The organism is Bradyrhizobium sp. 170 (assembly GCF_023101085.1).
Taxonomy (GTDB): Bacteria; Pseudomonadota; Alphaproteobacteria; order Rhizobiales; family Xanthobacteraceae; genus Bradyrhizobium.
The window spans coordinates 5531545-5989763 of sequence record NZ_CP064703.1 but is presented as its reverse complement, the minus strand read 5'-3'; the positions used below and the strand labels follow the sequence as shown (position 1 = coordinate 5989763).

The following is a 458219-nucleotide window of genomic DNA, read 5'->3' as shown; positions in this document are numbered from 1 at the left end:
AGGCGCACGCTTGGGTCGTGTCGCATATGCCTTTCACACAGCCGGGCGCGGGGGGGGGGGCGCCGGAAATCGGTATTGCCGACGACAACGGTGCCATCGTCGAGATGGTACGGCACGGCATTCAAAAGGCTCGCGAAAAGCTCATTGACCTGAGTCTTCGAAATGGCATGTTGAACTACCGCCATTCGGAATCATCCAGCCGCCATGTTCGTGTTGTGCATCAATTGCCAAGTGCAGTCGTGGAATGCCTCGCCTCCGAGAAGAGCATCGATCTCGTGCCGTTACCGCCGGTCGAGACCATACCTCGCGACGAGGACACCGATGTCTTTCGAGTAGCGTTGAGGGAGGCAAAGGCCGTCGATCTCGAGTGGCTTGCGGCGGAGGACGCCAAACGTGCTGCGGGCAGTCGGCGTCGGAGCAAAGACAAAGCTGCCGAGCGTTCGCTGCGAGATCGCGTGCGATTACAACTCGGCATGCCGGAATGGCGAGCTGCGACGGATCCCAAGGTCCGCGCTCAGGAATTAGGCATCGATCCCTCCTATGATCTCAAGGACGGCGTAGTCGGCGGGGATGCCGCCTTGGGCCACCCGAAGCTTCAAACGCTGTTTTTTCCAGATCGCCTTGAACCAAAGCTCGCTGCGATCCATGCGGCCGCGCGCACGCTCCAGGAAGACGCAGGGGTCAGTGCGCTGTCATGCGCAGTCGGCTTTTTGGAATGGTACGAAACCGACGATGGGCCGACGGCGGCCTACGCACCCCTGTTATTGTTGCCCATCAACATGGAGAAGCGCGTCTCCGCAGGCGAGTACGTCTTCTCGATCGCAGGCCGGGATGACGACGAGACGACAAACGTAGCCCTGCGCGAGAAGCTTCGGCAGCACGGAATCGAGTTGCCCGAATATGATCCGGAACAAGGCGCGGAACACTACCTCGCAACCGTCGCCGCGGCGTTGCGCAACCGCCCGCGCTGGCGCGTACGGCGGTGGGTCACGATAGGGATTTTCTCGTTTTCACGGCAGGCGATGTGGACCGATCTCGATCCGGAGCGTTGGCCCGCTGCCGCACGTCCAGATCGACATGGGTTGCTTCAACAAATTTATGGCGACGCCCCGGTCGGTGAACTGAATACGCTGGCGGCCGTGCACGACATCGATCATCCCGATATCGAACCGCAAGCGCCGGTGCTCGTTACAGACGCCGACGCCTCCCAGGTTAGTTCCGTCATCGATGTCGCCGGCGGGACCAGCCTCGTGATTCAAGGTCCGCCCGGCACGGGAAAGTCGCAGACCATCACCAACATCATTGCCAACGCGATGTGGCAGGGAAAATCGATCCTGTTCGTATCCGAGAAAATGGCGGCTCTCGGGGTCGTGAAGGATAGGCTCGACCACATGGGGCTCGGCCTGTTCTGCCTCGAAGTTCATTCCGCCAAGGCGTCGAAGGCGCAGGTACTAAAGGCCCTAAAGGAGCGCATGGATGCAGGCCGCATCCGCTCAAACGCTGAAGAAAGCGAACGGGCACGAACCGCGCTACAGGAAGCCCGACAGCGGCTAACCGATTATGCCGGCGTAATGAACGCCCCCGCAGGCGGCACAGGTCTCACGACGCACGACATTCTCTGGGGCGATGCCAGCCGCACCAACCTACCAAACGGAGTGCCGCCGGCCGCACTCGAGTTTCGTTTTCCCGACTCCATTTCCATCGACCGATTCAGGCTGCGCGAACTCATGAGCGCAGGAAAGGCATTGGACGATCAGGCGGCTGCCATGGGCGCCTTCGCCGACCCTGCCCGGCAACCCTGGCGCGGCGTGGGCAACCTGAACATCACTCGTTTTGACCGCGCGAGTGCCATCAACGCGGTCAACGAGTGGTCGGCCGCGCTCGACAGGCTGTTGCAGGGAGTCCGGGTCCTTCGCGCCGCGACGCAATGGGAGGGTATCGAGGGCCTCGAGACCGCGAGCCGAGCCTGCCAGCTCGTTCGCTCGCTGCCGCCACTCGAGATGGCGATTGATTCCGCGTTGCTGCCGTTGACGCTCGAACCCGCCTGCGTGGACGCGCTTTCGCACTGGGCGGAATCTACGATGTCGGCGCTCCAGTTCGAAGCATCTGCCGACGAAATATGCGAACGCGGGAAATTGTTCTCCCAGTTGGGCACGGTTCGAGAGCTCGCGAAAAGGGCAGAAACCCTCGGGATCGAAGACTGCGCGTTGGCCGAGCTAGAAGCGCTTCATGCCGAATCCCAAGCCCAGGCAAAAAAGCTGGCCGGCGCGGCGGGTCTGATGCGGCAAGTCTTGAGCGTAACGGAGCGAGATGCGGGAGCCGACCTCGACCTGCGGGCCGAGGCACTGGCGGCGAGCTTCCTTCGCAACGTTCAAAGCTTTCCCCACGACAAGGCGCATCTTCGAACAGCGCGGCTCGCCGAGGATGGCGTCCTCGAAGAAATTCGAGTGGCACACGAGTATGCCTTAGAAGCTTCCAACGCTGCTTCCGAAGCAGATTTTGGCGAAACGCCGACGGCCGCCTTTGCTGCATCGCTACCAAGCCCCCGGGAAATGCGCGCCGCCGCCGCCGTGATCAAAAGCACCTCCCTTGTCGGAAAGCTCTTCAGCAGCGAGTGGCGCCGCGCCAAGGCCACCTGGCGGCTAGTTTTCCCCGGCGATGAAATATCCGCATCGAGCGCCGCAAGGCTTGTTTCGGCGGCCAAGTGGAAGGAAGGTCTGCAGTCGCTTGAGGAATGCCAGAACGCAAAGGATGCCATCGCGCGGAATTGGCGGGGGACCAGCACCCCCTTCGCGGATATCACCGCAGTAGCCGAATGGATGCGCGCCGTTCAGAAAGTAACCCCACTTCCCGTCGCCGGTGCGCGCGCCCTGCGGCGGCTGCTCTTCGAAGGCGCGTCAGAGGACATCCAAGCCTTGGCCGAAGCGGCGAGCAGCGCAGAGGCGATGGACCTGATCGGGATATTCGGAGCGTGTTACGCGAAACAAAGCTCGGTCAGCCAAGAGGCTCGACATGAATTCGAGCGCGTCAACGAGCTAGGCGCATTGCTCGAACAAGCGAATGCGAGCGGACTCAAGCCAGGCATCGCCCTCGGAAGGTTAAGCGAGGCGGCGGCAAGCCTCAACAGAGCACTGGAATGTCGCGCGGCGCTTCCAACGCATGGCGCCGCCGCGCAAGCGATCGGGCCCATCCCCACCGAGAACGAAGCCGCTCGGGCGCGCTCGATCCGTGCAACGCTCGATCGCGCGAATGAAATTGCCGACGCCGGGCTACCCGCCACCGTCGTGACTTGGCTGCTTCATCCGGACCACGCTTCGCGCGGCGAACAGCTCGGTCAAATGGCTTCGGTGATAGAGTGCGCTATTGAAGCGGAGGGTGCGGCTCGCGCGCAAGCCGACGGGCTGCTGCATATCGACCCTGCCTCCTGGTCTGGAGGGGCCTTCATCACTGTTCCCATTGAACGCCTGGTGGACAAAGCCCAGCGCGCGGTAGAGGCGCCGGACGACCTTGAAAAGCAAATCACGTTACTCGCAACGGAGGACGACGCGCGCCGACTTGGGCTGGATGGCCTCATCTCCGCCTGGAGCAAGGAAGCCCTGCGGTACCAAGGAGTCGGATGGACTGTGGAAGCCGCATTCTATCGATCGACGGCCGCGCAGCTGATGCGTGAGTTGCCGGCTCTCTCGCGGCATACGGGCAGCACACACGAGCAGGTTCGCAAGCGATTTCAGGAACTCGACAAAGAAATCCTCCAGTTGAACCGCCGTCTCGTTGCCGCGAAACTCTTCGCCCGACCAGTTCCGGCGGGACAGCGTGCGCAATCGACGCGCGACTATACCGACAGCCAGATGCTGGATCACCAGACGAGCCTGCAGAAGCCGCGCATCGCGCTCCGCCGGCTATTCGGCAACGCTGGCGCCGCCATTCGCGCCTATAAGCCCTGCATCATGATGAGTCCGATGTCCGTCGCGCAGTATCTCGAGCCAGGCAAGCACAAGTTTGACCTGCTTATCATCGACGAAGCGTCGCAAATGCGTCCGGAGGACGCACTCGGCGCGTTGATCCGCTGCGCTCAGGCGGTGGTGGTCGGCGACCCGGAACAGTTGCCGCCGAGCGACTTTTTCGTAGCGGCGGAAAGTCGGGACGACGAGGAGATCGAAGATTCGCCAGAAGAGTCCATTCTGGAACTCGGAAGGCGGTGCTGGCGGCCCATGCGAATGCTGGGGGTTCATTATCGTTCGCGTCATCAGTCGCTGATCGCCTATTCCAATCGCGAGTTTTATGACGATCGGCTTCTAGTCTATCCGAGCCCCGTTCTGGACGACCCCGACTTCGGTGTTACCTGCCAAAGGGTGGCCGACGGCGGCTACGAAGCAGGCCAAGGCCGCAATCCCGTGGAAGCGCGGGCAATCGTCGCTGAAGCCGCGAGGCTAATGAGGAGCCGGATTGATCGATCCATCGGTATCGTCGCTGTTAATAAGGCTCAAAGCGAGCTGATCGAAACTCTGATGGACGAAGTGGCCGCATCCGATCCTGAAATCCAGGCGTACCGCCAACATTGGGAAGGCACGCTGGAGTCCTTCTTCGTGAAGAATCTCGAAAACGTGCAGGGCGATGAGCGCGACATCATTCTTGTCTCTACGGTCTACGGCAAAACGGCCGAAGGTATTTTTCATCAGAATTTCGGCCCGATCAATAAGGCGTACGGACATCGCCGGCTGAACGTACTTTTCACGCGCGCCAAGCGAAAGCTCGCGTTGTTTACCTCCCTTGATCCGTCCCAAATCTTGCCTGACGGAAAGCAGCGGGGCGTGCGCGTGCTCAAAGAGTTTCTGGAATACGCGGGCAGCGGCACGATCCAACACGGACGGCAGACCGGGCAGGAGCCAGACAGTGACTTCGAACGATGGTTTCTCTCGCGGCTCAAGTCAGCCGGCTACATCGCCCATCCTCAGGTCGGGGTTGCGCAGTACCGAATCGACGTTGGTGTTGTCCATCCCGAGAAGCCGGGCAGCTACATCATTGGGCTAGAATGCGATGGCGCGACCTATCATTCTTCAAAGTTTGCGCGCGACCGCGACCGGCTGAGACAGTCTGTGCTCGAGGAATTGAACTGGCGTATCCACCGCGTGTGGTCAACGGATTGGTATCGCGATCCCGAACGAGAATTTAATCGGCTCGTTCAGAAAATCGAAAGCTTGCGGGGAAATGCGGACGCCGAAAGATCACGCGCGACCCGGTGATGGAGGCTTGATAAAGCCGCCCGCGGTCGTCGACCCCGCGTCGGGGAACGCGTTTCTTTTTTCCACCAGTTGCAAGATCGACACTCTGATGCGCGAGCCCATGTTCCGGCATATCCACGCCATCAGGAGTCGAAAAGCGCCGGAATGCGATATTGATCGCGGGTACGAGACGACAATTCGTCCGGCTTAGCTCCTTCCTGCTTTGTTCCCTCGGCCGTATCTCGAGGCGGTCCGGACCCCTGCCGCCGTTGGCACTATCGGCGTCGAGCACTGCGTTCGATATCTCATGAATTATCGATCAAGAACCGTGCGACGTTCGGTTAATCGAGCAAATCCATGTAGGAATCGTCCCCCTTCGACGCGAGAATGTTCACGATGTTCGTGACCAGTGAACGCGTCTTCGGGGCGACAGTCGCTTTGCCCGCGACGAGCATCTTCCGCATCGGCCCCGGCTGCACCATGAGCGTGAGCCGATTGACGTGGGGACTGCTCACCAGAGCCGAAAGCACCTCGACGACGCGGTCGATCTTCTCGACGTCCATCTTGGAGAGCTTGTCTACAACCGAATAGATATCGTTGGGCGCGTAGTCTGCGGCTAGGATCGCAAGCAGTTGCTCAAGCAACCAGTCAGGTTCGACGTTCCATAGCACCCAAAGACCGATCGAACCGATTTCAGCGCGAAATTCATCCGGGCCGTCCGAAGCCTTCGCCACCGCCAAGCGCCGCTCCCAATACGATTGCGCCTTGATGCCGGACGCCCCTGCAACGGTGCGCCGATCTGCTGTCCGATGAATTTTATCGCGTTTTGCCGCGCCGCGACCGGCGCCTTGTCCAGGAACTGCTGCAGCAGCGATTCCGGAAGCGCGTCGTTCACGAACAGCCGAGCCGACCGTGACGCCTTGGAGCCGCTGTTGTCCCAGGCCGACGTACGGCATGTCGGTAACGACCGCCTTCTTGCTGATCAGGCATTCAGAGAGGACGTCGCGCGGGCCGAAGGCAAAACCTCGACCAAAGGACAACGCTGAATCGCAACCGACCGATGTCTCAGGTAAGCGGATGCCGCCGTTCGGCGGGATACGAGCCGACATTGCCCCTTCGTAATTCACCAAAATGAATTTCCGTTAATGTGCTCAAGCATCTTCTCGGCTGCGTCATAGTGCGCAAGCCTCTGGAGATCCGATTCAAACGATCGATTTTCATGCGGGAGACGAGCCGCCCGATCGCGCGCGTCGTGCATCCCGGCTGGCGCGGCCGTCGTGGCGATCCTACGTCAAGGAGACAATCGGTGCGGCAACTCTCGAGGACCTGTCGGACCGGTCGTCCAATCGCCGTTCATCTCCAGCTTGGATTGATCGGCAAATTCTGGGGAGGGGGGTCGTCTTATGACTAGCATCTTCTCGAAGACGTTAGTCGCGGCATCGGCCTTCATGTTCGTGGCCGGAGCCGCCGAGGCGAAGAGTTTCATCAAGCAAGCCGGAATCGACCTCGGCAATGGCGCTCGGAGCATCTTGCCACGTCCGTCGCCGCAGCCCAAGGCGCCGCCGGCGCCCATGAGCCCGTGCACGGTCAAGCCCGGGGCGTGCGGTAAGCCCGGGAAGGGCTGATCGCGAACCGAGCGTCCATTCCAAGAGGGGGAATTGATATGAGCGAGTTTCTGACGAGCGTGATCGGGCGCCTTCCTGCGTTCCGGACCAGGCTTCAGTACGGCATCGGTGTGCTGGCGATTCTCGCCTTCATCTTCGTGCAGACGAGCGCCAGCAGCCCGGTCCTGCCGCAGATCTTCATCTTCGCCGTGGTGCCGCTTCTGATCGCGATGCAATTGGTGTCGCACCTGCCGCACGCGCTGCAATTCGTCATCGTCCTGCTGATCACCTTGATGAGCTTGGCATTCCTGGCGACGGGCGTGATCCTCACCGTGAAGGACAGGGCGCCGCAATTCCAGGCCACGTATGACGGCTCGGTGTATGGTCCGGAAAACAGCCTGAACACGCGGTATCTCGTGCAGCAGGAAGAGAGCATCAAGAAGGTCAACACCTACGGCGACTATCGCGCTCTCATCTTGAAGGTCGCGAAGGACGACCAGTCGATCGAGCTCTCTCGCGATCTGGAAGCCATCGCCGGCTTCTACGAGAACTATGTCGAGTGCCGCAACAAGTGGCAGTGCTCGGCGTCCTCTAAGTTGGACTCGAATCTCGTGGACTTCTGGTACACCTACCGTCCGATCATCGAGGAACGCCGGCTAAACTTCTGGGGTCCCAGTTTCGCCAAGCAGCTGCAGGCCTACGCGGAGTCTATCCGCAAGCCCGTTTATCTGTCGGCGGTCCGCTTCAATCCCGTCACCGGTACGAACGAGCTCGTCTCCACCAAACCGCAGCGTCCCCTCGTCAAGGCCGGCGTCTGACGTTCATCTTGCGAACGCCACGCCGCCGTGGCGGCCCTCTTTGGACGAGACCGGCTTCAGCGAGATGTCATCCAGACGCTCGTATACCCCTGAAAGTTAGCGGCTGCGCGACCAGCCAAGGCAAGCTGCTCTTCGGCCTGCTTGAGAACGTCACGGAATATCACGCTGGAAATTTTGGTGGTTCGCTTCACTCTTCCTCCAGAAGCGAGGCTTCGTCGGGCTCGACAAGCATTGCCAACCGCAATTTAAATCCGTTCGACAAGATGAACTTCTACCGGAAACCCCATGAGTTGAATACGATCGGCGATGGACCGAAGGCTGACCTTGCTGAAAAATGGGAGGCCAATCGTTCCTGATCTCTGGTATCGGTCACGCATAATTCCGAAGACGACAGTGTATTCGCTCGGAACTGGCTTCGAGCGCCCGTCCGGCAGAATGGCGTCAAAGCCAGTCTTCTTGGATTGTGTCTGCCGCTTCTTAACTTCTTTGCGCAGGTCGATCCGAAATTTCTCATCACGAACGAAGCTTTCGGCGGACACAACGCCCTGATTCCAGAGATGACTTATTGGCGCTGACCCGTGACCATCCTTAAGATGAATAAACTGTTTGGTCATCGAAAGAAAATCACATGGTTCAAGATTAGCGGCAGGTGCCCCTGCCGGCGATAGTTTCACTTGATCAAGATTGAGCAAGTTTTTGTGTGCATCGAGTTCAGCGATAAAGTCGCGCTCGCTCTTGCATTTGGTCGATGGCACAAAGGTCCTTTTTGCCAACAGCTTGAGGAAATCAGTTTCGACGGTAGCGTGAAACGCCTTGTCGACCACGAACCAGTCTCCAGCAAACAGAACATAGGTGTCACTCTTGGACGTCAGCTCGTAAACAAAGCAATCGTACAGTTTGCGCTTTTGCTTCCTGTCTCCCTCGCCATCGACTATAACGCGCACCTCATGGCTCGCGCGAAGTTTGGCCATATCTGCAATATCGGCTATCTGACCAGCTTTGAGTTCCTCGACATAGTCTTCAATCGCAATTTGCGTGTAACCCTGCTTTCGTCCCGACTTTAGCCCGACACCGAAATACCCAACTTCCACCCCCTCCTCAGGGCTCAGTATATCCGGCAATGCGATGTGAAGGTCCGATTGATTCCCCTTCACCAATTGCTGCAGTTCGCCGAAAGCTGCAGCATCCAGCTGCTCAAGAAGGCTTTGCTGCCGGACCGGCGTTACGAAGTCGATAAACCCGAAATCCCTTTTGTAATCTGTAGCATGATAGAGCTTGAGCGCCGTCTTGCACTTATCAATTACGTCGTCGGGCGACGTTTTTGTGTGCAATGTTAGAGCGTCCTTGCCAGCGAGGGATTTTGCGAAGGAATTATCTCTCGGCGATCCTGCGGCGAGTCTCAGTAGATCTCGGTCGACATCGATCCCAAATCCCTGCAAATCGGCATCCCGACTAGCCTGTATGCGCTTCTGGAAGGTGGTGGCATCGAGCGTGGCAATGTCCAAACTTCGCAAGTTCGAACGGGCGACCGAATTTAGGACAACCTTTAGACCGAAGCTTCGTTCAAATGCGTCCGGATCGAGGGAATGATGGCCGGTCCCAAAAGTTAGGGCCATGATCCGCTTCGCGAACCGCTTATCGTCAGGGACGACTTCCAAGAACAGCACGGCGGCACAACTTTGATTAACCAGCCGCCCAAGGCCACCTGTCGCAAAGCCGCTGACAAAGTCGAACCAAGTCGGCGGCAGCGCTGGTGCTTGACCTACAAAAAGCCTCCCTACCTCCGAAGGCCGCTCTTCGAGTTCATGGTCATCCCGCAAGGCATCATCGATCGTCCGGCCACTCCGAAGTAGCCTCACGGAAAGGCTCATCGATTTGCTGGCCTTTACTGCCCCACTTGCCATCACACCCAGCCAATGCTCGTAGCAAAAGAGCCCTCTAGACAGGGACCGCGTTTCCCGAGATTAATAGGTCATTTACAACCCGCGGTGGCAAGCCCCGATTGGCTGTTTCGCGTATTTGCCCTCTGAGGACGCCGCATACCGTCGCATGTTAGGGGAAGAAACTATATATTTTTCAATGTCTTACATTTGCCTTGGTATATAATGTCGGATAAAGTCTTTACATATCCGACTATTTATATCATATTCCTCGACATGCCTTCGCTTTCCAGAACTCAGCAAGAGCGCGCTCTCTCCCTGCTCAAGCAGCAGGGCATGGTCCGCCTTTCCGAATTTGTAGAAGCTGGCATCACCGCAACCACCGTTGCGCGGATGAAGGACAAAGGGCTTGTCCTCCAGCTCAGTCGAGGACTGTACCAACTTCCCGACGCCCCGATCGACACACATCATACGCTCGCCGAGGCAGCCAAACTTGTCCCGAAGGGGGTCGTTTGTCTTACGTCCGCACTGGCCTTTCACGGCCTGACCGACGCGATCCCATCGCGCGTTTGGATAGCCATTGGCGCAAAGGACCGGAGGCCTCGCATCGAAACACCGCCCCTTCAATTCGTGCGTTTCGGCGAAAAGGTTCTAACCTCCGGCATCAAAGAGCACGTCATCGAAGGCGTGCGCGTTCGTATTTATATTCCCGCAAAGACGGTGGTCGATCTATTTCGCTATCGGCGCCCCGCCGGCAACCGCTATCAAAAGAGCCCAGGTCTCAATCTCGCACTCGAAGGTCTGCGAGAAGCCCTGCGCCGGCGCAAGGCATCTCCCGCCGAAATCGCCCGCTACGCCAATGAAGCCGGAGTCTGGAAGGTCGTGCAGCCCTATCTGGAGGCTATGACTGCCAATGCCTAAGAAGCCGAAACCACCGATCAAGAATATGGGCGCGTCAGTTCGGGCGCGACTGCTCAACCTTTCAAAACAACGCCGCCAACCCTTCGATCTGCTGCTCAACAACTACGTTCTAGAGAGGCTTCTCTATCGCTTGAGCCAGACCCAGTATCGCGATCGCTTCATTCTGAAAGGGGCGATGCTCCTTACAAAGTGGTTTGAAGATCCGCTACGTCCCACTCGCGACCTCGACCTCCTCGGCATCGGTAACGACGATCAAGATGAGATGGTCCGCATCTTTCAGGAGGTCTGTGGCGCCTCCTACAACGACGGCGTCGTCTTTGATTCAAACAGCGTGAAAGTCGATCGCATTCGCGAAGAAACGGAATATGGCGGTTTGCGCATTACAGCGACGGCCAAGGTTGATACGGCCCAAGTACGCGTCGTTATTGATATCGCCTTTGGCGATTCAGTCGAACCCGGCCTTCAGGAAATAGACCTGCCCGTTCTGTTGGATTTTCCTGCGCCAAACTTGCGCGCCTACGCTCGCGAGACTGTTATCGCCGAAAAATTCCAAGCAATGGTGATGTTGGGTCGCGCCAACAGCCGAATGAAGGATTTGTACGATATTTGGGTGCTATCGCGTAATTTCGAATTCAAGGGCGACACGCTGCCGCGAGCCATCGCTGCGACCTTCGCCCGGCGCAAGACCGAAATTCCCAAAGAGATTCCGGACGCCTTGACGACAGCTTTCGCGGAAGACCCTACGAAAGTCGCGCAATGGAATTCGTTCATCGAAGACGTCGCGTTTCAGCCGGGGATTTTGGCCGATGTCATCAACGATCTAAATAAGTTTCTCATGCCCCAAGCGTCAGCGGCACACGCGATCAATAAGAAAAACTCGACGTGAACGCGAATCATCGGGCCTTGCAAGTCGGATCACCTTCGGCGCGAGATGTTCCCACCAGTCGCGACTAATAGTAATCATGAGGGCCTCCCTTCTTGAACTGCGTCTCCCTGTTCGGGGCTGGGAGCCAACAAAGAGGCGGGATTCTCGACCCCTGTTATCTCGCCCAGGCTCAGGAATGCGAGTATTCCGCGCCTGGCTCCTGTCGCCACCAGATAATCCTTGAGCTGTGCGGCGTAGCGATTTCGGACTGCCGAACTCGGGTTGACATCCGACTTCCAATCAACTGCAACCTCCACGCGGCCCTCTCTGATCGCGAGCGCATCCGCACGGCCTGCAACGAGAACACCTTCCCCTGAGGCCCAAATTGCCACTTCAGGCAAAAGGAAGGGGCGCAGCTCCGCGATTTCCGGAAGGGCTAGAGCCCGCAAGGCGCATCTCGCCATCTCTATCGGATCGGGACGGGTCTTTTTCTCGTCCGCGTCTGTGAGCAACTGGACGAGCAACTCTTCCGCGCGGGAGACCACAAGTCTCTCCTGGGCATCCAACTCGCCCGTCAGAAGTTCCTCCATCAACTTGTGGAGGATAATCCCTCGTTGCGCTCCGCCGCCAACCACTTCCATTTGTTCGGCGAGCGACTCGGTTACGACCACTGCGTCAATAGGATCACCGAGGCGGTCTCGATCGTGATCGCTCGGACGGCGCCAGACAACGGGTAGAGCACTCTCGTTCATCCTTTCTTGCTCTGTCGCGAAAGTGTCGGCAGACTGGGTGTTCTCGTTTGCTGCCGCTTGTCGGACGCCCGATGCATGGAAGCCCGAAACATCCAGTTCTGGAAGCTCCCCTTGCCGGAGAACGATTGAACTGAACCACGAGTCTTTCGCAGCCTGGGGGATATACGGAAGGATCAGAAGATCTCGCGCTCGAGTACACGCTACGTACCAAATTCTCTCGCGTTGGTTGGCGTCTTCCCGACTTTCTTCCGCGCGCGCCGCGGCTAAGTCCGGTGGCGCGACTCCTCCAACCATCCAGTGGAGGGTATTGTCGGACTGACGATGCACGAACTGATCCGGTCGATAGAGCTCAGTCGTTGAATTGATCGGTATCACGACCGGCCATTCGAGACCCTTCGCTTTGTGTATGGTGACGATTTCAATCGCGTGCTCGGCAGCATCGATCCGCCCTTCTGGCGCCCTCTCGTTGCCTTCCCAATCAGCCTGAAGATCTCGAACGAATGCGCGTAGCCCTGCGACCCCATAGCCGCGCGCGCGCTCGATGAGCGCGTCCAGGTTAGCGAGCGCGCGTGCATTACGATTGCGGTGGCGAGCCGCCATAATCACGCGTGCGTTTAGACGTTCAATCGCCTCAGCCAAAATCAAGCTTGGCGTCGAGATCGCTGCGCGCCCCCGCAGATCGCGCAGACAGACGAGGACTGCTTTCGCGACGGGATGATTGACCGCTGAGGGATCGGTCCGGACGCCAAAGAAGTTCGGCCGCCCTTCTATTTCCGGCAGCCCGGCAGTGATGTCCAGGAGTTCCTGGTCGCTCAGCCCGACCAATGGTCCGCGCATGAGCGCACCGAATGCCAGAGTGTCGGAGGAGTCGGCGAGCACACGTAGGAGTGCGAGGATATCCTGAGTCTCCTGCCGTCGCATAAGCGACTGGCCGGCTTGGGATGATACGGCGAGATTGCGCTGCTCCAACGCACGTTCGTAGCGCCAGAGGTCCCTGTGCCCTGGCGATAGAAGTGCAATGTCCCCGGGCTGAAGGGAAGAGAAAGAGCCATCCGCACGCCGGATCGTCACGTTCCCGATTAAGCGAGAGCAGATGTCCGCAACTTTTTCCGCTTCGGCCTCGCGGAACATCTCTGCGTAGATGCGTCCGTCGGTCACCACTTGGATCGTGAAGCGGGTCATACACGGAATCGGGTACGAGCCGTCAGGGATCGTCGGTGCAAGCGCGACGTATCTCGGCTGCCCGGTCTTGCCAAAGACCGTCTCAAAACACGAATTGACGTGTCGAATAATCGCCTTCTGAGATCTAAAATTCGCCGTTACTTCGATGACGGCGCCGCCCTCTTGCGCGCCAACAAGGCGGCGACAGAGTTCATAGATCTCGATGTCCGCACCCCGAAACCGATAGATAGCCTGCTTTGGATCCCCGACCAGAAAGAGAGAGCCAGGCCGCAAGCGCCGCTCTTCCCAGCGCTCCACACGTTCGTCGGTCGCGGCGATGGAGAAGAGGATTTCGCTTTGAACGCGGTCAGTGTCTTGAAACTCGTCGACTAGAATGTGCTTATAACGTCGTCCAATCGCACGACGGACTTCTTCATGCCCGCGAACCAAGGACCGTACGTGCAGGAGGAGGTCATCGAAGTCGAGCACCGCGGCCGCCCGCTTTCGTCCCTCGTAGCTTTTCAGCAGCAGATCGAGAGACGACGACAATATGCAAACGAGTGCGCTTGCGATATGCCCGATCAACTCGTTCCAGGCGTCGGTGACGATCTGATAGTGCTGGATCGCGGCGTCGCTCGCCGACTCGCCAGGATACGCACCAAAGCTCTCCGCTGCATCAACGTACGTCTTGAGCTGAAGTCCCTTTGCGAACAATCGACATGGACCAGCATCGCACAATTGCCAGAGTGTCGCGAAATCAGGTGGGCTGTCGAAAATGCGCTCATATCGCGCAGAGAGCCGACGCAGCTCATGAGCAATTCCCCGTACGCAATTGTCGTTATCGATGCTTGTTTGCCACCTATAAAAATCATCGACAGCCTGGGCAAATACGATGTCTGGCCGAGTGCTCTGTAACGGTTGTATTGGAGCTGCTTCCGGATGTTCCCGACGAAGCTTGGCAAGTTCATGAATGAGACCGACCACTTTCAGCGGAATCTTTTCCGCAAGCACGACAATGGGGTCGTCTTCAATCGCCGCCTCGGCGAGCCTCCGTGAAAACCAAGCAGAAAGTTCGCCGCGAAACATCGCTTCCGCCACTGTTTCATCGACTATGCGTGCGCCAGGATCAAGCCCAGCCTGGACACCATGGCTATGAATGACTGCCTGGCAAAAGCCGTGAATTGTCGTTGCGGTCAGCTCGTCAAGCCTCGGTGCGGCCGCAGCGAGCGCCGCCTGCTGTGAATCGGTGAGGCGGCCTGAAGGGAGGACGGGCCTGATGAAATCGGGTATGTCACCCGCTAGGAGTGCTTCCACCGTCTCCCTGGTACGGCGAGCGAGCTGGCTGGCAGCGAGGTCGGTAAAGGTGATAGCGGCAATGTCTCCGGGTGGGAAGCCAGCCGCCAACATCATGGCGACGCGGCCAGCCATGAGCGAGGTTTTCCCCGTTCCAGCGGCAGCCTCGACAAGGAGGACCGACGTGAAGTCGGTCATTGCTCGTACACGGTTGTCCTGATCGACCAGTGTCATTTGGACGAATTCCAAAGCTTGCCAAGCTTCTGGTTGGCGACTTGAAAGTCGGATCGTTTGCGTCGGAGGTAGCTTTCACGGTCCGCAGGCAGAGCAAGGCGCATATCATCGTAGTGCGCGTCCTGCTCTCACCGTGGCGCGATCCGTCCACTCCGTAAGATCTCCACGGCCGCGACCAAGAACGTGGTGGCTTCGACAATCGCATTATCGAGCTCGTCGTTTCTCAACTCAAATTTGGCAGGCTCATCAGCGAGATAGATCAACCTTGCGACAATCGTTCTGACTTCTGGAAGAAGTGTGCGGACCGTCATTGCGTAGAGCACGCGCTGAAGCTCGCGTCCTTGTCCGAGGACGATGCGCTGACTTTTCGGCGGGGGCTTGGTGCTCTTGTAATCGGTAATCTGCGCGCCGTCGCCCGAAGCGCGGATATCGAGACGATCAATCCGACCGCCGTAGACAAGTCCCGCCTGAGTAATCGGAATCTTGATCGTCTCATCCCATGGTAATTCGCTGCCTATTGACGCCTCTTGGCCGAATGGGACCTCGCTCCAGCTCCGGGTGTCGGCCCTCGTCGGATCGTCAGACGCAAGGCCCTTGGCCGTGCGCCGGGCTGCTTCCTTCACTGTATGCTGCCAAAGTATCGCTGGCGGTACGGAGCGCTGTAACGGCCAGGAAGCCATGATCCTGGACGAGGAAGCAGCGATAGCGGCATCGATCTCGGCCCCGTTTGCGCGAGCGAACCCTGGACTCGGTTCAAGCCAAGCGATCGCGCCACTGATGAGCTCGTGCACGAGTTCACCGAAAGTCATTGGATCAAGTTCAAGTGGTTCGGGCTCCAAACGTATGGAGTGCCAACCCAACGCATAGCGCCAGATGTAGCCGAGCGGATCGCGCAGAAGGCGCTGCAGCGATGTCGTTGATTGAGTACGGGCCAAGGCGGCCAAAACCGCGGGGTGGTCGGATGCGATCAAACCGTCGTGGCCCGTTAGTGTTGGTTCCTGCTGCCAATTTCGCCAGCAAAGCTGGCTTTGGCGGACGTGCTCAAGCTGCCCTGCTTCACGAGGTCGGGCCAATAGACGGTCAGCTTCACTGAATGCGTGCGCAGGAATTCGGTCCCGCTTATGAATGACCTCGTCCTGTGGCCATAGCGAACTCGGCGAAAGGATGCTACCCTTCGCGCTGCGCTCGGGCCGTGACAGAACCAAAACCTCGCGCGTCCCACTACGGATGACGTCGAAATGCAAGCGGTCACGGTCTGCCGTCGGGAGGCCATGCAGCACCCGCCTGCCGAGAAGATGATCGGGAAGTAGAGGGTCATCGTTCTCGGAGCGAGGCCACGATCGATTTGTCAGACCCAGCAAACGGACAAATGGTCGCGGGCTCGCAGCCAAATGCGACGCGGGACACCAAACAACGCTGTTCGCCGGATCTCGGCCATCGCGCACCCGCAATGCCTGCAGGGAGAGCGCGATTGCGTGGAGCGGTGCGCTCCGTGATGCTTCTTCCCACATGGCCAGGCTGGCACCGCTGAGAAGTAATCGGGCCGCCTCTCGGCCGATGTTGGGTCCACGTGCGAGGAGGTCGAGAACCGGGAGGAGAATGGTCTCGACAAGAGCGCCGGCCGCACGATGCGATCGGCCCACGATGAGTGCTTCCCGCCACTGATCCATCGTCTTTAGGCCGGCACTCCGCGGGATCGACGAGAACCAATCTTCTGGGAGAGTGCTCATGAAGGGACGCGCCGGCAGGCGGCGGAAAAGCCGCCAAACACGTTCCTGGCTCAGGCCGTTCGTCAAAATGTCCGCTAACGCAGCGCAGGCTTGGCCTTCAGGGGTGCTGAGCGCTGGAACGCCGTGCGAGAAGTGGAGCGGAAGTCCAGCGTTGTCTGCGTATGCGAGAAAGTGGTCGTCCCAGTCCGGCGTCGAGGTCGCCGCTATCCCGATCTCCCCAGCCTTTGCTTGGCCTGAAGACAGCAGCTGACGCACCCATCGAAGTGCTTCCACGACCTCGGACTTCGGATCGGCGCTCGCCTCCGCCAAAAACTTCGCCGGAGCAACCGCCGTCCGTCGGCGAAGCGTACCCTTGAACCATGCATTCTCGGTTTGGACAGGTGAAGCCCAGGACAGCTCAGTGAAGCCGGCGATTTCATTCAACAAGGGACGCCAGACCGCGTCGATCTCCACGATCCCGCCGAGTGTGACAGGCCCAAGCAAGAGCTTCGACAGCGATACCCGCGACATCGCGGCGTCACGAAGGTCGCGAGTCAGTTTCCTGGATGAGGGAAGAAGCTCCCGTATGCGAGTCTCGAGCAGATGTAGATCAGCGAAGCGACCAACGTGCTGGGGGAGGGATGATAGGTCGATATCTGCACGCCATACTGCATCGAGCGCCTGAAGCACGGCTCGAGGCATACCCGGCAGGCACGAAACGCTGTCGAGATCCTGGAAGCCGCCGGCGGCCAATGCCGCTTGAACAGCAGGATAGAGGACGTCGGTCGTGACTGGGGCGATAAAGCCGCCGGCAAGGCGGGCGGCGACAAGTGGAAGAGTAAGAATTTCCTGTCCAATGGTTCCACGGCGGGCAGCCGCCAGACGCTGCATCCGCACGGCCAACGGCCCGTGAACGACGAGGGTGAAGCGCTCAATCACCGAACCGGGTTCTGTAATCACAAGTTATACTATGCCGTCTTTTGCCATCGATAGTTGTGGACCCGCATGGCCGTATCAGCTTCAGGACCATTCAAACTGCGGAACAATGAGTGAACAAACTGCAAGTTTAGAACGTGGAGGTCAATGGAAGACAAGAAAACGAGTTGGATATCACCAATTTCCTGCATCGTGCCCGACCTTTCCATCGCCGTAGCAGGCCGTCGTCAAGGTGCGGGTGCGCATCGACACTCGGCAATATCTTGACCAGCTTTCATGGCACCTGACCGATAATGGCTGGCATCACGGCCAAATCTTTCCACGTCGAGCACGACTACGAGACGCTCTGATCGGGGCTATCTCAGCTACCTTGCTTATCTCATCAGGTCCGATGCGCTTCCCGCGCCGCGTCTACGGCCGGGATTCGAGGCGCCGATAACTCCCGTTCGCTCCGAGTGGCATGTCACCACAGCCGGGAAATCCGCCGCCGGATCTGCGATGTTTCCTCGAGATGCTCGGTCCATCGCCTGATCTTGAGGCCAACTCGTTCCATCAGGTCGCCTTCGAAGTTGGGTTGCGCCGTCAGGGACACGCTCACGAATCCCGGCTCGCCGGCGGGGGCGGGGGGAAGCTGCCACACCTCATATCCGGTGACGCCCGCCTTGCTCCCCTTGGGTGGTTTCGGCTCGGCGCTCCACCGTGCCGCGAGCTCCGGAGCAATCCGGGCCATCTCTTCGATATCGACCGTCCACACATGCGCAGAGACGGTGCCCAACTTGGCGACAATCCTGGGCAACAGGTAGTCCCTCACGATGTTGTCAAGGTCATGCTGCGTGCCGGCGGGCGTGGAGGCATTCGGCTGCACGATAACTTGTAATCCCACCGACACGACGAGCGGCTTGATCAGCCAACCCCAGCGCCGCTCGAAATCTTCCAGCGCAGCGTCAATCCGCGCTTTGAACAAACTGGAATCCCCTGTCCGGGCCGGGAGCTCGCCGAGCTGGATGCGAAGGCCCGTCTGCCTGATGATTGCGGGCCATGGATCGAGCAAGGGTTGCATGAACCGTCCCTTGGGACGTCCATAAAGCCAGGCGAGTACTGGAATCGAAATTGCCGATTGACCGAGAAAGGCGCGCTGCGCGTATCCGCGTTGCGTCCTAACTCTCACGCCATAGAGTTCGTCGCCGCTCCTTGCCCGAATCTCAGCTTCCCCTTCGATCAATCGCCTGAAACTTGCGATCCATTCTTGATCCCGCTCCTCATGATGCGGATTATCCAAATCCTTCTCATCAAGCGCGCGGGCAGCATGAGCGGCAAGTTCGATGTCGTCGACCATGCTTGAAAATCGGCGCGCGGCGATCATAATGGACGGCCGGGCTTCGCCGTGCACGCACGAGACCGAAAGCGCCTGGATTTGCGAGTCATCCTTGTAGAGGCGTTTCTTTTGCCAATCCTTGTCTTCGGTTCCCTGTCGGCCGAGGAGATCCAGCAGGTTCTTTACGATGGAATGCACTTGCGGCGGCGTCTTATGCGTGGTCGCAAGGCGAATGCGCAGCGCAATCGGACCGCGAAGCGCCTTCCGTTTCGTCTCCTCAAGCTGCTCCGCAACCTGGCCCTGGAACGCGGCCCTCTCGGCCTCGGGCATCTTCTTCGACCGAGGCTCCACGCCTTCGACGATGAGCAGGACCTCCTTGCGCCGCCGCAGGCGGTATCGCGCGAGGCTGCCAGCGGGCGTCTGCAAATAGGCCCTGATCTCACTTTCCAATTTCATGTCACGCGCTGGCAGAACGACCGTACAGCCGAACATAACTGATCCAGATCAGTCGTGAAGGGCTAAGGGCCCAAGGACACTCGGCGCTCCGCATCAGGAGCCGACCAATGCGGGCCGCGAAGCGGGCCTCACTTCTGGCTCAAGCGCCGGAGTACATCACATCCGAAACGGCAAAGTCCTGTTCGATGAAGCGACGCGCCAACATGCGCATGACACGCGCAGCCGTATGCAGGCGGACGATTTCGTGGGCATCATCGGGATCAGATTTCGAGTGCTTGCCTGCATGGGCCACCGCGATACGGCATGAATCGTGGATGTATTTGTGCGGCGGGTCGTTGCCGCACAGGGCCAGGAAACGATTGATGTCGTCGTCTTCCTTGGACTCGGCCTGTAACGCCTCAAAATGAGTGCGAAACCATGTCCGCGCGGCCTCCTTACCGGAATGCCGGATCTCGATGATCTTGTAATAGTTCAGCACGGCATAGCTGATAAATCCGTTCTGCTGTGCATTGCGCGCCTCGCGGTAGAGGGCAAGTGCGCGCCGGGCCTCCTCGGAATCCGGTATCTTCCGGTCAAAAGTGTAATCATGCGCCGTGGTGAACGCGAGGTCGCGCTTTGACACCGGGACCGGAACGGGATTTCCCGACCATCCATATTCCGCGATCGCAAAATTATCGTCGCACCATGCTATCACGCTAAGAAAGCGGTTGATGACCGTCATTGCGGCAGGCTCGTCAACGCGGTTCGCCATGAGATCGATGTGAATCGATTGCACGTGATCCTTGGTTTTTGGCATGAGGACCAACTGGTATTGACCGAAGGCGATGAGCTTTTCCTCCTTCGGCCATGTGACTTGGTTATCCACGCCGACATTGAGGAAGCGCGAGCCATTGCGTACGCCAAGTTTCCGGTAGCGTTCCTGCTCGGCTTCTTCGGCATCGTACTCCGAGCCCTCGCCTTCGGGTGGTGCCGGAAAGCGCTCGGCAAGTTCACATTCCCGCGCCAGCCGCCGAAAGAATTCCTGGGTAAAAGACGTCTCGCGCATCGCGGGCGCATTCATCCGGCTGCGGTCAGGATCGAAACCGATTTCGCTTCCCTTCGCCAGCAGCGAAACGGCTCCCTTCGGTACAAAGTAGGCTCGCCGCTTTTCTCCATCGCGGAGATAAACGACCTGTGCGCCGCCATGGCTGTTCATACCCGTTTCAGCGATGGTCAGCGTCATGCGAATGAAACTCGTCCGGGCATCCTTATCTGCCAGAAGGACGCTGACAACGTCGCTGATCGTCTCCGCCATGAAGAAAGACGCATCGGCGCCCCCAACTGGGCGCAACCCTTCAAGCACCGTCGCCACATGCCCGGCCCAGCCGGGATGCGTCGGGACGAGCCCGAAGATGGCAGCCGCTATATGATAGCTGGATAGCTTCTCGTCGCGCCGCTCCCTTCCGCGGGGAAGTCGGCCGTATCGACGGATGGACTCAAATCGCTGCTCCATTTCCTGCGGCGAGCTATACGATACGTCGCTATTCTGGTTCAGTAAGCCGAGGATACGAGTAAGGTTCTTTGCGTACATCGGGTCTCTCTCCGCCTGCCTCTAGTCGTAGGCTAGTCGATAATCCCGGAGCACGGGATTGGACCCAACCCGCGGAATCCCTTCTTCAGAGATAGGTAGCTCGAGGGCGGTCAAAAGGTAGCAAAGCGCCTCCATCGCCCGCGTCGATTTGGAGAAGGCGCGGAATTCGGCGTCGCTCTCCGGATTAAAGTGACCGTGGGCGCTCTTGCCGCGATAGCTGATCGCACGCTTGAGGTGGTCGACCGCCTCGTCGGGCAGAACGCCTTTGCCGAATCTTGCTTCGACCATGCCAACGAGTCGCTTGAATTGCTGCTCGGCAGTTTCCGCCCTGATCCACCGGATAGCGCCCGCGATTCGCTCTCCAATGGCAACGTCATGACCAAGCTCTTGCGCTTTCGCCGCCGCCACGGCGACGATTGCATCGATATCAGATCCGGAGAGCACGGGTTGAGCTTTCGCGATGGGGATGTCCTCAAGCCAACGGCAAGCGTTGAGCAGCCTCTCGGACGAAACCACGTTCTTCAAGCCAAAGCCCGTGATCATCAGCGCATTGGGCCGCCGCCATGCCGTAGCCCGGTTCATCCAGGCAACAAGGCATTCACGTAGAGAGGCGAGTTCTTGATCGTCCCAGGACCGTACCGGCGAACCGCCGACCCAAAGGTCGCGATTGTCGATCTCAACTTCGGGCCAAGTATAGTGCACTTCATGGTCGCCGGGATATTCGTGCCTTTTGACGGCTTCCATCATCTGCGCGAAGGAAAGGCGGTCGATCCGGATGGCCGACGGCTTAAGCTGCACGCCGAAGCAAAACGACAGGAAATTCACGTAGTCCGAAACGTGATCGATGTATTTCTGGATGTTTCGCGGCTCATCGAATTCGACTTCAAAGGTTGGCCAGAGCTCTTTCGGTCCGTCGAACTCCATGCCATAGGTCGCGCTATACCACGCTCGAAGCGTCATGCCCTGCGCGGTATCGTTGAAAATGGTGAGGTGCTCTTCTGTTGGGAACCGTCTCCGGCCGATCGCTTTAACTTTGCCGTCGTGGCGCATCAGTCCGTTCGTGTGCTTCACGTGGAAGGAGACCCTCTTGACCCTATCCTCGGTTCCCCACGGGTCATGGCCAACGACGGCAACGTTCGAGAGAATTTCTTGCCGGTGCGTCTCTCGTTGTGGCGCGATGTTGCGCGAACTCGTGCCTGCAATCGTCGTGACGTTGGAATGCAGGGAGACGATTTCATTCGTCTCGGTTTGCAAGAAGATCGGCTGCTCACCTTTAATATGAAAGAAATCCGCATAGCTGTATATCTGGGCGCGGATCTCTTCGTTTGAGACCAAGACCGTTCCCGTGAGGCTCTCGCCGGTAACAAGCTCGACGCAGTGCAGCGGCTTCCCGCTCTCGATCTTCGGCATGCAACACCTTTGGTGCTCTGCGTGCTCCGCATCATGTACGGGCTAGAACCGCCATGCCGCCAGAGCCGCAAAAAAGATCAATACAGCGGCACAGGCCGCCAGCGCGCCGACCTCATTTATCCTGAATCCCCACAGGCTGACTTCGAGCCTTGGCTCACGCATCGTGCAATTCTCCATTTAGAACTTCGAGAACTGCCTTGCGGGGGATTTCATTTTGTCGCCCGTTTTCTGCTGGTCGTCAACCACGCGCGGCTTTTCGATCGTGGATGCTTTTAAAGGAGCTTTGAAGGGCATTTAAAGGCCGTTTGAAAATCTGCAGGGCCCGGGAGTTCGGCTGCGCTGTCACCTTAGCACGCATGGCTCAGGTGATTCGCCTGTTCTGCCAGAAGCAGCCGCTACCAAAAGAGGGCCCGGGCGCGTGCGGCAAGCCGCACCGGGAGGCTCTCGTGAACCGAGCCCAAGTGGTTTTCGGCCTTTCGGCTTCGATCCTCGCTAATCTGCGGGCGTGATGCGTTCATGAATGCGACCGAGCGCCAGCGATTTGACTGGCGAAATGAAAACGTTGATCTTGGTTGTGCAAAAGCAACGTGTCTCACCTACGATGGTCTTTCCAATTCTTTCAAGCGACCATTGAGGCAATCAAGTCGTATCATCGGCACGCGTCGTCGTCAGCCGGTGCGGCTACCTCCTAATGAGTAGCGTGCGCCCGCAGCTCCATTCTTAGCTCGCGAACCAGAAGCAATCGCTTTTAGAGAACATGCGGTGCGTCTCCTCCCTCGGGGTGGCGCTGAAAAGCCGGCCGTGCCGGGCTTTCCCCTGCAGGGCTTTGATCGCCGACGCGGAGTCATAATCCACGCTGCGTCAGATTGGCAGATCCAGTTGTGGCTCAGCGCCATCTTCGGTTTGTAGCGATGAGAGTGAGATGCCTAAGAGTCGCACCGGTCTTGGCAGAGGCATTTCGTTCTCGAGCAGGCTGACTGCCAAGCGCTCCAGATCGCCTCTACTCGACACGACGGCGGGGGCAGACCTGCTGCGTGTCATAATCTCGAAGTCTGCAAATTTGACCTTCAGCGTTACTGTCCGGCCCCGCGTGCCCTTGTCTTCGCAGTGCTGCCAGACCTTGTCGATCAGTGGCTGCAGTTCGGCGGCCATTGCTTCGAACTCGGTCAGGTCGTTGGAGAAAGTATTCTCTGCGCTGACCGACTTCCGGATTCGGTCCGCGCGGACCTCGCGATTATCGACGCCCCGCGAGATCCAGTAGTAGTAGCTTCCGGCCTTGCCGAAATTGGTCTGCATAAATTCGAGTGATTGATTGCGCATATCGAGCCCTGTGTAGAGCCCCAGTGCATTCATCTTGGCGCTGGTCGCAGGCCCGATACCGTGGAATTTGCCGACCGGTAAGGTTTCTACGAATGCCGGGCCCATCTCGGGCGTGATGACGTACTGGCCGTTAGGCTTGCGGTGGTCGGAGGCGAGCTTGGCCAGAAACTTGTTGTAGGAGATGCCGGCCGAAGCGTTGAGGCCGGTTACCTCCTTGATCTTCGCGCGGATCGCGAACGCGACGTCCCGGGCTAACGGAATGCTCTGCAGATTTTCGGTCACGTCGAGGTAGGCCTCGTCCAGTGACAACGGCTCGATGATCGGCGTGTGCTCTGCGAAGATCTCCCGGATTTGCTGGGAGACCGCCTTGTAGACCTCGAAGCGAGGCTTGACGAAGATCAGGTCTGGGCACTGCCGCTTGGCTGTCACCGAAGGCATGGCCGACCGGACACCGAATTTGCGGGCTTCGTAGCTCGCGGCTGCCACGACGCCCCGCTCGCGGGATCCGCCAACGGCCACCGGCTTGCCGCGGAGATCCGGATTGTCACGTTGCTCGACCGATGCGTAGAACGCATCCATGTCGATGTGGATGATCTTGCGCTGACGGGGCGAGGGCCTCGCCTGGTCGTCGTCCTCGATCGTCACGTTGCTGGTCCGGCCGGATCTTCCTTGACGCCGCGGGCGACGATCCGAAGTGTCTCGTCCGGCAGCGGCCGCTGGAGTTTCAGGGCATCGTCCGGAGGGGCCGTCATCCAGGTCTCGACTTCGTCTGGCGTTGTCAGGATCACCGGCATTGCCTTCGGGTGGATAGCGCCAACCTCGGCATTCGCCTCCGTCGTGAGGAACGCGAAGATGTCGTTGGTCGTCTCACCTTCCTTGACCTTCCGGACGGACGTCCAGTTGGTCCAGATGCCGGCGAAGCAGGCGAGGGGACGGGTCTCATCGAGCGCGAACCAGATATCGCCGCCCTCGGCCTTGTTGAATTCGCTGAAGGAGTTGAACGGCACCACGCAGCGGTTTTCGGCTTCCAGCCATCGCGTCCAGTGCTTGCTCTTCACGTTGCGGATGTTGGTCGTGCCGCCGTCCGGTTCCATCCGCAGCAACTGCTTGAAATCGACGGGTCTACCTTTCGCTTCGAGCTTTGCGGCACGCTTCTTGGTGGCTTCCATCAGGGCGTGCTGCGATGACGGCATGCCCCACCGCGCCGTAGCGAGTTCGCGGCCCTCGGTCCCATTGCGCACGATCGGTGCCTTATAATCGGGAAAAACCCCCGGCATCGGTGCCAGGTTGCCAACGTATCGGTTCACGACGCGAAACAGCGCGATGATGGCGGCCTGGTTTGTCGTGATCGAATAGAGATTATGCCGACGTCGGCATAATCTCTACTATGCCGACCTCTGGATTATGCCGACCATTAGCTCAGAGCGGGCTCGGGCGGCGGCGATCGCTGCGATGGAGTCGGCATAATCCGATTGATGGCTACCGCGTATAGCCTCCCTCTTGCCAATCGAAGGGAGGCTTTGATGTTGATTGATCTGTCACGAGTTAGGATTTCGGGTCCGCTTTCGGCATTCGCGACCGGGTTTGCCGACCACCTGACACGACAAGGCTATAGCCCACAGCAGGCCCGCTTTCATTTGTTGCTGCTAAATCAGCTGAGCAATTGGCTTGTGAGCGAGGGGCTCGGTGTAGGGGAACTATGCGCAAAGGAAGTAGAGCGGTTTCAGCGCAGCCGTCATGAAGCTGGTTACAGTTTTCTTCGCTCTATCAGAGCGATGCAGCCGATCCTCGGTTACCTGCGCGGTCTTGGGACCGCACCTGCGGCTTTGTTGCCGCCGGCCAGCGGAGTGCTTGAAGCGGCCCTGGCGCGATACCGAGGTTACTTGATACTTGAACGTGGCATCAAGGATGCGTCAGCGTCCAGGTATGTTGAACTGATGCGTCCCTTCCTTCAAACCAGGGTCTTGCCGGACGGCCTTGCTCTGGACCTTCGAAGCCTGACAGCGGCTGATGTCATTTCTTTTGTAGTGACAAAGTGCTCCCGCCTCAGCCCTGGGACGGCCGGGCTGACGGTGACGGCCCTTCGATCACTACTCGGTTTTCTTTACGTCGACGGCGCTATCGATCGGTCGCTGGTGTCTGCGGTGCCGACCGTTCCCGGTCGGCGATTAACCGGATTGCCGAAGGGATTGGCCTCTGACCAGGTGCAGCGCCTTCTGGCGTCCTGCGACGCCAGCACCCGAAGTGGCTGTCGTGACTTCGCGGTCCTGACCATGCTTGTTCGCCTGGGCCTGCGGGCAGGCGAAGTCGCCAAACTGCAACTTGAGCACATCGATTGGCGAGCCGGCGAGATCGTGATTGCTCACAGCAAGGGCAATCGCACCGAACGATTGCCTTTGCCCGCGGATGTCGGCGAAGCAATTGCGGCTTACTTGCGTCACGGCCGTCCCGCAAGCACGCAAGGCCGCACAGTGTTTGCACGGATCACAGCTCCGCACCATGCTCTCACCACTGGCGCGGTAACGCAGATTGTTCGCCACGCTAGCGAACGGTGCGGCATTGAACCGATCCATGCTCACCGGCTGCGTCACACCGCGGCGACTCTGATGCTACGCGGCGGTGCATCGCTGCCCGAGATCGGACAACTCCTGCGCCACCGCAACGCTATTACGACATCGATTTACGCCAAGGTCGATCGCGATGCTCTGCGGTCGATCGCCCGCCCTTGGCCGGGAGACATCGCATGAACGCTCTCCGCAAAGCTCTCGCTGACTATTTTGCGGTTCGCCGCGCCCTCGGCTTTAAGCTCTATCGAGCCGAGAAACTACTCGGTCAGTTTCTCACCTTCGTCGAGGATCGTGGCGAAGACCATCTGACAACCGAGGCGGCGCTCGCTTGGGCGACACTCCCTAAGCGCGGTCGAACCTGGGCGTTTGCCCGGCTTTCCGTTGTTCGCCGCTTCGCTAAACACCTGCGCGGGATCGACCCCGCGACCGAGGTGCCCCCGACACACTTGCTGGTGCAGCAAAAAGGCCGGGCCACCCCCTACCTATATTCGGAGTCGGATATCGCGGCCCTCATCGCCGCAGCCGGGACGCTGCGGGCACCGCACCGAGTGGCGACATTTCGGACATTGATCGCTTTGCTTGCAGTGACCGGCATGCGGGTTGGGGAAGCGATCGGCCTCGACCGCGACGATTTTGACTCCGTCATTGGACTACTCACCATTCGGAACGCAAAGTTCGGCAAGTCTCGCCAATTGCCGCTGCATCCGAGCACCGTGGCTGCACTGGTTGATTATCTGCGTCGAGACGACCGTCCGAAAAACTCGTCGAATACGCCGGCACTGCTGGTCACTACGGTTGGCACCAGGTTCCGCTACATGGGCGTCCAGCCCGTCTTTCGTCAAATTGTGGATGTCGCCGGCCTCAAGCCGCGCTCTGCCTCATGCCGTCCGAGGCTGCATGACCTGCGGCACGGATTTGCCGTCAATACCATCCTTGACGGATATCGAGATGGCAGGGAGCCGGGGAACCGGATCGCGTTGCTGTCGACCTACCTCGGCCACGTCGATCCCGTCAGCACATACTGGTATATCTCAGCTGCGCCGGAGTTGCTGACGCTGGTTGGTGATCGTTTGGAGCGGCACCTCGGAGGTGCCGCATGACCGCACTTGCCCCAACCCTGCAAGCGTTCTTCACGGAACGCCTCATCTGCCAGCGCCAAGCTAGTCCCCATACACTTGCGGCCTACCGGGACACGCTGCGGCTGCTGCTGGTCTTCGCGTCCGCGAGGAAAGACGTCGAACCATCGAAGCTAGACATCGACGATCTTGATGCGCCGCTCATCGGCGCCTTCCTCGACCATCTTGAGAAGCAGCGGGAGAATAGTGCGCGCACTCGCAACGCTCGACTTGCCGCCGTCCGTTCGCTGTTCCGGTACGCAGCGTTTCGACATCCCGAGCATGCCGCCATAATCGAACGCGTGCTTGCCATTCCACGCAAGCGTTTCGACCGGAGGCTCGTCACTTTCCTGATCGAACCAGAACTCGATGCGCTGTTCCGCGCACCCAACCGCTCGACCTGGACCGGGCGGCGCGACCATACCCTGCTTACGCTCGCGGCCCAAACGGGCCTGCGTGCGTCAGAATTGATCGGCCTTCGCATCAGCGATGTTCATCTCGGCACTGGCGCGCATGTCAGTTGCATGGGGAAAGGACGGAAGTTGCGGATCACACCGATTACGTCGGGCATGGTCGCCCTCCTGCGTGTTTGGCTCGCTGAGCGCGCTGGTCAACCGGCGGAGCCACTTTTCGTCACCCAGTCGGGGACGTCACTCAGCCGTGACGCCGTCGAACATCGGCTCGCCAAATACGTTCAGATCGCCACCCGCGCCTGTCCGTCGTTGGGACAGAAAACCATCAGCATGCATGTGTTGCGTCACAGCGCCGCGATGCGACTGCTGCGGGCGGGAGTTGAGACTTCGGTGATAGCACTTTGGCTCGGCCATGAGCAGGTCGAAACCACCCACATCTACCTACACGCTGATATGGGAATCAAGGAACGCGCACTGGCCGCTACAGCTCCAGCGGTAGCTACTGCCGGTCGTTTTCGACCGAATGATAAGCTTCTCGCATTTCTGGAGGCACTGTGATTATGCCGACTCCAAAGCAGCGATCGCCGCCGCCTGAGGCCGTCCTGAGCCAACGGTCGGCATAATCGGCCCCCTCCCTGCCCCCTGCCGAAAATGAATTGGCTTCAAGCTTAGCAGTCGCCGGGCAGGCTCACTTCGCCGAGCGGCGAACAGACCTTGTTTGTCCATTTGCCTGTTCCAAATCGCAGCGATGCACCACCCCGTCGGAGACAGCGTGCTGGTGCTCGAATCACTGTGATGCGATTTCCTCTTGACTTAGAGCGCGCTCGAACCCCTAGCTTCCGTTGCGTCGTTGATCGAGAAGGGTGCTCATGAAGATTGGTGAACTGGCGAAACGCTCGGGACTGACAGCACATACGATTCGTTACTATGAGCGGATCGGGCTGCTGCCCTATGCTGACCGCAACCAATCGCGCCATCGGGATTACGACGCATCGATCCTGACCTGGATCGAGTTTCTCGGCCGTCTGAAGACGACCGGGATGCCGATCCGGGACATGCTGCGCTACGCAGCACTGCGGGAGCGCGGCGTCGGCACTGAGGCTGAGCGTCGCGAGCTTCTGGAGCGCCACCGTGCGGCCGTCCGTGCCCACGCTGCCGAACTGCAAGCGTGCCTTCTCGTTCTCGACACCAAGATTGCTGGCTACGCCGGCACGAGAACAAGGAGCAAAAATCATGACGCAGTCCACGAAAGCACAGGCTCAACCCGCATGCGCACCCCCCGCACCGGTCTTCTCGCCGCAAGAAAGCCGGCTCGAGCGCGGGCGGCGAGCACTAGATGAGATTGACGGCAAGGCTGGGCATAACGTCATCACGGCGCTGGCGGACATCGCGCCCGATTTCGCGCGCTATGTGATCGAGTTCCCCTTCGGCGATATCTATTCCCGCCCCGGCCTCGATCTGCGGGCCCGTGAGATCGCGACCATTGCCGCGTTAACCGCGCTCGGCAATGCCAGCCCTCAGCTCAAGGTTCACATCGAGGCTGGCCTGAACGTCGGCCTGAGCCGTGAAGAGATCACCGAGGTCATCATGCAGATGGCCGTCTATGCCGGCTTCCCGGCCGCGCTCAACGGCCTGTTCGCAGCCAAGGAAATATTCGCCCTCCGCGCCACGCCCAGCGGGGAGACAACCGGCTCTTGATCGCCAACCGGCGCACAAACAGATTCTTGCTGTGACGGGCGATGGCAAAGCCCGGCCACTCTCGCCCCGGCGACAAGCTGCTCGCATTCCTCGAGGCGCTCTGATTATGCCGACATGCCGCGCCGAGATTGCGCCCCTGTCCTCGGGAATGCGCATCGGCGCGGCATAATACGGAGATCGGCATAATATAGATTGCACATTCAGCGGTCGCTCTCGACGGGCAACGACATCGCCAGGCCGCGGCACTCGGCGTGACCGAACATCACTTGGTTTGCATGTCCAGCCGTCACGATGACTTCCTCACCCCGTTCTCTTCAAATGATCGCATCGTGATGCCGTTGAGAATCTTGCGGGCGGCGGCTCGAACCCTTCGCTCGGCATCCTCAGGCATCGGTGGCAGCTTATAGCTCGCCACGAGATCGGTAAGTTCCCTATGTATATCCGTACGGAGGCCACGCGGGTCATCCGCCATTTCCGACAGGAGCTGAAATAGCGTCATGAGCATGAACTGGATCGCCATGTCGGCTCCCATCTGCTCGGCTTGGTCAGCCGTGATGAAAGACCGCGTGTCCTGATGTTTCATCGCTATTTCACCACATCTAACTCTATCCTGTGTAGGTCCGAAAGCGTCCGCGCGTGTAGGCATGCGATACGGCCTTCCTCAACTCCGCTATCTCCAATTCCAGGAGATTGTTCGCAATGATTAGCGCGCGAACAGCCGCACGCGGATCGCCGTCGCAGACGGAGATCGCCTGGTCGACGGCGGCTTCAAGACCGCTGTCCTGTTCGTTCGGCTGGGAAACCGAGGACATGGACTGTTCCTGGTTGAGCGTCGATGACGCATGTTCTTATTTTGTTCTCATGGAGTCAAGTGCGCTGGACCTGCTCCCAACGAAGTGGACCGGTCGCCTCCGTCGGCCTGATTCGGATTTGCCCGCGGCTAGCATGGTTCTGTGGTAGAAGGAGCTTGTGCTGGGTTGTGCATCGATGCCCATCTATCGCCTGCTACAAAATTCTCCGCTGGGCCCGGAAGGAAATAGCGGTTTTGACCGATGCCTATGAGCGCACCTTGCGCAAGCTCAGCCTGATTGATCGCGGTGATCCCATCGCAGAATTGATCGCCAGAAAAGTTATTGAACTTGGTCAGCGCGGCGTTCGCGATCCGAAACAATTATCATCACTCGCCATTAAGGAGCTCGGGGTCGAATAGGCGGAGGCATCCGTGCTGTTGGCAGGAGTTATGTGTTTTGTCGGACTTGTGGTGGCGATCGGGATTGCCATCCTGATAAGCCATTTCAACGCCCGCGCGTGAACAGTCGCCATCAGAAAATTAAGACCGCCTCAGCCTGGCCCCTTCGCCGGACTATACGAAGCGCAGATATGATGGCGCTTGGCGCGACGCCAAACGCGGCGGCCGGGGAATCTATGGCTTTACCGCGGCTACATCCGCGCAAACAGAAAGCCCTCCGACTGTTCGGACGACGCAAATGCCCATCCTTGATGAACTCCAGTGCGGGGGATCAATCCACAACGACGGTGACCTATCCCCACAGTTCTACAGGTGGCTCTAGCGTGGTTTGGGCGACTCACGCTAACGCATCAATCTCAACCACCTCACTGCATAAAAGGAATGAAATGGTTGCAGTCATCCCTGAACCGCCGGCCTCTGGTTACGCGCTTGAAGTGGACGGACGACTCAAAGCCGAATTTGCTACCAAAGACGGGGCCAGGGCAGGTGGAGAAGAACTGAAGAAACGTTTTCCCATGCTTCATATCAGGATCTATGACGCGCAGACGAATGCGCGCGAGGAAATTTAGATCTTCTGACTCAAGTCTAAGCGGACTCCGCGGATGCGCATGCGGCTTCCGCCGCACCGGGCTCTCGTGAACCGAGCCGCTGACGCGTCTCGGCCGTCCGGCGTCGATCCCTTGCGCGCGATACGGCGTCGCTCGCCGGAGGCACTCGCGTTAGGGGCCGCCGGCATTGCCGGCGCCGCTATCACTGCCCCGAACGCGGGTGCCTTTTTCACCGGTCTCGCGACTGCAGTCGCCTCGGTGCCCGCGGTCATTTCATGTCCGCGTCGCTATCGCTGCCCCTTCTTCGGCTGCCTTCTCTTGGCCTCCGCTGCGCTTCGGCGTCGAAGGGACGGCGCAGACCAGTCGTAATCGCGTGTCCTAACGGTGTGCTCCGTCTTCGGTTCGAGGGTGGCGTGGTTAGCCAATTGTATTGGGGTCGTCGCTGGACGCCGGCCCGCCTTGGCGCATTTGCGGCAGCGCAGCCGGCTGGCGCGACCGTGCACGAAGGTGGTCGGCGGATGCTTCATCGCCGCGAGGTTGACATCGCTCGGCGTCTTGCAGCGCGCGCACCTCATCTGAAGCAGGGGTGGCCTCCATTTACGGCGAATGCGCAGTCCATGTCCCCGTCACCGCCGTGGAGAGTGAGAGTGCGGGCCGGGTCCGACGCGACGGGTTGAAGATCGGGGGAGAGGCCTCCGGCGCCCGTCGCGGAGAACCGCGATGTCTGGCCATACCGCCCGAGTTCGTGCCGGCAACGACCGAACGAGCCTTTACACCGAAATCACGGACAAGATCATAGCCGAGCTGGAGGCCGGCCGTATTCCGTGGGTTCAGCCCTGGGGAACGGCGGCGATCAAGGCACCGCTCGCGATGCCGCGCAATGCGTCGACGCAGCGCGGATATTCCGGGATTAACGTGCTGATGCTATGGGGTGCCGTTGTCCAGCACGGCTTTTCCGGCTGGCTTACCTTCCGCCAGGCTCTCGGGCTCGGCGGCCATGTCAGGAAGGGCGAGCGGGGAACGACCGTCGTCTATGTCGATCGCTTAATGTCTGTGCCGGTCCACCTCAAACGTGAACCTCACCTGCAATACTGGCCCGGCATCGTCGCGAACATCGATGGACATTTGGTGCTCCGCGCCGTTCGGGCTGCGCCGGATCGCGTCCCTTGCCATGTCGGCAAGCGCGCGGGCGGTTTCTTCTTGCACGGCTTGGATGGTGTGGAGCTCCATGCCCTCTTCGTCAGGGGCAATCTCGCCGCCCTCTCTCATATCAAAGTAGTAACGCGGCATCGGCAGCGCCTTCATCCAGGGTTGAAACCCGGCCGCCGCGAAATCGTTCTTAACGCAAATTAAGCCCCTGCAATTTTTCAACTCCGGAAGGGCCCCAGCGGCAGGCTGAGACCCTTCTTGGACTGGTGGGTCGCATCGGGGGAAAGATGCGACATCGTTTAAACGCGCCACCCTACAAGCAGTTCCTGACGTCCGAGAGCCCGCATTGGCTACGAACGATCTGGCCGGCATCGTTGAATTTTAGGGTCGCCTGCACGATTCCGCCCGGCACTTCGTATGATACCACCACCATATCGCCGGCCATCTGCAAGCCCTGAAGCTCGCCCGCGGGTTTCTCGTCAAACCGTTGCCGCCAGTATTCGGTAAGTGCGCTATGGCCGATTACCGGTCGCTTGCCCATTGCAGCCGCACTCCAGCGCAGCATCCGGGGCGTACAAATCCACGATCGAAAGGGTGGCAGCGCGGTAGGCATCCAGCCAGTCCACCGCTGCGGCCATCGGGTCAAAGGAACTCACGGTCCTACCTACCTGCCAAAAGGAAGGTGGATTAGAACGAGCCAGATGAACGTTGTCTGAAAGGGATGCTCAAAAGGGGCCGGATCATTTTACCGATTTTTCCCGAGATCAAGGATCGCAGTTTTTCGCAATTTTGTCGGCTACCGAACAGACAAAATGGAGCGAGCGATCTGTAATTTTGCGATGGGTAGGCTTAAGGGGGATCCCATGGCTAAGCAGCGTAACGGCGTCAATCACACGGCCACTTTTGAAGAACGGCTCGCGGAAGAGGCGATCAAGTTTAAAGAGGCCGCTGAAAAGCACCCTCTCGGTAGCGCCGCCCGGGAACAGCTTTTGCGACGTGCCCGGCAGGCCGAGACGGCCGCGCACATCAATGAATGGCTGAGATCGCCCGGACTGCAGCCCCCTACCTCATTAAAACCTGCTGTCCGATCAGGACAAGTAGGCCTAGGTGGCTAAGGCCCAGCGTCGCGAGGCAATAGGCGCACGGCGCTGGGCTCCCGGCAATGCTGGTGTCCATCGGAGGGGACCCGCCACCAGCCTCGCCGGAACACAATCTGCTAGTGCACTACACGAAGAAAATAGTAGCTGATGCCACCTAGCACGATGACCGTAGGGACGGCCCAAAGGATGAATACGGGCATAGTTTTCTCCTCCTCAACAAAATAAGAACGGAGGAAAATGAGTTGCGTTCCAGGAAACCTCTTCCGCAGCAGCAGCCGCGCCGAGCTGTCGCTGAACGCGAGAAGGGCCTCAGCGGCGGGGCTGAGACCCTTCTCGGACTGTGGTGTCGCAGGGGGAAAGATGCGACATCGTTTAAATGCGCCAGCCTACCAGCAGTTCCTTCAAAAAAGGGCAATTGCAGTTTTACCGATTTATCCCGAGATCAAGGGATCGCAAATAAGTGAGAAACGGCCCCAGCTGTATCTTCACAAGCTGAGGCCGTCCAAGCTCACGTTTCTGACTGAGTGTATCTCACCGATACGATCGACTAATCCTGCAACACGTTCAACGTTCCTAAATTCCTTTCCGGCGAGAGCATCAAGCATTGTTTGCCGGACCCGCTTCGTGATCGGCCCATGAAAAAGGCCCCACCGTGATGGGGCCTTGATCAGCCGAAATATCGGATGCTCAGTTGTAGTCTGAATACTTGAACTGCGGCATCGCCTTGAGCTGCTCCTTGGTGCCGCTCATCACGGCGTGGTCTGGCGTCCAGTCGTTCGCATCAGCGGTACGTGCAGTCGTGGTGGTGGTCGTGGCCGCGCCGGTCGTTGTTTCCTTGGTCGTCCTCTCGCGCGTCGCCGTTGCCGGCGCCGTCGAGCTGGTGCGGACCGCCTCTTCCATGAATTTGAGCTTGTCCATGGAAACAGCGATATCATGCTCGCCCATGCCCAGGAAGCCGCCGACACCGATGACCACGGCATTGACCTTGCCGTTCTTGTCCAGGATCAGTTCGTTGATGTCGCCAAGCTTTTCATTGGCTTCGTTATAGACGTCGAGGCCCATGAGCTTGGACGCGCGCCAGTTTCCCTTGAGCGCCATCTTTTCCTGCGAGCCGGCAGTCGTCGCGGCGGGAGCCGCGCGATCCGTGGGCTGAGCGGTTTGCGCATAAGCGGGAGCACTGAAGACGGCGGCGCTCAGGAGAGCCGCGGCTAGGAATTTCTTCACTGTATCCTCCTCCGAAGGTTGATCGGTGCTTCTAGAACGGTACGCGCGCACGAATGTTCCTAGCGGTTCGGAGTAGTTCGGAGTACGCCAGAGCCCGGCGCGGGCAGTCGGGCCCGTCGCCCAAATTCGGTAAGACCGCCGGTCCTCGCCATCTTAGGACCCCAAATCCTGCCCGTCGGCAACCGCGCCCGGTCCTGCTTGCGCCCGCGGCTTGATTTCTTCTTTGCCTTTGCCGTCATGCAATACCTCCCATTGCGAGTGGCAACGCGTCATGATGTGCAGGTTCCTGTTGTTCCCGCCGGAACGATTCAGGTCAGGCCGATTAATTCATATTGGCGTGGAGTTCATAATGCATAGGTCTAGTTGGACGCCGTCGATAGTCCCGAGCGACAACGATGAAACGGTTTACTTGGTGGCGGATGATTTCGGTCGATTAGGCCGCACCTGGCGCGAAGCCGATTACGAAGCAACCGACCTCGAAACGGTCATTCAAGACCTGCTGACCGGCCAATATAGCTACCCGTTCCGCATAGTCGCCTTCAATACCGCCGAACGCTGGTCGGAAGATGTTTCCGAAGACGTCGCACGCGAATTGCGCCGTCGCTGCGATCTGCAGATGCGGGCACTTCCCTCTACGATCTCTGATTTCGTCGAGCGGCACGAGGATCACGATCGGCGTCAGTTGACCCTTCGGCTGGTGTGATCTGATCAGACTCGCATTTCGTTCTGCGGTTGCCTATTTATCCCGCATGCGTCGACCCCTGCATTCCGACGCGTCATGATGCGGTGGGTTCCCATTTTCGCGGCTGAAACGATTTAGCCTATGCCAGTTTGAATTAGCTTTAGTAGCGTGGAGTGTTGTTGTGGCGTTTCAGCGCAAGAAGGCGGCGGCGATCGGCGTGAAGGCGTCCTTCCCGGGATTCGTCGAGCCCGCGCTGGCCACATCGATCGAGAAGGTGCCATCCGGCGATCGCTGGATCCATGAAATCAAGTTCGACGGCTACCGCGTCCAGCTCCACATCCACAACGACGCCATCAAGGTGCTCACCCGCCGCGGCAATGACTGGACCAGGCGCTTCAGCAAGATCGCGGCCGACGCCTACCTGATCAACGCCGGCAGCGCCATCATCGACGGCGAGGTGGTCGTGCCGGCGGCAGACGGCACCACCGACTTTTCCGTGCTGCAGAATGAATTGCGCGGCAAATCCAAGCGGCTCGTCGTGATCGCTTTCGATCTCCTTTACTTCAACGGGCAGGATCTGCGAAAACTGCCGCTGATCGAGCGCAAGGCGCATCTGAAAAAGCTGATCGAGAAGACGGCGATCCAGTTCAGCGAAAGCTTTGAGATCGACGGCAAGGAGATGTTCGCGCACGCTTGCAAGGTCGGCCTTGAAGGCGTCGTCTCAAAGGTCCGCGACAGCCGTTATCTCTCGGGACGCGGCCGGGACTGGGTCAAGAAGACCTGCGCGCAGCGCGAGACGCTGACTATCGCGGGCTTTGCGCTCGACGGCAACGACTGGGACGGCATCTATGTCGGCCGCCGCAAGGGTAATAATCTGATCTATGCTGGCAAGGTCGACCACGGCTTCGGCAAGAAATCATCCACCGAGCTGCGCAAGCGCCTCGCGCCCCTGATCCGGAAAACCCAGCCCTACGCCAAGCGGATCGCGCACAAGGGCATCTGGGTGGAGCCGGAGCTAAACGCAGAGATCGAGTACCGCGCCAAATCTGCCGAAGGAAAGGTCCGCCATCCCTTCTACAAGGGCCTGCGGGAGGATCTTTAAGATGGACGATTTCGATCGCTGGTGGCAATGGGCAAACAAACCGCTCGGCAGCGGGCTGACCTTACCGGCCGAGATTCACCACGCGATCACGTCGTTGCCGCCGGAAGCGCGGCATGACCGGGACGAGGTCAATGAGGCCGTGCGCAACCTGCGGGAGACCGGCGGCCTAAATACCGCGCTACGCCGGCCGTGAGATCACCTTTCAATGTCGCCTGTTGGCACGAAACGACCCGCCGGACTGACCTGACGATGTTCGTTGACGGGGTTAGAGCGGACTTCCCAGTTGTGCACTCAGACTTCTGAGTTTGGCAGATATGTTGCAAAAGTTCGAAATCGAACGACATCAAAAATCTCGCGAGAGCGGATTAGTAGATGTTCCTACCGCCGCAACGCGGTGTAGCGCCGATCCAGAGGTCTGTGGTTTGTTTTTGTGCGAAATGATGAGGACCCTCACATCGTCGCATACAAAACGCATCAGCAGCCCTTGGAGATTTCGTTCGTCACCCCAAAAAGACTTTTGCAACAATATCGGCACGAAACGGACCAACTCGGCGGATATCCTGATGTCCGTTCTTCGGGGAAGAGCCGACCTTCGGGTCGCCCATCCGAACTTCTCAGTTTGACCCTGAACGGACATTGCCGGACAGAAATGTTAGCCCCAACTGTCGGGCATCCGACTGTCAGCGCATAATTCACGGGCTATCGGTGATCTATCCCCGAAATCTCTCCTTAGGCATCGGTGACAGAGAGAGATGAAGCTCCCGCCTATCCTCCGCAGGAGCTTCTCGTGGCCGCTGAAAATCACCTCCTGAGTTTACTGGATGCACCGACGCAGGCGCTCTTGAAGCCGCACATGCGGACGATATCGGTCGACCATGGCGAATTGCTGCACAGCTCCGCATCGGAGGTCGAGTTCGCCTACTTCCCGCGCTCCTGCATCATTTCCGTTCTCGCCAGCACCGAGCAGGGCGCGACCGCCGAGACATCGATCGTCGGCCGTGAGGGCATGATTGGATCGTCCACCATCCACGGCATCACGACGGCATTCGCGGATTCGGTCGTGCAGGTCGCCGGCGAAGCCGTGAAAATCCCTGCCGCGGAAGTTCACCGCGTCGGGCGCGCGAGCGAAAGCTTTCGAAAGATCGTTGCGCTGTTTGATCTCTCCTTGCTGGCGCAGTCGCAGCAATCGACCGCGTGCCAGGCGCTGCACCCGGTGGAAAACCGCGCTGCACGCTGGCTTCTGCAGTGCAGGAGACGGCTGGGCAGCGACGATATCCGCCTGACCCAGGAATTCTTCGCGCAGATGCTCGGGGTCCAGCGCACCACCATCAATCTTGTCGAACGCACCTTGCAGAACGCCGGTCTCATTCAGATCGGGAGAGGTCGGATTTCCATCTTGGACTTGGAAGGTCTCCATGCCGTTGCGTGCGATTGCTACAACCGGATCGAGCGACGCTATGAGGAATTGCTAGGACGTTTAGACTAGAAATTATTCTTAATTTGTCTATTCGATTTGGATGGAGCGAACAGATTGCCAAATCCTTCGGCAAGTCTGTTGTTGTGAAGGTTTTCGGATGCCGGCCCCATGACGGTGGTGCCGCGGGCGCGGGGCCGGCGTCCGCAAACCTCCAAGGGAGGAAACCGCGGGAGGGGTACGGGGATGGCGCGGCCTACGCTATGGGGATTTGAGTGCCGCGGATGAGGTGTGTGAATGGAGTCGAGGCGCTCCAGCAGGCCGGTGGACGGTGAAACGGCTGCTGGATGAGGGGCGGGTCGCATCGACCGCAGTGAAGTGTCGGACGATTTGAGACGACGGCTGGATATCTGAGCGCGTTCTACCGTGGCCGGTCGAGAGGCAACTAGTGCGACGATCAGATTTGCGGGGGTGTGACGCGGTCATGAGGTGTCGATCTTGATTGCGGTAGGTGAAGCTGTCGGCCGATGCCGTGGCGTTGCACCGCGCGCGAAGACCTCGATGATGATCATGCGACCGCCGCAGCATGGACAAATCGGCTTGCCGGGATCGGCGGCGGCACCGGTGGGCTCGGCCTGGGAGTTTGAGACGGCGAGCAACTCACGCGCTCGGGCGATGTTGTCGGCGCGCGTGCCGCTGGCCAAAAGGCCGTAGTGGCGGATGCGGTGAAAGCCGTGCGGCAGAACGTGGATGAGGAAGCGGCGGATAAACTCGCCGGTTGGGAGTGTCATGAGCTTCTGGCGATCGCGACCATTGGCACGATAGTCTTTCCACCGGAAGGTGACACCGGTGCGGTCACAGGCGATCAGTCGGCTGTTGGCGATGGCGACGCGATGGGTATAGCGCGACAGATAGGCCAGCACGGCCTGTGGCCCGCCGAACGGGCGCTTGGCATAGACCACCCATTCGGCTCGGCGTAGCGGTGCCAGATACGCCGCGAACGCCCGCGGGTCGGCGAGAGCGGCATGATCGCCGAAGAACTTCAGATGGCCGGTGTTGTGGGCCGCGATCAGCTTCTCCAGGAACAGCCGCCGGAACAGGCGCGAGAGCACGCGGACGGGGAGGAAGAAGCCAGGTCGGCAGGACACCCAGCGCTGGCCGTCGGGCGAGACGCCGCCGCCCGGCACGATCATGTGGACGTGCGGGTGGTGGGTCATGGCTGAACCCCAGGTATGGAGAACCGAGGTGATGCCGACGCGGGCGCCGAGGTGCCTGGGGTCGGCGGCGATCGTGGCCAGGGTCTCGGCCGAGGCCTTGAACAAGAGATCGTAGACCACCGCCTTGTTCTGGTAGGCGATGTCGGCGATGGCTGCCGGCAGCGTGAACACCACATGATAGTACGGCACCGGCAGCAGATCGGCCTCGCGCGCGGCCAGCCAGTCCTTTGCCGCCGCGCCTTGGCACTTCGGGCAGTGCCGATTACGGCAAGAGTTGTACGAGATCTTGGTGTGCGCGCACTTCTCGCAGCGCGCGACATGGCCGCCGAGCGCCGCGGTGCGGCAGTTCTCGATCGCCGACATTACCTTCAACTGGCCAAGGCTCAGATGGCCGGCGTTGGCGCTGCGCCATGCCGGTCCATGATCGCGGAAGATATCCGCGACCTCCAGTGCCGGACGCGGCACGCGAGCCGCGCTTTAGGCCGGTGGCTCGACCCTCTCGATCTTGCGGGCGATATGCTCCAGCGGGCTCATGACTTGTTGGATCGTCTTGGTGGCGACGCGGGTATAGAGCGCCGTGGTGTCGAGCTTGGCGTGCCCGAGCAGCACCTGGATCACCCGGATATCGATGTTCTGCTCAAGCAGATGGGTGGCGAAGCTGTGCCGCAAGGTGTGGAGCGACACGCGCTTGTCGATCTCGGCCCTCTCGGCTGCGGTATGGCAGGCGCGATTGAGCTGGCGCGTAGTCATCGGCTGCACGCGGTCGCGGCCAGGAAACAACCAGCCCTGCGGTCGTGCTGTCTTCCACCAGGCACGCAGCAACTCGAGCAGATGCGGAGACAGCATCACGTAGCGGTCTTTGCGGCTTTTGCCTTGTTCGACGCGGATCACCATGCGCTTGCTGTCGATGTCGCCGATCTTGAGCGAGATCACCTCGGCGGCGCGCAAACCTGCGCCGTAAGCCACACTCAGCGCCGCCTTGTACTTGAGGCCCGGCGCGGCATCCAACAGCCGCGCCACCTCCTCTGGGCTGAGCACGACCGGCAGCTTGCGGGGCTCGTGGAGGAATGTGGTGTGCTCGATGATATCGGAGCGCCTGAGCGTGATCCTGAAGAAGAACCGCAACGCAGCTACGGTATGATTGAGAATCGGGATGTGCGCGCCGTTCGCCGCCAGATGCAGTTGAAAGCGCCGGACGTCCTCGAAGCTCGCCGTGTCGGGCGATCGGCCGAGGAATGCAGCAAAGTCCCTGATGGTGCGGATGTAGCCTTGTTGGGTCTTTGGCGCTAACTTGCGGATCGTCATGTCTTCGATCATGCGCCGCCGTAAAGGGCTCATGGCCTCGTCGGTCATGGGGATGCTCCTGTCTTGAGTGAGGTTGTCGAAACCCCTCGATCTCAAGACAGGACGTCCCGTTGCGCTATCGCCTTGGCTGTGCCTCCCGCCGCAGTGCCCTACCGCGCGAGCGGTTTAGTCCCATGGCACATTTGAGACATGCCGACCCACGGTAACGAGGTCTGTTTCTAGGGGTAGAGCGGAAGTCGTCGGTACGTGCCTAAACCGACGCGAATGACCCAAAGTGGAAGTCGTCCAAAGATCAGACGTCTTTTCAGGACGCACGAGATCGTGTACTCTTTGAATAGCTGTCGTCGCAGGCGGGAAATGCCGAATTCCCTCGCGGGACTGAACGGACAGCAGTCGTGCCATCGGCAAGCATTGCACTCGAATCACCGACTTCCTTTTTCGCCGGTCCTTCAGCATTAGCATTCCAACGCGGGTGCGCGTAAGCGCGCCCGGATGCCATTTGAATCCTGAAAGCGCGGGCCCCAGAGCGGTGCCTGCGAGGGAGGAGATCTCCATGGCTGACCACCCCACCATTTCGACTGAATCTGACCTGGCATCGTCGACCCTGCCGACCACCGCGGTCACTCGCCGCTCGCTGCTCGGCGGTGCCGGCATCGCAGTTGGCGCCGCCGTGCTTGCGTCTCCGCCGAGCATGTCCGGAATCGCCCCGGCCGCGGCGCAGCCTGTGAACGCGGACCCGCGACCGCTCGACGCGGCGTTCAAGCGCCGCGCCTTCGAAGTCCGGCAAGCCTGCGCGAGCAATAACGAGAAAATTCCCATCGCACCCCACCCGACGAATGGCGACGAGGCGCGCTACACCAACAAGATCGGTTCGGATTCACGGGGGCTGCCGCACGACAAACGCGGCGAAGTGGAACAAGCGGCATGGCAGGCGCTCTATACCGCTTGCCAGTCGGGCGACCCCGCTGATTTCGAGAAAGTCCCACTCGGCGGCATTCGCAAACTGGTCAATCCCGTAGGCACACAAGCCGTCAGTCTCAGCGGCATGAACCCTACTCAGATTGCGATACCGTCGGCACCGGCCCTTGCAAGTACTGAGCGCGGCGGCGAGGCGGTCGAGGTATATTGGCAATCCCTGCTTCGTGATGTTCCGCTTACCGAGTTGCGCGACGACACCTCCAATCGCGACGTGCTTGCAGCAACCGAGGAACTCAACAAGCTTGCCGATTTCCGGGGGCCGAAGTCTGGTGGGCGGGTCACACCCGGTACGCTGTTCCGTGCCAATGCGCTTTATTTCGACCCAACTGACCCGAAGGGCCGCTCCGTCACGCCTCCAGGCGTTTTGGACGGCCCGCTGATCTCGCAATTCCTGCTCCGGGACGTGCCCTATGCCGCACAGTGGATCAGTGCTCAAATTCGCACCACGTTGCCCGCCAACGAATTCCTGACCGAATACGAGGAGTGGCTGGCGATCCAGAACGGCGCCGTACCGAAACGCCGGTTGCAGTTCGACGCGACACCGCGCTACATCACGACGGGAAGAGATCTCGCGGAGTATATCCACGCTGGTCCTGCACTTGGGTGGGCTGCAGCACTGATCCTTGCAACCCCAGGCGGTGGAGCGGATCAACGGTACTCCGGGATGTATCCACCGGCAGAGCCCGTGTCCTACCCATCGAACCCGTATCGGAAATCGAAAACCCAAAGCCCTGCGGGTGCCACCTTCGGGTTGCCCTATGTGCAGGCACTACTCGCCACGGGGATCAGTAACTCCGTCCGCGCGGCCTACTGGCAGAAGTATATGGTGCACCGGGCTGTACGACCAGAAGCCTACGGCGCTCTGGCGCACCATCGCCTCGCCAATGGCGTGAGCGACTACCCGTTGCATGATAACTTCCTGAAATCGGAAGCCCTCGATCGCAGTAAAGCCAAATACGGCAGCTATCTTTTGTCACAAACCTATCCGGAGGCCGCGCCCCTTCACTCCACCTATCCCGGCGGTGCCACGAGCGTTGGTGCCGTCACGGCTACCATTTTGAAGGCGTTTTTCGACGAGAGCCGCGTCATCGCCAACCCGATACAGCCCGATCCGGCTGACCCGACGAGGCTAGTGCCCTATAGCGGCCCGCCGCTCACGGTCGGCGGAGAGTTGAACAAGCTCGCGGTGAATTTCGGTTTCGGACGAAATTGGGCGGGCATCCACTGGCGTTCCGACGCTTCGGCCTCAATGGCGATCGGCGAGGAAGTGGCTATTGGCATGCTGCGGGACGAGCGCACCACCCTCCGCGAACCCTTCGACGGCTTCTCCTTGACGCGCTTCGACGGCAGCCGCGTGACGATCTGACAGCAGTCGGGCGACGCCCCTGCCGTGGGGCGCCGGCCCGGTCCTGTGCAGAGTAGCGGAAGCGTTTATGCCCGACAGCCTATTGGTGGAAGCTGAGCGCGGCGCCTACTCAATCAACGAGGACCCAAGCCGGGGACGATCCTCGTTTGATCATCTTATGATGCGCGTTGGGTTGACCTGACCCGTCAACCGCAAACTTCCAATGACCGGAGCAGCCCACCAAATTCTTGCTTACCATCAATCTCAAAGACAGCGAAATTGCTCGGTATCGAGATTCCGGCATCCTTTCTCGCCCGTGCGGACGAGGTGATCGAGTAGGCACAGTCCACTTCCGGAATTGGCACCTTTGAGACATGCCGACGGACACTGAAAATGTCTGCTTATCGGGCTAAATCGGAAGTGGTCGCCGCACGGTCGAAATGACGCGTTTGACCCGGAGCAGACATCCTGCACACACGAACGAATGTCAGCCATTAGCAATGAGGCGTTCACAGTGGTACTCACTTCTGCTGGCCTCTCAAGGCTTCCAGAAGTGCTTCGGCCAAGAAGGGCTTGATCAGGAGAGAGACATCTTGCGCAGAAATCGAGAGTGTCGTTTGCGATCTGGTATCGCCGGTCATCACGACGGCCGGTACGTTCCGACCGAGTGCGGCACGCAGGTGCCTAATGGTCTCTACACCATCCGGCGAGCCACGAAGGTTGTAGTCACACAGCAGCACATCCGGGCGCAGGTCCTGCTCTTTGACCAGAGTCAAAGCTTCCGCCGCCGTTGCAACAATGGTGGCGTCAACCCCTCTCGTCTTAAACAATCTCCCGAGCGCCGAGCGCACGGACGCCTCGTCCTCGATCGCGAGAACGCTGCCTAGGAAGAAGGCATCATTATGCACCGGCGGGGCTGCTTCCGGCACCTTGATACCGGATCGACCGCGCGGAACTTCGATGAAAAACCGTGTACCCTTCCCAGAGATTGAGCGCACGCCGACGCTGTGATCCAGGATTTTTCCGAGCCGCTTCACGATCGCAAGGCCCAACCCAAAGCCGCCCCGCTCCGCGCCGCCGGTCCCCTGATAATACTCATGGAAGATGTGCGGGAGCTGGCCTTCGGCAATACCGATGCCACTGTCCCAGACTTCAATGCGAACATTGTCGCCGGCTCGCCGGCATCCAAGCAGAATTCGTCCCCTGTCAGTGTATCGGACCGCATTCGACAACAGGTTGCGGATCATCTCCGCGAGCATGCGCCTGTCGCTGCGGATGATGAGCTCGGAACGGACGATGCGCAGCCGGATCCCTCTTTCCTGCACAGGCGCGGCGAAGTCTCCAGCGAGCGGCCCAAAGATGTCGTTTAGCGAAAACTCGCTCACGGATGGACACAGGTCTCCGGATTCCAGCCTGTTCACGTCGAGCAGGCTCGATAGGATACTGGTCATGGTGTCGAGCGACTGCCCGATTCCGGCGACAAGTTTGCGTGCCTCGCCGCTTGGGTGGTGCGGCTCAAGCGCTGCCTGCAGGAGTTGCAGGGTCTGCAACGGCTGTCGCAAGTCATGGCTTGCGGCGGCAAGAAAGCTCGATTTGGCGCGATCGGCCAATTCTGCTGATTTCCACGCGAGCGAAAGCTCCTTCTCAAAACGTTTGCGCTCGGTAACATCCGTAGTGAGCCCATTGATGCGCGTAGGCTTTCCGGTTGAATCGAACTGGACGATCGCTATCTGATCCAGCCAGACTTCACCACCATCCGGCCGCTGGCAGCGGAACGCGATCGAATGCGAGGGCTGGTCCGGACGAGCACCGCCGAGGCAGGATGCCACCAGCGGGTGATCTTCAGGATAAATATGTTTCAGCCATTCAGTCCCGCGGAGAACCTGCGAGTTGAGACCGAGGATCTCAATTGCATTTTGGCTGAACCGTATTTCGTCGGCGGACAAATCCCAATCGAAAGCCATAACGCTGCCGGCCCGCAGCGCCTCCTGTAATCGGGACTCCCTCTGCAGAATGGCTGTTTCATGAAGCCTCCGCTCGCTAAACAGGGCCGCAAGAACCAGAGCACCTAGTGAGGTCGCCAGGATGGTAGCTTGGGCTCCCAGCACACGCTCTTCGATTGACAGGCGCAAGTCCCCGAAAATGCCGATTGCGAAGATTGTCGTCCAGACAATCGTAATCGCACAGATGAACGCGGCAATCGCGGTGAACGCTGGACGAAGGCGAGATGCGGTCCACAGCAGAAGTGGCCAGAGCGCGGCAATCGCAAGCTCCGCGGTCCAGGCCGCATTGGGCAAGAAAGCCAGCAACGCGCATACGAAGGACACCACAGCAAGCGCTAAAATGCCCTCCACGATCTCGCCCCGCGGCGGGAAGTTGCGCGCCAACGACGCCAGCCCAATCGCGAGGGGCGCCACCGCAATGATCCCGATCGCGTCAGATGAGAGCCAGTGAAGCCAGATCACCAGCGGGGACGCCGCTGACCCGTGAAACAGTACAAAGCCTACCGTACCCACAATGCCGGAGAGGCTCGTTCCAACAACGGTCGCGGCAAATAGTGCCAATACCCTTCGCAGTTCGCTCAACTCGAATGGGGAGCCACAAAAGCGGTGGATCAGGCCTGCGACGATGACGGCCTCACCCGCGTTCGCGCCAGCAGAGAACACCGAGCTCCCGAGGTTGCGATCGCCCAGCAAATTGGCTGCGATCGTTGCAGCTACCACCCCGACGACGACAGGCCACCGAGCAGCAGAACCAAAGGCGATCAAAATCCCCGAAGCTACTCCTGCGGCGGGCCAGAATACGGCAACACCATCGACCGGCTCCAGCAATGCAAGGCTCAGCCGCGCGGTACCAAAATAGGCCACTGCCACTACGACAGCCAAAACAAAGCCTGCCTCGCTTGCGAGCGGCTGGCGAGCCGAAATGACCGTCTGTTTTGCAACAGTGCCCAGTGGCCCCTCCACTCGTCAGGTCCGAAATCCCTGAAAAGCCTTGCGCCGTCGCCGCGGCATCGTCGATGCGGAGGCTCTAGCGACTATAAGCCCGCATTTCCGCTCAAGCCATCATGTTGCGGTGCATTAGTCTCCTTCTGGCACTTTGAGATCTGCCGACGGCCACTGGGAATGTCTGTTTATCGGGGTAGACCAGAAGTCATCCCCGAGTCATCAAAGCGTCGTTTTTGACCCCAACTCGGACATCCGAAGTCGCGATTGCAATCGCTCCGCGTCTCCCAGTTGTTCGGTCCGCTCTTGAAGCGATGAAGGCACGGCGAGTGCCGGTTGGAATCGCCGGGATCCCTACGGGGCTAGAGGGCGATCGGACACTGAACCTTGAGACAAGATGGTCTTGGTGCCGGCATGAACTTGGCCGGCATTCGGTTTACCCAAGACCTTGTAGTGCCGGAGATACTCCTGCGCCATCCGCCTGGTCGTAAACCTTTTCTCGAAATGCCTGCGCACCTGCCGTCGATCGAGTTCGGAAAGTCTTCCGATTGCTTCCACTGCTTCCGCTTCCCCCGGCACGACAAAGCCAGTTATGCCGTCATCGATTACCTCCGGTACTGAGCCGGACTTGAAGGCAATGACGGGCGTGCCGCAGGCCATGGCCTCGATCATGACGAGACCGAACGGTTCTGGCCAATCGATAGGAAACAGCAACGCCGCCGCGCTCGCCAGAAACTGCCGTTTCGTTTTATCATTGACCTCTCCGGTGAGCTGGACTTGCTCCCCGTCGATCTGCGGCTCGAGCTTTTCCTTGAAATAGCCTCGCTCGCCCCGCGGTACCTTTGCGGCGACGCGAAGCGGCATTTTGGCGGCGCGCGCGATCCGGATGGCGGCTTCCGGTCCTTTCTCCGCCGTCAACCGGCCCAGGAAGGCGAGGTAGGAGCCGGCCTCGAATGAAGGGCGGAACAGGTCGGGCGGCAGTCCATGATAAACCGTGCCCAGCCAGTTTGCCTCACTCAGGGGGAGGCGCTGATTATCCGATATCGAAACAAAAGGCGCATCGGGAAAGCGGCCGACCATCTCAGGAAAGCCCGGCATGTCCATGCGTTGATGGCAGGTTGTCAAAAAAGGTACGCCAAGCCGACTCAGGAGCGGCAGGTGCAGCCAATCGATATGCATGTGAATGACATCGAAGTCGATCGCGTGCCGGGCAACCGCTTCCAGCAGCGCTGCCTGGGCAACCATCGGGTCCGTCCGTGGGCGGCCGAGGCGGAGAGCCCGAGGCCAGACAGCATGGAGCTGGGCGGAGGTCTTCGAATCCCCGCTGGCGAACAGCGTCACCTCATGCCCCAAACTTACCAGTTCATCGACCAGCCACGCCACCACACGCTCGGTGCCGCCGTAAAGCTTGGGAGGAACGCTTTCGGCCAGAGGCGCTACCTGGGCAATTCGCATCGGCTTTCCACCATCGAGGTATCCGGGGCTCTCGAACCCAAACCGGTTAGACCACCGGCCGTTCGTATTTGGACAGCAGGTCGAGCCAATCCTCTAATAGCCGGCTCATCAGAAAGTTCTGCCGCACGCTTTCTTTGGCCCGCGAACCGATCTGCTCTCGGAGCCCGGGATCCTTCAAGAGCTGGACCATTCTCGCGGCCGCCTGATCGGGCGAATTCACAAGAAACCCGTTCCATTCGTCCTTGATCTGGTGCCGGATGCCTCCCACGTCGCCGCCGATGACGGCGGCGCCTTTCCACATCGCCTCGGTCACCGTGAGACCAAAACCTTCGCGGGTCGACTTCTGCAGGACGACCGCGGCCGCCCGCTGCAGCGCGTTCACGAGCGTTGGATCATCGGCTGCAAGAATAATCATGCCGTCGTCGGCAGCGCCCTTGATCTGCTCAAGTATTACCCCGCCCTCCGGATCGTCGGAGGCATTGTTGCCGAGGAGCACGAGCGTACAGTCGACCTGCTCTCTCGCTTTTCGGAAGGCCTCAATCACGCCCATCGGATCTTTCCATCGATCGAATCTGGAAATCTGCGTCACCAATGGACGATCGGTTGGAATTTTGTAGTTGCGCAGGAATTCACGTATCTCCCGGTCGGACAGTTCGCGGTTCTTCGCAGAGAACGGATCGATTGCCGGGGTGACGAAGTGTTGGCCAACCTGCAGATCCTGGCCGTATTCGGGGAGCGAGAAGATAGCTGCGCTATATTGCTCGATGAACTGGCGCAGATACGTCCATACCGGAGCGTATGGCGAAGAAAGATCAATATGGCATTGCCAGAGCCAAGGCATCTCCAGATCGGGAAAATGTGTGATCAGCGGCAGAGGCTGGGGATCGTGCACGATGATCGCGTCGCAATCGTCAAGATGAAGCCGCGTGGCGTTTTCGAATACGACCTGTTCGTAGATCGTCTTTTCAGCGTCGGAAAAATCCACGCTCTCGCCTTGCAGCGTGTTGTGAAACTTCTTCGTGCAGCCAAAGAATCCCGGCGTTCCCTGAATCAAATGCCAGTCGGTTTCGATTCCCGTCGCGTTCATCATTAGGGTCAGCGGCGTGAGTAGTTCGGTGACGCCTCCGCCATAGAACGTCGAACTGATATGGGCGACGCGCATCGTGCGAACCCGATCGGCTTTCAGCGCTATGCGTTCGAGTGTCGCAGCGCCAATCAGCGGCTCGTACTGTTCAAGCGTATGAAGCCCGAGGGTGGATCGTTGAACGGCGGAGCTAAGCATAGACATTGAAGGGGTGCCTCATGGTTGTCGCACTGCGGCAATGCGGCCAACGTCAGCCTTTACAAGTTCCGCAAACTTGCAACGGCACAGTCAAGTTGATCAGCGCCCCTCTCCCGGACGCTTCTTCCACTTTTTCCCATTGGCAATAAGTCCGAAAGCGCCAAGAAGTTGCTCCGGCTGGACGGCCGAGAATTTGAACAAGATGAACGCTTGTTCATCTTGATCGAAGCCGTGCCACCGCGATCCCGAATTCGACGGCGAGAATGAGCAGGCCGAGAGAGGATTTCCCGCGCCGCTCGACGGGCAAGTTCTCTACGTTCTGCGGGCTGCCCTGAACGTTTGTTTCAGTCGATCCCGAGTCGCCGAGCGACGCCCCGACATGTTCCAACGTGCGGTATCTATTGCCATTGAACCTCGGACGCTCGGGTAAAAACGGGAAACTTCCGAAGACAACGTGAGTTGCTGTCAAATCGGACGTGCCGACTTCCGGCATCCGGCTTTCCGACTGGATTCGCTGCACGGCACGTCAGTGGGCCAAGATGCACGCGGCGAAGCCGCAACACGCCGAGGGTTCCCGGTGGTCACACTTGTTGGAGTTGGAGGATGGTCGATGAAGTTCTTCGAAAGGCGGTCGACACGGCTTGGACCGTTTATTTGGCGACGCATCGCGACGTCGATGTTGCGGACGGTCGACGATGCCTACTGGAGCGCCATTTGCAAGGGAGGTTGGAAGCCAGCCAAAGCGAGACTGAAGAACTTACGTGTTCTGGACTCGCCTATCTTGACCGGCTTCCTGAGGACGAATGATAAAGCGGATAGAATTACTGCTCGGACAGATAGCAGCAGGAAGCGCGAGACCGGATTGGACGTTGCTCGCCCTTTCGTCGCTGCTTTCAGCGACACTGGTCTTGGCGATGCAATCCATTAGTAGGTGAGCCTTCGCTCGCGAGTTGCCGTATGAATTAGGCAGCTCACCGGGTTCATCGTCTCGCGCGATTGGACAGAAGAACATGCGCCAACGTTTCGAAGAGCTCTTCTCAGCGCAGCGGATGGCGCGAGCGTACCGGCCGGTCGTGCAAGCGTGTGAGTGAGGATCGTCCCCTGCGGGGAAATCCGCCCCCCCCCGGGCAGACCGTTTGAATGCATTGGCTAGTTATCTGCGCCCGACCAGAACACCGATCAAGAACGCTATAGTGACTGCGTGTAGGGGCGCTTCTTGAGTCCAACGCGCCAAGCGGTCGAAAGGCGCACCTGGGTGCCGGCCTGCTTCGACGGCGTCGGCGACGGACTGAGTGGTTTCCTTGACCGTCTGGGTGGCCGCCTGAACGGCCTCCTTGGCCTGGTCGAGCTTGTTTGGGCCATCGATATCTTCGCCGATCATCTGAGTTCTCCACGGCAACGCGGGAGATCGACGCCTGGAACCGAGAATCGTTCCCAGACGCCTGTTCGCACAGCACTGCAGGTGAGAAGATTTGAAAGGCCGTCGATATCTGCGCTTTGGCACTAAGCCACGGCCCAGCGCCTTGGCTTCGTGCCACGGACGTACATCACAGTCGGCTCCAGCGATAAGTCAGCGGTAGCCTGCCGCTTTCAGCAATCCTCTTAGTTGCCGAAGAAGCCGAAGCCACCGCTTCGCCGGGGCTCATCGCCACCAAATGCCATGATGGGCGCTTCCTGATGTTCACCTTGCTCTATCGGTTGCTGGCGTTTAATTCTTTCTGCCTGCCGCTTTGCTTTGCGTTCTGCGTACCGCTTGCGACGCTCCCGTTGTTCCGCTTCAGCCTTCCTGGTGTCGACCTTTTCGACTTGCCTTTCGACTGGCGCCTGGGCTCCTTTCACCGGCTGTGGCGGCGGCGGCAGTGGCGGTTCTGGCGCAGTGGCAATCTGTTGCGATGGCCGCGGCGGCTGCGCTGCGTCTGCCGTGGAGGGCAGGATGACTCGGGCTGGCGGTGGCGGTTCCGCGGAAGCGCGATTTGGATATTCGGTCGGCTCCTTCAAGGCTGATGTGGCCATCATGAGCCCGCCGACAAAGCCTCCGCCGAGGATGATGAAAGTGGTTCCCACTCCTGCGAGGAAAATGCCTGCGTTGGATGCCATGACAGTGTCTCCAGTAATGCAGACGAACGCTGGAATCTCGCCATATGTTCCGTGCGGGAAAACTTGGTAACGGCGTTTCTTCAGGTGTCCGCGTTTGCGCTGCTCGCCGGAATGACGGTCGGCATTCGACCTAACGACCGATTACCGAGTGATGCACTTCCGCGCATGGCACCTTTGAGACATGCCGACGGACACTGAAAATGTCTGCTTATCGGGCTAGATCGGAAGTGGTCGCCGCACGGAAATGACGCGAATGACCCACAGCAGACATTGCTTCCGCGACGCACGGGAATACTACCGTTCCGGTTTCGACTTCCACTCAACCGCCAGCTTCTGCGCTTCGGCGATCTGTGCCGGGGTCATCTGCTGCGCGACGCGATTTCGATTGCTGATCGCATCTTGGTCACTTCGCGCAGCCGCCAAACTGAGCCACATGTATGCTTGAATATTGTCTTGCGGCACGCCTAGTCCCGTAGCGTAACAGAGGCCAAGATATACCTGCGCTCCAATATGACCTTGGTCTGCAGCGCGGCGAAACCACTTCGCAGCCTCGATCCGGTTCTCGGACACGGCCACGCCCGCGAAATGCAGGACCCCGACGTTGAACTGCGCACCATCGTTACCGCGCTCGGCGGCAAGGTGATACCACTTCAATGCTTCAGCTTTGTTCTGAGGCACCCCATTGCCGTTGTCGTACAAGGTCCCCAGGTTGTACTGGGCGAAGGTATGGCCTTGATCGGCTGCGAGGCGCCACCACTTTGCAGCCCTAGCGTAATTTTTCGGCACACCTTGGCCGCCGTCGTACATGAACCCGAGTGCGTACTGCGCCTCGGCATTGCCTTGGTCGGCCAGCGGACGCCAGAGCCGTAGCGCGGTTGCGTAGTCGCGTCTGCTATGCGCCGCCTGCGCATCCTCAAACGGCCCCGCAACAGCGCCTCCCGCCATCGACAGCGGCGAAGCGAGCGCGAGAAGGACCAGGAGGATTCGGACGATCGGCATGGGAAACCTCAATTGGCCGCCGTCGCGACGATGGCGGCTTGTTTGTCGCGGGCCGCCCGCGAAAGGTTCACCGCCGACGGCCTCTTGCGGACACAAACGAACGACCATTGCGCATTAGCCCGGATCCGTGCCTTTGCAAGCATGTCGCCTATTGGCACCTTTGAGACATGGCGACCGGCCCTGACGATGTCCGTTTCCAGGAGAAGACCGGAAGTAGTGGCCGACGACGAAAATGACGCGATTGACCCATTTCGGACCTTGGGCGTAGCCGGACATCGACCCACAATCGTGCTATATAACCATTCGATTTCCCCAGTACGGGGGACCATCTTGAGCAGCGAGCACCTAGAGCGACGACTAGCAGCTATTCTGGCGGCGGATGTCGCAGGCTCTTGCCGCTTAATAGGGATAGACGAAGAAGGCACGCTGGCGCGACTGAAAGCGCTTAGAAGGACGCTTTTCGATCCCAAAATCGCTGAGCATCACGGTCGTGTCGTCAAGAATACCGGGGACGGCGCTATCGCTGAGTTCGCCAGCGTGGTCGACGCGGTCCGATGTGCCGACGAAATTCAACGCGGCATGGCCGAACAAAATATCGACGTGCCGCAGGACAAGCAGATCGAACTCCGCATCGGCATTCACGTCGGTGATATCATTATCGAAGAAAACGATATCTTTGGTGACGGGGTCAATATTGCAGTGCGTCTCGAAGGGATTGCAGAGCCGGGCGGCATCAGCATCTCGGACGACGCTCGTCGGCAAATTCGTGGCAAGGTAGATGTAACGTTTGAGGATTTGGGTTCGCAATCCTTGAAGAATATCGCCGAACCGATGCGGGTCTGGCGCGTCCCATACGGTCGCGCCGTGCCAGCCGTGCCGACCCGCCTGCGTGTTGATGACGCCCTTGCGCTGCCCGATAAACCCTCCATTGCTGTTCTGCCATTCACCAACCTGAGCTCCGATCCGGAGCAGGAATATTTCGCGGACGGAATGGTCGATGACATCATCACGGCGCTGTCTCATTTCAAGGCGCTGTTCGTCATCGCCCGCAACTCGAGCTTCACCTACAAGGGGCGCGCCGTCGACGTGAAGCAGGTCGGACGCGAGCTCGGGGTGCGCTACGTGTTGGAAGGTAGCGTTCGCAAAGCGGCAAATCGAGTCCGCATCACAGGACAGCTTGTCGATACATCTTTGGGCAGAACGGTTTGATGGTGGGCTCAGCGACGTCTTCGATCTGCAGGACCAGGTGACTGAGAGCGTTGTCGGGGCGATCGCGCCAGCGGTGGAAAAAGCCGAGATCGAGCGTGCCAAGCGTAAGCCGACCGAAAGTCTCGACGCCTATGCCCTCTATTTGCGCGGTTTGGCCAGGCTTTATCAGTTTGCTGGTCGGCAAGCGAACGACGAGGCATTGCGCCTGTTCTACCGCGCAATCGATCTCGACCCGGATTTTGCGTCCGCCTATGGTCATGCCACCCATTGCTACGTCGGGGCCAAGATCAATGGCTGGATTTCAGACGAAGCGAACGAGACTGCCGAAGTGAAGAGGCTCGTCCAACGGGCGGTTGAGTTGGGCAAGGATGACGCGATCGCGCTCGCCACCAGCGGGCATGCTTTTGTGTATGTTGTTCGCGATCTCGAGGCAGGCGCCGCCTTGATCGATCGCGCGCTTGTGCTCAATTCCAATTTGGCCGAGGCATGGGCTTGGGGCGGCTGGGTAAAAAACTGGCTCGGCGAGCCGGAAGCCGCGATCGAGCGCTTCGCGCGTGCCATGCGCCTGAGCCCACTCGATCCGTGGGTAACAAGAATGCGAGGCGGGACCGCGTATGCACATTTCTTCCTGGGCCGCTATGACGAAGCTGTGTCATGGGCGGCAATGGCATTGCAGGACAGTCCGGACTATCAACCTGGTTTACGCATCGCCGCCGTTAGCAATGCAATGGCCGGACGGCCGGAGCAAGCACACACGGCAATGGCTCGGCTGCGGCAACTCAATCCCGCGCTACGTATTTCCAATCTCAAAGACGTGCTCCCCCCTATTCGGCGTGCCGAAGACCTCTCGCGATACGAGGAAGGATTGCGGCAAGCCGGGCTGCCCGAATGACCATCGCAGAAAGATGCTCTCCCGTTGGGACGAGATGATCGCATAAGCGCGACTTCCGTTGTTGGCCCCTTTACGACATGCGAATAAGCTCCGAAATGGTACGCTTATAGCGCCAGCTCGGAAGTGATCGCCAGACCGCCAAAGCGACACTTTTGACCCAACTCAGACATCAGCCCTCAGGCACCCCGGCCAACCGCATGCTCTCAATGGCGTGGTCGCTCCAGGCAAGGAAGGTCGGATTGTCGCTCCGTGCATATGTGGCATCACTAAAGCGACGAATGGTGAAGCTTGGATCGAGCGCAAGTCCCGCTTGCACCGCGGCCCGCGCTTCGTCCAGCTCCCCGAGCCGCACCAGCACAGCCGCGAGAAGGAAATGCGCGGCGGAATAATTTCGAAGGCCCCGGCGCAGCCAGACGACTGCTTCGGCATCGGCACCGAGCTGCGCCTTGGCGAGGCCGACCCATGCCATCCATCGATCGGCAAGGGTGTCGCGAGGAGAAAGGCGGAATGCCTCGTTGATGTGAGATTCGGTCTCTGCGCCTCGACCAAGTAAAAACTTGGCGAAGCCGATGAGAGCGTGAGCGCCGGCCAAATTGCGATCCAGCGCCAGCGCCCGCTCGCATTGAGCGATGCCTTGAGCCACGCGTTTCGTAAATATTTGCACGAAGCCCAGATACACGTGTGCAAAAGCGTGGTTCGGCGCGAGCGATAGCGCTTTGGTTAAAGTCGCCTCGGCCGAGGTGAACCGCGCTGAATAATCGTCGGTCATAAGGGCACCTCCGAGTACGGCATCGACCCGCGCCAAACCGACCATGACCTCGACATTTCCTGGATCGAGCGCCATGGCCTGCTCGAAAAAGCCGCGCGCTTGTACCATGTAATCGGGGGTCAGCCCCTTGTTAAACCAAGCCCTACCTCGGAACACCAAGTCCATCGCGTTTGGATGCGGTGAACGCTCCGCTCGCCGTGCCTCGGCGGCAACGAGTTCGGCATCTAATGAGTTGGCGAGCCTCGATACGATTTCGTCCTGCATGTCAAAGAGGTCGGCAACGGGCTTGTCAAAACGCTCCGCCCAGAGGTGGTTGCCGGTTTCGGCATCGACCAGTTGCACGTTGACCCGAAGGAGGTTGCCACCACGTTGCACCGATCCTTCGAGCACGTAGCGGACGTTCAACTCACGTCCGAGCCTCACTACGTTGACCGCCTTACCTTTGAAGGTGAACGCGGTGTTGCGCGCAATCACGAACGCGCCATTGATCCGCGACAAGTCGGTGGTCAGGCTCTCGGTCACGCCATCGACGAAGTAGTCTTGCTCAGGATTGCCTCCGATGTTTGCGAACGGCAAAACAACGATGGACAACCGGGGAGTTGATGATGGCAGCGAAGCAGCTCGGTCGGCTTTCGCGTTCAGGTCAACGGCATAGGCCCGCACCGGGTCGTCGATGTTCTTGAGGTTCTGCTCACCCAGATCGGCGAACTCAACGCCGACCTTGCCTCGGACTTGATCGTAGGCAGCAGACGAGATGCAGATGCCACCCGGTTCTGCGATGCTTTCAAGCCGCGCAGCAATGTTAACTCCGTCGCCGAAGATGTCGTGGGGTTCAACGATTACGTCACCGATATTGACGCCCACGCGGAATACAATGCGTCTCTCTTCCACATCACCGGTTGTAAGCTCGCTAACACGCGCCTGGAACTGCACCGCAGCTCGGATGGCTTCGACCGCGCTCGGAAACTCCGCCAAGAACCCGTCGCCGGTGTTCTTCACGACACGGCCGCCGTGTTCGGCAATTGCCGGGGCGACGGCGTCGGTTAGGAGCGCGGCCAGTTTGGCATGGGTCGCCTCTTCGTCATTGTGCATCAACCGCGAGTAGCCAGCTACGTCTGCGGCCAATATCGCCGACAACCTCCGCTCGACCCGGACTGGCCGCTCCTGCACCATGGCCCACGATCCAACCTAGATGCGATTATACGACAGATCAGATGGGATGCCCACTAAGGCTGATGTCGCATATTGGCACCTTTGAGACATGCCGACGGGACACTGAAAATGTCTGCTTATCGGGCTAGATCGGAAGTGGTCGCCGCACGGTCGAAATGACGCGTTTGACCCAAACAAGACTTTCGGCGCCGCGTTCATCCTTCAGAGCAGCCCGTGTGTTCCGCGGAATGTCGAGCGCCGATGGTTGCCGCGCGGCTGGCGCCTCGTCGAGTGCGCCATCCGCACCTGCGAAGAAACGAGCCTTAAGCCTTCAGGTCCGTGATCCTCATAATTGCGACCACGTTCCCATCATTGAACGCCTGCTCTTTTGTGTCCTTGTTGCAGGTCCAGACAAAGTTCTTCTTGGCCGTAAAGGTCTTTCCCTCCTGCTCGAGCCGAAGCTCGCCCTCGGGGATATGGCAGATCATGGCATTCATCATCGGGGGACCCATAGTCTTCGATCCCGGCTGCATAATAACATCGCGCATTGAGACAGTCTTGAAACCGGGGATGATGGATGGTGTCTCGGCATCGTAAGCGCGCACCACGACACCTGGCCACGGCGTCGTATCCTTGTAGCCCGTGGTTTGAGCGGCGGCTGGCTTTATCATGGCCGCCGAAGCCGCTGCCAACCCGATTCCCAATGCTGACCTTCGATCGATCTTATTCATCGCTTTTCTCCTGAGGTTACAGCAACGAGCCGCCGCAGAAGCGGCGCGTGCATTTCAAGGAATGTGAATGGTCGTGCGAACCGCAAAAAAGCGTCGGTCTGTTAAGAGAGCGTGCCTGCCGATGGCATCAGTACTGCTCGTTCGCCCCGGACGGCGATTTCGGCTGTCCCGTTTCAAGGGCAACTAGATTATACACGACCTGACGCGCCTGAGAAACAGCATCCAAAATGCACTATGTCTCAACCTGGTTAGAGCCTGCGACTGAAGACCGGACTCGGCGTCGGCAGCTTCACTCCGGCCAACGGATATAGCAAGTCAGCGTGACTGACCCGCCCCGCGGCTCGGTCGGCGGTAGGTAAGCGGCCACGACCCGATCGACGACCCGTCCGGAGGCGACGACTGTAAGCTCCCAGGATGTCCGGAGTTGGCACCTTTGAGACATGCCCGCATATCCTGAGAATGTCCGTTCACCGGGGTAGACCGGAAGTCGCCATGGTCCGGCCAAACCGACGCGAATGACCCTGGCTGTGTAAAAACGCGAAAAGTCGAAACGCGACTAGAATGACATTCTTCAGTTCGTTTTCTAAGTTGAATGCGCTTGCGAATTGAAGGCCGAAAGCGGTCTTGGACGAATAACTTCTTCTATTGCGATTGAGCGTCTTCGCGTTTTCACACAGCCAAGATCCGGAGCGGACCTACCAGCCCAGCTATTCAGACAAGCTTCAAGGCCGCCCTTCAGCCTAAACCGTTGACTTAGTCCTGATTATTGATTTTTCCCGCAGGTTGAGTTTGGATGCCGGGCAGGCATCATCGGTTTAATGAGGTAGTGAGCTGTTTGCTTTACGCTATTTCTCTAATCTCAGCGGATTAAAGAAGTGCCACAATGAGTTTCTTGATCAGCGCAGGCGGAGTCTTCACGGGTTTTGCCGGGCTACTTTGGTTGCTGGCAACTAGGGTCGAGCCGCTGTTGAGAGAGGAAATTAAGATTGGGTATGTGAACTGGTTGAAGAAGACTAATTTTGATAAGCCTTTTCGAGATTGGTCCTTCAGCTTTACATACTTGTATGATGTTGCTTTTAGAATTGGGAGGCCACCGTACGGCTCTAGCTTTCCGAGCATGGCGAGAGTTGCCGTGTTCGGCACAGCTTGTTTGATCATAGCTTTTATCGTCTCCGGCAACGGCTACAATTTCTATCAAGTCATGGGAAAGCTGTTTGCCGATGACGCCCTCGCGCGATACCCAGCGTTTAAGCGTACGGTCGTCGTAGATCTTCTCATCATGTTTGCAATGGTGGCAACGCTTGCCTATGCAGGTATTTACGCATCCGTTCTTAAGACGCGAATTATCCTTGAAAGATTCAACGAAGGCGCTGGCATTTCAAAGCGAATTGGACTTTCGATTGTAGATGTCTTGTTGTCTTTTTTCATAGCCGCGGTGATCTTTCAGATCGTAAATATATTCGTTGAAACCGAAGCTTTATCTCTCAGCCAATTTGTGACGATGGAGTATATCAACGTTCCAGAAGTCCCTAAAGCCGCCTCGGTGGTGAGAAGGATTTCCGAGTTGCACGCCCTGTTTCTTGAACCGCTGTCGTTCGCGCTCGTTGTTCCGATCTCGTGGACGGCAATGTTCTTTTTTGGCGCAGTCAGCGCAAAAGTTCTGATACACCTCGAAACCTTTCGAAAAACTGCCGTCCGCCTTATCGACTTCGATAAGTATCCTCTCCAAGGAACGGCGGTTTGCCTTCTCACGATTTTCGCAGCCGCATTTTGGATACCCGCGGGAGCTTACGCTTTATTTGGCCAGTAATGTCCCAGTGCCGTCGGACTGAGTTGGAGCGTTTTTCGTGAAGATAGAAGTCCACCACGCTGCGTCAGACGGGGCTCCTGTGAAGCAGCTTCGGGAAGTGATGGGCTTCCGCTATTGGCCCCTTTGCGACGTGCCGGGGCGCTGATGATATTTGCTAATTGGGGTGGACCGGACTTCACCATCAGGTAGTCGAACCGACGCGATTGACCCGGAAGGGGGGCCAGCTTGTTCGGTCCGGCGAGCTGGTCCTAACCATTGATAGGCCGTTGCACGGCGTCGGTTGGCGACACGAGTTAGCTCGTTGGAGGTATATTAAACGCCGACCCAAGCATCGTATGCTCGAAATGAAGCTCTTGCGGAAAGTGGAGCGGCAATCCCCTAGTTTAAGATCGTTGGGCTGGCGGAAGTACCCAGCTTTGGCGATCCGAGCGGAGCCCCGGCGCGTCGCAGCGTCGGGGCTTTTTCCACTCAAGCCATGGTTTAAGGCATCCTCGCCTAGTCTGGAGCCCCCTAGAGCTGACCAAGGGAGCACGGCGCACCTGACAACCTTTGAGCAGCTGCCGGTTTGATGGACACCGAGTTTAGGTGTTTCATGAAGCCGGAGGTGGGTCATGCGGAGACGACGGTTCACTCGAGAGTTCAAGATCGAGGCAGTCAAGCTGGTCAGGGAACGCGGGGTATCGGTGGCGCAAGCCGGCCGGGACCTGGACGTTCATGAGAATGTGCTGCGCAAATGGGTCAAGGAGTTCGGCTCCGATCCCGTTCAGGCCTTCCCCGGCCAGGACAGCTGAAGCCTGAGCAGCAAGAGATCGAGCGTCTGCGGCGCGAGGTCAACAAGCTGAAGGCGGAGCGGGATATCCTAAAAAAGGCCGCGGCCTTCTTCGCGAAGGAAGCGACATGAAGTTCGTCTTCATCGCGAAGCACCGGACCATCTGGCCGGTGGCATGGCTATGCGATGCATTGGGCGTGTCCCGGTCGGGCTTCCATGCCTGGCTGAACCGATCGCCCAGTGCCAGATCCCGCAGTGACGAAGCGGTTGGCCAGCGGGTGAAGGCCAGCTTCGTTGCCAGCGATCGGACCTACGGGGCACGGAGTGTCTGGCGCGACCTGCTCGCCGAAGGTGTCAACTGCGGCCTGCATCGGATCGAACGGTTGATGCGCTTGCAGGCTTTGCGGGCACGGCCACGCCGCCGGTGTCTGCCGAAGGACGAAGGCGATCGGCAGATTGCGGTCATGGGTTTCTCGAAGGGCGCCCAACCCGCGCTTTAAGCTGCTCACCCCACGTTCAAAGGTGGATAAAGAAACGGCTCCAGTCGGTGGGACTAGAGCCGTTACCTTACAAAGAGCGCTTCCGACGAGGGGGGCTTTGGGGGCGGTCGGAAGCGTTGTCATTCTGCACAGCGCTTTTCGCTGTCGTCAATGTCACGCATTCTTCGAAGCGAAAAGTCAGATGATTGCGCTACCATAAATGGGCCCGTCAAACACCGGACTATCCCTCAGGTGCGACGCTTGCGGGCGATGGGTTCGCTGTGCCGTCAACAGGCCGCGTACACAGCATGGACAAATGGAAGCTCCTCGCGGAAGCAGAATACCGGGAACACCTAGCCGATCTTGAGCTGTCTTCCTATTTCCGGGAATGCAATGCCGTTAGCTCGAATGAGATAGCGCAGCCTAAAGCAATCACAAGCACGAATGACACTCGACGCCTGTGCTGAGCAAGGCGAGCATTCGAGCACTCGGGTAGTGGAGCGGTTCGTCCGCGCGCGCCGACGTTCTCACTGGCGATGTTTGATGCCAAGTCAACGTTGACGCCAAGTCAACGGCGGCGGCATGGATACTGAGACTTACGAGCGGCTCAAAAGGCGACTCGCCGCCGAGCATCAGACGAATCGCGAGGCCTTATACCGACGCTAAATCTGCCTACGTGGAAAGTGTGATGCGGAAGGCAAGCAATGTCGGTTGTTGGCACCTTTGAGACATGCCCGCCTATCCTGAGCATGTCCGTTCATCGGGCTAGACCGGAAATCGCCGTGGTCCGGCCAAACCGACGCGAATGACCCAACTGAGACATTGGCCGGGTAGCATCGGATTGACCGCCTAATAGAACGCGACGCCGATGCGTGCGCCAAACGACGACGCACGAATGGATGTTCTTTTCCGCGATAATAAACAGCGAGAACCGATCGGGGATGTTGGCCGATGATGCAACGCCGGCAATGAGCGTCATTTGATCCACGGCGGCTATGAACCCATGTTTGCGCGCAATCTGAAGCTTCAATAAATCAAGATCGGAGAAGTTGAGCGAATTTCAGCTCCGGCTGAACCGTCATGCGAACAGCCCAAATGTCGCTTCGGCCAAAAGCTTTGGTTATCCATACCGTGAAATTTGAGTGCGCCCGCCTCCAGACTGCACGTGCAAGCAAGACACAATAATTCATATTTTATCAAACAATATCCGCGACTTTGCAGAGATTGGCGTCAGCGTCCTGCCGCTGCTCGGGGGTCTGGAATGTGGACGTATCTGAGCTCCTATTTCTCAAAGCTGTTCGCCGGTGATCTGGCAGCCTTTGGTGGCCCGCCGAGGGAGGAGGTGGTCGCAGGCTTCATTCGTGCCGAGCAGATCGCTCTCGTGCTGCGCCATGCGCCCAGCATGATGGTGGCCAATGCCTGCAATGCGACAGTGCTTGCACTGGCCCTGTGGACAGGTGCCGCCGCCGGCTGCCTATTTCGAGCCGATCAACTGGCACCGAACCGCTTTCCATAAGCTCGGTCATTGGACCGGCCAGGCATCCCGCCTCAACCGCGAACACTCCGGTTCGTTCGGCTCAAAATCATACGCGCGCGAAGAACTGGTCGCCGAAATGGCGGGTGCCTTCGTTTGTGCCTCGCTCGGTATCGTGCCGACCGTGCGGCACGCTGACTACATCGGTTCCTGGCTGGAGGTGCTGCGCGAGAACAATCGCGCCGTCGTCCGTGCGGCGAGCGGCATCGAAGGCCGCCGATTTCCTGCTCGGATTTCTGCCGCCCGCGATCGATTCCGTCGTTGGGGGCAGGGAGGAAACTGCATGACGGATCTGCGCGCCGTGCCCGTATCAGTCCTCAGTTGGTGCTGCGCGTCAGAGAGTGAGAGAGGCGCGCCAGCTTGTCTGTGACGGGTAGGAGGTCGGGAGAGAGTCTTTCGGCCGCCCGTCGTGGAGAATCCGACATGGCAAGCGTTCAGAAAATCAAACTCAGTCCCTCCCGGGATATTCCCTTCAATAAGCTGGTGCTGAGCCAGTCCAACGTCCGCCGCGTGAAGGCCGGCGTCTCGATCGAGCAAATGGCAGAAAGCATCGCTCAGCGCACGCTGCTACAAAGCCTGAGCGTTCGTGCGGTGGTCGATGCCGACGGCCAGGAGACCGGTATGTTCGAGGTGCCCGCCGGCGGACGCCGCTACCGCGCGCTCGAACTGCTGGTCAAGCAGAAGCGTATGGCGAAGACGCAACCTGTCCCCTGCGTTATCCGGGATGGCGGCATCGCCGAGGACGATTCCCTCGCCGAAAATGACGAGCGGGTCGGACTGCATCCACTCGATCAGTTCCGCGCGTTCAAGCTGCTACATGACGGCGGTATGAGCGAAGAGGATATCGCCGCGCGGCACTTCGTCTCGCCAGCGATCGTCAAGCAGCGCCTTCGTCTGGCGTCAGTCTCGCCGAAGTTGCACGACGTCTATGCCGACGATGGTATGACACTCGAACAGTTGATGGCCTTCTCGGTCACGGCCGACCAGGCGCGTCAGGAGCAGGTCTGGGACAACGTCAACAGATCCGGCAACGACGAGCCATATCAGATCCGGAGGATGCTGACGGAGAACACCGTGCGCGTTTCCGACCGTCGCGCCCAGTTCATCGGACTACGTGCCTACGAGCAGGCCGGCGGCGCCGTGATGCGGGATCTGTTCGCGCACGACGATGGCGGATGGTTGCAGGATGTGCCGCTGCTTGATCGTCTCGTCACGGAAAAGCTCAAGGTCGAGGCCGAAACGATCGCCAAGGAAGGCTGGAAATGGATTTCGGTCGCCGTAGATTTTCCCTACGGTCACACCAGGGGCCTGCGAGCAATCGAGGGCAAACCTGTCGATCTCTCCCCTGAGGAGCAGGCCACCATCGATGCCCTCAACGCCGAGCAGGCCAAGCTTGAATCCGAGTACCAGGATGCCGACGAATTGCCCGACGAGGTCGATCAGCGTCTCGGCGAAATCGAGTCGGCACTGACTGCGTTCGAAGACCGACCGGTGCTTTACGATCCGGCCGAGATTGCCCGAGCTGGCGCCTTCATCTGCATCGATTCCGAGGGACGCCTTTCCATGGATCGGGGTTACGTCCGGCCAGAGGACGAGGTGCCGGCAACCGAGCCCGTCGGCGGGCAGGGTGCCGATCCGTTGTCGACCGACGGGCAGGAGCCTGTTGCCTCCGTCCAGCGCACGGTGATCGCGGTCGCAGGTAGCGCCGCTGATGCCGAAGAAGATGATGAAGACGCGGCCAAACCTCTGCCGGATCGGCTCATCACCGAGCTGACGGCGCATCGTACGCTGGCATTGCGGGATGCGCTGGCAGAAAATCCTGCGATCGCGTTCCAGGCAGTGTTGCACAACTTCGTGCTGACGGCCTTTTACCGGTTCGCGGCATCCGGCAGTTGTCTCGAGATCGGACTACACACGCCTACCTTTCCCGCGCAAGCCCCTGGGCTGAGGGAAAGCGCCTCCGCGAAGGCCGTCGAGGCGCGACACGAGTCATGGAAAGCGCGATTGCCGAAGTGCGAGAAAGATCTGTGGGATGCGCTCACAGCCCTCGATGGCGGTGCGCAGGCGTCCCTGTTCGCTCACTGTGCGTCATTTGCGGCCAACGCCCTCTTTGAGCCGGCCAACCGCTACAATCAGGGTCGCGTCTCTGCTGATGGCGTCCGCACGCGACTCGACCAGGCCGACGTGCTGGCCCGCGCCGTGGGCCTCGACATGGTCCAGGCTGGCTGGAGACCGACCGTCGACAACTATCTCGGCCGGGTCACCAAGCCCCGCATTCTGGAGGCAGTTCGGGAGGCAAGAGGCGAGTCTTCCGCGCAACTGATCGACCACCTGAAGAAGGCCGACATGGCCAAGGAAGCCGAGCGCCTTCTCGATGGTTCGGGCTGGTTGCCGGAGCCGATACGTCTGCTCGACTCCACCGCGTCGCCAGCGGAAGCGGCGGGCGAAGCGGGCACATTGCCCGATTTCCTTGCCGACGAGGAGGAAGGGGACAACGCCGGCGACGATGATCCGCAACAGCTCGACGCGGCCGAGTGACATCACAGAGCGGGATGGCTGCGGCTGTCCCGGAGTGTTGGGGATCGGTGCAGAGCGCCGGTCCCCTTTTTATTGGCGACGGCTGAGAGGTAGAGGCGGGCCGGGAAGGGTTTGAGTCGCCGCGGTCTGAAGGAGAGCGCCGGGGCGGTTCAGCCCATTCCTGCTCTCCCGAGAAATCCTGCCATGACCGAATCTCTCGCCGGCGGCGCCGCGGCCGCGCCGCTCTCGATGCGTGCCACCGCTGTTGTCGCTTCTGCTGTCGTTAGGGCTGCGCGGCAGCTTTTGACCGATCTCGAGCGCAGCCGTCGGATCGATGCCGCTGTCCTGCGCGGCGCCATGGAGGCTGCCTTCGGCGCCTCCGATGCAACCGGCGCCTGGAACTGGAAGACAGCCTACGACGCCTGCGAGGCGGCGACCGTCCTGTTCCTAAGGCGGTATGGCGCCGCCATGCGCGCCAAGGCGGCGTCGCCGACCGCCATGCTGCCGATGCTGAGGAGGATCACCAGTCTCCTTCCGACTCAGACACGTAGATCCCTGGAAAGTCAGTCCCTCCAACAGTTCTCCACTCCAATAGGGCTGGCGTTTGTCGCCAGCCGGGCGGCCGCGATCACGCCTGCAGACATCGTTCTGGAACCTTCGGCTGGCACCGGCCTTCTCGCCATCCTGGCTGAACTTGACGGTGCCTCCCTTGTCCTCAATGAGTTTGCCAAGAGCCGTGCTGGCATTCTCGCGGAGCTCTTTCCCGCCGTCTCCGCGACGCAGTATGACGCAGCTCACATCAACGACCACCTCGATGCCGGCATCGTGCCGAGTGTCGTGCTGATGAACCCACCGTTCTCGACCGCAGTCCACGTCGATCGTCACATGCGAGAGGCGGCACTACGGCACATCGGATCCGCCCTGGCTCGACTTCCCGAAGGGGGACGGCTGGTCACCATCACAGGCGCGAATGTCGCGCCCGACAATCCCGCGTGGACCAGTTCCTTCAAGCGGCTGAAAGAACAGGGCCGTGTCGTATTCTCGGCGGCAATTGACGGCGCCGTCTATGCCAAGCATGGCACCAACGTCGACACCCGTCTCACCGTTATCGATCGAGTCCCGGCTGACGAGATCGCGTCGTTCCCGGAATCCCCGGGCATTGCGCCCGACCTGCCGACTTTGCTCGGCTGGGTCCAACAGCACGTGCCGCCGCGTCGTCCAATGGCTGGCACAGCGGCTGGCGTGGTGCCGGCAATTGCCAGCCCTGCAACGCCTCGAACAGTCCGTGCCTGCGTCGCTCAGCGCCAGCCGGCTGCTGCAGTGCTGCCAACTGATCCCGTGGCGACCGAAGTTGCCTACGAGCCGGTGGATTGGACGCCTACGCATGGCAGCAGCATTACCGATACTCTTTATGAGACCTACACACTTCAGTCGATCCGCATTCCGGGTGCACAACCGCATCCCACCAAGCTCGTGCAGTCCGCCGCTATGGCTTCCGTGGCTCCGCCAAAACCTTCCTATCGGCCACATTTGCCAGCCAACGTTGTTGCGGATGGCTTTTTGTCTGACGCTCAGCTCGAGAGCATCATTTATGCGGGCGAGGCGCATTCCACCGTTCTCGCAGGCACCTGGACAGTCGACGCGACTTTTGACGTCGTGGCAGCCGCGAGCGATGACGCGGAAAACGCCGTTCGCTTTCGCCGGGGCTGGTTCCTGGGTGATGGCACGGGCGCGGGCAAGGGGCGGCAAGTCGGAGGTATCCTGCTCGACAACTGGCTTAAGGGCCGCCGCCGCGCGGTCTGGATCAGCAAGTCCGACAAACTGATCGAAGATGCACAGCGCGATTGGTCGGCGCTTGGGATGGAGCGGCTCCTTGTTACGCCGCTTTCACGTTTCCGGCAGGGCACGCCAATCCGGCTGGCGGAAGGCATCCTATTTACCACCTACGCTACGCTGCGCACCGACGAGCGCGGCGAGAAGCTTTCGCGCGTGCGGCAGATCGTCGAATGGTTGGGCTCCGATTTCGACGGAGTGATCGTCTTCGACGAGAGCCACGCCATGCAAAACGCGGTTGGCGGCAAGGGCGAGCGCGGTGACCAGGCGGCCTCTCAGCAGGGGCGCGCCGGCCTCAGACTCCAGCACGCCTTGCCGAACGCCCGCGTGGTCTATGTCTCCGCGACCGGCGCCACCACGGTCCAGAATCTCGCTTATGCCCAGCGGCTGGGATTATGGGGCGGTGAAGATTTTCCATTCGCGACCCGGGCCGAGTTCGTCGAGGCGATCGAGGCGGGCGGCGTCGCAGCGATGGAAGTGCTGGCGCGCGGCCTCAAGGCGCTCGGTCTATATGCCGCTCGCTCGCTGTCCTATGAGGGTGTCGAATACGACCTTGTCGAGCATCAGCTCACGCCCGAACAGGTCCGCATCTATGATGCCTATGCCGGTGCGTTCAGCATCATCCATAACAACCTCGAGGCGGCGATGCGGGCCGCCAACATCACGGGCGAGACCGGTACGCTGAATGGACAGGCAAAGTCCGCGGCCCGATCTGCTTTCGAAAGCGCCAAACAGCGTTTCTTCGGCCATCTCTTGACCTCGATGAAGACGCCATCGCTGATCCGCTCGATCGAGCACGATCTTGACGCTGGACACGCCGCCGTCATCCAGATCGTCTCGACAGGCGAAGCCCTCATGGAGCGCCGCCTCGCCGAGATCCCGACAGAGGAGTGGGCCGACGTCCAGGTCGACATTACCCCTCGCGAATATGTCCTCGACTATCTCGCCCATTCCTTCCCGGTTCAGCTCTACGAGCCCTTCACGGACTCGGAAAGCAACCTCTGCTCCCGGCCCGTCTATCGCGACGGCCAGCCGGTCGAAAGCCGGGAGGCCGTCGCCCACCGCGACCGGCTCATCGAGAAGCTTGCGTCATTGTCGCCGGTGCCAGGCGCCCTCGACCAGATCGTCCAGCGATTTGGAACGGACATGGTCGCAGAGGTCACGGGTCGCTCCCGCCGCGTGATCCGCAAGGGCACGCGCCTCATCGTTGAGAACCGTGCTGCATCGGCGAATCTCACTGAGACCGCGGCGTTCATGGATGATGCCAAGCGCATCCTCGTGTTCTCCGATGCCGGCGGCACGGGCAGGAGCTACCATGCCGAGCTATCGGCACGGAATCGCCGTTTGCGGGTTCACTACCTGCTCGAACCCGGCTGGAAGGCGGATGCCGCCATCCAGGGCCTCGGCCGCACGAACCGGACCAACCAGGCGCAACCGCCGCTGTTCCGACCGATCGCGACGGACGTAAAGGCAGAGAAGCGCTTCCTCTCCACGATCGCGCGCCGGCTCGACACGTTGGGCGCCATCACGCGAGGTCAACGCCAGACCGGAGGGCAGGGCCTGTTCCGGCCCGAGGACAACCTCGAAAGCCAGTATGGCCGCGATGCGTTGCGTCAGCTCTACATGCTGCTGGCGCGCGGCAAGGTTGAGGGATGCTCGCTCGAGAGGTTTGAGGACGCAACCGGTTTGAAGCTCACCGATACCAACGGGCTCAAGGACGAACTGCCCCCGATCACGACCTTCCTGAACAGGTTGCTGGCGCTTACCATCGACCTGCAGAATATCCTGTTCACCGCTTTCGAGCAGTTATTGTTCGCTCGCATCGAGGGCGCCGTCGCGTCAGGCACCTATGACGTCGGATTGGAAACCCTCCGCGCCGAGAGTTTTGTCGTCACCGATCGGCGGACAATCTATGTTCACCCGGCAACCGGTGCCGAGACCCGGCTCCTCACGATCACTCAGCGCCAGCGCAATCATCCTGTGAGCCTGGATGATGCTCTTGGTCGTCTTTCCGATCGACGTGCCGTCCTGTTGATCAATGAGCGCTCGGGACGAGCCGCCGTGCAGGTCCCAGCCCCGAGCTTCATGCTCGACGACGGCGAGATCGAGAGGCGCGTCCGTCTGATCCGACCGATGGAGCAGCACAGCGTCCCCTTGAAGCTGATGGCGGAAAGCCATTGGGTTGAAGCCGACCGTGATCGTTTCACCGCGCTTTGGCTGGCCGAGCTTGCCGAGGTCCCCGAGTTCACCGAAAGCACGATCCATATCGTGGCGGGCTTGTTGCTGCCGATCTGGAAGCGGCTGCCGAACGAGTCGACCCGGGTCTATCGGCTGCAAACGGATGCCGGCGAGCGCGTCATTGGGCGCAAGGTCTTGGCCGCCTGGGTCGCGAATGTCCTTGCGGCCGACGCGCCCAAGCTCGCGATCGACGCCGCCTTTGCCGCGCTGATGGAGGGCCGGGCCGTCCTCGACCTCGCCGAAGGCCTCCAGCTCCGCCGCGTTCGGGTCATGGGTGCATACCGCATCGAACTTTCCGGATTCAACGACGCAATGCGCGACCGGCTGCGCGCTTACGGCCTGTTCGGGGAGATCATCTCCTGGAAGCTGCGCATGTTCCTGCCAACCGACACTGATGGCATCGAAATCCTGGCGAAGGTGCTCGACCACTACCCAATCGATCGCATCGTCGAACGGGAGGCTGCGTGATGGTCCGCGACGCCTCCGACCTGGCACACCGCCTCGCGCGCGAGGCCGAAGCGGTGTGCCGTCACTACCTCTCGAATGGCAAGCGCCAGGGGCGGTACTGGCTAGTTGGCGACGTGCAAAATACGCCGGGCCGCTCGATGTTCGTGCGGCTCCAGGACTCGCCGAAGGGGCCTGCCGGCAAGTGGACCGACGCCGCGACCGGCGAGCATGGCGATCTCCTCGACATCGTCAGGGAAAGCCTTGGCCTTCGTGACTTCCGAGCCGTCGCCGAGGAGGCAAGACGCTTTCTCAAGCTGCCCCGTGCTGAACCGGATCGCGTCTTAAAGCCGGCTCGCCGTTCAGTAGCGGCCGGCTCACAACAGGCGGCAAGACGGCTGTTTGCGATCTCAGGTCCGATTGAGGGTACCGTCGTTGAGACTTATTTGCAGCGTCGCGGAATAGCCCACGTGTACCATGGTGGCAGCCTGCGCTTCCATCCGCGCTGCTACTACCGGCCTGACGAGCACTTGCCGACCGAGACCTGGCCAGCGATGATCGCCTGTGTCACCGACCTCGATGGCAGGATCACCGGTGTGCACCGTACGTGGCTCGATCCGGACGGCTTTGACCGCCTTCGACTCGGCAAAGCCCCGATCGACACACCGCGACGAGCCATGGGTGATCTGCTCGGCAATGCGGTTCGTTTTGGCGTGGCGGACGATGACGTACTTGTCGCCGGCGAAGGCATCGAGACCATGCTGTCGCTGCGTTGTGTCCTTCCGACCTTGCCGATGGCATCAGCGCTTTCAGCCAATCACCTCTCGGCCATGCTGCTGTCCTCGAGTTTGCGTCGGCTGTACATCGCGCGCGACGCCGATGCTGCCGGAGACGCGGTCCGGGCAATCCTGACTCAGCGCGCAGAAGCCGCCGGCATCGAAGCGATCACGTTGTCACCCCGCCTTGGTGACTTTAACGAAGATCTGCACATCTTCGGTCTCGATGTCCTCCGCACGGCGTTGCGGATGCAACTCGTACCAGAGGACGTCTCCCGCTTCCTTCTCTTGTCGACCGCTGTCGAATAGGCGCGTTTGGCTGCACGCCGACAGCTCGGTCGTGGCGGTCCAATTCCGGAGAGGCCGCGACCACGGCCTTCTAGAGGGCGATCGGCCGGCAAGCGGCCCGGGCCGTCAATGGCTGCGTCCGGCTATTTTCCGCCGGCCCTTCGGGCCTTTGCATCGCGAAGCAAAATAGCCGGCCTTCGCCATCCTCCGCTGACGCTTCGGCCCTCCGCGCTGCTCCGGGTTCTGGCCCCGCTCCGCCCGCCGCCTGAGTGATCGCCACGAAGGCCGCGATGGGCGCGGCCGATCCGGCAAAGGACCTCCTCCCATGACCGACCATGACGACATCGAACCGCCGCACGCCACCTCTCCGAGCGACCACGTTCTCAGCGAATTGCAGCTCTTCGGCTACCGTCCATTTGACGATGAGCCAGATCCGAGACCTCTTCCCGAGGGCAAGATGATCGCCGGCGCCGTCGCCGATATCTTCGACGCTTTGGTTGCCACCTTGAGCGACACCCAGCTCGAGCCGGACCTTAGCGATTTGCTCTGGTCGACCGTCAACCTGTTCCACCGTGCCGCGGACCGAATTAATCGCCAACTCGATGACAACGAACAAGCTCAACGCAAGAGCCAGCGCGAGCAGAATGGCTCGGAGGTGCGATCGGTCGAACTCGAGCGCCTGACGGCCGAAGGCATCACACTGATCGAGCGCCGCAACTGCCTGGAACTCTTCCGCGATCAGGCCATCGAGCAGTATGAAGTCCACACCGGTTCGTCCTGGCGCCCGCGATCCGGCTCACTTGTCGACCATCGTACGCTTACCGCGGCAATGATCGACTCCCGAGACTTTATCGCCGCCAAGCGCCGCGCCGAGACTGAGGTCCTGTTGCCACCGGGGCCGAAGATCGCACTCACCGGCGGCCTCGACTTCAACGACCATCACCTGATCTGGGATCGCCTCGACAAGGTTCACGCCAAGCATCCCGACATGGTCCTGATCCATGGCGGCTCGCCAAAGGGCGCCGAATTGATCGCGTCCAAATGGGCGATCACCCGGAAGGTCCCACAGATCGCCTTCAAGCCAGACTGGGCCAAGCACGCTAAGGCAGCGCCGTTCAAGCGCAACGATGCCATGCTCGAACTCGTACCGATCGGCGTCATGCATTTCCCGGGCACCGGAATCCAGGACAACCTTGCCGACAAGGCGAAGCGGCTGGGCATTCCCGTCTGGAAGTTCGGCGGCGCGTGAGCGCCGTCTTGCTCGCCTCCAGGACGGAGTTGCACGCCGCAACTCCGCCTCGTTTCGATACTACTTCCGAAGCCGCGCCGCGGTGGTGGTGGAAGGCGCGACCAGTACATCTATGCATTGGAGCCACCGCCATGCTTGCCCTTGGGCTTGTCCTCAACACACTTGGTATCGGTTTGTTCTGCTGGCTGATTTTTGCGCTGGCGGTCTCTGCGTTGCCGTTTTTCGTCGCACTCAGCGTCGGGATGTTGGCGTTTCATGGCTGCGCCGGCGTCGTCGGCGCGCTGCTGGTCGGATTGGCCTCCGGCGCACTGACGCTTGCTGTCGGTCAGGTCGCCGTCGCGGTCAGTCGCTCCCGGACCTTGCGCATCGTAATCGCAACCGCATTCGCCGTCCCTGCGGCTATCGCTGGCTATCATATGATGTTCGCCCTGTCGCAGATCGGGGTGCCTTCGCTCCTTGGCGTGAGGCCTTCGCTTGCCTAGGTGCGGTTTGCATTGGAGGCACAGCATGGACGCGCTTGACCGTTTTCGCGGAGACCCGCCCGTTGGAATCGGCCGGGGTGGCGGAGAACATGCCTCGACCGGTGCTCACAGCAGCCACGCATGAGCGATGACGCTTCGTCGCCATTATCGGTCGGGCAAGGTCGCACAGGGCGCCACGTTGACCGAGGAGTGATCGAGCTCGGGGGAGAGGTAACCCCGCTTTTCGTCGGAGCGCTTTGACCAAGCCCCAATCTCCGCCTGGTCCACATTGCTGCGATCGCGCGGCGCGCCGCGCTCGATCATTCCTTCCGGGACGATACCGCCCTTTGCGGCGGATTGTTTCTCTTTCTGCGCCGAACCATACCAACCTCTTGTGCAGCTCAACCGAGATTCGCCAAGTCTTCTTCCGAGATTGCGGTTCAGCACGCGGACCCACGTGGCCTCTTTGATGGCTTGATCTGGCCGAAGACCGGCTACGCCTCGATCGTCTGAGCCGCAACGCCGTTAATGTGACTTTCTTCCCCTGGGCTTACGCCCATTCCTCGCGAGGCAAGAAAGTCGCAACAACGGCGTCCTCCGCTGAGCTCCGGCCCGCGAGCGGGTGCGTCGCCGATCGTCCTCGGCCTCTAGATCGCCATCGAGGCCACGGTGGTCGCGGGCTCGAAACACAACAGGAGAAGTGACATGGCTAACATCGGTTCTTTCAAGAAGGTCGGCAACGATTTCCAAGGCGAGATCGTCACCCTGAGCCTGCAAGCCAAGGGCGTCCGTATCATCGCCGAGACTAACCGATCCAACGATAACGCTCCCAGCCACCGCATCTACGTCGGCCGCGCCGAGATCGGCGCAGCCTGGTCGAAGCGCTCCGAAGAGGGCCGCGATTACCTCTCGCTCAAGCTCGATGATCCATCGTTCAACGCGCCGATCTACGCGAACTTGTTCGACGACGAGGGCGGTGAAGGCTACACTCTGCTCTGGTCGCGGCCGCGGAAGAACGGGGAGTGAGTCGAGCCGAGTACCCGCGCCCCGCTCATCCAGCGGGGCGCTTCGCGGCTGGTTTGGGGCGGCTTAGGATCTGCTAAGCCGCGCCGCCCTCTTGAGCAGTTCTCCCGGTTCGGTTCCCAATGCTTCAGCAATTTGTCCGAGCACGGTGACGCTTGCTGATACATCGCCGCGCTCAATGGCGCCGACGTAACGCGCGCTTAAGCCTGCGCGCTCGGCCAACTCCTCTTGCGTCATTTGTAGATCGTGGCGTTTCCGACGCAGGTTTACAGCCATGATCTCTTTGAGATCCATGGCGGTATGGGAACCCGAACCGGAATGATCGTTCTAGGAACGATCGTTCCTATTCGTCTGCCGACATGCTATCAACTGCGGCAACGCAAATGAGCGCGGCCGATTTGGTCGCCGATTTAAAAACCAGCATCCCAAGTATGACGAAAGTCTGAATTGCGACAGAACCGTGGCGTAGCCCTTCTTGGCGTTCTATTGTGGGTATGATGCAGAGACCACCCCTCGATCCTGATGTCGCCGACACAGCTCCGGATGATCCGGTGCTCACGAGCTACGATGAACAGCATCTGGTGACGTATTGGCGTCTTCTCGATGCCGAGGCCGACGGCGCCGAGTGGAAAGAAGTTGCTCGGATCGTGTTGCATATCGACCCGGATCGTGAACCGTCGCGCGCCCGCAGTGCATTTGATAGTCACTTGGCGCGTGCAAAGTGGATGGCAGACCACGGCTATCGCGATCTGCTTCGCGGCGGAGCGATCAAATAGCAAGAGTTTGCCACCAGTAATTTGCAATCGAGAACAGATTTCTCCCGCTAACGCGTGATCGCCCGCATGCATCACGCAATGCACAATTGCTGGCTTCCCCAACAACTTCAGGATTCATAGAGATAGAGCCGTAATCGTTGTACGGCAGGGGATCAGAGCAGTGTCTGACATCGACTGGCGCTCACCGGAGACATATCAGAACGCCATTAAATCAGGGGAGATGGCAGATTTCGCTTGGGAGTCACTCCGCCGGAGTAAGAATTATCGAATGGCTTACCGGAACGCTCGACCGAAAGGCGGGCAGGTGACGTCCGAATTCCGGAGGAGATGGGGCGTCTGCTTTCGCTCATGACCCGCAGGGGTCCTTCTACGAACAAACGATCTTCTGGGCACCCGAGGCCTTGCCCACGGTGCTGCCGATCGTCCGGAACGTGTCTGCCTCGCAAGGCATCGGCGCGATGCTACCGCTTACCGAGCTTGCATCGGGCAGCATCAAACAGGCATCGGACGGCTGGCATGCCGTGTTGCGCATTCAGGGAGCGCAACATCATCTCTGGCTGAAGGAGGCGCCGCAGGCAGGTGTCTCTTACGCAGCCGAACTGCCGCTCGATCCAGACTTTGAGATCCGCGCGCATGCCTCACATCGGCTGTGGCGCGCCATCAACGGTCGTCCGCCGGGACCTGCCTTCCATCAGCTTTCGGCACAGCGGCGCGAAAGACTGGCCTTGGCCCTGCGAGCGCTCGACGGTCACATAGATGGTGCCTCTTATCGCGTCATCGCCGAGGTACTGTTCGGCCGAAAGCGCATCCCCGAACGCGCCTGGAAGACCCACGAATTGCGCAGCCGCACCATCCGCCTGGTTCAGGCTGGCTTAGCCTTGATGCGTGGCGGCTATCGCACCTTGCTTCGTCCACCATCTCGCAAGGAATAGGGCAGGGGTGCCGGAAATCGCCCCCACATCTTCGGCATCCCCCTAGGCCCTTCTACTCCGCCATCGTGACCGTCAATGCACGACCCCACGCGGTCGCGCTCGAAACGATCACGGAGCCTCGCAAATGCCCGATCCGAACGCCGGCTTGCCGCCGCGATATCTGCGGACGCCAGAAGCTGCTCGATTTCTCAGTCTGTCCGGCCGGACACTTGAAAAGCACCGAACCTACGGCACGGGTCCCGCCTATCGGAAGCTCGGCGGACGCGTCGTCTATGCGCTCGAGGACCTGAAAGCCTGGGCCGATCGCGGCGCCAAGACTTCGACCTCTGATCCCGGCGCAGGCACCGTGCTGCCGGCCAAGCGGCATGCGCCCATACCGTATGCCGGCCGGCCGCGTCGCTGAACGTCGCTAGGGGATTATCTCGATGCGCCGCAGACACATCGCTGAACGGGAACAGCTAAGTCTCTTCCGTGCGCTGTCTGGCGCTCTATCGCCACGCGATGCGCAGGATTTGATGGCCTATCCGTTCTTCTCCCTCGCCAAATCCAGGCGAGTCGTTCCCATCGACTTCCGCGCCGGCAAGGTTGCCATTCGCGTCGAAGCCGCGCCCGAGCATGGCATGGCTACGATCTGGGACGCTGACGTCTTGATCTGGGCGGCGTCGCAGATTGTCGGGGCCCGCGACGGCGGATTGAAGACCTCCCGCCTGATGGCGGCAACGCCGTATGAGATTCTGACCTTCGTTGGTCGCGGCACCAGCGTTCGGGACTACGATCGTCTGAAGGCCGCACTCGACCGGCTGCAATCGACCACTGTCATGACGTCGATCCGTCAATCGACCGATCGGCGGCGGCACCGATTCTCCTGGATCAATGAATGGAAAGAGACAGCCGACGTGCACGGCCGGCCCCGCGGATTGGAGCTGATCCTGCCCGACTGGTTCTATACTGGTGTGCTCGATGACGCGCTCGTGCTCACCATCGACCGAGCGTATTTCGACCTGACGGGTGGCCTCGAACGCTGGCTTTATCGCGTTGTTCGCAAGCACGGCGGTAGCCAGAAGGGTGGCTGGAGCTTCGACTTTGCTCACCTCCACGCCAAATCCGGCAGCCTCTCGCCGCTCAAACATTTTGCTTACGACCTGCGCGAGATCGTCCGCCGTCAGACATTGCCGGGCTACCAACTCGTCATTGAGCGCGGCTTGCGCGGCGACGAGCGTCTGGCCTTTACGCCGATTGCCGCCGATCCCATTGCGGCGCGTCTGCGCAAGCGCGGTCTGAATGCTAGCCCGGGGGAAAACCTGTGAATCAGTTCGTGCTATTGGGGACGACAACCGACGTGACAACGGGGACCCGATCCTCGTGTTATCGGGGACCAAAATCGGATGAAACGTCTTGGCACTCAACGACTTGCCGCGGCCGTAACTTTACTAACCTGGAATCCTTCGGATTCCTTCTAACGAGGTCGCGCGTTTTCCGGCCTGTTGGTAAGCGGGCGTTCGTGAACTCACACCAAAGGGCACGGACCGGCCATCGCTGCAGCAAAGACGGTTCGCGACCCCGGAATTGGACCGCTGCTGAGTTAGGCGCCGATCGTGCTTCGCAGTGGTTTAGCGCTCCAAGGGAATTGCGGCAGTCGGCGGAGCGGGGCGCAAGGCGCACCCTGTCTGTGTTTCGATTCGGCAGAGCAAATTCGTCATCGATTGCGTCCGGCCTGCGCGACCATTCCAAGTTCGCATCCTTGGGACGCGGAATATGCATTGCCATCGGGCATGGCGACTTGTTCACGATCGAAATCCTCCATGACGACGGAGGAGCTGCATGAGCGACCTCACGCATGTTGAACTGCTGTGGCTTGAGAAGCGGATCGAGAACTGGATTCGGTTCGGCCGGGTGGCGGCCGAACAGATACTGGACCGACGACGTCGTGTCGTCTCATTTGCACCGGGCAGCATCTTTGCCTTCGTGCGCTGGACGTCCAGCGACTACGGAACCGTCGTTTCAAAGATCGATATCTTGCGTGCCGTTACGCCGGGCCAGCGCTGCGCGACCGTGCCCTATGTACGCCCAGGCGGCGATATCTTGCTGCGGCTCTCCGGTTGGCCGAAAGTCGAGCGGGTGCTGCAATTGATTGACGCCGTCGAGGCGCTCGGCATCAATGCTGCCGACGCAGCGCCTGACTACTGGCATCACGCACACAACCGCCTGTCCGTCGGAGAGGCGCCGAGGTCCTACACGCGGTCGCGGCATCAGATCTGGCTTCAACGCCGGAAGATCGCGCCATGAAACACCGGATCACGACGCTCCTGACGATGTTCGGCTCGGTCGCCTTGCTGACCTCGGTGATCTGCGCGAAACCTGTTGCCCTGTACGTCTGGAATGCCTCAGAGAGTGCCCCGCTTGGGCTCTATCGCCTGCAGCCCGTCGACACGCTGTTTGTCACCGAACTGGTTGCAGTCCTGCCGCCGGAGCCGGTTGCCGCGTTCCTTGCTGAGGGCAGCTATCTTCCGCGCGGCGTGCCAATGCTGAAGCGCGTCCTCGCACTCCCCGGGCAAACGGTTTGCAGGAATGGCCTCACCCTTACCGTCGATGGAATTGGGCTTGGCGAGGCGCGTGATCGCGACAGGCGTGGCCGTCCACTCCCGATCTGGCAGGGCTGCCGCGTCGTCGCGCGAGATGACGTCTTCCTCATGAATTGGCAATCGGATTCGCTGGACGGCCGCTACTTCGGACCCATCCCGGCCTCTGCAATCATCGCCCGCGCGCTGCCGATCTGGACGGATGGAGAGAATTAACCGTGTGTTGCTCACGCTCTCAAATAGCCGCGCCTCTAACCCATCGGGTACAGCGGCATTCCTCCTTCCCGGCCAGAGCTGGCAGGGTCGCGGCATCGCGCGGTCGTCGAAGTCGACCACTTGACCAAGCCGCAAGCAAGTCGCCAAGAGTCGGCTGTCGGCAAATTGGTGGAGTCGTATTCAATCGCGTGCTGTCGGGACTTTTCGCACGGGGGACTGTGAGGAGAAGGGAGCACGACCATACGAGCCACGGACGGCAAGGGAAAAGCGCCGCCTTCGGCCGGGCGCATGCGGTTGGTGGAAATGAGGTTTTAAGAGGCAGCGAGAATGATCAAGCCGTCGCTCCATTCCAAATCGTCAAGGAAATCAGCGCAGCGAGAGCCGTCGGCCAAGGCAAGTTCGCGGTGAAACCATCATGAACCAGCGCGACAATGACCTTCGTGTTCGTCCTGGCCGCATCCGCGACAGCGGACGTAGCTCGTCGCGTCCGAGGAGCTTTGTCGGCCAGGTTATGCGGGCGGCCAAGAGGGCCGGGCATGTCGGCAACGGTTTCGGACGCGGTAAGGCCGGCGTTAGCCGGTCGCGCTTCGGGCGAGGCCGGCGCGCCGCCCTTTCCTTGTCGCTCCGCTCGACCTCGCGACGCGTGGTGATGAAGGCGCGCGTGGTTCGTCACCACGGCGGCCGGTTTCGCTCGGCGCCGCTGTCCAAGCACATCACCTATTTGAAGCGAGAGGGCGTGACGCGGGACGGAGCGGAAGCCCGGATGTTCGACACGACGTCGGATACGGTGGATGAACGCGCGTTCGCGGAGCGCTGCAGGGATGACCGGCATCATTTCCGCTTCATCATTTCGCCGGAGGATGCCGCCGAGCTCGGCGATCTCCGTACCTTCACGCGCGAGCTGATGACCGATGTCGCGCGGGATCTCGGAAGCAAACTGGACTGGATCGCTGTCGACCACTGGAATACCGACAACCCGCATATTCATGTCCTGATCCGTGGCCGCGCCGAGGACGGCCAGGATCTCGTGATCAGCCGGGACTACATCAGCCGCGGGTTTCGGGATCGGGCGGCTGAGCGTGTCACGCTCGAGCTCGGTCCGCGTAGCGAGCGGGACATCCAGTCCGCCCTTGAACGGGAGGTTGAGGCCGAGCGTTGGACGAGCCTCGACCGGGCGCTGCGTGTCGCCGCCGATGAGGGCGCAGGCGTGGCGGACCTTCGCCCAAACGCGTCAGGCGAAGACATAATCCTCCGCCGACTGATGATCGGCCGGGCAGCCAGGCTGGAACGTCTCGGTCTTGCGGACCAAGTTGCATCCGGCTGCTGGACGCTCAAGCCTGGTATCGAGGACAAGCTGCGTGACCTGTCAATTCGCGGCGATGTCATCAAGACAATGCATCGGGCGATGACCATTCGTGGCCGCGAGCCGGATGTCTCCGGCTTTGCCTTGCACGGCGAGGAACCGACAGATCCCGTGCCCGGCCGGCTGCTCGAGCGCGGATTGCATGACGAACTGAAAGGCTCGGCCTATGTGATCGTTGAGGGGATCGATGGACGAACGCATCACATCAGGTTCAGCGATATCGAAATGACCGGCGATGCCGCGCCCGGCGCGATCGTGGAGGCGCGATCTTACGATGATGCGCAGGGCCGCAAGCGGCTCTCGCTCGCCACCCGATCGGATCTCAGTATTGAGGCTCAGGTCACCGCGCCGGGAGCGACCTGGATTGACCGGCAGTTACTCGCGCGGGATTCGATCGTGGCAAGCAGCGGTTTCGGATCCGAAGTGCGCGAAGCCATGGACCGCCGGGTTGACTATCTCGCAAGCGAAGGTCTCGCGCGCCGTCAGGGGGCAAGGGTCACCTTTGCCCGCGATCTTCTCAATACGCTAAGGCAACGGGAGCTCAATGCGGCGGTCGCAAGAATCTCGGTCGAGACAGGCTTACCCCACAATCCTTCGTCGGAGGGCGAACGCATCGTGGGCATCTATCGTCAGCGTATAGCGCTGGCGTCAGGTCGGTTTGCCATGATTGACGACGGGCTTGGATTCCAACTCGTGCCTTGGCGGCCCGCCCTTGAGCAGCATCTCGGTCGACAGGTATCCGGCATCGCCGCAAGTGGCGGCGGTGTGACCTGGAGCTTTGGAAGGAAAATTAGCCTGGGAATCTGATTGGCGGACTGCCCGGCACTTCCGCGCCATGTCGCACCTCGCGCCGCCCGCCGGTGCCATGCAATCTCGATCGGCCTTCTTCTACGCCGATCTATCCGAACGCACGACGGTTGCGATTGAGCGGTTGCTCGGGGACCGTGAGTAGCCCTTTTGTTCAGCGCGCCGCTGCTTTAGACGCGCACTGCAGGAAATCAGGCTTTCAAAAGGTCCAACGATGAAGCCCAGAATTGGCGTCTACCTCTCGGAGCAGATGGCCGCGCGGCTAGCGGCAGCCGCCAAGCGTCCTGGCGCCAGCAAGTCGGCGCTCGTTGAGGCCGCCCTTGCTCAGTTCTTCGGTTCGGACGACGATAGCGATAATCTCCCGGTAGACCGCCGCCTTTCGCTTATGAGCCGCCAGCTCGAACAACTCGATCGCGATCTTCGAATCGTCAACGAGAGTGTCGCGCTCCAGGCTCGATACCAGCTTGCGGTGACGCCGCCGCTGCCGGCCGCCGCTCTGCGGGCCGCGTGTGCGCTCGGGGCGGAGCGGTTCGATGAATTTGCCACACAGGTTTGGCGGCGCGTTCAGTCGGGGACCTCGCTCGTGCATGAGACGGTGGATCGGCTCGGCCACAAGAGAGGTACTCTCGCTGACGGTTTTGAGAAGGGAATGGCAAAGACCTCTTCGCCAGTTCACGAGCCAGATCTCCGCACGTCAAACCCGGTTGGCATCGAAGTAGAGCACTCCACTGCCGTCCGGGAGGGCGGCAGCCTGTTCAACTTTCCAGGGAAGGCGGGACTGCCCCTGCACTAGACCTGTTCAGAGGCAGACAATTGTTGACCAAGCATCGGTCGAACAGCCACTACGGTCCCGACTGTCCAGCCATGCGACTCGACGCCGACGTGTCGGCGGCTCGACAGACTGGCACTTGATTCTGCGCGTCTTCCTGCCGTTCGTTGCCGCTTACTACCTCTCATTTCTGTTTCGGACCATCAATGCAACGGTCGCCGGCTCCTTGGCGTCGGAATTTGGCCTCGGCGCTGGCGACCTTGGTCTACTGACGTCTGTTTACTACCTGACTTTTGCGGCTGCCCAGATTCCGATCGGCATCTTGTTGGACCGATATGGTCCGGGGCGGATCCAAAGTGCGGTGATGGTTGCCGCAGCTCTGGGCGCGGCGCTATTTGCGGTATCGGATAATTTTTGGCTGCTCCTCGGCGGCCGGGCGCTGATCGGTCTTGGTGTCGCCGCGTCATTGACGGCCGGCTTGAAAGCCCTCGTGCTCTGGTTTCCCAGCGAACGTATCCCACTGCTCAACGGCCTGATGATCATGTTGGGGGCCTTGGGCGCACTGACGGCAACTGTGCCTGCGGAGGTCCTGCTGGTTTCCGCGGGTTGGCGAGCATTGTTTGCGCTGCTCGCGATTGTCTCGGCCGGATGCGCTCTTGTCATCTATCTTGCTGTCCCAGAGGTGCCAGCACCTATATCGGTGGCAGGCGGACCAAATAGTCTAAGGATGGTTTATGCCGACCCACGCTTCTGGCGCCTGGCTCCGCTTTCAGCCGCCTGTATCGGGACGGCATGGGCGTTGCAGGGACTGTGGGCGGCGCCATGGCTCAGCGATGTCGAGCGTCTCGACCGCTCCGGACTACTCTGGCATTTGCTCATTATGGCAATCGCATTGAGTTTGGGCGGGCTTCTGTGGGGCATTGCGGTCGATCGGGCGCGCCGACATGGGACCGGACCGCGGACACTGTTGGGCCTTGTCGCCACGATGTTCATCGCGGCTCAGTTGGCATTGATCCTGCGATGGCCGCTCCCGTCATATGTTCCGTGGATCGTCGTGGCGGCCGTCGGCGCAGGAACTGTTCTCAGTTACGCGATCCTGGCCGAGTATTTCCCGAAGGAGCTGGCGGGTAGGGCCAATGCAGCGCTGAACGTCTTCCACATCGGTAGCGCGTTTGTCGTGCAATATATGACGGGGCTAGTAGTTCAGCTCTGGGCGCCCATAGATGGGCACTACCCTGAAGTCGCTTACCAAGCAGCGTTTGCTTTCAACGTAGGGCTTCAGATCGTGGCTGGCCTCTGGTTTGCCGCACCAATCTGTTCGCCGGGGTATCCGAAAATACTCGCAGCCTGCAAGATAGCTTGTCTGCGGATTGCGGAGTCGCTCGATATTCTATGCCATGTCCGCAACCAGAATACTTTGGGGCCAGATCGCCTGCGTCTTGACCGTCGTGCTCATCACAATGTGGGCCGCGACGCAATGGACGGCGTGGCGTCTCGGCTATCAGCCGCAACTCGGACACCCCTGGTTTGAGCTCGCACCGGGCGTTCCCATCTATCTGCCTCCGGCCTTCTTCTGGTGGTGGTATGCCTACGATGCCTACGCACCTGAGGTGTTCGTTGAAGGGGCATGCGTCGCTGCGTCCGGCGGGATCATCTCGATTATAGTCGCTTTCGCGATGTCGGTGTGGCGGGCTCGGGAGGCGGAGACGGCGGCCACATATGGTTCTGCACGTTGGGCCAGCCAGCTTGAGATTCGAAGTGCCGGCCTTGCCGGGGCAGATGGCGTGATCCTCGGGCGGTTCGAGGGACTTTATCTGCGGCACGATGGACCTGAGCATGTGCTGTGCTTCGCCCCCACCAGATCCGGAAAGGGCATCGGACTTGTTATCCCGACCCTTCTAACCTGGCCGGGAAGCTGCATCGTTCATGACATCAAGGGTGAAAACTGGTCCCTGACGTCCAGCTTTCGGGCCCGGCACGGCCGGGTGCTGTTGTTTGATCCAACCAACTCAAAGAGTGCAGCTTACAACCCTCTCTTGGAAGTGAGGCGAGGGGAGTGGGAAGTTCGTGACGTGCAAAACGTGGCCGACGTGTTGGTCGATCCCGAAGGATCATTGGAGCGACGTAACCACTGGGAGAAGACCAGCCACGCGCTACTGGTCGGAGCCATCCTTCACGTCCTCTATGCGGAGCAGGACAAGACGCTCGCCGGTGTTGCGAGTTTGCTGTCCGATCCGAAACGGCCAATCGAAACGACGCTCCGCACGATGATGACCACGCGGCATCTCGGTGAAGCCGGGACCCATCCAGTGATCGCGTCCGCAGCGAGAGAGCTATTGAACAAGAGCGAGAACGAACGGTCCGGCGTGCTTTCGACCGCGATGTCTTTCCTCGGCCTTTACCGCGACCCTGTTGTTGCCGAGGTGACGCGCCGCTGTGATTGGTGCATCCGCGAGCTCGTTGAAGACGATCGGCCGACGACACTCTATCTCGTTGTACCTCCGTCCGACATCAGCCGCACCAAGCCGCTGGTGCGGTTGATCCTCAACCAGATCGGTCGTCGTCTCACCGAGGAACTCCAGGCCAAGGGCCGCCGGCATCGATTGCTGCTCATGCTCGACGAGTTTCCGGCGCTGGGAAGGCTTGATTTCTTCGAGTCGGCGCTCGCCTTCATGGCGGGCTATGGGCTCAAGAGCTTCCTTATTGCGCAGTCGCTCAATCAGATCGAAAGAGCATACGGGCCGAATAACGCGATCCTCGATAATTGTCATGTGCGCGTTTCCTTTGCGACCAATGACGAGCGTACGGCCAGGCGGGTTTCGGATGCGCTTGGGACTGCCACGGAATTAAGGGCGATGAAGAACTATGCCGGTCACAGGCTTAGCCCGTGGCTCGGCCATCTCATGGTTTCGCGACAGGAGACCGCGCGGCCATTGCTCACGCCCGGCGAGGTGATGCAGCTTCCGCCCGAGGACGAACTGGTGCTGGTTTCCGGCGTGCCACCGATCCGCGCCAAGAAGGCGAGATATTTTGAGGATCCACGTTTGACCGAGCGCGTGCTACCACCGCCAAACTCAAGCTCCCTCGACCGCGACGGTAGGGCAGCGACAGACGATTGGAGCCGGCTGCCAGCTCCGCCGAATTCAGATGTTGCCGAGCCGGTAAGCTTGTCGGGTGCTCGGCAATCTACCGCAAATTCCGGCATTCGCCGCGAGCCGGAGCTTCCCGAGCATGAGAATATCGCGCCAGAGGCCTTGAAGCCTCCACCGGAGTTCGACTTCACGGAAGATGAGGGCGACGGTGACGCCATACGAGCGCGTGTGCTGCGCATGAACGTCTCCAGCCTCGCACGCCAGGCCGCAATGGATCCAGACGATGGCCTCGAGCTCTAGGGTGAGATAATGCGGACTAAACATACGTTTCGCCTGCCTCCTGACCTGGCGGGCAAGCTCGCTGACCACGCCTGCCGCAAGCGGGTGCCGCAGGCGCTCATCGTCGAAACTGCGCTGGCCTCATTCCTGTCGCCGGATAATTCGGAGCGGATGGAGGCGGCGCTCGGCCGTCGCCTTGACCGGCTGACCCGGCACGTCGAGCGGCTGGAGCGTCATATCACCATCTCAAATGAAGCATTGGCCTTGTTCGTGCGGTTCTGGCTGACGGCAACGCCGCCGCTGCCCGACACGGCGCAGCCCGCGGCACAGACCAAGGGGCGGGAGCGGTATGAGGGCTTTGTCGAGGCGCTCGGGCGACGGCTGGCCAGGGGCCAGACCCTTGCGCAGGAAATATCGCTCGACATTGAGCCAGCCAAGGCTTCGCCAGTCGTTCCCGGAGAGTGATTCCGCCACCTCTTTCTTTTGCTACGCCACGGCACGCCGCCTGATTTGAGCTTGTTGCACGAGCGCGTAACCTGCCTTTTCTACTGATCCCTACCGCCGAGCTCATATCTCGGCGACGTTGGGGGCAAGCGTGGCAGTTCATTCCTTTCAGTCCGAGGCCGCCTCGCGTGGTGCACGCATGTTGCGCACCGCGCTCGGACCGACGATAGCGGCGTGGCTCGAAGACGCTGGGATCGTCGAGGTCATGCTCAATCCCGATGGCCGGCTCTGGGTCGATCGGTTGTCGGGGGGTATGACCGATACCGGCGAGCGCCTCGCCGCCGCCGACGGCGAGCGCATCGTGCGGCTCGTTGCCCATCACGTCGGCGCTGAGGTTCATCCGGCAAGTCCCCGCGTCTCGGCCGAGTTGCCCGAGACGGGGGAGCGTTTTGAGGGGTTGCTGCCGCCCGTGGTGACCGCTCCAGCCTTTGCCATTCGCAAGCCGGCGGTGGCCGTCTTCACGCTCGACGACTATGTCGCCGCCAGCATCCTGACAGTCGCTCAGGCTGACGGGCTGCGGAACGCTGTCCGGGACCGTCAAAACATCCTCGTGGCCGGCGGTACTTCGACCGGCAAGACCACGCTGACTAATGCGCTGCTGGCCGAGATTGCAAAAACTGCAGATCGCGTCGTGCTGATCGAGGATACGCGCGAACTCCAATGCAAGTCGGCTAACCTCGTGGCGCTGCGCACCAAGGATGGTGTCGCCTCGCTGTCCGACCTCGTGCGCTCCTCGCTCCGGCTACGCCCCGACCGAATCCCGATCGGTGAGGTGCGAGGAGCCGAGGCGCTCGACCTTCTCAAGGCCTGGGGCACCGGCCATCCCGGTGGCGTCGGCACCATTCACGCCGGCACGGCGCTTGGCGCCCTTCGCCGCCTCGAACAGCTTATCCAGGAAGCCGTCATCACTGTGCCGCGCGCGCTGATCGCGGGGACCATCGACGTGATTGCGGTTCTCTCCGGCCGCGGCGCAGATCGTCGGCTGACAGAACTCGCGCGTGTCGATGGCCTGACGACCGAGGGCGACTACCTCATTTCACCCGCAGGAGACCCATCATGAACGGCGTCACATTGAGAAGCGGGATGATAGCTGTTGCGGTAGCTCTCAGCTCCGTGGCGATCTCGCCCACTGCAGAGGCCGCTGGCTCCAACATGCCGTGGGAGCAGCCGCTTAACCAGATCCTGCAGTCGGTCGAGGGGCCCGTCGCCAAGATTCTGGCCGTGATCATCATCATCGTCACGGGCCTTACGCTCGCCTTCGGCGACACTTCGGGCGGTTTTCGGCGCCTGATCCAGATCGTTTTCGGTCTGTCGATCGCGTTCGCAGCCTCGAGCTTCTTCCTGGCATTTTTCTCATTCGGCGGCGGAGTGCTGATCTGATGGACGGGCCGGTTGAAGGTTTTGCAATTCCGGTGCACCGCGCGCTGACCGAACCGATCCTGCTCGGCGGCGCGCCGCGTGCGATCGCCATCGTCAACGGCACCGTTGCCGCTGCGCTCGGCCTCGGCCTGCGGCTGTGGATCGCGGGCCTCCTGATCTGGGCAATTGGTCATGCCGCTGCCGTCTGGGCCGCGAAGCGCGATCCGCTCTTTGTCGAGACTGCAAGACGCCATCTGCGCATCCCAACCCATCTGAATGTGTGAGCAACCAATGATGAACCTTGCCGAATACCGCCGCTCCGCTACACATCTTGCGGATTTCCTGCCATGGGCCGCACTGGTCGACGAAGGCATCGTCCTCAACAAGGACGGATCGTTTCAGAGGACCGCGCGCTTTCGCGGGCCCGATCTTGATTCCTCTGTTCCAGCAGAACTTGTTGCGGTTGCCGGCCGCCTCAATAACGCCTTGAGGCGCCTCGGATCCGGCTGGGCGGTGTTTGTTGAAGCGCAGAGGTATTCATCGAATGCCTATCCACCGAGCAGTTGTCCAGACGTGGCATCGGCCATGGTCGATGCCGAGCGCCGGGCGCAGTTCGAGGAAGAGGGAGCTCACTACGAGTCAGCCTATTTCCTCACCTTCCTGTATCTGCCGCCGGCCGAGGACGCGGCGCGCGCCGAGCGCCTCCTTTATGAGGGACCTGAGCGTGGGGAGGCTGCCGGCGCCCACCAGGTATTGCGCGGCTTTGTCGATCGGACCGACCGCGTGCTGCAACTGGTCGAAGGGTTTATGCCGGAGTGCCGATGGCTCGATGACGGCGAGACCCTGACGTACCTGCATGCTTGCGTCTCGACCAAGATACATCGCGTCCGCGTTCCCGAGATTCCCATGTATCTCGATGCGCTGTTGGCGGACGAGCCCCTGACGGGTGGGCTCGAGCCGATGCTGGGCGACCAACAACTGCGGGTGCTCACGATTGTTGGGTTCCCGACGGCAACCACGCCGGGGATTCTGGACGATCTCAATCGGCTTGCCTTCCCTTATCGTTGGTCGACCCGGGCGATCATGCTCGACAAGGCAGACGCAACGAAGCTCCTGACCAGGATCCGGCGGCAATGGTTCGCCAAACGGAAATCCGTTGCCGCAATCCTGAAGGAGGTGATGACCAACGAGACTTCGTCTCTCATCGATACCGACGCTAGCAACAAGGCTATCGACGCCGACGCTGCGTTGCAGGAGCTCGGCTCCGATCTGATCGGAGAGGGCTTTGTCACCGCCACGATCACAGTCTGGGACGAGAATCCGCGCATCGCGGACGAACGGTTGCGCTTGGTCGAGAAGGTCATTCAAGGACGCGACTTCACGTGCATGGTGGAGACCATCAATGCCGTCGATGCCTGGCTGGGCTCGTTGCCCGGCCACGTCTATGCCAACGTCCGCCAGCCGCCGGTCTCGACCCTTAACATCGCCCACATGATCCCGTTGTCCGCGGTTTGGGCAGGGCCGGCGAGAGACACTCATCTCGGCGCGCCGCCGCTGTTCTTCGCGCGGACGGAAGGATCCACACCGTTCCGCTTCTCCCTCCACGTCGGGGACGTTGGGCACACGCTGGTGGTCGGTCCGACCGGTGCCGGCAAGTCGGTGCTGCTGGCGCTGATGGCGCTGCAGTTCCGCCGGTATCCAAGCTCCCAGGTCTTTGCCTTCGACTTCGGCGGCTCGATCCGGGCCGCGGCGCTTGCCATGAAGGGCGATTGGCATGATCTCGGCGGCGCGCTGTCCGATAGCGCCTCCGAACCGGTCGCGCTGCAGCCGCTTGCCATGATCGACGATGCGGCCGAGCGCGGCTGGGCCGCGGGATGGATCGCAGCCATTCTCGCCCGCGAAAAGATCGACGTGACGCCTGAAGCCAAGGAGCATCTTTGGTCGGCGCTGTCTTCGCTGGCTTCTGCGCCCGCGGGCGAACGAACGCTGACCGGTTTGTCCGTGCTGCTGCAGTCCCAGGGCCTGAAAAGGGCTCTTCAACCCTACTGCCTCGGTGGCCCCTTTGGGTGGCTGCTCGATGCCGAAGCGGAGCAACTCGGTTCGGCTTCGGTCCAGGTGTTCGAGACTGAAGGCCTGATCGGCACCGGAGCCGCACCGGCCGTGCTCGCCTATCTCTTCCATCGGATCGAAGGCCATCTCGACGGAAGGCCGACGCTGCTCATCATCGATGAAGGTTGGCTTGCGCTCGATGACGCAGGGTTTGCGGGGCAGATCCGCGAATGGCTGAAGACATTGCGGAAGAAGAACGCTTCCGTCATCTTTGCCACCCAGTCGCTCTCGGATATCGACGGGTCCGCGATTGCGCCTGCGATTATCGAGAGCTGCCCGACTCGGCTGTTCCTGCCGAACGAGCGCGCGATCGAGCCGCAGATCTCGGCGATCTATCGGCGCTTCGGTCTCAACGACCGCCAGATCGAGATCCTCGCGCGCGCCACGCCCAAGCGCGACTACTACTGCCAGTCACGGCGCGGCAATCGCCTGTTCGAGCTGGGTCTAGAAGAATTCGCACTCGCCTTCACAGCAGCTTCATCAACGTCCGATCAGGCGATGATTGAGCGCGTGCTCGCCGAACACGGCCGTGATGATTTTGTCACCGGTTGGCTCGCCGCGCGCGGGTTAGGTTGGGCCGCCGATCTCATTCCTGGTCTCATCAAGCAGGAGGGCTTGTCATGAAGCGCCTCCCGTACCTCGCCGCCGCGAGCGCCATCACCATTGCCGTCGCATGCGCAGTTTCGCCCGCGTCGGCCCAACTGATCGTGTTCGATCCTAACAACTATGCGCAGAATGTGCTCACGGCTGCACGTGAGCTGCAGCAGATCAACAACCAGATCACCTCGCTGCAGAATCAGGCGCAGATGTTGATCAACCAGGCCAAACATCTCGCCAGCATGCCGTATTCCTCGTTGCAGCAGCTCGATCAATCGATTCAACGAACCCAGCTGCTTCTCGCCCAGGCCCAGCGCATTGCCTACGATATCAAGCAGATCGATCAAGCGTTCACGACGACCTATGCGCCGGCCTCGACGAACGAGTCAGATCAAGCCCTAATCTTGAATGCGCAAACGCGCTGGCAGAATTCTGTGGCGGGTTTGCAGGATGCCTTGCGCGTTCAGGCGACCGTGGTCGGTAATCTCGACACCCACCGCAAAGAGATGTCGGCTCTCGTCAGCTCAAGCCAGGGCGCGACCGGCGCGCTACAGGCCAGCCAGGCCGGCAATCAGCTCCTTGGTTTGCAGGCGCAACAGCTCGCCGACCTTACGGCAGCAGTTGCCGCGCAGGGGCGGGCGCAAAATCTCGAAACGGCCCAGCGTACCACCGCGCAGGATCAGGGCAGGGAGCAGCTTCGTCGCTTTCTCGCACCCGGTCGTGGCTATCAGCCTTCGAGAGTTCGGATGTTTCACCAATGAGCGGACGTGGTGGACTTAAGCGGGTGATGCTTGTGACGACAGCGGCTGCCGTCCCCATCCTTGTCGTAGCGTGCACAATCCAGCTCCGCGGCGACAGCGACGGTCCACCGGCTAGATCGTCGGCATCCCGGGCAGCCAGTCCGCTTGGCGGCGAACTCGAACGCTGCCGGAAGGTCACCTCCGAGCAGGTTGCAGAACTCCAGGAGTGCCGTCTGATTTGGGCGGAGAACCGCCGTCGCTTCCTTGGATCAAAGAAAACATCGGGCGTTACTTCCGCCGATGCTCAACCAGGCAGCCCGACACCCTCGTTGGCGCAGCCCAAGCATCCCGATCGTCTCCCCCAGGGCTGGCCGCCCGTTGCAACACCCGAACGCGAGTGATTCCATGGGTGGCACCGGCGTCATTGACCGATTTTTGGAAACTTTTACCCGCTATATCGACAGTGGCTTCGGGTTGCTTGGTAACGAAGTCGCGTTCCTCGCAACCACGCTTGCCGCGATCGATGTCACGCTGGCCGCTCTGTTCTGGGCCTGGGGCACCGACGAGGACATCATCGCTCGCCTCGTAAAGAAGACGATGTTTGTCGGCGTGTTCGCTTACCTGATAGGCAACTGGAACAATCTCGCCCGCATCGTTTTCGAGAGCTTTGCCGGTCTCGGCCTCAAGGCCTCTGGGACGGGACTAACCTCGGCTGAATTCCTGCGTCCGGGGCGGATCGCGCAGGTCGGTATCGATGCCGGGCGGCCCATTCTGGAATCGATCTCGGGCTTGATGGGCTATGTCAGCTTCTTTGAAAACTTCATTCAGATCGCCGTGCTGCTGTTCGCATGGGTGATCGTGCTGCTCGCCTTCTTCATCCTGGCGATCCAGCTCTTCGTCACCTTGATCGAGTTCAAGCTGACGACGCTTGCCGGCTTCATCCTGATTCCCTTCGGGCTATTCGGCAAGACGGCCTTCGCCGCCGAACGCGTGCTCGGCAACGTCATCTCGTCAGGCGTCAAAGTCATGGTTCTCGCTGTCATCGTCGGCATCGGCTCGACATTGTTCTCACAGTTCACCGCGGGCGCGAGCGGTGCGCAGATCGGCATTGAAGATGCCATGGCCCTCGTGCTCGCGGCATTAGCGCTGCTGGGTTTGGGAATCTTTGGGCCCGGTATCGCTAATGGCATCGTGTCCGGCGGTCCGCAGCTTGGCGCCGGAGCCGCCGCGGGCACGGGGTTAGCTGCCGGCGGGGTCGTGGTGGCCGGAGCGGGCGTCGCTGCCGGAAGCGCCGGTGCACTCGCCGGCGCGGCGCGCGGGACCGCGGCGCTAGCGGGTAGTGCGAGCGGGGCGTTCAGGACTGGTGGTTTGTCCGGCGTCGCGGATGCCGCCGCGTCCGCGATGACGAGCCCGCTTCGTCGCCCCGCGGCTGCAAGCGGCTCGGCTTCAACTGGTGGCACTGCAGCCGGTGAAGCCAGCTCAGCCCAGCCACCGGCAAGTTCCTCACCTCTGGACAGTCAGTCCAGTTGGGCCAGACGCATGAAGCGCATGCAGACCATGAGTCGTGGGGCGTCGGCCGCTACCAACGTCGTCCGCACTTCCGACCATGGTGGCGGGGGCGCCTCCGTCGATCTCTCCGAAGGAGGGAAGTGATGTTCAAACGACCATCCGTTCATTATGGCCGTACGCCCGCGCCCGTAACGCCCTATCAGAAAGCGGCGCAAGTATGGGACGAGCGCATCGGCTCGGCGCGGGTGCAGGCCAAAAACTGGCGACTTATAGCCTTCGGTTCTCTGATCCTATCGGCCGGACTCGCATCAGGTCTCGTCTGGCAATCCACACAGGGAAGCATTACGCCTTGGGTCATTGAGGTCGATCGTCTCGGCCAGACACAGGCGGTCGGCCCAGCCAATCCCTTCTATCAACCGACCGATCCGCAGATCGCCTATCATTTAGCTCGCTTCATTGAAAACGTCCGCGGGCTGTCGGCTGATGCCATCCTGCTGCGTCAGGACTGGCTGCGCGCCTACGACTTTACGACCGATCGCGGCGCTGTCGCCCTCAACGACCACGCCCGCGTCAACGATCCCTTTGCCAAGCTAGGCAAGCTGCAGATCGCAGTGGAAATATCTAGCGTCATCCGTGCCTCGCCGGAAAGCTTTCGGGTCGCCTGGATCGAGCGCCGCTACGACAGTGGGCAGCTTACCGCCACCGAGCGCTGGACCGCCATCCTCACCATCGTGATCGAAACTCCGCGCGATGCCGATCGTCTGCGCAAAAATCCTCTCGGGGTCTATGTCAACGCCATCAACTGGTCGAAGGAGCTTGGGCAGTGAATATGCAGATTCCTGGAGTCGCTAGCCCGAGTGTTCGCAAGGTCATGCACCCGCTTCTGTTTGCTTGCATGTTTGCACTCAGCGGCTGTGCCACCTCGAAACCGCCGCAGATCAGCTACGACGACGATATCCCGCCACTTCCCAGTCCGCCGTCGCTGGCGGAGGATCGTCCGCGGTTCCTTCACGTTCCGCCGTCCTGGACGCCTGCGAAGGGAGGCAAGAAGGGAAACGTTGAGGCAAAGGAGCCTATTGCGCGGATCGAGACCGCCAATGACGCTGCGCGCGTCGAGCCGCGTAGCGCCGGCTACTTCAATGCTGTGCAGGTCTTCCCTTTTAGTCCGGGCGCCCTCTATCAGATCTACGCGAGCCCCGGACAGATCACCGATATCGCACTCGAGCCCGGCGAGCAGCTCACGGGTTCGGGACCGGTATCGGCTGGCGACACCGTGCGCTGGGTCGTTGGCGACACCGAAAGCGGAAGCGGCGATACCAGACGTGTCCACATCATGGTCAAGCCGACGCGGCCTTCGATTGAGACCAACCTCGTGGTCAACACCGACCGGCGCACCTATCTCATCGAGCTGCGCTCGCGTGAAAAGCCTTACATGCCATCAGTCGCTTGGTATTATCCGGAGGACCGGCCCGGCCGTACCCGAGCTGTTTCCTCGACGCCAGTTCTTCCTGACTCTTCTCAGCGGCGCTATCGCTACACCGTCGAGGGCGACAATCCGCCTTGGCGGCCGGTCGGCGTCTATGACGATGGCCGCAAGGTCTATATCGAGTTCTCACCCGGCATCGTTCAGGGAGAAATGCCTCCGCTGTTTGTCATCGGTCCGGACGGCAATTCCGAGATCGTCAACTACCGAACCTATCGTAACGTGCTAATCGTCGATCGGCTGTTTGCCGCGGCCGAGCTGCGACTTGGTGGCGACTCTCAGCAAAAGGTCCGAATCATCAGAAGCGACGGGAGACCGTCGTGACCGATAACCAAACGACTGGCGCCGGTGGTCCTGGTTCTACCTCGCCGAAGAGTGCTGCGGAGATAGCCAGCTCACTGCGCCTGCGTCCAGAACCTCCGCCCGTGACTCGCCTGTCGCGTAAGGTATTGGCCGGGGGCACGGCACTCGCGCTCGTTCTCGTTTCCGGAGCCGTGCTGTGGGCCCTGCAGCAGAATCGCACGCGTGGTCCAGCTTCCGAAGAGCTGTACAGCACCGATCACCACAATGTGGCCGACGGCCTTGCCGGGCTGCCGCGCGACTATGCGGGCATTCCGCGCGACGTGCCGCGCCTCGGGCCGCCATTGCCGGGTGATCTCGGTCGCCCCATTGTTGCAGCCCAGGCCCAGTCCGGGCCGCTTGCGGTCGATCCCGAGCAACAGCGCATGAACCAGGAAAGCGAGGCCGCGCGCACCAGCAAAGTATTTGCGTCAACGAATGTTCAGCCACCGGCGGCAGCGACTCCTGCCGAGACGACCTCAAATGCCGCATCACCGTCCGATGAGGCGTTTGCCCAGAATGGTCAGGACCGCAAGCTCGCTTTTGTTAGCGCTGCCGTTGATCGGCGGACCACGAGCCCTGACCGTGTGGCGAAGCCAGCCTCGCGTTTTGTCGTCCAGGCAGGGTCTGTGATTTCGGCGGCCCTTATTACGGGCATCCGCTCCGATCTGCCCGGGCAGATCATGGCGCATGTGACTGAACCGCTATTTGATACGCTGTCCGGTCAAACTTTGTTGGTGCCCCAGGGTGCGCGGCTGATAGGGATCTACGATAGCCACGTTACACATGGACAGTCACGCGTGCTCCTGGTCTGGACACGCCTGATCATGCCGAACGGCCGATCGATCGTCCTTGAGCGCCAGCCGGGTGCCGATACCGCAGGCTATGCGGGGCTTCACGACGAGGTCGATCTTCACGGGGGCGAGATGTTCAAGGCTGCGTTGCTGTCGACTTTGCTTGGTGTAGGAGCCGAACTTGGTTCCGGCTTGGATGCTGGCAACGGAAACAGCGCCATTCTGCAGGCCCTTCGCCGTGGGGCAGGGGATTCCCTGAACCAGACCGGTCAGCAGATCGTTCGGCGCAATCTCAACATCCAGCCGACCCTGACAATTCGGCCGGGTTTTCCGGTCCGGGTAATCGTCAATCGCGACCTCGTGCTCGAACCATACAGAGGCTGAAAAAATGGCAAAGCTGAAGCTCGGCGCCATCGCCGATGACAAGCCGGTAAAGCTCAGCGTGGAACTGCCGGCCGATGTCCATCGCGACCTCGCGGCCTACACCGACATGCTTGCCCGCGAAACCGGGCAGTCGATCTCGGATCCCGCAAAGCTGGTCGCACCAATGCTGGCGCGATTCATGGTAACCGACCGAGCCTTTGCAAAGGCCCGCCGCAAGGGTCAGCCTGCGCAAGGCAAGGGATAGCGCTCGCTCAACAATTTGAGAAAGTTTGCCAGCGCCGGATTGTCATTGTCCTTGCGCCAGTGTGCTGAATAATGGACCTGACTCGGCCCCGTGCCGTCTCGTATCTCTCGATAAATCAGGCCCGCAAACGTGACGCCGATGTCGGACTCGGCCACCAAACTGACACCGAATCCTATGGATATGAGGGTCTTGATGATGCCTCTGCTAACGTCATGGCGTTCGATCTTGGGACGGTCTGCTGTCGAGATCAGCTTCGCCAACAAGAGATCCTCAAGTTCTCGTCCCGGGTCATAATGGCTGAGAAGGACCGTCTCATTCCGCAGGTCGGTCCAGTAGATCGCCTTCTTCCCAGCCAGTTGATGTCCCTCAGGCAAGGCCACTAGGACGCGCTCGCTCCACAGCGGCAAGGCGTTGCTGTCAAAGACGTGTCCTCCGTCGGTCGCGATGACAACGTCGATTGCACCATTGCGTAAGGCGGCGACGAGGCGCATCCGCGACCTTTCGACCATGCCAAGTGCGACCTGTGGGCACCGCTGCCTGAAATCCACCAACGTCGCCCGTAAATTGCCGGCCGACAGCGACGTATAGAATCCCACAGACAGCCGCCCAGCCTCGCCGCGTCCGTTAGACTTGGCTGACGTAACCAGCGCATCCATTTGTTCGAGTATCGACCGCGCCGTTCGGAGAAAATCCCGGCCAGCCGACGTGGCGCAGACGCCGCCGCTCGATCGCTCGAACACAATCACGCCTATTGATTCCTCGAGTTCCCGGATGCAGCGGCTCAGAGTTGACTGCTGCGTCAACAACGCTTCTGCAGCCCGCCGGAAGCTTCCATACTCCGCGGAAACAACCGCATATCGGAGGTGTTGAAGGGGGATCGTTGCAGATTGATTGCGGAGCGATAAATATCTGTGGTCTTGTTCGTCGGCCATTCGCGACCATGGTGCTCTGAAAATGCAGGAGCATCGATAAGATATTTGGAATCGGGTGATTTCATCGACAGGTTGTGTTTTTTATTGGGCCGATCCGTGCCCTGCCGTCGGCGTCCGGCAATGGCGTTGACCGCCCGCCTATCTGCTCGGCGTTCCTCTGATCCGTTCGCGGAAGTCGGCGTAACCCGTTGCTTCGCTTTCTGCGTCTTCGTCGTCCGGCTACGTCGCTCTCTCTGCCATGACGGAACGCTGCCGCACCTCCATCGGCTTGCTCCTTCGGGCCTGGACCGATGCCGCGGCAGGATGACGAAGTCCGTTTTGCGGCAGTCTCCATTGCGCCAGCCCGGCAACCGTTGACGGCGCCCTCCGAGACCTGCGGTGCGATCGAGATTGAGTTCGCGGCCGGGGCTCGGATGCGGGTCACGGGCGCGGTTGACACGGTGACGCTGACCGCAGTTGTGGCTGCGCTGATGGACGGCCACGATGATCCCGTTGCCGGCCGGCGTGCGGGTATGGCTCGCGACCGGCTATACCGACATGCGCAAGGGCTTTTGGTCGCTGGCATTGCAGGTTCAGGGGATCTTGCATCGCGACCCGCTGGGCCCCTGTTTTGCTTCCGCGGTCGTCGTGGCAATCTGCTGAAGGTGCGCTTCTTTCTTCTCCCGGTCTCGCGTTTCGGCGCTGCGAACTGGCTCGGGTTAATGGGGATCAGCTGGGTGTTCGTTTCCTCCAAAACCAGGCGTCAAAGGGAGGACGCCGCCGAGATTCGACAATTACGTAGCAAGCACCATTCTGTGCGTTTGAGACCGCGAGTTAGAAACATGTTCCTACAATGGCTGCGATTTGCTCCTAGCGTGAGTTGGATCGGACCTGGAGAATTACCCGGCGCTCCACGGATGGCTGAGCATACTGATGTCGCAACGCATATCGCTAACTCCTCAATTTTACCGGTTAGCAGCTCAGGAAATCGGCACCCCCGTATTTTTGCGGGGTGGTGATAGCCATCCGGCCTTCCGAGAAGATATTCTTGCGGCTCGAGGATACACGCTATGACAGCCAGCCTATTGTTCGTCGCATGCGGTGTGGAGCGACATGCCATCGCAATCGAGCCTGTAACCGCAAGATATGAAATTCGGTCTCACGAATGTCCTAAGTGCAAGACGGTGGTGAGATTAGTGAAAGCTCGTGGGACAACTACCGGAAAGCGTAAACCGGCAAAGACGCGAGGCACTAGAACGTTAAAGCCGAAGGATTGGTCAGAGGAAGAGATCAGTCAGTTCATCGAAATGATTGGTCAGAGGATCAAGCTAGGAGAAATAGCAAGAGCCCTGGGACGTCATGTTGGCTCAGCGCGAACGAAAGCACGCGCGTTAGGGCTGATTATCGACATTCGCGCTCAGCTTTATCGCACTGTCGGGCTTCGCCGCACTCGGCGCGGTGGTTCTCAACCTCAGCGCCGGTTTCTCCTTACAGGTGGTCGGAACACTGATGGCCGCGTTCTCCATCGGCGGCCTGGTAGGTTCGGGCTTGAGCGGTTTTCTGCTCGATAGCTTCGGCCCGCGGATCGGCCTCTGGTTCTGGTATGGAGCCTGTACGGCGAGCTGGCTGACCCTCGGTTTTACCGTTGGCACGGGCATGGGCATCGGCATGATTGCGACCATGGCGTTCGCCGGCGCGGCGATGACGGGTGCACAAAGCGCATTGAATTCCTATGTGCCGACCGTCTATCCGACGAAGGTCCGCGCCACCGGCGTCGGCTGGGCATTCGGTATCGGGCGAATGGTTTCAATCGCTTCGCCCCTGTTGTTTTCGGGCTTCGTCGCGGCTCCCGGCAAGCAGGGTTGTTTTTCCTGTCGCTGGCGGTCCCCACGCTACTGGTGATGATTTGCGTGCCGTTTTTAACAAGGCCGCCGTCGCAATCGGAGGGCTACAAAGTCTAGCACCGGTACGACTTGCTGCGCGGGCGACCACCTGCAGCGCATTAGGGCCGTGTGGTGGTCCGATCAAGCTCCGACATGACCCAATCGGCAAACGCCCGAACCGCGCGGCGCTGCCGGTTGGCGCGGGGAAACACGAGATGATGGCCGACATAGCGGACATCGACCGCGCGACCGGCGAGTGGAGCGACCAATATGCCGGACGCGATTTCGCGCTCGGCAAGTCGCGTTGATTCCAGCGTAACGCCGAGACCACTCGAGGCCATGGCAATCGCCAGGAAACTGCGATCAAAACGCATGCCGTGAATCGCCGGTGACTCCAACCCGTTCGCGGCGAACCACTGATGCCACTGGACCCGCTTGACCTCCGAGCGAATGAGCACCTGGCCGGCCAGGTCCTTCGGCTTACGGATTCGTTTTGCAATCGTCGGCGTACAAAGGGGTGTAACCGTTTCCTCGCCGAGCGGGATGATTTCGAGGGCCTCGCTCCTGGGCTCCCCATAGACGATATCGAGATCGAAATCGTCGTTACTGAACCGGGCATATTCGGTGCTGGCGGCCAACCGGACTTCCAGCTTGGGCTCGGCAGCGAGGAATTGGGCGAGACGCGGCGCCAGCCATTGCGCCGCGAAGCTGGGCGCGCAATGTACCCGAAGCAGTTGCGGCCCACGGCCGGCGACTTCCTCGATTCCGCGCCGCAGATTGTCGAATGCGGCGCCGGCGTGCCGCATCAGGTTCTGCCCGGCTGGCGTCAGCCGGATCGATCGGGCGCTGCGCTCGAACAGCGTGGTGCTCATCGTGCTTTCCAGCTTGCGGATCGCGTGACTGACGGCGCTCGGCGTCAAATGGAGTTCGCTCGCCGCATCGCGGAACGAGCCGGTGCGTGCGGCCGCCTCGAAGGCGCGGATCGCCGAAATCGGGATGCTGGAAAGCAACATTCCATAAGTGAACCAGATTCATCTATCGGCGACAACTGCGCGTTTGTCGGAATGTCGATCCGGACGTAGTCAGATCGTCAAGAAAACAGTGCCGATCGACGGTGCTTTGCGGGGTCGATTCAGGGAGGAAGGCATGCTGCTGAGCGGCAAGACGGCTGTCATTTCGGGTGCGGCATCACCGCGCGGGATTGGACTCGCGACTGCCAGGCGTTTTGCAGCGGAAGGGGCCCGGGTCGCGATCCTCGACATTGACGGCGCCGCGGCGGAAGCCGCCGCGAAAAGCCTGGACTCGGGTTCCGGCGGACCTCACCTCGGTCTCGCATGTGACGTTACCGACCAGAAGTCCTGTATGAAGGCCATCGAGTCCGCGGTCGTCGCCTTCGGCCAGATCGACATCCTGATCAACAATGCCGGCATCACCCAGCCGGTGAAACTCCTCGAAATCACGCCGGCGGACTGGGATCGCATTCAGGACGTCAATCTCAAGGGCGTGCTCTTTCTCTCCCAGGCGGTGATTCCGCACATGCGCAGGCGCAAGAGCGGTTCGATTGCCTGCATGTCGTCGGTCTCGGCGCAGCGGGGCGGCGGCATCTTCGGCGGCCCGCATTATTCCGCGGCCAAGGCCGGTGTGCTGGGCCTTGCCAAGGCGATGGCCCGCGAGTTCGGAGCCGACGGTATCCGCGTCAATTGCGTCACGCCCGGCCTGATCGGAACCGACATCACCGCCGGCAAGCTCACCGACGAGATGAGGGCGAAGATACTCGAGGGCATTCCGCTCGGCCGCCTCGGCGAAGCCAGCGATGTAGCGGGAATCTACACGTTCCTCGCGTCTGATCTGTCTGCCTACGTCACGGGGGCGGTGATCGACGTCAACGGCGGCATGCTCATTCACTGAACGGCTGAGAAGGGAGGTCGTCATGGGAACGGCTGGAACGATTGCCAACGCGCCGACGCTGGCGCAACGCGCCCATAATGTCCGTCGCAATGCACTGCGGATGGGCGAAGTACAGGGACAGGGCTACATTGCCCAGGCGCTGGACATCGCCGATGTTCTGACTGCCGCCTATTTCCATGCGATGCGTTACCGTCCGGAAGATCCATCCTGGGAGGGACGGGACCGGTTCCTGCTCTCGAACGGCCACTACGCCATCGCGCTCTACGCAGCGCTGCTCGAGGCCGGAATACTGCCGGAAGCAGAACTCGAGACTTACGGCTTCGACGAAAGCCGACTGCCCATGTCGGGTATGGCAGCCTATACGCCAGGCATGGAGATGTCGGGTGGATCCCTAGGCCTTGGACTTGGCATCGCTGTCGGAAGAGCTCTCGGTCTGAAACGTAAGGGCTCCGAGGCCAGAGTCTACACGCTGTTTTCCGATGGCGAGCTCGATGAGGGTTCCGTCTGGGAGGCGATCATGTCGGCCAGCCACTTCAAGTTGGACAACCTGATCGCCATCGTCGACGTCAACAACCAGCAGGCCGACGGCCCTTCGACGCAGATGATGGCTTTCGAGCCCCTGGTCGACAAGCTCCAGGCCTTCGGCTGGTTCGTTCAGCGGATCGACGGCAATGATCTCGAAGCCGTTGTGGCGGCATTCGATGCCGCCAAGGATCATACAGAACCTAGGCCCCGGATAATCATCGCCGACACGCTGATGGGCAAAGGCGTTCCGTTCCTGGAGCAGCGTGAGAAAAATCACTTCATCCGCGTTGAGCCGCACGAATGGCAGCTCGCGCTCAAAGCGCTCGATGATGGGAGGCCAGCATGAAGCCCGCGACCGAGACGCCTTCAGGCAAGCCCCGCCTCACGACTTCGGCAATGATCGCGTCGATCGCGGCCGAAGGACAAAGGACTAGGCCGGCGCCATTCGGGCGCGCGCTCGTCGAGCTCGCCCGCAACCGCGCCGACGTAGTCGGCATGACGGCCGATCTTGGCAAGTATACCGACCTTCACATCTTCGCCAAGGCGTTCCCCGACAGATACTATCAGATGGGAATGGCCGAGCAGCTTCTGTTCGGCGCCGCCTCGGGGCTGGCCGCCGAAGGCTTCACGCCGTTCGCCACCACCTACGCCGTGTTTGCGGCCCGCCGCGCTTACGATTTCATTCATCAAACGATCGCGGAGGAAGACCGCAACGTGAAGATCGTTTGCGCTCTGCCGGGCCTGACCTCCGGCTATGGCCCGAGCCATCAGGCGGCCGAGGATCTCGCGCTTTTCCGCGCCATGCCGAACATGACCGTGATCGACCCCTGCGACGCGCACGAGATCGAGCAACTGGTGCCGGCCATCGCCGCCCATCAAGGCCCGGTCTATGTGCGGCTGCTGCGCGGCCAGGTGCCGGTGGTGCTTGACGAGTACGGCTACAACTTCGAACTTGGCAAGGCATCGCTGATCCGGGACGGCAGGGATGTCCTTATCATCTCTACCGGCATCATGACCATGCGTGCGCTCGACGCCGCGAAGGAGCTCGCGGGCGACCGCGTGGACGCCGCCGTGCTGCACGTTCCGACCATCAAGCCGCTCGATGCCGAGACGATCCTGCGCGAAGCGGGACGCTCAGGGCGCCTGGTCGTCGTTGCCGAAAACCACACCGTGATCGGCGGCCTCGGCGAGGCAGTCGCCGGGTTACTGATGCGCTCCGGCGTTCATTCGACCTTTCGACAGATTGGCCTGCCCGACGAATTTCTAGCCGCGGGCGCACTGCCTACGCTGCACGACCGCTACGGAATTTCCACCGCGGAAGTCTCACGGCAGATCAAGCAATGGCTCGGGCGCTAGGGCTCTAGCCGCAGCCCCACAACAGACTTCGGCAATCATCGCTCCGCAGCGCCGCTGTGGGGAATGACGGCTGCCGCCCATTGCCGGCCTTCGAGCGCCGGCCAAGAAGAATTTGACGGACACAACCGTTGCCACCGCCCCGTCGGGCCCGAATCACAGGGAGGAATCGATGACCACGCGCAAGCCGATGACAATGAGCCGCCGGACCCTGATCACGAGCGCGGCCGCCGTGCCGTTCTGCGGTATCCTCAGCCGCCGCGCCTCCGCCGCGGAGTTCACCTACAAGCTCGCGACCGGGCAGGACCCGACGCACCCTGTCAACATGCGCGCCAAAGAGGCGACGGATCGCATCCGCGAGGCGAGCGGCGGACGGCTCGAGATCAACCTCTTCCCGGCAAACCAGCTTGGATCGGACACCGACCTGCTGACCCAGGTCAGGAACGGCGGGGTCGAGTTCTTCAACCTCTCTTCGCTGATCCTTGCAACGCTGGTCCCGGCCGCAGGAATTGTGAACCTGGGTTTCCTGTTCACCAGCTATGACGCCGTTTGGAAAGCGATGGACGGCGATCTCGGCGCCTACATCCGCGCGCAGATCGCGAAGACGCCGATCATGACCGTTTCGAAGGCGTGGGATAATGGCTTTCGTCATGTCACGTCATCGGGGCGCGAGATCAAAACCCCCGATGATCTGAAGGGATTCAAGCTTCGGGTGCCGGCGGCGCCGAATCTCACGTCGCTCTTCCAGGCCCTTGGAGCCGGCCCGGCGCCGATCAATTTCAACGAGGTCTATTCCGCGCTGCAGACCAAGGTCGTCGATGGACAGGAGAATCCGCTGCCGATCATCGCGACGGCGCGTCTCTATGAGGTGCAAAAGACGTGCAGTTTGACCGGCCACGTCTGGGACAACTACTGGATCCTCGGCAACAAGCGCGCCTTCGAGAAACTGCCGAAGGATCTGCAGGAAATCGTCACCCGCGAATTCGATCGCTCGGCAAATGACGAGCGTGCCGACATCGCCAGGCTGAGCGAATCGCTCCGTTCCGATCTGACGGCCAAAGGCATGCAGTTCCTGGAGGTCGATCGAGCCGCCTTCCGGCAGGCGCTCGGCAAGACCAGCTTCTATGCCGACTGGAAGGCCAAGTTCGGAAATGAGGCTTGGACGCAACTCGAGCAAGCCGCCGGAAAGCTGGTGTGAGCGCCATGGCACATGCATCTACTACGGAGCATGAGGCTGCGATGAAGCAGCCCCTGTCAGGATGGCGTGGTGGCACTGCACGTCTGACCCGCGCGCTCGAGCCGGCGATTGCCATTCCAGCCGCGCTGTTGGTCGTCGCGGAGATCGTCGTCCTCCTGCTCGGCATCGTCGCCCGTTACGTCTTTCACGCACCGATCGTGTGGACGGACGAACTTGCCGGCATCCTGTTCCTTTGGCTCGCGATGCTCGGTTCGGTCATCGCGTTCCAGCGTGGCGAGCACATGAGGATGACCGCGATCGTTGGCATGCTCGCTCCCGGCACACGGGCGTTTCTCGACGTCGTCGCGATCGCCGCCTCGCTGGCGTTCCTGCTTCTCGTCATCCATCCCGCCTACGACTTCGCCGTGGACGAGGTGTATATCAGGACGCCGGCGCTCGACATCGTCAATTCCTGGCGCGCGGCGGCGCTGCCGGTCGGAATTGGACTGATGCTGATCGTCGCGTTGCTGCGTCTGGCTGTCATCGCCGATATGCGTAAAGTGTTGACGGCCATCGCCCTCGTCGGCGCTCTCGTTGCCGTCCTTGCGTTTCTGGCGCCCGTGCTGAAGCCCTTGGGCAATTTAAACCTGCTCATATTCTTTGTATTCCTGGTCGGCGCCATGGTGTTTGTGGCGGTTCCCATTGCCTTTGCGTTCGGCCTCGCCACGGTCGGCTATCTCACCTTGACCACCAGCACGCCGAGCGTTGTCGTTATCGGGCGGATGGACGAAGGCATGAGCCATCTGATTCTGCTGGCGGTGCCTCTGTTCGTCTTCCTCGGGCTGCTTATTGAGATGACCGGTATGGCCCGGGCAATGGTGAGCTTCCTTGCAAGCCTGCTCGGGCACGTCCGCGGCGGCCTGCAATACGTGCTGGTGGGCGCCATGTATCTGGTCTCCGGCATCTCGGGCTCGAAGGCTGCCGACATGGCCGCCGTTGCTCCCGTGCTGTTTCCTGAAATGAAGGCGCGCGGCGCCAAACCCGGCGACCTCGTGGCGCTACTTTCCGCGACCGGCGCGCAGACTGAAACGATCCCGCCGTCGCTGGTGCTGATCACGATCGGCTCGGTCACGGGCGTGTCGATCGCCGCATTGTTCACGGGCGGCCTGCTGCCGGGCATTGTGCTCGCGGTCATGCTTTGTGCCGTCGTCTGGTGGCGCTACCGGCGCGAGGACCTGTCGCACGTCAAACGGGCGACCGGCCGCGAGATTGGGCGCGCTTTTGTCATCGCTATTCCCGCCGTTGCGCTGCCCTTCGTGATCCGTGCGGCTGTGGTCGAGGGGGTGGCGACCGCGACCGAAGTGTCTACCATCGGCATCGTCTATTCGATGCTGGCGGGACTGCTGATCTACCGGCAGTTTTCCTGGCGGCGCCTCTATCCAATGCTGGTTGAAACCGCGTCCCTTTCAGGCGCGATCCTTCTCATCATCGGCGCGGCCACCGGCATGGCCTGGGCGCTCACGCAGTCCGGCTTCTCGGCATCGCTCGCCAAGACAATGACGGCGCTTCCGGGCGGCGTACCGATGTTCCTTGCGGTGACCATCGTTGCCTTCGTCATCCTCGGCAGCGTGCTCGAGGGTATTCCAGCCATCGTGCTGTTCGGACCGCTGCTGTTTCCGATTGCCCGGCAGGTCGGCGTGCACGAGGTGCACTATGCCATGGTGGTCGTGCTTGCGATGGGTATCGGGCTGTTCGCGCCGCCCTTCGGGGTAGGCTACTACGCAGCATGCGCGATCAGCCGTATCAATCCTGATGAAGGCATGAAGCCGATTGCCGCCTACATGATCGCGCTGCTGATCGGCACGATCATCGTTGCCGTCGTGCCGTGGATTTCGATCGGCTTCCTTTAGTCTTGATCGTCGTTGTCTCGCAACGAGTAAAGCTTGCCGTTCCACGCTGGCATCTGCACAGCCAGCGTGGTGAGGGCGGCTCAACTGCATTGCTGTGCTTCCCACCGGGTCACTTTATGCCCCCGCCATGGGCATCAAGCCCAGCAAAAACCTCGGCGGCTGCTTCCAAGGCGCCGAAGCTTGCAGGGAGTCCCGCGCAAAGACCGACCTGGATCAAAACTTCCAGTATATCCATACGGGTGGCGCCGGCTTCAAGGGCGGCAGGAATGCGCATCCGCACGCTTGCGATCCCGGCCGTACCCAATGCGCCGCAAGAGGCGAGCAAGACCAGTTCGCGGGTCTTCAGGTCCAGCCCGGACCGGTTTGACGAATTGCCAAAATCCGTCTCGATGAGCCGGCGTGCGAAGCCGGGTACGATTGCATCCAGTGAATTGACGAACCAGATCGGAGGCTCTCCCATGATTGGGTCGGGTCCGTTGCCGATAGTGCGGGATCGATCGGTCGTTTGGTTGGACATCCTAATCCTGCTCGCTGGTATGAGCCCGTTGGCCGACTTGATAGTCGGGAGGCAGTCCGCTTGGCTCCAAGGTGCCGCTCACGTCTTGTACAGATTGTAGAGACTGGACTCGAAGGTAGCTTCGGCAACCCTGAACCAGGTCACGATATCTTCCCGAAACTTGAGCCATTCGCTGTAGATCTTGCGGAATTCAGGATTCTTCTCCGCTTCCTCGGCGTAGAGTGCGAATGCCGCACGATATCCACCTTCCATGATTTCGCGCGAGAACGGCCTGAGTTCAGTACCGCCTGCGATCAATCGGCGCAGCGGCGCCATGTTGCTGGCGTCATAGTGCGCGAGCATGTCCCAGGAGGCTTCTGCGGCTGCGACTTCAAACGCACGTTGGTAGTGCGGCGGCAGCGCGGACCATGCCTTGGCGCCCACATAAAAGGCGAGCTGACCCGTGCAATCCCACCAGCCCGGATAGTAGTAATATTTGGCGACCTTGTTGAATCCGAGCTTTTCATCGTCGTAGGGTCCAACCCATTCGACGGCGTCGATGGTACCCCTTTCGAGCGCGGGGTACGTGTCGCCACCGGCTATGTTCTGCGGAACCACTCCCAGTCTGGCGACCACATCGCCGGCAATTCCAGGGATGCGCATCTTGAGGCCCTTCAGATCGCCGAGCGTATTGACCTCGCGGCGAAACCAACCGCCCATCTGAACGCCGGTACTTCCGCCGGGAAAGTTCACGATGCCGTAAGCCTTGAAGAACTCCCTGAAGAGTTCGAGGCCGCCGCCGCGGTACATCCACGACAAATGTTGTCGCGGCGTCATTCCAAACGGCAGGCCGGTGTCGATGGCGAACGCCCGATTTTTGCCGCTGTAGTAGATTGAAGCCGTGTGTCCCATCTCGACAGTCTCGTTCTGCACGGCATCGAGAACCTGCAGGCCAGGTACGAGTTCGCCGGGACCGAAGACCTGGATTTGAAAGCCGCCTTCAGTGATCTCGGCGACTTGTTTCGCGAGACGAACGGCGATGCCATGGATGGTATCGAGATTCTTGGGATAGCTTGACGCAAGGCGCCAGCGGATCGTGGCCCTTTGCGCCCGAGCGACGGAAGGCGCGACGAGCGGCAAAAGGCCAAGCGCTGCGCCTCCAACGATAGTGCGACGAGTTTTCATGATTTCCACCCGGAGTTTTTGAGTTATGCAGTGCCTCTTGCGGGCAAGCCAGTACGGTCTTCTCCGCTATGCGCGTCTACTTGCGCTTCTAGAGTCTCCGCTCCATCACCGCATCGAAATTGGTTACGGGTGGAAAGGCCTCCTTGTCGATCACGACGTCGATGATGAAAGGATCGGAAGCTTTCATGGCCATGGTCAAAGCTGTCGCGAACTCTTCGCGATTGCTTACGCGCGCGCCCCGTGCGCCCAGCGCGACACCTGCCGCGGCAAAATCGACCCGTCCGAAATCGTTCGCTTCCGCAACCACATTTCCGTTCCAGCGATACTTCTGCTCATGGTATTCGAACGCCAGTGCGCTGTTATTCATGACGATGATAACGACCGGAAGCTTGTATCGGACTGCAGTCTCGATGTCGGACAAATGATAGCCGGCTCCGCCGTCGCCGGTGATGCAGATGACCTTTTCCTTGCGTGCCATCTGAACGCCGAGCGAGGCGGGCAGGGCCCAGCCCAGCGATCCGACTGCGCGGAAAAATGAATCATAGCGGGTGATCGGATACAGCACCCCGGTCCAGGCCGCCATGTACCCGGTGTCTGCAACGAGTGTGATTTCCTTGGAGTAGCGGGAGAGCTCGTCGAGGACCGAGAGCGGTGACAGGGCTGCGTTGCCTGAAACGGCAGCGAGTTGTTCGCGGTGACGTGCAGTCCATTCGCCGGCATCCGTGCGACAGCGCTTGAGCCAGTCGGGCGCGGCCTTCACGTTCTTCTGCTTCGCGAGGGCGACGAGATCGGTGAGGAAAACCTTGATGTCGGCGCAAATGCCGAGGCTGGGTGCGTAGGTATTGATGAGCGCTAACGGGTCGTGATCTATCTGGATCACCGTCGCGCGACGATTGGGGAGCGTGTAGCCGTTGGTTGCGAGGCCACCTAATCGCGTACCGAGCGCCAGGACGCAGTCGGCTTCCGCCACAAGGCCATTGGCTGTCACAGACGAGTAGCGGCCGACGATGCCGCTGAAATTCGGATGTGAAGCAAGAATGGCGGGTTTGCCGCCCGCGGTCGCCACGATTGGGATGCCCGCGAGATCCGACAGCAGTGCGAGTTCGGTCCACGCGCCCGCCAGCCTCACGCCTTCTCCCACGAACAGGACAGGACGCTCGGCATTGCTGAGGAACTCCAGCGCAGAAGCAAGATCGGTCTCCAGTGGGGTAGCCTTGCTGACCGCAGTCGGAGTACGTCGTCCAGACGCGTTCGATGTTTGCGCCGCGCCAGGCATTGCGAAGAAGTTCTTGGGAACGTCGAGGTGGGTCGGCCCGCACGTCGGCGTGGCAGCAATCTGGAGCGCCTGGGATACAAGACTACCGGCCGTTTCGGGGGTAGCAACTGCACCGTTCCATTTCGTCACTGGTCCAAAGATGATGTGCTGATTGAGATCCTGGTACTCGTTCATGTGCACCGCTTGTGTCGCGGTCGCGCCAGTCAAGGCGAAGACCGGCGACTGCGCCCAGACCGAGTCCGCCAGCGCAGCAGCGATGTTGGCTGCACCCGGCCCCGCTTGCCCATAGGCGGGGGCAACGCGGCCGCTCGCACGGGCGTAGCCGTCGGCCATGTAGACCGCGCTGGCTTCGCTGCGTGCGACGACCATTCGTAACCCTGCATCGCGAAGAGCGATCCACAAGGGCTGGTCGCCACCGGTCAGGAGAAAGAAATTTTCGACCGCCGCATCCTTCAATGCGGTCGCTATGTCGGTTGCCACGTTCTGCGTCATTCTGCTTTCCCCACGAAAATTTGGCGTCAATTCGCCCATAAATGCTGTATGATCATAATATTGTACAGCGTAATTTTTCGAGTATGACTGCAGGCGCCGCTTTTGCTGCAGCGCCCACAGAAACTGCTGCTTCGCCAAAATGAAGCGCTCCCCAAAAGAAGCGCTTGACGTCGCCAAAAAATAAATAATACCGTAATATGATAGATAATATTTTTGCAAGCCCGCGGGGATTCCATGAAAAAGTACCAAATGTACATTGGGGGGAAGTGGGAGGATCCTGCCTCGGGCGAGTGGTTCGAGACCATGAACCCTTACACCGCCGAGCCTTGGGCGCTGATCCCGCGGGGCAATGCCGAGGACGCCGCACGCGCCGTGCAGGCGGCGCATCGCGCGATGAATGTCGGTCCATGGCCCAAACTCAATGCCACGCAACGCGGCGCGTTGATGCGCAAGTTGGGCGATCTGATTGCGGCAAATGCAGAGCGGCTGGCCGAGATCGAGGTAAAGGACAACGGCAAGCTGATCAGCGAGATGCGCGGGCAGCTGAACTATATTCCCCAGTGGTACTATTATTTTGGCGGCCTTGCCGACAAGATCCAGGGCTCGGTCATTCCGATCGATAAGCCCAACATGTTCACCTACACGAAGCATGAGCCCGTTGGTGTGGTCGTCGGGATCATCCCGTGGAACTCGCCGCTGATGCTGGTTGCGTGGAAGCTCGCTCCGGCGTTGGCGGCGGGAAATACCGTGGTACTCAAGCCTTCGGAATTTACCTCGGCGTCGCTGCTCGAAATGATGTCATTGGTGGAGGAGGCCGGCTTTCCCCCTGGTGTCATCAACGTGGTTACAGGCTTTGGCAACGAGGTTGGGCCGACGCTCGTCGAGCATCCTCAGGTCGCCAAAGTGGCCTTCACGGGATCCGATGCGACGGGTCAGAAAATATACGAAGGTGCCGCGCGCGGCCTGAAGCGAGTAAGCCTTGAGTTGGGCGGCAAATCGCCGAACATCGTCTTCGACGACGCCAACCTCGACAACGCGGTCAACGGCGCAATCGCCGGGATATTCGCCGCCGTAGGGCAGGCGTGCATAGCCGGGTCGCGAATGCTGGTGCAGGAATCGGTCCACGACGCCTTCGTCGAAAAACTGTTGAAAGCGGCGGCCACGATCAAGATGGGCGACCCGATGCGTGACGAAACCCAGGTTGGGCCGGTCGCCAACGTGCCGCAGTTCGACAAGGTGCTCGCCTATATGGAGATCGCCAAGAAAGACGGGGCGCATCTGGCTCTGGGAGGCGATCGCGCGCACAGGCCTGAATGCGGAAAGGGTCTTTTCGTGGAGCCCACGGTCTTTACCGGCGTCAAGAACAGCATGCGGATCGCGCAGGAAGAGGTGTTCGGCCCAATCCTGTCCGTGATCCCGTTTCGCGACGAGGAAGAAGCCATCGAAATTGGCAACGACATCCTGTTTGGCCTCGCCGCGGGTGTCTGGACGCAGAACATGAAGCGCGCCCATGTCATGGCCGACCGGCTGAAGGCAGGCATGGTGTGGGTCAACACCTACCGCATGGTGAGCTATATGGCTCCCTTCGGCGGATACAAACGAAGCGGACTTGGGCGGGAAAACGGCATCGAAGCCATCAACGAATACATGCAGACCAAAACGGTTTGGATGAGCAGCGGTGACGAGCCCTATCCGTTCGTTCTCCGGTAGGCGGCGGCCGCAATCGACAAGGCGACGTCAGGGATCAATTGCCATGACGGCGTAATATCATATATCCAAAATTAATGACCCGGGATCAACCCGGCGGGCGTTAAACAAGGAGGGAGCTTCGCCATGAGAGCAGTATCGGCCATTGCCTTGGCCATATCGGGCCTGTTGCTATCGGACATCGCAGTACAGGCGCAAAACAAGGACGCTTCGAAACCCGTCGTCTTGAAAGGCGCCACGCTGATCGATGGATTGGGTGGAAAGCCAATCGCGGATTCGGTTCTCGTCATCAAGGACGGCCGCATTTCGGCTGCTGGGGATGCGAAATCGGTCAAGGCTCCGTCGGGGGCCGAGGTCGTGGACCTCAAGGGCAAGACCATCATGCCCGGCATGATTTCCAACCACTCCCACATTGGCATCGTAAGAGGGCTGAAGGCGAGCCCGGACAACTACAATCGCGAGTACATCATATCGCAACTTCGGCAGTGGGAAGCCTATGGCGTGACGACAATTACGTCATTGGGTCTGAACGCGGCTGAATTCTACGATCTGCGCGCCGATTTGCATTCGGGCAAGGCGCCCGGCGCGGATATCTTCGGCGCAGACCGTGGCATCGGTGTTGCTCTCGGAGCGCCGCCCGTGGCGATCGTCCCGGTCGGACCGAGCCAGGTCTATCGTCCCGATACCCCGGAAGCTGCGCGGCAAGCCATCAAGGAAATGGCCGGTCGCAAGACGGATCTGGTGAAGATCTGGCTTGACGACTTTGGAAAGCTGTTGCCTGTCAAGGTCAAGCCCGAGGTCTATGCGGCCGCCGTGGACGAGTCCCACAAGAACAAGCTTCGCGTCGCTTTCCACATCAATGATCTGGAAGATGCCCAGGCAGCCTTGAAAGCCGGTGCTGATATCATCGCCCACGGCATCCGGGACAAGGAAGTCGATGCGCCGACGATCGACCTCATGAAGAAGGGGGCGACGTGGTACGTTCCGACCCTGGCGCTTGACGATTCGAACTTCATTTTTGCCGACAAGGCGAAAGTTGCCGCCGACCCATTCGTGAACCGCGCGCTGGATCCGGCCGTCAAGACGCAGTTGGAAGATCCGGCCTGGCAGCAGAAGGTTCACGACGCTCCGGGATCAGAACGCGCGCGCAAGGCTCTGGCGATGAACCAGAAGAACCTGATGACGCTTTACAAGGCCGGCATCAACATCGGGTTTGGGTCGGATTCCGGCGTCGGCCTCCGCTTCCCCGGCGTAGCCGAGCATCGCGAGCTTGATCTCATGGTCGAGGCCGGTCTGACGCCACTGCAGGCGCTGACGATTGCGACCAGCGGCGCTGCGAAACTGCTGAAGCTCGATGATCGCGGGGTCCTGAAGGCAGGAAAGCTTGCCGATCTCGTTGTGCTCGATGCGGATCCTTCGGCCGATATCAGCAACGCCCACAAAATCTCGGCAGTCTGGCATCGCGGACGGCCGGTTGCCGGTTCAATCGCAACGTTCGCGCAACGATAATCGCGGAAAGCGATGACGGATTTGCAGCCGGTCGTCGCTTCCGGACTTAAAGAAGCGCCGTTTCCGATGTGAACATGGGGAGAACGTCATGGGAAAACTGACACGACGTGCCGTGATCGCCGGGGCACTTGCGGTGCCCTTCGCCGCCAGGGCCCAGGAGTGGCCTGCGGGGCAGATGAAGTTCATTGTCCCGTTCCCGGCGGGAGGCACGCTCGACGCGATCGCTCGCCTGGTTCAGCCAGGTCTGCAGCAGCGGCTCGGCACCACGATCATTATTGAAAACCGTGCCGGCGCCGCAGGCAGCATCGGCGCGGCCGCCGCCGCAAAGTCGCCTCCGGACGGGCGCACTTGGCTGTTCGTGTTCGATACACATGCCACTAATCCGGTGATGCAGCCAAGTCTGCCCTTCGATTCCGAGACGGATCTCGATCCGGTCATGCTGGTCGGCACGGCCCCGAACATCGTGGCGTGCCAGCCCTCGCGCCCGTATCAGACGTTGGCCGAGCTCATCGCCGCCTCCAAGGCCAAATCAGGCGGATTCACTTTCGCGTCGGCTGGAACTGGCAGCCTTGGTCATCTGACCATGCTGCAGCTTGGCAAGCGGACCGGCGCGCAATGGACACACGTAGCGTACAAGGGTGCCGCGCCCGCGGTGAACGACGCCATCGGCGGTCACGTGGACATGATCATTGCTGCGACCACCGTGCTCAATAGCCAGATCGAATCCAAGATGCTGCGTCCTCTGGCCCAGACCGGGGCTACGCGTCACCCGACCCTTCCCGACGTGCCGACGCTCGTCGAAAGCGGCTATCCCGATCTGGATGCGACGCCGTGGTGGGGACTCTACGCGCCGGGAAAAACCCCGAAGGCGATTATTGATCGCTTCAACGCGGACATGGCCGCTGCGCTCAAGGAAGAGAGCGTTTCGGAGAAGATTAAGGCCATGGGGCTTACGATTGTAGCGAGCGATCCTGCATACATGCGGAGTTTCTATACGAAACAGGCGCAGGTCTGGGGACAGGTGGTCCGGGAAAACGGCCTCAAAGCCGAGGGTGGATAACAAGCGATGCGCTATGCCTGCTTAGCGAGATGTCTAGACGGCTACCCTTCCTACAGGGTTATTTGGTTGCGCATCGCGCCTTGGCCGTCCCCGCGGACGTTTCGCGCGGAGCGCGGCCTCGGCATCCAGCGCCGCCTGCCGCGCCGAGGCAGCTTCGAGCTGCTCGAGAACCTTGAGCGTCGCCTTTGCGCCCATGTTGACGTGGTTCACAGCGGCGTGCCACGCGGCCTGTGGCTTCTTGGCGATAATGGCGTCGATGATCGCGTGGACCTCCACGGCGTTCTCTTTCAGGCGCTCCGGCTGTGACAAGACGATCGGGCGAAGATAGCTCAACCGGGCGCGAATGACGGTCACAAAGCCCCTCACGACGTTGTTGGAAGAAGCGCTCATAAGGAATTCATCGAGCTGGTTCTTGCACTCGAGAACCTTGGCCACGCTGCCTGTCTTGAAGGCCCGGTCGAGGTCCCGCTTGAGCTTGTGCAATTCCTTGATCTGAGATTCCGTGATCTCCTCGGCAACGATCCTCGCAGTCAGGCCCTCCAGCATTGCCCGCACTTCGTAGTGCTGCCGCGCCTCATCGGGCGATACCCGGGCCACGACGGGCCCCTGATTGGGAATGTTGTCGACGATTCCTTCGGCCTCAAGCTGCCGTAGCGCTTCGCGCACTGCGGTTCTGCTGACACCCGTCCATGAACACAGCTCGCCTTCCTTCAGCCGCTCCCCCGGTTGAAATCGGCCATCGATGATTGCTGTACGAAGGTTGCTCGCGACTTGTTGTCGAAGCGGCGCCGCCGTTACCGGCACTCGCTGAACTTTTGACTTTTTCACCCACAATTCCTTGTTTTGATCCAACAAATTCGATCATACTATACTATATGATTATACCGTCATCCAGCACCTCGATCAGCTGAGCAAAGTTCATATGGCGACTGCAGAGTACGCACTTGTCAATTTTAGACCAATATTACTGTACTACGTGAATAAAAACGGCTGATTGGATCGCGGGGGTGGATTCGCGACCGGAGAAAAGTGCCTTGGGGAGGACATTCGTCCCGGTGGCAAGCTGATGCAAGGCAGCCGCGAAGAGTTCTGGACCTGGCCGAGCGAGCGACGGCACTTGCGGACCGAGAATGCGTTTTCCTACGACGTTAACCTTCCTGAATCCCGCGGTGCAGTCCTGCGGGTCGCGCTTGAACACGGCAACATGGTCGACACGAGAGGGGATATGGGATTCGAGGCGTTTGCCGGACTCGGCCTCCTGGCGGATTTCTTCAGTCCGTCCAAAAACGGTGCAACCAATTGGATGCGCAGGATCAAAAACTCGCTGGATCGATACAGCGTGAACGACGCCCAGTTCTATGTCTCACGCGAACCACCGTGGATTGCGCGGTATTGGCCGATCTTGAGACGCATTTTGTTCCTTCGTCCGTTCAGGCCGATATTCAAGCGCATGATGACCCATTTTGCTGTGGTCGGACTTCAAGCCCTGGTGGGTAAGCGGAAAAGTTAGCTTCGCCGCTCAACCTTGCATCTGTCAGGTTAGAAACGAAAGGCGTCTTCAAGAACCTGATCCAATTTGGTTCAGTACAGATCCGCAAAGCGCTCCCGCAGCAGAGCCTTCTGCACTTTGCCCATGGCGTTGCGCGGCAACGCGTCCACGAAGATGATGCGCTTTGGCTGCTTGAACTTTGCCAGTCTCACTGACAGCGCATCGAGAATGGCTCGTTCATCCACCGAAGAGCCGGGCGAGCGGACAACGGCTGCCGTGACGCCTTCGCCAAAGTCGGCGTGCGGGACGCCGACAACGGCGCTTTCGGACACGCCAGGGATCGCGTCGATTTCGGTCTCGATCTCCTTCGGGTAGACGTTGAAGCCCCCGGTGATGATGAGGTCCTTGCCGCGGCCGACAATGTGCAGATAGCCGCGTGGATCCAGCTTGCCGAGGTCGCCGGTGATAAAGAAGGAGTCGTCGCGGAATTCGGCCGCGGTTTTTTCCGGCATGTTCCAGTAGCCGGCAAACACGTTCGGTCCCTTTACCTCGATCATGCCAACTTCATCGGTGGGCAGGTCAACGCCAGTCTCGGGATCCGTGATACGAACCTCAACGGCGGGTAAGGGGCGGCCTACGGAGCCCGGGATGCGCGGACCCTCGTACGGATTGGAGGCGATCATGCCGGTCTCGGTCATGCCGTAGCGTTCGAGGATCTCGTGACCGGTCCTCTCTTTCCAGTCCCGGTGGGTCTCCGCCAATAGCGGCGCCGAACCGGCAACGAACAGTCTCATGTGAGAGGTCGTTTGCTCATTCAAATTCGTGCTCTGAAGCAAGCGGACATAGAAAGTCGGCACGCCCATCAGTACGGTCGATCGCGCCATCGCAGCCAGAATTCGGTCCGCGTCGAATTTTGGCATGAACAGGATGCGCGCGCGCGCCGTGAACGTCACATTGCAGGCCACAAACAGCCCGTGGATGTGATAGATCGGCAGGGCGTGGATCAGGATGTCCCTGTGAGAGTAGCGCCACTGCTCGACCAGCGTCAGGGCGTTCGAAACCAGATTTCCGTGCGTCAGCATTGCTCCCTTGGAACGTCCCGTCGTGCCTGAGGTGTAGAGGATGGCTGCGAGATCATCCTTCGCCCGTGGCACGGTGTTGAAATCCGCAGGGAAGGTCGCTGCTGCATCGACGAGCGAGCCCTTGCCCTGATAATCGAGCGTCTCGACGTGCCCGCCTGCCTCGGCGGCAATGGCGCGCAGGTCGGTCTCCTCCCTCGGATCGCAGACGATCAAGCTCGGCTGTGCGTCGCGGATGAAATACTCGGTCTCTGCCGGCGTATAGGCGGTGTTGAGCGGCAGATAGACCGCGCCGGCGCGAAGGGTCGCGAGATAGAGCGCGATCGCCTCGACGGACTTTTCGATCTTTGCGGCAACGCGGTGGTTGGGACCGATGCCCTTCTCGGCAAGGAAGCCGGCGAATCTGCCGCTGAGTGCAGCGAGTTCGCCGTAGGTCAGCGTGGCGCCAGTCTCCTTCTCGATGCAGATGGTCTGATCAGAAGCTGAGGGAAGCAGACGATCGTACAAGTTCCAGGTCATGACGAGATCTTTCGTTGCATGTTTGTTTGGGGGCTCGGAACCAGCTCGCGGGACGACAGTTTGGCGCGCAGCGCCTTTTTCACTTTGTCCGAGGCGATGACGGTGCCGTGTTCCGCAAACGCTTCGTGGTTCGCCTCGATATGCTCCAGGGCGTAGAGATAGTTGACCATCAGGCCATAGGATTGCTTCATCCCCTTGCTGGAGGGGTCGCCGAGGAAATTCAACCGCTCGAGCCGGGCACCGTTGCCGAGATGGAAGCGGGCGACCGGATCGACCGGCTTGCCTGAGGGCAGCTTCGCCTTGAGGAAATAGTAAGCTCCAAGGGACGTGAGGGCCTCTCGCGCATGTGCGATGTCACCGCCGTCATCGAGTGCCGACAGCATGCGCCGCGTTTCCTCGTCGATCGCGACCGAGGCTTCCGCCTTCAGCTCACGCTTCAACCAACCGGCGAAGCCGGGAACAGGCGACAGCGTGACGAAGGTCTTGAGGTTGGGCAGCTCGCGGGCGAGGTCCTGCACCACCTGCTTGATCAGGAAGTTGCCGAACGTGACGCCTGCCAGGCCCTTTTGGGTGTTCGAGATCGAATAGAATACAGCGGTCGTGGCTTCATCGGCGATTATTGCCTGCCGCGATTTATCCAGGAGCGGACCGATCGCGCCGGGGATCCCCTTCGTGAGCGCGACCTCGACGAAGATCAGCGGCTCGTCGACGAGCTGGGGATGAAAAAACGCATAGCAGCGCCGATCGGAGGGCTCGAGACGGTTGCGCAAATCGTCCCAGTCCTGGATGGCGTGGACGGCTTCGTACTTGATGATCTTCTCGAGGATGTTGGCTGATGTGCTCCAGTCAATGGGGCGCAGCACGAGAAAACCTCGGTTGAACCAGGACGAAAACAGATGGACGAAATCGTCGTCGACCGGCCGCAGCTCGGGATGCTCACGCAGGAGCGAGAGCAGGACTTCCCGGACGCGCACCAGGGAAGCCGTTCCCCCCGGCGACAGATTGAGGCGCCGGACGAGTTCCTGACGACGCGGCTCCGCCGCCGCGTGCAGTGCCTCGAGCTTGCTGCCGTCGCCGCCTTCCTTGCGCTGATAGTCGGCAATGGCAAGTTCGATGGAACGACGGTCAGGTCCGAACCGGTCGGCAAGCGAGGCGAGGAATTTTAGCCGTTGCGGCTCGTCGGCCCTCTCGAAAGCTGCAAGCAGCGATTGCGCGATCGCTACGCCCGAGGCTTCGCCGCGTCGGGAGAGCAGCGCCTCGCCCATAACCTCGAGGTCGCTATCCTCGTCTGCCCCACGTTCCACCTTCATGCCAAGGACCGCGCGACCACGCTGTGTCAGCGTCTCGATCAGGCCCTGGAGGAATTCGGGCGCCATGATGCGTCCGGACCTTGTATCGTTCAGCATCGTTCATGTGCCTCCGTGGTTATCGGGAAGGGGGACCCATCACCAGGTTGGGCAACCCGGTGGAGATCGAGGGCATCAGGCAAAGCAGAACGACTGCGAATGCCATCAAGAGCACGAACGGCAGCGTTCCCCAGATCACGTCCCGCAGGGGAATGTCGGGCGCAATGTTCCGGATGACGAAGATGTTGAGGCCGACGGGTGGATGAATGAGACCCATCTCCATGACGATCGTCATCACCACGCCGAACCAGATCAGGTCGAAGCCTGCGTCCTTGAGCGGTGGCAGGATGATCGGCGCCGTCATCAGGATGATGGAGACCGGCGGAAGGAAGAATCCCAGTATAACGACCATGACCAGGATCGCGCCTAGCAGTACCCATCGCGAGAGCTGCATCGCGACGATCGCTTGAGCCGCCCCCTGGCTGATGTGGAGGTAGCTCATCACGTAGGAATAGAGCAGCGACATACCGATGATCAGCATCAGCATGGTCGATTCCTTCAGCGTCGATTCCAGGATCGGGCCAAGGTCCCTGGGCCGCCACACGCCGTAGATCGCAGCAATGAGGGCGAGCGCAAGGATGCCGCCAAGACCTGCCGTCTCCGACGGCGTTGCATAGCCGCCATAGAGCGCGATCATGACGCCGGTCAGGAGAATGATGAACGGCAGAACACGGGGCAGGGCGCCGAACCGTGCGGCCATGGTGAAGCGTTCGTTCGACAGGATGGGATGCTGCGACGGCTTCTCCTTGTAGAGTCGTTGCGCGGCTGCGTATTCCGCCCTGAATTTTACGACGGCGTAGGCCGCAAACAACGCAACGAGCAGGAGGCCGGGGCCGATGCCGGCGAGGAAGAGGCGTCCAAGCGATTGCTCCGCAGCGACCGCATAGAGGATCATGGTGATCGACGGCGGCAGCAGGATGCCGAGCGTTCCACCGGCCGCGATGATCCCGGCGGCAAAGCCGCCCGAATAGCCGCGCTTGCGCATTTCGGGAATGCCGGCCGAGCCGATCGCCGAGCAGGTCGCCGGCGACGAGCCGGCCATTGCGGCAAACAGCGCGCAGGCAAAAACGTTGGCGATGCCGAGTCCGCCGGGAATGCGGCCCATCCAGACATGAAGCGCGGTGTAGAGATCCTGGCCGGCTTTCGACTTGCCGATCGCCGCACCCTTCAGAATGAAGAGCGGGATCGCCAGCAGCGTGATCGAGGCCATTTCCTCGTACACGTTCTGCGTCACCGTATCGAGCGATGCGCCGGGCATAAAGAAGTACATGAAGACGACGGCCACCGTGCCGAGCGCGAGCGCAATCGGCATGCCCGAAGCCATGATGGCGAGCGTTGCGCCGCCATACATCAGTCCAACAGCCAGCGTGCTCATTTGCCCCCCCTTACAACCGCCGAAACAAGCTGCAGCGCGATCTGCAACGCCATCAGCGTCATGCCAAGCGCCATGGTGCTGTAGGGAATCCACAAGGGTGGCGCCCAGGTCGATCCGGAAACCTGTCCGTCGACCCATGCTTCGTGAAACAGCGTCCAGGACTTCCAGGCAAAGAAGCAGCAGAATGCGAGGCTGACTGCATCGACCACGAAGATGCGGATCGCGTCGCCCCGCGGCGAAAAATAGCCGTTGAGTGCCTCGATTCCGATATGGCCCCGTCCCGATTGGACGAAGGCGGTGGAAAGGAAGGTGCCGCTGACCAGAAGGAACACTGCCGCCTCGTCTTGCCAATACGTCGCGGCGTTGAAGAAGTAGCGCGCTACCACGCTGTAACTGAGAATCGTGCTCGCCACGATGAGAGCCACCGAGCAGAGCACGACGATGGTTTTGTTGAGCACGGCCATGGCGGAATTGATCCGTGCCATAAACGTGCCGGGCTCCGCTTCCGCGACGGTGACGGGGTTGCCGAGATCGATGCCGTGCGCGCTCATGCTCCTGTCTCCATCGCAAGCTTGAGCAGCCGGGCGCAGTTCTCGCTCTTGTTGGCGTAATCCTTCCACGCTGTTTCGCGCGCCAGTTCGCGCCACTTCTGGACGACCGCTTCGTCGAGATCGTGAACCTTGGCGCCGGCCGCCTCGTAGACCTTGGCGACGCGGACATCGTCCTCGACGGCGGCAGATCGGCCATATTCCTCGAGCTCGGCGCCGACCGACAAGATGATCTCGCGTTCCTCGTTCGACAGGCGATCGAACGCGGCCTTCGACATCAGGAGCGGCTCGAGCATGAACCAGTAACTCTTGGCCCGGCCGGTCGTCAGATGCTTGGCAAGCTCCTCGAGTCTGAACGACGTCAGGCTGGTGGAGGAGGTGAGGGCGGCATCGCAGGCGCCGGTCTGCATGGCGGCGTAAAGCTCGTTGGACGGCAGCGACAGCACGGCCGCACCGGCCGCCTGCAGCACCAGGTCCATCTCGCGCGAGCCGCCGCGGATCTTCATCCCCTTGGCGTCACCCACCTCAACGAGTGGACGCGCGCGACTGGCCGCGCCGCCGGCCTGCCAGATCCAGGTGATGATCACCACGCCCTTGCTGGCGAGGAATTTGGCGAGTTCTTGGCCGATCGGCTTGTTCTTCCAGCCCAGCCCTTCTGCGTAGCCGGTGACGAGGCCCGGCATCAGGCCGAGGTTGAGTTCAGGAAGATCGCCGCCGGCGTAGGAGATCGGAATGAGGCTCATGTCGAGCGCGCCTTTCCGCATTGCCGAGAACTGCGCGTTGGTCTTCATCAGCGAGGAGCCGGGATAGATATCCGCGGTCATCGTCCCCTTGCTGCGCTCCTGGATCACCGTCGCAAACCGGCGGCAGAGCCGGTCCCGAAAGTCGCCCTCAGTGGCCGTACCACCAGGGAATTGGTGCGAGATTTTCAGTGCGGTGCCGGCGCGGGCGCTTCCGAACCGTAGGAGCGCGGGCGCGGCGATTCCAAAGGCAAGAGCTTGTCGTCTCGAAATGCTCATTCCATACCTCCCGTTGCTATATTGCATTTTTTATTCGTATTTTTGTATACAATATGGATGAAACTGCATGCTGTATGTTTTGTCAAGTATGTGGTATGGAAATTTTTACCGGGTGTATGCAATGAGCCAAGCCTTTAGCCTCAAGCAGGCGATCGAAGATGCTGTGATTGCAGGGGAATTTGTCCCCGGCGACCGGCTGGACGAAGCTTCGTTGGCGGAGCGATTCGGGGTGTCGCGGACGCCGGTCCGGGAAGCACTGCTTCAGCTTGGTGCGGAAGGCTTCATTGATGTCCGGCCGCGCCGCGGCGCGATTGTCAGCGTGCCCACGCCGACGCGCCTGTTCGAAATGTTCGAGACCATGGCGGAGATCGAAAGCGCCTGCGGACGATTGGCCGCGCGCCGTCTCACCCCCGATCACGAGGCCGCCATTGAAGCCGCGCATCGCGGCTGCGAGATCCCGGCGAAAGAAGGCGACAGCGAGCGGTATTACGCAGTGAACCGCCAGTTTCACGAGGCGATCTACCGCGCCAGCCGCAACGAATTTCTGGCCGACCAGGCGCTGGCGCTGCACAAGCGGTTAAGCGCCTATCGCCGCATACAGCTGCGTGCTCGAAATCGCTTGTTGCAATCGCTGCAGGAACACGCCGGAATTCTCGAAGCGATCCGCGCCGGCGACGAGCAACTCGCGGCAACCCGGCTTCACGATCATGTCATGGTGCAGGGCGAGCGGTTTTCCGACATGGTGCTCGGTCTTGCCGGGAACGGCCGCCCCGCTGCTGCCGGAAGCAGGAGTGGGACGAAATAGAGATTTCCTCCGTCTGCGATTCAGTCATTCACAGTAGGCTTCCGCACAGCGATCGATGTCAAACGATCTTGCGGCTACGAGCTCGCCGCTGGGACCGCACGCGATCGTGGGTTCATGTGCCTGACATACAACGTTCGATATCGCCCGCCCAGGCATTGGCGATGAGATTGCGAATTGCGCTCCGATCGATAGGTCGCGGATTCCAGTATGGGCTCTGCACGGCGAGATCGGCCGCCCGCTCGATGTCGCGTTCCTCCATTCCAATCGATTTCAAGCTGTTCGGGCTGTCGAGTTTCTTTGCCAGATCGACCAGGGCCTGTGTCCCGCTACGGCCGCCGAGGGCGCGAGCGACCGCCTGGTCAGCCTCCGGTGCCGCCTTTGCGTTGTAGGCCATGGCGTAAGGCAGAAGGACCGTGTGGGTGTCCGCATGCGGCAGGTTAAAGGACCCGCCCACCACATGACAAAGCTTATGGTGCAACGCCATACCCACTGATCCAAGGCAGATACCGCACAGCCACGCGCCGTAGAGCGCTTCCGCACGCGCTTCCCGGTCTTGGGGATTGGCGACGATTGCAGGGAGCGCGCGCCCCATTGCGGCTATCGCTTGCTCAGCCATCATGGAGATGACCGGATTTCGGTCCTGCGCGTAGAGCGCTTCCACGGCGTGCGCGATGGCGTTGGTGCCCGATGTGACGGTCAATCGCGGCGGCAAAGTGAGACTGAAATCGACGTCATATATGACGATCTCCGGAAGCACCTTCAGGGTGCGCTGCGTGATTTTTCTGCCGCCTTCGGTCTCGCCGATGATTGGAGTCATTTCCGAACCGGCATAGGTGGTTGGAATAACGATCTGGATCAGATCCGTGCGGAGCGCGATGGCTTTGCCGAGTCCCGTGGAGGAGCCTCCTCCAAAGGCGATGGTGCAGTCGGCGGCACAATCTCTTGCTGCTCGTAGTGCCCGTTCGGTGACATCGGTAGGCGTGTGCATGGCGGTATCAGTGAAGGTGCCTGCCGCCAGCGCCCCGATGGAGGCGGCAATGTCCTTCAGCGCCGCAGCCTGTTCCGGTGTGCTCAACAGCAGCGCGCGCGTGCAGCCTGCGCGCTCCATCTCCGCTTCCAAAGCCGAGATCGTGCCTTGGCCGAAAATGACCCGACCAGGCAAGGCGTTATAGACAAATGACTGCATGACGATCAGATCTCCGTCTCAGGGCGCGTTCATGTCGCCGAATCCGGCAATCATGATCTTCTGCGCAGCACGAAATCATATGCCAATGTGAAGAAGGGAACATCCAGTATGCGTCCGTCTGGCGCTTTGCCGGCTTCATGGTGGACGAAATCTCCGATCAATGAGTCCTTGACCCCAAAGACAGCGTCGGAATCAAGATACTGGTCGCCATTGACGAAGACATGAGTTGTGAGCTTCTCATGATCGGGCACGTCGATCATGAAGTGCACATGTGCCGGCCGCCAGGGATGGCGCGCTTGAGCCGTGAGCATGTCGCCGACCGGGCCGTCGTAGGGGATCGGATAGGCTGCCGGCTTGATCGACCAAAAGCGGTAAACGCCGTCGGCGTCGGTGTGCAGGCGGGCTCGGCCGGCAAGACCTTCGGTCTGCTCGAGGTGCTGTACATCATAACAGCCCTCCTTGTCGGAGTGCCACACGTCGACGACGGCATTCGCGAGTGGAGCACCTTCGACGGACGTCACCCGGCCGTGGACATAGAGAGGATCACCTTCCAGCGTTCCCCTGATATCGGCGCCTGACGGGTATTCCGGCGGATTCTCGACATAGAATGGGCCGAGCACGGTGGTTTCGGTGGCGCCGGGAGCGGCGTGATTGATGGCATCGACCAGCATCGATACGCCGAGCGTGTCGGAGAGCAGGATGAATTCCTGACGATTGCCGTCACAGGTCTTGCCGGTGCGTGTCAGGAAATCAATCGCATAAACCCATTCTGCTTCGGTCAGGCGCACGTCGCGCACGAAATCATGGAGATGGCGGATCAGCGAGGCGCTGATCTCTTTGACCCGCGTATTAGGGGTGTCCTTGATACGCTCAACGACGGCGTCAGTGATGGTGGATTCGTTGAAATTCCTCATTGGCTCCCCGTATCCTTTCGTTGCGTGCTGACGGGCTGTTTTGCGCGCCAATCACGTTATTTGCATTCGGCAACTCAAGCGCCGATCATTCCCGACCGAGAACGCGCCGGAGGATCTCCGTCGCAGTTTCATCGCTGTTGCCGCGCCATGCGACAATCTGATCCGGCCTGATCAAGACGAGGTCGGCCTGGTAAAGATCTCGCGCCTCGTCCGATTGGAGATCGACGACTTTCATGTCGAGCCCCAAGGCACCAGCCGCCGCTGTAATCTGTCGTCCGTCGGCGCGGTTGGAAAGCCGCAGCAGGGTCCATTCAAAGCCGAAGCGGTCGTAAAGGGACTGCTCTGGGGACAGCCACAAATGAGGTGCGCGTCCGCCCGGACAGGCGGACGGAACATACAGGTTGGCCGCATCGGGCGGCGGTTCCGTTCCGTCCGAAACCGTAATCGGCGAGGCGTAGTATCGCGCGCCGAAGGTGATTCCGGGGATGTTGAACTCGGCCTTGCCGTGCGCCTCAAGATAGCTGCCGGCGAGGCGGCGTGCTTTAGCACCGTCGGATGTCTCGTCCTCGATCTCCGGGACGGGCACGAACATTCCCAGCGAGTCGGCAAACTGCCGCGCGTAGGCCGTGTTGCGTCTGGCGTTCGGCTGCCGCTCGGCCTCGTAGCTGGCGAGCAGATCAGGACCGCCGCTCCCGCGGATTGTGGCTGCGAGTTTCCAGCCTAGATTCACCGCGTCCTCGATGGCGGTGTTGTAGCCAAGTCCGCCGGCGGGGGTGAACAGATGCGCGGCATCGCCGGCGATGAAAGCGCGACCGCGCTGGAATCGGTCAGCCACCAACGCATAGCCGGCTATCCAGGTGCCTTGCGACAGGATTTCGGCCTGGATCGGCGCGCCAACGGCTTCCTGAAACATCGCGAGCGCGCGTTCCCGCGTGATCTCGCCTTCCACCTCGTGGGGACGCAATTGGGTATGGAAGGCAAACTCGCCCTTGCCGTCGACCGCCGCCATGAAGGCCCGACGTTCATGATTGAAGGTGACGTTCATCCAGGCGGGCGGATGCGGAACAGCCTGATAGAATTCCGGCGCACGCAGGTAGATCGCAAACATGCGCCCACCGAAGAAGTCGCGCACGGCGCCTTCCTCACCGGTGTACTGGAAACCGAGCGCCTGTCGCACCGTGCTGCGCGGACCATCAGCGCCAACGAGGAACGCAGAACGAATGCGATGCGCCTTGCCGCCGCTCACCCGCTCGATATCCGCCTCGATGCCCTCAGGCGTCTCGTTGAAACCGGTGAGCCGCCAGCCATAGTGAACCGAGACTCCGGGCAGAGATTCGGCATGCCGCCTCAGCACCTGTTCGACGAATTTCTGGGAGACGCGATGGGGGAGCTCGGCAGCGCTCCACGATCCCGCGAGCTGCTTCACGCGCTCGGCCGCCTCGCGTGACGACGGCAGCTTGAAGCGCGCGAGCTCGTACTTTGCATAACGCGTGAAATAGGCGATGTCGGTCGGAAAGTCCGGCGGCAGGCCCAGCGCGCGAATTTCGCCGGCGAAGCCCAACCGCCGGAAATGCTCCATGGTGCGGGCTTGCGTTGCGTTGGCTTGGGGATTGAAAGCCGTGGTCGGCTTCTGATCCACGAGAATGGCCGTGATGCCGCGCCGCCCCAACTCGTTGGCGAGCATGAGGCCACACGGGCCGCCGCCGACGATGAGCACCGAAGAGTCGCTTGGAGGTGTGGGCATTTGTCGCTCTCTTGAGGCTGCGCAATCTGCTTCTTGCCGCGGCGCTTCCGGAAAAGGACTGAAGGCCGCGGCTTGAATTGCCGGGCACTAGTTGTCGGCCCTGATTCCCCGTTCCCGGATGATTGCGCCGAACCGCTTGGAATCCTCGCGGGCTCTTTCCCCGAACTCGTCGGGGGACATCGCAGCCGGCACATTGCCGACTGTCATGATGCGTTCTTTCAACGCGGCCGTTGCGAGCGCTCGATTGATCTCCGTATTCAAGCGCATGATGACTTCACGTGGGGTTCCGGCAGGCGCGTAAACGCCAAAAATGGCGTCCGCGTCAAAGCCGGTGAGGCCGAGCTCCTGCAGCGTCGGTACGTCGGGAAGTTGAGGAGAACGCTGCGGGCTTCCGATTGCAATGGCCCGCAGCTTGCCGGCTTTCACGTGCTCGATGGCGATGCCGGGGTCGAACAGGAAGTCGATTTGCCCCGCAAGCAGATCGTTGAGCGCTGGTGCTGCGCCGCGATAGGGCACATGTACGGCGTCCGCACCGCTCATCTTCTTGAGCATTTCCGCCGCAAGATGCGGAGAGCTGCCGATCCCGGGCGATCCGAAATTGCGCTTTCCCGGGTTGGCCTTGAGGTCGGCGACGAACGCCTTGAAATCCTTCGCCGGATTTTCTGTCCGAACGACGAGATAGAACGGGACACGCGCCACGGAAGCGACGGGAACGAGGTCCTTCGCCGGGTCGAAAGACATGTTGGCATACAGATGCGGATTGATGGCGACCATTCCGCCTGACGACATGAGCAAGGTGTAGCCATCGGGCGCGGATCGGGCCACCATTTCGCCGCCGATGTTTCCGTTTGCGCCGCCCTTGTTTTCGACGACCACCGGCTGGCCGAAGGTCTCAGTGAGGGACTGGCCTATGAGGCGCGCAAGCAGGTCGGCCGCCCCTCCCGGAGGGAAGTTGACGACGAGTCGAATGGAATGGGTGGGCCACGTTTGTGCCAGCGATGTCGATATCAAGCTCACGACGAAAGCGAGCGCGATTGCAATGGCCCTCATGTTTGTCTCCCCGGGTTACATTATTTGAAAGTAAGGTGGTGGATTCTATTTGAAAGTAAGGTGGTGGATTCTCGGCCGGTCCGCAGGATCGCGTTCCCTATGTAAAGAGAGCGGCTCGCGCAACTTGCGCTCAACCCGCGAGAAAATCGCCAATCGTCGTGATACAGGTCGGGTCTTCCTGCGTGGCGAAGTGTCCGACACCGGGCACAATATGGATGCGTGCTCTTGGAATTTCTCTCGCCCAGAGTTCCGCCTGGCTGGCAAGTGATACCCTGTCCCTGTCGCCCCATAAGAGGAGAGTTTCGTTGGGTATCCGGCTTAGCCATCGGCGGAGATTCGGATGTCCCACGCCGTGGGATTTCCGAATATTGCTCAGCGCGTTGCTTTCCCGTTCCCTTGCCGCAATGAACTGTTCTGTCGGAGGAGCATGCGAACCTCCAGGAAAGTATTGGGCTGCGACTTCCGTTCGATGCGCCAGGTATTGCGGCAAATCTTGCGGAGCGATTTTGGTGAGGTCGGCGCCGCGATGATCAGGATCGTTGAGCCCGGCGGGCGCATTGAGCACCAGACGGGCAAAGCGTTCACCGGCGACCGCGGCAATTTCCGCCGCCATCCACCCGCCCATGGAATGCCCCACGAGGTGCGGCCGATCCAGACTTAGTGCTGCGATGAGTCGCAGGTTATGAACGATCAAGTCCTGCATCCCGCAGATATGCGGCGCGGGCCCACTTTCGCCGAAGCCGGGATGAAACGGCAGATAAATCCGAAACCTGTCGGCTAAACCCCGGGCCCATTCATGCCCCTCGATGGTTGCTGCGCCGTGAAGCGCAAGGACAGCCGGGCCCTTTCCGATGATCTTTATCACCGTGTCGACGCCGTCAATTTCGAGTCTTGCCGTTTCGAATGTCACGTCAAACTCCATGCTGAGTCCGTGCTTGTCTTGCGCGCCGGAACTATGGTTCGACCCTTGCGTCTATCGGGATGGATGGTGCTCTCTGTCTGCCGAGACGTTGCATGCGCACGAAGTCGATCACCTGGTGCCCCACCGTCTCGAGCTGACGTTGGGTTGCCATATCGATACAATTGCCTTCAGTGTCGAATAGGGCTGTGGATGTATTCAACATCGCACCAAGGGGCGTGGGCCAGCCCCTGAGCGAGTGAGCGATCGTCCGAAGTGCACCTAATGTCTGCCCAACCGCCTGCCACCCGCCGGCACATGCGATGCAGCCGACTGGAATTCCATCAAGGTAAGCGCGCGGGTCTGTCCTGAGTTCTTCTGCGTAGTCGAGCGCGTTCTTGATCAAGCCGGATATTGATCCGTGGTAAGCAGGGGACGAGATAATAATGCCGTGGCATTCACGAAGCGCGGCCAGGAGACGCGAAGCCTGGTCGGATTGCTGCTGTCCGGGCATATACATCGGCAGAAGCAGTTCTGCGCCGGAGAGAAGAATTGTCCTGGCGCCTTTATCCTCGGCCGCCCTGAGACTGACCGCGAGTGCGCGTTCGGATGACGACCCACGCCGCGGCGTGCCGCCAATTCCGACGATGAGAGGTCTATCCTGGATCATCCTCTTCTCCGCTGTTGTCCTGTGGCGACGGTTTCTTCGCGACTGGATATGCCAGTCGGAGATGCCGCAGTTGCTTCGCGCGTGCAGCCGTTTGATTCCTGCTCGACCGATCAGCCGATCAGCCGATCTGCGCGCGGCGCATTTGGGGAATTACCTCCTCGCCAAACAGGGCAAGCGATTCGCGGCGACGCGGCGAAATGCTCCTGCCCAGCATCGCGAGTAAATGGCCTGCACCGCATTTGCGACATTGATCAATGACTTGTTCGGCGACTTGCGTCGGCGTGCCTGCGATATAGTCGTCGTCATGCAAGGAAAATCCGGCTCCAGCTCTCGGCGCATCGAGCGTTGACGCCGCGTGCTTGACGACGCGGGGATCGCCAGCCACGACCTTCAGAGTCGCTTCCTTCGCGGCCTTTGCTTCTTCTCGCGCCTCAGCGGCATCACGTGAAATGGAGATATTGCGCCGGACCGCGAGCTGATCGGGGCCTGCCGGCAGTCCCAGTCGGGCACATTCACTTCGATAGACGTCGAAGATTTCCGATATGCGAGAGACGGATTCGAAGCCGGTGCAAATCTTGGATCGTCTTTGGGCTGATTTCTGCGCGGATCCGGTGCTTACGACGGTTGTCCATTTCGGCGGTGCGGGCTGCAGGAAAACGCCTGGCATCAGGCTGAGGTTCTCGAGCTTCCAGTACTTTCCACTGTGGTTGACGACGGGGTTGATCAGGGCAGCATCAAGTATTTCCAGAGCCTCGTTGAACCGCTCACGGGCCTCCTCAATTCCCAGGCCTATCCGCTGCAGTTCCTGGGGCACGCCGGCTGCAAAGCCGATTTCGAGGCGTCCATTTGTCAGGTGGTCCAGCATCGTCAGTTCTTCGATGATGCGCCACGGTTCATAGAGCGGCACGACGTTTCCCATCGTTCCCAGGCGCAGCCGGCTGGTGTGGCGAGAGACCGCTGCGATCAGGAGATTGGGCGAGGGGCTCAACGAATGACCGAAGTGGTGCTCGCTGAAGAATATTCCTTCGAAGCCCAGCCGTTCGGCTTCGAGCCAGAATGCGTAACCTTCGTTGAACACGGCGGTCACGGTGCCAGGCAGGGCTTTCCCATCGCTCGGCTCCGGGGCCTGCATGAACTCAAAAATCCATGGCTTGATCAAGGTCTGTTCCTCCCAGGCGTGACGGTCGCTTGATTGGCGGCTCCTTGAGCGGCGCATTCTCGATTACCCGGGTTTTGGAAATTTGAAAAATCGATTATAATGATCCGTGATATTTATAATGTGGATGTATTCAAATGCGGTTCGAAGGCCTGGATCTCAATCTCCTGGTCGCTCTTGATGCGATCCTTGAAGAACGCAGTGTCATGGGGGCCAGTCGGCGCCTACATCTCAGTCAGCCGGCGATGAGCGCCGCCATCGGACGATTGCGTCAGTATTTCAACGACGAGATTTTCACGATTTCAAAGCGAAAGCTCGTGCCAACGCCATTGGCACAATCGCTGGAAAAGCCAACGCGGGACATATTGCTGCGCATCCGGACCAATTTGATCTCGCCCCCGAAATTCGACCCGGCGAACTCAGAACGGCGTTTTCGGCTGGTCGTTTCCGATTATGCGAGCATCGTATTGATGCATGCCGTGATGAAGCGCGTCTATCGGGATGCGCCGGGCGTTTGTCTTGAGATTCTTCCTTTTAGTGACCGGGTCGATGAGCAGCTTCAGCGAGGAGAGGTCGATTTTGTCGTAGTTCCTGCGTCAAATCTCATTCATGGCCATCCCAGCCAACATTTGTTCGCCGACGAATTCTGCTGCATCGCCTGGCGAGGAAACCGCCAGATCGGCCGTTCGATCTCGCTTCGCCGTTATCTTCAAGCTGGGCACATAACCGCTCAACTCGGGCTAATGGGCGGGGCCTCCTTTGATGAACGGGCGCTCGTCCAGCTGGGTTATAGGCGCCGTATCGAGGTCATTGCCCCGAACTTTACCGCAATGGCTGCCATGGTTATCGGGACAAACCGTATCGCCACGATGCATCATCGGTTAGCTGCGATCTTTGCGCGAAACTTTCCGTTGAAAATCCTGCGCGCGCCGGTTCGCATCCCTGCCTTTCGGGAAGCTCTTCAATGGCCGGCATCGTTTCATATGGATCCCGCACTGGCGTGGTTGCGCGAGATAATAACCGACGTTGCTTCCGAAGTTGACCGGACTCCCGCTGCACAAATGAGGGTTGGGTAAAGGGAGGGCTCAAGATCGAAGAAGTCGCCGTCCGGTGTTCGCCACGGATCGGATGTCGTGCCCGCCGGTGAGGAGAGGCAGATTGGAGATCGGGCAACTGGATCAAGCTTCACCACTTTCCGGAGGTTCCGAGACCATGGCGGCCGAAAGGTGACGCTGTGGATGGCTCAGGAGTCCATTTCTCCCTTGGTGTTGAGCCTGGGACGTAATAAAGGCTTATAGTCATGTCAGATCTAACCCAACTCGCCCTGTATTGCGCTGCAGCTTTCGTGCTCGCCGTCACGCCCGGTCCGGGTATCTTCTACGTCGCTGCGCGCACGCTCGCTGGCGGTCGTGTGGAAGGCGTGGCCAGCAGTTTTGGCACCGGGTTGGGCGGCCTGGTCCATGTTTTTGCGGGCAGTCTGGGTGTTTCCGCCATCGTGCTCGCAAGCGCGGAACTGTTCACCGCGCTGAAGCTGATCGGCGCTGCTTATCTAGTTTGGCTCGGTCTTCGCACTTTCCTGTCCGCTCGGCGGGACGCGTCGACAAGTCTGAACGGAGGATCCCCGGCACCGTCTATCGGGCCGCGGCGGGCATTTCGTGAAGGAGTGCTGGTAGAGGCGCTGAACCCGAAGACAGCGGCGTTCTTCCTTGCCTTTATTCCGCAGTTCGTGGACCCGGCCGAAGGTCACATCGCACTGCAATTCGTGGTGCTTGGCTTCGTGTCGGTTACGCTGAACACTCTCGCCGACATCGTGGTCGCTTTTGCGGCGAGCGGCATCCGGGAAGGCGCAGCAGCGCGTCCCACGCTAATCCGCCGCCTACGAGAGGGGTCGGGGGCCGCGATGATCGCGTTAGGCATCGGTCTGGTTCTGGCGAAGCGCCCTGCTACCTGATCGGGGGCTAAGCTGCTCTCACGACTGTCAAGTCCGGGTCCGTTCAGGGTCGAAAGCGCTGCCGCTGTGAAGTTTATCGACTCCAGAGCCTCCTCCGGACCTTAACCGCTCCGGACCTTAACCGCCTAGAGCAGGCGCTAGGGGACCATCCTCATCAGCCTACTGAGTTTGGTTCGGCGACCTCGTGAGGCATCGTCCGGCGCCAATGATCGAACCGTGGGTCAGGACAACGATTTGCTTCGCAATCACGTCTGACGCATAGAGATTTCCCGAATTGAACGCGGAACAGCCGGCTGAAGTGAGAGGGGTCATTGAAGCCCTACGAGTAAGCTCGCGCAGCCGCCCGCGGTCCGAAGTGCATCGGGCATGTTGAAATAGAGCTTGGCGTGCAGGATTTGATCCTCGATAACTTTCTCGTCGGTGACCGACAAAGCGGTCATCCTCTACCCCGCATTTAGCCCAAAGCGAAGGCAGCTTGCGGCAGGAAGTAGCAATGCAGGGCGCAAATTTCACCGGCGCTTGCGGCTCAGCGCACGTCGTTCTGCAAAAATATGCACTGCCCACGCCCGAGGGGTCCACCTTACACTTCTCCCGACACAGAGGAGTGGAGTGGTCATGAAATTTAAATCCGGTTTGTTGCTGTTGTTGGCTCTCGCCGCGCCGTTCCCTTCCGCGGTGCTTGCCAAGGATACCGTGAAGCTCGCGTTCATCGGCCCGTTGTCGGGCGGCAATTCCGCACCAGGCCTCGGAGGCCGTAATTCCGCGCAGCTTGCGGTTCAGCTGCGCAATGCCGATCCGGCGGCGAAATACACCTATGAACTCATTACGTTTGACGATGAGTGCAAGCCGAATGTCGGCATTCAGGTCGCCACCAAGGCAGCTTCCGACAACTCCATCATCGCAGGCATCACGCATTACTGTTCCGCCGTCGGCATCGCCACGGTCGATACCTATTCGCGTTTCGGCCTACCTGTGGTGGTGTGGGGTGCGATCCTGCCGGAAATCACCTACGGCAACGACTACCGCGAGATCCATCGCGTCAACGGTACCATGATCAACGAGGGGAGGCTGGCCGCGGATTTCCTCACCAAGCAGGGCTACAAGAAATTTGTCGTCGTCCATGACACCACGGATTACGGCAAGGGCCAGAACAAGTATTTCACTGAATATCTCAAGCCCACTGGCGGCGAGATCGTTGCGACCTTCCCGGTCAGCCCTGACCAGCAGGACTTTACGGCGGAACTGACCAGGATCAAGGAGCTCAAGCCGGATCTCATTCTGATCGGCGGATTGACGCCGCTCGGCGTCCGCCTGCGCGCGCAGATGGATCGCGTCGGCGTCGTCGCCCAGCTTGCCGGCGTGTCCGGCATCATGACGGCCGGGTTCCTCGAAGGCGCAGGCGCTGCCGGCGAGGGCACGATCTCGTTCCACAACGGTGCGCCGATCAGCAAATATCCGCAAGGCCAGGCCTTTCTCGAAGCCTACACCAAGGCCGGCTTCCGCGAAGACCCCGACGCCTACGGCCCGTTCGCCTATTCCGCCACTAATCTCGTAATGGACGCGATCGAAAAGACCGGTCCCGATCGCAAGAAGATGAAGGAAGTGCTCAACGGCACCAAGGGTTACAAGGCGCTGGTTGGCGAGATCAACTTCGATGATCACCGCCAGAACATCGTCAGCGCCAACGTCTATGTGGCCCAGGACGGCAAATGGGTTTACTGGCCGGACAGCGAATACGCCGCCGGCAAGAAGAAGCTCGCCAAAAACTGACGATGTTGCGGCGGGCTTCGGCCCGCCGTTTCCCGCCTGGCGCTTTCGATATTCTCCTCAAGATCAGGACTCCGCGATGGACGTCGGCATTCTTGCCCAGCAGCTTTTCAACGGCCTGATGCTGGGCGTGATCTATGCGATGATCGCGGTGGGCTTCTCGCTGTTCTTCGGCGTGCTCGACGTCATCAAATTCTCACACGGCGATGTCGTGACCGTCGGCGCATTCTCCAGCCTCGGGGCGGCCGGGCTTGCGGGAGGTCTGGTGGCGCTACCGCCGGTGCTGGCGCTGGCCTCGGGAATAGCCGCGGCCGTGGCCATCGGCGCGCTGGCCGGCGTGATCATCGGCCGCGTTCTGGTGCTGCCGCTGCGCCATGCGCCCGGTGTCAACGTGCTGTTGGCCACCTTGATGGCGGGCACCGTGCTGCGCGAAGCGATCCGGCTTGGCGTGCCCAATGGCGGCAATCCAAAACCGTTTCCCGCACTGCTGCCGGGCGGTTCCATCAAAGCCGGCTCGTTCAGTGCCGGCATCGACAGCGTGATGATCCTTGCCGCCGGCCTGCTGCTGGTGCTGGGGACGCATCTTCTGATCACCCGCACGCGGTTCGGTCTGGCCATTCGCGCGGTGGCGCAGGATGGCGAGGTGGCGAGGCTCTCGGGGATCGATTTCCAGACGGTGGTACTGGGAACATTTGCGCTGGGCTCGGCGCTTGCGGCGTTCGCGGGCTGCATGCTCGGGCTCTATTACCGCGAGATCAACTTCAACATGGGCGTCCTGCTCGGCATTATCGGCTTCGCTTCGGCGGTCGTCGGCGGGCTCGGTAGCATGCTCGGGCCGATCATTGGCGGCTTCCTGTTTGCCGGCGTACAAACCCTGGTCGTGGTCGCGCTGCCGGTTTCGAGTGCGTACAAGGACGTCATTGCCTTTGCGGCAATCATCGTCCTGATCGCGATCTTCCCGACCGGCCTGATCGCCGAGCGCCGCAGCGAGCGGGTGTAATGAGCAGCATTCCTTCCCCGATCCCCGTATTATCGCCGCTTCGGATGCAGCGTCATCCGCGCGCCGTGGTCGTGCTCACGGTAGCCTTGCTGTTTGCAGGCGGTGGCCTGATGATGCATGCGGAATCACAGATTCAGGTGCTCGGCCTGCTCGCGGCCTTTCTGGCGATGTTCGCGATCGCCGATCGTACGCCGCTCGGTCAGGACGTCGTGGCGATCTGCGGCGACTACAGCGGATTCGCCAACGGCGTCGCTTTCGTCTGCGCGCTGGGCCTGATCGCCGTCTTTCGCGGCGAACATTACACGCTTCTGATGCTGGCGACCGTGGCGCTGTTTTCCACGGCTTGCATCGCCCTGAACCTTCAACTGGCGTTCGCAGGAATTGCCAACTTCGCCGGCGCGGCGTTCTTTGTGCTCGGTTCGTATACGGCGGCCGTATTGACGGCGTATGCCGGGATTCCGCATCTGATGATCCTCGCTGTCAGCGGCATCGTGACCGGCGCGATCGGGGTCGTTTTGTTGCTGCCGGTACTGCGGACGCGCGGGCACTATGCAGCACTTGTGACCATCGCATTCGGCCTGCTGCTGCGCAGCCTGCTGGAGGTGAACGACACGCTGGGTGGCCCGCAAGGCATGAAGATCAAGGGTTTTTCGATCTTCGGTCTCGACTTCAACCGGGTGTCGTCGGTCGGTCCGTGGGACGTGTCATTCTATCTGCCCTATGCAGTGCTTTCGATCTGCATTTTGGCGGTGGCCTTCACGCTGATCCGCCGCATCGAGCGGTCCTGGATCGGGATCGCGCTGGACACCGTGCGCAGCGATGAGACCGCGGCCTCGGTGTTCGGCCTGTCGATCGCCCGCTGGAAGGTCGTAGCCTTCCTGATCGGCAACGCAGTGATCGGTGTTGCCGGGGCGGTCTACGGCATGATGAACGGGTTCGTGACGCCGAACGGGTCCGGGCTCGGCGACTCCCTGTTGATGTTGTCGATCATCGTGCTCGGCGGGCTCGGCAATTTCTGGGGTGCCGTGGTCGCCGCCATGGTGATCCTCGTCATCCCCGAAAAACTGCAGGCTATTCAGGAATTCCGGCTGCTGATCTTTGCGTTGCTGGTGCTGGGTATCCTGCTGTTCCGCCCGTCGGGCATTTTGCCGCGTCCGATCCGCGATCTGTCGCGCTTCATCGGGCGGCCGGGAGCGGACGCATGAACGCTCCCTTGCTGGCCTGCGGCGGCCTCACGATGCGCTTCGACGGTCTGGTCGCGCTTGATGCTCTCGATATCGAGGTCGCAAGGGGCGAAACCGTCGGGCTGGTCGGTCCCAACGGATCGGGCAAGACCACGTTCTTCAACGTGGTGACTGGGCTCTACAAGCCGTCGGCCGGATCGGTGCGCCTTGATGCCCGCGATCTCTTTGCCAAGCCGCCGCAAATGATCGGCAGGGCAGGTGTCGCGCGAACCTTCCAGCGCTCGCGGTTGATGCTGGACCAGAGCGTGTTCGACAATATCGTGGTCGGCGCCTTGTGCCGGCTTGATCTCGGGCTGTTCACCAACCTGTTTCTTCGCCGGCGCTGGCGCGACGAACTCAGCGGGATGGTCGATCGCGCCCGCGCGCTGGCGCATCGTTTCAATCCCGTGATCGCCGACCGGCTGTTTCAGCCTGCCGGTGCGTTCACGATGATCGATCGCCGTCGGATCGAAATCTGCCGGGCGCTGATCGGCACGCCTCGGCTTCTGTTGCTGGATGAACCGTCGGCGGGCATGACGCATGACGAAACGCGCCAGCTGATGGACGACCTGCTGGCGTTTCGTCAGGAGATGCCCGATCTGGCAGTGATCCTGGTGGAGCACGAAATGGATGTGATCCGCCGCGTCTCCGACCGCTGCGTCGTGCTGAATTTCGGCCGCAAGATCTTCGAAGGCACCTTCGATGCGCTGATCGCCAATCCCGACGTCCAGACCGCCTATCTGGGAGTGAGCCAATGATCGCCGGCGGCACGGCAACGCGCAAACTCTCGGCTATCGGCATCACCGCCGGTTACGATCGCGCCGATGTGCTGAAGGGGGTTTCGGTCGAGGTCAAGCCGGGCACGGTGACCTGTATCCTAGGCGCCAATGGCGCCGGAAAGAGCACGCTGATCCGCACGATTCTCGGCCTCAACCGCGTGCGCAAGGGCGAGGTGTATTTCGGCAACGATGCGATCGCGAATATGCCGACCCACAAGATCGCAGCACTCGGTATCGCCACGGTGCCCGAAGGCAACCGCGTGCTGCCACGTATGACGGTCCTCGATAATCTGAAGGTCGGCGGTCTCCTGATGCGCGATTCCAGGCGTGTGGCTGCGCGCATGGAAGAACTTTTCGAGACATTTCCGCGGCTGCGGGAGCGGTGGGGTCAGTTGGCCGGCACGCTATCCGGCGGCGAGCGGTCGATGCTGTCGATTGCGCGGGGGCTGATGACTGATCCCGAGCTGATCGTGTTCGACGAGCCGTCACTCGGACTATCGCCGCTGTTCGTCTCCGAGGTATTCGGAATTGTGCGGCGCCTGAAGACGGCTGGGCTGTCGATCCTGCTGGTCGAACAGAATGTGCGCCAGACCCTCGACGTTGCCGACTACGGCTATGTGCTGGTGCAGGGCCAGGTCGTGGCCGAGGGTGACGCGGAGCAGCTGAAGCAGAATGCCGAACTCCACAAGGCCTATTTCGGCGTTCACTAACGAAGAAAATTAAGGGAGAGAACAAATGGGAATTCAGGTTTTCGATCGCGTCAATCCGCTGCGCAAGCCAAAGGGCTTTGAACCCGTGGTGCAGCGATGGTCCGCCGGCTTCGCCAACAAGTGCGAGACGCTGTGCGTGGCGTTCCACGGCATTCAGGGCCGTGATGCCGAGAGCGTCTATGCGTCGCCGTTCTTCCCCTGGATCGATGCGGCTGTCGGCCTTCCCAGCGGGCCGACGGTGCACGACCATGCCTGGTTTATCGACCAGAACGGTCTCTACACCCACATCGTTGCGGCCTACTGGCTTGATCAGGAGCGTCGCGATGACTGGCTCGCCTATCCGCATGTGGCGGGCTGGTGGACCGATGCCGCGCGCCTTGCCGAGCCGAATGGATATTTCCGTGAAAGCCTCACCGTGCCGGTGGAGCGGCAGGAGACGCTGTACTGGAAGGACTATCCGGCCGCGCTCAGCCGATCGCCTGAAGTGGCGGTCTATCCGACGCCCTATTGCGGCTATTACGGCGCCATGCGGGACCGGATTCCGCTGGCGGCCGTGGATGCACTTGCGCCCGCTGTGAAAGAATTGCCGCCGGCGGTCGCCCGCGACACCCGGTCGGCACGCTGGCGCATCGTCACGCCGCAAAATTTCACGGTGATCCGCTCGGCCGCGTTCTGGGGCCGCTGCGACCCGGCGCAGACCGAGGATTACATGCGCGATCTACGCGCTCCGCTGGAACGCGGCATGGCTTACCTGAAGGAGAGTCCCGAGGCCACCGGCTGCTGCTCGCTGCGCTTTCAGCAGACCTGCGATGCCGCAGGCACGCCGCAGCTCGAGACCCACGCCCTCGGCTACTTCCTGTCCCTGGAGCACATGGAGAACTGGGCCGAACGCCATGCGTCGCACGAGGCGATCTTCACCGCCGCGATCGCGCGCTATCGCAAGTTCGGCAAGGCCAACCAGCTCCGCACCTGGCACGAGGTGTTCGTGCTGCCGGAGCAAGGCCAGATCTTCGAATACGTCAATTGCGCACCCGGCACCGGCCTGTCGGGCTATTTCGCGGGCGAACGGCTGTGATCGCGCAATTGCAGATACATAAGAAGGATTCGTGAGAATGACGTCATCCGTGAAAATAGCCGCCGTCCATGCAGCGCCGGTGTTTCTCGATCGCGCAGCGACGACGGCGAAGGCGATCTCGATCATCCGGGAGGCGGCCCGCGGCGGAGCGCAACTGATCGCGTTCCCCGAGACCTATATTCCGGCGTTTCCGGTCTGGGCAGCGCTGTGGGCGCCGATCGAGAACCACGATCTGTTCGTGCTGATGGCAGAACAATCCGTCGCGATCGCAGGCCCCGAAATCGCGGCGCTGCGGCGTGAGGCCAGATCGCTCGGCGTCACGATCTCGATGGGCATAAGCGAAAGCTCGCCGACCAGCGTCGGGCTGATCTGGAACAGCAACGTCATGATCGGTTCTGATGGCGCCATTCTCAACCATCACCGAAAGCTGGTGCCCACTTTCTACGAGAAGCTGATCTGGGCCGCCGGCGACGGCGCCGGACTGCGCGTCGTCGATACGCCGGTCGGCCGCGTCGGAAACCTGATCTGCGGCGAGAACACCAATCCGCTGGCGCGCTATGCGCTGATGGCGCAGGCCGAGCAGATCCACATCTCGAGCTGGCCGCCGATGTGGCCGACGCGGCGGCCGAGCGCGGGTGGCAATTTCAACAATGTCGCCGCCAACCGCATCCGCGCCAGCGCGCATTCGTTCGAAGCCAAGGCGTTCGGCGTCATCACGGCAGGCTTCATGGACGCGGCAATGCGTGAATTCCTGATCGCGCGCGATCCTGATGTTACCGACGTGATCGATCGCACCCAGCGAGCAGCGAGCTTCTTCGTCGATCCCACCGGCGAAGTGTTCGGAGACATCCTGCAGGATCAGGAAGGCATCGCCTATGCGGAATGCGATCTGCAGCGCTGCGTCGAGCCCAAGCAGTTCCACGACGTGGTCGGCTATTACAACCGCTTCGATATCTTCGACCTCAAGGTCAATCGCAAGCGGCTGACCTCCGCGACGTTCAGCGATACCGTCTCTGCCGATATCACACCCGTGCTGGCCGAGCACGGCGCGGCGGCCGAGGCCGTTTCATTCCACAACGGCGGCGGCCTGGATTCGTGACTGGATAGGACGACAACTCGAACCGAGAGAAAGCGCACGCTATGACCGAAAGCTGCGACCGCAATCCACTGCACTTGTCTGCAACATGCTCATGCTGCCGGGAGGCAGCGCCGGTTGCCGCGGAAGCGCAGGTCTCCAGCGGAATCGAGACGGCGCTGTTGCACGGGCTGTTTCCCGCGCCGGTGCTACGCCGGAAATTGTTGAAATCCGTGGGCGCAGCGGCCTTGCTGGGTGCGCTGGGCGGATTACTGCCGATCGATACGCTGAAAGCCATCGCACAGGAGAAGAAGCCGCTCGAAAAGGCCAAGCTGAACGTCGGCTTCCTGGCGATCACCTGCGCGGCGCCGTTGATCTATGGCGAGCAAATGGGCGCCTATGCCAGGGAAGGCCTCGACGTTTCGCTGCAGAAGGTGCCTGGCATCGCCCTGATCCGCGACAAGATGGTCAGCGGTGAACTGGATGTATCGCAGCAGGTGATGCCGGTGCCGTTGACCATGAGCGCCGGGCTTGGCGGCAATCAGCAGTCGATCAAGGTCCTCACGATTCTCAACCAGAATGGAAACTCGCTGGTTCTGGCCAACAAGCACAAGGACAACCGCGATCCGAAAAACTGGAAGGGTTTTACCTTCGCGGTACCGTTCGACCAGAGCCATCAGGCCCTGCAGCTTCGCAACTATCTCGCCGCCCACGGCCTCGATCCGGACAAGGATGTGACCTACCGGGTCGTACCGCCGACGGAATACGTTTCAAACCTGCGGGTCGGCAGTATCGATGGCTTCTTCGGCGGCGAACCCGGTGGCCAGCGCGCGGTGTACGAGGGCGCGGGATTCATCCATCTGATCTCCCGGGAAATTTGGGACGGCCATCCCTGCTGTTCGGTCACCGCGGCGGAAAGCTGGATCACCCAGCATCCGAACACCTTCATGGCGTTCTACCGTGCGATCGTGGCCGCGAGCTTGTACGTCTCGGACAAGAACAACCGCGGCGGCATGGCGAAGGTGCTGGCACAGCCGCAATATCTCAATGCACCCGAGGTCGTGCTGGAGCAGGTCATCACCGGCCGCTACGCCGATGGCCTCGGAAACATCAAGGACGATCCGCGCCGCGTCGACTATCAGCCGTTTCCACACTACGCGGCAGCGGTGTGGCTGATGACGCAACTGCGGCGCTGGAACATGCTCAAGGACGACATCGACTACAAGAAGCTCGCCGAGCAGGTGATGCTGGCGACCGACGCATCCAGGATCATGCGCGAGAACGGCGCTTCGCCGCCGGCGGGAGGTTTTGGAAAGGAAACCATCCTCGGCAGCGAGTTCGATTCCAGCCAGCCGGACGAATACCTCAAGTCGGTCCGCAAGGGCTGACGCCGCATGACGTTGGTCTAGATCTGCACTTCGACCGCGACACTTGCATTGCGCGCGCCTGACATGGGCTGAACCTCGCCCCGGACGTCGGTCGCGCGGGAGATGATCCGCATCGGGCCGCTGCGATCGATGCGCAGTTGCGCCGAGAAACCCTGCCAGGACTTGTCGGTCCGGGGTGACAGGGTGGCCGGCAGCCAGCTCGCGCCGCCATCGATGCTGAGGTCGACGCGCGCGATATCATGTTCGCCCCAGCTCCAGCCGCGGACGGTCAACGTGCCGGCGTCGATCTTCTCGCCGGCGGCGGGCGTGACGATCGCCGAGTCCGGCGCGACCGCCCAGACCGGACGGCGAATGCCGGATGCATCCGTATCGTTGTACCAACGGGTGGTGAAAGGGCCGGCCGCGCGGCCGTCTGCGAGATGCAGCGTCCGCAGCCATTTGACGGAATTGGTCCCGTACCAGCCCGGCGCCACGAGCCGCACCGGCCCGCCCCGATGGGCGCTCAGCGGTGCGCCGTTGATCTCGAAGGCGAGCAGGACGTCGTCCTGCAGGGCTTTGGCGAGGGGAAGGTCCTTCTGATATTTGGCGACCGCCACGCCTTCGAACGAGCCACTATCGATGCCGTCGGCCCATAGATGGGTGGCGCGGGAATCGTAGCCGGCACGCGACAGTACGTCGCGCAACCGGATGCCGCGCCAGACGACGTTGGCAACGCGGTCCGGCGTCGGCTCGGCGGGCTTCATCGGATTGCCGGCACATTTGTGAAAGGCGGTGATCCGATGTGCCTGGAAGGTCACGAGATCATCAAACCTGAGAACCAGCGGTTTGGCTGTCATTCCCGTGACCGAAAGGCTCCAGTCGTCGCGGGCCAGATCCGGGATGCCAAGATGCGCCAGCACGAAAACATCAGGCTCGGGTGTCACGAAATCCGTCAGTTGCGAGATCTTACGCGGTATCGAGCGGTAGGTGCCGGTTTCGATCATGTCGGTCATGGCTGTTCTTTATCGCGTCCATGGCGTGGTACACAACCGATGTCATCGCCGGACTGGTTTTCGGAGCGCCAATCTCGCAAGATGGGCCACGCAAGTCCACTGGTTACCGTGGTTGCTCAGGCCTGTTAGGATTATTCGTGTTCGATTGGAACGATTTGGTATATTTTCTGGAATTGGCACGTCAAGGCCGCCTCATGCCGGCCGCTCGGCGGCTGAGGGTCGACCACACTACTGTCAGCCGGCGTATCGCCGAGTTGGAGAAGAGCCTCTCGGTCAAGCTGTTTGATCGCAAGCCGGACGGTTTCGTCCTTACCGAACACGGCCATCGCCTGTTCGCGATCGCCGAACGAATCGAACAGGAAGCTTCTTCCGTTCAACAGGCGTTGGGCTCAGACGCGAGCACCGCCACGGGGCGGGTGCGCGTCGCGACCATGGAGGGGATCGGTGCTTTTTTTCTGGCGGAACGCTTTACGGAACTGGCGGCGAGGAGTCCGGGAATAACGGTGGAGCTTGTGACCGAGAGGCATCTCATCAGCCTGACCAAGCGCGAGGCGGACATCTTTATCAGTTTCGTGCATCCTGACGGGCAGCGCCTCGTCGTCAAGAAAGTCGGATCGTTTCGTCTCGCCTTGTATGCGAGCGATGCCTATCTCGCCCTTCGCGGGATGCCGGCCAACCGGGCCGAACTCGCGTCTCATACCTTTGTTGACTATGTTGAGGATCTCATCGCTATCCAGCCGGTGCATTGGCTGCTGGATGTACTTGAGCCGACGAACGTCTCCTTCCGCTCATCCAGTATGCACGCGCAGCAGAACGCCGTGGCGGCGGGAGCAGGCATCGCACTGCTGCCCCTGTTCTCCGCTAAGGCGAACCCAACCCTCGTTCCCGTCCTCCCTGATGAGGTCAAGGTCTATCGCGACGTTTTCCTGTCGGTACACCAAGACATCGAATTCATGGCTCGGGTCCGTTCAGTGAGCCGTCATATCGCTCACGTCTTTGACCGCGACAAGGCTTACCTGAACGAATACTGAGGCGCAGCCGCATTGTCGAATCATTCACTGATTCGACAAAAGAACGATGCCACCGGGTCGCTCGCGCCAATCGCCGCTGCGCGGAGCTAGTTGTTCTGTTAGCTGTCTCCAATTTTGCAGGGCTCCGCAGAAGCTGCCAGTCCTCTCATGAGAAGATCGAAAGTTGCGTCCGCGAAGGCGACGACATCGATCGCTTTCCGGCTGCGGAATAATAGTGACCATAGGGCCGGCAGCAGCGCTGGACACATGACGATTTTTCCGTCAACTCGCTTGCAGGTGCCGACGATCCAAATTCGCCGGAGGCTATCCCCGCTTCGATGAGTTTCTGGAACTGGTCGATGACCGGCCGCACGAACTCTTCGTAGTGCCGTTGTGCTTGGCTTCGTGTCGGTTGCGCTTAACACCCTCGCCGATATCGTGGTTGCGTTTGCGGCGAGCGGCATCCGAGAAGGCGCAGCAGCGCGTCCCGCGCTAATCCGCCGCCTACGAGAGGGGTCGGGGGCGGCGATGATCGCGTTAGGCATCGGCTTCGTTCTGGCGAAGCGTCCTGCTAACTGATCGTTGGGTTACGCTGCTCTTACGACTGTCAAGGCCGGGGCCGTTCACGTCGAAGGAAACGAGCTGTCATGAGCTGATCGAGTCTGGTTGTTGGACCCTACCGCGTGGCCACGACATCAACGCTTGATCGTGCGCAACTTCAGAACTGTGACACCGATACTTCCGCAGTCACGGTTCAGGCAACGAGCGACAGAATGGGGTTTGAGCGCATTGTCCGGCGCATTGTCCCGCCGTCGTTCACGGTGGTTAGGGCTTAATTTTGGTTGAGGAGCCACCTATCAGCCGCGGCATTGGCTCGCGACGGTGGCGACCTCGCGCTGCCTTCGGCGGAGACTTCATGTGGGCTGCTTCCTGCAGCATGATGTCTCGCATCCAAATGCTTGCCTGATCATTATTGTGAAGGGCAGGCCATTGAACCGCCTCAGTAAAGGCGGGGAGTGGCAGCGGAAGGTCGACGATCCGCAGCGGCGTCGTCGCTGCAAGTTGTGCTGCGAGCCTTGAGTGCATCGTCGCAATTCGCTCCGTGCCCAACAGAAACGACGGGATCATACTGAAGCTGGGCACGGCAACCTCGATCCGCCTCTTGTGACCATGTTCGAGCAAGAGCCATTCCTCGATAGACGGTTTCCGTGTACGTCCGAACTGAGCCGCAACGTGCCCCATCGACATGTATCGCTCGAAAGTGAGCTTCCGTGAAAGCTTCGGGTTCGTTCTGCAGCCCACACACACGAGCGTTTCGTCGAAAAGTCTGGCTTTGGGATGTGCGCTCGACATGAACATTTCCAGAAAGATCAGAAAGTCAACTTCCCCGCGCCTAAGCGGTTCGTCCGGCTGATCGTCGAACTGCAGCAACTCGAACGTGATGCCGGGAGCTTCCCGGGCGACACGCTCGACAACCTTTCTGAAAAACACCAGTGCCATGAAATCCGACAGGATGATCCTGAAGCGGCGATCCGATTTGGTAGGGTTGAAAGTTTCCCGGGACGCGATGGAGAGCTGGATGTGCAGCAGGGCCTCGCGAGTCGGAGCGGCAAGGGATTCGGCGAGAGGTGTTGGAACGAGCTCGCGCCCCCTCATCGTAAATAGGTCATCGTGAAAATAGGTGCGCAGCCGTGCGACGGCAGCGCTCATTGCGGGTTGGCTCAGATTGATGCTGCGTGACGCCGCGGTGAGGCTGCGCTCGGTCATCAGCGCGTCGAGCGCGACGAGGAGATTTAGATCGAGCCCTTTGAAACGCATGTCTCGCATCCATGGTATGGATAGGATCCATAAAAACAATCGATTTTGCCAATGTCAAGGATTGTCACAAGCTCCAAAAAAAATCAGGGGAGGACATTTCGTGGCACCGACTGATTTCGATGTGGCAATCATCGGCTACGGCCCGACGGGTCTCACCGCGGCCTCGCTGCTGGGGCAGCTCGGGCACCGCGTGGTGGTCATCGAGCGTTGGCCAACGCTCTACGGCCTGCCGCGACTAACCCATATCGACGGCGAGACGGCGCGGCTGCTTAGCTTTGCCTGCGATATTGACGAGGCTCTGCGAGATTCCTCACCGATCGAGTCGTACATTTTTTACAACGCGAAGGGCAGGCCGCTCGTAGACGTGGGCAAAGTTCCGAGCCTGCCGATGGGTTTCCCGGCGCATATCTCGATCCACCAGCCTGACATCGAAGCAGCGATCGATCGCCGGGTGCGCACGCTGACAAATGTTGTCATCCACCAAGGTACGGAGCTCACAGGCTTGAAAAGCACTGCCGGCACGATCGAGCTCGCAATGAAGAGGGACGGCCGTGTCGAAACACTGCGGTCAAGCTACGTGTTCGGCGCTGACGGCGCCCGCAGCTTCGTCCGCTCGGCGCTCGGCATCGAGCGTGATGACAACGGTTTCAACGAGCGCTGGCTCAACATCGACGGCGAGCGAAAGCGCTCTATGGCGTCGAGTTTCGAGGAGACCAAACAATACTGCGATCCGGCCAGGGGACATATGTTCCTGCCGATCGGCAAGAACCGGCAGCGGTTTGAGTTCGCGCTTCTGAAGCATGAAGACACAGCGGAAATGGAGAAGGCGGAGAGTGCTTGGAAGATACTGAGGCACTATCATGGGGTCGGGCCCGACGACATCGAAATCATACGGCAGCTCGTCTACACGTTTGAATGCCGGATGGCGCAGAACTGGCGCAGGGGGCAGGCCTTCCTCGGCGGCGATGCCGCCCATACAATGCCGCCCTATATGGGGCAGGGCGCCTGCTCTGGAATTCGCGATGCCGCCAACATCGCCTGGAAGTTCGACCTTGTTCTGCGCGGCGCTGCATCTGCGGACATCCTCGACAGTTACGAGCTGGAACGCCGCCCGCACGTCGACAACATCATGCGTTCCGCGACAATGCTCGGCAAGGTGGCGAACACCCACAGCCGCGCTGTCGCCTTCATTCGTGACGTCGCCTTCCGCTTCAACCTGGTGCCGTCACCTCCGCCATTCCCCGCTTTCGCGGCAGGCGTGATCCAGGATGATCGCAGCGGCGAGGCCGGTAAAGCGGTAGGGTCGGTGCCCCCACAGGGGCAAGTCAGCATCGGCGGCCGGACGGGCCGGCTCGACGACCAAGTCGGCTACCGCTTCGCGCTGATCGCCGAGAACAATCCAGCCGCGGTGCTCGATCCAACACGCATCGGATTCCTGAGGGACCTCGGTTGCCGGCTATTCACGCTCGCCGACAACGCCGGCCCGGGTGTCGAGCGCATCGTCGACACAGGAGGAGTCTATTCTAATTACCTCGCCGAGAAGCACGTTGCCGCACTGCTCACACGTCCAGACACCAACCTGTTCGGCTTCGCCCCCGGTATGCCCGACCTGCCGCGTCTCGTGGACGAACTGCGGCAGAAGCTCGGCTGGCGCAAGTCGGCATTGGCCGCTTGATGCGCGAGGCATTGCACATGAATCTCAGCGAAGATCAGCTCAAGCAGATTGATGCACTGTGCCGCGCTATGCCGATCACACGCATGGTGGACTACGGCATGAGCCGCGAGGCGGCGGCGCTGACCCACCGAATTGTCCGTGAGGGCAGGGCCTGGGACATCGTCCTGGAGGAGTTGGCGCGACAGCAGGAAGCGACGGCGCATGACGAACAAGAATCTGCGGCCGCACGTGAACTCTGGCACGCGGCGGCCGCGAGCCTGATCTTCGCGCAGATGGCGTTCAACGCCGACGGCGAGCGGAAGCGCTACCTCTACCAGCAAATGACTCGATGCTTCACCCGCTTTGCTGCGCTCTCGGAGTTTCCTGTGTCGCGCATCGAAATGCCGTACCGGCGCGGTAGGCTGTTCGGTTGGCACTTCCATACGAACGCTGCCGCGGTCGCGGGAAGCGTGATCATATTCGGTGGCATGAGTGGGTGGTCAACCGCCTATCGTTCGATGGCGGAGGCGGTCTGCCGGCGCGGCCTCGACTGTCTGCTGGTGGACGGTCCCGGGCAAGGCGACAGCCGGCTGGAAGGCGGGATCCGAGCTGATGCCGACCTAACGTCCGGTTTCAGCCGTTTCGTAGATTGGATTCAGGAACGCACGCCTGGCCGGCGCATCGGGCTCTGGGGAAACAGCTATGGCGGCTTGCTCGCCGCGCTCACCGCTACGCGCGATCGTCGCATAGCGGCGTGCTGCATCAATGGCGGGCCGATGCTGACACAGCTGCCGCCATTCCGCACGGCCCAAGAGCAATTTGCCGCGATGTTCGGCGAATCGGATCCGGTGGCGCTCACCGCGATTCTGTCCGCGCTTGCGTTCGACAGCCAACACGCGCCGCTGGATTGCCCCACCCTCGTGCTTGAGGGCGGAGCGGACCCGCTGGTGCCGCCCGGCGCGCAACGTGGCTTTCTTGTCGGCAATAGCCACCCACTGTCGCGTGTCGAGACGTGGCTGGACGGGGAGCACACCATCTACAACCACTCCGCCGAACGCAACGCACTGACGACGGCGTGGTTTGCCGAGGCGCTCGCGACATCAGCACGATAATGCACAGGGGGAAACACAATGGTTAAGTCGCGCATCTTCAGCTACGAGAATACCGTGATGGTGCTATTGGCGCTGGCATTCGGTTTTGTCTTCTTTGATAGGCTGGCGCTCAACTTTCTCGCCCCGTTCATCGTTCCCGAGCTGCATCTCACCAACACCCAACTTGGCGCATTCGCGGCGGCCCTGGGATTGACATGGGCGGTCTCCGGCTATGTCGTCGGCGCGCTGTCTGACTATCTCGGTAACAGAAAAGTCCTGCTGGTCGCCGCGATCATCGTGTTTTCTGCCTGCTCAGTGATTTCCGGCTTGGCAAATTCTTTCCTGATGCTCCTGGGCGCGCGCATGATCATGGGGATCGCTGAAGGACCCGTTCTTCCGATCGCACAGTCAATCATGGTGGCCGAATCCTCCGAACATCGGCGGGGATTCAACATGGGAGTGATCCAAAATTTTGTGACCTCGATCCTGAATGGCTTTGTTGCTCCGCTTGCCCTTGTCGCTATCGCCACTGCTTACGGGTGGCGGAATGCGTTCTTTCTTGCCGGAGTTCCCGGATTCATCGTCGCTGTTCTCATCATATTTCTGATCAGAGAGCCAAAATCCGTAGCGCCTGTGCGGCAGGAAAGCGTTTCTGGAAAGTCCATCGGACTGAAAAAGATGCTGAGCTATCGCAACATTTGGATCTGCGCGATGATCAGCGGCCTGATGGTTGGGTGGGTGTTAATCCACATGACTTTCCTGCCAATCTATCTCGTACAAGCCCGTGGCTTGACGCCGGGCGAGATGAGCATCGTGATGGCCACGACCGGTGTTTCGTCTGCGATTTCCGCGATGTTGGTACCCGCGTTATCCGATTATTTCGGCAGGCGCCCCGTTCTAGCGCTCTTCTCGTTTGTGGGTGTGATTGCACCGGTTACAGCGGTGCTTTTCGGCGGCTCCCTGCCGGTAATGTGTTTGTTGTTGGGCGTCGGCTTTTTCGCGATTGGCAGCACGGCGCTGTTCATGGCGACCGTACCTTCGGAGACGATCCCGCCGGCCCATGTAGCGACAGCACTCGGTTTCATTATGGGGGTGGGTGAGATAGTTGGAGGGTTCGGGGGACCTGGTCTCGCCGGCATCGCAGCGGACATACTTGGCCCTTCGACCCCTTTCTGGATGGCGGCTGCAGCCTGCACAGTAGCGGGTGGGCTGGCCCTGCTCCTCGACGAGACCGCGCCGCGCGTCGTCGGACGGACGAAGCAATTGGAAGCTGCGTCTGCGACATGAGCAAGACGTTCAAAAAGGGCAAGGAGAGCCGATGTGAAGACGAACGATCCGATCGGGGGAATGGGAAACTCGGTCATCGTAAGCGGCGAAGAGCTCATCCAGATTGCCTTCTCCGTTCCTGATCTTGCCGCGGCTATGGATTGGTGGACCGATGCGATCGGCATTGGGCCATGGTTTGTCCTTGACCGGATCGGGCGCGATCGCTCGACATACCGCGGCCGGCCGGGCGATGCCGAGTTCACCATCGCAGTGGCCCTCTCGGGCACGATGATGATCGAGCTTATCCAAGCGCTCGATGACAAGCCTTCCGTATATAAAGAGGCGCGAGAACGGCGCGGACATGGCTTCCATCACGTGGGCAAGTTCCGGCCCGACGTGGAACAACTGGCCGAAGCTTATGAAGCGGAAGGCCAGTCGATCGTCTTTCAGGCGCCAGCGCCTGGTGGTGGAAACGTTTTCTTCATCGACCGTGGAGGAGGCGGACCAGGATTCATCGAGCTGATCGACGACAATGAATCGACGCGGAAGCTGTCTAATGCGATGCGTCGGGCATCGGTGGGCTGGAAAGGTGAACGGCCAACCCGCAGTTTCGCAGAGTTGTTGAGCTAGGCCACTTTCGCGCGGCAGCAACAAAAAGATGGTTGGGCGCCATTGGGAAGTGACCAGGGAGATAGACGATGAAGGTCCATGAGTTGTTCGACGTGACCGGACGATCGATCGTGGTGACCGGTGGCGCATCTGGCATTGGGCTTGGCATCGCAAGGGTGCTGGCCGAAAACGGTGCGCGCGTAACGATTGCCGACGTGAACTCCTGCGCGCTAGAGAAGGCACTTCTGCTTTTAGGAGTCAACGCAGCCGCCGAATACCTAGATGTCGTCGACCGCGCGGCAGTCGAGCGCGTTTTCGATACGATCGATCGCAATCGGAACGGTATTGATGTCGTATTCGTCAACGCAGGCATCGCGGGCGGCCCTGGCTTTGCGATCCCAATTGGCGAGCGCGGAATAAATCCCGAAGGGACCATCGACAGATCTCCTGATACCGAATGGAACGAGGTCATCGCGGTCAACCTTACCGGCGCGCGCAATACCTGCGCGGCCGCGGCACGGGTTATGAAAGCACGTGGGAGGAGGGGGCGGATCATAGCAACGTCGTCAGCCGCGGCCATCGTGAACGCACCATTCGTCTCAACGGCCTATCATGCCAGCAAGGCTGGGGTGGCCCATATGGTGCGGCAACTTGCGATCGAGCTTGCACCCCATAACATCCTGGTCAACGCCATAGCACCGGCGAATTTCGTCACCAACATTGGCGACGGTGCAATGCAGGATGCGGCCGTGAAGTCTGTGTTCGCGCGCAATTCGTTGCTGGGCCGCGTCGCCAAGACAGAAGAGATCTGCGGCGTAGCACTTTTTCTCGCGTCAGACGCTTCGAGTTACATTACCGGCACGCAGATCCGCGTCGATGGTGGAGCGTGCCTGATAGGACCCTCATGAACCGAGCATGCCGGCGTATGCTCGGGCGTTGTGCCCTGGACCGCTCTGATCATTCTCGGATCCGCGCGGTGGCCACCCCACTGGCTTGCGCCAATACCGTCCTTCTCAAAACCTCCGAACTCTATCCCGAAACGCGCCGGCTGATCGGAGAAAAACTCTGTCACCAAAAACAATCAAAGGCCCGGGGCCAGCCTTGACAAATAGCCCGTGAAAGTCATTTGTTGCCAACAAGACAACCGGTTGTCCAAATAGGGTCGTCTCTCGCCGGCCGAGCGGCCGGGAGTGATTATGCGCTCGGTGTAATCACCCTGTCAGAATCCTCGCGAAGAAGGACGGTGCGATAGGTGATGACTAAGAAGACCAGTCGACTGGCAACATCAACCCTTGATAAGCCCAATATGGGGAACGTAGGGCGCATAGGCGCTCGTTTGCGGGCGTGCCGCCGGCAAAAGAACATGACCCTCGATGATCTTGCCAAGGCGACAGGGCTCAATAAGGGATTTTTGTCCCGTATCGAGAAGGACGCCAAGGCGCCGTCGATTGCTACCGTCATCAAGTTGTCTCGCGCGCTGGATATTCCCGTTGGACGTCTATTCGGCGAGCAGATCGTCGATTCCGATATTCACCTTGTTCGCATGGCGAGCCACAAGCCCGAAGAAGGTCCTGTACACGGGTATTCTTTTATACCGCTATCGCCGGCAGGAAGCGACCGACGGAATGAAGCTTTCCTCATGCTTCCGCCTCGCCAGTTCAGCGAGGCGACGCACGCAGAGCATGCCGGCGAGGAGATGCTTTACGTGATTTCCGGGCGCATTGAAGTCAAGTTCGTGGACCGAAGCATAGCAATGTCGACGGGCGACTATCTCCAGTTTCCTGGGCACCTCGTTCACCACGTTCGGCGTATCAGCGCGAACGCCAATGTGCTTATTGTCATAAGTAGGGATTGAGCGCTGCTTGTCGCGCTTTGGCGGGCATTGCCCGTATCCTTTCGAGCCGATCTCGACGGTTCGGTGCCGACGCAGTGAATGAGTGCGTTTCTCGCCCATATGATAAGGGGCGACTCACGGGAAGGAGATGCTGCCTAGAGCCGGTCGAGCGATTGTTTCAAGTCGTGCAGGAGGTCAGCTTCGTCCTCAAGCCCCACAGAGAGACGGATGAGATCGTCTCCGACGCCGCTCTGCAGATGCGTCTCAGGCCGTACAGTTTTTCGTGCGCGAATGATGCTTGCAGGATGCATGATAAGCGTTTCGACGTCGCCAAGACTGACGGCGAGTGTGATGATCTTGAGATTATCCAGCATACGCCTGGCCGCCTCGAAACCTCCGCGCAAACCAAACGACATCATCCCGGATCCGTTCGACATCTGCCTTCTAGCGATCGCATGCCTTGGATGCGACGGAAGGAATGGATAGTTGACCCATGCGACGGCCGGATGCGTGTCGAGCATGCGCGCGATTGCAAGAGCGTTGGAGCCGTGGCGCTCCATTCGGAGCGGCAGTGTCTTGATCCCCCTCAACACAAGCGATGAAGCCATCGGAGATAGCGCGGCTCCGGTGATAAAGCGTAGGCCTTGGCTGTGTATCTTGGCGATCAGCTCGACGTTTCCCAAGAGAGCGCCGCCGAGGAGGTCGCCATGGCCGTTGATGTACTTGGTCAGCGAATGCAGCACGATGTCCGCGCCATGCAGCAGGGGGTGTTGCAAAGCCGGAGAGGCGAAGGTGCCGTCCACGAGCACGAGAAGACCCGCCGCGTGGGCACGTGCTGCGATGGCCGCGATATCGAGGACGTCCCCCGTCGGATTCACTGGTGTTTCGAAATAGACTGCCCGGCTGCGAGGCGTTACCACAGCATCTAGATTGGTTGGATCGTTGAGGTCGACCGGAACAACGTTGATGCCGAAACGCGGCAATCCCTGTTCGGTCATCGCGGTCGTGTTGGAATACAGCGTCCGGTGTACGATCAGCTCATCGCCCTGTGACAGTAGAGAGAGCATCAGCGCTCCGACAGCGGCCATTCCGGAGGCCAACACCAGCCCAGCCTCGGCTCCTTCCAGATTCGCTAGGCGGGCCTCCAACAACTCCGTCGTCGGATTATGTTCCCGGGCGTAAAGCTTGCCCCCGAGTGCCGCGGCCACATCGTTATCGGCAACGTTCGAGAAGGCGTACGTCGACGTGAAATAGACCGGTGGGGACACCGCGCCATGATGATCGGCTGGATCATATCCGTGGTGAATCGCCCGCGTTGCGAAACCGAGTTGCGATGATGTCGCGACCTTCTGCGTTCCTTCGGAAGCTGCCATTCAAAAGATCTCCTATAGCGGCGGCTCCTCCGCTTCACGGAAAGGAGCCAGGGCGCTTGCATCGTAGTTCGGCTTGATCTAGCTTTGCCTATCGGACAACAAGTTGTCCAACAGAAATAAGTTATGCCAGAGGATCGCCAATGCATAGGGGAGTCAGGCGACGGGTTACCGGAGTTTTGCGGCTCGGTGCGATTTTGGCGGTGTTTCTCGTGCCTGGGGAACGTCTCGCGGTTGCCCAAACGCCGGCCACAACATTGGAGAAAGTGAAGGCGAGGGGGCACCTTGAGTGCGGGGTTTCCCAGGGAGTTCCCGGCTTCTCCTCGCCCGACAGCGCGGGCCATTGGACTGGGCTCGACGTCGATTTCTGCCGGGCGATTGCGGCAGCCATCTTCGACCATCCAACGAAGGTGCGTATGTTGCCGCTTTCGCCAACCGATCGCTTCACCGCCCTGCAGTCGGGCCTCATCGATGTCTTGGCGCGCAATACGACTTGGACGTTGCAGCGCGACGCCTCGCTTGGCTTCAATTTCTCCGTGGTGACCTATTTCGATGGCCAGGGCTTCATGGTCAGGAAGTCGCTGAACGTAAAATCCCTCGCCGAGCTGTCGGATGCTTCGATATGTGTTGGTGCCGGGACCACGACCGAGATGAACCTTTCCGACTATTTCCGTGCCAACAAGATGAAGTACGAGCCGGTCGTATTCGGAACTGGCGACGAGGCCCTCAAGGCATATGATGCAGGGCGTTGTGACGTTTTGACGGCGGACGCCTCAGCACTCAACGCCTACCGGGGCAAATTGCAAAGGCCAGATGATCAGGTCGTTTTGCCAGAGATCATCTCCAAGGAGCCGCTCGGTCCAGTGGTTCGCCATGGGGATGACCAGTGGCTAGACATCGTCAAATGGACGCACTTCGCAATGCTCACCGCGGAAGAACTGAACATTACTAAGGCAAATGTGGATGAAATGGCGCGTTCCGATCGACCGGAAGTCCGGCGCGTGCTCGGCATCGATAACAATGGTGGCCAGTCCCTTGGTCTTACCGCCGATTGGGTGGCTCGGATTGTCCGTCAGGTCGGTAACTATGGCGAGGTATTCGATCGGAATCTGGGGCCGTCGACCCCGCTGAAAATTGCACGGGGCCTAAATGCGCAATGGAGCAAGGGCGGGTTACAGTACGCTCCGCCGATCCGGTGACTGCTCGTACGGCAGGGTCTGGAGCCTGCTTGCCGGTAGGAAGACTCGTTGGGAAAAGCGTTCCGCGTAGTGCGGCCTCGGGCCTCGTCCTGCGGTTGCGTGGTCGACGGGGTATTTGGCGAGACTGAATCAGGCATGGAAAATACCGATCGACAACTGCGGCAATTTGTGAAGATAGCGGAGCTCAAATCCTTGTCGCGCGCGGCGGATGCGCTCGATGTTACTCAATCAGGCATAAGCCGTCAGCTTGCTTCGCTTGAAACGTATCTTGGCAAGCCATTGTTTTCTCGCACGGGAAGGGGCGTCGAATTAACTCGAGTCGGAGAGAAGCTCTTCGAAGTAGCCAAGGCGGCCTACGCGAACATAGATGAGGCGCTCGAGTCGGTGCGCGATAGAGAATGTGTGACGCAAGGGCACATCAGAATCGCAGTGATTCATACGTTGAGCTACTACTTCATGTCGGACGTGGTGGCGGAGTTCACGATACAGAGGGAGAGCGTGAATCTTTCGCTCATAAGCCGAAGTTCTCCGGAGGTTGTTGGGCTAGTCGAAAGCGGAAAGGCCGATATCGGTTTCGTATACGATTCGGCCGTCGACTGCGGAGAGTTTCAGGCCACTCCGTTGTTCGAAGACGAGATGTGCGTGATCGCACGAGGGGACAGCCCTCTGCCCGACGACATCGATCTTGCGGCGTTGCGAAACAAACTTGTCGGATTCCCACCCCACTATGTCTTGCGGAAGATGCTGCAGAGCAACGGACTCGCCCTGGAGTTCGCCGCGGAGGCAGAGACAATCGATGCGATGCTCAAGCTGGTGTCTTCCGGCGTCGGCGCTTGCGTGCTTCCGACCCGAATTCCGGACAAATTGCTCGTCGACTATGGTCTGAAGAAGCTGAGGATCCTTCGACCGAGGTTGCGTCGTCGCGTCATCGCCATCGTACGCGACCAAAAGCATTCTCCCCCGTTAGTGCAGGAACTCCTAAAGATCGCGCTCGCCATGGTCCGATAAGGCGTGCCGACTGCCGCAGTGCGGCGAAACCCGGCTCATCTCAGATATGACCGGCAGTTCATGGCACGCGCACTTCCTCCTCGACATAGTTTCGGTTCGACGCGGGATCGTCAAGCCTCCCGCCCAATCATGCAGGAGAACACCGATGAACGTGGAGCTGCGGGCAAAGGAATACTTCGACGACCGCGCCACGCGGGAAATGGCGGAGCATCTCAAGGGCGAGAAACGCAGCGACAAGGAGACACTAGCGTATGCCTGCCGGATATTGGCAATGACTGGTCAGGAGGCAGGGCTCGCAGGCCAAATCAGCTTTCGTTCCGAACGTCCGAATGCGTACTGGACCCTGCGGTTCGGGCTGGGCTTCGACGAGGCGACGCCTGAGGACTTCATTGAAGTCGACAGAGATCTCAACACGTTGACTGGCGAGGGTATGGCAAACCCCGCTACGCGCTTTCATCTTTGGGTTTACGACGCCAGGCCGGACGTAAAATCGCTGATCCACATCCATTCGCCATGGGCGTCTGCGCTGGCGGCAGCGCGTCAGCCGCTAGTCATTGCGCAAATGGACATGACGCCGCTCCACGATGACTGCGCTTTCTTCGGCGAGTGGCCTGGTGTTCCGATCGCTGATCACGAAGGGGTCCTCATCTCGCAAGCGCTCGGTGGCAAGCGCGCGATCATCCTGGCTCATCACGGATACCTGACGGCCGGCGCTTCGATCGAAGAGGCGACTTATCTTTCGGTCTATCTCGAGCGAGCGGCCCGTATGCAGATACGCGCACAGGCTTTCGGCCCGTTGACGCCTGTCGACGATGCGCTGGCGAAGGAAGCACACGACTATCTGTTGAAGCCTTCCATTATCAAAGCGACGTTTGACTATTGGTGCCGGCAAACCGCTTGGCGGGCATGATCGCAAAGTAACGCTGGCGCGGAGGCCCTGCGTCGCACGGTCTCCGCGAACGAACGGGGAGGGGGATGCTCGCCGAGCAGAGCCCTGGAACTCATCCAACAGGAGGGAAGACGAACATGAAATCCGTCGAGGGGCCGGCGAAGGGGCGACGTCACTACGTGGTAGCTGGGCTTGCCAGCATGATGGGTACGACCATCGAATGGTATGATTTTTTTCTGTACGGCACCGCGGCCGCACTCATCTTCAACAAGATATTCTTCCCGAGTTTTGACCCGGTTGCGGGAACGCTGGCAGCATTCGCGACCTATTCCGTGGGCTTTTTTGCACGTCCCTTGGGTGGGATTGTCTTCGGCCATTTCGGCGACCGGATCGGACGAAAATCAATGCTGCTCATCACATTATTCTTGATGGGCGTGCCGACCATGGCGATTGGACTCATTCCATCCTACGAGAGCATCGGTTACTGGGCGGCAGTCCTGCTGGTAACGATGAGGTTTCTGCAAGGCGTAGCGGTTGGCGGCGAGTGGGGTGGTGCGGTCCTCATGGCCGTCGAACATGCGCCCGAAGGCAAGAAAGGCTTGTTCGGCAGCCTGCCGCAGGCGGGCGTCGCTCCCGGCCTCATTCTGTCGTCCTTGGCGATGAGCATGGTGGCGACGCTTCCCGAGAAGGACATGCTGAGCTGGGGATGGCGGCTGCCGTTTCTTGCCAGCGTCGTCCTCTTGGCGGTCGGCTGGTTTATTCGAGTTAAAGTCGCCGAATCTCCCGACTTCGAAAGAGTGAAGGAGAAAGGCGAACATGTTGAGGTGCCGATCGCGGAAGTCTGCCGGAATCATCCGCGTGAAGTTCTGTTGGCGATCGGAGCGCGGTTCGCCGAGGTGACTTGGTTCTATACCGTCACTAGTTTTTCTCTCGCTTATGCAGTGGGCACGCTGGGCATCCCGCGGACAGTGATCCTGGACGCGACCATCTGGGGCGCCACGGCTGCACTTTTCACCATGCCGCTGTTAGGCTTGCTCGGCGACCGTATCGGCCCCAAGTCCGTCTTCATGATTGGCACGGTGGGCATCATGATCGCCGCTCCCATCTTCTTTAGCTTTCTCGGAAGCAGGGAAGCGTTCTGGGTCAATGTTGCGATGATCATGGCTATCGGCTTGGTCTATGGTTGCCTGTACGGGCCTGAGGGGTCGCTGTTCTCGTCGCAGTTTCCGCCGAAAGTGCGCTACACCGGCATCTCCCTGGCTGTGCGGGTATCCGGTGCACTAGGCGGCGGTCTTGCGCCGATAGTCGCCACGTGGCTTCTGGCTCGCAATGGCGGAGATCCGAAGCACGTCGTGTGGTATCTCACAGCGTTAGCGGCCATCGCCTTCCTCTGCGCGTGGCGTATGCGTGGGGCAGCAGTGTCTGCTCGGCAAGGTGTCCCGAGCAACGCGAGTGGCGCTACCTCCCTCACTGCGGATGCGGCGCCATGAGCAATAGTATTGACTACTATTTCTGGATGAACTCCGACTGGGCCTATCTTGGAGCCGACAGGCTCGAACAGATCGCGACTAAACATCGGGTGCGCATCCGTTATTTTCCGGTCGACCTTCCCGACGTTTACCGCCGCACGGGCGGTCAGTTGCTGGGTAATCGTGCTCCTGAACGTCAAGCATACCGGATCGTGGAACTTAAGCGTTGGTGCAAGAAACTAGGCACCAACGTAAATCCGACACCAAAATTCATGTGCCCCAACGCCGACATGGCTTCGCGGATCGTTATAGCCGCCGATCGCATGGGCTTGGGTGTGGGATCGCTCTACAAGGCGATCCTGCACGCGGAGTGGTGTGAGGAGCGCGACATCTCAGACCTCGCAGAGCTGAGGCGCATTCTGCTTGAACAGGGGCTGGATGCGGACGGGTTACTGACTGCGGCCGAGGCGCCCGAAATAGAAATTCAGTACCGTCGATTCACGGATGAGGCTGTGAAGGCCGGAGTGTTCGGTTCGCCGTCCTACGTCTTCAACAATGAATTGTTCTGGGGGCAGGATCGTCTGAGTATGCTCGAAGACACGATCGCGGGCGCAGCCGCGAATGCGGATCGCGTCAACAATCGCGATCGGTGAATCAGCTGTGGCTTCTGGACGAGGGGGTGGCAAGCTTCTTCTGATCTGACAGTTTCGATTTCGGCCCTCCCTGGCCGGACCTAGAGGACTCTACTTGAGTCCTCACAAACTTGTGCCCGGCACTTAACCCTGCCGGGCTCCTTTTTGTCCGCGAAGTGCGCCGTCTCTCCAATTGGTTTGACTCTGGGGCCACCAATATTACCGCCCGGCCCCGCCGTTCGGACCCTCGTCAGGCGGGATGCGGGATGAGTGGAGCGACCTCTCGGTCCTGCGGGTTCTCGCTCGACGCAAGTCCCACCACGACTCCGACGCGGTCCGCCTCCGGCCGGTTCTGGCTCATCTTGCGCTTGCTTTCGAACCTGGTGACCGGAATGCGCAGGCCAACGATCCCACGCAATTGCGCGGCAATGAAATCGGCCGGGGCGTCGCTAACGGCCCACGGCTTCGCGCGCGACCCTTCGTGCTTGTTCGTCAGGCGCGTCACCGCATCGAGCAAGCGTTCGGGCTCCTGGAAGAATTCGACCGGCCCGTAGGCGTGCACTGCGACGTAGTTCCAGGTCGGCACGACCTTTCCGGTCTCCTGCTTGGTCGCGTACCAAGACGGCGTCACGTAGGCTTCCGGCCCCATGAAGATCACCAACGCGTCTCCGGTCGTTGGCAGGCGCCACTGAGGATTGGCCTTCGCCAGATGTCCGTACAGCACGCCGTGCTCACCTTCGCTCTCGTCGAGGAAAAGCGGCAGGGGCGTCGCGATCGGACCTTCGGCGGTGGCCGTCACTAGAGTTGCCAGGCGGGCGCCACGGATGGTCGCCCGGATGCTCTCGATGTCGTCGTCCTTGAAGGCAAGGGGGATGTACATTGTGGATCTCCGTTCTCGATCCGGAGATAGCCCAAATCTGGTATGCATAAAACTGCCAGTTCACGCAAATTTTGCCAGTCCAGTCATTCCCGCCGGACGGCGAGCTCGTCGACGGCTTGGGCGAGCAGCTTGCAGCCGCGCTCGATTAGCGCCGGCTCCAGTGCCGCATAGCCCATGACGAGCCCAACGGTCGCCGGCTGCGGACGGCGACCCGTCCGCAGCCGATCGAAGAGTGAGGAGACGGGGTAGACGCCGACGCCCTTCGACCACGCCATCCGGATCAGCGCCTCTTCGCGCTCCTGCGGTAGATCGTCGAACCACGCCACGATGTGCAGGCCGGCCGCCGTGCCGTCGATCCGGACCCGGTCGCCGAACCTGCGGCCCAAGGCGTCGAGCAGAGCCTGCTGGCGCTCGGCGTTGCGCCGGCGGACGCGCTTGACGTGGCTATCGTACGTGCCGCTCTCCAGCATGGAAGCGAGGGCGTCCTGCTCCGCCAGCGGCGTGTGTCGATCCATGATCTGCTTGGCCGCAGCGAACATCGACCGTAGTCCGGGGGGCACCACCAGGTAGCCGATCCTCAGCGTCGGCGAGAGCGTCTTGGAGACTGTCCCGAGATAAACGACGTTGTCGCTGTCTTCGAGAGCGTGCAGCGGTGGGACCGGCTTCGTGTCGTATCTGTACTCGCTGTCGTAGTCGTCCTCGATCACGTAGGCGTCGCACTTCCTGGCCCAAGCGAGCAACTGGTGGCGGCGCCCGATCGGGAGGACGCCCCCCAGCGGATATTGATGCGACGGCGTCACGTAGGCGAGGCGAGCCTCGACCGTGGCGAGCCTCTCCGTATCGAGACCGTCCGCGTCGACCGGGATCGGCACCGCGACCGCGCCAGTCGCCGCAAAGGTGTACCTCGCCATCAGGTAGCCGGGATCCTCCATGACGAAGCGGTCGCCGGCGTCGAGTATCAACCGCGCGCAGATGTCGAGACCCTGCTGCGATCCATTCACCACGACGATCTGGTCGACGTCGCATCGCACGCTTCGCGATCGCCACAGATAGCCCTGGAGCGCCGACCGGAGCCGCAGCGACCCGCAGGGATCGGCGTAGGCAAGCCGGTCAACCTTGCGGGTCATCGCGGCGACCATGGCCTTCTTCCAGGCGAGCAGGGGGAAGTCCGACGGCGCAAGGTCGCCATACCGGAAGTTCGCGACGAGGGCGCGAGGCGGCTCGGTCCAACCGGGCGGGCCCTCTCGCAGTCGGCCGCCGAACTTCGATAGGCGCGCGTTGCGCGTCGACGGTCGGGAGGTGGCGCGATTCCGCCCCCGGTCGACGACGGCGCTGGCGACCCGGGGCCGCGCGCCGTGGCGTATTTCGATGAAGCCTTCCGCGGCGAGTTGTTCGTAGGCGACCGTGACGGTCGAGCGCGACACGCCCAGTTCGTCAGCGAGCGCCCGGGATGACGGCAGTAGGCCGTCGGTACCGTAGACCCGCGCCATGATCTGGTCTCTGAGCGTTTCGTAGATCTGACGTGCTCCCATCCGCCTGCTCCGGCGTCCATGGGGGTTCTTCATATCGACCATCCAGAATCCGAAGATTGATTACCCAAGGCCAGTGTGCGGCCGTTCGTGTCGGAAGCCAAGTTCTCGAAGCCGCCAACCGTTGTCAGATAGGCAGACCCAGCTGCGGTTCGATCTCGTTCTCGGTCTGTAGGAACGACAAGGAAACGCCCAGTAGATGGACTATTTGAGAAGGGGCATGTCGTTCTGCAGGAGGTCGATTGCTATCCGGCCGAGGTCGTCCCGATGAAGGGGAGCGACTGTCTTAGGCCGCCCGCTTGGGTTCTGGTTGGCACGTCATCAGATCGAACATAGCAGTCATGGCGCTAGAAAGATAAACGTCATGACAGCGTACGAACACAGCATCCGTCGCGCCATGTCGGACAGGGCATCGCACCGGCGCGCCTTCGACCCATTCAACGGGGCGCGCGAGTTGCGTTGAACTCCGGCGGTGCATTCGTGCTCTGATCGAGCCGTTCGATCAACCCATGGATATCTCCAAGGACCCAAAGATCTTCGACCCTGCCGTCGCGGAAAATGAAGATGGGAGCGCCATACCACCAAACGTGCTGCCCGGTGGGCGGTCGCCCAAAGAGAGACTTCCGGTGGATGCCATGGAACCGCAGCTTTCCGGAGACGCGATTGCCGTCCTCGATGAGATCGAGAATATCTGACGTGTAGTGTTCAAGCGAGTCGGTAACCCATCGGACGTAATCGGCGAATTTCGAATGGCCAACGAGAACGGGGCCGAGCGACCCGCGGAAAGTGAAATCCGGATGAAAAATCTCCGGAATCAGGCCGACGTTCGCATGATCCCACATGTCCTTGTAGAACCGACGAACCATCTCCTTCTGCTGGCTCAGGTTGTTGCAATCCAATTCCATCGCGGGTTCAAGTCCCGGCGGTGCAGCGATCATTCGACCCTCCCTGCTTGAAATAGTTCGCGAATCCGTCAATCTTCCTCCACGAAAGCTTCTTCGCGGGTCTTCCGAAAGGTCGGCAGAAGCACTAGCAGCAGCGCTAAGAGCGCGATGATCAACATGGTCACGCTGATCGGGCTTCGCAGGAATATGAGAGGATCGCCGCGGGATAGCGTAAGCGACCTTCGCAGGTTCTCCTCCATCATGGGTCCCAGGATAAAGCCGAGTAGCATGGGAGCGGGCTCGCACTTCAATTTCGCGAACACGTAACCGAGGACGCCAAACAGCGCCATGAGGTAGACGTCGAACGACGCGTTGTTCAGGCTGAACACGCCGATGGCGCAGAACACCATGATGCCGGGAAAGAGAATATGGTACGGGATCGTCAGCATCTTCGCCCACATCCCGACCAGGGGAAGGTTGAGCAGGATGAGGAAGAAGTTTCCGATCCACATGGATGCGATCAGACCCCAGAATAGGGCGGGTTGTTGAGTCATCACCGCCGGGCCGGGCTGTATGCCTTGGATGATCAGGGCGCCGATCATAAGCGCCATGACCGGGTTCGAAGGGATGCCTAAGGTGAGCATAGGGATGAACGAGGTCTGGGCCCCGGCATTGTTCGCGGATTCCGGAGCCGCAACGCCCTCGATGGCTCCCTTACCAAATTCAGAGGATCGCCGCGAGATCCTCTTCTCGACGGAATAGGCGGCGAAGGACGACAACATGGCCCCTCCGCCCGGTAGGATACCAAGGGCGGAGCCGAGCACCGTTCCACGAAGGATCGGGCCCACCATCCTCTTCCAGTCCTCACGGCTGGGCATGAGGTTGCTTACCTTGCTGACGAAGACAGATCTGTCGCTCTCGTTCTCGAGGTTACGGATGATCTCTCCGACGCCGAACAGACCCATGGCTACCGTGACGAAGCCGATCCCGTCGGCGAGTTCGGGGATATTGAAGGTAAAGCGTTGCGCGGCCGAGTTGGCGTCGGTGCCGACCACGCCGAGAAGGAGGCCGAGCACGATCATGCCTAGTGCCCTCAAGAGCGATCCATGCGCCAGTACGACGGACGCGCTCAGGCCCAATACCATCAGGGAAAAGTACTCCGGTGGACCGAATTTGAGCGCGACCTGCGCCAGCGGCGGTGCCGCAAGCGCGAGCAGGAGGGTTGCGACCGTTCCGGCGAAGAACGAACCGATCGCTGCTGTCGCGAGTGCCACACCGGCGCGCCCTTTGCGAGCCATCGCGTAACCATCCAGCGCTGTTATCACGGAGGACGACTCGCCGGGTAGATTGATGAGGATCGCCGTGGTCGACCCGCCATATTGCGCCCCGTAGTAAATGCCCGAAAGCATGATGAGCGCGGTGACGGGTGGTAGACCGAACGTCGCGGGCAGCAGCATGGCAATCGTCGCGACGGGGCCCAGTCCAGGAAGCACTCCGATCAAGGTTCCGAGGAATACGCCTGCCAGGCAGTAACCGAGATTGAGGGGAGTGCCTGCCGTCTGAAATCCGAGTACGAGATTGGAGAGGATGTCCATCGAATGCTCTTCCTAGCCCACGAACCAGCTGCCGAGGATCGGCATCGGAACTCCGAGCCCGTAAATGAATACCAGCGCGCAGAACGCGGAAAGCAACACGGCCATGACGACGCCCTGCGTCCAGGTGAATTTTACGCTCGCGTAGGCGCTGACGAGCGTGATTGCGGACACGGCGATTACGACGCCGGCCCTTTCCATCAGCGCAGCAAAGAGAACCGTCCCGAGAGTGACGAGGAGAAGTCCCTTGACCGCGAAGCCTCCAATTGGTTCGCCGGCGATGGCGACCGAACGCAGCAGAGCAATCAGGCCGATCATGGCCAGTACTACAGAAAGGACCACAGGAAAGAAGCTGGGGCCCATGCGTAGCGGGGATCCGAAATCGTAGTTGCGGGCTATCCATAGAAATGCGTGGGCGCACGTGAGAAAGAGGAGTCCGGACCAGAAGTCTGCCGGATTGCGAACGCTGAGCCGCATCGATCTCATCCCCCTTTTTCCTATCTGTTTACGTCGACCACCGTTCGGCCCCGGACGCGACCTCCGATCAGCCTGTCGGCTGTCGCGATCACGTCACCCAAGCCGATCTCGGAGGCCGTTCGCTCGAGGTCGGAGTCGGAAAGGAGGGATGAGAGCCGATCCCACGCCTCGACTCGCTGAGCTTTGGGCCTCGTCACGCTGTTGATGCCCAGAAGCGCGATGCCGCGCAGAATGAACGGGGCAACGGAGGTAGGAAGATCGAGGCCTTGGGCCATGCCGCATGCCGCTACCGCACCATCCGCTTTGATGCCGGCGCAAATGTTGGCCAAGGTATGGCTGCCGACGGAGTCGATGGCCGCTGCCCATCGTTCCTTCTGCAGGGGCTTGCCCGCCTGTGCGAGCGGGGCCCGGCCGATGATTTCGTCCGCTCCCAGAGCCTTCAGATAGGGACCTTCTTCCAAGCGTCCGGTCGATGCCACGACTCGATAACCGAGCTTGTGGAGCAGCACGATTGCGACGCTTCCGACACCGCCGCTGGCGCCGGTTACCAGAACGTCGCCGTCGCCGGTGCGGATGCCGTGTCTCTCAAGCGCCATGATGCAGAGCATCGCCGTGTATCCGGCTGTGCCGATGGTCATCGCTCGTCGGGAAGACATCGAGGATGGCAACTTGATTAGCCAGTCGCCCTTCACCTTCGCCATCTGGGCTAGGCCACCCCAGTGCTGTTCGCCGACGCCCCATCCGTTGAGGACGACGCGATCGCCGACCGCAAAATCGGGGTGCGCGGTCGAGCGAACCACGCCTGCGAAGTCGATGCCGGGCACCATCGGAAACGCCCTGACGATAGGGCCCTTTCCGGTGATCGCGAGACCGTCCTTGTAGTTGAGCGTGCTGTATTCGACGTCGACCGCTACGTCTCCATCGGGGAGCCGGTCTTCGGGCAATTCGGTGAGTTTCGCCCGATATCCCTGGTCGTCCTTTTCGATCAGCACTGCCTTGAACACTCTGAAGCTCCTTTTACGATTTCTTTTTCCGGCCGCTGCGCGATCGGTTGGGTCGCGGCAACCCCGCAATGAATCCGGCGATGAAGGTATCGAGCGGGGCACCGTCCTTGACCAGCCGAGCCCTCATCACTGCACCTTCCCAGCCGATCCAGAAAAACTCGGCAAGCGCGTCACAGTCTGCAGAGTCGGTGATCTCCCCATCGCGCTGCGCGAGTTCGAGGCAGCACGCGACCTTTCCCTGCCATCCCTGCATGATTTCGCTAAGCGCGGCACGGTAGTCGCTCGGCAATGCCTCTACTTCCTGGCTGAAGTTGCCGATGAGGCAGCCCCGCGTATAGTCGTACTTGGCCATTCCCGCCTTCGCGTCTTCGACGAACGCGCGTATCCGATCGGATGGGGCCAGCTTCTCGTTGGTGAGCGCCCGATCGAGCTTTCGGCAAAAGAACGCATCGTACGCCTTCATGATTTCACGACCGAAGTCCGCCTTGCTCTCGAAGTAGTGGTAGAACGAACCCTTCGGCACGGTAGCCCGTCGAAGCAGCGCGTCCAGGCCCGTTGCGGCGAAGCCCTGTTCGGTCAGCGTCTCCAATCCAGAACGAATGAGCACGTCACGCGTCGGGGCGTAGCCGAGATCGCGCCGTTCGGGCCCCGTAGAATTCCGGGATGTGCTGTTTCTAGTTACCATTGTGTTCCTATTAGACCGATCGTCTAGAAACACGGTCGATCCCTGCTTGCAATAGAAAAGCCCGCCAAACTGCATTAATTCGACCTTGCGATGCACCATTTGACGCTTAGTTGCGCAGTATGCTGATGCGTTCGGCACCAGTTGCCTTGGCATTGTGCGGCGCACTTGTACCTTGGGTCCGGACGCATAAGTGCTCAGCAAAGTTTCGTAGTTGACACAAAGTGTCCTAGGCTCGATTGTTGCCCCGTCCTTCGAGAGGGTGATCCATGATCCGATTTTCCAAAAAAGGTTTGCTTGCCGCCGCGGCGGCGTTCTGCCTCGGCTTCGCTTCCGCGCCATCGATAGGGGCCGATGCCTACCCGTCGAAGCCGATCAAGCTCGTTGTCGGTTTTCCGCCGGGAGGTCCAACGGATATCGTCGGACGCGTGATCGGCCAACTGCTATCGAAGGAGTTGGGGCAACCTGTCATTGTCGAGAATAATGGCGGCGCCGGTGGCCTCATCGGCGCCAGCAATGTCGCCAAGGCAAAGCCCGACGGCTATACGCTTCTCGTCTCGGTCGAGTCGTCGAACACCCGGGCGCTCGCGCTCAACCCCTCCGTTCCATATGACCAGGAGAAGAGCTTCACCTACATCCGCAAGGTCGCGAAGCAGCGCAACCTCGTGGTGGTTAATCCAAAGCTGCCGGTCTCCTCCATCTCGGAGCTCATCGCGTATTTGAAAGCGCATCCCGGTGAGGTGAACTTCGGTGGGACGTACGGCGCCACCTCGCACATCGGCGGAACGCTGTTCGATACGGCCAACGGCACCAAGATGACGTTCATCAATTATTCGGGCGGCGCCCAGCCGATCACCGACACGATCGCAGGTGTGGTCCAGGTAGGTTTCTTCACCGAGGCAACGGTCGCGCAGCACATCAAGGCTGGAACTCTCAGGGCGCTTGCAGTCGCCACAAGCGAGCGATCGCCCGCATTTCCGGATATTCCGACGGTCGAGCAGGGCGGGGCCAAGCCGCTTGACATTTCGCCGTGGTTTGGGATCGCCGGGCCGGCGAAGCTGCCGCCCGAGGTGGTCGCCAAGATCGGCGCCGCTCTCGACAAGGGAGCCGACAACAAGGAGTTCCTGACGCAGCTCGACACGCTGGGCGCCATTCCGGTCCATGGTTCCACCTCCCAAACCTACTCCCACGATGTCGGACAGGAGATCACGTTCTGGAACAAGTGGGCAAAGGAAGTCGGCGGGACGCTCACGCGCTGACCGCCGATATGCCCAGCAGATCGTCCATAAACTTCTTTCAGCAGTACGACAGGCTTCTCTCCAACGAGGAATTGGATCAGGTCTTGCGCGCCCGCGAGTTCTGCGAGCGCGCATTCTCCAGATCCGTCCTCGGGGCGCACCTTGCGGGAGAAGCGATTCCGGCCGAGTGGATCGGCAAATGGGCTGCGACGGGGATGCTAGGTCTCCAAGCCCAGCGAGCGCACGGAGGGCTCGAAGCATCCTACGTCTGCAAGATTCGTGTCGCGCAGGAGATGGCGCGCCACGGCTTCGCGGCCGCGTTCTGCCTGAATCATCATCAAGGAGGGGTGACTCGACTTTCGCAGACTGGGACTCCCGCCCAAATCGAACATCTGCTCGCCCCCGCGGTGCGCGGCGAGCTTCTATTAACGACAGCCATGAGCGAACTTTCCGGCGGCAGCGACGTCTCGGCGCTGACCGCTTCGGCGACACCCGTCGCCGGCGGCTGGTCCCTGAGCGGGACCAAGGCATGGCTGACGAACGGTATGGTCGTCGGCGGATTGATCGTTCTTGCGCGAGTGCCCGACGCTGCAGGCGCAGGCGAGATTGCCAGTTTCTACGTGTCGTTGGGTGAGGCCGATACTTTCCATCGCAAGGAGATAATGCTTCCCGGCGCGCGCTCTTTTCGTTTGGCCGAGATCACCTTCTCAGAGCATTTCATTCCGGAGTGGGCGCTCATCGCGGCTCCAGGTGCTGCGTTGAAGACCTCGATGGCTTCTGTCAACGCCGCTCGTGTTCATGTGGCGGCTATGTGCGTCGCGACGCTGCATTCCGCCCTGAGCGAGGCGGTTGCTTATTGCGGAGGTAGGCATGCATTCGGAAAACCTCTCGTGGCGCATCAGGGTTTGAGATGGGAGCTGGCCGAGGTGTCCGTTCGGCTCGAGGCCGCCAACGCGCTTGTTTTCAGTGCAGCCGAGCAGATCCAAATGGGTGGAAACCCCATGGGCCTCGCAGCGCAGGCCAAGAAGTTCGCCGTGGACACCGCAATCTGGGGGATCGATCAGTGCATCCGGATCCTCGGTGCGACCGGTGCCAGCGCGGCCCATCGATTAAACATGCATTATGCCGAGGTCCGCATGGCGGCCTATGCCGACGGCACGAACGAGATGTTGCTCGATCGCATCGGACGGGGACTTCCGTCCAGCTATCCAACCTGAACGAAAATTAACTCCTGCGGATGAAATGATGCGCAATGTAATAGTCAAGGATGCGGAAGCGGCCGTTGAAGGCATCAAGGACGGACACACCGTGATGGTCGGGGGATTTGGTGGCGCCGGTCTTCCGACCGGCGTCATCAAGGCCGTGCTGGACAAGGGCGTGCGCGAGCTCGTCGTGATCTCCAATAATGCTGGCTCGTCCGGCGACGATCTTTCCCTCTGGTTTGGCGCCAAGATCGTTCGCAAGATCATCTGCTCCTATCCGCGGAACGCGCAGCAGTTCGCGGAGCAGTACCGGACCGGCGCGGTCGAGCTGGAGCTCGTCCCTCAAGGCACGCTCGTCGAGCGAATTCGGGCCGGGGGCGCCGGGCTGGGTGGCTTCCTGTCGCCCGTCGGGGTCGGAACCGTGTTTGCGGACGGCAAGGAGAAGGTCACGGTGCAGGGCCGAGAATTCATCCTGGAACTGCCGTTGCGGGCGGACTTCACCTTCGTGAAAGGCCGATTGGCCGACAGCCTCGGCAATGTCACCTACAATAAGACGGCACGGAATCACTGCGCGGTCATGGCGACCGCCGGCGAAACCGTGGCCATTGAGGTCGACCGCATCGTCGGGGTCGGCGACCTCGATCCGGAGGCGATCGTCACGCCATGCATTTTCGTCGATCGCGTCTACGCAAGGAATCTCCCATGAAACCGCTTTCGCGTGACGCATTAGCCCGCATGGTGGCACTGCATTTGCCGGACGAGGGGTTCGTCAACCTCGGTATCGGCGCGCCCACCCATGTGGCCGACTATCTGCCGGCCTACTCCGGGGTAATGCTCCACAGTGAGAACGGCGTCCTCAATGTGGGTCCCAAGCCTCAAGAAGGTCAGGAGGACTGGGACCTGATCAATGCCGGAAAGACGCCCATCTCGCTAAAGCGCGGCGGATCGTATTTCGATTCGAGCCTGTCGTTCGCGATGATGCGTGGTGGCCATCTCGACGTTGCGGTACTCGGGGGCTTTCAGGTCTCCAAGGACGGCGACCTTGCCAACTGGACGACTGGCGACAATAGCTCGCCACCCGGCATAGGCGGCGCGATCGACCTTGCAGTCGGTGCAAAGTCGATCTGGGTGATGATGGATCATGTAACAAAGGATGGACGCGCGCGGATCGTCGAGCGCTGCAGCTATCCGCTCACCGCACGGAAGGTCGTGACGCGCGTCTTCACGAATCTCGCGATCCTTGATGTCACCGGGAACGGCCTGGTCGTCGACGCTCTACTCGAAGGCACATCGGTCGAAGTGCTGCAGAGCCTCACCGAGGCGCCGCTGTCTGCTCCCGGCGCGCCGCGCACCATCAAGCAGGACGGGACTGTTGTCGCATGACCTATCGTGTCGCCGAATTGATTGCGGACAGTCTCATCGCGCATGGCGTCGACCGCGCGTTTGGAGTGCCCGGCGAGAGCTTTCTGCCGTTACTGGACGCTCTGCACGACCGGAACCAGATTGATCTGGTGACCAATCGTCACGAGGGTAGTGCCTGCCTGGCTGCCGTCGCCGACGCGAAGCTGACGGGGCGGGCCGGTGTAGTAATGGCCAGTCGCGGCCCGGGTGCCTTTAACGCGGCGCTCGGCATCCACGTGGCCTCGCAGGAGGCGATCCCCCTCATCATACTGATCGGGCAGGTCGACCGGCCTAATCTGAACCGGGATGCGGTTCAGGAGATCGACTGCGGACGCGCCTTCGAGGGACTCTTGAAATGGTCAGTTCGATTGAGCGCTGCCGCTCAGGTCCCGGAGATGATGGCCCGCGCATTCTCCGCAGCACATACCGGCACGCCCGGTCCAGTGGCCGTCGAATTGCCGGAGGATCTGCTTGCCGAGTCCGCCGATGCGCTCGCCGTCAGAATCCACGGTGTAGCCCACCCTGAAGCAGGTATCGTCGCTGTGAAGAAGGCCGGTGCCCTGCTCGCCGCGGCCGAACGACCGATCATTCTGATCGGCGGTGAATGTCGATCCGAGGAGTTCCGCAAGGATGTGGTCGCTCTGAGCGAAAAGTGGAACGTTCCCGTCGCGGTGACGAACAAGATGCAGGACCAGTTTCCGAACGATCACGACCACTGGATCGGACAGCTGGGATTCTTCACGTCTCCCGCACACGTTGAGATATTCGATCGTGCCGACCTCATCATGGCGATTGGAACGCGCTTGGGCGATCTCTCTTCGCTCGGATTCGAATTTCCGAGGCAGTCGTCGCCGCGCCAGCCGCTGGTGCACGTCTATCCCGATCCGGCGGCCATCGGTACGCACTTTCAAACCGACCTTCCAATAGTGTCGAGTTCTGCATCGTTCGTACGCAGCCTGCTCGATCAGCCTGCCTCATCGCGTGAGCGCTCGGATTGGATGAAGGCCGTGACGATCGCGCGATCGGCGACGCATGGTTGGCCGAAATCGGGAGTACCTTCGGCCGACGTCTACGGTCACGTCGTGGCCGAGATAGCCGGTCACTTTCGCTCCGACGGCATCGTGACGACAGACTCCGGCAATTTTGCCGGCTGGGTCCACCGCATCTTCAGCTTCAAGACGTCTGCGAGATTGTTGGGCTCGGCCTGCGGAGCGATGGGCAGCGGCATTCCCTCGGCTCTCAGCGCCAGCCTTCGCTTCCCCGACAGGCAGGTGATTGCGTTCTGCGGAGACGGCGGCTTCCTGATGACTGGAAACGAGCTGGTCGTCGCCGTGGCGAGGCGGCTGGACCTCAAGATCGTGATCTCCAATAACGCGTCGTACGGGACGATCCGCTCGCATCAGGAGAGGGCGTTTCCGAACCGGCCGTACGGAACAGATCTATCCAATCCAGACTTTGCAGCGTTAGCTAGTGCCTACGGAGCCGTTGGGTTTTGCATATCCGACGCCGATCAGGCTGCCGACGTCGTCGCAGAAGCGATGTCGGCAAAGGGCCCCGTCGTCATCGAAGTGCGCTCGGATGTACGACAATCTCTGGACAAGTCGCTCGCAGCCGCATCGCGCTAGTTTTACAGATGGAAGAGTTCGACCGATGAATTTCGAAGGTGACACAATGGACGGCATAACAACGGAAAGTCACCGCCTCGCCACGTCGTGGCAGGGCGTTGTCCGGTTTCTGCATAAGACGCCGAGGGCTTTTCTTCCCATGCGCTCGTTTCCTGAACTTCAGCTTATCGCAGGCCGTGGCATCGAAGGTGATCGGTACCTGATCGGACAGGAAACCGGCTTCTATTCGCACAAGCCCGAGGAAGGGCGGCAGGTTACCTTGTTCGAGATGGAGACTCTCGAGGCACTCCGCCGCGATCACGGCATTGAACTGCTCCCGGAGGAGCACCGACGCAACGTGACGGTCGAAGGCGTGTCGCTAAACCATCTCGTCGACCGGCGGTTTCGGCTTGGCGAGACGATCGTGGAGGCTACGCGTCTTTCGACGCCTTGCCGGCACATCGAGGAAATCCTCGGCAAGGCCGTGTTCGACCCTCTCATCAACCGCTCCGGACTGAACTGCAAGATCATCGCTGGTGGTACTCTTCGCGTGGGCGACGTCGTAAGGCCCCTCTAATGGCGAAACCGATCAAGACCGTCTCGACCGTTGTCTCGCGGATCGACGATCTCGGCAATGATACCAAGCGGTTCACGCTGGTCGACCAGGATGATTGGGAGCTCCCGCCGTTCAAGCCGGGTGGACATATCGATGTCCACCTGGAGCCCGGGCTCGTCCGCACCTATTCACTCTGCAATGAGCCCGAGGACAATCATCGCTACGTGATCGCAGTCAAGCGCGAGCGAAACGGCCGCGGCGGCTCGAACTTCCTGCACGAGCGGGTCCGGGTCGGAGACAAGATCGGCGTATCCATCCCGCGTGGAGGCATTGCGGCTAATCCAAACCGAATGAACATCTTCGTGGCAGGCGGAATTGGGGTGACGCCGTTTATTTCCGTAGTGCGGCACCTTGAGCGTCGGGGATGCACGAACTACGCGCTGCATTGGACAAGCCGCGGACGGGCGGTGCTTCCCGATATGATCGGCCCCGCGATCGAAGCCGGGCACGTCCGCCTTTACGACACGACCAGACAGGCGAAGCCCGTCATTGTCGACATCTTGAAGGAGTACAACGAGTCCGGCTTCGCGGCGTGTTGCGGCCCTGCGCCGATGCTTGAAGCCTTCGAAAGAGTTGTCGAGGCTTGGCCGGACGAGCGTAAGCACATCGAGATGTTCACGCCGCCGAGGCGGAGCGTCCAGAGCGACGTGCCCCCCTACGAGGTGGTGCTGAGGGTCAGCAACAAGGCGGCGACCGTCACACCCGACGTCGGCCTGCTCGGAACATTGGAGGCCATGGGCGTCGACGTGCCCGTTTCATGCGGGGGAGGGATCTGCGGCGCCTGCCGGACGCGGTGGATCGAGGGACCTCCCATCCACAGGGATCGCGTGCTCTCACCGGCCGAACGGCAGAGCGAACTCATCGTCTGCGTCGGAGATTGCGCCGGCCCCAAGCTGGTGCTGGACCTCTGATCGACCGGGAGCTCGGCGCCGACCCTCACATTCGGCGCGGTTGGTGTTGATCCGCGCCCGAATATCTAACAGATTGGCGTCGCATCGCATGCTCCATCTTGGCGACCCGATCGAAATGACCCTTAACCTGAAATTTCTCCGCGTCCAAAGCGGCATGACGCTCGAGCAACTGGCAACCGATTCCGGCTTGACTCGAAGCTACCTGTCGAAGCTGGAACGCGGTCTGTCGTCGCCCTCCATCGGATCGGCGCTCAAGATAGCCAAGGCGCTTGGCACGTCGCTGGACCGACTGTACGGACAGCAGGACGACAAGGATCCTGTCTCTATCGTGCGGGCAAAGAACGGAAAGCCCGGCGATCCGAGCACACACCTTTCGCTGGTGGCTGGTCTGGCGCCGGATAGGGTCATGCGCGCCTTTATCGTTCGTCCCACGCAGACCGCGAAGCGAGGCCGGATTATGAGCCATCATGAAGGTGAGGAGATTCTTTTCATCCTGACTGGCAAAATCGAGCTTCTTATCGGGAAACGAAAGGAAGTCCTGTATCCGGGAGACTGCGTTCAATTCGATTCGACCATTCCCCACAAACTGACGGCTCTCTCATCGGAGGCTGCATCCGCGCTGGTGGTGATTGCCGCAAAAGAGAGCTGACCACGGGCGCAGGACTACCTGACGGCTTCAAATCGTAGAGGCTTGGATAGGGAGGCCTTCCTGTTCACGCCGACGAATGCGTCGAGGACGCCTCTCAAGCAGACTATGGCCATCTGCAATTCCGCGACCGAGAAGCCGCCAAACCCGAGCATCAGCCCAAAAAGGGCCGGCGTAGCTTAGTACATCGGTGAGATCGGTCGCACGACCAGCCCGGCCTTCTCCGCTTGGTCGGCAAGCTTGACATCATCAAGGCCGACAGGAAGCCAGAGTACGAGGTACATGCCTTGGTCGCGCGGTTGCAAGGTTGCCCAGGATGGCAACTCCTTCTCGATTGCGGCGCGTCGCTCCGCGAGCTGCCCCCGGAATCCCATGGGAAAGGTTCAAAGAACGTGTTGCGCGAGCGCTACCTCGCGGAGTTCAGGGGGTAGAAGGGCAACGTCTTGGACGGAAAAATGGAAGCCGGCAGCTCAACACCTTGACCAGCCAGTCATTTGCTCGTCCCGATCGTTGCGAAAACCGCAATGGTGAATTGAAGGAACATTCGATTATCGCCCGAATGGGAAAATGATAACTACCGGGACAATGTTTGAATAGTGAAACCGAGTTGGAAATGTCAGCTACGATCAAGATCTATGGCGGCAAATTGTCGGGACACAGCCACCGGGTCGAGCTCTTGCTCGGGCTTCTCTTGCTCCCTTACGAATTGATCCCAACGCCGCCTGCCGAGCGCAAGACGCCAGCCTATCTCGCGATGAACCAGTTCGGGCAGATACCTGTCATCGACGATGACGGCACCGTCGTTGCCGACTCCAACGCAATCCTGATCTATCTGGCCAAGCGCTACGACACTACCGGGACGTGGCTTCCGGAAGATCCCGTTAGTGCGGCTGCCGTGCAACGTTGGCTGTCCGTGGCGGCAGGACAGCTCGCATATGGACCAGCGACAGCCCGGCTGGGAAAGGTGTTCAAATTGCCGGTCGATTGCCGGCAAGCGGCCGAGATCGCGAACAGTCTGTTCAGCGTGATGGACGGTCATCTTGCGAAGCACGAATTTCTCGCAGCAAAGCATCCGACCTTGGCTGATCTCGCCTGCTACAGCTACACGCGGGCCGCTCCCGAGGGAGGCGTTGAACTGTCGTCCTATTCGAACATTGTCGCTTGGCTGGGGCGACTGGAAGCAATTCCGAATTTTCAACGGATGCCAAGCGCACCTGCGAGCTGATCGGCAAACCTTCTTCGAGGTGCGGTCATGACCAATCTCTTCGAACGGAGTTCGTCTCCTTTTCACCAAGGCGAGATCGACGTCCAGCGACGCGTCGGCGTCGCCGAGCGAGTGAGCGACCGCGGGAAAACCTCCATCCGCACGTGGATGCCCGATCAGCACCGCGAGTTCTTCGCAGGACTCGAATACCTCCTTCTCGGCTCGTCGGACCGAACGGGCTGGCCGGTCCCTTCGATCCTGTTTGGCCCGCGCGGATTCGTCTTTTCGCCGGATCCAGGACGGCTGCGCATCGAATCGTTACCGAAGACCTTCGACCAGCTTAGAACGAATCTTTCCGTGAGCGCCAGCTTGGGCGTACTGGGCATAGACCTGACCAACCGCCGGCGAAACCGCATGAGCGGAAAGCTGGTTGCTATCGACGAGACAGGTTTCGAGATGGCGGTCGTGCAGAGCTTTGGCAATTGCCCTCAATACATCCACACGCGCCGTATCAACTCGGCACGATCCGATTCACTGGAGCAACTCGGTCCCGGAGAGGTCGAGGCGCTCGACGTCTTGGACGATCCGGCACGAGAGCTGATCCGCCAGTCGGCGACCTTCTTCGTCGCGTCATGTGCGCCTTCAGATGACGGATCATCGTTCGATTGCGATATCTCTCACCGCGGTGGCAAGCCGGGCTTCATTGACGTGGCCGGTAACCAGCTCACTGTTCCGGACTTTGCGGGTAATTCCTTTTTCAATACGCTCGGCAATTTTGTTTCGAATCCCAGGGCGGGACTGCTTTTTGTCGACTTTGTCATCGGCGATGTTTTGGTGCTGCAGGGGACGATCGAGTTGCTCTGGAATGATCCATCGATTCAGGGCTTCAAGGGTGCCGAGCGCGCCTGGCGGCTTCATGTCACAGCTGGCCGAAGAGTGCGGGCTTCGGCGATACCTCTCATCGGAGAGGTGGTCGAATATTCTCCGAGGGCGCTCACCACGGGGGCTTGGCCGCGAGGTGAGCGTTCCAATGACCCAATGAAGTTGAGGAGAGCGAGCGTGACAACAGAGGGCCTTGAGCCGTCGACGGAGATCGACAGGGCAAATCTGAGTCTAGTCCGATGGTTCTAGGGCGACATTCACGGATTGATCGGCCGAATCGACCTCTCTGGCGGCGACGTGCCAGAGTTCTCCATTTGAGGCCTGAGCCAAGTGGAGATTTGGAAGGCCGTGGAGCTGGCACGGCCTTCCATTTGGAGAAGATCAGGACATCGTCGGCATCACGAACTCGGCGCCTGCCCGGATGCCCGTCGGCCATCGGGTCGTTATCGTTTTCAGCTTGGTATAGAAGCGGACGCCCTCGGGGCCATGCATGTGATGGTCGCCGAACAGAGAGGCTTTCCATCCACCGAACGAATGGAATGCCATCGGCACCGGGATTGGTACGTTGATGCCCACCATGCCGACCTGGATCTGATGCGCGAATTCGCGCGCTGCATCGCCGTCCCTGGTGAAGATTGCGGTGCCGTTGCCGAATTCGTGCTGGTTGATCATGTCGGCCGCATCGTCATACGACTTGGCCCGAGCCACCACGAGCACCGGTCCGAAGATCTCTTCTTGATAGATCTTCATGTCCGTGGTCACGCGATCAAACAGGCTGCCACCGATGAAGTAGCCCTTCTCGTAGCCCTGGCGATGGAAATCGCGCCCGTCCACGATGAGCTTCGCGCCTTCGTCAACGCCGGCGTCAATATAGCCTCTGACCTTGTCGAGGTGTTGCTTCGTCACCAGCGGGCCCATCTCGGCATCGGGGTCGGTACCGGGACCAATGTTAAGCGCGCGAACCTTGGGCGCCAGCTTTTCGACCAGACGGTCCGCGGTCGTGTCTCCAATCGGAACGGCTACCGAGATTGCCATGCAGCGCTCGCCGGCGGAGCCATAAGCCGCGCCCACGAGAGCGTCGACCGCCTGGTCCATGTCGGCGTCAGGCATCACGATCATGTGGTTCTTGGCGCCGCCCAGCGCTTGGCAGCGCTTGCCGCGGCTGGTCGCCGTCTCATAGATGTAGCGCGCAATTGGCGTCGAGCCGACGAAGCTGACCGCGACGATATCCGGATCGGTCAGAATGGCATCCACCGCTTCCTTGTCGCCATGCACGACGTTGAACACGCCGTCGGGCAGTCCGGCTTCCTTCAGCCACTGCGCAAGCACCAGCGAGGCCGAGGGATCGCGCTCTGACGGCTTGAGGATAAACGTATTGCCGCAGGCCAGCGCAACCGGGAACATCCACATCGGGACCATCGCCGGGAAATTGAATGGCGTGATACCAGCGACCACCCCGAGCGGTTGACGCAGCGAGTGGCTGTCAACGCGGGTGCCGACATTCTCGCTGATTTCTCCCTTGAGCAGTTGCGGCGCGCCCGTCGCGAACTCCACCACCTCCATGCCGCGTTGGATCTCGCCCTTCGCGTCCGAGAGCACCTTGCCGTGTTCAGCGGTGATCACTTGGGCAAGTTCATCGATTCGATCCTCCATGATCCGCAGGAAACGATTGAGAATACGAGCGCGCCGCAGTGGCGGTGTGTTCGCCCAGGCCGGAAAGGCCTTGCGGGCCGCCTCGGCGGCCGACCGCACGTCTTGCGTCGTAGCAAGTCCGAGCGTTGCCGATTGCTCACCGGTCGCGGGATTGTAGACCGGCGCGGTGCGAGGGCCACGGCTCGGCACCAACTCGCCATTGATGAAGTTCAGAATAGTCACGGGCATTGGCTGCTTCCCTAAAATGATGCTTGATCGAGCCAAATATGCAGCGCATAAAATTGCGGCATCAACGGCCGAATTCGCGGCTCCGTTGTGCAGAAAGTGTAGTCAATGGATTGGGAGCGCGTTCGGATATTCTTGGAGGTGGCGCGTGCCGGCCAGATTCTGAAGGCCTCGAAAAGCCTGCGGCTAAACCATGCAACGGTCGCCCGGCAACTGACGGCGCTGGAGAGTGGCTTGAATGCCAAACTGCTCGAACGACACACTGCAGGCTGCACGCTGACGGCGGCGGGCGAGGCGCTTGTCGCGGCTGCCGAGCGCGCAGAGAGCGAATTCCTCAAAGTGGGATCGAGCATTGGAGGCGCCGCCGAGGCCCTCACCGGCACGGTGCGCGTAGGGGCGCCGGACGGGCTTGGCAACTACTTCCTGGCCGATAGGCTGGGCGCGCTGGCAGCGAAGCACCCGGGCCTTGTCATTCAGCTCGTGCCGCTTCCACGCACGTTCTCGTTGTCAAGGCGCGAGGCTGACGTTGCGATCACCCTGGACCGACCCAAGCAGGGCAAGCTGATCCTATCCAAGCTCACCGACTACACGCTCAGTGTGTATGCTGCTGATGCTTATCTGGCGCGCGAGGGTCCCATCAAGACGCAGGCCGATCTTGCCGGCCGCCTGTTCGTCACCCAGGTCGAGGATTTCGTCTACAGCAGGGCATTGGACTATGCCTCAGTGCTCGGCCGGCTCATGTCGCGACGCTATGAATGCGGCAGCGTCGTTGCGCAGATGGAGGCAGTTCGCGGTGGACACGGCGTTGGAATCCTTCATGATTATGTGGCCCAACGCTATCCCGAATTGCGGCGTCTGCTTCCCGACATCCGTTTCGTGCGGAACTACTGGCTGACGTCACATCCCGATACGCACGAAACGCGGCGCGTTGCGGAAGTGCATCGCTTCATCGTGGCCTCAGTCAAGGCGGCAAGGTCGTCTTTCGAGGCTGCTTGAGCGCCACTGCCGGTTGCTGGGGCGGGGCTGTTTGGTTCGTTCCCGATCCGGCGCATTCCATAAACGCCCGCAAGGCGGAGGACACGAATGCGTCCTTACGATGAACGAAAACAGTGGTGGCCCTGCCGGTCCCGTTCGGCAACGAATGCAGGCGGATCAAGCCCTGTCGTTCGGCAGAATCAGCGACCACGCGCGGCACCAACGACAGCCCGACCGAAGCCGCCACACAACCGATGATCCCGTCGAGCGTTCCCATTTCCATCCAGCGCAGGTCGACGAAACCACGATGCGCAAGATATTCCGACAGGCGCTGTCGATAGGAGCAGCCGGCGCGAAACACAATCACCTTCCGGCCGCTTCCCGAAGCCAGGAATTTGCTGAGGTGTTGGGGGGACGTCACCATCGGCGGCGTGATCAGCACCAACTCCTCATCCACGATCGGTTTGCAGGTCAGTTCACCGTGCGTGACCGGTGCAGAGACAAAAGCTCCATCAAGCTTCCGAGCCAATACGCGGTCAACCAGGGCTGCGGTCGGACCCGTCTCGACCTGAACGTCGACATCGGGATAAGCGATGCCGTAGTGGGTGAGTAACGGTGGCAGGCGTAACGCCGCCGTCGTCTCCATCGACCCAATGCGCAGTTCGCCGCCCGGCCACGCCTCGTCCTTCACTGCGCAATGCGCCTCGGCCAACAGATCGCTGATCCGCTTGGCGTAGGGAAGCAGCCTGCTGCCCATCGAGGTGAGCGTGACGCCTTTCTTGGATCGATCAAAAAGTCGGACGCCGAGCCGGTTCTCCAGCGCTCGAATTCGCTGGGTCACGTTCGATTGGACAGTGTTGAGATCGTGGGCGGCGCGGCCGATTCCGCCGGCCATGGCGACGGCGGAAAAGACATTCAAATCCGTACTGTCCATATGGTCATCTCCCCCAATGATGACCCTGATCAATAATAATCACTTTTATGTTGTCAATAGCCAATCTAGCTTCCCAGCATCCAAGACGGGAACTGAGCCTAGGAAAAGGAAGAGACATGGCTATCAAGACGAGGTTGACCGATTTTTTTGGGCTTGAGCACCCGATCGTGCTGGCGCCGATGGATCCGGCCTCCGGCGGCGAGCTGGCTTCCGCGGTTTCCGCGGCAGGTGCTCTGGGCCTTCTTGGCGGCGGTTATGCCAACCGCGCCTGGTTCGAAGAACAGTCCGCGAAGGTGAGCCGCCCTGACGTCGGCTGTGGATTCATCACATGGGCGCTGGCGAATGATCCGGGTCTGCTCGATCTCGCTCTGGAGCGGCACAAGAAAGCGATCATGCTGTCGTTCTCGGATCCTGCGCCATATGCCCCAAAAGTGAAGCAGGCCGGCGTCCCGCTGATCTGTCAGGTGCATACGCTCGAGCATGCCCGGCGGGCGATCGATGTCGGCGCGGACGTTGTTGTCGCACAGGGTACGGAGGCAGGTGGCCACGGTCTCACGGCGCGCTCGACAATGCCGTTCGTTCCTGCAGTCGCCGATATGATCGCGCAACGAGCGCCGCGCGTTATCCTTCTTGCCGCCGGAGGCATTGCCGACGGGCGCGGTCTGGCCGCGGCGCTGATGCTGGGTGCCGACGGTGCTTTGATCGGATCGCGGTTTTGGGCCACGCAAGAAGCTGTCATTCATCGCAACGCGAAAGAAAAGGTGCTCGCAGCCACCGGCGATGAAACGATCCGGACGCGTGTCTACGACGTTGTCCGCAAGAAGGCTTGGCCCTCCGAGTACACTGGGCGCCTGATGAAGAACGGCTTCATCGAAAGGTGGCATGGCCGGGAAGACGATCTGCGCACATTGCAAGAAGCCGAGCTGCAGCGCGTCGAGAAGGCGTGGGTCTCCGGCGACTACGATACCGCCAATGTCACGGTCGGAGAAGCAATCGGCCTCATCAACGACATTCCAACCGCCGGTGAGCTGGTGAAGCGCATTTCAGCAGAAGCAAGCGCATGTCTCTCGCGCTACGCGCCGACGCGAAACTCTATCGCGGCCTGATGGGTCCGCAACTTTCAACGTATTGCCGGGTGTAAACGGCGCGTGCGCTGCGGCGCACGCGCCCGGGAAAACACGTGCCCAACAAGGCCGAAGGAGAGATATGATGAGCGAACGTAAAGCGGACGCCCCGAACCCGGGAATCTGGACGGTGGTGCTTGCCTCAAGTGCAGGCACGATTATCGAGTGGTATGACTTCTATCTCTATGGAAGCCTTGCTGTGTTCTTTTCGACCCTCTTCTATCCCGCCAACGATCCCACCGCCGCCGTCCTGATCAGCGTTGCAACCTTTGCTACCGGGTTTGTCATCCGGCCGTTCGGTGCCATCCTTTTCGGCAGTCTTGGGGATCGATTGGGACGCAAGCACACCTTTCTGCTGACTCTTATTTTGATGGGAATTGCGACCACCGCGGTCGGACTTTTGCCGACATATGCGAGTGTCGGCTTTGCTGCACCTGTCGCGCTTGTCGTACTCCGTTTGGTACAGGGCTTGGCCATCGGCGGCGAGTACGGTGGCGCGGCCATCTATGTGGCCGAGCACGCACCGGCAAATCGTCGAGGCTTCTTCACTAGCTTTATCCAGACCACAGCCACCCTAGGCTTCTTTGTTGCGATTCTGGTCGTGTTGGCGTGTCGGCTATCGCTCGGGGAGGAAGCATTCCGTGCTTGGGGATGGCGTATCCCGTTCTTGCTGTCTGCACTTCTAGTCGTGCTTTCGATCTATCTTCGTCTCAAGCTCAGCGAGTCGCCGGTTTTCGAGCAGATGCGCCAGGCCGGCAAGGTCTCGCGGGCGCCGGTTCGCGAAAGTTTCGGCACGAGACAAGGATTGGGTTATGCGCTCTATGCTCTCTTCGGCGCGACGGCGGGTCTGGGATGCGTATGGTACACCGGGCAATTCTACGCGCTGTATTTCCTGCAGAGCGTTCTCAAGGTAGACTTCTTGACGGCGAATGTCTGCGTCGCCGTTGCTCTAGCCATCGGCACGCCGCTGATCGTCGTGAGCGGGGCCTTGTCAGACCGCATCGGACGTCGTCCACTGATCGTCACCGGACTGCTCCTCGCCGCCGCGCTCTACGTTCCCATCTACATGGGAATTGCGAGCGCCACGGCTGCGCAAAATTACGTGGCCGTCACCGCGCTTATCCTGGCGCAGCTCGTCTTCGTAGCACTGGTCTACGGGCCGAATGCCGCGTTTCTCGTAGAGCTCTTTCCGGCGCGGCTGCGATACACATCGCTGTCGCTTCCCTATCACATCGGCACCGGGATATTCGGCGGCTTCGTTCCGCTGATTAGTCTCTCGCTCGTCAGCTACACCGGCAACATCTACGCCGGCCTGATCTATCCGATCGCGATTGCCCTCCTGACCGCGGCGGTCAATATCCTCTGCCTGCCCAAATCTGTCGCAGCCGATCTTTCCACTGAATTCGGCAGGACACCGGCAGCCAGCCGCCAGATCGCATGAGCCGAGTGCCCGTCAATCGCCATCAAGGTTTTCGTGCAAGACCCTTTGCACGAACACCCGGTGGAAATATGCGGTAAAGATGGTATGAAGGATTTATTCGACGTCTCCGATGAGCCTCTGGCTGTCGTGACTGCGAAGAACTCCTCCCTAGACTTGTCGCAGATATCCCGCGACGCAGTCACCCCGTTGCCGATTGCAACGGGGTGCTTTTTTTGCGGTCGGCATCTGCTTCTTCGAAGGCAGGCCGATGCTCAAAGTAGCAATCTTTCTCGATCCTAGGCGATCGACCCCGGTGCACCTGCTCGTGCCGTTGCGCACGCCCGTTTGCGAAGATCGCCTGCCCGGGATGGATACTCATGGGCTCGGATACCTTCTGTCGCTTGGCCACATGAAAAATTGGGCCGAGCATCATCCGTCGCACGGCGCGATCTTCCGCGCCGCAATGGCCCGCTACCGCAAGTTCGGCAAGAAGAACCAGCTCAGAACCTGGCGTGAAGTGTTCGTGCTGCCGGACCAAAACCAGCTTTTCGAGTATGTCAACTACGCGCCGGGCACAGGCCTGGTGAACTACTTCGAAGGCGAGCGGCGGTCCTAGGCTGGACGGCCCGGGTCACGGTCGCGACTCGATCAGATCGAACAGGGCTGTCATCGCGCTCGAGATATAGACATCTTTTCGCCAGACGAACACCGTCTCAACGGCAGCCCGGGAAAGCGGCAACGCATGCGCAGCGACCCTGCCATCCCGGACGGCAGTAGCGATGACACCTCTCGGCATCAAGGTGACGCCGAGCCCGGCTGAGACGCAACTGATGATGGCGTCGAGAGAGCCAAGCTCTTGCGGCTCGGAGAGTGTGATCCCCATTTCTATCAGCATTGTCTCCAGACGCTGGCGGTACGAGCAGCCGATCTGAAAAACGATCATCTTCAAGCCCTCGATGGAAGTCAGGTCCTTTGTCCGGATCGAAGGGGTCGTTACGAGCACGAGCTCTTCACGGACGAAAGGCCGTTGATGCAGGTCAGGGTGATCGACGGGGCCGGCGACAAAAGCGCCATCGAGACGATATTCGATGACTTCATTCAATAGGCGTGTGGTGGTTCCGGTCGTAATCGCGAGCCGGACGTTGGGGCAGGCCTTGGCAAACCTTGGCAGAAGAGGAGACAGTCGCGACGCGGTGGTCGTCTCGAGGCTTCCGATGAGCAGCGTGCCATTCGGCACTCCATCATCCCGTGCAGCAGCTCGCGCATCTGCAGCAAGCTTTGCCAGCCTCGCGACGTAGGGGAGCACCCTGCGGGCTGCCGGGGTCGGCGCTACGCCCCGTGCGTGGCGCTCGAAGAGTGAAATGCCCAGCTTGCCCTCCAGCACCTGGATACGAGTTGTGACATTGGATTGAGCAGTACCCAATTCGGATGCCGCTCGGCTCATGCTTCCCAGGCGCAGAACCGCCTCGAACACTTTGAGATCGGAGAGATACATGCCAGTCCACTCTTGAAGTCAGCAGCAGCAACAGTTCGAAAGAGGTTCCGGTCATCCTAACGAACAATTTGGACCGCGCGGAACGACACATTAGCTAACCATGAGCGCGATGGTCATCTAGAGAAGAGATGACCGTCATCTGAATTGGTAATGTTTCGCCGCGGACCGGAGTAATCACAACAGGGCCTGCAAATATTCGTATCACTGTGCCGTGTTCGACTGTCGCTGATGTCTGGGCGACCCCTGCGCGCTAAAGGCATTTTTTATCAATGCGCGGTAAATGAGACAGAGTGATGGTCGGACTCAACGTGTTGAGGATTTTTCATGCTCGCCAAGCTCAAGATTTCTTCCAGGCTCATGTTGATGGTGGTTCTCTCTGTTCTGGGTATTGCATCCGTGGCGGGCGTCGGCTTGTCGGCCCTCAAAAGCAGCTTGCTTGAGGACCGAAAAGACAAGCTTCAGCAGCTCGTCCTCCTGGCGCAGCAGGCGCTTGAATTGGACTACAAGGCATCGAGAGCGGCAGGCCTCTCCGATGCGCAGGCCTTGGAAAGGAGCAAGCAACTGCTTCAATCATTGCGCTTCGGCAAGGACGACTATTTCTATGCCCTCGACATGGAATCCGTGCTGGTCGCGCATCCCAATCCCAAGTTTCAGAACAAGAGCATGAAGGACACCGCGGATACCAACGGCGTCTTTTTCTCCCGGCTGCAAGTCGACCTTGTGAAGTCAGGCGGATCCGGCTTTGTCGCGTTTAGCTTTCCCCGTGCCGGCATCGGCGAGCCACTTCCTAAGATCGCCTATGTTGTCGGATTCAAGACCTATGACTGGGCAGTCGCGGGTGGCATCTATCTGGATGACGTAGACACGATATTCATGGCAGAAGCGAAGCGCATTGGCCTTCTCATCGTTTTAGCCCTTGCTCTTGTCGTGGCCACGTCGATTTTCCTCAGCCGCAGTATCACGCGGCCGATCGCCAGTCTCACTGGGGCGATGCGAAGGCTCGCGAGCGGCGATACAAGATCGGAGATTCCTGCGCTTTCGCGTGCGGATGAAGTCGGAGAGATGGCGAAGACCGTCAAAGTGTTTCAGGACGCCATGATAGAGAGCGCTCGCCTTCGCCAAGAACAGGACGAGATGAAGTTGATGGCCGAGACGGAAAAGAGGGGCCTCTTGGGCAAGCTGGCTGACGAATTCGAGCAGGGTGTGAGCACGTCACTCGATGCCCTCTCTCAGTCGGCTTCCGCAATGAGGACGACTTCCCAAGGTATGTCGGAGACCGCGAAATCGGCCAGCCGCCAGTCCGGAGTGGTGGCGACTGCTGCAGAAGAGGCCAGCTCAAGCGTGCAATCGGTCGCCTCGGCTACTGAGCAGCTGTCGGCCTCGATCGCCGAGATAGGAAATCAGGTGGCGCGTTCGACCAAGGTCGCCGGCGGCGCAGTTGAAGAAGCGCAACGGACCAATATTACCATTCAAGGGCTTGTAGCCGCGACATCAAAGATCGGAGACGTGGTTCAGTTGATAACCGCGATCGCGAGCCAGACGAACCTGCTGGCACTGAATGCGACAATTGAGGCCGCGCGTGCCGGCGAGGCGGGAAGGGGGTTTGCCGTCGTCGCAAGCGAAGTGAAGTCGCTCGCGGGCCAGACCGCACGTGCAACGGAGGAGATCTCCACCCAAGTCAACGGCATGCAGGGAGCCATGAGTGAGGCTGTCCAGGCCATCGACGGAGTGAGCGGCACGATATCCTCGATCAACGAAATCGCAATTGCGATTGCATCTGCCGTGGAGCAGCAGGGGGTCGCGACGCGCGAGATCGCACGTAGCATCCAGCAGGTCGCGCAAGGCACGGAAGAGGTGTCGCGCAACATCGTAGGAGTGAGCGAGGCGTCTGGCCAAACCGGGGTGGCTGCAGCTGATGTGCTTGCGGCTGCAGGTGGGCTGAGCCAACAGTCCACTTTGCTGAGAGCGGATGTCGATCGTTTCCTGGCGAGCGTTCGCGCCGCGTGAGTTGGAGTGCTTCGTCATTCATCTTAAGGGCAGATGGCCGTCATCTGAATTCATGATTTCACCCGATGCTGAGAAACCTTACAAGGAGTGTTGCAGCTTTTAGTTGCTCTGTTAGCCTTGGTTGCCCGCTATGAGTGAGAAGCATCGCCGTGCCATTTTTGCGGTTCGATTTGATCGAGGGAAGAAGTGATGCGGAGATCCGACGGCTTCTGGATGTTACTCACGAAGTCCTGGTAGAGACGCTCCACGTGCCGGCGCGCGATCGCTATCAGGTGGTGCATCAGCACCCACGATCCAGCATCATCGCGCTTGACACAGGCCTTGCTATCGATCGGACCGATAAATTGGTCATACTGCAGTTGACCAGTCGCCCACGCGACAAGGGGTCGAAGCTGGAGTTCTATCGCGTCCTCGCCGAGAGGCTGTCGTCATCGTGCGGAATAGCGCCAAATGATCTCGTCATAAATTTCGTGATCAATGCGGACGAAGATTGGTCATTCGGCATGGGAAGGGCCCAATTCCTCACTGGCGAGTTGCACTAGGTCTCGCGCGAGTTTCCCTCATCGTCGGTGGTAAGCTAGTCACTCAGAACGACGGTTCCGAACGTGCCGAGCACCTCGCTGGCCTTATCATGGCGCTCGCCCGGCGCGAAGCCATGAAGGCCGGCGACCACTTGATCGAACAAATGCTTGCCGATGGATCTCTCACGCGGCGCTCTGATGATGTACGGGCGACGCAGGCGATTGCGATGACGTAAACAGTTCCACCAATTCTGGTCCATTAACATGGCGTTGAACTGGTACTTCAATTGCTGTGGATATCCCCTTGTGCGGTTGTTGTCGAGCTTGACCGCGATTACGTCGGTTCCTGCTGCGAAACGAGTCGCAAAACGAGATCAATGCTTCGGAGCGGGTGGGAACGGTCGTTGAGGCCGCGCTCCGACCGTCGCTCTTCGGGACGCGAAGAACTGTTGCTCGAAGACCGTCCAGCCGCCGGACATCATCGGGCAAAACCGGCCCCGAATGCCAAGGTCTCTCGCAACTGGCATCCATCACGACCAAGTCGCAAATCCAATGCCCGTCCCGGTTCCTGCTGGCGTGCGGTAAGCCGGGTAATATTCCGACCAGTCGTTGGTCAGGTGTTCGGACATGGCTGCTGTCATGACCCAGTTGAGAATTTCGGAGGAACCCGAATTCAGTTCGCCGCGTGTCAGGCCACGCAAGACTTGCGGATGCTTGCATCGAATGGCGTTGAGCACTTTGCGGTCGAGTTGCTCGTCGACGACGAAATGGCTCAGACCGCCGCTTGCTGCTACCGCAACGCGAAGTTTGCGTGGTGATGCTTCGATGATGCGCGCGAGCTTGAGCCCGATGTCATAGCAGCGACGCGCCGTTGGCGCGTTCGGCGGGTAATAAGTGTTGAGGAGCACCGGAACAACAGGGATGGCGCGCGCCCGGAACAGGCGTTCGATGACAAAGCCGTATGCGTGGCCAAAGCCTGCCGTTTGCGGATCTTCTACCTTCGCGGCGGCTCCGACGTCCACATCCGCTTCAATGAGGCCACGTATCAATTCGAGGGCGAACTGGGCGTGTCCCGGAAAGCTATGGACGGCGTCCATAGCGTAGCTCTTCATCACGGTGCCGACCCAACCGGGCGTCTGCGGTGTCAGGTGCTTCTCATGGGTCAAGATCTCTTCGCCATAGAACGATGTGATGCGGTGGGCCTGGATTAGCGCAAGAACATTGTCGGCCGTGGGCCTGCCCGTGATCACACCGGAGGACCCAAGATAGATCTGCGGGCCCAGGAACACGTCGAGCTGGGCGCAGTGATAGAGCGGCAGCGCGTGCAACACTTTGTCGTTGGCTGCCATGCCGCCGTCGATGACGCAGCTCATGCCCACCCGATCCGTAGGCCAGAATACGTAGGTCGCGGCCGGCGCCGTCTCCGTCGCGCCATAGCCTGATACGAACGGGATCTTGGAGCCGGCAGCCCGAGACGGGTCGAGCAAAATGCGCTGCTATATGCAGCAAGCCCGTAAAACGCGGCCTGACCCAGGTTAACGATGCCGCCCTGGCCAAGCAGGAAGCCGACACCAGCACCAGCGATCGCGTACAGCCCGCAAAATACCAGGAGATCGACGGCGTGCCGCTCGATCAGGAATGGTGTGGCGATCCAGGCGACGAGCAGAACTCCATATCCCGCGAATTTCATCGGTCACCCTCCCTTGCGCCCGGATTTACCGAGGTGCCGTCGGGCGCCAGGATCATGATGACGATCAGTGCCGACAGCGCGATCGCGTCCTTTAGCCCCGACGAGACAAAGACAATCGAGAGAGATTCAAGGATCCCGATTGTCAGGCCGCCGACGAGCGCGCCCAGCGGATTGGTAAGGCCCCCGAGTACTGCTGCCGCGAAGCCCTTCAAGGTTAGCGCAGGCCCCATCTGATAACTCACTCCAATCAACGGGGTGACGAGAAGGCCCGCGACGGCAGCCATCAATCCTCCCAGTGCAAAGGTCGCCGATCGCATCAACTGGACATTGATGCCTGTGGTGGCGGCGCCGTCGGGGTCAATCGACGCGGCCATCATCGCCAGGCCGAAATCGGTGAACTTGTAAAATAAACGCAGCGCAATCAGCATCAGAGCTGAGATACCCATCAGCCAGACCGCCTGCTCGCGGATCGCAGCGTCGAACAGTCCGTAAACTTCATCGCCGAAGGCCGGCAGCAGGTGTTCCTCGCGGCCGAAGACATAGAGAACGGCCGCCGAAAGCGTGAAGCCCAATCCGATGGTCAGCAGCAGGAACGATTCTTCGCGTGCCCCCCTCTTGAACAACCGGCGAAGTAGAAACATGTCGACAGCGATGGCGATGACCAGGAACATCTGCGGCCTTCCCATTCAACAGATCAGCTCATCGTTAGCATTACGAACTCGGCTCCGGCGCGGATGCCGCTCGGCCAACGGGTAGTGATAGCCTTGAGCTTGGTGTAGAAACGAACGCCCTCTGGCGCGCGCTGGCCAGATTCTGAAGGCGTCGAAACACCTGAAGTTGAACCGTGCCAGGTGGCCCGCCAGCTCACCGCCTTGGAACGGAGCTTGAACTCCAAGCTGCTCGAACGACACACGTCGGGCTGCACGCTGACCGGGGCAGGGGAAGCGTTAGTCGCTGCGGCTGAGCGCGAAGAGAGCGAATTTCTGAAGGTCGGATCAAGCATTGCAGGCGCGACGGAGGCAATCACGAGCACAGTGCGGGTCGGTGCGCCCGATGGCCTCGGCAACTACTTCCTTGCGCACCTTCCTCGACTTCATCGCGGTGGATTCGCGATTGAAATAGCAGACTGATCGGCTGCGCTTCGCCTGATATCGGGCCGTTCACGCGGTTTCGCGCGGAGCGGCCTTGCACCGAGGACGTTGTGGCAGATCGCGTTGCACGCGCGGCGGATGGCGCGTGGCGCCCAAACGTCAAGGCGATCATGGCGTCGGTTATTACCTCCTCCGGCCAGGTCATCCAGGTTGTACTTTAGGCTGGCCTAGCCCGTGCCCTTCGGGCCGATGGTTCGGTAAAGAGAGCCGCAGTCGTTTCGCGCAACCACTTGAGTGCGGGATCGTCGTGAAATCTAGCATGCCAAAATTGGTGGATTGGGTAGGGCTTGATATTGATCGGAGGCTCGACAATCCTGAGGTTCTCCAGCCTGGCGTAGTAATCGGCGATGGAGCGAGGAACCGTGACGATGAGATCAGTTCTTGCTATAATCGCGGGCACCGAAAGAAAGTGTGACGAAAGCAGTTGAATCCTTCTGCGCAGTCCCTGCTTCTTAAGCAGCGTTTCGAAAAGTTCGTTACTGCGACCGATGGAGTGTACAACGGCGTGAGGCAACTCCAGGAAAGTAGCGAGAGGAACGCTCTTTGATCTCACTACCGGATGATCGGCCCGCACCAAACAGACAAGCGAGTGCATGAACAGGCGCTGCCTAAGCACGTTTTGGCCCTCTAGGTTCGGGAAATACCCCAACGCCAGGTGGACATCGCCAGCGGTCAAAGTGGCTTCCATGTGCTCATTGACGATCTGCTCGCAACGCAAGTTGCAGGATGGCGCATGCTGCGAAAGGTACGCTGTCAACCGCGGCAAGAAGTGAATTTCACCGACGTCGGGCATGGTCACTACAAATTCGTGGCGCGCCGTTGCGGGGTCAAAAGCAGACCGTCGCATGATCGTGGCATCGATCTTCCCCACGGCACCTTCGGCAGAGGTTACGAGTTCTGTGCAACGCGACGTTGGCAGCATGCCCGCGGAAGTACGCACGAAGAGGGCATCGCCCACTGCCTTGCGAAGTCGCGCGAGCGCTAGGCTGGTCGCTGGTTGACTCAAATCGAGTTGCTCCGCCGCTTTCGACACGCTCCGGGTTCGATGCAGGACAACGAGCAATCGCAACAAGTTGAGATCGAAAGGCTGATCTATCGGCATGTGGTCCCAACCATTGCTGAGTGACCGTTCGAGTTCAGCTCAGCTGTACCATTATTTGAAATTCAAATACCAATGATAAGCGATGGTTTATTGCGCAAATATATCGCTCAAGCCATCCTAGAACTCAGAAGAGTAATGAGGCCTGCATCCCCGCGATGCTTGCCGGTATAAAGGGTGGATTTCCGTGGACCGGGTGCAGCAAGGCACGGGACCGTCGTTGGACGATCGCTATGCGCTCGACGAGGGTCGGCAGTTCCTGACGGGCAATCAGGCGCTGATCAGAATGTTGATTGAGCAGATGCGGGCCGACCGCGCTGCAGGGTTGCGAACTCGTGCGTTCGTGACCGGCTATCCCGGCTCCCCGCTGGGGAGCATTGACCTGGCACTGCAACAGGCGAAGAATCATCTTGATGCGCACGGAATAACGCATCTGCCTGCACAAAATGAGGAGTTTGCCGCCTCGTCGCTGATGGGTACGCAGATGCTGGACGAGCATCCCCATCCCGATGTCGATGGTGTCGTTGGCTATTGGTATGGCAAGGGCCCGGGATTGGATCGGGCCGGCGACGCACTCAAGCATGGCAACTTTGCCGGGACGAGCCAGCATGGCGCCGTGGTGCTTCTGAGCGGCGAGGACCACGAGGCAAAGAGCTCGACAGTTCCCTATCAGCAGGAATTCGCTTTCGAGCACCACGGCATCCCGGTGCTCTATCCCGCAAATATCCAGGAATTTCTGGATCTGGGGCTTCATGCTGCGGCCCTGTCGCGGTTCAGCGGATGCTGGGTGGCACTAAAGCTTGTTGGGACATTATGCGACGGCGGAGAGGTGGTGAGAGTCAAGCGGAACGGCATTCCTGTCGCGAAGCCAGAGTTGCAGATCTCGGGCAAGCCGTTTTCGAAAGTGGCAAACCACAGGTTCTTTCCCGTGGTGAATGTCGAAACAGAACGGAAGCTATATGAGGAAAGGCATGCGGCTGTCCTGGCCTATGGGCGAGCAAACGCGCTCAACAAGATTGTGGCAAGCGGGCCACGTGACCGCATCGGCATCCTCAGCGCCGGGAAAAGCTGGGCAGATACTATGCAGGCCCTCGAAGATCTCGGCATCAAGGAAGACCCGGCCGGGGCGGGCGTTCGGCTCGGCAAGGTCGGCCTGCTTTGTCCCCTCGATCGCGACTTCATCCGGCAATTTGCCGAGGGACTAGCAACAATTATCGTCGTGGAGGAAAAGCGCGATTTTCTCGAGCGGCAAGTCGCTGCCGCCGCGATCGGCTCGACGGTCGTGCGGGTCCTCGGCAAGCATGATGAGAATGGAGATATTCTGTTTCCGGTGCAAGGCGGGCTGAACAGCGATCTGATAGCCGAGCGGTTGGCCCGAGTGATACCCGGTTTTGGGCAACAGATAGTTGGATTTGCGGAAACCTCCCTGCCAGCCGCTCCCGAGATCCGAACGAAGCGCACCCCGAACTATTGTTCGGGCTGTCCTCATAATGCGTCGACACTTCTCGCCCCCGGTCAGATCGCGTGGGGAGCGCCAGGTTGCCATCTTTTTGCGGCGCTAATGGACAAGCCCCAGAAGCGTGTCGAAGCAACCACGCAGCTCGGCGGCGAAGGGCTTCCGTGGATCGGACTGGCTCCGTACACCAGCCGGCCCCACATCGTGCAAAATCTCGGGGATGGCGCACTGTTTCACTCCAGCTACCAGAATATCCGATATGCCGTAACCACAGGCGTCAACATCACGTTCAAGATACTCCTTAATGGCGTGCTCGCGAACACCGGTGGTCAGGATCCAGTGTCGGTCACGACCGTCAGTGATCTGCTCAATCACTTTGCGCTGGAGAAGGTTGCGAAGATTGTTCTTATCAGCAAGGAACCACAAAGATACAAGGGCGTGTCGTTTCCACCGATTGTCTTAAAACGACCGCTGGAGGAGCTCGAGAGCACCATGGCGGAGCTAGCGGCCGTTCCCGGCGTAACGATTGTCGTTTACGACGGCATGTGCGCCAACGAGCGCAGGCGAAGGCAGAAGAGGGGATTGTTACCTCCGCCATCTCGCTTCACGTTCGTCAATGAGGACGTCTGCGAAAATTGCGGCGATTGCGGCGTGAAGGCAAACTGCATGTCGCTGCAAAAGGTCGAGACAGAATTTGGTCTCAAGACCCAGATCCACCAATCGTCTTGCAATCAAGACCAGGCGTGCATTGATGGTGATTGCCCCTCTTTTGTTACCGTGGAAGTCCAGCCGGGAGTCGCTCTTAAGAAACCATCGTCGTGTGAGATTGATGCCTTAATGCTGACTGAGCCTCCCATGGTCTCCCTCGAACATTCCTACCACATCTACATCCCCGGTCTTGGTGGTACTGGTGTGCTAACGGCCAGCGCGATTCTGGCGCAGGCGGCGGCCCTTGATGGCCTTGAAGTTAAGTCCTACGACCAGACCGGCGCGGCCCAAAAGTGGGGGCCGGTGTTGTCGAGTCTTGTGCTCGCGCCATCAGGCGTCGTGCCGCTGACCAATACCGTCGGACGCGGAAAGGCCGATCTCTACCTCGCGCTTGATCTTCTTGCTGCAAACGAACCAGCGAACCTTGCTCGCTGCGATGTGAGGCGGACGAAGTCCGTCATGAATGTAAGCGTCCTTCCTAATGGCGAGATGATCCGAGACGTTCGTATTCAGGTGCCGGTCGACGAACTTTGCGGCACGATTGCTGCTGCGACAAATGGAACCGACGCCATCACCATCGACGCCCTTCAGATCGCCGAGTCGTTGTTTGGCGATCACCTCATGACGAACATGGTCGCGATCGGGTCTGCTTACCAGGCCGGATGGTTGCCTATCTCTGCTGCGTCGATCGAAGCAGCCATTGAACTAAATCGGACTCAAGCAAAGGCCAACTTGCATGCATTCCGGGCCGGCCGGCTGTGGCGGTGCAATCTAGCCGCGCTAACCAGAGTCATGCGACCGCGGCCACCAGTGCTGTCAAACCGTCTCGACATGCACCACAATAGGATCGGGCAAGCAAAGAAAGCGTGGGATGCGATCCTCAATGCTAATCCTTGGTTGGATCCCATCACCAACGATCTCATCTCAAAGCGATTCACGGATTTGGCAAATTATCAAAGCCTCCAATATGCGAATAACTATGCCAACGCGATCCTCCGCGTAGCGGATGCCGAAAGAGCAGCAATGGGACGATCGTTCGATGCGTCGATCGTACGGACGGTGGCGCGCAATCTGCACCGGCTGATGGCATACAAGGACGAATACGAAGTCGCCCGGTTGCTCACGCAACCGAAATTCGAAGACGGTCTTCGTGACATGTTCACAGGCCCTGTCCGCATCAATTACAATCTCCAACCGCCCCTCGCGCGTCGAGCTGGAGTTCGACGCAAGATGAGGCTAGGCCCATGGTTCAGGCGGGCCATGATCGTTCTGGCGCGGCTGAAATTCCTGCGAGGCACGCCGCTTGATCCATTCGGCCGACTTCCTTCGCGCCGAGAAGAGCGCGAACTCGTCGACTGGTACCTCGGCCTCCTCGATCAGGTCCTACCGAAAATGCATTCCGAAAACCTGTTGATTGCCGCGGACATCTTGTCGTTGCCCAACGAAATCAGAGGATACGAGCGGATCAAGTCAGAGTCTGCGGCGACCGCAAGGGCGAGAGGCCGCGAGTTGCTCAGTACGCTCGCGGCGCATCGAGGCGGGAAGGAGCAGGTAGTCACTCGATGAATGAGAACGGCTTGTCTTGGCGGTTCGGCAGTCGGGCTCGCAGTCAAGCTTTCGGGCGTTTAATTCCGCGAGGCAGCCCGGAGGACCTGAAGTCCATGATGCGTTGATACATTACGCGGAGCGTCTGGCGCATCGTCTCGATTTCTTGTTCGGATGACCCCTGGACGATGATCTTTTCATATTCGAGCGCCCTGGGTGTAAGCGCTTCAACGAGCTCCTTCCCGCGGGTCGTCAGAGACACCGTAATCTCCCGCTTGCTGAGCTTGGATCGCTTTTTCTCTATCAGGCGCCGCCGTTGCATGCTTTCGGTCAGACGCGACAGCGTCGAAGCATCAATGCTGGTGTGCATCGAAAGCTCGATCAATTTCTGATCGCCGATATCGTGCAGGATGGATAACACACGCCAATTTGCGATGGTGAGCTTCTCTTCGGCCAAATCCAGCGAAAAGACCTCATTGATGGCCGACGCCAGCCGATTCGTCAGATACGGTATTCGCCGTTCAAGCGAGTAGTTGAGTTTTTTCATGTCCGGCTTTTGAAAAACCGCACTCTATTCGTGTGGCCATGACGAAGCAAGGTGGGCAGTGGGCGATCAAGCGCCAATACTTGCTGCCCGCCAAGCTCAGGCCTTTTGTTCGCTGAACAGTCTAAATTTTTCATGCAGAGGTCGATCCGAACATGAGGACAGGATGCAATTGCACCGGGTTGCATGAATCCCGTAGGAGTACCATCCTTGCACGGCAAAGAAGTCTCGATCGCGCCATACTAGGAAAGTTGACACGCGCGCTCCGGAAGGCGAAAGGTTCTTCCGTTCCTCGGTGCCGGCTAGAACTGCTGGTGGGCGCATGGACGCCCCGCTGCATATGGCGCAATTGCCGAGCGGAGAGAATCGCGATGGCCGTTCCTCGACGAAAAATCAATCTTCCAGCTCGGCCCTGACCAAAGTTGCCCCCTCCACCATCGATTTCATTTTTCCAAACGCAACATCGCGAGGGAGGTATTTCAATCCGCAGTCAGGGGCGATAACGATCCTCTCCGGACCGACATACCTCAGGGCACGCCGGATACGATTGGCAACCATCTCAGGACTTTCAACGGTCATGTCAGAAAGATCAAGCACTCCGAGGATGATGGTCTTTTGCGGCAACTTGCCTAGTATGGCGCAGTCGAGATTCGACTGGGCGGTCTCAATGGATACTTGATGCACGGATGAGTTCTCAAACTCCGGCAGGAAGGAATATCCTTCTGGACGCGCATGGATGATTGCAGCGTAACCAAAGCATATATGCACCGCCGTGGTTCCCGTAACACCATCAAGCGCGCGGTTTAGCACTTTGATGCCGTATTGCTTGGCCTTCTCGGCCCGCGCCTGCATATAGGGCTCGTCGATTTGCACAATGTCTGCGCCAGCGGCAAACAGATCTTTGATCTCTTCGTTGACGGCCGCCGCATAATCTAACGCAAGCGCCTCCTCATCCTTATAGAAGTCATCTTGCGCTTGCTGCGACATGGTGAACGGGCCCGGCACGGTAATCTTGATCGTGCGATCAGTCTGAGCGCGCAAAAAACGTAGATCTTCAACCTCAACTGGATGCCTACGAGCGATCTTTCCTGTCACTCGCGGCACCGGATTCGGATGCCCGGAACGGTCGAGGGCAACGCCTGGGTTGTCGATGTCTACGCCATCGAGCGCGGTCGCAAAGCGGTTCGAGTAGCTCTCCCGACGGATTTCTCCATCGGTAATGATGTCCAGTCCCGCCAATTCCTGGTCGCGGATGGCGAGAAGCGTTGCGTCATTCTGTGCGGACTCCAGGAACTCCGGCGCAACGCGCCACAATTCTCTTGCCCGTACACGGGGCGGAAACCGTCCAGCCAGTTTCTTGCGGTCAATGAGCCATTCCGGCTGTGCGTACGAGCCAACCAGAGATGTGGGCAACAGAGGCAGCGGCATTGGTTGATCCTCACACGTAACGGTTGATGCTATTGACCGACTCTCGTTCACCTTCGTTCCTCGCGGAACAGTCCAAGTTTCTCGTGAACTGGACGATCGGAAAATGAAAAGAAGACGCACTCGCCCGTTGAAGCGTGGAGTCGATACGCGCACCAGCCAGGCATTGCGAATACGTCATTCTCCTTCAACTTAACCGGCGTCGCCCCCTCAACTTCAATGGTGGCTTCGCCCTCCACTAACACGAATACGGCGCTGTCCGTTGAGCGATACATCGAAGTCGAGAAGCCTTTAGGGAGCAATCGCATAATGGGGCCGAGAGTGGGCATCACCCAATCGCCATTTGCGGGGTTGACGTATCGCAAGCAGATGCCGAGGTGGGGATCGATCTCTTTCGTCCGGGCGAGACGATGCAGCGCCTCTCGTGTTCGCGAATAGGGGTAGTTGAACACCGGAGATGTGAGAGATCCGAAGCTTTGCCCAACCGGGAGTAGCCCGCTTCCGTACATTGCCTGCGAGTAGCCTTCAGGCCGAGACGTCCCTTGAGCAGCCTCGGCGTGCTCTTCTCTAAAGCCGGTCTTGAGAAATCCAACCAATGGCACATCGAGGCAATCCATCCAAATCACAGGACCCGTTCCGTCGTGTCCGTGATCGTGCCACGTCCAGAACGGCGTGAGGATCAAGTCCCCCCGGTGCATGGTAGTTCTCTCGCCGGCGACCGCGGTGTAGCCGCCGCTTCCTTCCAGAACAAAGCGGAGTGCTGATTGGGTATGGCGATGCGCCGGCGCAACTTCACCGGGGAGGATGAGTTGCAGGCCAGCGTAAAGCGTATCCGTTATCTGCGATTTTCCTCGCAGCTTGGGATTTTCAAGCACGAGCACGCGACGCTCAGCTTCTTCCGCGCTGATCGATCCGCCGGCTGCCAAGAGCTGCGGTCGAACGGTCGTCCACTGCCACGCGTATGGTGCCGCGGTCGGCCGGGGATCGGCGGGGACAAGGCCTTTCAACACCTCCCACAAGGGAGCCAAGTTAAGGGCATCGAGTTCTTTGTAGAACGCACTGCGGTCGACGCTGTTCTTCAAGACGTGTGGTTCATTCATGACTTGGTTCTCACGAGGATCATTGTTCTTTGTTTGACTCAATCTCGCTTCCGATTCGGTCCGCGATGATCGCGCGCAACGCGGCGCGATCCAGTTTCCCAACCCTCGTCGTTGGAAAGGCTTCAGTCCGCTCTATCCGCTCGGGGAGCTTGAATTTCGCCAGTCCCTTTCCAATCAGGAATGAGCCGAGCTCGGCGATGGAAGGCAATAGACGCCCTGGTTTTGGTATGATGAAAGCGCATGCCTTTTCGCCATAGAGTGGGTCTGGCATTGCAACGACCTTGCTATCTGCGATGTCCGGGTGAAGTGCGATCAGACGCTCGATGTCTTCGGTACCGAACTTCTCCCCGCCGCGATTGATGTTGTCGCGGGTGCGTCCTTCGAACACGTAGGCCCAGCGACCGTTTACTTGAACACGCCGCATTAGGTCGGCGGATCGGAAAAATCCATTGCTGGTCAAGCATTCGGCTGAAAGTTCTGGCGCCGCAAAGTAGCCTCGGAGCGACGAGGGACCTCTGAAGCACAGTTCGCCAGTTTCGCCCTCGGCGACCTCATCTTCGGAGTCTAGGTGCAGCAACTTGACCTCGTCGAATTCCGAGCAAGGCGCTCCCACCGTCTCGTGTCGCGCTACGGCAGGATCGTCCGGCCCGCTTGTCAAAACGAGACCCTCGGTGATCCCGAACATGTTGGTTGCGGGCACGCCCGTGGCTCGCTCAATAGGTGCGGCCCCCTGCAGCGTAAAGAAAAAGCGCAAGGAGGAGAGGTCGTACCTCTCGATCTGCTTGAAAGACGCGATGGCCGGAGCATGCGGACCGATGGTGAAGGCGTGGTTGACGTTCCAGCGCTCGATGAGGGCGAAAAAGCGTTCGGGGTCCCAGCGCGGCATCAGTACGGTTGTGCAGCCGTACACGACAGTTCGCACCAGGGCGAACATCATTCCGGCATTGTGCATAAGGGGAAGCGCCCAAATGCCGACATCGCCCGATTTCATGGCATACCTGTCGCACCACTGCCGGACGTGACCCGCATATTCCGCATGAAAGCGCGGAATTATCTTCGGGACACCCGTCGATCCGCCAGAGAGCTGGAGGACGGCGACATCCTCACTTGACGAGGACCGCGATGGCGTGCGGGCTTCTGTATTGGTCGCCCGCGAAGCAAGCTCGATGATGCTGGGCTCTGACGGATCGCCAAATGCAAACACGTGTTGGATCGACTTTTCGCGTGCGACCTTCCTGGCAAACGCAGTTAGATCGAAAGAGCCGCCGTCCTTTTGCACAAAGTAAGCCGAGGGGCGGGTTAAATCCGCCAATTTGTGCATCTCCAGCTCGCGATATTGCGGGATCGTGCAGACTGGTATGACGCCCGCTTTCAGGCATCCGAAGAAAGCAACCACCGTCTCGAGTGTGGTACCCATCTGGAATAGAGCACGGTCGTTCACCTGCAGGCCATGCTGCTTGAGGGCGCCCGCAACTGCGTCAGTACGGCGATCGAGTTCCCCGAAGCTCAGGATCACATCGTCAGAAATGAAGGCCGGTTTGTCGCTGTGTCGATCGCAACAGAGTTTCAGTTGCTGATGGATCGTTCGATCGATCCAGGCACCGCCTTCGAGGTATCGGGCCGCTGTTGCCGGATCGGTATATACGACGCCCTCAAGAGGAGTGCGCGGTCCAGTCATTTTGTCGTTCCCTGAACGAGCGGGCAATTTCCTTCCGAGACGGGACGGAACGCTTGTTCGGCAGGAATGGTGTCGATCAGCTTGTAGTAATCGTATGGATAGCGGCTTTCCTCCGGACCCTTTACCTGAAACAGAAAAACCGGATGCACGGCGCGCCCGTCTGCACGCACCGTCAGACCGCCGAACAGTGGGTCCTTGATTGGGCCCTTCTTCATCTCGGGCACGGCGAGCCCGGCGTTGTCCGATCCGGTCGCGGCCACCGCCCGCAGATAGGCGAGGGTAGAGGAATAAACCCCAGCTTGGTTTGCGCTGGGAACCTTGCCACCCATCCGTGCTGCAAAGCGCTTTGCGAAAGCGCGCGTGTCCTCGTTCATATCCCAATAATAGGATTCCGTCAGCAGCAATCCCTTAGCGGTTCTTAGGCCGACCGAATGGACATCGTTGATGAAGATGAGAAAGGCAACCAACGATTGGCCGCCTTGGCGCAAATTGAATTCATCGGCCTGCTTCAAAGCATTGATTGTATCCGTTCCCGAGTTGGCCAGCCCGATGACGTCGGCTTTGGAACCTTGGGCGCTCAAAAGAAACGAAGAGAAATCGGCGGTCGCAAATGGATGGCGAGCCGAGCCGTTCACTGAACCGCCCTGTGCGACGATAAATGACGTCGCTTCCGATTCGATGGCCTGCCCCAGAGCAAAGTTCGCCGTCAAAAAATACCAGCTCTTGGCACCGCGCTTCATCATGGCCGACGCGGTCGCGTGGGCGGTAGCCCAAGTGTCGTTGACCCACTGAACGGTATTAGGCGAGCAATACTTACCGGTAAGATCTGAACTGGCAGTGCTCGACGCCAGCAGGGTCATCGATGTGCCGCGCAGAAGCGAGTTCAGGGCAAGCCCGACCGCAGAGTTTGGTACGTCTACGATGGCATCAACCTTCTCGACGTCCAGCCATCGCCGAGCGATGGCACTTCCCACATCCGCCTTGTTCTGATGGTCGGCCTGAACGATTTCGACTTTGATGCCTTTTCCGCCGCCGGCAAAATCCTCTGCTGCCATTCGGGCGGCCTCGACGGATCCGGGACCATTGGTGTCCTGGAATATACCGGACGTGTCATTCAGGACGCCAATCTTCACGACTCCATCGGAAATCTCAGCGTTTGCCGTTCCACACCACGCCACGGTTGAGCCCAATAGGGCCAGAACTGTCAGTCTGAACATCCGTTTTCTTCCTCCCGTTCGCCGCGGCCCATTTCGAATGACGGACCTCCCGGCAGCTTGACGTTTCGCGGTTGAAGATATACTGCATATGCAATAAATGCAAATGCAGTAATATGTTGCTGCGGAGGAAGTGCCATGAGGATTTGCCGGTTCAACTCGGATCGCATCGGCGTCGTCGAGGGGAATTCCGTTGCCGATATCTCGCAGATGCTGGACCTGAGCCCGAAGTGGCCCCTGCCGCCCGGCGATTGGGTGGTATCCCAGTTGACTTCGCTGAAGGAGAGCGAGGTGCGTTCCGGCCAGCCATTGATCCCGTTATCGAACGTCAGGTTGGAGAGCCCGGTTGCCAATCCAGGCAAGATCATCGGGGCGCCGATCAACTACAAGGCTCACATCGACGAGGCCAACGCAGATCGTGAAATCAATCAAGGAAAGACCTACACGTCGCTGGATGAATACGGGCTGTTCCTGAAGGCGGGAAGTTCGCTTATCGGACCTTCGCAGACCATTCATCCGAGATTTGCGGACCGGCGAACAGACCACGAAGTCGAACTCGCCGTGGTGATAGGCAAAAAGGCAAATCGCGTGTCGCGCCAGAATGCATTGGCGCACGTGTTCGGATACACGATTGGCCTCGATATCACCGTCCGTGGAAAGGAATTTCCCGGCTTCCGAAAGTCGGCCGATAGTTACAGCGTGCTCGGGCCATGGCTGGTAACCGCAGATGAGGTGCCAAACCCAGACGCATTAGAGCTATCGATCAGCGTCAACGGCCAGATCAAGCAGAAGTCGAATACGCGCATGATGATCTTCGATGTTGCGCGGCTCATCGAGTACGCGTCTTCATTTTACACCCTCTATCCCGGCGACGTTATCATGACTGGAACACCGGAAGGCGTCGGTCCCATCGCACCCGGCGACAGACTGGTCGCCGAAATCGAGCGGATTGGGAAGTTGGAGATGCAGGTCGGCGAGGTGCTTGTTTGACCGCTTACTCCTATTCCAGGCGGCTGAACTGGAGTGAGTGCGATCCTGGGGGGATCGTGTTCTTTCCGAATTATGCCAGGTGGGCGGTCGATGGGCTGAACGAGATGCTTCATTCGGATGGTTACATGCCAAACCGCAAACTGGCTGATGGCAGCACCGAAGGCATCCCGTGTGTGGAGTTCAACATGCGGTTCCTGGACGCGCCCGAGCTGTACGCGATGGTTTCTCACCAGATTTCGGTTCAACGTGTCGGCACGACTTCGTTTACGGTTCGCCACCTCTTTTTGGGGGAGGGGCGCTCCTTCGCCGAGGCGCTCGATACGCGGGTCTGGGCGGTGCACGGAGAACACGGTCTGCGCAAGAGTTCGATGCCGCCCGAGGTGCTCGCAATCCTGAACGCTCGAAAAGAGCCAGAGAGCACGGAGTAGGTCCACCATGCCATCGCGTCCGCGAAAGATCCGAATCCTGGGCGCCGGGCCGGCTGGTTTGTACGCTGCCTATAGGCTCAAGCGTTTGCTGCCGTCTGCCGATATTGTTGTGGTCGAACAGAACCCCCCGGATGTTACGTTCGGCTTTGGGGTTGTGCTGTCGGCGCAAGGACTCCAGTTCCTGGCGGATGACGACCCGGAACTAGTGCGCGCAATCTCCACCGGGCTCGAATCGTGGAAGGATATCGAGATCAGGATAGGAGGCGAGCGCATTCGGATCGATGGGATCGGCTTTACCGCGATCGGCCGGGTCATTCTGTTGCGCATCCTGAATGAGAAGCTTCGGGAGGTTGGACTAGCTCCCGCTTTTGGAAAAACAATTACAGACCTTTCCGATTTTGGCGATGCCGACCTCATCGTGGGTGCGGACGGGGCAAATTCACTTGTGCGCAGCACGCATGAAGCGGCGTTCGGAGCCAAAATAGAGAGGCTTACAAATTGGTTCGCGTGGTTTGGCGCTTCGCGTCCGTTTGATGCACTTACCCAGACTTTCAAGATGACGGATAACGGTCCGTTCAACGCACACCACTACCGGTACTCACCAACCCAGAGCACCTTCCTGGTGGAGACGACTACTGCGAATTTCGAACGCTGCGGTTTGGCGAAGTTGTCGGTCGAGGAATCCCGGGCATTCTGCGAGAATCTGTTCGCCGATGTCCTCGAAGGTGCTGAGCTCATTTCAAACCGTTCGATCTGGAGGCAGTTTCCGAAGATTACCAACGCCCGCTGGTCCTACAAGAATATGGTCCTAGTCGGCGATGCCCTCCGAACGGCTCATTACTCGATCGGCTCGGGCACCCGCCTTGCCCTGGAAGACGTTCAAGCGCTGGTAAACGCAATCGCCTCGACCGAAGGAGACATTTCGGCAGCGCTGTCTCTGTATGAAGCGCAGAGAAAGCCAATTGTACAAAAGTTGCTCGATGCCGCAGCCAGGAGCGCCGATTGGTACGAAACCTTCGATCAGAATATGACGCTCCCGCCGTTGGAGTTTGCACACGAGTACATAAGCCGGTCCGGACGCGTCGATCCGGATCGCATGGCGTCCGCGTCCCCGAACTTCGTTCGCCGATATCTCGAGTGGGAGCGCGCGCGCGGTATCTCTCGAAGCTAGGGCGCACTGGTTGTATGTGTTACACTGGTCCATTGAGCGCAGAACAGACACCAAGGTCTCGGTGCTCGCGTTACCTGATCCTGGAAAAGATTAAATGGGGAGTGAAAAATGAAGATCGTGCGTTTGTTGGGTGTGGTGGCTTGCCTCATCTTCTTCCAGGCTTCTGCGATGGCGCAGGAAGTTACACTGCGTCTCGTTACGGCCTTTCCGGAAAACAGTTTTTACGTTTCCCATCTTCTGAAGTGGGTAAAATCGGTAAACGAACGTGGCAAAGGGATCCTGCAGATAAATTTTATCGGAGGCCCCCGTGCAATTCCCACGTTTGAAGTAGGCAACGCGGTGAAGACGGGTGTCGTCGATATTGCCATGTCGACCGGGGCTTTTTACACCAACGTCATGCCCGAATCTGACATGTTGAAGCTCGCTGAAAAGACTGTCGCTGAGCAAAGAAGGAACGGGGCCTTCGACTACATCAACAAGGTGTGGAACGAGAAAGGCAACATGCAGTACCTGGCGCGGATGGTCGAAAACCAGCCGTTCCATCTCTATCTCAACAAAAAGATCGACAAGCCGGACCTTACCGGCCTCAAGATCCGGATCACGCCGGTTTACCGCGAGTTTTTTCAGGCGCTCAATGCAAATGTCGTCACGACTGCTCCAGGCGAAGTATATACAGCCCTGGAGCGAGGGGTTGTTGATGGTTATGGTTGGCCGATCGGTGGATTATTCGACTTGAACTGGCAGCAGCACACAAAATTTCGCGTCGATCCGGGCTTTTACGATGCGGAGGTTTCCATCGTCGTCAATTTGGACAAATGGAAGAGCCTCAACGAGAAGCAGCGTGACTTCTTGAATAGCCTGGCGCTGGAGCTGGAGGCCGGCAACGGCTTCTGGAAGCAGTACGCTGTCGATGAGGAAAAGCGGCAGGCGGATGCGGGCATCCAAACGATCAAGCTGGATGGCGACAGAGCAAAAGTCTTCGTCGACACCGCCTACAGCGTCGCTTGGGCCGCTGCGATCAAGGCGAGCCCGGTGCACGCTGAAAAGCTGAAGGCATTGCTTGGAAATCGTTGATATTTGCGACGTTCGATAGTGTCGGAAGTATGCCTTATGGATGTGTTTGATCGGTTGGTTGGCAAGCTTTGCCTCGCTTTGGTATCCTTGGCATGTACGCTGCTATTTGGGATGATGTTGGTCATTTGCGTTGATGTGTTCCTTCGCAACTTGGCCGTGCCGGGGATGCCGCGGGGTTTGGCTTTGGCCAGCGACTTGTCAGAGTCCGCGATCTATCTGATGACTTTGCTGTCGGCGCCGTTTCTGTTGCGAAGCGGTCGTCACATCCGGATCGATCTGTTGCTCCACATGGTGCCGCCGCGGATCGGGTGGCTGATGGAGTTGGTTGCAGCCTGCGCGATGCTGTTTTGTTGCGTGGCGATGGTCTGGTACGGCCTCATTGTTACCGGGCGAAGTGCGGGCAGCAATGCAATGCTAATCAAAACGGTCGTCTATCCGGAGTGGTGGAGTCTGGCTCCGTTGCCATGTGTGTTTGTGCTGTTGTCGGTTGAAGCGATCTTCCGGCTGCGAAGCCTCCTTGGCGGACCTCGGCAGCCGCGCAACGAGCAGGTGTCCGTGTCATGATGAGTTGGGAAGCTGCTGCCTGGTTACTGCTTGGTGGATCAACCGTTCTGATGTTCGCCGGATTGCCGGTCGGCTTTGCGTTTCTCGTTATCAATCTGATCGGGGCTTACCTTTTTATGGCCGGTGAAGCCGGCCTGTCCCAGCTCGTGCGCAGCTCGGTCTCCTCGATCACCACGTTCTCTCTGACGCCGATTCCCCTCTTTGTCCTGATGGGAGAGGTGCTTTTTCACACCGGTTTGGCGGTGAAGGTCATCGACGGAATTGAGAGGATCATCAAACACGTTCCGGGCAGACTCGCAGTGGTTGCGGTCGTGGCGGGAACGGTGTTCAGTGCGATTTCCGGGTCGACAATCGCAACGACAGCGATGCTCGGTAGCCTGATGGTTCCGATCATGCTGTCGAGGGGCTATCACCCCACGATGGCAACGGGGCCCATCATGGCTATCGGTGCGGTTGATATGCTTATTCCGCCCAGCGCCCTTGCTGTTCTATTGGGGAGTCTCTCCGGCATTTCGATCTCCAAACTCCTCATCGGGGGAGTTATGCCAGGCATCATTCTTTCCGTTCTCTTCGTGGGATGGATTATCCTGCGCACGCTATCCAAGCCGGAATTGGCGCCGGATAGCGATTTCAAGGAATACAACGGGTGGGCGAGGTTCAGTCCTCTCGTACTCTACGTGGTTCCGCTGGTTTCGATATTCGGGCTTGTCGTCGGTGCGATGGTGGCCGGCTGGGCAACGCCGACAGAGTCTGCTGCGATCGGCGCTTTCGCGACGATCGTCCTCGCGGCGGCCTACCGGGCGTTGACGCCGAAGGTTCTGTGGCAATCCCTGCATGGCACGGTTCTTATTTCCGGGATGATTCTCTTCATCATCATCGGAGCAACGACCTTCTCTCAGATATTGGCGTTTTCGGGCGCCACGAATGGAATCGTCAACATCATCACGCAAAGCGGGCTTTCGGCCGACGCCCTGGTCATCGTCATGCTGTTGATCCTGATCGCGCTCGGCATCTTTATCGATCAAGTTAGCATGATGCTGATCACGCTTCCAATCTTCATGCCGCTGGTGAACTCGCTTGCTATCGACCCGGTATGGTTTGGCGTGCTGTTCCTGATCTGCATGCAACTCGGAATGTTGCTGCCGCCCCACGGTCTGTTGCTGATGACGATGAAGGGTGTGACGCCGCCTCAAGTAACCATGGGGCAAATATTCCAAGCGGTCGTGCCGTACCTTGTCATCAGCATTGCAGTTCTCGCGCTGGTCTATTTTGTGCCCGGAGTGGCGACCTGGATGACGGCCTTCTAGCCAACCAAGTCCGACGATGGCGTCGGCAGCTCTATTTCGTGCCGGTGTTTCAAGATGTCTTCCTTCGGCTACCGCAGCGCCAAGGCGTTCGGGCCGAACCATTCGATCGTGTGGCCGAGCCATTCGATCGCATTGGAGCATGATCGCGGCAGCATCGTAGGATATGCTGGTCGCTGCCTTGGTGGGCGGCGTTGAGCGCCAGGTTAGTCGCGCCGCGTTCGCGGGCCCACTGGCCAGCGCTTTCCGGTAGCATGTCCGCCGTTTGGTTGGCGGCGGCCGCGCCAGAAGCATTGCGCGCTCCAGGCTTGCGGTACGCAAGACATATCCGGAGATGCCAATGCCGAAGAGAGCCAGCAGCGAAACCGTTGCGACGATGAGATTGCGGATACTCCACACGGTTCCGCGTGGCGCGGACGCGTTGATAGCAGGCCCAAAGAAAAGCCGGACCGTTATGCAGCAGCCATCTGCATAATGGTCCGGCCTGACCGTTTGTTGCGCGGATATTCTGTCGGCGAAAGCTGCGGCCTGTCCGGGCTGCAAAGGGCGTAACGGACCTCAGATGCTATCCGGATAACTGAGAGGTTTCGTTGAACGGCTACTTCTTTTTCTTCTTGGCTGTCTTCTTTGCCTTCTTTGCCTTCTTCGCTTTCTTGGCCATGTTGCCCTCCGTGATCCCAAAAGTTGGCTCGATGCAAGTCGCCAATCGACGTGCATAGATTAAGAATACACCATAGTTGCAAGATTGATACTGCGCGCTTCGAACAGGGTAAACGACGATCACACAGTCACAACTTGCAGCCGGTCGAAGCTCTTACCTGATGCGCGGACGCCGCGCGCTTTGAGGGATCAAGACGGGAAGAAGTCCTCATGTGATCCGTAGACGAAGCCGACGACGGCGAGGATCCGCCGGTCCCTGATTACATCGCGACGGAAGCGCGCTTCGCTCACTACAATTTTGGTGCGCTCGTTAGGCGACGAGCTTGAGCTTTTGCCGCTTTCTTTCGGGCCGTTGCTCGCGCGACGTATTCTTGCGCGGCTTGATGAAGTCAGCCCACGCCTGCAGCACCTCGCGGCGTCGCTTGATCATCTCGCTGTCCCAATACGCCAGTTCAGCCTCATCGCCGACACGGTGCGAGAGGCAGAACTCAAGCACTTCGCGGCGGAAATTGTGCTCCTTGTTGTCAGCGCCCCAATTTCGGAAGCTCGTGCGGCAGCCATGCATGGTGGATTTGACGGCAGTGCGTTCGATGGCCCCAACAAGCGCGTTCGCCCGGAACGGCTGATGTTCCTCCGCGTGGTCGGAGGGGAACACGTACTTATCCGTGCGCGGCATCGATTGGATGATCTCGATGGCCTGATCTGACAACGGGACGAGATGCGGCTTCGGCTCTAGCTCGCCCTTAATCTTCATCTTCTCAGCCGGAACCATCCACGTCCTTGCTTCGAAGTCGAGCTCCGTCCACTCCATCAGCCGGATTTCTTGGCTCCGCGACACGGTGAGGATGCCGACTTCTGTGCAGCGGGCGGCGTTGCCGGGATCATAGCGCAGCCCTGTCATCATTCCCGGCATCTTCGTATATGGCGCGGACCGATGTCCCTTCTTGCGATTCAGCTTGCGGGGCGACGGCAGCAGGTGTTTGAGGTTGCCGCGCCATGCGGCCGGGTTCTCGCCTATGCGCAATCTCAACGCTTTGGCAGCGTCCATCAACCGCTCGATCCGCTGGCGAGTCCGCGACGCTGTGACCGGTTTCACGGTCCAGATCGCCTTGAGCGCCTCCAGCACGTGCTCGGTGGTGATCTCCTGGAGCTTCTTGTCGTGCAGGCTGGGCACGTCCCGGATTGAGCGCTGCCACTGCTTCAACTCCTCTTCGGACAACCCTTGACACCAATCAGGATACTGCTCCTCGGCAAACTCCTTGAACGTCTTGCTACCCTGAGCGGTGACCCGCTTCTTGACGCGCGGATCGATGCCCTCGCGCTTCAATGCGACCTTATAGTCGCGGGCCTTCTCGCGCGCGCTGCTTAGGGTCAGAACGTCACCGCTTGCGCCGTCGCGGTCGCCAGCCCTGGCGAACTCCATCTGCGCCCGCTTGCCCTCGAGGTCGGTGAAACGGAAGGCCCACACCCGATCACCGCTTTCGCGCACCACCAGATAAAGCCCCCCACCGTCCGCATGAACGCCAGGTTGCAGGGATTTAACTTGGTTCGAATTGAGTGCCACTTTAACGTTCCCCTTCCGCTTACCACTTACCGTCACGGATGCTCGGTCGTGATGGTCAGTTGTTCCAAAATCGACCTACTTTGGATGAACGACCGTCACGGATACATTAGGAGGGAGCGTCGCGTCAACTTACCAGTTTTTAGCCGGGACCGGCCGGCGTTTGGCGATTTTCAGCGAAGTCAGACGACAGCAGATGCAGCTAATATGTTGGAACTAAAAGGAAATAAAAACTATGACGATGGCTAGTGATAGCAGGCGCACCGCTGAGATTGGATACATGATCCGTGACGGCCTTCGGTAAACTGATCCGCACCACGGCGTTCCGGCTGACGCTGGTCTATCTGTTTTTGTTTGCGCTGTTTGCAGCGTCGCTGCTCGGCTATTTCGCCTGGAATACGCGACGGCTGATCAACGAGCAGATCACCGCCACGGTGAACGTCGAGACCGCCGAGATCGTCGACATCTACACGCGCCGCGGCTTGCGCGGCCTCGTCTTCACGATCGAAAACCGGGCGCTGCGGCCAGGCGCCAATCTCTATCTCGTCACCACGCCTGAGGGGAAAGCGATCGGCGGTAATGTCGGTTCGCTGGCGCCGGGCGTGATGGCCTCGCTCGGCTGGTCCGAGACCGCCTATCGCCGGCTCGACGAGCAGGACACGGCGCATCACCGCGCGCTGGTGCGCGTCACCGAACTCACCAACGGTTTCCGCCTTTTGGTCGGCCGCGACCTGGAGGAGCGGCGGCGTCTGTTCGGCATCGTCGCCAACGCCGCGCAATGGTCGCTGCTCGTCGTCATCGTGCTCGGCATCGGCGGCGGCATCTTCGTGGCGCGGCGGGTGCTGCAGCGGATCGACGCCATGACCGGCACCACACGGCGCATCATGGCCGGCGACCTTTCCGGGCGCCTGCCGGTCGGGCGCTCCGGCGACGAACTCGATCGTCTCGCGGAAAACCTCAACGCCATGCTGGAGCGCATCGAGGCGCTGATGATGGGGCTGAAAGAAGTCTCCGACAACATCGCCCATGATTTGAAGACACCGCTGACGCGCATGCGCAACCGCGCCGAGGAGGCGCTGGCGAGTTCCGGCAGCGAGGCCGAATACCGCGCGGCGCTGGAGCGGACCATCGAGGAGTCCGACGGCCTGATCCGCACCTTCAACGCGCTATTGATGATCGCGCGCGCCGAGTCCGGGCAGGCGCGCGGCAACATGGATGATTTCGACGCGGCCGACGTCGCCAAGGGCATCCACGAATTGTACGAACCGCTGGCCGAAGACGACGGCATGATGCTGCGCGTCAAGGCCGCGACCGCGCGGCTGCACGGCAATCGTGAGCTGATCAGCCAGGCGCTCGCCAATTTGGTCGAGAACGCCATCAAATACGGCAAGCCGTCGCCCGTGGTGCAGCCGCTGGATCCTGCGGCCGCCGCCCGCACCAGGGAGATTCTGATCGAGGCGCGGCGCGAGGGCGACCACGTGCTGCTCAGCGTCACCGATCATGGGCCCGGCATTCCCGAAGGGGATCGCAAGCATGCGGTGGAGCGGTTCGTGCGGCTGGAGGCGAGCCGGACGCTGCCGGGTTCCGGCCTCGGCCTCAGCCTGGCGTCCGCAGTGGCGACGTTGCACGGCGGCGAGCTCAAGCTGGGCGATTCGCATCCCGGCCTGACCGCGACGCTGGTCATCCCGGCGCTATCCGCCGCGGCTGACAGGCTTGCGGCTCAAACGCCGGATGTGCCACAGAAGGTGGCATGAATTCCTCCGCCTTGGCCGCGCGGTTCGTGAGCGGGCCGCATATTACCGCCAGCAGCAACGCCGAACAACGCCTGGGAGACTGGCTCGCTGAACTGCAGCCGCAGCATGCGGCTGAGATCGGCGCTTGGCTGGATTGTCCGCCGGCCCGGGCCATCCTGCTCGGCATCGCCGAGTTCTCGCCCTACCTGTTCGACCTGATCCGCGCTGATGCCGCGCGGCTGATCCGCCTCCTGGCATGCGACCCGGAACAGCATCTCACCTCACTGATGGAGAAAACGTCGCACGACGTGTTCGCCGCCGCGAGCGAGGCCGACGTGATGCATCTGCTTCGCCGCATGAAGTCGGAGGCGGCGTTGCTGATCGCTTTGTGCGACATCGGCGGGGTGTGGCCGGTGATGCGGGTGACGGCGGCGCTGACCGAACTTGCGACCGTCTCGGTGCAGGCGGCCTTGCGCTTCCTGCTGCGCCAGGAGGTCGCGCGCGGCCGCATGACCGCCTTCAATCACGACCGGCCGGAGGAGGGTTCTGGCCTGATCGTGCTCGCGATGGGCAAGATGGGCGCGGGCGAACTGAACTATTCCAGCGACATCGACCTGATCGTGTTTTTCGATCCCGCCGCCACTTCGCTGGTGGCAGATATCGAGCCGGCGCCGTTCTTCGTGCGCGTGACGCAGGCGCTGGCCCGCCTGCTGCAGCAGCGCTCCGGCGACGGCTACGTGTTCCGCGTCGATCTGCGCCTGCGGCCCGATCCGGCCTCGACGCAGGTGGCGATTTCGACCGAGGCGGCGCTGCATTATTACGAGCGCGAAGGTCGCACCTGGGAACGCGCCGCGATGATCAAGGCGCGCGTCTGCGCCGGCGACGCCGGGGCAGGCGAGGCGCTGATCGCGGAACTTGCGCCGTTCGTTTGGCGCAAGCACCTGGATTTTGCCGCGCTCGCCGACGTCCACGACATGAAGCGGCAGATGCAGACCTATCGCGGCCAGAGCGAGATCGCGGTCGAAGGCCATAACGTCAAGGTCGGCCGCGGCGGCATCCGCGAGATCGAGTTTTTCGCGCAGACGCAGCAGCTCATTGCCGGCGGCCGTCACCCGCAATTGCGGGTGCGCCCCACGCTGCACGCGTTGCAGGTGTTGGCCACCAGCAACTGGATCACCTTTCAGGCCTTTGACGAACTGACGGCGGCTTACGAATTCCTGCGCCGCGTCGAGCATCGGCTGCAAATGATCGCGGACGAGCAGACCCATGCGCTGCCCGAAGATGCCGAGGCCGTGGAGCGCTTTGCGAACTTCTTCGGCTATGAGAACAGGACAGCCTTTGCGAAGGATCTGCTCGGCCATCTCAACATCGTGCAGGGGCACTACGGCAAGCTGTTTGAGGGCGATCCGACCGGCACGGTGCAACTTCCGCAGGTCAATTACGCCGCAGGGCCAGAGGATGCACGCCTGCTCGACCATCTGACGACGCTCGGCTTCAAGATGCCGGTCGCGGTAGCTGGCACCCTGCAACTCTGGATGCAGGGCAATTATCGCGCGCTCCGCAATGAAGCGACCAAGTCAGCCTTCATCGAATTCGTGCCCGGCCTGATCGACGGGCTGGCGCATGCCGAAGACCCTGATGACGCCGTGACCGCGTTCGATCGCTTTCTCGGCGCCTTGCAGCGCGGCGGCCGGCTGATTTCACTGTTGAGAGAGAACCGCGAGCTGGTCGCGCTGGTGGCCTTGATCCTCGGCGCGGCGCCGCGGCTCGGCGACATGCTGGCGCGCCAGCCGCAGATCATGGACGGCCTGATCGATCCCCGTTTCTTTGGTGCGATGCCGGACCAGAAGGAGTTGTCGGCGCGGCTGGCGACGACGCTGAAGGATGCGGACTCCTACGAAGATTTTCTCGATCGCCTGCGGCTGTTCGGCCAGGAGAGCCTGTTCCTGATCGGCACGCGCATCTTGTCCGGCACGGTGTCCGCCCAGCAGGCCAGCGTCGCTTTTGCCGACGTCGCCGAAGGCATCGTGCACACCGTGCACGGCCTGGTCCGGGATCAGTTCGCCACCCAGTACGGCCGCATCAAGGGGCAGGAGACCGCGATCCTCGCGATGGGCCGGCTCGGCAGCCGCGAGATGACGGCGTCTTCCGATCTCGACCTGATCCTGCTGTACGATTTCGACGCGGATAGTCCCGATTCCGACGGCGAACGATCGCTGCACGGCGCGCAATATTTTGCGCGGCTGACCCAGCGGCTGATCTCGGCGTTCACCACGCGGACCAATTACGGCGTGCTCTATGACGTCGATATGCGGCTGCGCCCATCGGGCCGCGCCGGCCCGCTGGCGTCGCGGATCGATTCCTTTGCCGATTACCAGGAACGCGAAGCCTGGACCTGGGAGCACATGGCGCTGACGCGGGCGCGGGTGATTTCGGCTTCACCGGCGTTTCGCGCCGGGATCGAGGACATCATCCGCAGCGTGATGACGCGGCCACGCGACGCGGCCTCCACCGCCGGCGATGTCGCCGACATGCGCCGGGCGATCGCGCTGGAAAAGGGCGAGGACGACATCTGGGACCTCAAGCTCGCCGCCGGCGGGCTGGTCGATATCGATTTCATCGCGCAGTATCTGCAACTCGTGCACGCCGCGGAAAAACCCGAAATCCTCAGCGTCTCCACGCTGCAGGTGCTCGACAACGCCGCGCGCCTCGGCGTGCTGCCGCACTCCGACGCCGAGATTTTGCGCTCAGCGGCGCGGCTCTATCACGACCTGACGCAGATCTTGCGGCTTTGCGTCACCGGCAAGTTCAACCCGGAAACCTCGGGCGATAATCTCTTGCACGTGATGGCGCGCGCCGGCGACACGCCTGATTTCTCGACGCTGGAAGCACGCGTGCGCGAGACGCAAGGCGAGGTGAGGCGGGTGTTTCTGGCGTTGGTGGGCGGCGGTTCTTCCGCCTGAAGCGTTCCGGTTCTTTCCGGACCCGGACGATCGGAACTCTTATGGCCGATTTGGATTGTTGCGGGAACAGGAGGCTGGGATGCATACCGAAATCAACATCTTCGACAAGCCCATTGAGCGTATCAGGAAGACGTGCGAACTCATGGGTCTCGACGCCGATTTCGACCGCAAGCTGCCGGCACTCGAAACATATCTTGAAAGGCTCGTAGCCGAAGGGGAAACCAGTGAGGAACGGCTGACCGCCAGCGGCCTGACCTTCCTCAAGCAGGTTCCATAGCAATAGCGCGACGGCGTCAGGAAATTTCCTCCGGAAGCTTCCAGGCTGGATCCGGCGAGCAATCCTCTTCTCTGATTTCCTTCACGTGGTAGTGGGCAGGCAGGACCTGTCCACCTGCCTCGTCGGCCACTGGAACATCAGAAATCAGGCGGCAATCGAGAGCTTGCTTCCAGACCTCCGCCTCGGTCGGAAAGCCCGACCCGATCTGTCTGTCGCCGTCGAAAAGCGCGTAGGGCACGAACCTCTCCCAAATTAAAACCCCGCCAGCTATCACAATAACTGACGGGGCTTTTGAGCTGATATTTCCGGTGGATTTCTCCTTTTCCTGAATTACCCGCTCATCCCTTTAACGCGAGGCAGCCGGTTTCGTTCCCGAATATCTTGATCCCGCGCGAAAGAGTCGATGGTCGCGCCTTGAACTCGCCCCTTAGCGAGCGAAGCGGCATCCAGAACGGAGATGGCCGAAGCCGTCGCTGGCCTGAAAACGATGGGAAATCTGAAGACTTACCGAGAAGGTGCACAAGCCAGGAACAGGTTAGATGTCAGCGCGTACCGATGCGTTGTTGTCGCGGGCAGAAACCGGCAAAATAGCACCGCGTCCATCATCTCCGTTATGGCCGGTTGTCACCCGGCATGTGCCTGCATCAACGTCCAGCGTTTGCAAAAGTTGCTTGAAGGCCGTCTGGCGGTGTACTGCAGCGTGGCGTCGAATGGCCCTGCTGGTTGCGTTTTCAGCTTTTCGAAAGAAGATTTCGTAGCGCTTTGAAAGTCTCCGTCTCAAAAGCGCGGAACTATTGCCATTTTTTCCTGTTCTGACACCTGCGCAACTCAACCGGAATGGATGGTCCATGCGTAAACTACTTTTGGGAATGGCGCTCGCAATGCCAATCGCCTTTCTTTCTCCAGCAATAGCGCTGCCTTTGGCTCATCCATTGATGCACGGTGCTGCGGTCAATGCCGATCTGATCGAAGTAAAGGGCGGACGCGGCCACGGCCATGGTTGGGGCCGTGGACACGGCTATCGACCGTTTGGTTGGAGCCGCGGCCGCAAGGTCGGCTGGCGGGGCCGTGGCTGCCCGCCCGGTCATTGGAAAAAGGGTTGGTGCTGAGATCGAATCGGCTGCCGTCACGTACGAGCAGCGCGGCTCGACCATTACAACGCCCGTGCCGCATTGCCCTTGAACAGGATTGGGCCGGTCGGTCGTCCGATGGGTGAGCCGCCTTCCGGCTCCAGCGTGATCTCGAACAGTTGATCCTGCACGGTTTCCGGCAGCGCCTCCAGGTCGAGCTGCAGCGTGCGCGACTGACCGGTGACGCCGATCGATTTCGGGCCGACCGCGCGATCCCACAAGGTCCAAACCTGCAGCGTGCGGCCGGCAGGAACCTCGATCGGCCGTAACGGTATCAGCTCGACCCGGCCGTTCGAAAACGCGTTGACGATGGCGCCTGCCTCTTTCGTCGTGTCGTTCACCAGCACGGCGACGTAAATCGGCTTGCGCTGGGCGAGGGCGAGCATGTCGTGACGAAGCTGGCGCGACGTCGCCAGCGCAGCGATCATGATCGTTGCAAAAAGCGCCGCAGCGAAGGCGCCGCCGATACCGAGACCGCGCCAGAACCGGATGTTGTCCCACAGCGTGGTGCCCCGCAGCGCGGCGCGGGCGGAGGGCAGGGCGTCGATCGGCGCGATTTTGGTTTCGTCCGCGATGCGCTGCCAAAGCGCCGCGCTCGGTGGGGTCTCCTCGGCCGTGAGATCGAGGTCCGAAAGCCGTTCCCGCCACGCCCTGACAGCCTGAGCAAACGATTGGTCGGTTGCGATGCGTTGTTCGGCGGCGGCCTGCTCCGCACCGTCCAGGAGGCCCATCACGTAATCGGCGGCCGTGGCATTATCGGCGTCGTGCGGGTTCATCCCATGCACTCCTGCAGCGCAAAGAGGCTGCGCCGCACCCAGCTTTTGACCGTGCCGAGCGGAACCTTGAGCCGTCCAGCCAATTCGCCGTGGCTCATGCCGTGAACATAGGCGAGCACCACGACGTCGCGGCGGGGGCGGTCGATCTGCTCGAGACACCGGCGCAGCGCGCTGCTCTCCGGCATCCGCGACAGGGTGGTCTCACAGTCGATGTCCTCTACGTTTTCATTTGACGTATCATAGCGATGCTCATCGCGATGAATGCTGAGGGCGCGGTTGCGCACCACCGTATAGAGCCAGCCGCGCGCGCTGCCGCGGCGTGGATCGAATCCGGCCGCGCCGCGCCAGATCCGGATAAAGGCGTCATGCACCGCCTCTTCCGCAAGGTCCTGCCGGAACAGGATGCGGCGCGCGATGCCGACCATGCGCGGCGCCTCGCTGTCGTAGATCACGCGCAATGCGGTGCGGTCGCCCGCCGCGCAACGCGCCAGGGCCGCGGCAAGCTGCGCCTCGCGCTCCTGATCGCGCAGGTCGGGAGCCTGCAGCCTGGCGGTGATGGTCCCATTTCCGGTCATGTCTATGCCCTTGCATAGTTGTTCTACCTTGAGATGCGGCATTTGGATGCATGTGCCGAAATTTATTTTTGGTGGGCTGCATCCGTTTCGCCGCGCCGCCGGTACCTGCTGTGTTGGTCCCGAGAGGATCAAGGAACACAGGGAGCTTTACGATGAATTTTCGCTCAATTTTCGCCGCTTCGGCCGCATTGTTGCTGTCATCCGCAGCCGCCAACGCCGCGCAGGTCGCAGCCCTGATCGGCGGCGACACGATTGCGATGGTCGATACCGCGCAGAAGAAGGCAACCGGGTCCGTCAAGGTCACCGGCATTTCCGGTGCGCTGGTCGGCATCGACGTCCGTCCGGCCGACGGCATGCTCTATGGACTGGTCGACGATGGCACCATTGTGACCATCGCGACGGACGGCAAGGCCACGATGAAATCGAAGCTTGACACCACGCTTGCCAAGGGTGTGGCCGCGACGGTGGATTTCAATCCGGTGGCGGATCGCCTGCGCGTGATGGGCGCCGACGGAATGAACCTGCGGGCGAATGTCGATGACGGCAAGGTGACCAAGGACGGCGACCACAAATATGCCGAGGGCGACATGCACAAGGGCGAAAAGCCGAACATCGTCGCCGGCGCCTATACCAATTCGGTGAAGGGCGCCAAGGAGACGGCCCTGTTCAACATCGATGCGACCATCGGTGGGTTGATCAAGCAGGCGCCGCCGAATGACGGCGTGCTCGGCGCGATCGGCAAGCTCGGCATCAAGGCGGACAGCGTCGCGTTTGATATCTGGTCCGATGGCGCCGGCAAGAACGAAGCCTGGCTGATGGTGGACGGGACACTGTACAACGTCGATCTCGCCACCGGAAAAGCCACCGAGTCTGCAAAGATCGCCGGCGTCAGCGGCACGGTGAAGGATATCGCCATCATGGGAATGTAGGAGATTCCTGAAGCACGATGAACGTAGGTTGGCGCGAAGCCGCTCACTTCTCCCTCGCCCCGCTCTTGCGGGGAGAGGGTTGGGGTGAGGGGCGGGTGCTTCCGCGAAGCTGTCGATCACGCCGAAAGAAAGTGTTCAACAGAAAATTGCGGCGGGAATCGAGAAAGGCTAGCTTCGCCGGATTGGGGGGAGAGCGATGACGCAACCAATTCCAGAAGCGATCCAGGCTGAACATCTCACCGCAACACTCCGTCGAGCTGGCGTGCTTGGCGAGCCTCACGTCAGCAACGTCACAGTCGAAAGTTCCCGCGATACCATCCTCTCTCGAATTATTCGGGTGGCTTTGACGTACAGTGTACCGACTGACGACGCACCTCGCTCCCTCATCTTCAAGACTTGTCACCCTGATCACGTCGGAGATGCACTTCACGCCGGCCGTCAGGAGGTCGCATTCTATGATCAGATTGCGCCGCTGATGGTGACCAACATAGTGCCTCGTTGCTTTGAGGCGTATCGCGATGCAGAGACGAGTGCGTGGCATCTTCTCCTTGAGGACCTCACAGAAACCCACGCCGTCCCTACGCAGTGGCCGCTGCCGCCGACAAGGCAGCAATGTGGAGCGATCGTTCGAGCGCATGCTCGCCTTCACGCTTCTTGGTGGGACAGTCCGCGACTTGGTGTCTCCGTAGGGACGTGGCTCGACGTCGAAGCTATTGATCGGCAGATGCAGCTGGTCGCGAGCGATTTCCACCGTTTTGCTGATCGGGCGGGCGACTTACTGTCCCGCGAGCGGCGGCGGCTCTATGAACGATTGCTCGGCTCTGCGCCTCGTCTGCTTCAGCGCTATCACTCGCATCGGAATTTTACGATCACCCAGGGCGACGCGCACGTCTGGAATACATTTTTGCCGCGGGACCATCAGTCCGACGATGCTCGACTGTTCGACTGGGACAGCTGGCGTCTCGACGTCGCTTCGAGGGATCTGGCCCACATGATAGCGATGCATTGGTATCCTGACCGACGAAAAGAAATGGAACGTTCACTCCTCGACGAATATCACCAGGCGCTCGTTGATCACGGGGTGCAGGGCTACGATCGACATGCGCTCGATGCCGATTATCGATTGTCGGTGCTTTGGCAAATCACGACGCCCGTGTGGCAAGCCGTGAACAATATCCCTGCCGTCATTTGGTGGAATAATCTGGAACGCATCATGCTTGCCGTCGATGATCTCGACTGCAGGTCACTACTTACGTGAACCTAAGTCATTGGGTCATTCGCGACACCAGCGTCGCGCCTTCGAGCTTGTCGTGCTCGGCGATGATCTCGGCGCCGCGCGCTTCATTCCATGGTTCGTATGCCGATGTCATTCGCGTTCTCATCAGAGGTTGTGGATTCTGATGAGTAGGGAAAATGCGAGGAACATCAATAAAGCTGTCCCCTGTTGCGATTTCAAAATGCTATCGAGGGCATCGAAAATCGCACATAGGCAAAGCCTATGGGGCGGCGAGCGGTTACTGGCTGGTGGTTAACAGCCTGATTGCAGCCGGTACCGGAACCGGTTGCGCTCGTCGGGTGCGTTGAGGGCGTCCTGACGAGCGCGTTTTTCGTGTTCGATCGTCTTCTTCAGAACAGACGGGGCACCAGCATCGCCACCCGTTCGCGATAGCGCCGGTATTCATTGCCGAACATCGCCACCAGATCGCGCTCTTCGAGATAGATGCCGACGAAAATGTAGGCCGTCGTTACCGCAGCGAACAGCAGATGGCCGAGCGTCATCGTCGGGGTCGACCAGAAGGCAATGATGAAGCCGAGATAGATCGGATGCCGGATCAGGCGATACAGGCCCGGCGTCTTGAACTTCATGGGCTCAGCCATGCGTCCGGCAAAATGCGCGACCACTTGCGTCAATCCGAACAGCTCGAAATGGCTGATTAGGAATGTGCTGTAGAGCACGATGAGCCAGCCCAGGAAGCCGCCCGCGGTCACGACGCCGGCGAGGGCGGGATTTTCGATGTTCCAGACCGCCGCAGGCATCGGCTGCCATTGCCAGAACAGCAGTATCAGCGAGAGGCTCGCCAGCAGCACGTAGGTGGAGCGTTCGATCGCTGGCGAGGCGAAGCGCGTGAACAGCTTCTTGAAGCCCTGCCGCGCCATGCCGCTGTGTTGCACGGCGAAGATCGACATCAGCACCAGATTGACCAGCAAGGCCGTCGGCAGCGAGGACGCCGGACCGCTGTCGACGGTCTTGGGCACGACATATCCCGAGACGAAGCCGACCGCGTAGAGGAACGTGCCGAAAAAAATCAGATAGGCGAGGCCGCCGTAGCAAAGGGTGAGCAGCCTCGTTGCAAGAGAGGCGACGGCGGGAGGCGCCGCGTCCGGTCCGGTGTGCATCGTAATCGACATTTGAAATCTCCTGGGTTTGAAATGTTGACGTCTGGCAATTGCTTTGGTCAGGACTGCTCGAGGCGTCTCCGCTTGCGCAGCCGCGCGGCTCTTTCGAGGACGTCATCGATCGGACCGCGGTAGATGCGCTTGTTGTGCAGGCCGCGATTGCCAGCTCGGTGCAACGCGAGCCAGGCGGCTTGCCGTTCGCGGTAGGCGCTGGCGGCGGCAATCCAGCCGTCGAGAAGGCGCCTCAGGCGCGCGGTCGGCACGGGCGGGCTGGTGACGCTGCCTGCGTGGATCCTTGCGCGAGGTTGCATGGCGGCCTCGTGCGGCAACAAGCCTTCTGGTGAAAAATCCGCCTTGGTGGGATTGAGCAACAGGCCGGTCATGGCCATCCTCCGATTGAACGATGATTGACCCGTCCTTAGATTGAGATGCCTGTTCCTGCTTGGCGGATTCCTTGAGAAGACCTTTGTTTTTTCTCCGGAAGCGACTGTTTTTGCTTAGTTTGTAACGTGAACCGCCTGACAGGGGCGGAGCCTCGTATCGGATCAGCAGAAGTGGTATTAAAGTACCGATTTGCCGAGTTCGAGATCGACCTCAGCCAGCAGGAGCTGCGCCGGCTTGGGGAAGCGGTACATATTGAGCCCCAGGTATTCGATCTCATCGTTCATCTGGTGCGCAACCACGACCGGATTGTCAGCAAGGACGAGCTTATCGAGACGATCTGGAACGGCCGGATCATCTCCGAGGCGGCGCTCTCCAGCCGCATCAATGGCGCCCGGCGCGCGCTTGGCGACAACGGAAACGACCAGGCCCTCATTCGGACGCTGCACAAGCGTGGCTTCCGCTTCGTCGGCGATGTTCAGGCCATCGACGCGCCGAAAACGGATGCAGAGGCGGCTCGGCTTGTTCCCAATGCGCCGGGCAGCGTTCCAGGCCGCGTGTCGGTTTCCGCCGAAGTGTCCCGCCTCGACGATGTCGTCTCGGAATCCGTCAAGGCGGAGGCGGTCACGCGATCGTCCATCGCCGTGATGCCGTTTGGAAACATGTCTGATGACCCCGAGAACGACTACTTCAGCTACGGCTTGACGGAGGACATTATTCGCCTTCTCGCCCGTAACCGGTGGCTTTCGGTGATCTCGCGACACTCGACGATTGCGTTCCAGGGACGCGTGGTGGATGCGCGCGAAATCGGTGAGCTGCTGGGCGTCAGGTATGTGATGGTCGGCAGCGTTCGCAAGAACCGCGATGTTGTGCGGATAACGGCGGAACTCGTCCGAGCAGCGGATGGGAAGCAATTGTGGGCCGACAAATACGACCTGCGGCTGGAGTATATCTTCGATATCCAGGAGGAGATGGCACGGCAGATCGCCGCAACGATCGAGCCCGAGCTGTCGAAGGTCGAGCAGCAGCTCGCTGCCCGCAAGGCGCCGGAAAGCCTGGACGCCTGGGATTGTTATCAGCGCGGTCTATGGAATTTTTGGCGCTTCACCATGCCGGGATTTGACTCCGCCGAAACCTATTTTCAGCGGGCGATTGCGGCCGATCCGAATTTTGCGCGCGGCCATGGCGCGCTCAGCTACGTCAATCTGCAACGCGCGTTCATTGACGAACCGAAAGATCGCGCGGCGCGACTGCAAACCGCGTTGCGCCAGGCACGCCATGCGGTGGCGCTCGACGAACTCGATTGTTTCTGCCACTGCGCGCTCGGACGAGCCCTGTGCTTGAATCATCAGAACGACGAAGCGCTGGCGGCTCTCGACGTATCCCTCGAGCTCAATCCGAGCTTTGCGCAGGCCTATTTCGCCCAAGGGTTCAATTTACTCTGGTATGGGCGAGAGATCGAGGCGGAAACGCTGCTCGATCGCGCGATCATGCTCAGTCCGCGCGACAGCCATATTTCTGCTTTCCACCATGTCCGCTCCTGGGCGCACTTCTCGCTGGGCGAGTATGACATAGCGGTCGAATTCGCGAGGCGGGCGACACGGCAGCCCAACGTCACCTATCAGGCGTTTGCGACACTTGCGGCGTCGCTCGGCCTCCTCGGGGATCGGACGCAGGCCGAAACGGTGGCCGCGGAACTGCTGCAGCGCAAGCCAAACTACAACATTGAAACGGCGCGACAGGAGTTCTTCTTCTGCAATGATGTGGGCTTCATCAATCGGTTCGTCGAAGGATTGCGGGTAGCCGGTATTGCAAACGCCTAGAGCCTTTTCCGTTCCGATGGACTCGGAACGGGGCGCTAGGGTCAGGACCCACTAAATTTCGGGTAACGTGACCGGTTAGAGCCCAAACCGTTGGCTGCTGCGTCCGGTGCAGCATACTGATCCGCGACACCAGATTGCAATCGGGGAGAGCGAGTGATGGAGGCTGCCGTAAGGAAGCTATTCGAGCGATACGAAAGTTTTTTTAACAGATCCCTCGGCGATGACGTGGATATGGATGAGGTCGCATCGCTGTACGCCTCGGATTTCATCGCGGCCTCGCCGGCCGGTGTTATGACCGGGAAAAACGACGATCAACTCAAGCAGGTCATGGAGCAAGGATACGCCCGCTATCGGGCAATAGGGACCAAGGAGATGCGGATACGCGATATCAGCATCTCTCCGATAGATGAACATCATTGTTTGGCCCATGTCGCCTGGACGGCGACCTATGCTCGCGAGGATCAACCGGACACGGCTATAGATTTCGATGTCCACTATCTCGTGCAGAAGCTGGACAGCGAGGCGAAAGTTTTCGGTTGGGTGTCCGGCGATGAGCAGGCGCTTCTTAAGAAGCATGGCATCGGCTAGCGGCAACTTCGTCCACATATCAGCCGTTTGCCTCGGCCGGATTCCATCTTTGCCGGACGCCGACAAATTGATTGGCGACAAGGGCTACGACAGCGACACCTTTGGTGATCACGGCTGTGGACCGGACAAGTTCATTTCACGCTCGGCCCGGAAAACATTGCTGTGCAGGTTCGCTATCCACTGCCGTCCGCTCGACGTGACATTGAGATAGCGTATCGCCGTCTGGATCTGCGGAGCGACGTTGTTCCAATAGAATTGCGGATATTTGTAAACGACGTCTGCCGGCGTCTCGTAGCCGAGCGTTTTGTTCATGCCGACTTCTTGAAATTCGTAGAACAGGGCATTCGCTTTTTTCAGGTAATTGGGGTCGCCGAGTTGCCCGATGAGGTCGGCCGCGCGCAGCAACAGGCCCTCTTCTTCAATCAGTTCGTCGTTTGACGATGAGGCAACATAGGGAAATCGCGTATACTCGATTGCCCTGGCTATCCGGCTCGCATCAACTTCTTCGGCTGTGTCGAGCCGCTCGAAGACGAACAGCTTCGAGCGATCCACATGGTAGGCTCCCAGCGCAGCATCGGATGAGCCTCGCGCCAGGCGAATTGTACGGCCGCTGAGATCGGCGATATAGGAATCCCCGTCATCTCCCTGGACGATTCCACGAACATATCCGATGTCGTGGGAGAGGCACGCCACGATGAAATTGGCGTAATCGTCCGGCGTCGTTGGCCGCAGCATCGCCCGGCCCATGAGGATGTCGTGGCCGGCAAGGGTCACGAGCATGGTGTGTTCGATGTTGTGATACAGGGCGTCACTGTTGCCGATGCATTCCAATGTGAGCCTGGCTGCATAGGGAAGAAATTCAGCCAGCCGGGCTTGGGAGGAGCCAAACCTGCTCCTGGTATCTGAGGCCAGAAACGATCCCAAGGCTTGCGCGACCAGTTCCGGGATTGTGATCATGAGGCCTCTCCCAACTCGGTTGTGCGACGCCACCGGTATCAATGTAGCACGTCGTTGGGCTAGACCGGATATCGCTCACGCCGCGCAAGTGGGCGCAACGCAGATTTGACGGTTGGTCAGTTGCCGTGACGTATCTTGGCGCGACGCTGCGGGAGCGGCTGGGCGCAGCCACCAAGCCAAAATCAAGATTATCTTTAGATTATCTGCATACGGGCTCAAAGCGCGGCAAGCCGGTCCGGGCCATATTGCCGGCATGGATCGACGAGATTTCATTGCGTTTCTGGGTGCGGCGATGGCGTGGCCGTCCGCCGCACTCGCTGAGGACTCGACAAAAGTTTATCGCATTTTTTGGGTGTCCACCGACTCCCAGCCCGACCCGTTCCTGGCGGGGTTTCGGGAGGGATTGCGGGCGCGGGGCTATGTCGAGGGAAAGAACGTTACCCTTGAGCTGCACTATGCGCCCGGCAATCCGCAGGCGCTCCGCGAGGTCGTATCCGAACTGAAGCGAGGGAACATCGACCTGGCCGTGTCGAGCGGCCCAGCGACGCGCGCGATGACGGCGGTAACGGACGTTCCGGTCCTGTTTGCGTTGAGCGGCGACCCGGTGGAGTTGGGCCTCGTCAAGAGCCTCGGCGAGCCGGGCGGCAATTTCACGGGTTCGACCTTCCTTTCGCTTGAGCTGGCGGGGAAGCGGGTTGAGCTGCTGAAGGAAGCCGTGCCCGCTGTGCGCAGGCTTGCAGTGCTTTCAAACACCCTTCATCCGGGAGAACAATCGGAGTGGCGCGCGACCAGGGAAGCCGCCACGGCGCTGGGCATCGAGACCGTCTACGTTCCCTTTGCCGGCAAAAACGAACTGGACAATGGACTGGCGGCGGCGGGAGACGCGCATGCGGATGCGTTGCTCGTCTTCCCGGATGTCCTCACGCTGGTGCACCGGGACAAGATCGCCCGCTTCGCCATCGCGCATCGGCTGCCTTCGATGTTCGGTTGGAGCGAATATTGCGACGCTGGCGGACTTCTGAGTTATGGCGCCAACCAGCGCGCGACCTATTTCTGGCTTGCGACCTACGCCGACCGGATCCTGCGCGGCGAAAAGCCCGCCAATCTCCCGGTTTTTCAGCCCACCAAATTCGAACTGGTCGTGAATCTCAGGACGGCTGAACGACTCGGTATCGACCTCGACAAATCTTCAGTTCTTTTCCGCGCCAATCGGGTGATCGAATGACCCCGGCGCACCTCTTACTGGTTCAAAACTCTTTCCATCGGATTTTTCTTTGGTGACCCGTCCGCGCCGCTCCCTGTTCATGAAGTACTTCGTCACGCTGTTTGTCGCAGTGGTGACACCTCTCATGCTTGGTTCCGCAACCGAAGCCTGGTTCGCGTTTCGCGATAATCGCTTCGATCTCAATGAACTCCTTCAGGTCGAGGCCCGCTCGGCGGCCGACCGGATACAGGCTTTCACCGACGGGATACGCGATCAGCTTGGTTGGGTCGTGCAGTTTCCCTGGACCCAGGGCGAGGACGAGCGGCGCAGGGTCGACGGGTTGCGTTTACTGCAGCAGGTGCCGGCGATTGTTTCGCTCTCGTTGGTCGACCCAACCGGCACCGAGCGGGTTTTCGTATCCCGCGTGAGCATGAACAGAACCGGCCGCGGCGCGGATATGTCGACGGATCCCGCGGTTGTCGGCGCGCGCGCCAACCGGGTCTGGTATGGCCCGGTACACTATCAGCGCGATTCCGAGCCTTACATGCGGATCGCGGTTGCGGGAAACCGTGCGGCTGCCGGGGTCGTCGTCGCCGACATCAACCTGAAACTGATCTGGGATATCATCGCGGCGATCAAGATCGGCGACACCGGACACGCTCTTGTCGTCGATGATTCCGGGCGCCTGATTGCTCACCCGGACATCAGCCTTGTGCTGCGCAGCGGTGCCGGGGCAGGGGAGTTCGACCGTCTCAAGTCCGTCGTCGGCGCTGCGAATGGATCGGCGGTCGCCACGACCGGCGAGGACGGCAAGCAGGTCGTTGCGCTCTCGGTGCGTGCCCCCAACGTGGGCTGGACGGTGATCGCGGAACAGCCGGTCCAGGAGGCGTTCGAATCCATCCGCGCCGCGCTGCGGCGTTCCCTGATACTCATCGGTTTCGGAATCGTTTTCGCGCTTGTCCTGGCCTATTGGCGAGCATGCCGCATGTGGGGACCGATCAGGCAACTCGAGGATGGCGTTGAACGGATCGGGATGGGGCAGTTCGACCATCGCATCACGATCGAGAGCCACGACGAACTGGAGCAATTGGCAATCCGGTTCAACCAGATGGCGGGAGAACTTGCCACTTCGCAGCAGAAGTCCGAGCGGATCAATCGTCTGAAGCAATTCCTTGCGCCTCAAGTGGCTGAACTGGTCGAACACTCCGATCAAGGGTTGCTGGACGGACAGCGACGCGAGGTGGTCGCGATTTTTGGCGATCTGCGCGGCTTCACCGCGTTTTCCGCGCGCGCCGAGCCTGATGTCGTTATCGCCGTGCTGAGGGAGTATTATGAAGCGATCGGCACCGTGACGGCCCGCCACGCCGCCACCCTGATCCGCTTCACCGGTGATGGCGTGATGGTCCTCGTCAACGCGCCGGTCGCGTGTGAAAATCCGGCGCAGCGCGGTATCCGGCTTGCGATCGACATGCAGGCTGCGGTGCAATCGCTTGCCAATTACTGGAACGCGCGTGACTGCGCCATTGGTTTCGGCGTGGGTATCGCGATGGGACCTGCGACCGTCGGAACGCTTGGCTGGCATGGACGCCTCGACTACACAGCCATCGGAAACGTCGTCAATCTGGCATCACGGCTTTGCGATTTGGCGGAGGACGCGCAGATACTGGTGGATCCGGTCGTCACCGGGCATGTCAAGGATAGCATCGCCCTTGCATCCATTGGGGAGCGGGCCATCAAGGGCTACGATCGTGCTCTGGAGGTTTTTTCGGTGGTTCGCAGCGTCGGGCCGCTGACGCATCTCGGCTGTCCGCTCCGGCCTGCTGACGTTCGATCCGTTGAAGCAGGATTTAAAAGAGACGTGCCGGAGTTTGCTTCGACAGATGCGGGCTGAATGACGGCAAAAAGTCCTGTAGCCCGGATGAGCGCAGCGATATCCGGGACGGTATTGATATCCGGGACGCTGTTAGCGTGGCCCGGATATCGCTGCGTTCATCCGGGCTACAAGAAATCCTCAATGACGGACCTCAAGGTGATAAGATTGAAAAATGAGGCGATACGAGAACCGAATTGCCCCTGAAATCGAGCCCTCCGGACGCCTCTTTTGAAGTATTGATGGCCGCTGGTCCGTGCTATTTCTGGCCACCGGGCAACCGCCTTTGCCACCACACTTTTTGGGACCATCTCGTTGATCGACAAGCTTGAACTGCTGCTGGCGCTCGCAAAGGAGCGGCATTTCGGACGGGCCGCGGAGGCCTGCGGCGTCACCCAGCCGACCATGTCGACCAGCCTCAAGCAGCTCGAGGAAATCCTCGGCGTGATGCTGGTGCAGCGCGGGTCGCGGTTCCAGGGATTTACGCCGGAGGGCGAACGCACCCTCGACTGGGCGCGGCGCATCGTCGGCGACACCCGCGCGATGCGGCAGGAGATCAACAGCCTCAAGGACAAGCTCTCCGGCGAGATCCGGATCGCCGCGATACCCACCGTGCTCGGTATGGTGGCGTCGCTGACGACGCCGTTCCGCGCGCGGTACCCCGACGTGCGCTTTCGTATCCAGTCCTGCACGTCGGCCGACGTGCTGGGCCTGTTGGAAAATCTCGAGGTCGATGCCGGGCTGACCTATATCGAGAACGAACCGATCGGCAAGGTACGCACCATTCCGCTCTACAACGAGAGCTATCGCCTGCTGACGTCGCCCGATGCCATGTTCGGCGATCGCAAGCAGGTGACCTGGAAGGAAGTAGGCCAGGTGCCGCTCTGCCTCTTGACGCCGGACATGCAGAACCGCCGCATCATCGATCGCGCGCTGGCATCGGTCGGGGCCGAGGCCACGCCGACGCTGACCTCGAACTCGTTGGTGGTCCTCTATACGCATGTGAAGACCGGGCGCTGGGCGAGCGTGATGCCGGCAAAACTCGCAGAAACCCTGGGGCTGGCGGATACCATCCGCAGCATTCCGATCGTCGATCCCATCGTCGACTACAGCGTGGGGCTGGTGATCCCGCAGCGCGATCCGATGACACCTCTGATCGCGGCGCTGGTGCAGGTCGCCCGCGAAGTGGCGCCGACGCTGGAGTAGATCGCGCCTGCTCTAGTCAGAAGCGCCGCGCTCGGTCCTTCGGTAGCCTGCCAAGCGAAGTCCTTCCTGCCTGACCGCGTAATCTTCCGGCCGTATCCAGGGCGGTCTCTGTTGATGCCGGCGAAGCTGCTCGGAAAACCGCGCAGGAATGCGCTCCAGCACAGCGCTCGCCTCGTCCAGACGCCCGAGATGGGCCAGGCACGCAGCCATCAGTTCATATGCCGGCGCCAAGCCCGGACGCATCCGGACAACCTGGTGTAGTGTCGCAAGCGCTGCATCGAAATTTCGCGCGCTCAATTGAATGAACCCGGTCCACAGGGACCATAGCCATGTTAGCGGATCGTGCGGACTGGCGCGCATGGCCTGACGCAGCCGATCGAGCGCTTCATCGCGATGCCCGCCAAAGCCGAGCACACAGCCGAGCATGCTGATCACGAAAGCGCTATTCGGATTGATTGCAAGCGCCGTGCGAGCCTCGGCGATCGCGCCCTCCCATTCGCTCCCCCACATCAGCATGTGCGCCAGGATTGCGTGCGCCATCGCATCCTTGTCGTCGAGCGAGACGGCGAGCAGCGCCTCCTCACGCGGAATGCCCTGAACCTCCTCGAACGGGCGGTGGGAATAATGCCAGACGTCCCATTGCAGGGCCAGCGCGTAGCCGTAGTGACCCGGCGCGAAATTCGGGTCGAGGGCGATGGCCTGGCGGAAGTATGTTAGGGCCGTCTGGTTCTCCTCGGATCCGTATTTGTAGAAATGCCACAGGCCGCGTTGATGGGCTTCCCAGGCATCGAGCCGGTCCGGCGGCTTGCGCAGTAGGCGCTGCTGTTCGGCCTCGGCGAGCGCCGGTTCGATGAGCCCGGCGACACTCGCCGTTATTGCATCCTGGACGGCAAAGACGTCGCTGAGATTGCGGTCGTAACGTTCCGCCCAGACGTGCGCACCCGAGATCGCGTCGATCAGCTGCGCGGTGATGCGCACCCGATTGCCATCCTTCCTAACCGAGCCCTCGAGTACGTAGCGTACGCCCAGCTCGCGGCCGACCTGCCTGATGTCAACGGCGCGGCCCTTGTAGGTAAACGAGCTGTTGCGCGCGATAACGAACAGCGACTTGAAGCGCGACAGCGCAGTGATGATGTCCTCGGCTAGGCCATCGACGAAGTATTCCTGTTCGGAATCGTCGCCTATATTGTGAAACGGGAGGACGGCAATCGACGGCTTATCGGGCAGCGAGAGAGCCGGCCCATTTGGAGAGCTTGCCGCACCGGCTGGGCCGGGGGCAGGCTCCGCCCCCTCCTGGAGCCTGACACTGCCGACAAAACGGTATCCCCAACGGGAGCTGGTACGGATCAGCCGCTGTGCCTTCCCATCGTCCCCAATCGCGTTGCGCGCCGCATTGATGGCATGGGTGAGGGCGGAGTCCGAGACGATCCGGTTACCCCAGACTTGAGCGATGAGGTCGTCCTTGCTGACCACCCGATGCCGGTTCTCGATCAGGTGGATCAACAGGTCGAAGACTTTGGGTTCGATCTTCACCGAAGCGCCGTTGCAGGACAGCTCCCGCCGCACGGGATCAAGCACGTAATCGTCGAATTGAATTGCCAAGGCGCAACAACCCCCAGTGACCCGACCCGTCGCTTCCTTACGTTCGGCGTTTGGCCGGAATATCCAAAGAATAACACAAGAATTCCATCAGGACTTCCCTACCCTGATGAGGACACTGCCACATTCGCTACTGGCGGAAATTGGAAAGTGCGGATGCAGTCGGGCTTCCCAAAGCGCCGCCGCCTCCAAAGTAACCGTCTTCGAGAGGCGCCTGGGGGAGATACGCCATGACCAAGTTTCAACTGACGCGCCGCCGTGTGCTTCGCGCCGCCGCCGTGGCTGGCGGTCTTGTGGCCGTAACGGGTTCCAGCAACATGTTCGGCACTGCCCGCGCGCAATCGGTGCGAAAGACCTTCGTTCTTGTCCACGGTGCGTTTTGCGGTAGCTGGATCTGGCGTCGGGTCGCTGACCAGCTCGAACAGGGCGGTCACAAAGTATTCGTTCCGACCCTAACCGGCTTAGGCGAGCGCTCGCATTTGCTGAGGAAGGACGTCGATCTGGACACCCACATCGCGGACGTCGTTAACCTGATCAAATGGGAGAGCCTCGAGAACGTCTGCCTTGTAGCGTGGTCTTATGCGGGCTTCGTAGGTTCGGGCGCACTCGAAAGCATCGGCAATCGCGTCTCCTCAATCGTGTGGCTTGATGCCTTTCTGCCTGCCAGCGGACACAGGGTGCTGGACTTCACTGCGTTCGGTAACGTCGTAAATTCGGCCATTGACAAGGACGAGGCAGGCTTTGGTCCACCGCCGAAGCTTCCAGTGATCTTTGTTACCGAACGCGATCGGGCATTCGCTGAGTCCAAGCTCACCCCACAACCGATCGGCACCTTCCTCCAGCCGATCAAACTTTCCGGGGCGCTCGAAAGGGTGGTGAGGAAGACATACATCCGCTTCCCAAAATTTCCACAGCCGGCCTTCGATAAGGCGCTAGCGGACAGCAAGACCGACAAGTCTTGGGCCACATTCGAGCTGCCGGAGGTTGGGCACATGGCCATGCTTGATGCGCCGGACCGCGTGAGCGAGTTGATACTGCAAGGCACGTGAAGTCGATCTTAGCCTTCCAACGTGTTTTACGTTCAACAGATCAATTTTTGACGGATCCACTTTCTCGTAGGGGAATTTCATGACTTTGTCGAACTTCACGCGACGCGGAATAATCGGTGGCCTTGCGGCCGGAGCAACCGCGTCCGCATTGGTTTCGTCAGGCACGTTGATCGATCCCGCGCGTGCTCAATCCGTGCGCAAGACGTTTGTCATGGTTCCCGGTGCCTATTGCGGAGCTTGGTATTGGCGACGCGTTTCGGACAGGCTCGAAAGGCAGGGCCATAAGGTATATTCGCTCACGCTTACCGGATTGGCAGATCGCTCGCACCTCCTGAGCAAGGATATAAATCTCGACACGCACATAGCCGACATCGTGAATATCGTCGAATGGGAAGACCTCGCAGACATTTGCCTTGTCGCTCATTCGTACGGAGGATATCCGGCATCAGGCGCGCTCGAACGCATCGGAAACCGTGTTTCGTCTATCGTCTGGGTTGATGCACTGAAGCCCGCGGATGGCCAGTCATTTCGTGATGAGGTACCCTTCCAAGCGGAAGATGGCACGATCAGCCGTCCAGTTCCCAAGGCGGTCCCGCCGACATCCTTTCACGACGCCAAGGACGCTGCTTGGTTCTTGTCGAAATTAACCCCGCAACCGATTGGCACGTGGCTACAACCAGTGAAACTCTCGGGCGCACGCGAAAGGGTCGCGAAAAAGACCTACATCCGCTTACGCAAATATCCGCTGGCTGCGTTGGACAGAGCATTTGCAGAGTGCAAGGCTGATAAGTCTTGGACGATTCTAGAAAATACGACATCAGGCCATGCTGTTATGATTAACGAGCCGGAGTGGCTGACCGGCATTTTGCTGCAGGCTGGTTGACATTCGAGCGCCGGGCGTCCTCGCATCGAAACTCGGCGCTATTTAACGTTGCGGCGTGCGCGCATCCGACTTCCGTCTCCACTTCGCTTGAAAACGATCTAATAGCTCGCCGGCATCAGCCGCAGACGCGGGTAGAGCCGGTCGATGGCGGCCATGTCGCTGTGCATCTGCTCGATGATCCAGTCGCGGATCTCGCTGACGACCGGCCGGATCGATCGGTCATGCGGGTGCACCAGTTCGCAAAGCCGCCTTGTCGTGGTGAGCGTTTCCGAGGCCGGGACTAAAGCGCCGGTCAGCAGCCAATGGGCTGCGACCGTGAGCCAGCCGAGCGCAATGCCCTGGCCGAGCAACGCGGCCTGGACCACCACCGCATAATCGGAAAAACTCAGCGACTTGGCGGGCCCGGATCGTCTGGTGAGAAAGGCCGGATATTCTGCAGCCCAATCGCCGGGGGTATCTGCGAGGCGGATGATGGTGTTGGGTTCGATCGGGCCATCCGCGCTGTCGGCGTCGCGATAGGCCGGGCTGCAGATCGGCAGCATGACTTCCTTCATCACCAGCGCGCCGTTCCGCGCGGGATCGTATCGGTCGCGAAATCGCATGCCGAGATCGACGTTGTCGACCGGCCCGCGCAGCGGACCGGAAATAAGCTGGAAGCGGAGATCGACGGTCGGAAACTGGCGCTGCAATTTATCGATGCGGGGCATCAGCCAATGGGTGGTGAACGCCGAGGAGACCGAAAGCGTGACCGTCTCGGTGCCCTTGCGGCGGCGGTCGATCTCGATCAGGCCGCCTTCGATGCTGCGGAATCCATCCGACACGTGGCGATAGAGGATCTCGCCGTCCTCCGTCAGGGCCGCGCGGCCATTGGTCCGGTCGAACAGCCGAACGCCGAGATAGTCCTCGAACTGTCCGAGCATCCGGCTGACCGCGGGCTGGGTGACATTCAGTTCGGCCGCCGCCGCCGTGAAGCTGCCGTTGCGCGCGGCGGCGTCAAAGACGAACAGCGCGTGGCTCGAGGGTAGCTTCCGCCGGAGGTCGGGCATAACCTGATGTTATGCTGCCGGTGAGAATTTGGCAATTGCCCGTGCCGGCCAACTCTGGTTGGCTTGCCCGATCGCCCGCCAGCACGGGCAAGATTGAAAATCCGGCGCAGCGGGGACGGCCTTGGGAGCCGCCCTGAAGTGACCGGTCTATAAGACGAGATCATGCCGGTTTCAACCGTCGCTTGCGCCATCGCAGGTGACGTCGATGGCGCGCATCGGTGCGCGCCCTCGGCAACGCAACGGGGTCGGATCATTGGACCAGGGCGGAGAGAGCGTCGACATCAGGGCCGCGAGCAAGAACTATGACGCCGTCCGGGCGCTGGACAACGTCACCCTGAACGTCGCACCGCGGGAGTTCGTCTCCCTGCTCGGGCCGTCCGGATCCGGCAAGACCACGCTGCTCGGCATCCTCGGCGGCTTCATTCAACCCTCGTCGGGCTCGATCCATTTCGGCGACCGCGACGTGACGTTCCTGCCGCCGCACAAACGCGACATCGGCGTGGTGTTCCAGAACTACGCGTTATTTCCACATATGAGCGTCGGCGAGAACGTCGCCTTTCCGCTGCGCGCGCGACGGATCCCAAAGGCGGATTGGGCTGCGAGGGTACGCGCCGCACTGGCGATGGTCGGGTTGTCGGGCTACGAGGCGCGCGGCATCGCCCAGCTCTCCGGCGGCCAGCGCCAGCGCGTGGCGCTGGCACGCGCCATGATCTTCGAACCGCGCCTGATCCTGATGGACGAGCCGCTGTCGGCGCTCGACAAGCAGTTGCGGGAAGCGATGCAGATCGAACTGCGCGAGCTGCACAAGCGGATCGGCGCCACGATCATCTACGTCACCCACGACCAGCGCGAGGCACTGACGATGAGTGACCGCGTTGCGATTCTCAAGGACGGCCGGCTGGTCCAGATCGATCGCCCGGAGCGGCTGCACGACTATCCCGCGGACTCTTTTGTGGCGAGTTTCATCGGCGAGGCGAGCCTGCTGCCGGTCCGGCGCGTCGATGGCTCTAGCGTGGCGCTCGGCCCGGCTGTCCTGAAAAGCGCCCGCGCGATTCCGGACGGCCAGGCGCTGATGCTCGCGGTACACAGCGAGAAGCTCCTGATTGCGGACGGCGTCGCCGATGCCGCGCTTAACCGCCTGACCGGCAACGTTACCGACATCGTCTATCAGGGCGAAAGCCTTCGTGTGTTCCTGCAGCTGGCCGACGGCACCTGCCTGAGCCTGCGTCAGCCCAGCCATTACCAGGCCTCGCGCCTGTTACCTCCTGTTGGCGGCGAACTCACCGTCACACTTCATCCCGAAGACACCATCGTCGTGCCCAAAGCGCAGGAAAAGGCGAACGAAAAGGCGCGGGAATGAATGCCCCGTCAATCCCGAGTGCAACACCAGACCAACCAAAACAAGAGATGAAAATGTCCTATGATAGCTTCAAGGTTCTCACCTTCGACGTCGTCGGTACCTTGATCGATTTCGAAGCCGGCGTGCTCGATGCGGTGCGCAAGATCTCGGGCCGAAAGGCGGCCGAGCTCAGCGACGATCAGATCTTCGCATCCTACAAGCGCGGCCGCGACGCTCATCCCGAACGGTCGAGCGAGGTGATGTTTCATGTCTACCGGTACCTTGCCAAGGAACTGGGACTGCCGGCCGACGATGCCGCCTGCGATGCCTTCCAGCTCGCCGTGCTGCGCTGGCAGCCATTTTCGGATTCGGTCGAGGCGCTGAAGCGCCTGCGCACCAGGTTCCGATTGGTCGCCATGACCAATGCGGATCGCGTCGCGCTGTCATGCTATGCCCACGCGCTCGACAATCCCTTCCACGACACCATCTGCGCCGACGACACCGGCGTTGCGAAACCCAATCCGGAATTCTTCGCCTACAACAAGGGCCGGCAGTCGGCGTTCGGCTACAAGCAGTCCGAAATTTTGCACGTGGCGCAGAGCCAGCATCACGACATCGGTATCGCGCGACAGCTTGGCTACAAGGTCTGCTGGATCGAGCGGCGCCAGGGCATGAAGGGCTTTGGCGGCACGCCGGAAGTGCCGCAACTCACAAAACCCGATTTCCATTTCGCCACGATGAAAGCGTTCGCCGACGCCGCTGTTGGAAACTGAGACGGGCAGGGTGGCTGACATGGCAGAGGTCTGGACCCCAATGGCACCGGCCGCCTCGCTCTGGGCGGACACGGCGGAGCCGTTGCCCGCCTTTCCGAAGCTTGCCGGCGACGTAAAGGCCGATGTCGTCATCATCGGCGCGGGCTATACGGGGCTGTCGGCCGCGCATCATCTCGCGAAGGGCGGTCTTTCGCCGGTCGTACTCGAAGCCAATCATCCCGGCTGGGGCGCGAGCGGCCGCAATGGAGGCGTCATCACCGCCAAGTTCCGCCTCTCGTTCCGCGACATCGATGCAGGTCACGGCCGCGCCATGGCCAGGCGCATGTATGAGATCGCGCATGACTCCGTCGAGATGGTCGATGAGCTGGTGTCCGAATTTGGCATCGAGAGCGCGCGATTGACGCGCAGCGGGCAGGTCAAGGCCGCGCACAATCAGGCGACGCTCAGGTCCGCGATCGACGAAGCCGAATGGATGAAGCGGGAGATGGGCGATACCGAGGTCCGCATTCTTGATTCCCATCAGGTGCGCGAAGAGACGGGATCGCGGGGCTTTGTCGGCGGGGTGCTCAATCCGGGCTCCGGCGGCATCCATCCGCTGAACTACCTGCGTGGCCTCGCTAAAGGTGTTGCGCAGCGCGGTGTGCCGATATTCCAGGAAAGCCCTGCGCTCGCGCTCCGTCGCGACGGCGATGGCGTTATTGCCGAGACGCCTGGCGGCAGCGTGCGCGCGCGTCAGGCGATCATCGCCACCAACTCTTATTCCGACCTGACATCGGCGACGGTGCGGCTGCAACGCACATTGGTGCCGTTCCGCAGCGCTCTCATCGCTACCGAAAAACTGTCACCGAACCTCGCCGGCAGCCTGATGCCGACGGGGCGAACCTACACAGAGACCAAGCGGATGATGCGTTGGTTCCGCAAGGTCGACGACCGCGTCATCTTCGGCGGTCGCGGCGCCTTCGGAAAGCAGGATTCGGAAAGCGCGTTCGAGGCGCTACGCAAGGCGATGGTCGGCATCTTCCCGGAGCTTGCGGATATTCCGCTCGCGTTCAAATGGTCGGGTCTCGTCGCGATGACGCTCGATTCCGTGCCGCATGTCGGCCGTCTCGATGATCGCACCTTTTATTCGGTTGGCTACAACGGCGCCGGCGTCGCGATGTCGAGCCTGATGGGCCGCTACCTCGCGGCCCTCGTGCGCGCGGAGAAGGTCGATCTCGGCCTGCTCGATGCTGGCCGTCTCAAGACTATTCCATTCTATCCGTTCCGCGAGCCAGCCGTCCGCGCGGTGGCCGGCTGGTACCAATTTCTGGATGCGATCGGGCGTTAGGGGTTCTAACGCCCGGTCATAACAAGAGGGGTTGAACATGATGATTGCATCTTGCTGCCGGCGTGCACTGCTCGGCGTTTCCCTTGGTGTCCTCGCGACGCTCTCGGCGCTTCCGGCCAATGCGGACCAGATCACCTTCGTGTCCCAGGGTGGTGCCTATCAGAAGGCGCAAACCGTCGCGATCCTCGACCCCTCCGCCAAGAAGCTTGGTATCACCATCAACCAGGACAGCATCCCCGACGCCTGGCCCGCGATCAAATCGCAGGTCGCCAGCGGCAAGCCGACCTGGGACGTGGTCGATGTGCCGACGGGTTATTGCCTGCGCGGCGGCGAGCAGGGATTGCTCGAAAAACTCGATTTTTCGAAATTGCCAAACGGGGCCGCGATGCCCGAGGCCTATCGTTCCCCTTACTCGGTGGCCTACGAATTCTATTCGAGCGTGCTCGCCTACAGCCAGAAGAAATTCTCGGCAGAGTCCGCGCCCAATAGCTGGGCCGATTTCTGGGACGTGAAGAAGTTCCCGGGCCGCCGCGCGCTGCGCAACCATCCGATTGCGACGCTGGAGGCCGCGCTGATGGCCGACGGTGTCGCGCCCGACAAGCTCTATCCGCTCGACGTCGACCGCGCCTTCAAGAAGCTCGAGGAGATCAAGCCCAATATCACGGTGTGGTGGACCTCGGGCGCGCAATCCGCGCAGCTCCTCAATGACGGCGAAGTCGACATGGTGATGGCCTGGAACGGCCGCGTCAGCGCGCTGACCAAGGAAGGCGCCAAGGTCGCTTATACCTACAATCAGGGCATCCTGCAGAGCACCTCGCTCTGCATTCTCAAGGACGCACCCAATCTCGCGACCGCCGTCCGTTTCCTCAACGAGGCGGTCGATCCCGTCCACCAGGCCAATCTGCCGCTGCATATCGATTACGGCCCGGCCAACCCGAAGGCCTTCGATACCGGCGTCATCAAGCCGGAGCGTGTCGCGCAACTGCCGAGCGCGCCGGAAAACGCGGCTAAGCAGGCGCTGATGTCCTACGCCTGGTGGTCGTCGCCTGCGGGCGAGGCGGCGGAAAAACGCTGGGTCGGCTTCATGCAGAAGTAGTCTCGTCGGCAACTGGGCGCGGAGTGCGTTCGCATTCCGCGCCATTGCAGGATCACAATGAGCAGCCCCGTGCAGGACCTCTCGGTACTCCACCAACGCCGCGAACAGCGCCTGATGCTGGCGCTGGCGCTGCCGGCGTTGCTCGTGATCCTGCTGCTGGTCGTGCTGCCGGTCGGCTGGCTCGCCTGGCAGTCGGTCTATCACAACGGTTTTACGCTCGAGAATTACCGCCGGATCTGGAGCGAGGACATCTACTGGCGCAGCTTTGCGCTAACGTTCCAAATCAGCCTGCTGGTGACGCTGCTGGCGCTGCTGCTCGGTTATCCCATAGCCTATGCGGCGAGCGTCGCGCCAAAAAGGTGGGGCATCATCATCCTGGCGCTGGTGGTGCTGCCGTTCTGGACCAGTGTGCTGGTCCGCGCCTATGCCTGGCTCGCGCTGCTGCAGCGGACCGGCGTCATCAACCAGTTGCTGCGCCAGTTCGGCGTGATCGACGAGCCGCTGGCGCTGGTCCACAACACTTTCGGCACCGTCGTTGCGACCCTGCATATCCTGCTGCCGTTCATGGTGCTGCCGCTCTACGCCACCATGCAGCAGTTCCCGCGCGATCTGATGCTGGCCGGCGCCAGTCTCGGCGCCGGTCCCTTGCTCACCTTCTGGCGGATATTTCTGCCGCTCTCGCTGCCCGGGGTGCTCGCGGGCAGTACGCTGGTCTTCGTGCTCACCCTCGGCTTCTACATCACGCCGGAACTGCTCGGGGGCGGCCGCACCATCATGATATCGATGCTTGTCAGCCGCAATGTCGAACTCTACGACCAATGGGGTGCGGCCAGCGCCGTCGGCGTCGTGCTGCTGGTCGCGGTCGGCGTAATCTTCTTCGTTGTCAGCCGCTTCATTCCGCTCGATCGCGTGCTGGGGCAAAAATGACGATGTCCCGCCCGTTCCGCATTGCCCTGGTCGTGACCTGCGCACTGGTGCTGCTCTATCTCATCCTGCCGATCCTGATCATCGCGCCGATGTCGTTCTCGGCCGCGCGCTACCTGAGCTTTCCGCCGCCATCGCTGTCGCTGCGCTGGTATCAGGAATATATCGGCAATCCGGCCTGGATGCAGGCGACCCGCGTGACGCTGACGGTTGCCGTACTCACCGTGGTCATCGCGACCCCGCTCGGCGTTGCCGCGGCCTACGCGATCAGCCAGTCGAAATGGCGCATCATGCGGGTCGTTCACATGACCCTGCTGCTGCCGCTGGTGGTGCCGATCATCATCACCGCGGTCGGCATCTTCTTCGTCTTCGCCAAGGTCGGCCTGGCCGCGACCATGACCGGCCTGGTGCTCGCCAATGTCATGCTCGGTCTGCCCTACGTCGTCATCTCGGTCGCGGCGGGGCTGCAGAGTTTCGATGCCACGCAGGAGATGGTCGCGCGCAGCCTCGGCATGAACAGGCTGCGCAGCTTCTTCGTGGTGACGCTGCCGCAGATCAAGCCCAGCGTGATCGCCGGCGGCATCTTCGCCTTCATCTCCGCGATGGACGAGACCATCGTCGCGCTGTTCATTTCCGGCGGCCAGTATCAGCCGCTGACCAAGCGGATGTTCACCGCGCTCCGCGACGAGATCGATCCGACGATTGCGGCCATCAGCACGCTGATGACCGCGGTCTCGTTCATGCTGGTCCTGATTGCGACCAGCCGGTCAAAGAAGGGCGCGTGAGCGGGAAGTCAGGCGGCGACCTGATTGCTTGGCTCGATTGAGCGCGCCTCGCGCGGCAGCGTGATGCGCACCACGGTGCCGGTGCCGAGCTTCGAGCGCAGCCGCATCGTTCCGCCATGCAGGCTGGTCAGCGAGCGCGCAATGGCAAGGCCGAGGCCCGAACCCTGATAGGTCTTGGTGAGCTGGCTCTCGACCTGCTCGAACGGATTGCCCAGCCGCCGCAGCGAGGCGGGGGCAATGCCGATGCCGGTGTCGGCTATCATCAGCACGATCGAGTTGGGCAGCACGTGGCTCCGCACGGTGACCCTGCCGTCGTCGGGGGTGAACTTCACGGCATTGGACAACAGGTTGACGAAGATCTGCTTGACCGCGCGGCGGTCGGCCATCACGGAAATGGTGCTTTCGATATCGGCGTCCAGCGTCAATTGCTTGTCCTCGGCGCGTCCCGAGACCACGCGCAGCGACTCCGCCAGTATCTTCGACAAATCGAGATGCTCCATGTCGAGCTTCATGCGGCCGGCTTCGATCTTCGACATGTCGAGGATGTCGTTGATGACTTCGAGCAGGTATTTCCCTGATGTGAGGATGTCGTGGCAGTACTCCTGATACTTGTCGGAGCCGAGCACGCCGAACATGCCGCTGCCCATGATCTCGGAGAAGCCGATGATGGCGTTCAGCGGCGTGCGCAGTTCGTGGCTCATATTGGCGAGGAATTTGGATTTCGCCTGGTTGGCTTCCTCGGCGCGATTCTTTTCCTGCGAGTATTTTTCGGCGAGGTCGGCGAGCTCGGCCTGCGAGCGCTTCAGGTCGATCACGTTGGCGCGCAGGCGGGCATCGTTTTCGATCAGCTTCTGCTCGTGCTCCTTGATGCGGGTAATGTCGGTGCCGACCGAGACGTAACCGCCGTCCTTGGTGCGGCGTTCGCTGATGTGCAACCAGCTTCCGTCGTCGAGCTGCGCTTCGAAGGTACGGGCTCCCGGCGCCTGCGCGCCGGTCTCCTGCAGCCGGGTGCGCACTTCCGGCATGCTGCCGACCTCGATCACGGTCTCGTACGACGTGCCGGGGGTCACCGCCGTATCCGGCAGTTTGTGCAGGCGCTGGAAGTGCGAGTTACAGAGCACGAGGCGGTCTTCCGCGTCCCACAGCACGAAGGCTTCCGGGATGGTCTCGATCGCGTCGCGCAGCCTGAGGTCAGCCTCCACGGTCTTCTCGGCGAGGCTCTTCTGCTCGGTGATGTCGACCGCGATGCCGATCAAATGCAACCCGCCGTCGGCCGAGGTCTGGCTGAGCTCGCAGCGCACCCGTAGCCAGATCCAGTGGCCGCCGGTGTGCTGCATGCGGAAGCTCTGGTCGATGTGGTCGAGTTGGCCTGCGATCATCTGGTCGGCGATCGCAAACAGGTCGATGTCGTCGGATTTCACCAGCGCGTTGACTTCGCCGAAGGTGAGGAGGTCGTTGCGGGAGTCGAGCCCGAGCATCGTGAACATCGATGCCGACCAGAAAATCCGGCCGCGGGAGAGGTCCCAGTCCCACAATCCGCAGCGGCCGCGGTTGAGCGCGGTGTCGATCCGGCCGCGCACGGCGTCGTTGATGAGATCGCCCTCGCGGGCGCGGGTCGACTGCCAGTGGAAGGCGAAGCCGAGGATCAGCACGACGAAGCCCGTGGTGGCCGACAGCGTCACCGACAATGCGGCATCCGAGCCCCACAGCGGCTCGTTCTTTTCCTGGATGACGATGACCTGGCCCGGCAGCGACTTGACCAGCCGCGAGATTGCCATGGCGCCATTGCCGTTCGGAAGCGTCATGTCGTTGACGACGCCCTGCTGGGCGGGGGCGGCGAGCAGTTGCGCCGTGCTGATGACGTCGAGGATGCGATCGTTGTCGCCAAGGCTGCCCTCGACCGGCACGCGGGCCAGAATCCGGTGATCGGCGCCGGTGATGATGACATGGCGGCCGGCGGCGACGCCCCAGGCCGGAATCAGGTCGGGCAGCAGGCTCTGCAGCCGCTCGATATTGGCGACGCGGTCCTGCCGGACGGCGGCAAGGCGGTCGAGGCGTTCGGCCAACAGATCGGTGAGGGCGGAGAGGTCACGCTTCATGGCGGCACGTTTTTGCCGGCTCTGGTCGATTACCTGCACGAAGGCGCCGAGGCAAATGGTGATCAGGAAGGCAATGATGAGCGTCGGCACGGCGCGACGAAGCGCCGGCTCTGCGGTGAGCAGCCGGTGATAGGCAGGTTTTGCGATCGACTGTGCCAATCCCTTGATCGAGTCGGATTGAACACATGCGTTCGCCGCATGCGCGCGCGCCATGCTTTAGACCCCCGCCGAAGGCTCTTTTGCACATTGTCCGGAAGGAACCCCGCGTCATTCCGAATCACAGCGATTTGAATCCAGTTTTTTGAGGCTGTCGAGAGTCAACGATTCGTTAATTCGAAATAAATCTTGTCCAACGCGAATTAAGGCGTCGGCGGAGCGAGTCCGAAACGGGAACGTGCCCGCAAAACTACGCGCGCGGTGGTTCGGCATGACTGATCACGCGCTTGATCGACGGAAAGGCGCGGCGCAGCGCGCGCTCGATCTCGTCGACGTTCTCGTGCACCTTGATGACGCTCATCGACGGCGCGGCGCGGCAATGGAAATTAACGACTTCGCCCGCGTCAGTGTCGCGCACCCGCACATTGTGGATGTCGTGGATCGCGCCATTGCCGGCAAAGCGCGTCAGCGCGGCCTTGATGGTCTCGACGCGCTCGGGCGCGGCGTCGGTGCCGTGCGGCAGTTCCGGTTCGAGCGGCTCGATGTGGGTATCGACTTCGACGTCCTCGCCAAAATCCTCGCGGACGTTTCGCTCCAGCACGCGAGTAACCTCGTGGGCCGCCGCAAGCTCCATGTCGCCGTCGACCTCGAGGTCGATGCCGACGATCAGCTTCTCGCCGAGGTCGTGTACGGTGACATGGTGGATGGCGAGGCCGGAATTGCGGGCGATCACCATGATGCGCTCGCGCACGCTCTCATTGTCGCGCGCGACCGGCACGGCCGTGAAGGTGAGGTCGGCGTCGCCGAGCGCCTCAGTGACCGCTGCCTGTGCGGTCTTCTTGATGGCTTCGACGCGATCGATCGGGTAGGTGCGCGGCACCTTTGCGATGGCATCGATGAAATGCGTCGGCCCGACCATGCGAACCCGCAGGCGCTCGACGCCGACCACGCCGGGCACCGAGCGGATCGCGGCGATGGCCTTTTCCGAAGCGCCCTCCGGCGCCCGATCGAGCAGCGTTTCGATGGTGGAGCGCCCGAGCCGCAGGCCCAGGATCGATATCATCACGGCAACCGCGATGGCGGCAGCCGAATCGCCCCAGGCATAGCCGAGCCCGGTCAGCACGAGACCGATGATGACGGCGGTCGAACCAAGTACGTCGGAGGCGAAATGCAGCGCATCCGCTGCCAGCGCCTGGCTTCGGGTCGCGCGCGCGGTGCGATGCAGCGCCCGCGCGCGCCAGAAATTCACCGCGATATCGATCACCAGCACCACGAAGGGAATGGCCGAGAGCGTCGGGGGCGGGGCGCCCTCGCGCAGGCGGCTCCAGGATTCGACCAGGATGCCGCCGGCCAGCACATAGAGCAGCGCGATGACAAAGAGCGCCGACAGGCTCTCGAACTTGCCGTGGCCGTAATGATGTTCCTCATCGGCGGGCTGGTCAGAGACCCGCACCACCAGCCAGGTGATGACGGTGGCGACCACGTCGACGGAGGAGTGCAGGGCCTCGGAGATCAGCGCGAGCGAGCCGATCGCAATGCCGACGGCGAATTTCGCCGCAGCCATGCCGGCGCTGGCGAAGATCGAGATCGCCGCGACATTGGTCTTGATGGTGGGGGTATGACTCATGGGCGGCGGTTTAGCAGGGCGTTGTCCAAGATTAAAGGCGAGCGTCGGAGGCGCAATCGCCAATCACTTGCAGGAGCGATTTGTTGCGAATTGTTCTGAGTTGAGATTCACCGCGTCGTCCCTGCGAAAGCAGGGACCCATAGCCACCGATGCCTGTTGTAGATGAAGCTGTAGCTGCAACGTCGCGTGACATAGACATTCGTGGTTATGGGTCCCGGCTCGCGCTTCGCTTGGCCGGGACGACGTGGATAGATATGTGTCCGCCATCTCGCAGCGCATTTGCGCCCGAGGTTTGCAAAATCATTCGCCCAGAAGAAGAGGGCGCAGGGAATGCCGGGTGCTTGCTGCACCCGCGGTCTCGTGTGCAAATAGCGCAAAGAGAACGCACACGAGCATACAGGTACAGTCGGAGCAGCCCGGCATTCCCTGCGCAGTGGTTTGACGGCTTATACCGCGCTCTCCCCGGAGACGAATTCCTTTTGCCTCCGTCGCCGGCGGATTGATGGATTGTCGAAACCCGGTTGGGTCGACTTTTCCTCCGCCAGCTTGACACCAGCAACGGGTGCCAGGACCACACGGCTTTGCCGTACGCTTCAGCGCCAGTCGTCCGCACGTTGTGTTCGCTCACGGACCAAGGCCCGCCCTGCGAACACCACCACGCGCCCAACGCTGCCGCGTCCACCGCGTCCCGCCCCAACGTTCGTGACGATGGCCAACGCCCCTCTACCGGGACGGGATGGCGGGAGTTGTAGGGGTGATTTGGGTCTCGCGCGAAGAAGTATATTTTTTCAATCGAGACTGGACGGGGCAAATCACGTTGAAGTCGCTACGGAAAATCGATTTGCCGCGCATCGGCCATTTTGCCCGACGGGCAGAACAAGAGGCCGTAACGTCGGTCGCTGGCACTAGCTCGACGACCTCCAAATGGGTTGCGCGAATGCGCGAGCTACCAGCGGCCGAGCACTTGTGCCGCGGATCTGATATCCTGCGCCGCGAGGGCTGGCCATACTCTCCTTCAGATACGCGTTAGGGCATCTTGATGTGTTGCATGCGCAGCAATTGAACCAGACGATTATCGTTCGCTTATCGCGGGAGCGATCATGAACAAGGGTCTTTTGGTGGCGATTCTTGTGGCTCTCACCGGTACAGCGGCGGCTGCGCAGGCTCCCACCAGAGACGCGCTCATCGCCCGCGCGAAATCATTCGAACTCGATACGCCCTATGTGCCACCGCCAGGCGACCCCTTGACGCATCATGCCGCCGGATATGCGAAGGTCATGTGCTCAGCGGTATTCATGACCGGCCTTGCGCCCGATTTCGCGGCCAAAAATGTCGGGTTTTTCACGGCGCCCTACGGACAGCGCGCGAAGCTCGGCAAGCCGGTCATCGATCGCGCCAACAAGGCGGTCCACGTCACGCTTCCTAACGGCGTGACCCGGACGGCCAAACATCTCGGGAGCCAGGGTTGCGTCACGTTCCCGATCGGCAAGAGCGCCATGAATTTCAAGCCGGTCGCCGTCGAGAGCCGATTGCCCGATCCCGCGACCCAACCGTGGCCCATGGGCGACATGCTGCCGCAGGATCCGTTGCCGACGGAGATCGACGCCGAGAAACTCAAGGCTGCCGTGAATGCCGCGTTCCAGCCGGCCGAAGGATTGACCGCGGCGTTCGTTGTGACGTGGAGAGGCCGTCTCATTGCCGAGCGCTACGCGGAAGGTGTCACGGCGCAAACACCGCTCGAAAGCTGGTCCATGGGCAAGAGCGTTACGGCAACGCTCCTTGGCATTCTGGTCAAAGACGGCGTCTATAACTTGGAGCAGCCGGCGCCGATCCCTGAATGGCAAACCCCCGGCGACCCGCGCGCCAAAATACGCATTGCAGATCTCCTTCACATGTCGAGCGGGCTCCGGATCAGGGCGCCCCAAGACCCGGATCATGATCCAACGGGGCCTTACCCGGATCACGTCTATCTTTATACCGGCGGCATCGATTCCTTTCACTACGCGGCAACACGGCCATTGCAATGGCCTCCCAACACGGTCGGACGCTATCGCAACACCGATCCGGTCCTGATCAACTATCTGATCCGGCTCGGTGTCGAAAAAAGCGGCGGCGAATATCTCGCATTTCCTCAAAGAGTGCTGTTCGACAAGCTCGGCATCCGTACCATGGTGATCGAAACTGATCCGTTCGGAAATTTTCTGGGGCAAGGTTACGAGGTGGGCTCCGGGCGCGATTGGGCGCGGCTTGGCAATCTCTATCTTCAGGGGGGCGTTTGGAACGGTGAGCGCATTCTCCCAGAGGGTTACACCACATTCGTCAGCACGCTTGCGCCCGCCTGGGCCGCGGACAATCGGCCGATCTATGGCGCTTTTTTCTGGCTCAACGGCGACGGGCAATATCCAGTCCCGCGCGATGCCTATTACATGGCGGGCGCTGGCGGGCAGACCACGCTGGTCATTCCCTCGCACGATCTCGTCGTCGTGCGTCTCGCGCACTCTCGGGGCGAATCTTACCCCGCTTCAGGCTTCAGCAAGGCGCTCGCGCTGTTGATCGAGGCGGTGCCAAAAGCACAAAAGGCCCGAGCCCAATAGTTTGACAGCAGAGGGCCAACGGACAAGCGAGGAAAGTAAAAATACTGGAAATCGTGTGAACGAGGCTATCGGTCCAGTTGGGAAATGAGACATGCCAATCATGCTGCGCTTTGCGTTCTCCCCGTCGGGCATGAACTCACATCCAGAAAGATCACAGTCGTTAACAGGCAGGATCGCAGTTCTATCGCATTTCAGAAAGCCGAAATCCAAGAGTGGGGGCTGATCATTACAGCCGCAAAATATCAGGGTTGAGCAACCGGTATTCGACATCGCATAATCTCCAGATCAGCCGGAGGGAACACCAATGCAATTGCGGGTCTTTGGGCGCACGGGAATGCGGCTCTCGGTGCTGGGCTTCGGCTGCGGCGCGGTGGGCGGTTTGATGGTACGCGGCGATGCTGCCGATCAGGAGCGGACCGTCGCACGCGCGATTGCCGCCGGCGTCAACTACTTCGACACTGCGGTGCTGTACGGCGATGGCGAGTCGGAAAAGAACCTTGGCCGCGTTTTGCAAAAGTTGAAGCCGGCCGAAGTGGTCGTCGGCACCAAGGTTCGCGTGCCGGCCAGCGAGGTCGGCCGCATTTATGATGCCGTCAGGATGTCGCTCGAAGGCAGTCTGGCGCGGCTGCGGCTTGACCGGGTCGACATTCTTCATTTGCACAATCCGATTACCGGGAACGGAGGCGGATCGGCGCTGAGCGTCCGGCAGGTGCTCGACGAACTGGTGCCGGCGTTCGAGCGCCTGCGTCAGCAGGGGAAGATTCGTTTCCTCGGGATGACGGCAATCGGCGACACGGCCGCACTGCATCAGGTGATCGATATCAGCGTGTTCGACAGCGCGCAGGTCGTCTACAACATGCTCAATCCGTCTGCGGCCTGCGAATTGCCGGCGCGCTATCCGGCGCAGGATTATGGACGGCTGTTCGACTACACCGAGGCCGCCGGCGTTGGCGTCGTTGGTATCCGCGTGCTGGCCGGCGGCGCATTGTCGGGCTCGGCCGAGCGTCATCCGATCGCGGGGCCGGCGCCCGAGCCGATCGGGTCGGCGATGAGTTACGACGCCGATATCGATCGCGCGCGCCGCCTGATGCCGCTGATAGAGGAGGGCTTCGCCGCCAGCCTGACCGAAGCCGCCACGCGGTTTGCGCTGTCTCACCCGGCGATGGGCACGATCCTGGTCGGCATGGCGACGCCGCAACAGTTCGAGGACGCGCTCACTGCGGCCGAAAAAGGCCCGCTGCCGCAAGCCGCGCTCGACCGGCTGTCAGAGTTGAGGCAGGCGTTCTCCGGCGAGGCACGATGATCGGGCGGATTCACCGACGGCGCAGGCTGGAACTGGCAGGCGCACGCAATCTGAGCGAGCCGGAGGAAATCGATCCCGCGCATCTTCCCGCCGTGCTGGAAGGGCTTACGCAAGCCAAGCGCCGCCAATTCGCAACCGATACAGAGGTCGAAGCCGCGTTTCGCCGCTTCGGGCAGTGAAGCTCCATTTCACACCGATGATCCGGGGTCCACTTGCGCATGGGTCCCGGCTCTGCGGAGCAGCGTACCGGACGATGCTTCGCATCGCCCGGGGGACGCTGCACCGCGTCCAGGACACGCATTTAGAACGTCACCACGATCTTGCCGAGGTGCTTGTTCGCTTCCATGTGCTCGAATGCCGTACCGATCTCCGCGAACGGATAGACCTTGTCGATCGGCAATTGCAGTTTTCGGGATTCCACCGCACCCCAGATGTCTTTCCGGACCTCGTCAAAAATCTCGCGGACTTCCTCGATGGTGCGGGTGCGGAAGGTGACGCCGATATAGTTGATGCGGCGGGCGGCATGCAGGTCGAAATTGAAATCGGCGTGGGTGCCGCCGAGCCGGCCGACATTGACGATGCGGCCCTTGACCTTCGTTGCGGCGAGATTCTGGTTCGCGACCTTGCCCGAAACCTGGTCGACGATCAGGTCGACGCCTTCGCCATTGGTTGCCTTCAGCACCTGGTCGACCCAGCCGGGATCGCTGGAGTCGATCGCGAGATCGGCGCCGAACTCCTTGAGCCGCCCGCGGCGCATCGCATCCGTCGACGAGCCGATCACGAGTTTTGCGCCCTTGAATTTTGCGATCTGCATCGCCATCAGCCCGACGCCGGAACTGGCGCCCTGGATCAGCACGGACTGTCCCGGCTGCAGCGCGCCGTTGGTCACCACCGCATTGTGCATGGTGGCGAGCGCGACGGGGAGGGTGGCGGCTTCCTCAAAGTTCATGTTCGAGGGCGCGCGGAACAGCCGACCGTGATCGGCCAGCGTGTATTCGGCGAACGCCGCGCCGCCCGAGCCCATGATCTTGTCGCCGACCTTGACGCCCTTGGCATCGGGCCCAAGCTCGACGACTTCACCCGCCCATTCCATGCCGAGCACAGTGCCGACGCCGCCGGCCGCGCCATGCACATGACCCTTGGTCATGCCGAGATCGGCGCGGTTGAGGCCGCAGGCATGGACCTTGACCAGCACCTGCGTGCCCTTCGGAGAAGGTTTTGCGACGTCGGCGATTTCAGCGCCATTGGCGCCGTAGACATAGGCTTTCATGGGCTCTTCTCTTTGTATTTATATTGGAGGTGCAGGCCGTCTATTCGGCGGCCTGTCCTTATACTGTCGTCAACCGCCTATTCGGCGGCTTGACGCCGGGCGCTCGACATCATGCCTTCGAGCCGGCTCTGGATGATGGCTTCCGCGTCGCGCATGATGCGCGACACCAGTTCGGCGCAGGTCGGAATGTCGTGGATCAGGCCCTGGACCTGGCCGGCCGACCAGATGCCTTCGTCGGCATCGCCGGTAGCATAAACCATCTTGCCGCGGGCGCCGGCGACGAGTTCGCGGACGTCCTCGAACTTCGCGCCTTCCTTCTCCATCGCCACCACCTTGGTCGAGATCGCGTTCCTGGCGACGCGCGAGGTGTTGCGCATGGTACGGAAAATCAATTCGGTCTCGCGCTCGTCGTTGGCGACGATGCGCTCCTTCACGAGCTGATGAATCGGGCTTTCCTTGGTGCACATGAAGCGCGTGCCCATGTTGATGCCCTCGGCGCCGAGCGCGAGGGCCGCGACGAGGCCGCGGCCGTCACCGAAGCCGCCGGAGGCGATCATCGGAATCTTGATCTTGTCGGCGGCGGCCGGGATCAGGATCAGGCCGGGCGTGTCGTCCTCGCCGGGATGGCCGGCGCATTCAAAACCGTCGATCGACAGCGCATCGACGCCCATCCGCTCCGCCGACAGCCCGTGACGGACGCTGGTGCATTTGTGGATGATCTTGATGCCGTGCTTCTTGAATTCGGTGACGTGTTCCTGCGGCTTGTTGCCGGCAGTCTCCACGATCTTGATACCGGCCTCGATGATGGCCTGGCGATACTCGGCATATGGCGGCGGTTTGATCGCCGGAAGAATGGTGAGATTGACGCCGAACGGCTTGTCGGTCATGTCGCGGCAGCGCGCGATTTCGCGTGTGAGATCTTCCGGCGTCGGCTGCGTCAGCGCGGTGATCAGCCCGAGCGCGCCGGCATTGGCGACGGCGGCGACGAGCTCGGCGCGGCCGACCCATTGCATGCCGCCCTGAACGATCGGGTGCTCAACGCCAACGAGCTCGGTGAATCGCGTCTTGATCATATCTGCCCTCTGTTTCCATGAGCATTTTCCAATTGGAAAATGCTCTTTCCTGTCATTTTCGCCCGCAGGTCGCCCGCGCACGTCTTTTGTGAGATTTCGAGGCGCAGGATGCCGTCGCCCCCCGCAAAAGTCTACCGGGCAGGGCAGGGATCAGGGCAACGCAATCATGCAAAAGCGGGGCTTTTGTTTCCGCCGGGCGGACATTTCCGCATCGTGTCCGGCCTTTCCGGGATTACCCGATAAGAGCCAGCATGCTGCGGACCCATGGCAGACGTGCCGTCCGTCCTAGGAATGCCAGCTTTCGGTCGAGGCCAACGCCGTCTGACCGCCGATCTCGTCAGCTCGCCAGCACCGGACCGAGTGTCCATCGGGACGCGTTTCAAGCGATGGCCCAGGCTGGCGATGACACACGGCCTCGGCGTAAAGACAGCGCGGACTGAACGCACATCCGTCCGGCGGACTTAGCGGATTGGGAAGCTCGCCCTTTGTCGTCGCGAGCGGTGCGCGACGTAGCGGATCGGGAATGGCGGCGATAAGGGTTCGCGTATACGGGTGCGCCGGCCGTTCGAAGATTTCACGCCAGTCGCCTGTCTCCACAATACGGCCGAGATACATGACGGCGACCCTGTCGCTCATGTGCTCGACAACGCCGAGGTCGTGGCTGATCATAATGTAGGAGAGGCCGAGGGTTTCCTTCAATTCCAACAGCAGATTGATGATTTGGGCACGGATGGAAACATCCAGCGCCGATACAGGTTCGTCACAGATCACAATCCTGGGATTGAGGATCAGCGCGCGAGCGATGCCGATGCGCTGACGCTGGCCGCCCGAGAATTCATGCGGGTAGCGGCCAGCCTGTTCGGGCCGCAGGCCCACATGCCTGAGCATCGCCGCAACGCGTCCATCGATCTCGCTTTCGGCCGTCACGCCATGCAGGCGCAGCGGGGCTTCAAGCGTGCGACGAACGGTCTGGCGTGGATTGAGCGAGGCGTAGGGATCCTGAAACACCATCTGTACGATGCGGGCCAGTGCCTTTCGATCGCCCGATGGCCGGCCCGTCACGACCTGCCCGTCCAGCACGATGCGGCCGCGCGTCGGCATCTGCAGACCAAGTATCGAAAGTGCGACAGTCGACTTGCCACAACCGGATTCGCCGACGAGACCGAGGCATTCACCGCGCTTCAGTTCGAGATTGACGCCGTCGACCGCACGTAACAGCCGCCGGCCGCCGCCCAGCAAGCCACCACCGACCGGAAAATGGACCGCGAGATCCTCCACGCTGAGGATGACATCATCGCCAGGGCTCCCCGCAGGCTCATGCATGGTGATGGCACCTGACTAGTCCGCCTGCACCGAGCAATGTCATCTCCGGCGCGGTTGTCCGGCAAATGTCGGTCGCCCGCGCGCAACGCGGATTGAATCGGCAACCGTCCGGGAAATCCGCGATCGCCGGTACGACGCCCGCGATCTCCCTGAGCCGCGTCCGGCCAAGTGCAGCTCTACTCCCCAGCCGCGGCAGCGAGTCGACCAGGCCTTGCGTATAGGGATGTGCGGGTACGCGGAAGATATCGGCCGAGCCGCGCTCCTCGACAATGCGACCGGCATACATGACGGCGACGCGGCGGCAGACGTTGGCGACCAGGCCCAGATCGTGGCTGATCATCAAAATAGCCGTGCCTCTCTCGGCGCATAAATTCCGCATCAGCTCGATGATTTCCGCCTGCACCGTCACGTCGAGCGCGGTTGTCGGCTCGTCGGCGATCAGAAGATCCGGCCCGGATGCAAGTGCGATGGCGATCATCACGCGTTGACGCATGCCGCCCGAAAGCTGGTGCGGGTAATCCTTCACCCGTCGCTCGGGGGCGGGGACGCGGACGCTCGCCAGCGCCTCGACGGCCAGCTGATTGGCTTCCCGCCAGTTCTTGCCCTTGTGCAGCACGAACATCTCCGCGATCTGCCGGCCAACAGGCGAGACCGGATTGAGCGCCGTCATCGGCTCCTGGAAGATCATGGCGATGCGATTGCCGCGCAGCGCGCGTTGCTCGGCCGCCGGAAGTCCCTGGATCTCCCGGCCCTCAAATCGGATGGCGCCGGCGCCGATCGAAAGCGGCTGGCGCAACAGGCCGATCAAGGCGAGCGCTGTAATACTCTTGCCGCAGCCGGATTCGCCGACAAGGCCGAATGTCTCGCCACGATCGATACAAAATGAAACGCCCTCGACCGCCGCAACATGGCTCGATCCGTCATTGAGATCGATGCACAGATCCTTGACTTCGATCAGGGGAGGGCCCGTCATGTGCGCCGGCTCCGCGACTGTGGATCGAGAATATCACGCAAGCCGTCGCCGAGCAGGTTGAGGCCGAGCACCGTCAAGAATATGGCGAGGCCGGGGAAAATCGAGAGCCACGGCGCCGTTGTGATCTGGTCGCGGGCCTCTGACAGCATGCTGCCCCAGCTTGGAAAAGGCGGGCGGATTCCGAGGCCAAGGAACGAAAGGGCGGCTTCGGCCAATACCGCGCCGCCCATGCCCAGCGTGCCGATGACAATGATCGGTCCCAGCATGTTCGGCAGCAGCTGCGTGATCATGATGCGCAGATCGCCGTAGCCGAGCACTCTTGCCGCCTGTACGTAGCCCTGGCTCTTGAGCGACAGCGTCGACGCCCGTGCTATCCGGCAAGTGAAGGACCAGTTGGTCAACCCGAGCGCGATGAGCAGGCTGGTCAGGCCGGGTCCAAGGACCGCCATGATGGCAAGCGCGAAGATCAGCGAGGGGATCGCGAGCATCAGATTGGTCAACCCATTGACGAAGTCGTCCCACCAGCCGCCCCAATAGCCCGCGGTCAAGCCCAGCGTCACGCCGATGACGCTATTGACGAGCTGCGAGACGATGCCGACCGTCAGCGAGATGCGCGCGCCGTACACGACGCGGGAGTAAATGTCGCGGCCCTGCGCGTCGGTGCCGAACCACCACATCCAGCTCGGTGGCTCTTCGGCATTCATGAGGTTGGCATCCATGACGGGGTCCGTATGCGCCAACCAGGGCGCGAGCAGGCCGACGAAGATCGCAAGCGCGAACAACGCCCCGCCGATGATGAGACTGGTTCCGAGCTTCATCGCGGCCGCCCCGCCCCGGCAGACGGTACAGTCAATCGCGCACAGGCGTGATAGAGCCGGCCGGCGCTCATGCGTATCTGATCCTGGGATCGATCACGCCATAGAGTACGTCAATCAATAAATTGATCGCGAGAAAGAACAGCACCACAACGAAAATAGAGCCTTGGACGGCAGGAATGTCGCGCTGCAGGACGCTGTCGACGAGCAGCGAACCGATGCCCGGCCAGGAGAACAATTTCTCGACCACGACTGCCTGCCCCATCAACGCGCCGAATTGCAGGCCGATCGTCGTGAGAATGATGACGAGAGCATTGCGCATCACATGCCACTTCACGACCCGGGTCTCGCTCATGCCCTTCGAGCGCGCCGTCCGGACAAAATCCGCGGTCATGATCTCGAGAACCGCGGCGCGCGTCGTCCGTGCCAGCAGCGCCATTGGCGAAACACCGAGCGTCACCGCAGGCAGAATCAGATATTTGAGCCCGCCATCGCCATAGCCAAAACTCGGCAGCCAGCCGAGTTTCAACGCAAACAGGTACATCAGCAGCAGCCCGAGCCAGAATTTGGCCATTGAAAGGCCCGACACCGCCACGACCATCGAGATCGTGTCGACGATGCTGCCCGGCTGCAGCGCTGCGACGAAACCGAGCGGCACGCCGATCACAATCGCAAACATCATGGCGGCGAATATCAATTGCACCGTTGGCCACATTCGTCTGGCGATCATGGTCGTGACCGGCTCGCGCGTCCGGAACGACGTCCCCAAATCGCCTGTCGCGAGCTTGGCAATGTAGGCGCCGAAGCGGACGTAGACGGGATCGTCGAGGCCGAGCTGCTTTTTCATGCGCTCCACGACCTGCGGGTCGGCCGGACCTCTTCCGTCATCGCTCATGCTCGATACGACGCTCCCCGGAACGACGCTGAACAGCACAAAGATCACCAGCACGACGGCCAGCACGGTCGGAACGGTTTGCAGGATTCGACGGATCAGGAAGGAGAGCATTGGAACTGTTCCTCCCTCCCTCCGTCATTTTTTGCGATGGAGGGAGGGCGAGAGCACGTGTCACTTCGCGGGCGAGGTCTCATCGACCCAGAGGTCTTCGACGTTTTGATGGGTCAGTTCCGTCGCGTTCAACTGAATCCCTTTGAGCCACGGCTGCACCGCCATGACCGCCTTGTTGTAATTGAAGAACCAGACCGGCGCTTCGTCATAGAGCAGGGCATTGGCCTTTTGCAGCAGTTGGACGCGCTTGGCGGCGTCATCGGTCTGCCCGGCCTCATCGATCATCTTGTCGAAATCCGCGTTCTTGAAGGTCGTGTAGTTGCAGGCTGATTGCGGTGTCGATGAGTAGAAGCATTTCAGCGCCGCCTGGGGATCCGGGCCAGTCGCCATGGAATAGACATAGGCCTGGAAGTCGCCCTTGCGAATGACCTCCGCCAGCACCGCGGTCTCGACCTGCTTGACCTTCACCTTGATGCCCACCCGATCCAGCATCGGGATAATGGCCTCGACGATCGGCAAGCCCCAGCTTTCATTCTGGCTCGTCGTCCATTCGAATTCGAAGCCGGTGGGATAGCCCGCGTCCGCGAGCAACTGCTTCGCCTTCGCGGGATCGAAGGCGTAGGGCTTCATCGTCTTGTCGTAGAGCGGTGAGGTCGAAGTCAGAGGCAGCCAGCTTGTGGCGCGATAGGCCTTGCCTTTGACCAGTTTGCTGATGATCAGATCGGTATCGATCGCATGGTTGATCGCCTGCCGGACTCGCTTGTCGGCGAACGGCTTGAATCCGGGATTCATCCCCATGTGGCGCGTGAAGACCTCGGCGACTTCGACGATGGTGCCCTTGAGGTTGGGGTCGGCCTGATAGGCGACATATTGCGCAGGTCCCAGCACCGAGGTGTCGATTTCCTTGTTGCGGAAGGCGACGTCGCGCGCCGCGGCTTCGCCCATGACCGAGACGATGAGCTTGTCGGCGTACGGCTTGCCGGGCTTGTAGAAGCGGTCCCAGCGCTCCAGAACGATGCGCGATCCCGGCACGTGCTCGACAAACCTGAATGGCCCAAGACCGATAGGCTTCTGGATGAAGCCCTCCTTCGCGCCCTCGTCGGCGGGATAGATCGAAGTTATCGCGGTGAAGAAGTAGAAGCCTGGATCGACTTTCTCGGTCAGCTTCATTTCCAGCGTGAAATCGTCGATCTTCTTCAGGCCGGAGATTTCCTTGGCCTGGCCCTTCTCGACCTCGGCCGCGCCCGCGATCACGCGGACAAACCGCGCGCCGGGATAGGCCTTGGTGCCGTCCATGATGCGAGTGAAGCTCCATATGATGTCGTCGGCGGTCATCCTGCGGCCATGGTGGAAATAAGCGTCGTCGCGCAGCTTGAAGGTATGAACAAGACCTCCGCCCGAGACGGTGACCTCCCTGGCAAGCTCCGGAACCGGCTTGCCCTCAGCGGAGTCCCAGGTGTAGAGCGACCGGTGCAGGGCCTTGGCGTATATCTCGTCCTGGGCGCGCTGTGTCGTATGAATGTCCATGCTGCTGAAACTCGAGCCATAGGGCGCCGTCATGCGAATGGTTCCGCCCTTGCGCGGTGTCTGGGCCTCCGCCGTGGCGGCGAGTGCCAGTCCCAAACCGGCCACGATCGCAATCTTCTTGAGCATCATGTTTTCTCCAACAGTGCAGGAGTATTCCGATCAGCGAGTTGACCACTCGCAGCGTATCAAGCGCAAGAGGTGCCGTCCTGAATTCGTGAAGCCAGGGCTCCGGAAACAAATGACCGTCGTAAGCCTCGGTGCCGGGACCCGCGCCTGTGCCGTCAACCTTGCAGACGCTCGCCGACGCGGTGATTGAATGGGGTCTCACTGCTGCGGTGCATGAGTCTGCTTTTGTGAAGGTTTTCGGATGCCGGCCCCATGACGGTGGTGCCGCGGGCGCGGGGCCGGCGTCCGCAAACCTCCAAGGGAGGAAACCGCGGGAGGGGTACGGGGATGGCGCGGCCTACGCTATGGGGATTTGAGTGCCGCGGATGAGGTGTGTGAATGGAGTCGAGGCGCTCCAGCAGGCCGGTGGACGGTGAAACGGCTGCTGGATGAGGGGCGGGTCGCATCGACCGCAGTGAAGTGTCGGACGATTTGAGACGACGGCTGGATATCTGAGCGCGTTCTACCGTGGCCGGTCGAGAGGCAACTAGTGCGACGATCAGATTTGCGGGGGTGTGACGCGGTCATGAGGTGTCGATCTTGATTGCGGTAGGTGAAGCTGTCGGCCGATGCCGTGGCGTTGCACCGCGCGCGAAGACCTCGATGATGATCATGCGACCGCCGCAGCATGGACAAATCGGCTTGCCGGGATCGGCGGCGGCACCGGTGGGCTCGGCCTGGGAGTTTGAGACGGCGAGCAACTCACGCGCTCGGGCGATGTTGTCGGCGCGCGTGCCGCTGGCCAAAAGGCCGTAGTGGCGGATGCGGTGAAAGCCGTGCGGCAGAACGTGGATGAGGAAGCGGCGGATAAACTCGCCGGTTGGGAGTGTCATGAGCTTCTGGCGATCGCGACCATTGGCACGATAGTCTTTCCACCGGAAGGTGACACCGGTGCGGTCACAGGCGATCAGTCGGCTGTTGGCGATGGCGACGCGATGGGTATAGCGCGACAGATAGGCCAGCACGGCCTGTGGCCCGCCGAACGGGCGCTTGGCATAGACCACCCATTCGGCTCGGCGTAGCGGTGCCAGATACGCCGCGAACGCCCGCGGGTCGGCGAGAGCGGCATGATCGCCGAAGAACTTCAGATGGCCGGTGTTGTGGGCCGCGATCAGCTTCTCCAGGAACAGCCGCCGGAACAGGCGCGAGAGCACGCGGACGGGGAGGAAGAAGCCAGGTCGGCAGGACACCCAGCGCTGGCCGTCGGGCGAGACGCCGCCGCCCGGCACGATCATGTGGACGTGCGGGTGGTGGGTCATGGCTGAACCCCAGGTATGGAGAACCGAGGTGATGCCGACGCGGGCGCCGAGGTGCCTGGGGTCGGCGGCGATCGTGGCCAGGGTCTCGGCCGAGGCCTTGAACAAGAGATCGTAGACCACCGCCTTGTTCTGGTAGGCGATGTCGGCGATGGCTGCCGGCAGCGTGAACACCACATGATAGTACGGCACCGGCAGCAGATCGGCCTCGCGCGCGGCCAGCCAGTCCTTTGCCGCCGCGCCTTGGCACTTCGGGCAGTGCCGATTACGGCAAGAGTTGTACGAGATCTTGGTGTGCGCGCACTTCTCGCAGCGCGCGACATGGCCGCCGAGCGCCGCGGTGCGGCAGTTCTCGATCGCCGACATTACCTTCAACTGGCCAAGGCTCAGATGGCCGGCGTTGGCGCTGCGCCATGCCGGTCCATGATCGCGGAAGATATCCGCGACCTCCAGTGCCGGACGCGGCACGCGAGCCGCGCTTTAGGCCGGTGGCTCGACCCTCTCGATCTTGCGGGCGATATGCTCCAGCGGGCTCATGACTTGTTGGATCGTCTTGGTGGCGACGCGGGTATAGAGCGCCGTGGTGTCGAGCTTGGCGTGCCCGAGCAGCACCTGGATCACCCGGATATCGATGTTCTGCTCAAGCAGATGGGTGGCGAAGCTGTGCCGCAAGGTGTGGAGCGACACGCGCTTGTCGATCTCGGCCCTCTCGGCTGCGGTATGGCAGGCGCGATTGAGCTGGCGCGTAGTCATCGGCTGCACGCGGTCGCGGCCAGGAAACAACCAGCCCTGCGGTCGTGCTGTCTTCCACCAGGCACGCAGCAACTCGAGCAGATGCGGAGACAGCATCACGTAGCGGTCTTTGCGGCTTTTGCCTTGTTCGACGCGGATCACCATGCGCTTGCTGTCGATGTCGCCGATCTTGAGCGAGATCACCTCGGCGGCGCGCAAACCTGCGCCGTAAGCCACACTCAGCGCCGCCTTGTACTTGAGGCCCGGCGCGGCATCCAACAGCCGCGCCACCTCCTCTGGGCTGAGCACGACCGGCAGCTTGCGGGGCTCGTGGAGGAATGTGGTGTGCTCGATGATATCGGAGCGCCTGAGCGTGATCCTGAAGAAGAACCGCAACGCAGCTACGGTATGATTGAGAATCGGGATGTGCGCGCCGTTCGCCGCCAGATGCAGTTGAAAGCGCCGGACGTCCTCGAAGCTCGCCGTGTCGGGCGATCGGCCGAGGAATGCAGCAAAGTCCCTGATGGTGCGGATGTAGCCTTGTTGGGTCTTTGGCGCTAACTTGCGGATCGTCATGTCTTCGATCATGCGCCGCCGTAAAGGGCTCATGGCCTCGTCGGTCATGGGGATGCTCCTGTCTTGAGTGAGGTTGTCGAAACCCCTCGATCTCAAGACAGGACGTCCCGTTGCGCTATCGCCTTGGCTGTGCCTCCCGCCGCAGTGCCCTACCGCGCGAGCGGTTTAGTCCCATGGCTCTTTTCGGAAGTGCGGCGGTGTCCGGCTTGTGGCCGCCATGCGCGCCAAAGCGGACATCGGCCGACCAGTCCGAATGAATGGGTTCACGCCATGGGTTTCAGAGAGCGAATAGCGCGCTCCTGCATTTCATTCGCTCGTCTCGCCGTGCAGTTCCGCTTTGAAGCCATCAGTATTTTCAAAATTCACCGTCACCTTGTCGCCGTCGAAGGTCAACGACCAGGTCTGGATTTCTCCGCGTCCCAGGATCCGCCGCTCCATCGCAAAGGTGCGTTCGTTGACCCAGCGTCCCTTGGCGGCGTTTATCCCGTAAAGCGCGGGAGGACTCTTGCGGTAGCGGCCATCAAGCCCGACCAGTCCTGTGAACCGGTCGGTGGGCCGCTCCGCCTTGCCGGTGTGGGTCGTGATTACCCATGATGAATCCGAATCGAGAAAATTCAACGTGAAATCCTTCACGCGCAGGACGTTGTCAGAAAACTGATACGTCTTTCCCGAAATTGTCTTGACCAGTTCCGGCATACCGCCGACAGCGGACGGCTTTTCTGTCGCGGCGAGGTGTATCGCGTTGGTCAGCAACGTCGCCGCAATGGCATCGGCGGGCAACGGCTTGTCGGATTTGACCGCTTTGGAAATGTCTTCGATCAGCCCGGAGGTCGAATAGAATTCAGTGTCCCGCAGGACACCGGTCATGACGGCGACGATATCCAGTTTCGGAATGATCAGGATCAGCTGTGAATGACGGCCGCGCGCCATGTAAGTTCCCTTGTCGGGAAGCGACCACCACAGATTTGCATATTGAAATCCGTTGGTCGCGGAAATCTTGCCCTCTTTCGACCGTTCGACCCATGAGGAGGGAATAATCTGCTTTCCCTCCCACATTCCGTTGCGAAGGTAGAGATAGCCAATTCTCGCCATGTCATGCGGTGAAAGGAAAAGTCCGGCTTCGCCAATCGTGACGCCCTGCGCATCGACGGCTCCCCATTTGGCGCTCTTGATGCCAAGCGGTTCGAACAGCTCCTTCTTTGCGAAATCGAATGCGTTCTGCCCGGACTTCTTGTTGATCAGCGCGGACAGCAGATAGGGGTTGCCGCCATTGTAATTGAACTTGGCGCCGGGCGCGCCAACCATCGGCTGGTTGAGCACGAAGGCCGTACGGTCGGGGCTTTTGTACATCCGCATGAGCGTCTCGTCGGGGGTGTAAAACCGCTCCACCCACTCGATGCCCGAGGTCATGTCGAGAAGGCTCTGAACCGTCATCGCCTTTTTTCGGTCGTCGACATTCTGAATTTCCTTGTCGGAAAACAGATCAATGACCGGATGGTCGACGCTATCAAGACTGCCCTTTTGCAGCTGGATCGCGGTCAGCGTGCCAACCACGCTCTTGGTCACCGATCTCAAATCGTGGCTGATGCCGGCGACGTAGGGAGCGTAGTAGGCTTCAGCCACGATCTTTCCATGCCGGATGATCATGAGGCTGTCTTGCTTGTAGGTGCCGACGGTCTCTATCAGCCGGGCAAGGCTGGCTGAGTCCATGCCTTGCTCCTCAGGGGTCGAAACGGGCCACGATTTGGTAGGCCAGACTTCCTGCAGATCCTGACCGTCGGTCGCGCCAATTGCCGCATTGTATCCAGCAGCGCACTGAAGCCCCGCGACCAGTGCGGCAATGGCCACTATTCGGAGATGCATCGACAACCCCCATCGACGCCCGTTACCGTGCGCCAGCAGTCACAGACGGGAGCAATCATAGATTGAAAGCGTAACGGGATCGAGCCCCGCAGCGCCGAAATCTCCGATTTTGGGGGGCTTTTCGGACGTGGGGGCGGCGTCCGACGTCAGTCCGTCACGCGCGCCAAAGCGCACGTCAACCGATCCGAATTGATGGGTTCACGCCACAGGATCCAGGTGACGTCGTCTAGGGCGGACCCTGCACTGTTGCTCTTGGGCTGTTGCTTGTCAGTCCGTGCTTACGATAACGCACTTCACGGTAAACTGAGACCCGCCACGGGGCCCTTGTGCTAGTCTGGTCAAGGCAGGTTCTGCGTATGCGTGGTCCAACAGCATGCCAAACGGACCAAAAGGGCTGTTCATCTTCACCGGGCGTGGTCGGCTGATTGCGCTGGCCGTCGCGGCGGGCTTGGTGCTTGGCCTGGTCGGACCCACCTCTGCACAGTTTTTTAATTTCGGCGGATATCAGCAGCGGCCGCAACCACAACGCGGTGGCGGCTGGTTCGGTAACGAACAACGCGGTGGCGGCTGGTTTGGTAACGAACAACGCGGCGGCGGCGGGTTTGGTAACGACACGTTTGCGCCGTACCAGGAGCAAGCGCCGCCTCGGCGGCAAGCGCAACCGGTGGTGCGGGAGGATTTTTCAAGGGCGCCGCCGCCCGAGAAACGCAACGCTGTACCGGAGCGCCACATTCTTGTGCTCGGTGACGCCATGGCGGATTGGCTCGCCTATGGACTTGAGGGCGTCTATGCCGATCAGCCAGACATGGGTGTGATCCGCAAACACAAGACTGTCTCCGGCCTGATCAAGTATCAGCCGAAGGGTGATCCAGCCGATTGGGCCGCCGCCGCCAAAGGCATCCTCGCCGTTGAAAAAGCCGACGCCATTGTCGTGATGCTCGGGCTTGAGGACCGCGTCGCGATCCGCGAGCCGGCAGCCGAAAAATCCCAGAATAAATCGGGCGACAAGAAAGACGCCGACAAGAAGGACGCCAAGGCCAAACCCGATGGCAAGCCTTCGGGCGAAAAACCGGCGGCGAAGCCCGATGGCGCAACCAAGGCGACGGATCCCGAATTGTCGCCGGACGATGCCACCGACAACAGTGATGCGCGGCCGGCCATGGAACCGGAGAAAAGCGCGCGCTCGCCGAACGGCCTCTATGAGTTTCGCGAGAAACGCTGGGTCGAACTCTACCGGGAAAAGATCGACGAGATGATCGGCGTGCTCAAGTCCAAGGGTGTGCCGGTGCTGTGGGTGGGGCTGCCGGTGGTGCGTGGCCCCAAGGCGACCGCCGACACGGCGTTTCTGGATACGCTCTATCGCGATGCGGCCGGCAGGGCCGGCATCACCTATGTCGATGTCTGGGACGGATTTGTCGATGAAGCCGGCCGCTTTCTACAGCAAGGCCCCGATTTCGAAGGGCAGATCCGCCGGCTGCGCTCCTCCGATGGCGTGTACTTCACCAAAGCCGGCGCGCTGAAGCTTGCGCATTATGCCGAGCGCGAAATCAACCGGCTGTTGGCTGCGCGTTCCGCGCCGGTTGTGCTGCCCACCGAACCGGCAACGCCCGACGCCAGTGCGCGGCCGGATCAGCCGGCGCCGCGTCCGCTGGCCGGGCCGATCGTTCCCTTGGTGGGCTCTTCGGTCAGCACGGATCAATTGCTCGGCGGTCCCGGGTCGCGGCCGGTGACGATCGATGCGCAAGCAGCGCGGGTCTTGTTCAAAGGTGAGGCCGTGCCAGCACCAGCCGGTCGCGCCGATGATTTTGCCTGGCCGCGACGCGAAATTGGACGCGAAGGGGCCAAGGGTGAGACGCCGGTGGCATCAACAGCGCTCGATGCCAACGCACGGGCGCCGGCGGCGTCGCTAAAGCCGAAAAAGCCTCGCCGCTAGCTCGCATCCGCCCTCAAAGACGAACTTCGCTTCGTCCTTCGAGAGGACATGCGAGGTGCCGTAGTACTTCTTCGACAGCTTCTTCTTCCGCCTTGCCACTTCGCCGGACAGACGAATGATCACGTCGTGTTCATAAGTCTTTCCGTCAATCGTGATGGTGCCGAATGTAGTACGTTCGATCTCCATGGCCTGACCTCATGAACTCGGCACGAGGCCCCGACTCCGCGTCGGCGGACCCATCTGGCCGGGCACTACTTCCGAGGCTGCCCCATAGGAGACGTTCTTGTGGGTTATTATCTGCCGCCCTATGACGCGCGGTTGAGAAAGATCGGCAGCCCTCGCTTATTGCCGTAAATGGGGCGGTAGCGCTCCGTGTTGTACGTGCTGGCGACGTCCAATTTGCGCGGCCCGAGCTTGGCGTCAGGGATGGGCACGAGATCGTAGCGCCCCTCTACCAGCGCCGACATGAGGCCGGTCTTGCCTTCCAGGATAGCATCGTAGGCCATGTTACCGAAAGTCAGGGCCACGAGCTTGTCCATGAAGTCCGGATTGCCCGATCGCAGGTCGTATGTGAGATCGGAGGTGATCGTCTCCTCGCCGACGCGTCGCTTGATCTCGTCGGCGAACGATTCCGCCACACTCGCCTTCTTGCGATGACCGTAAGCATCAGGCTCACCGTATTCCTGCACCTCGTAGCCCTCCCACGCGGCGCCCTCGCTGAGCACGACCAGCGCGTAGTTGCTTGGGTTGGCGCGCTTCTCCTCAACGAGCAACTGGATCAGCTTGTCGAGATCGACCTTGTACTCCGGTATGACGCACCGTATCGAGGTGGCGTACGCGGTGTAGAGCGCCGTAAATCCGGCATCGCGGCCAAAGACGCGGAAAATGCCAATTCGCTCGTGCGATCCAACAGTGGTGCGCTGCCGCTGGATGGCGTCGCTGGCGCGGGTGATCGCGGTCGAGAAGCCGATGCAGTACTCGGTGTTGCGGACGTCGTTGTCCATCGTCTTCGGGATGGCGATGATCTTGACGCCGAGGTCGTTGAGCTTGGCTGCGTAACTGAGCGTGTCGTCGCCACCGATGGCGATCAGATGTTCGATGCCGAGCCCCGAGAGGTTCGCCAGCACTTGGCCGGTGACGTCCCACGTCCTGGTTGCGATGCCGCCCTTCGAGCTGAGCGAGGCCGGAAAGTCGTTGCCGACGAGATGATCTGGCAGCTTCTTCATCCTGGACGGATTGGTGCGGCTCGAGTGCAGCACAGTGCCGCCGCTCCGGTCTATAGTGCGCGTGTTGTCACGGTTCAGCGGGATGATGTAGTGGGATCTGCTGGCCGGGTCCTCGAGGTTCACGTGCGTGAGGGCCTCCCAACCACGGCGGAGGCCGACGACCTCGATGTCGTTCTCGCTGCCGCGATATGTCACGCTCTTGATGACTGCGTTGAGACCGGGAACGTCGCCGCCGCCCGTGAGAATGCCGATGCGCCTTTTTGCCATACCCACCTCGCAGGCGGTCCGTTACTCGGCCGCTTCCGGCTTGCGCTCCTGGCGCACCTGAAAGCGCTTCAGCAGTGAGGACACGGTGTCGCGGAAGCCACCATACTCCAGCTCGGAATAGGGCAGCATCGCGGCACCAGACCAGCCCTGGCTGCGCATCTCGATTGCCTTGCGCTGGGCGCGCCGGCGGACCTCGTCCCACGCCGGGTTGTCGAAGAAATCGGTAAATGACTCCGAAAAACGGCCGTCCTTGTCGATCGAAAAGCCGGTGCAGGAAACGATCGGCAGGCAGTACATGCCTGTCACCGGTGTGTTTAGTGGCACGGGCATGAGCGGCATCACGTGCGAGCCGCGCGCATCGCCGCCTACGAAGTGCGCCTTCGCGAACGGTGAGACGATTTCTTCGGGCGCCGGGAAAATCCCCTGGTTCCTGACGATCGCGACCGGATCGTCCTTGCCGGTGTACTTGCCTGCGATCGCGTGAAGACGCTGCGCCGAAACGGCGGCGGCGACCTCGCCATGGGTCCGGGAAACGATGCGATCAATGCCAAAGCGCTCGTTGTCGCGGAGCAGCGCGGCAATGTGGTAGCCATCCGCGGGCGCGTCGAGTTCGATCACGCTGTCGCCGGCCGTGTGGTCCATGTCGATGACATGGAAACGGAATCCCTTGATCATCGGGGGCAGCATCAGCCCCGCGCAATACATGGGATCGGCAAAGGCGAGGTAGAGCGGCAGGTTGTAGGCGCCGGGGCCGCATTTGTCGGCGGCGAACACCATGAAGGACTCCGCAGGTCTCGTGCCCGAGAGGCTGTGGTCGAAGCTGAGCTCGGCGACGCCCGGTCCGGCGCCGCGAACGTTTCCGGAAGGCGCGTCGACGAGAAGATCCTGGCCGGCGCCATAAAGCCCGGAGGTTTTCGCGACCGAGGTGGCCGCGAGGAACGCCTTCCAGGCAAGTTGATGCACCTCGGAGCTCCCTTCGCCCCGTGTGTGTGTCATGATGATCGCAATGTCGTCGCCGGTGTGGCAGACGAAAGCGTCGATCAGCAGGCCATCGCAGATCGCCTTCGCGACCTCGCCCTCGACAGCCGCCATCATGCGTGTGGACGGTTTCGTGTGGCCGCCGACGGAGCCTATGTCAGCCTTGATAACCGAAAGGGTGAGTCTCATGAGCGTTCCCTCCGACCAGCGCAGCGCAACGCCTCGGCGTCTGCGCTTGCTGCGCCGGGGCGACGGCGCTGCTCATTCGCGAAAAAGAACGTCCGAGGTTCCGTTAGGTTCCACGAGAGCCCTTCTCGAAAAGGCTCGGGCTCATCCGGCAACCGGGATCATCGATCACCATAAAGATCATGCCAGAAGCGATGGGATACCGGTCCATGCGCCGCCATTTGCTGCGGTGTACGAGTCCGCTATTTGGCACTTTTCGAAAGTGGGGCGGTTTCCAACTTGAGTCCGGAAATGCGCGTCAAAGCGCACATCGGCCGATCAGTCCGAATTAATGGGTCCACGCCATAGGTTTCCGGTGACGCGGTCTACTGCCGGAATTCGTGGTCAACTCGCCGATGCCGTCGATCGCCACGGTCACCGTGCTGACCGGCTCTGTCATGACGCCGACGCCGACCGATGTTCCGCAAGCGACCAGATCGCCGGGCAGGTGCGTCATGTCATGCGAGATCTTGCTGACGAATTCTTGGGCGCTGAAGATCATGGTCGGTAGTTCTGGCGCTCTGTCCGGCGCATGCCCGCGTCAACTGACGATACTTCAGAATCTCGATTCCGCGGCGCAACGCTGACTTCGCGAACCGCCAGATAAAGGCTGATCGTACCCACGATGACGGGAAGTAGTCCCATGAGTATCCAAGCCAAATGCGCGCCAGCGCCGATCGTGCCAGAAGCAATCCAAATTCCAAAGGCAATGATACCTATCGAGATGGAGAACGAGAATGCGTCATTCATGATGACCTCCAAAGACGTGCGCCTGCCGGATGGATGGCAGCCTGTCAGTAAGTCGGCATCAATTCGGGCCCGCCACTCGACCCCATCAGCCAGCTCGTAAAGGCAGGGAAGGCAGGAATGTCGTGGCTTGTCATTCGCCTTCTCCTGATACGGCAGGGTCTTAAGAACTGCCTCTGGCGGGGAATAGCCTGTCAGTGGAACGATCGAGCCGCTTATCGGAGCCTTGCGCCCCGTTCAGATGGCCGACCAGCTCGCCGGAAAGTCGATAGATATTGATCCCTTTGAGATGATAAAGTTTTTGGCCCTTGAGGTCGAAGATGGCCGCGCCGTCCACCACCCCAACGTGGGTGCCATTGCTATTGAAAATATTGCCGCTCATGACCGACCTCCAAGCGGGGCTCCGGAACCAAGCTGCGCTTGTTGAACCCAGATAGCGAGACAATTCGGGCGCCACCCCGGATACTTTGGATGTATCCAGACGACCATCGCCAAAGCCGAATGAGGCAATTTAGCCCGGACGGCCTAATTCGCCCGTGAGAAGCTTTGTGACCTTCTGCAATTCAAGGGGGTCTGTTAGATCGCAGTTGACGCAGCGGAACTCGCGTCCTCCCGTTCTCACGAGCATAAATCGACCCAAAGCGGACACGAACCTTTTTGGCAACCTATCAAGTCAACATCTCTGACTTATGGTTCGCCCGTCGCTGATGATGTAGTTTGACACACATTGACGCACGCAACGTTGTGGCGCGCAGCTTCAATCTAGTTTCCACGCTGACCGCGCATGGCGATTTGCGCCTCTTGCTGCTCAGCTTGGGAGGAGCTCGCATGAAAAAATTGCTGCTAACGGCGACCGGTTTGATTGCACTCTCGATTCCGGCAATGGCGCAAAATACTGAGGTCCGGGTGATGCCCGATACGCTCATATGGAAGGATAATCCAGCCTTTCCGAAGGGCGTTCAGATTGCCACCTTGGTCGGTGATCCCACGAAAGCGGGCGAGGTCATCGTCTTACGCATCAAGTTTCCACCTAACTTCCAAATGCCTCCGCATACTCATCCCTATTCCGAAGTTGTCACAGTCATAAGCGGTGACGTCGGCACTAGCCATGGCGAAAAATTCGAAAAGAAGGGTGATCTCCTGAAGCCAGGCTCGTTATGGGTGTACCCCGCAAAACACCCGCATTACGCTTGGACCGGAAGCGAGGAAGGGATACTTCAAGTTCAATTTACCGGCCCAGGTGGCATCGATTACATCAATCCGGCTGACGATCCGCGCAAACAGTAGCCGCCCGCATTGCAAGAGGCCGTCTCACGCGGACACTTGTCTGTCCGGTATTCGCAAGGGAGGATGTCATGCGGTCTTCTCCAAAAGTAGCGAGCGCAGCGCTTGCCCTGTGCATGGTGATGTTATCGTTTGGCTCCAGCGCTTTGGTCGAGCCGAAAGCGGAGGTGGCGACGGCAACCTCGGCATGGGGGCAGGCTATTGGCGAAGGCGATCCCGAAAAGGTGTTGCCGTTCTATTCGGACGATGCCGTGCTCTGGGGCACGCTGTCGCCGACCGTGCGCTCCGACCGGGCGGGGCTACGAGACTATTTCGTGGCTGCCTTCAAGGTTCTGCCCGGCCTCAAGGTCGCCTTCGGCGATCAGCTGATCCGCGTGTACGGGAATGCGGCGGTCAATACCGGCTACTATACGTTCTCCTATGTCAAGGATGGCGAGACGAAGAGCTTGCCCGCGCGCTACAGCTTCACGTACGTCAAGAACGGCGAGCGTTGGCTGATCGTCGACCACCATTCCTCGGCCATGCCATCAACCCCGAGATAGCCCACCAGGTTGTCGAATGGTGACACCCGTGAGGGCTCGGCTGCGGCGCGTTCGAGGCTATCTGTTCGTCCGGACTTGGCCTGAAGCCGCCGATATGCGAACCCATCGCTACTACTGGACGAGAGGCGAACTAGGTTCGTACCGTCACGTCACTTCCGTGACTGGCACGTTTCGGACTTGGCACTCGCGCTCGGCGATGTCTGTTCATCGGGGTAAAGCGGAAATCGCTCCTGACCGCGCCGAAGTCTGAAATGACCCATGGCGGACGTATAGGCTTTCCCCATAATCGACAGCCGATAAACAATCTCGGCGTGTTGATTTAGATCAAGACAGACATTCTGCTTGCGTTATCTGTTTGACCGTTTCGCCCACAACGGGATGCTCACTCTTAACCATGGAGGCTCATCCATGCCCACCTATATATCCCTAATCAACTTCACTCAGAAGGGTGCCGAGGCGATCAAGGACGGGCCCAAGCGCCTCGAAGCGGCAAAGCAACGCTTCCGCGATGCGGGTGCCGAGTTAAAAGCCTTTTACCTCGTAACGGGCCAATATGATGCCGTGTCCATTGTTGAAGCACCGAACGACGAAGTGGTCGCAAAGCTCGCCTTGGGGACCGCGGCCCTCGGATTCGTACGGTCGCAGACTTGTCGGGCGTTCGCAGAGGACGACTACAAGACGATAGTTGCATCTTTGTAAGAAGACCTTCATCCCTCAAATAAAAAGCCCCGACCTCGTGCCGGGGTTTTGTTTGATCGCAGCAAAAGCGGACATCGGTCTGGACCGCGCGGAGTCCGAAATTGACCCCACCCGGACATCAGCCGATCAGCATTCGCCTATCGGACACAATTGGATTATCGGGCGGGGTTACCCCGATTAGTCCGGCTTGGCGCCGGAGAACTTGACCACCTTGCCCCACTTCTCGGTCTCATCGGCGATGAGCTTCCCGAAGTTGGCGGGCGAATCCGCAAGCACCGTGCCGCCCATATCGGCGACCCGCGCCTTAATCTTAGGATCTGCGAGGCCCGCATTGATCTCCTTGTTGAGCCTGTCGATGATTTCGGCGGGCGTGTTTTTAGGCGCGCCGACACCCTGCCACGCGCTCGTCTCGTACCCGGGCACAAAATCGCCCACCGTCGGGAGGTCCGGCAGCAACTCCGAGCGCCTTGCACTTGTCACCGCCAATGCCCGAAGTTTGCCCGCCCTGACATACTCGATGGATGCGGGCATGGTGCCGAACATCGCCTGCACGTGACCTGCGAGCATGTCAGTCAGTGCAGGTGCCTCGCCCCGATACGGAACGTGCACCATGTTGAGACCGGCCAGCAGCTTGAACAGTTCGCCTGATAGATGGCCTGCCGTTCCGTTGCCGCCCGATGCCATGTTGACCTTGCCCGGGTTGGCCCGGGCATACGCGATGAACTCGGAAACCGTCTTCGCCGGGAACGATGGGTTTACCGCCATAATGAAGGGGACCGAGTTGATGCCGGAGACGGGTGTGATGTCGCGGAGGAAGTTGAAATTGAGTTTCTCGTAAAGCGTCGCATTGATCGCGGACGAGGCGCCGACCAGGAGGAGGGTGTATCCGTCCGGCGGCGCATTCACGACCAGCTCCGTACCAATATTGCTGCCTGCTCCTGGCCTGTTCTCGATGACAAATTGCTGGCCGAGACGCTCCGACAGCCATTGGCCGATCAGACGAGCGCTGATGTCGGTAGATCCGCCGGCGGCAAATGGGACGACGATGCGCACCGGCCGGGCCGGGTAGGCTTGCGCCCAAGCGAAGCGCGATGGGGCCGGCAGCGCGGCAGCCACTGCTGCGAGAAGCAAGAATTGGCGGCGGGGCAGTTTCATGGCCTCTTCCTCCCTGATCGTCTCTATTGGGCACGCCTAAATGGGCGCGGACGCGCGATGGGAGCGTGGATAGACCGCAAATGTGATGGTCTCAGTGGATATGCCCGCCGAAGGCATCAACGCCTGCCACCAACCAAAGGGGGGACTTCGGCACGTCCCGCTGGCCCGGCTCGAAAGTTAGGCTACCTCAACGGCGCACCGGGAGGAAGTGGGCATGACCGCTTGTGGGCACTATTCGGAAGTGGAGCGGTGTCCGACTTGAGTCCGCAACGCGCGCCAAAGCGGAAATCGGCAGACAATCCGAATTATTGGGTTCACGCCATGAGTCTCAGGCGACGCCGTCTATTGCCTGAACTCGTTGGTCAGTTCGCCGATCCCGTCGATCGCCACCGTCACCGTGTTGACCGGCTCCTTCATGACGCCGATGCCGACCGACGTGCCGCAGGCGATCAGGTCGCCGGGCAGGAGCGTCATGTCATGCGAGATCTTGCTGACCAGCTGCTGCGCGCTGAAGATCATGTCGGATATGGGGTAGTTCTGCCGCTCGGCGCCGTTGAGGATCGTGCGCACCACGAGGCTTGCCGGATCGATGCCCGAGGTGATGACGGGGCCGAACGGGCCATAGCCGTCAAAACCCTTGGCGCGGGCCCATTGGGCAAAGGTCTTGTCGCGGTTGAGGATGTCGTTGGCGGTGACATCGTTGACGCAGGTGTAGCCGAAGATGAAGTCGTCGGCATCCTCGGCGGAAACGTTGGTGCAGGACTTGCCGATGACGATGCCGAGTTCGCCCTCATAGGTGGTCTTGCCGTCATAGGAGACGGGACGTTCGATCACCGCGCCCGGCGCGGTGACGCTGGTGGTGGCTTTCAGGAGATACAAGGGCTCGGCCGGCTCCGGCTGTTGCAGCTTGGCGGCGAGCGCATGAAAATTATTCCAGAGCGCGACGATCTTGGTCGGCTCGGTCGGCGCCAGTACCTCGACATCCCCAAGCGCAAGGATTTGCCCGCTCGGCTTCGAGGTGCCGAACATGCTGCCGTCATGCACTGATATGCCGGACGGCGTGAGCGCGCCGAAGCCGGTTTCACCCTGGTGGCGGAAACGAATCCAGTTGGTCACGTTACGCTGCAGCATCACGCCACCGCCGGGATTTTTGCTTCCGGCGCCGGAAGCACCGTTCCGTCGTAGAGGCCGGCGATCTTGGCGCGCTGCGCGACCAGCGCCAGCACCGCATCCAGCGACGGCGTCGGAATATTGGTCAGCCGTCCCATTTCCTGAACTACCGTCACCAGCGGATCGATTTCCATCGGGCGGCTGCGCTCGAGATCCTGCAGCATCGAGGTCTTGTGCGCGCCGACCTTGCGGGCGCCCTCGATGCGCCGCTCGACATCGACGCGGAACTTGACGCCGAAGGATTCGGCGATCGCCTGCGCCTCCAGCATGATCGCCTTCGACAGCGCGCGGGTGGGGGGATCGGAGCAGATCACGTCGAGGGTGGCGTGGGTCAGTGCGCTGACCGGGTTGAGGCAGACATTGCCCCACAGCTTGAGCCAGATCTCGTCGCGAATGCGGTCGAGGACCGGCGCCTGCATGCCGGCGCTGGTGAAGACCTCGGAGAGCCGCTGCACGTCCTCGGTGATCTCGCCGGAGGGCTCGCCGAGCGGGAAGCGGTCGCCATAGACATGGCGGATCACGCCGGGCGCCTCGATCTCGGTGGCGGGATAGACGATGCAGCCGATCGCGCGCTGCGGCGTCAGCTCGCGCCATTGCCGTCCGCCGGGATCGATGCTCTCCAGCGTCGAGCCCTCAAGGGCGCCGCCATGCTTGTAGAAGTACCAATAGGGGATGCCGTTCACGGCGGTGACGATTCGGGTGTGCGGCCCGAGCAGCGGCTGCATCTGTTCGAGCACGCCGGTGATCGAATGCGCCTTCAGGCAGATGATGACGAAATCCTGCGGTCCGAGTTCGGCCGGGTTGTCGGTGCAGCGCGGATGCACCACGCGCTCTTCGTCCCCGATCAGGAGCTTGAGCCCGTTTGCGCGCATCGCGGCGAGATGCGCGCCGCGCGCCACCAGGCTGACATCAACACCCGCTCGCGCCAGTTGCACACCGAGATAGCCGCCGATCGCGCCGGCGCCGTAGATACAGATTTTCATGGGATCTTTCGCAAAGCCCGGTGTTGATGATTGAGCGTCAGCGTCGCGCCGGTGCTGAGCTCATCTCAGGCCGGCGCGTTGGTGCTGAGCTTCCTTGCGGATATCAAGCCGACGCGGCCAGATTGAAGGGCGTTGCTTCGTCGTCGAACGCGTTGAAGATATCGCGAATGCTGATGACGCCGATCAGGCTGTAATTGTCGATCACAGGCACGTGGCGGATGTGATGCTTGCTCATGAGGTGACGGACATGCTCGAGCGTATCCGTCGATGTGCAGGAGACGAGCTGCTGTACCGAAATGAATTGCGAAACGCGCATATTCACCCCGGCCACGCCGTGCTGGGCGATCGCGCGCACCACGTCGCGTTCGGTGAACATGCCGACCGCCGTGTTGCCTTCGGTGCGCACCACATCTTTCACCACAAGCGCGCTGATATTGCTGGAGCGCATCAGTTGGGCGGCGATGGCGACGGTCTCGTTCATGCGGACCGTTGCGACACGGGCGGCTTTCGTTCGCAGAATATCTCCGACTTGCATGGCGACCTCCTTGGGTGAATTATTACCTCAAGTCTGGTATACATAATGCCAATTGTCAACACGCCTGGCAGTGGAAATCTTTCGCCAGGATGAAGATAAATAGGCAGTATTGCTGACATTATTGGACGCAGCCTCCCGGCCGGAGGAAGGGCGTCATCTTCTGGTGCGGGCCAAAAAGCGCTCAGGTATACCAGAGGCCGTCCAGGCAAAAGAAAACGCGCCCATCCCTGAGGGATGAGCGCGCTTCTTTCGAACAACCGATCCGGTTCGGATCAGGCCGCAAGCTGCGATTTGGCGACCACCACCTTGCGCCACGGCTTGAGCACCGCGATCGCAAGCACCGAGGCCAGGATATTCGCGCCGGCCGCGACGATGAACACGGTGTCCCAGGTGCCCGAAGACTGCTGCATGTAGTTCGCGACAGGCACCAGCAGCGCCGCGGTGCCCTTTGCCGTGTAGAGCAGGCCGGCATTGGTGGTCGCGAACTTCGAACCGAACGTATCGGTGCAGGTCGACGGGAAGAGGGAGTAGATCTCACCCCAGGCAAAGAACACGAAGCCCGACAGCAGCACGAACCACACGGGATCGTGGCCCAGCATGTAGAGGCCCCAGATGCCGATGCCTTCCATCCCGAACGCGATGAACATGGTGTTCTCGCGGCCGATCATGTCGGAGATCCAGCCGAAGAAGGGGCGGGTCAGGCCGTTGAGGACGCGATCGATGGTGGCCGCGAACGTCACCGCCGTCATCGTCACCGCCATCAGCGTGACCGGCACGCTGTCAACCTTCCAGTCGACCGCGATCGGCTTGAGGTTGGCGGTGACCATCAATCCGCCGGCGCCGACGATCACGAACATGAAATACATCAACCAGAAGATCGGCTGACGGATCACCTCGGTCGGCTGATAATTGCGCCGGGTCTGGATGATGTTGGCGTTCTGCGTCACCGCCGGCACTTGTCCTGACTTCGGCGAGAACAGGAAGAAGGCGAGGATCACGATGATGATGCCCTGGCCGAGACCGAAATAGAGGAAGGTGGTCTGGAAGCCGGAGTCCTTGATCATCGCCTGGATCGGCGCGACCGTCAGCGCCGAGCCCGCGCCGAAACCGGCGGCGGTGATGCCAGCGGCAAGGCCGCGCTTGTCGGGAAACCATTTCAGCGCGTTGCCGACGCAGGTGCCGTACACGCCACCGGCGCCGATGCCCGCGATGATCATGCCGAGATAGAAGCCGTTGAGGGTGGTCGCCTGGGCGTTGATTGCCCATCCGACGGCGCAGAGGATGCCGCCGACGAGGACGACGATGCGCGGGCCGTATTTATCGACGAACCATCCCTCGACCGGCACCAGCCAGGTCTCGAACAGAACGAACAGCGTAAAGGCCCACTGGATCGACGCGCGATCCCATCCGAATTTCTTCTGGATGTCGGGGACGAAGAAAGTCCACCCATATTGATAATTGGCGATCATCACCATCGCGGCGACGCCGATGGCCAATTGGGTCCAGCGATAAGCGTCGCTTACTCGGGCCGCCGCGACGGGGGCCGCTCCGTGCACTGTGTCCGTCATCTTCCCTCCATAGGCTGTTCTATCGATACCCGACAGCTCATGCGAGGAGTTTGGTATATGTTATGCCAGTAGACAAGAGAAATCTTGCCAGATTGTCGCATTTCCTGTTGCTGCGGAAAACGCGTCATTAGAACAGCGGTGATCAAGCCGCACGTTAAAATACTGAAACAAAAAAGAAATTAGTTGATGAGCGTAGCTGGCGGCGTTCGTTACGAAAGCTTGCGATTTCTCGAGCCTGATATCCCAGCGTCCAAAACCGCGAATGGCCGGGACAGTGCCCGGCCATGACGACCCCGTTCGAGTGGTTGGGAAGCGCCTGAAAATGCTCCTCGAAATGCTCCTCGCATTTTCTGGAGCATGATCCGGAAAAGTGGGTACCGGTTTTCCCTCGCGACAAGCGCGGAACGCGTTTGCGCGGCGATCATGCTCAAATCAAAGAGGCAGAGCGGGATGACGATTCGAAGAAAAGTCATCACGCTCTCGTCAGGCTTTAGGGAAAGATTTTGTTCGCTCCGGCGATGGCGCCTTGCTCCCTTCAGGCAACGGCGCCGCGCAAGCGGGTATAGCCCTGCTGGATCACCGACCAGAACAGCGCCACCAATCCCAGGATCATGATCGTGCTGACCAGCGTGTTGGAAAAGAATATGCCGAGCGAGCCCTGGGATCCCAGCAACGACTGCCGGAATGCCTCTTCCGCCTTGTCGCCGAGCACGATGGCCAGCACCAGCGGGGCGAGGGGATAATTGCACTTCTTGAGCAAATAACCGATCACGCCGAACACCAGCATCAGGATCACGTCGAACGTAGAGCTGTGGACCGAATAGGCACCGATCGCGCACAGCACCAGGATGAGCGGCGCGATGATGCTGAAGGGGACGCGCAGGATGGCCGCGAAAACCGGCACGCAGGTCAACACGACGATCAGGCCGACGAGATTGCCGAGATACATCGAGGCAATCAGGCCCCAGACGAATTCCTTCTGTTCGACGAACAGCATCGGTCCGGGCTGCAGACCCCAGATCAGGAGGCCGCCGAGCAACACGGCAGCCGTCGGTGAACCCGGCACGCCTAGCGAAAGCATCGGCAGCAGCGCGGCGGTGCCGGCGGCGTGCGCGGCGGTCTCCGGCGCGACCACGCCTTCGATTTCGCCCTTGCCGAAATTGCTGCCTTTCTTCGACACCCGCTTGGCGATGCCGTAACTCATGAAGGAGGCCGGCGTCGCGCCGGCCGGCGTGATGCCCATCCAGCAGCCGATCACGCAGGAGCGCAGCGACGTCACCCAGTAGGCCGGCAACTCCTTCCAGGTCTGCAGCACCACCCGCAAATTGATCTTGGCGCTGCCGCCGCGGAAGGCGAGCCCTTCCTCCATCGTCAGCAGGATCTCGCCGATGCCGAACAGCCCGATGACGGCGATGAGGAAGTCGAACCCGTTGAGCAAATGGGTAACGCCGAATGTCAGCCGCAACTGTCCGGTGATGGAGTCGAGGCCGACGGCGGCAAGCGCAAATCCGATCATCATGGCCGCAATGGTCTTGAACGGTGGCTCCTTGCTCAAGCCGACGAAACTGCAGAACGCCAGAAAATAGACCGCAAATTTCTCGGCTGGCCCGAATTGCAGCGCAAAGCTTGCGACCAGCGGCGCGACCAGCGTGATCATGATCACGGCGAACAGGGCGCCCACGAACGATGAGGTGAAGGCCGCGGTCAGCGCCTCGCCGGCCTTGCCCTTCTGCGCCATCGGGTAGCCGTCGAATGTGGTCGCCACCGACCATGGTTCGCCGGGTATGTTGAAGAGAATTGAGGTGATCGCTCCGCCGAACAATGCGCCCCAATAAATACAGGACAGCATGATGATGGCCGACGTCGGCGGCATCGAGAATGTCAGCGGCAACAGGATCGCAACGCCATTAGCGCCGCCCAATCCCGGAAGCACGCCGATGATGACGCCGAGCACGATGCCGAGGACCATCACCATGATGTTGAAAGGCTGCAGCGCGACCGCAAAGCCATGAAACAGATTGAGGAGTTCTTCCATCCCGATAATCCTGACTGTGCGTCGATGTTACAGACCGAGCCACTCTTCGATCGGCCCCTTGGGAAGCGGGACCAGAAAATAGCGCTCGAAAATGAAATAGGTGACAATGGGCATGCCAAGCGCGACGGCCAGCACGGTAATCCAAGGGTACTTGCCGAGCCATCGCATGAACCATGCGATGAAGACGATCGACGCGAGATACAGCCCCGTGAACGACATGACGCCGACATAGATCGCGGTTGGAACGACGACGCTCATGACCTGGCGAAGCTGTCCCCATTCCGCGAATAGCTCGTCATTGTCTTCGCGCAGTCCGTTCCACAGGTTTATCCCGCTGGCTGCGACGATGAAGATTCCGATGTAGAATGGAAAGAAGCCGGCGCGCGGACCCTCCGCGCCCCAGTTAACGCCGGCCTTCAGGCTGCCGACGATAACGATGACGCCGAAGAGGGCGATCAGCAACGTGATCCCTGCCTCCACCAGCTTGTGGGTGGGGCCTGTCTTGCTTGAGCTGCCTGTTGTCATCAAAACTCCATGCGCGGCCGGGCCCGAGGCCCGGCGTCTGCGTTATGATCCCGGTTGCGGCCGATGCGTCGATCAGTTGCCCGGTGCGGCAAGGAAACCGGCATCCTTCATCAGGACCTCGTGGCGCTTTTCCTCGACCTCGACCCACTTGGCATATTCTGCCCCGGTCAGGGAGGTCGTGTTGAACGCGCCGCTCTTCATGAAGTCCTGCCACTCGGGTGTGGCGCGAACCTTCTTGAACAGTTCGACGTAATATTCGATCTGGTCCTTGGTTGCCCGTGGCGACATGAAGATGCCGCGCAGCATCAGATATTCCATGTCGAGACCCTGCGATTTGCAGGTCGGAATATCCTTCCAGCTCTTGCCGTCCGCGACCTGTTCGTCATAGCCCATCGGCTGCGCGTCGAACACGCAAAGCGGACGCAGCTTGCCACCGCGCCATTGCGCGACGGCCTCAATCGGATTGTTGACGGTGGAATCAACATGGTTGCCGACGAGCTGAACAGCGACTTCGCCGCCGCCCTTGTAGGGAATGTAGGTGAACTTGCTGCCGGTGGCTTTCTCGACCGCGACCGTAATGATCTGGTCTTCCTGCTTCGAGCCGGTGCCGCCCATCTTCATAGTACCGGCAGGAGCGGCCTTCACGGCATCAATATACTCTTTCGTCGTCTTGTACGGTTTTTCGGCATTCACCCACAGCACGAACTCATCGAGCGCCAGCATCGTTACCGGTGTGAGATCCTTCCAGCTGAAAGGAATTCCCGTCGCGAGAGGGGTGGTGAAGAGGTTGGAGAGCGTGATGATGATCTTGTGCGGATTTCCGCCCGATCCCTTGAGGTCGAGGAAGCCTTCGCCGCCGGCGCCGCCCGACTTGTTGATGACGACCATCGGCTGCTTCATCAGGCTGTGCTTGGTAACGATGCCCTGGATCGTCCGCGCCATCTGATCGGCGCCGCCGCCGGTGCCGGCAGGAACGATGAACTCGACTGGCCGCACCGGTTCCCATGCTGCGGTCGCAGGAACAGAAATCCCGATCGCGCATAAGGCGGCAATTGCGCCAAACGCCGTTTGTGCAGTGTGCTTCATTTTGTTTCTCTCCCGTCGAACTGTGGTTACGTCGGTCTTTGCCGGCTTTCTAGTTCTGTCCCGACCATCCGATCGGGTTGTTCTCGCACTCATGACTGTTACACCGCAACGGTTGTCCCCGTGCGATGACTGCAGGCTCGAATTGTAAGAGGGACCTTTCGGTGCGGCATCCGCTCCTTTCGGCCAATTGTGTATTTGCATAACGCCGAAGAGGGCAGGTGAGATGCACCGCCGGCTTCGCGCCAGATCGCCTTGGCTGTCCTCGTGGACCGCACGACTTTATCCCCCCAAATGCGCCCTTCTTTTCGGTGCGGGCGCCCTTGATGTATCTTTGTATGCGATATGCCAGGACGCAAACGGTTATTGGGGCGAATTGGCATTTGGGCTGATTTGTCGCAGATGTTGGTAAAAGTCGGCGGCCCGCTGCAAACGAAAAATGGCCCCGGAAACCGGGGCCATTGCTACAGAGAGTTCATGCGGAGGGGCCGTTCGCCTGGAAAGACCTTCGATCGAAAACCGCTTATTTTCTAGGCTCAGAGACCGAAATAGGGGAGGTCGCCGTTGCGGATGGCGATACGGCTGCTCGCGGTCAGCAGGCGGTCGATGGACGCCATCAGACGGCCGAACAGGGTGCCGGAGGGCAGGAGGCCGATGGATGCAGTCTTGGACATGTTTGTCCCCTTTTCTTGGTGCGGAACCATTCCGCTTGGTGATCTCCGCACAATTTATGTATACCAGATGCCAGCTACAACAGGCTTGTTTGCATAGCAGCAATTGACCGTTTGCATTGCAGCAAAAATAACGAAAGTGGCATTCCAGACGGAACATCCTAGAAAGAAAAAGGCCGCCGGAAACCGGCGGCCTTGGCATTTTGTGTTCTCCTAAGAGTTGGCTTATTCGGCCGCCTGCTTCCGCGGCGGATCGAGCGCGCCGGAATCGTGGATCTCGGCGACCTGGTGATCGGAGAAGCCGAGCACCTGGCGCAGGATCTCGTCGGTGTGCTCGCCGAGCAGCGGCGATCGGGTCACCTCGCTCGGTGAGTCCGACAATTTGATCGGGTTGCCGACCGAAATGTACTTGCTGCGGGTGGGGTGATCGACTTCGACCAGGGTGCCGGTGGCGTGCAGCGACCGGTCCTCGATGATCTCCTTCATCGAAAGGATCGGGCCGCAGGGGATGTCGTCCTTGTTGAGGATTTCCATCGCCTCGAACTTGGTCTTGGTCATCATCTTGTTTCTTGTGAGCAGATACATCTACTTGTCGAGCCAGACATCCTCCATGCGCCAGCTGTCGAAGATGCTGTTGACCATGATCGTCAGGCCCTTGACATAGGGGCGCTCGCAGGTGCCGCCGCGGCGGTAGAAAATGATCGGCCGCACATCGTCATTGGCCAGCTTGCGCTCGATCGTCCATAGGATCTGCTTGCGCTTGGCAGCGTCACCCTCGCGTGATTGCGCCTCGATCAACTTGTCCATCTCGGGATTGCAATAGTTGTCCCAGTTGAGGTTCGAGCCGCAGCCGTAGAACAGCTGCACAATCGGGTCGGGATCGGGCCCTGCCGTCTGCAAGTTGAGCGCGACCGTATATTCCTTGCGCTGGATCTTCGGGAAGTATTGCGCCGTGTCGACGAGGTCGAGTTCGCCATCGATGTAGATCTGCCTCAGCTGATCAATCAGCAGCACCGCCGGGTCGCGATATACCGACCAGTCACGCGTCGTCACCTTGATCTTGAGCCGGTTGTCGGGGCCGTAGCCGAGCTTTCGCACCAGGGCGCGGGCCTCTTCCCGGCTCTTGGGTACGTCGAGGCCGTACCCCGGCAGCTTGGCGATCTGGTCCTGGGTCATGCCCCACAACCCGGCCGGAGGCGGCTGCAAGATGCCGCCGATCTCGCCTTCGCCCTGTCCGATCGTGTCGACATAGGCCTTGCGGTCGATCGTCAGCGCCATCGCCCGCCGCAGATCGGGATTATCGAACGGCGGCCGGGCACGGTTGATCAGCAGGTGGGTGTTAACGGTCCCGGGCGACAGCTCGCACACCGCGTCCGGCACCCGCGCGCGCATGTTGTTGTAGCGGGGAACTGACAGTTCAAACGGGAATGTCATATCGAACTTCCCGGAAACAAACGTCAGGTCCGCAGTCGACCCCTCTTGGATGATGGTGTATTCGATCCCGTCGAGATACGGCCGGTCCTTCTTCCAGTAATCCGGGTTGCGGGTGACTTTTATGCCTTCATTGGGCTTGAACTCGACGAACTTGAACGGGCCGGTGCCGATCGGATGCTGGCGCATCTGCGTCGCTGTGAAATGGCAGGGATAGATCGCCGAGAATCCGCCGGCAAGCAGCATCGGGAAGGCGGCCTGCGGCCGCTTCAGTTTGAAGGTGACCTCGTAATCACCGTTTGTTGTTACGTCGGCTAGGTTCTCATATGCGGTCTTGCGCGGGTTGAGCCGCAGCTTGTCGGGCACCTTATCGAGCAGCAGGTCCCAGGTGCACTTGACATCGGCGGCGGTGAATGGCTTGCCGTCATGCCATTTGACGTCCTGACGCAGCTGGAAGGTCAGCGCGGTGTCGTCCTCGTTCCACGACCAGCTTGTCGCCACCTCGGAGACTATCGTGTCGAGGCTAACCTGCGGCTTGTGCTGGTCGAACACGATGAGATTGTTGAACACGCCCATCATCGGCATCTCGGCAACGATGGTCGCCGTCTCGTGGATCGACATGTTCGCCGGGCTGGCTGGGCTCGCGAGCCGCAGGATGCCGCCGCGCTTCTGCGCCCAGGCCGGATGGCTGGCAGAAAGCGCCAACAGCAGTGAGCCCACTGTAATGCAACACAAATACTGCTTCACCATATTGTCCTCCCTGTGTTCGTGGCTCGATCGCCGAATCGGTCGGCAACGAGCTGGAAAGCGGGTATCGGCGAGATACCGCGCTCCCTTAGAGCGCGATGAACTCCCGCGGCCTCATTCGACCACCCGTCGGCGCGACTGCCCCGGAATCGCCGCGGCTCTGGCCGGCTGAAAGTCTTCTACACCGAAGAGCACCGGGGTGGGGGCCGCCGGGGACGCTCGCTATCGTGCAGCAGGGATCATTCCCTGCGGAAGCAATTGCTGCTGCGGCGCTGCCGTCAGGGCTGGCTGCATTACGTTTCTCACGACGTGTTCACCGATCTCGAGTCCCATTTCCGTGCCGACCCGAGTCGAGAAGCGGTAATGAAAACCGGCCCAGATGCGGGCATTGGCAACTTCTTCCGTGTAGGCCGTCATGTTGGTCCAACGGCGGGTGACGCCGGGCGCCGTCGGGCTTGTCATCGCGGTTTCAGGGATGTCCATGCTTCCCAGGACCGCCTCGACCACGGCTGCGACGGTGCCACTTTGGATGCAGTGCGAGCACGGGTATTCAGGGTGCATGGGCGTGTTGGAGATCGGCTGCCAGGTCGCCTCACGATCGGTCGCCGGATTGCCATCAAGATCGCCGTTGCGGATGGCTGTGATCGGGCGCCAGAAATTGTAGTGATATTTGGCATCCAACACGGCGATGATCGCGTCATTGAGCCCGATTGCCACCAGCGCCATGAACCGCGCGCCGTCGACGACGCTCATCTGCTTCGCCGTCACGAGCGAGCGCACGAACGGGTGATAGGCAACGGGCGGGCCCACCAGCCAGAACCGGGCGATCTCGGTCTGCTCGGGCGTTCGCTTCGCGCTGGTCTGACCGCCATATTCCCTGAGCTCATTGTAGTCCGTTGCCCATTCCTTGCTGTCGAGCGAGATCGGCGGACCGGGCCGGAATTGCGATCCCCTGGTGAGGGCGAACGGCTTCATGTCCGGCCACATCGACGAGATCGTGATCGGCGTCGGCACATAGACGCCGGGCGTGGTCCTTGGGCGGTAGACATCGGGCGCGTCACATCCATCGTTTGCGCGCGCCGCAACGATTTTCGCGGCGGCCGCCTCGCCAAGCCGGACGCCGGACCATTTCGCCAAGCCATCGGGGATCGACGCGAGATACGTGGCGAGCGCTACCTTCATTTCATCGGCGGTCTTTGCATCGATGGTCGTCAGGACGGCGGCGGCAGCGGCGGCAGCGGCGGCTTCTTTCGATGTGCCAGGATCGGCCGGCAGCTGCGCGACATACGGTCGATACTGACGATCGATGGAGTTGACCGCGTCGAACATCGCGGCGTGGACCATGCCCATCATGCGTTGCGCCATATAGGGCGACGTGCCTCCGAGGCTTGCCATCGGTGCGACGACAGCAAGGGCTTTCTGGTCCCAATCGGTGATGACGTTGGCGAATGTCGATGGTGCCGTGGCCATCATGGCGACGACAACCGACAACCTAAGAAGATTGGCGTGCATGTTGCGCTCCTCTCGTTGTCGGCATCCGAGGCTGCGAGACCGCCCGCCTTCGACGCGCCTTGCTTCGCGCAAACGAGAGCCGTCGGGCGGAATGGGACTGCCGCCCTATTCAATGGTATCTGTCGGACATCCGCCGGACATCCCGCTCACCTCGGTTTGCCTGCGGGCGCGCGGGTCGCGCCCTCTGTCGGCATCCTGGCGCGAGAGAAGGCCGGTGTCTTGAGGCCAATGTCCCGACGCGCTTTTGGTGCTGCACCGAGCACCCGGGACAAATGCCCTGTCTCCGGCCCGACTGACGAACCAAAGGTCGCGCCCAGCCCTGCTTCACGAGCGAGCACGATCGCCTGATAGCGATGTTTGACGTCGATCTTGTCGAAGATCCTGCTGATATGATTTCGAACCGTCTTCTCCGAGAGCCGCAGCACGGCGGCGATTTCCGAATTGTCGAGACCCTTGGCGACCTCTTCCAGGACGGCGCGCTCTCGGGGCGTCAGCTCTTCCAGCGGCAAGCCGGTGCGACGGGCCGCAGGCGAATACCCCGGCTCGGCGAGAAAACTTCGCACCTCACTGACGAGTTGGTCCCAAGCCGGCTCATCGGCGAGCAGCATGTGGTTGTCGGTGTCGAGCTGCACGAAGCGGCAATGGGGGATGAGACCGGCAAGCAATCGGGCCTCCCCGATCGGGACGTTGACGTCGCGCTCCGGATGCACGATCAGCGCCGGGCATCGGACTTTTCGCGCAGCGTCTTGCACATCGATATTGCCGGCGATCTCAAACAGCCGGATCGCGGTATCAGGCGAGGTCGCCGCGCGCATCTGCTCGCACCAGGAGCGTCGATGCTCCCGACCGCCGCCCGGCTGAAACCGGGAGGACCATATCTGCAGGAACGCGTGGTCCTCGTTTGCCCAACCTAGCCGCGTGATGTCTTGCATGACCCGCATTCGCTCTGCATCGTGCGGAAAATCTCCTCGCCGCTGGGTGCCTCTCGCGTAGGTGCCATAGAGGACGAGATGGCTGACGCGCTCCGGGTGTCGCGCCGCATACTCGAGGGCAATCGGACCGCCCCAGCAGGTCCCGACCATAGCAAATCGTCCGAAGCCAGCCGCCTCAACGACACATTCGAGATCACGCACCCAGGTTTCGAACGAAAGATTGCCGGCGTTCCGGTCTGAGAGTCCGCAGCCCCGGGAGTCGTGGCGCAACACCTTGTGCTTGCGGGTGAAGGCGTCGAGCCATGGGCGCCAAGCAAGGCTGCGCCACTGATGTTCGAGATGCGAAAGCCAAGTGGCCGACATCACCAATGGGGGGCCTTCGCCGCAGACTGCATAAGCGAGCTGCACGTTGTCGGGCGTCGTGCAAAATCGGATGTCCTGACGCATGGGCCGGCCCTCGGACAGCTCTATTGTACCGCGGGGAGCGTATCTCTGCACCCGATTATTTCAGGTGCAATGATATATGGCAGGCCTTCTCACCATGTCGCCCTCCGTACTCGTCAGCGCCGACGAAGTGGTCGAATGATGTTGGTAATGTCGGCTTGTGGGCCCATAGCCGGCTTGCATCTGTTATCCCCGACGTCCGCTTGCCGACGTAAAGCTGCCAGTCCTTCAAAGGGCTGAGGATAGGAGCAATGGGGCACGTCTGTGTGGGGCGTCTCTCGTGGGTCCTCGCAACCAACCGAATAGCTGAACAACATTCAGCAACTCATCTGTATTGCATCTTCGATGCGACATCCTGTGCAGCGAGTGGCCGCCGTACCGAGGTCACCTGACGTCCTCCCGCCCTAACAAAAAGGCCGCCGAAATCGGCGGCCTTTCGTGCTGTTCGGATGGCGTCGTTATTCCGCCGCCTGCTTCCGCGGCGGGTCGAGCGCGCCGGAATCGTGGATTTCGGCCACCTGGTGATCGCTGAAGCCGAGCACCTGGCGCAGGATCTCATCGGTGTGCTCGCCGAGCAGCGGGGAGCGCGTCACTTCGCTCGGTGAGTCCGACAGCTTGATCGGGTTGCCGACCGAGATGTACTTGCCGCGGGTGGGGTGATCGACCTCGACCAGGGTGCCGGTGGCGTGCAGCGACCGGTCCTCGATGATCTCCTTCATCGAAAGGATCGGGCCGCAGGGGATGTCGTCCTTGTTGAGGATTTCCATCGCCTCGAACTTGGTCTTGGTCATCGTCCACTGTTCGATGCGGGCGAAGATCTCGTTCAGGCGCGACAGCCGGGCAGGCGGCTTGGCGTAATCCGGATGGGTCTTCCAGCCGGGCTCGCCGATCACGTCGCAGATCTTCTCCCACACCGGCGCCTGGGTGATGAAATAGAGGTAGGCGTTGGGATCGGTCTCCCAGCCCTTGCACTTGACGATGCGCCCGGGCTGGCCGCCGCCGGAATCGTTGCCGGCGCGCGGCACCGCGTCGCCGAACGGGATGCCTTCGCCGTACTGGCTGTATTCCTTCAGCGGTCCGTGGGCGAGGCGCTGCTGATCGCGCAGTTTTACACGCGCAAGATTCAACACGCCATCTTGCATCGCGGCGGTGACCTTCTGGCCCTGGCCGGTCATGGTGCGCTGATAGAGCGCGGTGACGATGCCGAGCGCGAGATGCAACCCAGTGCCGCTGTCGCCGATCTGCGCGCCGGTCACGAGCGGCAGGCCGTCGCGGAAGCCGGTGGTCGAGGCCGCGCCGCCGGTGCACTGGGCGACGTTCTCATACACCTTGCAGTCTTCGAAGGGGCCGGGGCCAAAGCCCTTGATCGAGGCCACGATCATCTTCGGGTTGATGGCGTGGATCTTCTCCCAGGGGAAGCCCATGCGGTCGAGCACGCCGGGGCCGAAATTTTCCACCAGCACGTCGCAGCTCTTGATCAGCGCGGTCAGGACTTCCTTGCCCTTCGGGTTCTTGGTGTCGAGCGTGATCGAGCGCTTGTTGTGGTTGAGCATGGTGAAATACAGGCTGTCCACATTGGGAATGTCCTGCAACTGGCCACGCGTGATGTCGCCGACGCCGGGGCGCTCGACCTTGATCACGTCGGCGCCGAACCAGGCCAGCAATTGCGTGCAGGTCGGACCCGACTGAACGTGGGTGAAATCAAGAATACGAACGCCCTTGAGCGCCTTAGACATATGTTCTCTCCTCTTACTATCTGTTGCCGTCATGCCCGCGAAGGCGGGCATCCAGTAATCACCGTCGGTTCAGTCGGGCACAGCCTTCGTCACGCGATAGTTCGGGGGTACTGGATTCCTCGCCTGCGCGGGGAATGACGCCGATGGGTTGATCTGTTTACTTCTTCTTCAAAACGCTCTGCGGATTGAGGTTGCCGATGCGGCCGCTTTCGGAACCGGCTGCCGGATCGATCACCGCGTTGATGAGTGTCGGCTTGCCGGAATCCATCGCGGCGTTGACGGCGCGCTTCAATTCGTCGGGCGAAGTGGCGTTGATGCCGACGCCGCCGAAGGCTTCCATCATCTTGTCGTAGCGCGAGCCCTTGACGAATACCGTCGTCGCCGGATCCGAGCCGCCCGAATTGACGTCGGTGCCGCGATAGATGCCGTCATTGTTGAAGATGACGATGCAGACCGGAAGCTGGTAGCGGCAGATGGTCTCGATCTCCATGCCGGAGAAGCCGAAGGCCGAGTCGCCCTCGATCGCCAGCACCGGCTTGCCGGTTTCGACGGCGGCTGCGATCGAATAGCCCATGCCGATGCCCATCACGCCCCAGGTGCCGACGTCGAGACGCTTGCGCGGCTTGTACATGTCGATGACGCCGCGGGCGAGGTCGAGCGTGTTGGCGCCTTCGTTGACGAGGATGGCGTCGGGCCGCTCCTTGATGATGGTGCGCAGTGCGCCGAGCGCGCCGTGATAATCCATCGGCGAGGCGTTGCTCATCAGCTTCGGCGCCATCTTGGCGACGTTGTCGTCACGCTTCTTGTTGACGGTATTGACCCAGTCGGCCGGCGCGGCGGACCAGTTGCCGCCCATGCCCTCGAGCAGCGCGGAGACGCAGGAGCCGACATCGCCGACCACGGGGGCCACGATCTCGACGTTGGAATCCATTTCCTTCGGCTCGATATCGATCTGGATGAATTTCTTCGGGGCGTCGCCCCAGGTCTTGCCCTTGCCGTGCGACAGCAGCCAGTTGAGGCGGGCGCCGATCAGCATGACGACGTCGGCATCCTTCAGCACGGTCGAGCGCGCCGCACCCGCCGACTGCGCATGCGTGTCGGGCAAGAGGCCCTTGGCCATGCTCATCTGCAGGAACGGGGCGCCGGTCTTTTCGACGAAGGCGCGGATCTCGTCGTCGGCCTGCGCATAGGCCGCACCCTTGCCGAGAATGATGAGGGGGCGTTTCGCACCCTTGAGCACGTCGAGCGCGCGCTTGACGGCTGACGGGGCAGGGATCTGGGCGGGTGCTGCGTCGATCACCTTTACCAGCGACTTCGCGCCCGCAGCCGCGTCGATCACCTGACCGAAAAGTTTTGCGGGCAGGTCGAGATAAACGCCGCCCGGGCGGCCCGAGACGGCGGCACGGATCGCGCGCGCCAGGCCAATGCCGATGTCGGCGGCGTGCAGGACGCGGAAGGCGGCCTTGCAGAGCGGCTTGGCGATCGCGAGCTGGTCCATTTCTTCATAGTCGCCCTGCTGCAGGTCGACGATCTCGCGTTCGGAGGAGCCCGAAATCAGGATCATCGGGAAGCAGTTGGTGGTGGCGTGGGCCAGCGCCGTGAGGCCGTTGAGAAAGCCGGGCGCCGAAACGGTGAGGCAGACGCCCGGTTTCTTGGTCAGGTAGCCGGCAATGGAAGCGGCGTAGCCGGCATTCTGCTCGTGGCGGAACGAGAGCACGCGAATGCCCTCGGCCTGCATCATGCGGCCGAGGTCCGTGATCGGGATGCCCGGCACACCATAGATGGTGTTGATGCCGTTGAGCTTGAGCGCATCGATGACGAGATGAAAGCCATCCGTCAGCTCTTGCTCGGTGCCCGGTGCTTCGGACTTGGTCGCGGTATTCAGCATGGGCTTCATCTCCCTGATCGTTTTGGTTCGGACGATTTTTCGTCGTCTTCTGGTGCGAAGTTGCGTCTAGGTAAATAGTTCCTGGCCGTGCGCCTCGACGTAGGCGGCAAGGCCCAGCGTGTGGTCGCGTGCGCGTTTCTCGGCGAGTTCGGTGTCGCGTGCTTCCAGCGCCTCGATGATCGCCAGATGCTCGGGCAGGGAGGTCGCGGTGCGATCCTTCCGGCCGATGGTCAGTTGCCGGTAGCCGCGCACGTGCAGCAGGATATCGTTGGTCATGTCGACCAGCACCGGCGATTCCGAAAGCGAGATCAGCGCCTGATGGAACGCGATATTGGCCTTGGAGTATTCCTCGACATGATCCTGCGGCAGGCGATCCTTGCCAAAATCCTTGAAGAAATCGCGCAGCGCCGTGATGTCCTTCTTGCGCGCGGTGGTCGTGATCAGGCGCGCGGCCATGCTCTCAAGCGCGGCCCAGGCACGGATCATGTCCACGATCTCGGTCTTGGTGCGGCGGACCACCACGATGCCGCGACGCGGCACGGTTTTGACGAAGCCATCCTGTTCCAGCATCGCGATGGCTTCGCGAATAGGGGTGCGGCTGACGCCGAGGCGTTCGGACAACGCGCGTTCGTCGAGCATCACCTGCTCGGGCGTCGCGTAGATGTCCATCTTGAGAATAGCTTCCTTCAAGGCCTCATAGGCCTTGTTCTTGAAGCTCGTCTCGGGAGCAATCCGGACGATTGCAATATCTGCCTCAGCCATGACAGGCGGCGCCTTGGTTTGTTTTCGTTCGGGCACGACTCGTCTCCTCCCTGTTTTGGAGACGTCTTCTTAGCAGAAGAAATGCTCGAATATTTTTGGCATACCAAATACCAGTATGTCAAGATGCCTATGTTTTCGATGTTTCTGCGCGATACTTTGACTTGACAATCTGATCTCTGGCATACCAAATGCCATAAAATTAGCCCCAGGAGGAAGCCAATGTCAAATTCTGCAGATGCGGCCCGCAAAGTCGCCGAGCCCAGCGCCCACCAGGCCGTCCGCCAGGTGCTCGATGCAGTGAAAGCCGAGAAGCGCACCAGCCTCACCGCGCCGGAAGGCAAGGTGGTGTGCGACGCCTACGGCATCCCGGTTCCGAAGGAAGGCGTGGCGAAGTCTGCCGCCGAGGCGGCCAAGCTGGCCACGGGCATGGGCTTCCCGGTGGTGATGAAGATCGTCTCGCCGGACATCCTCCACAAGACCGAAGCCGGCGGCGTCGTGGTTGGCGTCAAGACCGCGGCCGATGCAGAAAAGACCTACGAGACCATTCTCGCCAACGCCAAGAAATATAAGGCCGACGCCAAGATCGAGGGCATCCAGGTTCAGCAGATGCTGGCCGGCGGCACCGAGGTCATTGTCGGCTCCATTACAGACGGCTCGTTCGGCAAGCTGGTGGCGTTCGGTCTCGGCGGCGTGCTGGTCGAGATTCTCAAGGACATCACCTTCCGCCTCGCGCCCGCGACCAAGGACGACGCCCTGTCGATGCTCGACGGCATCCAGGCCCATGACATGCTGAAGGGCGTGCGCGGCGGCGATCCGGTCTCTCGCGAGGCGCTGGCCGACATCATCGTCAAGGTGTCGCAGCTCGTCAGCGACTTCCCCGAAATCGTCGAACTCGATCTCAATCCGGTGTTCGCCACCAAGAAGGATGCGATCGCCGCCGACGTGCGCATCGTCGTCGATTTCGACTACAAGCCGCGCCCGGCGCCGCGCCCGACCGATGAAATCGTAGCGGCGATGAACCGCATCATGCAGCCGGTGGGCGTGGCCGTGATCGGCGCCTCCGCCGAGGACGGCAAGATCGGCAACTCCGTGATGAAGAATCTCATCAACGGCGGCTACAAGGGCGAGATCTATCCGATCCACCCGAAGGCCGCCGAGATCCTGGGCTACAAGGCCTACAAGAGCGTCAAGGACGTGCCCGGCGTGATCGACACGGCGGTGTTTGCGATCCCCGCGAAGTTCGTTGCCGGTGCGCTGGCTGAATGCGGCGAAAAGAAAATTCCAGGCGCCGTTCTGATTCCGTCGGGCTTTGCCGAAGCAGGCGCACCCGAATTGCAGGCTGAAATCGTCGAAGTCGGCAAGAAGTACAACATCCGCCTGATGGGGCCGAACATCTACGGCTTCTATTATACGCCTGCCAATCTCTGCGCCACGTTCTGCACCGCCTATGACGTCAAGGGTTCGGCGGCGCTGTCGTCGCAGTCCGGCGGCATCGGCATGGCGATCATCGGCTTCTCGCGCTCGGCCAAGATGGGCGTCTCCGCGATCGTCGGCCTCGGCAACAAGTCCGACATCGACGAGGACGATCTGCTCGCCTTCTTCGAGCAGGATCCGAACACCGCGATCATCGCGCAGCATTGCGAAGACTTGAAGGACGGCCGCGCCTTCGCGGAGGCCGCCAAGCGCGTCTCCAAGAAGAAGCCGGTGGTGGTGCTGAAGGCGGGCCGCACTTCCGCGGGCGCGAAGGCGGCCTCGTCGCACACCGGCGCGCTCGCCGGCAACGACAAGATCTATGAGGACGTATTCGCCCAGTCGGGCGTGATCCGCGCCCGGTCTTTAAGGCAATTGCTCGAATTCGCGCGCGGCGTGCCGGTGCTGCCGACGCCGAAGGGCGAGAACATCCTGATCATCACCGGTGCGGGCGGCTCCGGCGTGCTGCTTTCGGACTCGGTGGTCGACAACGGCCTGTCGCTGATGACGATGCCGCCGGATCTTGACGCCGCGTTCCGAAAATTCATCCCGCCGTTCGGCGCGGCCGGAAATCCGGTTGACATCACCGGCGGCGAGCCGCCGATCACCTACGTCAACACCGTGAAGCTCGGCCTGTCGGACGAGCGGATCCATTCGCTGATCCTCGGCTACTGGCACACCATCGTCACGCCGCCGATGGTGTTCGCCCGCAACATGGTCGAGGTGAAGAAGGAGATGGAGGCGAAGGGTTTTGTGAAGCCGATCGTCGCCTCGCTCGCCGGCGACGTCGAGGTCGAGGAGGCCGCCGAATATCTCTACCAGAACGGCATCCCGGCCTATGCCTATTCGACCGAACTGCCGGTCGAGGTGCTGGGCGCCAAGTACAAGTGGGCGCGCGGCGCGGGCCTGCTCTGAGCTGGACGATCGATGCCGCTTCGGTTCGCCGAAGCGGCATTTTCTTTTGACGCTCGACAAGAAGCGAAATTGCCAGGAATTCAGCGGCTCACGGTCTGATACCCGATAGAGGCAGGTCGCGATGAAGCGAAACGTGATCCGGCGCAAACCGGTCGAGCCGAAATCCGGCGCCGACAATGATTCCGATACCAGGGATGGCGGCGTCCAGTCGGTCGACCGCGCGCTCTCCATCATCGAAGTGCTGGCCGAAGACGACGAGGGATATCGGTTGACCGATCTCGCCGTTCGCACGGGGTTGTCGACCTCGACCGTGCACCGCCTGCTGGCGACGCTGGAGAAGCGCCGCTTCGTTCAGTTCGACCGTACCGAATCGAAATGGCATGTCGGCGCGCAAAGCTTTGCGGTCGGCGCGACCTTCACCCGCCGCCGCAATTTTACGGCGCAGGCGATGCCGTATTTGCGCAAGCTGCGCGACCTGACCCGCGAAACCGCCAATCTTGCCGTGGTCGACGACGAATCCATCATCGTGCTGACCCGCATGGAAAGCCGCGAGATCATGCGCTCGCTGACCAAGGTCGGCGGCCGCGTCGCCATGGTCGCTTCCGGGGTCGGCAAGGCCGTGCTCGCCACGTATTCCGATGCTGACGTCAACGCGATCATTTGCCGCCAGGGCATGCCGCGCCTGACGGAGAAGTCGATCGTGCGGCCGGGCGAGCTGTTCCGGGAGCTCGAGGTGATCCGACGCCAGGGCTATGCGGTCGACGATGAGGAGGCGCGCATGGGGCTGCGCTGTGTTGCCGCCGTCGTCTACAGCGACTGCAGCGAGCCGCTGGCGGCGATTTCTGTCTCCGGCATGACCACGCGCGTTACCGAAGAGCGCGTGCCCGAACTCGGAAAAATCGTGCGCGACGTTGCGGCCGAGCTGACGGTCGCGCTCGGTGGCGTGATGCCGGGGGCGAAACCGCTCACGTGAAGAGCGTCGGTCTCAGACCGAGCGCTGTCAGCGCCTGCCGACTCGATTGACGGGGCCGCCACGATTCATCGGTGTTCCACGCCGGACTCCAACACCTACGGCGCCGACGCCAGGGGTCACCACGGCTCGCGCGACCGGCCGCGGCCGCAGCACCACGCCGGGCCTTACAATGCACCCGGCAGGATACGAAACGTATTGGCAGTAAACGACGGCACTGGCCTGTTCGGTACTTGCGGCCACGAACCCAGCTACCAGCAGCGCCGACAACGTGATCGAAAGCTTCATTTGGCGTCCTTCGAGATATCTCGTCGTCCGTTTCATGGATGGCCTCCATTTTTGCGGCCTGCATCCGCACATCCCGACAGTGCACAACTTCGCACCTTTGCCGAAGCTACAGTCTATGTGCGCGGAGGACTATGAGAAACTAACCTGGAGAAATCGCCGCGGCGAATAAGCGGCAGCTTGGCTGCCCTAACTGATTTGGCATTGCGGGCTTCCAAGCGGTTTGGAGAAAGCCTACCATCGCGTTAGGTCAAAATTTGTTGAGGACATCACTGACTCCGACAGCCTTGGCCGAATAATGCCCGACCGGATGTCCCTGACGAGATAACTCATCGAGATCATGGGGGCGCCGATGCTGTTTCGTTTGTTCTCCGGGGCGGCGCTGGCTGGCGTTTGCGCCGCGACCGTGTTTGTAACGAGTGTCGCTGCGGAAGATCAAACCACGGATATCGGCACGCTCGACAAAGAGACAGCCGATAAGGCGTTCCCCACCAAGCCACCTTACTCGCCATATGCGGGGCGCAATTTCCCGACACGGCCCTACTTCGGCGACACGCACACGCACACCTCCTACTCGATGGACGCGGGCGCGTTCGGCGCTCGGCTCGGCCCAAAGGACGCTTATCGCTTTGCCAGGGGCGAGGAAGTTATCGCTTCGAGCGGACAACGCGCGAAACTATCGCGACCGCTCGATTTCATGGTGGTAACGGACCATTCGGACGGCATGGGCTTTTTCCCGCAACTGATCGGGGGCGATCCCGGACTGCTGGCAACCCCGCAGGGCCGGAAGTGGTACGACGAGATCAATTCCGGCAAGGGTGCCCAGGCAGCTATCGATATCATTACCAGCTTCGGCAAGGGGCAAATGCCCAAGGGCTTCCCCACCCCGGGAACGCCGGCCTATCGCAGCGCGTGGCGCGAAACGATAAAGGCGGCGGAAGAAGCCAATGAACCGGGCCGTTTCACTGCTTTTATCGGCTATGAGTGGACCTCGAACGCTGGCGGCAACAACCTTCATCGCAATATCATTTGGCGCGACAACGGAGCAAAGGCGAGTCTCGTCGAACCTTTCACCACACTGCCGCCGCTCGGCAGTCCAAATCCTCGCGATCTCTGGAAATGGATGGCGATGGTCGAGGAGAAAACCGGCGCTGAAATTCTTGCGCTGGCGCACAACGGCAATCTGAGTAACGGCCGGATGTTTCCGATCATCGAGTCGTTCAACGGGAAACGCATTGACCGCGAATACGCGGAGAACCGAACTCGCTGGGAGCCGCTCTACGAAGCCACGCAAATGAAAGGCGATGGTGAGACCCATCCATTTCTTTCACCCAACGATGAATTTGCAAACTACGAACGGTGGGACAAGGGTAACCTCGATCTGACAGAGGTAAAAAAGCCGGAGATGCTCGAATTCGAGTATGTCCGTTCAGCACTCAAGAACGGCCTCAAGATGGAAGCCGAGCTTGGCTTAAATCCCTACAAGTTCGGCCTGGTCGGCAGTACCGATACGCATACCGGGCTCGCGGCGGTCGAGGAGGACAATTTCTTCGGCAAGACATCTTCGTCCGAACCAAGTGCCGATCGCGCGATGCATCCGTTCGTCAAGACCGACAAGGCCGTCATCATGGGCTGGGAGACGACGGCGTCCGGCTATGCTGCGGTATGGGCCGCCGAAAATAACCGCGAAGCGATTTTCGACGCCATGAAGCGGCGCGAGACCTATGCCACCACCGGTCCGCGCATGGCCGTTCGCTTCTTCGGTGGCTGGGATTTCGAGGCCGCTGACGCCAACAACCGCATGCCGGCGCGGGTTGGCTACACCAAAGGCGTGCCGATGGGCGGAGACTTGAGCAACGCGTCAAACGGAAAGTCGCCTTCATTCCTTGTCGCCGCCTTGAAGGATCCGATTGGCGCCAATCTGGACCGCATCCAGGTCATCAAGGGCTGGGTCGGAAAGAACGGCCAGACGCAGGAGCGAGTTTACGACGTCGCGGTATCCGGAGGCCGCAAAATCGATGCCGACGGCCGCAGCAGGACATCCGTCGGCAGCACGGTCGATGTCGCCAACGCGACATGGACCAACACGATCGGCGCGGGCGAAATGATCACGGTTTGGAAGGATCCCGACTTCGATCCGGCGCAGCGCGCCTTCTACTATGTGCGCGTGATCGAAATTCCGACGCCGCGCTGGACGGCCTATGACGCAAAATATTTCGGTGTCAAAATGCCGGCGGAAGTGAGGATGACGACTACCGAACGCGCTTATACCTCGCCGATATGGTACACGCCTTGATTTCTCGGCTGCTGAGAGAGCCATTACCCCAGTTTCTCGCGCTTGGTGCGATGCTGTTCGCGCTCCACGGCCTCGTCGGCAAGCCAGGGACAGACACGCCCGAGAAAATCGTTGTTTCCGCCTCGCGGATCGCCAACCTCGGCGACGGATTCGCGCGGACGTGGCGACGGCCGCCGAGCGAGCAGGAACTGCAGGACCTGATTGAGGACTACATCCGCGACGAGGTTTTCTACCGCGAGGGCAGGGCGGCCGGACTGGACCGTGACGACGCCGTCATTCGACGCCGCGTGCGGCAGAAGATGGAATTTCTCGCCGAGGACATGTCCGTACCGGAGCCGAATGATGAGCAGCTTGCGGCCTATCTCGCAGCCAATCCGGAGCGCTTCAGAGCCGAGGACCATCTCACATTCCGTCACGTCTTCCTGAGTGCTACTCGGCGCCAAAATACCATCGACAGCGATAGCAAACAGGTTGCGAGCATCCTGGCTAGCGCCGACGCGACTGTAGATGCGACGGCACTCGGCGATCCCTTCCTGCTTGGCGAGGAATTTCGTGGCGTCTCGGCCACAAAGGTAATGAACCAGTTTGGTGAAAGGTTTGCCAAACGGATACTCGCTATGGAAGAGGGCCGCTGGCAGGGACCGGTTGCTTCGGGCTTTGGGCAGCATTTCGTTTTTATCAGCGAACGAGTGTCGGGAGGCCTGCCACCGCTCGATGATATCAGGCCAGCCGTCCGCCGAGAGTGGGCGAACGGCCGCCGCCTTGAGGCGGAACAGAAGCTTTATGCCTCGCTGCGGGAGCGCTACGAAATCGTTGTGGAGGCGCCTGCGGCCAAGGCGGCGTCGGCGGAAATCAGCCGATGAATCGTTTCCGCTCATTCTTTGCTGTTGTCGCAGTGCTGCTGGCGCAACCCGCGTTATCGGATGAACTTCGGCCGGGCTATCTTCAGGTGCGCCAGACCAGCCCCGACGCCTATAATCTGCTTTTCAAGATTCCCGCGCGGGGGGAGGACTTGCGGCTCGCGATCTACGTCAAACTGCCCGAGGGCACTCAAGATGTAGCGCCGCCTCGTGCGTCGTTCAGCGAGGGGGCCTATGTCGAACGCCGCAGCATTCGGCGGGATGGAGGGCTCGCCGGGCAGGCGGTATCGATTGAGGGCCTGTCGGCCACATTGACTGATGTACTGGTTCGGATCGAAAGCCTTGCCGGCGCAGTACAGACCGAGCGGCTGTCTCCGACGAAGACGACGTTCATTGTTCAGGCCACGCCGGGCGCGGGCGAGGTCGCTGCAACTTATCTTCGTCTTGGCGTCGAGCACATCCTTTTCGGCTTCGATCACCTGCTCTTTGTGCTGGCGCTGGTGATCCTCGTTCGAGGCTGGGCCCGCGTCGCCCTTACAGTGACGGCATTCACTATCGCGCACAGCATTACGCTTGCCGCGGCGACGCTCGGTTTCGTGAATGTGCCGGGCCCACCTCTCGAAGCAGCCATCGCGCTTAGCATTATGCTTGTTTCGGTCGAGATTCTGAACGCGCGGCGTGGAAAGCCAAGTCTGACGGCGCGTATGCCATGGCTGGTCGCCTTTAGCTTTGGGCTTTTACACGGTTTCGGCTTCGCCGGAGCGCTGGCGGAGGTGGGATTACCTCAACATGCGATCCCCGTTGCGCTGCTGTTTTTCAATATTGGGGTGGAGGTCGGGCAGCTTATCTTTGTCGCCGCAGTGTTGTCGGCAATATCGTTACTACGCTACGCTGCGTCCCAACTATTGCAGCCTGCGCCCTTGCAGCGAGCACTCGACCGGCTCAATGTGACGGTCGCCTACGCCATAGGCGTGGTGGCGGCCTATTGGCTGGTTGAGCGAACGACCGCCCTCTTCGCATAACAAATCGCCTTGCGGGCACCGCCTGCTTGCCGTCCTGGCTTCTCCACGGCTCGGGAGCGAAGCGGCTATTCGGCGACGCTGGAGACGGTACGCGGCCAGTGACCGATCAACGCTTGCCCGCGCGCCAGCCCATTTCCCAGAAGTCGGCTTCGAGCCGGGTGGCTTCCTTGAAGATCGCGACCAGCTCTGCCTCGCGCGCCGGCGTGGCGTAGCGATCGGCAAGGGCTTCCAGGTGCTCCCGCGCTTGCGCGGCGACCTCTTGATAGGGGCCTCCGGAATACTCGGCGATCCAGACGCGATACGGGTTCGCTGCAGCGAGCGCATCGGGTCGCGTGGCGAGCCGCGTCGCGATCTCTGCGTAGCCGATCACGCAAGGTGCAAGTGCCACCTTGAGCGCCAGCAGATCGCCGCGCATTCCGGCGTCCAGCACGTAGCGCGTATAGGCCAGCATCTCGACCGCCGGGGGTGCTTGTTCAAGATCGGTGGCCGACAGGCCCCAGCCGGCGCAGAGCTTCACATGCAGGTTCATCTCGACGTCGAGAATGGCCGAGAGGCCGCCAGCCGCCTCGCGCATGTCGGCGAGCGTGGGCGACTTGTAGACGGAGAGGGCGTAGGCGCGGGCAAACTCGATAAGGAACAGGTAGTCCTGAACGAGGTAGTGACGAAACGCCGCTTCTGCGAGCGAACCGTCTGCCAACCCTTCCGTGAAGGGGTGCTCGGTGTAGACCCGCCATTCGGCTGCTGCTGCTGTCTTCAGTCGCTCGAAGAAACTCATGAGCTCTTTCGCAAGGATGGCTTTCTCAGGGAGTGTTTTTGGCACGCCACCCAGTCAGGTTGAAGCGCTTTCTGCAGGGCTCTCAGAAATGGGCCTCTTGCGTCGCCTAGAGCGGGATGACTTTTCTTCGAATCGTCATCCCACTCTGTCTCTTTGATTTGAGCATGATCTTTTCGGAAAACCGGTACCCACTTTTCCGGATCATGCTCTAGTTGACGGGCCCGCCGCGACCTAAATGTTCAATGGCTGGCTCGGCTCTCGTCACCCCGGTGCTCCGGTTGACCATGATTGTCACGAGCCAAAGAACGATACCCACCCCGAGCAGGACGCCGGCGACGTGGTACTGAACAATGGCTCGGCCGGTCCAGGGACCCGTGAGGAAGGCACAGAACACGGCGCCCAGGATCGGCAGAATGGTCGGCGTGCGGAAATGCTGGTGATCCACAGGATCGCGCCGAAGCACCAGGACCGCAATATTCACCACCGTGAAAACGCATAACAAGAGAAGCGCGGTGGTGCCTCCGAGTGCCGGCACCTCACCGACAAACGTGATAAGGGCAAATGCCAGCAAGGTAGTGAAGCCGATGGCGACATAAGGCGTCCGCCGCGTCTTGTGTACTTTGCCGAGGGCTGGCGGGAGAACATGCTCGCGGCTCATGCCGTACACAAGGCGGCTGGCCATGAGCATATTGATGAGTGCGCTATTGGCCACGGCAAACATGGTGATGAAGCCGAAGATCCAAAGTGGAAAATTGGGCGCGCCTTGCTGGACCACCTGCAGAAGCGGGGTCTCGCCTTCGCCCAATTGCTCCGGCGCCACCAGCGTGATCGCCGAGATCGAGACAAGAACATAGATGAGACCGGTAATCACAAGGCCGGTAAGCAATACCTTTGGAAAGTGACGGGTTGGATCCTTGCATTCCTCGGCCATGTTGACCGAATCCTCGAAGCCTACCATGGCAAAGAACGCGAGCGTGGTTGCGGCAATCACCGGCCAGAACATGCCGCCGTCCGCGCTCGGACGAAACTGAATGACTCGCGAGACATCGCCCTGGCCCAACCCGATCGCCCAGAGGCCGATCACGATAATAATCAGCAGTCCTGTCAGCTCGACGCAGGTGAGGACGACGTTAGCCTTCACACTTTCGCCGACGCCGCGGAAATTGACCGCAGCAACGACTGCCATGAAAGCGAGACCGGTGGCGGTGATGGCAAAGCCCGACAGATTGAGGCCCATCGCATTCGACATGTTCGCGGCGAAAGCCCGGGAAGCCGTCGATGCCGAGGTGATGCCTGAGCACATCACCGCAAACGCAACGATGAACGTGATGAGATGGATGCCAAAAGCTTTATGCGTATAAAGAGCAGCGCCCGCAGCTTTCGGATATTTCGTGACCAGCTCGAGATAGCTGAACGCGGTCACAAGTGCGACCACAAAAGCGATCACGAAAGGCAGCCATACGACGCCTCCCACTTGCTTCGCAACCTGGCCAGTGAGCGCATAGATCCCGGTGCCGAGAATGTCGCCGACGATGAACAGCAAGAGCAACCACGGGCCCATGACCCTGTGAAGACTTGGTTCGGCGCCGCTTGCTTGAGTACCGGCGTTGACAGGGACATCGGTCATCGCACGTCCTTATTCGCTTTCGGTAACGCGTGCAGTGTATCGACAATCAGAGGTTTACTGCAATAGCCATCTATCCGTCTCGGGATGGACCAGCCGTCTCACCGACGATCGCCGCACCGGGCCGCGCCGTGCGCGATGTGGCGACCGAACTGGCGGCCGCGCCTGGCGACGTGATGCCTGCGGGAAATCTTCCTGAGTGGAGCCGGGAACATCGAAGTCCGTTCTGACTTCGACAACGTTCAAGTTCGATGCAGCCGAATGTCGCGCCGCGCTGCGCTGCAGTAACGCTCCGCTACCCGCGGATCGCCGCATTGGCCTTCTCGGCGGCGTTGGTCATCGCGATCTTCGCCGGTCGCGCGCCGGAGACCACTTCATTTACGCCGATCATGAACGCGTCCAGGATGGGTCTGGAGAGCGGATGGAAAAGGATCGCCTTGGCGCGGTCAACATCGGCGTTCTGCAGGTTGGTCAGCGCCGCCTCCGCGGCCTGGGCGCCGAACGCCTTCTTGAAGCCCTCGCTCGACCAGGCCGATACGCGCGTCGTCGCCAGACCCGCTGCGGCGGTCCGCAGCGAGGTCGGCTTGCTTGTCGCCCACAGCAGAAACAGGAAAGCCGCCCGCTTGTTTCGTGACCTGGAATTGATGCACGCCTGCCAGTGCGACATGAAGGGCACGGACGTGCGACCGGGGACATGTGGAAAGGCGGCAAACACGGCCTGGCCGGCAACGTGGCTTTTTGCCGGATTGGAGATGTCGGTAGCGAAGTTGCTGCTGTCGATCGCTATCGCCGTCTTGCGCTGAAGGAAGTCGTCCAGCACATGGTACCATTCGTAGCCGCTCACACCGCGAGATCCGGCTTGACTGAGCAGTCGACCGAACATCTCGATGGCCGCGATGGCCTCCGGGCTCGCGAAAGCAGCCTTGTTGTCCTTGACCATGTCCCCGCCATAGGAGAACACGAAGCTCATGGCCGGCACGGACGAATTGCCGCCGGCCTGGGCCCGCATGGCGATCCCGGACATCTCATTGGTCTTGACCGCGTTGGCGGTAACAAGCAGCTCATCGAAAGTCTGGGGAACCGGCAGGTTCTTGGCCGCCAGCGCATCGCCGTTGATGAACAAGGTCACCGCCTCGGACGTGATCGGGCACGCGTAGCGTTCGCCGTCCCGCCACAACGGGAAGGCTCGGGCGGTCTTGAGCAGGTCGCCCTCGTCATACCAGCCGAGATCGGTCAGCGACTTGTTGGAATAATGGGCGTTCAGCGGCTCGAGCCATCCGTTCGAGATGCCCTGGCCATAGGTCGTGTACATGAAGACGTCGGGTGTGCTGTCGCCACGGTTGAGCTGGATCGGCAGCGCGCCCAGGTAGGTAGTCTCCAATCGGAAGTCGGTAACGACGCTGATACCGGTGAGCTTGGTGAAATCCCACAAAAGCGGAGTGATCGCGTTCGACCAAGGATGGATCGCGCCCGCGAGCGTGATCGTCTGCCCCGCAAACTGCTTCCAATCCATCGCAGCCTTGGCATAGAGCGCGGTGACATCCTCTGCGATACCCCACCGCGGCAGCATGGCGAGGGCCGGCAAGGCCACCCCCGCCGCGCCCAATCCCTTGACGAAGCTGCGCCGGCTGGCCGACCCTGGACTGCTCGGCGAATTTTCACTCTGCCACTTTTCATCTGGAGCCATGTGGTTGCTCCCTGCCGGAGGATCGGCCTTGGCCTTCGCAACGCGCGGGCGGGCGGGCCTTACCCGTGACGTTTTTGTCCCTTGCGTGTAATCTGCGCGGTAGAGTGTGCCGGTTCCCGTCTTACCCACGCGGACCGTGGCTATATTTTCATTATACTAGCAATGCTCTGCGTCGGCATCAGAAAACAATCGCTCACGCGAGCATCGAAGACTTGGGAAGACAAGACCTGGGCCCATGTCAGTCATTCTGAGCCAGTCCTCTCGGTGGTTTGCGCGTCCGCTGGCGCTGGTGGTCGCAGTGCTTCTAACTGTGGTTGCCGGGACCGGGTTTCTCGGCCTCCGATATTGGCAGGAGCGACACGCGGCAAATCTTGCGCACGAGCGCAGCCGCCAGGTGCTCGAGACGCTGGATCGGCTGAAAACGATCATCGCCGACGTGGAGGCCCAAAGGCGCGGCTATCTGCTGACGCTCGACCCCTCATATCTCAAGGCCTACGGCGTCTCCGACGAAAGCGTGCGGCGGGACGCCCAGGCGCTCCAGGCTCTGGTCGTGGGCGATCCATTGCAGAACCATCGCGCCGGACATCTGGCGCTGACCGTCGCAGCGAAGCTGCGCGAGATCGATGACATCGTCAAAACTGCCCGAGCCGGCTCCGGGCCGGCGGCGCTGGCGATGATCCGCAGCCTGGACGAGATAAGATCGCAGATCGACCAGATGGTGGACCACGAGCGCTTCCTGCTGGTGGATCAGGAGAGGCGCGCCGAGGCACTCGAACAACGCAAAGCGTGGCTGATCGCGACGGCAGTCGTCATTGTCGCAGTCCTGGCAGGAGCGGCGTTGGCGCTTGCACGGCTCGAAGCGCTCCGGCGGCGCAAGGCGATCGCGGAGAACGTCGCGCTCCACAGCGATCTCGTGGCGCGCGACAAGAAGATCAGGCGCCTGGTCGACGCCAACATCGTCGGCATCATCATCTGGGATCTCGAAGGTCGCATTTTTGAGGCCAACGATGCGTTTCTCCATATGCTGGGTTACGACCGAGAGGATCTTGCCTCGGGGCGGGTGAACCGGACGGACCTGACGCCGGCGGACTGGCGCGACCGTGACGCACGCACCGTGGACGAGCTGAGGCGGATGGGGACTGTCCAGCCATTCGAGAAAGAGTACTTCCGGAAAGACGGCAGCCGCGTGCCCGTGCTAATGGGTGGGGCGATGTTCGAACAAAACCCAAATCAAGGTGTTAGCTTTGTTCTCGATTTGACCGAGCGCAAGCGGGCGGAAGAGGCGCTACGGCAGAGCGAGGAGCGCTTTCGCACGCTGGTGCACTTCTCCTTCGATGTGTACTGGGAGACCGATGCGCAACATCGCTTTACTCACCAGGAGTTCGCGGAGAGCCTTGCCGACGCGCCTGAGTCGGACTCCGAGATCGGTAAAACACGTTGGGAAGTGCCTTACCTGGAGCCTGATGAAGAGGCTTGGCACAAGCACCGGGAGACGCTCGATGCCCACCTGCCGTTCCGTGATTTTGAGCTCGCACGGCCTGCTCCCGACGGCAGCAAGCGTTATGTGTCCGTCTCCGGGCTGCCGGTGTTTGACGAGACGGGGCGCTTCGTCGGCTACCGCGGCGTCGGGCGGCACATCACCGAGCGTAGGCGGGCCGAGGAAGCCTTGCGCGCCATGCAGGCGGAACTCGCGCACGCCAATCGCGTCACCACGATGGGGGAGCTGTCGGCCTCGATCGCCCATGAGGTCAACCAGCCGATTGCCGCGACGGTTACCAACGCGCAGGCCGCCCTGCGCTGGCTCCGCGCCGAACCGCCCGATCTCGACGAGGTTCGCGCCTCCCTCAACCGTATCGTCGAGGACGGCAACCGCGCCGGTAACGTCATCGGCGGCATCCGGGCCCTCATCAACAAGGTGCCGCCGCGGAAGGATCGGTTCGACCTCAACGAAGCCATCCTCGAAATGATCGCGCTGACCCGAAGCGAAGTGCTCAAGCATGGCATCCTGCTGCGGACCGAGCTCGCGCCCGGATTGCCTGGGGTGGATGGCGATCGCACTCAACTCCAGCAGGTGACGCTGAACCTGATCCTCAATGCCATTGAAGCCATGGGCGGCATCGACGCGGGGGCGCGCGAGCTGCGGATCATCACCGAGCGGGAGGCCGCGGGCGGCGTGCTTGTCACGGTTCGCGATTCCGGCCCGGGCCTGGACCCGACGGATATGGAGCGCGTGTTCAAGGCGTTCTACACGACCAAGCCCAAGGGCATGGGCATGGGTCTCGCGATCTGCCGGTCTATGGTCGAGGCTCACGGCGGACGGATGTGGGCGAGCGCGAATGAACCCGGGGGCGCCGTCTTTCAGTTTACCCTGCCGCTGGAACGGGACGAGAGCATTCCAGCCCGGCACGTCCGGCCCAATCCAGCCGCATGACGAATGAACGCCTGCCTATGCATGGTCAGACCGTGCGGGAAGTAGCGGCGGAACTGACGGCCGCGCTCGGCGGCGTGAAGCCGGCCTGAACCGGATTTGCGCTCGGTCGTTGCCCCCCTTAAAGAATATAAGTCTACTTGAGGGGCCGGCCGGGGCTATCGCTGTCTGCCGGGGGTCGTTTACTGTTTGGGAAAGTCATGCCGTCTGAAACCCGCTCGCCCCGTCTCGCTGTTCTGATTGACGCTGACAATGCCTCCGCAAAGATCGCAGATGGATTGTTCGAGGAGATTGCAAAGATCGGCGAGGCGAGCGTTCGCCGCATCTATGGCGACTTCTCCAATGCGCGATCCAAGGGCTGGGCCGACATTCTTTCGAAGCACGCCATCATACCCCAGCAGCAGTTCGCCTATACGACTGGAAAGAATGCGTCAGACATCACCCTGGTCATCGACGCGATGGACCTGCTTCATAGCGGCCGGTTCGACGGATTCTGCCTGGTGTCGTCAGACAGCGATTTTACGCGTCTTGCCGCCCGCATCCGGGAGCACGGCGTCGATGTGTTCGGATTCGGCGAACAGAAGACGCCGGAAAGCTTCCGGCAGGCCTGCCGAAAGTTCGTCTACACCGAGAACCTGCTGACCGGTACGGCGAACATTCAGGATGCCGTCTTGGGGGCAAAGCCGCTCCAGCCCCCTGACGCAGCGACCTCGATCATCAAGAAGGTCATCACCCAGATGGAAAGCGAAGACGGGTGGGTAAGCCTTGGCGAGGTCGGACGACGGCTTGCCAACCTGGCTTCCGATTTCGATCAGAGGACCTACGGCTTCCGCAACCTGAGTGACCTCGTGCGGAAGACGAACGCTTTCGAGATCGATCAGCCCAAGGGCGGGTCCATACGAATTCGGTTGAAATCCGCTGCCGGATCACCTCCGAAGGCGCGAACCGCTCGAAAACCTGCGGGGTGAGTAACCGAAGGCTGCGAGAAGGGCGCAAACACGAGCAGCCCATGAATAGCGGCATGGCACAGGCCCGCTTTTGGCACAGAACGACCGGTTGGCGGGAAGCCCCGATCCGCTAGAGTGATTGCCAACGGATGAGCGGACGCAGTTGTGTCCTCCACCGCAAGAAAATGCGAGGGGAGAAGCATGGGTCGCAAAATCGCGATTGTCGGAGCGGGCGCCGTCGGCGGGTATGCCGGTGCCCACATGGTGCAGGCGGGTGAGGACGTTACGTTCATCGATCCCTGGCCCGAGCACGTCGAGCATATGCGCAAGCACGGGCTGCGCGTCACCCACGCCATGGACGTTGCGGAATTCTCGGTGCCCGTGCGGGCGCTCCACGTCGCAGATGCGCAGCAGCTCGCCAAGGAGAAGCCGGTTGAAATCGCCTTCGTCTGCATGAAGTCCTACGACACGGCCTGGGCGACCATGCTGATCCAGCAATATCTGGCGGCGGACGGCTATGTCGTGTCGCTGCAGAACTGCATGAACGAGGAGACGATTGCCGGCATTGTCGGCTGGGGCAAGACGCTGGGCTGCATTGCCAGCAGCATCACGGTGAACCTGCCTGAGCCCGGTCATATCCACCGCGGCGCCGGCAAGGGCGGGGCGGCGCACACGGTGTTCCGCGCCGGCGAAGTGCATGGCCGCATCACGCCGCGGGCGGAGGAAGTCTGCCGTTTGGTCGGCTACTCCGACAGCGCCAAGGTGACGGACAATCTCTGGGGTGAGCGCTGGTCGAAACTGGTCGCCAACGTCATGGGCAACGGGCTCTCCGCCTGCACCGGCCTGCCGGGCGCGGAAATCCTGCAAAGCGAGCCGCTTCGCCGTTTCTCCACGCGGCTCGGCAGCGAAGCGATCCGCGTCGGACAGGCGCAGGGCTATCAACTGGAAGAGATTTTGCATTTGCCGCCCGACACGATCGCGCGCGCCGGCGAAGGCGACGAGGCGGCGATGCGCGCCTGCGACGAGCAGCGTTTCAAGGACGGCAAGCGGACTTCCTCTCAGCAGCGTCCCTCGATGGGGCAGGACATGCAGAAGGGCCGCCGCACGGAGATCGAATTCCTCAACGGGCTTGTGGTGCGCGAGGGTGAGAAGATCGGCATTCCCTGCGCCGCAAATGCCGCGCTGACTGATATCGTCAAGCGCGTGGAGCGTGGTGAACTGAGCCCGGACCCGCGGCACATCACGGAACTGCGGCTGAACTGAGCGGCTTTACGTCAATGCGCGCATGGGAAATCACCATGGGAATAAAAAGCCATACTGCTGCGCCCACGGCAGCGCTTGCTCTCGGACTCTTTTTCACACCGCCAGCTTCCATCGCCACCGATGCGATCATCACTACGGTCGCGTCGCTCGCAGCAGTCGCCATCGGCAATCTCGGCTTCATGTCGCCTGCAATGGGTGAGCCGGCGGCACTCACGACAAAACAGTCGGATGCGCTCAATACATACAACAATTCACGAAGCCAGTTTGAGGCGATCCTGGGCCAGCGGCGCGCGCAGATCAATTCGAACCAGCGGTTACCGAACTTGCCGGGACAGGCACTCTACCTTGCCCGCAACAACATGATGAGCGCATACAAGGACCTCACCGACGCGCTTCCGGCCAAGATCGGCGGGCCCAATAAATACGGAATCCCTCCGGCATACTTTAGCGCCGACAACGAGCCACTGCTCGATGAGTACAGGAAACTCTTCGACCTCATGCAAGCGCCGCCCGTCAACGCGCAAAACTCAGATACGCCATTCAAGGACGTTGTCGATCTGGGCACTGCCATTGCGCGAGCCAGGGGCCTTGATTCGGTCAATGCCGAAGCGGCAGGCCGTATCAGCCTGGGGCTGTTCTTCGCCGAGACAAATGGCAATCAGAACATCGGGAATGCGCGCTCGAATAAGTACAAGGGCAGTTTGCAAGCAGGCGTATCCGAAGATCAAAGCGGGCGAAGGAAATGGGCGGCGATAAAGAAGTCGATAGCAGCCTTTGATCCTGCGCTGAACATTCGCGACGACAAGGAGGAGGCGCGGGCCGGCAATCTGGATCACCGGTACAACCACTGGACCGCCGTACGAGATGCCCTCATGAACGCACACGCGGATATTTTTCCGCAAGTACCGGCGATCGTGAAAACGCTGCCAGATCCGATCGATCAGATGAAGCTGTTTGAACTGATCCAGATTATTCCGAGTCCGACGAAGTCCGCACTCAAGTCAGGCAACCTGCTCAACTATAGAATTTCCGACCCGACGATCATGGGATACCTGCGAAACAACAGCGTTTTCACCTTTGGACAGGCTGACAGGGCCAAAACATCTGCAACCTTCCGCGAAATTCTCGATGCGATGTGGCTCTTCAATGACAAGTTTGAACGAGCGCTTTCCAAATACGACGAGATCAAGAAGCAGTCAAAAGGTTGAAGCCGGCAGGCCGGGAGCGAATGCGAGGCGGGGCAGCCACCGCCATCAGAGCGGACCGAGGATGCCCCATCGAGGCTCACAAAACTCCTTCACCGCCGCTGTGACACTGCTGCTGATGATGTCCCGGCGTTCAGGCGAACCCATCATGAGTTCTTCGTCCCGGTTGATGATCGAGCCCGCCTCCAGCAGGGCGGCAGCCATCCGGGTCTTTCTCAGCACAATGAGCTCATCGTAGCGATAGACGCCGGTTTCCTTGTTCAGCAGCGGACGCTGGTAGCGGCCCATGATGGCCTGGGTATATTGCCTGGCATAATCGAGGCCCTGGGCCTTCATCTCCTTGCCGATCAGTTCGGCGAAGGCCAAGCTCGTCTTGAAGTCCGGATTGCTGCGGGAGACGAAAACGGAATATCCGCTGAAGCGGTCGCTGAAACGGCTTTTCTTTCCCTCGAACTCCCAGTCCTCGAGGAATTTGTTGGGCACGGAGTCATGGTGGATCGACAGGAAGAGATCCGCGGCCAGATTGTTGGCGGTGGCGACGCGTTTGACGAGGCTGCGCCTGGCCTTGCCTTCGGTCAGGAGCAATCTGGTCTCGGAAAAACCTTCGGCCTTCAACTTCTCCTCAATCTGCTTCGCAAGGCGCAGATTGAAGACAAACTCGGAAACGTTGCGGGCGCTGATCGCGCCTTCCGATTCGGCGGTATGTCCCACATCCAGAACGATTCGGAACTTTGCGGGATCGCAACGGGTCGCGACCGGTTTCAAAGCGGCAGGGGGCAAGCCGACCGGCCCCAGGGCGGCAAGCTTTACGTTGCGGGGCTTTGGCGAGACGGCACGCCTCGCCAAAGCGGCAGGCTTGCGTGAGGTGACGTGCTTTGGCGATTTGGCTTGTTTTGTCGACTTGGCTTGCTTTGATTTGAAGAGATCCGACAGCCAGCCGGCATCGCTGGCCTCGATGGGCAGAAGCACGATTGCGGCGATCGCGGCGATGATGGTGCGGCGGCGGGGCCAAAATCCCGAAGCGACACTGCCGAGAACACAAATGAACCCGCGGCGCTTCATGCTCGCCCCTCCCCGAGAGGGCATTATAGCATTTCAGATCGCGATACCGGAAGAGGGCAGCAACACGGACTGCGGGTGCTCCGGGCACCCGGAGTTCCCCTGCGCCCTCTGTCTTTCATGGCGCAAGGATTCAAGCCGTCATTGCGAGCAACGGGTCGCGCGAATGCGCTCCCAATGACAGGGAACCATTGTCAAATGCGGATGTGCAGAGCCGTGATGACGAAAACATACAGGACGAAGGTTGCGATCGAAGCGAGGGCCAGGGCGACCCCGCCGCCAAACGACAGGCGTTCGAGTTCGATGGTGTGACTGCCACTGAGATAGCGCTGAAGCGCAAACAGCAGAAACGGAATCCCGATCAGAAACGATTGCCAGTATATGGCGAGGCCGAGGCCGGCGAGCAACCCGATCCAGGCCACGATCAGCGCGGACCTCCGGCTCACCGAGCCAATGAGGGCGTTGAGAATGAGCCCCCATCGAGGGGAAAGATCGGCAACAGATTGGCGGCGTTAATGACGGCAAACATCTCGACCGCCTGCCTTAATTGAATTTGGCCGGTGGCCCGGTAAATGGCGAAGAGGGCGAGCGTCGGAATGAGGCTGAGACCCGGTCCCATTAGCGCGATGAAGCCGAGCCGGCCTTCGGTTCGATAGGCTTTCTTGGGGACGGCAGCACCGCCGAAGAAGGGGATGAGGTAGACGCCACGTACGCCGACGCCCGTCATGAGCATCGCCGCGACGTGTCCGGCCTCGTGCACGACGATGACGACCGCAAGGAGCAGCCCCAACTTCCAGCCGAACAGGTAGCAAAAGCTCAAGAGGGCCACGGCCGACAGAAGCAATCCGTGGTTACCCAGGGCTGCGAGGCGGCTGGAGGTACCGGCATCCTTTTCGCATTGCTGCTTGATCAGGTTTCCCATCCGGCGCGGCGCCGTCGGATAGATGATGCGGTCGCGAAAGGAGCGCACGGTCAATTCGTTGAACATCGTAAGCGCCGTCCCCTCTGGCGTCGCTTCGACGATAAGTCCCGTTTCGATATCCCGCCCGCCCTCTGGCGGCTTGGATAATGGGTGCGCCACCAGCCGCGCGCGCATGATCCCCTTGGTCTCATCGCGCTCGAGCTCGTACGAGACGACCTGCGACAGCGGTTGGCCACTGACGGTGATACGTGTCAGCCAAAGGTCAGGGCTGTCAGGTAAAGGTTCGGATGACATCTCCACCGTCGGCGGCCCATCCAGCACGAAGTGATCGGCGGTACTGAGCCGCCACACGGCCTCGCGCGATGCGTTGATCAAGACCGTGAACTCGGAGCGCAGCCGATTGCGCGCTCTCAGTGCATCGACCAGACCCTGCAACGCATAGAAGGCGAGGCGCAACAATTCGATTGGCAGTGTCAGCAGTCCGAGCATGGGAGACTTTCTGGTGGGGCATCAGGTGTATGCAGCCGGCGCAAGGGTCATGACGCACGGCCAACGCCTGCGGCGAGGTGAGGTTGTCATGGACGAAAGCCGTCACTTGACGCCGTAAATTGCCAGTTCGTCCGCGACACTTGGTTTGAGGGCCAGCGCCGCGGAGATGTCGGCCTCGCTGCCGGCGATATCCCCCTTTTGCCGTTTAGCTATTGCGCGTCCGTACAGCGAGACCGCCTTTTTCGCATCGATCCGCAGTGCGGCGTCATAGTCGTCGACGGACTTATCGAGCGCGCTTTTTTTGAGGTAGGCAATGCCGCGAGTGTGGAGGATGTTGGCGTCGTCTGGCCGTATCCGCAGCGCTTCGTCGCAATCGGCTAGTGCGGCGTCGAACGTGCCGACGATCGCTCGGAACAAGCAGCGATTGCTCAAGGTATAGACGTTACGGGGCTCAAGCTTCAACGCCTGGCCGAGGTCTTCCATCGCACGATTATAGTCTTGCTTACCTCCATAGGCGCCAGCCCGACGCAAGAATGTCCTCGCATTTCCGGGATCCGGGTCCAGTTTGATCGCGTGGTCATAGTCGGCGTCGGCGCGACCACGGTCGCCCTTCAGCTTGAAGAGCAGCGCTCTCGTGAGATAGCCGGTTGGGCACTCGGGATCGAGCTTGATCGACTGGTCAAGATCTTCGATGGCCCGGTCGTATTCGCGCTTGTTCGCGTAGGTAGTACCGCGCGTCAGGTAGGCGCGAGCGTTACCGGGGAACAGCCTGATGGCTTCGCCGAAATCCTCGATCGCATGCTCATAGTCGGCCATTCTGACATAGGCCTCTGCGCGAGCGAGAAAGGCGAGCGAAGAGCTGGAGTCGAGGGCTATCGCACGATCATAGTCTTCGATGGCCTTGTCGAACTGCCGGTTTCCGGCATAGGCCGAACCTCGGTTCAAGCGGAAGTGAGGGTTGTCCGGATCGAGTTCGATAGCCTGGTTCAACCGTTCGATCGCCTTTTCAAAGCCGCCGGCGAACATCACTGGAGCCGCGCTTGCGGCAAGGCGGCCTGCCTCTCTGTTCTTGGGCGGCCCATCCGGAGTCTTGCCCGCGGCCGAGGGTGGGCTATTGCTGCGGCAGGCCGAGACGATCCGCTGTCGCTGCTGATCCTCCGCCCGAGCCGGATCAGCCATTCCACCAATGATGACCAAGCATGCCGACAGGGTGAAGGCCAGTTGCCTGAACGAGGCCGTTTGAAGGGGAAGCCGGTGATGCCAACGCCATAACTTATTGTCCGCGTACGAGCGGAGCACTCCACGACTTCCCAACCAAAGCATTTCGCAATTTCTTCCGCCGAACCCTGATACAACGTTAGCATGTATTGTTGCCAAGCAAACCAGTCTTCTCTAATGCACGCATTTCCATCTCGTGATGGAAGTAACCAGTTGAATTATTGTCACTTTCGCCACTCCCTTCCACTCCGCGGGAAATAAAATCAGCCGCGTTGAGATCGCACCTCGCCATCGCGAAGATCGCAGCCAGAGCCAACAGAGTTGAACGAGGCGCGACATGGCGAAGATGCGAGCGATCGATGCGGCCGTACGGATCCTGGAGAAGGAAGGCGTGACCATCGCCTTCGGCGTGCCGGGCGCTGCGATCAACCCGCTTTACTCTGCGCTGAAGAGGCGCGGCTCGATCGGCCACATCCTGGCGCGTCACGTCGAGGGCGCTTCCCACATGGCCGAGGGCTATACCCGCGCCAAGGCCGGCAATATCGGCGTCTGCATCGGCACGTCGGGGCCGGCCGGCACCGACATGATCACGGGACTTTATTCGGCGATCGCAGACTCGATCCCGATCCTCTGCATCACCGGGCAGGCGCCGCGCGCGCGGCTCTACAAGGAAGACTTTCAGGCGATCGATATCGAATCCATTGCAAAGCCGGTGACGAAATGGGCGGTCACCGTGCGCGAGCCGGCGCTGGTGCCGCGCGTGTTCAGCCAGGCGTTTCACATCATGCGTTCGGGGCGGCCCGGACCTGTGCTGATCGACCTGCCGCTCGACGTGCAGCTCGCTGAAATCGAATTCGACGACGAGACCTACGAGCCGCTGCCGGTCTACAAGCCGGCGGCCACGCGCAAGCAGATCGAAAAGGCGCTTGAGATGCTCAACGCGGCGGAGCGGCCGCTGATTGTGGCGGGCGGCGGCGTCATCAACGCGGATGCGTCCGAGTTGCTCGTGCAGTTCGCCGAAACCGTCAACGTTCCGGTGGTGCCGACGCTGATGGGGTGGGGCGCCATCCCCGACGATCACGTGCTGATGGCGGGCATGGTCGGCCTGCAGACCAGCCACCGCTACGGCAACGCGACCATGCTGCAATCCGACTTCGTGCTCGGGATCGGCAACCGCTGGGCCAATCGGCACACCGGTTCGATCGAGACCTACACCAAGGGCCGGACGTTTGTGCACGTCGATATCGAACCGACGCAGATCGGTCGCGTCTTCAATCCCGATTTCGGCATCGTGTCCGACGCCAAGGCGGCGCTGGAATTGTTTGTCGCGGTGGCCAAAGAGTGGCGCAAGGCCGGCAAGCTGCGGGAGCGGCAGGCATGGCCGGCGGCGTGCCAGGACCGCAAGCGCTCGATGCTGCGCAAGAGCCATTTCGACGACATGCCGATCAAGCCGCAGCGCGTCTATGAAGAGATGAACAAGACATTCGGACGCGACACCTGCTATGTCAGCGTGATCGGACTGTCGCAGATCGCCGGCGCGCAGTTCCTCGGTGTTTACGGCCCGCGCAACTGGATCAATGCAGGGCAGGCCGGTCCGCTCGGCTGGACACTGCCGGCGGCGCTCGGCGTGCGCGCGGCCGACCCGACCCGCGAGATCGTCGCGCTGTCGGGCGATTATGATTTCCAGTTCCTGATCGAGGAGCTCGCGGTAGGCGCCCAGTTCAAGCTGCCTTACATCCACGTCGTCGTGAACAACTCCTATCTCGGACTGATCCGCCAGGCGCAGCGCGGCTTCGACATGGATTATCACGTCCAGCTTTCCTTCGAGAACATCAACGCGCCCGAGCTCGGGGTCTATGGCGTGGACCACGTCGCGGTGGCCGAGGGACTGGGCTGCAAGGCGATCCGCGTTACCGACCCGAACCATGCGCAGGCGGCGTTTGCGACCGCGCGCGAATGGATGGCCGAATTCCAGGTGCCTGTCGTCGTCGAGTTCATTCTCGAACGGGTCACCAATATCTCGATGGGCACCGAGATCGACAACATCGTCGAATTCGAGGAGGTGCTCGATCTGCCGCTGGACGACACGCCGGCCAAATCGAGCGCGCCGCAATCCGGCAAGCTGCTGCCGGCATAAATCGAGGAGAGTAGATCGTGCCCAAATTTGCCGCCAATCTCACCATGCTGTTCGGCGAGCAGCCGTTCCTCGATCGCTTCGCCGCTGCCAAGGCCGCAGGCTTCAGCGGGGTGGAATATCTGTTCCCGTATGATTTCGACAAGGCCGAGCTGCGCGAGCAGTTGCACCAGCACGGGCTGACCCAGGTGCTGCACAACCTTCCCGCGGGCAATTGGGCAGCCGGCGAGCGCGGCATCGCCATCCTGCCCGACAGGGTGGAGGAGTTTCGCGACGGCGTCGCGCGCGCCATCGATTACGCCAAGGCGCTCGATTGCCGTCAGCTCAACTGCCTGGTCGGCATCGCGCCCGACGGCGTGGATGCGACCGATCTCAACGAGGTATTGGTAGGCAATCTGCGCTTCGCCGCAGATGCGCTCGCCAGGGAGCAGATCAAGCTTCTGATTGAGCCGATCAACACGATCGATATCCCGGGGTTCTTTCTGAACCGGACCGAACAGGCGCTTCAGATCATTGCGGACGTCCGCTCGAGCAATTTGTTCGTGCAGTACGACATCTACCACATGCAGGTGATGGAAGGCGACATTGCGCGGAGCCTGCAAAGACATCTGCCGCGCATCGCTCACGTCCAGCTCGCCGACAACCCCGGCCGCAATGAGCCGGGTACGGGCGAGATCAACTATCCCTTCCTGTTCCGCCATCTCGACGCTATTGGTTATCGCGGCTGGGTCGGGTGCGAATACAAGCCGAGGACGACGACGGTCGAGGGCCTCGGTTGGCACGCCGCGCTGACGGCCGATACCTGAACAAGAAACGACAAAGGGGAGTTGAAATGATCGATATCGGCTTTATCGGCCTCGGCACCATGGGGCGTCCGATGGCGGGTCATCTGCAGACTGCCGGCCACCGCCTGTTCCTGCACGATGTTGTGCCCATTGCACCTGAGCTGGTTGCGGCGGGCGGCGTGGTCTGCAAGTCGGGCAAGGAAGTCGCCGAGCGGGCCGACGTCGTCATCATCATGGTGCCCGATACGCCGCATGTGGAAGCGGTCCTGTTCGCGCCTGATGGCGTCGCGGCCGGGCTCTCGAAAGGGCAGATCGTCGTCGACATGAGCTCGATCTCGCCGCTTGCCACCAAGGAATTTGCCAAGAAGGTGGAAGCGCTCGGCGCCGATTATCTCGATGCGCCCGTCTCCGGCGGCGAGGTCGGCGCGAAGGCGGCAAGCCTGACCATCATGGTCGGCGGACCGGAGCGCGCGTTCAACGCGATGAAGCCGGTGTTCGACAAGATGGGCGAGAACGTCACCCTGGTCGGCGCCAATGGTGACGGACAGACGACCAAGGTTGCCAACCAGATCATCGTGGCGCTGACGATCGAGGCGGTCGGCGAGGCGCTGCTGTTCGCATCGAAAGCGGGAGCAGATCCGGCGTTGGTGCGGCAGGCGCTGATGGGCGGCTTTGCATCGTCTCGGATTCTTGAAGTGCATGGCGAGCGCATGGTGAAGCGCAATTTTGAGCCGGGCTTCCGTATCGAACTGCACCAGAAGGATCTCAACCTGGCGCTGGAGGGCGCGCGTGCGCTCGGCATTTCCTTGCCAAGCACGGCGGTCGCCCAGCAATTGTTCAGTTCCTGCACCGCCCATGGCGGCAAGGCATGGGACCATTCGGGCATGGTGCGCGCGCTGGAGATGATGGCGAACCACCAGGTCGCAAAAGGCTGATCGTCAAGACTGACTCCCCAAGACTGGACTCCCCCTAAGACTGGAACTCCCCTGTGACTGGAACCGCGTCGAAATTTCGGCGCGGCTCTTTTTGCTGCCGCATTGGAACCGGAACCTCTCACGCCGCCAGTGGTTGAAACGCATCGTCAATTTCGCTGGAGGATGCGATGAATAATCGTTTGGCTGTTTCATTGATTGCTGCCTCGCTGCTGGTCCCAGGCGCGGCATTTGCTCAGTCGACCACCGCCCAAGGTGCGGCGGAGGGCGCCGCGAGGGGTGGCGAAGTGGGCGGTCCGGTCGGCGCCATCGTCGGCGGTACGGTGGGTGCGGCGGTCGGCGCAGCCGTGGAAATCCCGAACGCCGTGATCACTTCGATCCCGCGCGATCGTTCTGTCGTGATTCGTGAGGAGGTGGTGGTGGGCGAGCCGCTACCGCCGACCGTCGCACTGCGGACGGTGCCGCGGCACACCGAATACCGCTATGCGGTCGTCAATGATCGTCGTGTGATCGTGGAGCCGCGTACGCGCAGGGTCGTCAGGATCCTCGACTAACGAAGACCGCGTTTCCAAAATAAATCCTCGCGGGGCGTTGTCTCGCGAGGATTTTTTGTGACGGGGGCTAAGGCAGCGATCGCTGGGTTCGCCTGATCATCCAGTCGAGCGCGGCAGCAGCCGCAAGGCCGAGGGATCCCGCCAGCGCGTCGACCACAAAATCTTCCAGGCGTGCGTGCCGGCCGGGCGCCAGGAACTGCAGCACTTCGATCAGGCCGGTGAAGGCGATGACGAGGGCAGCCGTACGCGGCCGGTCGCGCGTGTAGGCCAGTCCGAAGGCCAGTCCCAGCAGCACGAAGGCAAGCGCATGCTCGCCGTTCTGCCCCAGGTTTGAATGGGGCCGCTGTCCCGCCGGTCCGAGCGTTGCAAAGGCGATGGCGGCGGCCAGGCCCCAGGCGAATAGTCGAAGAATGATCGTCATCGCGGTGGCATAGCACGATTTATGGGGCCGGATACCACCATGCGCGCGAACCGGCGATGCCTGTGGTTAATTGCCCTTCAGAGAGGTTCCCGTACGCCCATACCGTGCATGAAGCGCTCCCGGATTTGCACGGGATCGCGGCGGGTGGTGCCTGTGCCCGGCTTGTCGTCGATCCGCACGCCGATCAGCGTCGGGCCTGTGGCCGACATGGACGCTTCGATCAGGCGCTCGAAATCGTCTTCGTCCGCCGCCCAGCTAGAGTGGGTGAGCCCGCTCGCGAGCGCGATGGCGACGATATCGGCGACGGCGGCGCCCGGCGTCGGTTGCGCGCCAGTGATCTGATAGATGCCGTTGTCCATCACCACCATGGTGAGGTTTTTCGGCGCCAGCGTCGCGATGGTCGAGAGCGAACCCAATTGCATCAGCAGCGAGCCGTCGCCCTCCAGCGCGAACACGCGCCGGTCCGGTTGCGCCAGCGCCACGCCGAGCGCGATCGGGAAGGCGAGGCCCATGCTGCCGAGCATGTAGAAATTCTGCGGCCGGTGGCCGGCGGCCCACAGGTCGAAATTGGTATTGCCGATGCCGCCGATCACGGCTTCCTCGTTCTTCAATTTCGAGATCAGCCGCGAAGTGAGATCGAAGCGGTTCATGACCTTGGTATTGCGGGCGGACGTGTCGCTGTTCATGAGATCGCTCATTTGTCGAAGACCTTGCCGCCGGTCAAAAGCGGCGACAGGATCAGCGCCACCGGCGCCTGTGTGGTGATGGCCTGCTTGATGGAGCGGCCGACGATGAACTCGAATTCGTCGAGCCGTGTGGCGGTGTGGTGCTCCATCGCGAGCGAATCCAGCACCGGGCGCATGGTGCGGCACACCAGCGACTGGCCGTAGTTGAATTCGCCGAGCGTGCCGCGCTCGGACACGAACATGATCAGCGGGATCTGATAGGGGATCGCGAGCGACGCCAGCACGTTCGCGAGCGTGGCAAATCCCGAAGTCTGCATCAGCACCGCGCCGCGCATGCCGCCCATCCAGGCGCCGGAGACGATGCCGACCGCTTCCTCCTCGCGCGCGGTGGGGAAGGTCGTGAAGAAGGGATCAGCGTGCAGGTTCCTGATCAGCGTGGTCAGGACGCGGTCGGGCACGTAGGGGACAAGACGGATATCGTTGCGCTTGAGGCTTTGCAGCACGATGCCATGCCAGCTCTTCTCAGAGGCTTCGGGCGAGGTTTTTTCCTCCGCAACCGCCATTTTGGTCTCCCGCGACGCTTATTCGTTGGCGCTCATCCTTGGAGCGGCGAAACTTGACGCCAGCGGCGAGATTGTCAACATGTTCCGAAGTATCCGTGCTCTGCGCCTCGCGCCGCTACAGCCGGTGTGCGACGATGTGAGATAAGTAAGAAAAGATATCGATCGGGAGGGGGCCATGGCTGGATGTATGCGGACTGCCGCCGACGCGACTGCGCTGGCCGCGGTCGCTCCGCCCGTACTTCCGCTGAGATTTGTCACCTGATCGTGGTCCCGAACGGCCATCCCGCCAATCAAGCTCCACGCTTTGCCGAACTGAAAGTTGCCAAGAAAAATGACCGTCAACAACAAGCGTGTGTTCTACGTCAAATATCTCGCCAATGAGATTTACGTTGATATCCTCAAGGCCCGCCCGGACGTGCGGCTCGACCGGCTGGAGAACGAAAGTCCCGATGCGCTCGCAGCGCCAATTCTGGCGGCGGCGCATGCCTATCAGGTCGGCGCGGCGCGTGACGAAATCGCCAGGCATTTCCATGTCGACAAGGACCTGTTGCGGCGGGCGCCGAACCTCCTGATCGTGTCCTCGAACGGCGCGGGCTTCGATCCCGTTGATGTCGATGCCTGCACCGCGGCGGGGGTTCTCGTCGTCAACCAATCCGGCGGCAACGCCAATTCGGTCGCCGAGCATGCGCTCGGCATGCTGCTGACGCTGTCCAAACGTATCCTCGAATCCGACCGCGCGCTGCGCCGCGAGGCCAACGTCAATCGCAATGCGCTGATCGGCAACGAGGCGCAGGGCAAGACCATCGGCATCGTCGGGATCGGCAATGTCGGCCGCCGTATCGCCGAACTCTGCAGCGGCCTGCTGCACATGAAGGTGATTGCCTACGATCCCTATCTGACCGCGGAAGAAATCGCCGCCCGCGGCGCTGAAAAGGTCGAGCTTCACGATCTGATGCGCCGCTCGGACTTCGTCTCGATCTCATGCCCCCTGACCAAGGACAATCGCCGCATGATCGGCGTCCGCGAGTTCGCGCTGATGCAGCCGCACGCATTCTTCATCACCACCGCCCGTGGCTTCATTCACGATGAGGAAGCGCTGTACGAGGCGTTGCGCGACAAGCGGATCGCGGGAGCCGGCCTCGACGTCTGGGACAAGGAGCCGCCGCCGCCGGAGCATCCGCTGCTGCAGTTCGACAATGTACTGGCGAGCCCGCACACGGCGGGCGTGACGAAGGAAGCGCGGGTGAACATGGGCAGGATCGCCGCCGAACAGATTCTCGATGCGCTCGACGGCAAGCGGCCGCCGCGCGTCGTCAATCCCGAGGTGTGGCCGGCTTACGTCAAGCGCTTCGATCGCGCATTCGGATTTGCGCCGAAATAGGCCATCACGTCAGCGAGAGACGATCCCATGATGGCCGAACCGGCAGAGCGCTTTTATGAGTCCCAGGGACTGCGGTTGCACTATGCCGACTGGGGCAACGAAGCCGCGCCGCCTTTGATCCTGGTCCATGGCGGGCTCGACCATTGCCGCAACTGGGATGCGATCGCGCGCGAATTGCAGCCGCATTTCCATATCATGGCTCCGGATCTGCGCGGGCACGGCGATTCCGAATGGGCGAAGGGAAGCAGCTACAGCCTGACCGACAATGTCTATGACCTCACCCGGCTGATGCGTTTTGCGGCGCTGCAGGATGCCGCGATTGTCGGCCACTCGATGGGCGGCATGGTCGCGCTGGCCTATGCCGGTACCTATCCGGAGAGGGTATCGCGTCTGGTCGTGCTTGACGGCGCTTTCCTATCGGGTTCGCAGCCTGCACCGATCGCCGAACAGATGTCGCGCTGGATCGACCAACTCGACCGTATCTCCAGGTATGAACCGAGTGCGTTCCGAACGATCGAGGAGGCGGCGAAGCGATTGTCGGCGCGCAACAAGCGGCTGACACCGGCGCTGGCGCTGCATCTGGCCGGCCACGGCGTTCGGAAGGGCGCTGACGGCCTCTATCGCTGGAAGTGCGATCATTATCAGCGGGCGAGGGCGCCGTATCGGCTGTCATCGGACGAATATGTCGCCTTGTGGTCGCGCATCACCTGTCCCACCTTGCTGATGTGGGGCGACGAAAGCTTTCTTCCCGATCCCGAGGCCGCCGGCCTGCTCGCGCATTTCAGGCAGGCCGAACTGCAGAAGGTCGCGGGCGCCGGACACTGGCTCCATCATGACCGGCTCGATGAAGTCCTCGCGTCGTTGCGGCAGTTTCTCGGCGCGCCGCAGCCCGTTCAAGCACGGTGAGATGAAATGTCAGACAAGATACGCCATGTCCGTCAGCTAAGTCCGGAATCCGCAGGCGAGGCGCCGGGCCGCGGGCGCCTTCGGGGCCGCAACATTCTGGTCGTCGGCGGCGGACAGCGGACGTTCGACGCCGCCACCGATCCGGTTGGAAACGGCCGGGCGATGTCGTTGCTGTTTGCGAGGGAAGCGGCCCATGTCGCTGTCGCCGATTTGAACCGCGCCAGCGCCGATGACACCGTCGGGCACATTGCGGCCGAGGGAGGCCAGGCGTTTTCGATCGAGGCCAACATCGCGCGCGAAGACGATGTCAACCGGATGATCGACGAGGCGATGGAGGGTCTCGGCGGCATTGATGGCATGGTGCTCAATGTCGGCGTCGGGGTCGGCGCGCTCGGCCTCGACGGCGTGGACCTCAAGGAGTGGAACGACACTTTCGCGGTCAACCTGACCGGTCCGATGCTCTGCTGCCGCAAGGCGCTCAAGCACGTCGCCGACGGATCCTCGATCGTGTTCATCTCGTCGATCGCAGCCCTTCGTTCCGGTTCGCAGCTGATCGCCTATGACGCGTCGAAGGCGGCGCTCGGCGGCCTGATGCGCAATGTTGCGAAGGAAGGCGCCAGGCGCGGCATTCGCGCCAACATCATCTACCCGGGCCTGGTCGATACGCCGCTCGGCCGGCACACCAGCGCCGGCCGGCCATCGCGAAGCGCGTCGGGCGTACCGTTCGGGCGGATGGCGACAGGCTGGGAAATCGCCTACGCGGCGCTGTTTTTCATTTCCGACGAGAGCGTTTACGTCAACGCGCAGGCGCTGGCGGTCGACAGCGGCATCACCGGGCTATGAGCCAAAATTCGGGGAGAAGATTTCATCCGCCGGTAGGTCGATCGGGGCAATAAATCCACTGCCGATCGGCGTCCGGACGAAGCGTACATTGCTATTTTCCCTGACATCTCGACTAGTTAGCCGCCTGAGACCATTTTCCGTGTGCGCCCTTTTTCCACCGGCGCCCATGGAAGATGTGAGATGCGACAGGTTCGTTCATTTCTGCGCAACGCCCCGTCCCGGATCGGACGCCGGTTGGCGCAGATCGTCGCCATCGCCGCCGCCAGCCTGCCGGCCGCCGGCGCGTAAAGCGCGCGTCCTTTACTCCTCCGCCATCAAGCTTAATTCCGCCAGCGCCTGATCGAGCGTCTGGACAAGCTGGTCGGCATGTTCGGTGCCGAACACCAGCGGTGGGCGGATCTTGAGCACGTTGCCGTGTGGTCCGGCGGAACTGATCAGCACGCGCCGTTCACGCAGCAAGTTCACGACACGCGCGGCCTCCGCTGCGGCAGGCGTTCCCGTTTGTCCGCCGTGCCGCAGTTCGACGCCGATGAATAAGCCGGCACCGCGGATTTCCGCGATCAGTGGATGTCGCGCCTGTAGCTGCCCGAGCAATTTGACCAGATAGCCACCGGTACGTTGCGCGTTCTGCATCAACCCTTCGGATTCGATCACGTCGAGCACCGCAATGCCGGCGGCGGCGGATACCGGATTGCCGCCGAAGGTGTTGAAGTAGCGCGACCGCCGGCCAAACTCGGCCAGCAGTTCTGGACGCGCGGCCATCCCGGCGACGGGATGGCCATTCCCCATCGGCTTGCCCATGGTGACGAGATCGGGAACGAGGCCGTGGCGGGCAAAGCCCCACATCTGTTCGCCGCAGCGGCCGAAGCCGGGTTGCACCTCGTCGGCGATGAACAGCGCGCCTTCTGTCCGGACGGCTTCGACCGCCGGGCGCAGAAAGCCGGGCGGGTCGGCGAACACGCCGTCGCTGGAAAAGATGGTGTCGACCAGGAGCGCTGCCGGGCGGATGCCGCTCTTCTTCATGTCGTTCAGTGCGTCGCCGACGTGACCGGCAAAGATTTCGCCGGCGTTGGCAGCCGAAACCGGCGCCGGCACCAGCCGCACGTGACTTCCTTCTGGAAGCGAAAGTCCGAGCGAAGGCGATAGCTCGGCCAGCGCGCTGGTGACGCCGTGATAGGCGTTTGCGGTGACGATGAAGCCGGTGCCGCCGGTGCAGGTTCGCGCGACGCGCAAGGCGAGGTCGTTGGCCTCGCTGCCGGTGCAGGTGAACATGACGTGGCCGATCTGGTGCGGAAACGTCGCAAGCAGTTTTTCCGCGAAGTCGAGCACGGTCTCGTGCAGGTAGCGCGTATGCGTGTTGAGCACGGCGGCCTGCCGCGCAATCGCCTGCACGACGTGCGGGTGGCAGTGCCCGACGGATGCAACGTTGTTGTAGGCGTCCAGATAGCGATGACCGGCGGCATCGTAGAGCCAGACGCCTTCGCCGCGGACGAACTGGACCGGCTGGTCGTAGAACAGCCGGTACGCCGGCCCGAGCAGCCGATTGCGGCGCGCGATCACGTCTTGTGTCGAAATGGCCTCATCGGCGGCGGGCATCTCTCTACTCCCCATCGCAGGCGCGTTGAATCTGAAATGCGGCCTGGTCTCTCGACAGTGTCGCCATGCGCTGCAGCCGCGCCCAGGCCGCAGCATTGTTGCGCAGAATGTAGTTCCGGTTAGCAGGATAACGGGCGGCTCGCCAACTGCTGATCACGACCGTCATGGCCATGCGCGTGGCGATCAGGTCGAACAGCACGCTGAATTCGGCCGGCTCGAGCGGCAGCATGGCATGGTAGGCCGCGATCATCTCGCAGGCCGGTGCAAGGGGATCGTCGTTGTCGGCAACCTGATACGCTGCCGTGATCGCGAGGTCGTTGACCCGTGCGGTGCAGGTGAGATCGCCGAAATCGATGATCCCGGCAACGCCGGCATGGGTTTCGGGGTCGACGACGACGTTATGCGGGTTGAGGTCGTTATGGACGGGCTGGTTCGGCAACTGCGGCAGTATCGGCAGCGCACGAGCTTCGAAGCCGCCGAGAACGTCCTCGACCAGACCGCGCCGCTCGGCCGGGACGGCGTCGATCAGCGGCCGCAGTTCGGCGGCGTGCTGAAGGTCCCAAAGCAATTTGTGATTGGCCCCGCTATGGCTGAAATCGCCAAGGCCCCGCGCGAGCCTTGCGGCGCACCGGCCGAGATCGCGCCGCAGCGCCGTCGACCCGGCGACCGCATGCATCGGGGTTCCCGCCAGAAACGACAACAGGCGCACCACGCGCGTCGAGCCGTCGTCGAACGCAACATCAAGCTCCGTCATGCCGTTCCGCGCCGGAAAGATGCGTGGGACCGGCAGGCCGGGGTCCGCGACGGCGAGGTGAAGCAGGGCCTCCGTCTGCAGGTTGGTCACCGCGCGATCTTCCGCGGGGTTGGCAATCTTCAGGACATATTCGTGGCCACTCAGCGCGCGCAGCCGAAAATTTTGATCGCGCTCGCTGTCGAGCCGGTGCACGGCGGCGATCAGGCCGTAGTGCTCGGCCGCCAGTTTTTGGGCCAGCGCTTCCGGGACGGCGGATGCGGCGCGGAGGGTGTCGATCGGGTGAGCGGCAATTGTCGCAAGCGACGAGTCCGGCACGAGAATATCCATTGCTGTCGCTCAGTAGCCGCGTTCGCGGTCGATGGAGTGCGGTGGGCGCCGGCCGGCGCGTATCGCTTCCGCCGTCGCCCGAAACGTCGCCCCGATCGCTTCCACGCTCACTTCGCAGGCATCGTGCGGCGTGACGACGATGTTGGGATGTCGCCAGAACGGATGCCGCGGGGCCAGCGGCTCGGTCGAGAAGACATCGAGCGCGGCGCCGGCAAGCTGGCCGCTCTCCAGCGCAGCGAGCAGATCGGCTTCGACCAGATGCTCGCCGCGGCCAACCTGGATCAGGTAGCCGCCACGGTACATTCGGGCGAACGTCTTGCTGTTGAGGATGCCCTTTGTCTCCGGCGTCAACGGCAGCAGGTTCACGAGTACCTCGGTCTGACCGAGCATGGCATCGAGACCTGCGGCGCCATGAAAGCCGCGCACGCCTTGCGGCGCAGGCTTTGCGGTTCGGCTCCACGCCAAGACCGGGAAACCAAGCAAAGCGAGATCGGCGGCGACCCGGCGGCCGATCTCGCCAAAGCCTAAAATGCCGACCGGCACGTCCTGCGCCCGGCGCAGGGCGATACGCTGCCAGCGTTCCTCGCGCTGTTGTGCCTGATAGGTCGCAAAGCGCCGCTGATGCCCGATGACGTGCCAGGCAACGAAGCCCGACATCATCTGCGCCTGCGCCGGGTCGACGACACGGATCACGTCGACTTCGGGGCGCAGGCTGGGACACGCCAAAATGTTATCGACGCCGGCGCCGATCGAGCAGACCGCCTGCAGATTGGGATAGCGTTCGAATGCGTCATCCGGAGGATGCCAGGCCACCGCCAGCCGGACGTCCGTTGTCGGCCCCTCGTGCGGATGGCTGACGATTTCGATACGGTCGGCGGCGCGCATGAATTGCGGGCCGAGATAGCCTTGAAGATCGAGGCTCTTGCTAACCAGGACGCAGCGCATCGTTCGTGATCCGGTTCATGCCGCCTTGGACGATGACGCCCGGCCGGGTACGGCGGAAAGCAGCTCGCGCGTATAGGCGTGCTCGGGGGCCGCGAACAGCAGGGAGGCGGATTTGAGTTCGACGATCGCGCCATGCTGCATCACGGCGATGCGGTCGCAAATCTGCGCGGCCACGCGAAGATCGTGGGTGATGAACAGCATCGACAGGCCCAGCCGGGCCTTCAAATCCTCCAGCAGGTCCAGCACCTGCGCCTGCACCGACACGTCGAGCGCGGAGACCGCTTCGTCGGCCACGAGGATTTCCGGGTCGAGCGCCAGCGCCCGTGCAATTCCGATGCGTTGCCGCTGTCCACCGGAGAACTCATGCGGAAATCGTTCCATCGCGCTGGCGTTGAGCCCGACGAGACTGAGCAGTTCACCGGCACGCTTTCGCGCTGCCGCCGGATCGACGCCATGCGCGATCGGTCCATCCGTAATGATGTTGCCGACTTTCCGGCGGGGGTTGAGCGAGGCGAACGGATCCTGGAACACCATCTGAATGCGGCGGCGCTGTTCGCGCAGCGTCTTTCCCCTGATCTGGGTGAGATCGACGTCGCCGATCCGGACGGTGCCGGCATCGGGTTCGATCAGGCGCATCACGAGCCGCGCCACCGAAGATTTTCCCGAACCGGATTCACCCACAAGTCCCAGCGTCTCGCCGCGAAAAATATCGAAGCTGACTTCCTTGGCCGCCTGCACGCGCCGTGCGGTGCGGAACCAGCCGCCGCCGGTGACATAGGTCTTGCCGAGGCCGACCACTTCCACGGCCTTGCTGCGGTCGAGCAGAGGCGTCCGCTGCGGTGGCTGCAGGGTGGGAACGGCGGCGAGCAATGCGCGGGTATAGGGATGCTGGGCGCGCAACAGCACGTCGTCGGCGGTGCCCTGTTCGACCACCTTGCCGTGCTGAAGCACGACCACGCGATCCGCAATCTCGGCGACGACGCCGAAATCATGGGTGATGAACATGACGGCCATGTTGCGGCGGCGCTGCAGGTCGCGGATCAGCTTGAGGATCTGCGCTTGCGTCGTGACATCAAGCGCTGTCGTCGGTTCGTCGGCCACCAGCACGGCGGGCTCCAGCGCCAGCGCCATGGCGATCATGGCGCGCTGGCGCTGGCCGCCGGATAATTGATGGGGGTAGGCGCGAACAATCCGATCGGGGTCGGGCAGGCCGACTTCGCCGATCAGGGCGAGGGCCTTTTGCCGGCGCTCCTTCGGTGTCAAGAGATCATGCGCCTCGAACATTTCGGCGATCTGGTCGCCGATCCGCATCAACGGATTGAGCGCCGTCATCGGCTCCTGGAACACCATGGCGATGCCGCGACCGCGCAGCGCGAGCCATTCCGTTGGGCTGAGCGACAACAGGTTCTTGCCCTCGAACTGGATCGCGCCGGATTCAGCCGCAACCGTATCAGGCAGCAGGCCCATCAGCGCATGGGCGCACATCGACTTGCCGGAGCCGGATTCGCCGACCACGCAGAGGATTTTTCCGGCTGATAGTTCGAACGAAACATCATCCACGGCATAGGCGCGGTCGCCACCGGGTGGCAGCGCCAGCTTCAGGTTCTTGATGACGACACTCATGCTCAGCGCCCCCCTTTGGCGAGGCGAGGGTTGAGCGCGTCGTTGAGGCCTTCACCGATCAGGTTCAGCGCCAGCACCGAGAGCAGAATGGCGATCCCGGGGAATACCGTGATCCACCAGGCCTGACGGATGACCGTGCGGCCGGCGCCGACCATGTAGCCCCACGACATCAGATTGGGATCGCCGAGGCCGAGGAAGGAGAGCGAGGATTCCAGCAGGATCGCGGTCGCGACCATCAGCGAGGCCAGCACGATGACCGGCGACAGCGCGTTGGGCAGGATTTCGCGCCAGATGATCCACCAGTTGGTCTGGCCGGTCACGATAGCCGCCTGGACATATTCGCGCGTGCGCAGCGACAGCACTTCGCCGCGCACCAGCCGCGCCACCGGGGGCCAGCTCACGATGGCAATGGCTGTAACGATCGATGCGATGGAGGGCTGCATGATCGCGACCAGCACGATCGCGAGTGCAAAACTCGGCACGGTCTGAAAGAACTCGGTAAAGCGCATCAGGGCATCGTCAACCCGCCCGCCGAAATATCCGGCCGCCGCGCCGAGCGGGATGCCGACCGCCAGCGACGCCAGCGTCGAGATCAGCCCGACCAGCAGCGAGACCCGTGCGCCATAGATGATGCCGGCCATCACGTCGCGCCCCAGCGCGTCCGTGCCGAGCGGCAGATTAGCCATCGTGAACGGCGGCAGGAACGGCCGCTGCACCATGCGCCACGGCGAGGTCGGAAACAGCAGCGGACCAAACAGCGCAACCGCAATCGCAATAGTCAGGATCGTGACGCCGATCATGCCACCGGGATTGCGCAACAGCATTCGCCAGACCTGTCTCATTAGGCGAACTCGATGCGGGGATCGACGGAGCGGTAGACAAGGTCCGTGATCAGGTTGAAGGCCAGAACCATCGCCGAGCAGACGACGAAGACGCCGAGCAGCAAATTGTAGTCGCGCTGCAGCAGCGCTTCGTACATCAGGCGGCCGATACCCGGCCACGCGAACACGGTCTCGGTCAGAACAGCGCCGCCGACCAGCGTGCCGGCCTGCAGGCCGGCGAGCGTGACCACCGGCAACAGCGCGTTGCGCAGCACGTGGCGGCGCTGGATCACGGTGTCGGAGAGGCCCTTGGCGCGCGCGGTCTTGACGAAGTCGAGCCTGACGACCTCGAGCATCGAGGCGCGCGTCATGCGGGCATAGGTCGCCATGAAGAACAGGCCGATGGTTGTCGCCGGCAGAATCAGGTGGGCGGCGACATCGAGGACGTGAGCCAACCCGGTATAGTTTGCGCCCACCGTCTCGTAGCCGAAGCTCGGCAGCCAATCCATCGTGACCGAAAACAGCAGGATCGCCATCAGCGCGACCCAGAACAGCGGTGTGGCATAGAAGATCAGCGCCGCGACCGTGATCGCGGTATCGGCCCAGGTCCCGGCAAAGCGCGCCGCCAATGCGCCGAACAGGATGCCGAAGGCGAGCGAAATCGCAAACGCGGTCCCGGTCAGCAACAGCGTCGCCGGCAGGCGCTGCAGGATAAGCGTCGAGACCGGCATCTGCTGACGAAACGAGAATCCGAGATCAAGGCTGAGAATGCCTTTGACATAGAGAAACAGTTGCATCGGGAGCGGCTGGTCGAGACCGAACTTCTCGCGCAGCTGAGCCAGGAAAACCTGATCGCCTGCGCCGGCTTCGCCCGCCATCACCAGCGCCGGGTCGCCCGGCGCCATCCGGATCAGGAAGAAGTTGAGAACAACGAGCGCAAGAAGGACGACGATGGCCTTCGCGATCCGCTGGGCGATGAAGGAAATCATGTTCTGTCGCTTGCGTTGGAGCAGTCATATCCGGGCGTCAGACCTGAAATCTGACGCCCGACGAACCGGCGATTACTTCTCGATCCAGGCGTCGCGGAAACCGTCGTTCACGCCGATGCCGGTCGTGATCAGGTTCTTGACGCTGCAGCGGGTGATGGTCGGGAATTGCAGTTCGAGCATCCACGCGACCGGCACGTCCTCGACCAGAATCTTCTGCGCCTTGGCGTAGATCTCCCCACGCGCCGCGTCGGGGAAGGCGACCGCGCCATCGGTGAACAGCTTGTCGATTTCGGGATTCGAATAGCCTTCGACATTGTTGAACGGCGAGCCCTTGGCGATCTGGCTGGACACGTAGTTGCGGCCGACGCCGAGCGCGGGATCGCCGTACTGATAGAGATAGGTAAAGGCGATGTCGTAGTCCCACTCGCTGACTTTTTGATTCCAGCCGGGGACGTCGGTCGCGACCATCTCGACGTTGATCCCGACGTCCTGCAGGTTCTGGCGAACCATTTCGGCCCAGCGCTGCCAGGTCTCGCCATAAGGCAAAGGCAGCATGCGAATCTTCTCGCCGTTGTAGCCGGATTCCTTGAGCAGCGCTTTTGCCTTGGTGGGATCGTAGTCATATTTCGGCACCGCGCCGGTGTAGTACTTGATCGCCGAGCCCGACGGGCCGGTGGCGACCTTGCCAAGGCCGTTCCAGACCACGTCCTTGGCCATGTTGCGATCGATCGCAAACATCAGCGCCTGGCGGAATTTCTTGTTCGCGGTGGGGCCGGAGCGGTTGTTCAGCCACAGCCAGGAATGCGGGCTGAAGAACTCCCAACCGGCGCCGGTGACGCAGGTGTTCTTGAGCTTGCTCAGGCGCGGCACGTCGAAATTTTCCACCGAGCCGCCGGGCAGCACGTCGACCTTGCCGGTTTCGTACGCGACCGAACGCGCGGCGGCATCTGGAATCACGTGCCAATAGATCTCGTCGATGTTGGGCTTGCCCTTGACGTGGTAGTTCGGATTCTTGACCAGGCGGATGAACGAGCCCTTCTGCCATTCCTTGAACATGAAAGGGCCGGTGCCAACAGGCGTGTTGTTGGCGGGATTGGTCTTGAAATCGGTGCCTTCGTAGATGTGCTTCGGAATCATCGGCAGCGAGCCGACCTCGAAGATGCCGATGAAGGGGCCGAACGGCTGCTTCAGCGTGAAGACCACCGTCGATTCATCTGATGCCTCGACCTTGTCGAGCTGCACCAGATTGCCACGGGCACGTGCGTGGGTCTGCTTGAGGAAATCGATCGAGAACAGGACGTCCGCTGCCGTGAACGGCTTGCCGTCATGCCAGGTCACGCCCTTCACGAGTTTGAACGTGTAGATCTTGCCGTCCTCGCTGACCGACCAGCTCTCGGCGAGGCCGGGCAGGGGATCCAGTTTGGGGCTGTAGCGCAGCAGGCCTTCATAGATGTTGCCGGCCACCATCTGCGTCGGGCCGTTCTGAACCAGGCCCACCATCAGGCTCGGCGGCTCCGGCTGAATCACGGCATTGACAACGCCGCCTGCCTTCGGCCCCTCGGCCACTGCCGCCGTGCTCAGCATGCAAAGCACGGCGAAGCTCATCAATATCTTTCGCTTGGACATTACTTACCTCGTTCAAAAAAGATTGGCCGGAGCGCGACCGGACTGAGAGTGGCGTTTGTCAGTTCGCAAAATCGGGATCGGTACGTTCAAGCATCCGCTTGAAGGCGGCCCATTCGCTGTCGGGCACGCCATTGGTTTCGATCGCGTCGTAGAAGCTGGCGTATTGGCCGGCCGTCTTGCGGGCCACCGCAGCCGATAGCTCGATGATCTCGGCGCCGGACGACTGCACGGCGAGCTGGGCGCGGCAGGAGCGTTCCAGATTGTGCATCAGCTTGAAGGCCTCGGCGACGGATCGGCCGCAGGTCAGCATGCCGTGATTGCGCAGCACCATCACGAACTTGTCGCCGAGATCGGCGACAAGGCGCGAACGCTCATCGAGATCGAGCGCGATGCCTTCATAGTCGTGATAGGCGAGGCAGTCGGTAAACTGCAGCGACCATTGATTGAGCGGCAGCAGGCCCCGCTTCTGGCTGGCAACGGCGATGCCGGCCACCGTGTGCGTGTGCAGGACGCAGATCGCGTCATGCCGCGCGGCATGGATCGCACTGTGAATCGTAAAGCCGGCCGGGTTGATGCCGAGGCCCATGGGGTCATCGATGACGTTGCCGTCGAGGTCGACGGTCACGAGGTTGGACGCCGTGACTTCCTCGAAGCGCAGGCCGTAGGGGTTGATGAGGAAGCGGTCTTGCCGGCCCGGAAGCCGGGCGGAGATGTGGGTGTAGATGCTGTCGTCGAGACCAAGCCGGTGAATCAGCCGGTAGGCCGCCGCGAGGTCGATCCGGATTTGGAGGGTCTGGTCTTCCACCGCCGCCGGCCATGCCTTTGCGGTGTTTTGCGCTGCACTTGTCATTTCTGCCTTCTGCCCACGTTCAACGTTTTCAGCTTGCGTGGGGCGTGACATTAGGGCAAGACTAAACTGTCGACAATCGACGATTAAAAAATATACACAGACTGACGCGGGTTTAGCCAATGCGACCTATGTCCCTTCCTGTTGGATTACCGGCACTTGCGGACAGCGATCTGGTCGGCCAGGTCGCTCGCATCCTGACCCAGGCGATCGTTCAGGGCCGCCTGCCGCCCGGTTCAAAAGTGGTGGAAGCGGGCATTGCCCGCGAATTAGGCATCAGCCGCGCACCGGTGCGGGAAGCGGCACGGCTATTGGAGAAGCAGGGGCTGCTGGTGGCAAAGCCGCGCCGCGGCTTTTTCGTGCGCAAGCTCGAAATCAGAAACATCGACGAAATCTATGATCTGCGGCTTTGCATTGAGCGCCACGCCAGTGTGCTGGCGGCGCGGAATTTGACGAGCGACGCGCGCGACGCCTTACGGCGGCAACTCGATATTCTGCACAAGACCGCGGATCTCGACGATCCCGCGCGGCAGGTGGAAGAAGACTATCGCTTTCACCGGCTGATCTTCGAAATCGCGGATAACAGGCGCCTGCTGCGGCTGTTCGATGATCTCGCGGCGGAGCTGCGCATGGTCATTGGCCTCATCGGCCGCCTGTACGACGATCCGCATGAGATCGCGCGGACGCACGAGCCGCTGCTGGCGGCGATCGAAGCCGGGCACCCCGAACGCATCACCGCGCATGTCGATCACCATATCGGTCACGCCTGGCGCGAGGTCGGCAGGCTGGTGCGGGAGCTGACGCCTCCGAGCAGCGATGCGGGCGCGGCGCCAGGCGGAATTCTATTGCCCACCAACGGAGTACCCGCGTGAAGGCCGTCTACACCGAACTGCATCGCAGCCACGATCCGCAATTCTTCCTGGTGCGCGGCGTTATCAAGCGCACCACCGAGCAGCCGGAGCGCGCCGATCGTTTGCTGGCAGGACTGAAAGCCGGCAAGCACGATCTGGTCGCGCCGACGGCTTTCGGTCAGGGACCGCGGGCGCGGGTCCACAGCCCGGAGTATCTTCGCTTTCTGGAGGAGGCGTGGGACGCCTGGAGTGCGCTTGGCGATGCAGGTCCTGAAATGATCGCCAACATGCATCCGGTGCGCTACGCCGCCACTTACCCGACCCATATCGTCGGTCGCCTCGGATGGCACACCATCGATACCTCGTGCCCAATCGGTCCCGGCACCTGGGCCGCCGCCTGTGCCGCGACCGATGTTGCCACAACGGCTGCCCAACTCGTGATGGACGGTGAAGACGCAGCTTACGCGCTCTGCCGCCCGCCCGGTCATCATGCCTACCGCGATCTCGCGAGCGGATTCTGCTTTCTCAACAACAGCGCAGTGGCGGCGGCTCAACTTAAGCTGAAGCACGAGCGCGTCGCTATCCTCGATGTCGATGTGCACCATGGCAACGGCACGCAGGGCATCTTCTACGAACGGCCCGACGTGCTCACGGTGTCGATCCATGCCGATCCGACTTTCTTCAATCCGTTCGTCTGGGGATATGCCCATGAACGCGGCGCCGGCCCCGGCCTTGGCGCCAATCTGAACATTCCATTGCCAAAGGGCACCGGGGACGACGACTACATCAAGGCGATCGGCGAGGCGGAAAAAACCATCCGCGCGTTTGCGCCCGGCGCCCTCGTGGTGGCGCTCGGTCTCGATGCCTCCGAGCACGATCCGCTCGCCGGCCTCGCGGTGACGACGGCCGGCTTCCGGCGCATCGGCGCCGCGATCGCTCGATTGGGCCTTCCGACTGTTTTCGTTCAGGAGGGCGGCTATCTCTCCGATATCCTCGGCGCCAATCTCACCGCTGCGCTCGGTGGCTTCGAGGAGGCCCGGTAGCCCGTACATACGGGCTCTCGCCGCATCTGCTGGCAGGTGTGGCACGATGTCCTGTTGGACAATTCTCGACATTGGCCAAGGGGCGATCTAGGCTCAGGGCGCGATGCAACGAAGAACGGTCCGAATGCTGTCAGCTTTGCGGGCTTTGCTGGCTCCATTCTGGAGCTATTCCCGAGAGCGGACGGCTGCGCAACGCGATGCGACTGACAAATCGGCCTCGCCACTTCTCGTTTACATTGTCGCTGTTCTTTTCCTGGTCCTGTCGATTCTAACCGTCGATATGCACCGCGACGAACTGCGGGCGCTCGGTCTTGTCGGCGGAGCGGAACGGATCAATCCGGTCTTCATGAGCCCGTGAAGCCGCCGCGCCGCGGCTACTCGATGACGATGCGCGGCGGGGGCCGGTGTGCCGCGCCGGTGACGATCGTGGTCCAGATATCGCGTGCCATGCCGATGTAGTGCTTCGCATGGACGCCGTCGGGCTCGATCGCGACGATCGGGCGGCCATCGTCGGAGGTCTGGCGGATCTGCATATCGAGCGGAATTTCGCCGAGATAGGGAATGCCGCGGCTTTCGGCTTCCGTCCGCGCGCCGCCGTGGCCAAAGATCGGCGTGACGTGGTTGCAGGTCGGGCAGCAGAAGCTCGACATGTTTTCGATCAGGCCCAGGATCGGAATGCTGACCTTCTGAAACATCGCGATGCCGCGCCGTGCGTCGATCAGGGCGATGTCCTGCGGCGTCGAGACGATGATCGCACCCGCCAGCGGCGCCTGTTGCGCCATGGTGAGCTGCGCGTCGCCGGTGCCGGGCGGCAGGTCGACGACGAGAATATCGAGATCGTCCCATGCGACTTCGCGGAGCATTTGCGTGATCGCCGAGATCACCATCGGCCCGCGCCAGATCATGGCGTTGTCTTCCTCGACCAGAAAGCCGATCGACATCACCTTGACGCCGAAGCGTTCCATCGGCTCCAGCATGCGCGGGCCGAGCTGCCGGGGCTTGCCGCGCAGGCCGAACAGTTTTTGTTGCGACGGCCCATAAATGTCGGCGTCGAGGATGCCGGTCTTCAGTCCGAGCGCAGCAAAGCCGAGCGCGAGGTTGCAGGAAGTGGTGGATTTGCCGACGCCGCCCTTGCCGGAGGCGACCGCGATGACGTGCTTGACGCCGGGAATGCCGGCGGCTTTCGACGTCGCGCGGGCCTTGAGATCTGGAGGGGTGGCGGACACAGGCTGCTCACGATCCAAGCGGATCGTCCTTCTTTACATTGCGCGCGCGCAAATAATCCTCCGTCGACATGATCGGCGGGCGTTGCGGCGCGGCATGCGGGTCGAAGCTTTCGTTCACCACCGCTTCGACGCGGCAATCCGCGCACATCTTGATGACGTCGAGGCGTTTGGCATTGGCGCCCTGGAACATCCAGTGCTTCTCGCCGAGTTTTGCAAGCACGCGGTCGATCGAACTCTTGGTGCCGAAGGGCTTGCCGCAGGCGATGCAGTTGAACGGCTCTTCCTCCTTCAGCACCCGCTGCGGCGTGTTCCAGGCCTGGAAGTCGAGACGCGGTTCGATGGTGATGACCTTCTCGGGGCAGGTGGATTCGCAGAGCCCGCATTGCACGCAGAGGCTCTCGGTGAAGCGCAGCATCGCACGATCAGGATTGTCTGATAGTGCGCCGGTCGGACAGGCCGTGACGCAGGCATGGCAAAGCGTGCAGCCTTCGACATTCAGGTTCACCGTGCCAAAGGGCGCGTCCGGCGCCAGCGGCACGACATCGACCGGCGTGGGCGCGGCGAGGTGAAGCTCGCGAAAAATCGTCTCCAGCACGCCGCGTTTCGCTCCGCGCGGCACGAAGCCGGCGGGCTTTTGCGTCGCGACGCCGCGAGGGGCCGCATCCAGCGTGGCGCGCAACTGGTCCGGATCGTCGGTCTCGATGATCTGAATGATGCCGGTACCGAAGCCGAGCGCGGTAACGATCCGATCCGAGGTCTCCACCGCGCGGCGGAGTGCCGTGATGTCGTGCCGGGGCCTGGCGCGCGTGAGCAGCGCGACGCCGCTGCCGCCATATGCGAAGACCGACGCGATGATCTCCGGCCCGAGCTGCGTCACTTCGTTGACGCGCAGTGGCAGCACATTGGCCGGCAAGCCCTCGCCGAACCGCGCCAGCGCATCGATGATTTCCTCGCCGTGCTCGCCGTCGTGAAACAATACGACCGCGTCGCTTCCGCCCGCCTTGCGGTAGGTCTGCAGCAGCGTCCGCAGCCGCCGCATCAGCGCGTCTACGCTTGGCAGCGCATAAGAGGCCGCGCCGGTCGGACATACCGAAGCGCAGGAACCGCAGCCGGCGCAGATATTAGCGTCGATCGCGACTGCGTTCCCGTTCGGCGTGATCGCGCCGGTCGGACACAGATCGAGACAGCGCGTGCATCCGGTGATGGACGAGCGCGAATGCGCGCACAGCGATGCCTCGAAATTGACAAAGCGCGGCTTGTCGAAGGTTCCGACCAGGCCGCCGGCATCCGCAATCGCGCGCTCGACGGCGGCTTTGTCGCGCGGATCGGCGCGCAGATAACCGGGCCGCAATTCATGCGCGGGAAACAGCGGCGTGCCGCCCGAAAGATCGAGGATCAGATCGCAGGTCGAAGTGGCGCCGTCGCGCGACGTTCCAAACACGAGCTTCGCACGCGAGGAAGGGGAGGGCAGCGCGTAATCGTCGATCACAAGCTCGAACTGGCCGAGATGTCCGCGGGCATTGCGGATCGTGCCCTTGAGAACCGGAAATTCGTTCGTGCGGCGCGGGGTCACGTCGCCGGGTTTGGTGAGCAGCACGGTAATGTCCAAACGATCGGCGAGACGCTGCGCCGCGTCGATCGCGACTTCGTCGCGGCCATAGATCAGTGCAACGCCACTGCTCTCGAGCGTGACCAATGAGATCGGCGGCATGTCTTCGCCTGCAGCCGCAATCAGCGCGGCTGCTTTCGGACCGGCTGCCGCGGCATCCTTCGACCAGCCACCGGTCTCGCGGATGTTGACGAAGGTGAGTTGGGCTTCCGGCGAGTTCTCCGCGACCTCCCGAAACAGCGGCGCTTCCTGGGTGCAGGCAACCGTGATCGGCTCGCCGCTGGCGAGCGCCTCCTTGAAGCGGTCGAGGTCGAGGCCGCAAAGCTGGTTTGCCTGCGTAACCTTGGCCGTGCAGCCACGACCGATCGCTGCCGCATCGAGCGGCATGGTCTTCTCGCAACTGCAAATCAGGAGGCGAGACGTCGCCGCGCTCATTCTAAAATACCTTGAACCCGATGCACCAAGCTGGGCGGTTGCTTCAGCCCACAGTTCTGCGGTAACCGCTCGGGCGGATATCTGCAAGATACAAAGGCCGCTCGCGCCGCCGGCTTGCGCGGGATAGCATACACCCGCAGGCTATGAAGCAATGAGGGAATAGTTCGTCGTGATCGCTCGTCTCGGGGATACGGAACAGACACTCGATCTGCCCCCCGGTTATACTTTGGTCGCGTTGCGCGAGCTCGGCGATGCGTTCGCCCATGGCTGCGAGATCGCGGCGGAGGCCGGCGCCGGGACACTCGTATGGGTGCGCCGCTACGACCTGGTCGAGTTCGCGGTGGTCCTTGAACCCGACGAACCGCTCCGCTCGGCGCGTCGGGCATTCTTTGCCGGCATGAATGCGCTGGCTGATGCGATTGCCGCCCATTGTCCGCCGGAGCGGGAGGTCACGTTCGACTGGCCTGATGCTGTCAGGTTCGATGCGGGGCTGCTCGGCGGCGGACGGCTGGGCTGGCCGGCCGAATGCACCGAAGACGACATACCTGAATGGCTCGTTTTCGGCGTGATCCTGCGCGCGGCCGCCATGGCGCATGTCCCGGAGGTGCAGGCGGCCTCGGGCGTGTCCTTGCTGAGCGAAGGTTTCGAGATGGTCGATACTGATGCGATCATCGAGAGCTTCACCCGCCACCTCATGACCGCCTTCGACCGCTGGAAAGAGCGCGGCTTCGAGGCGATCGCGCGGGACTATCTGGAACGGCTTCCCACGCGCAAGGCCGGCGAGCGCCGCGGCATCGACGTCAACGGCGATCTTCTGGTTGGCATGCCCGCCGGTAACGGAGCGCCGGAGCGGAGCAGTCTTAAGGATGCGCTTGGACGCGCCACTTGGTATGATCCGCAGGCGCGCGGTCCGAAATTCGGATGAGGCGGACATGTTGAAATTTCCGCGAACCATCAGGCTGGACCCGTCCGATACCTTTGTTTTCGAGCGGGCAGCCGAACCCGGGGAATGGGCGGTTTCCGGCGCGTTCGTGTTCTGGAACCGGGATCCGGCCACGCTCGGCCAGAAGCAGCGCGTGGCGCTGCGTTCGGGCTTTCTCGGAATCGACAGTCTCGGATGGTCGACCCTTGCCATCGTCACCGAAGCGAGCGAAGCGGAACGGCAGGCGATGATCGAGCGGCTCGCAGGGCAGTTGGTGGAGAAATTCGGGGCGCCTGATGCGGAGGCCGCGCGCCTTGCCGCCGAGGAGGAGATCGCGTTCGCAGCGTCGCTGTGCGAGCATCCGCCGCAGACCCTGCTGGCCGTGCAGCGCAGCGTCGAAAATGGTGAAATCCGCGAACGCTTTCGCACCCTCAAGCCGCGCCCGGTTGCCGCAGATGCCGACCGGTTGCACGCGCATGCCAGCGCCTTTACCTTCCATGAAGTCGAAGGCGATGTTGAACCCCAAGAAGAGGTCGATCTTCTCGGGTTGATCAGGACCGATCGCAAGACGACGGATCGCACATGAGAGAATTCTGGGTCGCTTCGGGCCATCACCTTACGCGCCGCGCCGACCACGGCGGGCTGGTCGCGACGCCTGAACTCATCATGGCCTATCTGGCGCGGCCCGAATTGATGCCGCCGACGGATGCCTGCGAGGCCGAGCGCGATCTGCATGCAAGCCTGATGGCCGATCCGCTGCGCGCTGTGTCGGGCGCGGAGATCGCCCGGCTTGCCGATGCCGACGCCCGCGAAAACTGGTCCTTCATGATGAATTTCCGCGACCGGCTGATGGCGGCGCCGTCGCTGGAGGCGGTCTATGTCGCGCTGGCCCGAAAAGGGGCCGGCGACCTGCCGCCGATCTTTCTGTCGCAACTGTGTCACCTGATCCTGCGCAACGCCCTCGAAGGCTGCGACGACCCTTATGTATTGCGTGCAGCGGAGCTGTTCTATCGCAGCCAACTGGCGGCCGTTCACGACGGCACGCTGCTGCTGGCCGATGCGGAGGTGATCGAGGCGGAGCAGCATGCCCAGCACGACCTGCATTCATCGCCGCTCACGGCCATGCTGCAACAGCCGAAGTCCTTCGGCGAGATGGACGTGATGGACGACGAAAACGCCTGGACCTACTGGTCCCGATCGGACGCGCACGCGATGGTCATGAATCTCGGCGGCAATGCCAAGGCGCGCGCCGCCTTGTGCCGGGTCATCGAGCGCTGGATCAGCCACCTGCTCGGCGTTACCGTCAGCGTCGAAACCATCGCCTCGATCGAGGATCGCGACTGGCGCTGGTTCGTCGGTCTCGACAGCGACGCGACGCGGATCGGCAACGCGCTGTGGCGCGGCGAGCGGCTGGAGGGCGGCGTTGCCGAGCGCATCGTGGCCTTGATGCGCCTGACCATCGAAGATAAGCGGCTGGTGGATGAGCGGGTCGGCGACAAGCCCGTCTACCTCATCCTCGCCATGGGCGCAGACAAGGTGGTGAGATTGAAGCCGCAAAATCTGGTCGCGGGGTTGCCGCTGGCGGCGGCCGCGAATGTCACATGATCCACCGGAGAGAGGATCGGGAATGGCCATGACTGAAGCATCCCGCGAGGTTGGTGTGGTGGTGCGGCGCCGTTCGATCGACAATCCCTGGATCGACCAGTTGTGGTCGCCGGCGATGATTTTGGACGAGGTGCCGTCAACGGCGCCGTGGACCACGCTGTCCACCGAGGCCGATACGACGACCTACTACGCGGGCTCGGCCAGCATCGATCTGTTCAGCGCGGAAACGGCGAATTATCGCGATAATCTTGCCGACGGCGCGCCGCGCATCTGGGTCGCGTTGCGGCGCCAGGACGGTGGCGCCGAGCTCGAACTGACCAAGGTCACCGCCGACCCGACCGAAGGGGAGGCCATGTTCGAAAGCGGCTGCGACGTGATCGGTACCGTGCCGATGCCGCCTGAGATCGCGTCATGGATTGCAGCCTTTGTCGATCGATTCCATGTCGAGCGCGTATTCCACAAGCGCCAGCGGGATCGCGCGAGCGGCGATCGGCCGCGCGTGCCGGGCGGCCGGCCGGATGAGGGAACGGGACGGCGATGAGTGGTCCGGACGAAGCCGATCGGGACAAGGGCTTTCTGGCGCGGTGGTCGCAGCGCAAGCAGGAGGCAAAACAGCCGGAGCCGGACGCGCCAGCTGGCGAAAGCGTCGAATCATCAGGCTCGCCCGCACCGCAAGGCGAAGACGTCACGCCGGAATTCGATCTCTCGACCTTGCCAAAGCTCGAGGAACTGACTGCTAGCACCGACATCACCGCATTTCTTCGCAAAGGCGTTCCCGAACATTTGCGGAATGCGGCTTTGCAAAAATCCTGGGCGCTGGATCCCGCGATCCGCAACTACGTCAATCCAGCGCTCGAATACGCTTATGACTGGAATGCGCCGGGCGGGGTCCCCGGCGGCGGCGAACTCGGCGCCGGCATCGACGTCACGCGGCTGGTGTCGCAGATCATGGGAGAACCCGCAGCCGAAACGACAGATTCCGGTTCAAATGCCGGAGATGAGGCGGCAGGTTCTCCGGTTGAGCCGTCCGAACGCGATCTGTCGGCAAAGCCGCAGGAAGATCTCCCGGAACAGTCTCTCAGATGGTCCGGGGAACCGGCGGTGGAGACGGAATTAGTTCCAAAGGCCGACGACGATGCCAGCGAACCCGCGCCGGCCGACGGATCCCAGCTCGCAAAGCCTGCTGCACCGCAGCAGCCCGTGCGACGTCATGGCACCGCGAAACCGATTGTTTAGACAAAAGTATTTGCGGAAATAAGCAAAGCCTATGATACAGATTCCCAACTTGGAATAATTCCAGTTCTAAGTTTGTACGCCCGAGGGACACGGGCGGGGGCGCGAATGGGCGGGGAGAAATCGGTAGCACCATGCGTGACGCCGGTCTGGAACTAGCAATCAGGGCAGCGGGTGGCGTTGCATCGCTGGCGCGAGGGATAGGCGTTGCGCAGCCCTCCGTCTCGGCGTGGTCGCGCATTCCCGCCGAGCGGGTTCTCGCCATCGAAGCGCTGACGCGGGTCAATCGATTTGTTCTTCGTCCCGATCTCTATGGACCGTCCGAGGACCAGGTGACATCGAAGGCCGAAGTCGACGAGATCGATCAACTGCGCGCCGCAGAATACGGCCTGTTGTCGCTGGTGCTCGGCAAGGCGCCCGATGCCGGGACGCTCAAGCGGGTTGCAACGCTGAAGGGCGATGGCTCCGAACTCGGCATGGCGCATGTCGAGCTTGCCGCCGCTGCCGCCGCGATGGACGACCGCGCCGTGAGCAAGGAATTCTTCGATCTCTTCATCGGGCTCGGCCGCGGCGAACTGCTGCCCTATGCCTCCTACTATCTGACCGGCTTTCTTCACGAGCGTCCGCTGGCGCGGGTGCGCGAGGATTTGCGCGGGCTCGGGATCGAGCGCGCGGGCATCTCGCGCGAGCCGGAAGATCACATCGCGATTCTGCTCGAGGTCATGGCTGGCCTCGCACGCGACGACTTCGAGGCTGAGTTCGCCGAACAGGCGCGTTTCTTCGAACGGCATCTCAAGCCGTGGGCGGCGCGGATGTTCGCCGATCTGGAGATGTCGCCATCGGCGCGCTTCTACCGCGCCGTCGGCCGCGTCGGCCGTGTCTTCATGGAATTGGAATCCGAGGCCTTCACGCTGTCCGAGTGACGGCGAAAAGGCAACGCGAAAACGGGAGATCGCAATGAGCAAACCATCTGACAGCAAGGGCAAGTCACGGGCCACAGGGGTGGATCGGCGCAGCCTGTTTCTGATGGGCGGTTCGGCGTTCGCAGCAGCAGCCGTTGTGCCGCTCACTGGCGGCGAGGCTGTGGCGGACGAGTCGCAGGCCGAGCGCGTCAAGGCGCGTTACAAGGAAACCGATCACGTCAAGAATTTCTATCGCGTCAACCGCTATTGATGGGACCACGCACATGTTGATGAAGCGAAGAGACGGATCCGCGGGCAGGGCGCGTTTGCAGGGTATCGCCGCCGGCCTCGCGTCGGGAGTTCTCGATCGCCGCACGTTCCTGCGGCGATCCGGTCTGGCGGCCGGTGCGGGCGCCGCAATCGGCCTGATGCCGCTCGGATCGGTGCGCAAGGCGCAGGCCGGTCCTGAGAAGGTCGGCGCCCCGACCGAAATCAGGAAGAACATCTGCACGCATTGCTCGGTCGGCTGCACCGTGATCGCCGAAGTGCAGAACGGCGTCTGGGTCGGTCAGGAACCGGCCTGGGACAGCCCGATCAATCGCGGCTCGCACTGCGCCAAGGGCGCTGCCGTGCGCGAACTCGTCCACGGCGACCGCCGGCTGAAATATCCGATGAAGCTGGTCAACGGCGAGTGGCAGAAGGTCTCGTGGGATCAGGCCATCAACGAGATCGGCGATAAGATGCTCGAGATTCGCGCCAAGTCCGGCGCCGATTCCGTCTATCTGCTGGGCTCCGCGAAGTTCTCCAACGAGGGCGGTTATCTGTTCCGTAAGTTCGCGGCGTTCTGGGGCACCAACTCGATCGATCACCAGGCCCGCATCTGTCATTCGACCACCGTCGCCGGCGTCGCCAATACCTGGGGCTACGGCGCGATGACGAATTCCTACAACGACATGCGCAACTCGAAGACGATCATCTTCATGGGATCGAACGCCGCCGAAGCGCATCCGGTTTCGTTGCAGCACATCCTCTCCGGCAAGGAACTGAACCGCGCCAACGTGTTCGTGCTCGACCCGCGCTTCACCCGCACCGCGGCGCATGCCACCGAATATGTGAGGTTCCGCGGCGGCACCGATATCGCCGTCGTCTGGGGCATGCTGCACCACATCTTCAACAATGGCTGGGAAGACAAGGAATTCATCAAGCAACGTGTCTACGGCATGGACCAGATCCGCGCCGAAGTTGCGAAGTGGACGCCGGAAGAGGTCGAACGCGTTACCGGGATTCCCGGCGAGCAGCTGAAGAAAGTCGCCGAAACTTTTGCCAAGCAGAAGCCATCGGCCTTTGTCTGGTGCATGGGCGGCACCCAGCACACGGTCGGCACCGCCAACGTCCGTGCCTATTGCAACCTGCTGCTGGCGACCGGCAATGTCGGCTCCTTCGGCAATGGCGCCAACATCTTCCGCGGCCATTGCAACGTGCAGGGTGCGACCGATATCGGCCTCGATATCGTGACGCTGCCGCTCTATTACGGCCTCGTCGAAGGCGCCTGGAAGCATTGGGCGCGGGTCTGGGAGGTCGAATACGATTATCTGCAGTCGCGCTTCGACGAAGTGCCGGCGAAGGCCGGCCGTCCGGCGCGCACCCGCAAGCAGAACATGGAATTGCCGGGCATCCCGTGGACCCGCTGGTTCGATGCGACGCTGGCCAACCCCGATGACGTCGATCAGCGCGATGTCGTGAAGGGCGTGGTCATCATGGGGCACGGCGGCAATACCGTGCCGCGCATGACCGAGATGGTGAAGGGCATCGAAAAGCTCGAACTGCTCGTGGTCGCCGATCCGCATCCGACGACGTTCGCCGCGATCTCCGAGCGCAAGAACGGCACGTATCTATTGCCCGCCTGCACGCAGTTCGAAACCTCGGGCTCGCGTACGGCTTCCAACCGCTCGCTGCAGTGGGGCGAGCAGATCGTCAAGCCGATCTTCGAATCCAAGGACGATTACGAGATCATCTACTTGCTTTCGGAAAAACTCGGCTTCGCCGACAAGATGTTCAAGAACATCAAGGTCGAGAACAAACATCCTTCGTCCGAAGACCTGCTGCGGGAAATCAACCGCGGCGGCTTCTCGACCGGCTATTCCGGTCAGTCGCCGGAGCGGCTGAAGGCGCACATGAAGAACCAGGGCAAGTTCGACCTGGTGACCCTGCGTGCCAAGGCGGACGAGCCCGAAATCGGCGGCGATTATTACGGCCTGCCGTGGCCGTGCTGGGGCACGCCGCAGATCCGGCATCCGGGCACGCACACGCTCTACAACACCAACCTTCACGCCAAGGACGGCGGCGGCACGTTCCGCGCGCGCTTCGGCGTGGTCTACGAAGAGAAGCAGCCGGACGGCTCGGTGAAGAACGTCAACCTTTTGGCCGAAGGCTCCTACAGCAAGGGGTCGGAGCTGACCGACGGCTATCCCGAGTTCACTTACGGCGTCCTCAAGAAGCTCGGCTGGGACAAAGACCTCACCGCGGACGAACTTGCCACCATCAACAAGATCGGCGGCAACAATCCCGATGGCGTCGGCTGGGCGGTCGATCTGTCGGGCGGCATCATCCGCGTCACGCTCGAGCATGGCGTGATGGCGTATGGCAACGGCAAGGCCCGCGCGGTGGCGTGGAATCTGCCCGATCCCGTGCCGGTCCATCGTGAGCCGATCTACACGGCGCGGCCTGATCTCGTCGCGAAATACCCGACGCGTCCGGACGGACGGCAGTTCCGCATGGCCAATCTCGGCTTCTCGGTTCAGAAGGCGGCGGTGGACAAGGGGCTTGCCAAGCAATTCCCGATCATCCTGACCTCGGGACGCCTCGTCGAATACGAAGGCGGCGGCGAGGAAACCCGGTCGAACAAATGGCTCGCCGAATTGCAGCAGGACATGTTCGTCGAGGTCAACACCTCTGACGCCGCCGAGCGCGGCATCAAGGACGGCGGCTGGGTCTGGGTGTTCGGTCCGGAAAACGGCTCGAAGGCCCGCGTCAAGGCGCTCGTCACCGACCGTGTCGGCAAGGGCGTGGCATTCATGCCATTCCACTTCTCCGGCTGGTTCCAGGGCGTCGACCAACGCGGCAAATATCCGAAGGGCAGTGACCCGATCGTGCTGGGCGAAAGCGTCAACACGATCACGTCCTACGGCTACGATCCGGTCACCGGCATGCACGAGGGCAAAGTGACCCTGTGCCAGATCCAATCGGCGTGAGAGGAGAATAGATCATGGCTCGCGTCAAATTTCTTTGTGATGCCGACCGTTGCATCGAGTGCAACGCCTGCGTGACGGCCTGCAAGAACGAACATGAAGTGCCGTGGGGCATCAATCGCCGCCGCGTCGTCACCATCAATGACGGCAAGCCCGGCGAACGCTCGGTCTCCATGGCCTGCATGCATTGCACCGATGCGCCGTGCGCCGCGGTCTGCCCGGTGTCGTGCTTCTACACCACGGCCGACGGCGTCGTGCTGCACTCCAAGGACCTCTGCATCGGCTGCGGTTACTGCTTCTACGCCTGTCCGTTCGGCGCGCCGCAATATCCGAAAGTCGGCAACTTCGGATCGCGCGGCAAGATGGACAAGTGCACCTATTGCGCGGGCGGCCCGGAGGCCGACTCCACGCCGGCCGAATACGCCAAATACGGCGCCAACCGCCTCGCCGAGGGCAAGCTGCCGATTTGCGCCGAGATGTGCTCGACCAAGTCGCTGCTGGCCGGAGACGGCGCGATCATTGCCGAGATCTACAAGGAGCGGGTGATGAAGCGCGGTTACGGCTCCGGCATGTGGGGCTGGAAGACCGCCTACAGCGATTCACCGACCGGCTGATGCCACGGCCGTCGCGCCCCGGCGCGGCGGCGCATGCGTAATTCCGATAACCGAAAGGGCGTTGTGCAAATGCCAGGCTCACTTTCAATTCTTAAGCTCGCCGGTTTCAAGCCTTTGTTCGCCGCGTTCGCGCTGATGTTCGTCCTGGCGCATCCTGCGGCGGCGCAACTGTCGTTCAAGCCGACCGCCGAAGCCGTTCAGGAAGACAAGCTGCTGAACGCGCTGAAGGAGGGCGACAAGATCACCGGGCGCGTATCGATTCCCGACGGGATGGCTGCCAGCCTGATCCAGCCCGCGGGGCGCGACTGGCGCGACTTCCAGCGCAACAAGCTGCCTTGGATCGGCGGCATTGCCATTCTCGGAATGCTGGCTCTGCTCGCGATCTTCCTGATGGTGCGCGGCCGGATTCGCGTGAACCAGGGGTTCTCGGGCAAGACGATCCTGCGATTCGCCAGCTTCGAACGCTTCACGCACTGGCTCACGGCAAGCTGCTTCATTATCCTTGCACTGTCGGGCCTGAACGTCAGCTTTGGCCGCACCCTGATTTTGCCGTTGTTCGGCGCGGACGCCTTTGCGGCCATGTCGGCCTGGGCCAAGCTGGCGCATAACTACCTGGCATTCCCGTTCATGCTGGGTCTCGTGATCATGTTCCTGATCTGGATCAGGGATAACATCCCCGGCAAGCTCGATCTTGAGTGGATCAAGCAGGGCGGCGGGCTTCTGTCCAATGACAAGCATCCGCCGGCCAAGCGTTTCAACGCGGGGCAAAAGGGAATTTTCTGGATCGTGATCATCGGCGGCGTGCTGATGTCGGTGTCCGGCTGGTTCCTGCTGTTCCCGTATTTGCCTGCCAACGTGACGGCGCTGCAATTTTGGACCGTGATCCATGCCGTGATCGCCATGCTCTTCATCGCCGCCATGGTGGCGCACATCTATATCGGCTCGGTCGGCATGGAGGGGGCGTTCGACGCGATGGGAACCGGCGAGGTGGATTTGAACTGGGCCAAGGAGCACCATTCTCTCTGGGTCGAGGAAGAGCAGGCGAAGGCCAGCGCTCCCCCGGATAGCCCGCGAGCCGTGCCGGCCGAATGATCCGGCTCTGCTCAAGTCAAATGTGAGGAAATGTTATGAAATCGTTTGTTGCGGCTCTGGCATTCGCGGTAGTTGCTGCCGTCGGCGTCGCGATGGTGCTCAACACCATCCAGCAGTCCAGTTCCGTCGCCTTTTCGACCAGCGGCGCCAGGGTCGGCGATCCCGGCCATAATCTGATTGGCCCGGGCTGACGCCGGCGGTGGGCGTGCCTGACGTCACGCTGGCGTGGCCGGTCGAAATTCGCCTGCCGAAGGATCGGCGCACGCTGCGCGTTTCCTTTGACGACGGCCGCAGCTTCGACCTCCCCGCCGAATTGCTCCGGGTGACCAGCCCGTCCGCCGAAGTGCAGGGGCATTCCGAAGCCGAGCGCAAGACGGTCGGCGGCAAACGTAATGTGACCATTCTTTCCGTCGATCCTGTCGGCAACTATGCCATCAGAATAGGGTTCGACGACATGCACTCGACCGGCATCTATTCCTGGGCGTTTCTGCGCGATCTCGGCCTGAACGCCGGGCGGCGCTTTCAGGAGTACCTCGACGACCTCGAGGCTAAAGGCCTCGACCGCGACAGACCGGGCGTGCGCTGAGGCCGATGCGGATGCAGCAAAGGATTGCCGCGAACGCTTCGCTCGCCAAGGCAGGCCGGTCCGCGCTTTTGGGCTTTGCGGCCTTGTTGATCGCTCTACCGATCGGAGCCACCTCAACCTTCGCGCAACTGCGCGGGCATGGCGGGCCGGTGCGGGCGCTGGCGATCTCGGCCGATGGGCAAGTCGCGATCTCCGGCAGCTTCGATTCGACCGCGATCCGCTGGTCGCTGACGCGCAATGCGGCCGAGCAGGTGCTTCGTTTCCATTCCGACGCTGTCAACGCGGTCGCGCTGCTGGGCGAGGGACGTGCAGCGACCGCCGGCGCCGACGGCCGCATCGCCATCTGGACGTTTGGCAAGACCGAGCCCGACGCGGTGTTCGAGGGCCACACGGCGCCGATCGTCGCGCTGGCGGCATCTCGTGACGGCGCTACGCTCGCATCCGCCTCGTGGGATCATACGGTGCGACTCTGGCCGCTCGCAGGCGGTGCGCCGCGCGTGCTCGATGAGCATACGCAGAACGTCAACGGCGTAGCGTTTACCGCGGATGGCCGCGCCCTGGTCAGCGTCAGTTACGATCTCAGCGTTCGCATCTGGCCTCTGTCGGGCGCGCAAACGCCAACCGCCGTACCGATGCCGACCCCACTCAACGCCGTGGCCACCGGCACCGATGGTGAAATCGCGGTCGGCGGTGCCGACGGCAAGGTTTACTTCCTGACCGCAGGCGGCGCGCGTGCCGGCGAGGTTGCGGCAGGGCCAAGGCCGGTGATCTCGATTGCGATTTCGCCTGACGGTGCGCTGGTTGCTGCCGCGGGCATCGGCGGCACCGTCGCCGTGATCGACCGCAAGGCGCGCGCGCTCACGCGCACGCTGGTCGGTCCGGGCCTGCCGGTCTGGTCGGTGGTATTCCTGCCGGATAGTCGCACGCTGCTTACGGGCGGCGCCGATAACATCATCCGGCGCTGGAACGCGGCGACGGGCGAGCCGGTCGATCCACTTCTCGTGGAAACGACGGGAGACCCGCTCGCCGCCTATGCCGGCGATCACGGCGCGGAGGTCTTTCGCGCCTGTGTCGCCTGCCATACGCTTGGCGCCGAACAGGCCAACCGCGCAGGCCCGACGCTCGCCGGGATCTTCGGCCGCCGGATTGCGACCGCACCCGGCTATAATTTTTCCGAAGCGCTCAAGCGGCTCGATATCGTCTGGACGCCGGAGACGGTTTCCAGACTGTTCGAGATCGGGCCGCAGGCCTATACGCCCGGCACCAAGATGCCGGAGCAGCGCATCGGTTCGGAGCAGGACCGCGCCGCGCTCGTGCAATTTCTCGAGCGCGCGACGAAGAAATAGCGACCGGTTGAATCAACCGCTATTTCTGCCTTTCGTCACGGCTTCGTCGGCGTCGAAAAGACCAGCGACATATCCTCGAACTCTTCGACCGGAAGCCTGGTTACGCCCGCGGCGGCCGGAGATTTCTTCGACAACGCCACGCCGGTGGTCACGGTGGACCGCTCGGCCGAAATGATTGAATGCGAACGAAATGTAGTTGCGACAGCGAGCAGGGCGACTGCCACGAATCCGGAAATCAACAGACGCTTCATGGAAAACTCCGTTGGCTCGATATGCAGTGTGGCTTGCACCACCGCATTACGGCCAACGGTCACGGGCGAATGTGGCCTGCGTCACCTATCACGATCTTGTTTATGACAATGTGCGCCGGTTCCATTTCGAAGCTCAGGGAATAGCGCGTCCACTTTATGTCGAAGTGAAACACTACCGCTCGCTGCGCGATAGGCAATGGATAGGGCGGCGGCGCCTTCGTAAATTGCGCGTGAATCGATTCTGCTTAAGGAGTCGGACGGCGGCCGGTCCGTGGATTGAGCGGACCCGTCGGCCGGCGCCTCAGCGCTTCCGGCAGGAATTCCTCGTCCGCCGCGGGAATGGCGCTGGAGCGGACATCTGCCGCGAATTGCGCGCGCTCGTGTGGAGTCTGGTTGTCGTTGAATTTTCGCTTCACGTCGACGCCATTAACGGGATCGTTGACGCCGTGCTGAATGTCCCGGAAGTCGTTCATGATGATCTCCCGACGTTCGTCGATCGGCACGGAAACGCGAATGGGAGAACAGCGTTCCCCTCGGTCCGGCGTGTATCACGGCACGCTCCGGGAATCCTTGGCGCCAAGCGCAGTCTTGTTGCCGGCCTCGCGACCGGGGACGCTGACGTGGACCTCATGGCCCTGGCGGATCGCCAGCGACGCGGCGGCGACGGCTGCTTCGAATGCCGCCTCCTTTGTATCGTAGTCGTGCTCCGCGGTCCCGTCATGGAGGACCGTCCAGCCCTCCGGCTTGGAAACGATCATGTATTCGGCCAATCCCATCGTTGCCTCCTTGCTGCCTGCCGGAGCAACGTTGAGACCTGTTCTTGGGTTCCGCTTTCTTGGGTTCCGCTGGCTTACCGCATGGGGGTGGCAAGCACTTGCATGCGGCTGCGCTCGCGGTTGCCATCGCAGACAATCGAAGGGACGGATTAGGTTTTCGGTGGGCGACCACGTTTGGCGAACGTCAGTCCCTGCATGTCGGCCGCATGCTGAAGAATACCAGCGCGCTTCAAAGCTTCGCTTCGTGCAGGACCATGAGGCATGGCGCGTGCTTGCTCAAGCGCCACGAGCGCCTCCATATGCAAGTCCCGCTGGGGCCGATCCTCGACCTTCTTCTTGTCCATTAAAAAAGACTAGGAGGGAACATCATCCACTGTCTGTTCGGTTCCGGACGTTGGAACCCTGAGTCCACAGATTCGTCAGGAACCAAACTGCGCGCTGTCCGCTTCCCATTCTGGAGGTGCCCAAATGAGCAAGGAAAAGCCCACCGATGATCCGCGTCAGCAGACGGACTGGGGATCGCACAAGCAGACCGACAAGCCCTGGAAGGGGAATCCGGAAAAGGAGCAGCGGCCGGGACCGTCAAAACCCGATCTGGAAAAGTGGCATGAGACAAACACTCATTAGCCGCTCGCATTTGCGCGACGGATGGAGGCGTTGCGAATGCTCGAGAGCTCCGACGGCCTCATCGTCGAGGGCAAAATCGATTTGGACGATCCGACGATGGTGATCGCGGGCGCCGTTGCAGGCGGGCCATGAAGCCTCCAAGGGGAAGCCTGCCTTCCGCCGGCAAGCTGGATCAGGAACAGAGATTGCCGCCGGACGTTCTCCCAAAAATGGTTGGACGTAGACATGACGGAACCGCTGCCCCTGCTGATTGAGAGCTCGATTGAAATCGCCTGGGACTATCTCAACCGTACCGGGGAGTTGGGCGATGCGATGGTGGCCGGCCGCTTTCTCAGCGACACGATAGAGATGATGGTGCGCCGTGGCGAACGGCGGCGGTTGATGCTGGCTAACAAGGCAATCGCGGCTTATCAGCAATTCAGGCGGCAGCAGGCCGTGCCTCCGGTGCTCGCGTCGGCGTGATGCCGCTCACGTGTTTGCGTCGGAACCCTTCGCGGGAGCGCAGGTTGAGGAGTCGCTTCAATCAAAGAGTTCCTCCTGAAGAAAACCATCTTGGCTTGCGTATGTGCCCTGTTGCTGTCGACTGGCAGCGTGTTCGCACAAATGCAGCCGGCCCCCGGCGCATCAAGCGAAGGCAACGTTGGCCCCGGCGCGACCAAGAGCACCACCAAGCATACGAACATGAAAAAGGGAACGACGACGGGGACAGCTACCGGCAAAATGAAGTCCGGTAGTTCGTCCAGCGGCAGTTCTTCCAGCATGGATGCCGGACCCGGCACCAAAAAATAACGACGGCCCGCAGCTTGGTGGCCGTTGGACGCTAGCGCGAATGCCGTTGTCTGCGCGCACCGGCATTCGCTTCGTTCGTACGTGACGAGATGCCGGTGTTCATTCCCGCGTGGTGCGGGGACTTGCTGTGGCCTCGGTAATGCCGGAGGCGGCGCCGGTCACGATAATGAGCTTCCTCTCAAAGCGGCGCAGATCAAACCTGTGCATGCTGCCCGCCGGGCCGTGAAATTCCGCACAACGCCGCGCCTGTGCCATTGCCGCCCCGGATCAGCGCAATGTCGCCCAGCGCGATGATGCCGACGAGCCGCTTGCTGCGATTGAGCACCGGCAGGCGACGGACCTGGATGTCACCCATGATCGCACTCACCTCGTCGAGATTCTGGTCTTCGTAGCAATACTTGACGTCGGCCGTCATCACGTCGCCGACCCGTGCCTCTGGTCCCCGGCCCATGCCGACACCGCGGATCGCGATATCCCGGTCGGAGATCATGCCAACCAGGCGCTCATTGTCGGTCACCGGCAGCAACCCGACGCCGAGCGCCGCCATCGCCTGCGCGGCGTCCTTTAACGTGTCATCGGGCGTGCAGAGTTGAACCTCAGACGTCATCGCATCGGAAACTTTCATGTAGCCTCTCTGTTCGGTCGTTGCTTCACCGGCTAACAGGACGCGCCCACCGCCGTTCCCGCGGGCAGATGAAATATTTCCCGACTCCGGCGGAGAGACTCCAGACCGCGCCGAAGTCTCTCCTGGGGGAGTCTCTCCTGGATTGTCCTACCAGCGGTCGTTGTCGACGCCGACGCCCACGCTCACGCCGGGTGCGCGGATGCCGACGCCGGCTCGCGGCCCGTCATCCCAATCGCGATAGCGGCGATGCTCGATATATCGCTCGCGCGGCGCATAGGCGTATGAATCGCGGACGATCACGCGGCTGCTGCCGCGGGTCCGATAGCAGCGTCCGTTGTCGTCACAGACCATGCGAACCTGCTGTATCAGGTCGGAGTTCGTATATTCGCTGCTGGTGTAGATGTCAGACGCATTTGCGCTGCCGGTCAGGAGCGCGCCCGCGCCGGCCAGCAGGCCGATTGCGATCTTCCTCATAAGTTCCTCCTTACTCGAATGCTGCCCTCGGGGCTCAAAGCATCGCACCCGCTTTGGTTCCGACGCGTGGAAGCGATGAGACCGGAGTTCCATCGTTGCGCGCAGGGAGCAGGCGGTGTTGAAATGCCGATCGTGGCCGGTGGCCTGGCGCCGTCGTCGCAGAGGCAACCACGCGGCGATTCATGCGTTGGCCCACATGGAGGCATCAAGTAATGACAACTGAATCTACCCCGGTCATCTCCCACAATGCACTCGTTCTGATCGGCGACGGCCAGAAGGCGCTCTTTCTGCGCAACAAAGGCACCGCGCATCGGGTCAAGCTCGAAGTCGAGCAAATCCTGGAGCAGGACAATCCGGCAACGCGCGAGCAGGGCACCGATCGTCCGGGGCGCTCGGTATCAAGCGTCGGTACGGCGCGAAGCGCGGTCGAGGAGGTCGACTGGCACCACATCGCAAAGGAGCGGTTCGCCGGAGAGATCGCAGAAGCGCTCTACCGTCATGCGCACGAAAATCATTTCGACAAGCTCGTCGTCATCGCGCCGGCGAAGATTCTCGGAAACCTGCGCAAGGCATTTCATGCCGAGGTTACGGACAAGATCGTGGGCGAGATTCCGAAGGAATTAACATCGCATCCGATACCGCAGATCGAAAGGCTGATAGCGGCCTAGCCATGCATCGGTTGGGCCATGGTGCTTGCAGCCTCGCGAGGGTGGCCGTCGCTATGTCACCGGGCCCGGGTTGAACAGCGCCAGCGAGTTGGTGAGCTTCCAGTGTTCGGCCCAGGTCTCGCGGCCGCTCGCCACGTCAAGCATGAGACGGAAGAGTTCCCAGCCCACGTCTTCGATTGTCGCATCGCCGGTTGCGATACTGCCGGCGTCAACGTCGATCAAATCGTGCCAGCGCTGCTTCAACTCGCTGCGCGTCGAGACCTTGATGACCGGCACGGCGGCAAGCCCGTAGGGCGTGCCGCGGCCGGTGGTGAAGACGTGCAGCGTCATACCCGAGGCCAATTGCAGCGTGCCGCAGACAAAATCGCTGGCCGGCGTTGCCGCAAAAATCAGGCCTTTTTGGCTGACCCGCTCGCCCGGCGCGAGCACGCCTGCGATCGGGCTGGTGCCTGACTTGATCACCGAACCCATCGCTTTCTCGACGATGTTGGAGAGGCCGCCCTTCTTGTTGCCCGGCGTGGTGTTGGCGCTGCGATCGGCTTCGCCGCCGGCGAGATAGCGGTCATACCAGGCCATCTCGCGCACCAGGGCTTCGGCAACGCCCTGGTTCACCGCGCGCGGCGTCAGCAAATGGATGGCGTCGCGCACCTCCGTGACCTCGGAAAACATCACGGTCGCGCCGGCGCGCACCAGAAGATCCGCAGCAAAGCCCAGCGCCGGATTGGCGGTCACGCCCGAGAACGCATCGCTGCCGCCGCATTGCATGCCGACCACCAGCGCCGATGCCGGGCAGGTTTCGCGGCGGCGCTTATTCAATATCTGCAGGCGCGCGTCGGCCATCTGCACGATGTCCTCGACGATCTCGCCAAAGCCGGTCAGGCCTTCGTCCTGCATGCGCATGATTTCGTCGTCGGCGTTCATGCCCTCGGGCAGCAACAATTCAGGCTGAAGTTTCTCGCAGCCAAGGCCAACGATCATCACCTCGCCGCCGAAATTGGGATTGCGGGCGAGGTTCTGCAGCGTGCGGATCGGGACGGCGGCGCCCGGCGCGTTGATCGCTACCCCGCAGCCATAGGCATGCGTGATCGCTACCACGTCGTCGACGTTGGGATATTTCGGCAATAGTTCCTTGCGAATCCGATCCAGCGCGAACTCGACCGTGCCGGCGACGCATTGCACGCTGGTCGAGATCGCGAGGATGTTGCGGGTGCCGACCGAACCGTCGGCATTGCGATAGCCTTCGAACGTGTAGCCTTCCAGCGGCGGCAGCCTGATCGCGCCGCCGTTTGGCGTCGGCAGATTGTCGAACGACGGCGCGTCGGGCATCTGCACCAGCGATTCCTTGACCCAGCTGCCTCTGGCGATCGGCGCGGCGGCATGGCCAATCACCTCGCCGTAGCGGCGAATGGCTTCGCCTTCTCCGATATCGGTGAGGGCAACCTTGTGGCCTTGCGGAATCTGCTCGATCAGCCGCAAGCCGCACGCGAACTCAGCGCCCGGGTGCAGGCCTCCGCGGTTCGCGACGATCGCGACGTTGTCGTCCGCATGCATGCGGATGTAGAGCGGCTTCGCGGTGACGGGCTGCATGTCGAATCCTTAGTTCACTGAAGGCATCAGGCAACGCGTAGCTGCGCAGCATGATCGAGGCAATCAAGGTCAAACCGCGCGTGCGATCAAGCGGCTCTTCGGACAAGAAAGCCGGCGGGTATGAGCGCGGCGTCCGGTGAGGGGGAAATAAATCCTAGGCAAACGACGGCGTCGGCTGAAACCAAATAGTCAAATAATATTACTAGTCAGAACCGATCTTCCGTGAAATATTCCCCGCGCTGCCGCCAATAGGCAGCTTCAAAGGTGCCTTGATACCGAATTCGGCATGCAGGCACCCTGAACAAACATTTTGGGAGAATGCGCCTCATGACCTCCAAAGCCCTCCTTGCGGCCACCGCCCTGGTCGCCATCACCCTTTCGCTTCCAGCAACCGCCGCTGAACTGACCGTCGGCTTTTCCCAGATCGGATCCGAATCCGGCTGGCGGGCGGCGGAGACGTCGGTCTCCAAATCGGAGGCCACCAAGCGCAAGGTCACGCTCAAGATTGCCGACGCCCAGCAGAAGCAGGAGAACCAGATCAAGGCGATCCGCTCCTTCATCGCGCAAGGCGTTGACGCCATCTTCCTCGCGCCTGTCGTGTCGAGCGGATGGGACGCGGTGTTGAAGGAGGCCAAGGAAGCCAAGATCCCGGTCGTGCTGCTCGACCGCGACATCGATCCGTCGGGCAAGGAGCTTTATCTCACCGCCGTCACCTCGGACAGCGTGCACGAAGGCGCCGTCGCCGGCGAATGGCTGGCGAAGACCGTGGCCGGCAAGGCATGCAATGTCGTCGAGCTGCAGGGCACGGTTGGTGCCAGCGTCGCGACCAACCGCAAGAAGGGCTTTGACAGCGTCGTCGCCAAGAACGCCAATCTCAAGGTGGTGCGCAGCCAGACCGGCGACTTCACCCGCGCCAAGGGCAAGGAAGTGATGGAAAGCTTCATCAAGGCCGAAGGTGGCGGCAAGACGATCTGCGCCGTCTACGCTCACAACGACGACATGATGGTCGGTGCGATCCAGGCCATGAAAGAGGCCGGCCTTAAGCCGGGCAAGGACGTCCTGACGGTGTCGATCGATGCAGTGCCCGATATCTTCAAGGCCATCGCGGCCGGCGAGGCCAATGCCACCGTGGAACTGACGCCGAACATGGCAGGTCCGGCGCTTGACGCCATCATGGCCTTCAAGGCGAAGGGAACGGTGCCGCCGAAGTGGATCCAGACGGAATCGAAGCTCTACACGGCTGCCGACGATCCGCAGAAGATCTATGACAGCAAGAAGGGCCTTGGTTACTGACACGGCCTTATGTCGTGCCGCCGGGTCCTGAACGGGCCCGGCGGCAAAAGCCTTCTCGACGAATCCGCCGCATGAGGCGAACATGCCGGGCGTTCGCGTTGACGCGAGCGTCGGTGGGAGTGATGCCGGCATGACTGCAAGTTCCGATCATGGCTCGGCCCTGCTGGAAGTGCGGGCCTTAAGCAAAAGCTTTGGCACGCTGCGCGCCCTGCAGGAGGTGGATTTCACCTTGCGGGCCGGCGAAATTCACGCGCTGCTCGGCGAGAACGGCGCGGGCAAGTCCACTTTGATCAAGGCGGTGACCGGTGTGTTCCCGCGTGATGCCGGCATCGTCAGGCTCGGCGGCGCCGAGGTCGCGCCGCGCTCGGCCAAGGCGGCGGTCGATGCGGGCATTGCGACCGTCTACCAGGAGGTCAATCTGCTCCTGAACCTGTCGGTGGCGCAAAATCTCTATCTCGGCAGGCAGCCGACGCGGTTCGGCCTGGTGCGCGAGGCCGAGATGCGCCGCTGCGCCATCGCGCTGCTTGCGGAGTTCGATCTGCATATCGACGTCGCCGAGCCGCTCGGAAACTATTCGGTCGCGGTTCAGCACATCACCGCGATCGCGCGCGCCGTCGACCAGTCGGCGCGGGTTCTGATCCTCGACGAGCCGACCGCGAGTCTCGATCGCCACGAGGTCGAAATTCTCTTTGCGGTGATGCGCAAGCTCGCGCTGCGTGGCATCGGCGTCGTCTTCGTCACCCATTTTCTCGATCAGGTCTATGAGATCTGCGACCGCATCACGGTTTTGCGCAACGGCCGGCTGATTGGCGAGCGGACGACCGCCGAACTGCCGCGGATCGAATTGATCCGCATGATGCTCGGCCGCGAGCTCGCCGAGACAACCAGCGAGCGCGCCGCGGCGCATGGGCGGCAGGTCGGGGAGATCTGCGCGCGCTTCGAGGGCTATGGCAAGGCCGGATACCTTGCGCCGTTCAATCTTGCGCTTTGCCGCGGCGAGGTGGTTGGCCTGGCCGGCCTGCTCGGATCGGGGCGCACCGAAACCGCACGGCTGGTGTTTGGCGCCGAGCGCGCCGACAGCGGCAGCGCCACCGTCGAAGACAAGCCGGTCCGGCTGCAATCGCCGCGCGACGCGGTCGCCCATGGCTTCGGCTATTGCCCGGAAGAGCGCAAGACCGAGGGCATCATTGCTGACCTGACCGTGCGCGAAAACATCGTGCTGGCGCTGCAGGCCAAGCGCGGCCTCGCAAAGCCGCTGTCTCGCTCCGAGCAGGAAGAGATCGCGATGCGTTTCATCAGGCTGCTCGACATTCGCCCGCCGGAGCCGGAGCGCCCGATCGGCCTATTGTCCGGCGGCAATCAGCAGAAGGCGCTGCTGGCCCGCTGGCTCGCCACCGCGCCGCGCGTTCTGGTGCTCGACGAACCGACCCGCGGCATCGATGTCGGAGCGCATGCCGAGATCATCCGCCTGATCCGCGAACTGTGCGACGACGGCCTGGCGCTGCTGGTGATTTCCTCCGAGCTCGACGAGATCGTGACCTATTCGGACCGGGTGATCGTGCTGCGCGATCGCGCCCATGTCGATGAGTTGGAAGGAGAAGCTATCGACGTCTCCAACATTCTTGCGTCGATTGCCGCAGCAAGCACCGCCGGTGCGGAATCCGGGGCATCATGATGCCGAGCCTGCTGCAAAGACTGCTGCAACGCCGCGGCCTTGCCCAGATCATCGCCTTGCTGGTGATCCTCGCGGTTGATCGCGCGGTCTCGCCGCAATTCTTCGATCTGCGGATGCAGGACGGACGGCTGTTCGGAAGCCTGATCGATGTCCTGAACCGCGGCGCGCCGGTCGCGCTGCTTGCACTCGGCATGGTGCTGGTCATCGCCACGCGCGGCATCGACCTCTCGGTTGGCGCGGTGATGGCGATATCAGGCGCGATTGCCGCGAGTCTCGCCGACGCCCATGGCCTGCCGCTGGCGCTTGCCGCTGCGCTCGGTGCCGGATTGTTATGCGGGCTGTGGAACGGCTTTCTCGTTGCCGTGCTTGGCATCCAGCCAATCGTCGCCACGTTGATCCTGATGGTGGCCGGCCGGGGCGTCGCGCAACTCATCACCGAGGGCCGCATCGTCACCTTCACCGCGCCCGATCTGGTCTGGCTCGGCAACGGCGCCGTGCTTGGCGTGCCGGCGCCGGTTGTGGTCGTGCTCGGCATGTTGATCGTCACCGGTGCGGTGGTCCGCGGCTCTGCGCTCGGCCTGTTGATCGAGGCGACCGGCGGCAATGCAAAGGCGAGCGAACTGGCCGGGATCGGCACGCGCGGCATGATCCTCGCGGTCTATGTGTGGTGCGGCCTGTGCGCGGCGCTCGCCGGAATCATCGCCGCCGCCGACATCATGGGCGCAGACGCCAACAATGCCGGGCTCTGGCTCGAACTCGACGCCATCCTTGCGGTGGTGATCGGCGGCACCTCGCTGTTCGGCGGGCGCTTCAGCCTGGTGCTGGCGATGGTCGGCGCGCTGATCATCCAGGCCATGAACACCGGCATTTTGCTGTCGGGCTATCCGCCGGAGTTCAATCTCGTGGTGAAGGCGGCCGTGGTGCTGATCGTCCTGCTGCTGCAGTCGCCGCGCTTCGCCAATGCCGGGGCCGTGCTGGGGAGGGCTCGCCAATGAGGGGCCTGCCGCCGGTCGCGATCACGGCCATCGTTTTCGTCATCGGATTTGCACTCTGCACGGTGCAATTTCCCAATTTCGCTTCCACCCGGGTGGCGGCCAATCTGCTGACCGACAACGCCTTTCTCGGCATCGTCGCCACCGGCATGACCTTCGTGATCATTTCCGGCGGGATCGACCTGTCGGTCGGCTCGGTGATCGGCTTCACCACCGTGTTCGTCGCGCTGGCGATCGAGCGGCTCGGCGTGCCGCCGCTCGTCGCCTTCGCCGCGATCCTCTTGCTGTGCGCCGCCTTTGGCGCGGCCATGGGCGCCATCATCCACGTCTTCGATATGCCGCCGTTCATCGTCACGCTGGCGGGCATGTTCCTCGCTCGCGGCGCCAGTTTTCTGATGTCGACGGAATCGACGCCGATCAGTGCGCCGCTCTATTCGACGGTGTCGGATTTCGCGCTGCGGTTGCCCGGGGGAGGCCGGCTCACGGCCATTGCCCTCATCATGCTTGCGGTGGTCGCGGCGGGAGCCGTTCTGCTGCATTTCACCCGCTTCGGGGCCAACGTCTATGCGCTCGGCGGCAGCCGCGCGACCACCGCCCTGATGGGCATTCCGGTCGGGTCCATGACGGTGCGCATCTACATGCTGTCGAGCGTCCTTGCCGGGCTCGCCGGCATTGTGTTCTCTTTCTACACTGCGGCGGGCTACTCGCTGTCCGCCGTCGGCGTCGAACTGGATTCCATCGCGGCCGTGGTGATCGGCGGGACCTTGCTGACCGGCGGGCAGGGGTCGGTGGTCGGCACATTGCTCGGCGTGCTTATCCAGGGCCTGATCCAGACCTACATCAATTTTGATGGAACCTTGTCGAGCTGGTGGACGAAGATCGTGACCGGTGTTCTGCTTTTCGCTTTCATCGCCCTGCAGCAGGCGATGCTGGGCATCGCCCGCCGGGCCGGCCCCCGTAAGGCAGGAGTTCTCAAATCATGACGTCCCGGCTTGTCGTCATCCCGACGCGGCGCGCGCATTCCAACCACGCCGAGGTTGCCCGCAGCATCGGCGTTGACATCATCGCCGGCCGTTACGCCGAAGGTGGCCGCCTGCCGGGCGACGTCGAACTCACGGCGATGTTCGGCGTATCGCGGCCGGTGCTGCGCGAGAGCGTGAAAACGTTGGTCGCCAAGGGTCTGCTCACCACCAAGGCACGGGTCGGCACCGTGGTGCGCGAGCGCGGCGCCTGGAACATGTTCGACGCCGACGTGCTGGCCTGGCATCTCGATGCCGGTATCGACCGGCGCTTTCTCAACGATCTCGCCGAGATTCGCCTCGCCGTCGAGCCGCGCGCCGCCGCGCTCGCGGCTGGCCGGCGCTCGGAGGCCGACATCGCCGAACTCCGCCGGAGCATGGCGCGAATGCGGGCGGAGGCTTCCGACTCCGTTGGTTTTGCCGACGGCGATCTTGCCCTGCATCTGGCCGTCGCCAATGCCTCCGGCAATTTGTTCATGCGCTCGATCGGCAACGTCATCGAGGCGGCGTTGCGCGCCTCGTTCCTGCTCAGCGCGCCGGTGGAAACGCAGGACCGCGAGACGGTGCTGTTGTGGCACCAGCGCATCGTCGATGCGATCGAGAGCGGCGATGCCGGGGCAGCCACCGCAGCCATGATCGAGGTGATCCACAATGGATTGCGCCGTCATGAGGGAACGCCGGCGTCGTCCGGTGTTGCGCCTGCGACATCAGCTGCAGCCGAGTCCGGAGAGCCATCATGAGCCCGCTTCGCGTCGCTATCGTCGGCTTTGGCAAGATCGCGCGCGATCAGCATGTGCCGGCCATCGCTGCGACTGACGGTGTCGAACTCGTTGCCGTCGCCAGCCGCAATGCCTCGCTTCCCGGCGTGCCGCATGCGGCGACGCTCGATGAGCTGCTGCGCGACGGTCCACCGATCGACGCGGTGGCGCTGTGCACCCCGCCGCAGGTTCGCCACGCGCAGGCGGCGATGGCGCTTGCCGCCGGCAAGCATGTGATGCTGGAAAAGCCGCCGGGAGCTACAGTCGCTGAAATCGCTCCGCTCGTGACCGCCGCAAGGGCCGCGCAACGCACGCTGTTCGCCACGTGGCACTCCCGCTTCGCTCCGGCTGTCGAACCGGCGCGGCAATTGCTGGCCGGCCGGCAGGTCACATCCGTCAAAATTACCTGGAAGGAAGACGTGCGGGTCTGGCATCCGGGTCAGGCCTGGATTTTTGAGCCGGGCGGGCTCGGCGTGTTCGACCCCGGCATCAACGCGCTTTCGATCCTGACGCGTATCCTGCCGCAACCATTATTCGTGACGTCGGCCGATCTCGCATTCCCCGCCAATCGCGACGCGCCGATCGCCGCCACGCTTGCGCTCAGCGATGCGCAGGGGCTGAGCATCACGGCCGAATTCGACTTCCTCCAGACCGGCCCGCAAAGCTGGGACATTGATCTCGACACCGACGGCGGCCCGGTCACGCTTTCCATGGGCGGGGCGAGGTTGAGGGCAGGGGGCAAGCAGCTCGTCGATGCCGCGGACGCCGAATATGCCGGGCTCTATCGCCGCTTCCGCGAACTCTGCGCAACCGGCGAGGCCGACGTCGATCTCGCGCCGCTCCAGCTTGTCGCCGACGCGCTCCTGCTGGGGCGACGCCGCACGGTTGAACCCTTCGAGGACGCGACATGAACGTGTCTTCTATGCCTCGTATCGTGCGTTCCACCTTCGGGATGCTGCCCGATGGCACCGAAGTCGAGCGCGTGACCTTGCACGCCGCGGATGGCCTGGAAGCGCGCATCATGACCTATGGCGCATCGCTGCAGGCATTGCTGGTGCCGGATGCGGCCGGACGCCGCGACGACATCGTGCTCGGGCATGACACATTCGAGGGATATCTCGCCCGGCGGCAGTTCTTCGGCGCGACGGTGGGGCGATATGCCAACCGCATCGCCGGCGCGCGCTTTGTGCTCGACGGCACTGAGGTGCAGCTCGCGGCAAATAACGGGGTCAATGCGCTGCATGGCGGGTTGGACGGTTTCGATCGCCGCAACTGGCGAATTATCGCGATCGAGGATGGAGATCATCCGGCCGTGACGCTTGCCTACACCAGCGCTGATGGCGAGGAAGGATATCCCGGTACGCTGGACGTGGAGGTGACCTGGCGCCTCGCCGGACCGATGGAACTCCGGCTCGACATGACGGCGCGGACCGATCGCCCCACCATGGTCAACCTCACCAATCACAGCTTTTTCAACATGGCCGGTGCCCGCTCGGGCCGGAATATTCTCGATCATCACCTGACCGTGGCGGCGGATCATTTCCTTGCCATCGATGCCGGGGCGATCCCGCTGCCGCAGCCGCCTAGCGCCGTCGCCGGTACGCCGTTCGACTTCCGGGCAGGCGCCGAGGTCGGCGCACGGATCCGCAACGACCATCCGCAACTGCGAGTGGGCCGCGGCTATGACCATAATTTCTGCCTCGCGTCGGCAGGCGGCGAGCCTCGCTTCGCTGCGCGGCTCGCGGAGCCTGCGTCCGGCCGCGTGCTCGAACTCTTCACCAACCAGCCCGGGCTGCAGGTCTATTCCGGAAACTTTCTCGACGGCTCCACCGCCGGAAAGGGCGGCCGCCTCTATCGGCAGTCGGACGCCATGTGCCTCGAGCCGCACGCGTGGCCCAATACGCCCAATCGGCCCGACTTCCCGACCGCACGGCTTTCGCCTGGCGAAGTCTATCGCCACACCACGCTGTACCGCTTTTCGCATGCAGATCACGGCGCAATCGGGACACAATCCGAGGTAGAGTTACCTGGAGAGGGCGGGCAATGACCGGCGATCACAAAATGGAAGAGGAGGTGCCGACGACCGTTCTCTGTAACGAGCGATGCCATCTCGGCGAGGGGCCGACCTATGACGCGACCACCGACACGGCCTGGTGGTTCGACATCGTCGAGCGCCGGCTGTTTGAGGCGCGGCTTGATACCGGCCGGACCACCATCCATTCGCTCGATGTGATGGGCAGTGCGCTTGGGCGGATCGACGCGCATCGTCAGCTCCTCGTCGCCGACGACGGCCTCTACATCCGCGACCCGGCGGATGGACGGATGGCGCTGTACCGTCCGCTCGAAGCCGACGATGCCGCAACGCGTTCGAACGATGCCCGGGTTCATCCATCCGGTACCTTCTGGATCGGCACCATGGGCCGCCGGGCCGAGCGGGGGCTGGGCGCCATCTATGCGCTGCATCGCGGCGAGCTGTCGCGCCTCTATGACCACATCACGATCCCGAACGCGATCTGTTTCTCGCCGGACGGGACTGTCGGCTATTTCGCCGACACCGGTAAGAACATCTTGTTCCGCGTCGACCTCGATGCGGCGACTGGCCTGCCGCGCGGCGCGCCGGTCGCGCTGGTCACCCGGCGAGGTGGCGGCGGTATTGACGGCGCGGTGGTCGATGCCGACGGGCTGATCTGGAATGCACGCTGGGGCGGCGGCTGCATCGATGTCTACAGTCCGCAAGGCGAGCATCTGCGCACGCTCCGTGTCCCGGCGCAGCAGTCGAGTTGTCCTGCCTTTGTCGGGCCGGATTTCTCACGCCTGCTCGTTACCTCGGCCTGGCAGGGGATGGGGGAAGATGCGAAACGCGCCGATCCCGATCATGGCCGCACCTTCGTGCTCGATGTCGCAGCGCGTGGCCGCCCTGAACCGGACGTAAAACTTGCAACGGGTTGATGGAGGAAGACGAGGCGCGGCAGCAAAACGCGCGAGAAACGACTGAGTTTCAAGAACCGCATTCAGCGGTCCGACAATCCAGGAACCATAGATCCTCTGATATCAAGGGAGTGAAGCATGACTAGTCTGAAGACCACATTGTCGGCGTTGGCGCTGGCAGCAACCATGGCCGCAACGGCGGTGACCGGCGCTTTCGCCCAGAGCAAGGGCACGGTCGGCATCGCCATGCCGACAAAATCCTCGGCACGCTGGATCGACGATGGCAACAACATCGTAAAAATCCTGAAGGAGCGCGGCTACGGCACCGATTTGCAATACGCCGAGGACGACATTCCGAACCAGCTCTCTCAGGTCGAGAACATGGTGACCAAGGGCGCCAAGGTGCTGGTGATCGCGGCGATCGACGGCACCACGCTGTCGGACGTGCTGAAGCAGGCCAAGGCCAAGGGGATCACGGTCATAGCCTATGACCGGTTGATCCGCGACACGCCCAATGTCGACTACTACGCCACGTTCGACAATTTCCAGGTCGGCGTGCTGCAGGCGCAGTCGATCGAGCAGGGGCTGGGATTGAAGGAAGGCAAGGGACCCTTCAACATCGAACTGTTCGGCGGCTCGCCGGACGATAACAACGCCTACTTCTTCTACAACGGCTCGATGTCGGTGCTGCAGCCCTATATCGACAGCGGCAAGCTGGTGATCGGCAGCGGCCAGAAGGGCATGGACAAGGTCTCGACCCTGCGCTGGGACGGCGCCACGGCCCAGGCGCGGATGGACAACCTCTTGAGCGCGTTCTACGGCCGCAAGCGGGTCGATGCGGTGCTCTCTCCCTATGACGGCCTGTCCATCGGCATTCTTTCGTCGTTGAAGGGCGTCGGCTATGGCAGCGGCAACATGGCGATGCCTGTCGTCAGCGGCCAGGATGCCGAGGTGCCGTCGATCAAGTCGATGCAGCGCGGCGAGCAGTATTCGACCATCTTCAAGGACACCCGCGATCTCGCCCGCGTCACCGCCGACATGGTGGACGCCTCGCTCAGCGGCAAGGAAGTGACCGTCAACGACACCAAGACCTACAACAACGGTGTCAAGGTGGTACCTTCCTATCTCCTGAAGCCCGTCGTCGTCGACAAGAGCAACTGGGAGAAGGTGCTGATCGACGGCGGCTACTACAAGCGTTCGCAGTTCGATTGACATGCAATGGCGGCGCCGGCGATGACCGGCGCCGCCACCTGCCGCAGCGAGATAGACAGACAATGGACGTGATGGCGCGATGACCGCAATTCTCGAAATGCGCGGCGTAAGCAAGAGCTTTGCCGGCGTTCAGGCCCTGCGCGACGTGAACTTCACGGTGGAGGCGGGGCAGATCCATGCGCTGGTCGGCGAGAACGGCGCTGGCAAGTCTACCCTGATGAAGGTTCTCAGTGGCGTTTACCCACACGGCGATTACGAAGGCAGCATCATCTTCGACGGCGAGGAGCGGCGCTTTCGCGACGTCAATGATTCCGAGGCGCTCGGTATCATCATCATCCATCAGGAGCTGGCGCTGATTCCTTTGATGCCGATCGCGGAGAACATCTTCCTGTCGCATCCGCCCTCGCGTCTTGGCGTGATCGACCGCGACACGGTCTACCGCCGGACCAAGGAACTGCTCGCCCAGGTCGGCCTCACCGAGATGCCCGATACGCTGGTGACGGATCTCGGCGTCGGCAAGCAGCAATTGGTTGAAATCGCCAAGGCCTTGTCCAAGCGGGTGCGACTATTGATCCTCGACGAGCCGACCGCCAGCCTGAACGAGAACGACAGCGCGGCATTGCTGGATCGCCTGCTGGCTTTCCGCGCCCAGGGCATCGCTTCGATCCTGATCTCGCACAAATTGTCGGAGGTCGCGCGCGTCGCCGACCGGATCACGGTGCTGCGCGACGGCCGCACCGTCGACAGCATCGATTGCCGCGCCGAGCCGGTGGAAGAGGACCGGATCATCCGCAGCATGGTCGATCGCGACCTTGCCCATCGTTTTCCGCAACGCACCGCCACGATCGGCGCACCTGTTTTCGCCGTCCAGGACTGGACGGTGCATCATCCGCTCCACAGGGAACGCCGCGTGATCAAGGGCGTCGATTTCGAGGTCCGGCGCGGCGAGGTGGTCGGGATCGCCGGGCTGATGGGGGCCGGCCGTACCGAATTCGCCATGAGCCTGTTCGGCCGCGCCTGGGGGGACCGGATCAGCGGCCGCATCTGGCTCGATGGAAGGGAAGTCAACCTGTCGAGCGTGGCGGCGGCGATCGATGCCGGCCTCGCTTACGTCACCGAGGATCGCAAACAGCTCGGCCTGATCCTGGACAGCGACGTCCGCAAGAATATCACGCTGGCGAGCCTCGGCCGCGTGGCGCGGCAAGGCATGATCGATGACATGTCCGAATTGCGCATTGCGAGCGACTATCGCAACCGGATGCGGATCAGGTGTTCCGATGTCTATCAGGAGACCGGCCAGCTCTCCGGCGGCAACCAGCAGAAGGTGGTGCTGTCGAAATGGCTGATGACCGATCCGAAAGTATTGATCCTCGACGAGCCTACGCGCGGCATCGATGTCGGGGCAAAGTACGAAATCTATTGTATCATCAACGAGCTTGCCGAGGCGGGCAAGGGGGTGGTGATGATCTCGTCGGAGATGCCGGAACTGCTCGGGGTCTGCGACCGCATCTGCGTGATGAATGACGGCGCCTTTGTCGGAGAATTCGCGGCCGCCGAGGCCACCCAGGAAAGGATCATGCGGGCCATCATGCGCAACAAGGAAATGGACAAGAAGGTACTTCAGGGAGATTTGCGGCCATGACCGACAAGGCGGTTGCGCTGCCCGGGCACACCGGCTTCATCAAGAACAATCTGCGCAACTACGGCATGCTGCTGTCGCTGTTTGCGATCATGCTGTTCTTCCAGGTCATGACCGACGGCACGCTGCTGCAGCCGCTGAACCTGACCAATCTGGTGCTGCAGAACAGCTACATCGTGATCATGGCGCTCGGCATGCTGCTGATCATCGTCACCGGCCATATCGACCTGTCGGTCGGCTCGGTCGCGGGCTTCGTCGGCGCCGTCGCCGCGGTGCTGATGGTGCGCTATCACATTGCCTATCCGCTGGCCTTCCTCGCCTGCCTGCTGGTCGGCGCGGCGATCGGCGCCGCACAGGGCTATTGGGTCGCGTACTTCAAGATTCCGTCCTTTATCGTGACGCTGGCCGGCATGCTGGTGTTCAAGGGACTTGCGCTCGCGATCCTGGCGGGCCAGTCGGTCGGGCCGTTTCCGCCGACCTTCCAGAAATTGTCCTCGGGCTTCATTCCGGAATTGTTCCCCGGCGCCGGCACGCTCTATCCCACCTCGCTGTTGATCGGTGCCGTATTGGCGGTGGCCCTGGTCTATACCAGCGCCAAGAGCCGGGCGCGGCAGGCGTCGCACGGCATCGAGGTTGAGCCCTTTGGCTTCTTCGTCGCCAAGAGCGCGGTGCTGTTTGCCGTGATCGTGTTCTTCGCCGGCCTGATCGCCTCGCATCGCGGCCTGCCCAACGTGCTGGTGATCATGACGGCGCTGATCGGGCTCTATGCTTTCGTCACCACCCGCACCGTGATCGGCCGCCACATCTATGCCATCGGCGGCAACGCCAGGGCTGCGAGCCTGTCCGGCATCAAGACCGAACGGCTGACGTTTCTGACCTTCGTCAACATGGGAGTGCTGGCGGCACTCGCCGGCCTCGTGTTCGCCGCGCGGCTCAATACCGCGACCCCGAAGGCCGGCGCCGGCTTCGAGCTCGACGTCATCGCGGCCTGTTTCATCGGCGGCGCGTCCGCCTATGGCGGTGTCGGCAGGGTCGGCGGCGCGGTGATCGGGGCTATGATCATGGGGGTCATGAACAACGGCATGTCCATCCTCGGCATCGGCATCGACTACCAGCAGGTGATCAAGGGGCTGGTGCTGCTCGGCGCCGTCTGCCTGGACGTCTATAACCAGCGGCGATAGGGCAGTGGCGGCTAAGCGGCCGCCAGCTCGCGCTTTGCGAACTCGCAAGTTTCGAGACGCGCGACGAGTGCCGCCAGTTCCTCGGTCTCCGCCGGCGTCAGGTCCGTCAGGGGCGAACGGACATGGCCGCTGTCACGGCCAATCACCTTCATGCCAGCCTTGATCATTGAGACGGCATAGCCGCGTTTGCGATTGCGGATTGCGATCAGGGGAAGGATGAAGTCACGCAGCCCGGCCTGAACCGTCTCGCGGTCGCGGCGGCGCACGGCCGCGTAGAACTTGGTCGCGAACTCCGGGACGAAGTTGAATACCGCGGAGGAATAGGTGGTTACGCCCATTTCCAGATAAGGCAGTGCAAAGGTCTCGGCCGTGGGCAACCCGCCGATATAGGTCAGCCGGTCGCCCATGCGCAGATGGATGCGGGTCATCAGCTCGATGTCGCCGATGCCGTCCTTGTAGCCGACGAGGTTGGGGCAGCGCTGGCACAGCTTTTCGAGCGTATCCTCGTTCAGGATCGCATTATCGCGGTTGTAGACGATGACGCCGAGCTTTGTGGCGTTGCACACCGCTTCGATATGGGCCGCCAGCCCCTCCTGTTCCGAAAAGACCAGGTAGGGCGGCAGCAGCAGCACGCCATCGGCGCCAGCCGCCTCGACCGCAATGGCGAGTTGCGTCGCCATCGCCGTACCGTGGCCGATCCCGGCGAGGACCGGCACGCGTCCCTTGGTCTGGCTCACGGCCGTTGCCACGACCTTCGCGACCTCGGCCGGGTTCAGCGAGAAGAATTCGCCGGTGCCGCCGGCGGCAAACAGTCCTGCCACCTCATAGCCGCACAGCCAGTCGAGATTGGAGCGGTAGCGGACCTCGTCGAACGTGTTGTCGGGCCGAAACGGCGTGACGGGAAACGACAGCAGGCCATTGCCGATCCGGCTGGCCATTTCCTTGGGGGTCATTCTGCTCATGCTCTGATCCTTCAGCGGCTTGCGCTGAAGGATTAATGCAAGATGGCTGCGGATGGAGACCCAATCACTGTATCGATCGATCCATTGATTGGATCGAGCTGGCCTCGGCGGCAAGGTCTCGGGCGATGCCGGCAATGACGGGTAGAAGCGGATTGTCGTTGTCGCCGCGCCAGACAAAGAACAATTCGGCCGGCCGCTGCCACTGCATCAGGACGGGGCGCAGCACCACGCCGCTGAAACGGAGATTCTGCGCTGTCTCGGGGACCAGCGCCACGCCGACGCCGGAATGCACCATGGCGAGGATCGAATGGATCTGGGCGAGATGCTGCACGTAATTCGGCACCAGATTTGCGCGTGAAAACAGCTCGACCAGGAGATCGTGGAAATAGCGGGCTTCATAAGGCTCATACATGATGAAGGGCTCGTTCGCGAGATCCTCCAGACGCAACTGGGCCGCCTGCGCCAGCGGGTGGCCGCTCGGCAGCGCCGCGACCAGCGGCTCCGCCGTCACACGGAAGGCGTCAAGATTGCCGCGCGGAATCGGCGGGCGGAGCAGGCCGATATCGACCTCGCCGGAATCGAGCCGTTTGAGCTGGTCGCTGGAGACCATTTCCTTCAGCGATATCTCGATATCAGGCAGTTCGCGCCGGCAGGCCGCGACCAGCGCCGGCACGTAGCTGTAGGCGGAGGTCGCCGTGAAGCCGATATTGATCGATCCCGCTTTGCCATTTGCCATCCGCCGGGCCAGCACGGCCGCGCTTTCCGCCAGCTTGAGCAGATGCCGCGCATCGGTCAGAAAACGCTGCCCGGCAGGCGTCAACCTGACCGCCCGGTTGCTGCGTTCCAGCAGCGTCACATCGAGAACGCGCTCGAGAATCTGGATCTGGCGGCTGAGCGGCGGCTGCGTCATGTTCAGCCGCAGCGCCGCACGCCCGAAATGCAGTTCTTCCGCAACTGCAACGAAGCAGCGCAACTGGCTCAACTCAAACATGAAACCCGTATTTTCAACTTGAGACGAGGGGCCGGTCACCGGCCGGATGCCCTGCTTCTATAGGCTGAGACAGGGCCGATCCATCCAAAAAAGGTATCGACCTATCCGCAGACTAGTTCATGGACGGCCATGCCCATGACCTATCATTTCTCCCAACGCAGCCTCGAAGGCCTGCAGCCTGCCGGTGAAACGGCGGGATCGCGCGTAACTGCGCTTTGAAACGGAGGAAGACCGATGTCTATGCCATCTCTCGCCCGGGCGATCGCGGCCGCAGTCCTTTCGGTGTCTGCTTTGGCATCAAGCGGGGCCGGGGCCCAGAATTTCGAGCGGCCGGTGCGGCTGATTGTGCCTTTCGCCCCCGGTGGCACCTCCGACATTCTCGCCCGCCTGATCAGTCCGAAGCTATCCGCCGCCATCGGCCAGTCGGTCGTGGTTGAGAACAAACCCGGCGCGGCCGGCAATCTCGGCGCCGACGCCGTCGCCAAGTCGCAGCCTGACGGACACACTTTGCTGCTGATGGATGTCGCTTCGCTCGCGACGGCGCCCAGCCTGTTTTCCGATCTCACTTTCGACGTCCAGAAGGACCTTGCGCCCATTTCCATGGTGATGTTCGGCCCCTACGTCCTGGCCGTCCATGAATCGGTCCCGGCGAAGTCGACGAAGGAGCTGATCGAATACGCCAAGGCCAATCCGAACAAGCTCACCATTGCCAATTCAGGCGTCGGTGGCGCCACCCACATCACGGCCGTGGCGATGGCGAAGCAGCTCGGAATTCAGTGGAAGAACATTCCCTACAAGGGCGGGGCGGCGGCCTCGCGCGCCGTCGTATCCGGGGAGAGCGGCGTGATCATCAACGGCGCTGCGGCGACGATGCCCTTCGTGGTGAACAAGCAGCTTGTCGGACTGGCCGTCACCGGCGAGCAGCGCATTGCGTCGGCCCCCGATCTGCCGACCTTCAAGGAGGCGGGCCTGCCCGGCGGCGATGCCGGGACCTGGCAGGGCATCCTGACCACGGGCGGAACGCCGCCTGCCATGGTCGCGCGATTGAACGCCGAGATTCGCAAGATCCTGGCAGAGCCCGAAATTCAGCAGAAGATCGCCGAGCAGGGCGGCGTCGTGAAGGCCCAATCGCCGGAGGAGTTCCGCAGCTGGCTCAACGACGCGACGGCCCGCTGGGGGACGATCATCCGCGAGGCCGGCATCAAGGGCAGCTGAGGGCGGGCCGATGACGCGTTCCCGGATCGACCTGCAGGATCTGCTGTTCGGCCTGTTTCTGGTGGTGGTGGCGGCGGGTACCCTCGTCGCCACGCGCAAGCTGGCGATCGGTCACGCGGCCGATATGGGACCGGGCTACATGCCCCGCGTCGTCGCCGTCGCGCTGATGGGATTCGGTCTCTTCTTCAGCGGGCGCGGGCTCTGGCGCATGCGCGTCGGAATCGCGCCCGTTCAGTTGCGGCCGCTGCTTGCGATTCTGGCTTCTGTCGGTGTTTTCGCACTGACGGCCGAGCGCCTTGGCCTTGCGATCGCCTCCGTCGTCGCCGTGATTCTCGCCAGCTTCGCCACGCGGGAAGGGCGGCTCATCGAAGCGATAGCGTTTGCCATCGTGCTTTCAGGCGCCGCGGTGCTTCTGTTCGTCAAGTTGCTCGGCTTGCCGATCCCGATCTGGCCCCGCTAGGGTGGCGGGCTTCGCAGGCAGACGCTTATGGAACTCTTCAATAATCTGCTGATGGGCCTTTCGACGGCCCTCGAGCTCAACAATCTGCTGTTCTGCCTGATCGGCGTGGTCATTGGCACCGCGATCGGCGTGCTGCCCGGCATCGGCCCAATTCCGACGGTGGCGCTGCTGTTGCCCTTCACCTTCGGCCTGTCGCCCCCCAGCGCCATGATCATGCTGGCCGGCATCTTCTACGGCGCGCAGTATGGCGGCTCGACCACTGCGATCCTGGTCAATGTGCCGGGCGAAACGTCGTCGGTCGTCACCTGTATCGACGGCCACGAGATGGCCAAGCAGGGCAAGGCCGGAACTGCGCTCGCCATTGCCGCCATCGCCTCGTTCTTTGCCGGCACGACGGCGACGATCGTGATTGCGGTGCTCAGCGTGCCGCTGTCGATGCTGGCGCTCAAGTTCACCGCGGTCGAATATTTCAGCCTCCTCGTGCTTGGCCTGATCGCCGCGGTCGTGCTCGCGCATGGTTCGGTCGCCAAGTCGCTTGCGATGGTGCTGCTGGGGCTATTGCTCGGTCTCGTCGGCATCGATGTCAGCTCGGGCGTTGCGCGCATGACCTTCGGCATCGCCGCTCTGTCGGACGGTCTTGATTTCGTGCCGATCGCGATGGGCCTGTTCGGGCTCGGCGAGATCATCGCCAATCTGGAGAGACCTGTTGAGCGCCGCGTCGTCAGCCAATCGATCCGCAGCCTGATCCCGAGCCAGGAGGATTTTCGGGCCGCCTTTCCGGCCATGGTGCGCGGCACGGCGCTGGGCTCCGTGCTGGGGGTGTTGCCCGGCGGCGGGGCCGCGCTGCCGCCGTTCTCCTCCTACGCGCTGGAGAAGAAGCTCGCGCGCGATCCCTCGCGCTTCGGCAAAGGCGCCATCGAGGGCGTTGCCGGTCCGGAGGCCGCCAACAATGCCGGCGCCCAGACCAGCTTCATCCCGCTGCTGACGCTCGGCATTCCCGCCAACGCCCTGATGGCGCTGATGATCGGCGCGCTGATGATGCAGGGCATCCAGCCCGGCCCGCAGATCATGACCGAGCAACCCAAGCTCGTCTGGGGCGTCATCGCCAGTATGTGGGTCGGAAATTTGATGTTGCTGGTGATCAACCTCCCGTTGATCGGCCTGTGGGTCTCGATGCTGAAGATTCCCTATCGCCTGCTGTTTCCCGCCATCGTCCTGTTCTGCTGCATCGGCACCTATGGCATCGCCAACAGCCTGTTCAACGTCTGGTTGATGATGGGGTGCGCCCTGATCGGCTATTTCTTCATCAAGATCGGCGTCGAGCCGGCGCCGCTTCTGCTCGGCCTCGTGCTCGGTCCGCAGCTCGAGGAAAACTTCCGGCGCGCGATGCTGATCGCGGACGGCGATTTCGCCGTCTTTCTGTCACGACCGATCAGCGCGGTCATTCTCGGCGTCGTCGCCATTCTGTTGCTGGCAATGCTGTCGCCGCAAATACTGAAAACACGGAAGGAAGCGCTGGCGGAATGAGGGGCAGCGGCGTCAGTCCTGCAATTGCCAGCGGCCAATGACGCGAAACCGCGAATTCGGATTGTCCTGACGGCACAGGGCAATTGCGTCGATCGCGAGCGGGCCGATGCCCGTTGCTGTAAATCTCTCGCGCAGCATCGCCACAACCTGCTCGCGCCGTTCTGCGGCAAGTCGCCCCGTCAGCGTCATGTGGAAGCGAAATTCTTCGAAGACGTAAGGGTAGCCCCAGCGGTCGAGATAGTCGCGCTGCCGCGGCGTCAGCTTGTCGGGATTTCGCCGCGCACGATCTTCCGGGCCAAGGGGGGCACGGAACGGATCGAATGCCTTGGTCGCCTCGGCGGCGAGCAGTTCGAGCTCTGCCGACGGTTCGGCCGGAATCACCGCGATGAAACCGCTGATCGAATCCACGACCGGTTGGATCACCGGCACCGGCCGGGCCAGATCGGCAAACAATTCGCATGCCGCGGCAAGCTGCGCCTCGGCCTTGCGGTCGGCCAGCGCCATCGGTGCTTTCAGCGTGGCATGAAAGCCGTATTTGCGGGGATCCTGCGTCAGGTCGCGCCAGTCCAGTGGGAGCCCATCCGGAAAGGGCAGGTCGCCGCCGCCATAGGTGTCGTAGCCGAGCAGCGATGCGCCGAACCGGTCGAGCGCGCTGTCTTGTGCAGAGGTGTAGTAGATTGCGTAACGGGGGTAATTTGCCATTGCACCAGAATAGGGCCGCTTCACGCGGCTGCAACTGCCTTGCGGGGAGCGACGGACGAACGGACGAGACGGTGCACCTCCGTCAAATGCACCAGACGCCCCGCGGCAACGACCGCGACGATTCGCGGCCGTAGCGGCGCCGTATCATCGACCAGAATGATGTCGGCGCGCTGTCCCGCGGCGAGCGTGCCGCGATCGGCGAGGCCGGCGGCGCGCGCCGGCGCCGACGAGATCAGTTGCCATGCCGCGGCCAGCGGCAGCACGCCGTCAGCCGCGAGCCGGAAGGCGGCCAGCAGCGGCGCCGGATAGTAATAGTCCGACGCCAGCACCGAACACAGGCCCTTGGCGATCATGTCGGATGCTTTGGTCCAGCCGGTGTGGCTGCCGCCGCGCACGACATTGGGCGCACCGAACACGATGAAATCACCGGCTTCGGCGGCGTCGCGGGCGGTTTCCTCGTTGACTGGGAATTCGGCGATGGCAACGCTCTGCGCACGAAAGGCCTGCCGCATCGTCGGGCTTTCGTCGTCATGCGAGAGCATCCGGACATCAGCCGCGCGCGCCGTCTGCGCCAGCCGGGCGATCGAAGCCGGCACATCGTGGCTGCGGGTGACCACGCTTTGCACCAGGCGGTCGAACGCCTCATTGGTGAGCCCCGTGCGCTCGACCATTCGGCTGCGCTTCAGCGGTTTGGTGAGGCTCGCAACCGTCGAGTCCATGTGGTCGTTGAATGCGAACAGGTCGACGCGGCCTTCCGACAGCCAGTCGATGATTTCGCCTTCGGCGTCGAGATTGTAGGTCTCGTGGCGCAAATGGAAGCGGGTGTCGGCGGCGAGCTGTGGCCGCATCTGCTCGATCGCCTCCAGCAACTTTCGCGCATTGTCCGCGCTGCGCAGGCCAGGCTCCCACGACCAGGTCGTGGCGTGATAGACGGTCGTGATGCCGTTGCTGACCGCCTGCCGGTCGCTGTCGACCAGTGCGACGTCGATCGGAAAATCAACCCCGGGGCGCGGCATCATCTGCCGCTCGAAGGCATCGCCATGCAGGTCGACAATGCCCGGCAGCACAAGCAGTCCGTCGGCATCGATGCTGGGCGAGCTATGGCTGTTGTCCGTACCCACGGCAATGATCTCGCGGCCGCCAATCCGCAACGTGGTTTCGATGATTTCGTTGCCGAGCAGGGCCCGGCCACCTTCAATGAACAGTTCGGTCACGATGCAGCACTCTGGTTGAAACGGAGGCGGCCAGATGCGGCAGCGGCTTCGTACTTGTCGAGAAAGCTCTCGACGTCGAGCTTGCGGAAATCGGGCAGGGCGCGGCGAAGCGTCTCATGGTCCCAGTCCCACCACGCAAGCTCCGCAAGCCGTCCGGCAATGGATTCCGGAAACCGCCGCTTGATCGGCCGGGCCGGGTTACCTGCAACGATCGTATAGGCGGGGACGTCCTTGGTTACGATGGCGCCGGCAGCGACCACCGCGCCGGTGCCGATCGAACGGCCGGGCAGGATGACCGCGCCGTGGCCGATCCAGACGTCATGGCCGATATGGACGTGATGCCTGCGCCGCCATGCAAAGAATTCGGCATCGTCGCTCTCGCCCGGAAAATAGCTGCTGGCGCGATAGGTGAAATGCGCCTGCGAGGCCCGGTGCATCGGGTGATTGCCCGGGTTGATCCGCGTTATCGCCGCGATCGAACAGAATTTGCCGATCGTCGTGTAGGTGATCTGCGCGTCATTCACGACGTAGGAATAGTCGGCCATCGCGACTTCGAGCAGGATGGTCCGCGCGCCGACCTCGGTGTAGGCGCCAAACTGGCAGTCGCGCACCGATGCGGTGGGATCGACGGCCGGTTCAGTGGAAAGCATCTTGCCGGCCATCGGTGGTGTCCATCAGCAATCGAGGAAGGATCATTGGCGTGCGTTCGTCTTCGATGCGCTTGATGACAAGATCATGACAGATGCGTGACGCCAGCCAGCGCTGTGGACGAACGCCGCACCGCGGCATCCGTGTCACACAACTGTTAGATCGAGCCGTTAGCGATGCTGCACGACTGGAACTCTGGAGCAGTGCATGCTGGTGGTAGAAGGTTTGACGTGCCGGTTCGGCACCAAAGCCGCGGTGGATAACGCGTCATTCTCGATCGCGCCCGGCAGCTTCGTCGGAGTGATCGGCCGCTCCGGCGCCGGCAAGTCGACGCTGCTCCGGATGATCAACCGCCTCGCTGAACCGTCCGAAGGGCGCATTCTGTTTGAAGGCGTCGACGTGACCGCATTGCGCGGCAAAGATCTGCGGCAATGGCGTGCGCGCTCCGCGATGATCTTTCAACAGTTCAATCTGGTCGGCCGGCTCGACGTCCTGACCAATGTGCTGATGGGGCGGCTGGCGGAAATTCCGTCCTGGCGCTCGCTGACACAGCTCTGGCCGGAAGAGGACAGGGCGCTGGCGCTGTCAGCGCTGGACCAGTTCGATATGGCAGGGGTCGCCGCCCAGCGCGCCGACCAGCTTTCCGGCGGCCAGCAGCAGCGCGTCGCGATCGCGCGGGCGCTGGTGCAGGAGCCTGACATTATTCTTGCCGACGAGCCGATTGCTTCGCTCGACCCGCGCAACACGCGGATCGTGATGGACGCGCTGCTGCGCATCAACAAGCATTTCGGCATCACCGTCGTCTGCAACCTGCATTCGCTCGATCTGGCGCGAAGCTATTGCGACCGGCTGATCGGCATGGCGGCCGGTCGTGTGGTGTTCGACGGTGCGCCCGAGACGCTGACCGATCGCATCGCGCGCGAACTCTACGATCTCGAAGCCAACGACGTCATGGGCACCGCGCCCGCGCAGGTGCCGGACGGCGCGGCGGTGCCTGAACTCGGCACGGCTGCCGCAGCCTGAGTGTCATTTCTGTACAGGGTAGCCGGTTGCAAACCTGCAATCGGCGAACAGGCGTAACCACAACAAGAGGGCTCACCATGATCACTCGTCGTATCGTTCTGGCCGGCGCAGCCGCGCTGGCGTTCACCGCTTCCGCCTCGGCGCAGGACTGGAAGAGCAAATATCCGGAACTGACTTTTGCGGTGGTGCCGGCCGAAAACGCTTCGGGCGTGACCGAGCGCTGGACGCCGTTCGTGGCCTATTTGTCCAAGGAACTCGGCGTCAAGGTCACGCTGCGCATCGCCAATGACTATGCCGCCGTCATCGAAGGCCAGCGCGCCGGCAACATCCATATCGCAAGCTACGGCTCGGCATCGTTTGCCCGCGCCCGCCTGACCGGCGTCAAGACCGACGCCTTCGCCAACGACATCAATGCCGATGGCTCGACCGGCTATTACTCGGTGTTCTTCGTCAAGGCGTCGAGCCCCTACAAGAATATCGATCAACTGAAGGGCAAGAATCTCGGCCTGGTCGATCCGAACTCGACCTCGGGCAACAACGTGCCGCGCTTCGAGCTCGACAAGCTGGGTATCTCCGACGCTGACGGTTATTTCGGCAAGGTCGTTTTCACCGGCAGCCACGAGAACGCCATGCTGGCGCTGTCGCAGGGCACCGTCGAAGTCGCCGCCAATCAGTGGACCAACGACGGCGACTCGACGCTCGCCCAGATGCTGCACAAGGGCATGCTGAAGAATGCCGACGGGTCGCCGATGAAGAAGGACGACTTCCGGATCATCCACAAGTCGGCCCCGATCATCAACGGACCCTATGCCTGTAATTCGGACCTTCCGGCAGATCTGAAGGCGGCGATTGCCAAGGCGTTCACCGAAGCGCCGACCAAGGACAAGGCCGCGTTCGACCGCCTGTCCGACGGTCAGAAGAAAGGCTTCAACCCGGCAACCACCAAGGACTGGGACGGTACTATCGAGTTGATCAAGTTCGTCGATGCGTTGCGTAAGAAGAGGGCGTCCTGATCGATCGGTAGAAACAAATGAGGCCGGGTCCGCGTGGCCCGGCCTTTTTTTGAATTAGGGCCCCGGGCAGAACGCCTCAATGACATCAGCCGTATCCATCCTTCCAGGCGCGCAACTGGCCGTTCTCAACGCGGCCTATCGCGGGGCGGTGGCGCGCAAGCGGTTGCGGCTGGCGCTGGCGGCGGCGGCTTTTCTTGCAGCGCTTGTCGTCGCGGCGTTCGGCGCGGAAGTGAACCTGCGCACCCTGTTCACTTATTTCGGAAACTTCGTCAGCTATTTTGACCGCATTCTGACGCTGGAAGACGGCACCAGGGTGTGGAGCAATCCGGCCGAGTGGTTCTGGGGCTGGCGCAAATGGCTCTGGATGTTGGCCGAGACCATTCTGATCAGCTATGTCGGCACCATGATCGGGGCGGTGCTGGCCTTTGCACTGAACTTCTTCGCCGCCCAAAACACCTCGCCGGCGCGGTGGCTTCGTTTCGTCATTCGCCGCTTGCTGGAATTTGCCCGCACCGTTCCCGGCATCGTGTTCGCGCTGATCTTCGTCATCGCCTTCGGTCTCGGCCCGATGGCCGGCGTGCTGGCGATTGCGATTCATTCCACCGGGGCGCTTGGAAAGCTGTTTTCCGAGATTGTCGAAAATGCCGACATGAAGCCGGTCGAAGGCGTACGCTCGACCGGCGCAAGCTGGCTGTCCTGCATGCGGTTTGCCGTGTTGCCGCAGGTGGCAGCCGGTTACGCCAGCTATGCCCTGCTGCGCTTCGAGATCAACGTTCGCGAAGCCTCGGTGATGGGATTTGTGGGGGCCGGCGGCATCGGGCAGGAACTCGTGGTCGCGATCCGAAAATTCTACTACTCCGACGTCAGCGCCATCCTGATTACGATCATCGTCACCGTCTTCATCATCGATATCGGCACCGGCTGGCTGCGCGGCCGTCTGTTCGGCGGGGATGCGCGGGCATGAGCCAGTTGCCGAAGCCGGACCGAGAGCAATTGCGGGCGAAATATCCCGATGTGTTCGACAGGCCCGCCGGGACGCGGCTCGCCACGCCGGCAATGATCGTCGCCGCCTTCGCCGTTTTCGTCTTCGGGCTCGTCGATCTCGACTTTTCACCGGCGAAGCTGTTCGCCGGGCTGAGCCAGCTCGGCTGGATCACGCTGATGATGATCCCGCCCGATCCGGGCTCATCATTGCCGGCCTATCTCTCGGCGCTGGGGGAAACCCTGTCGATTGCGCTGCTCGGCACCACCATCGCCGCCGTCCTGGCGCTGCCCGTCAGCCTGCTGGCGGCGCGGAACGTCATTCCCTCGGGGTGGCTACGCTTTCCGGTGCGCCGCGCGTTCGATTCCATCCGCGGTGTCGATACGCTGATCTGGGCGCTGGTGTGGATCAACGTCGTTGGCCTCGGCCCGTTTGCCGGTGTGCTCGCGATTGCGGCGGCGGATTTCGGTGCCTTCGGCAAATTGTTTTCCGAGGCCATCGAGGCCGCCGACAAGAAGCAGGTCGAGGGCATCAGGGCTTCCGGCGGCAACGCGCTGCATGAAATACGCTTCGGCCTGATGCCCCAGGTGCTGCCTGTTATCGCGGGGCAGGTGCTCTACTTCATCGAATCGAATACCCGCTCGGCCACCATCATCGGAATCGTCGGCGCCGGCGGCATCGGTCTGCAGCTGGCCGAGCAGATACGTGTGCTGGAATGGCAGAAGGTTTCGTTCCTGATCCTGATGATTCTGGTCGCGGTGGCCGCGATCGACTGGATCTCAGGCAAACTGCGCTTTGCCATCATCGGACAGCGGGCGTTGGCGTAGTTGCTCCGTAGGGTGGGCAGAGCGAAGCGTGCCCACCATCCCACCGAAATCGTTGGTGTCAATGGTGGGCACGCTTCGCTTTGCCCACCCTACGAGCCGTCAACTATTCTCCACCAAAAACTCGACGCGCTCCGCCGCAAAGCGCGAGCGTTTGGTAACCAGCGGCGTGCCGTCCGTATCGACGTCGGTGCTGTCGACCACGAGCACGGGACGTCCGAGCGCGAGGTCGAGCCGCGCGGCGTCAGCCCCGTCCACGATACCGGCGGTGATCCGGGTCGAGGCGCGGCGAAAATCCCGGATGCCGTAATGCGCCAGCAGCTTGGTCATCGAGCGCATATTGGCGAACACTTTTCCGGCGTCGGGGAAGCGTTCCGCCGAAAGCCACGTGGTGCTGACGCAGATCGGCGCGCGGTCGGCAAGCCGCACGGATTCGATCCGGATCAGGGACGCTCCGGTCTTCAGTCCAAGCTCCCGCGCCAGCTCGCGCGTGGCTTCTTCCTCTGCCGCATCGATGAATTGGCCGCGCGGCTCGCGGCCGCCGGCACCGACGATTTCGGAAAACCGCGTCCGTGAGCGCAGGGGGTAGGCGAGGCGCCGGGTCTCGACATAGGTGCCGCTGCCGCGCTCGGCGCGCACCAGGCCGCGTTCGGCGAGCGTGGCGAGCGCCCGGCGAACGGTGTGGCGGTTGACCCGGTAGGTCTCGGCGATCTCGATCTCGCCCGGCAGCTTTTCGCCGGCGACAAAGCGGCCGTCGGCGATGCCGCGCTCGATGCCGTCGGCGACCTGCCGCCACAGCGCAACGCCGGAGGGCGCGTCCTGGATGCTCATGGAACGAAATGGGGCATCGGCAAAAATCACCTCGGTGTCACGAAATCGTCATGGCGCTTCGTTATCAAGTTGTCTAGTATCATAGACAACTTGATTCCGGCAAGGCCGATATGATGGCGAGTAACGAAAGTCTGGCAGACGAACACGGCGCCCAGGCGCGGCGCAAGGCCGTGATGGCAGTGCTGGCTCATTCCGCAACGGCCGACATAGAAGGGCATCTCGCGACGGTGGCGTTGCCAGCGCACGAAGACCTGCGCGAGCCCGAGAATGGGCTCGTCATGGTGCGCGGCCGCGTCGGAGGCGACGGCGCGCCGTTCAACCTCGGCGAGGCAACGGTGTCGCGCGCCGCGGTGCGGCTGTCGACCGGCGAGGTCGGATTCGGCTACACGCTGGGCCGAGACCACCAGAAGGCCAGGCTGATCGCGCTGTGCGATGCCATGGTGCAGTCGGCTGAACTCGCCGGCGCAATCGAAACCCAAGTCGTCGCGCCGTTGCATACGGCGATGATCGAAAGGCAAAACCGCAAGGTCGCGGAGGCCGCTGCAACGCGGGTCGATTTCTACACGCTGGTGCGGGGTGAGGGCTGACATGACGAGCGTTGCCGAACTGCCCGCAGGATTTGCCGACAAGGTGTTGTCGGCGCAATCGACCTTCCGGACCGTCATGGATGCGATGGCGCGTCCGGGCAGCATTCAGCGTATCGCGTCCGCGGCCGGCGCGCCGGGTGGGATGATGCGCGGCACCGCCGCGATTGCGCTGACCTTGTTCGATCACGATACGCCGGTCTGGCTCGACGGCCGAATGTCGGCGACGGCTGATGTCGCCAAGTGGCTCAAGTTCCACACCAGCGCGCCGGTCGTTGCGGATTCGTCGATTGCCGGTTTCGCGCTGGTAGGCGATCCCCAAAACCTTCCGTCGCTCGATCGCTTCGCGTTCGGCAGCAATGAATATCCGGATCGTTCGACGACGTTGATCCTGCAGGTCGAAAGCCTGACGGATGGCTCCGTTGTCGAGTTGCAGGGCCCCGGCATCGACGGCACGACGGCACTCCGCGCTTTGATCCAGCCGAGGGATCTGTTCGAGCGGGTGACCATAAACGCCGTACTGTTTCCACGCGGCATCGATGTCGTGCTGGTTCATGACGATGCCGTCGTTGCCATACCGCGCACGACACGGCTCATGAGGGGAGGCTGACCATGTACGTTGCCGTCAAGGGAGGCGAGCGCGCCATAGAGAACGCCCATCGACTGCTGGCGCATGAGCGGCGCGGCGACCGCGACGTTCCCGAACTGTCGCTGGCTCAGATATCCGAGCAGCTTTCGCTCGGCGTCGACCGCGTCATGACCGAGGGCTCGCTCTACGACCGCGAACTTGCGGCGCTGGCCATCAAGCAGGCGCGCGGTGACCTGATCGAGGCGATCTTCCTGGTCCGGGCGTTCCGCGCCACGCTGCCGCGCTTCGGCGCGACCGAGTCAGTGGACACCGGCGCGATGCGGGTGCAGCGACGGATTTCGTCGACGTTCAAGGATATTCCGGGTGGACAGATTCTTGGTCCCACCTTCGACTACACCCATCGCCTGCTCGACCCCCAGCTCGCCGAGGGTTTAGCGCCCGAGGCTCCCGCGACAGGGGATGCTTCTGCCGCAGCGACCCCGCGCGTGACCGATATTCTGGGCCGTGACGGACTGATCGAGCCGTCGCCGGTCGCGGATGCTGACGCTCCCGTCGGTGACCTGACGCGCGAGCCGCTAAATTTCCCAGCGGACCGCGATCTGCGCCTGCAAAACCTGGCGCGCGCCGATGAGGGTTTTCTGCTGGCGCTCGGATATTCCTCGCAGCGCGGCTATGGCCGCAACCATCCCTTTGCCGGCGAGATCAGGTTCGGCGAGGTGGAGGTTGAATTCATGGCCGAGGATGCCGGCTTTGCCGTTCCACTCGGTTCGGTCGCGCTGACGGAATGCCAGATGGTCAACCAGTTCAAGGGCTCGGCGACGGAAGCGCCGTGTTTTACGCGCGGCTATGGCCTGGCGTTCGGGCAAAGCGAGCGCAAGACCATGTCGATGGCGCTGGTCGATCGCAGCCTGCGCGCCCGCGAGCTCGGTGAGGAGGTGATCGCGCCCGGCCAGGACGAGGAATTCGTGATGTCGCACTCGGACAATGTGCAGGCGACCGGCTTCGTCGAGCATCTCAAGCTGCCGCACTACGTCGATTTCCAGTCCGAACTCGGCCTGCTGCGAAAATTGCGCAAGGAGTTTGCCGAGGCTAATGAGGGCCCGCAAATGCAAGAGGCCGCCGAATGAACGCGCCGGCTTACAATTTTGCCTATCTCGACGAGCAAACGAAACGGATGATCCGCCGCGCGATCCTCAAAGCGATCGCGATCCCCGGCTATCAGGTGCCGTTCGCCAGCCGCGAGATGCCGATGCCCTATGGCTGGGGCACCGGCGGCGTGCAGGTGACGGCGGCGATCCTCGGCCCTGATGACGTGCTGAAGGTGATCGACCAGGGTTCCGACGACACCACCAACGCGATCTCGATCCGGAAATTCTTCGGCAAGACGGCCGGTGTCGCGACCACCACGTCGACGGCGGATGCCACCGTGATCCAGACCCGGCACCGGATTCCCGAAGCGCCGCTGCATGCGGGACAGGTGCTGGTCTATCAGGTGCCGATCCCTGAGCCGCTGCGGTTCCTGGAGCCGCGCGAGACCGAGACGCGGCGCATGCATGCGCTCGGCGAGTATGGCCTGATGCATGTCAAGCTGTACGAGGATATCGCGCGCTTCGGCCATATCGCGACTTCCTACGCCTATCCGGTGAAGGTGAATGCGCGCTATGTGATGGACCCGTCGCCGACGCCGAAATTCGACAATCCGAAGATGGACAATTGCCCGGCGTTGCAACTGTTCGGCGCGGGGCGCGAAAAGCGCATCTATGCGATTCCGCCGCATACCAATGTGGTGTCGCTCGATTTCGAGGACCACCCGTTCACGCGCTACCGCTTCGACGCACCCTGCGCGCTATGTGGCGCCGGCGATTCCTACCTCGACGAAATCGTCACCGATGACAAGGGCGGGCGAATGTTCGTCTGTTCCGACACCGATTACTGCGAGCAGCGTCAGCAGGCCGGCCATCGCGGCAGTGAGAGCGCCACGCCGCACAGGGAGAGGGCGCATGGCTGAGCCGAGAAATCCGGTGCAGAACGACGAGCCGCTTCTGGTCGCAGATCACGTTGGCAAGACCTACGGTCGGCTGACCGCCTGCCGCGACGTATCCTTTGCGCTCTACCCCGGCGAGGTGCTGGCGGTCGTCGGTGAGTCCGGATCGGGCAAGTCGACGCTCTTGCAACTGTTGTCGGCGCAACTCGCGCCGAGCGCCGGCTGCGTGTCGTACCGGATGCGCGATGGCGCGTTGCGCGATCTGGCCGCGTTGGGTGAGGCAGAGCGCCGTTTTCTGTTCCGCACCGACTGGGGCTATGTGCATCAGGACCCCGCGCTGGGCCTGCGGATGGCGGTTTCGGCCGGCGCCAATGTCGGCGAGCGGCTGATGGCGGTGGGCTGGAATCACTACGGCCGCATCCGCGATACCGCCTCGTCCTGGCTGGAGCGGGTCGAGATTGATACCGCGCGCATCGACGACGCGCCGCGGACCTATTCGGGCGGCATGCGGCAGCGGCTGCAGATCGCGCGCAATCTGGTGACCGAGCCGCGCCTGGTGTTCATGGACGAGCCGACCGGCGGGCTCGACGTCTCGGTGCAGGCGCGTCTGCTCGATCTGATGCGCAATCTCGTCAACGAGCTCGGGCTTGCCGCCATCGTCGTCACCCATGATCTCGCCGTGGCGCGGCTGCTGTCGCATCGCGTGATGGTGATGAAGGGCGGTCGTGTCATCGAAACCGGCCTGACCGATCAGGTGCTCGACGATCCCCGCGAGCCCTACACCCAATTGCTCGTTTCCTCGATTTTGCCGGCATGAGCGCGCCAATGACTGCGATGATCGACATCACCAACGCCGAAAAGACCTTCACCATGCATCTGCAGGGCGGCGTCGAGTTGCCCGTGGTACGCGGCGTCTCGTTCCATGTTGTATCAGGCGAATGCGTGGTGCTGTCAGGCCCATCAGGCGCCGGCAAATCCTCGATCCTGAAAATGATCTTCGGCAATTACCGCTGCGATGCGGGGCGGATCGGCATCCGGCACCGAGGCACGGTGATCGATCTTGCCACGGCCGAGCCGCGGCAGGTGCTCAGCGTGCGCCGCTCGACCATCGGCTATGTCAGCCAGTTCCTGCGTGCGGTGCCGCGGGTCGCCACCATCGATGTGGTGGCGGAGCCCTTGATTGCGAACGGATCTGCACGCGCGGAAGCTCGCGAGCAGGCGGGCGCGCTGCTGCGCCGCCTCAACATTCCCGAGCGGCTGTGGGGACTGCCGCCATCGACGTTCTCCGGCGGCGAGCAGCAGCGGGTCAACATTGCGCATGGTTTCATCTCGGACCTGCCGATTTTATTGCTGGATGAACCGACCGCCTCGCTCGACGCTGCCAATCGCGCGGTCGTCGTCGAGTTGATTGAAGAGAAGAAGCGTCAGGGCGTTGCGATGGTGGCGATCGTCCATGACGATGAAATTCGCCATCTGATCGCTGACCGGATCGTCGACGTGACATCATTTGCCGCCGCGGCATGAAGGAAGAATGTGAGATGACTTCGAAGCACGAAACCATCCTCGGCAACGCCCGCATCGTGCTGGCAGATCGCGTGATCGAGCGCGGCTGGGTCGCGTTCGCCGATGGCCGCATCGCCGAATACGGCGAGGGCAGTGCGCCGTCAGGCAGCGAGGACGCCGGCGGCGACCTGATCATGCCCGGCCTGATCGAGCTGCACACCGACCATCTCGAAATGCACTATGTGCCGCGTCCGAAAGTATTCTGGGATCCGATCGCGGCGGTGGTTTCCTACGACGGGCAGTTGGCCACCTCCGGCATCACCACCGTGCTGGATTCGCTGCGGGTCTGGCGCGAGGATGGCGCCGAGGAGGTTGACGGCAGGGCAGGCGTGCTGGCGGAGGCGATCACATCCGCGCGCGACGCTAACCTGCTTCGTGCCGATCACTTCCTGCACCTGCGCTGTGAAATCCCGATGCCCAGCGTGGTCGAGGAAGCCAGGGAATTGATCGACCGGCCGGACGTGCGGCTGATGTCGCTGATGGACCACACGCCGGGGCAGCGCCAGTTCCGCGACGAGGTCAAGCTGCGCGACTATTATCGCGGCAAGGGGGGCGGCAAGACCAACGCCGAACTCGATGCGCTGTTCGAGAAGCGCTTCCACTATCAGAAGACGTATGCTGCGAGCAACATGCGCGAAATCGTGGCCCTTGCGCATCAATATGAAATCCCGCTCGCCAGCCACGACGATACGACCGAAGAAAATGTCGCTGACGCGATCCAGGATCGCGTTTCGGTGGCGGAGTTTCCGACCACGATGGAAGCCGCGCGTGGGCTGCATCAGGCCGGCATCGGCATTCTGATGGGAGCGCCGAACGTGGTCCGTGGCGGTTCGCATTCCGGCAACATCGCCGCCATCGATCTCGCCCGCGAAGGATTGTTGGATATCCTGTCGTCCGACTACATCCCCTCGAGCCTGTTGATGGCCGCACTGCAGTTGCCGCGACACGCGCCCGCGATCGATCTGGCGTCGGCCGTTCGCACGGTGACAAAAACGCCGGCCGAAGCCGTGGGCCTTGCGGACCGTGGCGAGATCGCGCCCGGCAAGCGCGCCGACTTGATCCGGGTGCATGTCGCGCGCAACATTCCGGTGGTGCGCAGTGTCTGGCGCGAAGGGCGGCGGGTCGCATGACGGAGACGCTGACGACCACAACAGCAGATCAGACCGCTGCCATCGGGCCGGGCCGGTTGGTGCTCGTGGTCGGCCCAAGCGGCGCGGGCAAAGATACGCTGCTGAGCCTTGCCAGGGCAGCCTGTGCCGATGATCGCAACATCGTGTTTCCACGGCGTGTGATTACGCGCGAAGCGTCGGCATCGGAGGAAAACCAGGAGGCCAGCATCGGCACGTTTCAGGAGGCGTTGATGCGTGGCGACTACGCCATGCACTGGGAAGCCCACGGCCATTGCTACGCGCTGTCGCGCGCGATCGACGACGAAATCCGCGCCGGACGCACCATTGTTGCCAACGTGTCGCGCACGGTGATCGGTGCGATGCGCCGCGCCTATGCCGACGTGGTGGTGATTTCAATCACCGCGCCGCCAGACGTTCTGGCCGAACGGATTGCAATGCGCGCACGAAGCAGCGACGGCATGGTCGAAAACCGCCTGCGCCGCACGGTCGAGGACGCATCGGCCGCGCCCAACGTGACCATCGTCAATATCAGCAGCGCCGAATACCATGCCCGCCAACTCGTCCGCGTTATCAAGGGCGAGAAATGGGACGATTGAAAGGAAACCGGAAATGACCGTTGTCGCGACCATCGAGCAGCTCGAGGCCATCTACGGCTTTCCCAACGATGCCTCGACCGTCAAGGTCGCGGACAGGGTCACGCCGGCCTATCGGGCGTTGATGGACAAGTCGCCGTTCGTGACGCTCGCAACCTGCGGGCCGGAGGGGCTGGACTGCTCGCCGCGTGGCGACCAGCCGGGCTTCGTTCGCGTCCACGACGAGAAGACGCTGATGATGCCGGACCGCCGCGGCAACAACCGCTGCGATTCGCTGCGCAACATCGTGCGCGATCCGAGGGTGGCGCTGTTGTTTCTCATACCGGGCTCCGGCAGCACGCTGCGCATCAACGGCCGCGCGCATGTCTCGGCCGATCCGGAACTGCTCGCGTCGTTCAAGATGGAGGGCAAGGCGCCGCGCACCGTCATCGTCATGACGGCGGAGGAGGTTTACTTCCAGTGCGCGCGCGCCATCGTGCGCTCCGATCTCTGGAATCCCGACACGCGCGTCGACCCCCGAAGCTTGCCGACGCCCGGCCAGATCCTCGCCGAGATGAGCGACAACACCGTCGGCGGCGAGAAATACGACCGCGAATGGCCGGAGCGCGCGCGGCAGACGATGTGGTGATGCGCCGATATCGCGTCGCGATCTTGCGGCGGGCATACGGTAAGCCATCCAGAACGAGCGACGCGGGCACCTTAAAGCCGATGGTGTCAGGCGTAGCGGATCACCTTTTCCGCGCATTTGAGGAAATTCCGGACCAGCGGATTGAGAGAATCCCGGCGCCAGCAAACCGCGACGTCGATGGCATCGTCGGCGTCGAGGAAGGGCCGGAACACGACGCCGGTCGGGCATCCGAGCTGGGCGCAGGCGGGAAGGATCGCCATGCCTTCGCCGGCAAGGACGAGGCTGAGCGCCGAGTGCACCGTCTCGACCCGGTTCGCGACCGTCATGCTGACCTGATGCCGCCGGAGCAGCGACGCCACAACGGAGGCCGCCGGATCCTCGGCAGGCCCGGGTAAACTTATCAGCGGGCGGCCTTGCAGCTTTCTCACCGGCACGGCCGCCGAGCGCGCCAGCTGCGAGCCGGCCGGCATGGCCAGCATCAATCGCTGCTTTCCGATCGTGGAGACCTCGATCTCGCTGTGGCGAATTGCGGGCATGCACAGCGCGACAGTCACACTGTGATCCAGCAGCCGTGCCTCACGCGTCGATGCGCTCAGTTCGATGAACTCCAGATCGACCTTGGGTAGGGACCTTCGAAGCTCCGGAACGAGCCTCGGCAGCACGGCGTGGGCAAGCGCGAACATGTAACCGACCGACAATCTTCCCCGGCGCCCCGCCGCCACTGCGCGGGCGGCCTCAAAACCTTCAGCCGTCAGGGCCAGCGCTTCACGCGCGCGCGACAGCAAGGCGCGGCCGGCCGCCGTCAGCTCCATTCCCCGCGCGCCTCGACGAAACAGCGGCGTTCCTACTTCCGATTCCAATTTGCGGATCTGGACCGACAGTGGCGGCTGCGCCATGCGCAGGCGTACGGCCGCCCGGCCAACGCTTCGCTCTTCGGCTACGGCAACGAAATAGCGGAGACGCCGAAGGTCCATTTTTGCTATACCGAACTCGTATGGGTCAGTTGTGCGATGGTATTGGACCTGAAGTCAATCTGAATGTCATCTTTGCGTCATTCGACCCAGGGGACTTTCGCGATGAGCGATGAACTGTGCTTCCTGCCTGCGACCGAACTCCGCGCGCGGATCGTCCGCAGGGATGTTTCACCGGTCGAAATTACGCGTGCCGTGCTTGCGCGTGCCGAGCGGATGCAGCCCGAGTTGAACTGCTTCATCACGCTGTGTGGGGATGAAGCCATGGCCGAGGCGAGGAACGCAGAGCGTGAGGTGATGGCCGGGAAGCCGCTGGGCCTTCTTCACGGCATCCCATTCACCGTGAAAGATATTGTCAACACCAAGGGGGTGCGAACGACCTTCGGAGCGATCCCCTACAAGGACAACGTGCCTGACCATGATGCGGTCGCCGTGGCGCGAATGCGGGCAGAGGGTGCCATTCTCGTGGGCAAGACCACGACGCCGGAGTTCGGCACCAAGTGCCTGACGGATTCGCCGTTGTTCGGCCGCACGCGCAATGCCTGGAGTGGCGCGCGCTCGAGCGGCGGTTCAAGCGGGGGGGCGGCGGTTGCGGTTGCAAGCGGCATCGCGCCGCTTGCCATCGCAACCGATGGCGGCGGCTCGACTCGGATTCCGGCAGCCTGCAACGGCGTTGTTGGCCTGAAGCAAAGCAACGGCGCTATTCCCCACAGTCAGGTGCAGGACGCGTTCGGCAATCAGACCTACGTGACGCCTACGACGCGCACCGTCGCAGACACCGCCCTGATGATGCAGGCGATGTCGGGAGAAGACGCTTCCGATCCGTGGTCGATCGGATTGCCGCCGTGGAATTTTGTCGAGGGATCGGCGCCAAACGGTGATCTGCGCGGGCGCAAGATTGCATTCTGCCTCGCGCCGCTCGGCCTGCCAGTTGCGGCCGATGTCGTCGCGGCATTCAAGGTCGCGCTTGCCAGGCTGGAGGCCCTCGGGGCCGAGGTCGAGGAAATGTCCGGCGACGGATTTGAGGTGGAGCCGATCTGGCGCGCCATCAATCACACCGCCTGGCGCGCGCGGTTCGAGAAGCTTGCCGCCGATCATGGCGATGAGCTGAGCGAGACCTTCATGAAGCAACTGGCGCTGGCCACGAAGGTCAGCGGTGTTGACTATCAGCGGGCGATGTTTGACCGTACGGCGCTGTTCCGGCGGGTTCAGACATTGCTGCAAAGGGTCGACATTCTCGCGATGCCAACCATAACCCGAACCGCGCTGCCGATCGATCAGGACCTGTTCGGCACGATAGACATCGACGGGCGGGTATTCAGCGACGTGCGGCCGAGCTGGTTTCCCTGGACAATGCCGTTCAACATGACCGGTCATCCTGCCGTCAGTCTGCCCTGCGGCTTTGACGCGGACGGCCTGCCGATCGGCATCCAGTTGGTCGGACAATTCCGTGGAGACGTCGAATTGCTGCGCGTCAGCGCGCTGTTTGAGGCCTCGCAAGATCTTCTCGGCCGGTGGCCGAATCTAGCCGGCTAAGCGAAAATGCGGCCGCCACCACGCTTGATCGCTAACAAGGGACTGGCTGCTAACAAGGGAATCGGGACTTGAGCGTCTTCATTTTCCGCCGCTTTCTGACGCTGGTAGCGACGCTGGTCGGCGCGTCGCTGATTATCTTCCTTGTCCTGGATGCGTTGCCCGGCAACGCTGCACAGATGCTGATGGGCGCGGATGCCTCGCCTGATGCGGTCCGGGCGCTGACGGTCAAGCTCGGGCTGGATCAACCGCTGCACTATCGGTACGTCCATTGGATCGCGGGAATGCTGACGGGCGATCTCGGCAACAGCTATGCCTATGGCACGCCTGTTGCAGCATTGATTGCTGAGCGTCTTACGCTGACAATTCCATTGGCGATCATGTCCATGTCCATGACGGTCGTGCTGGCTCTGTCCGCCGGCATCTATACGGCGGCAAATCACAACAAGCTCGGCGATGTGGGCGTGATGTCGCTGACGCAGTTCGGCATAGCGCTTCCCAACTTCTGGTTCGCCATCCTGCTTATTTTGCTGTTCTCGGTGAAGCTGCAATGGCTTTCGGCCGGCGGATTTGCGGGCTGGGATGAAAGCATCATTGCCGGGATCAAGTCGCTGCTGTTGCCTGCGATCTCGCTATCGGTGGTGCAGGCGGCGATCCTCGCACGGGTCACGCGCTCCGCGGTGCTTGAGGTGCTGCGCGAGGATTTCGTGCGCACCGCGCGCGCCAAGGGCTTGAGCAAGCGCGACGTATTGTGGCGGCATGTACTGCGCAACGCGATGATCCCTGTCATGACGATCATGGGCCTTCAGTTCGCCAACCTGCTGGCGGGGACGATCGTGATCGAGAACGTGTTCTATCTGCCGGGTCTCGGCCGACTGATTTTCCAGTCGATCGCCAATCGCGACCTGATCGTGGTGCGCAACTGCGTGATGCTGCTGGCGGCCGTGGTCGTCATCGTCAACTTTGTGGTCGATGTGCTCTATGCCTTCATCGATCCGCGCATCAAGGTTCACAACCTATGAGCACCCCGCTGAGCGCCTCAGTCGAGGTTGCAGCCACCGTCGCGCGTCCGCGGCTCGCGAACGGCTTCTGGCGTCGCGCGCTGCGCCATCGCAGCTTCGTTGCGGGCGGCACGCTCAGCCTGATGGTGCTCTGCGCCGCCTTGCTGTCGCTGGTCTGGACGCCGTGGTCGGCCTATGAAATCGACGTGGCCTCCAAGCTGCGGCCACCGTCGGCCGCGCACTGGCTCGGCACCGACGTGCTCGGCCGCGATATCGTCTCGTTGCTGCTGGTCGGCGCCCGCTCTACCATCATGGTCGGCATCATCGCCGTCGGGATCGGTCTCACCTTCGGGGTGTGCCTTGGGCTGATTGCCGCCGCGCGCAAGGGCTGGACCGAAGAGCTCATCATGCGGATGAGCGACTTCACCTTTGCGTTTCCTGCGGTGCTCTCGGCCATCATGCTGGCGGCCGTCGCCGGCCCGGGCATGGTGACCTCGATCATCGCCATCGGTATCTTCCAGATTCCAACTCTGGTCCGGCTGACCCGTGGATCGGCCAATGCGATCTGGGCGCGGGAGTTCGTGCTGGCCGCGCGCGCCTCTGGCAAAGGCGGCTTCCGCATCACCATTGAGCACGTGCTGCCGAACGTCCTGCCGATCCTGATCGTGCAGGGCACGATCCAGTTCGCGCTCGCGATCCTGGCCGAAGCGGCGCTGTCCTATCTCGGCCTCGGCACACAGCCGCCGCAGCCGTCCTGGGGCCGCATGCTGAACGACGCGCAGACGTTGCTGTTCCAGTCACCGATGCTCGCGGTCTATCCGGGCGCTGCGATCGCAGTTGCCGTGCTTGGCCTCAATCTGCTCGGCGACGGGTTGCGCGATCTGCTCGATCCCCGGCTGGCGCGGGAGCGTTGAACATGAGCAAGTCCGCCAACGCGCCTTTGATCGAGGTCAGGGATCTCGGCGTCCGGCTCAACACCAGCCGCGGTCCGGCGCAGGCCGTTCGCGGCATCAGTTTCTCGCTGAAGCGCGGCGAAACCCTGGGTCTCGTCGGTGAATCCGGATGCGGCAAGTCCGTCACCGCGCTCGCGCTGATGGGCCTGCTGCCCGACAGCGCCGTCGTCAGCGGCAGCATCCGGCTCGACGGCAGCGAACTGGTGGGCCTGTCGGATGCGAATTACTGCAAGCTGCGCGGCAATCGCATCAGCATGATCTTCCAGGAGCCGATGACTGCGCTCAATCCGATGCACACGATCGGCCGTCAGGTGGCCGAGCCGCTGCGGCGTCACACCAATTGCTCGGCGGCAGAGGCCCGCAAGGAAGCCATCGCCTTGCTCGATCGTGTCGGGCTTCCCGATGCGGCGAAACGCGTCGATGCCTATCCGCACCAGTTCTCGGGGGGCCAGCGGCAGCGTGTTACCATTGCCATGGCGCTGGCCTGCCAGCCCGACGTGCTGATCGCCGATGAGCCGACCACGGCGCTCGACGTCACCATCCAGGGACAGATCCTCGATTTGATCGCAGACCTCGTTGCCGAGCGCGGCATGTCGATGATTCTTATCTCGCACGATCTCGGCGTCATCGCCGAGAATGTGCAGCGTATGATGGTGATGTATGGCGGCACCGTCGTCGAAAGCGGCGCGACGGATGCCGTGTTCACGCGCATGGGGCATCCCTACACGCAGGGTCTGTTTCGCGCCCGCCCGCGCCTTGGTGCGCGCAAGGGGACCCGGCTGCAGACGATCGCCGGCACCGTACCCGAGCTTGCCGATCTGCCCTCGGGGTGCACCTTCGCTGACCGCTGCGCGATCGTCGAGGATCGTTGCCGCGTGGCGCTTCCGGCCGCGGTGGACGTCGGCGCCGGCCATGGCGTGCGCTGTCTCAGGACGGATGTTTCAATGGCTGAGGCGGTCGGAGTTTTGGGCGCATGACCATGCTGGACCAATCGTTACCGTCCGCCGAACTGCCGCTGCTCGATGTAAAGGATCTGGCGCAGCGCTACACGCTGCCGCGCGAAAGCGTGTTCAAGCCGGCCGGGCAGGTGCACGCGCTCAACGGCGTCACCGCGCAGGTGATGGCAGGCCGAAGCCTCGGCGTGGTCGGCGAGTCCGGATCGGGCAAGTCGACCTTCGCGCGGCTGGTGATGGCGCTGGAGCAGCCCTCGTCGGGGTCGGTGTCGCTGATGGGCCGTGACCTGCACCGGATGCCGGCTGGCGAATTGCGCCGCGCCCGGCGTGATTTCCAGATGGTGTTTCAGGATCCCTATGGCTCGCTAGACCCACGACAGACCATTGCGCGTATCGTCGCGGAGCCTTTGACCGCGCTCGGGCGCATGGATCGCGCCACGCTGCGTCAGCGCGTTGCCGGCGTGCTGGGGCAGGTCGGGCTGCGCGACGCCGACATGGACAAGTTTCCGCATGAATTCTCCGGCGGCCAGCGTCAGCGCATCGCGATCGCGCGTGCGCTGATCACCCAGCCAAAACTGATTGTCGCCGACGAGCCGGTCAGCGCACTCGACGTCTCCGTGCAGGCGCAGGTGCTCAATCTTCTGCAAGACCTGCAGGATCAGTTTGGGTTGAGCTACATCCTGATCAGCCACGATCTCGCGGTGGTGGATTATCTCTGCGACGAGATCGCGGTGATGTATCTCGGGCGGATCGTCGAGCAGGGGAGCCCTGAGGATCTGTTCGCGCATTGCGCCCACCCCTACACGCGGGCGTTGCTCGAGGCCGTGCCGCGCGCCCGCGCCGGTGGGGTACGCCGCCGCCGCGGCGCCCAGTCGATCGCTTCGCAGTCGACCGGCGCGACAGGGTGCGCCTACGCATCGCGCTGTCCACTGGCCGACCAGCATTGCCGCGACACCGCGCCGGCGCTGCGCAATTTCGGAACGGCGCACCTTGCGGCATGCCACCACGCCGAGGCCGTGATGGCATTGCCTCCAGTGTCGTCGGAGGAGAGTTAGTCTTTTGTGCGGGACTGGCTTAGTCTGGTCACGCGATATGTCAGGGGAGCAAGTGAATGTTCAGGAAACTAGCTGTTTTTGCACTTATCGCCGCGTTCGCCGCAACGCCGCTGCCGAGCCTCGCGCAGGGCAAGAAGGACAGCGTCGTCATGGGCATGGGGCTGGAGCCGCCGGGGCTCGATCCCACCAACGCAGCGGCTGCGGCGATCGCCGAGGTCACGCTCTATAACCTCTATGAGACCCTGACCAAGATCAACGAGGACGGTTCGGTATCGCCGTTGCTCGCCGAGAGCTGGCAGGCGTCGGCCGACCTGAAGACCTATACATTCAAGCTCCGCAAGGGCGTCAAATTCCATAACGGCGAGCCGTTCGATTCCGCGGCGGTAAAGTTCTCCTATGATCGCAACGCGGTGCCGACCAGCACCAACAAGGACAAGAGCCTGTACCAGGCGTTTGAGCAGGTCACCGCGCCCGATGCGGAGACGATCGTGGTCGCGCTCAAATATTCCGAACCGAACCTGCCGTTCCTGCTCGGTCAGGCGGGCGGCTCGATCGTCGAGCCGAAGAGCGCGCCGACCAATGCGACGCAGCCGGTCGGCACTGGACCCTATACACTCGGCGCCTGGGCCAAGGGATCGTCGATCACTCTGAGCAAATGGCCCGATTATCGCAACGCCGCCGCGATCAAGCTTTCCAAGGTGACCATCCGCTTCATCAGCGATCCCTCCGCGCAGGTCGCGGCGCTGCTGTCGGGCGACATCGACGCGTTTCCGCGCGCCGCAGTGGCGCGCAGCGTGGCGCAGTTCAAGGCCGATCCGCGCTTCAATGTGTTGATCGGCGGCTCCAGGGCCAAGACCATCGTCGGCATCAACGAACGGAAGAAGCCGCTCGACGATGTGCGGGTTCGCCGCGCCATTCTCGCTGCCATCGATCGCAAGGCGATGATCGACGGCGCCGTCGATGGCTTTGGCGCGCCGATCGGCAGCTTCTATACGCCGGGATCGCTGGGTTATGTCGACACGACAGGCATCAATCCCTACGACCCCGAAAAGGCCAAGAAGCTGTTGGCGGAGGCCGGCGTGAAGACGCCGCTTGAGCTCAGCCTCAAGCTGCCGCCGCCGCCTTACGCGCGGCAGGGCGGCGAAGTCCTCGCAGCCCAGCTCGCCAAGGTCGGCATCATCGCCAAGATCGAGAACGTCGAATGGGCGCAGTGGCTGTCGCAGGTGTTTGCCGGCAACGGTCCGCACAATTTCGATCTCACCATCATCTCGCATGTCGAGCCGTTCGATCTCGTGAAGATAACCGAGTCCGACTATTATCTCGGTTATAACAACGAGGCCTTCAATGCGCTCTACCAGCAGATCAGGGCAACACCGGCCGAGGCCGAGCGCGCCAAACTGCTCGGCGACGCACAGCGCATGCTAGCGACCGACGCGGTCGCCGGCTTCCTGTTCCAGCCGCAATGGATCACCATCGCGAACAAGAAGCTGAAGGGCGTGTGGAAGGAAGTCCCGCAATTCGAGAACGACTTCTCCGCCTGGTCCTGGGATTAACCGCCTGGGATTAACCGCGGCGGGCACGACGAGCCGCTGCTTTGGTCTTCATCGCAGGGCTGATGCCGTGTGGCTGAACCGTGGCGCTGCGTGAGTTCATCTCGGTGCGTCGTGTCGCGGACAAGGGCGACAGCGCTGGACCATATTGCTTGCGCAGCCGTGCCCTTTCTCCGTCGTCGCCGATCATCCCGACGGAACATGCGGGCAGATGCTGGATCGTGGCCTGCTCCCGCGCTTGTCGATCGGCACGTTGCAATTGTCGATCCGTTGCTCGTCCATCCACTTCCTGCCCATGCGTTCTTTTCCGGTCAATGACGGCCCGTTGGCGGGCGCGGCGGTCTCGGCATTTGGCGCGGTTTGGTCAGGCTGCCTGTCCTGCGCAAAGGCTCCCGACACAAGGCCCAACGCGAAAAGAAAACTGATCAACCTTCGGTGAATCGGTTCCATGGGCTGTCCTCGTCAAAAAAAATCGTGCGCCAGATTAAACATGTCGAGATTCGCGTAACCACCCGGAACCTGCAGACAACGTGTCGGTTGCCCCTCATCACGGTGTGCGTGCTTCACGAGAACAGGAGAGACAGATGAAAATGAAACAGTTCATGATTGCTGGTTGCTCCATCCTGGTTTTGAGCACCGGCGCAGCGTTGGCAGGTCCCTGTGATACAGGCCGATCCGCCAGCCTGAAGGACGCAGGCTCCGGGCCGGCCAAGATGGGCGACAGCCAGACGACGGGTATGGCCGGCAGCACCGATCGACATCCGCCGACCGAAACGATGAATCAAAAGACCGGAGACGTTGCGGCGTCTTCGCAGGATACGCAGCGGCAGATGCAGGGCGAACCACCGGCGGCACAGCAGGCCGAAGGCGCCAAAGCGGACAGCAAGACCGCAGACGCAGACAAGGATTGCTGAGGGCGTGTAGCTCAGGCGGTGTCGGATTGTCGGCGCTTCGGCCGGCTCTCCGACATCCCCGAAGTGTCCGACTGCAACAGACAGGTTTTGTTAGGCGAACCGAATTCGCCAATCGTGACCGACGCGACGTATACGTCGATTCGTCGCTTTCGCTCGTTCGCCTTGTCCAAGAGCGAAGTGGCTTTGCCCAAGAGGGAAGTTTCCGGCGTCAGATGCGCCGGTATGCCGTCAATGTCTGATGTTCCGAGCTTGCGCTACGTTCGAGGTCAACCTAGTTTTGGTGCCGGCACGAATGTCGTGCCAGCACTGCTTGGGAGAAACCCTGATGAGTTGGAAAACTCCGAAGATTGTGGAAGTGCCGGTGGGCATGGAAATCAACATGTACGCCTGCGCGGCGCGTCAATAGACGCGTCGAAACGGTCTGCCCGGCTCCGGCAACGGTCTGTTGCTGCGGGTCGGGCAAGCTGTACGATCTCAAGCTGTATGATCCTTGGAAGTTCTCCACCACCTGCATCAAGAGCAGGGCGCGAATCCCAATGTAGACGGTCGCCCGGATGGCGATCCCGTCCCGATTTCTCTTTCCCACATGTTCCCGTGGCTCGCCGATGGTCCCAGCATCATGCTAGGGTATGTCCTCGGCCGACTCTGCCGGATTTTACCGGTTCAACCCCATGACCCGCTGAATGCGAATATCTGCGCGTGCAAAGACCCTCCAGGCGGCGGTCGTGTCTCTTGCTGCGCTGCTGCCGGCCTGCGTCCATGCCGAGGGCATCGATACCGAGCATGTGTTCGGCTTCATGATCGGAACCGATGTCGGCAATGTCGGCGAACGGGAGTTTCAAAGCGAGACGACCGGACGCTTCGGCAAGAACGGCGGCCGTTATCGGGCCGTCGGCCAGGAGTTCGAGCTGGAGTTTGTGCCTGTCCGGAATTTTCGAATAGAGATCGGAAGCACGTTTGCGTCGCACCTGATCAGCGGTGTGCCAGGTCTTGACGACCAGCGCCGGCTGTCGTGGCAGGGCGGGTCGCTCGATTTGCGCTACCGCTTTCTCGACCGGGAAACGGCCCTGTTCGGGCTCACTTTCGCGGCGGAAGCGCACGCGCATCGTGTCGATGAGGCGACGGCCGAAACGGTCCGGAGTTTCGGAACGGAGTTCAGGCTGGCGTTCGACCGGGAGCTCGTGCCGAACCGCGTCGTTGCGGCGTTCAACCTGATCTACGAACCGGAGTGGACGCGCCTTGTCGGCAGTGGTGTGATGGAGCGGGAATCCACCGCAGGTGTGGCACTTGCGCTGATGGCGCAGTTGCGTCCCGGTTTCCTCCTGGGCGGTGAAGCGCGTTACTTGCGGAAATACGAAGGGATCGGTTTGGAGGAACTTGCAGGGCAGGCGTTGTTTGTCGGTCCAACGGCATACTTCCAATTGTCGAAACGCTCGCGGCTGACCGCAAGCTGGAGCGTTCAGGCGTGGGGGCGTCCGGCGGGGTCAATAGCCAGCCTTGATCTCGTCAATTTCGAACGCCATCAGGCACGCTTGATATTTGGTGTTAACTTTTAGGGCTGGAGGCGACTTTTAGAGCTGGCGGCGCCGCGCGGCCCGGTTCCGGCTTTTCACGGGGTAGTGAAACTTTACGCACCCGTTACCGTAGCTTTTTGCGTTATTAATTCGGGAGCAATTCAAGGGATATCAGCCATGACTCCGATAGATTTGATCGTGACCGTTTGTGCGGTGCTCTCGCCGACCACCTGCGAGGAAACCCATCTGGTCTTTTCTTCAGATGTTTCGTTACGGCAGTGCGTCATGGCTGCGCAGCCCTACATCGCGCAGTGGGTTGGCGAGCATCCGAAATGGACCGCGGTGAAATGGCGCTGCGAATATCCACGTAACAACCAAAAGGCATTCCAGGACGCCGTGTGGTCCGCAGGCTGAACCATCGTCGGCGAGAAGGCTGTAGCGGCTACTTGTTGCAGTCCTTCAAATCCTTGTCCGCGATCGAAAACACGGCGTCGGCCTTGATCTCGATGCCGCGCACAAAGCAATGTTTCGAGCCGCGATAGCCGACCTTGGCGTCATAGCGTCCCGGCTCCACCCCCGTGATGCGCAGACGTTCGTCGTGGTCGACTTCCTTGTCCTTGTCGTTCAGGGTCTGGTTGGGACCCCAGTCGTTCTTTCCGGGCAGGGAAAGCTGAAACTCCGAAATGGTCGCGGTGGTCAGATTCCACAATCGGACGCCTTTTCCCTGCGCGGCCACTTCATTGGCGCTCGCTGACAGCAGGGCCGCCAAAGCCAGGGTCCATCGCATCGGGCAATCCTTTCATCGCGGAGCGTTCAGAGCCGTCATTGCTTTATCAGACGGTCTCGATTTTTGGCCTTATCGAAATTTCTCGCCCGGTCGAGGCCGATTGGGGCGATCAACCTGGCTGAATCGAGATCGGCACCATCGAAATCGGTATCGATGACGGTGATACCGGTCAAGTCGGCTCCCCCGAGTTGGGCCCTCTTGAGCGAAGCACCCGTGAGGTCACCGCCCTTCAGCACGGCAAACTCAAGATCGACGCGCGACAGGTCGGCGCCGCGTGCGTTCAGCCGTTCCAGATTGGCGGATTTCAGAATTGCGCGCATCAGGCCCATCGACTGGTTGCGCATGTCGGCGCCCAGATTTGCATCCGCGATCGAAGCTCCGACGAGGCTCGCGCCGGTGAGATCGGCAGCGATGCGTGCTCCCGAGAGATCGGCGCCGTCCAGACGGGCGCGAACCATCTGCGAGGCGAACAGGTTTGCGCCCTTCAGGCTTGCGCCGGTCAGGTCCGCCTCGAGCAGCCATGCCTGGTCGAGGATTGCACGGTCGAGCTTGGCGCCGGCGAGCTTTGTCCTGTTGAGACGTGCCGCGCGAAAACTCGCGCCGGACAGGTTGAGCCCGGAGAGGTCGAGACCGGATAATCTCTTTCCTGTGAAATCGGCGGGCGCGGTGGCGGTCGCCGCAGCGAGCGCGGCCTCGACCTCTCCGCGGGTCATTTCGGCCGAGACCATATCGGGTGACGACAGGTCCACGTGACGCATCATGTCCTGCGCCGTTGCCGTCATGGTCAAAAGAGCAAGACCGAGCGCTGCGGTTCCGATCGAGCGTTTCATCTCTAACCCCGCCTGTGACGTAATCCTAGCACCGGCCTCAAGCACTGCCTATGAGCTTTCCTGCCCGGGGGGATCGCCATTGATCCGCCGCATGACGTCCAGCTTGATTGCGGCGATCTCGGCATCTCCGCGCTCGCCGCGCGGTGTGCGGACAGGCAGGTCGGCGACAATCCGGGCCGGTCGCGGCGACAGCAGGAACAGGCGGTCGCCGAGGCGAACCGCGTCGTCCACGTCATGGGTAACCAGCAGCGTTATCATGGAACGGTTGTCCATCAACATGGCGATCTGATCGCGCATACGGGCGGCGAGGGCGGCATCGAGTGAGGCCAGCGGTTCGTCGAGAATGAGGAAGGCCGGCTCGACGGCGAACGCTCGGGCGAGCGCGACGCGCCGGGCCAGACCTAGCGATAGTTCGCCGGGAAAATGGTTGCGATGCGCGTTCAATTCCAGAATCTCGAACAGCGCTGAAAGTTTCGCTTCATCGGCCAGGGGCGCGGCAAGTCGTACATTTTCTTCGACCGACCGCCAGGGCAGCAGCCGCGGCTCCTGGAACACGAAGCCGATCCGCGCGCCGGCAGGACGCGAGACGCGCCCCTGAAAGTCGGGGTCGAGGCCGGTGAGAATCCTGAGCATCGTACTCTTGCCGCAGCCGGATGGACCGACCAGTACACCAACCTCTCCGGCATCAAGCGCGAAGGCCACGCCGGCGATCACGTCGTGCTGTTCGCCCGCTGCGTTCTTGAACGTCTTGCTGGCGATATCGACCTCAAGCCGCACGGGGACGCCACCGGGATAGCCGGGCCTCAAATGGCTGCACCAACAAGGTTTCAATGAGGAGCACGACCGCCGCGAAGCTCAGTGAATAGGCAAGCAATAGCGGAATGTCGAACAGCTGGAACGCCACGCCAATCTCGAAGCCAACACCGTTCGGACGTCCGAGTAATTCCGCAACAAGGACGATCTTCCAGACCAGGGAAAGCCCTGATCGCGCGGCGGCTGCGATATAGGGCGACAGTTGCGGCAAAATGACGTGCCGGAACTTCTTCCAGCGCGGCAACGCAAACACTGTCGCCATTTCGTCGAGCGCCGCGTCGAGGGCACGCGCGCCCTCGCGCAGCGTAACGACAGCCGTCGGGAGCTTGTTGATGGCGATTGCGGCAATAGCGGCGACTTCAGTCAATCCAGCCCAGATGTAGGCGAGCACGATGACCACGAGCGCCGGCAGATTGAGCAGCAGGATCAGCCAGGGGTCGACCAGCCGATCGGCAAGCCGTACCCGGCCCATCAGGTATCCGATGGCGGCGCCCAGCGTCATCGCCAGCGTGAAGGCGAGCGCAACGCGCACCAATGTCACGCCGAGATGGAAGAACAAGTCACCCGACCTCGCTTCCGCAATCATGGCCGTGAGCACGGTGGGGGGAGGTGGCAGCTTCGCGTCTCCGGCAAACAGCGAGGCGATCCACCAGGTTGCGAGCAGCACGGCGAATGACAGCAGACGCGGCACCTCAGTCTCCCGGGATCGCGTGATAGAATGTTCCGGAATCGAGTTCACGCGCCGGCCCGACAAGTTCGCGGCCGCCGATGTCAGCCAGCACGCGGTAGAGAATGCGTGCGTCGGCTTCTTCGTCTGCGACCGGGCGACGCGGAATTCCCTCCCGATAGCGATCGCGATAGGCGCGCAACGTTGCGGCATCGGGAGCGCCGGTCAGTGGCGCAATTTTCTCCCACTCCGCATCCGAGGTCGACAGGATCTCTTTCGCCGCGCGGGTCATGGCGATGAAGCGGGCAATCTTGTCCTGGTTTGCGTTCGCCCACTTTTCGTCGAAGACGTAGCCGATCATCGCGGTGCGGCCCTTGGCGCCGAGTTTCGGCAGCAGATCCTCAATGCCGGCGACGCGGCGAAAACCCTTCGCTTCCAGTCCGGCGCAGAAATTCCAGTAGTTCAAGGTCGCATCCATTTCGCCGCTGAGCGTCTTCGCAGCCAGCAGCGGTGGCGCGCCGTACGCGATTGTCGCCTCCGACTTCAGGTCGATGCCGCCCTGCTTCAACCACGCCAGCAGCAGCAGCCAGCTCTTGTCGATCGGCCCACCCGCGACGGCGAGCCTGCGGCCCCTAAGATCGGCTAAGCTCTGGATCGGTGATGCGGCAGGCACCATTACGGCGCCGAGCGCGCTCGAATAAGGATAGAATGTCAGTTTGGCGCCAAGTCCGCGTTCGCGGGACACCCAAAGCCAGTCGGTGACCACAATGTCGGCGTTTCCGGCGCGAAGCGCGATCTTGCCCGCCTCGGGGCTCGCCAGTTCGAGAACCTGGACCGAAAGGTTGGCCCGCTTGTCGAGGCCGTGCGCGCGGATCACTGCGAGTTCCCAGGCGAATGTTCCGGTCTTCTGCACCGCAACGCGTAAAGCCTCGGCGCTGCAGCACGTGCCGAGCGAGACCAGAACAATCGTAGCAAGCAGCATGCGAACAAGAAGTTTCATGGTCCGTTGAGCCGTTTCCTCTAACGTCTGCTTTTCAGCAGGGCAGTCATAGCATAGCTTCCACGGTTAGCAGTGGGAGGAAGACGATGATGCTTGTCGGATCGGTACGACGTATTGTCGCCGCGTTGATAGCGCTGATGACGATGGCCGTGACCACGCACGCCCAGGACATCAACGACTATCCGACATCGGCGCGCGTCGAATATGTTTTCGGTTGCCTGAAAGCGAATGGCGAGACGCGGCAGGCGATCGAGCAATGCTCCTGTTCGATCGACGTTGTCGCTTCGCTCGTGCCCTTTGCGCGGTATGTCACGGCCGAAACCGTCCTCAGCATGTCGCAGGTCCGGGGAAATCTGGGCGGGCAGTTCCGCACATCAGAGCAGGCGGCAAGCGCGCTCAACGAACTCAGGCGGGCCCAGGCCGAAGCGGAAGTGCGCTGTTTCTGAGGCGTTATACGCGGCTCGGCGTCAAATCCCGGAATCGTCGATCTTCCACTCGCGCTGGAAGACGTGTCCCTCAGTATCCTTGGCCTCGGCGCGGAACTCTTTCGCGCCATTCGACGCGTAGGTGAACCTGATATTGGGATCTTCCGAAATTGAAATGCCGCCTTCCATGGTCAACACCAGGCTGTCGTCCTGCCAAAGCCGCAGTTCGTTGACGAAGAAGGCCGGGACATAGAGGTGCGTGACCTGGTCCATCTGCAGGCCGGAATTGTTGGGATGCCCGATCATGATCTGTGCCTCGCGCATGCCGCTGGCGGGGCCTTCACCGGCTTTTCCGAACTGCCGGTAGCGCATCTGGCCGAGCCTGCCCTTGGCTTCGTCGGCGTTCTTGGCGGCAGGCGCCGAGCAGCCGCCGGACGCCTTCACATAGGTCTTGACCATGTAAAGTTTGCCGTCGCTGAGCTCGGCTACCGCATGAACATCGGTGTAGTTGTTGACGCGGACGCGGGTGGAGATCTCAGACACTTTGGCGTCCGGCCCGAGCTGGAATTTTGCCGCCATCGGCGCGGGGTTCTGGTCGATGACCAGCGTAATGCTCAACACCTGCCTGATATCACCGGGCGAAAGCTTCGTTCGCAAGGTCACCGGCACGATGGCGGCATCTTCGGCTCGGGACGGCATTTCGATGGCGATCACGTCGCTGCCATCGTTGATCGGCCGGTTGTTAAAGATGTCCTGGACCAGGCCGGGCCAGGGGTCGTTTGATGTTGCCGCAAGCGTCAGCGGCGCGCCGAACAACAGCAAGCCAGCGACGCCGAGCAGGCGGAAAAGAGATCCGGGCATGCACCACCTTCATTGGAATGGAAGCAACGCACGCAATATAGGGCAACGCGCGCGCTATTCCCATTCAATTTCCGAAAATGCTGCGGTTGCGTTGCGGGTGTTGAAGTCGTCGAACAATTCCCATCGGGATCGCTCGGAGTTCGCTGCCGTGCCAGCCGCCGCGATCGGCTCACCGCGGGCGACGAGCCCGCGTACGTCTGAGGCCAGCGTTTGGAGATAGCGGCGCTCGTCGGCGAGCGCGCCCGGCCATCCGCTCACAGGACCGTGACCGGGAACCACGCGTTGTGCTGATAGGGCGCCGAGCTCGCCGAGTGCGGCCAGCCAGCCGCGGATGCTGCCGTCCAGTACGGGCGTGTGGGCCAGAAACACCAGATCGCCCGCGAACAGAGTTCCGGTTTTTTCATCGAGCACCGTGAGATCGCAATCGCTATGCGCGGCAGGCCACGCCCGCAAGACGAGGGTTCGTCGGCCGAGGTCCAGGTTGAGCGTGCCGCTGACGAGCAGCGTTGGCGGCACGATCCGTATCTCGTCGATCAGCTCGTCGCCCATGGTCCGGCGAAATGCATCGAGATAGAATTGTCCGCGCGCGGCCAACGCACGTGGCAGGTTTGCGTGGCCGACGAAGGTTGTGCCATCCTGCACGAAGGCGCCATTGCCGAAAACGTGATCGGGATGGCCGTGCGTATTGATGACGTAGCGGATCGGCTTGCCGGTCCGGGCACGAATGGCAGCAATCAATTGTCGTCCCTCGCGGAGGCTGCCACCCGTGTCGATCACGGCGACCGCATCCTCGCCAACGATGAAACCGACATTGGCGATCGCGCCGTCGTTCTCGCGCGTCATCTGTGCGGTGTGGCCGTTGTGCACGAACACGCCATCCGCAACGGAGTTCACGGGCAACTCCCGCTGCTGCGCGAACGAAGCTGTCGCCGTAGCGAGCATCGCGAGCGCGGCAAGGATCAATGCGGGATGAGCCATATTTCGGCCTCCGTCTCACCACGAAATGCTATCGGCAGTTTCATGCTTCATCGCGCCTACGTTTGCGTCGCAGCACAGGCAATGAGGCCGCTATCGGGATTATTCCAGTTGCACGCGCCAATTGACAAGCTTAGCATTTTGCTTGTCTGCGGCTTCAACGGAACTTCGTTCGTCGGGGTTGCCGATACTTTTCCGAAGTTGGCAACAATGGTGGGCCGGAAGTGCAGCAGCTTTTGATGACATATGCCGGGCAGAAGCGCTGGCTGACGATTTCGATACTGACGATCTTCGCCGTGCTCATCGGGCGCGATGTCGCACGCGCGCAGATCAACGAAACCGGCGATTTGTCGATCGAACTCGTCGATCCCAAGGTGCTGCGTGTCTGTGCCGATCCGCACAATCTGCCGTTCTCCAACGAAAAGGGCGAGGGATTCGAGAACAAGCTCGCTGAGCTGTTCGCGGAGAAACTACAGAAGAAGCTGGACTACATGTATTTCCCGCAGGCGACCGGCTTCGTCCGGATGACGCTCGGGGCGCATCGTTGCGACGTCATTATGGGCTTCCCGCAAGGCGACGACCTGGTCCAGGGTACCAATCCCTATTACCGCACCGCCTATGCGCTGGTTGCCAAGCGGGGCAGCGGCCTCGAAGACGTTGCGACGCTGGAAGACGAGCGCCTGAAAGGCAAGCGTATCGGCATCGTGGCCGGCACGCCGCCTGCCACGAACATGGCGGTCAACGGCCTGATGACGAATGCCAGACCATATCAGCTGATGGTCGATACCCGCCTGGACTCGTCAGCGGAGGCCATGATCGCCGACCTGATGTCGGGTCAGATCGACGCCGGCATTCTGTGGGGACCGATGGCGGGCTTCCATGCGAAGAAGGCGAACCCGCCGCTCCATGTCACGCCCCTCGTGAAGGAAAAGACCGGCCCGCGATTGGCGTTTCGTATCGGCATGGGGGTGCGCGGGGCGGACCAGAACTGGAAGCGGCTGCTCAACCGCCTGATCCAGGAGAACCAGCCCGCCATCAACAAGATACTGCTGGACTTCGGCGTTCCCTTGCTCGACGAGAACGACCGGCCGATCGGTGCGGAGACGGCAACGAAGGCGCCATGAAGGAATCGCTCGCAGGTCTGATCCTTGCGGCATTCACATTCAGTGTCTCGGCATCAGCGCAGGAAGGGCCTCCCGAACCGGACGGGTACCGCATGGAAGATTACCGTGCGCCGGTTCCCGCGACGCTCTCAGGCGCGCGTGTTCTGACGACCGCGGAGGCCGGCGCGATCTGGCAAGCAAAAGCGGGCGTGTTCATCGACGTAATGCCCCGCGCGCCGAAGCCGCCAAATCTTCCTCAAGGCACGGTCTGGCGCGACCAGCCGCGGCTCAACATTCCCGGCAGCGTGTGGCTGCCGGATACTGGCTACGGAAAGCTCGCGGCGGCGACGGAAGACTATCTGCGGCGGGGGCTCGTCCGCGCGACGGCGGGCAACACTACCGCGCTGGTGGTGGTTTACTGTCAGGCCGATTGCTGGATGTCCTGGAACGCGGCAAAGCGAATCCTAACCTACGGCTACGCCAACGTTGCGTGGTACTCCGAAGGAACGGATGGCTGGGAACGGGCCGGGCTGGCGTTGATGGAGGCGCAGCCGGAACCGCGGGCAGGCGAGGCGGCGCCATCGGTGCATTAGGGCGGGACACAAAATGTCGAAAACAACCCCATGCAAAGTAGAATAGGGCTGGTCTCGCAGCACTCCAGCCGCTTGCGTCCGGGGCACGGGATGGTCCGTCGTCTCGGCCCAACTTGGTCTCATCCTGCCAGCGGCTATTCGATTTCCTGCTGAATCGTTCGTCCGAGGGCGAACAGACGCTGGTCGATCGCCGTCGGCACCTCGCAGACGAATTTGATGACGCGCTGCCGGTCTTCGAAGATGCGCGTCTGCCAAACAAGCTGATTGCCGAGGTCGTCGATCTTGGCTTGATCGCGCTGGGACTCTCCCTGCAGCGCCTGCAGGGAAAGCGTATCAGCGCGTATTTTGTCGGCCGCCTCGCGCTGCTTGCGGGTCACGCGCTCCAGCCCGTTCAAGACCTGGGAGCGTTGGGCATTGAGCGAATCGAACAGGCCGGCAAACAGCAGTTTTCCGCTTCCGGTCTTGTCGGCTGCACCGTTCAGATATTCGGTGATTGCCTTCTGCGCTTCCTCGAGAGGGGTACGCCTCGCCGCCAGCTTTGCGACCAGCGTACTGACCTTGGCATCGTCCTTCCACTTGCCGGAGACGTCGTCGAGCGGTGGGCCTGCCCACACCGCGGCAAGCGAAATCTCGGGCACCTTGGCCTGCACGCATGGCCAGTCCGGATAGCGCGGATCGGCGGCATGGCAGATTCCGCCGGTCACCGTAGCGGCGAGCAATGCCGCGATTGCGATCCGATGCCTCATGTCTCGCCTCCGGCCGGCCCGCGACGTATCAGGCCGCGCGATGGATCGTAGGCGTAAATTGCGCCGACCATGAAGGCGATCGTGCAGCCGCCGACGACCGCGAGCGCGATCCAGTTCACTTGCCCATATAGCGCGAAACGTATCAGCTCCACGGCATGCGTGAACGGATTGAACAGGCAGACGTAGTAAAGCATCGGGCTGCTCTCCAGGATGCGCCACAGCGGATAGAGCGCTGACGAGGCGAAGAACATCGGGAAGATGACAAAGTTCATCACGCCCGCAAAATTCTCAAGCTGCTTGATGCCTGAGGAGATCAGCATCCCCAGGGCACCGAGCATCAGGCCTGATAGCACCAGCGCCGGCAGCACCGTGAGATAGCCGGCCGGCGGCGGCGCGATATCCCAGAACCAGGCGATCAGCAGGAAGGCATACACCTGAAGCAGCGAGACCGCGGTTCCCGCCAGAAGCTTGCAGGACAGGAGAAACCATCGCGGCAGCGGGCTCACCAGCAATGTCCGCATATTGCCCATCTCGCGGTCATAGACCATGGAGAGGGAAGACTGCATGCCGTTGAAGAGCTGGATCATCGCCATCAGGCCGGGCGCGATGTAGACCTCGTACAGGATGTAGGTTTCGTATGGCGGGATGATGGAGAGGCCGAGCACCTGACGGAAGCCGGCGGCGAAGATGAACAGCCACACCAGGGGCCGCACCAGCGCCGAGATGAAGCGTTCGCGCTGATGCAGGAAGCGAAGCGCCTCGCGCCAGACAATGCCGCTCAGGCAGGTGAAATATTCGGCGAGCGAGAATCCGCTTCGGACCGGCCTCATGGCTGCTGATGTCATGACGTTGGGCTCCCGCTCTGCGCGGTGGAGCCGGTCAGCCGCATGAACGCCGTGTTGATATCGCTGCCGCCGGTATCGGCGATAACCCGCGCCACCTTGCCCTGAGCCAGTACGCGGCCCTGATGCAGCACTACCAGATCGTCGTTTGAACCGATCTCGTCGAACAGATGCGTCGCCCACAACACGCTTATTCCCTGTTCGGTAACAAGCTGGCGGACGTGGTTGAGGATGTCGGCGCGGGCCTTGACGTCGAGGCCGACGGTTGCCTCGTCGAGCAGGAGCAGACGCGGGCGGTGCAGCAGTGCGCGTGCGATTTCCAATCGCCGCATCTGGCCGCCGGAGAGGTCGCGCACCTTGCTGCCGGCGCGGTCGGCAATGCCGATGCGGGCCAGCACTTCGCCGCTGCGCGCGCGCGCATCGCGCCTGGCGATGCCGTGCAGGGCGGCGTGATAAAGCAGGTTCTGCGTTACCGAGAGGTCGAGATCGAGCGTGCGGGGCTGAAATACCACGCCGAGCAGCCGCAATGCTTCGCCGGGTGCATGTGCGACGTCATGGCCGAAAATGCCGATACGCCCGCGCTGGATTCCGAACAGCCGCGTGATCAGCGAGAACAGCGTGCTCTTGCCGGCGCCATTCAGGCCAAGCAGCGCCGTGAAACTGGCCGGCGCAACCGTGAAGCCGATGTCGATCAGCGCCTGTCGCGCGCCGTAGGTATGGCTGACGCCGTCGATCGACAATGCCGGCATCTCCGCGGCGTCTAGCCGGGAAGCGATGTCCTGCGTGTTCTGACCGGCGGAAAATGCGTCAGTGGCCGTCATGGTTGTGCAATCGTGATACCCCAGGGCAGCTCGCCGACCTGGATCGTCTTGATGACCTTTTGCGCGGCGACGTCAATCACCGAGACGTCGTTCGAAACGCCGTTGGTAACCATCAGATATTTCTCGTCCGGGGTGAATGCCATGTGCCATACCCGCTGACCCACCAGCAGATATTTGGTGACCTTGTGGCTGGTGGCATCGACGACCGCGACGCGATTGGCGGGACCGAGCGCGACGAAAGCGGTCTTGCCGTCCTTGGTCATGCCGATGCCGACCGGCTGGATGGCTTCGCTCCGCAGGCCTGGAATGTTGAATGAAATCTTGTCGGTCACCACCCGCTTGACCGGGTCGATCACCGAAACGGTGCCGCCGATCTCCGATGATACCCACACCTCGGAATTATCGCGCTTGAACTCGGCGAAGCGCGGGCGGGCATCGACCAGTACATTGGCAATGATCTGGCGCGTCGTGGTGTCGATGAAATGCGCCATGTTGGTGGTCTCGGAAGTATTGATCAGGATCTTGCCGTCCGGGCTGATGGCCATGCCCTCCGGCTCGACGCCGACCTGGATCTCGCCGAGGCGGGCGCGCTTTTCGACGTCGATGATGGTCACCGTGTTGTCGTTTTCGTTGGCGACGTAGAGGATCTTGCCGTCGGCATCCAAGGCAAACAGTTCGGGATCCGGGCCGGAGGGCAGGGTGTCGACCACCTCCTGCTTCGCAACGTCGATGACCTGAATGCTGTCGTCGTCGCCGACGGCCACGAATACAAACTTGCCGTCCCGCGTGAACTCGATGCCGCGCGGCCGCTGGCCGACCTTGATGGTCTTGGTAACGGTCCAATTGTCCGTATCGATTACCGATACAGTGTTGCTCTTTTCGTTGGACACATAGGCGATGAAGGCCGAGGCGGGGGCCGCCGCCGCGAGCCAGACAGCCATTCCTGAAAGCAGGCAGCGATGCCACATACGCAATCCATCCTCCTTCATTGCAGCCTGCACTTGGTTTCGGGCCGATCGACGCCAAGCGTATCGAGCTCCGACACCTGGTGCAAAAATCCCTCCTGCGGTGAAACCGAGACTACCATGCGTCCATCGACCAGCAGGATCGGTTGACGAAGCTGCAGGTTCCAATCCCGCAGCGTCAGCCGCCGGCCCTTGAACGCCGCAATGGAAAAGTCGGGTCCCTTGAGGAAATCCGATACCGCCTTTGGTTCACCGGACTTCGTGCGCGACGCCGCTTCGCCGATTATGCGCACTGCCATCCATGCTTGCATGTCCAGTGCGCTCATGTGTCGCAAATTCAATTTTGCAAACCGGTTCTGGATCTGGATCGCGCCCCACTGGTCCTGCGCCGCGTGCCAACTGGTCGGAACCAGCCCGGCCGAACCGGCAACCGGCCGCGGGTCCCAGGTGCGGTAGGGCAGGTAGGACGCAAAAACCTCGCTTTCGTCAGCAGCGACGAGGACGTCATAGGCGGGCGCCTGCTGGGTGAACACCGGGATTTGCCGCTGGATCAAGGTGACGCCGCTATCGGTCCGCCGGGCGCCGCCGGTATCCTCAAAGATTCGTTCCTGAACGATCTTGGCGCCGAAGCGCGTCGCTGCGCGGCGCAATGCGTCGGCGTACAACTTGTCCTGGTCATGCGAACCGACGACGAACAGCCAACGTTTCCATTGCTTCCACACCAGATACTGGGCAAGCGCATCCGCCAGCATCGAACGCGTCGGCGCGACATGGATCACATTGGCGCGACAATCCTGCTCGCGCAACCGGTCGTCGATCGCGCCGGCATTCAACAGCAGCGTGCCGCGATCGCGAAGCGTGTCGGCTGCCTTCAATAACTCGTCCGCCGGAAGGTCGGCAATGATGAAGCCGGTGCGCGCGGCAAGCGCTGCTGCTGCCTTCGCGACATCCTCATTGTCCTTGAGGCGGACTTCCTCCAGCGTGAAGTGCTGGTTGAGGAATTTTCCCGTGGTGTTGTTGTCTTCGATCGCAAGGCGTGCGCCGGCAAGGCCGTCATTCTCGGCTGGCAGTTCGACCAGCGACAATTTCGCCTTGACGCCGGTGCGGCCGAGATAGCCGATGCCGATCTCGATGGGGTCGGCCGCGAGCACGGGGGTGGCCGCGATGCAGAAACCGATCGCAGCGACCAACCATCGGATCATGGCTCCTCCCTGACAGGCCTTCTCGACTTCGCCGTATCGAAGGCCGTTGGCTTGAACCATGACCGAATTGTCTTGGCTTGCAACCCAATTCTCGGTTGGGACGGCTTCACGCCGTTTCAGCCCTTCAGGCGCTCCGCGTGCCAGCGCAGATGATCGGACATGAACGTGGAGATGAAGTAGTAGCTGTGGTCATAGCCGGGCTGCCGGCGCAAGGTGAGGGGGATTTTGGCTTTCTCGCATGCGCCCTGCAGCAGCTCCGGGCGGAGCTGTTCGGCCAGAAACTGATCGGCGTCACCGTAGTCGACCAGGAGATCGGACACTCTGGCGCCATCCTCGATCAACGCCACCGCATCGTGCTTGCGCCATGCTTGCCTGATGTCGCCGAGATAGCCGCCGAGGGCCTTGATACCCCAGGGCACCTGCGAGGGCGCAACGATCGGCGAAAACGCGCTTGCCGCGCGATATCGATCGGGATGGCGCAGCGCGACCGTCAGCGCGCCGTGACCGCCCATGGAGTGGCCGAGAATGGATTGTCGATTGGCGTCGACCGGAAAGTTTTCAGCGACCAGTTTCGGCAGCTCTTCCGTGACGTAGCTCCACATGCGGTAATTGCGGGCGAATGGTTCCTGTGTCGCATCGACATAGAAGCCGGCGCCAAGCCCGAAATCGTAGGCATTGGCGGGATCGCCGGGCACGCCTTCACCGCGCGGGCTGGTGTCGGGCGCAACGAAGATCAGTCCAAGCGCGGCGCAGGCGCTGCGGAATTCGCCCTTTTCCGTCACATTGGCGTGGGTGCAGGTCAGGCCGGAGAGATACCAGACCACCGGCAGCCTGGCGCCGCCGGCGTGCGGAGGCACATAGACCGAGAAGGTCATGTCGGTGCCGGTTTCGCGGCTGGCGTGCTTGTAAACGCCCTGCACGCCGTTGTGCGATTTGTTGAGCGAAACGGTTTGCATCGTCATGAATTAACCACTCCAGCGCCGCGCTGCGTCATCATCTCAAGCCACGCGGTTCTCGATTGCTAACCGCACCAGTTCGGCAGATGTACGCACGCCGAGCTTCTGGCGCATAATCGAGGAGGTATTGGCGACCGTCTTGTAGGAGGAATGGACCATCCACGCAATTTCGGACAGGCTTTTGCCGGCACTGAGCAGGCGCAATATCTCCATCTCGCGCGAAGTCAGTTTTGAAAGCGGGCTCTGGGCGTACGAGGGTCTCGCGAATGCAATACTTCGCGCCATCGCCGGCGGCAGATAAGCGCCTCCCTTTGCAACTTCACGGATGGCCTCAACCAGGTCCTGGGGATCCCCGGCTTTGGAAACATAACCCTTGGCGCCGACTTCAATGGCGCGCGCGGCGAATACCGGATCATCGTTCATGCTGAACATGATGATACGTGCCGAGGCATCGCGCCCGAGGAGGCGTCGCGCCAGTTCAAACCCGGACACCGTCGGCAGGTTGATATCGAGCACGCAGATATCCGGATGACGTTCGCCGAACACGCGCTCGCCACTCTCCGCGTCGGAGGCCTCCAATATGTCGATCTCGGGGTCGTCCGCGAACAGGGCACGGCACCCCGAAGCAACAATTCGATGGTCATCAACGATCAGCACGCGCATTGGCATTGGTCCCGAATACCCGCGTCAATCCTGTTGCTGCACCACATCAGGTGAGACGCGGCACCGATGTCGGAGCGATACTCGCCGTCGACGGTTATGCAACCCGAGCGATGTTGCTGTACGCTTCGATTAGATAGACGCCTATTTTATCTGTCAACGCTCCCCTCGATGCGGAACTGAAGACGACTTCGCTCCCAGACAAAGGCGATTTCACTCCTGGACAAAGGCTATGTGGCAAAAATTTTCCTTGCGCGCCCGGATCAACGTGCTGCTCGCGCTCGTCCTCACGCTCGGCCTGGCGATCAATGTTGCGCGGCTTGTGCTCGAGGCCGGGCCCCGTGTTCAGGCCGAAGATCAAAGCGTCATACGGTTGGCGCGTGAGTTCATCGATACGATCGTTGCAGGACTGAACGAGGCGCCGGACCCGGAGGCGCGGTTGAACCAGATTGTTCACGACCTCAACCGGCTGCGCCACGTCAGTATCACGCGGCAGGGCGAAGCGGTCGAGAGACCCGGGCAGGCGGACAACCCTGACGGCAATGCCGATGCACGCTCGCCGCCGGCATGGTTTGTCACGCTGGTTCACCCCGAAAAGACCACGGTGGACGTGCCGATCTCGATCAAGGGAAAGCCGGGTTCGTTGCTGATCACGTCGCATCCGAACGACGAGATGGCCGAGATCTGGGATGGAATTATCACCCAGCTTCAGATCGGCACGGTAATTGCCGTCGTTCTTTTCCTCATTACGACCAGGGTCGTCAGCCGGGCGCTCGCGCCGATCCAGACGCTTTCGGAAGCGATGACGAAGATCGAAGCCGGCGGCTACGACACGCACGTAAAGCCGGATGGCCCGCCGGAATTCTCTGCCATTTGCGACAAGTTGAATCACCTTGCCGCCACTCTGGGCAACGCGGTTGACGACAAGCGGCGTCTGGCCGAACGCATCGTCTCGCTGCAGGATGTCGAACGCAAGGAAATCGCACGCGAGCTTCACGATGAATTCGGGCCCTATCTCTTTGCCTTGCGAGCCCATGCCGGCGCGCTGACGCGGATCGCAGATGCAAGGGATCCGAACGTGGAAGCGACGCGAAAGCACGGCAGCGCGATATTGGAACAGGTCAATGCGTTGCAGCAGTCCAATCGGCGAGTCCTTGAAAAGCTGCGGCCCGTGGGTCTGACGGAGCTCGGCCTTCACGAAGCGCTCGGTGCGCTCTTGCGTCTATGGGGGGAGTCGCATCCCGACGTCGTTATTGAAACGGCAATTTCGCAGTCGCTGGGCGACACAGGGGAGACGGCCGATTTGACGATCTACCGTACCATTCAGGAAGCACTGACCAATGTCTTTCGCCACGCGAGCGCCACCTGCGTCAACGTAACCGTTGAACCCACGGAACTGCTTTCGGGGCCGGTGCGCACCGGCCGCGGCGGCGCTCTGGTACGGATCCGCGACAATGGCGGCGGATTAAGGCCGGATCACAAGTTTGGCTTCGGGTTGACGGGAATGCGTGAGCGCATTTTGGCGCTGGGTGGCTCCCTTACGATTGCCTCCGGGGATGGCGGCGTAACGGTGGAGGCTGTAGTTCCCAGAGACGTGCGTTGCTGATCCGGGAAGTTTTCCTGGCTGGTTCAGGGAAAAAGGGCATCTGTGAACCGGACCTTTTGAATATAGCGCAATATAACACTGACGCCCTAAGATTAGCCCCAGCTAACCAGTAGCCGCCAGGGCAACCGGAATGGGATGGGGTGGGACGAAATGGGCACGAGATTCCTGTTTATCGGGACGGTATCGCTATGTCTGGTTCCCGGGAATGACAGTGCTCTGGCCCAAACTGCGGCAGGACACAGTGAGGTCTTGCCGGCCATCGAGGTAACCGCCCCGGCCACGGCCGCTAAACCATCCCGCAGCGGAAGGGCGTCTCAGGCCACCAGGAACGTGCGCAGAGTGTATGTCTACCCGACCGCGCCGACGCCGACGGTTGGCTCAGGAATGGATGTCGACAAGGTCTCGGCAGCGGTCAATGCCGTCGGCGCCGGGCAGATCGCGCGCACAGGCTCGCTGAACATCGCGGACGCACTGCAGCAACAGGTACCGGGTATCATCATCAGTGATACGACCGGCAATCCGTTCATGCCGGACATCCAGTTTCGCGGTTTCGTTGCATCGCCGGTCGCCGGTACCCCTCAGGGACTGGCAGTTTACCAGAACGGCGTGCGAATCAACGAGGCGTTCGGCGACACCGTCAATTGGGACTTGATCCCGACCGCTGCGATCAGGTCGGTCACCGTCGTAACCAACAATCCCGCGTTCGGTCTCAATGCCCTCGGCGGAGCCGCCAACGTGCAGATGAAGGACGGATTCAACTATAAAGGTGCCGAAATCAACACGATGGGCGGCTCTTTCGGACGCATCCAGAGTTCGGCGCAGTATGGCAAGCAGATCGACAATTTTTCTGTCTATGGTGCGCTCGAAGGCGTGCGTGACAACGGCTATCGCAATTTTTCGGAATCGGCGATTCGTCGGTTCTACGGCGATGTCGGCTACCGGACCGACAGCAGTGAATTTCACCTCAACGTGGGCGTCGCCAAAAACAATTTCGGCGCGGCGGCGGCGGTGCCGATCGAGTTGCTGCAGAAGTACTGGGGTGCGACCTATACGACACCGCAGACCACGGACAACCGCGTTGCCTACGCCAATCTGACCGGAAAGGTCGAGGCCACGCCGACCTGGACGATCGAAGGCTCAGCGCGCGTCCGTGAATTCCGGCAGAAAACCGTGGACGGAAACCCGACCGAGACGGCGCCGTGTGCCGCCGATCCGGGCCTGCTTTGTTTCAACGAAGACACCGCGCCGGGAGCGCCGGCGAACGGGCTCAACGGAGTCCAGCTCGCAAATCCCTTCCCAACCGACGCCGTGCTGGGGCAGATCGACCGAACAACAACCCGTTCGGTCACGACCGGTGCAACCTTGCAGGCAACCAATACCGACCAGTTGTTCGGGCATAACAATCAGTTCATGGTTGGCACCAGTGTCGACTCCGGCGTCACCCGCTTCGGGGCCAGCGCGGAATTGGGCACGATCGGCTCAAACTACGTCGTCAACGGCAGCGGCATATTTCTCGGCCCGTCCGGCATTCCGGTTTCGATCGGTCCGGTCGGACTTCGCGCCACCAACCGCTACACCGGAATCTATGCGCTCGACACATTCGACGTGACGGACGCGTTTTCAATCTCGGGCGGTGGCCGGTTCAACCATGCGCACATCAAGCTTGAAGATCAGATCGGCACCGATCTCAACGGCGAACATACGTTCAGCCGCTTCAATCCGATGATCGGCGGCACATACAAGATTACTCCTGAACTGACGGCCTATGCCGGCTATTCCGAAGCCAATCGCGCGCCGACCCCGCTGGAACTCGCATGCGCCGATCCTGCGCGCCCCTGTATCGTCGCGGCATTCCTCATCGCCGACCCGCCGCTGAAGCAGGTCGTGTCCCGTACCGTCGAGCTTGGTCTGCGCGGCACCAAGGAGCTGAATATCGGAACGCTCGGGTGGAAGGTCGGCGCGTTCCGCGCAACGAATGCCGATGACATCCTGGCGATTCCCAGTCCGGAGTTGCAGGGATTTGGCTATTTCCAGAACGTGGGTCGGACGCGGCGCCAGGGCATCGAGGCCCAGGTGAATCTGACGTCGAAGACGCTGCAACTATACGCCAGCTATGCCCTCGTCGATGCGCGCTTCCTCGATACCCTGCAGGTCGGCTCGAACAGCCCGTTCGCAGTTGACGACGTTGTCCAGATACTGCCGGGCAACCGAATCCCTGCGATCCCGCGCAACCGCGTCAAATTTGGCATCGATTATTCGGTCACCGACGCTTTCAAGGTTGGCGGCGATGCGTTGTTCGTCGGCAGCCAGTATTTTGTCGGCGATGAATCCAACCAGGCGGCGAGACTGCCCGGCTATTCGGTTTTCAACCTGCACACCTCGTATCAGATCAACAAGACGTTTCAGATCTACGGCCGCGTCGACAATATCTTCGACAATCGCTATGCGACCTACGGAACGTTCTTCGATACCGATAACGTGCCCAATTTCACCAATGGCGGCACGCAGTTCACTGACGCGCGTTCGGTCAGCCCGGCGCGGCCGCGTGCCTTCTATGCGGGGCTAAAGGCGACCTTCTAAGCCGGTGACGCGGCGCAGCCATCATGGGCCGGCGGTGTGGGGAAGCGCAAAATTTCGAGCTATCGACGACGGTGCGGCAACATGTGGTTGCCGCACAACCGGAACGTCCTCGTCAGGAAGCGTCCGGCAACGGATCGGCGCAGTGTGCCTTGTGGATGGCGGAGGGAACGAACCCGAAATGCTTCCGGAACACGCGGCTGAAGTGCGACGAGCTGGAAAAGCCCCACGAAAATGCGACATCCGTGATCGTCTTTCCGTTCTGGGTCTCCAGCTCCTGCCGGCAGTGCATCAGCCTCGCCCGCCAGATGTAATCGCTGACGGTCATGCCCTTGTCGCTGAACAGCATGTGCAGATAGCGCTTGGTGCAGCCCAATGCCGCCGAGATCTGGTCGATGCAAAGATCCGGGTCGCGCAAATGTTCGCGGATGAAGGCTTGAGCCCGGATGTACATCGCCTCGGGACCGACGCGATCGAACATCGTGTCGGCCTCGCGCAGCGGCAACAGCAGCAGATCGATCAGCGAATCAGCGACGCCGATGGCGTTGTAGGGCGACAGTCTGTTTGCTTCGTCAAACGCGGTGTGCACGAAGTCGTAGGCGATGCGGCCGGTGCCGTTACGCGCGGAGAGCTTGCACGGCAACATCTTCGCCGTGCGGAAGCCGCGCTCGTGAAGCAGTGCCTTTGGGACGATCACGACCTCGTGCCGGGTCAACGAGGGGCTGACGATCGTGTGCGGACAGGAGACGTCATAGGCGAGGCAATCGCCGGGCATGATGTCGATGCGACGGCCGCCTTGTTCGAAATGCGAGATGCCGTAGGTCTGGAACAATATCTTGACGTAGGGATGTTCGCTCAGTTTCGTGCCTGAGACCGTGTGCGCGATGCGATGCTGACTTGCCTCGATCTGACACAGCTTGAGCTGCGAGACGGTGGTGTAATTGATTCGCGCCTCGAGCGAAGAACCTTCCAGCGGATCGACATCAAACTGGCCGCAGAGATCGGTCAGCGCATCTGACCAAGTTTGGAGCTGCCTCTTCGGCGTTAACCCGGAAGTGCTGAGTGAACGAACTGTATCAGACATTGCCCAGCCACCAATTTGAGAACAGGCTACGACCTCCGCCAAGGCGTCGGTCAGATGGTCGCACCATTTGGACCCAATTTAGGCAGTCGTCCGGGAAGTTGCGCAGATTCTTCCCAATATCCCTTTGACAATCCTCCAACTTACTTTCGGCGGCGTCAAGGGAAACCTCGACCGAGAGCCGCAAGGGAAGGTCGTGGGAACACGCCCACGGAATGATGCTTCGCAGCATCACGGCAGAGCCGGAACGTCGCGCGCCGGTCCGAAATTAAAAAAATGATTAAGTTTCGCTATTGAGCAAACGCGCTTCGCTCTTGGGCAAGTTTCCTATTTCCGAACGGGATAGGAATAGGGACCAAGAATGGAAAATGGGCCGTCTCGGCGGAAACCCAAAACTCTTAAATCTGGGAGGAAACCACTATGCGCAAGGTGCTATCCGCTGCCTGTCTAGGCGCCGTGGCGGCATTCGCCGCAGGCGTTGCGTACGCCAATGACGAACTGATCAAGATGTCACAGAACCCAAAGGACTGGGTGCAGCCGGCCGGCGATTACGCAAACACACGCTACTCGAAACTGAACCAGATCACCGCAGCCAATGTCGGCAAGCTCCAGGTCGCCTGGACCTTCTCGACCGGCGTGCTGCGCGGCCATGAAGGTGGGCCGCTCATCATCGGCAACATCATGTACGTCCATACCCCGTTCCCGAACAAGGTCTATGCTCTTGACCTTTCTCAGGAGAACAAGATCGTCTGGAAGTATGAGCCGAAGCAGGATCCGAACGTCATTCCGGTGATGTGCTGCGACACCGTCAACCGCGGTGTGGCCTATGGCGACGGCAAGATCTTCCTGCATCAGGCCGACACCACCCTGGTCGCGCTCGATGCCAAGACCGGGCAGGTGGCGTGGAGCGTCAAGAATGGAGATCCGGGCAAGGGCGCCACGGGCACCTCCGCGCCGCTCGTCGTCAAGGACAAGGTTCTGGTCGGCATTTCCGGCGGTGAGTTTGGCGTGCAATGTCACGTCACCGCTTACGATCTCAAGTCCGGAAAGCAAGTGTGGCGGGCGTTCTCCGAAGGGCCGGACGACCAGATCCTGGTCGACCCTGTGAAGACGACCGAACTCGGCAAGCCGATCGGCAAGGATTCGAGCATCAAGACCTGGCAAGGCGATCAGTGGAAGATCGGCGGCGGCTGCACATGGGGCTGGTTGTCCTATGACCCCGGTCTGAACATGGTCTATTACGGGTCCGGCAACCCCTCGACCTGGAACCCGAAACAGCGTCCGGGCGACAACAAGTGGTCGATGACCGTCTTCGCGCGCAATCCGGACACCGGCATGGCCAACTGGGTCTATCAGATGACGCCCCATGATGAGTGGGACTACGACGGCGTCAACGAAATGATCCTCAGTGACCAGGAGATCAATGGCCAGGCGCGCAAGCTGTTGACCCATTTCGACCGCAACGGTCTGGCTTACACGATGGACCGTACCAACGGCGAACTCCTGGTCGCCGAGAAGTACGATCCGAAGGTGAACTGGACCACCGGCGTGGACATGAACAAGAGCTCGCCGACCTACGGGCGTCCCAAGGTGGTCGATCAGTATTCGACCGAAAAGGGCGGCGAAGACAAGAACACCAAGGGCATCTGCCCGGCCGCGCTCGGCACCAAGGACGAGCAGCCGGCAGCCTATTCGCCCGATACGCAACTGTTCTACGTGCCGACCAACCACGTCTGCATGGACTACGAGCCGTTCAAGGTGAGCTACACCGCAGGCCAGCCCTATGTCGGCGCGACCCTGTCGATGTATCCGCCTCAGGGCGAAAGCCACATGGGCAACTTCATTGCCTGGGATAACAAGACCGGCAAGATCGTCTGGTCGAACAAGGAGCAGTTCTCGGTGTGGTCGGGAGCGCTCGCTACCGCAGGCGGCGTGGTGTTCTACGGAACGCTCGAAGGCTATCTGAAGGCAGTCGATGCCAAGACGGGCAAGGAGCTTTACAAGTTCAAGACCCCGTCCGGCATCATCGGCAACGTCACGACCTATGAGAACGGCGGCAGGCAGTACATCGCAGTGCTGTCCGGTGTCGGCGGCTGGGCAGGTATCGGCCTTGCCGCAGGTTTGACCGAACCGACCGAAGGTCTCGGCGCTGTCGGTGGCTATGCCGCGCTGAGCAACTATACCGCGCTCGGCGGCACGCTCACGGTGTTCGCGCTGCCGCAGTAAAGCAGGACCACCTCGTCCGGCGCGTGGCTCGTTCCACGCGCCGGTTGATCTACATCGAATATCGAGGATGAGCTCTTGCGTAGAATTTGTTTGATTGCAGCCACTCTCATGCTTGTGGCGCCGGGATCGGTTGCCCACGCGGCGGACGATCCGACCGCCGTCAAGTCCGAGGATGGCAAGTATCTCGACAAGGAAGGAAACCCGACCTTCAAGGTCGCGGCCGACGGGACAGTCGATTGGTACACCTATTCCGGTTTCCGACGTTATCACTCGGAATGCCACGTCTGTCATGGCCCTGATGGGATGGGGTCGACCTACGCGCCGGCGTTGAAGGATTCGCTAAAGACGATGAGCTACGGCGATTTCCTCGGGGTGGTCGCCAGCGGCCGCAAGAACGTCAACACCGCGCAAGAGAGCGTCATGCCGGCGTTCGGCGATAATCCGAATGTCGCCTGTTATATGGACGACCTCTACGTCTATCTGCGCGCCCGTGCTTATGACGCGGTCGGCCGTGTGCGGCCTCCCAAGCGTGAAGACAAACCCGACGCCTACACTGAGGCAGAGAAGTCCTGCATGGGGGCCAAATGATCATGCCGAAACATGTGAGGCGCGCGTTCCGGCAGGTCCGTGCAGCGACTTGAAAAGAAGATGTGGAGCTTAAGATGAAGACCCGCGCTGCTGTCGCGTTCGAGGCCAAAAAGCCTCTTGAAATTGTTGAGGTCGATCTGGAAGGCCCGAAGGCCGGCGAGGTCCTCGTCGAGATAAAGGCGACCGGAATCTGTCACACCGACGCCTACACGCTCGATGGATTCGACAGCGAAGGAATCTTTCCGTCGATCCTCGGTCATGAGGGCGCGGGCATCGTCCGCGAAGTAGGGCCGGGCGTGACGTCGGTCAAGGCAGGCGATCACGTGATACCGCTCTACACGCCGGAATGCCGCCAGTGCAAAAGCTGCCTGAGCGGCAAGACCAATCTTTGCACCGCCATCCGCGCCACCCAGGGCAAGGGGTTGATGCCGGACGGCACCTCACGCTTCAGCTATCAGGGCAAGCCGATCTACCACTATATGGGCTGCTCGACCTTCTCGAACTTTACCGTGCTGCCGGAGATCGCAGTGGCAAAGATTCGCGAGGACGCGCCCTTCGACAAGAGCTGCTACATCGGTTGTGGGGTGACGACGGGCGTTGGCGCCGTAGTCAATACAGCCAAGGTGACACCGGGCGCCAACGTCGTCGTATTCGGTCTCGGCGGCATCGGACTCAACGTCATCCAGGGCGCGAAGATGGTAGGCGCCGACAAGATCGTCGGCGTTGACATCAACGATTCCAAGGAGGATTGGGGTCGCCGTTTCGGCATGACGCATTTCGTCAACCCGACCAAGGTCAGCGACATCGTCCAGCATCTGGTCGGGCTTACCGACGGCGGCGCCGACTACACCTTCGACTGCACCGGCAACACCACCGTGATGCGGCAGGCCCTCGAAGCGTGCCATCGCGGCTGGGGCGTCTCGGTCGTTATCGGTGTCGCGGAGTCCGGCAAGGAAATCGCCACCCGGCCGTTCCAGTTGGTGACCGGCCGCGTCTGGAAGGGCACGGCCTTTGGCGGGGCGCGCGGCCGCACGGATGTGCCGAAAATCGTTGACTGGTACATGAACGGAAAGATCGAGATCGATCCGATGATCACACACGTCCTCAAGCTGGACGAGATCAACCACGGATTCGATCTCATGCACCAGGGCAAATCGATCCGCTCGGTTGTCGTGTTCTGATTGGAGAACTTCAAACACAAGGAGGATAAGCCCATGACTGTTCATATCCACCCATCGATTGACAGCGGTGTAAAAAAGGGGACCGGCAGTTTCGCCGGCGGCACGCTTGTCTGCAAATGCAGCGATAAGCCGGTCAAGGTCGCCATCAAGGGCGATGTGGCCCACAACCACGCCTGCGGCTGCACCAAGTGCTGGAAGCCCGAAGGGGCGATCTTCTCCGTTGTCGCCGTGGTCCCGCGCGACAATGTGAAGGTGACAGAGAACGGCGACAAGCTGCAGATTGTCGACGCGTCGGCGACGATCCAGCGCTATGCCTGCAAGGCCTGCGGTACGCATATGTACGGCCGGATCGAGAACACCGGGCATCCATTCTACGGCCTCGACTTCATCCATCCTGAACTGTTCCAGGAAGCTGGATCAGCGGCTCCGGGGTTTGCCGCGTTCGTGTCGTCCGTGCTGGAGTCCGGCGTCCAACCGGGCGAGATGGACGGAATCAGGGGGCGGCTGAAGGAGCTTGGGCTCGAGCCCTATGATTGCCTGTCGCCGCCCTTGATGGATGCGATCTCGAGCCATGTGGCAAAGTCCAAGGCCAAGGCGGCTTGAAGGCTGCTTGAAGCAGGCGTCAGCCTGATCCTCGCGATTCCAAACTCCGCTGATGGCCGCCCGCCATCAGCGGAGCGGGGTGCCGCACCGCAGGTCGTACAACTTCTTCGTTGATGCCGGCGGGTGAAAGCCTGCCCGGCCAATAAAGGTCGTGCAGCCATCCCGGCCAGGCTGCTCTCTGGCGCGACCGTCCCGCGCACAATTCTCAGACACCGACCCCCTGAGTTCCTTGCTCGGTCGCGATGCCGTCCATGGCAGGTTGCGGCGTGTGCACAATCGGCTGCACTTGCCCGAACGTCTGATTTTGCATGCTGCGGCGCGATGAGCTTTGTCGCGGCAGCCGCAAATGTGAAGGCAGGCATCTCTTGGGGTGTTGACCCGTCGCGCGGTTCCCTTCTATGGACGATGCTGCCCTGACCGCACAGACGTGACCTCGCGAAGGATTCCCCACCATGCCGATCGCCACAGACGCCGCATTCATTCTACCCGACGATTTCGCCGGCGCCGCGCTGATGGGGCGGATCTGGCGTCCCGATCTTGCCGGTCCGTCGGTGGTTGCGATCCGTCAGGACGGTGTGTTCGACATCACCGACGAATTTCCCACCGCCAGCCAGCTTGCCGCTGCCGCCGATCCGGCGCGGGCGCTGCGCGCCTCGCATGGCGAACGGGTAGGGACGCTGCAGGATCTGTTGAACAACACGCCGCCCGACAGCCGCGATCCGACCAGGCCATGGCTGCTCGCCCCGATCGATCTGCAGGTGATCAAGGCCGCCGGCGTCACGTTCGCCGTATCGATGCTGGAGCGGGTGATCGAGGAGCGGGCGCGGGGCAATCCGGATTCGGCGCAAGCCATCCGGGCCGAGGTGACCCGGATTGTCGGCACCGACCTGTCGCGGTTGAAGCCGGGCTCGGCCGAAGCGCAGCATGTGAAGGACGTGCTGGTTTCCCAGAATGCCTGGAGCCAGTATCTCGAAGTCGGCATCGGGCCGGATGCCGAGGTGTTTACCAAGGCTCCCGTGCTGTCGGCGGTGGGCACGTGTGTGGATGCGGGTCTGCATCCGAAATCGACCTGGAATAATCCGGAGCCCGAGGTGGTGCTGGTGGTGACGAGCGACGGCCGCATCGTCGGCGCCACGCTTGGCAACGATGTCAATTTGCGCGACTTCGAGGGACGCTCGGCGCTGCTGTTGTCCAAGGCCAAGGACAACAACGCGTCCTGCGCCATCGGGCCGTTCGTGCGATTCTTCGATGAAAGCTTCACGCTCGATGACGTGCGGAGAATGGAGATATCGCTGGAAGTAAAGGGGCCGGAAGGCTTCGTGCTGCACGGCGCTTCCTCGCTGACCCAGATCAGCCGGGATCCGGCCGACATCGTCGGGCAGACGATCAACGAGAACCATCAATATCCCGACGGTTTCGTGCTGTTCCTGGGCACGATGTTTGCCCCGATCCAGGACCGTGCCGCGAAGGGGCAGGGATTCACCCATGTGGAAGGCGACCTGGTCACGGTCGCCACGCCGAAACTCGGCCGGCTGACCAACCGGATGCGCCACAGCGGAGATTGCGAACCCTGGCAGTTCGGCCTGACCGAGCTGTTCGCCGCGTTGATGCGCCGCAAGAGCGTCAGCCGAAGCAGCAATTAGCCCGAGCCGCGACAACCGGAAGGCACTCCGCCATGGCGAAAATCAGGATCGGCCTGGCTGGCTGCGGCTTCGTGTCCGAGCTGCACATGCATGCCTACCGGCGTGTTTACGGCGTGGATGTCGAAGTCAGGGCCGTTGCAGCCAGGGGCGATCACGTCATCGAGTTTGCCCGTCGCCACCAGATCCCGACGGCGTATCGCAGCTTTCGCGACTTGATCGCGGACGCTGATATCGATGTCATCGATATCTGCACGCCACCCAATTTGCACACGTCGATGATCGTCGATGCGATGCAGGCCGGTAAGCACGTCATCTGCGAAAAGCCGTTCGCCGGCTATTTCGGCCGGGACGGCGACAAAGCGCCGATCGGCAAGCATGTGCCGAAGGCATTGATGTATGAGCGCGTGCTGGAGGAAATGGAGAATACCCGCGCGGCGATCAACCAGACGGGCCGGCTCTTCATGTATGCGGAGGACTGGATCTACGCGCCGGCGGTGACCAAGACCGTGGAGATCCTCAAGGCCACCAAAGACAAAATTCTGTTCATGAAGGGGGAGGAGAGTCACTCCGGCTCGCATGCTGCGCACGCCGCGCAATGGGCGATGACCGGCGGCGGCTCGCTGATCCGCATGGGATGCCATCCGCTCTCGGCGGTACTCTACCTCAAGCAGGTCGAGGCGAAGGCGCGCGGCGAGGCGATCAGCGTCGCAAGCGTGACGTGTGACGTCGGCAACGTTACGGCGTGCCTGCGCACCGACGAACGTGCCGTGCTCAAGGCCAATCCCGTCGATGTCGAGGATTGGGGCATGCTCACGGCCACCTTCTCCGACGGCACCAAGGCCACGGTTTTTTCCGGCGACATGATCCTCGGCGGCGTGCGCAACCTGATCGAAACCTATACCAGCAGCGGCGCGCTATTCGCCAACATCACGCCGAACACACATATGATGAGCTATCAGACCAGCGAGGAGAAGCTCGCAAGCGTCTACATCACCGAGAAGGTCGACCGGAAGACCGGCTGGCAATATGTCTGCATCGAGGAGGAATGGACGCGCGGCTACGTCCAGGAAATCCAGGACTTCATGGAATGCGTCGCGACCAGCCGGCAACCGCTTTCCGATCTTGCGCTGGCTTTTGAGACCATCAAGGTCAACTACGCCGGCTATTGGGCCGCCGAAGAGGGCCGCCGCGTCACGCTGTGACTTGATCTTTCCCTCGCCCCGCACTTGCGGGGTGAGGGACTGCTTTCGCGAACACGGTGGGTGAGAGACGAACCCTACGCCGCGTAGACCGACGATTTCGGCAGCGGGAACACCGGGTCCTGTGTCCTTATGTTGGTCGGCCAAACCACCGAGATATGCTCGCCGGCATTCTGCATCACGACCGGGGTCGAGCGCTCGTTCTGGCCGGAGAGCGGCGTGCCGGGCCGATAGAATTTTACACCGTAGCCCTGGATGGTGCCGCCCGGCGCGATGTCGACGTCGAGCGCCGCCTTGCGAATTGCCTCGGGATCGAAACCGCCGTATTTCTCCTTGGCGACGGGCAGCACGTGGTTGAGCAGGATCCAGGTCTGGTTGAAGCCCATCGAGCAGTGCGGCGGAACGTCGGTCGCGCCGGTTTTCTCCTTGTAGCGCGCGATCATGATTTTGGTGAGATCGCCGATCCCGGGCGCGAGTTTCGAAGCATCGAGCAATTGCGCCGGCACCGGATCGATGTTGCAGAAATTGTCGATATCGGCGGCGAACGTCGCCCGCAGCTTGTCGAGCTGGCTATAGCCCGCGCCGGCGCCGAACAGCATCTTGAACTTAAGGCCGTTCTCGCGCGCCTGGCGAAGGAACAGGGTGATATCGGGATTGTATCCCGCGTGCGAGATGACATCTGGCCGGGCACGCTTGAGCTTGGTCACCAGCACTGAGAGGTCGGGCGCGGACGCTGAATAACCTTCCCTGAGCACGACCTGAAGGCCGGCTTCCTTGGAATAAGCTTCGTCGGCGGCGGCGACGCCGACCCCATAGGGGCCGTCCTCATGTATCAGCGCGACCTTGACGTCCTTGGGGTCCATGCCGAGCTTGGTCTTGGCGTGCTCGTTGATGAAGCCCGCAAAGGCCTGGCCATACTGGTCGGAATGAATCTGCGCGCGGAAGACGTATTGCAGGTTCTTGTCCTTGAACACGGCGGTCGAAACCGCGGTCGTGATCCAGAGGATTTTTTTCTGCTGCTCGACCTTGGCGGCGAGCGGGACCGCGTGCGAGCTCGCATAGACGCCGTTGATGATGTCGATCTTCTCCTGGTCGATCAGGCGATTGGCCTCGTTGATCGCAACGTCGGGTTTGCTCTGGGAATCGGCGGCGATGGGGGAAACCTTGTACTTGCCGCCGATGCCGCCCTTCTCGTTGACGAGGTCAATGGCAATCTGCGCGCCGATCGAGGAGGCGACCGACCCGCCGGCAGCAAAGGGCCCGGTCAAGTCGTAGATCAGGCCGATGCGCACCGTCTCGGCTTGTGCCTGCGCGCGTGTCCAATCGAGGCTGAATGCGGCGGCGGCAGCCGCGGAAGTCTTCAGCAGCGTTCTGCGTGAAGTCGGCATCGTGTCCTCCCACTGATTATTATTATCGCCGGGACCGGTTCTTCCAGTTCTCGGTCAAGTATTTGGAGAATATGGCAAGAAGTCAACCTGCGCGCGCGCTCCATGGGTCGTGCGTGGCTGCGGAAACGTGTGGTCACGTGGGCCGGCAGGGCTCACCAACTAAAGTCTGAGAGGGGAAAGGGTAGAGGCGACCGGCCGCGGTGAAGGGCCCATCGCGAAATGAGTATGAAGCGCGCTGCTTGCTGTCATTGTCAGGCTGACCAGTTTGGCGTTCAGCCAGTCCGTCGGCGTTCGCATATCGCGCTATCGGCGCCTGCTGCGCGCCGACGTGCGGGTGATCCTTATCCTGCCATGGGTTCGCGGCAGGAATTGCGCGCCGCGTGCGCTGAGGAACTCCAGCATGGCGCGTGCCGGCGGCAGCAAAATCTTGTCCTTTCGGGAAAGGGCGAACCATTGCCTGATAACGGGAAGGCCAACCACGTCGAGCGTAACCAGCCGCCGCTCATCGAGTTCGGTAGCGACGGTGTGCGCCGAAATGAATGCAATTCCGAGGCCGGCGATCACAGCCTGCTTGATCGTCTCGTTGCTGTCCATCGCCATGCCGATTTTCGGCCGAATGCGCGCCGTTTCGAATAGTTGCTCCATCAGGCCGCGCGTGCCGGAGCCGGGCTCGCGCGTCAGGAATGTTTCGTCAGCAAGGTCGCTCAGCGGGATGCGGGATTTTCGCACCAGGCGATGGCTCGTCGGCGCGATAATGACATGGGGGTGATCGCCGATCGGGTGGACGTCCATGTCGATATCAGCCGGTGGGCGGCCCATGATCGCGAAATCGAGATCGTAGCCGCGTAGCGCCGTGCCGATCTCCTGCCGGTTTCCGATCGAGAGCGCAACATCGATGTTCGGATGGCGTTTTGAGAATCCGGAGATCATGAACGGCACGAAATATTTCGCGGTGCTGACGGCGCCGATGGAGATGCGGCCCGCGGTCTTTCCCGCCATCATCTCGAGCGAGGTCTCGCAGTCCGCAATCGCCGCTTCGATACGCTCGGAGAGCGAGAGCACCTCCCGCCCGGCGTCGGTCAACAGCATCCCGTCACTGGTGCGCTGAATCAGCGGCAGACCTGCAAGCTCCTGCAGATTGCGGATCTGCAGCGTGACGGCCGGCTGCGTGAGATGCAGGTGCTTGGCGGCGGCGGTAACCGACCGATCCCGGTGAACGGCTGCGAGCGCGCGCAACTGGCGAATGGTCAATTCCCGCGGAAACCTGCCTGCCATGGTCCACCAATATAAGAAAAACTTTGCCAAACCCAAAGATAAGAAAATTTCACTAATTTTGCAAACTGGGGTGTTCTTGAGGGGCGGAGTGCCGATCGGCATGACGCGTTGGAGGGGCCCCGAAGAGGGCGCCAATCGGGGAACGGCCATGGACGCACGCATAACCCTATGCTCGCATCTCGATCATGCAGGGTCGGAGACGCCGACCGGCCCCGCCGTGGCCGCTGTGATCGAGGCGATTGCCACTGCTGCGATCGACCTTTCCGATCTCATCGCCGATGGACCGTTGGCGGGCATTACCGGACGAACCCGTGGCGTCAATTCCGATGGCGACCATCAGAAGGATATCGACCTCGCCGCCGACGCGATGATGCGCGCGGCGCTACGCGCTACCCCGGTCGCTGCCGTCCTGTCCGAGGAACTGGATCTGCCAGAAGTGCTCAATGCCGAGGCATCTCTCTGCGTCGCCATCGATCCGCTCGACGGGTCGGCCAACCTCGAGAACAACATCTCGGTCGGAACCATCTTTTCGATACGCTCGCGTGGCAACGACATCATCTCCACTTTCTTCGAGCCTGGGACGGCACAATGTGCGGCGGGTTTCGTGGTCTACGGCCCTCAAACCACGCTGGTTCTGGCGTTCGACGAGCGTGTCGACATCTTCATTCTGGACAGGCGCGCCCGGGAATTCCTGCTGATCGCGCGCCGCGTGAGGATTGCGCCCAACACGCCTGAATTTGCCATCAACGCGTCGAACCAGCGGCACTGGCATGGGCCGGTGCGGGCCTACATCGACGATTGCCTCGCCGGCACAAGCGGCAACGGTTCGGCTGATTTCAATATGCGCTGGATCGGCTCGCTGGTCGCGGAGTCGCTTCGCATTCTCGTCCGTGGCGGCGTGTTCCTGTACCCGGCCGACGCGCGGCCGGGATATCGCGACGGACGGCTTCGCCTGCTTTACGAAGCGCATCCGATGGCCCTTGTGATGGAGTGGGCGGGCGGCGCAGCGTCCACCGGCCGCCGGCGCATTCTCGAGCTGTCGGCGAAAACACCACACCAGCGGGTGCCATTGATCATGGGGTCGATGCGCGGCGTTCGCGACGTTGCCGCCATTCATGAAGGTATCGAACCGATGTTCGACAATAGCGACGCGCCGCTGTTCGCGCGGCGCGGCCTGTTTCGCTGACCGGAAAGAGCAGATGTCGCGCAGCTATCCCATCATATCGATTACCGGATCATCCGGCGCCGGCACGACCTCGGTGAAGAAGACGTTTGAAAACATCTTCCGGCGCGAGAAGGTCGCCGCCGCCTATGTCGAGGGCGACGCCTTCCACCGCTACAACCGCTTTGAGATGCGCACGAAAATGGCTGAGGAGGCCGAGCGCGGCAACAAGCATTTCAGTCATTTCAGTCCGGAAACAAACCTGTTCGAGGAGCTGGAGAAATTGTTCCGTGACTACGGCGAGTCCGGGACTGGAACCGTCAGGCACTATGTCCACGATCATGATGAGGCCAAGCTCTATGGCGCAGACCCGGGCACATTCACCGAATGGACGCCATTGCCGGAGAAATCAGATCTGTTGTTCTATGAAGGTCTGCATGGCGCTGTCGTGACCGACAAGGTCAATATCGCGCAGCATGCCGATCTCAAGATCGGCGTCGTTCCCGTCATCAATCTGGAGTGGATCCAGAAGCTGCATCGTGACCGCAGCGACCGCGGCTACACCGCCGAGGCGGTCACCGATACCATCCTGCGGCGGATGCCGGACTACATAAACTACATCTGTCCGCAATTCACCGAGACCGACATCAACTTCCAGCGCGTGCCGACGGTCGACACGTCAAACCCGTTCATTGCGCGCTGGATACCGACGCCCGACGAGTCGATGGTGGTGATCCGGCTCAAGAATCCGCGCGGCATCGACTTTCCCTATTTGCTGTCGATGATTCCGAACAGTTTCATGTCGCGCGCCAATTCGATCGTGATCCACGGATCGAAGCTCGATCTCGCGATGCAGCTCATCCTTACCCCGCTGATCCTGCAACTGATGGAACGCAAGAGGCGCATGCTATGACCGAATCCGCTCTGTCCCGTATCGCCACCCAGCCGGTCGTCTCGCATGCTGAAATGGCGAATGCGATCCGCTTTCTGGCCATCGACGCCGTCGAAAACGCCAAGTCGGGCCATCCCGGCATGCCGATGGGCATGGCCGATGTCGCAACCGTACTGTTTTCGCGCTTTCTTAAATTCGACGCCTCCGATCCGGCATGGCCGGATCGCGACCGGTTCGTATTGTCGGCCGGCCACGGCTCGATGCTGCTGTATGCGTTGCTGCATTTGACTGGCTACCAGGGTGTGACGACGGACGAGCTGAAGGCGTTCAGGCAGTGGGGATCGAAAACCCCCGGCCATCCGGAATACGGGCATACGCCCGGCGTGGAAACGACGACGGGGCCGCTGGGGCAGGGGATCGCGACCGCGGTCGGGATGGCGCTGGCGGAGCGCCTGATGAATGCGCGCTTCGGCGACGATCTTGTCGATCACTACACCTATGTGATCGCCGGTGACGGCTGCCTGATGGAGGGCATCAGCCAGGAAGCGATTTCGCTGGCGGGGCATCTCAAGCTCGGCCGGTTGATCGTGCTGTATGACGACAACGAAATCTCGATCGATGGATCGACTTCATTGTCATGCTCGGACGACCAGATCGCGCGTTTCAAGGCGTCGGGCTGGTCGGCGAGCCGGATCGATGGCCATGACCCCGAGGCGATTGCCGCGGCGATCCGGCACGCACGGCACGACAGCCGGCCCTCCCTGATTGCCTGTCGCACGGTGATCGGTTTCGGCGCGCCCAGCCGTCAGGGGACGGAAAAGGCGCATGGCGCGCCGCTCGGTGCGGATGAAGTCGAGAAGACGCGCGGCGCGTTGGACTGGCCGCACGCGCCATTTCAGGTTCCGGGAGCCGTAGCCGACGCCTGGCGCGAAATAGGTGCACAAGGACATGCGGCACGGCGGGCATGGATCGAGCGCAGCCGACGCCACAGTACGATGGGACGGTCGCCGTTCCACGACGCGCTGAATCGAAAGCTGCCCTGTGGATATGCCGACGTGATGGCGCAGATACGGACCCGGTTCGGCACCGAACAGCCGAAAATCGCGACCCGGCAGGCGTCGCAATTGGTGATCGACGTGATCGCGGAAGCGCTGCCCAATCTCCTGGGTGGCTCGGCCGATCTTACCCATTCGAACCTGACGCGCGCGAAGACGCAGCAACCGGTGCGGCCCGATGCCTTCGATGGCAGCTATATCCATTACGGCGTCCGCGAGCATGCCATGGCGGCTGCGATGAACGGTATCGCATTGCATGGCGGCTTCATCCCATATGGCGGCACGTTTCTCAGCTTTGCCGATTACAGCCGCCCTGCGATCAGGCTGGCTGCGTTGATGGGGATCCGCGTCATTCATGTGATGACGCATGACTCGATCGGGCTCGGCGAAGACGGCCCGACGCATCAGCCGGTCGAGCATCTGGCATCGCTGCGGGCGATACCGAACCTGCTGGTATTCCGTCCAGGCGACGCGGTCGAGACGGCGGAGGCGTGGGACTGCGCGTTGCGGGCAGATACCAGTCCTTCGTTGCTGTGCCTGTCGCGACAAGCGCTCCCCACGTTCCGTGACGTTGCGGGCGAAACCAATCTGGTCGCGTCCGGTGCCTATGTCGTCGTCGAACCGGAGGAGGGTCGCGACGTCACCTTGATCGCAACCGGCTCCGAACTATCGATCGCGCTCGAAGCGGCAAGGCTGCTCGAGAAAGACAACGTTCGCGCGGCGGTCGTCTCGGCGCCGTGCTTCGAGCTGTTTCGCCGGCAATCCCGCGAATACCGCACCGCCGTTCTGGGACGCGTTCCGAGGGTCGGCGTCGAAGCCGCGATTGAGGGCGACTGGGCGCGCTGGCTTGGCGATGGCGGCGAATTTGTAGGCATGACCGGCTTCGGCGCCTCGGCGCCGGCGGAAACGCTTTACCGCGAATTCGGCATTACCGCCGAAGAGGTCGCAAAGGCCGCGCTGCGCTGCATCGCACGCTCGCGAATGGCGGCGACCTACGCATGACACCCATACGCCGATCAATGACACGGAGGCCCGGATGGCGCGAATTACCCTGAGGCAATTGCTGGATCATGCCGCCGAGCACGCTTACGGCGTGCCGGCATTCAACATCAACAATATGGAGCAGGGGCTCGCGATCATGGATGCGGCGGCTGCCGTCGATGCGCCCGTCATCATCCAGGCTTCGCGGGGCGCGCGCTCCTATGCCAACGATCTCATGCTGGCGAAGATGATCGACGCGCTGGAGGAGATGCATCCGCAGATTCCGCTCTGCTTGCATCAGGACCATGGCAACGAAGAATCGACCTGCGCCACCGCGCTTCAGCACGGCTTCACCTCCGTGATGATGGACGGTTCGCTGAAGGCCGATGCCAAGACCGCGGCAAGCTACGACTACAACGTCGACATCACCCGCCGCGTAGTCGACATGGCGCACTGGATCGGCGCTTCGGTGGAAGGCGAGTTGGGCGTGCTCGGCTCGCTGGAACATGGCGGGGGCGAGCAGGAGGACGGCCACGGCGTCGAAGGCGAGGTCAGCCACGATCAACTGCTGACCGATCCCGACCAGGCGGTCGATTTCGTTCGCGCCACCAGGGTCGATGCGCTGGCGATTGCGATGGGCACCTCGCACGGCGCGTATAAATTCTCGCGCAAGCCGGACGGCGACATTCTTGCGATGCGGGTGGTGGAGGAAATTCATCGCCGGCTGCCCAATACGCATCTGGTGATGCACGGCTCGTCGTCGGTGCCGCAGCCGCTGCAGGATGCGTTCAATGCATTCGGCGGCGAGATGCCGCAGACCTGGGGGGTGCCGGTCGAGGAAATCGTCCGTGGCATCAGGCATGGCGTTCGCAAGGTCAATATCGACACCGACTGCCGGTTGGCGATGACCGCCGCGTTCCGGAAGGTGGCGGTGCAAAGCAGAAACGAATTCGATCCGCGCAAATTCCTGAAACCGGCGATGGATGCGCTGCGGGATCTTTGCCGAGAACGCTTCGAGCAATTCGGCACCGCAGGCCACGCCTCGCAGATCAAGGTCATTCCGTTGGCCGAGATGGCAAAGCGCTACCGCTCGGGCGCGCTCGATCCACGCATGGGAGGAATGGCCGATGCCGCCGAATGAGCTGATGACCACCTCTATCCCGACCAGTCGCCGCCCACCACACGAGGAGACCACGATGAACATGCACTCGATGACCGTTCGCGGCAAGGATCGCTACAAGTCCGGCGTCCTCGAATACAAGAAGATGGGCTACTGGGAGCCCGACTATCAGCCAAAGGACACCGACATTATCGCGCTGTTCCGGGTGACGCCGCAGGACGGCGTCGATCCGGTCGAAGCCTCCGCAGCGGTGGCCGGCGAATCCTCGACCGCGACATGGACCGTCGTCTGGACCGACCGGTTGACGGCGGCGGAGAAATACCGTGCGAAATGCTTCCGCGTCGATCCCGTGCCGAACTCGCCGGGACAGTATTTCGCCTACATCGCGTACGACCTCGATCTGTTCGAACCCGGTTCGATCGCCAATTTATCGGCCTCGATCATCGGCAACGTGTTCGGCTTCAAGCCGCTGAAGGCGTTGCGGCTCGAGGACATGCGGTTGCCGGTGGCCTATGTGAAGACTTTCCAGGGACCGGCGACCGGTATCGTGGTGGAGCGCGAGCGGATGGACAAGTTCGGCCGCCCGCTGCTCGGCGCCACCGTGAAGCCAAAACTCGGACTCTCCGGCCGCAACTACGGGCGCGTGGTCTATGAGGCGCTGAAAGGCGGACTCGACTTCACCAAGGATGACGAGAACATCAACTCACAGCCCTTCATGCACTGGCGGGAGCGGTTCCTCTATTGCATGGAGGCCGTTAACAAGGCGCAGGCCGCGTCCGGCGAGATCAAGGGCACCTATCTCAACGTCACGGCCGGTACCATGGAGGACATGTACGAGCGCGCCGAGTTCGCCAAGGAGCTCGGCTCGGTCATCATCATGATCGATCTCGTGATTGGCTACACCGCGATCCAGTCGATGGCCAAATGGGCGCGGCGCAACGACATGATCCTGCATCTGCACCGGGCAGGGCACTCGACCTATACGAGGCAGCGCAGCCACGGCGTCTCATTCCGCGTCATCGCCAAGTGGATGCGGCTCGCCGGTGTTGATCACATCCATGCCGGCACTGTGGTCGGAAAGCTGGAAGGCGATCCCGCGACCACGCGCGGCTATTACGACATTTGCCGCGAGGACTACAATCCGGCGCGGCTGGAGCACGGTGTGTTCTTCGACCAGCACTGGGCGAGCCTCAACAAGCTGATGCCGGTGGCATCGGGCGGCATTCACGCCGGCCAGATGCATCAGCTGCTCGATCATCTCGGCGAAGACGTGATCCTGCAGTTCGGCGGTGGCACCATCGGCCATCCCATGGGCATCCAGGCCGGCGCGACCGCCAACCGCGTGGCGCTGGAAGCGATGATCCTCGCACGCAATGAAGGCCGCGACTATCTGCACGAGGGTCCCGAGATTCTCGCCAAGGCGGCGGAGACCTGCACGCCGTTGAAGGCGGCGCTCGAGGTCTGGAAGGACGTCACCTTCAACTATGAATCGACCGACATGCCGGACTACGTCCCCACGCCCTCGGTCGCGATGTAAGGAGTGGAAATCATGCGCATTACCCAAGGCTGCTTTTCGTTCCTGCCCGATCTCACCGACGAGCAGATTTCCCGCCAGGTCCAGTACTGCCTGAAGCAGGGCTGGGCGGTGAACATCGAATTCACCGACGATCCGCATCCCCGCAATAATTTCTGGGAAATGTGGGGCCTGCCGATGTTCGATCTCCGCGACGCTGCCGGCGTGATGATGGAGCTGAATGAATGCCGCAAGGTGTATGGCGAGCGCTATATCCGGCTGTCGGCGTTCGATTCCAGTCACGGCTGGGAATCGGTGCGGCTGTCCTTCATCGTCAACCGGCCGAAGGAGGAGCCTGGCTTCCGCCTCGATCGGCATGAAATGGCCGGCCGCAACATCCGCTACACGACCACATCATACGCCGCCGATCGTCCGGAGGGCCGGCGCTACGGCTAGGCACGCGTTCGGTCCGGCGGACGAGTTCTCCCTGAACGTGCCTGCGTCTGCCGGATGCACTGCTCCGTCGCTGCGGAAGCGGCGACGGAGTCTTTTCCGAAACTATGCGTGCAGCGCATTGAGGTTTGGCAGATGGATCTGGATATCGCCCCGATGACGGATGCGGTCAATCTCCGCGACGAACTCAAAGCCGTCGGAATCGAGGAGATACTAACGCAGCTCGACCGCGAACTGATCGGCTTGAGGCCGGTAAAGACACGTATCCGCGAGATCGCGTCGCTGCTTCTGATTGAGCGTATCCGCAAGCGCATGGGACTGGCGTCGGGCACGCCGACGCTGCACATGTCATTTACGGGAAATCCCGGAACCGGAAAGACGACGGTGGCGCTGCGGATCGCCAGCATCCTGCACAGGCTCGGTTTCGTGCGCCGCGGCCAGGTGGTGTCGGTCACGCGCGATGAACTGGTTGGGCAATATATCGGTCACACCGCGCCCAAGACCAAGGAGATCCTGAAGAAGGCGATGGGCGGCGTGCTGTTCATTGACGAGGCTTATTATCTGCACCGGCCCGACAACGAGCGCGACTACGGCCAGGAGGCGATCGAGATTCTGCTGCAGGTAATGGAATCGCAGCGTGAGGATCTGGTGGTGATCCTCGCCGGCTACGGCGACCGCATGGACAAGTTTTTCGCCAGCAATCCCGGCTTCCGTTCGAGGATCGCGCACCACATCGACTTTCCGGATTATGCCGACGATGAATTGCTCGCCATCGCAGAGCTGATGCTGCACGACATGAACTACGGATTCACATCGGATGCGCGTGCGGAGTTCGTTCGCTACATCGCATTGCGCAAGAACCAGCCGCTGTTCTCCAACGCGCGCTCGATCCGCAACGCATTGGATCGTCTGCGGCTGCGTCAGGCCAATCGCCTCGTCGCCGATCTCGATCATGTCCTGACAGCGGACGATATCCGATCGATCGAGGCGTCGGACGTGCTGGCGAGCCGCGTGTTCGGGAAGGGCGGAAAATCCGCCGAGGCGGGTTAGCGCCTACCTTCTCTGGGGGGACTACGATCGGCGGAGCTAACGCTGTAACGCCGTTTCAGGGATCGCCCTGCGAACCACTTCGCGCATCGCAAAGCTCGAATGGATGCGCGCGACGCCGGGCATCCGCGAAAGATGCTGCTTGTGGATGCGCTCGAAGTCCGCGATGTCGCGCGCGATCACCTGCAGATGATAGTCATCGCTGCCCGACATCAGGTGGCAGGACACCACGTCGGGGCAACGGGCGATCGCTGCTTCGAACGCGGCGAGATACTCTTCGCTCTGCTTTTCCAGCGTGATGGTGACGACAACCGTCGTGACGAGCCCGAGTGCAGTCGGCTCGAGGTCGGCCCGATAGCCTCGAATGATGCCGGTTTCCTCGAGGTGACGAATGCGACGCGCGCAGGCGGTCGGCGACAGCCCGACCTTTTCGGCGAGCTCGATCTGGCTCGCCCTCGCATCGGAGAGCAACTCGGCCAGAATCCGAAGATCAATACGATCCAGCTCGATCACGCCAGTATTCTCTAATATCCATTATAGAGACGCAGAATATCTGCGTAAATCTCTCCCGGCAAGCCGTAATTCGCAGAGAAGCGTTGCGCGTTCAAGAGTAGCTTCATGTCATCGGACAGCAGTCTCCAATGCAGGAGCAAGGCCATGCGCATCGGTGTGCCCAGGGAAATCAAGGTCGAGGAGTATCGCGTTGGTCTGACGCCGGCGTCGGTGCGGGAATATGTGGCGGATGGACACGACGTGATCGTCGAGCAAGGTGCCGGGCTCGGCATTGGCGCCGGCGATGATATCTACCGTTCGGCCGGCGCAGCAATCGTGGACACGGCAGCCGAGATCTTCGCGACCGCCGACATGGTGGTCAAGGTCAAGGAACCGCAGCCGACGGAATGGCGCCAGCTTCGCGAGAACCAGATTCTCTTCACCTATCTGCACCTTGCGCCGGACACCGCGCAGACCAAGGGGCTTCTCGCATCCGGCTGCACCGCGGTCGGCTACGAGACGGTGACGGATGCGCATGGCGGGCTCCCGCTGCTGGCGCCGATGAGCGAGGTGGCGGGACGGCTGGCCATCGAGGCGGCGGGCGCCGCCTTGCGAAAATCGGCGGACGGCATGGGCAAGCTGATCGGCGGGGTGCCTGGCGTCGCTCCGAGCAGGATCGCGGTGATCGGCGGCGGCGTGGTCGGTACGCATGCCGCCAGGATGGCGGCAGGTCTCGGCGCCGATATCGTCATCCTTGATCGCTCGCTGCCGCGGCTTCGCGTCCTTGACGAGATGTTCCTCGGGCGCGTTCGCACGCGCTACGCGACGCTGGAAGCGATCGAGGAGGAGATCATCGGCGCTGACGTCGTCATTGGCGCGGTGCTGGTGCCGGGCGCCAGCGCGCCGAAACTCGTCTCCCGCGCGCAGCTCGCCCGCATGAAGCGCCGCGCCGTGCTGGTCGATGTCGCGATCGACCAAGGAGGCTGCTTCGAGACGTCGCGGCCGACGACCCATCAGGCGCCGACTTATCTCGTCGACGAGATCGTGCATTATTGCGTCGCCAACATGCCCGGCGCCGTGCCTGTGACGTCGAGCCACGCGCTCAACAACGCCACGCTGCCGTTCGGCCTTGCGCTGGCCGGGAAGGGCATCCGCGCGCTGATCGAAGATCCGCATCTGCGCGCCGGCCTCAACGTGCATCGCGGGCAGATCACCAACCGCGCGGTCGCCGACAGCCAGAATTTGCCCGCGGCGGCGCCCGAGAAAATTCTGGCGGCGTGACGTCCGCCGGCTGACAGGCGAGAGCAGGGCCGTGTGAGGCCTCGGGCAGCGCCGATCGAGGCTGCGGCTTCTGCGGCAGCGTATCGTCAGCGCTCGTAGCTTGCGGGGTCTGGACTATCCGACGGATGCGCATATGCGTTGCGCAGCACTGCTGTCATCGGAGTCTTGAAATTGAGTCCGTTGGGCGGGACCGGCGATTCGAACCACTTTTTGTAAATCGCCTCGATCTCTGGGCTTCGGTAAAGCTTGGCAGTCACACGGTCTGCCACCGCCTTGAATGGTGCATCGTCCTTGCGCAGCATGATCCCGTAGGGTTCGGCCTTGGATAAGGCCTCGTCGCTGATGATGTAGGCAGACGGGTCTTTCGACCTTGCGATCGCAACGGCGAGCTGCACGTCATCGAGGACGTAGGCGGCGGCGCGGCCGGTCTCCAGCATGAGAAAGGCTTCCGCCTGATCCTTTGCCGCCAGCGGCGTGACGCCGAGATTGCGGGCGGCATTGACCTGGTTGAGCTGCACCATGTTGGTCGAGCCCGATATCGCAACGACCGGCTTGCCTTTCAACTGGTCGATCGTGCTGATGTTGTCGGCCTTCCGTGCGGCAAACCGCGTCGCGGACAGAAAATGTGAGTTCGTGAACGCCACCTGGCGCTGCCGCTCCGCATTGTTGGTGGTGGAAGAGCAGACGAGATCGACGGTGCCATTCATCATGAGCGGAATGCGGTTGGAAGACGTTACCGGGAGCGTCTCAACGGTCACGTTGGAGACCTTAAGTTCTTGCTTAACCGCGTCCACGATTTTCATGCAGATGTCGACGGCGTACCCGATCGCCTTCTGGTCGCCGTCCAGATAGCTGAACGGCACCGAGGCTTCCTGGATGCCGAGGATGATCTTGTTGGTCTCTTTGACTTTCTGGAGTGTCCCGGTCAGCTCGCTTGCATGCGCGGGGACGGCGATCAGGGCAACGGCAAGCATCGTCAATGGCAGGCGCATCACGGTAGACCTCATCGGATAGTGAACGGGTTTGCAGCGACCGAACTGATGGCCGCCGTGCCAATCGATAGCGGGCGACCGTAGTCGATCAGCCGTCATTGCTGAATTAGTGACTGTGAAAACCGGCTATATCAAAGTTGTATGGCCGACGGGCGCTGCGGCGCAGCCGTATTTGGCGCAGGTGTTGACGGGCAACGCATCCAGGATGTGTTGGCGACCCACAATAATGCAGCTGTCGAGAACAACATGCCGCAGGCCGGCGTCTGGGTGTTCGCCGTCAGGAAGTGACTGACAGGCATTGCGCCGGCCCGGTATTGACCGGAGGTGAGAAAAGGGCGGCCAACGAATGTTCGCCTTCCCTTTGTTGCTCCTGGCTGCCAGTGCTGGAGCTACTTGCCTTTGGTGTCGACCTTCTGCTTTTCGTCTTCGTTCATTTTCTTCACCACGGGATCGCGACTGGCTTCGCCGGTGGTCTGAGTTGTCGTGGCCGGCGGGCTTTCGTTTGGCATGGAGGTTTGCCCAGGCGGCGTCGTCGCCGGCCGCGTTGCAGTCGCGCTCGGCGGCGACGTCGTTTGAGCGGTCGCCGCCTGAGCATTCAATAGAACCACGCCCGACAGTAGCGACACCGCGAGCGCCGTTGCGTTGGGTTTCATCGATCTGAACTCCTCTCAGACCAAGGAAACGGTCCGTTCGGCCTAACGTTCCTCTTACGCCTCCAATTGCTTGCCGATCGGCAGTGCGCGGATGCGCTTGCCGGTCGCGGCGAAGATCGCGTTGATCAGCGCCGGCGCAAAGGGCGGCACGCCGGGCTCGCCAACGCCGCTGGGCGGCGTGTCGGGGCCGGCAGGCACGATGTAGACGTTCGTTATGGCAGGAGATTCGTCGATCCGGAGCAATGGACAATCGTCGAAGTTGCCCTGTTGCACCTTGCCATCCTTGAAGGTAACCGCGCCGTGTTTGGCGAGGCTCAGGCCCATGATCGCAGCGCCCTCGATCTGCGACTGGATCCGCTCCGGATTGACGTAGGTTCCGCAATCTATCGCGGTATCGACCCGCGGCACGGTGAACTTGCCCTTATCGTCAACGGCCACCTCGACGATCGTCGCGATGTAGCTGACGAAGCTGCGATGCGCGGCAATGCCGAGCCCGTGACCCTTGGGGACCGATCGCCCCCAGCCGCCCTTGTCGGCGACCAGTTCGACGACCTTGCGAAGACGCGCGGTATCGATCGGATAGCTGTCATAGGGCTCGCCGTAGTTCCAGAGGTCTTTCACCGAATCGAGCTTGACGATCCGGGGCGAACCGATCAGCTCCAGCAGCATATCCTTCTGGTCGCGTTTGGTGGCATGCGCGATTTCAGCGACCATCGACTGCACCGCAAAGGCGCGCGGGATATTCGACACCGAGCGGAACCAGCCGATGCGGGTATGCGCGGCCGCTTCCGGATTCTCGCACTGGACGTTGGCGATCTCGAAGGGCATGTCGACCAGCCCCATGCCGAGCTCGAACGGCGCCTGATGCACCGCTTTGTCGGCAAATGTCGAGGCGATGCTCGGCGCGACGCTGCGATGGCGCCAGGCCGTCACCTTGCCGCTCTTGTCGAGGCCGGCCTCGATGCGTTCCACCGAGACGGTGTGCAGGAAGCCGTTGCGAACGTCGTCTTCCCGCGTCCATTGCACCTTTACCGGGGCGCCGAGTTCCTTTGAAAGCAGGGCGGCTTCGATGGCGAAATCGCACTTCGACTTGCGCCCGAAGCCGCCGCCGAGCAGGGTGACATTGACGGTGACATTCTCCTGGGGAATGCCAAGCGTCTTGGCGACGTCCTCGCGCGTTCCGCCCGCGCTTTGCACTGGTCCCCAGATCTCCGCCTTGTCGCCCTTGACGTCCGCGACCGCAACCGGCGGCTCCATGGCGACATGGGCGAGATGCGGCAGATAGTATTCACCCACGATCACCTTGTCGGCGCCCTTCAGGGCGGCCTCTACGTCACCTTCCTTGCGCACCACCAGGCCGGGCTTCCGTGCGGCTGCCTCCAGTTCGGCCCGGTAGGCGACCGATTCGTATTTTCCGTTGGCGCCATCGTCCCAGACGATCTTCAGGGCGTCGCGGCCCTTGATCGCCGCGCCGGTGTTGCGCGCGATCACTGCGACGCCGCCGAGCGGCTGGAATTTTGAAGGCCACGGCCAGCCCTTGACTTCCATGATCTTTTCGACGCCGGAAACCTTCATCGCCGCCGCCCCGTCAAACGACGCGACCTTGCCCCCGGTCACCGGCGGCCGGGCAATGACGGCGTATTTCATGCCTGCCAGCCGGACGTCGGCGCCGTAACGCGCGGTACCTACCGTGATGTCGCGGAGATCGACCATGCTGATCTGGCCTTTGCCCAGATAGCGGAAATCCTTTGGGTCTTTCAGCTTCAGGCCTTCGACGCTCGGCACCGACTCCTTGGCGGCATCGGCTGCCAGATCGCCAAAGCCAATGCGGCGTCCGCTCGCACTGTGGACGACCTCGTGATTGACCGCCTTCACTTCGGTCGCCGGCACACCCCAGCGTTTCGCCGCTGCGCCTTCGAGCATCGTTCGGGCCGAAGCGCCGATCTGGCGCATCGGCATCAGGTAATGACGCGTGCTGCGCGATCCGTCGGTATCCTGGTTGCCGAATTTGACCTCGTCGCCATGCGCCTGCTGGATGCGAACGCGCGACCAGTCGGCTTCCATCTCTTCGGCAACGATCATCGGCAGGCTGGTGCGGACGCCGGTTCCCATCTCGGCGCGGTGCGCGACGATCGTGACAATGCCGTCCGGTGCGATCGCGACGAACACGCGCGGGTCCACCACGGTACCGTGCGGCATCTCGCCCGCGCCGGTCTTATACGCGGCAAAGCCGGGGCGTGACATCACGGGGGCGGCCAAAACAAAGCCGCCGGCCAGCCCGAGGCCCTTCAGGATGCTGCGGCGTGAAACGTTATCGACCTTGACGTATCGCTCAAAGCCACGGAGCTTCTTGGGATTGCTGAGAATGTTCATGATCAGACCCCCGTCGAAGCGAGGTGAACCGCGTTTTCGATGCGCTGATAGCAGCCACAGCGGCAGATGTTACCCGCCATCGCCTCGCGTATCTGATCGTGGTTGGGCTTTGGATTTTCCAGCAGCAGCGCGGCCGCCTGCATGATCTGGCCGACCTGGCAAAAGCCGCATTGCGGGACATTGAGCTGTCGCCAGGCCTTCTGAACCGCGTGATCGCCCGTCGGATGAAGGCCTTCGATCGTCGTTACTTCCCGACCGACCACGTCGGAAACCGACGTGATGCAGGCGCGTATCGCCTGCTTGTCCACGATCACGGTACAGGCGCCGCAAAGCGCCTGGCCGCAGCCGTATTTCGTGCCCGTCAGCCCGATTTCGTCGCGGAGGAACCAGAGGAGTGGAAGATCGGGATCGCCATCCCAGTTCTTTTGCGCACCGTTAATCTTCAAAGTAATCATGATCGATCCTCGCTCTTCGTAAGCTGCTGATGGTAGCTCCGACGTGAGCGAAAAACGTTACGGCTGACCGCTCAACGCCGGCGCTTCGAAATTCCTTGCTATCTGGCTGGGATTTCTTTGAGCCATCCTCCTGATCATTATTATTGGCTGTTGTTCAGTAGGCCGCGCTTGGCGGATCGCCGCCGCAAGGGTGTTCTCCATTTGCGTCCGCATGTTTGGCGAAAGCGGGGCATCGGCAAAGAATTGCATTTGGTCAGTAACGCTGACGCAGCGAAACAGCAAAACAAATTGTCGTTAAACTTGAACATCGTTGTCATGACACGATGCAGGGATTCGTCTCTTCCATGTCGCCCGGCGCTGCACAGTCTTTACCATTTGCGCGCCACGGACACCGGCGTTCGCCGAGCGCTTCGCGACGACTCTTGCAATTCTCGATCTTGACCGCACGCGCGATAACGCACCGCACACTGCGGAAGGCTGAGCTGTTCTGCGAAATATGCATGATGCGCTAGTCGGCAGTTACGATCGCGTGACATGCAATGGACACCCATTATTGCTGGCTTTTCCTGGAATCGCTGATGCAACTGGAGGAGGAATTGCGCAAAAGACAATTTTGTTCGTCGCCTTTTTTTTGACCGACTCCCTCCATCAGTTTGCGTGATGTGCAAATCCGATCAGCCCACAACGTCGATCACAAGCACAGACGCGGAACTCGCGACAGCGATGTGTCAGGATCCGACGCGGCGCGCGCTCATCCTGACGGCTCTCGCCACCGGGGCCTGCCTTGCGTCGCCAAAGTCCTCCATTGCCGAGGAAGATGCACCGGGCAGCAACGAGCGACCCCAGAAAGCCGACGTTCTGGTTTTCGCCGAAGGGGACCGTGCGGGCGAGGTGATCAAGCCGCAAGATCTGAAAGCCGGTGGACCGCCGGTGCGCGCCTGGCCAAAGGATCCCAAGACATCAGTTGTCCGCAAGGGCTCGCGCCTGAATGAGGTGCTCGTTGTAAAACTGGATCCGGCTGAGCTGGATGAAGAGACGCGCTCCCGCGCTGCCGGCGGCGTCGTGGCCTATTCGGCCATCTGCGTCCACACCGGCTGTCCGATCACGGCATGGGTGAAGGCGGCAGGCGGCGACAAGGACGTCTTCAAATGCGTTTGCCACAATTCGGAATTTGACCCCAGGCAAGGCGCGCAAGTTGTGTTCGGGCCGGCGCCCCGGCGTCTGCCGGCGCTTCCGTTGGTGGCGGACGACGGCCCGCTGACAGTCGCCGCAACATTTGTTGGAAAGGTAGGTGCGCAGCAGGCCAGGTGACGGCCGCCGGCCGTCGATCCACGACAAGGACAAAACAGAATTCGTGAGATGAAAACAAAGGGGAGGTTGCGCTATGGCCTTGAAGCAATGGCTTTTGTCGGGTTTGCTCGCGTCCACATGCCTCGTTTCGATCGCTGCCGCCGGCCCGATCGAGAACTACAGCCCGGTAACCGCCGAACGACTCAAGAATCCCGAACCCGGCAACTGGATGCATTATCGCCGGACCTATGACGGCCAAGGATACAGCACGCTCGACCAGATCAACACCTCGAACGTGAAAAGCCTGACGCCGGCGTGGACATTCTCGACCGGTGTGGTCGAGGGACACCAGGCGCCGCCGATCATCAACAATGGCGTGATGTTCGTCTCAACGCCGGAGGGGCAGGTGATTGCGCTCAACGCCAAGACCGGCGACGAGTACTGGCGATACAAACGCCGGCTTCCCGAGGACCTCTTTCAGCTGCACCCGACCAACCGCGGCGTGGGTCTGTGGCAGGATAAGCTGTACCTCGCCACGACGGACGACCATCTGGTAGCGCTCGATGCCAAGACCGGCAAAGTGGTCTGGGACACCAAGGTTCAGGACTACAAGAAGGGGCAGTATCTGACCCTCATGCCGCTGGTCGTCGACGGCAAGGTGATCGTCGGCGGTTCCGGCGGCGAATTCGGCATCCGCGGTTATATCGTTGCCTACGATGCCGATACGGGCAAGGAGCTGTGGCGAACCTTCACCATTCCTGGCCCGGGCGAGCCCGGCCATGACACGTGGAGCGGCGACGACTGGAAAACGGGGGGCGCGCCTGCCTGGATGACAGGCACTTACGATGTGGACACCAGAACAATCTATTGGGGCACCGGCAACGCCGCGCCCTGGCCGGGCGAAACGCACCCCGGCGACAATCTCTACTCGACATCGGTGCTCGCGCTCGATCCCGAAAGCGGCAAGATCAAATCATACTTCCAGTACCATCAAAACGATTCCTGGGACTGGGACGAGGTGGACGCCCCCATGCTGATCGACCTGCAAAGGGACGGCCGCACCATCAAGAGCCTGGTTCATCCCGGCCGCAACGCGATCTTCTGGGTGCTCGAGCGCAAGCCGGAGGGCATCAAATACGTCGCCGGCTGGCCTTTCGTTTATACCAACGTCTGGAAGAGTATCGATCCCAACGGCAAGCCGATTGCCGATCCCGCCCACAAGCCGGGCGTCGGCAAGCGGGTTGAATTCTGTCCGTCATTGTGGGGCGGCAAGGATTGGCCGTCGGCGGCGTATAGCCAGAAAACCGGATTGGTCTACGTTCCGGCCAACGAGAATTTCTGCGGCGGCTTCACCGGCGAGAAATTGCCGTTGGTTCCCGGCCAGCTTTGGCTCGGCACCAAGGCCGAGGATATCGGCTTGACGCCCCGTCCCGGCGCTACCCACTTTGGCGAACTGCAGGCGTGGGATCCGGCCACAGGCAAGAAGGCCTGGTCGCACAATTTCCCGAAGTCACAACTGTTCGGTTCGGTGACCGCTACCGCCGGCGACCTCATCTTTGTCGGCGGCACCAATGACCGGATGTTCCGCGCCTTCCATGCCAAGACCGGTGAACTGCTTTGGGAGCAAAAGACCAACTCCGGGATCGTGGGCATGCCGATCGCCTATGAGGTGGACGGCACGCAGTATATCGCCGTGCAGTCGGGCTGGGGCGTCGACGCGCAGCGCATCCAGGACGCTCTGGTGGGCAAGGTCCCCGGCCTGGAGAATAACGTGCCGCAGGGCGGCGTCGTTTGGGTGTTCGCCGTCAAGAAGTGACGGCGAGAAGGCAGGATCCGGCGCCTGGCTGCTACGCAGTGGCCAGGCGCAGTTGCGATCCAGGCAACGCGGGCACAGCCTCGGCCGGCGTGGGTCGGTAACGCTTCCTCGCCGACAATTCTGCGATTTTGCACACCGGCCTGTCGCCCTTGCGGTGGAGGCTGGCTAAACACTCGCATTGACGAGCAGCGGATCGGCGGAAATCACGAGCTTCAGCGTCCGCAGCGAAAAGGTCGACCGCGTGTGCCGGATGCCTTGAATCCGGTAGAGCTTCTCCCGAAGAAAGCGCTCGTAGTGCGTGGTGTCGGCGACCGCTGCCTTGACCAGATAGTCGTATTCGCCGGTGACGAGATTGGCCTCGATAACTTCCGGGATTCTTGCAAGGGCGTCGCCGAACCGGGAGAGCACCTTGTCGTCGTGCTTGTCCAGCGTGACTTCGATGAAGACGATATCCTTCAGGCCGATGGCGACGTGGTCGATGACCGCCGAGTAATGCTTGATCACGCCGATCTCCTCCAGGTGTCTGACCCGCGACCAGCATGGCGAAGACGACAGTCCGACGCGATTGGCCAGTTCGTTGACGGTCAGTCGTCCTTCGTTGCGGAGGATCGAAAGAATCTTTCGATCGATCAGGTCGAGGTCCGCCTTCGTTCGCGGCTTCACCGGGGAAGATGATTTCATCACATATCTCCACATACTCAGATGATTCTTCTGCAAAAAACGAATATCGCACAAAATAATGGGAAATTCACCTGCTGACTCGGCGATACAGTCCTGTCGAGGAGATCAGCAAATGCCGTCCACCGCATGTCGCGCTTCGTCCGTCGTCTTCAGGGCCATCGCCACGGATTCGCTTGCCGCGGCGTCCCAGCTTCTGGCCGATGTGCAGCGCTTTGGGCTGCGGATGATCGAATTCCGGATGATGGTTGATGTGGAGGGAGGGGCGGCCATCGACTTCGGCATCGACGCAAGCCCGGACCGCGATCCTGCGGTTCTCCGCTCCCGCTTTGCACGGCATCCCACTCTCCGCTCGGTCGAGATCGTTGGACGATCGCCGGGCAAGACTGAAGGCGCGGCGCCATGAACGTGCTGCCTCTCACCTTGCACGTTCCCGAGCCGCTGCCGCGCTAGGTCGCGACATTTCCCTTCGCCGCCAATGGTCGAGCTCTGACGCAGATGAATGATGGGGGTTTCGTGCGGATCGTCGCGCGGGCCAACGACTACCTCGTGCGGGCGCGCAGGCGGGGGGCGGGAGTTTCGGAATTGACGTCGTCGCTGGCACTTGCCATTGAAATGGGGGCGGTGCTCGAGGACATCGCCGGCACCATCGGCGCCCATCCGACGCGGAGCGAAGCGATCCACGAGGCTGCGCCTGGCGCATTGGGACGCGGCTTGCATTTCTGATGGAAACGAAAACGAATTTGGTGGCAGCGAACTTGGCGGAAACGTCCTGCACGACTTGCAGCAGGATCAAACTCTGGAGCGCATCTTGTCGAAATCTGAACGGGTTTACCGCAACTACATCGCCGGCCGCTGGATCGATGCCGCCGATGGACGTCGCCTCGAGATCCTGGATCCGTCTGACGGCTCGCATCTTGCCGACATTGCCCGCAGCGGCAGCGAGGACGTCGATCGCGCGGTGCAGGCAGCTCGGGCGGCGCTGGCCGGCGATTGGGGACGCATGTCGGCGACCGACCGTGGTCGCATCCTGCATCGGATCGGCGAGGGCGTCCTGAAGAATATCAATTTGCTGGCGGAGCTCGAAGCACGGGACGTCGGCAAGCCACTCAAGCAGGCGCGGGCCGACGTCGAGGCGCTGGCGCGCTACTTCGAATTCTACGGTGCTGCGGCCGACAAGGTTCACGGTGACACCATCCCTTACCGGTCGGGATTCACGGCAATCACGCTTTATGAGCCTCACGGTGTGACCGCCCATATCATTCCCTGGAACTATCCGATGCAGATCATCGGACGCAGCCTCGGTGCGGCCCTTGCCATGGGCAACGCCGCCGTCGTGAAACCGGCAGAGGAAGCCTGCCTCACGGTGATTGAGTTTGCCCGCATTGCGGAGGAGGCGGGATTGCCGCACGGCGCGCTCAACCTTGTCACCGGGACCGGCGAGGAGGCTGGCGCGGCATTGTCCGGCCATCCCGGCATCAATCACATTTCCTTCACGGGTTCGGTGACGACTGGCGCGCTGGTCCAGGCGGCAGCCGCACGGAATGCGGTGCCGGTCACGCTGGAGCTTGGCGGTAAATCGCCCCAACTGGTCTTTGCCGATGCCGATCTCGATCGGGCCCTGCCGTTCCTGGTGATGGCGGGCATTCAGAACGCCGGCCAGACCTGCTCCGCTTCGTCGCGCATCCTGGTCGAGCGCTCGATCTATGAAGAGGTCGCAGCACGCATGGCCGATGCCTACCGAAAGCTGAAGGTCGGGCCGGCGCTGTCCGACCTGGATGTCGGCCCGATGGTCTCCCGCCGGCAGAAGGAAATCGTCGAAGGGTATATCGGCCTGGCCGAGCGTGACGGCGCGCGTCTCGCCGCGCAGGGCACGATCGTGCCCGAAGCGCCTGCCGGCGGCGCCTATGTCACGCCGACGCTGATCCGCGACGTTTCGCCCAACCACCGCCTCGTGCAGGAAGAGATATTCGGGCCGGTCCAGGTCATCATGCCCTTCGATGGCGAGCAGCAGGCGATCGATCTGGCGAACGGTACGCCGTTTGGCCTTGTCTGTGGAATCTGGACCAACGACGGCGGGCGGCAATTCCGCCTGGCGCGCGCCATTCAGTCGGGACAGGTCTTCATCAACAATTACGGCGCCGGCGGCGGAATCGAGCTGCCGTTCGGCGGCGTCAAGCGTTCGGGCCACGGCCGCGAGAAGGGCTTTGAAGCCCTCTACGGCTTTGCAACGACCAAGACGATTTCGATCTATCACGGCTGATGGTTGACGGCTGCGAATGCCGGCGGTGACTCCGCCGCCGGTATTCGCCACGTGATCGCGTCAGATGCAGCGGCCACCGTCGACTTCCATGGCGATGCCCGTGATCATGCTTGCCTCGTCGGAACACGGGAAAGCAGCGGCGTTGCCCATGTCTTCAGGTGTGGAGAAGCGGCCGATTGGAATCGTCGACAGGAATTTTGCGCGGATCTCGGGCGTGTCCTGTCCCATGAAGGTCTTCAGGAGCGGCGTTTCGCCGGCGACGGGATTGATGGCGTTGACCCGGATACCGAACGGCGCAAGCTCCACGGCCATGGCGCGCGTAGCCGTGATGACCCAGCCTTTCGAGGCATTGTACCAGCTCAGGTTCGGTCGCGGACTGACGCCGCCGGTGGATGCGACATTGAGCACGACTCCATATTTCTGCTGCTTGAAGTGCGGCACGATGGCCTTGGCGCCGTAATAGATGGACTTCATGTTGACGTTGGCGATCCTGTCGAACATTTCGTCTGTCACCGTTTCGATCGATTGCGGCGTGTGACCGACGCCGGCATTGTTGACGAGGATGTCGAGCCCTCCGAAATCCCGATGGGCTTTCTGCACCACTGACGCGAAGCCGGATTCGGTGGCGATATCCGCAACTGCTGCGATGGCTTTATCGCCGAACAAGCCGGCCACTCGCTCTGCCGCGGCCTGATCGCGATCGGCCACGACGACGCGGGCGCCTTCGGCGACGAATTTGCGGACGGTGCCTTCGCCGAAGCCGGAGCCGCCGCCTGTCACGATCGCGATCTTGTCTTTCAGTCTCATGGCAGTCCTCGTTGTTGGAGAGTGTTCAACATTGGTAGTCATCAGCCGATGGGGGAAAACGTGCCGGGGAGGGGACAACCGGCGGAGGGGCTGCAATCGATCGGAATGCCGCGAGAACCGGTCCGCCTCGCAGAAGGGGGCTTATGGGTTCGGGAGCGAGAAGGCCTTCCTGATCAGGAGGATTCGTCGAGAACGCTCGCTCTTGCCGCCTGCGCTGTGTTGTGCCTGTCACCCCATACGCCGCGCGACCTTTCCAGGTGCCGTCGGATGGTCGCTTCGGCTCCGCTGCGGTCAGGCGAGCATCTCGTCGCCTGCCATTTGGCCTGATCCGGGCCCTCTCAGAGGAGCGAGTGTTTGATTCTATCAATTGATTAGAAGATGGCGTGGGCACCGGGAGATCCAAACATCGTTCTGACTGGACCCGCGCCGGCCAAACCGAAGTAAGCGTCACGCAGTCGGGCTGGTTGTTTCCCAGTTTCGAGCCATTCAAACTATTGAACGCAGACGATGGCTTGATGGCCGTCACATCAGGGCGTATCGATCCCTTGGCGCTGGCGCAAACGAGTAAGGGGACACTAGCAGTCATGCAACCAGTTACTGATAGCGAATCTGCCGGCGCGGAGATGCATCGGTCCATCATGACAGCCTTCTGCGATGTCCTTCGCACTACCCAGCTGTCGCCCATGACGGTGATGAGTCTCGCCGCGTCGGCTCTCGGAACCGTCTACAGGGAAGTCGCCGATCAGCATCGTTGTGAGGGCGGTTGTCCCTGCGGCTGGAAGCCGGATCTGCGCGCGGATGTCGAGGCACTGCAGGCCGCGCTGGCAGCGACAACACAAGTTATCCCGTCTGCTGACTTGCGCGCCATGCAGGCGGCCGGACGTGCATGAGCAATGATGTGCGCGATCCCTGCCAACCTCGTGCATGGCGGTTGGGTTCGACGCAGCCGTCTACGTTGATCCTGCCGTCTGCTTCGGAAATCCTGTCATGTTCACGGTCGGTGATCGCTGACATCGACGCCGTCGGATTGAAGGCGGGCTCCCAGCTTGTGCTCGCCGCCGTACTTGCGTCGGGCGCCAAAATGGCAAATGACGGTATCGAGGCTTTCGCCTGGCATTCGCAACCTGCGCCCATGCTGAGCCAGCCAGGCCTCGATCGTTGCGATCGATGCCTTTCCAAGCCCGGGTATTTCCGAAAGCTCCTGCTTTGTGTGCAACGATAGTATTTCCGGCAAGAACGCAGCACGGTCGGCGACGCACCGTACAACCAATGGTGCGTACGGCGCATTTTCCGTCAACTGAATGATCCGATCCGGTAAAACTGATTCAGGTTTGGCGGCTGCGCTCTTTATCTGGACCATGAGACAGACTTACCTTCGACACCGTGGGCAGGGCTGAATTGGATTGCTTCTAGGTCTGGTCGCAAAAAAGCGCGACTGCGTCAAATCATCACAACTCGTACGTGTGTGTGCGTTAAAGGAAAGACTTGGAACGTTTCTAATGATGAGGGGTCGTTCGGCTTGTTGCTCCGATGACTGGGTTTTCGAGCGAGCTCGGCGAGCCGTTTGAATCGCTTCCGATGGTTCTTTCAAACTGTTCTAAGCTCGGTTCGATGCCAAATTTTGATTGATTCAAAATCGACGGTACCCGAAGCGATCGTTCTACTTGCGACGCGAGTGGTGATAATGATCAGGTTCCCGCCTTACGACACGTTCCTGTTGGCAGGTGATGTCATCAGCAATGCCCAAATTCCGGGCCTACTGAACTGAGCGTTATGAGCAAGAGCACGTTTTTGGCTGAGCACGAACTGTCTGAGCTTGCCGTGTGGCGACAGGAACTCCACAGCCGACCCGAATTATCCGGACACGAAGAGAAGACTGCGCAGGCAGTGCAAGCGGTTCTCCGAGCCACAGGTGCCGATCAGGTTATCACGGGACTGGGTGGGCATGGCGTTCTCGGAATCTATCAAGGCGAGAATTCCGGTCCGACGATCATGCTTCGGGCCGAGTTGGACGGATTGCCGATTCAGGAAATCTCGGAACTGCCGTATCGGTCGTTGGTACCCGGAAAAGCGCATCTTTGCGGTCACGACGGTCACATGACTATTTTGGCCGCGGTGGCGCGTGGCTTGAGCCGACAGCGTCCGTGTCGCGGCCGGGCTGTGCTGCTATTCCAGCCGGCCGAGGAGGACGGATCCGGCGCGGCTGCCGTGCTCGCCGACAAGAGATTTGAGCAGGTGCGGCCCGATTTTGTTTTCTCGCTGCACAATTTGCCGGGACTTCCCCTTGGGCAGGTCGCGGTCGCCGAGGGTTTGGTCAATTGCGCGTCACGCGGCATGCAGATCGTATTGTCCGGACGAACCGCACATGCATCCAGCCCCGAACTCGGTGTTTCGCCGCAAGCAGCAATCGCCAGACTGTTGGGCGAGATCAACGCGCTTGGACGGGGCGGAGTGCTCGACGAAGGGTTCTCGATGGTCACGGTCACCCATGCGAGATTGGGAGAACCCGCGTTTGGCATCTCACCCGGCCATGCCGAAGTCTGGGTGACGCTCAGGACGCTGACTGATTCGAAGATGGACGCCCTTCGCACGCAGGCCGAAAGCCTGGTCCAAAGCGTAGCGGAAAGCGAAGGCCTGAGGGCGGAGATCACTTATCGCGACGTGTTCAATCATTGCATGAATGACGCGGAGGCTGTCGCCCATCTCAGGAACGCGCTGGATGCAGAAAGCGTGCACTATTCCGGGCAGGGACTTCCGCTGCGGGGATCGGAGGATTTTGGACGGTTCAACTACCGGTCAAAAGCCGCGATGTTTTTCCTCGGGGCGGGCGTTCAGCACCCCGGCCTGCATGAGCCGGACTATGATTTTCCGGACGAATTGATCGAAGTCGGCTCGCGAGTCTTCACCCGCGCGTTGCGCAATCTGTTGGGTTGAGATGGCGTGCAGTGAGGCATCAGGCTGACCGTTCGATAACGAACGTCCCGCCATTGAGCGACGTTTCGAGAGCCGCGTATCGATTCCTGATGTTGCGAGCTCGCAGGAAAAACGCGTCGCGATTCGGTCGATCGCTTCATTCGACTTCGCGTGTGATTTGCAAATTTAGAACGCTTAAAAATTTCAGCGCGTTAATTTAGAACGATTAGAAAGCGCGGTGTTGCTTCATCGCCACTGAAGCAATCTGTTGTGCGCGCGCACCGTTACCTTAGATGGCTTCTACTCGCTGTTTCCACTTGCGAAGTTAGAACGAGCCCCGTGACCTGCTTGTGGGCTTTGGGGTGGAAGTATGACGTATCAAGTCGCGGCCAGAAATGTTGTGCGCGCTGTTTCGCTGGGAGCGGTGAGCTACCTTGCTCTCTCTCTGGACTTTGCGAGCAGTCAGAAAGCGTTCGCGCAGAACTTGCCGCCCGTCACGGTCGATGCTCCAAGCCAGCAGCGAGCGCGGCCAGCGGTACAAAGATCGCAAACGTCCACGTCACGCGTGCAGCGCCGTGTCGCCGCGCCGGCTCCTCGCAGGGTCGAGCCCGTTCCATATGTAGTGCCTTCGACCGGCACGGTCGGCACGGTGCCGCCTGCCTACGCCGGCGGACAGGTGGCGACGGGCGGTAGTCTTGGCCTTCTCGGCAACCGCAGTGTGATGGATACGCCGTTTAACCAGACGAGCTACACGGCGGAATTGATCGCGAATCAACAGGCGCGCACGATCCGCGACGTGCTGATGAATGATCCCTCGGTGAGGGTCATTCAGGCAGCGGGCGGCGGCGCCGACAGTCTGTTTGTTCGGGGTTTTTATCTCGACAGTGGCGATTATGGGCTGAACGGCCTATATGGAATCGCGCCGTACTATTCCATCGGGGCGAATTTTATCGAGCGTGTCGAAGTCCTGAAGGGCCCGAGCGCTGTGCTCAACGGCATGACTACTGGCGGTACCGGTGTTGCGAGCGGCGGTGCCGTCGGCGGCAGCGTCAACCTCATCACCAAGCATGCTCCCGACATCGACATTACACGGCTGACGAGCACTTACGTTTCCAAATCGCAGTTCGGTGGGAATATCGACGTCAGCCGGCGTTATGGCGAGCACAAGGAGTGGGGCGTTCGGCTGAACAGCACCTACTCCAACGGCAACACGCCATGGAACCGTCAGACCGACGAATTCGGCAACGTTGTTCTCGGCCTTGATTATCGGGGCGAGAACGCGCGCTTGGCGGTCGATCTCGGCTACCAGGCGGACAATCTGAATCCGCCCATGCGTTTCTTTAACATTCCCGCAACAACAACGCTTATTCCTCCTCCACCGAAAGCCGGACACAATTTCCAGGTTCCTTGGGCCTATTACGCACCGACGGACTTCTTCTCGACCGTAAAAGGCGAGGTGGATGTCAACGACTGGATAACCGCCTATGCGTCGTTTGGTTATCACGACAGCAATATCAACTATGCCTATCCTTCGCCCAACATCTCCAATGTCGCGCCGGGCGCGTTAACGTCCCCTCCGGGGGCATTCCAGTTGGGAGGTCTGTGGTCGCGGCCGTTCGCCGGCAAGGAGACGTTCGAGACGCTCGCGGGTGAGACTGGCATTCGTGCAAACGTGGACACGGGTCCCGTCAATCACGCGTTCAACATCAACTACTCCATCAACGACCGAACCTATAACCAGAAGATCTGGACGCGGTCGGCTAGTCCTCTAGCCGACATAATTTTCTGGAACCTCTACACCGATCCGACCAATATTCCCAAGCCCAATTTCACGACATTGTCCGCCAATCAGCTAACCAACGTGAATATCACAAGCGTCGGCGTTTCCGACACCATGTCGCTGCTCAACAAGCGTATTCAGCTGACGGTCGGAGTTCGTCGTCAGACGGCTGGCAGCGAGGTGACGAATTATCTCACGCCCGGTCTGAGCAGGCCGGAGACAGATATGTCCGTATGGACCCCGGCTTATGCTCTCGTGTTGAAGCCGGTCGAGAACATCTCGCTGTACGCAAACTATATCGAAGGACTCCAGACACCGCATGTCGTGGGTGCCGGGTTCACCAATATCGGGACCGTGTTCCCTCCCGGCCAGACCAAACAGGCTGAAGCGGGCGTGAAAATCGATACGGGTCGTCTGACGACGACCATGAGCGTGTTCGATATTACGCAACCAAGCATCATTGCGGTTGGTAGCGTCCAACTTCTCAATGGCGAGCAGCGCAATCGTGGCGTCGAACTCAACGTATTCGGCGAGATCACACCCGCGATCCGGTTGCTCGGTGGCCTGGCCTTGATCGATGGCAAGCAGGTCAGGACGGCCAATAACGGAGCGACAGACGGCAGGACTGCGGTTGGCGTTCCCGCTGTCACCGCCAATATCGGTGCGGAGTGGGATACGCCGTTCATGCGTGACCTGACGCTCACGGGAAGGGTCATTTATACCAGTTCGCAGTATGTCAACGTAACCAACACCCTCACGCTTCCGGAATGGACGAGGGTCGATATCGGAGCGCGATACACCTTTACGTCGCCTTGGAACGGAAAGCCGATCGTGATCCGCGCCAACATCGAGAACGTCTTCAACGAAGCTTACTGGGCCTCGGCCTATAGCGGCGTAATCACGCTTGCTGCCCCGCGCACCTATCTCTTGTCTACGACGTTCAATTTCTGAGCGCCGCCGCTGCACTCCTTCAGACAATTGTGCCGCCACAGATCCTGTCCTGCGGCGGCATTTTTGTTTCCAATGCTTGTCGCATGCGCGCACATCGAAACTGATGTCAATGTGATGAAAATAATCCGGACGTAGACTGTGCGATTTCGAAAATCGAAAATTGTTCCGATCTCACAAATTAGAATTGCAAGAAACTGCGTATCGTTTTTCGAATCAGTGACTTGTCATGCGCGTTTTCCCGCAAGCGCGGAGGTTGCATCGTGTCGCGCTATCGCCACCTTGGAGCTATTAAAAACTTCGTCGCCGATATTGCTTTGACCATCATTTGCTTCTGACCTAGTCAAACGCCATTGCTTTCGTTTTCTGAAAGGGGCCGAGCCATGATGGTGTTCGACAGAGACGACGTCACCTTCACCGTCGTTATCAATCACGAAGAGCAATATTCCATCTGGCCGACGTTCAAGGACATTCCAGACGGCTGGAAGGCGGTCGGCAAGACCGGCACCAAGAAAGAATGCCTGGATCACATCGAGCAGGTGTGGACCGACATGCGTCCGTTGACGCTTCGCAAATTCATGGACGAAACGGCGCCTCCGCAAAAATCGGCTTGATAAACGGAGTCCTGTCTTCCGATGCGGCTCTTTTGTCTGCCTTACTCCGGCGGCAGCGCCATGTTCTATGCGCGATGGCGCAGGCTGCTGCCCACATGGATCGATGTCCGGCCGGTCGAGTGGCCGGGACGCGGCGCGCGCATGGACGAGCCATTGGCGACCGATCCCCGAGCGCTCGCATCGCAGCTCGCCGCGGAGATTCATACTCGGCTTGATGGTCCGTATGCGCTGTTTGGACACAGCCTCGGTGCGCTGATTGCGTTCGAACTCACGCACAGTCTGCTCGATCGCGGCGCGCCCGCGCCAGCCGTTCTCTTTGCGTCAGGCGCCGAGGCGCCGTCTGTTCGCGATGGCAGCATATGGCGCCTGCCGTTGAGCGACGACGCATTGCTGGAGGAACTGCGCAACCTGCAAGGCACGCCGGACGAAGCACTGTCGAATGCCGAGCTCATGCGGTCGGCATTGCCGGTGCTCCGCGCCGATTTCCTGATGTGCGGCGCCTATACCTATCGGCCGCGGTATCCGTTGCCGTGTCCCGTGCACGTCTTCGGCGGCGTTGACGACGAGACCAGCCGCGAATCGCTGCATGCCTGGCGGCGGGAGACCTCGGCGGGGTTTACGCTCGACGTGCTGCCGGGACATCACTTCTTCATTCACACACAACAAGCCGAGCTGCTCGACCTGATCGGATCGGCCTTGGCCCGGCAATCGGGACGATCGATTGGTTCGCATTGGAGCAAGGATCATGAGCGCATTCTCCGTCCTGCCACTCGTTGAGGGCAAGAGCCTTCCGTTGTTGCTCAAGGCCGATAAAGCCGGTCGGCCGCTCGGCGCAGCGCTTCCGATGCTGCGCGACACCATCGATCGGCACTTGACCGATTGCGGCGGCATCGTGTTTCGCGACTTCTCTCTCGATGGCCCCGACGCGTTTCGGGCTTTCGCGGCTGATTTCGGTCATCCACTGCTCAGCTACGAGTTCGGATCGACGCCGCGCTCGCAGGTCACTTCGGGTGTTTACACGTCCACCGAATACCCGCCGCACCAGCATATTCCGCTGCATAACGAGCAGGCCTATACCCGCGATTGGCCGATGAAGATCTGGTTCTATTGTATGCAGCCGGCGCAGGAGGGCGGCGAGACGCCGATAGCCGACAGCCGCGCAATCCATCGCGATATGCCGCTGGCCATTCGGGAGCGTTTTGCCGAGAAGGGCGTGATGTATGTGCGTAACTACGGCAACGGCCTCGATGTCGACTGGCAGCAGGTGTTCGGCACCGATTCCAGGTCGGAGGTCGAGGCCTATTGCGCCCGGCATGACATCGACTGCGAATGGAAGGACGACGGTGAGCTTCGCACGCGCCAGATTTGCCAGGGCACGGCGCGTCACCCGGTAACGGGGGACTGGGTCTGGTTCAATCAGGCCCATTTGTTTCACGTCTCAAATCTTGAGCCGGAGGTGCGTGAGAGCTTGCTCGACGTCGTCGGCGACGAGGTCGACCTGCCGCGCAACGTGTTCTACGGCGACGGGTCACCGATCGACGACGCAACGCTGTCCACCGTGCGCAACGTGTTGAAGACGCACAAGATCAGCTTTCCCTGGCAGGCCGGCGATGTCGTCATGCTCGACAACATGCTCACTGCTCACGCGCGCGCACCGTTCAAGGGGGCGCGCAAGGTGATCGTCGCCATGGCCGAGGCTCATCGGCAGAGCTGATCGACCCGCGGCGGGATTTCGATCGCATCCGAAACTGGATTCTCAAGCGAATGCACAAGGACAATCTCGTCGAACGGCTGCGCGATCATGCCATGTTGCGTCCGGATCGGGTGGCGTTGCGCTTCCTCGAAGGAGATAATGTTGCTGATGAGCTGACGTTTGCCGCGCTCGACGCCCGGATTCGGTCCGTTGCAGCCCAGTTGCAGCAATTGGGCGGCGCGGGCGAGCGGGCGGTGATTCTTCTGCCAAGCGGACTTGACTATGCCGTGGCATTCTATGCGTGTCTGTATTCGGAAGTAATCGCTGTTCCGGCGTATCCACCGGAGGGTAGCGCCGATCGTTACGCAGGGCGTCTCAACGGAATTTTGCGCGACGCGACGCCTCGTTTCATTCTGACGGAAGCCGCTCTGTGCGCCATTGTAGAAGGAGCGCTTCCCGAACAGGCCGACGTCCAGATTATTGCAGTGGATGCGATCCCGCCCGAACTCGCTGCGGAGTGGCGAGAGACGAGGCCCGCGGCGGATGCTGTCGCCTTCTTGCAGTACACGTCCGGATCAACGTCCCAACCAAAGGGAGTTTGTGTCTCCCACGGCAATTTGACCGCCAATGAACGTGCTATCCAGGCGGCTGTCGAAGGAACGCTCGATGATGTCTTCGTCAGCTGGCTGCCGCTTTATCACGATATGGGATTGATCGGTGGACTGCTGAATCCACTATTCACGGGCTTTACCGCCGTTCTGATGTCGCCGCGCAATTTTCTCGAGCGGCCGCGACGCTGGCTTGAGGCCATCGATCGTCACGGCGGCACGTTGAGCGGTGGGCCTGATTTCGCCTACGCGTTGTGCGCCGACCGCGTTTCCGATGAAACGATCGGTCGGCTTGATCTTAGCCGCTGGAGATTCGCATTCTCTGGCTCGGAGTTTGTTCGCAAAACCACGCTTCAGAGATTCGGCGAGCGGTTTGAGCGTGCCGGTTTCAGTCACCTCGCGTTGACCGCCTGCTATGGCCTGGCTGAAGCGACGCTGCTGGTGACGGCAGGTAACCCATCGACCGAAACCGTCAGCTATACCCTTGATACGGCGGCGCTTGCCGCGGGTCGTGCTGCAAGCGCCGACGAAGGCACCGACCTGGTGGCCTGCGGTCAAACGGTTGCCGATCATGCCACGCGCATAGTGCGCACCGGCGGTTCGGCCGCGGCAGAGGCTGACGAGGTCGGCGAAATCTGGGTTGCCGGTCCCAGCGTTGCGCTTGGATATTGGAATAACCCGGAAGCTACCGACAAGGCATTCGTCGAGCGCGACGGCGTACGTTGGCTCCGTACCGGAGATCTCGGCTTTATTCAGGATGGTACGCTGGTCGTGACCGGCCGGCTCAAGGATTTGCTGATCGTTCGCGGGCAGAACGTCTATCCGACGGATGTCGAGCAGGCAGTCGAAGCCGATGTCAACTCTGTCCGCAGCGGGCGCGTGGCCGCTTTTGCTGTCGAGATCGATGGACGGGAGAGTATCGGCGTCGCAGCCGAGTTCAGCCGTACCGTTCTCAAGCGTAGAGATCCGGAAGCACTCGCCCACGCAATCGGCGAGGCCGTGCTTCGGCAGGCGCAGGAATATCCGGCTGTCATCATTCTGTTGAATCCGCAGGGAATGCCGCTGACGACCAGCGGGAAGCTGCAGCGCTCGGCGTGCCGCGCGCGTTGGGCCGACAACACGCTGGACAGTTTCATGGTCTTCGAAAGAGGGCGCAGCCGCGATGGCGTCCCGCTGACGGCACCCGCAAGCGATACCGAACGCGCCCTGGCGTCGATCTGGCGCGATGCGCTCGGCGTGCAGGCCGTTCATCGAGAGGATGATTTTTTCGTATTGGGCGGAAATTCGATCACGGCCGGGCAAATCGCCGCCGCGATCCGCGAACGTTTCGGTGTCGAACAGGAGCTGCGCAGCTTCTTCGACACGCCGACGCTCGCAGCCCTCGCAGGCCGGGTCGATATCCTGGTGCATGAAGGAGCGGGACGGACTCTCCCGCCGATCCAGCGGGCCGCGCCGGCCGATCGAGTAACCTTGTCCCATGAGCAGGAACGGCTGTGGTTTCTCTGGAATATGGACCCCGGCGGGACGGCGTACACGGTTGCGAGCACGATCCGGCTGAAAGGAAAGCTCGATCATGCGGTCTTGTCGCGGGCGGTTGCGGAAATCGTTCAGCGCCACGAGGTGCTGCGCACCACGTTTGTCGCGAAAGAAGGTCGCGGAGAGCAGGTCATTCACGATGCCATGAGCGTCGGTATTCGGTACGAAGACCTCCGCGGATATCCCGCGCGCGATCGCGCCGAACATGCCGCGGAGTTCACGCGGTCCGAACTCGGCAAACCGTTCGATCTCGTCAACGGTCCTCTGTTGCGGGCGACCCTGCTTCAGCGCGGGGACGAGGAACACGAACTGCTGCTGCTTGCCCATCACATCGTCGTCGATGGGTGGTCACTCAATGTGATGCTCGAAGAGCTGGCCGGGCTCTATCGCAGCTTCATCCGGGAGGATTTCGGTCGGCCGCCGGTACCGATGATTCAGTATGCGGATTATGCCGCCTGGCAACGAAACTGGCTCGCGGGAGGTGAGGGAGACCGGCAACTCGCCTACTGGCGTACGAAGCTGGGCGACACGCACCCGGTGCTGGCTCTGCCGCATGATCGGCCGCGGTCGGCGGCGCAAAGTCATGGCGGGGATACGATTCGCCTTACGATCGACGGCGCGCTGGCCGCCCGGCTCAGGGAGATCGCCGGCCAACACCGCGCGAGCGTCTTCATGCTGCTGCTCGGTGCCTATCAGGCGCTTCTGTATCGTTATGCGGGTCAGAACGATCTGCGTGTCGGTGTTCCGGTGGCCGGACGCCGTCACGCGCAGCTCGAACGCCTGATTGGATGCTTCGTCAATACGCTGGTGCTGCGTGCGGAGATCGTTGACGGCGCGACTTTCCCGGACCTGCTCCAGCAGGTCAAGGAAGCGGTGATCGAGGCGCTGTCCCATCAGGATCTTCCGTTCGAAATGCTTGTCGACGGTCTGCGGCCCGAACGCAGCGGCGGTCACAACCCGCTGTTCCAGGCGAAGTTCAATTACATGATGGCGCCCGGCGGATTTGATGGCGTCGATGGACTTGCTGCCGAGACCCGCATCCTGGACCTCGCGGGTTCTCATTTCGATCTCGCGCTCGACATCGTTGACGGCGCCGACGACATGAGGGCGACCTTCAACTACGCCACCGATCTTTTCGACTGGGCAACAATCTCGCGACTGGCGACACAGTTCGGCTCGTTGCTCCGCCAGATCGCGGAAGACGCAGAACGCCTTGTATCGAACTTCGTTATCGACGAGGCGAACCGGCAGGTCTTGCCAAGCCAGACAGCTGCGTTTCGATTCACCGATGTGGTCAGCCTTCATCGCGCATCGACGGCCGATCGCCAGGCAGCGGTTGCCATTCAATGCGGCAGCGAGACATTGACTTACGCGGACCTCGAGCGGAAGTCGGACAGTATCGCGCGCATGCTCGCCGCCAAGGGCGTGACACGGGAAACGCCGGTTGGACTCTGGATCGAGCGCTCGCCGGCTTTCGTTGCGGCGGTGCTTGGCGTGCTCAAGGCCGGCGGAGCCTATGTGCCGCTCGATCCGAAATGGCCGCTGGAGCGGGTGCGGGGCATCCTGACGGACGGGGGCATCGAAATCGTGGTGGCGGCCCGTGAGAAGCTGGCCGAGGCGCTTACGCTCGATTGCCTTGTGTTCGATGCGGACGCCGAAGCTACCTCCGAGGAATTGTGGAGCGCGGTTCCGGACAGCGTGATCCATCCGGCGCAGACCGCCTACGTGATCTATACGTCGGGATCGACCGGGACGCCAAAGGGTGTCGCCGTCTCGCACGGCGCGCTGGCCAATTATGTCCAGGGCCTGCTGCAGCGCGTGCATCCGTCGCCAATGACAAGCATGGCGATGGTTTCGACCGTTGCGGCCGATCTGGGTCACACCGTGCTGTTCAGTGCACTTGCGTCTGGAGTGACGTTGCATCTGCTTCCGCCGGAAGCGGTATTCGATGCGGATTCCTTCGCGCACGCGATGCGGGACGGCGAAGTCGGTATTCTCAAGATCGTACCCAGCCATTTGCGAGGGCTGCTGCAGGCGTCCCGCTCGGCCGATCTCCTGCCCCGCGATGTCCTTATCCTTGGCGGCGAGGCCTGCGACGTGGCGCTGTTGAACGAAATCCATCAATTACGGCCGCAATGCCGGATTCTGAACCACTATGGACCGACGGAAACGACGGTCGGTGCGGTTACCCATGAATGCGAACTCGCACGCGAGGCAGGTTCAGTTCCCATTGGCTTGCCGCTCGCCAATCTGCGCGCCCATGTGCTGGACGACGCGCTGACCGAGGTGCCAATCGGCGTCGCCGGAGAACTCTATATCGGAGGCGCCGGGCTGGCGCGGGGCTATCGTGGCCAGCCTGGCCTGACCGCCGAACGCTTTGTCCCCAGTCCGTTTGGGCCGGCCGGAGAGCGGCTCTACAGGACCGGGGATCTTGTGCGCGGCGATCAGTCGGGCCGGCTGGTGTTTCTCGGCCGCGGGGACGATCAGATCAAGTTGCGTGGCTATCGCATCGAGCTTGGCGAGGTGGCGCGCGCGATCAAGGCATTGCACGAGATCGATGATGCGGTGGTCATGGCCCGCGCCATCGGAGCCGGCGCCGAACGCCAGGAACTCGTTGCCTATTGCGTGCCATTGTCCGGCTTGACGCCGAAGGCGGACGTGATCAGGCAGCAACTGGCTGCCGTCGTGCCGGAATATATGGTGCCGTCGCGTGTCATTTTGCTGGAGCGCTTGCCACTTACGCCAAACGGCAAGGTGGATCGCAAGGCGCTGCCCCAGCCGGATCAAGACACGGCTGTCGCGAACTACGCGGCGCCTGAGGGAGAGACCGAGGAGGCGATCGCCGCGGTCTGGCGCGAGGTACTCGGTCGGGAACAGATCGGCCACAACGACAATTTCTTTGAACTCGGCGGCGATTCAATTCTCAGCCTGCAGATCATCGCGCGGTTGCGCAAGCGCGGCATTCGTCTGACGCCGAAACAGGTGTTCGGACAGCAAACCGTGGCGCGCCTGGCAACCGTCGCGGCCATCACGGCCGTGCCCGCCGCAAGGAAAGAGAAATCGAAGGCGGAGATATTCGTCGAGAGTGATCGGGTAGCCGGCATGCATCGCCTGCTGCCGATCCAGACCCGCTTTTTCGATGACGACGCCGGCAACCGGAATCACTGGAACCAGGCCGTGCTGCTGGTTCCTCAGTCGCGGCTGGACTGGGAGGTGCTGCGACGCGCGCTCGCGGCGATCGTGGATCATCACGATGCGTTGCGCTTGCGGTTCGAACAGGTGGACTGCACGTGGCGGGCGGAATATGGCGCAGCGCCGGCGCCATCGGAATTGCTTTGGGTTCGCGCTGACGTGAGCGACGCGGCCCAGGTCACGGCGATCGCTTCTGCTGCACAGGAAAGCCTGTCGCTGCCGTCGGGTCCGTTGCTGCGTGCGGTGGCAATGGATCTGGCGGATGGCAGCCAGCGGCTCCTGATCGCGACCCATCATCTGGTTGTTGACGGTGTGTCGTGGCGGGTCCTGTTGGAAGACCTGTCCTCGGCCTACGGTCAATTCAAGCAGAGCGTCGCTATCGTGACGCTGCCGCCGAAGAGCGAATCCTATGCGTCGTGGGGAGAGCGGTTGCATTCCTATGCGAGAACGCAGGAGCTCGCAGACGAATTGCCGTTCTGGCTCACGTGCGGGGCGGGACCAGGCCTGCCTTGCGATGACGATCATGGTGGCTCCGATCTTGTCGGTGACGGCGACGAGGTGTCCCTGATCTTCGATGGCGAATTGACGTCGAAACTGCTGCAGGAAGCGCCATCCGCCTATCGGACGCAAGTCAACGATCTGATGCTGGCGAGCCTTGCGCGCGCCGTCTCGCGCTGGTGCCAGCTCGACGATCTCTCGATCGAGCTCGAGGGCCACGGCCGCGAGGACATTTTCCCCGGGGCGGATATTTCCCGCACGGTGGGCTGGTTTACGACGGCTTTCCCGGTGCGGCTCAATGGCGGATCAAGCGACGACGCGTCCCTGATCAAAGCGGTTAAGGAAAAGCTCCGCGCCGTCCCGACCCGCGGACTTGGCTATGGCGTGTTGCGCTATCTCGGCTCCGAACAGCAACGCAACGCTCTGGCGCAGTTGGCAGAGCCGCAGATCGTCTTCAACTATCTCGGCCGGTTCGATGGCAGCGTGGGTGCTTCCTCGCTCTTTGACTTCGCCCCGGAGAGTTCAGGCCCGTCACGGAATGGTGCCGCTCGCCTCCGGGGCTGGCTGAACATCACCGGTCAGGTGCGTGAGGGACGTCTGCGGCTGTCCTTCGGATACGGGCGCAAGCGCTATCGGCGGGAAACGATCGAACGGCTGGCGCGACTGTATGAGACCGCTCTGCGCGAACTGGTGGTGCATTGCTGCAGTGGCGCGTCCGGCCTCACACCGTCCGACGTTGCGTTGTCCGGCCTCGGCCAGGCCGGTCTCGACCGGCTGGGGACTGCTCTGGATCTGCGCGGTATCGAAGACATCTATCCGCTTTCACCAATGCAGCAGGGCATGCTGTTCCACGCGCTCCGCGATGGTGTTGACGATGTCTATGTAAACCAGGTCGGTCTCGAAGTGTTTGGCTTCGATGCCGGCAAGCTCAGAGCTGCGTGGCAGGCGGTGAGCGACCGGCATGCGGCGTTGCGGACCGGCTTTGTTTGGCAGCACCTGCCGGGCTCGGCGCAGCAGGTGGTGTACCGTCATGTGGCGGTGCCATTCGTCGAAGAGGATTGGCGCGATCGGGCGGCGGCGCTGGAACACAGCGGCGAACGCGCTGAGCTGGATGCCGCGCTGGCGGAAGTATCACGGCGTGAACGCGAAAATGGCTTTGATGTCTCGCGACCGCCGTTGCAGCGGGTGCGTTTGATCCGTCTCGATGACAAGCGTCACTGGCTGATCTGGACCCATCATCACATTTTTATCGATGGCTGGAGCTCGGCGCGGCTGATCGCGGAAGTGGTGCAGCACGTAAGCGGCAGCGCGCTGCCGGCGGTGCAGGGCAATTATCGCGACTACATCGCGTGGCTGCAGGGCCGCGATCATGCCGCGGCAGCCACATTCTGGCGTGATGCGTTGGCAAAGCTGGACGTGCCGACGTTGCTGGCGAATGCGCTGGTATCGAACGACACGGCGCCGGAGGCCGCAGGTCATGCCAGCATCGCGCTTGCGGTGAGCGCGGAGTTGACCGAACGGCTGAAGGCATTTGCGAAGCGGGAGCGGGTGACGCTCAACACGCTCATTCAGGGGGCGTGGGCGCAGTTGTTGCGGCGGCATTCGAGGCAGGGTGCAATCTGTTTCGGGGTGACCGTATCGGGCCGGCCAGCGGAACTGGCGGGCTCCGAGGAGATGGTCGGCCTGTTCATCAACACGCTGCCGATCGTCGATGCGACAACTCCGGAAGCCAGTGTCGGCGATTGGCTGCGCCAATTGCAGGAGCAGAACCTGGCTTTGCGCGAGCATGGCTGGACGCCGCTGTACGAGATCCAGCGCCTCGCCGGTTATGCCGGGCAGACCCTGTTCGATAGTATCCTGGTGTTCGAAAACTACCCGATCGACGAGGCGTTGCGGCGAACGGGGGAGGGCGGCCCGCGGCTGGGGCGCGTGGAACACGTCACACCCACGAACTATGCGCTGGCAGTCGCTGTGTTCGCCGGAGCGGATGCGCTCAATCTGGAGTTCAATTACGACCGGGCTCGTTTCGACGGAGCCGGGATCCTGCGCCTGCGAGACGGCTTGTACGGATTGCTGGAGCAGATCGCGGTCAATTCAGAGCGGTCGCTGGGCGATCTCGGATTGTTCGACAATGACGAAGCAAGGCGAATTCTGGACTGGAGCGACGCAGCGGCTTTGGCGGCACCGAGGTCGTCTTCTTATGCCGGCGTCGTCGGGCATATCGAGGCGCGGGCCGCGCAGGCGCCTTCTGCCGTTGCATTGACATGGGGCGATGAGTCCGTCAGCTATGGTGAGCTGAACGCTCGGGCGAACCGGCTGGCGCGACGCCTTCGTCGCTGGGGCATTGGTCCGGATCGCCTGGTCGGTCTGGCGCTGGCGCGCAGCCCGGACATGATGGTCGCGCTGCTGGCCGTCCTGAAAGCAGGCGGCGCCTATCTTCCGCTCGATCCGGACTATCCAGCCGAGCGCCTCGCCCACACGCTGCGCGACAGTGCGACGAGGCTGGTATTGACGCAAAGCGCGCTGCTCCAGCGTTTCGCGCCGGTGCTGCGCGAAACCGGGATCGAGGCCTTGCGCCTCGACGAGTCGCAGCAGTGGCGCGTCGGCGACGACGCGAGTAACCTCGATGTCGAGATCCACCCGGACAGCCTGGCCTATGTGATCTACACGTCGGGTTCGACTGGAACGCCGAAGGGCGTGGCGGTCTCGCACGGGCCGCTCGCCATGCATTGCGAAGCGATCGGCCGGCTGTACGGCATGAACTCGCGTGACCGCGAATTCCAGTCGGCTTCGATCAATTTCGATATCGCCCACGAACGATGGCTGGTGCCGTTGATGACGGGCGGATCGCTCGTCCTGCCCTCCAGGCCGGGCCTGCTGATCGACGACCTCGTCGGCGAAATCGAGAGAAATTCGGTCACAACGCTCTTTCTGCCTCCGGCCTACGCCGACCAGTTGAGCGAAGCGTTGCGGCACAGCGGCCGCAACCTTTCGCTGAGGGTCTGCATCGTGGGCGGCGAAGCCTGGTCGGATGCCGGAATCAAGGCGTTTCGCCGGGCAGCCAAAGTCGATCGCCTGATCAATGCCTATGGCCCAACCGAGACGGTGATTGCGCCGACGGCGTGGATTGTCGACGACGCCGCGTTGACGCCGGGACAACACGCACCGATCGGACGGCCCGTTGGTCTTCGGTCCGCCTATATTCTCGACGCTGACCTCAACATGGTGCCCACCGGCGTAACGGGCGAGCTGTTCATCGGTGGCGTGGGGCTGGCGCGGGGCTATTTGAGGCGCAGCGCACTGACGGCGGAACGGTTCATTCCGGATCCGTTCGGCAGCAACGGCGCACGGCTGTACCGGACCGGCGATCTGGCGCGATGGCGGGCTGACGGTGTGATCGAGTATGTCGGACGCGCGGACCATCAGGTGAAGATCCGCGGCTTCCGGATCGAATTGGGAGAGATCGAAGCGCGCTTGCTCGAGCAGCGCGGCGTGCGCTCCGCCGTCGCGGTGACACGCGAGGCCAGGGCGGGACGTCAGTTGATCGCTTATGCGAGCGGCGAGGCGGCGCTCGACGGTCCGGCGCTGCGCGATGCGTTATCGGCTGTTCTTCCGGACTACATGGTTCCATCGACAATCGTCGTGCTCGAGCAATTGCCGCTGACCCCGAATGGCAAGATCGATCGGCGGGCGTTGCCGTCACCACACGAGGACGTGGCACGTCGCTTCTATGCGGCGCCCGAGGACGAAATCGAGATCGCGCTGGCGACGATCTGGGCCGAACTGCTTGGCGTCAGCCAGATCGGGCGCAACGACCACTTCTTCGAGCTCGGTGGGCACTCATTGCTCGCGGTGCGGCTGCTCAGCCGGGTGTCGCAGGATCTCGGCGTGTCGATACAGATTTCGGATCTGTTCGTTCATCCGGAACTCGCCCAGTTCGCGCGGATCGTGATCAGGCTGATCGAACGCGAGTTCGATGCAGAAGAACTTCAAGATCTGATCGCATCGGGGTTGTGACAATGGCGGATTCATTGAAACCCGATTTGCGGGAGCTGGATGCAGAAGGGCTGAGAAAACTCCTGTCGTTGGCCAGGGACCGGAGCCGAAGTGCCAACAGGGGCGAACTTGCCTCGATACCGGCGGTGCCGCGCGACGGGCCTCTTGCGTTGTCCTTTGCTCAGCAACGGCTTTGGCTGCTGGCGCAGCTCGACGGCACCAGTACCAACTATCACATTCGCGGCGCATTGCGCCTCGCGGGTGATCTCGACGTCACCGCCTGGCGTCGCAGTCTGGATCGGCTGTTTGCGCGTCACGAATCCTTGCGCAGCATTTTTCGTGTTGTCGACGGACAGCCTTGCGTCGAACTATTGCCCACCGGCAATGGCCTGCCGCTGCTCGAACATGACGTGCGATCCGAACCGGAGCGGGAGCAGGTACTTGAGCGCCTGTGCCGTGAAGAGACAAATGCGCCCTTCGATCTCTGCCAGGGGCCATTGATCCGCGGGCGCCTGATCCGGATCGCGGAGAGGGAATATCTGTTTTTGCTGACCCAGCATCATATCGTGTCCGACGGCTGGTCGATGGGCGTGCTCGTGCGCGAGCTCGGCGCCTTGTATCGCGCCTTCATAGCCGGCGAGGGTGATCCGCTGCCGGCGCTGACGGTTCAGTACCCGGACTATGCCGCGTGGCAACGGCAGTGGCTTGCGGGAGAACGATTGCAGCGGCAAGTCGATTATTGGCGGCAGACGCTGGCGGGCGCTCCGGCGTTGCTCGAGTTGCCGACCGATCGGCCGCGACCGCCGATCAGGTCTCTCGCCGGCGCTTCGTTGCCGGTCGAGATCGATACCGAGCTTGCACGTGGCATCAAGCGCCTATACCAATCTCATCGCACGACGGCATTCATGACGGTGCTGGCGGCATGGGCGGCCGTGCTGTCGAGGCTTTCCGGCCAGAGCGATGTCGTGATCGGTACGCCGACGGCCAATCGCAACAGGCGTGAAATCGAAGGTCTGGTCGGCTTTTTCGTCAACATGCTGGCGTTCCGCGTGGATCTATCGGGGGAGCCTGATGTAGCGGAGTTGTTGAGCCGCGTGCGCGGCGCGGCGCTGGCGGCTCAGGACCATCAGGACCTGCCGTTCGAGCAGGTCGTCGAGATCATTCAGCCGCCGCGGCGTCTGGATCATACCCCGGTGTTTCAGGTCGTGTTCGCCTGGCAGAACAATGAGGCGGCAATACTTGAGCTGCCGGGCCTCAAGGCCGAGATTGCCGATATCCCGCTCCACCAGGTCAAGTTCGACCTTGAGCTCAACGTGAGCGAAACCGACGGCCGCATCATCGGAGCCTTGAACTACGCAACCGCACTGTTTGACGAGGCAACCGTCAGGCGTCATCGGAGCTATCTGCTTGCCTTGCTGCGAGCCATGGTCGCCGACGCGGGTCAACTCGTCGACCGGATCGATGTGATGGGTGCCGAGGAGCGTGAGCTCCTTCTGGGGACCTGGAACCGGACCGCCACGCCGTACCCGTCCGAACGTTGCATCCACGAATTGTTCGCGGAACAAGTTCGAAAAGCGCCCGAAGCTACTGCGTTGGTTCACGAGGACCTTCGCGTGAGTTATGGCGAACTGGATGCAAGGGCCAATCAGCTCGCGCACCATCTGATCGGACTGGGTGCGGGTCCGGATCAGCCCGTCGCGATCTGCCTGGAACGCGGGATTGCCATGGTCGTCAGCCTGCTGGCAGTACTCAAGGCGGGTGGCGCTTATCTGCCGCTGGATCCTGCCTATCCGGCCGAACGGCTGCGCCAGATTATCGATGATGCAAAACCAAAGCTGTTGATTTGCGATGATGCCGGCCGCGCGGCGCTCGCGAACACGACGTGCGAGATCGTTGATCTGCAGACGAGCGCGTCGGTCATCGCCGGGTTGTCGAAATCGAATCCAGACGTCGCGGACCTGACATCAAGTCACCTCGCCTACATTATCTACACATCAGGTTCTACCGGCACGCCAAAAGGTGTGATGGTCGAGCATCGCGGGTTGGTGAACCTGGCACTGGCCCAGAGCGCGCTGTTAGAAGTTTCCTCACGCAGCCGCATCGTTCAGTTCGCTTCATTCAGCTTCGACGCCAGTACCTGGGAAATCGTCATGGCCCTGTGCTCGGGGGCTGAATTGTTTCTCGTCGGTCCGCGAGAGCATCGCAATGCATCGGAGCTGCTCGACTATCTGGCGCGCAACGCCATTACTCATGCGACGTTGCCGCCGGCCTTGCTGCAGGGACGCACGGACCTCGACACCTTGGGATCGCTGCAGGTGCTCGTCCTTGCCGGTGAGTTGCCCAAGGCCGAACTGTTCAAGGGCTTGCCTTCAAACGTGGCCGTCTTCAACGGCTATGGACCGACGGAGGCAACCGTCTGTGCAACAATTTGGCTGCGGCCGATGGGTTGTGAAGGCGTCGTCGTCCCGATCGGCCGCCCGCTTCCGAACACACGGATTTATCTGCTGGACAGGTTCGGCGCACCCGTTCCGCTCGGAGCGACCGGCGAAATCTACATCGGCGGAGCAGGGGTCGCGCGCGGGTATCTTAATCGCGCCGATCTGACGGCGGAACGATTCCTGTTCGATCCCTTCAGCCGCGACGCAGGCGCGCGAATGTATCGCACCGGCGATCTCGGACGTTATCTGCCGGATGGCAATGTCGAGTTTCTCGGTCGCAATGATCACCAGGTCAAGATCCGCGGCTTCCGTATTGAGTTGGGCGAGATCGAGTTTCGACTGAACGAACACGCCGGTGTGGCCGATGCGGTGGTGCTGGCGCGTCAAGATCACAGTGGTGACCAGCGGCTGGTTGCCTATGTGGTGCCGGCGGCGGACGACGACAGCACCGGGCTTGACGGTGGGGATTTCGCGGCTGCGATGCGCGGCCACCTCCGCGCGCGCTTGCCCGAATATATGGTGCCGTCGGCTTTCGTACGCCTGGACACGTTGCCGCTCACGCCGAACGGCAAGGTCGATCGCCAGGCGCTGGCGGCGCCCGAGGATGATGCCTTCGTGCGTCGTGGTTATGAGACGCCGGAAGGTGAAATCGAGGAGACTGTTGCGAAGATCTGGACCGAGCTGCTCGGCGTAGATCGAATTGGACGTAACGATCATTTCTTTGAGCTCGGTGGCCACTCGCTGCTTGCCGTCCGCTTGCTGGAGCGGTTGCAGCGGCATTCGCTCAGCGCGGATGTGCGCACGCTGTTCGCCAAGCCGGTGCTGGCTGATTTCGCCGCTAGCCTCGATGGCGACGGGGTGACAGAAGTCCCGGCCAACCAGATCCCGATGCTGGCCGCGGCGATCACGCCCGGAATGTTGCCGCTGATCACGTTGGAGCAATCCGACATCGACAGCATCGCGGCCCGCGTTCCCGGTGGCGCTGCCAACATCCAGGACATTTACGGATTGTCGCCGCTTCAGGACGGCATCCTGTTTCACCACCTGCTGGCAGCGCAGGGCGATCCCTATTTGCTGGTCGGCCAAATGGCGTTTGCAAGCCGCGACTTGCTCGACCGCTATCTCGCGGCTGTTCGGCAGGTTATCGATCGTCACGACATTCTTCGTACCTCCATTGAATGGGAGGGCCTGTCCACTCCGGCGCAGGTGGTCTGGCGACAGGCTCCCTTGATTGTCACCGAAGTTGAACTGGACGTCAAAAGTCCTGCGCACGAACAGCTTGCGCAGCGGTTTGACCCGCGACGGAATGGGATCGATCTTGGCCAGGCGCCGCTGTTGCGATTTGCGGTGGCTCGCGATCCCGGCAAGGAGCGCTGGCTGCTATTGGTGTTGCTGCACCACCTGATCGGCGATCATTCCACCCTTGAGGTGATGCATGACGAGGTCCGGAAGATATTGTCGGGGCGTGGTCATGAACTGCCGCATCCCTATCCATTCCGAAATCTCGTGGCCCAGACGCGAGATTCGGAGGCTACAGCCGAACATGAGCGCTTTTTCCGGAACATGCTGTCGGATATCGATGAGCCGACCACTCCGTTTGGTCTGGACAAGGTGCACGGCGACGGCCGTGGGGTGGCGGAAGCCCGGCGAACGCTGCCGCAATCGCTCAATGAGCGCCTGCGCGCTCAGGCGCGGCGTCTGGGGGTAGGCCTCGCCAGCCTCTGCCATCTCGCCTGGGGCCAGGTGGTGGCGCGGAGCAGCGGACGCGAGCGGGTCGTGTTCGGCACGGTGCTGTTCGGCCGCATGCATGCCGGCACCGGTGGCGATCGCACCATGGGATTGTTCATCAATACATTGCCGCTACGGCTCGATCTCGATGACGCTGCGGTCGAAGACGGCGCTCGCCATGCGCATGCTCGGCTCGCCGAACTGATCTCGCACGAACATGCTTCGCTGGCGCTTGCGCAACGATGCAGCGGTGTCGCGACGCCGGCCCCCTTGTTCAGCTCGATCCTGAACTATCGTCACAACGCCATGCCGACCAACTCGTCTGCGGGTGAGACCGCCGCAGGTGTGGACGGTATTGAATGGCTCGGCGGCGAAGAGCGCACCAATTATCCCCTGATGTTGTCGGTCGAGGATTGCGGTCAGGCGCTGGGTTTGACAGCGCAAGTGGTCCATCCGCTGTCACCCGATCGCGTCTGCGCCTTGATGCAGCATGCGCTCGAGCAACTGGCCGAGAATCTGGAGCGACGACCGCACGCTCTCGTGCGGCAAGTCGACATCCTGCCGCCGGAGGAACGCGAGCTTCTACTTGAGACCTGGAATCGGACGCTTGCCCGATATCCACGAGATCGCTGCTTCCATGAGCAGTTCGAAGAACAAGTTCGCCGGTTCCCTGATGCTGTGGCGCTGGTGTTTGGCGATGCGGAGCTGAGTTATGGCGAGTTGAACCGGCGGGCCAACAGGCTGGCGCGGGGGTTGCGGGATTACGGTGTCGGGACGGACGTGGTGGTGGGGCTGGCGCTGGATCGCGGCGTCGGGATGATGGTGGCGCTGCTGGCGGTGCTGAAGGCGGGCGGGGCGTATCTGCCGCTCGATCCGGACTACCCGCCGGAGCGGCTTGCGCACATGCTGCGCGACAGCGGTGCGGCGCTGGTGCTGACGCAGACTTCGCTACTGGAGCAGTTCGCTCCGGTGCTGAAGGAGACGGGCGCCGAGGCGTGGCTGCTCGACGAGGCGCAGGAGAGGGACGACGGCAATCTCGACGTCGCTGTTCACCCCGAGAGCCTGG

General features: G+C 61.4%; 404 protein-coding genes and 16 pseudogenes (1 of these 420 running past the window's edge). 246 read left to right on the top strand and 174 right to left on the bottom strand.

Annotation, left to right across the window (positions count from 1 at the left end; translation table 11 throughout):
- Positions 1 to 26: 26 nt before the first annotated feature.
- Positions 27 to 5243 carry a DUF4011 domain-containing protein gene (locus tag IVB05_RS27850; RefSeq protein ID WP_247779150.1) on the top strand — a complete coding sequence of 1739 codons (5217 nt, stop codon included), beginning with the start codon at positions 27 to 29 and terminating at the stop codon, positions 5241 to 5243.
- Between the two features lie 320 nt (positions 5244 to 5563).
- Here IVB05_RS27850 and IVB05_RS27845 read toward each other — a convergent pair whose 3' ends face one another.
- On the bottom strand, positions 5564 to 6331 hold the full coding sequence (locus IVB05_RS27845) for a hypothetical protein (protein WP_247779149.1): 768 nt from the start codon (positions 6329 to 6331) through the stop codon (positions 5564 to 5566).
- A 554-nt stretch (positions 6332 to 6885) separates the two neighbouring features.
- Between IVB05_RS27845 and IVB05_RS27840 the strand changes: the two genes are divergently transcribed.
- On the top strand, positions 6886 to 7644 hold the full coding sequence (locus IVB05_RS27840) for a hypothetical protein (RefSeq protein ID WP_247779148.1): 759 nt from the start codon (positions 6886 to 6888) through the stop codon (positions 7642 to 7644).
- Between the two features lie 245 nt (positions 7645 to 7889).
- Here the strand turns inward: IVB05_RS27840 and IVB05_RS27835 are convergent, their stop codons facing one another.
- Complete coding sequence (locus IVB05_RS27835) at positions 7890 to 9515, bottom strand: DUF6119 family protein (RefSeq protein WP_247779147.1); 1626 nt, start codon at positions 9513 to 9515, stop codon at positions 7890 to 7892.
- Between the two features lie 285 nt (positions 9516 to 9800).
- Here IVB05_RS27835 and IVB05_RS27830 point away from each other — a divergent pair, with 285 nt between their 5' ends.
- Positions 9801 to 10445, top strand: a complete 645-nt coding sequence (locus IVB05_RS27830; protein ID WP_247787001.1) for a type IV toxin-antitoxin system AbiEi family antitoxin domain-containing protein — start codon at positions 9801 to 9803, stop codon at positions 10443 to 10445.
- On the top strand, positions 10438 to 11331 hold the full coding sequence (locus tag IVB05_RS27825; RefSeq protein WP_247779146.1) for a nucleotidyl transferase AbiEii/AbiGii toxin family protein: 894 nt from the start codon (positions 10438 to 10440) through the stop codon (positions 11329 to 11331). Before IVB05_RS27830 ends, IVB05_RS27825 begins: the two co-directional genes overlap by 8 nt.
- Positions 11332 to 11405: 74 nt before the next feature.
- Here IVB05_RS27825 and IVB05_RS27820 read toward each other — a convergent pair whose 3' ends face one another.
- The 5 genes from IVB05_RS27820 to IVB05_RS27800 form a co-directional block, all read right to left on the bottom strand.
- A complete protein-coding gene (locus IVB05_RS27820) occupies positions 11406 to 14750 on the bottom strand; it encodes a UvrD-helicase domain-containing protein (RefSeq protein WP_247779145.1) in 3345 nt (1114 codons plus the stop codon).
- 128 nt (positions 14751 to 14878) lie between these two features.
- Positions 14879 to 17398, bottom strand: a complete 2520-nt coding sequence (locus tag IVB05_RS27815) for a PD-(D/E)XK nuclease family protein (RefSeq protein WP_247779144.1) — start codon at positions 17396 to 17398, stop codon at positions 14879 to 14881.
- Positions 17399 to 17858: 460 nt separating this feature from the next.
- Positions 17859 to 19040 (bottom strand): hypothetical protein, encoded by a 1182-nt coding sequence (locus tag IVB05_RS27810; RefSeq protein ID WP_247779143.1) that lies wholly within the window; start codon positions 19038 to 19040, stop codon positions 17859 to 17861.
- A gap of 265 nt (positions 19041 to 19305) precedes the next feature.
- On the bottom strand, positions 19306 to 20736 hold the full coding sequence (gene mauJ, locus IVB05_RS27805) for a methylamine utilization protein MauJ (protein WP_247779142.1): 1431 nt from the start codon (positions 20734 to 20736) through the stop codon (positions 19306 to 19308).
- A gap of 21 nt (positions 20737 to 20757) precedes the next feature.
- Positions 20758 to 22146, bottom strand: a complete 1389-nt coding sequence (locus IVB05_RS27800; protein ID WP_247779141.1) for a hypothetical protein — start codon at positions 22144 to 22146, stop codon at positions 20758 to 20760.
- A 21-nt stretch (positions 22147 to 22167) separates the two neighbouring features.
- On the opposite strand from IVB05_RS27800, the gene IVB05_RS27795 reads away from it, so the two are divergent.
- Entirely contained in the window at positions 22168 to 22422 is a 255-nt protein-coding gene (locus IVB05_RS27795; protein ID WP_247779140.1) for a hypothetical protein, read from the top strand.
- 585 nt (positions 22423 to 23007) lie between these two features.
- On the opposite strand, the gene dinB is transcribed toward IVB05_RS27795, so the two are convergent.
- Together dinB and IVB05_RS27785 are read right to left on the bottom strand one after the other, a co-directional pair.
- On the bottom strand, positions 23008 to 24111 hold the full coding sequence (gene dinB, locus IVB05_RS27790; RefSeq protein WP_256472545.1) for a DNA polymerase IV: 1104 nt from the start codon (positions 24109 to 24111) through the stop codon (positions 23008 to 23010).
- Positions 24108 to 24815 (bottom strand): SOS response-associated peptidase family protein, encoded by a 708-nt coding sequence (locus IVB05_RS27785; protein ID WP_247786984.1) that lies wholly within the window; start codon positions 24813 to 24815, stop codon positions 24108 to 24110. Before IVB05_RS27785 ends, dinB begins: the two co-directional genes overlap by 4 nt.
- Positions 24816 to 24989: 174 nt before the next feature.
- Between IVB05_RS27785 and IVB05_RS27780 the strand changes: the two genes are divergently transcribed.
- The 5 genes from IVB05_RS27780 to IVB05_RS27760 all read left to right on the top strand — a co-directional run bounded on the left by IVB05_RS27780 (position 24990) and on the right by IVB05_RS27760 (position 29259).
- Positions 24990 to 26213 carry a site-specific integrase gene (locus tag IVB05_RS27780; protein WP_247779139.1) on the top strand — a complete coding sequence of 408 codons (1224 nt, stop codon included), beginning with the start codon at positions 24990 to 24992 and terminating at the stop codon, positions 26211 to 26213.
- Positions 26210 to 27133 (top strand): tyrosine-type recombinase/integrase, encoded by a 924-nt coding sequence (locus IVB05_RS27775; RefSeq protein ID WP_247779138.1) that lies wholly within the window; start codon positions 26210 to 26212, stop codon positions 27131 to 27133. Before IVB05_RS27780 ends, IVB05_RS27775 begins: the two co-directional genes overlap by 4 nt.
- A complete protein-coding gene (locus IVB05_RS27770) occupies positions 27130 to 28119 on the top strand; it encodes a tyrosine-type recombinase/integrase (RefSeq protein ID WP_247779137.1) in 990 nt (329 codons plus the stop codon). Before IVB05_RS27775 ends, IVB05_RS27770 begins: the two co-directional genes overlap by 4 nt.
- A gap of 311 nt (positions 28120 to 28430) precedes the next feature.
- Positions 28431 to 28901 (top strand): MerR family transcriptional regulator, encoded by a 471-nt coding sequence (locus IVB05_RS27765; protein WP_247779136.1) that lies wholly within the window; start codon positions 28431 to 28433, stop codon positions 28899 to 28901.
- The gene (locus tag IVB05_RS27760; RefSeq protein WP_247779135.1) at positions 28795 to 29259 is read left to right on the top strand and encodes a carboxymuconolactone decarboxylase family protein; all 465 of its coding nucleotides are present in this window, start codon (positions 28795 to 28797) and stop codon (positions 29257 to 29259) included. The genes IVB05_RS27765 and IVB05_RS27760 overlap by 107 nt, the downstream gene beginning before the upstream one ends.
- Before the next feature lie 286 nt (positions 29260 to 29545).
- Here IVB05_RS27760 and IVB05_RS27755 read toward each other — a convergent pair whose 3' ends face one another.
- Entirely contained in the window at positions 29546 to 29842 is a 297-nt protein-coding gene (locus tag IVB05_RS27755) for a hypothetical protein (protein WP_247779134.1), read from the bottom strand.
- Positions 29843 to 29864: 22 nt separating this feature from the next.
- Positions 29865 to 30071, bottom strand: coding sequence for a hypothetical protein (locus IVB05_RS27750; protein ID WP_247779133.1), 207 nt, complete (start codon positions 30069 to 30071; stop codon positions 29865 to 29867).
- Between the two features lie 233 nt (positions 30072 to 30304).
- Between IVB05_RS27750 and IVB05_RS27745 the strand changes: the two genes are divergently transcribed.
- Both IVB05_RS27745 and IVB05_RS27740 read left to right on the top strand, forming a co-directional pair.
- Positions 30305 to 30469, top strand: coding sequence for a hypothetical protein (locus tag IVB05_RS27745; protein ID WP_247779132.1), 165 nt, complete (start codon positions 30305 to 30307; stop codon positions 30467 to 30469).
- Positions 30470 to 30894: 425 nt separating this feature from the next.
- Positions 30895 to 31077 (top strand): hypothetical protein, encoded by a 183-nt coding sequence (locus tag IVB05_RS27740; protein WP_247779131.1) that lies wholly within the window; start codon positions 30895 to 30897, stop codon positions 31075 to 31077.
- 357 nt (positions 31078 to 31434) lie between these two features.
- On the opposite strand, the pseudogene IVB05_RS27735 reads toward IVB05_RS27740, so the two are convergent.
- A pseudogene (locus IVB05_RS27735) lies at positions 31435 to 31660 on the bottom strand (hypothetical protein); the annotation flags it as partial.
- 116 nt (positions 31661 to 31776) lie between these two features.
- On the opposite strand from IVB05_RS27735, the pseudogene IVB05_RS27730 reads away from it, so the two are divergent.
- Positions 31777 to 32100 (top strand): annotated as a pseudogene (locus IVB05_RS27730) (ArdC-like ssDNA-binding domain-containing protein); the annotation flags it as partial.
- Positions 32101 to 32518: 418 nt separating this feature from the next.
- Here IVB05_RS27730 and IVB05_RS27720 read toward each other — a convergent pair.
- Positions 32519 to 32746: a hypothetical protein gene (locus IVB05_RS27720; protein ID WP_247779130.1), complete on the bottom strand. Its 228-nt coding sequence runs from the start codon at positions 32744 to 32746 to the stop codon at positions 32519 to 32521.
- A 322-nt stretch (positions 32747 to 33068) separates the two neighbouring features.
- Here IVB05_RS27720 and IVB05_RS27715 point away from each other — a divergent pair, with 322 nt between their 5' ends.
- A complete protein-coding gene (locus IVB05_RS27715) occupies positions 33069 to 33320 on the top strand; it encodes a hypothetical protein (protein WP_247779129.1) in 252 nt (83 codons plus the stop codon).
- Between the two features lie 672 nt (positions 33321 to 33992).
- On the opposite strand, the gene IVB05_RS27710 is transcribed toward IVB05_RS27715, so the two are convergent.
- Entirely contained in the window at positions 33993 to 34529 is a 537-nt protein-coding gene (locus IVB05_RS27710) for a PRC-barrel domain-containing protein (RefSeq protein ID WP_247779128.1), read from the bottom strand.
- Positions 34530 to 34941: 412 nt separating this feature from the next.
- Between IVB05_RS27710 and IVB05_RS27705 the strand changes: the two genes are divergently transcribed.
- The 4 genes from IVB05_RS27705 to IVB05_RS27690 all read left to right on the top strand — a co-directional run bounded on the left by IVB05_RS27705 (position 34942) and on the right by IVB05_RS27690 (position 37799).
- Positions 34942 to 35232 (top strand): hypothetical protein, encoded by a 291-nt coding sequence (locus IVB05_RS27705; protein ID WP_247779127.1) that lies wholly within the window; start codon positions 34942 to 34944, stop codon positions 35230 to 35232.
- A 160-nt stretch (positions 35233 to 35392) separates the two neighbouring features.
- On the top strand, positions 35393 to 36313 hold the full coding sequence (gene ligD, locus IVB05_RS27700) for a non-homologous end-joining DNA ligase (protein WP_247779126.1): 921 nt from the start codon (positions 35393 to 35395) through the stop codon (positions 36311 to 36313).
- 1 nt (position 36314) lies between these two features.
- Positions 36315 to 36506: a hypothetical protein gene (locus tag IVB05_RS27695; protein ID WP_247779125.1), complete on the top strand. Its 192-nt coding sequence runs from the start codon at positions 36315 to 36317 to the stop codon at positions 36504 to 36506.
- 594 nt (positions 36507 to 37100) lie between these two features.
- Positions 37101 to 37799, top strand: coding sequence for a Crp/Fnr family transcriptional regulator (locus IVB05_RS27690; RefSeq protein ID WP_247779124.1), 699 nt, complete (start codon positions 37101 to 37103; stop codon positions 37797 to 37799).
- A gap of 410 nt (positions 37800 to 38209) precedes the next feature.
- On the opposite strand, the gene IVB05_RS27685 is transcribed toward IVB05_RS27690, so the two are convergent.
- Both IVB05_RS27685 and IVB05_RS27680 read right to left on the bottom strand, forming a co-directional pair.
- Complete coding sequence (locus IVB05_RS27685; protein WP_247778958.1) at positions 38210 to 39409, bottom strand: IS91 family transposase; 1200 nt, start codon at positions 39407 to 39409, stop codon at positions 38210 to 38212.
- Between the two features lie 12 nt (positions 39410 to 39421).
- Entirely contained in the window at positions 39422 to 40297 is an 876-nt protein-coding gene (locus tag IVB05_RS27680; protein WP_247778957.1) for a site-specific integrase, read from the bottom strand.
- A gap of 505 nt (positions 40298 to 40802) precedes the next feature.
- Between IVB05_RS27680 and IVB05_RS27675 the strand changes: the two genes are divergently transcribed.
- Positions 40803 to 42593: a vanadium-dependent haloperoxidase gene (locus IVB05_RS27675; RefSeq protein WP_247779123.1), complete on the top strand. Its 1791-nt coding sequence runs from the start codon at positions 40803 to 40805 to the stop codon at positions 42591 to 42593.
- A gap of 500 nt (positions 42594 to 43093) precedes the next feature.
- Here the strand turns inward: IVB05_RS27675 and IVB05_RS27670 are convergent, their stop codons facing one another.
- From IVB05_RS27670 to IVB05_RS27655, 4 genes are all read right to left on the bottom strand, one after another.
- Positions 43094 to 45538, bottom strand: a complete 2445-nt coding sequence (locus tag IVB05_RS27670; protein ID WP_247779122.1) for an MASE1 domain-containing protein — start codon at positions 45536 to 45538, stop codon at positions 43094 to 43096.
- Positions 45539 to 45871: 333 nt separating this feature from the next.
- Positions 45872 to 46972 (bottom strand): glycosyltransferase family 4 protein, encoded by a 1101-nt coding sequence (locus IVB05_RS27665; protein ID WP_247779121.1) that lies wholly within the window; start codon positions 46970 to 46972, stop codon positions 45872 to 45874.
- Positions 46973 to 47018: 46 nt separating this feature from the next.
- The gene (locus IVB05_RS27660) at positions 47019 to 48254 is read right to left on the bottom strand and encodes a glycosyltransferase (protein WP_247779120.1); all 1236 of its coding nucleotides are present in this window, start codon (positions 48252 to 48254) and stop codon (positions 47019 to 47021) included.
- A gap of 214 nt (positions 48255 to 48468) precedes the next feature.
- Entirely contained in the window at positions 48469 to 48747 is a 279-nt protein-coding gene (locus tag IVB05_RS27655; RefSeq protein WP_247779119.1) for a hypothetical protein, read from the bottom strand.
- Positions 48748 to 48857: 110 nt separating this feature from the next.
- On the opposite strand from IVB05_RS27655, the gene IVB05_RS27650 reads away from it, so the two are divergent.
- Positions 48858 to 49061 carry a hypothetical protein gene (locus tag IVB05_RS27650; RefSeq protein WP_247779118.1) on the top strand — a complete coding sequence of 68 codons (204 nt, stop codon included), beginning with the start codon at positions 48858 to 48860 and terminating at the stop codon, positions 49059 to 49061.
- A gap of 346 nt (positions 49062 to 49407) precedes the next feature.
- Here IVB05_RS27650 and IVB05_RS27645 read toward each other — a convergent pair whose 3' ends face one another.
- From IVB05_RS27645 to IVB05_RS27635, 3 genes are all read right to left on the bottom strand, one after another.
- The gene (locus IVB05_RS27645) at positions 49408 to 49635 is read right to left on the bottom strand and encodes a hypothetical protein (protein WP_247779117.1); all 228 of its coding nucleotides are present in this window, start codon (positions 49633 to 49635) and stop codon (positions 49408 to 49410) included.
- A 221-nt stretch (positions 49636 to 49856) separates the two neighbouring features.
- Entirely contained in the window at positions 49857 to 50351 is a 495-nt protein-coding gene (locus IVB05_RS27640) for a hypothetical protein (RefSeq protein WP_247779116.1), read from the bottom strand.
- Positions 50352 to 50645: 294 nt separating this feature from the next.
- A complete protein-coding gene (locus IVB05_RS27635; protein WP_247779115.1) occupies positions 50646 to 51350 on the bottom strand; it encodes a sel1 repeat family protein in 705 nt (234 codons plus the stop codon).
- A 369-nt stretch (positions 51351 to 51719) separates the two neighbouring features.
- Here IVB05_RS27635 and IVB05_RS27630 point away from each other — a divergent pair.
- Positions 51720 to 53451 (top strand): annotated as a pseudogene (locus IVB05_RS27630) (adenylate/guanylate cyclase domain-containing protein).
- A gap of 169 nt (positions 53452 to 53620) precedes the next feature.
- Here the strand turns inward: IVB05_RS27630 and IVB05_RS27625 are convergent.
- Positions 53621 to 55393, bottom strand: coding sequence for an adenylate/guanylate cyclase domain-containing protein (locus IVB05_RS27625; protein WP_247779114.1), 1773 nt, complete (start codon positions 55391 to 55393; stop codon positions 53621 to 53623).
- 302 nt (positions 55394 to 55695) lie between these two features.
- On the bottom strand, positions 55696 to 56103 hold the full coding sequence (locus IVB05_RS27620) for a hypothetical protein (RefSeq protein ID WP_247779113.1): 408 nt from the start codon (positions 56101 to 56103) through the stop codon (positions 55696 to 55698).
- Between the two features lie 883 nt (positions 56104 to 56986).
- On the opposite strand from IVB05_RS27620, the gene IVB05_RS27615 reads away from it, so the two are divergent.
- The 9 genes and pseudogenes from IVB05_RS27615 (at position 56987) to IVB05_RS27570 (ending at position 70522) form a co-directional block, all read left to right on the top strand.
- Entirely contained in the window at positions 56987 to 57913 is a 927-nt protein-coding gene (locus IVB05_RS27615; protein WP_247779112.1) for a hypothetical protein, read from the top strand.
- 611 nt (positions 57914 to 58524) lie between these two features.
- A pseudogene (locus IVB05_RS27610) lies at positions 58525 to 59134 on the top strand (IS3 family transposase); the annotation flags it as partial.
- Positions 59135 to 60422: 1288 nt separating this feature from the next.
- Positions 60423 to 60614: pseudogene (locus IVB05_RS27600) on the top strand (hypothetical protein); the annotation flags it as partial.
- Position 60615: 1 nt separating this feature from the next.
- A pseudogene (locus IVB05_RS27595) lies at positions 60616 to 60982 on the top strand (zincin-like metallopeptidase domain-containing protein); the annotation flags it as partial.
- Positions 60983 to 61118: 136 nt separating this feature from the next.
- A complete protein-coding gene (locus tag IVB05_RS27590) occupies positions 61119 to 63233 on the top strand; it encodes a ParB/RepB/Spo0J family partition protein (RefSeq protein ID WP_247779111.1) in 2115 nt (704 codons plus the stop codon).
- Between the two features lie 183 nt (positions 63234 to 63416).
- A complete protein-coding gene (locus IVB05_RS27585; RefSeq protein ID WP_247779110.1) occupies positions 63417 to 67751 on the top strand; it encodes a strawberry notch-like NTP hydrolase domain-containing protein in 4335 nt (1444 codons plus the stop codon).
- Positions 67751 to 68812: a toprim domain-containing protein gene (locus tag IVB05_RS27580; protein WP_247779109.1), complete on the top strand. Its 1062-nt coding sequence runs from the start codon at positions 67751 to 67753 to the stop codon at positions 68810 to 68812. Before IVB05_RS27585 ends, IVB05_RS27580 begins: the two co-directional genes overlap by 1 nt.
- Before the next feature lie 304 nt (positions 68813 to 69116).
- On the top strand, positions 69117 to 70040 hold the full coding sequence (locus tag IVB05_RS27575; RefSeq protein WP_247779108.1) for a DUF2493 domain-containing protein: 924 nt from the start codon (positions 69117 to 69119) through the stop codon (positions 70038 to 70040).
- A gap of 131 nt (positions 70041 to 70171) precedes the next feature.
- Positions 70172 to 70522, top strand: a complete 351-nt coding sequence (locus IVB05_RS27570) for a hypothetical protein (protein ID WP_346771786.1) — start codon at positions 70172 to 70174, stop codon at positions 70520 to 70522.
- Positions 70523 to 70666: 144 nt separating this feature from the next.
- On the opposite strand, the gene IVB05_RS27565 is transcribed toward IVB05_RS27570, so the two are convergent.
- Entirely contained in the window at positions 70667 to 70948 is a 282-nt protein-coding gene (locus IVB05_RS27565; protein ID WP_247779107.1) for a hypothetical protein, read from the bottom strand.
- A gap of 258 nt (positions 70949 to 71206) precedes the next feature.
- Here IVB05_RS27565 and IVB05_RS27560 point away from each other — a divergent pair, with 258 nt between their 5' ends.
- Positions 71207 to 71527 (top strand): DUF736 domain-containing protein, encoded by a 321-nt coding sequence (locus IVB05_RS27560; RefSeq protein ID WP_247779106.1) that lies wholly within the window; start codon positions 71207 to 71209, stop codon positions 71525 to 71527.
- 63 nt (positions 71528 to 71590) lie between these two features.
- Here the strand turns inward: IVB05_RS27560 and IVB05_RS27555 are convergent, their stop codons facing one another.
- Positions 71591 to 71818 (bottom strand): helix-turn-helix transcriptional regulator, encoded by a 228-nt coding sequence (locus IVB05_RS27555; RefSeq protein WP_247779105.1) that lies wholly within the window; start codon positions 71816 to 71818, stop codon positions 71591 to 71593.
- A gap of 203 nt (positions 71819 to 72021) precedes the next feature.
- Between IVB05_RS27555 and IVB05_RS27550 the strand changes: the two genes are divergently transcribed.
- The 22 genes from IVB05_RS27550 (at position 72022) to IVB05_RS27445 (ending at position 92399) form a co-directional block, all read left to right on the top strand.
- Positions 72022 to 72300, top strand: a complete 279-nt coding sequence (locus tag IVB05_RS27550; protein ID WP_247786981.1) for a DUF2285 domain-containing protein — start codon at positions 72022 to 72024, stop codon at positions 72298 to 72300.
- Between the two features lie 220 nt (positions 72301 to 72520).
- On the top strand, positions 72521 to 72652 hold the full coding sequence (locus IVB05_RS27545; protein WP_247786975.1) for a DUF6499 domain-containing protein: 132 nt from the start codon (positions 72521 to 72523) through the stop codon (positions 72650 to 72652).
- A 49-nt stretch (positions 72653 to 72701) separates the two neighbouring features.
- Positions 72702 to 73232, top strand: coding sequence for a DUF2285 domain-containing protein (locus tag IVB05_RS27540; protein WP_247779104.1), 531 nt, complete (start codon positions 72702 to 72704; stop codon positions 73230 to 73232).
- Positions 73233 to 73356: 124 nt separating this feature from the next.
- Positions 73357 to 73635, top strand: a complete 279-nt coding sequence (locus IVB05_RS27535; protein WP_247779103.1) for a helix-turn-helix domain-containing protein — start codon at positions 73357 to 73359, stop codon at positions 73633 to 73635.
- Between the two features lie 22 nt (positions 73636 to 73657).
- Entirely contained in the window at positions 73658 to 74539 is an 882-nt protein-coding gene (locus IVB05_RS27530) for a replication initiator protein A (RefSeq protein ID WP_247779102.1), read from the top strand.
- A gap of 514 nt (positions 74540 to 75053) precedes the next feature.
- A complete protein-coding gene (locus IVB05_RS27525) occupies positions 75054 to 75518 on the top strand; it encodes a DUF2840 domain-containing protein (protein ID WP_247779101.1) in 465 nt (154 codons plus the stop codon).
- Positions 75515 to 76027 (top strand): S26 family signal peptidase, encoded by a 513-nt coding sequence (locus IVB05_RS27520; RefSeq protein ID WP_247779100.1) that lies wholly within the window; start codon positions 75515 to 75517, stop codon positions 76025 to 76027. Before IVB05_RS27525 ends, IVB05_RS27520 begins: the two co-directional genes overlap by 4 nt.
- Before the next feature lie 415 nt (positions 76028 to 76442).
- The gene (locus IVB05_RS27515) at positions 76443 to 78197 is read left to right on the top strand and encodes a VirD2 family relaxase/mobilization nuclease (RefSeq protein ID WP_247779099.1); all 1755 of its coding nucleotides are present in this window, start codon (positions 76443 to 76445) and stop codon (positions 78195 to 78197) included.
- 214 nt (positions 78198 to 78411) lie between these two features.
- Positions 78412 to 78990 (top strand): ribbon-helix-helix protein, CopG family, encoded by a 579-nt coding sequence (locus IVB05_RS27510; RefSeq protein ID WP_247779098.1) that lies wholly within the window; start codon positions 78412 to 78414, stop codon positions 78988 to 78990.
- A gap of 115 nt (positions 78991 to 79105) precedes the next feature.
- Complete coding sequence (locus tag IVB05_RS27505; RefSeq protein WP_247779097.1) at positions 79106 to 80497, top strand: MFS transporter; 1392 nt, start codon at positions 79106 to 79108, stop codon at positions 80495 to 80497.
- On the top strand, positions 80415 to 82358 hold the full coding sequence (locus IVB05_RS27500; protein ID WP_247786972.1) for a conjugal transfer protein TraG: 1944 nt from the start codon (positions 80415 to 80417) through the stop codon (positions 82356 to 82358). The genes IVB05_RS27505 and IVB05_RS27500 overlap by 83 nt, the downstream gene beginning before the upstream one ends.
- 9 nt (positions 82359 to 82367) lie before the next feature.
- Entirely contained in the window at positions 82368 to 82802 is a 435-nt protein-coding gene (locus IVB05_RS27495; protein ID WP_247779096.1) for a CopG family transcriptional regulator, read from the top strand.
- A gap of 130 nt (positions 82803 to 82932) precedes the next feature.
- Positions 82933 to 83901 (top strand): P-type conjugative transfer ATPase TrbB, encoded by a 969-nt coding sequence (gene trbB / locus IVB05_RS27490; protein ID WP_247779095.1) that lies wholly within the window; start codon positions 82933 to 82935, stop codon positions 83899 to 83901.
- A 23-nt stretch (positions 83902 to 83924) separates the two neighbouring features.
- Positions 83925 to 84221 carry a TrbC/VirB2 family protein gene (locus IVB05_RS27485; RefSeq protein ID WP_247786674.1) on the top strand — a complete coding sequence of 99 codons (297 nt, stop codon included), beginning with the start codon at positions 83925 to 83927 and terminating at the stop codon, positions 84219 to 84221.
- Positions 84221 to 84484: a VirB3 family type IV secretion system protein gene (locus IVB05_RS27480; protein WP_247779094.1), complete on the top strand. Its 264-nt coding sequence runs from the start codon at positions 84221 to 84223 to the stop codon at positions 84482 to 84484. Before IVB05_RS27485 ends, IVB05_RS27480 begins: the two co-directional genes overlap by 1 nt.
- A 7-nt stretch (positions 84485 to 84491) precedes the next feature.
- On the top strand, positions 84492 to 86933 hold the full coding sequence (gene trbE, locus IVB05_RS27475) for a conjugal transfer protein TrbE (RefSeq protein ID WP_247779093.1): 2442 nt from the start codon (positions 84492 to 84494) through the stop codon (positions 86931 to 86933).
- Positions 86930 to 87667 (top strand): P-type conjugative transfer protein TrbJ, encoded by a 738-nt coding sequence (trbJ, locus tag IVB05_RS27470; RefSeq protein ID WP_247786675.1) that lies wholly within the window; start codon positions 86930 to 86932, stop codon positions 87665 to 87667. The genes trbE and trbJ overlap by 4 nt, the downstream gene beginning before the upstream one ends.
- Positions 87668 to 88051: 384 nt before the next feature.
- Positions 88052 to 89299 carry a P-type conjugative transfer protein TrbL gene (gene trbL, locus IVB05_RS27465; RefSeq protein WP_247779092.1) on the top strand — a complete coding sequence of 416 codons (1248 nt, stop codon included), beginning with the start codon at positions 88052 to 88054 and terminating at the stop codon, positions 89297 to 89299.
- Positions 89299 to 89982: a conjugal transfer protein TrbF gene (gene trbF / locus IVB05_RS27460; RefSeq protein WP_247779091.1), complete on the top strand. Its 684-nt coding sequence runs from the start codon at positions 89299 to 89301 to the stop codon at positions 89980 to 89982. Before trbL ends, trbF begins: the two co-directional genes overlap by 1 nt.
- A gap of 68 nt (positions 89983 to 90050) precedes the next feature.
- On the top strand, positions 90051 to 90962 hold the full coding sequence (gene trbG, locus IVB05_RS27455) for a P-type conjugative transfer protein TrbG (RefSeq protein WP_346771785.1): 912 nt from the start codon (positions 90051 to 90053) through the stop codon (positions 90960 to 90962).
- A gap of 62 nt (positions 90963 to 91024) precedes the next feature.
- Entirely contained in the window at positions 91025 to 92155 is a 1131-nt protein-coding gene (locus tag IVB05_RS27450; protein WP_247786677.1) for a TrbI/VirB10 family protein, read from the top strand.
- A gap of 4 nt (positions 92156 to 92159) precedes the next feature.
- On the top strand, positions 92160 to 92399 hold the full coding sequence (locus tag IVB05_RS27445) for a DUF2274 domain-containing protein (RefSeq protein WP_247779090.1): 240 nt from the start codon (positions 92160 to 92162) through the stop codon (positions 92397 to 92399).
- Here IVB05_RS27445 and IVB05_RS27440 read toward each other — a convergent pair.
- Positions 92375 to 93331, bottom strand: coding sequence for a LysR family transcriptional regulator (locus IVB05_RS27440; protein WP_247779089.1), 957 nt, complete (start codon positions 93329 to 93331; stop codon positions 92375 to 92377). The two genes, IVB05_RS27445 and IVB05_RS27440, sit on opposite strands and share 25 nt — an antisense overlap.
- 483 nt (positions 93332 to 93814) lie before the next feature.
- Between IVB05_RS27440 and tnpB the strand changes: the two genes are divergently transcribed.
- From tnpB to IVB05_RS27425, 3 genes and pseudogenes are all read left to right on the top strand, one after another.
- The gene (gene tnpB / locus IVB05_RS27435) at positions 93815 to 93973 is read left to right on the top strand and encodes an IS66 family insertion sequence element accessory protein TnpB (RefSeq protein WP_346771784.1); all 159 of its coding nucleotides are present in this window, start codon (positions 93815 to 93817) and stop codon (positions 93971 to 93973) included.
- A 7-nt stretch (positions 93974 to 93980) separates the two neighbouring features.
- A pseudogene (locus IVB05_RS27430) lies at positions 93981 to 94112 on the top strand (PilZ domain-containing protein); the annotation flags it as partial.
- A gap of 623 nt (positions 94113 to 94735) precedes the next feature.
- On the top strand, positions 94736 to 95212 hold the full coding sequence (locus IVB05_RS27425) for an MFS transporter (RefSeq protein WP_346771885.1): 477 nt from the start codon (positions 94736 to 94738) through the stop codon (positions 95210 to 95212).
- Positions 95213 to 95312: 100 nt separating this feature from the next.
- Here IVB05_RS27425 and IVB05_RS27420 read toward each other — a convergent pair whose 3' ends face one another.
- Positions 95313 to 96203 (bottom strand): LysR substrate-binding domain-containing protein, encoded by an 891-nt coding sequence (locus tag IVB05_RS27420; protein ID WP_247786969.1) that lies wholly within the window; start codon positions 96201 to 96203, stop codon positions 95313 to 95315.
- A 136-nt stretch (positions 96204 to 96339) separates the two neighbouring features.
- On the opposite strand from IVB05_RS27420, the gene IVB05_RS27415 reads away from it, so the two are divergent.
- The 5 genes from IVB05_RS27415 to IVB05_RS27395 all read left to right on the top strand — a co-directional run bounded on the left by IVB05_RS27415 (position 96340) and on the right by IVB05_RS27395 (position 102066).
- The gene (locus tag IVB05_RS27415; RefSeq protein ID WP_247779087.1) at positions 96340 to 97101 is read left to right on the top strand and encodes a glucose 1-dehydrogenase; all 762 of its coding nucleotides are present in this window, start codon (positions 96340 to 96342) and stop codon (positions 97099 to 97101) included.
- A 22-nt stretch (positions 97102 to 97123) separates the two neighbouring features.
- Positions 97124 to 97972 (top strand): transketolase, encoded by an 849-nt coding sequence (locus IVB05_RS27410; protein ID WP_247779086.1) that lies wholly within the window; start codon positions 97124 to 97126, stop codon positions 97970 to 97972.
- Positions 97969 to 98982, top strand: coding sequence for a transketolase family protein (locus tag IVB05_RS27405; RefSeq protein ID WP_247779085.1), 1014 nt, complete (start codon positions 97969 to 97971; stop codon positions 98980 to 98982). The genes IVB05_RS27410 and IVB05_RS27405 overlap by 4 nt, the downstream gene beginning before the upstream one ends.
- Positions 98983 to 99151: 169 nt before the next feature.
- Positions 99152 to 100177 carry a TRAP transporter substrate-binding protein gene (locus IVB05_RS27400; RefSeq protein ID WP_247779084.1) on the top strand — a complete coding sequence of 342 codons (1026 nt, stop codon included), beginning with the start codon at positions 99152 to 99154 and terminating at the stop codon, positions 100175 to 100177.
- A 41-nt stretch (positions 100178 to 100218) separates the two neighbouring features.
- On the top strand, positions 100219 to 102066 hold the full coding sequence (locus IVB05_RS27395) for a TRAP transporter large permease subunit (protein ID WP_247779083.1): 1848 nt from the start codon (positions 100219 to 100221) through the stop codon (positions 102064 to 102066).
- A gap of 109 nt (positions 102067 to 102175) precedes the next feature.
- Here the strand turns inward: IVB05_RS27395 and IVB05_RS27390 are convergent, their stop codons facing one another.
- The 3 genes from IVB05_RS27390 to IVB05_RS27380 all read right to left on the bottom strand — a co-directional run bounded on the left by IVB05_RS27390 (position 102176) and on the right by IVB05_RS27380 (position 105734).
- Entirely contained in the window at positions 102176 to 102583 is a 408-nt protein-coding gene (locus tag IVB05_RS27390) for a carboxymuconolactone decarboxylase family protein (protein ID WP_247779082.1), read from the bottom strand.
- 78 nt (positions 102584 to 102661) lie between these two features.
- Complete coding sequence (locus IVB05_RS27385) at positions 102662 to 103747, bottom strand: TRAP transporter substrate-binding protein (protein ID WP_247779081.1); 1086 nt, start codon at positions 103745 to 103747, stop codon at positions 102662 to 102664.
- Positions 103748 to 103835: 88 nt separating this feature from the next.
- A complete protein-coding gene (locus IVB05_RS27380) occupies positions 103836 to 105734 on the bottom strand; it encodes a thiamine pyrophosphate-binding protein (protein ID WP_247779080.1) in 1899 nt (632 codons plus the stop codon).
- 15 nt (positions 105735 to 105749) lie between these two features.
- Between IVB05_RS27380 and IVB05_RS27375 the strand changes: the two genes are divergently transcribed.
- From IVB05_RS27375 to IVB05_RS27365, 3 genes are all read left to right on the top strand, one after another.
- Entirely contained in the window at positions 105750 to 107225 is a 1476-nt protein-coding gene (locus IVB05_RS27375; RefSeq protein WP_247786968.1) for an aldehyde dehydrogenase, read from the top strand.
- Positions 107226 to 107348: 123 nt separating this feature from the next.
- Positions 107349 to 108731 (top strand): amidohydrolase family protein, encoded by a 1383-nt coding sequence (locus IVB05_RS27370; protein ID WP_247779079.1) that lies wholly within the window; start codon positions 107349 to 107351, stop codon positions 108729 to 108731.
- Between the two features lie 88 nt (positions 108732 to 108819).
- Positions 108820 to 109791, top strand: a complete 972-nt coding sequence (locus IVB05_RS27365; protein ID WP_247779078.1) for a tripartite tricarboxylate transporter substrate-binding protein — start codon at positions 108820 to 108822, stop codon at positions 109789 to 109791.
- A gap of 33 nt (positions 109792 to 109824) precedes the next feature.
- On the opposite strand, the gene IVB05_RS27360 is transcribed toward IVB05_RS27365, so the two are convergent.
- Entirely contained in the window at positions 109825 to 110643 is an 819-nt protein-coding gene (locus tag IVB05_RS27360; RefSeq protein WP_247779077.1) for a GntR family transcriptional regulator, read from the bottom strand.
- A 214-nt stretch (positions 110644 to 110857) separates the two neighbouring features.
- Here IVB05_RS27360 and IVB05_RS27355 point away from each other — a divergent pair, with 214 nt between their 5' ends.
- Positions 110858 to 111301 carry a hypothetical protein gene (locus tag IVB05_RS27355; RefSeq protein ID WP_247779076.1) on the top strand — a complete coding sequence of 148 codons (444 nt, stop codon included), beginning with the start codon at positions 110858 to 110860 and terminating at the stop codon, positions 111299 to 111301.
- 71 nt (positions 111302 to 111372) lie between these two features.
- Here IVB05_RS27355 and IVB05_RS27350 read toward each other — a convergent pair whose 3' ends face one another.
- From IVB05_RS27350 to dctP (IVB05_RS27330), 5 genes are read right to left on the bottom strand one after another with little or no spacing between them, the layout of a single operon-like run.
- The gene (locus tag IVB05_RS27350) at positions 111373 to 112878 is read right to left on the bottom strand and encodes a malonyl-CoA synthase (RefSeq protein WP_247779075.1); all 1506 of its coding nucleotides are present in this window, start codon (positions 112876 to 112878) and stop codon (positions 111373 to 111375) included.
- Positions 112875 to 114284, bottom strand: coding sequence for a malonyl-CoA decarboxylase (locus IVB05_RS27345; protein ID WP_247779074.1), 1410 nt, complete (start codon positions 114282 to 114284; stop codon positions 112875 to 112877). Before IVB05_RS27345 ends, IVB05_RS27350 begins: the two co-directional genes overlap by 4 nt.
- Before the next feature lie 19 nt (positions 114285 to 114303).
- Entirely contained in the window at positions 114304 to 115659 is a 1356-nt protein-coding gene (locus IVB05_RS27340; protein ID WP_247779073.1) for a TRAP transporter large permease, read from the bottom strand.
- On the bottom strand, positions 115656 to 116210 hold the full coding sequence (locus IVB05_RS27335; RefSeq protein WP_247779072.1) for a TRAP transporter small permease: 555 nt from the start codon (positions 116208 to 116210) through the stop codon (positions 115656 to 115658). Before IVB05_RS27335 ends, IVB05_RS27340 begins: the two co-directional genes overlap by 4 nt.
- Positions 116207 to 117226 carry a TRAP transporter substrate-binding protein DctP gene (dctP, locus tag IVB05_RS27330; RefSeq protein ID WP_247779071.1) on the bottom strand — a complete coding sequence of 340 codons (1020 nt, stop codon included), beginning with the start codon at positions 117224 to 117226 and terminating at the stop codon, positions 116207 to 116209. The genes IVB05_RS27335 and dctP (IVB05_RS27330) overlap by 4 nt, the downstream gene beginning before the upstream one ends.
- Positions 117227 to 117347: 121 nt before the next feature.
- Here dctP (IVB05_RS27330) and IVB05_RS27325 point away from each other — a divergent pair, with 121 nt between their 5' ends.
- Positions 117348 to 118031 (top strand): GntR family transcriptional regulator, encoded by a 684-nt coding sequence (locus IVB05_RS27325; protein ID WP_247779070.1) that lies wholly within the window; start codon positions 117348 to 117350, stop codon positions 118029 to 118031.
- Between the two features lie 112 nt (positions 118032 to 118143).
- On the opposite strand, the gene IVB05_RS27320 is transcribed toward IVB05_RS27325, so the two are convergent.
- The 7 genes from IVB05_RS27320 to IVB05_RS27290 form a co-directional block, all read right to left on the bottom strand.
- A complete protein-coding gene (locus tag IVB05_RS27320; protein WP_247779069.1) occupies positions 118144 to 119217 on the bottom strand; it encodes a maleylacetate reductase in 1074 nt (357 codons plus the stop codon).
- Positions 119218 to 119267: 50 nt separating this feature from the next.
- A complete protein-coding gene (locus IVB05_RS27315; RefSeq protein WP_247779068.1) occupies positions 119268 to 120131 on the bottom strand; it encodes an intradiol ring-cleavage dioxygenase in 864 nt (287 codons plus the stop codon).
- Between the two features lie 85 nt (positions 120132 to 120216).
- Positions 120217 to 121875 carry an FAD-dependent oxidoreductase gene (locus IVB05_RS27310; protein ID WP_247779067.1) on the bottom strand — a complete coding sequence of 553 codons (1659 nt, stop codon included), beginning with the start codon at positions 121873 to 121875 and terminating at the stop codon, positions 120217 to 120219.
- Between the two features lie 87 nt (positions 121876 to 121962).
- Complete coding sequence (locus IVB05_RS27305) at positions 121963 to 122925, bottom strand: tripartite tricarboxylate transporter substrate binding protein (protein WP_247779066.1); 963 nt, start codon at positions 122923 to 122925, stop codon at positions 121963 to 121965.
- 130 nt (positions 122926 to 123055) lie between these two features.
- Entirely contained in the window at positions 123056 to 123835 is a 780-nt protein-coding gene (locus tag IVB05_RS27300; RefSeq protein ID WP_247779065.1) for an alpha/beta fold hydrolase, read from the bottom strand.
- 43 nt (positions 123836 to 123878) lie between these two features.
- Positions 123879 to 124493, bottom strand: coding sequence for an NAD(P)H-dependent oxidoreductase (locus IVB05_RS27295; RefSeq protein ID WP_247779064.1), 615 nt, complete (start codon positions 124491 to 124493; stop codon positions 123879 to 123881).
- A 118-nt stretch (positions 124494 to 124611) separates the two neighbouring features.
- Entirely contained in the window at positions 124612 to 125652 is a 1041-nt protein-coding gene (locus IVB05_RS27290; RefSeq protein WP_247779063.1) for an LLM class flavin-dependent oxidoreductase, read from the bottom strand.
- Between the two features lie 134 nt (positions 125653 to 125786).
- Between IVB05_RS27290 and IVB05_RS27285 the strand changes: the two genes are divergently transcribed.
- Together IVB05_RS27285 and IVB05_RS27280 are read left to right on the top strand one after the other, a co-directional pair.
- The gene (locus IVB05_RS27285; protein ID WP_247779062.1) at positions 125787 to 126725 is read left to right on the top strand and encodes a LysR family transcriptional regulator; all 939 of its coding nucleotides are present in this window, start codon (positions 125787 to 125789) and stop codon (positions 126723 to 126725) included.
- A gap of 224 nt (positions 126726 to 126949) precedes the next feature.
- A complete protein-coding gene (locus IVB05_RS27280) occupies positions 126950 to 127600 on the top strand; it encodes a LysE family translocator (RefSeq protein ID WP_247779061.1) in 651 nt (216 codons plus the stop codon).
- Positions 127601 to 127908: 308 nt separating this feature from the next.
- Here the strand turns inward: IVB05_RS27280 and IVB05_RS43570 are convergent, their stop codons facing one another.
- Positions 127909 to 128040: a hypothetical protein gene (locus IVB05_RS43570; protein ID WP_256472544.1), complete on the bottom strand. Its 132-nt coding sequence runs from the start codon at positions 128038 to 128040 to the stop codon at positions 127909 to 127911.
- A 175-nt stretch (positions 128041 to 128215) separates the two neighbouring features.
- Here IVB05_RS43570 and IVB05_RS27275 point away from each other — a divergent pair, with 175 nt between their 5' ends.
- The 8 genes from IVB05_RS27275 to IVB05_RS27240 all read left to right on the top strand — a co-directional run bounded on the left by IVB05_RS27275 (position 128216) and on the right by IVB05_RS27240 (position 136617).
- Entirely contained in the window at positions 128216 to 129370 is a 1155-nt protein-coding gene (locus tag IVB05_RS27275) for a branched-chain amino acid ABC transporter substrate-binding protein (RefSeq protein WP_247779060.1), read from the top strand.
- 76 nt (positions 129371 to 129446) lie between these two features.
- Entirely contained in the window at positions 129447 to 130367 is a 921-nt protein-coding gene (locus IVB05_RS27270) for a branched-chain amino acid ABC transporter permease (RefSeq protein WP_247779059.1), read from the top strand.
- The gene (locus IVB05_RS27265; RefSeq protein WP_247779058.1) at positions 130367 to 131572 is read left to right on the top strand and encodes a branched-chain amino acid ABC transporter permease; all 1206 of its coding nucleotides are present in this window, start codon (positions 130367 to 130369) and stop codon (positions 131570 to 131572) included. The genes IVB05_RS27270 and IVB05_RS27265 overlap by 1 nt, the downstream gene beginning before the upstream one ends.
- On the top strand, positions 131569 to 132348 hold the full coding sequence (locus IVB05_RS27260) for an ABC transporter ATP-binding protein (protein WP_247779057.1): 780 nt from the start codon (positions 131569 to 131571) through the stop codon (positions 132346 to 132348). The genes IVB05_RS27265 and IVB05_RS27260 overlap by 4 nt, the downstream gene beginning before the upstream one ends.
- Positions 132345 to 133079, top strand: coding sequence for an ABC transporter ATP-binding protein (locus tag IVB05_RS27255; protein WP_247779056.1), 735 nt, complete (start codon positions 132345 to 132347; stop codon positions 133077 to 133079). Before IVB05_RS27260 ends, IVB05_RS27255 begins: the two co-directional genes overlap by 4 nt.
- Before the next feature lie 25 nt (positions 133080 to 133104).
- Positions 133105 to 134154, top strand: coding sequence for a phenylacetaldoxime dehydratase family protein (locus IVB05_RS27250; protein WP_247779055.1), 1050 nt, complete (start codon positions 133105 to 133107; stop codon positions 134152 to 134154).
- Positions 134155 to 134191: 37 nt separating this feature from the next.
- Positions 134192 to 135253, top strand: a complete 1062-nt coding sequence (locus IVB05_RS27245; protein WP_247779054.1) for a carbon-nitrogen hydrolase family protein — start codon at positions 134192 to 134194, stop codon at positions 135251 to 135253.
- Between the two features lie 41 nt (positions 135254 to 135294).
- The gene (locus IVB05_RS27240; protein ID WP_247779053.1) at positions 135295 to 136617 is read left to right on the top strand and encodes a CmpA/NrtA family ABC transporter substrate-binding protein; all 1323 of its coding nucleotides are present in this window, start codon (positions 135295 to 135297) and stop codon (positions 136615 to 136617) included.
- 17 nt (positions 136618 to 136634) lie between these two features.
- Here the strand turns inward: IVB05_RS27240 and IVB05_RS27235 are convergent, their stop codons facing one another.
- Positions 136635 to 137609, bottom strand: coding sequence for a molybdopterin-dependent oxidoreductase (locus IVB05_RS27235; RefSeq protein WP_247779052.1), 975 nt, complete (start codon positions 137607 to 137609; stop codon positions 136635 to 136637).
- 137 nt (positions 137610 to 137746) lie between these two features.
- On the opposite strand from IVB05_RS27235, the gene IVB05_RS27230 reads away from it, so the two are divergent.
- The gene (locus IVB05_RS27230) at positions 137747 to 138640 is read left to right on the top strand and encodes a LysR family transcriptional regulator (RefSeq protein WP_247779051.1); all 894 of its coding nucleotides are present in this window, start codon (positions 137747 to 137749) and stop codon (positions 138638 to 138640) included.
- Positions 138641 to 139444: 804 nt separating this feature from the next.
- On the opposite strand, the gene IVB05_RS27225 is transcribed toward IVB05_RS27230, so the two are convergent.
- Positions 139445 to 140437, bottom strand: coding sequence for a LysR family transcriptional regulator (locus tag IVB05_RS27225; RefSeq protein WP_247779050.1), 993 nt, complete (start codon positions 140435 to 140437; stop codon positions 139445 to 139447).
- 100 nt (positions 140438 to 140537) lie between these two features.
- Between IVB05_RS27225 and IVB05_RS27220 the strand changes: the two genes are divergently transcribed.
- The 7 genes and pseudogenes from IVB05_RS27220 (at position 140538) to IVB05_RS27190 (ending at position 146912) form a co-directional block, all read left to right on the top strand.
- Positions 140538 to 142112: a bifunctional 3-(3-hydroxy-phenyl)propionate/3-hydroxycinnamic acid hydroxylase gene (locus IVB05_RS27220; protein WP_247779049.1), complete on the top strand. Its 1575-nt coding sequence runs from the start codon at positions 140538 to 140540 to the stop codon at positions 142110 to 142112.
- Positions 142113 to 142129: 17 nt separating this feature from the next.
- Complete coding sequence (locus tag IVB05_RS27215; protein WP_247779048.1) at positions 142130 to 143203, top strand: alpha/beta fold hydrolase; 1074 nt, start codon at positions 142130 to 142132, stop codon at positions 143201 to 143203.
- Between the two features lie 18 nt (positions 143204 to 143221).
- On the top strand, positions 143222 to 144469 hold the full coding sequence (locus IVB05_RS27210) for an MFS transporter (protein ID WP_247779047.1): 1248 nt from the start codon (positions 143222 to 143224) through the stop codon (positions 144467 to 144469).
- 33 nt (positions 144470 to 144502) lie between these two features.
- Positions 144503 to 145078: a VOC family protein gene (locus tag IVB05_RS27205; protein WP_247779046.1), complete on the top strand. Its 576-nt coding sequence runs from the start codon at positions 144503 to 144505 to the stop codon at positions 145076 to 145078.
- 68 nt (positions 145079 to 145146) lie between these two features.
- Positions 145147 to 145965 carry an SDR family NAD(P)-dependent oxidoreductase gene (locus tag IVB05_RS27200; RefSeq protein WP_247779045.1) on the top strand — a complete coding sequence of 273 codons (819 nt, stop codon included), beginning with the start codon at positions 145147 to 145149 and terminating at the stop codon, positions 145963 to 145965.
- Between the two features lie 3 nt (positions 145966 to 145968).
- Positions 145969 to 146123, top strand: a pseudogene (locus IVB05_RS27195) (aldehyde dehydrogenase family protein); the annotation flags it as partial.
- Between the two features lie 189 nt (positions 146124 to 146312).
- Positions 146313 to 146912 (top strand): XRE family transcriptional regulator, encoded by a 600-nt coding sequence (locus IVB05_RS27190; RefSeq protein ID WP_247779044.1) that lies wholly within the window; start codon positions 146313 to 146315, stop codon positions 146910 to 146912.
- A gap of 134 nt (positions 146913 to 147046) precedes the next feature.
- Here the strand turns inward: IVB05_RS27190 and IVB05_RS27185 are convergent, their stop codons facing one another.
- Positions 147047 to 148264, bottom strand: coding sequence for an aminotransferase class I/II-fold pyridoxal phosphate-dependent enzyme (locus tag IVB05_RS27185; protein ID WP_247779043.1), 1218 nt, complete (start codon positions 148262 to 148264; stop codon positions 147047 to 147049).
- A 194-nt stretch (positions 148265 to 148458) separates the two neighbouring features.
- Between IVB05_RS27185 and IVB05_RS27180 the strand changes: the two genes are divergently transcribed.
- From IVB05_RS27180 to IVB05_RS27160, 5 genes are all read left to right on the top strand, one after another.
- Positions 148459 to 149460, top strand: a complete 1002-nt coding sequence (locus IVB05_RS27180; protein ID WP_247779042.1) for an amino acid ABC transporter substrate-binding protein — start codon at positions 148459 to 148461, stop codon at positions 149458 to 149460.
- A gap of 135 nt (positions 149461 to 149595) precedes the next feature.
- Positions 149596 to 150468 carry a LysR family transcriptional regulator gene (locus tag IVB05_RS27175; protein ID WP_247779041.1) on the top strand — a complete coding sequence of 291 codons (873 nt, stop codon included), beginning with the start codon at positions 149596 to 149598 and terminating at the stop codon, positions 150466 to 150468.
- A gap of 145 nt (positions 150469 to 150613) precedes the next feature.
- Positions 150614 to 151378 carry an aldolase gene (locus IVB05_RS27170; RefSeq protein ID WP_247779040.1) on the top strand — a complete coding sequence of 255 codons (765 nt, stop codon included), beginning with the start codon at positions 150614 to 150616 and terminating at the stop codon, positions 151376 to 151378.
- Positions 151379 to 151494: 116 nt separating this feature from the next.
- A complete protein-coding gene (locus IVB05_RS27165) occupies positions 151495 to 152847 on the top strand; it encodes an MFS transporter (RefSeq protein WP_247779039.1) in 1353 nt (450 codons plus the stop codon).
- The gene (locus IVB05_RS27160) at positions 152844 to 153479 is read left to right on the top strand and encodes a 2-hydroxychromene-2-carboxylate isomerase (RefSeq protein ID WP_247779038.1); all 636 of its coding nucleotides are present in this window, start codon (positions 152844 to 152846) and stop codon (positions 153477 to 153479) included. Before IVB05_RS27165 ends, IVB05_RS27160 begins: the two co-directional genes overlap by 4 nt.
- Positions 153480 to 153708: 229 nt before the next feature.
- On the opposite strand, the gene IVB05_RS27155 is transcribed toward IVB05_RS27160, so the two are convergent.
- From IVB05_RS27155 to IVB05_RS27125, 7 genes are all read right to left on the bottom strand, one after another.
- A complete protein-coding gene (locus IVB05_RS27155; protein ID WP_247779037.1) occupies positions 153709 to 154338 on the bottom strand; it encodes an FMN-binding negative transcriptional regulator in 630 nt (209 codons plus the stop codon).
- Between the two features lie 83 nt (positions 154339 to 154421).
- Complete coding sequence (locus IVB05_RS27150; protein ID WP_247779036.1) at positions 154422 to 155870, bottom strand: PLP-dependent aminotransferase family protein; 1449 nt, start codon at positions 155868 to 155870, stop codon at positions 154422 to 154424.
- Between the two features lie 434 nt (positions 155871 to 156304).
- On the bottom strand, positions 156305 to 156805 hold the full coding sequence (locus IVB05_RS27145; RefSeq protein ID WP_247779035.1) for an ester cyclase: 501 nt from the start codon (positions 156803 to 156805) through the stop codon (positions 156305 to 156307).
- A gap of 35 nt (positions 156806 to 156840) precedes the next feature.
- The gene (locus IVB05_RS27140) at positions 156841 to 158346 is read right to left on the bottom strand and encodes a tripartite tricarboxylate transporter permease (protein ID WP_247779034.1); all 1506 of its coding nucleotides are present in this window, start codon (positions 158344 to 158346) and stop codon (positions 156841 to 156843) included.
- 12 nt (positions 158347 to 158358) lie between these two features.
- Positions 158359 to 158820 carry a tripartite tricarboxylate transporter TctB family protein gene (locus tag IVB05_RS27135; protein WP_247779033.1) on the bottom strand — a complete coding sequence of 154 codons (462 nt, stop codon included), beginning with the start codon at positions 158818 to 158820 and terminating at the stop codon, positions 158359 to 158361.
- Between the two features lie 20 nt (positions 158821 to 158840).
- Entirely contained in the window at positions 158841 to 159824 is a 984-nt protein-coding gene (locus IVB05_RS27130; protein WP_247779032.1) for an MDR family oxidoreductase, read from the bottom strand.
- Between the two features lie 13 nt (positions 159825 to 159837).
- Positions 159838 to 160608, bottom strand: a complete 771-nt coding sequence (locus IVB05_RS27125) for a TetR/AcrR family transcriptional regulator (RefSeq protein ID WP_247779031.1) — start codon at positions 160606 to 160608, stop codon at positions 159838 to 159840.
- A 167-nt stretch (positions 160609 to 160775) separates the two neighbouring features.
- On the opposite strand from IVB05_RS27125, the gene IVB05_RS27120 reads away from it, so the two are divergent.
- The 10 genes from IVB05_RS27120 to IVB05_RS27075 all read left to right on the top strand — a co-directional run bounded on the left by IVB05_RS27120 (position 160776) and on the right by IVB05_RS27075 (position 170459).
- Complete coding sequence (locus tag IVB05_RS27120; RefSeq protein ID WP_247779030.1) at positions 160776 to 161765, top strand: tripartite tricarboxylate transporter substrate binding protein; 990 nt, start codon at positions 160776 to 160778, stop codon at positions 161763 to 161765.
- Between the two features lie 8 nt (positions 161766 to 161773).
- The gene (locus tag IVB05_RS27115) at positions 161774 to 162961 is read left to right on the top strand and encodes an acyl-CoA dehydrogenase family protein (protein ID WP_247779029.1); all 1188 of its coding nucleotides are present in this window, start codon (positions 161774 to 161776) and stop codon (positions 162959 to 162961) included.
- A gap of 28 nt (positions 162962 to 162989) precedes the next feature.
- On the top strand, positions 162990 to 163652 hold the full coding sequence (locus tag IVB05_RS27110) for a 3-oxoacid CoA-transferase subunit A (protein WP_247779028.1): 663 nt from the start codon (positions 162990 to 162992) through the stop codon (positions 163650 to 163652).
- A complete protein-coding gene (locus IVB05_RS27105; protein ID WP_247779027.1) occupies positions 163649 to 164329 on the top strand; it encodes a 3-oxoacid CoA-transferase subunit B in 681 nt (226 codons plus the stop codon). Before IVB05_RS27110 ends, IVB05_RS27105 begins: the two co-directional genes overlap by 4 nt.
- Positions 164326 to 165972 (top strand): thiamine pyrophosphate-dependent enzyme, encoded by a 1647-nt coding sequence (locus IVB05_RS27100; protein ID WP_247779026.1) that lies wholly within the window; start codon positions 164326 to 164328, stop codon positions 165970 to 165972. The genes IVB05_RS27105 and IVB05_RS27100 overlap by 4 nt, the downstream gene beginning before the upstream one ends.
- 46 nt (positions 165973 to 166018) lie before the next feature.
- Entirely contained in the window at positions 166019 to 166528 is a 510-nt protein-coding gene (locus IVB05_RS27095; RefSeq protein ID WP_346771884.1) for an MOSC domain-containing protein, read from the top strand.
- Positions 166528 to 167478 carry a PDR/VanB family oxidoreductase gene (locus IVB05_RS27090; protein WP_247779024.1) on the top strand — a complete coding sequence of 317 codons (951 nt, stop codon included), beginning with the start codon at positions 166528 to 166530 and terminating at the stop codon, positions 167476 to 167478. The genes IVB05_RS27095 and IVB05_RS27090 overlap by 1 nt, the downstream gene beginning before the upstream one ends.
- Before the next feature lie 88 nt (positions 167479 to 167566).
- Entirely contained in the window at positions 167567 to 168127 is a 561-nt protein-coding gene (locus IVB05_RS27085) for a helix-turn-helix domain-containing protein (protein WP_247779023.1), read from the top strand.
- Between the two features lie 610 nt (positions 168128 to 168737).
- Positions 168738 to 169349: a glutathione S-transferase gene (locus IVB05_RS27080; protein ID WP_247779022.1), complete on the top strand. Its 612-nt coding sequence runs from the start codon at positions 168738 to 168740 to the stop codon at positions 169347 to 169349.
- Positions 169350 to 169376: 27 nt separating this feature from the next.
- Positions 169377 to 170459 carry a pyridoxamine 5'-phosphate oxidase family protein gene (locus IVB05_RS27075; RefSeq protein ID WP_247779021.1) on the top strand — a complete coding sequence of 361 codons (1083 nt, stop codon included), beginning with the start codon at positions 169377 to 169379 and terminating at the stop codon, positions 170457 to 170459.
- A 132-nt stretch (positions 170460 to 170591) separates the two neighbouring features.
- On the opposite strand, the gene IVB05_RS27070 is transcribed toward IVB05_RS27075, so the two are convergent.
- Positions 170592 to 172091, bottom strand: a complete 1500-nt coding sequence (locus tag IVB05_RS27070) for a CoA-acylating methylmalonate-semialdehyde dehydrogenase (protein ID WP_247779020.1) — start codon at positions 172089 to 172091, stop codon at positions 170592 to 170594.
- 105 nt (positions 172092 to 172196) lie between these two features.
- On the opposite strand from IVB05_RS27070, the gene IVB05_RS27065 reads away from it, so the two are divergent.
- Positions 172197 to 173084, top strand: a complete 888-nt coding sequence (locus IVB05_RS27065) for a LysR family transcriptional regulator (protein WP_247779019.1) — start codon at positions 172197 to 172199, stop codon at positions 173082 to 173084.
- Here the strand turns inward: IVB05_RS27065 and IVB05_RS27060 are convergent.
- Positions 173050 to 173997, bottom strand: coding sequence for a LysR family transcriptional regulator (locus tag IVB05_RS27060; protein ID WP_247779018.1), 948 nt, complete (start codon positions 173995 to 173997; stop codon positions 173050 to 173052). The two genes, IVB05_RS27065 and IVB05_RS27060, sit on opposite strands and share 35 nt — an antisense overlap.
- Before the next feature lie 116 nt (positions 173998 to 174113).
- On the opposite strand from IVB05_RS27060, the gene IVB05_RS27055 reads away from it, so the two are divergent.
- The 3 genes from IVB05_RS27055 (at position 174114) to IVB05_RS27045 (ending at position 177157) form a co-directional block, all read left to right on the top strand.
- Positions 174114 to 175103 (top strand): nitronate monooxygenase, encoded by a 990-nt coding sequence (locus tag IVB05_RS27055; protein ID WP_247779017.1) that lies wholly within the window; start codon positions 174114 to 174116, stop codon positions 175101 to 175103.
- Between the two features lie 103 nt (positions 175104 to 175206).
- Complete coding sequence (locus IVB05_RS27050) at positions 175207 to 176562, top strand: MFS transporter (RefSeq protein WP_247779016.1); 1356 nt, start codon at positions 175207 to 175209, stop codon at positions 176560 to 176562.
- A 292-nt stretch (positions 176563 to 176854) separates the two neighbouring features.
- Complete coding sequence (locus tag IVB05_RS27045; RefSeq protein WP_247779015.1) at positions 176855 to 177157, top strand: phenylacetaldoxime dehydratase family protein; 303 nt, start codon at positions 176855 to 176857, stop codon at positions 177155 to 177157.
- 15 nt (positions 177158 to 177172) lie between these two features.
- Here the strand turns inward: IVB05_RS27045 and IVB05_RS27040 are convergent, their stop codons facing one another.
- Positions 177173 to 178036 carry a LysR family transcriptional regulator gene (locus IVB05_RS27040; protein ID WP_247779014.1) on the bottom strand — a complete coding sequence of 288 codons (864 nt, stop codon included), beginning with the start codon at positions 178034 to 178036 and terminating at the stop codon, positions 177173 to 177175.
- Between the two features lie 324 nt (positions 178037 to 178360).
- Here IVB05_RS27040 and IVB05_RS27035 point away from each other — a divergent pair, with 324 nt between their 5' ends.
- Positions 178361 to 180043 (top strand): methyl-accepting chemotaxis protein, encoded by a 1683-nt coding sequence (locus IVB05_RS27035; protein WP_247779013.1) that lies wholly within the window; start codon positions 178361 to 178363, stop codon positions 180041 to 180043.
- 149 nt (positions 180044 to 180192) lie between these two features.
- On the top strand, positions 180193 to 180585 hold the full coding sequence (locus IVB05_RS27030) for a tautomerase family protein (protein WP_247779012.1): 393 nt from the start codon (positions 180193 to 180195) through the stop codon (positions 180583 to 180585).
- Between the two features lie 35 nt (positions 180586 to 180620).
- On the opposite strand, the gene IVB05_RS27025 is transcribed toward IVB05_RS27030, so the two are convergent.
- The 5 genes and pseudogenes from IVB05_RS27025 to IVB05_RS27005 form a co-directional block, all read right to left on the bottom strand.
- On the bottom strand, positions 180621 to 180851 hold the full coding sequence (locus IVB05_RS27025) for a hypothetical protein (protein ID WP_247779011.1): 231 nt from the start codon (positions 180849 to 180851) through the stop codon (positions 180621 to 180623).
- 243 nt (positions 180852 to 181094) lie between these two features.
- Positions 181095 to 181661 carry a hypothetical protein gene (locus IVB05_RS27020; RefSeq protein ID WP_247786965.1) on the bottom strand — a complete coding sequence of 189 codons (567 nt, stop codon included), beginning with the start codon at positions 181659 to 181661 and terminating at the stop codon, positions 181095 to 181097.
- 81 nt (positions 181662 to 181742) lie between these two features.
- A pseudogene (locus IVB05_RS27015) lies at positions 181743 to 182024 on the bottom strand (hypothetical protein); the annotation flags it as partial.
- 226 nt (positions 182025 to 182250) lie between these two features.
- Positions 182251 to 182925, bottom strand: coding sequence for a branched-chain amino acid ABC transporter permease (locus IVB05_RS27010; RefSeq protein ID WP_247779010.1), 675 nt, complete (start codon positions 182923 to 182925; stop codon positions 182251 to 182253).
- 23 nt (positions 182926 to 182948) lie between these two features.
- Positions 182949 to 183050: pseudogene (locus tag IVB05_RS27005) on the bottom strand (methylmalonate-semialdehyde dehydrogenase (CoA acylating)); the annotation flags it as partial.
- An 88-nt stretch (positions 183051 to 183138) separates the two neighbouring features.
- On the opposite strand from IVB05_RS27005, the gene IVB05_RS27000 reads away from it, so the two are divergent.
- Positions 183139 to 183384 carry a hypothetical protein gene (locus tag IVB05_RS27000; protein ID WP_247779009.1) on the top strand — a complete coding sequence of 82 codons (246 nt, stop codon included), beginning with the start codon at positions 183139 to 183141 and terminating at the stop codon, positions 183382 to 183384.
- Between the two features lie 178 nt (positions 183385 to 183562).
- Here the strand turns inward: IVB05_RS27000 and IVB05_RS26995 are convergent, their stop codons facing one another.
- Positions 183563 to 184507: a LysR family transcriptional regulator gene (locus tag IVB05_RS26995; protein ID WP_247779008.1), complete on the bottom strand. Its 945-nt coding sequence runs from the start codon at positions 184505 to 184507 to the stop codon at positions 183563 to 183565.
- 184 nt (positions 184508 to 184691) lie between these two features.
- Here IVB05_RS26995 and IVB05_RS26990 point away from each other — a divergent pair, with 184 nt between their 5' ends.
- Positions 184692 to 188234, top strand: coding sequence for an indolepyruvate ferredoxin oxidoreductase family protein (locus tag IVB05_RS26990; protein ID WP_346771783.1), 3543 nt, complete (start codon positions 184692 to 184694; stop codon positions 188232 to 188234).
- 43 nt (positions 188235 to 188277) lie between these two features.
- Here IVB05_RS26990 and IVB05_RS26985 read toward each other — a convergent pair whose 3' ends face one another.
- From IVB05_RS26985 to IVB05_RS26965, 5 genes are all read right to left on the bottom strand, one after another.
- Positions 188278 to 188760 (bottom strand): MarR family transcriptional regulator, encoded by a 483-nt coding sequence (locus IVB05_RS26985; RefSeq protein WP_247779006.1) that lies wholly within the window; start codon positions 188758 to 188760, stop codon positions 188278 to 188280.
- 390 nt (positions 188761 to 189150) lie between these two features.
- The gene (locus IVB05_RS26980) at positions 189151 to 190185 is read right to left on the bottom strand and encodes a uroporphyrinogen decarboxylase family protein (RefSeq protein ID WP_247779005.1); all 1035 of its coding nucleotides are present in this window, start codon (positions 190183 to 190185) and stop codon (positions 189151 to 189153) included.
- Positions 190186 to 190232: 47 nt separating this feature from the next.
- Positions 190233 to 191282: a gentisate 1,2-dioxygenase gene (gene gtdA / locus IVB05_RS26975; protein WP_247779004.1), complete on the bottom strand. Its 1050-nt coding sequence runs from the start codon at positions 191280 to 191282 to the stop codon at positions 190233 to 190235.
- Between the two features lie 19 nt (positions 191283 to 191301).
- On the bottom strand, positions 191302 to 192960 hold the full coding sequence (locus IVB05_RS26970; protein WP_247779003.1) for an AMP-binding protein: 1659 nt from the start codon (positions 192958 to 192960) through the stop codon (positions 191302 to 191304).
- Positions 192957 to 194177 (bottom strand): ABC transporter substrate-binding protein, encoded by a 1221-nt coding sequence (locus tag IVB05_RS26965; RefSeq protein WP_247779002.1) that lies wholly within the window; start codon positions 194175 to 194177, stop codon positions 192957 to 192959. The genes IVB05_RS26970 and IVB05_RS26965 overlap by 4 nt, the downstream gene beginning before the upstream one ends.
- 207 nt (positions 194178 to 194384) lie before the next feature.
- Between IVB05_RS26965 and IVB05_RS26960 the strand changes: the two genes are divergently transcribed.
- The 7 genes from IVB05_RS26960 to IVB05_RS43565 all read left to right on the top strand — a co-directional run bounded on the left by IVB05_RS26960 (position 194385) and on the right by IVB05_RS43565 (position 200424).
- Positions 194385 to 195164, top strand: coding sequence for a fumarylacetoacetate hydrolase family protein (locus tag IVB05_RS26960; protein ID WP_247779001.1), 780 nt, complete (start codon positions 194385 to 194387; stop codon positions 195162 to 195164).
- Positions 195161 to 195592 carry a thioesterase family protein gene (locus tag IVB05_RS26955; RefSeq protein WP_247779000.1) on the top strand — a complete coding sequence of 144 codons (432 nt, stop codon included), beginning with the start codon at positions 195161 to 195163 and terminating at the stop codon, positions 195590 to 195592. The genes IVB05_RS26960 and IVB05_RS26955 overlap by 4 nt, the downstream gene beginning before the upstream one ends.
- 7 nt (positions 195593 to 195599) lie before the next feature.
- The gene (locus IVB05_RS26950) at positions 195600 to 196763 is read left to right on the top strand and encodes an FAD-dependent monooxygenase (protein ID WP_247778999.1); all 1164 of its coding nucleotides are present in this window, start codon (positions 195600 to 195602) and stop codon (positions 196761 to 196763) included.
- A gap of 108 nt (positions 196764 to 196871) precedes the next feature.
- Positions 196872 to 197837: a TRAP transporter substrate-binding protein DctP gene (gene dctP, locus IVB05_RS26945; protein WP_247778998.1), complete on the top strand. Its 966-nt coding sequence runs from the start codon at positions 196872 to 196874 to the stop codon at positions 197835 to 197837.
- Between the two features lie 36 nt (positions 197838 to 197873).
- Positions 197874 to 198401 (top strand): TRAP transporter small permease, encoded by a 528-nt coding sequence (locus IVB05_RS26940; protein ID WP_247778997.1) that lies wholly within the window; start codon positions 197874 to 197876, stop codon positions 198399 to 198401.
- Complete coding sequence (locus IVB05_RS26935; protein WP_247778996.1) at positions 198398 to 199708, top strand: TRAP transporter large permease subunit; 1311 nt, start codon at positions 198398 to 198400, stop codon at positions 199706 to 199708. The genes IVB05_RS26940 and IVB05_RS26935 overlap by 4 nt, the downstream gene beginning before the upstream one ends.
- Before the next feature lie 587 nt (positions 199709 to 200295).
- Positions 200296 to 200424: a hypothetical protein gene (locus IVB05_RS43565; protein ID WP_256472539.1), complete on the top strand. Its 129-nt coding sequence runs from the start codon at positions 200296 to 200298 to the stop codon at positions 200422 to 200424.
- A 251-nt stretch (positions 200425 to 200675) separates the two neighbouring features.
- Here IVB05_RS43565 and IVB05_RS26930 read toward each other — a convergent pair whose 3' ends face one another.
- A complete protein-coding gene (locus tag IVB05_RS26930) occupies positions 200676 to 201929 on the bottom strand; it encodes a site-specific integrase (protein WP_247778995.1) in 1254 nt (417 codons plus the stop codon).
- Positions 201930 to 202213: 284 nt separating this feature from the next.
- Here IVB05_RS26930 and IVB05_RS26925 point away from each other — a divergent pair, with 284 nt between their 5' ends.
- From IVB05_RS26925 to IVB05_RS26915, 3 genes are all read left to right on the top strand, one after another.
- Positions 202214 to 203680, top strand: coding sequence for an ATP-binding protein (locus IVB05_RS26925; RefSeq protein ID WP_247778994.1), 1467 nt, complete (start codon positions 202214 to 202216; stop codon positions 203678 to 203680).
- Positions 203677 to 206622 carry a bifunctional [glutamine synthetase] adenylyltransferase/[glutamine synthetase]-adenylyl-L-tyrosine phosphorylase gene (locus tag IVB05_RS26920; protein WP_247778993.1) on the top strand — a complete coding sequence of 982 codons (2946 nt, stop codon included), beginning with the start codon at positions 203677 to 203679 and terminating at the stop codon, positions 206620 to 206622. Before IVB05_RS26925 ends, IVB05_RS26920 begins: the two co-directional genes overlap by 4 nt.
- 79 nt (positions 206623 to 206701) lie before the next feature.
- Positions 206702 to 206899, top strand: a complete 198-nt coding sequence (locus IVB05_RS26915) for a hypothetical protein (RefSeq protein WP_247778992.1) — start codon at positions 206702 to 206704, stop codon at positions 206897 to 206899.
- 16 nt (positions 206900 to 206915) lie between these two features.
- Here IVB05_RS26915 and IVB05_RS26910 read toward each other — a convergent pair whose 3' ends face one another.
- A complete protein-coding gene (locus tag IVB05_RS26910) occupies positions 206916 to 207137 on the bottom strand; it encodes a hypothetical protein (protein WP_247778991.1) in 222 nt (73 codons plus the stop codon).
- A gap of 297 nt (positions 207138 to 207434) precedes the next feature.
- The gene (locus IVB05_RS26905) at positions 207435 to 207749 is read right to left on the bottom strand and encodes a hypothetical protein (protein ID WP_247778990.1); all 315 of its coding nucleotides are present in this window, start codon (positions 207747 to 207749) and stop codon (positions 207435 to 207437) included.
- On the opposite strand from IVB05_RS26905, the gene IVB05_RS26900 reads away from it, so the two are divergent.
- A complete protein-coding gene (locus tag IVB05_RS26900) occupies positions 207748 to 208008 on the top strand; it encodes a hypothetical protein (protein ID WP_247778989.1) in 261 nt (86 codons plus the stop codon). The two genes, IVB05_RS26905 and IVB05_RS26900, sit on opposite strands and share 2 nt — an antisense overlap.
- Positions 208009 to 208052: 44 nt before the next feature.
- Here IVB05_RS26900 and IVB05_RS26895 read toward each other — a convergent pair whose 3' ends face one another.
- Positions 208053 to 208805 carry an anti-sigma factor gene (locus IVB05_RS26895; protein ID WP_247778988.1) on the bottom strand — a complete coding sequence of 251 codons (753 nt, stop codon included), beginning with the start codon at positions 208803 to 208805 and terminating at the stop codon, positions 208053 to 208055.
- Entirely contained in the window at positions 208802 to 209380 is a 579-nt protein-coding gene (locus IVB05_RS26890) for a sigma-70 family RNA polymerase sigma factor (RefSeq protein WP_247778987.1), read from the bottom strand. The genes IVB05_RS26895 and IVB05_RS26890 overlap by 4 nt, the downstream gene beginning before the upstream one ends.
- A gap of 152 nt (positions 209381 to 209532) precedes the next feature.
- On the opposite strand from IVB05_RS26890, the gene IVB05_RS26885 reads away from it, so the two are divergent.
- Positions 209533 to 210309 (top strand): DUF4394 domain-containing protein, encoded by a 777-nt coding sequence (locus IVB05_RS26885; protein WP_247778986.1) that lies wholly within the window; start codon positions 209533 to 209535, stop codon positions 210307 to 210309.
- A gap of 196 nt (positions 210310 to 210505) precedes the next feature.
- Positions 210506 to 211567, top strand: a complete 1062-nt coding sequence (locus IVB05_RS26880; RefSeq protein ID WP_247778985.1) for an ecdysteroid 22-kinase family protein — start codon at positions 210506 to 210508, stop codon at positions 211565 to 211567.
- A gap of 25 nt (positions 211568 to 211592) precedes the next feature.
- Here the strand turns inward: IVB05_RS26880 and IVB05_RS26875 are convergent.
- The 3 genes and pseudogenes from IVB05_RS26875 to IVB05_RS26865 all read right to left on the bottom strand — a co-directional run.
- Positions 211593 to 211679, bottom strand: a pseudogene (locus IVB05_RS26875) (NADH-quinone oxidoreductase subunit E); the annotation flags it as partial.
- A 256-nt stretch (positions 211680 to 211935) separates the two neighbouring features.
- The gene (gene mddA / locus IVB05_RS26870; RefSeq protein ID WP_247778984.1) at positions 211936 to 212718 is read right to left on the bottom strand and encodes a methanethiol S-methyltransferase; all 783 of its coding nucleotides are present in this window, start codon (positions 212716 to 212718) and stop codon (positions 211936 to 211938) included.
- 47 nt (positions 212719 to 212765) lie between these two features.
- Positions 212766 to 213089, bottom strand: a complete 324-nt coding sequence (locus IVB05_RS26865) for a hypothetical protein (protein ID WP_247778983.1) — start codon at positions 213087 to 213089, stop codon at positions 212766 to 212768.
- 171 nt (positions 213090 to 213260) lie between these two features.
- Between IVB05_RS26865 and IVB05_RS26860 the strand changes: the two genes are divergently transcribed.
- Together IVB05_RS26860 and IVB05_RS26855 are read left to right on the top strand one after the other, a co-directional pair.
- Positions 213261 to 214910, top strand: coding sequence for a winged helix-turn-helix domain-containing protein (locus IVB05_RS26860; RefSeq protein ID WP_247778982.1), 1650 nt, complete (start codon positions 213261 to 213263; stop codon positions 214908 to 214910).
- Positions 214911 to 215066: 156 nt separating this feature from the next.
- Positions 215067 to 215498, top strand: coding sequence for a nuclear transport factor 2 family protein (locus tag IVB05_RS26855; RefSeq protein ID WP_247778981.1), 432 nt, complete (start codon positions 215067 to 215069; stop codon positions 215496 to 215498).
- Positions 215499 to 215606: 108 nt separating this feature from the next.
- On the opposite strand, the gene IVB05_RS26850 is transcribed toward IVB05_RS26855, so the two are convergent.
- The gene (locus IVB05_RS26850) at positions 215607 to 216455 is read right to left on the bottom strand and encodes a metal-dependent phosphohydrolase (RefSeq protein ID WP_247778980.1); all 849 of its coding nucleotides are present in this window, start codon (positions 216453 to 216455) and stop codon (positions 215607 to 215609) included.
- A gap of 352 nt (positions 216456 to 216807) precedes the next feature.
- Here IVB05_RS26850 and IVB05_RS26845 point away from each other — a divergent pair, with 352 nt between their 5' ends.
- The 3 genes from IVB05_RS26845 (at position 216808) to IVB05_RS26835 (ending at position 220735) form a co-directional block, all read left to right on the top strand.
- Entirely contained in the window at positions 216808 to 217680 is an 873-nt protein-coding gene (locus tag IVB05_RS26845) for an ABC transporter substrate-binding protein (protein WP_247778979.1), read from the top strand.
- A gap of 52 nt (positions 217681 to 217732) precedes the next feature.
- Entirely contained in the window at positions 217733 to 219550 is a 1818-nt protein-coding gene (locus IVB05_RS26840; RefSeq protein ID WP_346771782.1) for an adenylate/guanylate cyclase domain-containing protein, read from the top strand.
- A gap of 294 nt (positions 219551 to 219844) precedes the next feature.
- Positions 219845 to 220735 (top strand): LysR family transcriptional regulator, encoded by an 891-nt coding sequence (locus IVB05_RS26835; RefSeq protein WP_247778978.1) that lies wholly within the window; start codon positions 219845 to 219847, stop codon positions 220733 to 220735.
- Between the two features lie 12 nt (positions 220736 to 220747).
- Here the strand turns inward: IVB05_RS26835 and IVB05_RS26830 are convergent, their stop codons facing one another.
- Positions 220748 to 222313 carry a winged helix-turn-helix domain-containing protein gene (locus IVB05_RS26830; protein WP_247778977.1) on the bottom strand — a complete coding sequence of 522 codons (1566 nt, stop codon included), beginning with the start codon at positions 222311 to 222313 and terminating at the stop codon, positions 220748 to 220750.
- Positions 222314 to 222564: 251 nt separating this feature from the next.
- On the opposite strand from IVB05_RS26830, the gene IVB05_RS26825 reads away from it, so the two are divergent.
- Complete coding sequence (locus IVB05_RS26825; protein ID WP_247778976.1) at positions 222565 to 223383, top strand: alpha/beta hydrolase family protein; 819 nt, start codon at positions 222565 to 222567, stop codon at positions 223381 to 223383.
- A gap of 79 nt (positions 223384 to 223462) precedes the next feature.
- A complete protein-coding gene (locus tag IVB05_RS26820; RefSeq protein WP_247778975.1) occupies positions 223463 to 224266 on the top strand; it encodes an alpha/beta fold hydrolase in 804 nt (267 codons plus the stop codon).
- Between the two features lie 98 nt (positions 224267 to 224364).
- Here IVB05_RS26820 and IVB05_RS26815 read toward each other — a convergent pair whose 3' ends face one another.
- Positions 224365 to 225312 carry a LysR family transcriptional regulator gene (locus IVB05_RS26815; protein WP_247778974.1) on the bottom strand — a complete coding sequence of 316 codons (948 nt, stop codon included), beginning with the start codon at positions 225310 to 225312 and terminating at the stop codon, positions 224365 to 224367.
- Positions 225313 to 225565: 253 nt separating this feature from the next.
- Between IVB05_RS26815 and IVB05_RS26810 the strand changes: the two genes are divergently transcribed.
- Genes IVB05_RS26810 through IVB05_RS26785 form a run of 6 tightly spaced genes read left to right on the top strand, consistent with a single transcriptional unit; the run spans position 225566 to position 231556 of the window.
- On the top strand, positions 225566 to 226672 hold the full coding sequence (locus IVB05_RS26810; RefSeq protein WP_247786959.1) for an ABC transporter ATP-binding protein: 1107 nt from the start codon (positions 225566 to 225568) through the stop codon (positions 226670 to 226672).
- Between the two features lie 53 nt (positions 226673 to 226725).
- Positions 226726 to 227424, top strand: coding sequence for an HAD family hydrolase (locus IVB05_RS26805; protein WP_247778973.1), 699 nt, complete (start codon positions 226726 to 226728; stop codon positions 227422 to 227424).
- A gap of 19 nt (positions 227425 to 227443) precedes the next feature.
- Positions 227444 to 228751, top strand: a complete 1308-nt coding sequence (locus IVB05_RS26800; RefSeq protein ID WP_247778972.1) for an FAD-dependent oxidoreductase — start codon at positions 227444 to 227446, stop codon at positions 228749 to 228751.
- Positions 228752 to 228791: 40 nt separating this feature from the next.
- A complete protein-coding gene (locus tag IVB05_RS26795; RefSeq protein ID WP_247786957.1) occupies positions 228792 to 229847 on the top strand; it encodes an ABC transporter substrate-binding protein in 1056 nt (351 codons plus the stop codon).
- Positions 229848 to 229904: 57 nt separating this feature from the next.
- Positions 229905 to 230774: an ABC transporter permease gene (locus tag IVB05_RS26790; RefSeq protein WP_247778971.1), complete on the top strand. Its 870-nt coding sequence runs from the start codon at positions 229905 to 229907 to the stop codon at positions 230772 to 230774.
- A complete protein-coding gene (locus tag IVB05_RS26785) occupies positions 230771 to 231556 on the top strand; it encodes an ABC transporter permease (RefSeq protein ID WP_247778970.1) in 786 nt (261 codons plus the stop codon). The genes IVB05_RS26790 and IVB05_RS26785 overlap by 4 nt, the downstream gene beginning before the upstream one ends.
- An 8-nt stretch (positions 231557 to 231564) precedes the next feature.
- On the opposite strand, the gene IVB05_RS26780 is transcribed toward IVB05_RS26785, so the two are convergent.
- Positions 231565 to 233868 carry a PAS domain-containing sensor histidine kinase gene (locus tag IVB05_RS26780; protein WP_247778969.1) on the bottom strand — a complete coding sequence of 768 codons (2304 nt, stop codon included), beginning with the start codon at positions 233866 to 233868 and terminating at the stop codon, positions 231565 to 231567.
- A 193-nt stretch (positions 233869 to 234061) separates the two neighbouring features.
- Positions 234062 to 235438: a cation-efflux pump gene (locus tag IVB05_RS26775; protein ID WP_247778968.1), complete on the bottom strand. Its 1377-nt coding sequence runs from the start codon at positions 235436 to 235438 to the stop codon at positions 234062 to 234064.
- A 1100-nt stretch (positions 235439 to 236538) separates the two neighbouring features.
- Between IVB05_RS26775 and IVB05_RS26770 the strand changes: the two genes are divergently transcribed.
- The 3 genes from IVB05_RS26770 (at position 236539) to IVB05_RS26760 (ending at position 239514) form a co-directional block, all read left to right on the top strand.
- Positions 236539 to 238032, top strand: coding sequence for a serine hydrolase (locus tag IVB05_RS26770; RefSeq protein ID WP_247778967.1), 1494 nt, complete (start codon positions 236539 to 236541; stop codon positions 238030 to 238032).
- A 304-nt stretch (positions 238033 to 238336) separates the two neighbouring features.
- Positions 238337 to 239335: an aldo/keto reductase gene (locus IVB05_RS26765; RefSeq protein WP_247778966.1), complete on the top strand. Its 999-nt coding sequence runs from the start codon at positions 238337 to 238339 to the stop codon at positions 239333 to 239335.
- Positions 239332 to 239514, top strand: coding sequence for a hypothetical protein (locus IVB05_RS26760; protein ID WP_247778965.1), 183 nt, complete (start codon positions 239332 to 239334; stop codon positions 239512 to 239514). Before IVB05_RS26765 ends, IVB05_RS26760 begins: the two co-directional genes overlap by 4 nt.
- A gap of 122 nt (positions 239515 to 239636) precedes the next feature.
- Here IVB05_RS26760 and IVB05_RS26755 read toward each other — a convergent pair whose 3' ends face one another.
- From IVB05_RS26755 to IVB05_RS26710, 10 genes are all read right to left on the bottom strand, one after another.
- The gene (locus IVB05_RS26755) at positions 239637 to 240605 is read right to left on the bottom strand and encodes a zinc-binding dehydrogenase (RefSeq protein WP_247778964.1); all 969 of its coding nucleotides are present in this window, start codon (positions 240603 to 240605) and stop codon (positions 239637 to 239639) included.
- 77 nt (positions 240606 to 240682) lie between these two features.
- A complete protein-coding gene (locus IVB05_RS26750; RefSeq protein ID WP_247778963.1) occupies positions 240683 to 241678 on the bottom strand; it encodes a nitronate monooxygenase family protein in 996 nt (331 codons plus the stop codon).
- Between the two features lie 285 nt (positions 241679 to 241963).
- On the bottom strand, positions 241964 to 243001 hold the full coding sequence (locus IVB05_RS26745) for an oligopeptide/dipeptide ABC transporter ATP-binding protein (protein ID WP_247778962.1): 1038 nt from the start codon (positions 242999 to 243001) through the stop codon (positions 241964 to 241966).
- The gene (locus IVB05_RS26740) at positions 242994 to 243974 is read right to left on the bottom strand and encodes an ABC transporter ATP-binding protein (RefSeq protein WP_247778961.1); all 981 of its coding nucleotides are present in this window, start codon (positions 243972 to 243974) and stop codon (positions 242994 to 242996) included. Before IVB05_RS26740 ends, IVB05_RS26745 begins: the two co-directional genes overlap by 8 nt.
- The gene (locus tag IVB05_RS26735) at positions 243971 to 244792 is read right to left on the bottom strand and encodes an ABC transporter permease (protein WP_247778960.1); all 822 of its coding nucleotides are present in this window, start codon (positions 244790 to 244792) and stop codon (positions 243971 to 243973) included. The genes IVB05_RS26740 and IVB05_RS26735 overlap by 4 nt, the downstream gene beginning before the upstream one ends.
- A 67-nt stretch (positions 244793 to 244859) precedes the next feature.
- A complete protein-coding gene (locus IVB05_RS26730; RefSeq protein ID WP_247778959.1) occupies positions 244860 to 245795 on the bottom strand; it encodes an ABC transporter permease in 936 nt (311 codons plus the stop codon).
- A gap of 60 nt (positions 245796 to 245855) precedes the next feature.
- Positions 245856 to 247448, bottom strand: a complete 1593-nt coding sequence (locus tag IVB05_RS26725) for an ABC transporter substrate-binding protein (protein WP_247786955.1) — start codon at positions 247446 to 247448, stop codon at positions 245856 to 245858.
- Between the two features lie 563 nt (positions 247449 to 248011).
- On the bottom strand, positions 248012 to 249211 hold the full coding sequence (locus IVB05_RS26720; protein ID WP_247778958.1) for an IS91 family transposase: 1200 nt from the start codon (positions 249209 to 249211) through the stop codon (positions 248012 to 248014).
- A gap of 12 nt (positions 249212 to 249223) precedes the next feature.
- Positions 249224 to 250099: a site-specific integrase gene (locus tag IVB05_RS26715; protein WP_247778957.1), complete on the bottom strand. Its 876-nt coding sequence runs from the start codon at positions 250097 to 250099 to the stop codon at positions 249224 to 249226.
- Positions 250100 to 250357: 258 nt separating this feature from the next.
- Complete coding sequence (locus tag IVB05_RS26710; RefSeq protein WP_247778956.1) at positions 250358 to 251761, bottom strand: serine hydrolase; 1404 nt, start codon at positions 251759 to 251761, stop codon at positions 250358 to 250360.
- Positions 251762 to 252287: 526 nt separating this feature from the next.
- Between IVB05_RS26710 and IVB05_RS26705 the strand changes: the two genes are divergently transcribed.
- Positions 252288 to 253847 carry a DUF459 domain-containing protein gene (locus IVB05_RS26705; protein ID WP_247778955.1) on the top strand — a complete coding sequence of 520 codons (1560 nt, stop codon included), beginning with the start codon at positions 252288 to 252290 and terminating at the stop codon, positions 253845 to 253847.
- Here IVB05_RS26705 and IVB05_RS26700 read toward each other — a convergent pair.
- The 5 genes and pseudogenes from IVB05_RS26700 to IVB05_RS26680 all read right to left on the bottom strand — a co-directional run bounded on the left by IVB05_RS26700 (position 253821) and on the right by IVB05_RS26680 (position 257672).
- Positions 253821 to 254033, bottom strand: coding sequence for a hypothetical protein (locus IVB05_RS26700; protein ID WP_247778954.1), 213 nt, complete (start codon positions 254031 to 254033; stop codon positions 253821 to 253823). The genes IVB05_RS26705 and IVB05_RS26700 overlap by 27 nt on opposite strands.
- Before the next feature lie 119 nt (positions 254034 to 254152).
- On the bottom strand, positions 254153 to 255340 hold the full coding sequence (locus IVB05_RS26695) for a 6-phosphofructokinase (protein ID WP_247778953.1): 1188 nt from the start codon (positions 255338 to 255340) through the stop codon (positions 254153 to 254155).
- A gap of 21 nt (positions 255341 to 255361) precedes the next feature.
- Entirely contained in the window at positions 255362 to 256507 is a 1146-nt protein-coding gene (locus IVB05_RS26690; protein ID WP_247778952.1) for a fructose-1,6-bisphosphatase, read from the bottom strand.
- A gap of 325 nt (positions 256508 to 256832) precedes the next feature.
- Positions 256833 to 257065 (bottom strand): annotated as a pseudogene (locus tag IVB05_RS26685) (fumarylacetoacetate hydrolase family protein); the annotation flags it as partial.
- Between the two features lie 388 nt (positions 257066 to 257453).
- Positions 257454 to 257672, bottom strand: a complete 219-nt coding sequence (locus IVB05_RS26680) for a 4-fold beta flower protein (protein ID WP_247778951.1) — start codon at positions 257670 to 257672, stop codon at positions 257454 to 257456.
- A 446-nt stretch (positions 257673 to 258118) separates the two neighbouring features.
- Here IVB05_RS26680 and IVB05_RS26675 point away from each other — a divergent pair, with 446 nt between their 5' ends.
- The 3 genes from IVB05_RS26675 to IVB05_RS26665 all read left to right on the top strand — a co-directional run bounded on the left by IVB05_RS26675 (position 258119) and on the right by IVB05_RS26665 (position 259815).
- Positions 258119 to 258577: a cupin domain-containing protein gene (locus tag IVB05_RS26675; protein ID WP_247778950.1), complete on the top strand. Its 459-nt coding sequence runs from the start codon at positions 258119 to 258121 to the stop codon at positions 258575 to 258577.
- A gap of 68 nt (positions 258578 to 258645) precedes the next feature.
- Entirely contained in the window at positions 258646 to 259116 is a 471-nt protein-coding gene (locus IVB05_RS26670; protein WP_247778949.1) for an SgcJ/EcaC family oxidoreductase, read from the top strand.
- Positions 259117 to 259524: 408 nt separating this feature from the next.
- On the top strand, positions 259525 to 259815 hold the full coding sequence (locus IVB05_RS26665) for a GYD domain-containing protein (protein ID WP_247778948.1): 291 nt from the start codon (positions 259525 to 259527) through the stop codon (positions 259813 to 259815).
- Between the two features lie 177 nt (positions 259816 to 259992).
- Here the strand turns inward: IVB05_RS26665 and IVB05_RS26660 are convergent, their stop codons facing one another.
- The 16 genes and pseudogenes from IVB05_RS26660 to IVB05_RS26585 all read right to left on the bottom strand — a co-directional run bounded on the left by IVB05_RS26660 (position 259993) and on the right by IVB05_RS26585 (position 279028).
- Positions 259993 to 260970 (bottom strand): tripartite tricarboxylate transporter substrate binding protein, encoded by a 978-nt coding sequence (locus IVB05_RS26660; protein ID WP_247778947.1) that lies wholly within the window; start codon positions 260968 to 260970, stop codon positions 259993 to 259995.
- 342 nt (positions 260971 to 261312) lie between these two features.
- Complete coding sequence (locus IVB05_RS26655) at positions 261313 to 262101, bottom strand: fumarylacetoacetate hydrolase family protein (RefSeq protein ID WP_247778946.1); 789 nt, start codon at positions 262099 to 262101, stop codon at positions 261313 to 261315.
- Positions 262101 to 263123, bottom strand: a complete 1023-nt coding sequence (locus IVB05_RS26650) for a 2-dehydropantoate 2-reductase (protein WP_247778945.1) — start codon at positions 263121 to 263123, stop codon at positions 262101 to 262103. Before IVB05_RS26650 ends, IVB05_RS26655 begins: the two co-directional genes overlap by 1 nt.
- 103 nt (positions 263124 to 263226) lie before the next feature.
- Entirely contained in the window at positions 263227 to 263658 is a 432-nt protein-coding gene (locus IVB05_RS26645) for a CBS domain-containing protein (protein ID WP_247778944.1), read from the bottom strand.
- A gap of 272 nt (positions 263659 to 263930) precedes the next feature.
- Positions 263931 to 265226 (bottom strand): oxalate/formate MFS antiporter, encoded by a 1296-nt coding sequence (oxlT, locus tag IVB05_RS26640; RefSeq protein ID WP_247778943.1) that lies wholly within the window; start codon positions 265224 to 265226, stop codon positions 263931 to 263933.
- Between the two features lie 535 nt (positions 265227 to 265761).
- Entirely contained in the window at positions 265762 to 267261 is a 1500-nt protein-coding gene (locus IVB05_RS26635; RefSeq protein ID WP_247778942.1) for a tripartite tricarboxylate transporter permease, read from the bottom strand.
- 27 nt (positions 267262 to 267288) lie between these two features.
- Entirely contained in the window at positions 267289 to 267786 is a 498-nt protein-coding gene (locus IVB05_RS26630; protein WP_247778941.1) for a tripartite tricarboxylate transporter TctB family protein, read from the bottom strand.
- Positions 267787 to 267858: 72 nt separating this feature from the next.
- A complete protein-coding gene (locus IVB05_RS26625; protein ID WP_247778940.1) occupies positions 267859 to 268872 on the bottom strand; it encodes a tripartite tricarboxylate transporter substrate-binding protein in 1014 nt (337 codons plus the stop codon).
- A gap of 533 nt (positions 268873 to 269405) precedes the next feature.
- Positions 269406 to 269543: a hypothetical protein gene (locus IVB05_RS26620; protein WP_247778939.1), complete on the bottom strand. Its 138-nt coding sequence runs from the start codon at positions 269541 to 269543 to the stop codon at positions 269406 to 269408.
- 222 nt (positions 269544 to 269765) lie between these two features.
- Positions 269766 to 270098, bottom strand: a pseudogene (locus tag IVB05_RS26615) (CoA transferase); the annotation flags it as partial.
- 27 nt (positions 270099 to 270125) lie between these two features.
- A complete protein-coding gene (locus IVB05_RS26610; protein WP_247778938.1) occupies positions 270126 to 271721 on the bottom strand; it encodes an ABC transporter substrate-binding protein in 1596 nt (531 codons plus the stop codon).
- Positions 271722 to 271940: 219 nt separating this feature from the next.
- Positions 271941 to 273230 (bottom strand): vanadium-dependent haloperoxidase, encoded by a 1290-nt coding sequence (locus IVB05_RS26605; protein WP_247778937.1) that lies wholly within the window; start codon positions 273228 to 273230, stop codon positions 271941 to 271943.
- Between the two features lie 146 nt (positions 273231 to 273376).
- Complete coding sequence (locus tag IVB05_RS26600) at positions 273377 to 274609, bottom strand: alpha/beta fold hydrolase (RefSeq protein WP_247778936.1); 1233 nt, start codon at positions 274607 to 274609, stop codon at positions 273377 to 273379.
- A gap of 455 nt (positions 274610 to 275064) precedes the next feature.
- Positions 275065 to 276342: a formyl-CoA transferase gene (frc, locus tag IVB05_RS26595; RefSeq protein ID WP_247778935.1), complete on the bottom strand. Its 1278-nt coding sequence runs from the start codon at positions 276340 to 276342 to the stop codon at positions 275065 to 275067.
- Between the two features lie 157 nt (positions 276343 to 276499).
- Entirely contained in the window at positions 276500 to 278230 is a 1731-nt protein-coding gene (gene oxc, locus IVB05_RS26590; RefSeq protein ID WP_247778934.1) for an oxalyl-CoA decarboxylase, read from the bottom strand.
- 66 nt (positions 278231 to 278296) lie between these two features.
- Positions 278297 to 279028, bottom strand: coding sequence for a GntR family transcriptional regulator (locus tag IVB05_RS26585; protein ID WP_247778933.1), 732 nt, complete (start codon positions 279026 to 279028; stop codon positions 278297 to 278299).
- A gap of 183 nt (positions 279029 to 279211) precedes the next feature.
- Between IVB05_RS26585 and IVB05_RS26580 the strand changes: the two genes are divergently transcribed.
- Both IVB05_RS26580 and IVB05_RS26575 read left to right on the top strand, forming a co-directional pair.
- Positions 279212 to 281377 (top strand): acetate--CoA ligase family protein, encoded by a 2166-nt coding sequence (locus IVB05_RS26580; protein ID WP_247778932.1) that lies wholly within the window; start codon positions 279212 to 279214, stop codon positions 281375 to 281377.
- Positions 281378 to 281498: 121 nt separating this feature from the next.
- Entirely contained in the window at positions 281499 to 282350 is an 852-nt protein-coding gene (locus tag IVB05_RS26575; RefSeq protein WP_247778931.1) for an IclR family transcriptional regulator C-terminal domain-containing protein, read from the top strand.
- Positions 282351 to 282377: 27 nt separating this feature from the next.
- Here the strand turns inward: IVB05_RS26575 and IVB05_RS26570 are convergent, their stop codons facing one another.
- Complete coding sequence (locus tag IVB05_RS26570; protein WP_247786953.1) at positions 282378 to 282635, bottom strand: hypothetical protein; 258 nt, start codon at positions 282633 to 282635, stop codon at positions 282378 to 282380.
- A gap of 349 nt (positions 282636 to 282984) precedes the next feature.
- On the opposite strand from IVB05_RS26570, the gene IVB05_RS26565 reads away from it, so the two are divergent.
- Genes IVB05_RS26565 through IVB05_RS26555 form a run of 3 tightly spaced genes read left to right on the top strand, consistent with a single transcriptional unit; the run spans position 282985 to position 286810 of the window.
- The gene (locus IVB05_RS26565) at positions 282985 to 284928 is read left to right on the top strand and encodes a DUF3604 domain-containing protein (RefSeq protein WP_247778930.1); all 1944 of its coding nucleotides are present in this window, start codon (positions 282985 to 282987) and stop codon (positions 284926 to 284928) included.
- On the top strand, positions 284925 to 285791 hold the full coding sequence (locus IVB05_RS26560; protein WP_247778929.1) for a peptidylprolyl isomerase: 867 nt from the start codon (positions 284925 to 284927) through the stop codon (positions 285789 to 285791). Before IVB05_RS26565 ends, IVB05_RS26560 begins: the two co-directional genes overlap by 4 nt.
- Positions 285788 to 286810: a HupE/UreJ family protein gene (locus tag IVB05_RS26555; RefSeq protein ID WP_247778928.1), complete on the top strand. Its 1023-nt coding sequence runs from the start codon at positions 285788 to 285790 to the stop codon at positions 286808 to 286810. The genes IVB05_RS26560 and IVB05_RS26555 overlap by 4 nt, the downstream gene beginning before the upstream one ends.
- A gap of 106 nt (positions 286811 to 286916) precedes the next feature.
- Here the strand turns inward: IVB05_RS26555 and tenA are convergent, their stop codons facing one another.
- The 3 genes from tenA to IVB05_RS26540 all read right to left on the bottom strand — a co-directional run bounded on the left by tenA (position 286917) and on the right by IVB05_RS26540 (position 290896).
- Positions 286917 to 287585 carry a thiaminase II gene (gene tenA / locus IVB05_RS26550; protein WP_247778927.1) on the bottom strand — a complete coding sequence of 223 codons (669 nt, stop codon included), beginning with the start codon at positions 287583 to 287585 and terminating at the stop codon, positions 286917 to 286919.
- A 208-nt stretch (positions 287586 to 287793) separates the two neighbouring features.
- Positions 287794 to 289212, bottom strand: a complete 1419-nt coding sequence (locus IVB05_RS26545; RefSeq protein ID WP_247778926.1) for an APC family permease — start codon at positions 289210 to 289212, stop codon at positions 287794 to 287796.
- A 292-nt stretch (positions 289213 to 289504) separates the two neighbouring features.
- Entirely contained in the window at positions 289505 to 290896 is a 1392-nt protein-coding gene (locus tag IVB05_RS26540; protein ID WP_247778925.1) for an extracellular solute-binding protein, read from the bottom strand.
- Positions 290897 to 291131: 235 nt separating this feature from the next.
- Between IVB05_RS26540 and IVB05_RS26535 the strand changes: the two genes are divergently transcribed.
- The 5 genes and pseudogenes from IVB05_RS26535 (at position 291132) to IVB05_RS26515 (ending at position 296742) form a co-directional block, all read left to right on the top strand.
- Complete coding sequence (locus tag IVB05_RS26535; protein ID WP_247778924.1) at positions 291132 to 293327, top strand: PAS domain S-box protein; 2196 nt, start codon at positions 291132 to 291134, stop codon at positions 293325 to 293327.
- Positions 293315 to 293416, top strand: a pseudogene (locus IVB05_RS26530) (IclR family transcriptional regulator); the annotation flags it as partial. The gene IVB05_RS26535 and the pseudogene IVB05_RS26530, both read left to right, overlap by 13 nt.
- A 108-nt stretch (positions 293417 to 293524) precedes the next feature.
- Positions 293525 to 294292 (top strand): NYN domain-containing protein, encoded by a 768-nt coding sequence (locus tag IVB05_RS26525; RefSeq protein WP_247778923.1) that lies wholly within the window; start codon positions 293525 to 293527, stop codon positions 294290 to 294292.
- 180 nt (positions 294293 to 294472) lie between these two features.
- The gene (locus tag IVB05_RS26520) at positions 294473 to 295534 is read left to right on the top strand and encodes a 2-dehydropantoate 2-reductase (protein WP_247778922.1); all 1062 of its coding nucleotides are present in this window, start codon (positions 294473 to 294475) and stop codon (positions 295532 to 295534) included.
- Between the two features lie 35 nt (positions 295535 to 295569).
- Positions 295570 to 296742 (top strand): hypothetical protein, encoded by a 1173-nt coding sequence (locus IVB05_RS26515; RefSeq protein ID WP_247778921.1) that lies wholly within the window; start codon positions 295570 to 295572, stop codon positions 296740 to 296742.
- A 45-nt stretch (positions 296743 to 296787) separates the two neighbouring features.
- Here the strand turns inward: IVB05_RS26515 and IVB05_RS26510 are convergent, their stop codons facing one another.
- The 4 genes from IVB05_RS26510 to IVB05_RS26495 form a co-directional block, all read right to left on the bottom strand.
- Complete coding sequence (locus IVB05_RS26510) at positions 296788 to 297801, bottom strand: N-acetylmuramoyl-L-alanine amidase (protein ID WP_247778920.1); 1014 nt, start codon at positions 297799 to 297801, stop codon at positions 296788 to 296790.
- A 191-nt stretch (positions 297802 to 297992) separates the two neighbouring features.
- Positions 297993 to 298244 (bottom strand): hypothetical protein, encoded by a 252-nt coding sequence (locus tag IVB05_RS26505; protein ID WP_247778919.1) that lies wholly within the window; start codon positions 298242 to 298244, stop codon positions 297993 to 297995.
- Positions 298241 to 299209 (bottom strand): hypothetical protein, encoded by a 969-nt coding sequence (locus tag IVB05_RS26500; RefSeq protein ID WP_247778918.1) that lies wholly within the window; start codon positions 299207 to 299209, stop codon positions 298241 to 298243. Before IVB05_RS26500 ends, IVB05_RS26505 begins: the two co-directional genes overlap by 4 nt.
- 102 nt (positions 299210 to 299311) lie before the next feature.
- On the bottom strand, positions 299312 to 300388 hold the full coding sequence (locus tag IVB05_RS26495) for a tetratricopeptide repeat protein (RefSeq protein ID WP_247778917.1): 1077 nt from the start codon (positions 300386 to 300388) through the stop codon (positions 299312 to 299314).
- 376 nt (positions 300389 to 300764) lie between these two features.
- Here IVB05_RS26495 and gcl point away from each other — a divergent pair, with 376 nt between their 5' ends.
- The 4 genes from gcl (at position 300765) to IVB05_RS26475 (ending at position 304832) form a co-directional block, all read left to right on the top strand.
- Positions 300765 to 302564 carry a glyoxylate carboligase gene (gene gcl / locus IVB05_RS26490; protein WP_247778916.1) on the top strand — a complete coding sequence of 600 codons (1800 nt, stop codon included), beginning with the start codon at positions 300765 to 300767 and terminating at the stop codon, positions 302562 to 302564.
- Positions 302565 to 302581: 17 nt separating this feature from the next.
- Positions 302582 to 303367 (top strand): hydroxypyruvate isomerase, encoded by a 786-nt coding sequence (gene hyi, locus IVB05_RS26485; RefSeq protein ID WP_247778915.1) that lies wholly within the window; start codon positions 302582 to 302584, stop codon positions 303365 to 303367.
- The gene (locus IVB05_RS26480; RefSeq protein WP_256473452.1) at positions 303364 to 304281 is read left to right on the top strand and encodes a 2-hydroxy-3-oxopropionate reductase; all 918 of its coding nucleotides are present in this window, start codon (positions 303364 to 303366) and stop codon (positions 304279 to 304281) included. The genes hyi and IVB05_RS26480 overlap by 4 nt, the downstream gene beginning before the upstream one ends.
- Before the next feature lie 167 nt (positions 304282 to 304448).
- Entirely contained in the window at positions 304449 to 304832 is a 384-nt protein-coding gene (locus tag IVB05_RS26475) for a DUF1236 domain-containing protein (protein ID WP_247778913.1), read from the top strand.
- 67 nt (positions 304833 to 304899) lie between these two features.
- Here IVB05_RS26475 and IVB05_RS26470 read toward each other — a convergent pair whose 3' ends face one another.
- The 3 genes from IVB05_RS26470 to IVB05_RS26460 form a co-directional block, all read right to left on the bottom strand.
- On the bottom strand, positions 304900 to 305253 hold the full coding sequence (locus tag IVB05_RS26470) for a VanZ family protein (RefSeq protein ID WP_247778911.1): 354 nt from the start codon (positions 305251 to 305253) through the stop codon (positions 304900 to 304902).
- A gap of 77 nt (positions 305254 to 305330) precedes the next feature.
- Complete coding sequence (locus IVB05_RS26465) at positions 305331 to 305939, bottom strand: thiamine pyrophosphate-dependent enzyme (RefSeq protein ID WP_247778909.1); 609 nt, start codon at positions 305937 to 305939, stop codon at positions 305331 to 305333.
- Positions 305940 to 305947: 8 nt separating this feature from the next.
- Positions 305948 to 306502 carry a thiamine pyrophosphate-binding protein gene (locus IVB05_RS26460; protein ID WP_247778907.1) on the bottom strand — a complete coding sequence of 185 codons (555 nt, stop codon included), beginning with the start codon at positions 306500 to 306502 and terminating at the stop codon, positions 305948 to 305950.
- Between the two features lie 331 nt (positions 306503 to 306833).
- Between IVB05_RS26460 and IVB05_RS26455 the strand changes: the two genes are divergently transcribed.
- Genes IVB05_RS26455 through IVB05_RS26445 form a run of 3 tightly spaced genes read left to right on the top strand, consistent with a single transcriptional unit; the run spans position 306834 to position 309632 of the window.
- The gene (locus tag IVB05_RS26455; RefSeq protein WP_247778906.1) at positions 306834 to 307883 is read left to right on the top strand and encodes a hydroxyacid dehydrogenase; all 1050 of its coding nucleotides are present in this window, start codon (positions 306834 to 306836) and stop codon (positions 307881 to 307883) included.
- Positions 307884 to 307910: 27 nt separating this feature from the next.
- Positions 307911 to 308789: an alpha/beta hydrolase gene (locus IVB05_RS26450; protein ID WP_247778905.1), complete on the top strand. Its 879-nt coding sequence runs from the start codon at positions 307911 to 307913 to the stop codon at positions 308787 to 308789.
- Positions 308790 to 308795: 6 nt separating this feature from the next.
- On the top strand, positions 308796 to 309632 hold the full coding sequence (locus IVB05_RS26445) for an SDR family oxidoreductase (protein ID WP_247778903.1): 837 nt from the start codon (positions 308796 to 308798) through the stop codon (positions 309630 to 309632).
- A 300-nt stretch (positions 309633 to 309932) separates the two neighbouring features.
- On the opposite strand, the gene IVB05_RS26440 is transcribed toward IVB05_RS26445, so the two are convergent.
- The 8 genes from IVB05_RS26440 to IVB05_RS26405 form a co-directional block, all read right to left on the bottom strand.
- Entirely contained in the window at positions 309933 to 311228 is a 1296-nt protein-coding gene (locus IVB05_RS26440; RefSeq protein WP_247778901.1) for an aspartate aminotransferase family protein, read from the bottom strand.
- 4 nt (positions 311229 to 311232) lie between these two features.
- Positions 311233 to 312309: a phosphotransferase gene (locus IVB05_RS26435; RefSeq protein WP_247778899.1), complete on the bottom strand. Its 1077-nt coding sequence runs from the start codon at positions 312307 to 312309 to the stop codon at positions 311233 to 311235.
- A gap of 9 nt (positions 312310 to 312318) precedes the next feature.
- Positions 312319 to 313254: a glyoxylate/hydroxypyruvate reductase A gene (locus tag IVB05_RS26430; protein WP_247778897.1), complete on the bottom strand. Its 936-nt coding sequence runs from the start codon at positions 313252 to 313254 to the stop codon at positions 312319 to 312321.
- A 15-nt stretch (positions 313255 to 313269) separates the two neighbouring features.
- Complete coding sequence (locus IVB05_RS26425) at positions 313270 to 314877, bottom strand: ABC transporter ATP-binding protein (RefSeq protein ID WP_247778895.1); 1608 nt, start codon at positions 314875 to 314877, stop codon at positions 313270 to 313272.
- Between the two features lie 2 nt (positions 314878 to 314879).
- Positions 314880 to 315719, bottom strand: coding sequence for an ABC transporter permease (locus tag IVB05_RS26420; protein ID WP_247778893.1), 840 nt, complete (start codon positions 315717 to 315719; stop codon positions 314880 to 314882).
- The gene (locus IVB05_RS26415) at positions 315719 to 316687 is read right to left on the bottom strand and encodes an ABC transporter permease (RefSeq protein ID WP_247778891.1); all 969 of its coding nucleotides are present in this window, start codon (positions 316685 to 316687) and stop codon (positions 315719 to 315721) included. Before IVB05_RS26415 ends, IVB05_RS26420 begins: the two co-directional genes overlap by 1 nt.
- Before the next feature lie 72 nt (positions 316688 to 316759).
- Positions 316760 to 318313 (bottom strand): ABC transporter substrate-binding protein, encoded by a 1554-nt coding sequence (locus tag IVB05_RS26410; RefSeq protein WP_247778889.1) that lies wholly within the window; start codon positions 318311 to 318313, stop codon positions 316760 to 316762.
- Between the two features lie 58 nt (positions 318314 to 318371).
- Complete coding sequence (locus IVB05_RS26405; RefSeq protein WP_108512952.1) at positions 318372 to 319163, bottom strand: class II aldolase/adducin family protein; 792 nt, start codon at positions 319161 to 319163, stop codon at positions 318372 to 318374.
- A 128-nt stretch (positions 319164 to 319291) separates the two neighbouring features.
- On the opposite strand from IVB05_RS26405, the gene IVB05_RS26400 reads away from it, so the two are divergent.
- The 3 genes from IVB05_RS26400 to IVB05_RS26390 all read left to right on the top strand — a co-directional run bounded on the left by IVB05_RS26400 (position 319292) and on the right by IVB05_RS26390 (position 321412).
- On the top strand, positions 319292 to 320032 hold the full coding sequence (locus IVB05_RS26400; protein ID WP_247778887.1) for a GntR family transcriptional regulator: 741 nt from the start codon (positions 319292 to 319294) through the stop codon (positions 320030 to 320032).
- Positions 320029 to 321054, top strand: coding sequence for a histone deacetylase family protein (locus IVB05_RS26395; RefSeq protein WP_247778885.1), 1026 nt, complete (start codon positions 320029 to 320031; stop codon positions 321052 to 321054). The genes IVB05_RS26400 and IVB05_RS26395 overlap by 4 nt, the downstream gene beginning before the upstream one ends.
- 124 nt (positions 321055 to 321178) lie before the next feature.
- Entirely contained in the window at positions 321179 to 321412 is a 234-nt protein-coding gene (locus tag IVB05_RS26390; RefSeq protein ID WP_247778883.1) for a hypothetical protein, read from the top strand.
- A gap of 16 nt (positions 321413 to 321428) precedes the next feature.
- Here the strand turns inward: IVB05_RS26390 and IVB05_RS26385 are convergent.
- Positions 321429 to 322226, bottom strand: a pseudogene (locus tag IVB05_RS26385) (Mrp/NBP35 family ATP-binding protein); the annotation flags it as partial.
- Between the two features lie 61 nt (positions 322227 to 322287).
- On the bottom strand, positions 322288 to 324324 hold the full coding sequence (locus IVB05_RS26380) for a 4Fe-4S binding protein (RefSeq protein WP_247778882.1): 2037 nt from the start codon (positions 324322 to 324324) through the stop codon (positions 322288 to 322290).
- A 169-nt stretch (positions 324325 to 324493) separates the two neighbouring features.
- On the opposite strand from IVB05_RS26380, the gene IVB05_RS26375 reads away from it, so the two are divergent.
- From IVB05_RS26375 to IVB05_RS26315, 13 genes are all read left to right on the top strand, one after another.
- A complete protein-coding gene (locus IVB05_RS26375) occupies positions 324494 to 325249 on the top strand; it encodes a biotin/lipoate--protein ligase family protein (RefSeq protein ID WP_247778880.1) in 756 nt (251 codons plus the stop codon).
- A 7-nt stretch (positions 325250 to 325256) separates the two neighbouring features.
- Complete coding sequence (locus tag IVB05_RS26370) at positions 325257 to 325832, top strand: DUF6505 family protein (protein WP_247778879.1); 576 nt, start codon at positions 325257 to 325259, stop codon at positions 325830 to 325832.
- Positions 325829 to 326851 (top strand): DUF6352 family protein, encoded by a 1023-nt coding sequence (locus IVB05_RS26365; protein WP_247778878.1) that lies wholly within the window; start codon positions 325829 to 325831, stop codon positions 326849 to 326851. Before IVB05_RS26370 ends, IVB05_RS26365 begins: the two co-directional genes overlap by 4 nt.
- A 28-nt stretch (positions 326852 to 326879) precedes the next feature.
- Positions 326880 to 327392, top strand: a complete 513-nt coding sequence (locus IVB05_RS26360) for a DUF3305 domain-containing protein (RefSeq protein ID WP_247778877.1) — start codon at positions 326880 to 326882, stop codon at positions 327390 to 327392.
- Positions 327389 to 328087 (top strand): DUF3306 domain-containing protein, encoded by a 699-nt coding sequence (locus tag IVB05_RS26355; RefSeq protein WP_247778876.1) that lies wholly within the window; start codon positions 327389 to 327391, stop codon positions 328085 to 328087. Before IVB05_RS26360 ends, IVB05_RS26355 begins: the two co-directional genes overlap by 4 nt.
- A 131-nt stretch (positions 328088 to 328218) precedes the next feature.
- Positions 328219 to 329007, top strand: a complete 789-nt coding sequence (locus IVB05_RS26350) for a molecular chaperone TorD family protein (protein WP_247778875.1) — start codon at positions 328219 to 328221, stop codon at positions 329005 to 329007.
- Between the two features lie 34 nt (positions 329008 to 329041).
- Positions 329042 to 329257 carry a hypothetical protein gene (locus tag IVB05_RS26345; RefSeq protein WP_247778874.1) on the top strand — a complete coding sequence of 72 codons (216 nt, stop codon included), beginning with the start codon at positions 329042 to 329044 and terminating at the stop codon, positions 329255 to 329257.
- Positions 329258 to 329270: 13 nt separating this feature from the next.
- Positions 329271 to 332237: a formate dehydrogenase subunit alpha gene (locus IVB05_RS26340; protein ID WP_247778873.1), complete on the top strand. Its 2967-nt coding sequence runs from the start codon at positions 329271 to 329273 to the stop codon at positions 332235 to 332237.
- Positions 332238 to 332251: 14 nt separating this feature from the next.
- Positions 332252 to 332848 (top strand): formate dehydrogenase FDH3 subunit beta, encoded by a 597-nt coding sequence (fdh3B, locus tag IVB05_RS26335; RefSeq protein ID WP_028348819.1) that lies wholly within the window; start codon positions 332252 to 332254, stop codon positions 332846 to 332848.
- A gap of 69 nt (positions 332849 to 332917) precedes the next feature.
- Positions 332918 to 333940 carry a formate dehydrogenase subunit gamma gene (locus IVB05_RS26330; protein WP_247778871.1) on the top strand — a complete coding sequence of 341 codons (1023 nt, stop codon included), beginning with the start codon at positions 332918 to 332920 and terminating at the stop codon, positions 333938 to 333940.
- Positions 333941 to 333975: 35 nt separating this feature from the next.
- Positions 333976 to 334131, top strand: coding sequence for a hypothetical protein (locus tag IVB05_RS26325; RefSeq protein ID WP_190241667.1), 156 nt, complete (start codon positions 333976 to 333978; stop codon positions 334129 to 334131).
- A gap of 14 nt (positions 334132 to 334145) precedes the next feature.
- Positions 334146 to 334526, top strand: coding sequence for a DUF971 domain-containing protein (locus tag IVB05_RS26320; RefSeq protein WP_247778870.1), 381 nt, complete (start codon positions 334146 to 334148; stop codon positions 334524 to 334526).
- Positions 334527 to 334537: 11 nt separating this feature from the next.
- Positions 334538 to 335872 carry a c-type cytochrome gene (locus IVB05_RS26315; protein ID WP_247778869.1) on the top strand — a complete coding sequence of 445 codons (1335 nt, stop codon included), beginning with the start codon at positions 334538 to 334540 and terminating at the stop codon, positions 335870 to 335872.
- Between the two features lie 35 nt (positions 335873 to 335907).
- Here IVB05_RS26315 and IVB05_RS26310 read toward each other — a convergent pair whose 3' ends face one another.
- From IVB05_RS26310 to IVB05_RS26295, 4 genes are all read right to left on the bottom strand, one after another.
- Complete coding sequence (locus IVB05_RS26310; RefSeq protein ID WP_247778868.1) at positions 335908 to 336123, bottom strand: hypothetical protein; 216 nt, start codon at positions 336121 to 336123, stop codon at positions 335908 to 335910.
- A gap of 245 nt (positions 336124 to 336368) precedes the next feature.
- Positions 336369 to 336596 carry a hypothetical protein gene (locus tag IVB05_RS26305; RefSeq protein ID WP_247778867.1) on the bottom strand — a complete coding sequence of 76 codons (228 nt, stop codon included), beginning with the start codon at positions 336594 to 336596 and terminating at the stop codon, positions 336369 to 336371.
- 75 nt (positions 336597 to 336671) lie between these two features.
- Positions 336672 to 336899, bottom strand: a complete 228-nt coding sequence (locus IVB05_RS26300; RefSeq protein ID WP_247778866.1) for a hypothetical protein — start codon at positions 336897 to 336899, stop codon at positions 336672 to 336674.
- Positions 336900 to 337048: 149 nt separating this feature from the next.
- Complete coding sequence (locus IVB05_RS26295) at positions 337049 to 337243, bottom strand: hypothetical protein (protein ID WP_247778865.1); 195 nt, start codon at positions 337241 to 337243, stop codon at positions 337049 to 337051.
- 124 nt (positions 337244 to 337367) lie between these two features.
- Between IVB05_RS26295 and IVB05_RS26290 the strand changes: the two genes are divergently transcribed.
- Positions 337368 to 337526, top strand: coding sequence for a hypothetical protein (locus tag IVB05_RS26290; RefSeq protein WP_247778864.1), 159 nt, complete (start codon positions 337368 to 337370; stop codon positions 337524 to 337526).
- Positions 337527 to 337751: 225 nt separating this feature from the next.
- On the top strand, positions 337752 to 337988 hold the full coding sequence (locus IVB05_RS26285; RefSeq protein WP_247778862.1) for a hypothetical protein: 237 nt from the start codon (positions 337752 to 337754) through the stop codon (positions 337986 to 337988).
- A 520-nt stretch (positions 337989 to 338508) separates the two neighbouring features.
- On the opposite strand, the gene IVB05_RS26280 is transcribed toward IVB05_RS26285, so the two are convergent.
- Complete coding sequence (locus IVB05_RS26280) at positions 338509 to 338940, bottom strand: CBS domain-containing protein (RefSeq protein ID WP_247778861.1); 432 nt, start codon at positions 338938 to 338940, stop codon at positions 338509 to 338511.
- A gap of 147 nt (positions 338941 to 339087) precedes the next feature.
- On the bottom strand, positions 339088 to 339414 hold the full coding sequence (locus IVB05_RS26275; protein WP_247778859.1) for a hypothetical protein: 327 nt from the start codon (positions 339412 to 339414) through the stop codon (positions 339088 to 339090).
- A gap of 212 nt (positions 339415 to 339626) precedes the next feature.
- Here IVB05_RS26275 and IVB05_RS26270 point away from each other — a divergent pair, with 212 nt between their 5' ends.
- Positions 339627 to 340082, top strand: a complete 456-nt coding sequence (locus IVB05_RS26270; protein WP_247778857.1) for a host attachment family protein — start codon at positions 339627 to 339629, stop codon at positions 340080 to 340082.
- A gap of 51 nt (positions 340083 to 340133) precedes the next feature.
- Here the strand turns inward: IVB05_RS26270 and garD are convergent, their stop codons facing one another.
- Positions 340134 to 341669, bottom strand: coding sequence for a galactarate dehydratase (garD, locus tag IVB05_RS26265; protein WP_247778856.1), 1536 nt, complete (start codon positions 341667 to 341669; stop codon positions 340134 to 340136).
- Between the two features lie 327 nt (positions 341670 to 341996).
- Here garD and ytfQ point away from each other — a divergent pair, with 327 nt between their 5' ends.
- From ytfQ to mmsB, 11 genes are all read left to right on the top strand, one after another.
- Positions 341997 to 342962, top strand: a complete 966-nt coding sequence (ytfQ, locus tag IVB05_RS26260; protein ID WP_247778854.1) for a galactofuranose ABC transporter, galactofuranose-binding protein YtfQ — start codon at positions 341997 to 341999, stop codon at positions 342960 to 342962.
- A gap of 130 nt (positions 342963 to 343092) precedes the next feature.
- Positions 343093 to 344637, top strand: a complete 1545-nt coding sequence (locus IVB05_RS26255) for a sugar ABC transporter ATP-binding protein (protein ID WP_247778853.1) — start codon at positions 343093 to 343095, stop codon at positions 344635 to 344637.
- An 11-nt stretch (positions 344638 to 344648) separates the two neighbouring features.
- Positions 344649 to 345632: an ABC transporter permease gene (locus IVB05_RS26250; RefSeq protein ID WP_247786951.1), complete on the top strand. Its 984-nt coding sequence runs from the start codon at positions 344649 to 344651 to the stop codon at positions 345630 to 345632.
- Positions 345629 to 346612, top strand: a complete 984-nt coding sequence (yjfF, locus tag IVB05_RS26245; protein WP_247778852.1) for a galactofuranose ABC transporter, permease protein YjfF — start codon at positions 345629 to 345631, stop codon at positions 346610 to 346612. Before IVB05_RS26250 ends, yjfF begins: the two co-directional genes overlap by 4 nt.
- A complete protein-coding gene (locus tag IVB05_RS26240) occupies positions 346609 to 347388 on the top strand; it encodes a FadR/GntR family transcriptional regulator (protein WP_247778850.1) in 780 nt (259 codons plus the stop codon). Before yjfF ends, IVB05_RS26240 begins: the two co-directional genes overlap by 4 nt.
- Positions 347385 to 348317, top strand: a complete 933-nt coding sequence (locus IVB05_RS26235) for a Gfo/Idh/MocA family oxidoreductase (protein ID WP_247778849.1) — start codon at positions 347385 to 347387, stop codon at positions 348315 to 348317. Before IVB05_RS26240 ends, IVB05_RS26235 begins: the two co-directional genes overlap by 4 nt.
- Positions 348314 to 349453, top strand: coding sequence for an aldose epimerase family protein (locus tag IVB05_RS26230; protein ID WP_247778847.1), 1140 nt, complete (start codon positions 348314 to 348316; stop codon positions 349451 to 349453). Before IVB05_RS26235 ends, IVB05_RS26230 begins: the two co-directional genes overlap by 4 nt.
- 14 nt (positions 349454 to 349467) lie before the next feature.
- Positions 349468 to 350355 (top strand): SMP-30/gluconolactonase/LRE family protein, encoded by an 888-nt coding sequence (locus IVB05_RS26225; RefSeq protein ID WP_247786947.1) that lies wholly within the window; start codon positions 349468 to 349470, stop codon positions 350353 to 350355.
- Between the two features lie 117 nt (positions 350356 to 350472).
- Positions 350473 to 351546, top strand: coding sequence for a multiple monosaccharide ABC transporter substrate-binding protein (gene chvE / locus IVB05_RS26220; RefSeq protein ID WP_276578710.1), 1074 nt, complete (start codon positions 350473 to 350475; stop codon positions 351544 to 351546).
- Between the two features lie 79 nt (positions 351547 to 351625).
- The gene (gene mmsA / locus IVB05_RS26215; RefSeq protein WP_247778845.1) at positions 351626 to 353188 is read left to right on the top strand and encodes a multiple monosaccharide ABC transporter ATP-binding protein; all 1563 of its coding nucleotides are present in this window, start codon (positions 351626 to 351628) and stop codon (positions 353186 to 353188) included.
- Entirely contained in the window at positions 353185 to 354366 is a 1182-nt protein-coding gene (gene mmsB / locus IVB05_RS26210) for a multiple monosaccharide ABC transporter permease (protein WP_247778843.1), read from the top strand. Before mmsA ends, mmsB begins: the two co-directional genes overlap by 4 nt.
- A gap of 11 nt (positions 354367 to 354377) precedes the next feature.
- Here mmsB and kdgD read toward each other — a convergent pair whose 3' ends face one another.
- Both kdgD and IVB05_RS26200 read right to left on the bottom strand, forming a co-directional pair.
- A complete protein-coding gene (kdgD, locus tag IVB05_RS26205) occupies positions 354378 to 355328 on the bottom strand; it encodes a 5-dehydro-4-deoxyglucarate dehydratase (RefSeq protein ID WP_247778842.1) in 951 nt (316 codons plus the stop codon).
- A gap of 64 nt (positions 355329 to 355392) precedes the next feature.
- Positions 355393 to 356319, bottom strand: a complete 927-nt coding sequence (locus tag IVB05_RS26200; protein ID WP_247778840.1) for a LysR substrate-binding domain-containing protein — start codon at positions 356317 to 356319, stop codon at positions 355393 to 355395.
- A 234-nt stretch (positions 356320 to 356553) separates the two neighbouring features.
- Between IVB05_RS26200 and IVB05_RS26195 the strand changes: the two genes are divergently transcribed.
- The 3 genes from IVB05_RS26195 to IVB05_RS26185 are packed head-to-tail and all read left to right on the top strand — an operon-like array spanning position 356554 to position 359521.
- Positions 356554 to 357534 carry a tripartite tricarboxylate transporter substrate binding protein gene (locus IVB05_RS26195; protein WP_247778839.1) on the top strand — a complete coding sequence of 327 codons (981 nt, stop codon included), beginning with the start codon at positions 356554 to 356556 and terminating at the stop codon, positions 357532 to 357534.
- A 10-nt stretch (positions 357535 to 357544) separates the two neighbouring features.
- The gene (locus IVB05_RS26190) at positions 357545 to 357994 is read left to right on the top strand and encodes a tripartite tricarboxylate transporter TctB family protein (protein ID WP_247778838.1); all 450 of its coding nucleotides are present in this window, start codon (positions 357545 to 357547) and stop codon (positions 357992 to 357994) included.
- A 27-nt stretch (positions 357995 to 358021) separates the two neighbouring features.
- Positions 358022 to 359521, top strand: coding sequence for a tripartite tricarboxylate transporter permease (locus IVB05_RS26185; protein ID WP_247778837.1), 1500 nt, complete (start codon positions 358022 to 358024; stop codon positions 359519 to 359521).
- 12 nt (positions 359522 to 359533) lie between these two features.
- On the opposite strand, the gene IVB05_RS26180 is transcribed toward IVB05_RS26185, so the two are convergent.
- From IVB05_RS26180 to IVB05_RS26170, 3 genes are read right to left on the bottom strand one after another with little or no spacing between them, the layout of a single operon-like run.
- Positions 359534 to 360223 (bottom strand): DUF1045 domain-containing protein, encoded by a 690-nt coding sequence (locus IVB05_RS26180; RefSeq protein WP_247778836.1) that lies wholly within the window; start codon positions 360221 to 360223, stop codon positions 359534 to 359536.
- Positions 360224 to 360243: 20 nt separating this feature from the next.
- Positions 360244 to 361437: an alpha-D-ribose 1-methylphosphonate 5-triphosphate diphosphatase gene (locus IVB05_RS26175; RefSeq protein ID WP_247778835.1), complete on the bottom strand. Its 1194-nt coding sequence runs from the start codon at positions 361435 to 361437 to the stop codon at positions 360244 to 360246.
- Positions 361434 to 362099, bottom strand: a complete 666-nt coding sequence (locus IVB05_RS26170) for a DapH/DapD/GlmU-related protein (RefSeq protein WP_276578709.1) — start codon at positions 362097 to 362099, stop codon at positions 361434 to 361436. The genes IVB05_RS26175 and IVB05_RS26170 overlap by 4 nt, the downstream gene beginning before the upstream one ends.
- A gap of 193 nt (positions 362100 to 362292) precedes the next feature.
- On the opposite strand from IVB05_RS26170, the gene phnC reads away from it, so the two are divergent.
- The 4 genes from phnC (at position 362293) to phnE (IVB05_RS26150) (ending at position 365930) form a co-directional block, all read left to right on the top strand.
- Positions 362293 to 363108, top strand: a complete 816-nt coding sequence (phnC, locus tag IVB05_RS26165; protein WP_247778834.1) for a phosphonate ABC transporter ATP-binding protein — start codon at positions 362293 to 362295, stop codon at positions 363106 to 363108.
- A 77-nt stretch (positions 363109 to 363185) separates the two neighbouring features.
- A complete protein-coding gene (gene phnD / locus IVB05_RS26160; RefSeq protein WP_247778826.1) occupies positions 363186 to 364121 on the top strand; it encodes a phosphonate ABC transporter substrate-binding protein in 936 nt (311 codons plus the stop codon).
- Between the two features lie 79 nt (positions 364122 to 364200).
- Positions 364201 to 365085, top strand: a complete 885-nt coding sequence (gene phnE, locus IVB05_RS26155; RefSeq protein WP_247778824.1) for a phosphonate ABC transporter, permease protein PhnE — start codon at positions 364201 to 364203, stop codon at positions 365083 to 365085.
- Positions 365082 to 365930 carry a phosphonate ABC transporter, permease protein PhnE gene (phnE, locus tag IVB05_RS26150; protein ID WP_247778822.1) on the top strand — a complete coding sequence of 283 codons (849 nt, stop codon included), beginning with the start codon at positions 365082 to 365084 and terminating at the stop codon, positions 365928 to 365930. Before phnE (IVB05_RS26155) ends, phnE (IVB05_RS26150) begins: the two co-directional genes overlap by 4 nt.
- 99 nt (positions 365931 to 366029) lie before the next feature.
- Here the strand turns inward: phnE (IVB05_RS26150) and phnF are convergent, their stop codons facing one another.
- Positions 366030 to 366758: a phosphonate metabolism transcriptional regulator PhnF gene (gene phnF / locus IVB05_RS26145; RefSeq protein ID WP_247778821.1), complete on the bottom strand. Its 729-nt coding sequence runs from the start codon at positions 366756 to 366758 to the stop codon at positions 366030 to 366032.
- Between the two features lie 113 nt (positions 366759 to 366871).
- On the opposite strand from phnF, the gene phnG reads away from it, so the two are divergent.
- Genes phnG through IVB05_RS26100 form a run of 9 tightly spaced genes read left to right on the top strand, consistent with a single transcriptional unit; the run spans position 366872 to position 373829 of the window.
- Entirely contained in the window at positions 366872 to 367345 is a 474-nt protein-coding gene (gene phnG / locus IVB05_RS26140) for a phosphonate C-P lyase system protein PhnG (protein ID WP_247786936.1), read from the top strand.
- Between the two features lies 1 nt (position 367346).
- Complete coding sequence (gene phnH, locus IVB05_RS26135; protein WP_247778819.1) at positions 367347 to 367952, top strand: phosphonate C-P lyase system protein PhnH; 606 nt, start codon at positions 367347 to 367349, stop codon at positions 367950 to 367952.
- 2 nt (positions 367953 to 367954) lie between these two features.
- A complete protein-coding gene (locus IVB05_RS26130; protein ID WP_247778818.1) occupies positions 367955 to 369058 on the top strand; it encodes a carbon-phosphorus lyase complex subunit PhnI in 1104 nt (367 codons plus the stop codon).
- Positions 369055 to 369939: an alpha-D-ribose 1-methylphosphonate 5-phosphate C-P-lyase PhnJ gene (locus IVB05_RS26125; RefSeq protein WP_247778817.1), complete on the top strand. Its 885-nt coding sequence runs from the start codon at positions 369055 to 369057 to the stop codon at positions 369937 to 369939. Before IVB05_RS26130 ends, IVB05_RS26125 begins: the two co-directional genes overlap by 4 nt.
- Positions 369932 to 370732 carry a phosphonate C-P lyase system protein PhnK gene (phnK, locus tag IVB05_RS26120; RefSeq protein ID WP_247778816.1) on the top strand — a complete coding sequence of 267 codons (801 nt, stop codon included), beginning with the start codon at positions 369932 to 369934 and terminating at the stop codon, positions 370730 to 370732. The genes IVB05_RS26125 and phnK overlap by 8 nt, the downstream gene beginning before the upstream one ends.
- A gap of 8 nt (positions 370733 to 370740) precedes the next feature.
- On the top strand, positions 370741 to 371439 hold the full coding sequence (gene phnL, locus IVB05_RS26115; protein WP_247778815.1) for a phosphonate C-P lyase system protein PhnL: 699 nt from the start codon (positions 370741 to 370743) through the stop codon (positions 371437 to 371439).
- A 14-nt stretch (positions 371440 to 371453) separates the two neighbouring features.
- Complete coding sequence (locus IVB05_RS26110; RefSeq protein WP_247778814.1) at positions 371454 to 372608, top strand: alpha-D-ribose 1-methylphosphonate 5-triphosphate diphosphatase; 1155 nt, start codon at positions 371454 to 371456, stop codon at positions 372606 to 372608.
- Positions 372605 to 373204, top strand: coding sequence for a phosphonate metabolism protein/1,5-bisphosphokinase (PRPP-forming) PhnN (gene phnN, locus IVB05_RS26105; protein ID WP_247778813.1), 600 nt, complete (start codon positions 372605 to 372607; stop codon positions 373202 to 373204). The genes IVB05_RS26110 and phnN overlap by 4 nt, the downstream gene beginning before the upstream one ends.
- A gap of 13 nt (positions 373205 to 373217) precedes the next feature.
- A complete protein-coding gene (locus IVB05_RS26100) occupies positions 373218 to 373829 on the top strand; it encodes a pyridoxamine 5'-phosphate oxidase family protein (protein ID WP_247778812.1) in 612 nt (203 codons plus the stop codon).
- An 86-nt stretch (positions 373830 to 373915) separates the two neighbouring features.
- Here IVB05_RS26100 and IVB05_RS26095 read toward each other — a convergent pair whose 3' ends face one another.
- Complete coding sequence (locus IVB05_RS26095) at positions 373916 to 374803, bottom strand: LysR substrate-binding domain-containing protein (RefSeq protein ID WP_247778811.1); 888 nt, start codon at positions 374801 to 374803, stop codon at positions 373916 to 373918.
- Between the two features lie 102 nt (positions 374804 to 374905).
- Here IVB05_RS26095 and IVB05_RS26090 point away from each other — a divergent pair, with 102 nt between their 5' ends.
- The 11 genes from IVB05_RS26090 (at position 374906) to IVB05_RS26040 (ending at position 384687) form a co-directional block, all read left to right on the top strand.
- Positions 374906 to 376336, top strand: a complete 1431-nt coding sequence (locus IVB05_RS26090; protein ID WP_247778810.1) for an amidase — start codon at positions 374906 to 374908, stop codon at positions 376334 to 376336.
- A gap of 68 nt (positions 376337 to 376404) precedes the next feature.
- Positions 376405 to 377355, top strand: a complete 951-nt coding sequence (locus tag IVB05_RS26085; RefSeq protein WP_247778809.1) for an ABC transporter permease — start codon at positions 376405 to 376407, stop codon at positions 377353 to 377355.
- Positions 377352 to 378248 (top strand): ABC transporter permease, encoded by an 897-nt coding sequence (locus IVB05_RS26080; RefSeq protein WP_247778807.1) that lies wholly within the window; start codon positions 377352 to 377354, stop codon positions 378246 to 378248. The genes IVB05_RS26085 and IVB05_RS26080 overlap by 4 nt, the downstream gene beginning before the upstream one ends.
- 2 nt (positions 378249 to 378250) lie before the next feature.
- On the top strand, positions 378251 to 379264 hold the full coding sequence (locus tag IVB05_RS26075; protein ID WP_247778805.1) for an ABC transporter ATP-binding protein: 1014 nt from the start codon (positions 378251 to 378253) through the stop codon (positions 379262 to 379264).
- Positions 379261 to 380295 carry an oligopeptide/dipeptide ABC transporter ATP-binding protein gene (locus IVB05_RS26070; RefSeq protein ID WP_247778804.1) on the top strand — a complete coding sequence of 345 codons (1035 nt, stop codon included), beginning with the start codon at positions 379261 to 379263 and terminating at the stop codon, positions 380293 to 380295. Before IVB05_RS26075 ends, IVB05_RS26070 begins: the two co-directional genes overlap by 4 nt.
- Before the next feature lie 56 nt (positions 380296 to 380351).
- Positions 380352 to 381848, top strand: coding sequence for an ABC transporter substrate-binding protein (locus IVB05_RS26065; protein ID WP_247778803.1), 1497 nt, complete (start codon positions 380352 to 380354; stop codon positions 381846 to 381848).
- A 208-nt stretch (positions 381849 to 382056) separates the two neighbouring features.
- The gene (locus IVB05_RS26060) at positions 382057 to 382284 is read left to right on the top strand and encodes a hypothetical protein (protein WP_247778802.1); all 228 of its coding nucleotides are present in this window, start codon (positions 382057 to 382059) and stop codon (positions 382282 to 382284) included.
- Positions 382285 to 382435: 151 nt separating this feature from the next.
- Positions 382436 to 382759 (top strand): hypothetical protein, encoded by a 324-nt coding sequence (locus IVB05_RS26055; RefSeq protein WP_247778801.1) that lies wholly within the window; start codon positions 382436 to 382438, stop codon positions 382757 to 382759.
- A 325-nt stretch (positions 382760 to 383084) separates the two neighbouring features.
- Positions 383085 to 383165 (top strand): pyrroloquinoline quinone precursor peptide PqqA, encoded by an 81-nt coding sequence (pqqA, locus tag IVB05_RS26050; protein WP_108512900.1) that lies wholly within the window; start codon positions 383085 to 383087, stop codon positions 383163 to 383165.
- Between the two features lie 391 nt (positions 383166 to 383556).
- A complete protein-coding gene (locus IVB05_RS26045; protein ID WP_247778800.1) occupies positions 383557 to 384315 on the top strand; it encodes a hypothetical protein in 759 nt (252 codons plus the stop codon).
- 135 nt (positions 384316 to 384450) lie between these two features.
- Positions 384451 to 384687, top strand: coding sequence for a hypothetical protein (locus IVB05_RS26040; protein ID WP_247778799.1), 237 nt, complete (start codon positions 384451 to 384453; stop codon positions 384685 to 384687).
- 28 nt (positions 384688 to 384715) lie between these two features.
- Here the strand turns inward: IVB05_RS26040 and IVB05_RS26035 are convergent, their stop codons facing one another.
- From IVB05_RS26035 to IVB05_RS26015, 5 genes are read right to left on the bottom strand one after another with little or no spacing between them, the layout of a single operon-like run.
- Positions 384716 to 385060, bottom strand: a complete 345-nt coding sequence (locus IVB05_RS26035) for a hypothetical protein (RefSeq protein ID WP_247778798.1) — start codon at positions 385058 to 385060, stop codon at positions 384716 to 384718.
- Between the two features lie 35 nt (positions 385061 to 385095).
- Positions 385096 to 385890 (bottom strand): pentapeptide repeat-containing protein, encoded by a 795-nt coding sequence (locus IVB05_RS26030; RefSeq protein WP_247778797.1) that lies wholly within the window; start codon positions 385888 to 385890, stop codon positions 385096 to 385098.
- Between the two features lie 48 nt (positions 385891 to 385938).
- Positions 385939 to 386667, bottom strand: a complete 729-nt coding sequence (locus IVB05_RS26025) for an ATP-binding cassette domain-containing protein (protein ID WP_247778795.1) — start codon at positions 386665 to 386667, stop codon at positions 385939 to 385941.
- Positions 386657 to 387394: an ABC transporter permease subunit gene (locus IVB05_RS26020; protein WP_247778794.1), complete on the bottom strand. Its 738-nt coding sequence runs from the start codon at positions 387392 to 387394 to the stop codon at positions 386657 to 386659. Before IVB05_RS26020 ends, IVB05_RS26025 begins: the two co-directional genes overlap by 11 nt.
- Before the next feature lies 1 nt (position 387395).
- Positions 387396 to 388370: an ABC transporter substrate-binding protein gene (locus tag IVB05_RS26015; protein WP_247778792.1), complete on the bottom strand. Its 975-nt coding sequence runs from the start codon at positions 388368 to 388370 to the stop codon at positions 387396 to 387398.
- Positions 388371 to 388456: 86 nt separating this feature from the next.
- Between IVB05_RS26015 and IVB05_RS26010 the strand changes: the two genes are divergently transcribed.
- On the top strand, positions 388457 to 388816 hold the full coding sequence (locus IVB05_RS26010; RefSeq protein ID WP_247778791.1) for a hypothetical protein: 360 nt from the start codon (positions 388457 to 388459) through the stop codon (positions 388814 to 388816).
- Between the two features lie 21 nt (positions 388817 to 388837).
- Here the strand turns inward: IVB05_RS26010 and IVB05_RS26005 are convergent, their stop codons facing one another.
- Both IVB05_RS26005 and IVB05_RS26000 read right to left on the bottom strand, forming a co-directional pair.
- Positions 388838 to 389656, bottom strand: a complete 819-nt coding sequence (locus tag IVB05_RS26005) for a quinoprotein dehydrogenase-associated SoxYZ-like carrier (RefSeq protein WP_247778789.1) — start codon at positions 389654 to 389656, stop codon at positions 388838 to 388840.
- Between the two features lie 54 nt (positions 389657 to 389710).
- Entirely contained in the window at positions 389711 to 390634 is a 924-nt protein-coding gene (locus IVB05_RS26000; RefSeq protein ID WP_247778788.1) for a quinoprotein relay system zinc metallohydrolase 2, read from the bottom strand.
- A 236-nt stretch (positions 390635 to 390870) separates the two neighbouring features.
- Between IVB05_RS26000 and IVB05_RS25995 the strand changes: the two genes are divergently transcribed.
- Together IVB05_RS25995 and IVB05_RS25990 are read left to right on the top strand one after the other, a co-directional pair.
- The gene (locus IVB05_RS25995; RefSeq protein WP_247778786.1) at positions 390871 to 391755 is read left to right on the top strand and encodes a substrate-binding domain-containing protein; all 885 of its coding nucleotides are present in this window, start codon (positions 390871 to 390873) and stop codon (positions 391753 to 391755) included.
- A complete protein-coding gene (locus IVB05_RS25990; protein WP_247778784.1) occupies positions 391752 to 392327 on the top strand; it encodes a PQQ-dependent catabolism-associated CXXCW motif protein in 576 nt (191 codons plus the stop codon). The genes IVB05_RS25995 and IVB05_RS25990 overlap by 4 nt, the downstream gene beginning before the upstream one ends.
- Before the next feature lie 134 nt (positions 392328 to 392461).
- On the opposite strand, the gene IVB05_RS25985 is transcribed toward IVB05_RS25990, so the two are convergent.
- From IVB05_RS25985 to IVB05_RS25955, 7 genes are all read right to left on the bottom strand, one after another.
- Positions 392462 to 393073 (bottom strand): hypothetical protein, encoded by a 612-nt coding sequence (locus IVB05_RS25985; protein WP_247778783.1) that lies wholly within the window; start codon positions 393071 to 393073, stop codon positions 392462 to 392464.
- Complete coding sequence (locus IVB05_RS25980) at positions 393070 to 393918, bottom strand: ABC transporter permease (protein WP_247778782.1); 849 nt, start codon at positions 393916 to 393918, stop codon at positions 393070 to 393072. Before IVB05_RS25980 ends, IVB05_RS25985 begins: the two co-directional genes overlap by 4 nt.
- Positions 393915 to 394664, bottom strand: a complete 750-nt coding sequence (locus IVB05_RS25975; RefSeq protein ID WP_247786934.1) for an ABC transporter ATP-binding protein — start codon at positions 394662 to 394664, stop codon at positions 393915 to 393917. The genes IVB05_RS25980 and IVB05_RS25975 overlap by 4 nt, the downstream gene beginning before the upstream one ends.
- Positions 394665 to 394732: 68 nt before the next feature.
- Positions 394733 to 395704, bottom strand: a complete 972-nt coding sequence (locus IVB05_RS25970; RefSeq protein ID WP_247786933.1) for a YVTN family beta-propeller repeat protein — start codon at positions 395702 to 395704, stop codon at positions 394733 to 394735.
- A 17-nt stretch (positions 395705 to 395721) separates the two neighbouring features.
- A complete protein-coding gene (locus IVB05_RS25965; protein WP_247778781.1) occupies positions 395722 to 396903 on the bottom strand; it encodes an ABC transporter substrate-binding protein in 1182 nt (393 codons plus the stop codon).
- Positions 396904 to 397019: 116 nt separating this feature from the next.
- Positions 397020 to 397865, bottom strand: coding sequence for an S-formylglutathione hydrolase (fghA, locus tag IVB05_RS25960; protein WP_247778780.1), 846 nt, complete (start codon positions 397863 to 397865; stop codon positions 397020 to 397022).
- Between the two features lie 36 nt (positions 397866 to 397901).
- On the bottom strand, positions 397902 to 398522 hold the full coding sequence (locus IVB05_RS25955; protein ID WP_247778779.1) for a response regulator transcription factor: 621 nt from the start codon (positions 398520 to 398522) through the stop codon (positions 397902 to 397904).
- Between the two features lie 229 nt (positions 398523 to 398751).
- Here IVB05_RS25955 and IVB05_RS25950 point away from each other — a divergent pair, with 229 nt between their 5' ends.
- Positions 398752 to 400125, top strand: a complete 1374-nt coding sequence (locus IVB05_RS25950; RefSeq protein ID WP_247778778.1) for a histidine kinase — start codon at positions 398752 to 398754, stop codon at positions 400123 to 400125.
- A 135-nt stretch (positions 400126 to 400260) separates the two neighbouring features.
- Positions 400261 to 402705, top strand: a complete 2445-nt coding sequence (locus IVB05_RS25945) for a TonB-dependent receptor (RefSeq protein WP_247778777.1) — start codon at positions 400261 to 400263, stop codon at positions 402703 to 402705.
- A gap of 112 nt (positions 402706 to 402817) precedes the next feature.
- Here IVB05_RS25945 and IVB05_RS25940 read toward each other — a convergent pair whose 3' ends face one another.
- On the bottom strand, positions 402818 to 403786 hold the full coding sequence (locus IVB05_RS25940; protein ID WP_247778776.1) for a helix-turn-helix domain-containing protein: 969 nt from the start codon (positions 403784 to 403786) through the stop codon (positions 402818 to 402820).
- A gap of 417 nt (positions 403787 to 404203) precedes the next feature.
- Here IVB05_RS25940 and xoxF5 point away from each other — a divergent pair, with 417 nt between their 5' ends.
- The 6 genes from xoxF5 (at position 404204) to IVB05_RS25910 (ending at position 411226) form a co-directional block, all read left to right on the top strand.
- On the top strand, positions 404204 to 406009 hold the full coding sequence (gene xoxF5 / locus IVB05_RS25935) for a lanthanide-dependent methanol dehydrogenase XoxF5 (protein WP_247778775.1): 1806 nt from the start codon (positions 404204 to 404206) through the stop codon (positions 406007 to 406009).
- Between the two features lie 108 nt (positions 406010 to 406117).
- Positions 406118 to 406597 (top strand): c-type cytochrome, methanol metabolism-related, encoded by a 480-nt coding sequence (locus tag IVB05_RS25930; RefSeq protein ID WP_247778774.1) that lies wholly within the window; start codon positions 406118 to 406120, stop codon positions 406595 to 406597.
- A 74-nt stretch (positions 406598 to 406671) separates the two neighbouring features.
- The gene (locus IVB05_RS25925; RefSeq protein ID WP_247778773.1) at positions 406672 to 407778 is read left to right on the top strand and encodes an S-(hydroxymethyl)glutathione dehydrogenase/class III alcohol dehydrogenase; all 1107 of its coding nucleotides are present in this window, start codon (positions 406672 to 406674) and stop codon (positions 407776 to 407778) included.
- 33 nt (positions 407779 to 407811) lie between these two features.
- Positions 407812 to 408381 carry an S-(hydroxymethyl)glutathione synthase gene (gene gfa, locus IVB05_RS25920; RefSeq protein WP_247778772.1) on the top strand — a complete coding sequence of 190 codons (570 nt, stop codon included), beginning with the start codon at positions 407812 to 407814 and terminating at the stop codon, positions 408379 to 408381.
- 452 nt (positions 408382 to 408833) lie between these two features.
- Positions 408834 to 410024, top strand: coding sequence for a fumarylacetoacetate hydrolase family protein (locus IVB05_RS25915; protein ID WP_247778771.1), 1191 nt, complete (start codon positions 408834 to 408836; stop codon positions 410022 to 410024).
- Positions 410025 to 410056: 32 nt separating this feature from the next.
- On the top strand, positions 410057 to 411226 hold the full coding sequence (locus tag IVB05_RS25910; RefSeq protein WP_247778770.1) for a Gfo/Idh/MocA family oxidoreductase: 1170 nt from the start codon (positions 410057 to 410059) through the stop codon (positions 411224 to 411226).
- A 74-nt stretch (positions 411227 to 411300) separates the two neighbouring features.
- Here IVB05_RS25910 and IVB05_RS25905 read toward each other — a convergent pair whose 3' ends face one another.
- Both IVB05_RS25905 and IVB05_RS25900 read right to left on the bottom strand, forming a co-directional pair.
- Positions 411301 to 412611: an ABC transporter substrate-binding protein gene (locus IVB05_RS25905; protein ID WP_247778769.1), complete on the bottom strand. Its 1311-nt coding sequence runs from the start codon at positions 412609 to 412611 to the stop codon at positions 411301 to 411303.
- A 303-nt stretch (positions 412612 to 412914) separates the two neighbouring features.
- Complete coding sequence (locus IVB05_RS25900; RefSeq protein WP_247778768.1) at positions 412915 to 413886, bottom strand: LysR family transcriptional regulator; 972 nt, start codon at positions 413884 to 413886, stop codon at positions 412915 to 412917.
- 148 nt (positions 413887 to 414034) lie between these two features.
- On the opposite strand from IVB05_RS25900, the gene IVB05_RS25895 reads away from it, so the two are divergent.
- The 7 genes from IVB05_RS25895 to cbbX all read left to right on the top strand — a co-directional run bounded on the left by IVB05_RS25895 (position 414035) and on the right by cbbX (position 422112).
- The gene (locus IVB05_RS25895; RefSeq protein WP_247786931.1) at positions 414035 to 415072 is read left to right on the top strand and encodes a class 1 fructose-bisphosphatase; all 1038 of its coding nucleotides are present in this window, start codon (positions 414035 to 414037) and stop codon (positions 415070 to 415072) included.
- Between the two features lie 13 nt (positions 415073 to 415085).
- Positions 415086 to 415961, top strand: a complete 876-nt coding sequence (locus IVB05_RS25890; RefSeq protein WP_247778766.1) for a phosphoribulokinase — start codon at positions 415086 to 415088, stop codon at positions 415959 to 415961.
- Positions 415958 to 417997, top strand: coding sequence for a transketolase (tkt, locus tag IVB05_RS25885; protein ID WP_247778765.1), 2040 nt, complete (start codon positions 415958 to 415960; stop codon positions 417995 to 417997). The genes IVB05_RS25890 and tkt overlap by 4 nt, the downstream gene beginning before the upstream one ends.
- A 34-nt stretch (positions 417998 to 418031) precedes the next feature.
- Complete coding sequence (gene fba / locus IVB05_RS25880; protein ID WP_247778764.1) at positions 418032 to 419117, top strand: class II fructose-bisphosphate aldolase; 1086 nt, start codon at positions 418032 to 418034, stop codon at positions 419115 to 419117.
- A gap of 55 nt (positions 419118 to 419172) precedes the next feature.
- A complete protein-coding gene (locus tag IVB05_RS25875; RefSeq protein ID WP_247778763.1) occupies positions 419173 to 420633 on the top strand; it encodes a form I ribulose bisphosphate carboxylase large subunit in 1461 nt (486 codons plus the stop codon).
- 12 nt (positions 420634 to 420645) lie between these two features.
- Positions 420646 to 421065 carry a ribulose bisphosphate carboxylase small subunit gene (locus IVB05_RS25870; protein ID WP_247778762.1) on the top strand — a complete coding sequence of 140 codons (420 nt, stop codon included), beginning with the start codon at positions 420646 to 420648 and terminating at the stop codon, positions 421063 to 421065.
- Between the two features lie 132 nt (positions 421066 to 421197).
- The gene (cbbX, locus tag IVB05_RS25865) at positions 421198 to 422112 is read left to right on the top strand and encodes a CbbX protein (protein WP_247778761.1); all 915 of its coding nucleotides are present in this window, start codon (positions 421198 to 421200) and stop codon (positions 422110 to 422112) included.
- Positions 422113 to 422148: 36 nt separating this feature from the next.
- On the opposite strand, the gene IVB05_RS25860 is transcribed toward cbbX, so the two are convergent.
- Positions 422149 to 422619 (bottom strand): Lrp/AsnC family transcriptional regulator, encoded by a 471-nt coding sequence (locus IVB05_RS25860; protein ID WP_247786929.1) that lies wholly within the window; start codon positions 422617 to 422619, stop codon positions 422149 to 422151.
- 147 nt (positions 422620 to 422766) lie between these two features.
- Between IVB05_RS25860 and ald the strand changes: the two genes are divergently transcribed.
- Positions 422767 to 423882: an alanine dehydrogenase gene (ald, locus tag IVB05_RS25855; RefSeq protein ID WP_247778760.1), complete on the top strand. Its 1116-nt coding sequence runs from the start codon at positions 422767 to 422769 to the stop codon at positions 423880 to 423882.
- 86 nt (positions 423883 to 423968) lie between these two features.
- Here the strand turns inward: ald and IVB05_RS25850 are convergent, their stop codons facing one another.
- The 4 genes from IVB05_RS25850 to IVB05_RS25835 form a co-directional block, all read right to left on the bottom strand.
- Positions 423969 to 424874: an amino acid ABC transporter substrate-binding protein gene (locus IVB05_RS25850; RefSeq protein WP_247778758.1), complete on the bottom strand. Its 906-nt coding sequence runs from the start codon at positions 424872 to 424874 to the stop codon at positions 423969 to 423971.
- Between the two features lie 389 nt (positions 424875 to 425263).
- The gene (locus tag IVB05_RS25845) at positions 425264 to 425527 is read right to left on the bottom strand and encodes a hypothetical protein (protein WP_247778757.1); all 264 of its coding nucleotides are present in this window, start codon (positions 425525 to 425527) and stop codon (positions 425264 to 425266) included.
- Between the two features lie 54 nt (positions 425528 to 425581).
- Complete coding sequence (locus IVB05_RS25840; RefSeq protein ID WP_247778756.1) at positions 425582 to 427900, bottom strand: molybdopterin cofactor-binding domain-containing protein; 2319 nt, start codon at positions 427898 to 427900, stop codon at positions 425582 to 425584.
- Between the two features lie 2 nt (positions 427901 to 427902).
- A complete protein-coding gene (locus tag IVB05_RS25835; protein WP_247778754.1) occupies positions 427903 to 428355 on the bottom strand; it encodes a (2Fe-2S)-binding protein in 453 nt (150 codons plus the stop codon).
- Between the two features lie 723 nt (positions 428356 to 429078).
- Between IVB05_RS25835 and IVB05_RS25830 the strand changes: the two genes are divergently transcribed.
- Together IVB05_RS25830 and IVB05_RS25825 are read left to right on the top strand one after the other, a co-directional pair.
- The gene (locus IVB05_RS25830) at positions 429079 to 429666 is read left to right on the top strand and encodes a Rieske 2Fe-2S domain-containing protein (RefSeq protein ID WP_247778752.1); all 588 of its coding nucleotides are present in this window, start codon (positions 429079 to 429081) and stop codon (positions 429664 to 429666) included.
- A 73-nt stretch (positions 429667 to 429739) separates the two neighbouring features.
- Entirely contained in the window at positions 429740 to 431461 is a 1722-nt protein-coding gene (locus tag IVB05_RS25825; protein WP_247778751.1) for a methanol/ethanol family PQQ-dependent dehydrogenase, read from the top strand.
- 165 nt (positions 431462 to 431626) lie between these two features.
- Here the strand turns inward: IVB05_RS25825 and IVB05_RS25820 are convergent, their stop codons facing one another.
- The gene (locus IVB05_RS25820; protein WP_247778750.1) at positions 431627 to 432142 is read right to left on the bottom strand and encodes an Lrp/AsnC family transcriptional regulator; all 516 of its coding nucleotides are present in this window, start codon (positions 432140 to 432142) and stop codon (positions 431627 to 431629) included.
- Between the two features lie 112 nt (positions 432143 to 432254).
- Between IVB05_RS25820 and IVB05_RS25815 the strand changes: the two genes are divergently transcribed.
- The 3 genes and pseudogenes from IVB05_RS25815 (at position 432255) to IVB05_RS25805 (ending at position 434402) form a co-directional block, all read left to right on the top strand.
- Complete coding sequence (locus IVB05_RS25815; protein WP_247778749.1) at positions 432255 to 432545, top strand: hypothetical protein; 291 nt, start codon at positions 432255 to 432257, stop codon at positions 432543 to 432545.
- Between the two features lie 50 nt (positions 432546 to 432595).
- Positions 432596 to 432865 (top strand): annotated as a pseudogene (locus IVB05_RS25810) (dihydrolipoyl dehydrogenase); the annotation flags it as partial.
- A gap of 85 nt (positions 432866 to 432950) precedes the next feature.
- On the top strand, positions 432951 to 434402 hold the full coding sequence (locus IVB05_RS25805; RefSeq protein ID WP_247778748.1) for an aldehyde dehydrogenase family protein: 1452 nt from the start codon (positions 432951 to 432953) through the stop codon (positions 434400 to 434402).
- Between the two features lie 60 nt (positions 434403 to 434462).
- Here the strand turns inward: IVB05_RS25805 and IVB05_RS25800 are convergent, their stop codons facing one another.
- Positions 434463 to 435209 carry a glucose 1-dehydrogenase gene (locus tag IVB05_RS25800; RefSeq protein ID WP_247778747.1) on the bottom strand — a complete coding sequence of 249 codons (747 nt, stop codon included), beginning with the start codon at positions 435207 to 435209 and terminating at the stop codon, positions 434463 to 434465.
- A gap of 383 nt (positions 435210 to 435592) precedes the next feature.
- Here IVB05_RS25800 and IVB05_RS25795 point away from each other — a divergent pair, with 383 nt between their 5' ends.
- Positions 435593 to 436099, top strand: coding sequence for a hypothetical protein (locus tag IVB05_RS25795; RefSeq protein WP_247778746.1), 507 nt, complete (start codon positions 435593 to 435595; stop codon positions 436097 to 436099).
- Positions 436100 to 436200: 101 nt separating this feature from the next.
- Here IVB05_RS25795 and IVB05_RS25790 read toward each other — a convergent pair whose 3' ends face one another.
- Positions 436201 to 436569 (bottom strand): hypothetical protein, encoded by a 369-nt coding sequence (locus IVB05_RS25790; protein ID WP_247778745.1) that lies wholly within the window; start codon positions 436567 to 436569, stop codon positions 436201 to 436203.
- Between the two features lie 413 nt (positions 436570 to 436982).
- Between IVB05_RS25790 and IVB05_RS25785 the strand changes: the two genes are divergently transcribed.
- The 7 genes from IVB05_RS25785 to IVB05_RS25755 all read left to right on the top strand — a co-directional run.
- The gene (locus tag IVB05_RS25785; RefSeq protein ID WP_247778744.1) at positions 436983 to 438143 is read left to right on the top strand and encodes an amidohydrolase; all 1161 of its coding nucleotides are present in this window, start codon (positions 436983 to 436985) and stop codon (positions 438141 to 438143) included.
- Positions 438144 to 438492: 349 nt separating this feature from the next.
- Positions 438493 to 440853: a TonB-dependent receptor gene (locus IVB05_RS25780; RefSeq protein ID WP_247778742.1), complete on the top strand. Its 2361-nt coding sequence runs from the start codon at positions 438493 to 438495 to the stop codon at positions 440851 to 440853.
- Positions 440854 to 441233: 380 nt separating this feature from the next.
- Positions 441234 to 441464, top strand: coding sequence for an MbtH family protein (locus IVB05_RS25775; RefSeq protein WP_247778741.1), 231 nt, complete (start codon positions 441234 to 441236; stop codon positions 441462 to 441464).
- A 21-nt stretch (positions 441465 to 441485) separates the two neighbouring features.
- Positions 441486 to 442241: an alpha/beta fold hydrolase gene (locus IVB05_RS25770; protein WP_247778740.1), complete on the top strand. Its 756-nt coding sequence runs from the start codon at positions 441486 to 441488 to the stop codon at positions 442239 to 442241.
- Positions 442210 to 443178 (top strand): TauD/TfdA family dioxygenase, encoded by a 969-nt coding sequence (locus tag IVB05_RS25765; protein ID WP_247778739.1) that lies wholly within the window; start codon positions 442210 to 442212, stop codon positions 443176 to 443178. The genes IVB05_RS25770 and IVB05_RS25765 overlap by 32 nt, the downstream gene beginning before the upstream one ends.
- Before the next feature lie 50 nt (positions 443179 to 443228).
- Entirely contained in the window at positions 443229 to 453008 is a 9780-nt protein-coding gene (locus tag IVB05_RS25760) for a non-ribosomal peptide synthetase (RefSeq protein WP_247778738.1), read from the top strand.
- A gap of 2 nt (positions 453009 to 453010) precedes the next feature.
- Positions 453011 to 458219, top strand: partial view of a non-ribosomal peptide synthetase gene (locus IVB05_RS25755; RefSeq protein ID WP_247778737.1) — the 5' portion only. Its footprint extends 1364 nt past the window's final position; the window shows 5209 of its 6573 coding nt (coding positions 1–5209); it begins with the start codon at positions 453011 to 453013; its stop codon lies off the right edge, out of view.

What these genes read in the sequence shown, in the direction of transcription:
- IVB05_RS26470 (WP_247778911.1), bottom strand. Translation starts at nt 305,253, where the DNA reads ATGACGATCATTCTTCGACTATTCGCCTGGGGCCTGGCCGCCGCCATC.
- IVB05_RS26970 (WP_247779003.1), bottom strand. Translation starts at nt 192,960, where the DNA reads ATGACTGGACCGCGCACTCCTCTTGAGGGCGTCGTATATACCGATCCG.
- IVB05_RS27560 (WP_247779106.1), top strand. Translation starts at nt 71,207, where the DNA reads ATGGCTAACATCGGTTCTTTCAAGAAGGTCGGCAACGATTTCCAAGGC.
- IVB05_RS26080 (WP_247778807.1), top strand. Translation starts at nt 377,352, where the DNA reads ATGAGCACCCCGCTGAGCGCCTCAGTCGAGGTTGCAGCCACCGTCGCG.
- IVB05_RS25890 (WP_247778766.1), top strand. Translation starts at nt 415,086, where the DNA reads ATGTCGCGCAGCTATCCCATCATATCGATTACCGGATCATCCGGCGCC.
- IVB05_RS26800 (WP_247778972.1), top strand. Translation starts at nt 227,444, where the DNA reads ATGGCAGAGGTCTGGACCCCAATGGCACCGGCCGCCTCGCTCTGGGCG.
- oxc (WP_247778934.1), bottom strand. Translation starts at nt 278,230, where the DNA reads ATGCTGAATACCGCGACCAAGTCCGAAGCACCGGGCACCGAGCAAGAG.
- IVB05_RS27390 (WP_247779082.1), bottom strand. Translation starts at nt 102,583, where the DNA reads ATGTCCAACCAAACGACCGATCGATCCCGCACTATCGGCAACGGACCC.
- IVB05_RS27660 (WP_247779120.1), bottom strand. Translation starts at nt 48,254, where the DNA reads ATGCTTAGCTCCGCCGTTCAACGATCCACCCTCGGGCTTCATACGCTT.
- IVB05_RS26675 (WP_247778950.1), top strand. Translation starts at nt 258,119, where the DNA reads ATGAAAAAATTGCTGCTAACGGCGACCGGTTTGATTGCACTCTCGATT.
- tnpB (WP_346771784.1), top strand. Translation starts at nt 93,815, where the DNA reads ATGATCCCGTTGCCGGCCGGCGTGCGGGTATGGCTCGCGACCGGCTAT.
- IVB05_RS27830 (WP_247787001.1), top strand. Translation starts at nt 9,801, where the DNA reads ATGCCTTCGCTTTCCAGAACTCAGCAAGAGCGCGCTCTCTCCCTGCTC.
- IVB05_RS27665 (WP_247779121.1), bottom strand. Translation starts at nt 46,972, where the DNA reads ATGCGAATTGCCCAGGTAGCGCCTCTGGCCGAAAGCGTTCCTCCCAAG.
- IVB05_RS26010 (WP_247778791.1), top strand. Translation starts at nt 388,457, where the DNA reads ATGATGCTTGTCGGATCGGTACGACGTATTGTCGCCGCGTTGATAGCG.
- phnN (WP_247778813.1), top strand. Translation starts at nt 372,605, where the DNA reads ATGACGGAGACGCTGACGACCACAACAGCAGATCAGACCGCTGCCATC.
- IVB05_RS26065 (WP_247778803.1), top strand. Translation starts at nt 380,352, where the DNA reads ATGTTCAGGAAACTAGCTGTTTTTGCACTTATCGCCGCGTTCGCCGCA.
- IVB05_RS25820 (WP_247778750.1), bottom strand. Translation starts at nt 432,142, where the DNA reads ATGAAATCATCTTCCCCGGTGAAGCCGCGAACGAAGGCGGACCTCGAC.
- IVB05_RS26295 (WP_247778865.1), bottom strand. Translation starts at nt 337,243, where the DNA reads ATGGACAAGAAGAAGGTCGAGGATCGGCCCCAGCGGGACTTGCATATG.
- IVB05_RS26545 (WP_247778926.1), bottom strand. Translation starts at nt 289,212, where the DNA reads ATGACCGATGTCCCTGTCAACGCCGGTACTCAAGCAAGCGGCGCCGAA.
- IVB05_RS26655 (WP_247778946.1), bottom strand. Translation starts at nt 262,101, where the DNA reads ATGCTGCAGCGTAACGTGACCAACTGGATTCGTTTCCGCCACCAGGGT.
- IVB05_RS27625 (WP_247779114.1), bottom strand. Translation starts at nt 55,393, where the DNA reads ATGGTGCAGGAGCGGCCAGTCCGGGTCGAGCGGAGGTTGTCGGCGATA.
- IVB05_RS26980 (WP_247779005.1), bottom strand. Translation starts at nt 190,185, where the DNA reads ATGCCGCTGCCTCTGTTGCCCACATCTCTGGTTGGCTCGTACGCACAG.
- IVB05_RS26305 (WP_247778867.1), bottom strand. Translation starts at nt 336,596, where the DNA reads ATGAACGACTTCCGGGACATTCAGCACGGCGTCAACGATCCCGTTAAT.
- IVB05_RS27365 (WP_247779078.1), top strand. Translation starts at nt 108,820, where the DNA reads ATGGGAAAACTGACACGACGTGCCGTGATCGCCGGGGCACTTGCGGTG.
- IVB05_RS26360 (WP_247778877.1), top strand. Translation starts at nt 326,880, where the DNA reads ATGACTGAAGCATCCCGCGAGGTTGGTGTGGTGGTGCGGCGCCGTTCG.
- IVB05_RS26095 (WP_247778811.1), bottom strand. Translation starts at nt 374,803, where the DNA reads ATGGACCTTCGGCGTCTCCGCTATTTCGTTGCCGTAGCCGAAGAGCGA.
- IVB05_RS26920 (WP_247778993.1), top strand. Translation starts at nt 203,677, where the DNA reads ATGAATTCCTCCGCCTTGGCCGCGCGGTTCGTGAGCGGGCCGCATATT.
- IVB05_RS26950 (WP_247778999.1), top strand. Translation starts at nt 195,600, where the DNA reads ATGCCATCGCGTCCGCGAAAGATCCGAATCCTGGGCGCCGGGCCGGCT.
- IVB05_RS27085 (WP_247779023.1), top strand. Translation starts at nt 167,567, where the DNA reads ATGCTCCATCTTGGCGACCCGATCGAAATGACCCTTAACCTGAAATTT.
- IVB05_RS26790 (WP_247778971.1), top strand. Translation starts at nt 229,905, where the DNA reads ATGAGCAGCCCCGTGCAGGACCTCTCGGTACTCCACCAACGCCGCGAA.
- IVB05_RS25845 (WP_247778757.1), bottom strand. Translation starts at nt 425,527, where the DNA reads ATGAAACCCAACGCAACGGCGCTCGCGGTGTCGCTACTGTCGGGCGTG.
- IVB05_RS27295 (WP_247779064.1), bottom strand. Translation starts at nt 124,493, where the DNA reads ATGATCCAGGATAGACCTCTCATCGTCGGAATTGGCGGCACGCCGCGG.
- IVB05_RS27800 (WP_247779141.1), bottom strand. Translation starts at nt 22,146, where the DNA reads ATGCCGAAGATCGAGAGCGGGAAGCCGCTGCACTGCGTCGAGCTTGTT.
- IVB05_RS27340 (WP_247779073.1), bottom strand. Translation starts at nt 115,659, where the DNA reads ATGAGCACGCTGGCTGTTGGACTGATGTATGGCGGCGCAACGCTCGCC.
- IVB05_RS25970 (WP_247786933.1), bottom strand. Translation starts at nt 395,704, where the DNA reads ATGTGGCATCGCTGCCTGCTTTCAGGAATGGCTGTCTGGCTCGCGGCG.
- IVB05_RS27190 (WP_247779044.1), top strand. Translation starts at nt 146,313, where the DNA reads ATGACTAAGAAGACCAGTCGACTGGCAACATCAACCCTTGATAAGCCC.
- IVB05_RS25775 (WP_247778741.1), top strand. Translation starts at nt 441,234, where the DNA reads ATGATGGTGTTCGACAGAGACGACGTCACCTTCACCGTCGTTATCAAT.
- IVB05_RS26785 (WP_247778970.1), top strand. Translation starts at nt 230,771, where the DNA reads ATGACGATGTCCCGCCCGTTCCGCATTGCCCTGGTCGTGACCTGCGCA.
- IVB05_RS26700 (WP_247778954.1), bottom strand. Translation starts at nt 254,033, where the DNA reads ATGGAGATCGAACGTACTACATTCGGCACCATCACGATTGACGGAAAG.
- IVB05_RS26410 (WP_247778889.1), bottom strand. Translation starts at nt 318,313, where the DNA reads ATGTCCAAGCGAAAGATATTGATGAGCTTCGCCGTGCTTTGCATGCTG.
- oxlT (WP_247778943.1), bottom strand. Translation starts at nt 265,226, where the DNA reads ATGACGGACACAGTGCACGGAGCGGCCCCCGTCGCGGCGGCCCGAGTA.
- IVB05_RS26635 (WP_247778942.1), bottom strand. Translation starts at nt 267,261, where the DNA reads ATGGAAGAACTCCTCAATCTGTTTCATGGCTTTGCGGTCGCGCTGCAG.
- IVB05_RS26520 (WP_247778922.1), top strand. Translation starts at nt 294,473, where the DNA reads ATGGGTCGCAAAATCGCGATTGTCGGAGCGGGCGCCGTCGGCGGGTAT.
- gtdA (WP_247779004.1), bottom strand. Translation starts at nt 191,282, where the DNA reads ATGAATGAACCACACGTCTTGAAGAACAGCGTCGACCGCAGTGCGTTC.
- IVB05_RS27655 (WP_247779119.1), bottom strand. Translation starts at nt 48,747, where the DNA reads ATGCCGGAAGTCGGCACGTCCGATTTGACAGCAACTCACGTTGTCTTC.
- IVB05_RS27825 (WP_247779146.1), top strand. Translation starts at nt 10,438, where the DNA reads ATGCCTAAGAAGCCGAAACCACCGATCAAGAATATGGGCGCGTCAGTT.
- IVB05_RS27770 (WP_247779137.1), top strand. Translation starts at nt 27,130, where the DNA reads ATGACCGCACTTGCCCCAACCCTGCAAGCGTTCTTCACGGAACGCCTC.
- IVB05_RS26060 (WP_247778802.1), top strand. Translation starts at nt 382,057, where the DNA reads ATGCTGGATCGTGGCCTGCTCCCGCGCTTGTCGATCGGCACGTTGCAA.
- IVB05_RS26985 (WP_247779006.1), bottom strand. Translation starts at nt 188,760, where the DNA reads ATGAAAAAACTCAACTACTCGCTTGAACGGCGAATACCGTATCTGACG.
- mmsA (WP_247778845.1), top strand. Translation starts at nt 351,626, where the DNA reads ATGACCGCAATTCTCGAAATGCGCGGCGTAAGCAAGAGCTTTGCCGGC.
- IVB05_RS26280 (WP_247778861.1), bottom strand. Translation starts at nt 338,940, where the DNA reads ATGAAAGTTTCCGATGCGATGACGTCTGAGGTTCAACTCTGCACGCCC.
- IVB05_RS25985 (WP_247778783.1), bottom strand. Translation starts at nt 393,073, where the DNA reads ATGAGGCATCGGATCGCAATCGCGGCATTGCTCGCCGCTACGGTGACC.
- IVB05_RS26555 (WP_247778928.1), top strand. Translation starts at nt 285,788, where the DNA reads ATGAATCGTTTCCGCTCATTCTTTGCTGTTGTCGCAGTGCTGCTGGCG.
- IVB05_RS26315 (WP_247778869.1), top strand. Translation starts at nt 334,538, where the DNA reads ATGCAGCAAAGGATTGCCGCGAACGCTTCGCTCGCCAAGGCAGGCCGG.
- IVB05_RS26465 (WP_247778909.1), bottom strand. Translation starts at nt 305,939, where the DNA reads ATGAACAGCGACACGTCCGCCCGCAATACCAAGGTCATGAACCGCTTC.
- IVB05_RS27850 (WP_247779150.1), top strand. Translation starts at nt 27, where the DNA reads ATGCCTTTCACACAGCCGGGCGCGGGGGGGGGGGCGCCGGAAATCGGT.
- tenA (WP_247778927.1), bottom strand. Translation starts at nt 287,585, where the DNA reads ATGAGTTTCTTCGAGCGACTGAAGACAGCAGCAGCAGCCGAATGGCGG.
- IVB05_RS26075 (WP_247778805.1), top strand. Translation starts at nt 378,251, where the DNA reads ATGAGCAAGTCCGCCAACGCGCCTTTGATCGAGGTCAGGGATCTCGGC.
- IVB05_RS27225 (WP_247779050.1), bottom strand. Translation starts at nt 140,437, where the DNA reads ATGCGTTTCAAAGGGCTCGATCTAAATCTCCTCGTCGCGCTCGACGCG.
- IVB05_RS25765 (WP_247778739.1), top strand. Translation starts at nt 442,210, where the DNA reads ATGAGCGCATTCTCCGTCCTGCCACTCGTTGAGGGCAAGAGCCTTCCG.
- IVB05_RS27635 (WP_247779115.1), bottom strand. Translation starts at nt 51,350, where the DNA reads ATGCCGATCGTCCGAATCCTCCTGGTCCTTCTCGCGCTCGCTTCGCCG.
- xoxF5 (WP_247778775.1), top strand. Translation starts at nt 404,204, where the DNA reads ATGCGCAAGGTGCTATCCGCTGCCTGTCTAGGCGCCGTGGCGGCATTC.
- IVB05_RS25875 (WP_247778763.1), top strand. Translation starts at nt 419,173, where the DNA reads ATGAACATGCACTCGATGACCGTTCGCGGCAAGGATCGCTACAAGTCC.
- IVB05_RS26460 (WP_247778907.1), bottom strand. Translation starts at nt 306,502, where the DNA reads ATGGCGGTTGCGGAGGAAAAAACCTCGCCCGAAGCCTCTGAGAAGAGC.
- IVB05_RS27550 (WP_247786981.1), top strand. Translation starts at nt 72,022, where the DNA reads ATGCAGAGACCACCCCTCGATCCTGATGTCGCCGACACAGCTCCGGAT.
- kdgD (WP_247778842.1), bottom strand. Translation starts at nt 355,328, where the DNA reads ATGAGCAGAATGACCCCCAAGGAAATGGCCAGCCGGATCGGCAATGGC.
- IVB05_RS27055 (WP_247779017.1), top strand. Translation starts at nt 174,114, where the DNA reads ATGGCTATCAAGACGAGGTTGACCGATTTTTTTGGGCTTGAGCACCCG.
- IVB05_RS27370 (WP_247779079.1), top strand. Translation starts at nt 107,349, where the DNA reads ATGAGAGCAGTATCGGCCATTGCCTTGGCCATATCGGGCCTGTTGCTA.
- IVB05_RS27530 (WP_247779102.1), top strand. Translation starts at nt 73,658, where the DNA reads ATGCGCCGCAGACACATCGCTGAACGGGAACAGCTAAGTCTCTTCCGT.
- IVB05_RS26180 (WP_247778836.1), bottom strand. Translation starts at nt 360,223, where the DNA reads ATGGCAAATTACCCCCGTTACGCAATCTACTACACCTCTGCACAAGAC.
- trbL (WP_247779092.1), top strand. Translation starts at nt 88,052, where the DNA reads ATGGGTGGCACCGGCGTCATTGACCGATTTTTGGAAACTTTTACCCGC.
- IVB05_RS26815 (WP_247778974.1), bottom strand. Translation starts at nt 225,312, where the DNA reads ATGCCCGACCTCCGGCGGAAGCTACCCTCGAGCCACGCGCTGTTCGTC.
- IVB05_RS27820 (WP_247779145.1), bottom strand. Translation starts at nt 14,750, where the DNA reads ATGACACTGGTCGATCAGGACAACCGTGTACGAGCAATGACCGACTTC.
- IVB05_RS26650 (WP_247778945.1), bottom strand. Translation starts at nt 263,123, where the DNA reads ATGAAAATCTGTATCTACGGCGCCGGCGCGATCGGCGGCTATCTCGGT.
- IVB05_RS27755 (WP_247779134.1), bottom strand. Translation starts at nt 29,842, where the DNA reads ATGAAACATCAGGACACGCGGTCTTTCATCACGGCTGACCAAGCCGAG.
- IVB05_RS27135 (WP_247779033.1), bottom strand. Translation starts at nt 158,820, where the DNA reads ATGCGGCTCAGCGTTCGCAATCCGGCAGACTTCTGGTCCGGACTCCTC.
- IVB05_RS25975 (WP_247786934.1), bottom strand. Translation starts at nt 394,664, where the DNA reads ATGCCGGCATTGTCGATCGACGGCGTCAGCCATACCTACGGCGCGCGA.
- IVB05_RS26770 (WP_247778967.1), top strand. Translation starts at nt 236,539, where the DNA reads ATGAACAAGGGTCTTTTGGTGGCGATTCTTGTGGCTCTCACCGGTACA.
- IVB05_RS25995 (WP_247778786.1), top strand. Translation starts at nt 390,871, where the DNA reads ATGACATATGCCGGGCAGAAGCGCTGGCTGACGATTTCGATACTGACG.
- IVB05_RS26780 (WP_247778969.1), bottom strand. Translation starts at nt 233,868, where the DNA reads ATGGCGCGCGCGCATGCGGCGAACGCATGTGTTCAATCCGACTCGATC.
- IVB05_RS27415 (WP_247779087.1), top strand. Translation starts at nt 96,340, where the DNA reads ATGCTGCTGAGCGGCAAGACGGCTGTCATTTCGGGTGCGGCATCACCG.
- IVB05_RS26125 (WP_247778817.1), top strand. Translation starts at nt 369,055, where the DNA reads ATGAACGCGCCGGCTTACAATTTTGCCTATCTCGACGAGCAAACGAAA.
- fdh3B (WP_028348819.1), top strand. Translation starts at nt 332,252, where the DNA reads ATGGCTCGCGTCAAATTTCTTTGTGATGCCGACCGTTGCATCGAGTGC.
- IVB05_RS25785 (WP_247778744.1), top strand. Translation starts at nt 436,983, where the DNA reads ATGAGCAAGAGCACGTTTTTGGCTGAGCACGAACTGTCTGAGCTTGCC.
- IVB05_RS27520 (WP_247779100.1), top strand. Translation starts at nt 75,515, where the DNA reads ATGAAACACCGGATCACGACGCTCCTGACGATGTTCGGCTCGGTCGCC.
- IVB05_RS26825 (WP_247778976.1), top strand. Translation starts at nt 222,565, where the DNA reads ATGACCAAGTTTCAACTGACGCGCCGCCGTGTGCTTCGCGCCGCCGCC.
- IVB05_RS26765 (WP_247778966.1), top strand. Translation starts at nt 238,337, where the DNA reads ATGCAATTGCGGGTCTTTGGGCGCACGGGAATGCGGCTCTCGGTGCTG.
- IVB05_RS26850 (WP_247778980.1), bottom strand. Translation starts at nt 216,455, where the DNA reads ATGATCACAATCCCGGAACTGGTCGCGCAAGCCTTGGGATCGTTTCTG.
- IVB05_RS26755 (WP_247778964.1), bottom strand. Translation starts at nt 240,605, where the DNA reads ATGAAAGCCTATGTCTACGGCGCCAATGGCGCTGAAATCGCCGACGTC.
- IVB05_RS25950 (WP_247778778.1), top strand. Translation starts at nt 398,752, where the DNA reads ATGTGGCAAAAATTTTCCTTGCGCGCCCGGATCAACGTGCTGCTCGCG.
- cbbX (WP_247778761.1), top strand. Translation starts at nt 421,198, where the DNA reads ATGGATCTGGATATCGCCCCGATGACGGATGCGGTCAATCTCCGCGAC.
- IVB05_RS26255 (WP_247778853.1), top strand. Translation starts at nt 343,093, where the DNA reads ATGACTGCAAGTTCCGATCATGGCTCGGCCCTGCTGGAAGTGCGGGCC.
- IVB05_RS26195 (WP_247778839.1), top strand. Translation starts at nt 356,554, where the DNA reads ATGTCTATGCCATCTCTCGCCCGGGCGATCGCGGCCGCAGTCCTTTCG.
- IVB05_RS26225 (WP_247786947.1), top strand. Translation starts at nt 349,468, where the DNA reads ATGGAAGAGGAGGTGCCGACGACCGTTCTCTGTAACGAGCGATGCCAT.
- IVB05_RS26935 (WP_247778996.1), top strand. Translation starts at nt 198,398, where the DNA reads ATGATGAGTTGGGAAGCTGCTGCCTGGTTACTGCTTGGTGGATCAACC.
- frc (WP_247778935.1), bottom strand. Translation starts at nt 276,342, where the DNA reads ATGTCTAAGGCGCTCAAGGGCGTTCGTATTCTTGATTTCACCCACGTT.
- IVB05_RS27315 (WP_247779068.1), bottom strand. Translation starts at nt 120,131, where the DNA reads ATGAGGAATTTCAACGAATCCACCATCACTGACGCCGTCGTTGAGCGT.
- IVB05_RS26665 (WP_247778948.1), top strand. Translation starts at nt 259,525, where the DNA reads ATGCCCACCTATATATCCCTAATCAACTTCACTCAGAAGGGTGCCGAG.
- IVB05_RS27200 (WP_247779045.1), top strand. Translation starts at nt 145,147, where the DNA reads ATGAAGGTCCATGAGTTGTTCGACGTGACCGGACGATCGATCGTGGTG.
- phnC (WP_247778834.1), top strand. Translation starts at nt 362,293, where the DNA reads ATGCTGGTGGTAGAAGGTTTGACGTGCCGGTTCGGCACCAAAGCCGCG.
- IVB05_RS27590 (WP_247779111.1), top strand. Translation starts at nt 61,119, where the DNA reads ATGGCAAGCGTTCAGAAAATCAAACTCAGTCCCTCCCGGGATATTCCC.
- IVB05_RS26670 (WP_247778949.1), top strand. Translation starts at nt 258,646, where the DNA reads ATGCGGTCTTCTCCAAAAGTAGCGAGCGCAGCGCTTGCCCTGTGCATG.
- IVB05_RS27335 (WP_247779072.1), bottom strand. Translation starts at nt 116,210, where the DNA reads ATGAGCGCGCACGGCATCGATCTCGGCAACCCCGTCACCGTCGCGGAA.
- phnF (WP_247778821.1), bottom strand. Translation starts at nt 366,758, where the DNA reads ATGAGCATCCAGGACGCGCCCTCCGGCGTTGCGCTGTGGCGGCAGGTC.
- IVB05_RS27050 (WP_247779016.1), top strand. Translation starts at nt 175,207, where the DNA reads ATGAGCGAACGTAAAGCGGACGCCCCGAACCCGGGAATCTGGACGGTG.
- IVB05_RS25825 (WP_247778751.1), top strand. Translation starts at nt 429,740, where the DNA reads ATGGCCTTGAAGCAATGGCTTTTGTCGGGTTTGCTCGCGTCCACATGC.
- IVB05_RS26695 (WP_247778953.1), bottom strand. Translation starts at nt 255,340, where the DNA reads ATGGCAAAAAGGCGCATCGGCATTCTCACGGGCGGCGGCGACGTTCCC.
- IVB05_RS27245 (WP_247779054.1), top strand. Translation starts at nt 134,192, where the DNA reads ATGACGTCATCCGTGAAAATAGCCGCCGTCCATGCAGCGCCGGTGTTT.
- IVB05_RS25760 (WP_247778738.1), top strand. Translation starts at nt 443,229, where the DNA reads ATGCACAAGGACAATCTCGTCGAACGGCTGCGCGATCATGCCATGTTG.
- phnD (WP_247778826.1), top strand. Translation starts at nt 363,186, where the DNA reads ATGATCACTCGTCGTATCGTTCTGGCCGGCGCAGCCGCGCTGGCGTTC.
- IVB05_RS27545 (WP_247786975.1), top strand. Translation starts at nt 72,521, where the DNA reads ATGGCAGATTTCGCTTGGGAGTCACTCCGCCGGAGTAAGAATTATCGA.
- mmsB (WP_247778843.1), top strand. Translation starts at nt 353,185, where the DNA reads ATGACCGACAAGGCGGTTGCGCTGCCCGGGCACACCGGCTTCATCAAG.
- IVB05_RS26170 (WP_276578709.1), bottom strand. Translation starts at nt 362,099, where the DNA reads ATGGCCGGCAAGATGCTTTCCACTGAACCGGCCGTCGATCCCACCGCA.
- IVB05_RS27345 (WP_247779074.1), bottom strand. Translation starts at nt 114,284, where the DNA reads ATGCTGAACGATACAAGGTCCGGACGCATCATGGCGCCCGAATTCCTC.
- IVB05_RS27395 (WP_247779083.1), top strand. Translation starts at nt 100,219, where the DNA reads ATGAAGCAGCCCCTGTCAGGATGGCGTGGTGGCACTGCACGTCTGACC.
- IVB05_RS26680 (WP_247778951.1), bottom strand. Translation starts at nt 257,672, where the DNA reads ATGAGCGGCAATATTTTCAATAGCAATGGCACCCACGTTGGGGTGGTG.
- IVB05_RS27675 (WP_247779123.1), top strand. Translation starts at nt 40,803, where the DNA reads ATGGCTGACCACCCCACCATTTCGACTGAATCTGACCTGGCATCGTCG.
- IVB05_RS27165 (WP_247779039.1), top strand. Translation starts at nt 151,495, where the DNA reads ATGAAATCCGTCGAGGGGCCGGCGAAGGGGCGACGTCACTACGTGGTA.
- dctP (WP_247779071.1), bottom strand. Translation starts at nt 117,226, where the DNA reads ATGAGCATTTCGAGACGACAAGCTCTTGCCTTTGGAATCGCCGCGCCC.
- IVB05_RS26775 (WP_247778968.1), bottom strand. Translation starts at nt 235,438, where the DNA reads ATGAGTCATACCCCCACCATCAAGACCAATGTCGCGGCGATCTCGATC.
- IVB05_RS27510 (WP_247779098.1), top strand. Translation starts at nt 78,412, where the DNA reads ATGAAGCCCAGAATTGGCGTCTACCTCTCGGAGCAGATGGCCGCGCGG.
- IVB05_RS27810 (WP_247779143.1), bottom strand. Translation starts at nt 19,040, where the DNA reads ATGCCCGAGGCCGAGAGGGCCGCGTTCCAGGGCCAGGTTGCGGAGCAG.
- IVB05_RS26055 (WP_247778801.1), top strand. Translation starts at nt 382,436, where the DNA reads ATGAAACAGTTCATGATTGCTGGTTGCTCCATCCTGGTTTTGAGCACC.
- IVB05_RS27150 (WP_247779036.1), bottom strand. Translation starts at nt 155,870, where the DNA reads ATGGGAGCACGTCAGATCTACGAAACGCTCAGAGACCAGATCATGGCG.
- IVB05_RS27100 (WP_247779026.1), top strand. Translation starts at nt 164,326, where the DNA reads ATGACCTATCGTGTCGCCGAATTGATTGCGGACAGTCTCATCGCGCAT.
- phnH (WP_247778819.1), top strand. Translation starts at nt 367,347, where the DNA reads ATGACGAGCGTTGCCGAACTGCCCGCAGGATTTGCCGACAAGGTGTTG.
- IVB05_RS26455 (WP_247778906.1), top strand. Translation starts at nt 306,834, where the DNA reads ATGACCGTCAACAACAAGCGTGTGTTCTACGTCAAATATCTCGCCAAT.
- IVB05_RS25790 (WP_247778745.1), bottom strand. Translation starts at nt 436,569, where the DNA reads ATGGTCCAGATAAAGAGCGCAGCCGCCAAACCTGAATCAGTTTTACCG.
- IVB05_RS27695 (WP_247779125.1), top strand. Translation starts at nt 36,315, where the DNA reads ATGGACGATTTCGATCGCTGGTGGCAATGGGCAAACAAACCGCTCGGC.
- IVB05_RS26285 (WP_247778862.1), top strand. Translation starts at nt 337,752, where the DNA reads ATGACGGAACCGCTGCCCCTGCTGATTGAGAGCTCGATTGAAATCGCC.
- IVB05_RS26185 (WP_247778837.1), top strand. Translation starts at nt 358,022, where the DNA reads ATGGAACTCTTCAATAATCTGCTGATGGGCCTTTCGACGGCCCTCGAG.
- IVB05_RS26645 (WP_247778944.1), bottom strand. Translation starts at nt 263,658, where the DNA reads ATGCAAGTCGGAGATATTCTGCGAACGAAAGCCGCCCGTGTCGCAACG.
- IVB05_RS26895 (WP_247778988.1), bottom strand. Translation starts at nt 208,805, where the DNA reads ATGAACCCGCACGACGCCGATAATGCCACGGCCGCCGATTACGTGATG.
- trbE (WP_247779093.1), top strand. Translation starts at nt 84,492, where the DNA reads ATGATGAACCTTGCCGAATACCGCCGCTCCGCTACACATCTTGCGGAT.
- IVB05_RS26030 (WP_247778797.1), bottom strand. Translation starts at nt 385,890, where the DNA reads ATGAAACGCTCGATCGGAACCGCAGCGCTCGGTCTTGCTCTTTTGACC.
- IVB05_RS27645 (WP_247779117.1), bottom strand. Translation starts at nt 49,635, where the DNA reads ATGATCGGCGAAGATATCGATGGCCCAAACAAGCTCGACCAGGCCAAG.
- IVB05_RS26750 (WP_247778963.1), bottom strand. Translation starts at nt 241,678, where the DNA reads ATGATCAAGACGCGATTCACCGAGCTCGTTGGCGTTGAGCACCCGATC.
- tkt (WP_247778765.1), top strand. Translation starts at nt 415,958, where the DNA reads ATGACCGAATCCGCTCTGTCCCGTATCGCCACCCAGCCGGTCGTCTCG.
- IVB05_RS25925 (WP_247778773.1), top strand. Translation starts at nt 406,672, where the DNA reads ATGAAGACCCGCGCTGCTGTCGCGTTCGAGGCCAAAAAGCCTCTTGAA.
- IVB05_RS27095 (WP_346771884.1), top strand. Translation starts at nt 166,019, where the DNA reads ATGGACGGCATAACAACGGAAAGTCACCGCCTCGCCACGTCGTGGCAG.
- IVB05_RS27740 (WP_247779131.1), top strand. Translation starts at nt 30,895, where the DNA reads ATGGTTGCAGTCATCCCTGAACCGCCGGCCTCTGGTTACGCGCTTGAA.
- IVB05_RS26415 (WP_247778891.1), bottom strand. Translation starts at nt 316,687, where the DNA reads ATGATTTCCTTCATCGCCCAGCGGATCGCGAAGGCCATCGTCGTCCTT.
- IVB05_RS26630 (WP_247778941.1), bottom strand. Translation starts at nt 267,786, where the DNA reads ATGACAACAGGCAGCTCAAGCAAGACAGGCCCCACCCACAAGCTGGTG.
- IVB05_RS26515 (WP_247778921.1), top strand. Translation starts at nt 295,570, where the DNA reads ATGGGAATAAAAAGCCATACTGCTGCGCCCACGGCAGCGCTTGCTCTC.
- IVB05_RS26070 (WP_247778804.1), top strand. Translation starts at nt 379,261, where the DNA reads ATGACCATGCTGGACCAATCGTTACCGTCCGCCGAACTGCCGCTGCTC.
- trbJ (WP_247786675.1), top strand. Translation starts at nt 86,930, where the DNA reads ATGAAGCGCCTCCCGTACCTCGCCGCCGCGAGCGCCATCACCATTGCC.
- IVB05_RS27405 (WP_247779085.1), top strand. Translation starts at nt 97,969, where the DNA reads ATGAAGCCCGCGACCGAGACGCCTTCAGGCAAGCCCCGCCTCACGACT.
- yjfF (WP_247778852.1), top strand. Translation starts at nt 345,629, where the DNA reads ATGAGGGGCCTGCCGCCGGTCGCGATCACGGCCATCGTTTTCGTCATC.
- IVB05_RS27285 (WP_247779062.1), top strand. Translation starts at nt 125,787, where the DNA reads ATGCGGTTCGAAGGCCTGGATCTCAATCTCCTGGTCGCTCTTGATGCG.
- IVB05_RS26365 (WP_247778878.1), top strand. Translation starts at nt 325,829, where the DNA reads ATGAGAGAATTCTGGGTCGCTTCGGGCCATCACCTTACGCGCCGCGCC.
- IVB05_RS26855 (WP_247778981.1), top strand. Translation starts at nt 215,067, where the DNA reads ATGGAGGCTGCCGTAAGGAAGCTATTCGAGCGATACGAAAGTTTTTTT.
- IVB05_RS27325 (WP_247779070.1), top strand. Translation starts at nt 117,348, where the DNA reads ATGAGCCAAGCCTTTAGCCTCAAGCAGGCGATCGAAGATGCTGTGATT.
- IVB05_RS26450 (WP_247778905.1), top strand. Translation starts at nt 307,911, where the DNA reads ATGATGGCCGAACCGGCAGAGCGCTTTTATGAGTCCCAGGGACTGCGG.
- IVB05_RS27845 (WP_247779149.1), bottom strand. Translation starts at nt 6,331, where the DNA reads ATGTCGGCTCGTATCCCGCCGAACGGCGGCATCCGCTTACCTGAGACA.
- IVB05_RS27170 (WP_247779040.1), top strand. Translation starts at nt 150,614, where the DNA reads ATGAACGTGGAGCTGCGGGCAAAGGAATACTTCGACGACCGCGCCACG.
- ytfQ (WP_247778854.1), top strand. Translation starts at nt 341,997, where the DNA reads ATGACCTCCAAAGCCCTCCTTGCGGCCACCGCCCTGGTCGCCATCACC.
- IVB05_RS27175 (WP_247779041.1), top strand. Translation starts at nt 149,596, where the DNA reads ATGGAAAATACCGATCGACAACTGCGGCAATTTGTGAAGATAGCGGAG.
- IVB05_RS26625 (WP_247778940.1), bottom strand. Translation starts at nt 268,872, where the DNA reads ATGAAGCACACTGCACAAACGGCGTTTGGCGCAATTGCCGCCTTATGC.
- IVB05_RS26940 (WP_247778997.1), top strand. Translation starts at nt 197,874, where the DNA reads ATGGATGTGTTTGATCGGTTGGTTGGCAAGCTTTGCCTCGCTTTGGTA.
- IVB05_RS27580 (WP_247779109.1), top strand. Translation starts at nt 67,751, where the DNA reads ATGGTCCGCGACGCCTCCGACCTGGCACACCGCCTCGCGCGCGAGGCC.
- IVB05_RS26820 (WP_247778975.1), top strand. Translation starts at nt 223,463, where the DNA reads ATGACTTTGTCGAACTTCACGCGACGCGGAATAATCGGTGGCCTTGCG.
- mddA (WP_247778984.1), bottom strand. Translation starts at nt 212,718, where the DNA reads ATGTCGATTACGATGCACACCGGACCGGACGCGGCGCCTCCCGCCGTC.
- IVB05_RS26995 (WP_247779008.1), bottom strand. Translation starts at nt 184,507, where the DNA reads ATGCCGATAGATCAGCCTTTCGATCTCAACTTGTTGCGATTGCTCGTT.
- phnE (WP_247778822.1), top strand. Translation starts at nt 365,082, where the DNA reads ATGAGCCAGTTGCCGAAGCCGGACCGAGAGCAATTGCGGGCGAAATAT.
- IVB05_RS26310 (WP_247778868.1), bottom strand. Translation starts at nt 336,123, where the DNA reads ATGAAGCGTCTGTTGATTTCCGGATTCGTGGCAGTCGCCCTGCTCGCT.
- IVB05_RS26130 (WP_247778818.1), top strand. Translation starts at nt 367,955, where the DNA reads ATGTACGTTGCCGTCAAGGGAGGCGAGCGCGCCATAGAGAACGCCCAT.
- IVB05_RS27355 (WP_247779076.1), top strand. Translation starts at nt 110,858, where the DNA reads ATGCAAGGCAGCCGCGAAGAGTTCTGGACCTGGCCGAGCGAGCGACGG.
- IVB05_RS26430 (WP_247778897.1), bottom strand. Translation starts at nt 313,254, where the DNA reads ATGCGCTGCGTCCTGGTTAGCAAGAGCCTCGATCTTCAAGGCTATCTC.
- IVB05_RS26015 (WP_247778792.1), bottom strand. Translation starts at nt 388,370, where the DNA reads ATGAAACTTCTTGTTCGCATGCTGCTTGCTACGATTGTTCTGGTCTCG.
- IVB05_RS27485 (WP_247786674.1), top strand. Translation starts at nt 83,925, where the DNA reads ATGATAGCTGTTGCGGTAGCTCTCAGCTCCGTGGCGATCTCGCCCACT.
- IVB05_RS26110 (WP_247778814.1), top strand. Translation starts at nt 371,454, where the DNA reads ATGACTTCGAAGCACGAAACCATCCTCGGCAACGCCCGCATCGTGCTG.
- IVB05_RS26475 (WP_247778913.1), top strand. Translation starts at nt 304,449, where the DNA reads ATGAATAATCGTTTGGCTGTTTCATTGATTGCTGCCTCGCTGCTGGTC.
- garD (WP_247778856.1), bottom strand. Translation starts at nt 341,669, where the DNA reads ATGCAGCCCGTCACCGCGAAGCCGCTCTACATCCGCATGCATGCGGAC.
- IVB05_RS27615 (WP_247779112.1), top strand. Translation starts at nt 56,987, where the DNA reads ATGAGTTTCTTGATCAGCGCAGGCGGAGTCTTCACGGGTTTTGCCGGG.
- IVB05_RS27160 (WP_247779038.1), top strand. Translation starts at nt 152,844, where the DNA reads ATGAGCAATAGTATTGACTACTATTTCTGGATGAACTCCGACTGGGCC.
- chvE (WP_276578710.1), top strand. Translation starts at nt 350,473, where the DNA reads ATGACTAGTCTGAAGACCACATTGTCGGCGTTGGCGCTGGCAGCAACC.
- IVB05_RS25830 (WP_247778752.1), top strand. Translation starts at nt 429,079, where the DNA reads ATGTGTCAGGATCCGACGCGGCGCGCGCTCATCCTGACGGCTCTCGCC.
- IVB05_RS25850 (WP_247778758.1), bottom strand. Translation starts at nt 424,874, where the DNA reads ATGCGCCTGCCATTGACGATGCTTGCCGTTGCCCTGATCGCCGTCCCC.
- phnG (WP_247786936.1), top strand. Translation starts at nt 366,872, where the DNA reads ATGGCGAGTAACGAAAGTCTGGCAGACGAACACGGCGCCCAGGCGCGG.
- IVB05_RS25980 (WP_247778782.1), bottom strand. Translation starts at nt 393,918, where the DNA reads ATGACATCAGCAGCCATGAGGCCGGTCCGAAGCGGATTCTCGCTCGCC.
- IVB05_RS27680 (WP_247778957.1), bottom strand. Translation starts at nt 40,297, where the DNA reads ATGACCGACGAGGCCATGAGCCCTTTACGGCGGCGCATGATCGAAGAC.
- IVB05_RS27410 (WP_247779086.1), top strand. Translation starts at nt 97,124, where the DNA reads ATGGGAACGGCTGGAACGATTGCCAACGCGCCGACGCTGGCGCAACGC.
- IVB05_RS26715 (WP_247778957.1), bottom strand. Translation starts at nt 250,099, where the DNA reads ATGACCGACGAGGCCATGAGCCCTTTACGGCGGCGCATGATCGAAGAC.
- fghA (WP_247778780.1), bottom strand. Translation starts at nt 397,865, where the DNA reads ATGACGATGCAAACCGTTTCGCTCAACAAATCGCACAACGGCGTGCAG.
- IVB05_RS26730 (WP_247778959.1), bottom strand. Translation starts at nt 245,795, where the DNA reads ATGCTCTCCTTCCTGATCCGTCGAATCCTGCAAACCGTTCCGACCGTG.
- IVB05_RS25940 (WP_247778776.1), bottom strand. Translation starts at nt 403,786, where the DNA reads ATGTCTGATACAGTTCGTTCACTCAGCACTTCCGGGTTAACGCCGAAG.
- IVB05_RS27090 (WP_247779024.1), top strand. Translation starts at nt 166,528, where the DNA reads ATGGCGAAACCGATCAAGACCGTCTCGACCGTTGTCTCGCGGATCGAC.
- IVB05_RS27060 (WP_247779018.1), bottom strand. Translation starts at nt 173,997, where the DNA reads ATGGACAGTACGGATTTGAATGTCTTTTCCGCCGTCGCCATGGCCGGC.
- IVB05_RS26965 (WP_247779002.1), bottom strand. Translation starts at nt 194,177, where the DNA reads ATGTTCAGACTGACAGTTCTGGCCCTATTGGGCTCAACCGTGGCGTGG.
- IVB05_RS26795 (WP_247786957.1), top strand. Translation starts at nt 228,792, where the DNA reads ATGATTGCATCTTGCTGCCGGCGTGCACTGCTCGGCGTTTCCCTTGGT.
- IVB05_RS26300 (WP_247778866.1), bottom strand. Translation starts at nt 336,899, where the DNA reads ATGGGATTGGCCGAATACATGATCGTTTCCAAGCCGGAGGGCTGGACG.
- IVB05_RS26900 (WP_247778989.1), top strand. Translation starts at nt 207,748, where the DNA reads ATGCGTAAACTACTTTTGGGAATGGCGCTCGCAATGCCAATCGCCTTT.
- IVB05_RS26735 (WP_247778960.1), bottom strand. Translation starts at nt 244,792, where the DNA reads ATGAAGCTCGGAACCAGTCTCATCATCGGCGGGGCGTTGTTCGCGCTT.
- IVB05_RS27235 (WP_247779052.1), bottom strand. Translation starts at nt 137,609, where the DNA reads ATGACCGACATGATCGAAACCGGCACCTACCGCTCGATACCGCGTAAG.
- IVB05_RS27240 (WP_247779053.1), top strand. Translation starts at nt 135,295, where the DNA reads ATGACCGAAAGCTGCGACCGCAATCCACTGCACTTGTCTGCAACATGC.
- IVB05_RS27105 (WP_247779027.1), top strand. Translation starts at nt 163,649, where the DNA reads ATGAAACCGCTTTCGCGTGACGCATTAGCCCGCATGGTGGCACTGCAT.
- phnE (WP_247778824.1), top strand. Translation starts at nt 364,201, where the DNA reads ATGACATCAGCCGTATCCATCCTTCCAGGCGCGCAACTGGCCGTTCTC.
- gfa (WP_247778772.1), top strand. Translation starts at nt 407,812, where the DNA reads ATGACTGTTCATATCCACCCATCGATTGACAGCGGTGTAAAAAAGGGG.
- IVB05_RS27375 (WP_247786968.1), top strand. Translation starts at nt 105,750, where the DNA reads ATGAAAAAGTACCAAATGTACATTGGGGGGAAGTGGGAGGATCCTGCC.
- IVB05_RS26960 (WP_247779001.1), top strand. Translation starts at nt 194,385, where the DNA reads ATGCTGGACCTGAGCCCGAAGTGGCCCCTGCCGCCCGGCGATTGGGTG.
- phnK (WP_247778816.1), top strand. Translation starts at nt 369,932, where the DNA reads ATGGCTGAGCCGAGAAATCCGGTGCAGAACGACGAGCCGCTTCTGGTC.
- IVB05_RS26440 (WP_247778901.1), bottom strand. Translation starts at nt 311,228, where the DNA reads ATGCCCGCCGCCGATGAGGCCATTTCGACACAAGACGTGATCGCGCGC.
- IVB05_RS27535 (WP_247779103.1), top strand. Translation starts at nt 73,357, where the DNA reads ATGCCCGATCCGAACGCCGGCTTGCCGCCGCGATATCTGCGGACGCCA.
- IVB05_RS27650 (WP_247779118.1), top strand. Translation starts at nt 48,858, where the DNA reads ATGGTCGATGAAGTTCTTCGAAAGGCGGTCGACACGGCTTGGACCGTT.
- IVB05_RS27250 (WP_247779055.1), top strand. Translation starts at nt 133,105, where the DNA reads ATGGGAATTCAGGTTTTCGATCGCGTCAATCCGCTGCGCAAGCCAAAG.
- IVB05_RS27720 (WP_247779130.1), bottom strand. Translation starts at nt 32,746, where the DNA reads ATGGGCAAGCGACCGGTAATCGGCCATAGCGCACTTACCGAATACTGG.
- IVB05_RS27010 (WP_247779010.1), bottom strand. Translation starts at nt 182,925, where the DNA reads ATGTTCCTGGTCATCGCCATCGCTGTCGACATGTTTCTACTTCGCCGG.
- IVB05_RS27070 (WP_247779020.1), bottom strand. Translation starts at nt 172,091, where the DNA reads ATGCCCGTGACTATTCTGAACTTCATCAATGGCGAGTTGGTGCCGAGC.
- IVB05_RS27305 (WP_247779066.1), bottom strand. Translation starts at nt 122,925, where the DNA reads ATGAGGGCCATTGCAATCGCGCTCGCTTTCGTCGTGAGCTTGATATCG.
- IVB05_RS25915 (WP_247778771.1), top strand. Translation starts at nt 408,834, where the DNA reads ATGCCGATCGCCACAGACGCCGCATTCATTCTACCCGACGATTTCGCC.
- IVB05_RS25800 (WP_247778747.1), bottom strand. Translation starts at nt 435,209, where the DNA reads ATGAGACTGAAAGACAAGATCGCGATCGTGACAGGCGGCGGCTCCGGC.
- IVB05_RS26045 (WP_247778800.1), top strand. Translation starts at nt 383,557, where the DNA reads ATGATCGGAACCGATGTCGGCAATGTCGGCGAACGGGAGTTTCAAAGC.
- IVB05_RS26325 (WP_190241667.1), top strand. Translation starts at nt 333,976, where the DNA reads ATGAAATCGTTTGTTGCGGCTCTGGCATTCGCGGTAGTTGCTGCCGTC.
- IVB05_RS27640 (WP_247779116.1), bottom strand. Translation starts at nt 50,351, where the DNA reads ATGGCATCCAACGCAGGCATTTTCCTCGCAGGAGTGGGAACCACTTTC.
- IVB05_RS27750 (WP_247779133.1), bottom strand. Translation starts at nt 30,071, where the DNA reads ATGTCCTCGGTTTCCCAGCCGAACGAACAGGACAGCGGTCTTGAAGCC.
- IVB05_RS26600 (WP_247778936.1), bottom strand. Translation starts at nt 274,609, where the DNA reads ATGCGTCAGGACATCCGATTTTGCACGACGCCCGACAACGTGCAGCTC.
- IVB05_RS26740 (WP_247778961.1), bottom strand. Translation starts at nt 243,974, where the DNA reads ATGACGGGCCCTCCCCTGATCGAAGTCAAGGATCTGTGCATCGATCTC.
- gcl (WP_247778916.1), top strand. Translation starts at nt 300,765, where the DNA reads ATGGCGAAGATGCGAGCGATCGATGCGGCCGTACGGATCCTGGAGAAG.
- IVB05_RS27020 (WP_247786965.1), bottom strand. Translation starts at nt 181,661, where the DNA reads ATGGACGCCGTCCATAGCTTTCCGGGACACGCCCAGTTCGCCCTCGAA.
- IVB05_RS27310 (WP_247779067.1), bottom strand. Translation starts at nt 121,875, where the DNA reads ATGCCCACACCTCCAAGCGACTCTTCGGTGCTCATCGTCGGCGGCGGC.
- IVB05_RS27515 (WP_247779099.1), top strand. Translation starts at nt 76,443, where the DNA reads ATGAACCAGCGCGACAATGACCTTCGTGTTCGTCCTGGCCGCATCCGC.
- IVB05_RS27715 (WP_247779129.1), top strand. Translation starts at nt 33,069, where the DNA reads ATGGCTAAGCAGCGTAACGGCGTCAATCACACGGCCACTTTTGAAGAA.
- IVB05_RS27120 (WP_247779030.1), top strand. Translation starts at nt 160,776, where the DNA reads ATGATCCGATTTTCCAAAAAAGGTTTGCTTGCCGCCGCGGCGGCGTTC.
- phnL (WP_247778815.1), top strand. Translation starts at nt 370,741, where the DNA reads ATGACTGCGATGATCGACATCACCAACGCCGAAAAGACCTTCACCATG.
- IVB05_RS26865 (WP_247778983.1), bottom strand. Translation starts at nt 213,089, where the DNA reads ATGACCGGCCTGTTGCTCAATCCCACCAAGGCGGATTTTTCACCAGAA.
- IVB05_RS27495 (WP_247779096.1), top strand. Translation starts at nt 82,368, where the DNA reads ATGCGGACTAAACATACGTTTCGCCTGCCTCCTGACCTGGCGGGCAAG.
- IVB05_RS26275 (WP_247778859.1), bottom strand. Translation starts at nt 339,414, where the DNA reads ATGAGGAAGATCGCAATCGGCCTGCTGGCCGGCGCGGGCGCGCTCCTG.
- IVB05_RS26805 (WP_247778973.1), top strand. Translation starts at nt 226,726, where the DNA reads ATGTCCTATGATAGCTTCAAGGTTCTCACCTTCGACGTCGTCGGTACC.
- IVB05_RS26420 (WP_247778893.1), bottom strand. Translation starts at nt 315,719, where the DNA reads ATGAGACAGGTCTGGCGAATGCTGTTGCGCAATCCCGGTGGCATGATC.
- IVB05_RS26330 (WP_247778871.1), top strand. Translation starts at nt 332,918, where the DNA reads ATGCCAGGCTCACTTTCAATTCTTAAGCTCGCCGGTTTCAAGCCTTTG.
- IVB05_RS26710 (WP_247778956.1), bottom strand. Translation starts at nt 251,761, where the DNA reads ATGGACTCAGCCAGCCTTGCCCGGCTGATAGAGACCGTCGGCACCTAC.
- IVB05_RS27350 (WP_247779075.1), bottom strand. Translation starts at nt 112,878, where the DNA reads ATGACCTGGAACTTGTACGATCGTCTGCTTCCCTCAGCTTCTGATCAG.
- IVB05_RS26745 (WP_247778962.1), bottom strand. Translation starts at nt 243,001, where the DNA reads ATGCATGAGCCTGCGGGGAGCCCTGGCGATGATGTCATCCTCAGCGTG.
- IVB05_RS27385 (WP_247779081.1), bottom strand. Translation starts at nt 103,747, where the DNA reads ATGAAAACTCGTCGCACTATCGTTGGAGGCGCAGCGCTTGGCCTTTTG.
- IVB05_RS26000 (WP_247778788.1), bottom strand. Translation starts at nt 390,634, where the DNA reads ATGGCTCATCCCGCATTGATCCTTGCCGCGCTCGCGATGCTCGCTACG.
- IVB05_RS26240 (WP_247778850.1), top strand. Translation starts at nt 346,609, where the DNA reads ATGACGTCCCGGCTTGTCGTCATCCCGACGCGGCGCGCGCATTCCAAC.
- IVB05_RS27320 (WP_247779069.1), bottom strand. Translation starts at nt 119,217, where the DNA reads ATGCAGTCATTTGTCTATAACGCCTTGCCTGGTCGGGTCATTTTCGGC.
- IVB05_RS26495 (WP_247778917.1), bottom strand. Translation starts at nt 300,388, where the DNA reads ATGGCTGATCCGGCTCGGGCGGAGGATCAGCAGCGACAGCGGATCGTC.
- IVB05_RS26340 (WP_247778873.1), top strand. Translation starts at nt 329,271, where the DNA reads ATGTTGATGAAGCGAAGAGACGGATCCGCGGGCAGGGCGCGTTTGCAG.
- IVB05_RS27075 (WP_247779021.1), top strand. Translation starts at nt 169,377, where the DNA reads ATGACCAATCTCTTCGAACGGAGTTCGTCTCCTTTTCACCAAGGCGAG.
- IVB05_RS26350 (WP_247778875.1), top strand. Translation starts at nt 328,219, where the DNA reads ATGCGTGACGCCGGTCTGGAACTAGCAATCAGGGCAGCGGGTGGCGTT.
- IVB05_RS26005 (WP_247778789.1), bottom strand. Translation starts at nt 389,656, where the DNA reads ATGCCCGGATCTCTTTTCCGCCTGCTCGGCGTCGCTGGCTTGCTGTTG.
- IVB05_RS27440 (WP_247779089.1), bottom strand. Translation starts at nt 93,331, where the DNA reads ATGGCCGACGAACAAGACCACAGATATTTATCGCTCCGCAATCAATCT.
- IVB05_RS26425 (WP_247778895.1), bottom strand. Translation starts at nt 314,877, where the DNA reads ATGAGTGTCGTCATCAAGAACCTGAAGCTGGCGCTGCCACCCGGTGGC.
- IVB05_RS26725 (WP_247786955.1), bottom strand. Translation starts at nt 247,448, where the DNA reads ATGCTCAAGAAGATTGCGATCGTGGCCGGTTTGGGACTGGCACTCGCC.
- IVB05_RS26705 (WP_247778955.1), top strand. Translation starts at nt 252,288, where the DNA reads ATGCCAAACGGACCAAAAGGGCTGTTCATCTTCACCGGGCGTGGTCGG.
- IVB05_RS26905 (WP_247778990.1), bottom strand. Translation starts at nt 207,749, where the DNA reads ATGGACCATCCATTCCGGTTGAGTTGCGCAGGTGTCAGAACAGGAAAA.
- IVB05_RS26405 (WP_108512952.1), bottom strand. Translation starts at nt 319,163, where the DNA reads ATGACAAGTGCAGCGCAAAACACCGCAAAGGCATGGCCGGCGGCGGTG.
- mauJ (WP_247779142.1), bottom strand. Translation starts at nt 20,736, where the DNA reads ATGTACGCAAAGAACCTTACTCGTATCCTCGGCTTACTGAACCAGAAT.
- IVB05_RS26575 (WP_247778931.1), top strand. Translation starts at nt 281,499, where the DNA reads ATGAAGCGAAACGTGATCCGGCGCAAACCGGTCGAGCCGAAATCCGGC.
- IVB05_RS25770 (WP_247778740.1), top strand. Translation starts at nt 441,486, where the DNA reads ATGCGGCTCTTTTGTCTGCCTTACTCCGGCGGCAGCGCCATGTTCTAT.
- IVB05_RS27840 (WP_247779148.1), top strand. Translation starts at nt 6,886, where the DNA reads ATGAGCGAGTTTCTGACGAGCGTGATCGGGCGCCTTCCTGCGTTCCGG.
- IVB05_RS26885 (WP_247778986.1), top strand. Translation starts at nt 209,533, where the DNA reads ATGAATTTTCGCTCAATTTTCGCCGCTTCGGCCGCATTGTTGCTGTCA.
- IVB05_RS26435 (WP_247778899.1), bottom strand. Translation starts at nt 312,309, where the DNA reads ATGGATATTCTCGTGCCGGACTCGTCGCTTGCGACAATTGCCGCTCAC.
- dctP (WP_247778998.1), top strand. Translation starts at nt 196,872, where the DNA reads ATGAAGATCGTGCGTTTGTTGGGTGTGGTGGCTTGCCTCATCTTCTTC.
- IVB05_RS26390 (WP_247778883.1), top strand. Translation starts at nt 321,179, where the DNA reads ATGCTGTCAGCTTTGCGGGCTTTGCTGGCTCCATTCTGGAGCTATTCC.
- IVB05_RS27255 (WP_247779056.1), top strand. Translation starts at nt 132,345, where the DNA reads ATGATCGCCGGCGGCACGGCAACGCGCAAACTCTCGGCTATCGGCATC.
- IVB05_RS26355 (WP_247778876.1), top strand. Translation starts at nt 327,389, where the DNA reads ATGAGTGGTCCGGACGAAGCCGATCGGGACAAGGGCTTTCTGGCGCGG.
- IVB05_RS26270 (WP_247778857.1), top strand. Translation starts at nt 339,627, where the DNA reads ATGACAACTGAATCTACCCCGGTCATCTCCCACAATGCACTCGTTCTG.
- IVB05_RS26230 (WP_247778847.1), top strand. Translation starts at nt 348,314, where the DNA reads ATGAACGTGTCTTCTATGCCTCGTATCGTGCGTTCCACCTTCGGGATG.
- IVB05_RS27525 (WP_247779101.1), top strand. Translation starts at nt 75,054, where the DNA reads ATGAGCGACCTCACGCATGTTGAACTGCTGTGGCTTGAGAAGCGGATC.
- IVB05_RS26565 (WP_247778930.1), top strand. Translation starts at nt 282,985, where the DNA reads ATGCTGTTTCGTTTGTTCTCCGGGGCGGCGCTGGCTGGCGTTTGCGCC.
- IVB05_RS26620 (WP_247778939.1), bottom strand. Translation starts at nt 269,543, where the DNA reads ATGTCCAAGACTGCATCCATCGGCCTCCTGCCCTCCGGCACCCTGTTC.
- fba (WP_247778764.1), top strand. Translation starts at nt 418,032, where the DNA reads ATGGCGCGAATTACCCTGAGGCAATTGCTGGATCATGCCGCCGAGCAC.
- IVB05_RS26690 (WP_247778952.1), bottom strand. Translation starts at nt 256,507, where the DNA reads ATGAGACTCACCCTTTCGGTTATCAAGGCTGACATAGGCTCCGTCGGC.
- IVB05_RS26660 (WP_247778947.1), bottom strand. Translation starts at nt 260,970, where the DNA reads ATGAAACTGCCCCGCCGCCAATTCTTGCTTCTCGCAGCAGTGGCTGCC.
- IVB05_RS25945 (WP_247778777.1), top strand. Translation starts at nt 400,261, where the DNA reads ATGGGGTGGGACGAAATGGGCACGAGATTCCTGTTTATCGGGACGGTA.
- IVB05_RS27270 (WP_247779059.1), top strand. Translation starts at nt 129,447, where the DNA reads ATGGACGTCGGCATTCTTGCCCAGCAGCTTTTCAACGGCCTGATGCTG.
- IVB05_RS27585 (WP_247779110.1), top strand. Translation starts at nt 63,417, where the DNA reads ATGACCGAATCTCTCGCCGGCGGCGCCGCGGCCGCGCCGCTCTCGATG.
- IVB05_RS27035 (WP_247779013.1), top strand. Translation starts at nt 178,361, where the DNA reads ATGCTCGCCAAGCTCAAGATTTCTTCCAGGCTCATGTTGATGGTGGTT.
- IVB05_RS26540 (WP_247778925.1), bottom strand. Translation starts at nt 290,896, where the DNA reads ATGGCTCCAGATGAAAAGTGGCAGAGTGAAAATTCGCCGAGCAGTCCA.
- IVB05_RS26090 (WP_247778810.1), top strand. Translation starts at nt 374,906, where the DNA reads ATGAGCGATGAACTGTGCTTCCTGCCTGCGACCGAACTCCGCGCGCGG.
- IVB05_RS43570 (WP_256472544.1), bottom strand. Translation starts at nt 128,040, where the DNA reads ATGACCGCTTTGTCGGTCACCGACGAGAAAGTTATCGAGGATCAAATC.
- IVB05_RS26380 (WP_247778882.1), bottom strand. Translation starts at nt 324,324, where the DNA reads ATGAGCGCGGCGACGTCTCGCCTCCTGATTTGCAGTTGCGAGAAGACC.
- IVB05_RS27210 (WP_247779047.1), top strand. Translation starts at nt 143,222, where the DNA reads ATGGTTAAGTCGCGCATCTTCAGCTACGAGAATACCGTGATGGTGCTA.
- IVB05_RS26570 (WP_247786953.1), bottom strand. Translation starts at nt 282,635, where the DNA reads ATGAAGCTTTCGATCACGTTGTCGGCGCTGCTGGTAGCTGGGTTCGTG.
- IVB05_RS25780 (WP_247778742.1), top strand. Translation starts at nt 438,493, where the DNA reads ATGACGTATCAAGTCGCGGCCAGAAATGTTGTGCGCGCTGTTTCGCTG.
- IVB05_RS27570 (WP_346771786.1), top strand. Translation starts at nt 70,172, where the DNA reads ATGCTTGCCCTTGGGCTTGTCCTCAACACACTTGGTATCGGTTTGTTC.
- IVB05_RS27620 (WP_247779113.1), bottom strand. Translation starts at nt 56,103, where the DNA reads ATGAATAAGATCGATCGAAGGTCAGCATTGGGAATCGGGTTGGCAGCG.
- IVB05_RS27145 (WP_247779035.1), bottom strand. Translation starts at nt 156,805, where the DNA reads ATGATCGCTGCACCGCCGGGACTTGAACCCGCGATGGAATTGGATTGC.
- IVB05_RS27275 (WP_247779060.1), top strand. Translation starts at nt 128,216, where the DNA reads ATGAAATTTAAATCCGGTTTGTTGCTGTTGTTGGCTCTCGCCGCGCCG.
- IVB05_RS25930 (WP_247778774.1), top strand. Translation starts at nt 406,118, where the DNA reads ATGCTTGTGGCGCCGGGATCGGTTGCCCACGCGGCGGACGATCCGACC.
- IVB05_RS26290 (WP_247778864.1), top strand. Translation starts at nt 337,368, where the DNA reads ATGAGCAAGGAAAAGCCCACCGATGATCCGCGTCAGCAGACGGACTGG.
- IVB05_RS25910 (WP_247778770.1), top strand. Translation starts at nt 410,057, where the DNA reads ATGGCGAAAATCAGGATCGGCCTGGCTGGCTGCGGCTTCGTGTCCGAG.
- IVB05_RS27185 (WP_247779043.1), bottom strand. Translation starts at nt 148,264, where the DNA reads ATGGCAGCTTCCGAAGGAACGCAGAAGGTCGCGACATCATCGCAACTC.
- IVB05_RS26880 (WP_247778985.1), top strand. Translation starts at nt 210,506, where the DNA reads ATGACGCAACCAATTCCAGAAGCGATCCAGGCTGAACATCTCACCGCA.
- IVB05_RS26500 (WP_247778918.1), bottom strand. Translation starts at nt 299,209, where the DNA reads ATGCTCGGACTGCTGACACTGCCAATCGAATTGTTGCGCCTCGCCTTC.
- IVB05_RS27780 (WP_247779139.1), top strand. Translation starts at nt 24,990, where the DNA reads ATGTTGATTGATCTGTCACGAGTTAGGATTTCGGGTCCGCTTTCGGCA.
- IVB05_RS25815 (WP_247778749.1), top strand. Translation starts at nt 432,255, where the DNA reads ATGCCGTCCACCGCATGTCGCGCTTCGTCCGTCGTCTTCAGGGCCATC.
- IVB05_RS27765 (WP_247779136.1), top strand. Translation starts at nt 28,431, where the DNA reads ATGAAGATTGGTGAACTGGCGAAACGCTCGGGACTGACAGCACATACG.
- ald (WP_247778760.1), top strand. Translation starts at nt 422,767, where the DNA reads ATGCGCATCGGTGTGCCCAGGGAAATCAAGGTCGAGGAGTATCGCGTT.
- IVB05_RS25965 (WP_247778781.1), bottom strand. Translation starts at nt 396,903, where the DNA reads ATGATCCGATGGTTGGTCGCTGCGATCGGTTTCTGCATCGCGGCCACC.
- IVB05_RS27760 (WP_247779135.1), top strand. Translation starts at nt 28,795, where the DNA reads ATGACGCAGTCCACGAAAGCACAGGCTCAACCCGCATGCGCACCCCCC.
- IVB05_RS26345 (WP_247778874.1), top strand. Translation starts at nt 329,042, where the DNA reads ATGAGCAAACCATCTGACAGCAAGGGCAAGTCACGGGCCACAGGGGTG.
- IVB05_RS27115 (WP_247779029.1), top strand. Translation starts at nt 161,774, where the DNA reads ATGCCCAGCAGATCGTCCATAAACTTCTTTCAGCAGTACGACAGGCTT.
- IVB05_RS26610 (WP_247778938.1), bottom strand. Translation starts at nt 271,721, where the DNA reads ATGGTGAAGCAGTATTTGTGTTGCATTACAGTGGGCTCACTGCTGTTG.
- IVB05_RS27110 (WP_247779028.1), top strand. Translation starts at nt 162,990, where the DNA reads ATGCGCAATGTAATAGTCAAGGATGCGGAAGCGGCCGTTGAAGGCATC.
- IVB05_RS25840 (WP_247778756.1), bottom strand. Translation starts at nt 427,900, where the DNA reads ATGAACATTCTCAGCAATCCCAAGAAGCTCCGTGGCTTTGAGCGATAC.
- IVB05_RS26605 (WP_247778937.1), bottom strand. Translation starts at nt 273,230, where the DNA reads ATGCACGCCAATCTTCTTAGGTTGTCGGTTGTCGTCGCCATGATGGCC.
- IVB05_RS27260 (WP_247779057.1), top strand. Translation starts at nt 131,569, where the DNA reads ATGAACGCTCCCTTGCTGGCCTGCGGCGGCCTCACGATGCGCTTCGAC.
- IVB05_RS27835 (WP_247779147.1), bottom strand. Translation starts at nt 9,515, where the DNA reads ATGAGCCTTTCCGTGAGGCTACTTCGGAGTGGCCGGACGATCGATGAT.
- IVB05_RS27065 (WP_247779019.1), top strand. Translation starts at nt 172,197, where the DNA reads ATGGATTGGGAGCGCGTTCGGATATTCTTGGAGGTGGCGCGTGCCGGC.
- IVB05_RS26200 (WP_247778840.1), bottom strand. Translation starts at nt 356,319, where the DNA reads ATGTTTGAGTTGAGCCAGTTGCGCTGCTTCGTTGCAGTTGCGGAAGAA.
- IVB05_RS26510 (WP_247778920.1), bottom strand. Translation starts at nt 297,801, where the DNA reads ATGAAGCGCCGCGGGTTCATTTGTGTTCTCGGCAGTGTCGCTTCGGGA.
- IVB05_RS26580 (WP_247778932.1), top strand. Translation starts at nt 279,212, where the DNA reads ATGTCAAATTCTGCAGATGCGGCCCGCAAAGTCGCCGAGCCCAGCGCC.
- IVB05_RS25905 (WP_247778769.1), bottom strand. Translation starts at nt 412,611, where the DNA reads ATGCCGACTTCACGCAGAACGCTGCTGAAGACTTCCGCGGCTGCCGCC.
- IVB05_RS26235 (WP_247778849.1), top strand. Translation starts at nt 347,385, where the DNA reads ATGAGCCCGCTTCGCGTCGCTATCGTCGGCTTTGGCAAGATCGCGCGC.
- IVB05_RS25990 (WP_247778784.1), top strand. Translation starts at nt 391,752, where the DNA reads ATGAAGGAATCGCTCGCAGGTCTGATCCTTGCGGCATTCACATTCAGT.
- IVB05_RS26100 (WP_247778812.1), top strand. Translation starts at nt 373,218, where the DNA reads ATGACCGTTGTCGCGACCATCGAGCAGCTCGAGGCCATCTACGGCTTT.
- trbG (WP_346771785.1), top strand. Translation starts at nt 90,051, where the DNA reads ATGTTTGCACTCAGCGGCTGTGCCACCTCGAAACCGCCGCAGATCAGC.
- IVB05_RS27265 (WP_247779058.1), top strand. Translation starts at nt 130,367, where the DNA reads ATGAGCAGCATTCCTTCCCCGATCCCCGTATTATCGCCGCTTCGGATG.
- IVB05_RS26040 (WP_247778799.1), top strand. Translation starts at nt 384,451, where the DNA reads ATGACTCCGATAGATTTGATCGTGACCGTTTGTGCGGTGCTCTCGCCG.
- IVB05_RS26190 (WP_247778838.1), top strand. Translation starts at nt 357,545, where the DNA reads ATGACGCGTTCCCGGATCGACCTGCAGGATCTGCTGTTCGGCCTGTTT.
- IVB05_RS26445 (WP_247778903.1), top strand. Translation starts at nt 308,796, where the DNA reads ATGTCAGACAAGATACGCCATGTCCGTCAGCTAAGTCCGGAATCCGCA.
- trbF (WP_247779091.1), top strand. Translation starts at nt 89,299, where the DNA reads ATGTTCAAACGACCATCCGTTCATTATGGCCGTACGCCCGCGCCCGTA.
- IVB05_RS27775 (WP_247779138.1), top strand. Translation starts at nt 26,210, where the DNA reads ATGAACGCTCTCCGCAAAGCTCTCGCTGACTATTTTGCGGTTCGCCGC.
- IVB05_RS27400 (WP_247779084.1), top strand. Translation starts at nt 99,152, where the DNA reads ATGACCACGCGCAAGCCGATGACAATGAGCCGCCGGACCCTGATCACG.
- IVB05_RS27575 (WP_247779108.1), top strand. Translation starts at nt 69,117, where the DNA reads ATGACCGACCATGACGACATCGAACCGCCGCACGCCACCTCTCCGAGC.
- IVB05_RS27555 (WP_247779105.1), bottom strand. Translation starts at nt 71,818, where the DNA reads ATGGATCTCAAAGAGATCATGGCTGTAAACCTGCGTCGGAAACGCCAC.
- pqqA (WP_108512900.1), top strand. Translation starts at nt 383,085, where the DNA reads ATGAGTTGGAAAACTCCGAAGATTGTGGAAGTGCCGGTGGGCATGGAA.
- IVB05_RS26890 (WP_247778987.1), bottom strand. Translation starts at nt 209,380, where the DNA reads ATGACCGGAAATGGGACCATCACCGCCAGGCTGCAGGCTCCCGACCTG.
- IVB05_RS27215 (WP_247779048.1), top strand. Translation starts at nt 142,130, where the DNA reads ATGAATCTCAGCGAAGATCAGCTCAAGCAGATTGATGCACTGTGCCGC.
- IVB05_RS26400 (WP_247778887.1), top strand. Translation starts at nt 319,292, where the DNA reads ATGTCCCTTCCTGTTGGATTACCGGCACTTGCGGACAGCGATCTGGTC.
- IVB05_RS27125 (WP_247779031.1), bottom strand. Translation starts at nt 160,608, where the DNA reads ATGGTGCATCGCAAGGTCGAATTAATGCAGTTTGGCGGGCTTTTCTAT.
- IVB05_RS25895 (WP_247786931.1), top strand. Translation starts at nt 414,035, where the DNA reads ATGGACGCACGCATAACCCTATGCTCGCATCTCGATCATGCAGGGTCG.
- IVB05_RS26760 (WP_247778965.1), top strand. Translation starts at nt 239,332, where the DNA reads ATGATCGGGCGGATTCACCGACGGCGCAGGCTGGAACTGGCAGGCGCA.
- IVB05_RS27040 (WP_247779014.1), bottom strand. Translation starts at nt 178,036, where the DNA reads ATGTATCTCTCCGATCTCAAAGTGTTCGAGGCGGTTCTGCGCCTGGGA.
- IVB05_RS26525 (WP_247778923.1), top strand. Translation starts at nt 293,525, where the DNA reads ATGCCGTCTGAAACCCGCTCGCCCCGTCTCGCTGTTCTGATTGACGCT.
- IVB05_RS27140 (WP_247779034.1), bottom strand. Translation starts at nt 158,346, where the DNA reads ATGGACATCCTCTCCAATCTCGTACTCGGATTTCAGACGGCAGGCACT.
- IVB05_RS27080 (WP_247779022.1), top strand. Translation starts at nt 168,738, where the DNA reads ATGTCAGCTACGATCAAGATCTATGGCGGCAAATTGTCGGGACACAGC.
- IVB05_RS27155 (WP_247779037.1), bottom strand. Translation starts at nt 154,338, where the DNA reads ATGTACATCCCCCTTGCCTTCAAGGACGACGACATCGAGAGCATCCGG.
- IVB05_RS25870 (WP_247778762.1), top strand. Translation starts at nt 420,646, where the DNA reads ATGCGCATTACCCAAGGCTGCTTTTCGTTCCTGCCCGATCTCACCGAC.
- IVB05_RS27445 (WP_247779090.1), top strand. Translation starts at nt 92,160, where the DNA reads ATGGCAAAGCTGAAGCTCGGCGCCATCGCCGATGACAAGCCGGTAAAG.
- IVB05_RS26915 (WP_247778992.1), top strand. Translation starts at nt 206,702, where the DNA reads ATGCATACCGAAATCAACATCTTCGACAAGCCCATTGAGCGTATCAGG.
- IVB05_RS26535 (WP_247778924.1), top strand. Translation starts at nt 291,132, where the DNA reads ATGTCAGTCATTCTGAGCCAGTCCTCTCGGTGGTTTGCGCGTCCGCTG.
- IVB05_RS25835 (WP_247778754.1), bottom strand. Translation starts at nt 428,355, where the DNA reads ATGATTACTTTGAAGATTAACGGTGCGCAAAAGAACTGGGATGGCGAT.
- IVB05_RS25955 (WP_247778779.1), bottom strand. Translation starts at nt 398,522, where the DNA reads ATGCGCGTGCTGATCGTTGATGACCATCGAATTGTTGCTTCGGGGTGC.
- IVB05_RS27280 (WP_247779061.1), top strand. Translation starts at nt 126,950, where the DNA reads ATGTCAGATCTAACCCAACTCGCCCTGTATTGCGCTGCAGCTTTCGTG.
- IVB05_RS26035 (WP_247778798.1), bottom strand. Translation starts at nt 385,060, where the DNA reads ATGCGATGGACCCTGGCTTTGGCGGCCCTGCTGTCAGCGAGCGCCAAT.
- IVB05_RS25900 (WP_247778768.1), bottom strand. Translation starts at nt 413,886, where the DNA reads ATGGCAGGCAGGTTTCCGCGGGAATTGACCATTCGCCAGTTGCGCGCG.
- IVB05_RS26370 (WP_247778879.1), top strand. Translation starts at nt 325,257, where the DNA reads ATGTTGAAATTTCCGCGAACCATCAGGCTGGACCCGTCCGATACCTTT.
- IVB05_RS27480 (WP_247779094.1), top strand. Translation starts at nt 84,221, where the DNA reads ATGGACGGGCCGGTTGAAGGTTTTGCAATTCCGGTGCACCGCGCGCTG.